The sequence below is a fragment of the Spirosoma foliorum genome, assembly GCF_014117325.1.
GTDB classification, from domain to species: domain Bacteria; phylum Bacteroidota; class Bacteroidia; order Cytophagales; family Spirosomataceae; genus Spirosoma; species Spirosoma foliorum.
The window spans coordinates 6397343-6858715 of record NZ_CP059732.1 but is presented as its reverse complement, the minus strand read 5'-3'; the positions used below and the strand labels follow the sequence as shown (position 1 = coordinate 6858715).

Here is a 461373-nt window from a genome sequence, read left to right as displayed (position 1 = left end):
GGCTCTACGAACGCAAGCACAAAACCATCGGTCGCCTGTTGAGAGCGGATTCGCTCAAACGCTTCTTCGGGTGTTAGGTGCGACCGTAAAGCCAGCATGGCAGGAATGCAGCGCCGAATATCAGCGTCGGATTGGGCAATTTTTATTGTCATAGTTGTTGGCGGATTTGCTGTAATAACTCATCGCCCCCGCGTTCCAGAATGCTTTCGGCCAGTGAATGACCAAGCTGTGGCGCTTCCTGAGGTGTGCCCGTAAAAGTTTCGCGAAGTAGCTGACTGCCATCCAGGCTAACTAAACCACCCGTTAGGCTGATGGTCTGTTCGTTGGTCCATTGCGCCAGCGCGAACGATGGAATGCTACATCCTCCTTCGAGTCTGGCCAGAAAGGCCCGTTCGGCCCGTAAGCAGGCGGCAGTTGGCTCGTGATTAATGATTCGGGTGAGGGTTTCGGCTACTTCGCTATCTAAAGAAGTAGCCACTTCAATCGCGACGCTTCCCTGACCAACAGCGGGCGTAAATTCGGTAATGGGTAAATGTTCAACAATCAGATCGTCGTATTCCATCCGGTGAACACCCGCGTAAGCAAGCAAAAGGGCGTCGCATTGGCCTTCATCGAGTTTACGAATCCGGGTTTGCAAATTGCCGCGCATGTCGACGGCTGTCAAATGGGGGCAATAATGCTTCAGCATAGCTACCCGGCGTGTCGATGAGGTGCCAATTCGGAAAGGCTGCCCACCTTTAAGGGATACGTCTTTATTTCGGCTAACCAGTACATCGTTGGCCAGTTCTCGTTCCGTAAAGGCGATAATGTCCAGATCGTCAGGTAAACTTGAGGGAAGGTCTTTGGCACTGTGAACCGCAATATCGATCGTGCCATCGCGCAGCTGGTCTTCCAACTCCTGCGTAAATACACCTTTGCTACCAATCTTCGCGAGTGAGCGGTCGAGGACTAAATCACCTTTGGTTTCAATAAGCACCAACTCAGAGGTCAAGCCCGCTTTTTGAAGTAACGTTTGTATGTAAGCGGCCTGCCAGATTGCTAGTCGGCTGCTTCGAGTTCCAACTTTGATATGCATGATCTAGCAAAGATACGGCAGGAACGTCAGGTTTTTAGGTACACAAGGCGACTGTGGCAAAGTGTAGAAAGAGAACCCCACAGAGACCATAAATCGCAACACTATTCTCAGTACGTACATAAACTCGTAAAACTGTCAGAATGCCCTTCTCTTGTGTCAAAACGGCATATACTGTCGAAAATAAGGCTTTTTGAACTGACATCCTGACTTATAAAATAGGATTAATCCATTAGGCACGACGTTTGTCTAAGAAATAAATGAATTGAATTAAGCAGTAAAACAACATCCACTATGAAAACGATAGAAAACGTGTTTAAGGGAACTGGCGGTCAGATCGACTTGCTGAACACCCTATATGGTGGGGCGAGTCAGACCACCATGAATGTTGAGCGAGAAGATGAACGCTTAATCATTACCTTATCGGCTCCAGGTGTAAAGGCTAATTCATTTAATGTGTTGGTCGAGGGTAGCAAGCTCGTTCTCTATACGTTACTAGTGAGTACGTCTGAACGTCAGGAAGAAGGCACCAGTCAACGATTGGCCGTGCCTATGTTCCTCCGGGTTCTGGATATTCCGTCGTTCATCGACGCCGATCATATCGAAGCTGTTCACGAACAAGGCCGGGTTATGGTGATGTTGCCCTTTAAAGACGAAGAGCATTTGCACCGTCGAATCGATATTAAAAACTTATTCTAAGCTAAGTGTACCCTCCTGAATTTCTTCCGGGGCCCGAGAGTCCTGTTGCCTATAGATGAGTTCTAAGCCGCTTTTACGAAAGCGGCTTTTGATTTTTAGAGCCGTTAGCAATTACATAGCAGGGTTTTCTGGTAAAAATGGCCTGATTACTGTATAAGTCACAACTAACAAGGCCAGACATATGCGATATGTCTGGCCTTGTTAGTTGTGTTAATTACTAATATTCCTTTAGACGGTAACGGTATCAAGTGGTCACTAGTTAACTATAAAAATAAATAAAAAAAATAGTGGCCTATCCATGATACTGTCGTGCGCACAATCGGTGCACTTTTTCCCGACTTCGTTTTAGTCTCATTTTAACCGCACTGAGCTTGAGTCCATACAACTGAGCAATCTCTTCAATACTCATGTTGTCTTCGTATTTTAAACGCAATAACTTACGCTCTTCAACCGATAGGGTATCCATGGCCTGTCTGACGACCTGGAGCGTTTCTTCGTGTAACTGGGCCTCCAACGGTTCTGTTTTGTACCAGTCCTGACTTCCTTCCAGCGTGGTGGTTGGTAATCGTTTGGCTAGTTTGATCTGGTCGGCGCAGTAATTGTAAGCAATGGAGTAAAGCCAGGTCGAAAAGCTGGATCGTTGTTGAAAGGCATCCAGTTTATTAAATACCTTCAAGAAAATATCGTGGGTGAAATCTTCGGCCTGTACAGAATCGTTAGTCATTGACAGGCACCGGCGGTATACTTTCTTGACATACCGGTTATAGAGAGCTTCGAAGCAATGATCGGGCTGAGTAGGTAAATACTGCCGAATCATCTCTTCGTCGGTTAAAGAGACCTGCATGATAAATCGTTAATTATGGGTTAGCTTAAGTTTACAAAATAAATATATATATATGACTGATAGACATTGATATTCGATTTTAGTTAACAGATGGACTATGAATTTATTTAACGGTGTATATACATATATATAAACAAGTTGTCAGAAGTTAGGCAAAGCCTTTAGAAACCAATCTGAGAACACATTTGGGGGTTGAGAAGGCATAGTTTATACGCTCAAACTGGGATTTAGCCCAATTTTTAATACCTTATTTCGAATGTAAAACGGGTTAAGAAAACGTAATAATCCGTATCGCTAGAGTTGCGTTATGTTACTCTGTATAGGAAAATAGATCTCAAATGTGGCACCTTCGCCTGGTTCACTAATAGCGGTAATGGCTCCGCCATGATTAGCGGTTACTTTTTCGCAAATAGCCAGGCCAATACCTGTACCCGGAAATTCCGTCTTACCATGCAGGCGCTGGAAAACCTGAAAAATCCGATCAACGTACTTCTGGTCAAAACCAATACCATTGTCCGACACACTTATTTGGTAATAGGTATCAGCCTGGAGAATTGGTTTTATCGAGACAGGCAATTTTGCCGAATCTACCGTTTGAGAGCTGACTCGAATCTGGGGCGTAACCCCAGCCCGGCGAAACTTGAGGGCATTCGTCAATAAATTTTGGAATAGTTGCTCCAGTTGCGATCGGTCGCCTTGTATCGTGGGCAACGGGTCGACGGAAACAACGGCACTTTTTTCCTGAATTAATAGCTCCAGATCACTAAGAACGATGTTGACTACATCGTTCAGCGAAATGGAAGTCGTTGTGTTTTGTTGAGTAGAGATGCGGGAAAAGCTCAGTAAATCTTTAATCAGTGTCGACATTCGGCTGGCCGCTACCTGCATTCGCTCCAAATGCCCGGTTCCATCACCTAACTGATCTTTATACTGGCTTTTCAGAAGGTCGCCAAACGATTGGATCTTTCGTAAAGGCTCCTGTAGATCATGGCTGGCGATATAAGCAAACTGCTGAAGATTATTGTTGGATCGATTCAGGGCCTGATTACTAACTTCCAGCGCAGCATTGGCCTTGGCTAGCTTTTCATTGTTAATTCTTAGCAATTGCTGGCTATGTTTCTGAGCGGTCAGATCGGTCAGGATTATACTCAGGCAAACTCCCCCATCAAGCTCAAGGTCTGTTGCCGAAAGTTGACAGGGAACCAGGTTTTGGTTATTGCTAATAAGCATGAACTCAATCTTTCGATTGCCCGTCCAGATTCCCCGGAGTAAGTCATTAAACATTTCCTGACAATCGGGGGTCGTAAATTGGTTGAAAGACAACCCAATTACTTTCGATAGGGGCAATTCAACCATAGTAGCAAAGGTTGAATTACTGTATAAAATAAGGCCGTCTTTATTCAGCGTGACAGCCCCTTCATTCATCGTTTCAATAAAAATCCGGTAGGTTTGATCAGCTGTTTTCAGCGTATAAAGCTCATGACCGTCTTCGCCCTCAACAACTAAGGCATCGATCTGACCAGTACGAATGGCCTGTATTGTTTCGGTTGCTTCTTCGAGCTGCCAGCGCAGACTTTCATTTTCGGCTAGCAGTTGCTCGTATGTTTTCCCCCCATTCATGCTCATTACCTGGAAATTCCTAATCCGGCGAGTATCTTTTCGGTGTCTGACAAATCACCAACTAATCTTCGTTCGGGCAAGGGCAGTCGTTTAATCAATAAAGGCAACGCAATCAGTTGCTCCCGTTCTGCCAGTTCTTTTTGCTGATACACATCAATAATTTCCAGTGAATACTTTCCTGGTATATACGATTCGCAAATGTGTTTAAGATTTGCAATTGCCCGTGTTGAATGCAGGGATGCTCCTGTTACAAATAAATGCAATACGTAGAAACCGTCTTCGGCATCTGGATCGGTATCCTCTGGTTGTGATGGTTCAATCATCTACTTACTTGCCGGACGAATGTTTAAGCCTACCAGAACTTTTTCTTCATTAGAGAGATCGCCAATGATTTTGCGAATGGGTTCAGGTACCTTTTTGACTAAGGTGGGCACCGCAAAAATCTGGTCGCCTTCGGCCAGTTGTGGTTTTACCAACAAGTCGATTACCTCAATGATGTATTTATCTTTCAAATACTCCTCACAATACTTTTTCAGATTGCTCAGAGCAGTTTGCGATTTAGGCGTGTTTCCGGCAATATAGAGTCGCAACTCCCAGGTATCTTCTTTTGTTTTCATCGATAGTTAGTTGAGTCACCTGATAAATTACTCATTATGTCGGTTACGGGTAATCTGTTCACGATTTTTGTCCATCACCTCTTTTCGTAATTCGTCCTCAACGTAGGTCTTATTTAACTCATCCTGTACCGATTCGAACTCTTCTTTCAGGCTCGCTATTTTTGATTCGAGTATTAATCGCTTGCGTTCAATTTCCCGATTTTTACGGCTAACGGCGTGTTCGCGCAGGACCATTCCCGTCTCTTCCTGTAATTGCTGCGCTTCTCGGGCCGATCCCGTCAATACGCCCTCGGGGCCTAAATAAACGTCAATCATACTTAGCCCCTTGTCGGTAATTACAAATTCCCGCACCTGATTCGAGTGCTTCATACCCCGCGATTTCATGACGTACATGCCCCGATTCCGCTCGCCATTCGATTCGATATCGCGTACCAGCAGCCAGGCATCTACTAATGATGAAACACCTTCGTCTGTTTGTTCATTGACCACATTATTTAGCGAAAGTGCTGTGAACAGAACGGTTATTTGTTCGGCCTGTAAAAAATCGATCAACCGCATCAGCATTGACTTGACATCGCTGACGGAACCAACCGTGATCAGATTGGTAATTGGGTCCAGGATAACGGCTGCTGGCTTGAATTCTTTAATTTGGTTATGAATGCTTACCAAGTGCATTTCAAGGCCATTCAAAGTTGGGCGTGATGCCTGAAATTTTAGCAAGCCATTATCGATATGTCCTTGGAGATCAAGGCCGATAGAACGCATGTTTCGAATAATCTGCTGGGGCGATTCCTCAAAAGCGAAGTAAATACAGCGTTCGTTCCGTTGGCAGGAGGCATCGGCAAATGAGGCTGCAATACTGGTTTTCCCGGTACCGGCCGTGCCCGAAACCAGAATACTGCTGCCCCGGAAAAAGCCCTGACCATCCAGCATTTTATCCAGCGTAGGTATGCCCGATGAGATACGTTCGGACGAGACGGGATGATCCAGCGTCAGAGACGTAACGGGTAATACCGAAATGCCCTTCTCGTTAATTAAAAATGGGTATTCATTGGTACCGTGTACGGAGCCCCGATATTTGACAATACGAAGAAGACGGGTCGAGATTTGATTGTTGATCCGGTGATCCAATAAAATAACGCAGTCGGAAACGTACTCTTCGAGACCGTGACGGGTTAACATCCCTTCGCCTTTTTCCCCCGTAATGATAGTGGTTACTTTCTTTTCTTTCAACCACTCGAACAACCGTCGTAACTCTGCTCGCAAAATTCCCTGATTAGACAGACCTGCAAACAGATTTTCGATTGTATCCAACACCACCCGTTTGGCTCCTATGCTATCAATGGCATACCCTAATCGGATAAATAAACCATCCAGATCATACTCGCCAGTTTCTTCTATTTCGCTTCGTTCAATGTGAACGTGGTCGAGCTTGATGATTTTGTCTTTTTGAAGCTGATCGAGGTCAAAACCCAACGATGCCACGTTTTGGGTCAGTTCTTCGGTTTTCTCCTCAAAGGCCATAAAGACACCCGGCTCATTATAATTCATTGCTCCACGAACAATAAATTCCATTGAGAACAAAGTTTTGCCACTACCGGCACTACCACAAATAAGGGTTGGGCGTCCGGCGGGCAAGCCTCCCGTCGTTATTTCATCCAGGCCATTAATCCCGGTTGGGGATTTTGGCAGAGATTTTAAAGGTGTATTGTGTTTGCTGGATGTTGTTGAACTCATTTAAGTAAGAAGGGGGTCTGATCCACTAAATCATCGGCTTTACCCAAAAATGACATTCGTAAAGTCCTTTATCTCATTCGATTAATCAGACTTGACACATGATTTCTATGATATATACTCGAAAAATAGGAAATAGTTTTTTAAGAAACGGTATATAGTAACGTAAACTATACGTAATACTTTTTCAGATGTTTACTAACTAGCAATGAACTTAATGGTGTTTACGGATCGCTTAATATACAGACCAAAAAGTAGGAAAGTATAGGGAAGTATCTGTATAAGTGAATTTTATATTTGAAAAATCATATAATCCGTATCGAATCCCTCTTTATAAGTCTGCATGAAAAAATACCGTTTTCTTTTTGCGTTGCTTCAATTGATTAGTGTCTGGTCTGTTGCTCAATCGAGCGTTCAACAACTGCTAACCGAAAATCGAGTCAACCCCATTGGCTTAGATGTGACCACTCCTCGGTTTAGTTGGCAACTGATTGCTACGAAACAGAATGTTCAACAAACCGCTTACGAAATACGGATCAGCACCGACGCTGCTTCAGTAGCTAAAGGGACTGTCTGGCAGTCGGGTCGGGTTGCCTCCGATCAATCGGTGCATGTACCTTATGCGGGGGCTGCCCTAAAGCCGGGTCAGCGGTATTTCTGGCAGGTTCGTATTTGGGACAACACATCGGCCAAGCCATCGGTCTGGAGTCCGGTAGCGTTTTGGCAAACGGGTATGTTGTCTGCCGAAAATTGGAAAGCCAAATGGATCGAGCCGGGCTATGTGGAAGACACTCTTAATAGGCCTAGTCCCCTGATGCGGAAGGTATTTTCGGCATCAAAGAAAGTGCGTTCGGCTACTTTATCTATCACGGCGCATGGCCTCTACGAAGCCCAGATAAACGGAAAACGCGTTGGTGATGCCTATCTGACACCCGGCTGGACAAGCTATAACAACCACCTTCAGTATCAGACTTACGATGTTACGAATCTGCTGAATCAAGGCAAGAATGCGATTGGTGTATCGTTGGCCAGCGGCTGGTATCGGGGCCGATTGGTTTGGGAGAATCAACGGAATATGTACGGCAAAAATCTGGCGGTATTGGGGCAACTGGCCATTACGTATACCGACGGAAGTACGGAGACAGTTATTACTGATGAGAGCTGGAAATCATCGACAGGCCCCGTTCGTTTTGCCGAAATCTACGACGGTGAAATCTACGATTCCCGGCTTGAAAAAGCAGGCTGGACAACTGCAGGCTACTCCGATTCCGATTGGTCGGGTGTAACAACGAAACCGTTTGGATATACCAATCTGGTAGCCAATTATAACGAACTGGTTGGGCAGCACGAAACCCGCAAACCCGTAAAAGTGATAACGACGCCCAAAGGTGAGACCGTGCTGGATTTCGGGCAGAATATGGTGGGCTGGGTGAAGTTCAAGGTAACCGGAAAGGCTGGGGATAAAGTCGTGCTTTCGCACGTGGAGATGCTCGATAAATTCGGTAATCCCTACTTCGAAAACCTGCGTACAGCAAAAGCACTGGCAACCTATCTGCTCAAAGGAGGGACCGAAACGCTTGAGCCCCATTTCACCTTTTTCGGCTTTCGCTATGTACAGATCAATGGATTAACCGGCCCAATCAATCCCGCTGATTTTACCGCGATAACCCTATATTCCGACATTCCGAAAACCGGCGAGTTCACGACCTCGAATGCCCTAGTCAACCAATTACAAAGCAATATTCAATGGGGTCAACGGGGTAATTTCCTCGACGTTCCTACCGACTGCCCGCAGCGCGACGAACGGCTTGGGTGGACTGGCGATGCCGAAGTGTTTTCCCGAACGGCGGCTTTCAACTTTGGCGTCAATAATTTCTTCGCCAAGTGGCTCAAAGATGTTACTGCCGATCAGTTTCCGAACGGAGCCGTTCCGTTTATCATCCCTGATGTGCTTAATAAACGGCCGGTTAAAGATGAACCAACAGGTGCAGCAGGCTGGTCGGATGCGAGCATTATTATTCCCTGGAACATGTACCTGGCCTACGGCGATCGGCGTGTTGTAGAGCAACAATACGCCACCATGAAAGCGTACGAAGGCTATATGGAACGTGTGGCGAAAAATGATCTCTGGAGTGAAGGTTTCCAGTTTGGCGACTGGTTATCCTACGTAACTACCGAAGGCAGCCCGGCTTTTGAGGCCAAATCGGCCTTCACCGACAATCATTTAGTAGCGCAATGTTTTTACGCCTATAGTACCGATCTGATGCGAAAAGCAGCTATGTTATTAGGTAAAACCAAAGACGCTGTCCATTATACGGCCCTTCTGGAACGGATTAAAAAAGCCTTCCAGAACGCTTATATGACCCCAAGCGGACGTCTGATTTCGGATACCCAAACCGCTTATGTACTGGCATTGCAATTCGACATGATTCCCGAAAATCTGCGCCCGCAAGCGGTAGATCGACTGGTTGGCAATATCAAAAAATATGACAACCACTTAACCACGGGCTTTCTGGGCACGCCCTTCTTATGCCACGTATTAACTCGTTTTGGCCGGACCGATGTGGCTTACAAGTTACTGTTGCAGGAAACGTACCCATCGTGGTTATATCCGGTGAAAATGGGAGCCACGACGATCTGGGAGCGCTGGGATTCGATGAAACCCGACAGTACTTTCCAAAGTCCATCCATGACATCGTTTAACCACTACGCATACGGAGCCGTTGGCGACTGGATGTATCGAACCATTACCGGCATTGATACCGACGAAGCCGGACCTGGTTATAAACACACGATCATTAAGCCACAACCAGGCGGAGGCTTAACATCGGCGAGTGCCAGTTTGCAAACGTATTACGGCATGGTTCGGTCGAGTTGGAAAAAAGAAGCAGATAATCTGTCGTTTACAGTAGAAATTCCAGCCAACACGACAGCTACCGTCTATGTCCCAGCCAAAAGTGCTGAATCTGTTCGGGAGAATGGTAAATCGATAACAGCGGCAGGATTGATGGTATCCGCTACCGAACCTGGTTATGTAGTGCTGAAAATTGGATCAGGTGTGTATAATTTCACAACCTCAGGATTATAGAGTAATTGTTTCCGTCCCGTAGTGTCAGGTTCTTCAACCTGACACTTTTAGGTTTCTCAAAACCTATCGGTTCAAAGAGTAGGTTTTGAGAAACCTAAGAATGTCGGTTATAGGTAACCGACATCACGCGAACGCGAGTCTGTACCACACGTGCCATTATCCACAAAAAGAAGTAGTTTAAGGGTTGAACATCTGAAACCGGGTTCAGTTTCAACACTATGGCTTCTTCTAAAACACCAATCTACACGGCGTTAGCCGCTAACTTAGGTATTGCCACCACTAAGTTTATTGCTGCCAGTATTACAGGAAGTTCGGCGATGATTTCGGAAGGGATTCATTCATTGGTCGATACGCTGAATGAGTTGTTATTGCTGTTGGGGCTTAGTCGAAGTCAACGTCCACCCGATCAAAAGCGTCCGTTTGGGTATGGGCGTGAGCAATACTTCTGGGCGTATGTAGTGGCACTCCTCATTTTTGCCGTAGGTGGGGGCGTTTCCTTCTACGAAGGCGTAACCCACATGCAACATCCAGAGCTGATCAAAGACCCGTTCTGGAATTACATTGTGTTGGGGGTTGCCTTTACATTAGATGGTTATTCCCTGATTACTGCCTGGCGAGCTTTCAATGCTACCCGTGGTGATCAATCGCTATGGGCGGCTATAAAAGATAGTAAAGACTCGGCTACGTTCACGATTCTGTTTGAAGATGCGTCCGATGTCTTAGGCCTGATCATTGCCTTTCTAGGCGTGTTTTTAGGGCATACCTTTAACAACCCCTATCTGGATGGGCTGGCGTCGATTCTCATTGGCTTGCTGTTAGTCAGTGTAGCCGTTGTTCTGGCGCGTGAAAGCAAAAGTTTACTCCTGGGCGAAGGGGTTTCTCCACAACTGTCTGCCCAGTTAGTGGCATTGACCGAAGCCGATCCAGCGGTTCTAAAGACGATTCAAATTGCGACAATCTATCTCGGTCCAGAAGAAATCACCTTAGTGCAGAGCGTAAATTTCCACGCTGAATTAACAACTGATGCTATCAATCAGGCCATTGTGCGTATTCATGCGTCAATTCAAAAAGCTTTCCCGGAAATAAAACACCCGTTCATTCAGCCGGTAGCTATGCCTGAAAACAGCGATATGTTACTTCCCCGAACAGGGGTAAGTCATTAGGGTGTTGACTATCAGATAATAAAAGTAGAGCCCATATATATTCTTCGCCACTTGTATACTGGTGCCCACCGCTCTTAAAGCCAAAGCCGCTTCCTGTATAGTTGCCTCAATGAGGGCCTTCGGGTTGTTGTAGGTTTGATTCATCAAAGGAAAACAAGGCCGCATAAACCATCGGCTTTTCCTAAAAATCACTCACAAAACAACCAATTATTCAGTCATGAAAACTACGTATGTAATCGCCCTGTTTGCCATCATTTCTACGCTTAGCGCGTGCAGCAAAAAATCGGATGATGTAATGCCTGCTCAAACGCAAACCACCACGACCCCGACTACGCCAACTACTCCTACAACACCAACTACACCCACACAGTCGACCACTCAGGTGGCAGTGGGTTTTCAGGTCAAAGTTGATGGATATGTCTACACACCTGACTTAAACTATGCCCTGACCACCTCGCCAGGGGATGATAATTACTACGGTATTTATGGTCTCGATAGTAAAACCGGAAACCTGGTTGCCCTGCTATTACCTAAAACCGTTGGCGAAGGAACCTTTCCTATTAACACGACTAATCTTGGCATTATGACGGTCAATCAATTTGATTTCTCGACCCGAAACGGTGGCGCAGGAACCGTTACGATTACCAAAAAGACGGCTACCAATGTGATCGGCACATTTAGCTTTACGACCTATGATGCCTCTGGTACGATCAAAAGTACGTTGACCGAAGGTAGCTTCAATGTCGCGTTTAAGTAGCTTTTTAGACTCACCGGGTTTTAACCCGGTGAGTCTAAAAAGAAATTAATTAGTCCGACTCAATAATTAACGTGAATAATGGATAGAATCTAAAATTGGCAACTGATTATCAGTGATTTATAATGTTATTTTTTGTCATCCCGACGTCAGGAGGGATCTTCAGCAACTGGTTATTTACCGAAGATCCCTCCTGACGTCGGGATGACAAAAACAAGGATAATTCTATTCGTAAATCCTCCATAATTCACGTTAATTAGTTACTGAGGCCGCTTAAATAATCCTACGTAAGCTGCCTTGCCAAGTACGTGATTCTGAATCGCTTTCATAACATTCTGACGGGTTTCTGACCCCTCGGCACTAGGCTTTACATCAAGTTTCGTATCCAACGCATAAAGTTCAAAGATGTAATGATGTAAAGGCCCCGAAGCCGCAGCACCCGGCCCACGATAGGATGGCGTGAATACATTCATCTGATAACTGCCATCTGGTAATTGTGCCCCGCCAGGAATTCCTTCGGGCAGCCCTGTGAGGTTGGCCGGAATATTCCAGACCAGCCAGTGAAGATTGTCATCAATGCTTTTGTTGCGGCTTACATCCACATCGTGCATATGAAGGATAAAACTCTGCGTACCAGCCGGAACGTTGGTCCAGCTTAATTCGGGAGAAGTCCCTCCGCCCGGAGCTGCACCTGGAGCCGCCTGGGTAAACTTGATCGGAATGATGCCGCCATCTGGAAAAGCCGAACTGGTTAATCGCATGGGTGGAGCTGCTGGCGCCGTTGTTGATGTAGGCTGCTGGGCAAAAGTTGCCGAAGTGCTACAGATCAGCAGTGTGATAATGAGCTTAAATCGATTCATGGTTGCGATTTTGTTTGGCAAGCTTGACCGGAACATTTTTCAGGATGATGACCTGTTCGTTCCAGTTAATAGCGTTTCATGATCTTAACCAGCTGTCGGCTAATGAGTTCATAGCCTTTATCGGAAGGATGCAATCCATCATAGGTTTTGTCAATCGATTCAACCGGATAGGGGTACTCATCTGTTTCGGGATTAAAGGGGATATCAATGAATTTCGGATACGGATAGTTGTTGTAAACCCCGCTTTTGGGATCTTTCAGTCGTTTATACTTAACCAGCTTTTTGGCCTCTAAACCTTTTAGGTGATAGAGATCAACCACAGGGAAATGGTCAAAGCGGCCAATTGAATCGATTGCGTTGGCGAAGGCTTCGAGGTATTGGCCATTTTTAGCTTTATACGACCCGTAGGCGTTATTTTTGAAATTCGCCACATAAACGAAATCAACTCGCTGCATGGGCGTGATTAAGATAATCGGTGCCTGCGGATTTAAACTTCGGAGTTTATCGACAATGATGCGGAATGAGCCATAGACGGTGTTATTACCCGTATTGCGTTGATAATCGTCCAGACGACCTAAAGGCCTACCAGACCACCAGTCATTCGTGCCCAAAAAGATTGAATAGACATCTGCTTTAGTCAGTCCTAATGTTTCAGCAGCCTTTGCAATGCCACCCGAAGTCCAGCCATTATGACCCTGATTGATGTACTTAATGTAAGGTAATTCCTCCGTAACGCGGGTCATATACCCTTTCGTAATGCGATTTCCGGTTTCATCTTTATGCTCATTCAGGTAGGTAATCGAATCGCCGATGGCTACCCACGTAAGTTCTTTGTGTTCTATCGAGCTGGTCAAGCCAACCAGCATTAAGAGCAGAACCAGATTTTTCATAATGCTATGTTTCCCGTTGTATTGCCTGAAAAGGGGAATAGACGGCCTGTTTACTGATGATATTTGCCGTTCCAGCATCACAAATCATTCCTGTATTTTGGGCCTGTTGGGTAAAAAAGCAGTTTTGGGCCGTACAGAACCCTATTTCTTAAGCGTGCGTTTAGCCTTCCATAAGGCAGAGTTCACCGTATAGGGGTTGAGCGTGCCCATCTACCTAATGAAACATATTCTGGATAATCCAGCCTGGAACGCACTATGTTCCGGCAATAGTCAGTTGTCTGTGGGAACTGAAACCGCCAAGTATTTTGTCGCAGAAGTGTCGCCCTTTGCGGGTATTCAGGAAAATACCCCGGAAAACTTTGACCACTTACACCAAATTGCTCCGTCTGATAGCGCGGTTATTTTAATTGCCGACGAGCCGCTAACAATTCCCGAAAGCTGGAAAATACTGAATCGGATAGATGGTTTTCAGATGGTTTATACGAAACGTATTGACCCTGTTCCGCCAACGGCACCAATTGTGCCCCTAACCGAGCAGCACGTGCCTCAGATGTTGGCGCTAACGAAATTGACGAATCCAGGTCCGTTTTCGCGGAGAACAATTGAGTTTGGCCATTATGAAGGGATTTTTGAGGGTGATGCACTGGTGGCGATGACTGGCCAGCGGTTACACGCGTTTGACTTTGCCGAAATTAGCGCGGTCTGTACGCATCCCGATTATTTGGGTAAAGGGTATGCCCGACAACTTATCCTCAATCAAATTTATCGAATTCAGGCCAATGCGGGCACGCCTTATCTACATGTGCGATCCGATAATACGCGGGCTATTGGCGTCTACGAGGCTATGGGATTTGAACGTAGAACTGAAATTTACTTTTACGTATTATTTAAAAATTAGCCGATGGTAGCGTGTATTAAAACCTGATTTCGGTCATTCAGACCTTGGGTCGATAACGCTTTTAGTGTGGATTCGGGATTAGATACGGTCCGTATCGATTTTCGGTCAAAATCCCGTAGGGATCAAACAGCGCAGCGTTGGTAGAAGAATTTTGTTTTCAAGGTAAAATGTGCCGTCAGGTACATAACTATTGTGTACCTGACGGCACACGTTCTCTACACATGGGGCAATTGCTACCGATGCTGCGCTGTGAAGACCCTATCGGGCCAAAATAAATGCGGGCTAATCTCACACGTTATGCTTCGGTCAAAATTGGCTGTCCAATTTCCTTTCCCAAGCGTACTAAGCAGTCTATAAACATGCGGGCCTCACAAAGCCTATTTACCGTGCTGCCGAAGTTTCAAGTGGTTTCTTCATTTGGGTAAGCTTGCCTACCGTCAACCCTTGTACCATAACGGAGAAAACAACGATGAAATAAGTGATTGACAAAAACAGGTTCTTATTCAGGTCTTCGTCGATGGATAAGGCCAGCGCCACAGAAACACCACCGCGTAAGCCACCCCATACCAGAATGGTAATCGTTCGTCGGTCAAACTTTGTGTCGAAAGGAATGAGTAAGGTCGGGACCCATATCGAAATGAATCGGGCAAATAGCACTACGGCGATGCTAATAATTCCTACTAGCCAGTAATTCATAATGTGTGGAATCAATAGCAATTCAAATCCAATAATCAGGAAAAGAATAGCGTTCATGATCTCATCGATTAACTCCCAAAACTTATCCAGATAATCGCGGGTATTCACGGAAATACGGGTAGCTTTCCCAAAATTGCCAACCACTAATCCGGCCGCAACCATCGTTAATGGGCCTGAGATATGCATGGCACGAGCCACTAAATACCCGCCCATAACCACGGCCAGCGTAATTAACGCCGACACATTAGCACTGTCGATTTTCTGCATAGCCTTTGAGCCAACGTATCCAATCAGTAGCCCCATACCAAAACCGCCGAGTGCTTCCTTAATAAGCAGCCAGGAGATGTTGCCAAACGACAGATCTACATCCGATCCCTGAGCCAACTGCAATAAAACGACAAATACCACAACGGCCACGCCATCATTAAACAGGGATTCGCCCGCAACCTTTGTTTCCAGTGATTTACGCACACCAGCCTTTTTCAGAATGCCCAATACGGCAATCGGATCGGTTGGCGAGATTAAGGCACCAAAAACCAGGCATTGAATTAAAGGAACGTTCAACCGGAAAAACGGTAACAGGAAATACGTTAAAGCCCCAACCAGTAACGTCGATATAATCACGCTGATGGTTGAGAAAACGATAATGGGTGCGCGCTGCTCCCGAAGGTCTTTGAGCCGTACGTGAATAGCGCCTGCAAAAAGTAGAAAATTGAGCATGGCGCCCATCAGGATTTCGGTAAAATCCAGATTTGCTATAAAACGCGAGAAACTATCGAACAGGTTTGGGAAGATATTACCCGTAATAACCAGGGCTACCGAAACCACCATAGCCATCAGCATAATACCGATAGTAGGCGGTAGTTTTAAGAAGCGTTCGTTGACGTAAGAGAATATAGCGGTTAGAACGATGAGGACTGAAAATGAATAGTATAATTCCATATAATGACGATGAGTGGGCAATGACAAACCGCATTATACGAAAAAAAAGGGACTTTTGCCAGTGATCTCTGAAAGGCTTTGGGTGTAGAAAGGTGGACCAGGCTGTAGTTTGTTGGCGAAAATGAACCGCTATAGCTACAAAAGAGGTGGTATTTTAAGCTAAAAACAAAAAACGCTTAACCGACTGATGAATAGTCAATTAAGCGTTTTTGTAGTAGCCCGACCAGGATTCGAACCTAGACAAACAGAACCAAAATCTGTTGTACTACCCTTATACTATCGGGCTGCTTTTGCAATTGCGAGTGCAAAGGTAACTGACAAATGGAGTTAAAAGCAAATTCTGTTTCAAAAAAAATGAGCTTTTTGTATAAATAATTAATAGACCTCCTGATTCACAGAGGTCTATTAATTCATCAAATGCCTGCAACTGGCGTAGCAGGGCTAATCTTTTTGATTAATCCCTGAAGAACTTTGCCAGGTCCGCACTCAAAGAAGCTGGTAGCGCCATCAGCCACCATACGCTCAACGGACTGTGTCCAGCGAACGGGCGATGTGAGTTGGGCGATCAGGTTTTCTTTAATTTGTTGTGGCTCTGTTACCGCTTCTGCGTTTACGTTCTGATAAACGGGGCAGCGTGGTGCGTTGAAGATCATTGTTTTCACGGCTTCAGCGAATTCGTTTCGGGCGGGTTCCATAAACGGGGAGTGGAAAGCCCCACTTACTGCCAGCGGCACAACCCGCTTGGCTCCGGCTGCTTTCAGGCGCTCTTCGGCTAGTTGGATGCCTGCTACGCTTCCAGAAATAACTACCTGACCAGGACAGTTGTAGTTGGCTGGAACCACAATCTCTTCGGTGATGCCGGCACATACTTCTTCAATAGCCGCATCGGCCAAGCCTAGTACGGCAGCCATAGTCGATGGGGCTAACTCGCAGGCACGCTGCATGGCCGTTGCTCGAATTGACGCCAACCGAAGACCATCTTCAAAAGACAATACTCCCGCTGCTGTAAGCGCCGACAATTCACCAAGAGAGTGACCCGCCACCATGTCTGGAACAAATGAATCGGTGGTGAGGGCCATGACAACACCATGCAGAAAAACGGCAGGCTGCGTATAAATGGTTTGTTTAAGGTCTTCGTCGGAACCTTCAAACATGATTTTGGTCAGGTCGTAGCCCAGCACCTGATTTGCCTGATCGAACAATTGGCGGGCAGCGTCGGAGTTCTGGTAGAGGTCCTGGCCCATACCGCGAAACTGCGAACCCTGACCCGGAAATACGTATGCGTTCATAATGAAATTCTGTTGACAGGTGAAACGGTCAAAGGGTGCGAAAATAGCGGGATAATTGTCGTTCTTCAAACGGGAAATCGTACGCTACTGTTTAAGTTTTTGACTATGAGGAATTTATGTCAATTTGAAGATGAGCTGTCGTTAGTTCGTATTATGGATAAACAATGGACTACCACAGCCCGTTGTCAAGCTAATCTGGCCGAAATAGACCGCTGACTTTAAGGGGTTATCAGATCGGTTATGGTTTTCGTAGGCTGGCTGACAGTCTTGGATTGAACGCTATAAATACGATCAGGACAAAGATTTTCTGGAAAAATTATACTGATTACAAAAAACGATAACCTATTGTAATCGGCTAATTTATACCGGCTGTAAATTAAGTTATAAAAAGGCGGATAATACCGCTTAATCTTGTTTCCGTGGCGTTTGTGCTTTAGCTTTGATGCGCCGTTTAAACCGGCTTTTCTTCAATCGTTTACACTAAATTTTCGTGTCGTTCACCGTATGGCTTGGGTAACACAAACTCTGTCCAGCTCCCTCGGCCGCAAGGTCATTATGTCGCTGACGGGACTGTTTTTATGTTCTTTTTTAATTGTACATATGGCTGGTAACCTCCAGCTGTTTAAGGGTGATGGCGGACGGGCCTTCAATGAGTATACGTACTTCATGACGCACAATCCGCTGATCAAGACCGTTTCTTACCTGCTTTATACCTCTATTCTGGTGCATGCCCTGATGGCGTTTATTCTGACGCGCCATAATCAGGCATCACGCCCAATTAAGTATGCGTATAGCAAGCCAGAAGCAAACAGCGATTGGTCGTCTCGTAACATGGGTATCCTGGGGTCTATCCTGCTGTTTTTCATCGTCGTACACATGCGTACATTCTGGTTCGAAATGCACTTCGGGGCAGTTCCTGTAGCCGAATATGATGGGAAAGAGTACAAAGACCTGTACACAGTTGTACAGGCTGCCTTTGGCGAACTGTGGTATGTGGCCCTGTATGTTATCTGTATGGTTGCCTTGGGTTATCACCTGGCGCATGGTTTTCAGAGCGGCTTTCAGACATTGGGTATCCGGCACAAGAAATATACCCCAGCTATCGAGTTCCTGGGTAAATTTTTCTTTGCTATCATCATCCCGGCAGCCTTTGCGGCCATGCCGATTTACGTGTATTTACAGGTTCACCATATTATTTGAGTGATTGAGTGATTGAATGATTGAATTAAAACCAGCCCACAATTTTGCTCGTTTGTCAACTCAACCAGTCAATCACTCAATCATTCGCTCATTCAAAATTTGACGAATGACACTGGAATCTAAAATCCCCGCAGGTCCTTTAGCCGAAAAATGGGCACGGCATAAATTTGCGTTGAAACTGGTCAACCCGGCCAACAAACGTAAATACGATATTATTGTAGTTGGTACGGGTCTAGCTGGTGCTTCGGCGGCTGCGTCGCTGGCAGAGTTGGGCTATAACGTAAAGGCATTCTGTTTTCAGGATAGTCCACGTCGGGCGCACTCGATTGCGGCTCAAGGTGGTATCAACGCGGCTAAAAATTACCAGAACGACGGCGACAGTGTGTTCCGTTTGTTCTATGACACAATCAAAGGCGGTGACTACCGCGCTCGTGAGGGAAACGTTCATCGGCTGGCAGAGGTTAGTGTCAATATCATCGACCAATGCGTAGCGCAGGGTGTTCCGTTTGCCCGTGAGTACGGCGGTACACTCGCTAACCGATCATTCGGTGGTTCGCAGGTGTCGCGTACGTTCTATGCGCGTGGTCAAACAGGTCAGCAGTTGCTGTTAGGGGCTTACTCGGCGCTGAGCCGTCAGGTGTCTACCGGAAAAGTAAAACTATACCCTCGTACCGAAATGCTCGACCTGGTTGTTGAAGGCGGCAAAGCGCGGGGTATTGTCGTTCGGAACCTGATCACGGGTAAAATCGAATCGCATTCAGGGCATGCTGTGCTGCTTTGCACAGGTGGTTACGGTAACGTGTTCTACCTCTCGACGAATGCGATGGGTTGTAACGTAACGGCAGCCTGGAAGGCCCACAAGAAAGGGGCATTTTTCGGGAACCCTTGCTTTACACAAATTCACCCAACCTGTATTCCGGTATCGGGCCACTACCAATCGAAACTGACGCTGATGTCGGAATCGTTGCGGAACGATGGTCGGGTTTGGGCACCGAAATCGAAAGAAGATGCGCAGAAAATCCAGAAAGGTCAGTTGAAACCAACCGATCTGCCGGATGACGCGCGTGACTACTTCCTCGAACGTCGGTATCCATCGTTTGGAAACCTGGTGCCTCGCGACGTGGCTTCGAGGAACGCCAAATACGTTTGCGATGAAGGCCGTGGCGTAGCTAAAACCGGTCTGGCTGTTTATCTTGACTTCGCCGATGCGATCAAACGCGACGGTCAGAAAACGATTGAAGCCAAATACGGTAACCTCTTCGAGATGTACGAAAAAATCACTGGCGAAAATCCGTACGAAACGCCAATGATGATCTACCCTGCCGTCCACTATACGATGGGAGGTTTATGGGTCGACTACAACTTGATGACCACGATTCCGGGTTTGTATGCCCTTGGCGAAGCGAACTTCTCTGATCACGGTGCTAACCGACTCGGTGCATCGGCCTTGATGCAGGGGCTTGCCGACGGTTATTTCGTGATTCCATACACGGTTGGTGATTATCTGGCTACCATTGGGCCTGCTGATAAAATTCCAGTCGATTCGCCAGCTTTCAAAGAAGCGGAGAAGAAAGTTCAGGATCAGATTAATCGTCTATTATCGATTAAAGGTGATCGTCCCGTTGATGATCTGCACAAAGAACTAGGCCATATCATGTGGGAATACTGCGGTATGTCTCGCACTGCCGAAGGGTTGGCCACTGCTAAACAGAAGATTCAGGCACTGAAAAAAGAGTTCTGGAGCAATGTGAAAGTGTTGGGCGATGCCGATGAAATGAACCAGGCTCTCGAACAGGCAGCCCGCGTAGCTGACTTTATCGAACTCGGTGAACTAATGGTCGATGATGCCCTGAACCGGAACGAATCGTGTGGTGGTCACTTCCGCGAGGAGTACCAGACGCCCGATGGGGAAGCGTTGCGTGACGACGAAAATTACGCTTATGTAGCTGCCTGGGAGTATCAGGGTGAAAACCAGCCTGAGGTACTCAACAAAGAAGTGCTTGAGTTCGAAAATGTGAAACTGACACAGCGGAGTTATAAATAAAGTTATAGAGTTGGAAAGTTATAGAGTTATATAGTTGCAAAGCCATAAAGTGGTCTAATCACCACCAACTTTTTAACTATATAACGTTACGACTCTACAATTGTATAACCTTACAACTTTTGTAAGATGAAGATCAACCTAAAAGTCTGGAGACAGAAAAATAGCAATACAGCCGGGAAATTGGTCGAATATCAACTGGATAACGTATCGGAAGATATGTCGTTTCTGGAAATGTTCGACGTACTGAACGATTCGCTGACCCGGAAAGGCGAAGATCCTGTTACGTTCGACCACGATTGCCGGGAGGGTATCTGCGGTACGTGTTCGATGTACATCAACGGACGAGCGCACGGCCCACAAACGGGTGCTACCACCTGTCAGTTGCACATGCGCTCGTTTAACGATGGCGACACCATTGTGGTTGAACCTTGGCGGGCACGTTCATTCCCGGTTATCAAAGACCTGATGGTTGACCGGGCCGCTTTCGACCGGATTATCCAATCGGGAGGTTATGTTTCGGTGAATACCGGTTCGGCTCGTGACGCCAACGAAATCCTGATTCCTCGTACCATTGCTGATGAAGCGATGGACGCTGCGGCCTGTATTGGTTGTGGTGCCTGCGTAGCAGCTTGTAAAAATGCGTCGGCTATGCTGTTCGTTTCGGCGAAAGTGTCGCAACTAGCGATCCTGCCACAAGGTCATTCGGAGCACAAAGAGCGGGCTGAACGTATGGTGGCGCAAATGGATGCAGAAGGTTTCGGTGCTTGTTCATTCACCGGCGCTTGCTCGGTTGAGTGTCCAAAATCGATTTCGCTCGATCACATTGCCCGCATGAATCGTGAGTATCTGGGTGCTAAAATCAGCTCAGATAACGTTAACGGATAAAAATAGAATAGCAATGAAAGCCCGACTAGTGATGGTCGGGCTTTTTGTGTTTAAATGCAGGTGTCAGCGAACTTTGTATTATAGAACAGAAGAGATAACTAAAATAAGATACGAATCATTGACGTATGAATGGGTTAATTAAAGAATTCGGTTCGAGCTCAGAAGTGCTAAGTTTTGTAAGGGAGCATGATGGCGTAAAACTTACAGATCTTAATGAGTTTGGTGTAGAATACTATGTACTAAGTGGCGATGAATTTATTATATATTCAAAAGAGATTAATGTTGGGTATTTATACAATAATTATTCGCTATTTAGAAAAATACATACGAATTCAATTCCAGAAGATATTAATTTTATTCATAAATATCTATATAAATTTAAAAGTCCTAAAGAGTTTAAAGCTAGCTGTATTAATGAATTGTCACAAGTTCTAGGTACATCAGTACAATATAATTTAACAGAAGAAAAACTTTTAGAGTTTTCAAATTTATTGAGCAAGAAATTGCATTCTTTTAAAGAAGGTAATTTATATACAAATTTAGTGTTTTTTGTTGGGGAACTAATTATTCTAAAAAAAAAGGCACATTGGGAGATTTTACTGACTGTTATGTTTTATAGTGCTCACCTTCCTGAAATAATTACACCCAATAACCTCATTTATAGTCCGAAATGGATAGTTGATGAAATATTAAATAGACAAATAAGCTTTATAGATATGTTTGAGATTGGCCTAAACTCTGCTTATTAAAATCTTATTTTTGATAGGATTAAGTTTGGCTATAAAATTTAATATTATATACTGGTTACGATTGAATGTAATCTTTCTTCAAATAATCTCTTTATATAAAATGAGTTATAAAGCATTTCTAAACTAAGTACAAAAATAAGAGGCCTATACGCATGAGTATAAGCCTCCGTTGTTTTTGTACTTACTCGCTTTAAGCCGTTGCTCCTTCCTTCAACCGCTCAGCGTTTTCGGCGATGCGAAGCTGCTCGATAAAATCACCGATACCACCATCCATAACAGCAGGAAGATTATAAACTGTCATACCAATCCGGTGGTCGGTTACACGGCTTTGGGGGTAATTGTAGGTTCGGATTTTGTCGGAACGGTCGCCACTACCGACCATCGTTTTTCGTTGTGAGGCAATGGCGTCGTTGTGCTTCTGCAATTCAATTTCATACAAGCGCGACCGTAATACAGTCAAGGCTTTGTCGAAATTTTTCAACTGCGACCGTTCGTCCTGACATTGTACAACCAGACCTGTCGGAATGTGCGTCAGACGTACCGCTGAGTATGTGGTGTTTACTGACTGTCCACCCGCTCCCGACGAACAGAACGTATCTTTCCGGATGTCATTCATATTGATCTCAACGTCCACTTCTTCGGCTTCGGGCAGCACGGCTACGCTGGCAGCTGAGGTGTGAATACGGCCCTGGGTTTCGGTAGCCGGTACGCGTTGCACGCGGTGGACACCCGATTCGAACTTGAGTTTGCCGTACACATCTTCGCCTTCGATTTCGGTAATGATCTCTTTATAGCCCCCCGATGTTCCTTCCGTGTAATCGACCAGCGACATGCGCCAGCCCATTTTCTCGCAGAACCGTTGGTACATGCGGAAAATATCGCCCGCAAAGATGGCTGCTTCGTCGCCACCTGTGCCACCACGAATTTCGAGAATAACGTTTTTGCTGTCGTTAGGATCTTTCGGCATCAGCATTTCCTTGAGCACTTCCTCCATAGTTTCCCGCCGGGGTAGCAACTCATCTAATTCGCCTTTCGCCATTTCCCGAAAATCTTCGTCCTTTTCGGTGGCAATGATTTTCTTTGCATTTTCGATCTCTTCAAGCAGTTGGGTATAAGCCTGATACTGCACTACGATCTTTTCTAAATCTTTATATTCTTTACTAAGCTTCATGAACCGCTTCTGGTCTGAAACGGCTTCGGGCTGTACAATTTGTTGAGCTACTTCGTTGAAGCGTTCACGAATGGCTTCTAACTGGTCAAGCATGAGTTATAACTTTATTTGTGGTTCCACCGGAACCACAAGAGTATGTGACAATTAAGAAATACAAAATTACGAAAATCCCGTGGTTCGGCACTCCGATGGTTTGGCTTTGTGGATATGCGAATGACCAACTATTAGCTAACCAATCTTATTAGTAGTTTAATTTGGTGATTTAGGGTACATGGTTGGCTATATTTGCCTATGCCTAAATTTCTGGAATTATACGGCTGGCGTTTTTTTGCCGTCATGTTCGATCTGTTAAACGAACCTTTCCATATTCATGTTACAGACAAAGGAAAGAAAGAATGTAAGTATTGGGTAAGACCGAACGGAGCCTTGCAACTGGCATTTAACCGAGGTTTTACAGGTCACGAACTTCGTAAAATTGAGAAAGCGATCATAACGCATTTAACTGCGATTATTCATCAATACCAAACGCATTGCCATGAGAACGGCCTTAAGCCCATCTACAAAAAAATCGACTAAGACCAAAGGCACCAATTCCGCTTTGTCGATTCAACCGGAGTTTCTGCCCGATTTATCGGCTGTTGTGGTTACGGATACCATGGTTAGTTGCACGTTTGAGGATGGACGTTCGATTAGCTTTCCAATCACCTGGTCTATAAAACTTGCTGAGGCAACTCAGGAACAGCGTCAGGCGTTTGAGTTTAACGCCCACTTTATATTTTGGGACAGTATTGACGAAATTATCGGAGTTCGCAATATCCTGTTTGGTAAGCAACTCCGCTGGGAGTAACTCATGAAGTATTCTTTAACTATGAAATTGCAAACGGTTATCTGCACGATTTTACTGCCTCTTGTCTTCTCTGCCTGCAACCCTGAGCGGGTGCATTATACAAGCGAGCTGAAGGCGGAAATGGCTGATTCGAAAATCAAGCGGATCACGAATGCTGATATTATTGAAACGGTAGATGATTTAGGTGGGAAGATTAGTGCCGCTGTAGAGAAAGATCTGACGACCCAGCTTCAAAAAGCGACCAAGCCTGCCGACAAAACGAAACTTTGTCAGCTGAAAAACCTACCTCGGGTCAAAGCGATTGCCGAACGATATGACGTAGACATTCGCCTTCTGGGCGAAGGTGATATTCAGAATATGAAGTTGGATATTAAGGAGCGCGATATTCTGGATGCTTACTTGTACAGTGTAAAGCAGAAACAGGCTCCAATCTCTAACATCCAGAAAATCAACGACACGCTATTTGTTTATAACTCAGTTGTACCGGCCAGTAATTTAATCTGTAAAGCTTGTTACGGAAATCAGGAAACACCGTTTGCCGTCTGGCATGTAGGCTTCAATAAACGGGAAGTCGTTCGGCGAATGAATTCAAGCGTCAAAAAGAAGAAGTCGTGATTTCTGGCATAACTGGCGCGAGTATTTACTCGTGCCCATAATTTCGTCAGTATTTACTGACACATAGAGCCTGTTTAGGATTTCAGTTCGAGAGCATTTTTGTCATCCTGACGCAGGACCGGGCCGCCGGAGCGGGGATCTTCGGATGAGGCAGAAAAACTTCCGGCTACAGAAGATCCCCGCTCCGGCGGCCCGGTCCTGCGTCGGGATGACAAAAATCACTCAACTCTTATCCTTTTTCAAAATCCTAAACAGGTTCATAAAATATCTAGTTAAAGGCGTCAGTGAATACTGACGAAATTATGGGCACGGGTGAATACCCGCACCAGTCGTATTGGCCCATTCGATCAGCTTTCCGGCCGTTTGGACTGGGCTATCTTCCTGGACAGCTATTGGATAGACACTCGTCGCATCTCGCTCTGAAAGACCGTGTAGATACGCTTTGTCGTAATAATGCAGCGTCAGATCGGCGACGTTTGCATAATCCTGATTGTCTAGTGCTGCGAGGGCATCTTTAATCGCTTTTCCGCCGAGTCGCTTTCGGATTCGTTCGGTGGCTTCGACCAGTAGTTTGTGGTCAATGCCTGCGTACTCTGCTACCAATCGGTGTATACGGTTTTCTTTGGGTACGTCAATGAAGGCAACCGGAGCGACTCGCATCTGGTGCCAGAGGGCTAGTGGAATGAAACAGGAACCAATGTTGCGGCTTTCATCCTCAAGCCAGATTCGACGGTCGGCATCCAACGCTCGTAGCTTATGAAAAAGAAGGTTCTCGAATTGCTCATTGGCCGGTTGGGCCTGCTGACCAATAGCACCATAGGAGGAACCCTTATGATTAGCCAGCCCTTCAAGATCGATGATCTGTTCGCCTTGTCGGGCCAGCTCTTTCAAAATATCCGTTTTGCCGCTTCCCGTTTTGCCGCCAAGAATAAGCAGTTTCCGGGGCTCAGCGAACGTAGACAGTACTGCGTTTCGATAGGCTTTATAGCCACCAATGAGTGTCGAAGCCGTTAGCCCGGCTGTATCCAGCAACCAGGCAAACGAGCCACTGCGCATGCCACCCCGCCAGCAGTGTACTAGTACTTCCTTGTTCGTCGGATTGAGTTTTTTCGACTGCTTAACAAAGTTGGCTAGTTTGGGCCCAACAAAATTAAGTCCCAGTAGTACGGCTGCATCTTTACCCGCGTTCTTGTATTTCGTGCCAACCTGCGCCCGCTCGTCATTGTCGAACAGCGGAATACTCACTGCGCCTGGAATATGCGCATGATCATACTCGCCCGGCGACCGAACGTCGATAATAGGTAGGCTTTGTGCTTTTTCAAGAAAAGCATCAACAGGCAACTGGTGGACCATCGGGAACCGGGATTTATTTGATTTTACTGACCGACTATGATTTTATTGTTCAGTTCGGCAAAGCCGAAATCAAAGTCAGTCAGTTAAATCAGATAAATCTCGGTTCAGACAGCGTAAATACATCTGAATTGTATTCTCCAACCCAAAATAGAGCGCGTCGCAAATAAGCGCGTGACCAATGGAAACTTCCTGCAAACCAGGCACTTGCTGATCGAAGTAAAGCAGGTTTTCCCGACTCAAATCGTGGCCTGCATTCAAACCCAAGCCTAATTCGTTGGCGCGTTTAGCCGCTCGGACAAAAGGAGCTACTGCATCTTCCCGATTTTCGGCGTAGTGCGTGGCATAGGGTTCGGTATATAACTCAATCCGGTCAGTACCAACGGCTTTAGCCCCTTCCACCATGCGTTCATCCGCATCGACAAAAATGGAAACACGAATGCCGTCAGCCTTGAAGGTGTCGATGAGGTATTTAAGATGGTCGGCGTGGCGAATGGTATCCCAACCAGCGTTGGAGGTAATCGCGTCGGGTGCATCAGGCACTAGGGTCACCTGTGCAGGCTTTACTCGTTTTACCAGCTCGATGAATCGTTCGTCGGGGTTGCCTTCAATATTGAACTCGGTTGTAACAACTTCGTGGAGGTCCAGAACATCCTGATAACGAATATGCCGTTCATCGGGGCGGGGGTGAACCGTGATGCCTTGCGCACCGAAACGTTCACAGTCGAGCGCGACTTTAACGAGGTCGGGGTTATTGCCGCCCCGAGCATTTCGGATGGTGGCAATTTTGTTGATATTAACGCTTAATCTAGTCACGGTTAGGAATGATGAATTATAAATGATGAATTATAAACCGTATATGGTTTTGTTAACTTTGCTCAATGATAGTTGGTTCGTTTTGCCAACATTCATCATTCATCATTCATCATTTATAATTCATCATTGCAAGATGGCTTTAAAACAACAAATTGACGCCGATATAAAACAGGCTATGCTGGCTAAAGATCAGGACAAACTTCGCGCGCTACGGGCGGTGAAGTCGATGATTCTGCTTGAAGAAACCAAAGAAGGCCAGTCCGGCGATCTTAAACCCGAAGATGAAACCAAGATTCTGACCAAAGCGGTAAAACAGCGGAAAGATTCTGCCGACATCTATCGCCAACAAAACCGCGCCGATTTACTGGCCGTTGAAGAAGCAGAAATTGCCGTTATTGAGCAATACCTGCCGAAGCAACTGTCGGAAGACGAACTGAAAGAGAAACTACAGGTGATTATAACCCGTATTGGTGCATCGGTTCCATCAGACATAGGCAAAGTAATGGGCGTAGCCACCAAAGAACTTGCCGGTCAAACGGACGGTAAGGCAATTTCGGCCATGGCGAAGCAGTTACTACAATGAGTGATTGAGTGATTGAATTGTTGAGTGACTGAATTACGGTTGGCCGTGCAGTCAAGGGTTTATTCAATCATTCAATCATTCAGCAATTCAATCATTCAATTTGAACACTCTCGACATCCTCATGCTTATTCCCCTCGCCTGGGGAGCTTTTAACGGATACCGCAAAGGTCTTCTGGTGGAGATCGTTGCGGTAATCGCGTTTGTGGTGGCTATGATTGTCGGGTTTAAGTTTCTGGCGTTCGGGATCGACTTGCTCAGCCCGTATATTAGCCGGGAGATTGCCCGGAAAATTCTGCCGTGGCTGGGCTTTTCCGTAATCTTCTTCCCAACCGTTCTGATGATCAACCAGATGGGATTTGCCATCCGCCGATCGCTAAAATACTCACTATTAGGTACGTTCGATAGTGTAGCTGGTGCTGCCGTCGGTCTTTTTACGTGGGTCTTTGGAATTAGTGTTATCCTTTGGTTGTTAACCCATATGGGCGTAAAAATGCCCCCTCGCCAAACCGAAACCGCGTTTTTGTACCCTTACATACGGCCCATTGCTCCCAAAGTGATGGATAAAGCCGCCGTCTGGGTACCAAAAGGGCTGGAAGCAGGAAAAAAATGGCAGGCAGATATTAATAATTGAATGATTGAGTGACTGAATGAAAGAATACCATCCGGTAGCATTCACTCATTTAATCACTCATTCATTCAATAATTCAACCAATGAAACAAGACATCCGTAAACTGACCGCTGTTCAGTTAAAAGACTGGTTTGCAAAAAACGGCGAACAGGGATTTAGAGCCAAACAGGTTCATGAATGGCTCTGGAAAAAATCGGCACTTTCGTTCGAGCAGATGACGAACCTTTCGTTGTCGACGAGGGAGTTGCTGAATACTAATTTTGAAATTCGTCCGCTAACCGTTGACCAACAACAACGTAGCAACGACGGCACAATTAAGTCGTCGTTTAAGTTGTTTGATGGTAATCTGGTTGAGGGGGTACTAATTCCCGCTTTACGTTCGGATGACACGGATCGCATGACGGCCTGTGTATCGAGCCAGGTGGGGTGTTCGCTGACGTGTAAGTTTTGTGCCACGGGCTACATGGATCGCAAACGGAATCTGGATGCCGCTGAAATCTACGATCAGGTAGTCGCCATTGACCGGCAGGCGAAGGAAAATTACGATGTTCCGCTCTCGAATATCGTCTACATGGGCATGGGCGAGCCGTTGTTGAATTACAAAAACGTGCTTGAATCTGTTGACCGCATTACGTCGGCTGATGGGTTAGGCATGTCGCCGAAGCGGATTACTGTTTCGACGGCAGGCATTGCCAAGATGATTCGGCAACTCGGTGATGATGCCGTGAAATTCAACCTGGCCTTGTCGCTCCATGCTGCCAACGACATAAAGCGTGACCAGATTATGCCCATCAACGAAAGCAACACGCTGGAAGCATTGGGCGACGCACTGAGTTATTTTTATAAGAAAACAGGAACGCGCATCACATTCGAATACATTCTCTTCTATAATTTCAACGATACCTTGCAGGATGCGCAGGAGCTATGGAAGTTTACGAAGCGTGTTCCGGCCAAGATTAATATCATTGAATATAACCCCATTGCTGAAGCTAATTTCAAAAACACCGATCCCCAAACGCTGGATAAGTTCGCTGGCTATTTGGAAAATAAAGGTGTAACGGTAAACGTTCGCCGGAGCCGGGGTAAGGATATTGACGCTGCTTGTGGGCAGCTAGCAGGTAAAAAGTAGAGACGCGACCCTTCGCGTCTTTTATTCGGATGGACCAGCTGGCGTATCTGAGACGCGAAGGGTCGCGTCTCTACTTAACAATTTGGTAATATAGCTATCCTCAGTTTGTCTTACTTTTGTGGCAATCATTGGCTTACGGACCCACTGTTAGCCTGTCTACAGAAGATATCCCTCGTATGTTTGGATTAGAAACGGATGTTTTTATCCTCCTCTTCATCAGCTTATTCGCTGCTTGTGCTTTTGAATTTGTTAATGGTTTCCACGATACAGCCAACGCTGTAGCCACCGTTATTTACACCAATTCGTTAAAACCAACCGTTGCCGTTGTCTGGTCTGGGATCTGCAACTTCACTGGAGTTTTGTTGGGTGGTATCGGGGTTGCGATGGGAATTGTGAATCTGCTCCCGGTTGAATTGCTGGTCGACCAGAATGTTTATCATAGTGTAGCCATGGTGTTGGCCTTGCTACTAAGCGCCATCATCTGGAATTTGGGAACCTGGTATTTCGGTATTCCTAGCTCAAGTTCGCATACGCTGATTGGCTCGATTTTGGGGGTTGGCCTTGCTTTTTCAACTCTGCCCGAAAACACAGCCGGAGCTGCTGTGAACTGGGATAAGGCTATCGAAACAGGTGAAGCACTCTTATTATCGCCATTACTGGGCTTTAGTTTAGCGATTGTCTTGATGTTTGTCTTACGTCGACTATCGTCTGAAGATGTCAAGACGGCGCTTTTTAAAGAGCCTAAGAAAAACAGCGAGCCACCAGCCTGGATTCGTGGTATTCTGATTCTTACCTGTTCTTTAGTAAGCTTCTTTCACGGAAGCAACGATGGACAGAAAGGTGTCGGTTTGATTATGCTCATTCTAATCGGGATTGTACCGTATCATTTTGCGGTTAAATCGGACATCGACCCGCGCCTGATGCAAACGAACATTACTGGAATTGAGCAGACGATTGCTGCGCTGGATTCAAATCAGTTATCGCCTGCCAATCGTGAACGCCTTGTTCGCACCCGTGCTGAACTGACGGAATTGAGCAAACTGGTTAATGGCCCATTAGTTGACAATAAAATTCCGAACGAAAAGCGTCTGGACGTACGGAAAGATTTATTGCTGATTAATAGCAATATGAAAAACATTACGGCTGATGAAGGAGCTAATCTTAGCACAAGTCAACTGGCTGTATTGAGCAAAAGCCTTAATGAAGAGAGCGGCTTACGTCGCTTTACGGATTATGCTCCTTTCTGGGTTATTCTGATGATCGCCGTTTCGTTAGGCTTAGGTACCATGATTGGCTGGCGCCGGATTGTAGTGACCGTTGGTGAGAAAATTGGTAAACAACACCTAACCTATGCCCAGGGAGCCTCGGCCGAATTGGTTGCCGCTACGATGATTGGCCTTGGTACCGCGTTGAAGTTGCCAATTAGTACCACACACGTACTGTCGTCAGGTATTGCCGGAAGCATGGTTGCCAGCAAAGGCATCAAAAACCTTCAAGCTGATACAGTCAGAAATATTGCACTCGCCTGGGTACTTACACTGCCCGTTTCGGTGCTGCTTTCGTTTACACTCTATATTTTCTTCCGCTGGATTTTATAATAGAGTAGCGTGGACCTCCGGTCCGCATAGCTTAAACACAACCTAAGCTATGCGGACCGGAGGTCCACGCTACTTTTACAGTTCTTTAATAGCAATATTTCGAAATCGGTGAGCGGCACCGGGTTTCCATGAGTTAGCCATATTAAAGGACTCTGCAGCTGCCGAATATACAGCCGACCAGTGCGCCTGTAGCCCAATCATCCCTTTCGTTTCTCCGGCAACAAAGTCATTGACTGGCTCGGTAACCTCCCACATTTGCTGACCGTTTACCCACAGGGTTACATGTGGAATTTCACCTTCCATGCGGATGCGGAAGGAATTCCAGTCGCCGGGTCTCCAGACTTGGGCAATGCTTTTAGCCTGAGCGCCTTTGCTCACGTTCATCCGTTCGCCTAATAGATCACCCAAACCGCTGGGCGTAGCTAATTCGACCTGGTAAGCTGCCCCGCTTTCGGTGGAGCGGATGAAGATGCCACCATTGCAAAACGAATCGACTTTAGCTTCCAGATAAAGTTCAAAGTTGCCATATTTTTTGTCGGTTAGCAGAACACCGCCTTGCCCGTATGGATATTGTTTCAGGGTAACGACACCATTTTCTACGTAGAAATTGCCGGTTGTTCCCTGGTGCGATGTCCGGCTCGTGTGCCATCCTTTTAAATCTTTTCCATTGAAAATAGGGGTGAAACCTGCCGGAATTTTGCCGATTTGGGCACTGGCAAAACTCGCCATCAACGAGAACAACAGGAGACTGGTTATTTTTTTTAAGGACATGGTTAATGAAATTTCAAGTTAGGGTAATCACTTCGTTTCCATCACAACGCGAAAACCGACATCCCACCCGTTGCCTGGTCCGGCTGCGTGAGTCATGTAGGTCGCATTTTTTACATCGCCCATAAACGAAGCTCCTTTTAGCACATGCTGGTTACCTGAACGTGGGGGTGTTTGATCGGCAAAGATTTTCTCGTTGTAATAATCCTGAACCCATTCCCAAACGTTGCCTAGCGTGTCGTAAAGTCCCCAGGCATTCGGTGTTTTCTGGCCAACCTTACTGGTCGTTTTGGAGCCCATTTGTGCCGATGCCCAAATCGCTTTCCAGGAAATGTCGTCCTGGGCACCAGCACGGGCAGCGTATTCCCATTCAAATTCGGTGGGTAGTCGGTAATGATGATTTTTGTCTAAAGCATTGAGTTTTGCCAGAAACTTCTGAGTGTCCTGCCAGGTGACTTGTTCAACCGGATGTTGGTCGGCTTCATCTTTGACTTTATCTCCCTGAAAAGCGGATGGATTGCTACCCATTACCTGTTTCCATTGGGCCTGTGTAACCTCAAATTTGCCAATGTAATAAGGGCTACTAATCTTGACCGGGAAGCCAGGCCGGGCATCTTGTTTTACTAATTTCTCCGCTAGTTGGTAGTCATTTTGCGTCCACGGCATTCCGGGATCTTTACTTGCTGATACTGTAGAAATCGCTGGCTGATGGGGATAAGGAGGCTGAAATCGTCCAACAGTCATACTCCCCGGTTGAATGAGTACAAACTCCATACCGATGCTATTTGTATAGGTAGGCTCTTGTGCGAAGGCCGCAGACGCATAAAGCACAAACAGACAGCCTAGAAGACTTTTTACAAAAGGTACGTTCATCGGTTTGGGCTATTTGTGAGACTTGTCTTTATCGTCTGGTTTACTCCAGTTAGTGCGTTCCGCGCGACCTAACTTAAATATTTCCAACTCCTGCTGAGTCATGCCTGCTGGAATGACGGGTGTATTGGCGCGGGTATAAGCTACTTCTTCGGGTGTGACAACCGATGATTTATTACCTAATTCGCTACTGTTTCGGACATAACTAAGTACCGAAGCAATCCATTTGTCATCGTTGGCAGCCATCGAGGGCATCATATCGGTGTAAGTTTTGCCATCTACGGGGCCTCTCATACCGTTCAGCAGCAGCTGCATCAATAGCGTTTTATCGCCTTTCACACGTGGCGAGCCAACCAGAGGGGGGAGCAGGCATTTGTTTGCCTCCCATCGTAATGCCTTTGCCATCAGGCCCGTGGCAGGTGGCGCAGAGCTGCTTGAAAATCGTTGCACCTCGAGTTACTAAAGCGCGATCGGCAGGACTTAGGTTGCGAGTGCGCTCCTGTTCGGCCTGAAGAATTTTCTGCGATTCAGCAAAAGTTGTAAACGAAAATTGCATCAGCTCATTCTTCGGGTTTTCGGCCAGTAGCGTCTTGACAAGCGCCTGCGTTTGGGGTGTTTTATGGCTACGAAGTGATAAGGCCAACTGAATCCGTACATCGGCACTTGGGTCGTCTTTCAGGGTGGCCAGCTTTGACATTACCTCTGCATCTTTCTTCTTCAAATAATACTCACTGACCCAGACAGCGGTTTTACGAACCTGCGCGTCCGTATCAGCAAACGCTTTAAAAAGCGTCGGTTTATCAATAGCTTCCAAACCTTCCAGTGTCCATAACGCATGAATCCGGGCTAATGGACTGGGTTGTTTGAGCAAAGATGCCTTTTCACCAATAGCGATTTGCCGAAGCGTTGGTACTACAGACTGATCGTTCCGAACAATAAGCAACTGTTGTGCATTATCTCGCCACCAGCCATTTGGGTGATCGAGGTAGGTTACCAATTTACTGCTCAACTCATTAAGCATATTGGGCCGTTGAGTATCGCGTTTGAAATCATCGTGAACGATGCGGTAAATTCGACCCATGCCTCGATTTTTATACAAACCTTTTTGTTGAATGATGCCACCCAAGTACGAACCGGGCTTGGTCCACTCGCTTTCCTGAATGATGCCGTGGTACATATCAACAATGTAAAAACAGCCATCGGGCCCCGTGTAGGTATTGATAGGGCGGAAATTCATATCAGCAGAAGCCAGCCAATCTTTCTGCTTATAGGCATCGTCAATGTAAATTTTACCATCTCGGTTACTCACTTTTCCGCGCTTGATAATCCGCCCTACGGGTTCCGGAATAAAATAATCGCCCTGCATATCGGCAGGTAAGCGATCTCCCCGGAAAATGGACTGACCACAGCCAGCGGTAAATTTATTGAGTGTGTTGTCTTCAGGCCGTAGAGCTTCCCTGCCACCTTGTGCATCGACAGTTCCGATAATTGGCCAGGGTTTTGTGAAGTCTTCTGAGTATTGATCGGCAAAGTTAAGAGCACCGTAGGCCGGATTTTGCTGAATTTGTACGGCTGGTAAGCCAGGCCCGGCTTCTGAATAAAATAAACGACCATAATTGTCAGTCGTCATACCCCATTGACCAATCATATTATCGACCAGCGTATCGGCCAGGAGTTTGCCGTTTTTGTATTTATACCGGAGATTATCACGGGTTGGATAAATCCAATTATCCAGATTCCAGATCATCCCACCATTCTGATGCTCCAGATTGCGGGAGTCGATGGCATCATTCTTAAATACTATCTTTTTCTCATCGGCCTTGCCATCGCCGTTGGTATCCCGATAACTCCAGATATGCTGAACATTGGTAATGCCCACCAACAACTGATCGCCCACGGGCAGGATAGTGCGAGGTAGTACGAGGCTATCAATAAAGATGGTCGATTTATCCATCTTGCCGTCGCCATCGGTATCTTCCAAACGTTTGATTCGGCTTGTTGGAGCATACTCTCCAGTGGCACTGGCATCGATCATGTATGTATTCATCTCGACTACATACAGCCTGCCATTTCCATCCCAGGCCATCGCGACGGGTTCCTGGATCATCGGTTCGCTGGCAACCAGCTCAACGTGATAGCCCGGCGGAAGTTGAATTTTTTTTATGCTCGCTTCTGGCGATAGAGGCTCCACAGGCGGATTCGTGTCCTGAACGACGCGCGCAAAGTCATTGCTAGAAGAGGATTTGTAAGACTGATTACAACTGGAAGCCAGTAAGCCTAGTACTAATGCGCAGGCGGGAAATAAACAGTTCGTTAGGGTTGGATTTACATACAATCGCATAGCCATTCGTCTTTAGAAATAAGTCGTTCGCCGTTTTGGCAAGTTCGTTGGCGTGTAGTATAAAGACGAGTTCTATGTAACCTACTATAAGCTATGAGGGTGAATGGGAAGCATGACTTGCATTGTGACTAACTTTTTTCCTGGGCCCATTCTGGGGCATCCTGCTCAATAGCATGACGAACTTTGGCTACGATATCATCGACCGTATCGTCGGGGCTGTAGTGTAGCGGGGCTTTAAACTGAACTGTCAGAAGGGTGTTCCGTTTTTTAAAGCGCAACCCTTTTTTATCGAAAGCACGTCGAAAACCGTTGATAACTACCGGAATAACAATGGGTTCGTTGTTTTTGAGAAGATGCCCAGTTCCTTTCCGAATGGGAGCGTAGGGAGTGGTAGTGCCCTGCGGGAAGCTAACAACCCAACCGTGCGCAAGCGCTTTGGCAATTTTATCATTGGCCGTGTTGTCAACTGCCCGCTGCACTTCGCGGCCTTCAGCCCGCCAGGATCGTTCGATAGTGAGCGCACCCGCTGCCGACAGCACGCGGGGTACAAACCCTTTTTTCATGGTTTCAGAAGCGGCTACATAATACTGTCGGGCACGTGGGCCAAGTAGATAGACAGGAGGCACAATCGTGTTCTGAAACCCCCATTTTACAGCGCAGAAAATCTGAAAAAAGGCAATCACATCCGCAAAATAGGTCTGATGATTCGACAGAAACAGCACATTATTGATCGGAAGATTTTCCAGATTTTCTGTCCCTTCGATCTCAATCCGGTTCACAACCGTATAGCGGGCATAGGTTAACCACCCAACAATACCAATAAGTATTCTTCTGATTAACAGTGAACTACCGAATGGATCGCACTCAAATAGGCCCAGTAAGTCCAACGGCATCAGAAACTTAGGCAGGTAGCTGAATTTAGTTGGCTTAATATACTTCATCGTTAGGTTAAGATTATAGGTAGTTGGTAAAGTTACAAGGACGCTACAATGTTTTCAAGAAAAAATACAAACTACTGATTGCCAGTAATAAACATTTAGTAAATGAGGACGAAATAAGGGCTGACGATAAACACGCATAAATTTTTTTTATGGACTGGTTAATCCTTTCGGCAATGGCTTCCTCTAACAGGCATAATCGCAAAAACAATAACTACTTCGCCTATCGCCGACGTTTTACGCAATCAATTTCAGGTTCTCATTTTCTAGTCAATTTTCCCTATAATACCATGAAACGAATTGTGCTTGCCGGTGTTCTTGCCTTCTTTGGCTTATTTGTTACCCAAATTTCTGTTGCTCAGGTTCAGGTTGGTATCCGCGGTGGTGCCAATGCTGGGTTTGCCTCAAAACCCGACTTTCTTGGCAGTATGATGCCTGATTTTCATCCGACAATTGGCCCAACAGCGGCTCTTTTCTTAGATATTCCATTGAGTGAGCGCGTCTCATTCCGACCCGAAATCGCTTATGTACAAAAAGGCGTGGCTATTAAAGAAGGTATTGATCTGAATCTTGGCGGATTTAATCTCCCAATAGGAGCTACCATTGCCTATCAATCTCAACAACTTGAAGTGCCCTTGCTCTTTAAATTTAACCTGTCTGATGGCCCCGTTCAACCTTACTTAATTGCAGGGCCTTCTGTAAGTTACGCGCTCGATGGTCGTATTCGGACACGGGCTTCGGGCCTGATTACGACAAAGCCTTACGATATAGACGTCAATTATGGCGGTATGCTGAACCGCTGGGATGTTAGCGCTGTAGGTGGCCTTGGTCTCGCGTTCGATGCGGGTGCTGGTAAGTTCTTTATCGAAGGCCGTTACACAAATGGCTTTACGCGTCAGATTCAAGTACCCGTCGTAAATGTCAATGTTCGGAATCGCGGAGTTGCTTTTTCGTTGGGCTATTCATTCCCAATTGGATATTAGATAGATGAGGTATTTCCTCGTGTATATAAAGAGTTTTATGTTTTTTGTTGAATCAACCTGAATTAGTAAAGGCGAGACGGCTCCGTTTCGCCTTTCTCGTTTACAGGAAAATATGATTAAAGTCAGGAATTTTTCGGGAGAATTAATAGCGTTACTAGTTGAAAATGTGTTAATTTTACTATTCGTATTCACTGTATTTGTACTGGCGATACCTTATTTATGGCAGCATTAACTGATTTTGTTCGGTCGAACACCACCGAACCACACCGAATTCGTACTCGACAAATCCTTAAATCTCACCCCGAAATCAAGAAACTGATCGGTCAGAAAAACCCGAATACGTTTTGGGTGGCTGCCTTTTGTGTAGTTCTGATGACGGGTATGGCCTGGCTCGTTCGTGACCAATCGTGGTGGATTGTAGTTGCGGCTGCCTGGTTTATTGGGGCATTCCCGGCACATACGCTATTCGTTTGTATTCACGAAGCGGCTCATAACCTGATTTTCAAGAAGCCCACAGCTAATGCATGGGCAGCTATTTTTGCAAACCTACCAACTGTATTCCCAACGGCACTAACGTTTAAGAATTTCCATATCAAGCACCATGCTTTTCAGGGGGTTCACGAACTGGATGCCGATTTGCCGGACTGGTATGAGGCTCGGTTAATCAAAAATTACGCTATTGGTAAGGCAATCTGGTTGTTGTTCTATCCTATTTTTCAGGGTATTCGTACGCTGCGGATGAAAGAATTAGCCGTTTTTGATAAATGGGTAATTGCCAATTTTATTGTTCAGATCACATTTGACGTACTGATTGTAACCTTGTTTGGCTGGAAAGCATTGGCTTTCATGGTGCTGTGTCTTTTCTTCTCGGTTGGCCTTCACCCATTGGGTGCGCGCTGGGCTCAGGAGCACTTCTTGACGCTTGACCCACAGCAGGAGACCTACAGCTACTACGGCCCGCTTAATGGCCCTAACTTAAACGTTGGGTTCCACAATGAGCACCACGATTTTCCGTCTATTCCCTGGAATAAGCTACCCGAAATTAAGAAATCGGCTCCCGAGTATTACGAGTCGCTGAAATATCATACATCGTTTGTGAAGCTATTCTTCCTTTTCCTATTCGATCAGGAGATATCACTTTATTCGCGTATTGTTCGTAAAGAGCGTGGCCGTGTCCCCGTTTCCGATCAATCGAAACCCGATATGGAATTAGTACAATCGCAGGTTGCTCCAGCCGAAGCCGCTGCTTAATCGACGCCTTAAGTATCTATCAATTAAAAATCCCCGCCAGAACATGGCGGGGATTTTTTGTGTAACGCGGACATCCTGTCCGCATAGTCTAACTATAACAATGCGGACAGGATGTCCGCGTTACGTTAAAACTTCGCCTTCCCTGAATCCAGAAACGCGACGAAGTTAGCTATATCACGGTCGTAGTTTTTAGGGGCTACCAGCAGTTTTCCGTCGCTATTTACCAGGCAGTAATGCGGTTGGGCGTTGTTGTTGTATTTTGTGATTTGCAGATCAGCGTTTTGGGAACCAATCGTTTTTTTAACCTTTTGGTCGTAGGTGGAGGTATACCATTCGGCTTCAGGAAGATCGGTTTTGTCGTCAACGTAGAGAGCTAGTACCACAAAATCATTCTGAAGTCGCGACAATACGGCGGGGTCCGACCAAACACGGGCTTCCATTTCCCGGCAGTTTACACAACCATGTCCGGTAAAATCAATAAACACAGGCTTGTTTACTTTCTTCGAATAGGCTAATGCCTGTTTGTAATCGAAAAATCCTTGTAAGCCGTGTGGCAGGTGAAACAGATCGGCATGTCGGATGGGGCCGCTTCCTGCTAGTCCTGGTGACTGTTGAGCACCGTTAGAAAATTTGCCGTGCAAATTGAAATCCTGTGATGTTTCGGGGGGTAAATAGCCCGATAATGCTTTCAACGGAGCACCCCATAAACCAGGAATCATGTAGACCACAAATGAGAACGTCGCGATGGCTAACAGGAGTTTCTGGACACTAATAAACTTGACCTCGCTATCGTGTGGCAGGCGAAGTTTTCCCAAGAAATAAAATCCAACCAGTGCGAAAATGACAATCCAGATCGCCAGGAAAACTTCCCGGTCGAGTAAATGCCAATGGTAAACCTGATCGGCAATGCTCAGGAATTTAAGGGCAAGCGCCAATTCAATAAAGCCCAGAACGACTTTCACGGAGTTGAGCCAGCCACCCGAACGAGGTAGACTTTTCATCCATTGTGGAAAGGCGGCAAACAGCGTAAAGGGTATGGCGAAGGCCGACGAAAATGCAGCCATTCCCAAAATGGGCTTCACCACTTCACCACCTGCCGATGCAACCAGCAAGCTACCGACAATTGGCCCGGTGCACGAAAACGACACAAGAACCAACGTAAAAGCCATGAAGAAAATCCCGGCAATACCACCCTTCTCCGAACGGGCATCGGCATTATTAATGAGCGAGTTCGGTAGGACAATTTCAAAAAGGCCCAGGAAGGAAAGACCGAAAATGAAGAAAGTCGCAAAGAAAATAAGGTTCGGCAGCCAGTGTGTACTAACAAAATTAGCAAAAGCTGGGCCGTTGAATCGAGAGACCACGGTGCCAATCAGCACGTAAATACCAATGATAAAGGCACCGTATAGAAAGGCTTTCCACATGCCGCCTTGCTGATTCGTAAAGAAACTCACTGTAGCCGGAATAATCGGGAATACGCAAGGAGTAAGCAACGCGACCAACCCCGATAGGAAAGCGGCCAGTAAAAAGCCTCCTAGAGAATCCTGGGGCGTATTTTTTGTGCCTTCCACCGACAAGTCCGGGATTTTAACGGCTTCCTTAACCGTAGGTTCTTCAGCTTTAACGGCTTCTGTCGCTGTCAGGGCAGGGGCTGGGGTAGCAGCCGCAACTTCTGTTTCGGAGGTTGGTTTGGTAACTGCTGAGGCCTCGGTTGGCGTTGATGCTACAGCGGTTGTAGCAGTAGTTGGCGCACTAACAACCAAGCCTGTAATGGCGAAATCCTCGTTTCCTGGAATGCACTGGCCGTCTTTGTCTGTACAAACCTGATAGTCGACATTACCTTCAATAATAGGCTTATCGCTAAGAATTTTAATGCGTTGCGAGAATTGAGCTGCGCCATGCATTACATACGTATCGCCCTCAAATACCTCTTCGTATTTGGTTTCGACTTTACTCACTGGCTTTACCTTTCCAACCAGTTCGAAGCTTTTGTTGGGGTTAAGCTTAATGACTGTTGGGAGAGGCCCATCAATTTTCGGGTTAACATCCGAGGAATAAATGTGGTAACCGGTTTGGACATTGGCCGTAAAACGTAACTCAATGACCTCGCCAACTTTGGCAGTAGTTTTGGCTGGTTTGTAGCTCCAGGTGACTGGTTTTAGAATCTGGGCAAACGTAGCTAGGGGTAGCAAGAGCCACACCGCAAGCGCAAGAATTGATTTCATCCCGCTTTGGGTAAGTTGATGGTTTGTTGGAACAACAGAAATACAGCAAAAATATTTCCATAAAAAAATAATAGTCGCCAATCGGTAGTTTGTAATAGACTGCATTCCTGAAAATGCTTGCCTATTCCAGACTATCGATTGGCGACTAATTGCTAGTAACTGATGACTAATAACTAAACAAAACTGGATTTATCTCGCTTTGCGGATTAGTTCCAACGGGCGCATTATTGAGCCAGGTGGCATGATCAGCAACCTGATATTCATTGCGAGGCTGCATCACAACCTGATCTTTATCCATATAAATCATGGTCATCACCTTGCGTGGACGATCGGATACATTAGGCCCGGCGCGGTGGAATGTCCAACCCGCATGATAACTCACTTCGCCTAACTCAAATGGCGTATCGTGAACGTTGAAATTTAATTTTTGTAAAGTATCAGATAGGATTTTTTCACTGTCATCACTGATTTCAATATCGCGGCCAATTTCAACATGCTGGCTTCCTTCGGCAAAGGCAAGAGGTCCCATTTCCATCGGTGTATCCTGCAACGGAATCCAGACGGTAACTGTGTTCGGCGAAGCAAGCGGCCAGTAAAACTGGTCGGCGTGCCAGGGGGTAATGCCACCTGAAGGTTCTTTGTATAAAGCCTGATCGTGATATAATCTTACACCTTCACCCCCCATTAGGTCGGCTGCGATTTTGGCTAGTCGCTTCGAGAAAACGAACTCTTTCGCTTGCTCATCTTCTCGCCAGAGATTCATGATCTGCAAAAACGCCCGCTCATAGGTGGTGCGCTCCTCCATTGGTTTGATGAGCGTATTGAGTCGAAAAACCAGATCCGTAATAATATCGCCGTAATAGGCCAGCGCGTCTGGACTCAGGACATGCTTGAGTTTTACATAGCCATGTTGACGATAGAAATCGATGGCTTCGGGACTAACTGTATAATAGGCGTCCAGTTCGTTGAGTAGAGTTTCTTTATCGATCGTAGCTTCCATTGATTGATGAGTAGTGTGTGATATAAAAGGGCTCTCGCACAAAGCTGTATCGGCATAACATGTATACAGCTTCGTGCAATTGCCCGTTCGATAGAGTAGGTTTAGGAATAGTCTAACACCACAAAGCTACCTGGTATTATTACACGATTAGAATAGAGTTTTTGCAGATTTGTGTCTAATTTTGATTCTGTATTCGTTATATAAGGAATAAGTAGGTTAAAATAGCGCACTCAGTGAAAGCACTTTTCGAAAAAGTAATGATTAGTGAGCAGAGCTCGGCACTAATCAGGCGATTTCAGTTGCCATACTTCGATGCGCCTTGGCATTACCATCCCGAATACGAGTTGACGTATATTATTAGCGGCTATGGCCGGCGTTTTGTGGGCGACCATGTTGAGTCCTTTCAGGCGGGCGATCTTGTGTTGCTTGGGCCAGATTTGCCACATTTCTGGCGAAATGATGAGGAGTTTTACCAAAATAAGCCAGATTTACGAGCAGAGTCGGTGGTGGTACAGTTTCCCGCTGCTTTTGATGAGCGATTGCTGGCAGCTATGCCCGAAGCAGAGGCTGTACGTCAATTACTTCACCGGGCGCGTTATGGTCTGCATTTTAGTCCGGCTAGTAGCCAGTCAGTAGCTTTGTTGATGGTGCAGTTGACTGAACAAACCGGATTGACGCAGATGTTAAGTTTGCTGGCTATTTTAAACCAACTAGCTGCAGATCAGGAAGCCCAGCTATTGGCCAGCGACAGCTATCAACTGGCTCCCGGTGCCGCTGAAACCGAGCGGATGAAGCGAGTACTGGAGTTTATGCTGCTCAATTTTCGGGAAGAAATTCGTATTGAACAGATCGCATCAGTAGCGGGGATGGCTCCGGCCGCTTTTTGCCGCTATTTCAAAAATCGCACCCGAAAAACGTTTGTCGAATATCTCAACGAACTTCGGATTGGTCATGCCCGCAAACTGTTAATGAATGTCGATATTAGTATTGGGCAGATTGGCCTGGAGTGCGGTTATAATAACAGTTCCCATTTTCACCGACAGTTCAAACTCAACACGGGCATGACGCCCTTTCAATATCAAGCTGTGGCGAAGGGGAAATGAAATCGAACGCTGATTTTTAGGATTAAAATGATCTTGTGTCATCATATCAATCCTAAAAATCAGCGTTCGATCAATTATCGCCAGTGGCCTTCAACCCAAACGGGGCCTCGGCGGGTTTGCTGCCAGTGTCCAGCTGCCCAGGCATTGTAACGAGGGGGAGCTACTTTATAAAATCCATTAACCCATACATAATTACGACCTCTGCGTACGTAATGGCCAGGAATCCAGATATGTCGAGCCGATGGTGCGGCAGGAATTACTTCAACACGAGCGGGTGGAGGACCCTGTACGGTAGTTGTTGCTGTAGTAGCACAACCTGACATAAGAGCGGGCAACAGCAATGCCGCCAGCACCCATACTTTCGATCGATTTTTCATAGTTTTCATATCGTTACTAGTAAGTTTACTGAAGCACATCTTTCAACTCAAACCGATAAATAATGTTGTCGGTATGTGCCTTTTCTTTAAGATAAACCTGCTTTGCAAAGGTTTAATGACCAATGAAATTCGATATCGGTAAACTGTGCGACGCAGGACCTGGATTTTGTCGGCATTGTCCTGAACATCGACAGTCTATTCTACCGTTTTCTGCCGTACCTTTGTTCTGAAATAGATGTTTGGTTTTCTGCCCGTTTGTTGGCTAAGGTTTTATTAACCAAACAGACAATCAATCAAATAAACCGTTCATACTGATGACGACCGTCACCAATACCACCCGCGATTCGCAGGTGTTCGACCTGATTGCTAAAGAACAACACCGGCAGGAGTCGGGTATTGAATTGATCGCTTCCGAAAATTTTGTGTCGCCTGCCGTGATGGAAGCCGCTGGAAGTGTTCTGACTAATAAATATGCTGAAGGACTACCTGGCAAACGGTATTATGGTGGCTGTGAAGTAGTTGATCAGGTTGAGCAAATCGCGATCAACCGGGCAAAAGAACTCTTTGGGGCTACCTGGGTTAACGTTCAGCCACACTCTGGTGCCAATGCGAACACGGCGGTATTCCTGGCTTGTTTGCAACCTGGCGATACCATTCTGGGATTTAACCTGTCGCATGGTGGTCACTTAACGCACGGTTCGCCGGTCAATATTTCGGGTAAATATTTCCGTCCGACATTCTACGGTGTTGAGCAGGAAACAGGCGTTATCAATTACGATGTTGTTGAAGAAACCGCTAAACGCGAACGGCCTAAAGTACTTATCTGTGGAGCTTCGGCTTATAGCCGCGATTGGGATTATGCCCGGCTTCGCGCTATTGCCGATGAAGTAGGTGCTCTTTTATTAGCGGACGTATCCCACCCAGCAGGTCTGATCGCTAAAGGTTTATTGAATGATCCATTAGCGCATGCGCATATCGTGACAACGACTACGCACAAAACGCTGCGCGGTACACGGGGCGGCATTATCATGATGCGGAATGATTTCGAGAACCCATACGGTATTAAAACTCCAAAAGGTGAAACGCGTTTGATGTCCTCACTGCTGGATTCAGGTGTATTCCCTGGAACGCAGGGTGGTCCATTGGAGCACATTATTGCTGCAAAAGCAGTTGCGTTTGGCGAAGCGTTAAGCGACGATTTCTACGATTACGCTGTTCAGGTAAAAGCTAACGCACAAGCCATGGCCAATTCATTCCTGAATCTGGGCTACAAAATCATTTCGGGTGGTACGGATAACCACCTGATGTTGATTGACCTGCGTTCGAAAGGTTTGACGGGTAAATTGGCCGAAAATACGCTTATTAAGGCAGATATCACGATCAATAAAAACATGGTTCCGTTTGACGATAAATCGCCGATGGTAACTTCGGGTATGCGCGTTGGAACGGCCGCTATGACGACTCGTGGCCTGAAAGAATCGGACATGGAACGAATTGTCGTATATATCGACAAGGTGCTGATGAATCACGACAACGAAAGCGTACTCTCGACCGTTAAAGAAGAAATTAACGAGTGGATGAAAGCGTTTCCGCTCTATAAAAGTTAATTGTGAATGAGTGAATGATATAATGAATGGTCTGCCGCAGTGGTGAGTAATACCATTCGCTATCTATTTATTCTATCATTCACTCATTCTATCATTCGCAATTAAAACAATACAATGCCACTCGACCAACTGACTGACGAAGAGATAGAATCTGAAGAAGGCAAGGAAATGTCCTTTTTGGATCATCTGGAAGAACTCCGCTGGCACATCATCCGCGCCGTTGGGTCTATTTTTGTGTTCGCCCTGATTGCATTCGTCTATATCGAAGATATATTCCGGATCGTGATTATGGGTCCCAAAAATCCTGATTTTTGGACGTATCGCATGATGTGTAAACTGTCAGAAATTTCTGGCTATACAGACCTATGCGTTACAAAGCTCAATTTTGAACTTCAGGCGTTGGGCGTTTCCGATCAGTTCACGATGGCGTTGACCTCATCGGCCATTATCGGCTTATGTTTTGCATTTCCCTATGCTTTCTGGGAATTATGGCGGTTTATCAAGCCCGGTTTACGTAATGTTGAAAAGGAAGCCGCCCGTGGGGCTGTTTTCTTTGTGTCGCTGCTATTTTTGCTCGGCCTTTTCTTCGGTTATTTCATTGTATCGCCGTTGGCAATCAACTTTTTAGCGAATTATCAGATTACTCCTGATATCAAAAACCAATTTGACATTACCTCTTACATTGGTATTCTGGTTACGCTGTCGTTGGGTTGTGCGTTGATTTTCCAAATGCCGATGATTGCGTACGTGTTATCGAAAGTAGGTATCCTGACGCCGAAGTTCATGCGCGAATACCGGAAGCATGCCTGGATTGTGATTCTGGTGGTGGCTGGTATCATTACACCTTCGCCCGATATTTACAGTCAGGTTCTGGTTGCCTTGCCGCTAGCCATGTTGTATGAAGTTAGTATCATCGTGTCGGGCCGAATTGAGAAAGCCCGCTTGAAGGCACAGCGCGAGTTGATGAATTCGTAAATTATATAATAAAGCAAAAGGCTCTTTCACTTAGGAAGAGCCTTTTGCTTTATTATGGGTTATTGTATCTTTACTAAAAAGCAGATGGATAATCTATGCAGGCTTTAGAGAAAGTACGGCTGAGTGATAAACAGGTGATGGGACTGGAAACAGGAAAGCTAGTTGCTGTACCAGCATCATGGGAAGAATTTGAGGAGTTTCTACTGGAAACTGATTACAATATTGAGTATCATAATGGTCAGATTATCATAATAGGATTAGCTACGTTTATCCACGAGCTTTTAGTTAGCCAATTAATTTTTTTGTTAAAAGGGTTTTATACAGGTAAACAAATTTATGTCGCTGGCAGTAATGCTGGTATTCGAAAGGAGGGTCGGAAAGGACACTACAATGGCGATGTACTGGTTGTAAAGGGTAATCCGGTTTTTGAAGGAAAATCTCGATCCATTATTACAAATCCATATATGATCGTTGAAATTCTTTCTGAATCAACATTTAACTATGATTTAGGAGCTAAGCGACGAAAATATGAACAAATGGATACAGTACAGGAGCTTGTATTCATTGATCCATTTGACCGTGAAGTGATCGTTTGCCGACGTACCGAACAGGCAAATGTTTGGACTGAAACGGCTTATACCGTACTTGATGAATTAATTAATATTGATGGTTTGCAGATACCTCTAAAAGAGGTTTTTGCCAATTTGCCTGAAGGAGTATAGCGACAACATGACTCAATACGATTTTAAAAAATACCACTACCGATCCATCAATGCGGCCGATGATGCCGAACGAGCGGCCATCAATCAGGAATTAAAAGATCTTTATGCCTCTTTGTCGGGTGACGAACAGGAAGAGTTCAATCGCCAGTTGCAAACCTTTCTAGCCAAAGAAATGGGACGTCTTAAGTCCAATTATGAATCGGTGAAGGGCGGCTTGGGAGATAATTAGTATTTTTTGTCATGCTGACGGAGGAAGCATCTTAAGATTCCCTTATTCACTCATTAGGATACTATAAGATGCTTCCTCCGTCAGCATGACAAAGACTAAATCATACCCCTGGATTTCAATTCCAGGTATTTATTAACCGTATTGGCTGTCAGATTTTGTGGTGCCGTCAATATCGTCTGGATACCGTATTGCCCTAACTCCTTCACAATCTGCCTTTTCTCGAAAGAGAATTTCTCTCCGATTGTTTTCATGTAGATGTGTTCGGTATCAGTGGCTGGCTTATCGATGAGCGCGCGTAACTCCGTATTCTCAAAGAAAATTACCAGTAACAGGTGATCTTTGGCTAATCGACGGAGGTAGGGCAGTTGACGTTGCATGCCGCTCATCGTTTCAAAATTTGTAAATAACAGTAGCAGACTCCGTTGCCGAATGTGCGCCCGGACACCGGCATACAAACTTTCGTAATCCGTCTCTAGAAAGCGGGTTTTCTGGCGATAAAGCAACTCCAGAATTTTCAACATTTGCCCGGTTCGGCGCTCGGCAGGTAATAGCTGGCCGATGTGATCGGAGAATGTCAACACGCCTGCACGGTCTTGCTTGATCAACGCAATGTTGCTTAAAACCAGACTGGCATTGATGGCATAATCAAGCAGTGTCAATCCATCAAATGGCGATTGCATGACGCGACCTTTGTCAATCAGGCAGTAAATAGGCTGTGAACGCTCATCCTGAAAAGCATTGATCATCAGGGAAGCCCCTTGCGAATCGCTTCGGCGAGAGGTCGCTTTCCAGTTAATGGTTCGTACATCGTCGCCAGTAGAGTAGGGACGAACCTGTTCAAACTCCATACTATGACCAATACGTCGGATTCGCTTTACACCGACTTCATTCAGGCGATTGGTAGCTGCCAGAAGTTCGAATTGGCGCATCTGCAAAAACGAAGGATAAACCGCCACCATTTTTCCCTGTTCAAACTGATACCGTCGTTTCAGCAAACCCAAGGGCGATAGCACAAATACATTTACGGCTCCGAAATTGTATTCACCCCGGCGTGTGGGGCGAAGTTCATAGCGAATTGCCTGGTTTTCGCGCGGGTTCAAGCGGGCTCGGAAGAGTACATTACGCCGTTGAAACTGAAACGGGATTTCATCGATAAGCTCTACATCGGTTCGGAATGAGTATCGGTTTTCGAGGTAGATTGTAAGCGGATTTTCGTCGCCGTTCGACAAGCGTTCGGGCACTTCGCGACGGGCAAAGAAAGCTAACCCGGCCGGTTGACTCTTGCTAAAAAAGAGTAACCAGAAGTCCAGCCCAATCATCGCCATAAAAACAGCAAAGGCTACTTTCACCAGCGAAAACAGGATTGGAAAAGCGTAGGCAGCCACAAACAACAACACAAGCGCAATTAAGCCGAACCACAAGCGTGTAGCAATAAAAAGAGAACGGATAGCCTTCATTGATTTCTGCGGTTTTGTTCAAGTAAGTATTTATCGCGTTCGATTTCGGCCATCAATTCTTCCTCAGTCGGAAGGTACAATTTGTATTTGGAGGCAAACAGTTGCTGACTTCCGTTCAGAACAGAATATTTGACAACCGTCTCATTTTTCTCGGTGCAGAGAATTAATCCAATTGTAGGATTGTCGTCTGGTTGTTTGGCTTGTTCTTCGTACATGCGAGCATACATATCCATCTGCCCGATATCCTGATGAGTTAGTTTGCCAATTTTAAGGTCAATAAGTACGAAGCACCGAAGAATATAATTGTAGAAAATTAGGTCGATCCGAAAATTATCGTCCCCTTCGAGCATACGTTTCTGGCGAGCCACAAAGGCAAATCCTTTCCCCAACTCCAGCATAAATGTCTGTAAATTGTCTAAAAGAGCTTGTTCGAGCTCTTTTTCATAAATTTTCCAGTTCGGTTTCAGGTCTAGAAACTCCAGAATGTATGGATCTTTGAGAATGTCTCTAGGTTCTAACTTAAGGGAACTCGTTTTCTCATTGGCTTCTCGTTTAACATCGGGGCGGTCAGCCTCACGGGTCGCTAGCAAACGTTCATAATAGAATGAGTTAATTTGCCGTTCTAGCGCCCGGCTACTCCAACTTTGGCTTGCTGTTTCCTGAATGTACCAAATTCGAGCATCAGCATTTTCCACTTTTAATAACAAGCGGTAGTGAGTCCAACTCAATTCGGGACGCAACGCGTCCCGAATCTGAAAGGTCAAGTAGAACTGCCGAATTCGGCGCATTTCTCGTTCATCAAACCCTTTTCCAAAATCATTTGTCAGGCGCTGGGCGAGGTATTTTAGGAGGCCACTACCATATTCCGCACGACTATTCCCCTGTTGTTCTTCTTCGACAATAAGCTGGCCAATGTGCCAATAAGCCTCGACCATAGCAAAATTAACAGCTCGGTATGCATGCTGACGAGCGCCATCCAGAACCGTTTTTATTCGTTCATAAAAAGTTGTCATTAACTATTTCGCTACGGTTTGGATTTTAATTGACTGATAATCTCGTCAATTTCGATCTCATAGATGGGGTTGAAATCATCTTCCTGATAATCCCCTCTACGCTCGGCTCGGAGGGCTTTGAAGAAAAAGGAAGCATCCTGAAAGGCTGTTTTAGCTTCGGCTGTTCGATTCAATAGGAGCAAGGCTCGCCCGCGGTGGTATTGGACAAGGGCACTCCGCTTGTAATTTTTGCCGGCTTTTTCTAGGTCTGCTAAGGCTTTCTCGGGTTGTTGGGTCGCGATATAGCTAACGGCCCGGCTTACAAAATGTCGATAATTAACCCATTCGTCACCATGCTTAGCGGCTAATGGTTCAATCGCTATCGAAAATTGCTCAATTGCCTTCTCGTGGTTTCCCATACTTCGATAGGCTAACCCACGCATATAGCTTACCGGATTGTAGCCGACGATGTCATCGAAGTTAGGTGTTAGCGCATCGTACGCATTAAAATGTGTCAGCGCACGCGGATAGTCGTGAAATTGAGTCAGATAGAATTCGCCGACAATACCATGTTCCTTTGGTGAAAGCGCAGTCGTTTTTTCCAGCCACACAACTGCCTGTTCATAGTCTTTTGCCCACACATAATTAAAAGCCCTATGCCGAAAATTCTGCGTATTGGCCGACAACGTATCTGAGCGGACCCTCTCCCGCCTTTCCCCAAAAAAGAATCTTGTCTGGGCTGATCGGTTCGCGGCTAGCGTCGACGCGAAGGATTTTAAGATGCGTTCGTTGTCCTGAGCGAGCACAGATAGTGGCGGCAAGAGCCAGCAAAAAAAACAGAGTCGCATCATGGTAGTATGTCCGTTATACGCCCGTCTTTAAACCGAAATGCGAGTGAAATGAAAGCATCGTGGAACAGGTCTCGATTACTATCTGGCTGACGGATTGATTGATCGGTGACGATATAGTCGCGACAGATGGCCAGCAGTTGGTTGGTAATTCGGGAGTCGAATTGCCTTGGACAATAGTCTTCATCAAACCCATTTACTTCCGTCTGCCCGCTTTCGCCCGAACAATTTATTACAAACTGAATACGTACAAGCCCTGACTCTCCCGTCTGATTAATGGGTTGATAATGCTTGGTAAATAGCTGAATGATGTCATACCGTTTCTGTCCACGCGTAAGCATAGACTCAGCCCATATTGACCGGAAGCAGTTATCGCAGGTCTGAAAACCACTGGGTTTGCATGTCTCTACCGCCGATAGATTTCTAACGAATCGAAACGGTTCGGCGGCTATCCGACACCCATTCCAGCCAATAGCCTGTAGCAAGTTGGTGGCTACGCTGCTAAGTTGCCAGATTACTTTATAGCCACTGTCCCAATTAGTTTGGTTTCCCAGAATAACCAGAAATACAGATCGGTCAAATTGAGCTAGTCGCCAGAAGTGTGCCGTTCGCTGTTTGGTTCCTATATTTTCTAAACTCGCCTGACCATTGGCAAAAAGAGAAATGGTTAGACTGTCGGATTGCCAGATACGCCCATTTAGCTGTTGATAGACGGTTGCCGAATCGAGTGGAAAGTCGTTAAATCGCCTAAAAAGCATTGGATAGTTCGTCCCGATTCGTAGTAGATCGTTCTGTAACGTGACGAGCTTAGGGGCATAATGGATTGTGTCCAGCCGTACTGACTCGCCGTGGATAGCCCACGTTGAGGTTATCTTACCCGCCGATCCATCAATGAGGCCGAGGTGATAGGTACTGTCAGCCTCTAACTGAAGATAAATCGGTAAGGTGCAAGTGAAATCCAGATCCCATTCGGTATGTACGCCAATCCAGGTACCGGTCAGTTGCTCCCGGGTGGGGGTTTGGGCAAATGTGAATGAATAATGAATAATGAATAATGCACAATGAATAATAAGAGAGACAAGGCCACTTCTGGTTTGTCTACCATTATTCATTATACATTGTGAATTATTCATCTCTATCTTGGCACCTCAATTTTTTGGACCAATTGTGCTACAACCTCATCAGCAGTTCCGCCTTCCATTTCACGTTCAGGCGTAAGCAAAACCCGATGGCGTAACACAGGGGCTGCCAATTCCTGAACATCTTCGGGGGTAATGAAGTCACGACCTCGGAGCGTAGCCAGTGCCTTAGCACTATTCAGCAGCGACACCGATGCACGGGGTGATGCGCCCAGATACAGCGATTTGTTAGCACGGGTAGCCTGTACAATCTGGGCAATGTAATCAAATAGCTTATCTTCAACGTGAACCTGGTGCACCTGATTGCGTAATGTGGCCAGTTGTTCAGCAGTAAGTACGGCGTTGACGGCCTCAAGAGCATCTGACAGGTTCCGGCGTTGATGATGACCTCGCAGAATATCTACTTCTTCAGTTGCCGTTGGATAACCAACGACAATTTTGAACAGAAAACGGTCAAGTTGTGCTTCGGGCAATCGGTAGGTGCCTTCCTGCTCAATGGGGTTCTGAGTGGCCAGCACCATGAATGGCTCATTGAGCAGATACGTTGTGCCATCATTTGTGACCTGCCGCTCTTCCATCACCTCGAACAAGGCGGCCTGTGTTTTGGCAGGAGCGCGGTTGATTTCATCAATCAGAACCAGATTCGAAAAAATAGGGCCTTGTCGGAACGAGAAATCACCCGTTTTGGGCATGAAAACAGATGTTCCCAGAACATCGGCGGGCATTAAGTCGGGCGTAAACTGAATCCGGCTAAAACCTACCGACATCGTTTTTGCCAACAGTTTCGCCGTTAATGTCTTGGCCACGCCCGGTACGCCTTCAATGAGCACATGCCCATCAGCGAGTAGAGCCGTTAACAGTAAATCGACCGTTTGGTGTTGCCCGACGATGACTTTACCAACTTCAGTGCGGATAGCCTCAACCGCAGCGGTGAGGGACGTAAGGTCTAAACGAGTTTCGAATGAATCCATAAAGTATGTCTGAACCGAGATGTCTGAACCAGGATTTTAGCAAGATTGAAAAGATTAATATGATTGAAGAAGCGATAATCAGTGAATCTTCGAATCTTTTCAATCTTGTTAAAATCCTGGTTCAGACATTCTACGGTCAGATAGTTTGTTTAAGTTTTTCCATTGCTCGGTTCAGGGTTAACAAATCAAATTCCGAGAGCGAGATACTGCGTTGGGCGTCGCGAAGGAGCCGCACTAACTCTGCTGTTTCGTCTATGGATGCACCACTTTTTCGGGCTAACGTTTCGGTAAATTCTTTGTCTAAAACGGTTGTGTTTAGGCCGTAGCGTTCGCGTAGATCGGCCAGGAAGTACTGGATTTTCTTGCGCGCGAGGTTGTCGTGGTCGCTCTGTTGAAAATACATGCGCCCAACGGTTTTCACAAAATCGAGCGATGTGTTTTTAGGCGATTCGATAATGGGTATAATGCGCTGCGTGCGTTTTCCGGCAAAGATGGCGTAGAAAATTAACCCAAAGACAACCAGATAGTAAGCCCAGTTGAGGGCGGGTTGTGAACGAACATATCGGAAAATTGATTGCTGATCTTCATCGAATCGTCCCTGTTTCTGGTATTCATCCCAGTAGGTAGGACGAACGGGCAAATAAGAAAGTGCTTTGAACGCGTAGTCCGATGTCTTGGTGCTCAGTACGTAATAGTTCGTAAACGCCAACGGTAGGTTCTGGATAAAAAACTGCCCTTTCCCGTACTGCACCCGAATGAAAATAGGCTCTTTACGAGCGTTACGACCCAGAATAGTGATGTTCTGCGGTTTTTTGATCATCAGGAAATTACGACCGTCGTCGTGGAAGAAATTATAGCCCTTCGCCGTATGCAACTTTGGATTGACGAAGTTCTGCCTGAGGGTTGTATCGGCTTTGTTATTCGGTTTTACGTCTGCCTTAAATCCCAATTTCGCACAAAGTGAATCAGGCAGATTGTACGCCGAAATGAAGACGGTATTGCCTCTGTTTACATACGCCAGGAGTTGCCCCTGCTCAATACTATCGGCTTTAAAGTCTTCATTGATAAACAGGTAATTGCTGAGCGAAGGGAGTTTCGTCTCGCCCAGAAAGTTGTAAATGGGCAGCCGTGTCATCTTCACCGTCGACTGTGGAAGAGCATCTGGCAAAAGCTCGAACAACGCCTGGGTTCCGAACGGCACTTTGTCATCGTTCTGATAAGTTGACCTCCAGTCAATCGGCTTGGGGCGGTAATACTCAAAGAGCATATAGGCCGTTACCGTTGCTAGCAGGATCAGGAAATATTTATTCGGTTTAGGCAAGGTGATTTCTGTTTAAGCCTGATGAGCAACCGGCTGATTAAACTGTCGGAATTGTTGACGAAGCTGCCCGAACCGGGATTCATCAATTGGGAAATCGCCGTACCAGACAAACTCAAATTGCCGGGTCAATGTCTCAAAGTCAGCCTGTAATGGCGAATTAGCTAACTCATACACATACTGCCGATTCGTTTTGTCGGGCTTATAGGTAATTCGACCAGCATCGGTTAGGCGTTTGAGTGTCTGTAGATAAAGCAGACGTGTGGCTAACCGGAAATTTCGGTTATTGACAGCTTCCTCAACGGCCACATCGAAATCAATTTCATGGATATTTTCGGCCAGATTTTCATAGTCAAGGCCGCTCGATTGAGCGCTTTTAGGAAACAAGATTTTCATCACTTCGGCCTTCATGAGCAGGTAAATTACCAATGCGACAACACCAGCCAGAATGACGTACTGCCAAACGTTGTAATAGGATTCACTGCGAAGAAACGCTCCGATTTTTCGAAATAACCACTGAAAAAAGCGGGCTATTGGGTTTTCGGGTGGAGGGGCATCGTTGCCATATTGATAATCATGGTCGGTTTGGAGATCGCGCAGGTGATCGGCTTCCGGGTAACGTACCTGCAGAGGAGTACGATCATCCCGGACGGCAACTGGAGGAGTTGTTTTTTGTACTTGAGCCAAAGCCGCTGGTGGTATGGCTAGCAAGAGGCACAACCAAAGGATCAGACAACATAATCGTCCAACGCGTAACTCGTAAACCGCAACCCGTAATTCAATACGATCCTTCATCCGATGCGCGGGGTTGACTTGTAGGTGTGCCGATAGAGTCGATGGCTGATTGTAGTCCCCGACCTTCCTGCCGTTCAACCAGATTTGTATACTGAAAGCCAAGGGCTACATAAATGATAGACCGCAAAAGGGTGCTGCCCACGGTTGCTACTACATTACCAAGAATGAGCCAAAATCCTGACATATCGGGCAGCAGTTTTGCCGTAATCAAAAAGCTAAGAATCCCGGCGGGGAGGGTAAAGATCAAGCCAATAACCCCCGAGATAATCCCCATGACGAAAATGATTCCCAGCGTTGACCACCATTTGTCCCGAATAAGCGCGAAACAACGGTTCCAGGTCTGGCCAAAATCCGTCCCTTCGAAGGTTGTTACGACCAGCCCCAGCGATAACACAATACCGACATAAATGCCTGGAATCACGAAAAACAACGTAGCGGCAAACGCGATGATCGAACTCAATACGCTGATAACGATTGCGCGACTAATCAGGGGCTGCATTTCTTCCCAAACTTCCGTCACACTAATGTCTACAGGCCCTGAGCCAATCGGAGCGTTCTGTTGCGTTTTACGAGCATACACCTTCATGTGTGCATAGGTAACCAGGCTTACAACCAAAATAGCCAGCAGCGTAAAGATCATCGTAAACCAGAAAGCCGGAGAGAAAACGCTTAAGGCCATTGCGTAGCCCGCACCAAAAGGGCTATCGGAGTCGATGTCGCCATTCCTTGCCATTTTTCCCAGATTAAGCATATTAGATTGGAAGACCCCCGTGGCAATGCCTGCCAGCAAGGCTACGGGGCCGACGATGTAAACGAGCGCTAACGCAAGGCTGCGAAAATTCTGGGTAATGTATTGAAATGTAACGTTGATTTTGTCCCCAAAATCACGTTGTTGAAAGAGTTGAATCATGGTTGAATCCTGCGGTTTAGTTGAATCGGGTAGAGAATAAAGTACCAGCCAATGAAGGCTGCTGATATCAGAATAATACTGCCACTAACTAGAGGAGGCAATGTCAGCCGGGTAACGAAACTTTCGAGAAAACCAGCCGTAATGAAAATAGGAACCAGGCCAATGGCAATTTTCAGGCCCTGCTTAATACCCCTTTTGAAAGACTCCAACCGGGAGTAAGTGCCGGGAAAAAGTAAGCTGTTGCCCACGGTCAGGCCAGCACAACCGGCAATAACGATAGCCGATATTTCGAGGGTACCATGAATCCAGATTTTCAGTACTGAATCCAGCAAAAGACCGCGTTCGTAGAAAAAATATTGAAAAGAGCCCAGCATCACACCGTTGTAGAACAGCATGGCCATCGTGCCAAACGAAGCAAACAGTCCAAATACAAACGTTCGGAAAGCCACGTAAATATTGTTCAGGGTAATTTGTACGAACATACTGGCCTGATCGCTACTGCCGTATACACCCAACGGATCGCCTTTTTTAATGTTTTCGAGCGTCATGTTTACATATTGATCGCCCAGAATCAATCGAACAAAGGTGTTGTCATGCGCTGCCGATACCCAGCCCAGAATAGACGCCACAAGAAAAATGCCCGCCGACAGAGCCAGCATTCGGTGCGATTGTCGAAATAAAAGCGGCAGTTCGTATTTCCAGAACGTGAGAAATCGACTTCGTTCGTCGCGCCGGTTTTGCATCAGGCCCCGGTGCATTTGCCCGGCTAATCCGTTGAGGTAGCGCGTTACTTTTGAGTCAGGATAGAACGTTCGGGCGTACGATAAATCGTCGGTCAATTCCACAAAGCGATCCGTCAACTCATCAGGATCGTTGGTTGGATTTTGTTCTATGTCACGCCACTTGTCGGTGTTGCGTTTAACGAAAAGGGCTTCACGCATAAACTTAGTCGCCAGTTATAAACCGTTAGCGTCAAATTAGGGAAGATTTACCAATGTAACCAAGTTGGACTTAGTTTTCTGCAATTTTTTTTTGACGAGCCACGCTTACTAACGACTTTTGACCAATGACTTTTGACTTTTAGCATGGCTGTTGCAATCCGCACTTCTCAGAACGTTCTGCTCGAATACGAACCCGCTAGTATTGGTGAACGAATTATAGCGGCAGTAATTGATTATGTCATCATTTTTGGTTGGATTCTACTGACGTTTGCGCTACCAAATTCGATGGGTTTTCGAGTCAACAGTTTCTATACCATTTTGGTCTTTTTTCCTGTAATCGTCTACGATTTGGCTAGCGAATGGTTGCTCAACGGCCGGAGTCTTGGCAAAATCGCGATGAAAATCCGGGTGGTTATGCTCGATGGCTCGCCACCTGGTTTGGGGGCTTACCTCATTCGCTGGCTGTTACGGATTATCGAATCCATCGCTTTTCTGGGAGGAATCGTGCCGATTATTACGGTGGCAGCTAATGGAAGAGGGCAGCGATTAGGCGACATTGCGGCTGGGACGACGGTTGTTCGGCTTAAACCCGCCGTAACCCTCGACGATGTTATTATACAGCCCTTTGTCGAAAACTATATCGTCCAGTTTCCCGACGTTCGATTACTTTCGGATCGTGATATAAATGTTGTGCGCAACATCGTTCGAGTAGGCGACGAAGACACATTGATGCGTACGGCTAATAAAGTGAAAGAAGTGACTGGAATTCGTAGTGAAATCGGAAACCGGGAGTTTCTGCTTACGGTTATTAATGATTATCAATTTATAACAGCACAGTAATGTCTGGGCCAAGTTCCTGCTTGGCCTGTGATAAATTTAACGGGCCAAGCTCCTGCTTGGCCCAGACTCTTATGCTTGACTCCATAAAATCTCTCGCTCATCAATATGCGGCCGATCTAATTAAGACCCGCCGACATTTACATGCTCATCCCGAACTCTCGTTTCAGGAGCAAAACACAGCTCGGTTTGTCGCCGATCAACTAAAAGCGATTGGTATAACCCCGCAGGAAGGCGTGGCTGATACAGGGTTGGTAGCCATTATTGAAGGTCGAAATAGCCATTCGGCTGGTTCGCGCGTAGTTGCACTTCGGGCGGATATGGATGCGTTGCCTATTCATGAAGCTAACGATGTTCCGTATAAATCGACCGTCGATGGAGTCATGCATGCTTGTGGTCATGATGTACATACCGCTAGTTTGCTGGGAGTCGCCCGTATTTTGCATGTACTTCGCGATCAGTTCGATGGAACGGTAAAGCTGGTGTTTCAACCCGGCGAAGAGAAAGCACCCGGTGGCGCTTCGCTCATGATTAAAGAAGGTGTTCTGGAAAATCCGACGCCAGCCAGCATGCTTGGTCAGCACGTTGCCCCCAGTATTCCGGTGGGTAAAATCGGTTTCCGCGAAGGCATGTACATGGCCAGTACCGATGAGATATACATGACCGTTCGGGGTAAAGGTGGTCATGCTGCCATGCCGGATAATCTTATTGATCCCGTCCTGATTGCGTCGCATATCATTGTAGCGCTTCAGCAAATTATCAGTCGAAATTGCCCACCTGCAAGTCCATCGGTTCTGTCGTTTGGTCGATTCATTGCCGATGGGGTTACGAACGTGATTCCCAATGAAGTAACTATTCAGGGGACCTTCCGGTGCATGAATGAAGAATGGCGTGCAGAGGGTAAAAAACGGATGGTTAAACTGGCCACAGGTATTGCCGAAGCGATGGGTGGTTCCTGCGAATTTACGATTGTGCACGGTTATCCATACCTGAAAAATCACCCTGAACTAACCCGGCGCGTTCGGTCGCAGGCAGTCGAGTATATGGGAGCCGAAAACGTAATTGACCTTGATTTGTGGATGGCCGGTGAAGATTTCGCTTTCTACTCGCAGGTGGTAGACTCCTGTTTCTACCGACTTGGAACCCGTAACGAAGAGCGCGGCATTATCTCGGGCGTTCATACTCCAACGTTTGACATCGACGAATCGGCGCTGGAAACAGGAGCTGGTTTGATGAGCTGGCTGGCTGTTCAGGAATTGAAACTGGTGTAATCAGTATATTCGTAGCAAGCGGTTATTGTAAGCTATTTTATTCATATACAGGCGGTTTGGAATCAGTAATTCGATTTTAAATCGCCTGTTTAGTATTATTCTAATTAACAGCTGTTCTACTAAAACTGCGTCTCCAAATTAGTCAATCCATTCTCCGATTGTTATACATTTGTAGTTCCTTATATCGTTCTATTTGAAAGTCTAATTTTGCTTTAAACCTATGAACAGAAGAGACGCCCTCATGCGGGTGGCAGCGTTGGCCGGTGCAACAATGACGTTGCCCGCTTTGGCCGATACGCTGGAAGCCTCGGCTGCCCGACGTTCCCTGACAGGCCAGCCGGTTTTCTTTACGGCCGATCAGGATGCGACCGTAGCTGAACTCGCCGATACGATTATTCCAACCACGAAAACACCTGGTGCCAAAGCGGCTAAGGTGAACGAAGTGATTGATATTTTGCTGAAAGACTGCTACAAAGCAGATGATCAGCAACGCTTCCTGGAAGGTCTGGCGCTGACCAATAAATTGAGCCAGGATGCCTACGGAAAAGCGTTTGTACAACTCGATCCAACGCAGCGTATTGAGATTGTGAAGAAACTCCAGGCCGACGATAAGGATCAACGTGCTAAAATGGCAGGTGCTAAAGCTGCTGCTAAAGTAGAAGGTTCTCAGGCCGATCTACAAATGCCCGATGCGAAAAAGAAATACACGCCGTTTTTCTCTGTGTTGAAAGACCTGACCTTAACGGGTTATTTTACCTCTGAAATCGGCTGCACGCAAGCACTCGAATATGTAGCCGTTCCGGGCCGTTACGACGGTTGCGTTACCCTCAAACCCGGCCAGAAGGCGTGGGCCATCTAAAAAGTTGTAGAGTCGTATAGTTATGTAGTTATAGGGTTGCTGCTGAAAGAACTCTTTGACTCTTCAACTTTATGACTGTATAACTGTAAAACTTTTCTCACAGAATGAACCTCAATATAGACGCTAAAAAAGATATGACCTACGACGCTATTGTCGTTGGGTCGGGTATTTCAGGTGGCTGGGCTGCTAAAGAACTTACCGAAAAAGGATTGAAAGTACTGATGCTGGAGCGGGGCCGTGATATTAAACATATCGAAGGGTACGTAACAGCAACCAATAACCCCTGGGATTTCCCACACCGAGGTCGTATTACAACAATGGCTGCCGAAGAGTATTGGGCCAATATGCGTACGGGTTATACAGCCAATGAAGAGTGGCGGCACCATTTTGAGAACGATAAAGAAAACCCTTACCTCGAAAAACGTAAAGTTGACTGGATCCGGGGCTATCACGTAGGTGGTCGGTCGCTGATGTGGGGACGTCAAAGCTATCGCTGGAACAAAGAAGACTTCATGGCGAATGGTAAAGAAGGGATCGGTGTAGACTGGCCTATTCGTTACGAAGACCTGGCTCCCTGGTACACAAAAGTTGAAACATTTGCGGGTATCTCGGGTAACAAAGATGGCCTGGACGTTCTGCCAGACGGAAACTTCCTGCCTGCCATGCAGATGAACTGCCTGGAGAAAGAAGCGAAAAAACGCATTGAAAAAGCATTCCCTAGTCGCCATGTGACGATGGGACGTACTGCTCACTTAACCGCACCTACGAAACAACACTATGATCTGGGTCGGGCGGCTTGCCAGTTCCGTAACCAGTGTATGCGTGGTTGCCCATACGGAGGCTACTTCAGTACGCAGGCGGCAACGTTGCCAGCAGCCATGAAAACGGGTAAGCTAACCCTTCGCCCCGATTCAATTGTGTCGGAAGTATTGTACGACGAGAAAAAGGAAAAGCTACGGGTGTTCGGGTTATTGACCAGAATACGAAAGAAGTTCGGGAATATTATGCCCGGATTATCTTCCTGAACGCGTCGGCATTTGCCAGCACGTCAATTCTGATGAACTCTAAGTCGCACCGTTTCCCAAATGGAATGGGCAATGAATCCGATCAGCTTGGCCGGAACATTATGGATCACCACCTTGCTGTAGGTGCTGCCGGAACGTTTGACGGCATGGAAGATCAATACTACTATGGTCGCCGGGCCAATGGGGTCTATATTCCTCGTTACCGGAACTGGGGCAATGATAAGCGCGATTACGTTCGTGGATTCGGTTATCAGGGTGGTGCTGGTCGTGGTGGCTGGGGCCGTGGTAATGGCACAGATGGCTTTGGCGCTGATTTCAAAGACAGCCTGACAACACCTGGTCCCTGGACGATGAGCATCGGTGGTTTTGGCGAAATGATTGCCGACCCAAATAACCGTATGACCCTTTCGCCCGATCAAAAAGACAAATGGGGTCTACCATTGATCGTATTCGATGCAGCCTATGGCGAAAACGAGCGGAAAATGCGGATCGACATGATGAACGATGCCGCTGAAATGCTTGAGGCAGCCGGTCTGAAAAATGTAACGCCTTACAACGACGAATCGAAACACCCCGGTATTGGTATCCACGAAATGGGTACTGCCCGTATGGGTCGTGATCCAAAAACGTCGGTACTGAACGCTCACAACCAGATTCACTCAGTGAAGAACGTCTTTAATACCGACGGAGCCTGTATGACATCCGCGTCTTGCGTAAACCCATCGCTTACTTATATGGCCCTAACTGCCCGCGCTGCAGATTTCGCCGTGAAAGAAATGAAAAAGGGTACGTTGTAAGCATTCGCTGTAAATACTAATTTCTTTTTCAGAAGTCGTAAGCAACGCATTGCTTACGACTTCTGCTTTTTAAGGGTTTTGTTTCAAGCAAGTCGCGTAGGACGAGATGTTTGTAGCTGAAAATAATTCGAAAATTTTACACTAAAAGTAAAAATAGAAAAACAATCTGCTATTAGTATAGTTGTATAGTAGAATAACAAGTCAAAACTCAACGATGAAAAAGAAAATGATAATGGGGTGTATGCTAGTAGCTGGCATAGCCTTCGGTGCAAACGCACAAACAACGAATACGTCGACCAATGCAGGTGCAACTGGTACTACAGGTGTGTACTCAACTAGCCCACGGACGAACACGAACATGGGTACGGGCGTAAACCAAACGCAACCACCATCAACCGTAAATCCGTCGATGCCAACAACAACGAATCCTAGTACGATTCAAACGCAGCCACCTGCAACCAGCACCAATACATCATCGGATATAAACACGAATCCTGCGGTTAATACCAGTACCCAACCGCAAACGGGGATCAATAATCAGCCAACATCGACGTATGGCACAGGAACACCGACGATGAATAGCGGGACAACAAACTCGTCGACAACGACGGATATCACAACCGACCGGGCTAATAATGGCTCGACAGGAAATAATAGTCGTCGGACAAGAAGTAAGTCGTCAACTACGACAACAACTCCAACGACCACGACACCTGCTACTACGATTCCTCCAAGGGAATAGGGGCAACGATAAAAATCTAGCTCAAATAAATGGGACCGGGGCTATACCTTTGCAGGGTATGGCCCCGTTTTTTATGTCTGAACAGATTCCACTAATTACCCTAAATAAGTTGACCGTCCAGAGAAGTGGCCGGACATTAGTACAAGAACTCACGTTTCAACTGCATTCAGGTGAATGCTGGGCTGTAATTGGCCCCACTGGTAGTGGAAAGACAGCTTTTCTGCAAGCGCTTTCGGGTCAATTCCATGCTGGGCCAGCTACTTTGTCCCGGCGGGTATCAACTGAATTTGTTTCTTTTAAAGAAGAATCCAGCAAGTTTTCGTATAGTGGCTATTTCTACCAGCAGCGTTATCAGGCCACCATGAGCGATAGTCCGGAAAGCGATGATCCTGCTTATCAGTCAATACCAACGCTTCGCAGCTTTTTGCAGTTGACGGACTCACCAGAATCGCTGGCACTAGTTGATCGATTAGGCCTGACACCTATTTTAGACCGGGCATTTATTAAACTATCCAACGGTCAGACCCGGAAAGCCCGTATTGGGAAAGCTCTTCTAAAGCACCCGTCAGTTTTGTTACTCGATAATCCTTTTGTGGGCTTAGATGCCGGTTTTCGGGCGGAGCTAACGCAGTGGCTAGACGAACTCACGACGCATGGGCTAACGCTTGTTCTGGTAACAGAGCCAGATGATATTCCATCGTTTATTACGCATACTGCTGAATTAAAAAATGGCCAGATGCAGTGGGCAGGCCCTAAAGAAAATTATCGCCCTGTTGCGCCAGATTTACCCGATGCCACGCCACCTGTTTTGCATACAAAGGCGCCCGTAGCTGATTTTCAGGAGGCTTTTCGACTCAATAATGTAACCGTTCGCTATGGTGATACCATCATTTTAAACGGGCTGAATTGGGCCGTACGGACGGGCGAACGCTGGGCATTGTTTGGCCAAAATGGGGCTGGCAAATCGGTTTTGCTAAGTTTGCTTTATGGTGATCATCCGCAGGCGTATGCCAATGATGTGAGCGTTTTTGGCCATCGACGTGGTAAATCGGGTGAGAGTATCTGGGATGTCAAGCGTCGGATTGGTTTTGTTTCTCCCGAATTGCATTTGTATTTCCCGCAGGGTTTATCGGTCCGGCAGGTGGCGTTAACAGGATTGACGGATACGCTAACCCCGCCCAATAAAGTATCGACTGAAACCGAGACTGATTTAAGTAATTTGCTAACCTATTTCGGGCTGTCGCATCTTATCAATTGCCCATTTGGTACATTATCGGCCGGGGAGCAACGCTTGATTTTGCTGATCCGGGCTTTTTTAAAAAATGCTCCCGTCTTGTTACTGGATGAACCCTTTCAGGCAATCGATTCGTCGCATATTTTACTAGCTCGGAAACTTATCGACAGCTTCGTTGATAAAACCATTCTTTTCGTTACACACAATAAGCACGAACTCCCTGATAGCATCGACCAACTTTATACCATTAAGGTAGAGTCTAGGTAAGAAATATTCTTTCTGCAGAATGGTCTTATAACAACCAGAGTTGCCTGCTCAATTATATACGTAGTTACTGTAATAAATACCTAACCTTGGCATGGTTTATGAGGAATAGGGTTCCCTGTCGTTGATATACGATAAAATGATAGTTTGTTGGTAAAACAATGGCAAGAGTAGCTTAAATGTCCCAATTAGTAGATATTCTGTACTGCCAAAAGGCTTGGCATGAAATTCGTCTTAAAGCCTGCTAAGCGACATGAATTGATGAGGAAACAGCTACTAAAAAAAATTATTGGAAGTTATGGTTGGGTGGTCCTATGGCTGATGGCAGTGCCAAACGTCATGGCGATAACCTATCCATTGGCCGATACATGTCAGCATCCCGACCCACCGGTCATTACGGGATCAGCTAAATTTATTTGCCGGAATGAGTCCGTTGTGCTAACCGCAACCGGCTGCACAGGTACCGTCATCTGGTCGAATGGTGATACGGGCAATACGATTACGATAAAACCCCAGCAAACCACCAAGTATACTGCTATCTGCCGGGCTAAACCAGGTTGTATTAGCTGCTTCGCCGACGTCTGGAAAGTGACCGTTAATACGCCTGCTGCCCCAACAGTTACAGCTTCGTCGAAACTTATATGCCCTAACGAGTCCGTTACGCTAACCGCTTCGAATTGTAAAGGAACCGTACGGTGGATAAATCAGGACGGAAGTGAACAGGATACGGGTGCTGTTTGGAAAGGAAATCTTCTTGAGACAACTACATTTCGGGCTACCTGCGAGCAAAATAACTGCACCAGCAACCCATCTATTCCCGTTTCAGTACAAGTTGCTATACCCAATGCGCCCGTTATTACCGCTGATAAGCAGGAAGTTTGCGCTGGGCAAGTTGTTCAGTTGAGGGCATCGGGCTGCGTGGGTATCGTTCGTTGGATGGATGGAGTTGAGGGACCTTTTCGAACTGTAAATCCTTCAACAACAATTAATTACAAAGCATTGTGTCAGGTTGGTTCGTGCCGCAGTGATAGCTCTCAAGCAGTGTCGGTGACGGTGCAGTCAATCGAACAGAAGCTGAATTTACTGACAACATTGACCAATAAATGTCCTTTTCAAACGGCTGACCTCTCGAAAGCTATCACGGCTGGAAACGTTTCGGGTCTTCGGTATGAATTTAAAACGGGACCTTCTATTGCGGCTCTCGCGGTTCAATCGCCGGGGGCAGTAGTTGCTGGAACTTATTATATTTTCGGACGAAATACGGATGGTTGCTATACCGAGCCAACCGCTATTACGGTAAGCATTACACCTTGTCAGAACGCCATTCCACCTTGTTTGAGCAATCCGGCCGCAGTAGCTATTCAACTCGATTCGCTCGACTGGACAAAAGGCGTTGTTCAACTCAAAGCACAATTGAGTGGTTCGGCAACGTCGCCAATCTGGCAAAATGAGGGTGGCGGATTATTTACCAATACAGGCTTAAGTGCTCGTTATTTGTTATCCGAATCAGATCGTCAGCGTGGTACAACAACATTTACACTTTCTGTTGCAGATCCTGATGGTACTGGTCCCTGTACGAGTGCTTCTGTTCAGCAAACCGTTAAGGCTCCATCACGAGAAATTGTTGGGCTGAGCAAAAAAGTGGGCGAACCAGTCTGGGTGGTTAATGGAAAAGACCGCCTGGTCGAACTTACCTATCAGCTCGTAGTGGCTAATATGGGACAAAACGAACTTAAGCAGATTCAGGTGGTCGATAATCTGGACGTTGCTTTCACCAGCCTAGGCGCAAAAATCCAGTCAATAAACGTCCAGGCCGATAACGGCTTAATCGTCAATGCCGCCTATACCGGACGTGGTGCCGATACAACATTAATTAGCAATGGCAGCCTGCCCGTTGGTGGACACGCTCGCGTATTGTTAACCGTGCGATTGGATGTAAGTCAGGCTAGCACCCTCACATTTAGTAATATAGCCAGTATTCAGGCTGTGGATAGCAATGGAGGACTTTGTCGGGATCGTTCGACGAATGGTGTTGAGGCAGACCCAGACCAAAATGGTAATCCTGCCGATAATGACGAGCCGACGGTAGTTGTTTTACACTCCCTACAGTCTGAAGAAACGGAGACAGTATTTATTCCGGAAGGTTTTTCTCCGAATGGAGATGGTATTAACGATCGGTTTGTTATTCAACGAGTGCCTGCCGGTGTAACAGTTCAATTAGACATTTACAATCGCTGGGGCAACCTGGTTTATCAAAATTTAAACTATGCAAATGATTGGGACGGGACTGCAAATCAGGGTATAAAAACTACTGATGCAAAGCAGGGCCTTCCGGACGGTACCTATTACTATCAAATTAGGCTTAGCGACGGGCGAGAGTTTGTCCGCTTCCTGACGTTGGCCAGATAAGTTTTTTAGCAATGATTTGAGGTCAAATTCGTTTGCCGAATGGGGGTAGAGCGGTTGATCGTAGGGTCTAAGTAAGACACCAATGAGTAAGAATTGGATAACGTGGATTTTGGGCGGATTTCTGTGGCTAAGCTGTGCAACAGCTTGGGCACAGGTAGATTCATTATTGCAGCAGGCGGACCGCTTGCTCAATTATAAAGCGTATGGACGAGCCATTGAAGCGTACTCACAACTATTAAACGAGCAGGCTGATCAACTAACGCCTGCCCAGAAAGTAATGGCCCAGGGTCGAATCGCCACGGCTTATCGACAAGTTGGTGATGGACAAAAAGCCGAACGGTACTTTCGGGAAGCATTAGGCAATAGTATTGATGAGAATCCGCAATTGATGCTACAGTTTGCCCAGACCCTGGTAGGCAATGGCAAATATCAGGAGGGACAAAAAGTATATGAACGTTATGAACAACTTAAAGCGAAACAACCCGCGCGCCAACCCATAAATCCACCTGCTGCCCCTTCGTCAACAAATACCCGGAAAGAGGCCGTAAAGTACCGACTGGAGTACCTGGGTTTTAATTCGTCAGGTGAGGAGTTTAGTCCGGCGTTTTATCAGGACGGGCTAGTGTATGTGGCTGGTAAAAAAGGCGGTTCTGCTATTGAAACGACGGGCAGTGGTGGTGGATCAGGCTATCTGGATCTGCTGTATATTCCTGATCGGAATAACTTGAAAGTGAGCAGCATAATTAATGCAGACGGCAGCACCAGCAAGCCTTCGAACGATCGGGCTAAAACTGATCGGCGTAGTGAGAACGAAAACTATAGCCGTCAGACGGCCAATGACTCACCCACAGTACCGAGTTTCGGGGATGGCATTAATATCTCAGGCGGTTTAGGCTATGAATCCAGTCCTCAAAATGCGTCGAAACGCTTTAGCCGGACGCTCAACACAAAATACCACGAAGGGCCAGCTACGTTCTCCCAGGATGGTTCGCAAATTATTTTTACCCGTAACAATTACAACAATGGCCGGGCCAATAAGAGCGCAGAAGGCGTAAACAAGCTCAAACTCTATACTGCTATTCAACAAAATGGCGCCTGGACAGATATTGTCGAATTGCCTTTCAATAGCGACGAATACTCGGTTGGCCACCCAGCCTTGAGCCACGATGATGCGTTGCTCTATTTTGCCTCCGATATGCCCGGTGGCTACGGCGGAACGGACCTCTATGTTTCTCGTTTTCAGGATGGAAAATGGAGTCGCCCTGTTAATTTAGGTAGTACTATTAATACGAAGGGGAATGAGCTGTTTCCATTCGCCGACGAAGCCGGCAACCTGTACTTTGCAACGGATGGCCATAAAGGATTGGGTGGTTTAGATATATTTTTTGCCACCTTAAGCCGAGGGACTACGGTGCAATCGGTTGAGCACCTCAATGCGCCAATCAACTCTCCGCAAGATGATTTTGGCTTAATTACAGATGCTAATCGTCGTGGCGGTTATTTTAGTAGTAACCGGCGTGATGGGAATGATGATATCTATCGGTTTATTCGGGAAAGCTCCCTCTTCGGCTGCCGTGACCTGATTATTCGGCTGTATGATACGAACACAGAACAGCCCCTGGATAGTGTTAACGTATTGGTTAAAGCGAAAGCAGAAGGGCGCCCCAATCAGACCCTAACCAGCGACCAGAACGGGTACGTAAGAATCTGTCTGGAAGGTACGAATGACTTTATATTCCAGGCCAGCCGGGATGGCTATATTAACAGTACCGTCGGTTTCACGAACCGAGCCGTAACGGATGATCAACCAAGCCGACTCGAAATTGGCCTGATCAAGCCAACGGTTGTGATGGATACGATTCCGATTGAGAATGTAAATACGCCAGTCACGTTAACCCGGTCAAGGGTTCGAGGGGTTGTGCTCAGTGAGCGAACGCATCGCCCCATTGAAGGCGTAACGGTTCGGCTTCGAAATGAATGCGACCGAACTCAGCTTGAATACGTAACTGGCCCCGATGGTCGGTATTCATTTGATATTAAAGAAGGCTGTGATTACACACTGGTCGCTTCAAAGCCTGAATTTGGTACAAATACCAATAAAATAAAACGACTGCCTAAAAAGGCAAAACCAAAAGAACTGTCGGCCGATTTGAAGATGCTGAGCGTGGGAGACGTCGTCACAATTGACAACATTTATTACGACCTCGACCAATCTAGCCTGCGCCCGGATGCTTCCCGCGAATTGGATAAAGTCGTGGCCACGATGCGTAAATACCCAACGCTGATTATCGAAATTCGGTCGCATACTGACAGCCGGGGCGAGGCCGAGCATAACAAAGCACTCTCGTTACAACGGGCAAAAGCCGTGGCAAATTATTTAGTCTCGAAGGGCATCAGCCGTCGACGTATGGCCACGCTTGGCATGGGTGAGTCGCAATTGGTCAATAACTGCACCGATGGCGTAATCTGTACCGAAGCGGAACACCAACGTAATCGCCGAACGGAGTTTAAAGTGGTAGCGATAAAGTAGGAATGATGAATGATGAATGATGAATGATATTTTATTTCGTAGCGTTTATTTTGCGTAACTGAAATGCCAGTTAGGTGGGGTGCCATTCTGGAGGAGCGCTGGTGTCTCAGATTAGTTATCATTCATCATTCATCATTCATCATTCTTGATCACATTCCCTTCCTGTAAAATTAACCTCGGTTTGCGCATCACTGAAAAGCGGCCCGATGGTTTTCATAACCTTCAATCGTGTTTTTATCCTGTTAATTGGAGTGATGTGCTGGAAACGATTCAAACTAATGAATTCAGCTTCAGTAGCAGCGGTTTACCCATTCCAGGAGATGCCCATAACAATCTTTGCGTTAAGGCTTATAATCTGTTAAAAGCCGATTTTGATTTACCGCCTGTTCAGATGCACCTACATAAACTGGTGCCCATTGGTGCTGGGCTAGGTGGTGGGTCTGCCGATGCAGCCTTTGCCCTGAAATCGCTAAATGAACAATTTGGGCTGGGTCTAAGCGTTTCTCAATTGGAGGATTATGCTCGCTTATTAGGCAGCGATTGCGCTTTTTTCATTCAGAACCGTCCGCTTTACTGTATTGAAAAAGGTGATGTTTTCTTGGAAATTCCGGTTGATCTGAAAGGGTATTATATTATGCTCGTCTACCCAAATCTGGCGATCTCTACGGCTGAGGCTTATGGAGGTATTAAACCTCGCTATCCCGAAATGTCATTGATGGAGCAGTTGCAATTGCCTATAGATACCTGGCGTGATACAGTTCACAATGATTTTGAAGATAGCCTGTTTCCCAAGTACCCAGTTTTGCCTCAAATAAAGCAGCAACTCTACGATGCTGGAGCTGTATATGCTAGCATGAGTGGGTCAGGATCAACTGTGTACGGAATTTTTAATGGGCCTGTTGTTGTCCCAAACCAATTTTCAACCTACCGCGTTTGGCAAGGAGAATTATGAAAAGTTTACAGTATTTGGTTTACGGTTTATACTACCGTCCCAAAGCCGTAAACCAAATACTGTAAACTAATTTGATGAGCAACTTCGTGACCAAACGGCGGGAGCCGTTTCGCTTTATGGTCTGGCTGGGCATTGCCAGTAGCGTGACGGTTTTCACGATGTTGTTAGTGACTTACGTAATTCGTCAGACTGGTTCTGGCTGGGTTAACATAAAGTTGCCCATGGTGTTTCTAATCAGCACGGGTGTTATTGTGCTCAGCAGCTTTACGCTCAACAATGCCATGCTGGCCTTCCGGCACGAACGTTTCGGAAACTACCGCACCAACCTGGCTACAACCCTTGGATTAGGCATTTTATTCATGTTGTTGCAAGGTTGGGGGTGGCGAGAGCTGATTCTTGCGGGAGTCGGGTTAGAGGGCAATCCGGCTGGTGGATTTATTTACATTATATCGGGAATTCATCTGCTTCACATTCTGGTTGGCGTAATTTTTCTTGGCATTGTGCTGGCCGAAGCGCTGGCTCGACGACCTTATATCGACTCGTTTGTTTACAGCGTTAACCCACCAAATCTCCTAAAAATCAAGCTAATTACGCTCTATTGGCATTTTGTTGATATTCTCTGGATTGGCCTGTTTCTTTTCCTACTTGTGCACCACGGTATCAATTGGCGCCTGTCTTTGTAGCTGCCATCTGATTTTAGGGCTTTATCGCGTTATTTGTAATAAATAATACAGTTGTTACGTACCTAGAACTTCATGAAAAGAATACTTCTCTGGGCTGGATTGTGGTTGGTAAGCTTACCATCATTCGCCCAAACGTCACCTTCGTCGACATCCACGCCGGGATCGAAATATGACCCGCTTGCGCTCTTCCACCCTTTATTTAATATGCAACCGGGAAACGATTATCGTACCGGCAGTGGAGCGCCTGGGCCGAATTATTGGCAGAATCGGTCAGATTATCAGATCAACGTTACGCTTGATGACCAGAAGAATACGATTACGGGTGAGGTGACGATAACGTACAAAAATAATTCGCCCGAAACGTTAGCCTACTTATGGCTTCAATTGGACCAGAATGCGTTTAGCGATACATCACGGGCAGCCAAAACAACCCCTGTTTCAGGAGGCCGGTTTGGCAATCAGGGCTTTTCGGGGGGATTAACCATCTCGAGCGTAACCGTCGATGAAGGAAAGGGCAAATTTGTTGCAATGCCCTACGAAATTACAGATACTCGTATGCAGGTACGTCTGGCCGATCCTGTAAAACCCAAGGGTGATGTCGTGAAAGTTAAAGTTGCCTACAGCTTTAAAATTCCCGAATACGGCTCTGATCGGATGGGGCAGCTTCTTCGTAAAGATGGTATTATCTACGAAATCGCTCAGTGGTATCCACGCATGTGTGTGTACGACGACATTGAGGGCTGGAACGTGCTTCCTTATTTAGGGGCTGGAGAGTTTTACCTCGATTACGGCGATTATGAATATAGCATTACGGCGCCCTGGAACCATATTGTGGTGGGATCGGGCGAGTTGCTAAATCCAACAGAGGTATTAACGGCCGAGCAGATCAAACGGCTGGAGCAAGCTCGTAAAAGTGATCAGACTGTCATTATTCGCGGCAAAGATGAAGTGAATAATCCCGATACCCGGCCGAAAAAAACGGGTACCCTGACCTGGAAGTTTCGTTGCCTAAATACTCGCGACGTTGCGTGGGCTTCTTCGCGAGGCTTTGTGTGGGATGCTGCTAAAATGAATCTACCCAGTGGTAAACCTGCCCTCGCGCAGTCGGTTTACCCCGCCGAAAGTGCGACGAATGATTCATGGAATCGCTCTACTGAGTATGTGAAAGGATGTGTTGAGTTCTATTCGAAATACCTGTACGAATTCAGCTATCCTGTGGCAACCAATGTGGCCGGTATTGTAGGCGGCATGGAGTACCCTGGCATTATCTTCTGCGATCATAAAGACAAGAAAGACGCTCTTTGGGGCGTAACCGATCACGAATTTGGCCACAACTGGTTCCCGATGATTGTGGGTAACAATGAGCGTAAATTTCCGTGGATGGACGAAGGCTTCAACACCTTTATCAATACGCTCTCAACCGCCAATTTCAACAAAGGCGAATACAATCGGGAACGAGGCACCATGCATGATTTAGCACCAGCTTTGTTCTATCCCGCTGAGCCAATTATGACGATTCCCGATGTACAGCAACCTCGGGCCTTGGGTATCCTGGCGTATTATAAACCAGGAATGGGGTTGAAACTGCTGCGAGATGTAATTCTTGGGCCAAATCGTTTCGACTTTGCTTTCCGGAATTACGTGAATCGCTGGGCGTTTAAGCATCCAACTCCTTATGATTTCTTCCGAAGTATTGAAGATGGCGCTGGTGAAGATCTAGGTTGGTTCTGGCGTGGTTTCTTTTACGAGACCTGGAAACTAGATCAGGGTGTGAAAGAGGTGAAATACGTGGATGGTGCCGCTGATAAAGGCTCACTCATCTCGATTGAAAACCTCGAAAAAATGGCTATGCCTGTTACAATTGAGGTAACGGAAACCAACGGAAAAAAAGGCCGTATCAATTTGCCAATAGAAGTATGGCAACGGGGTGCTTCCTGGACGTTTAAGTATAACTCAACATCGCCCCTGAAATCGGTTGTTCTTGACCCCGACGAGCAATTGCCGGATGTCAATGAAAAGAACAACGTTTGGCGAGCGGAAGCGCAGTAAATAAAGTTATAGGGTTATAAAGTTGAAGAGTTAGATAGTTGGAATTTCCTCACAACTATCTAACTCTTCAACTTTATAACCCTATAACTTTTAAACCTCTACCAACATAGCTCCGTAGGAATAACCCCCTCCGAATACCGTGATAATGATACGCTGCCCTTTCTGAAAGGTGTCCCATTGCTCCGAAAGGGCAATTGCACAGCCTGCACAGCCCGTATTGCCGTAGCGTTGAATGTTGGAAATGAGTTTCTCTTCGGGCAAACCAAGCGTATTCATGACATTTCGCGAAATGCGCAGATTGGCCTGGTGGGGCAAAATGTAATCTACATCTGCCAGTCCTAATCCGCAACGCTCGAGTACTTGCAGACTGGCCTTAGGCATATATTGGCAGGCATTAATAAATACATCGCGACCGTGTGGCATCGTTACGCCACCGTCGGCAGGTTTCATCATGACGCCAGTAGTTGCTTTAGGCGTATGAGCCGCTCCGCCTGTCAGCAAGGCCTTAATGGCAAAATCATCGTCACTCTGCCTTTCTTTGGTAATGAGCAAAGCAGCGGCCCCATCGCCCCATAAATGGCCGGAAATGGTATCCTGTTCGTTATAGTAAAGCGTGTTATGCTCCGATACAATGACTAACGCGCGTGTTGCTTTATTTAAGGCAAAATAGCCTTCAACTACCTCAATTGCGTTCAATAGCGATGAGCAGGCTGTTGAAATGGAAATAGTTGGGATATCAGCAATACCGAGGTAGTGTTGAGCCTCGTGAGCAATAGAAACAATGGTATCGTAAGGGGTATACGTTCCACCAACAATCAAATCAATCGTGGAGAGATCTGCCTTTTCCTGAAGTCGTTTAACGACTTCAATTGTCATGGTATTCGTATTTTCTCCGGGAGCAGCTTTACGTCGCTCCACAATTCCAGTGCGTTCGATAATCCAGTCGCTAGACAGACCGTTGAGCTGGGTAAAATGTTCGTTGCCAACTACCTGCGTTGGTAGGTAATGGCTTACTGCGTGAATGTACATCAGGCCAAATAAATTGGGTTACCACTCAGACAACCCTTAATTAATGTCTAAAGTTAAATCCTTCCGGGAAAACGTAGCATTGGACATTAGAACAATACCATAAACTATTCAATATGTCTTGTTTTTGTCCTACTAGTTAACTCTATTGCGCTCAATAAAGTATGTATTCGTAAAAATTAAGCAGCTTTTGGGCCTCGCTCGTCCAGTTGTAAAATTGTGATACAGCTTTATAACCTCGCTCTCCCATGGCTCTCGCTTCGTTGGGGTGATCCACCAGATAAGCAAGTGCATTGGCTATCTGAATTGGGTCAGAAGGCGACACACAAAACCCGCACTGATGCCGTTCAACAATGCCTAGGTAAAGTGCAAAGTCGGACGTAATAACGGGTAACCCAAGCGCCATGTACTCAAATAACTTGGTGGTGTAAGAATCAGGATAATCGCCTACAGGCTTAAGTAATGCCAAACCAGCCGTTGCCCCCGTAGCACAGGGAAAAGCAATTCGTTGATCAGTGTAACCGTGAAAATGGAGATTTGGCTGGATGGCGCTATAATTAGGAAGTTTAATTAAATCACGCTCTGTAAATGTTCGTTGTCCAAACAGGTGCACGCTGAATTTTGGGTGAATTTTTTTCAATTGTGCCAACGCTTCGACCAAAGTATCGAAAGCCCGCTCGAAGCTAAGCCAGCCAATGTAGAAAAATATTGGCTGGGTCGAACTTGGGTTATAAGGTTGTCGGAACGGCTCCAGAAAGGATAGTAGGGGATAGTTATAGATCACTTCATGAGGCTTTGCCAGTTTCGTATAGGTTTCCAGATACGCGTGTTCGGTAAAGATCAGATAGAAATGCTTTTGCGCTAGCTGATCGAACCAGGCGAATGCCTTTGCCAATAAAAAACCCTTATTGATGGTTTTAAGGTGCATCTTTTTGTGCAGATTTTCCTGCACCTCATAAATTACCCGCGACCCAAAAAGCCGAAAGATGTAAGCAAAGGGCAAAAACTCGGGTACGTATACGTGCACAAGTTTCGGTCGTAGCCAAATACATCGGAGAAGGATAAATGGACAGGTTACTAGAATTCGCCAGATAACCCGCCGAAAATAAGGCAGGCGGATAAAATGGATAGCGGGCGCGATGGTTGAATCGGCATGAGGTAAGGCGCAAAACACATCATAGTGTTCGGCGAGTGTCTGACATTGTTTGAAAACTATCCGTGGATCTTGCGGCTGATGGGCGGTACTAATATGCAGAACGCGGACTTTTTTCATTAACAATGCTTCATCACTTTATGACGCCTAAAGTACGGAGTTCTTCATCAATTTTCTGATTCCAGCGTTCCTGTGCTGCCTGATTAATACTGTGATTCGTTTCATCGTCGTATTGAGTCTGCATACGATTCAGTTCACGGAATGACTCGATAAACTGATACTGTGCAATGCTATTATAATCTTCTAAAGTCAGGCTGTCAGCATTCATTTTGCGCTTAAATCGCTCAACAATAATTTTTGTAATGTCAAAATGGCGTTGTTCATGGTTCAGTGCGTAGGCTGTTCGGGCATCAGATCGTCCCCAGGACGAGGTTTTTAACATGTACGCTTTCACCTTCAGATTGAGATTAATGACTCCGTCTTTCACCGTACTTTTTCCCTCGTAAGAAAAACTGGTAAAGACTTCAGCCGCATAGTGACTGCCTTTACGTGGAGCCGCCTGAAAATCGGCCCAGGTTAGTTTTCGGGCAGGATTATAGTGTACGGTATCGTCGTCAGTAATTCGGGTATCGTCAATAAAGTTGATTTTAAGGCTTCGAGCCAATTTCTCATTTCTGCCACTTTCCCGATTCATGTACTCGTTTAAGCTCTTTAACGAAGCTGTCAAGGCCTGACGAATGGTTTGTTCAATTACCGCTGTTTGGTCAATTGGGCGGGTATAATTGGCACTACCCCGATAATCGGTTAGGCGGGTACTTGTCTCAGTTCCTGAGTCATCTTTCCCCACTAAATCAAACGCTACCTCATATGTAAATTGCCCTGTTACACGATTTCCTTTTGCCGATTCGCTTACCCGACACTGACGGATACGCATCGCAATCGGGCGGAGTTTCTTATTTTGTTTCAGGCCCTGATTGATAAACTGCTGAAAACTGGCGGCTACTCCTTTCTCTAAATCAACGGATTGTATAGGCTGATTGAGGACTAATGCCAACCGAGCAATGGGACCTTGTTCGCTACGTTGATCGGTAACTTCAGCAATGTAAAATTCTTTCGGCGTGAAAGGTATTGGTTCTGGGCGAAGACGGATGGGGTCGGCCGCGGGTGAAAAGAACGAAAGCCCGACTAAAAACAGAGCAAAAAAGATGTGGCGCATGCTGCCTTGATAACGGCTTAATAAGATGAATAGTACAGCGCGTAATACATAAAAACGCCCTCCGAATTTACCATCCAGAGGGCGTTTTAACAACTATTGATCTGCGTCCTAATCGATTATCATGGCTTTACCGCTCAGGACATCGTTTTCCACTGTTTTGAACTTAACATCTTTTTTTACTGAACCATCTGCGTATTGCACGTTGACACGAGCGTTACGGTCCTGTTTGGCCACTCGTACTGGAGCTTGTCGAGGCATGGGTGGAGCCCCAGCGCCCATTGCATCATTCTCGGCCATTCGACGGGCGTATTCTTCGGGGCCAGTGGCCAGATGATCATCGTCGAAATCGTCAATATTAGTCTGGAGCTTCGGTTGTGGCTGCGGACGACGTTGCGCTGGAGCCTGCCGAATTTCCTGTTCTATTTCCTGTGCTTCCTGAGCGGGGATATCAGCTTTCGTCAGGAAGTTGATGGTGTCAAAATTGACTTTGTTCAGGAAGCGTTTAAATAGCTCCACCGACTCAAATTTGTACACCAGCAAGGGGTCTTTCTGCTCAAACACAGCATTCTGTACCGATTGCTTCAGATCATCCATCTCGCGAAGGTGCTCCTTCCACTCCTGGTCAATAACAGACAGAGTGACAGCTTTCTCCATTTCCGTCACGATTTCACGGCCACCGCTTTCAACGGCCTTTTGCAGATCAGAAACCACCGTTAACTCATGCATGCCATCCGAGAAAGGCACAACAATGTTTTTGATCTGGTGACCTTGCTCGTTCAGAACCTGAGTTAAAACAGGTAGCGCTTTCTCAGCAATCGCCTGATTTTTAGCTTGATAATTAGCTTCGGCTTCGTTGTATAAGTGCCGGATCTGATCTGGTTTCTTCATCCGACCAAATGCTTCGGCAGTTAATTCAGATGAAAGACCTAAAGTCGTCAGAAGCTGGAGCTTCACTTCTTCGTAATTCCCTTCCGAATTATTGACCGTTTCTTCCACCACATCATACATGGTGTTGGCAATATCGAGTGGCAAACGATCACCAAACAACGCATTCCGACGGCGTTTGTAGATCGCTTCACGCTGATAGTTCATCACGTCATCGTATTCGAGTAGTCGCTTCCGAATGCCGAAGTTATTTTCTTCGACTTTCTTCTGGGCTCGTTCAATCGATTTTGTGATCATGGAGTGCTGAATAACCTCACCCTCTTCAAGTCCCATTCGGTCCATCACTTTAGCGATCCGCTCTGAACCGAACAAACGCATCAGGCTATCTTCAAGCGAGACGAAAAACTGCGATGTTCCTGGGTCGCCCTGACGACCAGCCCGACCACGTAACTGCCGGTCAACCCGACGAGATTCATGACGTTCTGTACCGATGATAGCCAAACCACCCGCTGCGCGCGACTCTGGCGTTAGCTTAATATCTGTACCACGACCGGCCATGTTAGTAGCAATCGTAACAGTGCCCGGGAAACCTGCTGAGGCAACAATTTCGGCTTCGCGCTGGTGATACTTCGCGTTCAGAACCTGGTGCTGTATTTTACGCATGGTCAGGAACCGGCTCAGCAATTCGGAGTTTTCAACCGATGTTGTACCAACCAGTACGGGTCGTCCTTTCTCAACGAGACTGGCGATTTCATCCACCACTGCGTTGTATTTTTCACGAACTGAGCGATAAACTTTGTCTTCTTCATCGGCCCGACTAATGGCGCGGTTCGTTGGAATAACAACAACGTCCATTTTATAAATCTGCCAGAATTCAGAAGCTTCCGTTTCAGCCGTACCGGTCATACCAGCCCGCTTGTGATACATCCGGAAGTAATTCTGAAGCGTAACGGTAGCGTAGGTCTGTGTGGCATCTTCAACCTTCACGTTTTCCTTCGCTTCAACCGCCTGGTGCAATCCATCCGACCAACGACGACCTTCCATAATCCGGCCCGTTTGTTCATCAACGATTTTTACCTTACCATCCATAATAACGTATTCCGTGTCTTTCTCGAACAGCGTGTACGCTTTCAGTAACTGGTTGACGGTATTAATACGTTGCGTTTTAACGGCGTAGTCACGAATAACGGCTTCTTTATGAAGGATTTTTTCCTGCTCCGAAAATTCACCGTCTTTATCGATGACATTGAGGTCAATCGATAAATCGGGGAGGATAAAGAAATTAGGATCTTCGCCCGAACCCGTGATGTAGTCAATTCCTTTTTCCGTCAGGTCGATGCTATTGTGCCGTTCGTCGATGGTGAAATAGAGAGGAGCATCGGCTTCAGGCATCAATTTCTGGTTCTCAGCCAGGTAAATTGATTCCGTTTTTTGAAGAAGGGCTTTGTTTCCGGTTTCTGACAGAAACTTAATCAGAGGCTTGTGCTTGGGTAAACCACGATGCGCGCGGAACAAAGACAGGCCACCTTCTTTTTCATCCCCTGCCGCAATCTTCTTTTTGGCATCGTTGAGGTAATCGTATACTAATTTACGTTGAGCCTCAACTACACGGGATACACGGGGTTTTAATTCAATATAATCCTGCTCATCGCCACGAGGTACAGGACCGCTGATAATTAACGGCGTACGAGCGTCGTCAATTAAAACGGAGTCAACCTCATCGACCATGGCATAATGGTGTTTCCGTTGAACCAGTTCACTTGGCTCCCGGGCCATATTATCGCGCAGATAGTCAAAGCCAAATTCATTATTGGTGCCGTAGGTAATATCGGCAAGGTAAGCGTTTTTGCGCTGCTCAGAGTTAGGCTGGTGCTTGTCAATACAATCGACTCGAAGACCATGAAACTCGAACAAAGGAGCCATCCACTCGGAGTCACGCTTGGCCAGATAATCGTTGACTGTTACAATGTGTACTCCACGACCCGCGAGGGCATTCAAAAAGGCAGGGAAAGTAGCCACAAGCGTTTTCCCTTCACCAGTAGCCATTTCGGCAATCTTGCCTTGGTGCAAAACAACGCCCCCAATGATCTGAACATTGTAATGGACCATGTCCCATTTCACGGGCGTACCAGCCGCATCCCAGCGATTGGCCCAATGAGCCTGCTCACCATCAATGGTTATATGCTTTTTACGGGTAGCCAATTCGCGGTCAGAATCTGTCGCTGTTACCGTTAGCTGTTCATTTTTGGTAAACCGGCGAGCTGTTTCTTTCACGACAGCGAAGGCTCGGGGCAAAATATCGAGGAGTACGCGCTCTAACTCGGTATTCCGATCAGCTTCGAGTTTATCAATTTGATTAAAGATACGCTCTTTTTCGTTGACGTCTACGTCTGGATGACTAGCCTGTTCACTCAACTCAGCAAGCTGGTTGTCAATATCGGCTAACTCATCAGCAATTTGAGCTTTGAGCGACGCTGAGACCTGACGTAACTCATCATTAGAGAGGTCTTTTAATCGGGCAAATTCGGCATTCACCTTTTCGACATAAGGGAGTAATTCTTTGATGTCCCGTTGCGATTTGGTCCCGAAAAATTTAGCTATGAGATTAATCATTTCTTTTTGGTCAGTAGTCGTCAGTCAATACCAGTAAGTCTTATCGTTTAGTATTGACTACCGACCGTTTTTCCTACAAATTTAGTGCATTAAGGTGGGACTACAACGTAAAGGCTTGCGTGCCAGCCCCACCTTATTATAAGGGAACGGAGTTTTAACAAGAATCTATTACTTTTGCAGTTCAAATTTTGGCCCAACCGCCAGTCTTCATGCGTACTAAGGACAAATTGTCACATTTTATCCATTGTATTCTCTTCTATCCTGCTGTTTTCCTACTATTAGCACTGACAGGATCGTATCAGGCATCTGCTCAGGCAGCAACCCGATCCAGGGTAGATCAGTTAAGTGACGAAGATGTACAGAACTTTTATGAACGGGCACAGGCCAGTGGTCTTAGTGAAGCTCAGATCGAACAGGCTGCCATGTCGCAGGGATATACACTCGATGATATTGCTAAAATGCGGAAGCGAATTACCGCTCTTCGCGCCCAGAGTTCTCGTCCATTGAGTCAGTCTGTAATTGACAAACAAACGGGGAGAACATTGCCTCCAGACCTTTCTCGGCGAACCGATTCATTAACTATAACACGTAAGGATACAAGCAAAAAACTCCGCGTGTTTGGCGCTTCTTTATTTGAGAATGCCAATCTGTCATTTGAGCCGAATTTACGCATCGCTACGCCAAGGAATTATGTAGTTGGTCCCGACGATGAAATTAAAATTGACATTTCCGGTGCATCAACTGGGAACTTTGAATTGAAGGTTAGCCCAGATGGTACTGTGAAAATTCCTGATCTGGCTCCCATTTTTGTGAGTGGTCTGACAATTGAGCAGGCAGAACAGCGTATTATTGATCGCTTGCGAAAGGGAGGTTATCAGGGTTTAGGTACAGCTGGTAGTGGCACAAGTGCCAATATCACATTGACTAATATTCGTAGCATTCGGGTGACGCTGGTAGGTGAAGTAGTTCGCCCCGGAACATATACAATATCTTCTCTAGGTTCAGCATTTAATGCGCTTTACCTGGCCGGAGGGCCCAATCCAGAAACAGGATCATTTCGTAAAATAAGTGTGATCCGTGGAAATCGAGTGGTACGTACCATTGACCTATACGATTATATTCTACGGGCAGACCAACGGGACAACATTCAACTCCGTGATCAGGATGTCATTCGGGTTGCCGATTATGAGACCCATGTTGAATTAAAGGGTCAAGTACGTCGTCCAGCTATTTTTGAAGTACTTCCAGGGGAGACTCTGAAAACTGTTTTGGGATTTGCAGGCGGCTTCGCTGACGATGCTTACCGAGCCTCAATTACACTTCGAAGAAACACCAGTCGTGAACGGCGCATTGTTACAATTAGCGAAGATCAAATAGGAGCTTTTATTCCGCAAGGAGGTGATAAATACGAAGTAGGGAAAATATTAGAGCGTTATGAAAACCGAGTTCAAGTAGCCGGAGCTGTTATGCGCCCTGGCGATTATTCACTTGAGCCAGGTCTAGAAACGGTTCGTCAGCTTATCAATCGCGCTGATGGGCTTCGTAAAGATGCATTTACCAATCGGGCCTCAATTATGCGTGAGCGTCCTGATATGGATAGAGAAAATCTGTCCTTTGATTTGGGTAAACTAATGCGAGGTGAAATTGCCGATATTCCGCTGATGCGGCAAGATAGTTTAACTGTTCTATCCATCCGTGATCTTCGTGAGAAATACTACGTTATAATTGAAGGGGCTGTTAACCTGCCGGATAGTATTGAGTTTGTTGCAAATATGAGCGTAGCCGATTTGGTTGCTCAGGCTGGAGGATTCCAAGAAGGTGCTAAACCTAACCTGGTTGAAGTTGCCCGGCGTATAAGACAAGATTCTGCAGGTATTCGAGCTACCAAATTAGAAATTTATCGATTCGCGATTGATAGAAACCTACAGATCACGTCCATGAAGAGTGATTCTGGGACTTCTGCTGAGTTTAAGCTTAAGCCTTTCGATATTGTATATATCCGTACATCGCCCAATTACGAAGAACAGCAACAAGTTTATGTATATGGGGAAATTATGCAGCCCGGCAACTATTCTATTTTTAGTAGGGAAGAGCGTATTAGTGACCTTATTAAGCGGGCGGGTGGCCTAAAGCCACAGGCATATATTACGGGCGCTCAATTCAAACGAAAGGGTATTATTATTGGGAATGACTTAAGTAGAATTCTTACGGATTCGGGAATTGAAGAAAACCTTTTGCTTAGGGCACAAGACACCTTATATATTCCCAAACGACCAGAAATAGTAGGTGTAGAAGGCGCTGTTTTAAACTCTTCGGCTGTTAGTTATAAAGAGGACTACAAGTTCGGGGATTATATCAGTGAGGCAGGAGGTACTACCGATAATGCTCGAAAAAGTAAAGCATATATAGTTTATCCCAATGGTCGCAAAGCAAGAACACATCACTTCCTCTTTTTTTCATTCCGACCTAAAGTTTACCCAGGATCAACAATTGTGGTCCCATTTAAGCCTCTGGAAAGTAATAAATTAAGTACTGCGGAACGGCTTGGAATTCTGTCACTATTGACAACTGTTTCGATCGCCCTTGTTAATATTCTTCTTCGTTAAGAATTGCTTTCTCATTTTATTATGTCTATTACAGAAACTTCAAGAAAGAAAGATGCTGAAGAAGGCGAAATCGAGATTCGGTTGAGCGATATTACAGAATTTTTAAAGAATAGTCGCCGACGAATACTAATAGGTGCTTTAATAGGGCTTTTAATCGGCGCATTATATGCGTTTTCTAAGCCTAATATATATACAGCTCAAGTTACGGTAATGCCTGAATTTCAGGCAAGAGGTGCTAATGGTTTAGGTGGTTTAGGTTCTTTGGCTGGATTAGCCGGCATTAGCCTTGACAACATGAATTCAGTGGACGCTATTCGACCAGATCTTTACCCGAATATATTGCAAAGTATTCCCTTTGCATTAAATTTATTAAACCATCCAGTTTATTCACTAGAATTAAAGGCAAAAATGCCTTTGAAAGAATATATTGGGCGTGTTGGATCAAATAGTTTTATTGGCAAGCTTATGAGTTTATTTGCTGGCAATAAAGAAGAAAAAAATGATGGTAAAAATAAGTTGAAGAACTTTGAGGATGCTTTACAAGTCACGAAAGAAGAAGATGCACTGATTAAATCAGTCCAGGCTAGTGTATTAGGAATGTATGATAAGAAAACAGGTATATTAACGATTACTGCTACCGAGCGTGATCCTATGGTTGTAGCTACTATCTCTCGCGCATCTCTCAATTATCTCACGAACTATATCATTACCTATCGTACGGAAAAAGCTAGTAAACAAGTTGCCTTCCTTGAAGATCGCGTGAAAGAAGCAAAAAGTCGTTATCAATCCGCTGAATATACTTTATCAACTTATAGGGATCGAAATAGGAATCTGTTTTTAAATACTGCTAAAATAGACGAGCAGAGGCTTCAGGCGGACTATTTACTTGAGCAATCAGTTTATAATGAATTGTCAAAGCAATTAGAACAGGCTAAAATTAAAGTACAGGAAGAAACGCCAATATTTAAAATATTAGAGCCACCAACTGTACCACTTCGTAAAACAGGTCCCAAGCGAACATTTATCATGTTAGGCTCTATCGTAATTGGGGTTGTTATAAGCATAATGGTTGCCTTAGTTCGAGACATTCGATTGATTGCTAAATCCAAATCCCTCCAAAGTGCATGAAAACAGCCTTAATTTGTGGAGTTTCGGGTCAGGACGGAGCCTATTTAGCGAAATTATTACTTGAAAAAGGCTATAAAGTAGTAGGAGGCTCCCGAGATGCCCAAATGTCTTCTTTTAAAAATCTGGAGCGTTTAGGGATCCGCTCTTCTATTCAATTCGTATCTATTAGTATAAATGACTTTAGAAGTGTGTTGCAAACGCTCCTAAAAGTTAAACCTGATGAAGTATATAACCTAGCTGGTCAAAGCTCGGTAGGTCTTTCTTTTGAGCAACCCGTAGAGACGCTTGAAAGTATTAGTGTTGGTACGCTTAATCTCCTTGAAGCTATCCGATTTACAAATCAGCCCATTAAGTTTTATAATGCAGGTTCGAGTGAATGTTTTGGCGATACAGGTAGTTTAACAGCCGATGAAAACACGCCTTTTCGACCACGGAGCCCATATGGTGTTGCAAAAGCAGCGGCCTTCTGGCAAGTAGCTAATTATAGAGAAGCCTATCAAATTCATGCTAGTACAGGTATTCTATTTAACCATGAATCTCCCCTAAGACCAGAACGATTTGTGACGCAGAAGATCGTAGCTGCGGCTTGTAGGATTGCTAATGGAAGTAACGAAATATTGACGTTAGGTAATATTGATATCGCGCGTGATTGGGGATGGGCTCCAGACTACGTAGAAGCGATGTGGCTTATGTTGCAACAAAACCAATCGGATGATTATGTAATTGCTACAGGCAAAACACATAAATTAAGTGATTTCATTCGCGTTGTATTTGAAACGGTTGGTCTCTGCTGGGAAAACCATGTGCATACTGATAAGTCCTTTTTCCGACCGACTGATATTGCAGAAGGTCACGCTAATCCAGCTAAAGCCTTAAGGAATTTGGAATGGAAGGCTCAATTTACGATGAGTGAAGTAGCAAGGCAAATGGTTATGGGATCGACTAGTGGAGACACAATTATTGGCAAATAATTATGTCTCCACTATTTCTGCAATTTTGACATATTTACTTGCTGGATAAAGCACTTAACAATTGCTCTAATATATAACCTTTTGTTTAGTGGCAATATAAGTATTCTAATCGAATTATGTCTTAGCAAGAAATATCTTTGAAGGAATATGAATATTTTTTTTGACCATCAGGCTTTTTCTCTTCAGAACTACGGAGGTATATCTAGATACTACTGTGAGTTAATAAAAGGAATTAATAAAGATGAGCATCATAATGCTCATCTTTCTTTACTTTGGTCTAACAATATTCATTTACGTGAATATAAAATTCCCGTATTACCATATCCATTTCCAAAAAGGTATCGATTACTTTCTCAGTCAAATAAAATATTCAATATAGTAAACGCTAAACTTACTAATTATGATATATATCATGCTACGTATTTTAGTGATTTTTTAAAGAATTATACAAGCCATAAGCCATATGTAACTACATTTTATGACATGACATATGAGCGATTATCTCATCAGTTTGTTGAGCTATCGGCTGATACGTTGATTATTGGTCAAAAGAAGAAGATAGCACAATATGCATCTCATCTAGTAGCGATATCTGAAAGCACTAAACGGGATATGGTTGATATCTTAAATATCGACCCAAAAAAAATTACAGTTATTTACCTTAGTACTCCATTTTCCCAAAAAAAAATTTTAGAAACTACTTATAAAAATAACAATAGACCTTATCTATTATTTGTTGGTAATAGAACTGGGTACAAAAACTTTATTCCATTTTTACGCTCTATTGCCTACATACTTATTCGTTACCAAATTGTCCTTGTTTGCGCAGGTGGTGGCAGTTTTACAAGTAATGAGCATGACGTAATCAGAGCATTATCACTAAATGGATTAGTAGAACATCAATTAATTGATGATACTTTGTTGCCACATCTATACGGCGGGGCAATTGCTTTTGTATTTCCTTCCTTGTATGAAGGTTTTGGTATTCCTATTTTAGAAGCTTTTTCTTGTAATTGTCCCTGTATTGTAAGTAATACCAGTTCATTTCCAGAAGTTGCTGGTAAAGGTGCATTATATTTTGACCCGACAGATTCGGAATCCATGGCCACAAATGTCGAACGCGTCATATTGGACGATGAGCTAAGAAATAACTTAATTCAAAATGGACAACAAGAATTGCGACGATTTTCCTGGCAACATACAATTAATGAAACTTTGGAGCTATATGAAAAACTAATTTGACTATTAGATTTCATACCCAATTAACACTTTCACGTGCTGTAAATAATAGAGTTTTAAAACTTCCTATTGCGTAATTAAACTGGACAATGATTTTAAATAGATTGCTACAAGAATTGCAATAAACTTCAGAATGATAAACTTTAAGCGTTATGGCTAGCCACAATCATTTGAAAAAATATTATACTGTCGGAAGTTTAACATGAGAGCAAACTTGGTAGCTGATGAGCGTTTAATTATTCAAGCAATATTCATAAATTGAGCAGCTTTAATAGATAATATTTCCCGGTTATGAGTATAATAGGATTAATAATATATTGAAAGAGCAATTGGACTATTTACATAAATTTTATTTATGACAAAAAAATATTTGAAATTTTTTTTGAATGGATCTAAAGTTAGTTAGCTGGTATAATAACATATTAGCTATAAGGAAAAGATACAAAACCTATAATCGTTTTTTGTTAACCATCTTTATGTTTTAGAAACTTACTGAAGTAGGCTCAAAGGTATTTATTATAAATAATTGTTAACGTTAATATCGTGTGTAAAGAATATAACCTAAGCTAATTATGCATTTTCTTTCACAAAAAAACGCAATTGGACTATTAATACTTATGGAGTATTCATTCTGCTTTACTTATTATTAATAATTTTAAACTCAATGTCTAAAAATATTCGGGCTACTATTAAAAACCCTAAAGCATTAGAATGGATTAAATTAATTACTATCACCAGCTCTGCTCAAATAGTAGTGCAGGGAGTAGGAGCGATAAGTGGTATTTTAATAATTCGTCTATTTTCGACAAAAGAATATGCATTATATACCCTAGCTAATTCAATGCTTATGACTATGATAGTTCTAGCGGATAGTGGAATTGCTGCAGGAGTAATGTCGCAGGGAGGAAAAGTTTGGCAAGACCGTGTAAAACTAGGAACCGTATTAGCTGTTGGCCTTGATTTAAGGAAAAAATTTGCAATTGCGAGCCTTATTATTTCTGTTCCTTTACTACTATATCAATTGCTTCATCACGATGCAAGTTGGTTTACGTCTTTAATAATTATTTTTTCTCTTATACCTGCATTTTTATCCGCTCTTACTGGGGAGTTGCTTGAAATTGCTCCCAAACTCAAGCAAGATATTGCCCCATTGCAAAAGAATCAGGTTAAATTACATTTAGTACGTCTAGTGCTTACCTTTACAATAATATATTTTTTTCCGTGGGCTTTTTTGGCCTTACTTGCCAGTGGAATTTCTCAATTATGGGCTAATGTTAACTTAAAGAAAATATCTGACAAACATGCTAAACAAGAACAAAAATCAGATCTTATTATCCGGGCGGCAATTTTAGCAGTTGTTAAACGCCAATTACCTAGTTCTATTTACCACTGTTTTTCAGGTCAAATCACAATTTGGCTAGTTTCTGCTTTTGGCTCTACACTAGCAGTTGCTCAGATTGGAGCTCTTGGTCGTATTGCGCTATTACCTGGACTCTTAACTTTACTATTTAGTATAATCATTCTTCCACGCTACGCCAGATTACCTAAAGATCAGACAATCCTTCTAAATTACTTTATAAAAATACAGATAGGGTGGTTAATCGTAAGTGCTGCTATTATTGGAATTTTTTGGGTATTTTCTACTGAGATATTATGGATATTAGGCCCTAAATACTCGGCATTAAGAAAAGAGGCATTGCTAATAACAATAACTAGTTGTATTAATTTATTTTCTGGATCTGCTTTTAATCTGTATACAAGTAGAGGGTGGATTCTAAATCCTATTATTTCTATTGCTATTAATACTATTACAATTGCAAGTGGTGTTGCTTTTATAGATGTTTCATCACTCCAAGGCGTATTGGTACTAAGTATTTTTGTTGCTGTTATACAAGCTATAGCTAATACTTTATATGCCTTCCTGCAGATAATAAAATCTAATAACATTATTAATTATGATAATGTTGTATAGTTTATTATATTTGATAGCTAGAACTAAGTAATTAAATGCAATAAATCAATGGTTCATTTTTATAATAGATATTGCAATTTTTATTTAGAATGATCTACCCATTAAAGCTATATTAATGTATGTGGTCCAAACTATGCATAATGGAAAAATATAGGAAGTAAGATTGTAAATTATTGATACTAGTTAGTTTGGTTTTTAATAGTACCCTTGTATCTAATATGGAAATGGAAAACCTTTAAAGAGAAGTTGGTACTCACTTTATGTTATCATCATAGCTCAAACCTTTTGATCGCAATATGCTTTACCGATTAGAAATTCTACTTCACTTGGTTAAATCTTTAGGTTTATCCAAGGGCGTTGTTTTGTTTTTTCAAGGAACCTCAATAAAGAAAAAAACAGCGTTGAAAATTCGAAATTTTAAACACCCAATTATTTTGCGTCCTAATACTTCTGATAGAGAAGTGTTTTCTCAAGTTTTTGTATATAAGGAATTCGATATTGATTTGGGCTTTGAACCAAAGACGATTATTGATGGTGGGGCTAATATTGGCTTAGCAAGCATATATTTTAAAAATAAATTTCCAAATGCTACAATTATTGCCGTTGAACCGGATAAGGATAATGTAGATGCGTTGAGAGAAAATCTACTCCACTATACTAATATCCATATAATAAAAGCAGGTTTGTGGCCACGGTCGACAAGATTAAGTATAAGTGATAAGTACAATATGGGTAAATGGGCAATGGTTACTGAGGAAATTGATGCTAGTAAAGAACAAGTTACTAATACCCATACGATTGATACTATTACGATTGATAATATTCTAACTGAGTTTAACTTAGAACGAATCGATTTATTGAAGTTAGACATTGAATCAGCAGAAAAATATTTGTTTAGTGATAATTATTTAAGTTGGTTACCTAAAACAAAGGCCATAATTATTGAGCTTCATGATTGGATGGAAGATGGATGCTCAAAGCCTTTTTTTGCTGCCATAAACAAAGCTTTTCAAAATTATAGCCTTAAATTAAGCGGTGAAAATGTTGTTGTAATCAACAAGGATATTTTGTAATATTAACGATTTTTAGGGCGTGTTGAGGAATTGAAAAAGGCTCAGAGTGGTGTCAACTTTGTACCGACCAAAATGCAAAGCCATGACCGTACGGGCGGCCCCGCAAACAATTCTCAAAACTAACTCGCCCTCCGTAGGCTGGTTAACCCCAAACGCTAGCGAAAAAATGATTCACGATAGAAGTGGACTTGCTACATTTGACTGGACACGAAGTGGAGCATTACCAACTTAGTGAACCATGAAAACTAGGAAGCGGCACGAGCGCACGGGCCTTTAGATTTACATCGTTATGCGACTCCAGGATAGTCATGTAACTTAATGCCCTTAAACCTAAAGAGCGTTACAACCGGCGACGAAGACATTCTGTTTTAGAGTATTTATCACCTGTTGAATATAGTAGTAGACAATTCAAAAATGTTGCTTAAACTTTTGTCCATTATTTTGTTGAAAGTCCATGGTGGTGAAATCAGTATAACCGCACGAAGGGACTCGCTTGAAAGGGCCTCTACGTAAAGTATTGTACCACTGATAGCGTATATCAGGCGGAGGAGCTACAGCAATATCAATTGGTTACGGATTAGGGAAAGAGGACACACCAATGGAGTTACTAGGCAATATGTCCCCAAAGGGTGTCGAATTAGAACTGTCAAACCTAGCGACGTATCTTGGTTTCGAGATCAACTCAACCACTGATTTAACAAATCATTAGGCTTTTTAACTTCAATCCATTGCACTTTACAACGGGGAATTGAACTTCTAACTTGAATCTGCGTCTCTCAATTATAAAATGAGGGATGGGCATAAATAGGAACCAGCGAATGTTAAAGGGTTGATGGCCAAATCAATCCAATTACACCCGCGGTTTCATGCAAGCCAAATTACTGTATTTGTCGGACTTTCTAAACACCTGTTGGCTACCAACAGCCGATCAAAAGCCCAAACGGGGGAAACCTCAAACTTATTCGAGTATTTCATTTCTGCTATTTTTTATGCTCATGCTCCTTAAACGTATTCACCCTTTTGCCGCCATGCACCGGTGGGCCAAAGCCAACTATGCCCTGCTGGGTTGGCAACAGCCCCCTGACCGTAAGACCATCCGCAGACGCTTTCTGGCTCTACCGGCTCTGATTCAGCAACTCATGCCCGCCATTGCTGACCAATGTCAGCAACTGAATCATTCCTACGCTTGTAGCTTTGCCGACAAAAGCGTGTTTCGAGCCCTGGGTGGGTTGTGGCACAAAAAACACATGCTGCTCAAGGTGGTTCCACATCCTAGTATTGATACAGAGGCATCTTGGGCCAAAAGCGACTATCACGGCTGGCGCTTTGGCTATGGCCTCCACCTGATCTATAATCGCTATCGATTTCCCCTGATGGCCACCGTAACAACGGCATCCACCAAAGACTATACCCTACTACAGACCCTGATTGCGTCTTTGCAACAACGGCTGGGTATGGTTTTGGCCGATAGTGGCTACTTTGCCCACCATTTCCTGAAGGCGATCTACCAGCAGTTAGTTACTACGCCTTGCCTTTTCAAGCGCACCCAGCGGATGAGTGCTTTCGCCAAGTACTATAATGACATGGCTGGCAGTGTAGTGGGTCGTTTGACCTACAGCCGACGCAAGCCTTCGATTGAGCCCAATTTTGCCTATATCAAAGAACTGACTCAACTAACGGCCACTAATCCACTCCCTTACAAAGGCCTAGATCGAGTCAGTGCTTATTTATTGGTGGCTAGTTGCACGGTTCAGTTGATGATGTACGATAATTTTACTAACCAACAGGAATTAGGCAGCATGGAGGCCTTCAAAGCCGCTTTTCAATAATGCCTACCCCTCAATTATAAAATGAAATAAATAAATATCATTATAAGAATAAATTAATATTAGGTTAATATGTTCTGTAAAATTGACATATAAAGTTATAGTATTTGTTCTTTATTTATAATTTTACAAGATTATTGCGATATTTTTGTGTAGCATCTATGATGGATTTAATAGGGTTATCAAAAATAATATTTGCTTGAAATGGTATAAGCGCACATACACAGGCTCTTGAATAATTATTTCTAATTATTAAATATTTGACGAGATGAAACCCAGCTATTAGAATAGTCTTTAAGGTTCTAGGTTCCAATCCGTAGCGAATAAATGCGTCATAATAGATTAATTTTTTAGTTGAAACTTCAATTCCTTCAAATATTTTGTCAACGTATTTTTTTTTCTAATCTATTTGCAGGTATAAAATGTTTAAATTTCAGTCTTTCGTCATACCATAATTGATATCCAGCGATCAAAAACCATCTACATAGCTCTGAATCCCCACCACATTCTAAACTAGATCCACTTCTATCTGATACTTGGAATCTGAAACCACTGGTAAGTAGTTTCGTAAATACAGATTTTTTAAAAATCATCCCTGCTCCCCATAGGTACCCTCGTGATGAGACATCTCCTGAATACAAATTTTGAGCACCAACTGCATAAGCATATTGAAAAGTAGTAAACCATAAAGGTAAGCCAAACTCGCTAATAGGTTCGCTAAAACCGCCTAATACGCCAATATTAGGGTTGTTAGTCATTATAGAATATGCAGTTTCAATATAAGTAGGACAAAGCCAATTGTCGTCGTCGCAAAGAAGTATATATTCGTAAGTAGCTTCTGCTATACCCTTTAGCCTTGCATTATTCAGCCCCTGTTTTTCCTCAAATACAATCTTGAAATTAATATTAGTGATATTATATTCAGTCCATACTAAATTAGCTGTTTCAGCCGTATCATCTGTCGAATTATTATCCACAATAATGAGTTCCCATTTTATAGCGCTAGTAATTTCTTGTTTGACTATATGCTCAATGGTTTTAGTTAAACGTTGAGCACTATTATAACAGCATATGACCACACTAACTCCATTCATATTTGAAATAGTTGGGAGATTACCCATATTGACTTAATTCTTTATTCATTTTACTTATAATATTCTTAACTCTAACTAAGGGAAATTTACTTTGTCTTAAACAAGCTATATACATATTTAGTTCGTTTGAATCGTGTTTGCGCTTTAATATTATAATATAGATGAAATTTATTTTATTAAATTTATTGTCGATACATTACTATGTTAGAATTGCTAAAATCTGCGAGCTGTGCCAACTTGGTATCGATCAAAATGCAAAGTCATAACTAAGCTAGACCTGCTACATTTGACTGAACATTAAGTTAAGCTTCATCTAACTTAATGAATTATGAAAACCACAAGAAGGTAGTATTACTAAAAGTTTAAGAAGTTGGCCCTAGAGTTATCAGAAGCTAAATGCTAACTAACAGAGACGACTCAAGAACTGGCTATCACTCCTCAGATATTGATCCCATAGTGTAAAGAACGAGCGGCTGCTCATAGCACCGGAATCGTCAGCCGGTCCCAGCTCAGCTCAGAACAACAAGAAATAGTGCGGCTCAAGCAAGCCCAGTTAAGTCGGATTGCAGAAGCGACGAGATATTTAAAAAAAAGGCGGTTGGCATCTTCTCCAGAGACGATGGAAAAGAAAATATTCGGATTTATAAAAGCTCACCAAATGTAGTTTTTCACGGACCGCCGTTTCGGTTGAGGTGATATGTAAAGTACTAAACAAGAGACATAGTAAGTATTATTGGTTATTCACAGGACTCCCTAAATAGGCAAGAGAAAATCAGTCTATCACCAAGTTAATCAGTAGTTTATTTTCTGCTAATAAAGGTAGATATGGAAGCCCTAAATTACTAAACACCATGGCGCTTAAGGCATAAAAGTATCTTGACCTCGAGTAACTTAATTTATTAAGCAATCTAGCTTTAAAAGTATCATTCAGAAAAATATGCGGTTACGGTCACGGCTTCAAAGAACATTTACTTTGTGGCCGAAAATCATTTTAACCAGCAGCTCGATCCCGTAAATCCAGGTCAGGTATGGGTTTCCGATTTGCCTTTTCCGTGCTGGTGAAGGGCGACTCTGTCTAACCGTTATCATGGATTAATTACCAAAAAGTAATCGGTTAGGCCTTCAGTAGTTCGACCAAAAAGGCTGAGACGGCCATTTCTACCTGGCAGATGGCCCTGAAAAACCGGTCATCGAACGTAATTTTCGACGATCCGGTCGGATCGAGGAATGCTATTATTTTTGTTACAAATTCACAGTTGGAAGTTATACATTATTAGACATAACTATTGTAGTGCTAAATAGTACTCATTGATTAATAACTGATGTTACGCCACCTATTGAGTAGCTAGTTTAATTTTGAGTATGCAGACAACCCTCGATCTCTATACCGACTACTTACTCAGTAGTTTTGGCCAAACCACAGCAACGGGTCTATCTCGGTTGACCGATGGGGCGGTAGGCCATGATGCAGTGACTGATCTGCTCAATCGACTTCAGGGCAATAACCGAACGTTGTGGCAATATGTCAAACCACTAATTCGACAAATTCAAGAGTCTGACGGAGTCCTATTAACCGATGACAGCATTGCTCATAAGCCGCATAGCGACGAAAACGGCCTGATAACCACCCACTATGACCATTCCAGTGGCCAATAGGTGCGGGGCATCAATTTTGTCAGTGTACTGTATCAAACCACCAAAGGACAGTGCCCACTGAGTTTTGAGCCAGTTATCAAAGTCCAGCAGTGCGACTTAAAGACTCGTAAAATTATCTGGCGCTCGGAGCGAACCAAACACCAGATGTTCCAGGATATGGTGCGCCAAGCCCATCAGAATGCGGTTCCATTTCGCTATGTGCTGGCCGATTCTTGGTACACCAACGCTGACAATATCAATTTGGTTTTGGGCCTAAAGCATCACTACTTGGGAGCCGTCAAATCCAATCTGGAAGTAGCTCTCTCCAAACACGACCGTGCTAATGGTAAGTTTGTCAAAATCAGCCCGCTTAACTTACAACCTGGCACCGTTCTGACGGCCTTCATTCGCTCGGTACAAGAGCCGGTAGCGATTTGTGGCGACATTCTCCCTAACAAGGATGGGTCAGTCGGTGAACTCTTGCTGTTAAGTACCGATGTGACGATGCCCTACCAACAACTGCTGACAACCTATCAAAAACGATGGGGTATCGAGGAGTACCATAAATCGCTCAAACAGAACGCATCGCTAGAAAAATCGCCGGCTCGTACTCATCGTACTCAGACTAATCACCTGTTTGCGAGCATTTGCGCCTACGTCAAATTGGAACGCTTACGCCTAGCACAGTCCACGAATCATTTTGCTCTCAAAGGCCGACTCTATCTAAAAGCCATGCAAGCGGCCTTCATTGAGCTAACAGCCTTGAAAAACCAACTTAACTTAAACCAAACACTAGCTTTGGCGTAACATCACTTAATAATTGACCGCAAGATCCCTTTAATAACAGCATTTCTAAGGTTTGGATAGCTGTTCCTCATAAAAATTCCTACAGAGAATTATAAATCATTAATTTTTATTTTATATATATATCCTGATAAATAAACGCAGTTTATCAAAAACCATTAAAAGGTTTCCTTTTACTAATGAAATTGCGTCGTTCTTTATTTTAGCTCGATATGTTTCGCTGCTGGCTTTAAAAAGATTGACACTACTTACTCCACCAACACGCATTTTAGCCGTTATTTTATCAATAAATGAAGTAACTAATTGATTCTTTGCGCGAAGAAGCAATTCATAATCACCTGAAATTTTATATTCAGTGTCGAAAAAACCATATTTTATAAACAATTGTTTAGAGTGAAAGGTCCCCACATGCCAGGTAATCATTTGGTGCCTAAAACGCTCCCACTCCCAAGTCTCACCAACTACTTCGATAAGAGATAGGTCCATATTAACTAACTCTATGCGTGAGGAGACAAAATCTAACATGTTTTGATTAGGGTGATGGACAATGTGCTGTACATATGAGTACAAAGCGTCAGGATACAATTGATCGTCTGCTCCAACAAAAGCAATCCAGTCGCCACTTGCCTTGGCTAATCCCTTATTCCAAGCATCGTATATTCCTTTGTCAGGTTCACTCACCCAATGAGTAAGCTGATTTTGATACTTTTTAATGATTGAGAGAGTACTATCAGTGGATCCACCATCAATAATTATATATTCAAAATTCTTATAGGTTTGATTTAAAATGCTGGATATACAGGAATCTAGGTATTTTTCGGCATTATATACAGCTGTAATTATTGTGATTTTAGGAGAAGAAAGTATTTCTGAAAATTCCTTTGGTTGATCTTCATGCTTGCGCATAGTACCTGAGATTAAGGCCAATTATAAATAAAGAGCTTATTAACAGACTCTTAGAGTAATAATTGTTCTAAAGTTATATTATTTAAACCGAAATGGTGGCCATAGCTTGCATCCAAGTGAATAACATTGCAAAGGCAACAGATATAATTCACTAAATAGAAAATTAATGCATCTAGTATGTGATAGCTTATAAGCACCCAATTGACCTCATTTTCATCAAAAGTAGTGCATAAAATAATACCTGTTTATCTTTACAGAAGATTTGCTCTAAATAGAAGGCACTTTTAGCCTGAAAGGAAGTAGGTATTGGTAATTTTAAGTTATGGGACGTCCCTTAGTGTCTATCATTACAGTTGTGTATAATGCTTTGCCCACTTTGGAAGCTACTATTCAAAGTGTTATAGGGCAAGATAAGGAGTTAACTGAATATTGGATAATTGATGGGGGAAGCACGGATGGGTCTATAGACTTAATACGCAAATATGAAGACCAACTTGCTGGTTGGTGCAGCGAGCCGGATAAAGGTATTTATGACGCTATGAATAAGGGTATAAACCGGGCAACTGGCGATTGGCTTTATTTTATTGGGGGTGATGATACCTTAAGGCCAAATATAATAAGAACAATAGAACCTTACTTAAAAGCCGATTATTCAATAGTATTTGGGGAGATAATGTTTGATAATGGCCATCTTTATCGTTCCTTTCTGGGTCCAAGAACTATTCTGCAAAATACAGTACATCATCAAAGTGCATTTTATAATTCTTCACTATTTAAGCATTATCGCTATGATGATACAATTAAAATAGTGTCAGAATATGATCTACATTTACGTGTTTATACTAAAAATAAGCTTACTTATTATATGCCTTTAATTATAGCCGACTGTGCAACTGGTGGAGCTAGCAGTGAATTATCCCGTTCTTTAAAAGAAACAAATCAAGTAAGAACACGCTATGTGAAAAATAAGCTTAAAAATAATTTTCTTTCCATGTTTCTAAATTTGTATTATATGCAAAAAGCAATCAGATATTTTCTTTATGGACACCGAGTGTAAATTTGGAATACGCTGATTTGCTATTTTATAACTTCACTATGAATATCTTGTTTTTTTAATATCTTAATTTATTGATGTTTTATAGTAAGCATTGTTTGAAATGCTCTTAAATAATATCTTCTAGACCCACCGGACTAAATTTATTTGATCCAGTTTTAAAGAGCACTATTTGATTACACTAGGTTATTAGGTTGTATGGTGCATTATTTGGAAATGCTTGAAAATAAGATTTAAAAACCGTAAATCATGAAATTCTGTTATTTCCTTGCGGATTTTACGAGAATTTTGAAATTGTAACCTTGTATTTATGCATCAGAATAATTCAGCTACGAGACATTTACATCAAGAGCCTCTAATATCGATTATTATTACAATATTAAACGGTGGGGAAACCTTAGAACGTTGTTTATTAAGTATTCAAAATCAACTGTTTGCAGATTTTGAATTAATTATTGTAGATGGAGGTAGTAAAGATAATACCTTAAGTATTGTTGAAGCATGTTATATGCCTAACAAAAAACTACATGTAGTAGCTGGAGCTGGATTATACAAAGGATTAAATACTGGGATTAATTTGTCTTCCGGAAAATGGCTTTATTTTATGGGTGCAGATGATGAACTACATGAAATATATACTTTGCATAAAGTAGCTGAAGAGATTAAATCAATAAAGAAAGGTACCAAAGTAATCGTTGGTGATGTTAACTGTGTAAAGCAGGAGAACATACTTACTCCTCTTTTTGGATCACCTTATTTAATGCGCCATCAAGTCCATCATCAAGGCATGTTTTATAAAAGAGAGGTTTTTGATAGTTTATTATATGACGAAACTATGAGAATAGCTTCAGATTATAAGCTTAATCTGAAGCTAGCCTTGATGGGTATCCCTCACCAATCTATGCGTATTATTATATGTAATTTTGGGGGTGATGGAATCAGCGAAAACCAGATGAAGCGTGGTTATAAAGAGATGCAACAAGTGCATAAACACCTTTTTAATGTGCCCGGGCGTTACTGGGTTATGGGTTATTTTTGGTTTCGACGAGGTATTGGTGCCATACTCAGGAAATACAATTTTCCTATAGTTAGATCAAGTTTTAAAAAAATATTTGGATAATACCAGATTTATGTCTTTTACAAGTAAGGTGATAAATTGAGTAGAAAGTGCGAATATTTAATGCATAAATATGGGAATTGAATTTGATTTCTTGCCTGTACTTTTTGGGTGGGTATCGCTCTTACTGGCCGTGTATTTTATATTATATTATAAGTACATCTATTCTGTTGTAGATCCATTGTTTGGTTGGGTTTTTTCTACTGCATTCGCTAGCTACTTTGCTACCCAAGTCATTCCTGATACAAAAGATATTATTCATTTTTTTGGTTGCCAACTTGCTTTATGGATTGGCTTTTTAATCGCATACCGGCCAGATAGTAATTCTAATGAGGATGATAATCAAACTGACCAAACTTATACTTTTTCTGACCAATTTCTATTACGTTATACAACATACTTACTCTTAGCTGTTTTTATATTGTCGAATATAATTATAGGTTATAGTAAAGGATTCGCCTTGTTTTCTGCAAATCCAACAGAATCGAAAATAGCCGATTTTCAGGGGGGATTTGGTTTATTCAGAAAAATCAACTGGAGTGCAGGTACTTTTGTTAGTACTTCTCTCGTGTATATGTATCTGCTTGAAAAAAGAAAAAAGGACTTGCTTTTTTTATTAATCGTAGTATTTTTTTCGTCATTAGATGGTTCAAAGGGAGCATTTGTAAAAATTGCCGCTTCCGCTGGTGTCATATTGTACCATCCCTCATTTGCAGATAAGCAATTAATTTTGAAGAAATTTCAACGCTATTTACCATTGATTTTTGTTATAGGTATGGGAATTGCCTTTACAGTTCTTATAAAAGAGAATGGTGATTTTAGTACAGCTTTTTTAGCTTTTATAAAGCGCTTATTGTATAGCGCGGATTCTCTTTTATATTATTACCAGCCTGTTAACATAGCTTATTTTGAAAAATATACCTGGTGGGATTATATTCCTAATAATATAATTAATCCTATTTTTGGTTTTCTTCGTTTACAAGAATATCATGAAACCCCGGGTAATATAATGATTGACAACTTGCGATTGCCTGATTCCATCGCTACTGTTACTGTGGGGCCAAATGCACCATTTTATATTGAAGGTCGTATTTATTTTTATTACTGGGCTGCCTTCCCTTTTAGTATGCTTCTAGGATACCTATATGTTATTATTAGAAATCATTACTTTTCGCTAAAACGCACTAGTGCTTTCTATTTTGTTTTTATGGGAAGTGTTCTCCTATTTTCAGCTACGCTTATTAGCGATGTCAATTTGGCAGTAACTCAATTATTTAGTTTAGCTTTTTTTGTTATTCCTCCCTATATAGTGGTTAGCTTTCTGTTAACTAACCGCTTAAAGATTAATTTAAGTAAGTTATTCAAAATTACTAAGCTCCTTTCAAATGATATTCATTAGTGTCTGTATGGCTACATATAATGGAGAATTATATATTGAACGGCAGTTAAAATCAATTCTTCAACAATTAGATATAAATGATGAAATAATCATATCTGATGATGGATCAACGGACAAAACTCTACAGATAATAGATGGATTTGCAGATCGAAGAATAAAAGTATTTGTAAATAAAAAGCGCCGTGGTCCAGTAGGTAATTTTGAAAATGCATTATTAAATTCATGTGGTCAATATATATATTTAGCAGATCAAGATGATATTTGGTTGCCTGATAAAATTTCAACAATCAATTCTTTACTTAAAAATCACGATTTGGTACTAGCTGATTGTGAAGTTGTAGACCAGAATGGTAATCTATTACAAGCATCATTCTTTGAGCATAGGGGCAGTTCTCCAGGTTTTTGGAATAACTTATATCGAAACTCCTATATGGGATGCTGTATGGCTTTTCGGCGCGAAATACTAGACTATGTTCTCCCTTTTCCGTCCAAGATTCATATGCATGATTGGTGGATTGGGTTACTTGTAGAAGCTAAAGGCCGCGTTATATTCTATGAAGAACCATTGATTAAATATGTCCGTCATGGAGGTAATGCTTCACCCACAGGAGAAGTTGGCTATGGTTTTTATAGAAAATTCTCCAACCGTTTATTTTTATTAGTATATCTGATTAAACATTTACTGCTACATTAAAATTGTTTTATACTATTTTGTTATTTACCGCAATAATTTCTGGTTTTCTGATCTACACTTGATGGACGTTATAAATAACCATCTAATAATTTAATCATTATTTTAGTTCGTTTATCTACGCCATATTTGCCTAAATGATAGACTGTATCGTAAAAATCCTTATCGTTAAATACAAAACTTTGGGGTCGCCCAATTATTGGACAATTTATTTCTTGTAAATATTTTTTTTCTAGCAATTGCATATTTTGATAATTGAGGATAAAAGCTGAAGAACACAATGCCGGATATGAGAAATAAACCGTAGCTCCTTTGCGTTTTGCGTTATTTATAAATCCATTAACTTGTTTAATATATTCTGCGTCTCCTAGGTCTTTCCATTTCACTAAATCGGCTAGCGTTTTACGTTTTGGGAGTGAGTAATGTGATATTACGTCTCCTTGAATATTAAGTGCTGACCGATTGTAAATAGGGTCTAATCGATCAGCATTAATAACTTTATAGAAAGCGCCAGATAAACAGCGCTGTACATTTTGTGTGTAAAACTGTATGTAATCGATTAATGAAAAAGATAAGTATTCTTTTGCACGTGGATTTACATCAACTAGTTGTGCCTGAAGTTTCTTATCACCCTTGTCTAGAGTATACTCTAGACAAAGTACTACTATATCACCAGACTTAAGGCCAGCTAATGATTCATTAAGTATAAATGGTAAGCCAAGGCCGGCATGAATGCCCATGTTTACCACTTGTTTCCCAGTGACTTTTTCCATGAACTGGCTATTTAAACCAAGTGCCATACTTGAGCCACCGACAAATATAAGTCGCGGTTGATTTGCAGTTGCTAATCTATTTTCTTTATCAATACTAACTGCTGTATATACGTTGTAATTGCGCACATAAGGAGCTAGAAAAAAAATTATGCTTTGTAGGCTCAAAAGGCAAGCAATGAAAACAATGAATATGTATGAAAATAATACAGTTAGGCGCATTAGAATTGAAAATAAATAAACTGTTCTTGATTGCTAAAGGCACCGAATAAAATAATTAACATTACCAATGTATAATACAAAGATAGGCGAATATATATAGGTTGGTAGTTTAGCCAATTTCTAAACCATTGTTTACCTTGTAAATACTCAATAGTGAATAACGTAATGAGTGCTAAAATAGCGACTACCCATTCGTATTTAGTTGTTCCTAAGTTAGTTGTTGTAATAATCTTTAAGCTAGCTCTGATATTCGAAAATAAATGTGTGACAATATAAAATGCATCGTCTACTGTAGATGCTCGGAAGAATACCCAGGCTAAACAAACTAGAGAGAAAGTTAAAATTAACCCAATACTTTTGCTGACGGAGTGGCCTAGAGATTGACTAATTCGTCTGGTAATTGGCTTTAGGGTATTTTCGCATATTAGATATAACCCGTTTAATCCACCCCAAATTAGATAAGTCCAGTTAGCTCCATGCCAGAGACCTGAGATTATAAATGTAATTAATAAGTTAGCATACCATTTTGAATGAGAGACTCGATTTCCGCCAAGTGGAATATATAAGTAATCACGGAACCACGTAGAAAGTGAAATGTGCCATCGTTTCCAAAATTCTGCAATAGATTTTGAGAAGTACGGCCGGTCAAAATTTTTCATGAGTTGAAACCCTAGCGTTCTAGCTGTACCAAGCGCAATATCTGAATAACCAGAGAAGTCACAGTAAATTTGGAACGCGAATAATATAGTAGCTAATAGCAAAGAAACTCCTTCAAACTGATTCGGCTGATTGTAGACATGGTTAACTATTACTGCTAAGCGGTCGGCGATAACCACTTTTTTAAAGAAGCCCCAAGCCATTAATTTTAATCCACTAGCAATATTTTCTGACTTAAAAGGGTGGGGTTTGTGAAATTGCCACAAAACGTTTTGTGGCCGCTCAATAGGGCCTGCTACTAATTGTGGATAGAACATTACATATAGTGCGTAAATACCAAAATGACGTTCAGCTTTGGAGTTACCTCGATAAACTTCAATGGTATAGCTCATTGCCTGAAATGTGTGAAAAGACAGGCCAATTGGTAATAATATACTTAAATAAGGAATATGGTTGCTATATCCGAAATTTGAAAAAAGAAGTGTAAGGTTGTCGTTGAGAAAATTATAATATTTAAAAAAGGCTAAGACACCAATATTGGCTAATAGACTTATAAGTAGATAACCGCGACGTTTTTTGCCAACTGACTGTTCGATTAATATACCGGCAAAATAATCGATAATGATAGTAAACCCTAAAATTAGAATATAGATGGGTACAAATGCCATGTAAAAATAACAACTACCAGCTAATAGTAAAACCCATCTATATCGGTGTGGAAGTAAATAGTATGTAGTTGTAATGCTTAGAAAAAATGCAATAAAATGTAAAGAGTTAAAGAGCATATAAGTTCAAATTCAATAAAAAAGATGTGTAATTTCCTTAGAATTAACATTATAGCTTTTAATTCTAGAGTTATTTTCATATACATTTCTAGAATTAAGAGCTGTAATACCCTAGTACATTAGTGCCAATGCGGCAAGTTAACATATACAAGATAAAATGTTATAATAGAAATCTACTAGTGATTAACTTTGACCAATAATATAGACGATGTTACATTGATGGAATTTTGGAAATAAGTCAATGGTCAGCTATATAGAGACGCGCTCTTACACTAAATTGACAATTAACTAGCGTTCATTGGAGCACATCTTGAGCAAACCGCCTTATCATTTTAACATGATTATAAATGTTATCAGTTGTCATTCCTACTTATAATGCTGCCTCTTTTCTTCCTCTTTTATTAAAAAGACTTCAGGAACAAACAGTACCGCATGAACTGATCATAATTGATTCAGGGTCAACAGACAATACGTTAGAGCTAATAACTTCTGAAGACATATTATTACTGTCTATAGATAAAGCATCGTTTAATCATGGTACTACTAGAAATCTAGGACTCAAACTGGCGAAATCTGATATAGTAGTCTTTATGACGCAAGATGCGCTACCAGCGTCACCCGACACTTTGGAGAAGTTAATGGTAATGCTTTGCTCTCGGGAAGATATTGCTTTAGCCTACGGACGGCAGTTACCTTATCCTGAGACAGGTGTTTTTGGCCGATTCGCCCGTTTAATAAATTATCCTGATTATAGTGTTGTCAAAACGAAAGACTTAATTCCAACAATGGGAATTAAGACGTGCTCCTGTTCCAACTCATTTGCTGCATACCGCAAGGCTAATTTGGAATCTGTTGGAGGATTCCCGTCTGAAACGATTTTGGGCGAAGATGTATCTGTAGCTGCCCGATTTATTCTTCAGGGTAAAGCTGTGGCTTATTGTGCTGAGGCTCAAGTGTTTCATTCCCATGATTATTCGCTGCTTGAAGAGTTTAAGCGATATTTTGACATTGGGGTATTTCATGAAGAACAAAGCGCGGTATTAAGCGAATTTTCAAAAGCAGAGTCAGAAGGACTCAAATATGTTTTGCAAGAATGGCGCTATTTAAGCCAAAATGGCTATAAAAGGCTTATTCCAGCTCAGCTGGTACGAATGATCGCAAAATACATAGGCTACAAAATGGGAAGGAAGCAAAATTTATTTCCCAATTCTATAAAACGTCGAATAAGTATGCATCCTGGATTCTGGCATAAACTCCCGTCTTCTACAACGGAATTGGATCATTAATGAGGAAATCGCTTTGAATTTCCGCAACGCCATTATAAACAATGGCCTCTGATGTTGAACTTCCTGAGGCTTTTGGAGTAATAGTAACAGTTCCAATCCGGTTTAAAAAAGTGACATTAATCACCAGGCCAGTAATGTCAATAAATGTTGGATTTGTTGCGCTCTTATCTAGTATAATTACTGTCGAGGAAGGCAAATCCATCGTGCCAATATAATTTTGATTAATGATTATTTGGGCTTGAAAAGAAAGTACTGCGCTGTAGGCTGATCCGTAACTTCCAGCCTGAATTGTTCCATCAACCCAAATACGGTAGTAACCACCGCGGCTATTAGTAGAAGCTGTGTTATCTGCTTGTAAAAAACTAAATATTGTAGCTGTTGCAATAGACCCAATTGTTCCTGCACTTACTTTATTGTTTGATAATTGCCGAAGACGGCCTCCCTTTTTCTCAAAAGGTTGCGAAGTGTTAAATAATACGTTTGTTGCCTGTTTAAGCAGGTTGGGTGATATGATATATTGATTAGAGATAATATCATAGCAGGTAATTTCACTATCAATAATTGAACCAGACGAAGGTTGGTTTGGATTAGTATCTGGGGCATAGTAAATGACATAGCGATTAGGGCGCTCTGCAATAATGGGCAAAGAAACACGAAGTTTGAGTCCTCGTACTATACACCCTGTTACGTCGATTAATGAAGTCGTAGGAGCGGTCTCATTGGCTATGACGATATTAAATTCATTCCCTTCAAACCCACCATTAGTTGCCTTTAAAATCTGCGAGAATGATTCAATATTAGCGTGTATACGCAGGTTAGTCGTATACTGGTTGCATAATATGGCTGTTTCAACAGAACCGCTATTGGCTGTAAGTCGACTTAAATATCCATGAAAGTTTAGCGTGTTAACCCCATTTAATACTAAAGCTGGTTGCCGCTTTTCATAGTTCTGCAAAGACGTTGCCTGAATATCTATAAATCCCATGGAGCCGTTTCCTTGAGTAAGAGCCTGAAAGCTACTTGAAACGGTATTGGTAACACCTATTCCAACAAGCGAAGTCGTATTACTCATTACAATCGGAGTATTTGCTCGCACTAAACATTCATGTACAAAAAATTCGTCTGCTCGAACACATAAGATGCCAATTGTACCAAAACCGCTGTTAGCGGTAGGAAAATCTTGCATTTGAAAGTAGCAATTACGTATGCCACAATTAAGACCACCATTAGAAGTTAAAGCAAATAAAGTTCCTATGGTGGAGCGACTCGTTCCATTTCCAGGATTTGATATGAAAGTAAAATTTTCACATCCAGCTAATGATGATCCACTAAAGTCGAAGATAACCCCACCTGTAACACCAATAATATTCGTGTTCAAATAGCGACCACCATCGCCTGTTAGCCAAATGCCATCGGCGTTCGTTATATTTATTGGAGAGGTAATGTAATAAAAACCTGCAGGAAAGAATACATTAACTCGATAAGTTCCGCCACCTGTTGGATAGGAAAGGGTTTTAGCAAAATTTATTGCTTTTTGTATTGCTGCTGTATCGTCATGACCGCCATCGCCAAAAGCACCAAATTGTGCATCTTTAACATTTATCATAGTAATTAGTTAACGTCTATCGTAAAATTGAGGTAATGCAATTGATGAATAATTCTTTTGGTTATTTATTCAGAGGTATAAAGCCAACTGATGTAAGGGGTCTCCAATTATTTAGACACTCAACGATTGAAGATCGGACGTTCATCTGTTCTCTTTTACTGTCCTTCTCATATAGCGCCAATCCGCCCAGTAAACTGTGCGTCTAAAATGTTTTATTTCCATTTCACTAAGCTTCTGTCCTTACCCCGTTTGGTGAGCCAGTTTTGGCTGGAGGTCAGGCCACCTGTCGATATTCGGCGGGTGTCATGAACTTCAATGCCTGATGAGGTCGCTCCGTATTATATTCGACTAGCCACTCATCCACCGTTCGGCGTACCTGCGCCAAGCTCCTAAACATATTAGCATTCAACACTTCTCGGCGAAACGTGCCATTGAAGCGTTCGATGTAGGCATTCTGAGTGGGCTTGCCCGGCTCGATCCAGTGTAGTATGACTTCCTTATCTGCACACCAATCCTGTAACGCTTGGCTGATAAATTCGGGTCCATTATCACTTCGTAGCCGTTCCGGTTTGCCGTAGCGATCCACTAACTGATCCAGTAGCCGGGTAACTCGTTGAGCAGGTAAAGAATAGTCTACTTCAATGCCTAAGGCTTCCCGGTTATAATCGTCAATCACATTCAGCGTCCTAAAGTTACGACCGTCGGTCAGACTATCGGACGTAAAATCTAATGACCAACATCTATTACAGGCCATTGCTTTGGGCAACGGTTGCCGAACCGACTCCGGTAACCTCTTCTTCAACTTACGAGGTAAATTAAATCCACCCAGCCGATATAATCTTCTGACACGCTTGTGATTAGCGGTCTCACCTTGCTTCCGCAGTCTGCGGTAAATCTTTAACAGGCCCCAATGTTTATACCGGTTGGCTAGCTGTTTGATCCGGCCTACTAGCAGCTCATCTTTTTCTTTAATAGCTACTGGTTGGGCCAAGGCGTTGCGGTTTAGACCTACCCAACGGCAAGCTTTGCGCTGGCTAATCTTCTTTTCGGTGATCACCCACTTGGCCAACGCTCTGCGCTCGGCAGGCCCTACCACTTTTTTTGTAAAGCCTCTTTGAAGATGTCGTTTTGCAGACTTAGCTCGGCATACATTTTCTTCAATCGCCGGTTTTCCTCCGCTCCGGCGGCCCGGTTCGAGGTCTTTCAATCGTTTGACTTCCGAAGCCTGCATACCGCCAAATTTGGCTTTCCACCCGTAAAAGGTGGCTTCACTAATGCCATGCTCACGGCTAATCTGGGCGACAGTTTGGCCGCTGTCCTGCTGTTTGAGAATCGCCACAATCTGCGATTCGGTGAATCGTGCTGCTTTCATTTCCCTTTTATAAACCTGTGAAAGTTAGTTTTTTTACTCTACTTTTCACTGGCTCACTTTCAGGGGTTCAAGACACTTCGATCTTATCTCGAGCATACTTCAGTGACAGAAACTAAAGAGCAATAATCAGCTCAAAACACCTTTGAATGACTTAAAGAACGGAATATCACTCCGCTTACCTAGTCTTAAAAAGGCTGGAATTACCGCATAAGTCCAATTGACAAATGCCTTGGAGATAAACTCGCTATCAAGGTCAACTTGAATGTGGTCAGGAACGTTTAAAGATACTACTTTCAGGCTTTTCATCAGGGCTGCCCATGCGGTGGTAGTTCTGATTTTCTCTTTTTGACCAATATACTGCCCTTGTCAGGACAATTGGAATAGAATGGGGATCTAAAATGGAGATTGCGCCGGCCTGGTTTTATAGACTGCTCAATTTGAGAAATGGCAAACTACTAAAACTTGGTTTCTTATTAATTTCCAGACCTAAAGGGCAGTCGGCGAGCTTATTTTATAGAACCTAAAGCGCCTGAATAAATGCCGTCTAATCCAGTCTACCTTACTTTAGTAAGGAGAGGTCAAGTTACTCAGTAGCTTCAGATCACTTACCTCAGTGAATTATTTAATCGATATTTCTTCTGTACGAAGCTTTATTATATTGTCATTTTTACCACATAGTAAATTTAAAATAAAATCTATAAAATTAAATAGAGATTTATGTGGATATTAATTTTCAAATATCTTATATGATCAATTTATAAATTCACTAAGTTAATCAAATGGAAATAATGAAAACTAATTACTCAACTTTGCCACAAAGTGTACTATACGTATTACTAAGTCTATTGCCAACACTAGTAGTAGCACAAAATAATTATGTAGCTACTACCCCAAGTTCAACAACGCCTGGTGTGTTCAACACATTAGTAGGTGTCAATGCGGGACAGAATATGTCTTCTGGTGGCACATTCAATACCTTTTTAGGCGCTCAAGCTGGCAATGGAAACACAACCGGTTCACAAAACACGTTCATAGGCTATCAAGCCGGGTATGCTAACTCAACTTTAGGAAATAATACATTCGTAGGTTATAAGGCAGGCTATGCAAACAGTATTGGTATCGCTAACGTTTTTGTTGGTAGTGAGGCTGGCGTGGCTAATACGACTGGTCAGGGAAATATGTTTTTAGGGCAACAAACAGGGTCCAGTAATACAACGGGCAATTACAACCTATTTATAGGAAATTCTTCCGGTGCTGGTAATACGGCTGGATTAGGTAATACGGCTATCGGTGATGGTTCCTTACTACATAATACCACAGGTCAGCGTAACACGGCTATTGGTCAATATGCAGGTGTTAATAATAATGGCAATTATAACGTGATGATCGGTTTTGCCGCAGATGTATCTTCATCCTCAGCTACTATTACCAACGCCGTAGCTATTGGACCTTATGCTCAAGTAAATCAGAGTAACAGTATTGTGCTGGGCAATGGAGCTAATGTGGGGATCGGTACTTCAGCCCCGGCCAATAAACTAGAAATTACGTCCGGAACGGCCAATAAGTCAGGACTACGCTTCACTAATTTAACTGGAGCATCTAATTCACTGGTTAGCTTGTCAATTAGTCTGCAAAATCCAATAGTCAAAGTACTAACGGTAGATAATAATGGCGACGTAGTGCTGGCAGGCCTTGGAGTGAACTTAGGCTTAGGCTCCCTACCTGGCGGGCGCCTAAGTGCGGATGCAGGACAATTAACAGGAGCACTTCCATGGTCACTAAATGGATCGACAATTCAGTCAAATAATGATAGTCCAGTAACTATAGGCGGTAACATCAATCGACTGCCAGCTGGTTATAAGCTATATGTTGCCGGAGGTATTTTGACAGAGAGGGTAAAGGTAGCGATAAAGGACTCTGGTGAATGGGCCGACTATGTATTCGAGGATAACTATAAATTACGTAGTCTAAGCGACGTTGAGAGCTATATCAAAACTCACAGGCATTTACCAGGCGTACCTTCAGCCAATGATGTGGCTAAGCAAGGTATTGATGTGGGTAAGATGGATGCCAAATTATTAGAGAAGATTGAAGAGCTGACTTTGTATATGCTTGAGCTAAAGAAAGAAAATCAAGAAATGAAGAAAGCCATAAATGAACTTCTTAATAATAAGTAACATGAAAAAGTCATTCGCTTTCATTTGTTTCTGGTTCACGAGTCTTCTGGCCCTAGCCCAGAAAGAAGATCTGACTCGCACACTGGCAGCCACTTACTATCCACAACCTTTAGAGCAGGCAGTTAAGTCATTAATTGCCAGTAATATTGTATCAGTTAGTCAGCAAGTTGAATATCGGGCAGGGAAATCTATTTTACTTAACCCTGGGTTTGAGGCTAAGGCTGGTTCCATATTTGCTGCTCATACAGAATACACGGCTATTAACTTTGGGGATGGCCACTCTGACCATTTATTAATAAAGACCTATCCTAATCCGTTTGTTGAAAAAACAACTATTGTTTATCAATTAGCAAGTACTGCCGTCACTAATCTATTTATTAGCGATGCTGAGGGTAAAGTAGTAGGTAGGCTGGTAAACAATCAACTTCAACAGGCTGGCCGTTATGAAGTTGAGTGGCTAGCCGATCAGTTGCCTACAGGCGCTTATATATGTACGTTAGAAGCAGGACAGCAACATATATCTAACCGCCTAATTAGGAAGTAAGCGCTAGTAGCTATTAATGATAAGCAAAATACACTAAGTCAAAGGACAGAAGATTTAATGAAATTTCATTAAATCTTCTGTCCTTTGACTTAGTGTATTTTGGAACAGTGTCTACAGTCTCAAGTGTGTAGAAAGCTGTTAATTAATAGGAATGACACTTTTTCTTTACGCTTAATATGGGTACGAAGGATCGCTTCAAGTCAGAAAGAGAATTTTTTAATCAAATTTTGGCGATTTGAAAACAGGTAACTGCTCATTCAATCGGGCTTAAATAAAATTCCAACAGATTTTTTAATCAATACAGGAATAAATAAACATTTCAAAATTATTGACTAGTATAACGATAATTGAATCGCCGGTCTGGAGCATTATCGCCGTTGGTAAAAAACTCGCTTATACTGTTTAATTTCTGAATGTTATCAGCCCAATGAAAGTCTATGTTAATCTTATTATTAGCCTTCCGAATGAAGGTTAATGGTACACCTATCTCGAGTTCGTTATTTGTAAACTTAACAGTTGTAGTGGCTATAGGTTTCCAGAACTTATCTTCCCATTGACTGATCGTTGATTTATCACCTTTTATTGTCTGATTTATTAAAAGGTCATAACCTGCCCAGCCAGTTTTGGTTGATTGATCGGTGTCAATAAATAGCAACATCCAGTTTTTATTGGTTGAAGGGGTTAATTTATCGACTGTTTTGACATAGAAATAAGCAAAATTACGATCATGGGTTACTATGCTGTGAGTAATATCATTACGCCCTGTATTATTTACATAATAAATCTTATTGTCAGCTCTAAGCCAGTTGCGATGCATCGTATCACCAATAGGGTCAACAAACTCTGGCTTTACACCAGTCCATTCTGTAAATTTTCCATCAATTGTAACTGTGCGAGCAGGGGTAGCTAATTCAGGGGCGGGTAGTCCCTTGAATCGGCGGATATTAGCAACCATTTGGTAATAATAATTGTCTGTATAACCGCCTTTCATAGGGTCTATGTCTCGATTATATTCTTCATTATATAAATCAACAAAAAATGTTTGTCCTGATTTTAGGGGTTTACCAATAAACTTTGTTTGCGTTATTTTTGCGACTGAATCTGTTTGCTTGTTTATAAAACGTTGCCCAACCCATTCATTCCATCCTGCAATGAAAACCACCGCTGGATCTACTTGTAAAGCACGTTTCCATTGTTCATCAAAATATAATCCTTGGGAAGTTTGAGTCGTAATATTTTGCTTATTTAATATTCCTATATGACCCTGCCGATAACTCTTACCTATATTGTTATCAAATGGATGACTGGCAACGGCCACCGGTATTTCTTCTGGAATAGTATGATCTTTATCCCAGCCATAATTTTGGGGAGTTCGATCGAGCCACTGCCAGTGGTGCGGTTCATTACGGCTGTTTGTCCAAGCCCAGCTATATCGCCAAGTAAAGAAATCTCGGATACTAGGATCGGTCATTTCTTCTATCTTCCCTAGTACCAATGGCTTCCCCTGCCATCTGAACCAAAGTTCGGAATAACGATTCTGTGCATAGAATTGCCGATAGATAGTCGTAACAGTCTCGGCACTTTTTGTATAAGTAACGAAGCATATATAGGGTGTAGGAATTCCTTTGTGGCGCATATCTAGCGATATTTCACAAAGTTTATTAACTACTGATAGATAAGGATCAGTGTTAGTTGCATCAAAAAAAAGTATGTCAATACCTGCTAGAGCCAGCAACTGTAGATTACGTCGAATGACCCAAGGGTCATCTGCCTTGAAGTAACCAACTTCAGGTTCACCCCACCAATGCCAGGTATTTTCTGGACCGTAATTCGGATTAGTTGGATTCGCTTTTGTCAAAGCCGATATATCATAAACAGCTTTATCATGGTATTGCCCATGTAAAAGGAAATAAAAAATTCCTGCATATTTATTTCGCTTAAATTTACCGGTAGTGCTGTATGTAGGCAAATTCCGCCCAGCTCCGTCTGTTGCAACCCAGTTAGCACTTATTGGTGGGAGAATAGGGGAACCCATTTCCTGCTCTTGATTAATTACGGATATGTCGTTAGTAAATCCGACCAAAAAGGGTAGAGAGCTTATCAAGCTAAGCAGTAGCATACAGAAAAATATGTATTTCATACGTTATTAAAAATTAAAACTTGTAAGAAAAAATTCTCAAGAAAAATAGCTTTTATGGTTATTCTAAATTTTCATTATTTATCTAAGTTTGGTGAAAAGTGACTTGTTATGTTCTAGGAGATTGACAGATTTAGCTTTTTATTGAAAACTTAGATCTATCCCAATATCTTTTAAAGCTATATATCTAAGTTTCGATGCATTTAATTAAAAGTCTTCCAGGGGCAAGGCATCAAATCATTAGAAAATAGGTGTTTCTTAAAGAATGCTTAACTCTGAACCAATTATATTTAGAGTATTTTTTGGTTAGTCATATTCTTTTCTCACTTACAAACGACTATAAAGTCGCCCGGATCAATATTGAGTCGGTTTTTGAAATAGTCTTCCCAAATTGGCCTGAGGAAACTAGAATGCTTCAACGCGCTCTAGTAATCCACTACAGTATGTCCCTCAGGATATCCAGCATCGAGCTTCAATTCTTTTAGAAAATAAATTGAGAATCCCTTCTGCGAGCAAAAACTGGGTTTATGGATATACCGAATGAGCTTTGTGGTTTTATTCTTTAACGGTTCATTTACAGCTCTAATTACATTTAGTCTAAAAGTTGTTAATGTGTACTACTTAAGGTATTTGGTCGCAAGTAATACTAAATCAGAATCTTTTTGACGTACTTTAATGAATGAACTATAGCACTCAAATTAAGGAGGAACTCGGTTATTTACAAATCCTTGAAAAACAGCAGTCAAAAGCAAAATTACGGGACGCCGTTCGCTTAGTGCGCTTGCTTAAGTCGGGGCAGTGTACTACCCAATTACAGGCCGCTGAGTCTATCAACTTGAGCCTACGCCAAGTCCAACGTATTTGGAAAGCCTATCAAACCAACGGGATCGAGGCCTTGATCGCCCAAAAGCCCCCAACTTATAGGGGTAAACTGTCCACCTTTCAAATCACCAGGCTGCGCCAATATCTTTTTGATGATCAAGCCCAGACCTTAGCCGACATTCAGGCCTATTTGGCAGCCAGTTTAGGCGTTAGCTATACTATCGGTGGCGTATTTGACTTGTGCAAACGGCTCAATATCAAGGCCAAAACGGGTCGCCCCGTGCATGCTCATCAGCGACCCGGTGCCCTAGAGGCATATAAAAAAAGGTCTCCCAATTGAGTGAAGATTTTGCGAATACCTCCATTTTTTTTCATGATGAACTGCGAGCAGGTACTCGTACTGAATTAGGGCGCAAGTGGTGTCCGGTTGGTCATCGGCCCATCTCACCCGTGCATATTGGGTATGAGAATGTGTACCTCTATCTGGCTTTATGCCCCTTTACGGGTCAGGCTTATGCCGCCTTTTTACCTAAGCTCAATGGGGAGTGGTTCGGGTGGTTTATTGAGCAGATCCAGGGTTGCTTAGCCAGTAAGACCCTATTTATTGCTGATGGAGCAACGGCTCATAAAGCCAATTTATTTAACAATACGCATAGGGTCTTCAGTCAGTTACCAGCTGCTTGCCCAGAACTAAATCCAGTCGAGCGGATCTTCAAAGAGGTTCGTCGCCGATTGAAACATCGGTTGTTTACCAGTTTGGCAGAAGCTCAGCAGCGGGTCAGAATAATCTTGGAAGATTTATTTGATGACTGCCAAACGATCATCAATTTAGCCTGCTTTCCTTATATTCTAAATAAGACAACTAATATCTGATTTAGTATAAGTTTAGGAATAACGTAAAAATAGTTAGTATATATAGAATCTTAAATTAGATTTTTATAGAATCATATCAGCGTTTTGCCAACTTGTGCTTTTGTGCTGATATATCTGCTGAACATCCCAATCCCAGTAGAATTGCCTTTAAATAGTTAATTGAAAAATAACTTGACAGAGAATATCTTTCTCTGTTATTTATAAACAACATGGCATCTTGTGAGTTTTTATAGTAAAAAGTGCCTTCCTTCAACGTGGTTTAATTCTGGTAATACTCGTAGAAAGTTAGGCTTTATCTTCTGTGTTTTGATCACTAATCCTTTTTTGTGTAGATCATGAGAAAAGTGTTTACAAACGGCTGGAAAATCACTTTATTGGTTTGGTTAGTAATTAGTAAAGGGTATTCCCAGATACGTATAGGCCCATCTTCTGGAACTATAGTCAGTTCTGCATCGCTTCAGGTCATTTCAGGCCCTTATAGTTTAGGTAGTCTATATAGAGGTTTATTACCTCCAATTGTAACTACTTCATTACGAAGCCAAATTCAAAGTCCGGCTACCGGGCTACTAATTTACAATAGTAGTACTAATCAGATTGAAGTAAATACAGGTAGCCCTAGTGCCCCAATATGGACAGCGGGAGGAGCCGCCAGTGGTGCTGCTAACTCGTGGAATTTAAGCGGAAATGCCGGTACAACTAGTGGTAATTTTCTTGGAACGTCGGATAACACTCCTTTATATTTTAGAGTAAATAATCAAAACTCAGGCCGAATTGATCAATTACAAAATAATGTTGCTTTGGGTTATCTTGCCTTTAGTAGTGGAGCAACTGGAACAGGTAATACAGCTTTGGGAACTCTAGCATTGGCCAGTAGTACAAGCGGTAACTATAATACAGCTTTAGGTTTGCAGGCCTTAACTAGCAACACCAGTGGTACTGGTAATACAGCTCTAGGAACTGTTGCACTACTTTCTAATACCACTGGGCAGAACAACACAGCTTCGGGCTATAGATCTTTATATTCAAATACCACCGGACAGGGTAATACCGCCTTAGGTTCAGTTGCATTAATGACCAATAGTAGTGGAAATAACAATACTGCATTAGGCACAGTTGCCTTAACGAGTAATACAACAGGTGCTAATAATACGGCTTCAGGGGCGGGTGCCTTACAAAAAAACACTACAGGTTACGAAAATACTGCAGTAGGTTCTAATGCGTCTGCTTCGAACACAACTGGTTATTCAAATATAGCTGTTGGTACAGATGCATTGTATAACAATTTAGACGGGCATGATAACACCGCATTTGGTGGCTCCGCCTTGTTAAATAATACAAGTGGACCAGGAAATATGGCATCGGGTAATCTAGCCCTTAGACTTAACACAACAGGAGCTAATAATACGGCTTCGGGAACTATTGCTTTGCAAAATAATACGACAGGTAGTTATAACACAGCGTTGGGTTATAATTCAGGCCCTTCAACTGGAAACCTAAATAACGCAACTGCGATTGGCGCAAATGCAATTGTTAATGCCAGTAATCAAATTGTATTGGGTGATAATAGTATATCCTCACTTCGGTGTAATGTGCAAACTATCTCTACTCTTTCCGATAAACGTATTAAAGAAGACATTCGGGCTAATGTTCCAGGACTGAATTTTATAATTAAGCTTAACCCTGTTACTTATCATATTAACAAGCTTAAGGAAGCTAAGTTATTAAGTTATTCGGTAAGCAATATTAAAGATGATACTGTTTTGCACAGCGGTTTTTTGGCTCAGGATGTTGAAGCGGCAGCTAAAGAAGTAGGCTATGATTTCGAAGGTGTCCGTCAGGAAGAAGGTGGTAGGTATTACACCTTGGGCTATACTCTGTTTGTCATGCCATTAGTTCAAGCGGTAAAAGATCTTAACGCTGAAGTAGAAAAACTTAAAGATAAAGTGCTTGCAAATGAAATGGCATATAAACAATTAGCCGATCAGGTTAAACGAATGCAGAATTTGATTGGGGTATCGCAGGAGGAAAAAAGTGCAAAAAATGGAGGAAATAATAAAATACCCCGTTAATTACTCTAAGGATACGTAGCAATCTAATACGTCTTTCCTCAAGAATGCCCTGTTTAATTTAATACTTCATTGTAAAAATAGACTAATCTAAATTTAGTATGAGGCCTACTATTTACTACCTTATCGTTCTTTGCCTATATATAAAAAATATACAGGCATTGGGACAGATTATTGATGTACCTGCGGGAAGTCCATTAACTATAAATAGTGATATTAACCTTCCCACAGGTTACTCATTAAAGTATAATGCGCAGACAATTCTTAGGGGACCAGTCGCTGGGTCTTTTAATACGTATTTAGGAATTGAATCAGGCAATAGCACACAGGGAACCCAGAACACATTCATTGGTTATCAGACAGGGTTTAGTAATACAGGTGGAGCAAACACTTTTTTAGGATATCTGACAGGTCGATCTAATACCTCTGGCACAGGTAATACCTTCTTAGGTAATCAGGCAGGTAATGCAAATACCACCGGTCAAGCTAATGTCTTCCTTGGTTCGCAGGCAGGTTTTAATAACACCACAGGTACAGGTAATCTATTTTTAGGCCAGCAAGCGGGCTATAGTTCCATTGGATCTTATAATCTCTTTATGGGAAATGCCGCCGGCAGTGGAACCACTACCGGATTAGGTAACACTGCTATCGGCGATGGCGCTTTATTACATAATACTACTGGCCAACACACTACAGCCATTGGGCGATACGCAGGTGTTAACAGTAATGGCGACTATAATGTGTTAATTGGGTTTGCAGCTGACGTAAATTCAGGGAATACGGGAATTACAAATGCAGTTGCTATTGGAGCATATACTCAGGTGAACCAAAGTAATAGTATTATACTAGGGAGTAATGCTAGAGTAGGTATTGGCACATCTGCCCCTCAAAATAAATTAGAAATTACTCAGGGTACAGCCAACCAATCAGGCTTACGGTTAACTAATTTAACCAGCAACTCACCAGCGAGCGCTTTAAATCAGAATAAGTTTCTAAGCGTAAATTCTAGTGGTGATGTGATTTTGGTTAGTAGTGGGTCGGCCCGATTGAGTGCAGAATTGTGGACAGCCTCTGGAGAATATGTACAGACTACTAATGGAGAAGGCGTAATTATTGGTAGCAAGATGAGTCGAACTCCAACTGGTTATAAATTATACGTAGAGGATGGTATTCTTACAGAAAAGGTAAAAGTGGCGGTGAAAAATACTGCTGACTGGAGCGACTTTGTATTTAAAGCTACCTACAAGCTTCAACCTCTAAAGCAAGTGGAGCAATACATTCGAAAGCATGAGCACTTACCAGGTTTGCCGTCAGCTTTGGAAGTAGTTAGCCATGGGCTAGATGTGGCTAAGATGGATGCTCAACTGCTGAAGAAAATAGAAGAGCTAACCTTATATAGTATTCAATTGGAAAAGGCTAACCAGGAGCAACAAGCGATCAATAGACAACAGCAATTAGTGAACCAACGGCTTCAGGCGGAAATAGAAAAGCTGAAGAAGCGCTTTAATTGATTTGACGTGGTACGGCCAAGTTCCTTAACCTGGTTGTGCCACGTCAAAAAACAAACATTGGTAGCTCCCTGCCGAAAATAGGATAAAACCTCATAGACTATAGCAATTCGACTAGTTATCACTACCACAGTTTATGAAGTTAACAACAGGTTTATTCAAGATAAATATTTGATCTATCTTTGAGTGTAAATTCAATACAGATCAACATTGTAATGATTATTAGACAGTATATACTCTGTTTATCTATTGGTTTTCTTATAATGAACGCTGATGGAGTTTGGGCTCAGAACAATTTTTCATTTGTCAATAGAAATGTATTGATAGGTAACTTAGCCGGTATTCAAAATACGAGTGGTACCAATAATGTTTTTGTTGGTTTTCAAACGGGAGCAGTTAATTCTGTTGGTACGGGTAATACATTTCTAGGTTACCAAGCGGGCTATATTAATACATCTGGTACCGCAAATGTTTTTATTGGTAGTCAGGCTGGATTTAGTAACGGTACGGGAACTGGTAATATGTTCTTGGGCCAGCAGGCTGGTTATAACTCTACAGGCTCTTATAATTTATTTATGGGGAATGCTTCTGGTAGTGCTACAACCACGGGAATAGGTAATACGGCTATTGGTGACGGTTCTTTATTACGTAATACCAGCGGTCAACGCAACACTGCTATTGGCCAGTACGCGGGCGTTATTAATAATGGAAATTATAATGTGATGATTGGATTCGCGGCCGATGTATCTTCCTCTACTCCAACCATTAATAATGCTGTTGCTATTGGTCCTTATGCTCAAGTGAGCCGAAGTAATAGTATTATTTTGGGTAATGGTGCAAATGTGGGTATTGGTAATACCGCTCCTGCCAATAAACTGGAAATTACTCAAGGTACTTCAGGTAATAGTGGATTGCGTTTTACTAATTTGACTAATGCAAATACGGCTGTACGAGCTACTAATGATAGATTTTTGACTGTAGATGAGTCAGGTGATGTTGTCTTACGCCGAGTTGATCTCTCGCTACTTAGTATTTCAATTGGAGGCCTTCGAACCGCAGCATATCCTTGGACACTTAGTAATGAAATCATTCAATCTGAAAATAGAGTAGTTTCCATAGGTGATAGTACTATGGATATACCAAAAGGGTACAAGCTATATGTTGCTGATGGAATTTTAACGGAAAAGATAAAAGTTGCTGTACGAAATACAGCACAATGGAGTGACTATGTATTCAAAGATGATTACCAACTGAAGAGTTTAGAGGAAGTTAGGCTCTTCATACAAGCAAATAAACATCTGCCAGGTGTACCTTCTGCCAAAGAGATGACGGAACAAGGTAATGATTTACATCAGACAGATGCTAAATTGTTAGAAAAAATTGAGGAGTTAACCTTATATAGTATCCAATTACAGCAGGTCAATAAAAAGCAGCAAGCTGATATTGACGAATTAAAGCGATTAGTTAAGAAGCTTATTGATAAAAGATAATAATATAAGATATTGGCGACATAGACCACTAGCTGATTAATTAGGTGCCAAACTGTGGGCAGGCTATTTATATTAAGTTAGTTGCAATATATTTGGGAGAAATACCATCTCTTATGTGAAGGCAGTTTGTTCTTTTGGCTAAATTATTGTAAGGAATGGTTAATTTTTATTAAGCTCGTCTAGGGCGAGACGTTTATGTATATTAAAAAAAAGAATGAGTATAGTTTTTAACGTTATATTTACATGCCTTTTACCAATATAAAGGGCTTGTATGCTAATCATTTCCATTTAACCAGTGTCATTAGGCTTAAAATACCTGATTTTCTACTTTACGACCAGATACCTTTCTAATTCAATAACTATGTATTAAAGTAGTTATTGAATTATTTAGAATAATACGGCATAAATTTTGTAACGATTATCCATGAAAAAATGCTTTTGCATAGTTTTTTGTGAATAAATATCGGTAATTGTTCTTAATAAACTAAATGCAGCCAATGCTAGTGCCTTTTCCTATATAATGTTTTACTTATAAATATATTGAACGTGAAAAAAACATTACTAATACTTAGTTGCTGTTCGTTGGCCTTGACCGGAGTTGCCCAAACGAATTATGTGGCTACTACACCATCATCAGCTACGCCTGGTTCTGACAATACTTTAGTAGGAGTAGGCGCTGGCAATCAAAACATGAGTGGTGCCAGTAACCTATTCATTGGTCGTGGGACAGGTATACAAAATATGGCAGGCACCAAGAACGCATTTTTGGGTGCTTCTGCTGGTAACCAAAACACATCTGGCCAAGACAACTCATTCGTAGGTTATAGCTCAGGATTTAGTAATAGTACTGGAGCTCGGAATACATTTGTTGGGTCAAATGCAGGTTATACCAATGGAGTGGGATATAATAATGCATTTATAGGTTATAATGCGGGTTATTCTAATACTCAGGGTAACTATAATGCTTTCTTTGGTAGTGGAGCTGGTTATGTCAATACGCAGGGAAGTAATAACACTTTCATCGGGGCTGATGCGGGAAGCGCTAACACCACTGGCATTGGTAATACCTATTTAGGTTCATTGGCAGGTTCTGGAGGAAGTACGGTTTCGCAAAACACATTTGTCGGAGCAAATACAGGTACGACTAATACAGGTACAGCAAATACTTTCATTGGTTATCAGGCTGGTCTAAATAATCAATCTGGTGGTTTCAATGTATTTGTTGGTTCATTAGCCGGAACAAATAACACTACTGGACTTGGTAATCTATTTTTAGGCCAGCAAGCAGGTGGCAGCAATAGTATTGGCAACTACAACTTATTTATGGGAAATAGTTCTGGTAGTTCAAATACGTCTGGATTAGGTAATACTGCCATTGGCGATGGCGCTTTGTTACATAATACCACTGGCCAGCATACTACAGCCATTGGCCGATATGCAGGTGTTAATAGTAATGGCGACTATAATCTATTAATGGGGTTTGCAGCAGATGTGGCCTCTACTTCAGCTACAATCACTAATGCAGTAGCTATTGGGGCTTATGCGCAAGTAAATAAAAGTAATAGCATTGTACTAGGTAATGGAACCAATGTAGGTATTGGCACATCTGCTCCAGCGAATAAATTGGAGGTGGTGAGCAGCACCACGAATACATCTGGCTTACGATTGACAAATCTTAAATCAACGAGTCCTGCAACAATTTTGAGCGCAAATAAATTTTTGACAGTTGATACCAATGGTGATGTAGTACTAGGCAGTACCACAGGTTCAGCTCGAATAGCAGCCGATGACGCAAACTGGGCTATTGATGGTGATAACTTGCGTAATGGTAACACTGGAGGTGTTGTTATAGGACCTGGAGTAGCGCAAACCCCAGTCGGTTACCGTTTGTATGTTGCCGACGGTATATTAACAGAAAAAGTAAAAGTAGCCATAAAAAGCACCGACGCATGGTCAGACCGAGTATTTGATCAAGGGTACAAGTTGCGTAATTTACAAGAAGTCGAGACATTTATCAACCGTGAAAAACACCTGCCAGGTATACCTTCAGCCGCGGAAGTTGTCAAAGAAGGTGTAGATGTTGGACAGATGCAGTCGAAATTGCTAGAGAAAGTTGAGGAGTTAACACTTTATGTAATCGAATTAAAGAAGCAAAATGATGCTTTGAAACAAAAAAGTGCTCAATTAGAACAGCGAGTTAATAAACTTCAACCTAAAGCCCGTAAATAATATGCGACTTTTACTTCTATTTATGGGTTGTTGTTTGGCCATTAGTGGGATGGCACAAGCTCCTCAGCAGAAATTACGTATTCAAATAACCTACGAAAAAGCAGGTCAGTATTTAGAACAGGCAGTAGAGACAATAGAAGCTACAAATATTGTTGGCAAAGCTGCTCATGCCGAATACCAAGCGGGTCAATCAGTCACTATGTTGCCTGGTTTTGAAGCAAAAAATGGCAGTACATTTGTTGCACAGATAAAAAATGTTGAGATAAATGGCGAATCTGCGCTACAGCTGACAGCCTATCCTAATCCGTTTCAGCAATCAACTACTATCAAATATTACCTTCCTAATGATGGAATCGTAAATTTGTGGGTTATTGATACTCAAGGGAAAATTATAGGACAATTAGTGAAATCCGAAAATCAATCTGCTGGACAGCACAGCTTAGAATGGACGCCATCTGCTCTGAGCGATGGTATATATATACCAATAATTGAATCTAATCAGAAGAAGGCTGTCACTCGTGTAGTCAAAAAATAACCCTCAGAAAATAATAACACCCTAAAGACCCGCATTCAGTATACGAGTCTTTAGGGTATTATTTATTAGCCAATTTAGACTGCTCACCGAACGGTGTCACAGGTGAATAACAAGATAAAAACTCTAACTTTTACTATCATAACCAATGAGTTCGATTTAGAGGCCATCAAGCAGGCCGCTATCAAAGGCCTTTACGAAGGCAAGTGACTGATTGGTAAAAATGGCCTGTTTGCACCATTAAACACTTCTTGGACCTGCCTTAGAGGGAGAAATGTAGGGCTATCTAGCCCAAATTCAGCTCACCGAGCGAAACCGATGGAATAGTAAAGCCACCAAACGAGTTAAAAGCAGTGCTGGTCCCTTAGAATTGCATACGCCACGCGATCGTATCGGCAGCCACTAACCCAATTCGAGCATAAGGTACTCTCACTCTATTGCATTGGCAACAGTTATGCCGATATTAGCCAGCATCTGCTAGAAATGTATGGCTATTCACTGTCCGACAGGGAGTTGACTCTTACCATTGACATGGTTATTCCAGCCATACGGTAAAGGTAGAACCGGCCATTAGAAAGCTTGTACGCACTGGTATGGCGAGGTGGCATCTATTATAAAGTACGCTATGATGGAAAAGTAGTCACTCGAGTACTTAACAGCGTGATCGGCCTGAGCTTGTTGGGAAAAAAGCAGGTATTGGGGATTTATATTGCTGAAAGTGATGGGGCCGCTCGTGCGTCAGCTAAATAAAGAGCTGGCTACTGATCTAAAAACGGTTTATCAGGCTTCTAATAGAGAGTAAGGCCTAGAAAACCTGTTGTTGGTACAGGAGCAGCAGGGGCAGCTTATCCTAAAGCAGTCCAACCATGGGTGAAAAAATTGGAATTATTATCGCCGTTTTTCGATTATCCAGCCGCTTTTCGCAAGGTGATGTATACAACTAGCCCGGTCGAAGGGTATCACCGTCAGTTACGCAAAGTGACTAAAACGAAGGGAGTGTTTTCGTCGGATGTGGCCTTACAAAAGTTGGTTTATCTAACTATCCAGAATTTGCAGGTCAAATGGGAAACGGCTTACATTTGGAAAGTAGTAATCAATCAGTTCAGCATAATCTTTGAGGAGTGCATTAAATCACATCGCTTCGACTAAAATCCTGCTAATACAGTTCAGCGTGCATTCCCTTCCCTATTGACTTACCAATGTGGCTATTACTATATTGGATTTTTTTAAGACCATAATTGTCATTAATTTGCAGCTCTGTTTTGAGCCGTAGAATAATATTCGTGTTACTCATCGACTTGTATATATTATTTTAGCGTAAACGGTTTGCTAGCTTTTTGTCATGACCGATGAGTAAACCTAAAAAGTATGAGGCATCGCTATTCCATACTGTTTTTCCCACTTCATGTAATCATTGATTTCTTGAGCCTCAACACGGCTTTCGTTGGGGCATATTGGATTAAATTTCAGACGCTTGAGGCTGTCTCAGAAGCTCCTTACGCATCTCTTTGGTGGCTTTTTAATGTAATCTGGCTGGTTGAGATATTAGTGTTAAAACCCTATATATACCCTCGACAGTTATTTAAATCTGGCCATCTGGTACGACAACTACTTTTATTGACCTTTATCCATGTTGCTATTATTGCCGTGTGCTGGATAGCGATTCAAGGCTACTATTATTCTCGTGAGCACCTTCTTATTACGTATATATTCTTTTTAGCTCTTGGTGCAATTTTCAGAATAGGTGGTGTATTATTCCTAAAAGAATATAGAGCAAGAGGATATAATAACCGACGATATATTATTGTCGGCTATGGTAAATTAGCAAATACAATTCGTGCCTTCTACGATGTACATCCAGAAATGGGCTTCCATTTTTGTGGATATTTTGATGAGCCTACCGTTGAAAATTCCGAATTCCTTCGGGGAGAATACGAGGGTTTGATAGATTATATACGTACCAATCATATTGATTGCGTTTATTGCTGTATGCCTTATATGGATAATGAACGCCTAAAATCTATTGCTGAAAACGCTGAAACATTTGACTATCAGGTGAAAATTTTAGTAGATTTCAGAGGATTCTTAGCGCGGAGCACATCAATCGAGTACCATGATGTATTACCAGTCCTCAATCTCTCATCAGGCCTACTTTCTGATTTTCGTGTAAGTATATTAAAGCGGTCATTTGATATTGTTTTCTCATTGCTGGCATTAATTTTAGGTATACCGTTATTTCTGCTAATTGCAGCTATAACACGGATAACATCAACTGGGCCCATTTTTTATGCTCAGGAGCGTATTGGGCAAGGAGGAAAACCTTTTAAAATTTATAAGTTTCGTAGTATGTATGTAGACGCTGAAAAGACTGGACCAGTACTTTCAGGTGGACTGCTTGATAATCGAATTACACCATGGGGACGCTTTATGCGTAAAACTCGCCTTGACGAAATTCCTCAATTTTATAATGTATTGATCGGGGATATGTCAGTAGTTGGCCCTAGGCCAGAACGTCAATATTTTATTGACCAAATTGTTGAAATTGCACCAGAGTACCGCTCTTTGTTAAGTGTAAAGCCTGGTATTACATCTATCGGTCAAATTAAATATGGTTATGCAGCTAGCATTGACGAGATGGTGCAGAGGTTGCGTTACGACTTGCTTTATCCCAAACGACGTTCATTCTTATTTGATATGTGGATCATTGCCCAAACTCTTCGAGTAATGGCGCAAGGCCGCGGTAAGTGATCACTATTGATCGACTAATTGTATAATTGGCCCATTTTCTAATGAGATTTTTGTTTTTACTAATTTGGTATGGAGTGTTTACTATTGCCAATTGTACATTAATCTATGGCCAGCGAATTAATCAATATCAGATAGAAATAGGAACCTTGGCTTCATCTGGCCAGACTCCATTTTGGTTACGGGCAAATCAATATGGGACTGTTCCTCTTCTGAATCCAGTTTTAAGACTGAATGCTAACATCCATTCTGAATATCGGCCTATAGATACTGCTGGTTATAGACCAAAACTTGATTGGGGTTATGGTTTGAATATTGTTACTACTGCTGGAAAGGTAAATCAATTTTTGATTCCAGAAGCGTATGTAAAAGGTCGTTTAGGTGCTTTTGAATTGTACATTGGTCGTCGGAAAGAGATTGTAGGATTGGTTGATACACTTCTAACAACGGGTGCTTACGCTTGGTCAGGAAATGCCCTTCCTATACCTAAAATTCAAATTGGTCTGCCTACTTACACTGCTATTCCGTTTACCAAAGGTGTAGTGTCTATAATGGGTGCTTTCGCGCATGGCTGGTTTGAGAATTCTGATCGATTAGTAACAGGGTCCTACCTACATCAATTTTACGTTTATGGTCGAATAGGGAAACCTTCATGGCGTTTTAGGCTGTATGGAGGGTTTAATCATGAAGTAATATGGGCGGGGCAGGCTGATCCTACTGTATTGGGGCCAATTGTTGCTGTCGACGGAAAATTGCCGTCAAATATCCGGTATTTTCCCGCAGTTGCTTTTGGGACGAGAGGAGCTGATTATACTAATGACAAAAGCATTACTTCATTTGAAGATAACCGCATTGGTAACCACTTAGGCTCGCTTGACCTTGCCGCTGATATAGATTTAAATAATTTGAATCTCTATGTATATCGGCAATTTCCATATGACGATGGCTCCTTGTTTTATGGAACAAATCTTGAAGATGGTCTGAATGGGCTACGCGTAAGGAATCGGCAACGGCCAACTGGATCGAACTTCTTTGTACGGCAAATTACCTTTGAATATATGTTCACTGGTAGCCAAGGTGGAGATGTGTTTATCATTGATGATCCAAAGCGTAGAGGCCGAGATGATTATTTTAATCACAGCCAGTTTATCGATGGCTGGACTTATTTTGGCCGTACTATAGGGACCCCTTTTCTAACCCCACAGCAAGAAGTCAATCCATCATTGCCACCCCGATATGGCATTGCTAATAATCGGGTTAGTGTTTACCATATGGGTCTGAGTGCGTTAGTTTTCAATAAAGTGGATATGACGGCCCGTTTATCATTTAGCAAAAATGCAGGCACTTATGCAGTCCCTTATCTTACAATTCCATCGCAATTTTCAGGATTACTTACAGCAGCTATACCACTAAATGTATTTGGTGGAACAGTACTAAATGGTTCCATCGCCGTTGATGCTGGTGACCTGCTACCGAATAGTGTAGGCGCTTATATTGGTTTGAGAAAGTCGGGCGTATTAAGTGGCAAACGTTCCGTAATTATTTCTCCTCGTCGAGGGTTTTAAGTAACCCATTACTGCCGAGACCGTTAACAAACTTTCACGTTATTTTAATAGAAAATAGAGGTAATAGCTTCAGCAAATCCTAGTTTTGCTGTAACTTGGTCGCTATAATAACTATGAAATAACGTGCGCGGGGATGGTGTGGACGAATAAAATTTGGAGTTGGTTAAGTATTTTGATTATAACTGGAGTCGGAATTTCATGCGGACAGGATTCTCAAAAAAATCTGAACCAGTCAGTAAAAGAAATGCGTACCTGTGCTGATGGACAGATATTTACCTCAACTGAGGAAATGACTATTCGCCAGCAGATTAACGCTGATAAGAAATCTCAACAGATTGATGAGATATTCCAGCAGAAAGTACGCGGTGGCTTAAATGGGAATGTGCTGGTAGCCCAGAAAGGTATAATTCTCTATAAGCATTGCTTCGGGTTAGGCCACTTTGAGCGTAATCAGCGGGATACTTTAGTGGATGACTCGAAGTTTCAATTAGCCTCGCTCTCGAAAACATTCACTGCCGTTGGTACACTAAAACTGATTGAGGCAGGCAAGCTGAAATTTGAAGATACGATTCAAAAGTTTTATCCTGATTTCCCATATCATGGGATTACAATTCGTGAGTTGCTAAGCCATCGTAGTGGTTTGCCAAATTATCAATATGCCTTCGACGATAGTATGAAGGTAAACTTCTATAAAAAGGAAAAGCCTTATCCATCCAATGCAACCATTATGCACTGGTTTGCAACTGTGAAGCCAACACCCAAAGCCTATAATATTCCTGGCCGGGGTTTTAGTTATAGTAATACGAACTATATGGTTTTAGCCTCTATCATTGAGAAAGCAACTGGCCAAAGCTACGAGACGTTTATTCACAAGACTATCTTTGAGCCGTTGGGTATGCACCAAACCTTTGTGGCAACAACCAAGAACGACTCAATCAATCACCATCGAACAGCAGGATATCAATGGAATCGCCGGATTCCGAAAGATTACTATGATGATGTCGTTGGCGATAAGGGTATTTATTCTACTACGGGTGATTTATTTCGATGGTATCGAGCCCTAAATGGTGATTGTTTATTGCCGAAGAAACTACTGGCAGAAGCCTTTGTTCCCCGTAGTTTCGAGCGGAAAGGAGCTAAGAATTACGGGTATGGCTTTCGTATGATGCTGAATGATACCAATCAGCCTGAATATATTTATCATTCGGGTTGGTGGAAAGGGTATAATTCGATGTTCTGGTTTAGCCCCAAAGATGAATACGTTATTATTATTCTTGGGAATCGTTATAACACAACGGTTTATCGCGTAAAAGAGCTAATCGATGTACTACACGGAGGTTCAAATGATACATCATCCGATTCTGATACAGAAGTAGAAATATGAGTAGAGCCGACCAACAGGTCGGCTTTTTTAGTTTTTAACCGAGTCTCTATCTGTATAGCTGTTATTTTTATGCGTGCTCTCCTTTTTAGTATGATTGTTAGTGCCCTATTACCGCAACTCGCTTTAGCGCAGGAAGTAATCAAGCTTTGGCCAGACGAAGCTATTCCTAATTCAATTTCAGGAGCTAAGATTACTGAAAAGTCAGAAACGGATGCCAATGGTATTCTTCGAATTAGCAACGTATCGGTTCCAACTATAACGGCCTACTTACCTTCGAAGGCGAAGATGACGGGGGCTGCCGTTATGATTTGTCCGGGTGGTGGGTATGGAATTCTGGCTGCCAGTCATGAGGGGTCTGATATAGCGCACTGGTTCAATGAAATGGGAGTGGCCGCTTTTGTCCTAAAGTATCGTTTGCCCGATCCTGCAATTATGACCAATCAGCAAGAGGTGCCGTTGATGGATGCCATGCAGGGAATGGTACTTATTCGCCAGAATGCAACTCGGTATGGGATTGATCCGACAAAAATTGGCGTGATGGGTTTCTCGGCAGGCGGCCATCTGGCATCGACGTTGGCTACGCATTACAATCGCGGAGCTAAAGCCAATGAATTAGCAAAACCGAACTTTGCCATTTTACTTTATCCGGTAATAACCTTTGGCGAGAAAGCGCACGCCGGCTCTCGCGATAAATTGCTGGGTAAACTAAATACATCCCCAGAATTGGTCGCTTATTATTCCAATGAGTTGCAGGTAACAGCCCAGACTCCGCCCACCTTTCTGGTACATTCCGAAGATGACAAAGCTGTTCCAGTTGAAAATAGCATTAGTTTTTATCTGGCTTGTTTGAAAAATTCAGTCCCTGCCGAAATGCATTTGTACTCAACTGGTGGACATGGTTACGGAATGCGTACGGCTAAATTTGGATCGCTCAATACCTGGCCAGACGCTTGTAAAGCGTGGTTGACGGCTTTAACGACTTCAAAACCGTAGGTAAGTTATCATCATATAAAACCGCCATCGGCCTGATTATTCAGGCCGATGGCGGTTTTAGCATATACTGGCTAACGAATTGAAATGACGTATTAACGCAATATGCTCGCTGAAAATTGGATGTTAAGAGTTAATGCTGAGAGGAGTAGAATAAGCTGATTTTGTGGCCTGTCTAAAGATTCGAGAATGGAGCCGTTAAACACAAAAAAAAGCATCCGGTAGACTACCAGATGCCTTTCTTGACAACACTATTAACCCTTCAGTAGATTAGCGTGAAGTTTTTGTAGATTTCTTCTTGTCTTTAGCGGCTGGAGCAGCAGCAGGAGCCGCAGCTGTTTCCGCAGCAGCGGCAGCCGAAACTACTTCACCTTTCAGGTAAAGAACGGTTTGGCCAGCTTCAGCGTTGCTGGTTACCGTTACCGATTTGTTGAATGGACCAGCAGCGGCAGCGTTGAAGGTAGCCGATACAGTACCTGTTTTGCCTGGCATAACTGGTTCACGAGTCCAGCTTGGTTTTGTGCAGCCGCAAGATGCCTGTGCATCATTGATCACAACCGGATCAGTACCTGTATTCTTAAATTCAAATACGTACGTTACTGGTTTACCCTGCTCAACTTTGCCAAAATCGTGCGTTTCTTTCGCAAATTTCAGAACTCCCTTCTGGGCGTAGCTAACTGCGACTAACACAAATAAAGCTACGAAAAGTGAAAAAATCTTTTTCATTGGACTAAACGGAATTATGATTTGGTTGTTAAGATGCTTACCCCTTACAAACCCCAATCATAGCAAACACTTTGCCAATTCTTGCAGGTTGTTGTTCGGTTAACAAAGAAACTCAAAAAATCGTTTTTTTGAAAGCTGTCTTGTTTTAGCTTACTTTTACTTTCGTTTGGTAATCGAAGTATTCGGTTCCAACCACTTCATCGATTAATAGATTGTTTGACGATTTCAATCCGTAGCTCTGTTGTGATAGCAAACGAACAACTCCGCTCGACTGATATTTTAAGTCGTGAAAAAATCCTGTCGGACTACCGGTTGGCGTATGAAAGTCGTCAAGCGAGTCTGCTAGGTCGTCGTGATGTTATGGGGGGCCGGGCTAAGTTCGGCATTTTTGGCGATGGAAAAGAACTCGCTCAGTTAGCTGCTGCCCGAGCCTTTAATCGAGGTGATTTCCGATCGGGTTATTACCGGGACCAGACGTTTGTTGCCGCTTTAGGCGAGTTGCGCTGGTCGGAATTTTTTGCCCAGCTTTACGCGCATACAGACCTTGATGCCGAACCCAATACTGGTGGCCGCTCCATGAATGGCCACTATGCTACGCGTTGGCTCGACGATCAGGGACTTTGGCGAAACCAAACGGAACTATATAACTCTGTTTGTGATATTGCACCTACCGCCGGACAAATTCCACGTTCAGTGGGCCTGGCTTATGCATCTAAGTTGTTTCGGAATAATCCTGAACTGAGTTATCTAACGAATTTTTCGCACAACGGCAACGAAATCGTTTTTGCGACTGTTGGCGACGCATCGACATCACAAGGGATGTTCTGGGAGACGATCAACGCAGCGGGCGTATTACAGGTCCCACTGCTGATGTCGGTTTGGGACGATGGCTACGGCATTTCGGTGCCCGTTGAGTATCAGACAACAAAAGGGAGTATTTCAAAAGCGCTGGCTGGCTTTCAGCGTGATGGAAATGATAAAGGGATTGAAATTTTCACGGTAAAAGGCTGGGATTATGTTGGATTGGTCGAAACCTATCAGCAGGCTGCCCATATTTGCCGTGAAGAACACGTCCCGGTACTAGTTCATGTACAGGAACTTACCCAGCCACAGGGACATTCAACATCGGGTTCGCACGAGCGCTACAAATCGAAAGACCGACTGGATTGGGAGGCTGAGTATGATTGCAATCGGGTCTTTCGGGAATGGATTCTGGAGAATGGATATGCTTCTGATGAAGAGTTGGAAGTAATTGAGGCCGAAGCCAAACAAATTACAAAACAAGCTCGTATCAAATCCTGGAATGCATTTCAGGATTCGCTGAAGGGTGATTTTAATGAAGCCCTTGATTTGCTTCAGCAAGCAGCTCGACATAATTCGAAATCCGCCGAATTGATGGCAATTCGGGAAGAGTTGCGCAAAACAATTAGCCCAATTCGTAGAGATGCGGTAACTGCTGTTAAAAGGGCTCTCCGTTTGCTACGGACCGATACCGGTGGTGCCAACCAGCGATTGAAAGCTTGGTTAGATCGTACAAATGCCGAGAATTATGATCGCTTTAGCTCGCATTTATATAGTGAGTCGCCCGATTCACCTATGCTGGTAGAGGCAGTTCCGGCCACATTTTCTGACGATAGTTTATACCTGGATGGCTACCAGATTCTCCAACGCTATTTTGAGAATTTGTTTTCCCGAGACCCTCGTGTTGTAGCCTTGGGCGAAGATGTTGGGAAAATTGGCGACGTAAATCAGGGCTTTGCCGGTTTACAGGAGAAGTTTGGCGAAACACGCATTACAGATACGGGTATTCGGGAAACAACCATTATTGGTCAGGGTATTGGTTTAGCTATGCGTGGTTTGCGGCCAATTGTCGAGATTCAGTATTTCGATTATGTTTATTACACGCTGGCAACCCTCACCGACGATTTAGCAACCCTACTTTATCGCACCAAAGGCGGTCAGAAGGCCCCGCTTATTATCCGAACGCGCGGCCACCGACTGGAAGGCATTTGGCATTCTGGTTCACCAATGAGTGCTATGCTGGGTAGTTTACGCGGATTACACGTGCTGGTGCCTCGCAATATGACGCAGGCAGCAGGATTTTATAACACGCTTATCAAAGGCGACGACCCGGCGCTGCTCATTGAATCCTTGAACGGCTATCGGCTTAAAGAATCGTTACCCAATAACCTAGACGAGTTTTGCATACCGTTGGGGGTTCCCGAAGTACTTCGTTTGGGTACCGATATAACGGTTGTAACCTATGGGTCGATGTGTCGGATTGTGATGGAAGCTGCGAATCAGCTAGTATCGTTAGGTGTGAATGTGGAAGTCATCGATGTACAGACACTTTTACCTTTCGATGTGAATCAACTAATTGTTGAATCTATTAAAAAAACGAACCGGGTTCTTTTTGCCGATGAAGATGTGCCGGGTGGCGCTTCTGCCTATATGATGCAGCAGGTACTTGATGGTCAGAACGCGTATCGTTATCTGGACTCGGCACCACGCACGTTAGCGGCAAAGCCGCATCGGCCCCCATATGGTTCAGATGGAGATTATTTCTCGAAGCCAAACGTTGACGATGTAATCGAAACGGTTTATGAACTCATGAGCGAATCCGACCCAGAACGGTTTCCGCCAATTTAATTTTGAATGAGCGAATGATAGAGTGATTGAATAAGGTGCAGTGCATGCTATTGCTATTTAATCATTCAGTCATTCTATCATTCAATCATTTAGAAAATGTCATATTTCAAAGACATACAATCGGGCATACGGACAACGATCAAGGGATTAGGTCTCACGTTGCGGCATCTTCGAAATGCCACCCATCGCCGGACTCCCGAAGGTATTGCGAGTGATAACTATTTTGACCTTCAGAATGGATTAGTTACCCTCCAGTACCCTCACGAACAATTACCCATTCCAGATAATGGTCGCTATCGGCTTCGTAATGAAATCGATGATTGTATCGTTTGCGATAAATGCGCCAAAGTTTGCCCGGTTGATTGCATTACAATCGACGCTATAAAAGCTACTGAAGAAGTAGGGCGGGCGTCTGATGGCTCTCCCATTCGATTGTACGCAGCCAAGTTTGATATCGACATGGCTAAGTGCTGCTATTGTGGCCTGTGCACGGTAGTTTGCCCGACTGAGTGCCTGACGATGGATAAGAAATTCGATTATAGTGAGTTTGAGTTAGGCAAACTGACCTATAATTTTTCGAATCTTACGGAGGAGGAGTCTAATGAGAAGCGTTCATTATATGAACAATTCTTAGTTGAGAAAGAGGCAGCCAAAGCAGCTCAGATAGCGGCCAAAGCTGCGGCCACAGCTCCAGCTGCCAAGGCAGATACTCAATCCGTTGCTCCTAAAGCAAGTCCAGCTCGTCCTGTATTCCGGCCAACCGTAAAGCCTGCAGCCAAAGTCGAGCCTGCAAACTCTGAAGGTTCGTCTATTGAGCACCCGCTAACAGATGCCACTCCTCAGGAAATGGAGCAGATAGCTCAGGGCGCTATAGAAACCACCAAGCATCCCGTTTTCGAGCCAACTCAGAAACCGGTAATTCATATTACGGATGTACCTGCCGATGCACAGCAAGTTGAAGCTAAAAAGCCAGTAGTGCCTAAAACGGGTTTCCGTCCATCGATGAAACCCAGTGCGGCTGCGCCATCCCCACCATCCACTTCCGATGCTAGCCCCAGTACTGATGTACCGGCAGAAACGGGACTAGTGCTGCCAACACCAAGTGCTAAGCCTGCAGGTTTCCGACCAACCATGAAGCCTCCTGTGAAGGAGCAAGCGTCGGAAGAAGAGCCACAAGCATCTGAACCACCTAAGGCTAAGCCTGCTTTCCGGCCAACCATGAAGCCAGCAAAGCCAGTGGAAGAACTGCCAAATGAGTCGTCAGAAATAGCAAAGGTAGACGCGCCAGTTGCAAAGCCTGCGGGTTTCCGACCATCGATGAAACCTAAAGTGGCGGAACCAGAAGAGGGTGATACACCATCGGCGTCTGAACCTCTTAAGGCTAAGCCCGCTTTCCGGCCAACTATGAAGCCCGGACTAGCGAAGCCGGAGGAGCCTAAGTCGGATATATCAATAACTCCCGAAGATGCCTATACAAAGCCTGTGGAGGAGTCGACAAGTGAGCCGGTTGAGGCAACTGTGCCGGATGTGCCAGCTGCAAAACCTGCTGGCTTCCGGCCAACAATGAAGCCGAAAGCTCCTGTAGAACCCAAGTTGGATACACCGGCTCCATCGGAAGAGGTGGCACCAGTTGCCAAGCCTGCGGGTTTCCGGCCGACTATGAAACCTAAGGCAACCACGCCTGAGGTTGATGAAGTGAAGGCAGATGCTACAATCAATAAAGACGAGAAAACAGAGGATGCCCCGGTGGTTGAACCTGCCAAACCAAAACCCGCTTTTCGGCCAACGATGAAGCCTAAACCAAGGCCTAACGAAGGAGAGTCGGCGTAATTAAAAACAGACAACTCAGTGATTCAACTTGCCTTTTATGCGTTTGCTAGCCTTAGCCTTGTTGGGGCATTAGCCGTTCTGTTCACGCGGAACGTGCTATATGCTGCTTTTTTTCTCCTGCTCACACTACTTGGCGTAGCTGGTCTGTTTGTATTGGCCAGCGCCGATTTTCTGGCCATTGCTCAAATTATGATTTATGTGGGGGGCGTTTTAGTATTAGTCATCTTTGGGGTTATGCTGACGCACAAACCTGAAGCCCCCAATGATGTGAATAGCCAACAACCGAATCGTATTGCCTCTTTGAATCGGGCTGGTGGCTGGTCGGGCTGGGTACTTGCGGGATTAGTGGCTAGTGGCTTGTTTTCAGCTCTTTTTACATTGCTGATGAGGGCAAATTTTGCGCTTCTAAATCAGCCCGTTGGCTGGAAAAGCACCGTGAATACAATTGGCAAACAACTCATGACGGAATATATAGTCCCGTTTGAAATTGCCGGAATTCTTCTACTGGCAGCCCTCGTAGGAGCAACCTACTTAGCATCACCTCTGGCAAAATCGTTTCGAAATGCAACCCGTTGATAGCCATTTATTTTTGATTGTAGGAGCTGCTTTGTTTAGTATTGGCCTCGCTGTTGTGCTTCTAAAGCGCCACGCTATTGTTGTTTTGATGGGCATTGAACTAATGCTCAATGGCGTGAACGTTAACCTTGTTGCCTTTAGTCAATACGATCCTGATCGCTTACAAGGGCAGATGCTGGCGTTGTTTGTGATGGTTGTGGCAGCCGCAGAATCGGCAGTGGCATTGGCTATTGTGTTGCAAGTGTATCGCCATTTCCGGACGGCGCAGTTGGATGAATTGAACGAACTAAAACAATGAATCCATTTTTTGAGCCAATCATTGACGGCATTTTGACCGATGGTTATGGCGTTACGGATAACTTCTTAAGCCCTGGCGAAATCACCGCTCTTGCTAATCGGCTCCACGAGCGCCGAAGTGCCGGACAGTTTCGTGCCGCTGGCATTGGTAATCAGTCGGTAATCGTAGAAAATGCGATTCGGGGGGATGAAATTTTGTGGATCGATGAGGCCACAGCTACGCCTGAAGAAGCGGCTTTTCTGCAACGCATCGCCGAGTTTATTCAATATGTGAACCAAACTTGTTACTTGGGCCTGCGCGAGTTTGAATTTCATTACGCCCTCTATCCAGCTGGCACATTCTACAAACGCCACCTCGATCAGTTTCGGAGTGATTCGCGTCGGAAACTTTCAGTTATCTGCTACCTGAATACGGACTGGCAGGAAACCGACGGTGGTCAGCTAGCCATTTATTTACCCGATCAGACTGGAGAATCCGAACAGCAGCAGAAAATTACGCCAATTGGCGGTCGGTTAGTTTGTTTTGAAAGTGGCCGATTAGAGCATGAGGTTTTGCCCGCAACTCGTGAACGGTTGAGTATTACGGGCTGGTTGAAAACGAGTTAATCCGAGGGTTCTAATAGATGGCATTTTACCGTTTCAGCATTCGCAGCAGGAATTTAGGTACATACTGGCCCAACATTAGAATTGATTCTGGAATGGTGAATCGCTTAGCGTATCCTTCACCCTTATAAGCTAGCGTTTGGTCAAAATAGGTGTTTGAAACAGGCTGACCAGTGGCAATGTTCGTTATTTTCCGAACGTAAAGTTTATCAATGGCTGAGTCAGATCGGAGGGGCGTATAATAAATGCAGTTTTCAAAGAAATAATGATTTACCTGGCTATGCCGTGTGGAGCCGGGAGCCAGAATCTTTTCACCCCCATGCAATAGGTTCGCCGACCAAATAATGGCCTTCCCTTTGGGCATATTGAGCGTTTCTTTTTTCAATCCGTGTGCTTTAACAACTTCACTCAGGCGCTCTTCATATTGCTTGTAAGTTCCTCCATAAATTTCTTCCGTCGTTTTTGCGTCCGATCCTTTTAAGCCTAAGTCGACAAGGTCATAGAAAGGCAGTTTATGACTACCGGGGTAGTAGTGAAGCGGCCCATTGTCGGCATGCACATCTTCAAGAGCGACCCAAACACCACACATGAATCGTTGTGGAATCGAATTGAAGTGAATGGAGTCAGAATGCGTGCGTTGCTGGGTTCCAACCGGAAAGTTGAGGGTTTGAAAAGGAATTGGCTCACGACGATAGAGTACGCGAAGCATATCCAGAATTTTAGGCGCGGTCGCAATTTGGCGAACGGCTGGAATGGTTTGCCAGGCATCTGTTGTCCGTAGTTCATTACCATACAGTGGTTTTACCCCTTCTCGGGCAGCGTCGAGGACTGATTCGTCAATTTCTGGGTCGAAAATTAGATAGCTATCCTCGGCATACTGCCGAACTTGCTCGGCCAGGACTGGGTCAAGATTGGTCTGTTGTAGTTCCTGATTGAAAAAAGGGGATTCAACCCAGGGTAGATTGATCGATGCGGCAGGTGTCATAGGGGAACTGGCTTAGGAAGTGGAAAAGCAAAGCTACTAAAAAGTAAATAAGGCAGGAGAGACTGCTATGTGATTTGCTTCCACACGGTATAATCGGGATATTTGCGGCCAATTCCGACCGACTACGAATGCCCGTTGATAATTCTCAACTACTTCACCTGCTAACGCTCGTCTTACCTGCACTACCTTTTGCTGGATTTCTGGTATTGGCGGTGGCAAGCCGCCGTATAGCGGGGATACTGGCTATTATACTAACCAGCGCGGGCTTAATATTATCAATTCTGTTAGCGTTAAGTTTAACAGAGCAGTCCGTAGTTGTTCCATTGAATTGGGCAATCCTGTCAGGAGTATCGTTTCCTATGAGCCTGCGGGTCGATGCGCTGGCTGCCATGATGCTCATTCTGGTGCATTTTGTGGCTTTACTTGTCGAAATCTACTCCGTTTCCTATCTGCATGACGAGCCAAAACTGCGCCGGTATTTTGCTTACCTACAGTTATTTGTTGGTTCGATGCTCGGCATTGTGATGGCGGGCAATTTGCTCATCCTGTATGCCTTTTGGGAATTGGTAGGTTTAGCATCGTATCTGTTAATTGGATTTTATGCTGAACGAAAAGCTGCTTCAAAAGCCGCAATGAAAGCCTTCCTGATGAATCGGGTAGGCGATATTGGTTTTCTGATTGGTATTTTCCTTACCTACTATTACTTCGATACACTCGACTTCGACGCGCTGACAGTAAAAAGTGCAGGAGTCATTACGCCCACCTCACTGGGACTTTGTCTGTTTATGGGCTGTGTTGGTAAATCGGCCCAATTCCCGTTGTTGACGTGGCTTCCGGATGCGATGGAAGGCCCCACGCCTGTATCGGCTTTGCTGCACGCTGCCACAATGGTTGCCGCCGGGATTTTTCTACTCGCCCGAATTCACCCGTTAGTATCGCCCGATGCCTTAGTCGTTATCACCTTAGTGGGTACTATTACGACGATTTGGGGTGGGTATTCGGCACTCTTTCAGACAGATATAAAAAAGGTTTTGGCTTTCTCAACGGTCTCGCAGCTGGGTTTGATGGTGGTTGGTATGGGTACCGGAAATGTAAGCGGGGCTATGTTCCACTTACTGACACACGCTTTTTTCAAAGCAGGCTTATTTCTTAGCGCCGGGGCTGTTATCCATGCTGTGCATACGCAGGAAATGCGGCATATGGGGGGGCTACGAAAGGTGCTGTCAACCACATTTATTGGTTATACGATCTGTGCTGCGGCTTTATCTGGGCTGCCTTTGCTGTCTGGATTTCTATCGAAAGAAGCGATTTTGGGGGGAGCATTTAGTTGGGCTGAGCATCAGAACACTCCATTAGCCTACGGCGTCCCAATAATTCTTTTGCTCTCGTCGGGACTTACGGCGCTTTATATGGCCCGGCAGTGGCGGCTCATTTTCTTTGGTGATTATCGCAATAAAGATATTCCTGTAAATCAGGCCCATGAACCTGATTGGCTCATGCGTGGCCCTGTGGTTTTGTTAGCTATTTTGTCGATCGGATTCTGGTTTTCAATCAACCCGCTCTCAGCGCATGGGAGTTGGTTTTTTCAGATACTACCTTTGATGGAGGAGGCTTCTTTCTGGTGGCTGGCTCCGGTTTCGATTGGTCTTGTTTTGATCGGCGGGTGGATTGGTTTTCGAATGTCTGAACCCTCTGCAAATTCCCTGTTTGTTCAGCTATCGATTTCGTACGGGTTTTTAGATGTGGTGTATAAATACATTATCATTAGTCCAACGCATAGACTGGCAGCTTCCCTGAGTCGGGCAGATAAGCGCGTTGTTGATGGCTTAGTAAATAGGGTAGGTGTTTCTACGGTCGTTTTGGCCCACCTGACGCGTGTGCTCGACCGATCTGTTGTTGATGGCCTTGTGAATGGTATCGCCTGGTTGGCTGGCCAACTTGGGCGAGTAACGCGTTCAGTGCAAAATGGCCAGGTGCAGTCGTACATTACGGCGGCTGTAATTGGATTACTAGTGGTACTTTGGTGGATTCTGTAAGGTATATATGATTCTTTCATTACTCATTTTTATTCCGTTACTCGGCTCACTGGCAGTGGCATTGCTGCCGGAAAGTCTGTCGGTACGGTTTCGTTGGATAGCCTTAGGAATAACTTTTGCTGAAGTTGTTTTGGCCAGTGCGGCTTATGTAACATTCGATGCCAGCATGGCGGGTTACCAACTTCTTGAACAAGCTAACTGGATCACCTTGCCCCTTGGAAGACTGGGCATAGCCTCTATTGACTATTTAGTGGGCGTTGATGGGATTAGCTTACCGCTGGTTGTTCTATCGGCAGTAGTAATGCTTGTCGGAGTTATTTCTTCCTGGTCGCTGACACACCGGGCTAAAGCTTACTACGCGCTCTATTTATTGCTAACAGGGACTATTATGGGCTGTTTCGTCGCACTTGATTTCTTCCTGTTTTTCCTGTTCTTCGAATTCATGCTTTTGCCAATGTACTTCCTGATTGGTTTGTGGGGTGGCCCACGCCGGGAGTATGCATCGATCAAATTTTTTCTCTACACATTGCTGGGTTCGTTGCTGATTTTATTGGTCATGATTGGCCTGTACTTGTCTGTCATGGACCCCGTCAGTACGGCAGTTGTTGCCGGTCTGGTGGCTGACCCATCGGCAGTGACTGACGATATTGTTCGTACGTTGCAGACGTATTTGCAAAATGGTCAGTTAAATCCAGCGCAGATCGTACACACGTTCGATATGCGTTATCTGGCTGATGGGAGCAACTATTTGCCGAACGCCTTTCTGAACCCAGCCGCCGAACCGATCATACTCGGCCTACCTGCCCGAATGCTGGCCTTTTGGGCCGTGTTTATTGGGTTTGCTATTAAACTACCCATTGTACCCGTGCATACCTGGTTGCCCGACGCGCACGTTGAAGCCCCCACGCCGGTATCGGTCGTACTGGCTGGCGTGTTGCTGAAAATTGGTGGTTATGGTTTTCTGCGAATTGTATGGGATTTCTTTCCCGACGGAGCCGCCGAATATGCGCAGACGTTAGGCGGATTGGGCGTATTATCAATCGTATACGGCGGCTTAAACGCACTGGCGCAGAGTGACCTTAAAAAGATGATCGCCTACTCATCGGTATCGCACATGGGCTTTGTTTTGTTAGGTATTGCGTCGCTGACGGCGGAGGGTATCAATGGCGCTATCTATCAAATGGTAAGTCACGGCGTATTGTCGGCGATGTTGTTCCTGATTGTCGGCGTTCTGTATGATCGTACTCACGATCGTCAGATTGACTCGTATCGTGGTCTGATGCAGCCTATGCCACGGTATACAACCCTTACCGTTATTGCCTTTTTTGCCTCGCTCGGCTTGCCAGGGTTCTCCGGATTTGTGGGTGAATTATTCACCCTGATGGGCGGGTTTCAATCGAGCTGGCTGCCGGGTTGGATGACAGCTATTGCCACTACAGGCATTCTGCTGGCGGCCGCTTATTTTCTATGGACGCTCCAGCGCATGTTTTTTGGCCCTACCTGGGTTCGCCCCTTCGAATCGCAAGCTGGGACAACGGCGGTCCTCTCCGATTTGACCACCCGCGAAAAACTTATGCTCATTCCGTTGGGGTTAATGGCATTAGTATTGGGCTTATTTCCAAATCTGATTTTCAACCTTACCAGTGCAACAGTGGGGCAGTGGCTGGTGAAGTTTTCGGTGGAGTAAGTAGCTTAGATTTTCAAACACAGAGAAATGGAGAACACACAGTGGTTTAGTGCTCTTACTACTCCGTTTCTGTACGGTTAAATTTATAATTACTGACCATACTGCCTGCGCCGAATTACCTGCCAAACCAATCCTACAATGCCCAACATGGCCAATGGGCCTAGAAGGTTAAGTGCCTGCCAACCTGTACGGCCAGCGTCAACGCGAATTTTGTCTAAAGGGCGTAACGTGACAGTTCGATTACGAGCTTCGATTACACCGTTTGGGTCGACCAAATAATCAATGGCGTTTAAGGCGAAATCTTTGTTCGCATAGGTAGTACGCGTGTAACGATCGAAGCCGAGTGGATAAGGCGTTTGACGTTTGTAATCCACATCATTAATGATCAGGTCACCGTCGGAACAGATCAATATCCGGGAGGCTATGCCCTCTGCTTTAAAACCAGCAGCGCGTGGGTCGCCGGGTAGAATTCGATTGGCGAACAACGACTGGAATTTACCTTCAAGCAGACAACCAATAATGTGAGTGCCCTCGTTGTACGTTTGCGGATCTGGTTGCTGACGAGCTTCGTTATACGAAATCAGTGCTGGCGTTTTTAGTAGTTTCGTATAAGGCGAAGTTAACAACAAAGGTGTTTTCTGAATACCCGTTGACCGAACCGTATCGAGGGTACTTACAAAATGCCCTACCACGGCATCCAGGTTACGGACAATCGGATTAACGGATGTGCCGAAGTTGTTGAGTCGTGGATAAAACCGCCAGGGAACTAGTTGAATATTAGGTTTGTCGCCCAGATTACCTACGTTGAGCGGAACAGGCGCGCAGTACAAATCCTTAACGACATCGCGATTGATGCGAACTCCCCAACGAAAGAATAAGTCGTCAAGATTCAGGCTCAACGGTTGGGCGTAGGTGCCTTCGTTACTGACACTGTCAACGCGTTGTCCATCTACAAAAAACAGCGCTCGTCCCCCATTTACGACAAACTGATCTAGCTTAAAGATTTCATCTTCTGAAAAAGCTTTATCGGGTTTTGGAACCAGTACCAGATCCAGGCCGGTAATGGGGCCGGGCTTGGTCATGTCAATAAAAAACAGTTCGTAATTCTGTTGGATTGATGCAAGCAAATCCGAAAAACGGGAGGGAGGCACTTGGGTATGCCCATATAATAACCCCACCCGATGGCGATTTTCTTTGGTCTGCGTCAGCTTCTGAATCGCCGAAGCTAGTTGAAACTCAACACCTTCATACGACTGATTTAATTGTTCCTGTGGCGAAGCGGCTTTGTTCCCTTTGAGCAGTAGTACAGGTGTTTCTTTACCCTGATAGGAGACAATGGCACCCGGAAATATCAATTTTTCGGTACGCTTTCCCCCTTCATTATCAAACAGGTTTGTAGGGAAAAGGCCTCGTTGCTGTAGTTTGTCAATTAGCTTATTCTTCGCATCGGGACTAGTAACGTCATCGGGGTTAATAAATCGATAGGTAATTTTAGTACCCGCTTCAGCTTGAAAGCCATCTAAGGTTTCCTGAACGGCATTTTCGAGCCGTTTAAATCCCGGAGGAAGATCGCCCGTTAAATACACATCGATATGGACGTCATCGGGCAGATTGGCCAATAATGTCTGTGTGGCTTCAGACAGGGTATACCGTTTTTCCTGAGTTAAATCGAGCCGGAAAAAGACAAAGGCCGACAGTATATTGACGGCAATTAATATTGCAACAATAAGAAGCGTGCGCGAGAGAGCGGATTTCATACGGAAACTATAACGAACGAATACGCTAACCTATGTATCTATAGGCTAGTTTTCACTAATTCAGTCGTTGTTCTGGAATACTCGTTAGGTTGATGGCCTGGGCATCATCCTGAGCGGTTTGGGGCGTATCGAGTTTTTCGGGTTGAATACCGAGTTCCTTCATAAGCCGATACTGACGAGCTTCGAGGTAAACTAGCCGTGCCATAATTTGACTCATTTTAGCCTCCTGCTGATCTTGCCGGGCCAGTAAATAAGCCGTTTTTACTTCTAGTTCGTCAAGGCGTTGTTTGTCCCGGTCAGTCATAAGAATCGGTCTTAAAAAAGCATTGTTAGGGCAAGTTACTACTTTTTCGCTTGTTAGTGAAGGGGTTAATTTGTTTATTATTCATTTTTGTTAAATGAATATACTTGGTGCCTTTTGCAAGTGATTTCACTAGGCATCATGATCAAGTATAATGTCTAAAATCCACCCCGGTCGTAGAAGCTCCGGCGACGGCTCAGCTTAAGCTCCTGTAAGATAGCCGACCGTACTCGTAAATCGAATGAGTAGTTACCAGAACGGAAATTGTTGCCAGAATAAGGTGTCCAGTTGAACGCCATTTCCCAGCAGTGCAAATCGCGGTTAATGCCAATGGTGGTGAGCGTAGGGCTCTGGTAAGCGAAATCGTAGCCTGTATTGATGGTTATTTTCCACTTTGGAGTCAAGCTCAGATCACCCGTTAACGTCAGCGCCTGCACTACCTGCGATAGTTCAGGCGTTAGTTTGGTCAGACCAAATGTATAACTCACGTTCATTGACCAGGGGACGTTGAAGTCGACATAAAGCTCCGGATTGCTATTGATGGCTTTCATGGTCGCATCAGATGCATTTGGGCTGCTTTTCTTCTTATCGGCTTGTTTTGGAGCAAAGCGTGCACTGACGTAAGCCTGCAGGTTCGTTAAGCGAAGCAGACCTTGGCCGGCCTGGAAGGCGTACAGATTGGGTACTCGAATGTATTGCTGACCGGTGTATTCTTGCCCAGCTCGCAGCGCCTGAATAGAGGGCGAATAAGCCAGCGGAGTTAGCGCAGTAACCGTTGTGGGGAAATAATACTGGGCTGTACCACCGTAAGCTTTAGTTGCGTAAGGGTCGAATGTTGATGAAAAGTTAAAGCTAATATTCTTGAAAATCTGGGTGTTAGCACTAACCGAGATTGGTGATAGCTTATAGTCCGGAGCCAGGAAGTTGTAGCTTCCATTGATACTGAAGTTATCAAAAATTGGAATCTTCTTAAACTCCTGCCCCAATGAATCACTTCGGGTTCGGACTTTCATTTCCAACTGGTTTACAACCCCGAATGAAATGAAAGCCGATTGCGAACTCGATGCACTACTAGTACTTGCGCCATCGATTCCCCGGAATACCGAGAGCTTACGGCGGTAATCGGGTAAACTCATCAAGATATCATTTGTAGCTGTGCCTGGTTTGCCCACAACCGTAAAAACCTGACCAAAAACCGGATTTGTAAAGTCAGGCGTATAACTAAATGAAATAGAAGGCGCTATGGTGTGACGGATGGCTTCAATGCGTTTGCCTCGAAGGAAATACGTTCCATAAAAACGCGTATTCATACTGACACTAGTCGCGAAGTTATAGGATGCATAAATGCCCCTGGCCGTATCAATCTTTATGGAACCGTTCTCCTCCAGGGCAGCCATATTCTGAGACAACTTTTTCGTGTAGATATTCCCTTGTAGCGAAATGCCCGGTGTCAGGTTAATGTACCGGAACAGTTTAACGTTTGGTAATCCTATGGGAATGCTATAGCGAGCCTGTATCACCCGATTTTGCCAGATTCGATCCGCATTGGGAAAGCTAAAGGCAATTAAAGTCGGATCGGCTGCCACAATACCAAGGCGAAGATTATTGACACGGGTCAGGCTATCCTGATAGCGTTGAAGAGCGCTAATGGTTGTTAAGCCTGTAACAACCGGGAACCCTAAACCAGTTGTATCGAGTTGGGTTTTGATGGTATTGCTTACGCCAATAGACCCACTGACATCCAGTCCCACCCGGAAACTTTCGTACCAACGGCCCGAACCACCTTTGAGCGCAAACGGCGCAATCTGATTCACACCAAAGTTGAAGTCTGATGATACATCTGTTTTCCCGTTTGCCCGAACGCCCGTTACCTGATTCACCTGGCCAAATTGCTGGTTCACCCGTACGTTGGCACCTGCCCGTACGTATTGCCCAAACGTGCGGCTATACTGTACCGACGACCCCGCTACATTGGAGATGTACGACTGGGTACTGTAGGAGTTAAACTGGTTGTAACTGTTGCTACTAACGTTGACATTGGCCGAGAAACTGCCCCGTCCGCGTGGTACGGGTGAGTGCGACCAGGTAAACGAGAAATCGTTACGTGGAGTTTGGGTAGTATCGACCCGGTCGCCGGAACGGTTACGGTTGAATTGCAGGTTGACCGATCCACTGTAGCGGTACCGTTTGTTATACGCTGATGAGACACCTAACCCCCAGCTTCCACGCGAATAAATCTGGCCTTTAAACTGAAGACCAAGATTTTCGTTAACCGCCCAATAATAGCCACCGTCGCGAAGATAAAAACCCCGCCCGTTTGGCTCTTCCCCATATTGCGGCACGATGATTCCAGAAACCCCAATTTCTTTCCGCTTGGGGAATGGGAAAAATCCAAAAGGTAAGCCAATGGGTAGCGGAATCTGGTTAATGACCAGATTAAATGGCCCGGCCACAACCTGTGTGTTATGAATAACCTTTAACTTACTGGCGTTGATATGAAAGTGTGGGGTTGCCAGGTTACAGGTCGTGTAAATCGCCTTGCCGATGTAGAGATTATCCTCCGCATCCTTTTTAACCGTGGTACCTCGTATATTCCCTTCGCCCTGTTGCGTGATAACGCCCTGAATTCGCCCTTTTCGGGATTGGAAATTGTAGCGAATCTCTTTAGCGTCATACTTTCCTTCGCCATCCTGAAAAACAGGTCGACCAATTAGTTTTTTTGCTATTGAATCGTACCGACCTTTAGCGTATACTTCGTTCGTTAAGTAATTGAGTCGGATATATTCGGCTTTCAGTGAGATATCACCATAAATCACGCTGGCATCACCGAATAATTCGACGGTTTGACCATCAGCTGCATAGATGGTCGAGTCTTTGGCCTGATAGTTGACAGTAGTTTTAAACGCATCGGGTACCTGTGTGGAATCCGCGCTAACCGAGTCGCTTGCCGCAATCTGTGATGAATCAGCCGAAACAGTAGGTTTACGCGCTGTGGTACTGCCAGGTTTCGTTGTTTTTGTTTTTGTTTGATTTCGTTTCGTTTGCGTTAGCTTAGGTGGGTTGGGCTTAATCGGGCTTTCTGGACGAACTACGTTGGGCGAAACAATACCCGGCTGCATTTGTTTCGATGGAAGCGATTTGGAGGCTATCTGGTCGATAACCGGTTTTTTGACAGGACTGGTTTTGGGTATTGAGTCCTTAACAACAGTATAAACGGGCTTAAAAGGAATAACGGCCACACGTTCCGGACGAACTATAGCCGGTGAAATTGAACGAGGTAAGGACACGTTAGCCAGCTGAATACCTCGAAGGAGTCAGTTTTGACACTTGAAACCGAATTGCCTTTAATGAGTCAAATCGTATTGAATCACTGGAGGCAACAACTGGACGAGACTGAGTGGTATCGCTACTGGTTGACTGAACTGTATTGGAGGGTACGCTATTCTTTTTAGATGGACTAGGACCAAGGCGATTGGGAACAGACGATTTCTGATTAAGCTCCCGTTCCAGATCACTCTCCTGCGAAACCGCTGTTTGCGAGCGAGGAGTGGTTGTGGCGGGAGTGGTTCTTTTTTGAGTTGATGGCTTACCCTGACCTAGCACGTTAAGCGTACACAATAGTAGGACAAGACTAACAACAGTCTGTATCCATATCGGTCGTGTGCGTGAGAACCACAAAATAAAGTATGCTTTTTTTGAGTTTATTAAAAAAATTATATTTGCCAAAAGTCCGTTAAGTCTATGGCTTACAAAGGTATCCATGAACAGTTATCCTACCTATTGCTTTGAGACGATTTCGGCTGTTAAATATTATTAAACCCATGAACCTGCCGGCTCCCGGAATAATGACAACGCTGGTTTTGGCAGTAGTTCCTCTACTCGCCTTAACTACGCCCGATTTTTTAGTTTCTGAGCTAAAACAGGACACCATTCGCCGGGTTGGATCTCAGGATACCGAAACAACTTCGTCGACGAGTAATGCCCCCAACCAACTCCGCACTATTGTGCTGGATGCGGGTCATGGGGGTAAAGATCCTGGCACACATGGTCGTTATGCTAAAGAAAAAACGATCAACCTAAACCTAATTCTGCAATTAGGGCGGAAAATTAAGGAGAAGCATCCAAATGTTCGGGTTATTTATACGCGATCATCCGATCATTTTGTTGATTTATATGAGCGTGGTGCTATCGCCAACCGAAATCGGGCCGATTTATTTATCTCTATTCACTGCAATGCCAGCCCATCGAGTAGCCGGGTATATGGTACCGAAACGTACACGCTGGGCTTACACAGAACCCAAAGTAATCTGGATGTAGCCCGACGTGAAAACGCGGTTATTCTGCAGGAAAAAAATTACCAGCAGACCTATAAAGGATTTGACCCCAACTCGCCTTTAGCGACCATCATGCTGGCTAATTACCAACATGCGTTCATTGAAAGTAGTATTAATTTTGCCGAAAAACTGGAGCGTAGCTTTCGGTACAACGCCAGCCGAAAAAGTAATGGCGTTAAACAGGCTGGTTTTATTGTACTCTGGAAAACAACGATGCCCAGCGTACTGATTGAAAGTGGGTACCTGACCAATCCTGATGAAGAGGATTATTTACGATCAGAAGAGGGCCAGGATGAAATGACCGACGCTATTTATAAAGCATTTCTACGCTATAAAGAAGAGATTGAAGCAGGAGGGTAGGGAGTTGCGCAATAGATTGAGTTGGGCAGGTATACGATATACTTAGAGTACATAACACAGGCGCTTCACTAAATTCCTGACTTTTCGGGACAAATGGACTCAAAAGTTGGTTATACGTCTAACCAATCTGGTTGGTACAGCCCAACGGGCGGTTCACCTTCACACAACGCATGAAAGTTTCGCAGGAAGTAAAAGTAGGTTTATTAGCTGTCGTCTCCCTGGCGATGTTCTACTTTGGATTTCGATTTCTAAAGGGTTCGGATTTTTTTAATTCAACAAATAAATACCGGGTTGTTTATGATAATATCGATGGATTAGTGCCTTCTAATCCAGTCAGAATCAATGGCTTATCGGTAGGGCGGGTTAAATCCATAGAAATTTTACAGAATAAAGGGAATAAGCTTCTGGTTACGGTAGAGCTTCGAAAAGACATTCGCGTTACACAAGGAACAAGAGCTATTTTAGTCGATGACGGTTTGTTGGGCGGTAAGTTGATTCAACTAACCATAGATCCTCAAAAGCCTGAACTCGAAGACGGTGGCATGTTACTGGCTGTTAAAGAAACGGGCTTGTCGGCGCTGATTAAGGAGAAAACACTCCCCGTTCTGAACAATGTAGATTCGCTGACCTACCAGTTGAACCGTGTTGTTAGTCAGTTTGATCAAACAGGTGTTATGCTGAATCAGACGTTGAAAAGTGCCGATGCTGGTGTGAAAACACTCGATTTAACCATTGCCGAAAATCGGGCCGGTCTGAAAGCAACGTTGGCCAGTGTAAGCCATTTGGCCGCTTCATTGGTCGAAACCGAGAAGCAACTCAAGCCCATTCTGGCCAAAGCCGATACCTTCGCCGATTCGCTGCAAGGCTTGCAATTGAAGCAAACGCTTGGCACGGTAAACAAAACGGTCGAAGGGTTACAACGGATTTTGACCGATGTCAACAACGGACGCGGTTCGTTAGGTAAACTGACTTCCGACGAAGCACTTTATAGCAACGTTAATAAGACCGCTGCCAGCCTGGAAAAACTGTTAACCGATCTGCGTGAGCATCCTAAACGGTACGTACAGTTTTCAGTCTTTGGCAAGAAAGAAAAACCGTACGTTGCCCCGACGGCCAGCACGACCATTACAACCGTTACTCCTGCGGATTCTGCTAAAAAGTAGAGACCGGTCCGTCGGTGCGGCAATCTCTTTGCGTCTCTTATGCGCTAGCCAAAGCCATCCGGTCAGGAGACGCAAAGGGTTGCGTCTCTACATATAATTCCCAATGTATGCAACCTCTTCTCGACGAACTCGCCCAACGAACCGCTCAAACTCAGCTTGGTGGTGGCTCGAAAAAAATTGAAGACCAGCATCGGAAGGGTAAACTGACCGCTCGCGAACGGATTGCTTATCTCACCGATCCAGATAAGCCGTTTGTTGAAATTGGCCTATTTACCGGCGAAGGCATGTATGCCGAGCACGGTGGTTGCCCGTCGGGTGGAGTGGTCGTAGGAATTGGGTATGTGTCGGGCCGACACTGTGTTATTGTAGCTAACGATGCTACGGTAAAAGCCGGGGCCTGGTTTCCAATTACGGCGAAGAAGAACCTCCGCGCGCAGGAAATAGCGATGGAGAATCACCTGCCGATTATCTATCTTGTTGACAGCGCTGGTGTTTATCTGCCCTTGCAGGATGAGGTTTTCGCCGATAAGGAACACTTTGGGCGGACATTCCGCAACAACGCCCACCTCTCGGCAATGGGTATTTTGCAGGTGGCGGCCATAATGGGCAGTTGTGTGGCGGGTGGCGCTTACTTGCCCATCATGTCTGACGAAGCGTTGATAGTTGAGGGAACTGGCTCTATTTTTCTGGCTGGACCCTATCTGGTAAAAGCGTCTATTGGCGAAGATGTCGATGCGGAAACCCTTGGTGGCGCTACGACCCATACCGATATTTCTGGAGTTGTCGATAACAAGTACCCAGATGACAAAAGTTGCCTGGATGCGATCAAGCGAATTTTCGATAAACTTGGCCATCACGAAACGGCAGGTTTCAATCGCGTTACACCAGCTCTTCCCGCTAAAGATCCTGAAGAAATCTACCAGATTTTACCTTCCGATCGTGTAAAACCTTACGATATGCAGGAAATTGTGGATAGACTTGTGGATAACTCGGAGTTCGATGCGTATAAACCCGGTTACGGTCAATCACTCTTGTGCGGTTATGCTCGAATCGATGGGTGGGCCGTGGGAATCGTAGCGAATCAGCGTAAAGTAGTAAAGGCTAAAGGTCGAGCGGGGCAGCCCGTCGAAATGCAGATGGGTGGGGTTATTTACGGCGATGCTGCCGATAAAGCAGCCCGATTTATTATGAATTGCAACCAGAAGCGGATTCCCTTAGTGTTTTTGCAGGACGTTTCGGGCTTTATGGTCGGTAGCCGCGCCGAACAGGGCGGTATTATTAAGGACGGTGCCAAAATGGTGAGTGCTATGGCTAATTCTGTAGTGCCGAAGTTTACAGTTGTTATCGGAAACTCGTATGGCGCGGGCAATTATGCCATGTGTGGGAAAGCGTATGACCCACGCCTGATGCTTGCCTGGCCTACGGCGAAAATGGCTGTTATGAGTGGAGCATCGGCTGCTAAAACACTACTTCAAATTCAGGTAGCAGCTCAGAAAGCGAAAGGCCAACCCATGACACCTGAGGAAGAACAGGCTCAGTTGACCAAGATTACAGACCAATACAACGCGCAACTATCGCCTTACTACGCAGCTGCACGTCTTTGGGTCGATGCCGTTATTGACCCGCTTCAAACCCGACAAATTCTCTCCGAAGGGATTGCCGCAGCCAACCATGCGCCTATCACGAAATCTTTCTCGGTGGGCGTGATTCAAACGTAAGAGTTTGTTTCAGGTTCAAGGTTTCAAGTTTATTGGCTGGAACCGTGAACCTGAAACAGAAAAACTATTTCCCCCGTGCGGTCTTAACTTCATCGGCTGTAATAGCGTCGGCCTTGTTGCCAAAACTGCTTCGTATGTAGGTCAATACGTCAGCAATTTGAACGTCGGTTAGAAAGTCATGAGCAGGCATAGCATTGTCGTACATATCCCCTTCAATCTCCTGGCCTTGTAAGCCTTTCAGCAATACATTGATGAGTCGGGTTTTGTCGCCTAGGACCCAATCGGTACCACGTAGAGGTGGGTTTAGATTCGGTACGCCAGAGCCATTTGTTTGGTGACAGGTCAGGCAGTTTTGCTCGTAGATGAGCTGTCCCGGCGATTTAGTCGCTACGGCAGCAGGTTTAGGGGGAGCCTTAACTGCGGGTTTCCTGGTTTGCGCATTAGCCGCTGAAAGCGCAAATAAAGCCAGGATCAATGTCCGGCAAATCGTAAATCGTAATTCGCTCATCGTAAATCAATTTACTTTCTCCATTTCAGGGTGTTCAACAGATGCAATATGTCTTTGCGAATATATTGAATAACGGGTTGCAGTGAGTCGTTTTCAGTTGCGGTGTTGAAGTACAGTGCTCCGCGTAAGAAATGCTTCGTTGAATCCGTCGTGATAAACTGCACCTGGCTGGGCACCTCGCCCGACAGGTCAATAACGCTTGCTTCCAATCCTGACTTTAAGCGGAGTTTTTTCTCTTCAATCGCATAGGCTTTTATGTTGTGCCGAGCCGCGAGTTTGTACGAATCGTCAAGCATAGCCCGCAAGCGATTTACGTCATTATTGACAGGTTTATAGGTTAACTGGACACTGGCATGGTACGCTGGGTAATTAATGAAAATCCAGTCTCGTTCTGCTTTGGCAAAGGTATCCGGTAAAATTCGGGCAATGCTGTTATATTCGAACTGATAGGGATGCGTGGCCTCGAGGAGTTTGTAGCTTGGTGTGGGCAAGTCGAAACGAGGGAATCCCTTTGGTTTCGGAACATAATTGTCGGCTGAATTACTGCCACAGGCAGCCAATACCAGACCAATAAAAAGAGCGAGTGAATACCTAAGCATGAATGAGAAACAGTCTGGTTGTCGTAGTGACAATCAATCAGATGACATAACAACGCAAAAGCCCGGCGTTTTGGTGCTGGGCTTTTGCGTTGATGTAATTCGGGTTATAAATCAGACGTTTACGTCTTCTAGTTCTTCCTGCCGTACAGGCTGGCCCATCAATGTTGCAAACCGATTGATGTTGAACGTGGGTTCAAACCAGACTTCACCCATAACCGGATGTTTTACGGGCACGTCGGGATTCTTAATCTCGTTCAATAAAATACCCGTTTCGCCGGTAGTATGCCGTTTTACCTGACGAACCGTATACATTTTATCGCGTTTAGGGGTTTGTACGCCAAACTCCGCGTAAAACGCCAGTACAGGGGCTGCAAAATTGTCGTTAGTGCAAATAACTTCCATATTTCTGAACCGGGATTTATCAGATTTTAGTGATTAACATGATTTTGAGAGAAAATGTCCCGGCAGTCAAATAATATTTGACTGCCGGGACATTCAAGAAAATCAGTCAAATCAAACAAATCCCGGTTCAGACTAATCCTCAAACAGATTACCCAACTGACCTAACACAGAGCCGCCTTCTTTATGGCTTTGTGCGCTGCCCGGCGATAACCGCTGAACCAGCTTAGAAATCGGCATCGACTGAATCCAGACTTTACCCGTACCGCGTAAAGTAGCCAGGAACAAGCCTTCGCCACCGAATACCATACTACGCAGGCCACCTGCCCGCTGAATATCGAAGTTGATACTTGGTTCGAAACCAACAACGCAACCCGTATCGACCCGTAGCGTTTCGTTATTGAGGGTTCGTTCAATCACAACGCCACCGGCATGAATGAATGCCATGCCATCACCTTGTATTTTTTCGAGGATGAAGCCTTCGCCACCGAAGAAACCCGCGCCCAGTCGTTGGTTAAATTGAATACTCAATTTTGTGCCAAGGGCTGCACACAGGAAAGCATCTTTCTGAACGATGAGTGTATTACCATATACATTTGCCAGATTGACGGGCATAACCGTACCCGGATAGGGAGCCGAAAAAGCAACTTTACGTTTCCCAACACCCCGGTTCGTGAAATGTGTCATGAACAACGATTCGCCCATAACCATACGCGACCCAGCCTGAAGGAGTTTTCCCAGAAAACCCTGATCGGGTTGCGAACCATCCCCCATTTTGGTTTCGAAGGTGATACCGTCTTCCATAAACAACATGGAGCCAGCTTCGGCAATAACGGTTTCGTTGGGGTCGAGTTCGATTTCTACAATTTGGATGTCTTCACCAATGATTTTGTAGTCGATTTCGTGAGAGTACATACTGAGCGTTGTTAGTGGTTATTTGTAAAGGAAAACTACACAAACCCCCGCAATTCACGAATAGTTTTTCTGATAAACGGCACAAAAAAAGCCCGACCGGGCATTTTGGCAGGTCGGGCTTTTAGCGCTGGTTAATGTCGTCGGGCAGATCGTTATCTGTCTCATCGAAGAGTCGATCATCCTCATCCTCTTTCTCATCAGGTTCTTGATCATCCGGCGTGGAATCGCCTTTCAGATTCAGATCTGTGCGATGGCGAAGTTTTTTATCATCAACGGTTTTGTTCAGAAACTGATTGATCCGGTCGATATCGAAACTCGTCGTGATTTCGCCGAATGAGTTAATCTGAATGTCGAAACCTTCGAGTTCTTTATGAACGCGAGGTTTATCGTTTTCATCGGGATTCGTTTTTTTCTTTGCCATGATTAAGGGATATATGATGTATGGCTTAAACGCGATTTTGTTTCTTGGTCAAGATAATACTCTTGATGATTTTAAGAAGTGCTTCGGCATCAGCATATATGGAATGGAATTGTTTTTCGTCAAGATAGTCTGTTGCGTTTAACAACTCTAGCCAATAACATGTTTCGTCGCATTCTTTCTGAGCAATCCCAAACTTGTGAATAAAATCGGCGTCTGATTCCGCATTATAGCCTTCGCGGATATTTGCTCCTACTGAGGTTCCACTTCGCAGCAATTGCTTACTTAAAACGGTTTCTCTCTTGGTTTTTCGGAGGTATTGCTCTAGCCTAATTATGCGTATGGCAAACGCAAAGCTTTTGTCTTTCGTAATATTCGTTTTTTGACTCATCTGGTATGATGTATGTTTAGGTGGGTAATTTGGTCACTTAAACATACATCATATATCTGACATCATACATTCACTTTCAATGTCTCCAACGCCTTCTCCAGCCGCCCTACCGTCTCATCTTTGCCGATGATTTCCATCGTCAGCATCAGGTCGGGACCAGCGCCTAAGCCGGTGAGCGCCAGTCGCATAGCCTGCATGATTTTTCCCTGCTTAATGCCTGCCTGTTGCATGGCATCCGACAGGGTGTGTTTGATAGTATCAGCCAGGAAGTCGCCCTCAAATGATTGAAGCGCGTCGCGGAAAGCGGTTACTGCCCGAACGGCATCATCATTCCATTTCGCCGTAGCAATGGCTTCATCATACGAAGTTGGTGCGTTGAAAATGGTGCCAGCCTCCGTAAAAATCTCGTGAGCAAAATTGACACGACCTTTCAACAGCGCTACGATCTTCTCTGCTTTTTCAACCGAACAAACAAAGCCAGCGGCTTCGGCCTGCTGCTGAACCGTGGGGGCCAGATCCGCATCTGAACGTTGGCGAATGTACTGATGGTTGAACCACTGCGCCTTTTGGATATCGAACCGCGCTCCCGCTTTATGAACCTGCGCAATGTCGAAACTAGCAATCAGTTCGTCCATTGTGAAGAGTTCCTGCTCAGTGCCAGGGTTCCAGCCAAGTAAGGCCAGGAAGTTGATCGTGGCTTCGGGTAGATAACCATCTTCACGGAAACCTTTTGCCACCTGTCCTGTATTGGGGTCAGTCCATTGCAGCGGAAAAATTGGGAAGCCGCCCAGATCAGCGTCACGCTTACTGAGTTTGCCGTTGCCTTCAGGCTTAAGCAATAAGGGCAAGTGGGCAAACTGGGGCATGGTGTCTTCCCAACCTAAGTACCGATACAGCAACACATGGAGCGGGGCCGAAGGCAACCACTCTTCACCCCGAATTACGTGCGTAATGCCCATCAGGTGATCATCCACAATGTTAGCTAGGTGATAGGTTGGTAACCCATCCGATTTCAATAATACCTTATCATCAATGGCCGATGAGTGCACATTAACCCAACCCCGGATGAGGTCATTCAGCCGAACTTCTTCTTTGCGGGGTGTTTTCAGGCGAATTACGTGTGGTTCACCAGCATCGATACGGGCGCGAACCTCATCGGGTTTCATGGTCAATGAGTTGCGCATTTTTGTCCGGGTAATGGCATTGTATTGCGCGGCAGGAGCATTGGCTTCTTCAAGCTGCTTGCGCATGGCATCCAGTTCTTCCGCCGTATCGAAGGCGTAATAGGCTTTACCTTCGTCGATGAGCCGTTGGGCTTCTTTCTGGTAAATTTCCCGACGTTCCGATTGGCGGTAAGGCCCGTGTGGGCCACCGACTCCCTGACCTTCGTCGATTTGAATGCCTACCCAACGGAGTGCTTCGAGAATGTAATCTTCAGCTCCCGGTACAAAGCGATTTTGGTCGGTGTCTTCGATCCGGAGGAGCATTTGGCCGCCCATTTTTCGGGCGAACAGGTAATTATAAAGCGCAGTGCGCACCCCGCCAATATGAAGCGGACCGGTAGGACTAGGTGCGAAACGAACGCGTACAGGAGTTGACATAATTTTGGGGGATGAGGGGGAGAAGAGGGACGAGGGGGAGGAAAAGATTACAGCTTTATGTTATTTCCTTTCCTCCCCCTCGTCCCTCTTCTCCCCCTCATCCTTTTTTATTAAATAGCAATAACAGAAATTTCAACGTTAACATCTTTAGGCAAGCGGGCAACTTCGACGGTTTCGCGAGCAGGTGGTTCGCTGGTGAAGAATTGGCCATATACTTCGTTAATAGCTGCGAAGTTGTTCATGTCCTTCACGAAAATGGTGGATTTGACAACGTTGCTATAATCCAGACCAGCGGCTGTCAAAATAGCGCCGATGTTCTCCATTACTTTCAACGTCTCCGCTTTAATATCGCCTTTAGAGGCTAAGTCGATGGCAACCTGGCCAGAGACGAACAGCATTCCATTCGCTTTAACAGCCTGGCTATAGGGTCCAATGGGCTCTGGAGCCTGATTGGTATAAACAATTTGCTTGCTCATAGTTTTTAGTAGTGATTTGTCGATAGGAAGTAATCTTGCAACTGGCAATCAGGGCGAATTTATTACCCGCTTTTACTAATGTATAGTCTATCGACTGCCAAAGTTACCACTAAACCCCGGATGGCCGAAAATCGCTCCATTATCTTCGCTAAAAAACGAGTCTGACTCCTGTAAACCTATCTGATTGTTAGCTTATGTCTTCCTGGAAAGATTTTTTAGTAAATACAGCCACTGACGTTGAGACTCAGTTTGATCGGCTCAAAAGCCGACTTTCTGGACGACTGGATGCCGAAACACCGTATCGAATTATTTACTATCGTGGTTTTGGTGGGCCTGCTCCGGGGGCGGTTTGGGTGAAAGGCCGCGTTTTGCGCCAGCGAGATTTAAGCACACCCAGCGATCGGGATACGTTCTGGCAAAACTTACTGGCTACCTACCAGCGCTTTGATAGTGATGAAGTGCCGGATGTTACGGTGCGTGTCGAAGCGTTTGACCAGACGTACACGACAACCACTGATGAGAACGGTTATTTTGAGGTGACCATCCATCCACCGACCGACTTGGCTCCTGGTCGCGTATGGTTTCCGGTTCGGTATTCGCTGGATGGAATTATGCAGCCCGTTTCGGCAGAAGAAACGACTAACCAGCCGGTTGCGAAAGATGGGTATTTGATGATTTCGCCCCCGTTCAGCCAATTTGGGGTAATTTCTGATATTGATGATACGGTGCTCGTAACTGATGCCACTAACCTGCTTCAGACCGCCCGTCTGACATTCCTGGGCAACGCCTACACTCGTTTGCCCTTTGCCGGAATTGCCGCTTTTTATCGGGCGTTGCAGAGCGGAGCGGTTACGACGCTATTCAATCCAATTTATTTTGTGTCGAGCAGTCCCTGGAATTTGTACGATCTGCTGGTCGATTTTTTTCGAATTCAGGGCATTCCCAAAGGCCCGATTTTACTACGCGATTTTACCATATCGCCGTCGTTTCTCTCGTCGGAAGGACACCATACGCACAAACTGGCCATGATTCGAAAAGTGATGGACGTAAACCCAGAACTGCCCTTTGTGCTTATTGGCGACAGTGGTCAGCAAGATCCCGAAATTTACGCACAGGTTGTTCGCGAAAATCCGGGTCGAATCCGGGCCATTTACATTCGCGATGTGTCGGAAGATCGGCGGGACGAGATGGTTCGGGAGCTAATTCGAACAACAGCGGCCCAGAATGTCCCGATGTTGCTGGTAAACGATACGGTAGCAGCCGCCGAACACGCAGCCTCTCTGGGGTTAATTGACCCCGACACAATTCCTGAAATCCGGGCCGATCGTCGGGCGGATAAAGAATAACCAAGAGTTGTCAGGAAATGGTCAAGGGTAGTCAGAGATTGCCAGGAAATTGTCAAGATTGGTCAGATGATTGTCAGATATAGTAGTGAAAATACACTCCTGATCATTTCCAGCAACCACTTGACAATCATCTGACTACTCTTGACCAATCCTGACAATCACCTGGCTACCTCTGACTGCCCCTGAGTATTTCTACAAAACTTTTCATCGCTCACGCAACCCTTTTTCTATACCTCCCGTATTGCCCACTGAACCGGTTCAACTGTTCTTTTTTCTCACATTAAAACACAGTTGATAAAATGAAATTGTTCATTTATGCTAATCGTTTTGTGGTGCTGACTAGCTTCTTGATAGTCACGTTGCTAAGCTGCAAGGATGAAGAAAATCCGACTACCGTGGCTTCTGTAGAAGTAAGCACAACGACACTCGGTAAGGTATTAACCGGCGAAGGAGGTAAAACACTATACTTTTTTGCCCCCGACGTGGCGGGCGATGCAACCTGCTCGGGAACTTGTAGAGATAACTGGCCAATATTCTACCAGGAAAATCTTACGCTTGGCAAAAGCCTGAAAGCGTCTGACTTTGCAACGATTACTCGGGCTGATGGTGCCAAGCAAACGACCTTTAAAGGCTGGCCGCTTTATTATTTCAAGAATGATGCAAAAGCGGGCGATGTCGCAGGGGAGAATGTGGGCAATGTATGGATGGTGGCCAAGCCAAACTACACGGTTCAGCTTGCATCGCGCCAACTAGTTGGTAATGATGGTAAAAGCTATACATTTGATACGAAAGAAGGTACGGGCAATTCTATCTTTTTGACCGATAGTACCGGGCGTACACTCTATGCGTTTGCGAATGATAAAAAGAACGTTAACAAATACACTAAGGCCGATTTTAGCAATGATGGAACCTGGCCAATCTTCCAGGCTGCTACGCTCGGAGAAGTTCCTTCGGCGCTGAAGAAAACAGATTTTGCAACGATTACGGTTTTTGGAAAGACACAACTAACCTACAAAGGCTGGCCGTTGTATTATTTTGGTTCTGATAATGCACAACGAGGTAGTACTAAAGGAGTAAGTGTTCCAAGACCCGGCGTGTGGCCTGTAGTGAACGCTACATCGGTTGAGGCACCAAATCTATAAAGTTGATTCTGGTTGATAGGTGATTTCTAGCCATGAATAGTAAACTGTAAGCGATAACCCATAGATTGACTTGCTTTGTCCAACGCTCCTAACATACCGGCTTTAACCGACATTTTGGCGGGGTGTCTACGTAACCACCGGCGAAGTCAGGAATTGCTGTACCGGCAGTTTTATGGGTATGCTATGAGCGTTTGTCTGCGCTATGCACCCACTCGCGATGAGGCTTTGGAAGTACTGAACGATGGATTTCTGAAAGTCTTTACCCGATTGGAGCAGTATGACTCGGCGCAACCGTTTAAAGGATGGCTTCGGCGCATTTTGATTAATTCAGCTATTGACCATTATCGGCAGGAAGTGCGTCACCAGCACGAAGATGTTGATAAGGTTGCCCAGATAGCTGTTTCAGAAGCGGCCGATGCATTCAGTCAATTGTCGCACGAGGAGTTACTGGGCTTCGTTCAACGCTTATCACCGGCCTATCGGCTTGTTTTTAATTTGTATGTTATGGAAGGATTTACGCACGAAGAAATTGCCACACAACTTGGCATTTCGGTTGGTGCGTCGAAATCGAACCTGGCTCGGGCGCGCGAAAATCTGCGCCAACTATTGAAACACATAAACTACGACGAGTATGCCAGAGCTAACCGATGACCAATTGGACGGGCTCTTCAGAAAGTCGGTTGAAGAGTTCGATACCCCGTTCGATCCGGCAGCCTGGCAGGACATGAAAGCCCGCCTGGATGCCAACGACCGCACCACGCCCAGCGGTGCATCAAACTGGAAAAACCTGCTCCGTTGGGGCTTGCCGGTTGCGCTTCTGTTACTACTGACGGGTAGTAGCTTGTTTGTTTATCATAAAGTGAAATCTGGGAATAAAGTTATCGCATCAAAAAAGATAACAGATTCTAAATCAGTATTGACGAGCACAGCTAAAGGAGTGTCGCAGGCCGAAACACCCCGATTGGCCAATACGGAATCAGCAGAAACAAAACCGGCGCGTTCTTCGGAACAACAGGTTGATGAAGTTGAGCAATTGGCTGATCGGGGAGAGACGGCAAGGGGGCCAGGTAGTTCAGAAAATCGCGTTGATAAATCTACCGCCAAGGTTACGGAACTGACTTCGCCTGAGAGAGTTAGTGCGATAAAACGTACTGAAACGGAATCGTTATCAAGTAAGTCATTAAATAATCCTAAAGCTCATGTTGCAACAAAAGCAGTAACATCGGCGTACAGGCAAAAGGAAACAAATAACAAGCCTCGGACAAATCGTTCTCGGCTTGCCCAAAAATCCTTGGTGACCGATAACGCAGACATACTGACGAATCGCTTAGACCAGACAGCTTCGTTCGAAAATAGAAGTGTCTTGTCAAATCGGAAACGGCGTAACACCCGGCAAAATTCGGTTGCTTTTCCAACAGAAGGCTATGCGTTATCGTCTACTCCGTCGTTTAAGAAACGATCTGTAGTAAAAGAACAAGAGCCCGGCACACCGGATGGTGCCTCTACCGAAAATAAGGTAGTTGCTGCTGAGTCGAGTGAGACTACTACTGGAGTATTACCAGACATCAATGAACTGGCAAGTCGGCCAGCGCATTGGCCAAAGTCGCTAACGTTTACGAATCGGCCAGTTGAAGCAGAACCTGAGCCTGTTTCTCAACAAGCTACACCGAAGTTGCCGCCCATGCGGGGCTTAAGTGTTCGATTTGTAGTTGCCCCCGATTTGAGTACAGTTGGCTTGAAAAACTTTGATCGTCCGGGTACAAATATTGGCTTACTCCTGGAGTACCGGATAGCGTCTCGGTGGAGTATTCAGGCTGGCGTGATTAAAAGTACAAAAGTCTATAAAACCTTGCCGAGCGAGTATACGGCACCATCGGCCTGGTGGCAACCGCCTATGAAATCGCCGGATATGGTCGATGGTCGTTGTAATATGTTCGATATACCGATCAATATACGTTACGATGTTGCCGTAATCCCTCGTCTTGATGAGCGACGATTGCCAACTCGCTGGTTTGTCAGTGCTGGCGTAACCAGTTATATCATGAAGCAGGAAGATTATACCTATACGTACCCTCCGCATACGTATAATCAGCCTACGCAATGGAGCACCAGTACGGGTGGCTATGGTTTCAGTAATTTAAACCTATCGGTAGGCTACGAACGCTCCATCAGCCGACGATTATCCTGGCAGGTTGAGCCATTTATGAAAGCACCCTTACGAGGAGTAGGTTTTTTTAAAGTCAATTTATTGAGCACCGGCGCGTTTTTTTCTCTCCGCTATAAATTATGATGTGAACGTTTACAGATGGTAGCCTACAGGAGGCTATTAATTAATGTAACTACATGAAAACAATCGACCAAATGAAAAGCAATCCAACAACCGACCAAATGAATCGCGGAGAATTTATGCGTAGCCTCGGTATGAGCAGTGCCGCCCTGATGGCTTTCTATTGCATGGGAACCGGACTAACTGCCTGCTCGAAAAGTAGTAGCGATGGCACGCCGGGAGGTACAGTTGTAACGCCTGCGGCTGGCGTGACGGGCAATGCAGATGCTTCGGCTGGAACCGTTAGCTTTACCATTGATTTGACTAACTCAAATTATAGTAAGCTGAAAACAGCGGGTCAGTATTCAATTATTGGAAGCCTGATTGTGGCTAAAAGTACAAGTGGTTCATTCGTCGCGCTCTCTAAAACGTGTACGCATGAAGGAACGGAAGTACAGTATCGGGCTACTCAGGACGACATCTATTGCTCAAATCATGGCTCAGAATACAGCCTGACTGGTGCTGTAGAAGTAGGCCCAGCTACTAAAGCATTGACTAAATATAAAACATCCCTGAGTGCGGATGGAAATACGTTAACAGTGACTGCCTAACAACTAAATTTTGCTCGATGAAGTACATTCATGTTGCCGTGCTCCTGTGGCTCGGGATAGGAGGGCTCCGAGCCCAGGATTCGACGGCTGTTCGTCGGGATACCGTTATTGCACCAGCAAAAACCGATGCTTCGGCCACTGATTTGCTGGCTGGCCTTTCCGATTCAACAGAATCGCAACCGTTGTTGCCCCATAAAATGATTTTTACACAACGGGCATTTTGGGGACCTAAAGGGCTGTTGCGAACCATGAAGATTGCGCCGTTAACGCCAGAAGGGCGTGCACATGAGCTAAAAATTCGACGGACTATGCTCGTAGCGCACCAAATTGGTGGGTTTGTGACGCTGGCTGGATTTGTGGCTCAGGGGCTTCTGGGAGCAAAACTATATAATGCCAAAGGACAGGATTATATCGATACCAAAAAGTGGCACGAACGCTCCGCTACGCTTATCAATGTTACCTATGGTACTACGCTGCTCCTGTCACTTACGGCACCTCCGCCTGTAGTGGGCGCAAAAAAGGGTTTTACGTCTATAAAACTGCACAAGTATCTCGCCATTGTTCACCTGACGGGTATGGTTGCGACAAATGTTCTGGCCCACATGATTGATAACAATCCGGACCTGAAGCCCATACACCGGGCGGCTGCCTATACCACGTTTGGGGCCTATGCGGCTTCGATACTTTCTTTAACATTTTAAGACCATGAAATACACGCTTAAGTATGGCTATTGGTTAGCCATCGGGATTCTCTTTGCCTTTACTTCGGCACCGATGGCCAAGCGCAAGATTATGGCTGACAAAGCCTTATCGACGGTCACGTATTCGGCTAAGCATCCGTTGCATAAGTGGGATGGCGTAAGTAAAGAGGTAAACTGTGCCATCATGTACAACGACGATACCAAACAGCCTGAAAGCGTGGCTGTTTCCTTAAAAGTATCGTCATTCGATAGCGATAACAACAACCGCGATTCGCACGCTATGGAAGTTCTGGATGGACTGAAATATCCCAACGTTACGTTTGTTAGTTCGGATATTAAAGCGGGCGAAAATGGGACGTTGACGGCTAAAGGCACGCTTACCTTTCATGGTGTGGCTAAGCCTGTTACGCTGGAGGCTACTCGCAAAGATGCTGGCGGAAAAATGACACTAACCGGCGAATTCCCCGTCAACATGAGCGACCATAACATCGAGCGACCCTCGCTAATGGGCCTCAAGACCGAAGATGCCATGACGCTTAAGTTTAATGTCGTTTTTGGATTGTAATCTGATCAGGGCTAGTTTATTTTTTGTCATTCCGACGTAAGGAGGAATCTCAAAAAACTTTACAGATTTAATAAAATAATTACAGGATTTACAGGATATTTTTTAGGAGATGTCCAGTAAATCCTGTAATCGTTTTAGAGCGAAGTTGACTTGTTCGTACATTGAGCTTAGCACGCGATACCAACAGCCTACATGAGAAAACTAACTGTACTTCTTCTTGCCCTAATCTCCCTTACGGCCTCTGCCCAGAAGCCAATCTCTGCGAAACAAATTCAGGAATTCGATGCCTACGTCGAAGCTGCTCGTAAGCAATGGAATGTGCCCGGTTTATCGATTACAGTTGTCAAAGACAACAAGGTTCTTTTTGCGAAAGGATATGGTGTGCGTGAGGTGGCCGGGGTCGCGTCCGACAAAGCTGATCCGGTTGATACCCAGACGTTATTTGCCTGTGCTTCGACTACAAAAGCCATGACCGTCACTTTGATGGGAATGCTGGTGGATGAAGAAAAACTCGCCTGGAACGATCCCGTTTCGAAGTACTTGCCCGAGTTGCAGCTATACGATCCGTACGTAACTCGCGAACTAAAAATCCGCGATTTGCTCATTCACGATACAGGTGTCGGTAGCACCGATTTTATGACTGGAGCTATGACGATTCCGGTCAATGAAATGCTTCGGCGGATGGAAATGGTCAAACCAAGCTACCCGTTTCGGGCTGGGTTTGCTTATCAGAATACATTTTACTCTGCGGCCGGACGCGTAATCGAACGAATTACTGGAAAGACCTGGGCCGAATTTCTGAAGGAGCGAATTTTTACGCCATTGGGCATGAATCGGACGGCACCCAAGCGTGGCTATATCAAAGACAATAACCTGACGAGGCCTCACTACAACATCAACGACACGATTAAGGTCATTGAGTATGGTGCCGACAGTGAAATCGGTTCAGCGGGAGCGGTCTGGTCATCGGCCGACGATATTAGTAAATGGGTTATCTGCATGCTCGATAGTAGCAAATACAGCGGTGGCCGTTTGGTAAAGCCCGAGACCTGGAAAGAGATGTTTACACCACAAACGTTTTTTCCAGAAGACGAGTACCCAACCATGCAAATCCTGAAACCCAACTGGCGAACGTATGGCCTGGGTTGGTATCAGCATGATTATAAAGGCCATAAAGTGAATTTCCATACGGGTAGCCTGTCTGGTCTGACGGCTATAACGGCGCAATTACCCAATGAAAAACTAGGTGTTTACGTATTTGGTAATTACGATCACGCCGAAGTTCGCCACGCACTCGTTTATAAAACCTTCGACTGGTTTGCCTTAGGTGGTAATCGGGATTGGAGTACCGAATTCAAAAAGCTCTACGATGGCTTAAAAGAACAGGACAAAAAAGCCGAGAAAGCATTCCTCGATAAACGGGTGCTGAACACATCACCATCGCTGCCATTGGCAGCCTACGCCGGAAAATACACCAGCCCGTTGTATGGTAAGGCGGAGGTGAGTGTACAGGGAAATCAACTGGTTATCAACGTAAATGATAATAGCCTAAATGCCAATCTGGCGCACTGGCATTACGATACGTTTTATGGCCCTTATACAAAACCCTGGTTAGGAAAAGCCAGCGCCCGTTTTGTTCTGGGCATATCCGGCAAAGTTGATACCTTGGTTTTTGATCGATTGGAGTTCAAAAAGGAGTCGTAGTGTACATTGTGTTTGTGAAGTCGGGTTCTAAAACCCGACTTCACGAAGAAATACGTCAGTTTTGGATTAGGCTGGATATAAAATCAGCTAACAACCGTCTGTCGTTTCAAGCCACGCCCAACTAAACTGGCACTCACAATAATCAGCAATGACGCCAAAAAGAACGGGGCTCCGGGCAGGTACACAGGCGCTGCTGGTGAGGTGAAAAACGAAAACAGGTTGGTCATAATGAGCGGCCCGAAAATAGACGTCGTGCTGGTCAGACTGGTTAAGGCCCCCTGTAGTTCTCCCTGTTCATTCGCTGGAACCTGATTCGAGATAATTCCCTGAATAGAGGGCCCGGCAATGCCGCCCAACGCATAAACGACCATAAAGGCAAACATCATCCAGCTTTGATTGGCGAAGCCAAATAAGGCAAATCCAATGGCGCTAAATATCATGCCAACATACACGGATTTTTCCTGGCCTAGTTTCGGAATAATAATCCGACTTAATCCTCCCTGTACAATCGCAAAGGAGAGTCCAATTGTAGCCAGCGACAAACCAACCGTTTTTTCGTCCCACTTGAATTTCTCCATCGTATAGAATGTCCAGGTTCCCTGCACGGCAAAGCCTGCAATGTAAACCAGTACTAACGAGGCTACCAATCCCAGAATAACGGGATATTTGCCTAATCGCATCAAAGACCCAACCGGATTGGCACGTTTCCAATCGAACGCACGGCGGTGTTCGGGAGCGAGTGATTCGGGCAGGATAAAAAAGCCGTACAGGAAGTTAATCATCGTTAGTCCTGCCGCTACAAAAAACGGTACACGCGGACCATACTGCCCCAGGAATCCACCTAACGCTGGACCTAGAATGAAGCCCACACCAAAGGCGGCTCCAACAAGCCCGAAGTTTTGAGCCCGTTTTTCGGGTGTGCTAATGTCGGCGATGTAAGCGGTAGCCGTTGTAAAACTAGCGCCTGTAATACCCGCAATCAGCCGCCCGACAAACAACCATTCGATGGTTGGCGCAAAGCCCTGAAATACGTAATCGACTCCAAAGCCAAGTAACGAAAATAACAAGACAGGTCGTCGTCCGAAGCGATCACTCAATCCACCCAATATGGGCGAAAAAAGGAATTGCATGCCAGCATAGGAGAACGACAGCCAGCCCCCCCAGCTTGCCGCCTGACTAATATTGCCGTGAATGAGTTGTTCAATCAGTTTCGGGAAAACCGGAATAATAATTCCCAGCCCCGTAACGTCAATCAGAAGCGTAATGAAAATGAAAATAAGGGCCGGAGCGGTACGTTTGGGCATAGTTGGATGTAGTTATAAAGTTGTAGGGTTATAAGGTTGTAAAGTTGGCTACCGCATCAACATGGACACCGGAGGAACTCTACAACTCTATAACCCTACAACTTTATAACTCTTTTTTAAGCGTATGTATTCAACATCACAGGCATAACCAGCATCAGGATGTCTTCGTTTTCTTCTTTATCGGCCGGAATGAGCAGACCCGCGCGGTTGGGTGCCGACATTTCGAGCGAAATCATTTTAGCACTCAGGTTGCTTAATACTTCAGACATCAGCTTGGCATTGAAACCAATCTCCATTGGATCGCCGTCATAGTCGCAGAGGAGTTTCTCGTTGGCTTCGTTGGAGTAATCTAAGTCTTCTGCCGAAATAGTTAGGGAGTTTGTTTTCAGCGATAACCGAATCTGATGCGTGGTGCGGTTGGCGTAAATCATAATCCGCTTCAGCGAATTCAGAAGATCCGTCCGACCAATGGTCATCACGTTTGGGTTGTTGGTCGGAATGGCGTTTTCGTAGTCGGGGAAGCGCTCATCAATCAGGCGGCAAATCAATTGCGTTGGGCCAAACGTGAACGATGCATTCGCCTGACTGAATTCAGCAACAACAGCCACATTCTCGGGCAACGATGCTTTCAACAATTGCAGTGCCTTACGGGGAATGATAATCGACGTGCTGGCTGATGAACCGAGGTCGGTCCGGCGGTAGCGAATGAGCCGGTGGCCATCTGTGGCTACGAACGTTGCATTGTCATCATTGATCTGTAAAAGAACCCCTGTCATAGCCGGACGCAGATCGTCGGTACTGGTGGCGAAAACGGTATTATTGATAGCACTTAGCAATACGTCCGACGTCATTTCGACCGACATATTTTTGTTAACCGTCGGCAGTTTTGGGAAGTCAATCGGGTTTTCGCCCGAGAGTTTATAGCGACCGTTGTCGGTCAGAATTTCGGTACCGAATGTTTCGGTATCGATGTTTACGGTAACGGGCTGTTCGGGTAAACTACGAAGCGTATCGAGCAGCAATTTAGCGGGAATGGCAATGGCTCCATTTTCACTGGCATCGACCGGAATCTGCGTCGTCATCGTCGTTTGCAAATCGGAAGCCGTTACGGTAAGTGTCCCATCCTCAATGCGAAACAGGAAATTTTCGAGAATTGGCACGATTGGGTTGGTAGCTACCACCCCGTTTATATGTTGAAGGTTTTTAAGCAGGACTGATGAGGAAACAATAAATTTCATGGGCCAAGTGTCTAAGGCTGTTCATTAATGTATAAGAGAACAAAAGTAGCAAAAAAAGCCGACAGCATATGCAGTGTTTACTCAGAACCTTTCGGGGTTAAATCGCCGTTGTAACAGAGAATGAATAATGGCTAATGGACAATGAAGAATGCAGTTGCCATTACCCGTTGTTCATTGCTCATTATCCATTATTCATTTTAAAAATGGAAGCTGAAATCGTCAATCGCGTTGCCAATAGTGGCCTTGTTACGCTCGATCTGGAAGACTATTATCACCCCGGTGATCGAGTCGTTTATGACTTGAAAGACAACCTCTTCATGGGGTTAATTTTGAAAGAAAAAGACTTTCGGGCTTTTCTCAAAGAGCACGACTGGAGCCAATATACAGGCAAAAATGTAGCCATCACCTGTACCGAAGATGCTATTGTGCCTACCTGGGCGTATATGCTACTCACGATTCAGTTACAGCCTTACGCTAATACCATTGTGTTCGGCAATCTGGCCGATTTGGAAGAGAAGCTCTATTTTGATGCGATTGCCCAGATCAATCCCGAGGAGTATCGGGATGCTCGCGTTGTGGTGAAAGGTTGTTCGAAAGTTCCGGTCCCAACGGCGGCTTATGTCGAAATCACACGTTTACTACGTCCCGTTGCGCAAAGTTTGCTTTTCGGTGAACCGTGTAGCACAGTGCCGCTTTATAAACGCCCGAAGGCGTAAGACTTCTAGTAAATTAGAACCCATGAAATAGCGCTTCACTAACTAGTGGCGCTTTTTTTATGCCTTTCAGCTCCGATGCCAGCCATCTGTGAAAGTTTGGTCAAAGATTTCGAGTAGTTTTATCATATTCGCTTTTTCGTAGCTTAAACCAAATACTCCTTACCTCCCTGTTATGCAACTCGAAATAAAAGATCTCGCTAAAACCTATTCCAACGGCGTTCGGGCGTTGAAGGGTGTTTCCCTGACAATCACACAAGGCATGTTTGGTTTACTAGGGCCAAACGGAGCCGGTAAGTCATCGCTGATGCGAACTATTGCCACGCTACAGGAAGCCGATAGTGGCAGCGCGAGATTAACAGGTTTGCCTGAAGGAGACCTGGATGTATTGACGCAAAAGGATGCTGTCCGTCGTGTATTGGGCTATTTGCCGCAGGAGTTTGGCGTATACCCGCGTGTAACGGCCGAGGCCATGCTGGATCATATAGCATCGTTGAAAGGCATTGCCAATGGTCGCGAGCGAAAAGAGATTGTACAGGGTCTATTACAGAAAGTGAATCTGTATGAAGTCCGGAAGAAGAACCTCGGTACGTATTCGGGAGGAATGAAACAGCGGTTTGGCATTGCGCAGGCACTAATTGGCAGCCCAAGACTGATTATTGTGGATGAGCCTACGGCCGGGCTGGACCCCGCTGAGCGAAACCGTTTCCATAACCTGCTCTCCGAAATCGGGGAAAACACGATTGTTATTCTGTCGACGCACATTGTGGAAGACGTCACGAATCTCTGTTCCGATATGGCCATTATCTGTCTGGGCGAAGTGGTGGCCACGGGAAATCCAAACGATCTGGTGAAAGACCTAAACGGGAAAATCTGGCAGAAATTTGTCAATAAATCAGAGATCGATACCTATCGCAAAACGCATCGGGTGATTTCGACCCAACTCAAAGGTGGCAAAACCCGTATTCATGCTTACAGTGATGCTCCGCTGACTGATTTCGACGCCGTTAGTCCCGATCTTGAAGATTTGTACTTCGCCAAGATCACCGAGAAAATGGATGTGGTAACGGTGTAATCCGTGGTGTCAGGTTCTCAAACCTGACATTCTCACGTCAGCAATTCGTGTCGGGTTTGAGAACCCGACACCACATAAACCACCCTTTTACTCCTTCGCAAGCCATGTTTCTCGAAATTTTCAAATTTGAGCTAGTGTACCGGTTGAAACGACCCGCTACCTATCTCTACGCCCTTATTCTGTTCCTGTTTACATTTCTGTTCGTCATTTACGGCAGCGGCCCGGCATCGGAGAAAACGAATATTAACTCACCTTATGCCATCAGTCAGTTTGTGGTTGTGCTGACTATTTTTGGGATGCTTGTGGCCTCGGCAATCATGGGCGTGCCGATCTACCGAGACATTGAGCACAACACCAAAAACTACTATTTCAGCTTTCCCATTACCGAACGGGGTTACGTGCTGGGTCGGTATTTCGGCTCGTTTGTGGTGCTGCTCGGCATCATGGCCGTCGGGATGCTGGGCATCGTGATCGGTTCACTGTTAGGGCCAATCTTTAACCTGGCCGACAATACCGAACGCTTCGGGCCAATTCGCTTTCGCGATTATGCCTATCCGTTTCTGGTGTTTGTTGTGCCGAACATGTTCCTGGTCGGTAGTATTTTCTTCTGCTTGGTCGCCTTCTCGAAACAGGTATTTACGACCTACGCGGGTAGCATTCTGCTGTTTATCGCCTATTTGCTGGGTTCTACGCTCTCGCAGGATCTGGAGAACAAGCAACTCGTAAACCTGCTCGATCCCTTCGGCTCCTACGCCTACGATACCGCTACCAAATACTGGTCGCCGGTGGAGCAAAATACGCTGGTAGCACCCCTGGAAGGCGATCTGCTTACCAACCGACTAATCTGGTTTGGGGTAGCGCTGCTGGTGTTTTTACTGACGGTTGTGCGCTTTAGTTTTCCCCGCTTTCTGGCAATCAAGCTAGGTAAAAAGGCGAAAGATGAAGCTGTGCCTGAAAAAGCTCCCGCGCTGGCGAGTTTACCAACGCCAACACCCGTATTCCAAGTTGGAACCTATGTACGGCAGATGTTCCAGCAGGCGGGTCTGGAGTTTCGGAGCATCGTTCGCGACCCGTATTTCATAGCCATTCTGCTTGGGGCGGTTTTGTTCCTTTTTTTAGATGGCTGGTTTGCGTCAGAAACCTACGGTACACCTTCTTTGCCAACGACTTATGCCATGCTCGAAGCGCGAAATGGTACGTTTTTCTTCTTCGTGCTCATCGTCCTGATCTTCTATACGGGCGAGGTGGTTCACCGCGATAAAGTCGTTCACTACGACACCATTGCCGATGCCTTGCCCGTTCCTGACTGGATGAACTACGGAGCCAAGCTGTTATCGATGACCTACATCTGTTTGTTGTTAAGCACGTTGATCATGGTCTCGGGTGTATTGAACCAGACCGTCAAGGGCTATTTTAATTACGAGTTTCCCCTCTACTTCCGCGACATCTATGGTATTGCCTTTACTCAGTATTTCCAACTGGTGATGCTGGCGTTTTTTGTGCATACGATAGTCAACCAGAAGTTCGTGGGGCACATTGTTACGCTCGCTACCTATATCGTCATCTGGGCGATTCCTCAATTTGCGGAGTTCAATTATCGGCTGGCCATTCCGTTCTCGGGAGGTTCGGTACAGATTTCCGATATGAACGGATTTGGACACTATCTGGCGGCTCTGGCATCGTTCCGATTGTATTGGTATGCGTTTGGAGGTATGTTGTTGGTGTTGGCACTCTGGTTCTGGAATCGCGGTGCCGACACGGCATTTAAAGCTCGCTGGCAACTGGCCCGGCAACGGATGGGACGACTATCGATGGTTTTGTTCGCACTGGCATTGGTTGTATTTGTGAGTATGGGCGCGTGGATTTATACCAATGTGAGCGTGAAAAATCGCTACCTATCCGCCGATCAACAGCGTGAATTACGGTCAACGTTTGAGAAGACATACCACAAGTATGTCAACGTACTGCAACCTAAAATCACGAGTGCGAAGCTCAATGTCGATGTATTCCCGGATGAGTTTAAAGCCGTGGCATCGGGCGTATTTATGATTGTCAATAAAGGACACCAACCCATCGACTCGTTGCATCTGACAATGCCCGCCGATAACTTCCATCGGCAGTTGACTAAATTCATGATCGGTGGCGAAGCGCCGAAAAAAATCCTGAATGACGAGAATTTAGGCTATTACATTTACCGATTGCCCAAACGATTAAATCCCGGTGATTCGGCTCGTATGGAAATGACCGTGACGGGCCAATACGTTGGCTTCAGCAATTCGGGCGACAATCGGGATATAGTGGCCAATGGTACATTTTTCAACGTGGGCATTTTTCCCGGTTTCGGCTATGATGCAGGCCAGGAATTAGAAAGTGACAAATACCGTAAGAAGTATGGCTTACCCATCAAAGAATGGACAGTACCAGCGCAAAACGACTCGCTTGGTCTGCGCGATTTTTTGTTCACCGACGATGCTGACTGGGTAACCTTCGAAGGAACAATCTCGACCACCCCCGACCAGACGGCCATTATGCCTGGCGAGTTGCTTAAGACTTGGATGGCTAACGGTTCAGACGGAAAGCCCCGCAAGTATTTCCAGTACAAGCTTCCTGGTTTTTCGGATTATTTTTTCAGCATGTGTTCGGCAAAGTACGGCGTAAAGCGCGATAAATGGACTGGGCCTGATGGTAAAACCGTGGCCCTGGAAGTCTATCATCACCCCGGTCATGACCGCAATCTCGACCGGTTTATAGCCAGTATGAAAGCATCGCTGAGCTATTACACGAAGAACTATGCGCCCTTTCCGTATCCGGTATTGCGGGTGTTGGAATTCCCACGTTATGCCTCGTTCGCACAGTCGTTTCCAACTACAGTGCCTTATTCGGAGGAGTTTGGTTGGGTCGGCGATTTTCACGATCCGAATAAAACCGATTATGCCTATTACGTTACGGCTCACGAAGTAGCGCACCAGTGGTGGGGACATCAGATCATGCCAAGCCGGACACGGGGTGCGAACCAGATTTCGGAGACGATGGCCGAATACTCAGCGCTGATGGTTCTCAAACAACGCTACGGGGCCGATGCTATGCCAAAGTTTTTGAAATACAGCCTGGATCGCTACCTGCGTGGCCGTGCTAACGAGGATAAGTTTGAGGCCAATATGCTTGACAACGATACGCGTTCCTATGTCTGGTATCAGAAAGGGTCGATGCTGATGTATGCCTTGCAGGATTACATCGGCGAAGAGCGCGTCAATCAGGCCATGAACAACTACATGAAAGCGGCTCGTTTTCGGCAGAAAGCGCCCTTCACCACCTCGCTGGAATGGTACAGTTTCCTGAAAGCCGCTACCCCCGACTCACTAAAGCCTTGGTTAACCGATAATTTCGAGAAGCTGACCCTTTACGACAACCGCATCACCAAAGCCGAAGCGAAATCAATAGGCAACGGGAAATACAGCGTGAAGCTATACGTCCGAACCGCCACCGAATATTACGACAAGACCGGTAAAGAACTGGCCAAAGGAAAAGACCCAGTCATTGCCGATATTGCGGTACTAACCGACGATGGCAAAAACAAAGACGGTTTAACGACCAAAGTGCCTTTACTGATGCAAAAACGCAGCCTGACATCCGGTGAGCATGTGATTGAAGTGACCGTAAAAGGCAAGCCAGTTAGAGCCGGAATTGACCCGTACAACAAATTGATCGACCGTGTTTCGGATGATAATTTAGTGAAGGTAGATATGTTGTAGATCATGAAGAAAAATCTGTTTAGTAGTTTCATTGCGCTTTACCCCACCCCCGGCCCCTCCCCTGAAAACAGGAGAGGGGAGCAGACTCAGACACTTTCTAGCCCCTCTCCTGGTTTTCAGGAGAGGGGTTGGGGTGAGGTGAAACGCCGTAAATTACTTACTCGCGTCCTTGCTTTCACCTCCCTCACTTGTGTCCTTGCCTTACTCGCCCTAACTCCCCCCGGTTACTGGCGTCCGCCCGCCGACAGTCGCATTCCGGCTGGAGAGCTTGGTAAACAAATTCGGTATGGTCGGGAGTTGATTGCGCACACAGCCAAATACCTCGGGCCAAAGGGGTCCGTGAAGAAGCTATCTAATGGTATGAATTGCCAGAATTGCCATCTCGATGCGGGAACGAAAGTGCTGGGGAACAATTACTCCGGCGTATTTTCGACCTATCCGAAGTTTCGGGAGCGCTCGGGAGCGGTTGAGACAATTGTGAAGCGGGTATCCGACTGTTTTGAACGGAGTCTGGCGGGTAAAGCGCCCGATAGCACGAGTCGCGAGATGAAAGCCATCGTCGCCTATATGCAGTGGCTTGGCACCGATGTACCAAAAGGCGAGCGACCCGAAGGCGTCGGCTTGGCGAAACTGGCGTTTCTGAGTCGGGCGGCCGATTCCACCAAAGGTCGCATGGTGTATGTCGCTAAGTGTCAGGTTTGTCACGGGGCAAAAGGCGAAGGCATGAAAATGGCAGGATCGAACGAATACGTCTATCCGCCCATGTGGGGACCAAACAGTTATAATGACGGTGCTGGATTGTTTCGACTCTCGGGTTTTGCGGGATATGTGAAAAACAACATGCCCTTTGGTGCCAATTATGACAGCCCGCAACTAAGCGATGAGGATGCCTGGGACGTAGCGGCTTTCATCAATTCGATGCCCCGTCCGCATAAAGACCAAAGCAGCGACTGGCCCAAGATCGCCAGCAAACCTGTTGATTTCCCATTTGGCCCCTATGCCGACTCATTCAGTGAGCGACAGCACAAATTCGGGCCGTATCAGCCAATTGCCGATGCGCGAAAAGCGAAGTAACTTTACTCAAAATCAAAAACTAAAAATCATGAAGAATTTCATTTACCTGTTCGCTCTGGCATTCCTGACTGCTGTAGTGCCAGCTATGGCGCAAACGAGTGAAACAGGTACATTTCAGGGTGCTCAGCCAACCAAGTCGCACTATCGTGCTGTTTACCAGTTGAATACAGCCGATACGGCAACCATTCGGCATGCGCTGGCCAATATCCAGAATGCGCTGAATGATCCTCGACTCAAAGGGAAACTAGAGGTTGAATTAGTGGTGTATGGCGGTGCCAATATCGTTTACCGGAAAGACAAACCTTATTTTGAGCAGGACATTGCCAAATTGCACAAGCAGGGAGTCATCATGGCCATGTGCGAGAATACCATGCGGATGCGGAAGATCAGCCGTGAAGAGTTGTTCCCGATTGTCAGTTATGTACCCAGCGCCAACGGTGAGTTGATCATCCGCGATCAGGAAGGCTGGACCATCATTCGCCCGTAACTTTGCTCCATGCTCGATTTTCGACTGAATGTCTTCTACACCGTTGCCAAGCGACTCAGCTTTACCAAAGCCGCTGCCGAATTGTATGTAACACAACCGGCTATCACGAAACACATTCAGGAACTTGAACATCAGTTCGGCACGGCGCTGTTCGACCGGCGGGGTAATCAGATTAGCCTGACAGCCGCCGGAAATTTGCTGCTTAGCCATGCCGAAACCATCATGGCGACCTATCGCCAACTGGAGTTCGACATGAATGCACTCAAGGGTAAACCGGCGGGAACGCTTCGGGTTGGAGCCAGCACAACCGTGGCTCAGTATGTGATTCCGCCAGTGCTGGCTCGCTTCCATGAGCAATCGGCCGATGTGGCTATATCGCTTTTGAGCGGCAATACCGAACAGGTTGAACAGCGATTGCTCAACAACGATATTGATTTAGGGCTGGTAGAAGGTCGGACGCACCACAGCGATATTCGTTATACGTCATTCGTAAAAGACGAACTCGTGCTCATCTGCCGCGCCGATCACCCGCTAGCCGACCGCGACGAGATCACACTGGAGGAGCTACGCGATGTCCCAATTGTCCTGCGTGAGCGGGGTTCCGGTTCGCTGGAGGTCATAGAGCACGCACTTCGGGGCGTTGGCCTTCGCTTGACCGATTTAACCGTCGAAATGCAGCTAGGCAGTACCGAAAGTATCAAATCTTATCTCGGAAGTTCGCGTTGTATGGCGTTTGTTTCAGTCTTTGCCGTGCAACATGAATTGCAAGCGGGCACACTGAAAATCCTTGATGTACAGAATCTTTCGATTCAGCGGGATTTGTATTCGATTCAACTACAGGGCGTTAGCGAAGGACTAGCTGATACATTCATGCGCTTCGCCCGGCAGCATTATAAGCGAGGGTGAAGCGCATCAGGCCCATACCCATTTGCTACTTTATACAGCCAAACCCGCCAGTAACTCTCCGGTTCGTCAAACACCTTTTCTAAGTGTAGTCTGTTTTCGGCTGCGTTATGAATCGGTACGGCTGATATAATGTACTGGCCATTTAGGGCCACCAAAGCATCTGTGTTGATTTGCAGATTATTGACGGATTTGTTCTGCGTTTTTCCAAACAAATAATTCATGCCTAACTCGGCTGTATACAGATAAGCCCGACAGGCATAAGCGTCGTAATAAACACGCATTTGTTTAGTGCCTTTGGCTAGCTCGGTAGCGATGATTTTCCGAAAAGCGTATTTGTAGGGGAGTGGGTAATTGTTCTGGTAGCTATCCAATGTATAAAAACCATTGAATTGGGCCACGGATGGATGCATGCCCAGACAAATAACCCGGTAATCGGCCTGCGGTTTTCCGATGTAATCGCGGATTTGGGCAAACTGCTTTTCGGCAAAAAACGCCCGGAACGACGGTTGTCTGGCTTCGGTGATAGCCCCCGCCATCTTGCCAATGTTGATGCGCCATTCTTTGTTGGCAAAAATCATTAGCACCAACTGCACAGCCAGAAACAGTCGGTTCAAGGCTGTATTGGCCCGGAATTGGCGCAGTGAGCACGCAAACAGAAAAAACCAGAGCGTTGGGAGAAGGAAATAGAATCGGTCGAATTGAAAGACACGAAACTTCATCCCTAGTGAACTATCACCAAGCCAAACGACCAGGTAGTGATAAAGCCCGTGAGCCAGGCAAATAACGATTGCCAGAATCGGTAAGCCAATAAGCCATTTCACTGCCCTGAAGTCGCGCTGTGTATAAGCCTTCCAGGCACTCAATCCCGCAACAATCAAAATCCAGACCGTAAAAAATGCACCCGTGTTGAACATCGGCCAAACGAACAGATCGATACTTCGGCGCAGGCTGTCTGCAAGCTTCATAGAGCGTAGTTGGCTGTAACCGAACTCAGTACGCTGGGAAATGTAGGTTTGATTAATGAATCCATAGATCAATTCCCATTCGCTGGCTAGGTATAGAAACGAGAGCAAGAGCAGACCGTTGATGTAGCCCAGGTTGATTTGCCGAAGCCGAACCATGCTCCAAAGGCCAATAACGCCTAATGCGACGCAGATAAATAAACCCGCCCAAACGAAAAAGGAGTAGAAAGGAAAGAGCGCAATAATGAGCCAATCGCTCCAGTGCGAGCGTTTTTGTAACAGATTGATGAACGCAAATAACAACAACGGTTGCCCCGTTACTGACGCGCCATGAACAATATAACAGGGTACCAGCGCGAATAAAAAGGCCAGAGTTACACGGGTAAATGCCCAGTTAGCTTCTTGTAAAACATGCTTTTTGAGCAGAAGGTACATCCCCACAAACCCAATACCGTGTACAGCCGCGAAGTTAACAACCTGGGCTGCGTAAGGCGGCAGTAACCAAAACGATAGTACTTCAAGATTCAACCCCGTCCGAAATGCTGATCTTGGAATACCTGTAAATTGTCCCCCGCTCATCATGTTCGGAATGACCGTTTTTAGGTCAAAATCGAAGGCGGTTTTGGTGAGTTTGAGCAGGTATAAGTACAGAAAATCACTGTCCAGATTATCGTGAATTGTCAGGTGAGCACCTTCGCCAAGCCAGATGTAAGGGAAAACGTAAAGTATGAGTAAGCCTATGGCCACAAACAGATACGTTTTTTCAGAAGATAAATGAGGAGACATAAGAACGACCAAACCGATACGGTTTTTGAAACCTTATTGGTTTATTGCAAAAATACTGAAATTCATTGAGATGGCTTGGTGGCAAATCAGTCGCAGGGTTTTTCGTACTTTTACAGACAGAAATCGAATCATCATGCAAACACCATCTACGTTACAGTTAGTAGCCGCAATTGTCCTGACCGTAACTTCAGTACAGGCGCAAACCCGTCCTGCAAAAGCCTCGTCTACGGCCAAAGTCGTTTTTACGCCTAAACTTCCTGAATTTACTATGTCTCGGGCTGAAGTAGAAGGGCACATGCGCTTTCTGGCTTCCGATGAGCTGGAGGGCCGTCGGACAGGTGAACAGGGAAACCGCGTTGCTGCCCGTTATATAGCTGAACAGTTTCGACAATTGGGCCTGAAACCCGCTGTGACGACTGATGGCCAGCACGATTACCTGCAGCCTATAACCTTCGAACGAGTTAAGGCTGCTAGCACAGCTACCATGATTGTGGGTAAAGATACCCTGCAGCTTGGCAAAGATATTTTGGTAATGGCAGGTGGCCCAACGTCTCTTTCGGGCGAGGTGATGTATATCGGCTATGGCTTGACCGATGGCGAAGACGGCTACAAAGGGCGTGACGTAAAAGGCCGGATTCTGATTGCTCAGGGTGGTTCGCCTGAGGCAAAAAGCCCTCGCGAAATCTTCGGTGCATCGGCTGCAAAACGAAAACTGGCGACAGAAAAAGGAGCTGCTGCCCTGATTGAACTCTACAGCGAAGCATCGCCCTGGGGCTTAGTAAGCCAGTATCTCAACCGAGAGCAAATGAGTATTGCAACGCCAGGGGCTAGTAGCACACCAATCGCTCACCTATGGATCAATAACGCCAATAACAAGTATAAGCAGTTAAAAGAAGCGGGCCAGCGAATAACACTCCAAACGTCAGGACGTCAGCGTGTTAGCGCGGTATCGTCTAACGTGGCTGGAATTATCGAAGGTAGTGATCCCAAACTGAAGGATGAATATGTGGTACTTTCGGCCCATTTCGATCATGTTGGCGTTGGCAAACAGGGCGGTGCTCCTTACCAACCTGCCGACAGTATTTTCAATGGCGCGCGTGATAACGGCATAGGAACAGTGGCCATTCTGGAAGCCGCCAAGGCCTTAACCTTGCAACGCCCCAGTCGATCGATTCTCGTATTGGCTCTGACTGGCGAAGAAGTTGGTTTACAGGGAAGTAGATATTATGCTGAACATCCGTTGGTGCCGTTAAAACAAACGGTTTTTGACCTGAATACCGATGGTGCTGGCTACAGCGATACAACGGTTATATCGATTATTGGTCTGGAGAGAACAGGGGCAAAAGCCGAAATAGAAGCGGGAGCCAAAGCGTTTGGGTTGGTTGTCTTTGCAGAGCCTGCTCCGGAGCAGGGTTTATTCGACCGGTCGGATAACGTGAATTTTGCCGCAAAAGGAGTTCCTGCACCAGACTTTGCACCAGGCTTCAAATCGTTTGATGCCGAGATTGCAAAATATTATCATCAGGCTACCGACAATCCCGAATCACTGGATTTTAATTATCTCCTCCGATTCTGTCAGGCTTATGCCCATTCTGCCCGTCTAATCGCCAATCGCCCAACCCGTCCACAATGGTCGGCAGGAGATAAATACGAAGCGGCCGCCAAAGCGTTGTACGGATACTAGGATTTTAAGCGAGATTCTTTAGATTCTCGTGGGCGGTTCAGCTATCTGGCGCTCCCAGGAATCTAAAGAATCCATAGAAACTAAAACTACAGAGATCCTAGTAGAGTTTGGGCTGAAGTGCTTTTTACTACAAAGACGCTTGCTGCCGATTAACCCGGATACAAACCGTCTGACAAAAGAGAAAACTAAACGTCGAAAGTCAACGTTTATTGACTATTAACGATACGCCGATATGTTGCTTAAATATTTGTTTATCATCACCCTGATTATTCTGTTTGTGCCGCCGGTACGCCGATTTGTATTTTACCTGTTGGTAGGCCGACAATTAGTGAAACAGCAGAGGGCGCAGGGTGGTAGCCGAAGTGGTAACCGGGAAGGTGAAGTACGCGTAGAGAACCGCTCCGCAAAAGATACAGATACCCGCTTCAAAGGGGGTGAATACGTTGATTATGAGGAAGTAAAATAGCGCTGTTAGCATAAACTAAACATGTCCGCCAAGCCTCGGTTTAGCGGACATGTTTAGTTTACAGGCGTCTCTGCCTCTTTCTTATATTTGACCGCTACACCGGTCATCAGGTAGCCATTATCGGTTGTCGAGGTGTAGTAGGTGTATTTAACGGCTACCAGCGCATCGGCACCGAGCTTCTTCGCCTGCATGGTTAGGCGGGCCAGCATCAGGTCTTTTTGCTGCATATCGTTTCCTCGGCCAACCATACGCTGATTTTTTGACTGACGGTCGGTTAACGGCACTTCGCCTTTTACTTCCAGATCCTGCATAGGCGCAAACGGACGATCAGGCCGCTGATTGTCGTAAAAAACATCAACCGGGTAATGTGTCTTGTGATTTAGGTAAGCGATGGGCTGAAAACAGCCTGTTAAAGCTACTAACAACACTAGAAACACGTATAGTCTATTCATAATGCTCATTTTATAGACCGCTGATTTTTATGATTGTTTGATCATAAAAATCAGCGGTCTGTTTTCTTTAAATCAGTCCGGCTAAAACCTCTGCGACTATCCTCGGATAATGTTCATGCTCCAATACCTGTACTTTTTTAGCAACATCATCGGGGGTATCAGTCGGCACAACCAGACAATGGGCCTGGAAAATAATCTGACCTTCGTCGTAATGCTCGTTTACATAGTGAATCGTAATGCCAGACTCAGTTTCGCCAGCGGCCACTACGGCTTCATGAACGAAGTGCCCATACATGCCCTTCCCACCAAATTTAGGCAATAAAGCTGGGTGAATGTTAACAATTTTATTCGGGAATGCCCGAACTAAATCGGCTGGCATTAGCCACATGAAACCGGCTAATACAATCAAATCAACGTTCTGGTTAAGAAGAAGTTGCGTAATGCGATTTGTGTCGTAAAAAGTTTTTCGATCGAAGAGCAAAACCGGAATGTGCAACCGCCTGGCGCGTTCGATAACTCCCGCTTTCGGATTATTGGAGACAATTAGTGAAACCTCAACGTCGGCGTTACCCACGAAATAATCAGCAATTTTCTCGGCATTTGAGCCGGAGCCGGAAGCAAATAAGACAATGCGTTTCAAAATCGATACAAGTCGTTAGGCGAAAGTCATTAGTCATCAGAACAGAGAAATTATAGTGCTTATCCAGCAACTACTTTTGACTAAAGGCTGACGACGGCTGACTAGTAGGGCCAAAATTACCTGATTGCCGTGTATCGTCAAATGATGAGAGAAGAAAGTGCTTTTGTTTTAACGTAAGCTCGGTAGAATCGACTTCGTTTTATGAACGCTTACAATAGAGCAGAATCGGTCGTTAAGGGCATGTAGATCTGAAATGTGGTCCCTTGACCAAGTTGACTTACCGCCGTAATAGCCCCGCCGTGATTGGCAGCAACTTTTTCGCAGATGGCTAATCCAATACCAGTTCCTGAAAATTCGCTTTTTGTATGCAATCGTTGAAAAACCTGAAAGACGCGATCCAGGTACTTTTCATCAAAACCGATACCATTGTCCGTCACTTCAATTCGATGGTACATCGCCGTTTTTCGGGTCGGTTTGATCGATGAAGGCAATTCACCTACGGCAATGGTTCGGGTGCTCACCTTAATGTGGGGTGGCACGTCAACCCGCCGGAATTTCAAAGCGTTACTCAATAAGTTTTGCATAAGTTGTTCCAACTGTCTACGGTCGCCTTGCACGATGGGCAAAACGTCAACATCTATCTGTGCATTTGCCTCCCGAATAGTCATTTCCAGATCTTGTAATACGCTTGCAACAACCTGATTCAGTGAGACCGGCGAAGCTGCTTCCTGGCGGGTTGAAATTCGTGAATAGGCCAATAAATCTTTAATCAAAGTCGACATTCGATTTGCGGCTGACTGCATCCGCATTAGAAAATCAACGTCTTCACCTAAGTCATCTGCACGTTTCGTTAGAAGAATATCTCCAAAGGATTGAATTTTACGAAGTGGTTCCTGCAAATCATGACTGGCGATGTAGGCAAACTGTTGCAGATTTTCGTTAGATCGCTTCAGATCCTGAACAGACTCCTGCAACTCGCGGGTACGTGCCTGTACCTGGCGTTCCAGATCATTCGATAAATCCCGGTATCGATTTTCGCTTTCTTCAAGGCGCTGTTGGGCTATCACCTGCTCATTTATAATATTTTGGCTTTCTTTAAGCAGATCTTGTTGCTGTAAATGAAAGGAAATCAACTCCGCAAAAGCGGTGAACATACCTTTAATTTTGTCGTTATCGAGTTGGGCTGGTTTGGGATCAATAGCGCATAGAGTTCCGAAAAATTCACCAGTTTTTAGGATAATGGGGAAGGAAATATAACTCTGAAATCCATACATCAGAGGAGTATGATGATTCCGAAACGCTTCACTTTCCTGTACGTGATCGATAACTACTGCCTGATGCGAATCCCGAATCTCATCACAAATAGTTGTCTCTAGTTTTAATTCGCCACCAGGAACCAATCCGAATTGAATTTCATCCTGAACACTACAGGCAATCCACCTGTCCTCTGTAACCCGAGCTACTGCTGCAAAACCCATTCCGGTTGTTTTGCAGATGACGTTTAGCAGGGTAGGTATAATTGAAATTTGTCCAATTTGCTCAATATCTTTCTGAAAATCAACGTCTAATGGCATCATTTTGTGAGGCAGGTAGCTAATCAAAGGTACTGATTTATTCTCTTATTAAATAAACTCATTTTCAGGAGTTAGTGGGTTGCCGATGCCTTAATTTAGCGGAGACTTCAGTGATAAAAGCGCCTGTTAATTCGGGCACTCTTCCCTTATTAGCTTAAAACGTGTCATAGACCTGGTATGTTTATAAAGATGATCTGCTTGATAACTAAATCGGTGTTCTCATCTAAAAGTACCCGCAAACACTCCCAATAAATGAACGAGCGATTGCCATTGGGTAGGAGAGAGATTACAACTTTTGCCTATTTTTGTGAATACTCGCCTGAATCTGATGCTGGTAACGAACCAACTTACATTTGAATACGGCCCTGCGAAACAGTTTACGTTTCCGGATGTCCAATGTGCTAATCGCGAAGCTCTTCTGATTTTGGGGAGGTCTGGTACCGGCAAAACTACGTTTCTGCATTTGCTGGCGCTACTGCTAAAACCAAAAAGTGGTTCAGTGATTATCGACAAAACTGATCTGACAAAACTCAGTGTGGCCGAAACGGCTGCATTCCGGGCTAAACACGTCGGGATTGTTTATCAAAAGCCCCATTTTGTGAGCGCGTTGTCTGTTATGGACAATCTGCTAATGGCGAATTATCTGGCGAACAAACCACAGGATAAAAGCCGGGCCAGAGAACTGGCTACTCAACTGGGCTTCGGCGATCACCTCAACAAGAAAACCAACCAACTCAGTCAGGGCGAACAGCAACGGGTAAGTATTGCGCGAGCCGTTATGAATCAGCCCGATGTTATTCTGGCGGATGAACCAACGTCCAGTCTGGACGATGAGAATACCAGCCGGGTTGTTGAACTTCTGCGCGAACAGTCGGAGCAAATCGGAGCTAGCCTGATTGTGGTTACCCACGATCAACGTCTAAAAGACGCGTTTCAAAACCGAGTTGTCCTCTAAAAGCATAAGCTACTATTTATTCATGCGTAAATTTCTCGTTCTGCTTTTGCTGATTCCTATCCTCTCGATTGCCCAAAATCGGAAGAAGAAAGACTATCTCGTTTCACTCAATACTACATTTGGCACCATGCGGCTGGTGCTGTACGACCAAACGCCCCAGCATAAAGAAAACTTCATTAAACTGGTTAACCAGAAGTTCTACGATAGCCTGTTATTTCATCGAATTATTCCTCTGTTTATGATCCAGGGGGGCGATCCAAAATCGAAGAAAGCCCAGCCCGATCAGCCACTCGGAAATGGTGATGTGGGCTATAAAATTCCGGCAGAATTTGTCCCGTCGCTCTTTCATAAAAAAGGCGCTTTGGCAGCTGCCCGCGACGGTAACCCTGAAAAAGCATCGAGCGGTTGCCAGTTTTATATCGTGCAAGGCCGTGTTTGGGATGATGCTAGTCTGCAAACTCAGCTGGATCGTATTCAAACCATGAAAGGGCGGTTGCCAACCGATGAACAAAAGCAGGTTTATAAAACGCTTGGTGGCGCTCCGCATTTAGATGGAAATTACAGCGTTTTTGGCGAGGTAATTGATGGTTTAGCTATTGTTGATAGCATTGCCAAACAGCCTCGCAACGAAATGAATCGCCCGGATAAAGATATTCGTATGACGATGACCGGTGAGTGGATTAAGAAAAAGAAAATTACAAAGCAGTACGGATATAAATTTTAGTAATGTGTAGAGACGCATCTTTGCGTCTCCTAATGCGTCAGCCAAACCATCCGGTACAGGAGACGCAAAGATGCGTCTCTACACGAAACATTATGAAAAAAATACTTATTACTGGTGCCAATGGCTTATTAGGCCAGAAACTGGTTGCTTTACTCACAAAACAACCAAACATTGCATTAACCGCTACAGCGCGGGGCGATAACCGCTTGCCGTTTTCGGAAGGATATACCTACCGGTCAATGGACATTACAGATCGGCAGCAGGTGCTGGATGTGATCACGGAAGTTCAACCGGACGTAGTTATCCACGGGGCAGCTATGACCGATGTGGATAAGTGTGAAATTCAGAAAGATGCATGCTGGGCGCAGAACGTTTCGGCGGTTGAATACATCATTGAAGCCTGCCGCACTGTAGGCGCTTTTCTGGTCCATGTTTCAACCGATTTTATATTCGATGGGGCTGCCGGCCCTTATGATGAAACGGCCGAAGCTAATCCAATTAGTTTTTATGGCTGGAGCAAGCAGGCGGGTGAATCGGCCGTCAAGCACTCCGATATACGGTGGGCTATTGCCCGAACTGTGCTTGTGTATGGCATTGCTCATGATATGAGCCGGAGCAACATCATTTTGTGGGTGAAAAAATCGCTGGAAGATGGCAAGACGATCAAAGTCGTAACCGATCAGTGGCGTAGCCCAACCCTAGCCGAAGACCTCGCTATGGGCTGCTACCTCATTGCCGATCAGGAGGCCGGAGGTATTTTTAACATATCAGGCAAAGAGGTTCTGACCCCTTATGAAATGGCGATTCGAACCGCCGATTATTTCAATCTTGATAAATCGTTGATTACGCAGGCTGATGCCTCTACGTTTACGCAGGTGGCTCGTCGGCCTCCCCGTACAGGATTTATTTTAGACAAATCCCGAACGGTACTTGGCTATGATCCACATACCTTCGAGGAGGGGATTGCGGTACTGGCCAGTCAGCTTAACTAGTAACTCTTTTGGATTCTCTCGATTTTTATTGATCAAAAAAGTACAAACAGAATCCAACGAATCGAGAGAATCCATTTATAGATATGAGTCAGGTAAAAATTTATGGGATTCGTGAACACTTGCTACCTATTCGGAATCAGCTTTCGGAGGTGATTCATTCCTGTGTGGTCGATGCGCTCCAGTTTCCGGTCGATAAACGGGCACACCGATTTTTTTACCTCGACACCGATGATTTTTTTCGGCCAGCCACCGCTTCAGAACATTACGTCATTCTGGAATTTATGATGATGGAAGGGCGCACCGTAGAAACTAAAAAGAAGTTGATTCATCTACTCTACGAGCGCATTGGAGAGCAACTTGGGCTGGCGGTTACAGATATTGAAATCTGTATTCTGGAAAGTCCGGCGCATAACTGGGGCTTTCGGGGAATGACCGGTGATGAAATTAAGCTGAACTATAAGGTTAACGTATAGCCATCGTGACGCTTCACCTGAGAGTCAAGCCCGGAAGTAAGGTTGATCAGCTCTTTTACGATGCTGCCGGGCAACTTAATGCCAAAATCAAGGCCCCCGCGCAGGATGGGAAAGCCAACGCCTATCTAGTAGAATTCCTCGCCAAACAACTGAGTATTGCCAAATCGAACGTAACGATTGTGGCTGGTTTTACCAATCCACATAAACGGATTGAAATTGCGATATCGCCGGAAGCCTACGAGCGTTTTCTAGCCAAACTAGCCTGATTGAACTACCGTTAGCAGACAATCAGCTTCGAGTTTGTCAAAGGGTGGTTAGGGGCTTTAGGCTCTATTTGTTAAGTCATTTCCAGTGCTAACTACTATTTCAGACTAATCTAGCTCTACGGGGAATTTTCAATTACAATAGACTTTCACGACGTTTAAATAAACCGTGGCACGGCTTTCTGGCCACTTGTGTGAAAGTCCTATACTATACATTATTCAGACATAGGTTTATTCTATCTCATGTGAACTCTCATATGACTATAAATAACTATTATGTTGCTTATAATGAGATATTTAGGTTATGGTAGTTGTCGGTTCATATAATCGGGAAGGTGTTTTAACAGGTGGCATATTTTTTGTTGCCGGAAATTAAATTTTAAAAACAAATAATATTATTTTTCTAACTATTAGGTAAGCGACAGAGATTTACCTAATAATATATTTATCATCTAATAGGAGGACAATTCCCGCAAATTATTTCTCTTTTTGCGCAAAAGGCATGTTATTTGAAATTGCCATGTAGTAACGTTTATGGCATTTTCTATTATCGAAATTATGGTATGGGATATCTATAGTTTACGATTGATTAGATTAACTTTTCCTTTGTCGAGATGTTGGGTATGGATAAGAACCGGTTGGCTGTTAGTCGCTTTGGGGTTTTTATCAACATTTGCCTATGCCCAGCAATATGGGGCAAAAAACAACTTATCACAATTTGTAACGCCCACAAACCAATATACCATCTCAGTAAGCGGATGTGGCTTTTTGTGTTCCAGCAATGTTTCCAGTGGTTCTTCGGTAGCAAACCTTAGCCTTACCGATTCCTCGGCTATTACGATAACGGGTATTAGCCTATTAAGTGGTATTTCAACATCCGTTCGGGCGAAACTTCAATCAGGAACAGTATCAAAGGCAGGAGATTATGCGGGTTGGGTATTATCTTCTGGTGGCCCATTGAATGCCGCTTTATTCAATGCAATGACCCTGAAAACCTACAAAGCAGGCGTTTTGCAGGAAACAAAAAGCGGCTCATCACTTCTTAGTCTGAATGTACTGGGAATATTAGGTGGTATGCAGAATGAGGTAGCGTTTAAAACGACAAAAGACTTCGATGACGTTGAAATTATCATCACTGGAGGTGAACTCATTAGTGTAAGCTTATTCAACTCGGTTAGTTATTTCTACGCCTTTGGCTCACAAACGGCGGCAACGTTCAACTTCAATTGTGGGTCTGCCACAACTATAGGTACTTTTGTTGCTGGAACGCCCTCTTCAGGCACCCTAACGGTTCCTGTTACTGGTTCAACGTCGGGTGTTGTCTCTCTCTCGGTAACAGGGTCTGGCTTTGCCAGTTCTCCAGTACCTTACACAACCGTCATTACCAGCGGACAATCTTCTATAGCAGTACCAATTAGTTATAACGGAACGGGTGCATCGGGTACACGCAGCTTAAGCATAACCTCAACCTTATCATTTACATCTGGTCCGGGAAGCTGTTCGACAGCGGCAACAGTCTATCCGGTTCCGTCTGTAAGTTTTACGAACCCCGCTCCCAATAGTCTAACGAGTACTACGCCTGTGGTAAACGGTACAGCTACAGCTGGGATTAGCCTGACAATTAGTGGTCCAAACGGACAATCGTGTGTAACCACAGCGGATGCGGGTACAGGGGCCTGGTCCTGTTCGTCGCTGGTACTACCTGCGGGACCAGTTACGCTAACGGCCATCGTAGGGAATCCGGCTGGGACAGCCACCGCAACGCGCAGTTTTATAGCTGTTGCCCCCCCCTTGTACTACGCCCTCAGCACTAACACTCAGCTCGTTGGCAGTAAGCCTGACGATTGGGCAATCCATTGCAATTTCAGCCTCGGGCGGAACGCCGGGTGTATTTGGTTGGGCAGTGAGTCCAGCAACGGGAATTAGTCCTGTAGCAACGGGCACGGCAACAACTACGGGCTCACTGACATTCGTAAAGGCTGGTATCTACACGCTCACTTATGTAGTTACGAATGCTACAATCCCGTTAACGTGTATAGGTACCGTTAGCGTTACAGCTACCACAACCATCACGGTAATAGACCCATTGGCTGTCCTAAATCTTCGCGTGCTGCTGGGTGGTGCTTATAACGCATCAACAGGCTTAATGCGTGACGATTTACGGCAGAATAACCTGCTTCCACTCACCGAACCTTATTCGTTGTCGACTTTGGTTGGCACCAGCTTTACACATAAGGGTGGAGGAGGGAATGAATCAACAACAACATCGGTGTTAAGTACAACCGGAAATAATGCAATTGTCGATTGGGTATTTGTCGAATTACGAAACCCCACCAGCGCATCAGTTGTGGTAGCAACGCACGCGGCTTTACTGCAGCGAGATGGCGACATTGTTGCCACAGATGGCGTATCGCCCTTGACGTTTAGTTCGGGAGCGGGCAGTTACTATGTCAGCGTTCGGCATAGAAATCATCTGGGTGTGATGACGGCAGCTGCCAGTGCATTAAGTAGCACAGCGGTAACTGTAGATTTCACGAATCCTGCCACCACTACCTATGGCAGTAATGCGCAACAACTGATTTCCAGTACCAATAAACGGGTACTCTGGGGCGGAAATGCCGACGGGAACCGGACTATAATTTACCAGGGAAGCAATAATGACGTTGGGTGGGTGCTGAACCAGGTACAGCTAGATACCGGAAACCCCAATGCGCTGATCACGTATATCGCAACGAAATATTCGACCAGTGATTTAGACCTGAATGGTCAAATAATAAGCCAAGGAGCAGGGAACGATACACAGATAATTTTCCTGAGTGAACTCCTGCATCCAGATAATGCCGCCTTTTCGATTGCCTATATCGTGAGCGAACAAGTCCCCTAATACACCTACTATAAACAAATCCCTATTGACATGCGACACACACCTCTACTTTTTAACTATTTGTTCTGCCGACTTACTTGGATTTCTATGTTACTACTGGCTAGTATAACCGTTAGCTGGGCACAAAATGGAATCAGGTATGCCGTGAAACTCCAGTCTGATGGTATTACCTATCAGGTATCGCTGTCAAGTACGGTTAGTTATACGGGTGCCGATCGGCAAACGAATAGTGCTCAGGTTACAATTGTAGCCCCTGCTGGTAGCTTTACGGTTACGTCGTTAACGGGGGTAAATGGTCAGTGGGCCAATAATACTATAGTTCGTGCGCCGTCACAAAACCCGACTAAAGACTACTTTATTTTTGGTCTGACAAACAATGGCGCTTCCATTCCTTATACCGCCAATACAGAAGTCGCCTTATTTACGTTTCGTAACCTCGGGCCGTGTGCCGGGCCAATAGAAGTCTGGGCCAGTACTGATGCTTTCAAGCCTAATCCGCCTTCGCAACCGATAAACGTGGGTAATGACCTGACTGCATTGGGTTTCGCCAGGGAGGGCGTTACAAATGCCTGGCTTGGTAATTATGGGGTGGGTTCCGCAAACTGCTTGCTGTTGCCGGTAGTGGCTATTTTAAGTCCGGCTCCCAGTAGTCTGACAAGTTTAACCCCGGTAGTAAGTGGAACGGTAACTGCAAATTCCAGCGTAACACTTACGGCACCAGGAGGCCAGTTTTGTGTTGTTAACGATGGCGGGACAGGCAACTGGTCCTGTAATTCACTGACATTAACAGCGGGCCCGGTTACGCTAACCGCTGTTGCTGCCAACAATGTTGGACCCAGCAATACCGCAACGGTTAGTTTCACGGCTATCGGGCCACCAACGATTGCGTTTACCGCACCTGCGTTGAATGCACAAACAAGTCAGTCGCCACCGGTGAGCGGTACCGCAACACCGGGCGCTAGTGTAACCGTGACCAGCCCGAATGGGTCATCCTGCGTTACCACGGCGGATGGGAGCGGCAACTGGTCCTGTAATTCGATTACGGTTCCTGTGGGGCCAGTCACATTGACGGCAACCGCCGGAACTATTGGGGGAAGAACATCGACGACAACCACTTTTACAGCCATTGCTTCTCCAACGATCAGTATTATTACGCCTACACCGGGCACGCAAATCACCAACTCGCCAACCGTAAGTGGGACCGCTACGGCCAGTGCCAGTGTAACGCTGCTGGGGCCAAACAGCCAATCGTGCGTAACTACAGCTAACGCCAGTACAGGTGCCTGGTCCTGTAGTTCGTTTGCCTTGCCAGCTGGTCCGGTTACGTTAACGGCCATTGCCAGTACTATTGGTGGCACGGCGACTACAACAGCCAGCTACTCGGTATTGACAACACTGGTTGCCTGTGGTCAGTCATTGAATCTGTTATCGTCGTTTAGTGCTACAGCCCCCCGCACGGTTGACCCATCAACCGTTCAGGTTGTATCGCAGCCAGCTACGGGGAAAGTTTATGTGAATAGTGATGGAACCGTGCGCTTCCAGCCATCGACTTCGGCAGCGGGTACGGCCACATTTACGCTTAGAGCCGCTTCTGTCTCATCGACTTCGTTCATTACCAGTTCTGCGCCCCAGTCGGATAAAGATCTTACCTGCCTTCTATGCTCTGTTACGGGGATAAATAACCTGACCAGCACTAGCACGACCGATTTTGCAACAATTAACCAAACGGTTGCTCTGGATGGTACTGTATCTGTCCGAGCTAAACTCAATGGGACGGGGTTAAAGGGAGATCTCGCCGGATTTGTGATTGCCAATAGTGGAATCTTAGCGGCCAGCGTGTTTCCGACGCTGGTTATCCGAACCTATCTGGCCGGTGTTGCAAAAGAAAGCTATACAGTTAGTGGACTGGCTAGCGTGCAGGTGTTGACCGGGTCACGTTATGAAATCAGTTTTCCAACAACCGTATCGAATTTCGATGAGGTAGAGTTGAGTGTTACGGCCGGACTTGGCTTACTGGCTACGACCGATGTGTATTATGGATTTGCTAAGCCAGCCCCACAGTATCAGACAGTTTCGTTCAATATTGCATTCCCGGCTAATCTGTGTACCGATGTACTATCGCAAACGGCCTGTCCACAGTCGTTCTCGGTGCTGGGCAACGACATTGCCAGTGGATCGGGACTGTTAGATCCTACTACGGTGACTATTGTGTCGCAGCCGGGCAATGGTAGCGCAACGGCTAACTCAAACGGGACGATCAATTTCCGACCAACAGATCCCAGCTCGGGAACGGCTGCCTTTTCATATCAGGTATGTACGAAAATTGATCCGGCTGCTACCGCCAACAATACAACCGTTGGCGTGTCGGCAAGTGGATTCACCACTACAGCCTGTGTGGGATGTAGCATTACCAATGTGGATCAGGTAGGCGATGCCAGCCTCACGAACTTTGGTAGCATTGTTACAACCGTCGGTGTATCGGGTTATGGTTCTATCCGTGCCAAACTGAGTCGGATGGCACGCGCTGGCGATATGGCTGGTTTTGTGGTCGAAAATACGGGACTCGCGCAGGTAACACTGATTAATTCGCTCACGATTGTTACCTATAAAGGGGGCGTTATTCAGGAATCCGTAGGTACAAACAGCCTGTTAACGGTATCGCTTCTGTCAACAAACAAGTACAAAGCGCAATTCCAGACGACGAAGGAATTTGACGAAATCGAAATACGCGTAGGCTCTGTGGTTAGTGCTTTATCTACAACAAATGTCTACTATGGTTTTGCTGAGTTCGGCCAAACCTGCTCGACTTATAATGCAATCGTTAGTTTCCCTGCCGGAATGGCTTACGAATGTCCAGGCGCGTTTACCTTCGGAAATTGTACTACCTCAACTGTAAGTGGTACTTTCATTGTTGGTTTCCCATCGTCAGGTACGCTGACCTTTCCGTTAACGGTTAATCTACTCGGCACGACCACCGTTTCGATTTCGGGAAGTGGGTTAACAGGTGTAAGTACGCAAACGATCGTAAGTGGACAAACTACCTTTACAATGCCCATTAGCTACAACGGCAGTGGTCCACGGGGTATTCGATCGCTCACTATCACATCGGGAGAAGCTACGGGCACTTGTTCAACAACGGTTCTTATTCACGTGCTGCCTACTGTTGCCATCAATGTACCGGTGGCTGGTAGTCAAACAAACCTGAATCCTTTGATTAGTGGCACGGTAACAACAGGAGCCAGTGTTACGTTACTGGCACCGGGTGGACAGTCGTGTGTGCCCGTGATTGATGGTAATGGCAACTGGTCTTGTACAGGTATAACGCTAGCGGCTGGGCCGGTTACGCTAACGGCTGTAGCCGTCAACGAAGTGGGGAGCGCTACGGCAACAACTAGCTTTACAGCTGTGGCTGCGCCGACAATTGCCATTCTGGTTCCCGCTCCGAATAGCCTGACTAGTCTGACACCGTTGGTAAGTGGCACTGTCACGGCGGGCGCTTCGGTCACGTTACTGGCACCGGGTGGACAATCGTGTATCCCAACTGTAGTAGGAACGGATTGGAGCTGTAGTTCACTAACATTAACGGCTGGCCCAGTTACACTGACGGCCGTAGCCAGTAATGTTGGTGGCACCGCTACAACCACAACCACGTTTACGGCAATAGGGCCACCAACAATAGCCATAACCAGTCCGGCCCCCAATAGCCTGACCAGTACAACGCCCCTCGTGAGCGGCACCGTTACCGCAGGCGCTTCGGTCACCTTATTGGCACCGGGTGGACAATCGTGTATCCCTGCCGTAGTGGGCACGAACTGGAGTTGTAACTCACTGACGTTAACGGCTGGGCCGGTTACACTGACGGCCGTAGCCAGCAATGTTGGCGGAACGGCCACTACGACAACCACCTTTACGGCGGTTGCGCCACCAACAATTGTGATTACGACACCAGCGATGAATTCGGTCACGTTCCTGAATCCGGTAGTTAGTGGAACAGCTACGCCTAATACCAGTGTAACGGTAGTAGCACCGGGTAATGCCCCCTGTATAGTAGCAGTTAGTAGCGCAGGAAGCTGGTCTTGTACATCCATAACGCTAACGCCCGGACCGGTGAGTGTAACTGCCTCCGTGACAACGATAGGTGGGTCTGCTTCGGCTATAACCAGTTTCTCGGTAGTTGCTCCACCCTGTACAGTACCTTCTGCGCTAACCCTGACCCCGTCGTCTATATCCCTGAACATCGGGCAGAGTGTGACTGTGGCCGCTCTCGGAGGCACACCGGGCGTATTGAACTGGGCAGTTAGCCCAACATCGGGAGTTTCTCCTGCAACGAGCGGGACGGGGACATCCACTGGCTCGCTAACGTTTGCTACAGCGGGTTCGTACGTGATTTCGTATACAGCCACCAATGGTAGTTCGCCCGTAAACTGCGCCAGTCCGGTTAGCGTAACGGCAAGTATGACTGTCACGGTTACAGATCCGATCGCGGTTATAAGACCGAAGGTTTTCCTGGGTGGGGCTTACAATTCCACAACAAGTCTCATGCGCGATGATCTTCGGACAAAGAATCTACTGCCGCTAATCGAACCGTATTCTACTCCTGTGCTGGTAGGCTCTGGCTTTACACATGTTGGTGGAGGAGGTAACGAAGCGACAACCGCATCGGTGTTGAGCACCACGGGAAATAATGCAATTGTTGATTGGGTATTTGTTGAATTACGTAATCCCGCCAGCGCGTCGGTTGTAGTGGCAACCCGGTCGGCATTGGTACAGAGAGATGGCGATGTGGTCGATATTGATGGTGTTTCACCGTTAACCTTCACTGTAGGAGCGGGTAGCTATTATGTATCCATACGCCACCGAAATCACCTGGGTGTGATGACACAAAATACAGTGGCACTCAGCAGCACGGCCGTTACGGTTGATTTCATATCAACAGCTACACCAACCTATGGTACACTGGCTCAGCAGACAATCAGTACAAACCGGGTGCTCTGGCCGGGCAACACAAGTGGCGTTGAAGGAACATCGGCAAAACGGCAAGTGATCTATCAGGGCAGCAATAATGATCTCGGAGCAGTATTTAGTCAGGTACTTCTGGAAGGAGGCAACACATCAACCTTACCGACCTATATCGTGCAACGCTATCTGACTGGTGATGTCAATCTGGATGGTGAAGTGCGGTATCAGGGTGCCGGAAATGATCTACAGACCATTTTCACCACAGTACTGCTCTTCCCAAATAACTCGGCCTACGATATTACATACATCGTGCAGGAGCAGATTCCGTGATTTAGCGTAAAGATGATTCTAGTGATATGGCAGAAGGGCGGAGCTGTTAAGTTAGCCACTCTCCCAAAACGGGAGAGTGGTCGGGGTGAGGGGAAATTCAGTTCTTAACAACTCCGCCCTTGGAGGTTGGGGTTAGACGCAAAAGCCAAACTGAAACAGTATTAGTATGTTGAATAGCCAGGAAGTAGATAGTTGTGTAGAACCAACGAATTCTTTAAAGCTAGACTTAACTGAGTGCCAATGTGATAGTTGAAATATGTTTGTAAATTTACTTATACACTAACTATAGGTGGGTAGTATGGGGAATTGATAAACTAATCCTACGTTACTTATGACTTATACACACCATAAATCCCATTCATGGGTATACTTACAAATCGTCGGTATACTATTGCTAGTACTGTTCAGACTGACTAACAGTGTGGCGCAGGATGGTATTTACTATTCGGTAAAACTGCTTCCCGATAAGGTCACCTATCAGGTATCGCTTTCCAGTACTGTGAGCCTCTCGGGAGCCAATCGAATTACAAACACCGGGCAGGTAACCATTGTAGTACCGACGGGTAGTTTTCAGGTTGCCAATGTGCAAAATACCAACGGGGGCTGGACGAACAACACAACCGTTCGGGCTCCGTTGCAAAGCCCAAACTATGATTATTTTATCTTCGGGTTAACGCCCAATGCGCCAATTATCCCCTATAGTGCAACGCAGGAAACAATTCTGTTTACGTTTACCAACAGTGGCCCTTGTGTTGGACCTGTGGAAATCTGGACCAGTAATGATCCCTTTCAACCGAATCCGCCTACGCAGCCTATCAACGTGGGAAATGATCTAACAGCCCTTGGTTTTCTGTCGAATGGAGTGGTATACAATGCCTGGAAAGGAAACTACAACGTGGGCAGCGCTAACTGTCAAACTCCTCCAACAATTGCGATTCTGAGTCCAGTAGCGAGTAGTACTGTCATAGGCCCGGTTATTCCCGTGAGCGGAACTGTAACGGCCGGAGCGAGTGTAACGCTCAGCGAAGGCGCTACCGTACTGTGTTCTACGACCGTAACGGCTGGAAGCACATGGGGCTGTTCTGTATCATTGCCAAATGGGCTACACACGCTAACGGCTGTCGCTCGAAACAGTGCAGGACTTGGCGCTCCGGCTACTACAACATTCACGGTTTCGATGCCGGGGGCAGATTGTCGACCTGTTTGTGTGCCGATCACCATAACGCAGGTCCGACGGAGAAGGCCTTGAGGCAACCGCAAAACACAAATAGTTTATAAAAAAGCTGGTTAGGTTGGATTGCCATAGTCCCGCCTAACCAGCTTTTACTAACTCAGCAGACGAATTGTCAGAGCTGAATCTCTTTCTATTTAACGTGAATTATGGAGGATTTACGAATAGAATTATACTAGTTTTTTGTCATCCCGACGCAGGAGGGATCTTCGGCAACTGGTTATTTACCGAAGATCCCTCCTGCGTCGGGATGACAAAAAAATAACAATGAATAATCAGCTAATAACCAATTGATTATTCATTGTTCACGTTATTTCTAGACTATGATTAATCGAAGTCCTATACGCCAACCGGTTCTTCAACTTTCTTCACACTCTCCCGACGGGGAATATAATGGCGGAAGAAACTACTGATTTTCATCTGAAGTACACCAAAGACCGCTTCCTTGAAAATTTTAGACGACATTTTGGAGACTCCCCGCGTACGATCAGTGAAAATAATGGGGACTTCCTTAATGCGGAAGCCATACTTCCAGCATGTAAATTTCATCTCGATCTGGAAGGCATACCCCACAAATTTGATTGGGTTATGCAGAATTACCTCCAGCACTTCGGCTCGATAGCAAATGAAACCTGCCGTTGGATCCATGATCGACATGCCTGTGATAAACCGAACGTAGACACCCGCAAAATACGACATCAACACCCGCCCCATTGGCCAGTTCACTACATTGACTCCCCGAATATACCGAGAACCTACGGCCACATCGGCCCGCTCAGGGCCTTCGTCGGCACAAGCGTGATAAAGCTTGATCAGGTCTTCGGGATTGTGCGAGAAATCGGCATCCATCTCAAAAAGATATTGATAGCCTCTCGATAATGCCCACTTAAACCCATCGATGTAAGCGGTGCCTAATCCTAACTTGCCTCGGCGTTCGAGCAGGTGCAGTTTAGGGAGCGAACCCCGCACTGAAGAACCGGTAGGCGGAAATTCTTCCTGTAAATCACGGACGCGTTGGGCGGTCCCGTCAGGCGAGCCGTCGTCCACAATGAGTACATCGAATGACGTCGAAAGGCTGAACACCTTCCGAATGATCGCTTCGATATTCTCGATTTCATTATAGGTTGGGATAACGACTAATCGCTCTTTCACGGTACGAGTAGATTTTTAAGTAGGGATTATTTCTACAACACCAAAACAAGTGGTTTTTGTACAAGATAATCATTAAAAATTGTTAATGCCCTTACTATTAATCAATTGTCGGGCTAATGTCTGCGCTTTTTGTATCCAGTCAGACAAAGATACGCCACCATATCAGTTAGCCCACACAATTGCCAGGCAGATACGTTCACGAACTATATTCTAGTAATACGCTATCTTGAATCTATATGTTGCTGGGTCTGCTTTATCAACCTTTTGCCTGTTGTTGTACTTTTTTGACGTCAATCTTTTTTTGTAGATTTTCGGTAACCCGCTTATAGATAACTTCCATATCCTGGGGGTGCGACGAATAGAAAATATAGCTCTTTCGATAAGCAGACGTGTCCACTCCGAATTTCTTGAAGATATTCGTTTCCAGGTGTTTATAAGCAATATTTGAGGAGTCGATGGAGGCTAAACCCAGGCGACTCACGCGCGATTCGGCCATATGGACTTCCGTTAGGATGTCGGCCATTTTATCTATATCAATCAGCCTATCCGGCTTTTCATCTTCCGGGGCTGTACAGGCTATAATCAGCCAGCCACTTAGGAGCAGAATCCACAGATGAGCGCAAAATCGGTTTAGGTGCATACGTTTAAATCAATAGCTTTGTAAGCTAATCCCTACGGGCAAAGTTCGGGATTGGTTGTTAAAATAGTATAACGCCTGTTTCGTATGGACGAGTTCTTGGCCAGGCTTCGTAATTTCGATATTCGCATCCGCAAGGCAGTTAACTCGCAGATGCGCGGAAGTTTTCGCTCTATTTTCAAGGGTACTGGTTTGGAGTTCAGTGACTTGCGCACATATCAGTATGGCGATGATGTGCGGGCTATCGACTGGAATGTTTCGTCGAAAGGGCACGGTACGTTTGTAAAAGTGTTTCGGGAGGAGAAAGACCAGACAGTGTTTTTTGTGGTAGATGTGAGTGCGTCGCAGCAGGTTGGGCCACGCCACCGCGACAAACTGATGGCTACCAAAGAAGTATGTGGCGTGTTGGCCATGTCGGCAATTCGCGAAGCCAGTCATGTGGGTCTGTACTGCTTTTCGGAAAAGAAAGAGCGTTACATAAAGCCAGGTAATGGACTCAAAACGGGCTATCAGTTGATTATGAGTCTGTTTAAGTTGCAGCCGGAGTCGAGCCGAACGAGTATTGCCGATGCGCTTTTATTTACCCTCAATGCGCTTAAGCGACGGAGTGTGGTGATTCTGCTTTCCGATTTTATTGACCTTAATTACGAACATAACCTGAAAGCATTGGCCAAAAAGCACGATTTGGTCGTTATTCACTTATACGATCAGCGAGAGGTAAATCTGCCCCGATTGGGCATTATTCCGGTACACGACACCGAATCGGGCCGAACGGTGTGGGTCAATACATCGTCAATATCGTTTCGGAATGGGCTGCATGATACATTTCGCCAGAATCAGATTCGCTTGGAACGACTTTGCAAACAGTACAATGCCAATTACCTCGCGCTCGATTCGCAGGAGGACTTTGTGCCAAAACTTGTCGAATTATTTAGAGTGAGGAAATAACCTAGTTGTGACATACGCCATTCGACTTATTCTTTTCCTGTTACTAATACCCCTGTCAATTCGGGCGAACGAACCGGCGCGCCCTGCTCCACCTCTATCGCTGATTCAGAAGGCACCGGCACGTAAATCGCCATTGTCGGGCTATTTTCTGACCGATAGCATTGAAATAGGGCGTCCGTTCCAATATGCAGTAACGTATCGGCACGCCCCGATAATCGATGTGTTATTTCCAGATACAGCCAAGCACTTTGCGCCTTATCGGGTACAGAAAGTGACTGTTTTTGCTACAGAGACCAATGGAATTGGCTTTGATGCGATCAGCCGTGATAGCGCCGTGTACACCCTGGTTTCGTTCGAAACGGACTCTATTCAACTCTTACGTGTGCCCATTCGAATTATCAATGAGACCGATTGTACGGCGCAATGGACGCCGATCGACACCGTCTTTTTACGATCGAAGTTACCTCTATCAAGCGTAGATTCGTCGCGACTAAACAGACCAAAACTCACGACCGATACAAACCTGGTTACGCTTCAGCAGCAGTTTAATTATTGGGCGCTGGCCTTGGGAGTCATATCGATTGCGCTGGCAACGCTACTATTATACGGGCTGTTTGGGCAAGCGATCAAGCGGCAGTGGCGACTTTACCAGTTGAAACGTAGGCAGCTGGTGTTTCTGAATGATTATAATCGACTTACCCGGACGATTAACTCCTATACAGCCGCCGAAATTGCGAATCAGGCTGTTGTTATGTGGAAGTCGTATCTAGAGCGTCTTGATAAACAGCCGTATACATCCTTAACTACGCCCGAGTTAGCAGTACGGATAAATGACGAACGAGTTGCCAATGCACTTCGTGAAGCCGATCGAATGATTTATGGAGGAACCTATTCGCCCGAATCCCTACCCGCCTTACGGCTATTAGGCGAGGTGGCAACCAATGCGTACCATCGGAGTCGGGCCAGTATGCAGACGACTGCACATACAGACTCCGACCCAACAAGTCAATCGGCCGAAACGCCAACTATCTCCTGAATCACATGGAACCCTGGTATTCACCTCACTGGCTAAGTCCGGCGCAATGGCAGCAATTCCATGTAGTCTATCCTTTGGCTTTATCGTTGATTCCGGCCATTCCGGTCCTGTTTCTTATTCGATATTACCTGAATCGGAATGCACAGCAACGACTAAACATATCGACAGGTCAGCTTTATGCCCGAACGCCTACCGGACGCGCTCAGACGCGTGGTTCGTGGCTTAGTTTATTACGGTACTTATTGCCGCTAAGTGTATTTATAGGCAGCAGCTTTCTATTGATTGCATTGTCTCGTCCGCAAATTGTGCGAACGCAGCGTGAAGAATTATCGGAAGGGATTGATATTATGTTAGCGATCGACGTATCGGAGTCGATGGACGAAACGGATCTGCCTCCCAATCGACTGGCCGCTGCCCGTCGGGTTGCCCAGCTATTTGTGAACGGTCGAAAAAACGACCGAATCGGACTAGTGGTCTTTGCCGGAGAGGCTTTCTCGCTTTGCCCACTGACAACAGACTATGGATTAGTGACGCAATACCTGAATGATCTGAATAGCCAGATGATTCGGACGTCAGGTACGGCTATTGGCGATGCGCTGGCTCGCTGTATCAATCGGATGCGTGAACGAGCACCGTTGTTAACAGATACAACGCAGACAGGAAATAAGCGGAGTAAGCTTATTATTTTGCTGAGCGACGGTGATAATACCGCGGGGAATCTCGACCCAGTTACAGCCGCGAAATTGGCCAAAGCATTTGATATTAAACTCTATACCATTGCTGTCGGGCGCCTGGTTACGTCGGCCTCGCAAGCCACTACCGTTGATGAAGGTATACTGAAAACAATTGCAACCATTGGCAATGGAAGTTTTTTCCGAGCGACTGATATCCGCCGACTGCAATCGGTATTTGCGCAGATTAACCAGTTGGAAAAATCACCAATTCGCGTCCGAGTTTATGAAGATGTGCAGGATTTTTACCGCATCTATCTGTACTGGGGAATCGCGTTTCTCTTATTGGCACTGCTATGGAAAAACACAATTTTTGGCAATGTGCTGGAAGATTAAGACGGTTTACAGTATTCTGTTTACGGTGGCTGACACACACATGAATATGGGGCGCGTCAGCCACCGTAAACAGAATACTGTAAACCATAAACATATACTATGCTACGTTCCTATTACAATGCCGATGCTGTTGAAGCGGGTTTAGATGAAGTTGGCCGGGGTTGTCTGGCTGGGCCCGTGGTAGCGGCTGCGGTTATCCTGCCCAAAGATTACACCCACCCAATTCTGAACGATTCGAAACAGTTATCGCACCTGCAGCGGGAAACACTGAAAAAAGACATTGAGCGCGATGCGCTGGCCTGGGCTGTTGCCGAAGTATCGCATACCGATATCGACCAGATCAATATTCTAAAAGCCAGTTTTCTGGCCATGCACCGAGCTGTCGATGCATTGATGATCAAGCCGGAACATCTGCTAGTAGATGGCAATCGGTTTGTGCCTTATCCGATGATCCCGCACACCTGCATTATTAAAGGCGATGCGCACTATCTGTCCATTGCAGCCGCATCCGTACTGGCAAAAACGTATCGGGATGACCTCATGGCTCAACTTGGATTAGAGTTTCCGGCTTATGGCTGGGCGAAGAATGTGGGCTATCCAACAACTGTTCATCGAGAAGCTATCCGGCAGTTCGGCCCAACGAAGTACCACCGGATGAGCTTTCGGTTGCTGTAGACCGTTTGTTGGCTACTTCAGCCAGAAGTTATTTTCCTGCGCTACATCAGCCAAGTATACTTTGGCTTTTATAATCTGGCCGTTCTCTACAGTATATACGTCGATATTATCCACATCGAGGACACCGCCGTTGGGCTGCACAGCTTTCCAGTGAACCAGACAGGCGACACTGTTGCTGTTGGCCGTTAATACCTTTATGTCGGTTAAGGCCAAACTATTATCGGTTGCCTGAAACATGCCACCTACCATTTGAAAGACTTCGGTACTCGATTTTTTTGTGCCCGAAAAACGGTTGTTTCCCGGCTGGTTCCATTCGATAGTTGGGTGGATAAGGGCAGCTAATTTGGCCTGATCTCCCTGTTGAACAGCGGTTAAAAACGTACGAACAACTTGCATTGATTGCGTTTCCATAGTGGTTATTTGGGGTTGTTTATGTGATGATTGATTGAATAAGGCAGGCTGTTGATGATTGGGCCTGGGAGCATTTTCTGAATTGTTCAGGCTGAGCAAGAGTGCGATGATGATTGGTTTCATGGCGTTTTTTTGACAAAAGTACCGGGCGTATCGCGGCTGAGTTTTACCCTAAACCGCCACACAATTACCATTTCGCGCCAATAGAAAATAGGAAGATATATTGGCTATGGCGCGGGTATTTACCCACGCCAGCGAAGCTACATTGGTCAAACAATCAGCTTATAGCCGATACCCCGAATGTTGATAATCTGGATCTGTGGATCGTCGCGTAAATGCCGCCGGAGCTTGGTGATGAATACGTCCAGACTTCGCCCGTTGAAAAACGAATCATCTCCCCAAAGCTCCATCAATACAGCGCTGCGTTCGAGGACCTGATTGCGTTGTTCATAAAGACGTCGGAGTAGTTCAGCTTCCCGGTGCGACAGAAGCATAACCTGACCACCTAATAGGAGTTTTTGTTTCGAAGGGTCGAATTGGTAACGACCGATGGTTAACAGCGGAGTGGCTGTTGGCTGCGGGGAGGGCTTTCTGCGTAGTAATGCATTGATTCGAACGATCAGCTCATCCAGACTAAAGGGTTTTTTGAGGTAATCGTTACCGCCTAGCTCAAAGCCACGGACAACATCGGCGGTTTGGGAGCGAGCCGTCAGAAACATGATTGGTACATCGGGATTGTCCTGGCGAATGTGTTCGGCCAGCGTGAATCCGTCCATCTGTGGCATCATAACATCGGCTACAATTATATCGGGTCGATGCTGCCTGAAGAGCGCTAAGCCCTCAATGCCTTCGCTGGCATACAGTACAGTAAAACCGCGCACTTCGAGGCTATCGCGAACGATCATGCCCAAAGCAGTTTCATCTTCAATCAGTAGAACAGTCGGCATACGTCAAAATTCCAGTATAAATTCACTCCCTTTGCCCGGCTCACTCTGCACTCGGATTCGTCCGCCATGTCGTTCGACCACCTGCTGTACGTAGGCTAACCCTAAACCGAACCCTTTTACGGGATGTAGATTACCCGTAGGAACCCGAAAAAAACGGTCAAAAATTGCGGATTGATACACTTTCGGAATACCAATGCCATTATCTGCTACAACCAGTTTCCAGCCATCGTTAGCTCGTTGCTGAAATGTTAGCCTAATGTCGGCCTGATCACGAGAGTAGTTTATTGCGTTGTCGATCAGGTTGTTCAGGGCATTGCTAAAATGGATACGATCAACTGAAATGGTTGCTTCTGGAGGAATATGCGTGGACACATACAGCGGTTTAGCTGCCCGAAGTCGATGATTGGCAATCAGGTCATTGGTCAGATCGGCGAGCTTGATTGGTTCGGGGTGTAAGACCAGATCACGCTTTTCTTCAACCGCCAGATTCAGTACTTTCTCGACCAGATCTGATAGCCGTTGCAGATTATTTTGGGAGATGGTCAGGTACGTTTGGGTTTTCTGCGGATCGTTCAAGACACCGAAATTCTGGAGCGCTTCGACGGCTGCGGATACCGTTGCAATGGGTGTTTTCAGCTCATGGGTCATGTTGTTGATGAAGTCATTTTTAACTTCCGATAGCTTTTTCTGACGTAGAATAGTGGCCAGCATAAACAGAAAACAGCTGGTTGTCAGGATCAATAAAATCACAGAACTCCCCAAGAGCCAGCCCATTCGTTGAAGCAGGTAAGAGGTTGGTGTACTGAATGTTGCCTGTACAAATAGGTTTTGTAAGGGATTCAGCGGCTCGGGTGTTGTTTGCAGAACATTGGTGTTTTTAACAGCCTGATTGGTGATGTCCCGGCGAAAAATAAAGATTTTATCCTTGCCTTGCTGATGAGTTTCCTGGGAACGGATTCTTAACGTGTCGAGCTGAAACTCGGTGTCAATGGCTCGGCGATGAAGTTCGTCTTTATAGATAACTGTCAGATTGCCCAGATTCGTAATGGTACCTGCGGCCCAGTCGAGTAAGACTAACTTGGAAATACGCCGGGCGAGTGTATCAGCAGGGTCTTGAAGCTTCACAGGATCAATTCGATTATAGGTAACCACTAGACGCTCGGGCGATTTGTCTGCTTGCAAACTATCAATATGTCTTTGAACAAAAACTCGGGTCTCTCCTCCGCGAGATGCTGCCTGAGGGTTATCGAAGCGACGCACAATAATTCGGGTTTCCGAGCCTGCCTTTGTAGGGGTTCTTTTCGATTTCCCCGGCGGTTGCTTACGCATCAGTTGTTTCGCATCAATCACCTGCTGGCGCTCCAGTGCCTGTACCAAGGCATCCTGAACGGTACGGACAAACTGATCCCGATTGAGCTGGTAGGTTGTCCAGAGCCAATATCCCTGAAAGGCATTGATGCCAACAATGCAGGCTGTCATTAGCCAGAAAATCGAACGTATGCGTCGGGTCATATACAAATCTACGTCGTGCAAATGGCCTTTGTATCACTGTTAACACTGGTTAACATTATATAGCAGTGCTTTACAAACGATCGCCTGACCTTTGATTCATCAAATCAAATCAGACGATTGTGTATGAAAACGCATGTTATTTTAACCATTATCCTCGCTGTATTACTGGCCGCCACCCGACCCGTGTTGGCGCAAATAACTGGTCTGATCAGTTATGAAGCGGCTCGAAAAGTAGACCTGTCGGCGATACGTATTGTGATCAATGGTGAGCAGATCAAACCCGGCGATCCTAATTTCCCGACCGATATTCCTGATACACGGACTTTCGGGCAGAAGGTGACGTTTACCGATAAATACGCCAAAGAAACCCGAGACGAGCAAGGCATTACCATTCGCGCTGTCGGCCCAGGTGGTCCAGGTGGCGGGCCTCCGCGCAATACGAATTTTGGTCGTCCATTCGAAGAAAAGATTTTTGTCGATCTGGCCAATCAGAAAACGGTTACCCTGCTGACCGTTGGGAAAGACAAGGACGCGAAAACGTATCGGGCCGATGCCCCTATTCAACGTGTTTCTGGCTGGCAACTAACCGATCAGACCAGGAAGATTGCAGGCTACACTTGTCGAAAAGCTACCGTACCGTTCAAAAATGAAACGTATACGGTCTGGTTCACCACCGAATTGCCTATTACCTATTCACCTATTCGTGAGCTAACTCCTGAAACGGGAGTAGCGCTACTGATCGAAAGTAGCCGCGAACAATTTAAAGCGACCAAAGTGAATTTGTCGGCTATCAATGCCAAAGAAGTGCAACCAACTGCAGAGGCTCAAGCCGTCACGCCTGAGCAACTAGCCGACCTCCGCCAAAAGGCCACCGCCGACTTCCAACAGCAGATAATGATGGGTGAGCGAAACTGATCAACCATTTTTTTGACAGGATATACCACTAAATCCTTCCACCCGAGGTATAAAAAAGCCCCTCTCCTAAAACAGGAGAGGGGTTGGGGTGAGGTTTTACAGCATGAAATTCTTCTCTCTTTTTGTCCTCCTGCTACTGGCTGGAAGCGGGCTTACGTTTGCCCAAAAAGTATCTGGGAAAGCTGAAGTCATAGGCGTTGCAGTCGATTCGGTTAGTGGGAAACCCCTACGGATGGCCACCGTTTCATTGATGACGGATCGAGATTCCAGTTATATAGATGCCACCATTACAAACGGCGATGGCCAATTTCGACTCCGCAACGTCGGCCCAGGTCGTTACCGAATCCTGGTAACGTTTCTAGGGTACCGAAACGCGTCATCGTACATAACTGTCGGTCGAGAAACGCCGATCAATGCGGGGACCATACGAATGATTGAGCAGGCGAGCACACTTAATGAAGTGACAGTCAGGCAAGAACGCAGCCCCGTTGCCGTTAAGGGCGATACCGTGGAGTTTAATGCGGGTTCCTTTAAAACTCAACCCAATGCGCAGGTGGAAGAGCTTCTGCGAAAACTGCCCGGTGTTGAGGTGGCGCGTGATGGCTCGATTAAAGCGCAGGGACAAACCGTAAATCGCGTGCTGGTCGACGGCAAACCTTTTTTCGGAAATGACCCGAAAATGGCTACCCGAAACCTCCCTGCCGATATTGTCGATAAGGTTCAACTCTACGATCAGTCGTCAGATCAGTCGCAATTTTCGGGTATCGACGATGGTAATCGCGAACGCACCATTAACCTCACCATTAAGCGAAACAAGCAGAAAGGCTATTTTGGACAGAATTCCATTGGGGCAGGGACTGATGAGCGCTATCAGGGAAGATTAAACCTGAATCGCTTTAACAACCGTGGCGACGGACCGGGCCGACAGCTATCGTTGATCGGGCAGGCCAATAACCTGAACCAGCAGAACTTTACGCTTGGTGGCGGCACGGGTGGCCCCATAACAGTTGGTGGGCCAGGTAGTATTGACCCTTCGGCTAATCAGTCACCGACGAATATTATTGAAATCAAGGCAGGGGGACTCAATTTTCGGGATAAGCTAGGCAAACGGGCAGAACTGTCATCGAGTTATTTTCTGAATCAGGCCACCACCACGACCGATCAGCGAAGCCGGCGGGAAAATGTGCTGCCCGACCGGTCGTTCCTGACCGATCAGCATACCTATTCGCAAAATCGCCAGACAACGCATCGCTTCAATGGTCGGCTGGATTGGCAGCTTGATTCGCTAACCAGCTTACGTATAAGCCCCAACGTTTCATGTCAAGCTACTGGTTACGATAGCCGGATTACAGCCCGATCGTATTTGCCGACAGGGCAGGCGCTCAACGATGGCGACACTCATTATGGCTCAACCGGCGACGGTCTCAATGGCTATAATAACCTGTTAGTCATGCGGAAATTTCGTAAAGAAGGACGAACATTGTCGGTGAACCTGAACACTGTGCTGACAAATGGGTTGACGAATGCCCTCAATCAGTCGATTAATCAATTCTATGATTCGACAGGGACGACTCCGCTGACTACAATCCGATTGAACCAGCGTAATCGCCAGAATAGCTACTCGCTCCAGAATACGCTGACCCTATCGCTGACAGAGCCCTTGTCGCTCACACAAAAATTAGAACTTCGGTACGCCTACGCAGCCAATCGAAACCGAGCCGAGCGCGATGTGATTGATGCGAGTGAAGCAACAGGGCAATATGACCAGCCCAATGCTGCTTTGAGCAATCACTTTAGTAGCCTTTTCGCAACGCACCGCATTGGCACCACCTTACAGACGCGCCGACTTCGGTATACCTATGCACTGGGTTTCGACCTGCAACAGGCCAACTTAGAGGTTGACAATCGTTCTGTTGACACAAGCAGGAGTCGCCAGTATCTGAATCTGCTTCCTAGTGCGCTACTTAGTTATACGTTTTCGAGAAATCGCAGCCTTCGATTGCAATACCGGACGAGGATAACTCCGCCTTCGGTGACACAATTACAACCCATTGTCGACAATACTAATCCGCTGACTATCCGTCTGGGAAACCCCGGCCTTCGGCCGGAATATTACAACAATATTACCCTAACCTATAATGGATCGAGTGGGGCTGGAGGGAAAAGCCTGTTTATATTTGCCAGTCTAAACCAGAGTACTAACCGCATCAGTACAACCACAACGATCAATAGCGCTGGCGCCCAAACAACTCAGCCCATCAATGCGGGTGGATATCTGGCAGCAAACGGATCATTATCGATTGGCCGCACACTCCAGCCAACGAAACTGGGGCTTACGTTGACAACGAATGCTAGTTTCAGTCGGGCAATTAGTTTGATCAATGACCAGACCAACGAGGCTAAAAATGTATTTTTGGGACAGGGCGTGCGGTTGCAATCGGCCTATAACGGCAAACTGGATTATGGCCTCAGTGGTACAATTAGTTATCAGACGGCCACCTACTCGCTCCTGTCAAAGCAGAATTCAGCCTTCTGGTCGCAGTACGCAACGGTCGATGTCCATTGGCAACTCCCGTTCAACTTCGTCCTTACCAGCGATCTGACTTATACGGCCACAACGGGTCGGGCGGCTGGCTACAACCAGCAGTTTACGCTCTGGAACGCAGCCCTTGCCTGGCAGTTTCTAAAGGCAAAACAGGGTGAATTTCGCGTGCAGGCGTTCGATTTACTGAACCAGAACCGAAGCGTCATTCGAAACACGGGTGATTCGTACGTAGAGGATGTCCAAAGCCGAGTTCTGACGCGCTATTTTATGGTTAGCTTCGTCTATAACCTCCGGAAATTTGGGGTGTAAGTTATCGTCTGACTCTGGCGCGGGTAAATACCCGCACCAGATCGTACCATACCCGCCAATATATTACCATTTCACACCCGGGAAAAAACAGCCAGCTCGATTTCTGTAACTTTGTATTATGCAGGATTATCAGAAACGGTTGGCGCTGAATTTACTAGCCTATGCTGTCCAGAAGAATGTCGATCTGGCCGAGTTATGCAGTCGCTCAGGGATTGAGTTGACGGAGCTGAGAAGTGAATCAAGCCCAAGTCCAACCACGCAACAAATCAATGCGCTTTGGCTGGCTGCCACGGAACTGAGTAACGATTCCTTGTTCGGCCTTCATTTTGGCGAGTCGTTGCAGGTGTCAGCGCTGGGTGTTGTGGGCGAACTCATACGGCATAGTCGTACGATTGGCGAAGCACTAACCCATGCTGCGGCTTTTTCCCATCTAATCACCGATCTATTGACAATGGAGGTGGCTCGCAGCGAGAAATCCTTCACCATCCGATTCATTCCTTCGACGGTGGCGCGAAGAGAATCTCCGCTGATGTTTCGTCAGGTGATGGATTTTTTCATGGCGTTTACCCTGCACGAAGTGGATGGACTTATTCTGAAAAAAATACAGCCGCGCACGGCCAAGTTTTCCGTTGAATCGACCGAATTGGCTGAATATGAACGGGTATTGCGGTGTCAGTCCATTCAAAACGCTTCGATATATGAGATGGAACTCGATAGCCAGTTTTGGGATGAGCCTATTCTGGCCGCCGATTATGACTTGCAGGCCGTTTTGTTGCGAAAAGTGAGTGCTTTGGATGAAGCCTACACGAATACCAAATCGCTGAGTGAACGGATTAACAACTTCCTGTTGGCGAATGCGTATCTGGGCGTTCCGACCCTTGATGCTATTGCGGCTAATCTTAATGTGAGTAGCCGAAGCTTGCAGCGGAAATTGCAGGAAGAAGGCGTTACCTATCAGCAACTGACCGATTCCATCCGAAAATCGTTAGCATTGCATTACTTGCAGGCAGGCCAGTATCCGGTAAAAGAAGTGTCGTATATTCTGGGATACAATGAATTAAGTGCTTTCAATCGGGCTTTTCGGCGTTGGACAGGCACCACGCCGGTGAGTTATCGGAAACAGTATGCTGGCGCTATTCAGCCTGGCGCGAGTATTTACTCGTGACGGTTTATATAGCAAGCATTCGCTTTCGTCAGTGAATACTCGTGCCAGGTAGATTAACCAAATTGCCACCCCATACAAAATCCTTAAAATCGCCCGGAGCCGGGTGTCGACTAACCAGGATAGTTTCTGTCAAGCCTATGCTGGTTGCCCGTTTTTGTAAGGTTTTCAAATCACTTGGCGTAGGCGTTTCTTTTACTTCTACCGCTATTTGCTCATTCAAAATAAAGTCAATTTCCTGGCCAGACTTTCGTTGATAAAACTGTACGGTGCCGAGCCAATGTAATTGATTAGCTATGGCATTCTCAAAAAGTTGCCCACCACTTACCTTCGCCAGTTGATTCAATAGGCCTGTGTCAGCCACATAGATTTTTCGTTGTTGAGCAATATCGCGGTCGGTACTTCGACTAAAAGCGGATACTGTCTGAATAAAATACGTGTGTTCAAGCAACATCAGGTAGTCCTTGATTTTATGACGACTGATACCCATCAGGCTTCCAATTTTCTGATAGTCGAGCTTGCTACCCGTATGCGCAGCTACTAAGCGAACGAGCCGTACTAAGTCGTCGCTTACTGAGAAATCAGACAAGAGCCGAATATCCAATTCGATGTAGGCGTTGATAATGTCGCTCAAATAGCTTTTTCGGTCGTCATCTGTTTCTGCCAGCGCTACCTCTGGAAAGCCACCGAATTGTAAATAAGCTTCGTATAAGGCTTTGTATTTCAGATAATAGGTTTGGTTAAAGGGCTGACGAGCAAACTGGTTGATAATCCTCGTATCATCGTCGAAGAACGCTACGTATTCAGGAAAACTTAGTGGAAACATTTCGAAAATACGCTTTCGACCCGCTAAGCTTTCCGAAAAATGATTTTTGAGATAATATGAACTTGAGCCCGTTAGTAGAAATTTTATCGAATAGGTATCATATAGATACTTAATGACGCTGGGTGAGTTTTTGACTAACTGAATTTCGTCAATAGCAATTACCGCCGGTTTGGATAAATCAATTCCCTGAATCTGTAAGTCCAGTTCAATGTCACGGTACATAGGCTGGTTAAGCAAATACCTGTTTTCTGCTTTTTCCAAATCCAGAAAGAGCTTATTGGTATGCGGCACTTTAGCAAGCAAATGACGCAGTGCTGTAGTTTTGCCAACTCGTCGCATACCTACAATAACAGTTGCCTGTTTTTTCGTCAAATGAGCTTCCAGATCGCTATAAAGAGCCCTTTCAATCATAAAGTATTACTTTGTGTATCAAATTTGATACACAAAGTAATACTTTATGATTGAAAATAGCTAATTGTATTCTAAACTACCTCTTGCGGTTGGCGCGAGTGTTTACTCATGACGATGTATGGAGTCAGTATTCACTGACGCAAGCGAATGCTTGCTATATAAACCGTCACGGGTGAATACCCGCGCCAGACCGAATCACACCAACCCTTCGATTCCTAAACCAACTCCTTCTTCCCAACCTGTTCCCGCAATTTCTCCGTTGGTCGGAAACGTTCGCCGTAGGTATCAGCCAGTCTGTCGCATGTGCTAACGAAGGTTTCGAGACCTACGAAATCCACGAATGATAAGGCGCCACCTGTATAAGCTGGAAAGCCCCAGCCTAGAATGGAACCTAGGTCGGCATCTAGTTTTGTGCGCACAACATTTTCCTCAAAACAGCGCACCGCTTCGATGGCTTGTCGATAGAGCAGTCGGTTTTTTACTTCGTCAAGCGAGGGTTGCTGGGCTGCGCGTGGAAAAAGATCTTGTAAGCCCGGCCAAAGTTTTTTGCTTCGGTCGTCGGCGTAGTCATAGAAACCTGCTTTCGATTTCTTGCCTAATCGTCCGAGATCAACAAATTGCTTGGCAACCTGATAGCTGGTGTCATCTTCGCGAATAGCGCCGTCTTTGATGCCCTGACCGGCAATTTTATAGACCAAATCCAGCGCTACTTCGTCGGTTACGGCCAATGGTCCTACTGGCATTCCGGCATCTTTACCCCCATTTTCAATCAGAATTGGGTTGACGCCATCTTTCAGCAACTCCATGCCCTCCGATGAATAGGTGCCGAAACAACGCGAGGTATAGAAGCCCCGCGAGTCGTTAACCACGATGGGCGTTTTACGAATCTTACGAGTAAAGTCAATGGCAACCGCCAGGGTATAATCTGACGTCTGTTTCCCCATAATGATCTCCACCAGCATCATCTTATCGACGGGTGAGAAGAAATGGATGCCAATAAAATTTTCAGGTTTGGCCGATACCTGCGCTAGTCCGCTAATAGGTAAGGTAGAGGTATTCGAGCCGAAAACGCTTAGGCCATCAGTGGCCAGCATAGGTTCGGCCTCTTTCGTGACCTGTGCTTTCAGTTCACGGTTTTCGAAGACAGCTTCAATAATCAGATCGCATCCCTGCAAATCCTGCACCGAAGCGGTTGGCTTGATCAGGTTCAGAATGCCGTCTACTTTACTGGCATCAACCTTGCCGCGTTCAACGCCTTTTTGAAGCAACTGGCGAGAATAGTCTTTCCCTTTTTCGGCAGCTTCGACCGATACGTCTTTCAGGATGACTTCGATACCAGCCTGGGCAGATACATAGGCAATGCCTGCCCCCATCAGACCTGCCCCCAGAATCCCAAGTTTTTTAACGTCCGTTTTGGGCTGGTCTTTTGGTCGGCTGGCACCTTTGTTGGCTTCGTTCATCCCCAAAAACATTGTCTGGATGAGGTTTTTAGCCACTTTCGACGTCGCTACTTTCACGAAATGGCGCGCTTCAATAACCAACCCCCGGTCAATATTGACTTGCAGACCTTCGTACACACAAGCCATAATTTCGAGTGGAGCCGGATAGTTGCCTTTGGTTTTATCCATCAGCATAGCCGTTCCCGCTCCGAAGGTTTGCGCGCCAACAACACTCTGAATGTTGCCACCCGGAACTTTGAAATTGTCTTTACCAACAATTTTTCCAGTCTTTCGATCGACTTCATCCCAGGGTTTGAGCGGTTTTGGCTGGGCGGACGTTCCGTTGGCGGCAATCCAGGCGCGGGCTTTCTCCAGCATTTCGGCTGGACTATTGGCAATATCATCGACCATGCCCAGGTTCTTCGCTTCCTGAACGCCTACTTTTTTGCCTTCCAGAATAAGCGGCAAGGCTGTCTGAATACCCAGCATGCGTGGAAGGCGCTGCGTACCACCGGCACCCGGCAATAACCCGATGGTGACTTCGACCAGACCGATGACTGTCTTCGGATTGTTGAGCGCTACCCGGTGATGACAGGCCAGGCAAATTTCGTAACCACCACCGAGTGCTGTACCGTTAATGGCCGCAACGGTTGGCTTTCCCGAGGTTTCGATACTGCGAAATACGCGGTTCAATTCCGATGAGACTTTTAGCATCTCGGCCGGATCTTTATCGTTGTTTCGCAGGATCATTTTCAGATCGGCACCAGCCACAAACTCGGGCTTGGCAGAGGTAATAATTAGCCCTTTCACGGAGTCATCCGCAAAAGCCCGTTGTAAAGCCGCTTCAAATTGCGGGATAGACTCGTCGTTCAGGACATTCATTGGCGACGACGTCATCTCCCACGAAATGATCGCTATATCTTGGTCGAGGGTGTAGTTTATCATAATTTTTGGTTTTCAGTTTACGGTATTCGGTTTACGGTGGCTGACCGCACCGACGGACCGACATGAATTGATGATGCGTCAGCCACCGTAAACCGAATACCGTAAACCATAAACTTTTAATTTATCCGTTCGAAAATAGTTGCGATGCCCATGCCGCCCCCAATACACAGAGTTGAGAGGCCGAATTGTTTGCCAGTGCGTTCGAGTTCGTCGATGAGGGTGGCGGAAATAATGGCGCCTGTTGCCCCCAGCGGATGGCCTAGTGCAATGGCTCCACCGTTGACATTGAGCTTGCTGTGATCGACCCCGAATTCGTCCATAAACAGCATCGGAATCGCAGCAAAGGCTTCGTTAACTTCGAATAAATCGATATCACTAATGCTCATGCCCGCCCGTTTGAGTACTTTACGAGTGGCTGGAATGGGGCCGGTTAGCATGATTGTTGGCTCAGAACCCACAATCGCGAAAGCTTTAATCCGGGCACGCGGCTTTAGGCCCGACTTTTCGCCGAATTCCTTGCTGCCCACCAAAACTCCAGCCGCTCCATCAACAATCTGCGACGAATTGCCCGCATGATGGACGTGATTGATCTTATCAAAATCAGCATACTTGAGTAAGGCGAGAGCATCCAACCCCATCTGTCCCAGACTCTCAAAAGCAGGTTTCAGTTTGCCCAGACTTTCGACAGTTGTGCCGGGTCGAACACCTTCGTCCCGGTCGAGAACGGTAATGCCGATTTCGTCTTTGAGCGGCATCAGCGTTTTCGCGAATCGATTCGCGGCCTGTGCTTCTACGGCCCGGCGATATGACTCCGCAGCAAAACTATCTACATCGGAGCGGGTGTATCCGTATTTGGTCGCAATCAAATCGGCCGAAATTCCTTGCGGAACAATATTATGACGGGCTACAATCTGCGGATTCATAAACAGGGCCCCGCCATCCGACCCCATCGGTACCCGCGACATCGATTCGACTCCACCGGCCACAATTGCATCGACCTGGCCCGACATCACGTAAGCCCCGGCCATATTGATGGCTTCCAGACCAGACGAGCAGAACCGGTTGAGTTGCACCCCCGCCACCGACTCGTCGTAACCGGCTTCAAGCGCAGCTGTGCGAGCAATATCGGCCCCTTGCTCACCAATGGGCGTTACGCACCCGATGATCACATCATCCACGAGCGATGTGTCGAGTTGATTGCGGTCGCGGAGTTTGCGTAAAACGCTGGTGAGGAGTTGAACAGGCTGCACATCATGCAGCGAACCGTCGCTTTTACCTCGCCCGCGAGGTGTTCTGACGGCATCATAAATGAAGGCTTCTGCCATGATTTTGTTGTTGTGAAATTAGTATGCATGCATACGTTTTCGGTCAAACAAAAGTAAACGCAAAAGCTGAATCAGGCAATGAGTTCGCATGAAAACAATAGTAAGGATAGGAGCATGGGTTAGGGCAAACAAAAAATCCCATCCGGTCAATTGCCAAAGGGGATTTCTATCACTCATCTAACCCGGAAGGGAGTCTATGTAAGCCTATTGAATTGGCTTATTCTTTTATTTATCAGCTACTTATAGGTTAAATTTTAGTCTATTTTCGAGAATAGGTAATTACGGCGGGGTTTATATCAGGTGGCCATTAGTGGCCTGCTTACGCTAGCGTTACGGTTAACTCTACTAATGCGAGGGCGGGAGAGTCGTTTTGGTGACGGTCGCTCCAGTTGATTCATGATTTCTGGAATACGTCGGCGACCTACAGGAAGCGAAGCGCCATTACACATAATGATAGACGCTATGATGGGCGACGTTAATACACCACGATGCACGTGCGCAGGGTTAATCAAATATCCTTTGTGAATACGGATAAAATGAGGCCATCGGGTGTGGTACCATTTTAAGGTTCGGCTCGATAGAATCCGTTCGCCGTTGAGCAAATAGACGAAACAATAATTAATGTCGCCCGCTAGGTAAATTACCTGAGTCGGGTCAAAATTATGCTGAAGTTGGGCGGCTGCTGAACGTTTCATAGCGTGGGTGAATAGGTGGAAACAGCCGAAAATAAGCCAGGGCAACAACTGCCAGGGGCCGGTAAGTACAGGCCAACGGGATTAACCCGTTTGTTGGGAAATGGGCGCTTGCGAAGCGGGCGAGACGGAGTCTTTGGGAGCCTATAGGTGTGGAACGGAAACAAGTAATCGGAGGTAATCATACCCGTATTAGATTGGTGAAAAGAGAAAGGTTCTTACGTGACTGCATTGGTGCTGGCAACTCTGCTTATATAGCCAGGATTGAGGCCGTACCCGCTGCTGTTTTTGTAGGATCAAAATTCGGTACGGGCTACTTAACGGATTCTACCGAATCGGACAAAAGCTCTACCCAAATGACCATATGTTTGCTCTTTTCTGCTCAAAGGCGCTCTTTTTATGATTTTTTGTGTTGAATTGACTAAAATGGTGTACTTATACAATCGAGCAGAATTACATTAACATGGACCCTGATGGGGTCAGATGTTTATAGAAAATGAGCTTCCCCTATAAACATTTGACGGCAGCGGCCGACCGTCCCATCGGGGTCATACTGGCCACAGATATCTAAACCTGCACGGGTAATTGTGGCGTTGAAGAAAATGTGGTGCCGTTCGGCTGTTCGGGGAAATACACCGGGCAACCGGCTATGCATTGTGTTTTCTGGCTGATGGAGCGTAGCCGTACTGTTCTTTATAAGCCCGGCCAAAGGAAGACAGGCTACCGAACCCAACCGCGTAAGCTACCTGGGTTGGCTGAATGCCTTGTTCCAGCATGTCGTTGCCCCGCCGGAGCCGATAATGACGAATGGTTTCGCGCGTGTTAAACCCTAGCAGTGCTTTGAGTTTTCGATTAAGATTACGGCTACTCATGGCCAGCACGTCGGCCAGTTGATCTACGTCAAAATCAGACTGGTCGAGGTGTTGTTCCAGAATGGCGTAGAGATTCTTTATAAACGGGGATGTGTCGGGAAGGGGTTGACTTACTGCCTCAACTTCTTCGGGGGCGATTGGCTCTGCTTGCGACACCGAACTGGCGAAGAGACGTTGCCAATAGGCTTGTTGGGTTGCCTGCCTACGACGCAGGTTCAGCAAGCGCACCAGTAATTCGGCAGGTAGGAATGGCTTGGTGAGGTAATCGTCGGCACCCGTTTCGAAGCCAATCAGCCGATTCTGAACACTCGCTTTGGCGGTGAGCATAACCAAAGGTATATGGTCTGTCCGGGTATCTGCACGCAGGGCGCGACACATATCTAGTCCATCGAGTTTGGGCATCATCAAATCCGTTACGATCAGATCAGGCAGGGCGTCGAGGGCCATTTCCAGACCCTGCTGTCCATCGCTGGCTTCGAGCAGTGTGTAGTAAGGAGCCAGAATTAGGCGGACATAGGCACGTAGATCGTCGTTGTCTTCAACCAGCAATAACAACGGTTTGTCGGTTTGTGTATCCGGGGTGTCAATATAGAGGTCTGCTTCGGATAAAAGCAGAGTTTCAGTTATGACCGATGCTTCCTGGATTGGTTGGGTAGTGGCTGATGATTTATTCGATTGATCGCTTTCGTTAGAGAATAACAGATCAGTGCCTTGCGGAATAGGTAGAGTTACACAAAAAGACGAGCCTTCGTTCGGGCGGCTTTTTACCGTAATGGTACCACCGAGGAGTTGAACGAGTTCATAGGTTAAGGCCAGTCCTACGCCGGTACCCATATCTTTCCAGTGAGACCCTGATGCCTGGTAAAAACGATCGAATAAATGTGAGAGTACCTCTGGTGTCATGCCTTCGCCAGTGTCGCGAACCGTAATGGTTACATTCGTTGGGCTATAGGTAGCGTCTACCTCGACTAATCCACCCGCTGACGTGTGTTTGATCGCATTGCTGAGAAGGTTGGTTACTATTTTTTCGACTTTATCAGCATCATACAACGCAGCCCAATGGACCTGGTTTTGTCGTAAGGAGAGGGTAACTGATCGGCTTTGCGCCAACGAGTCGAACAGAGATACCCAAACCCGGATGTCGTCGGTCAGGTTTCCGGGACTGGGCGAATTTTTTACCTGATGGGCATCGAGTTTCGCCAGATCGAGTAATTGATTGATAAGCGTTTGGAGCCGATTGGCATTTCGGTGCATAAGCGCATACAACTCATTGTCGGGAAAACGACTGTGCAGCGTTTGTAGTGGCCCCAATAATAACGTGATCGGGGTGCGGAGTTCATGCGATACGTTGGTGAAAAAATCGGTTTTGAGTCGATCGAGTGCCTGGATGTTTTCGCGATGCGCTTGTTCGAGCTGCAGTACGTTCGTGGTGTTAATGCGTTCGCGGGTTGCCTGCCAAAGCATTAATACCACGAAAAAGGGTTCACTCGCAAAACTAACGAACATAATTAGGCCAATTGTTTCCTCGCTGAGTGAGCCGGTAAAAAAGCCCGCATTACGTCCGTAGAAGTAAGTATAAATGGGTAACGTGACGACCATTGCCAGTACATTCCAGATAGCTGGCCGGATTTTTCGTAGATACAGCACCAGTAAAAGCGACAGTGTAAACCCAAGCATAATTGCCAGAGTGCCCACTAATGCCCAGGTGATGTATGGGTGCCGCACAAAAAAACTCAGGACCGCATAGAACAGGCCGATTGTTCCAAAACCCACATATATCCAAACCAGTCGGGGCATGTATTGGGGTAATTGGAACGCCTGAATAACGTAATAAGCCAGGGTTGGTAGCAACAAGCCGACCGTTACGTAGTGGCTGGTGTGTGTCCAGTAAGGAGAGTGTGGGAAGAAAACGCCCGAGAAGCCCGTTGCGAAAAGCACGCTCAGGCAAATAGAAAAGGCAAAAATGGCATAAGAACGAAGAACGATATACTGATGCATGAGCAACAGCATGGCAATCTGGAATAAGGCTAGCATGGTAGCCAGCGTAAACATAACGTATCGCTCAATATCGGGTAGTCGATTCGTTACAAACGTAGCCCGGTCCCACACTCGCCACTGATAGCTATGGTGTTGCGACGATAGTATACGTGCATAAAACGTTTGAGGAGCCTTGCCCGACACCGATATATAAACGGAGGGATAGCGTGTTGGGGGAGTACGCTGGGCAAAAGGTATCCAATCACCCGCATACTGAACATGCCAGCCTTTCAGCGAATCCGGTTGATAAAGAGTCAGGCTGTCAACGTAGAAATTGGTTAGCTCCAGCGCGTAGTTGCGGGATGTATCTGTGGCCTGCGTCAGCGTAAATCGACACCAGACCGGATGCGTTGTAAACCCAAGAATCAGCGATTGGTCAATCGGGGATTTCCAGTGGAGCTGGCTACTTGTCAATTGCTCGATGGACAACTGATCGGTTGTGTCGACCAGATACTGAAAAACTATAGGTGTAGGTTTAGTAGCCTGGGTCGCTGGTAACTGTGTGACGGGTGCTTGAGCTTTCGCCTGGAGTTGCAGCAGAAGACAGAAAAGGAAGAGGCTACTCCAAATTCTGTATTGCTCACCGATTGAAGACCAAGCGTTCATATGCCTTTTACTAAACTACCCAATTGGGTTATTACCAGTTAGGTAGACGTGGTGTGAATGGTATCGTTTGCTGAAGGCTGAATCACAAAAATAGATCCTGGTGCGTAAGACTTGCTAAACGCACCGTACTGGATCGGTTAAAGATACTAGTTGGAGCGATTTTGTTGCCGCTTGTTTACTTTATGGCAATTACTTCCACTTCAATCAGGACATCTTCGCGAGTAGTTTGAGAAACTGCTTTGGCCGTCACAATGGATGGTGTTTTGGCAAAATAGGTTGCCTCTATAGCTTTTACAGTTTCTAGCTTGGAGACACTAACCTGGGTTACACCGGCCGCTTCTTTAATCGAATAGGTCACCTGTGTAACGTCCGTCAGGCTCATGCCAACCGTTGCCAGCGAGGTTTTTACATTGTCGAATACCTGTCGGGTTTGAGCACCTAAATCCGTTCCGCCGACTAAGGCTCCCGTGTCATTAAATGGCCGTTCGCCACATATATAAGCCGTTTTGCCCGAAATGGCTGGCTCCACTTTGTAAAGATAACCGCTGGGCACCTTAACGGTTGCGACCGGCTCGTCCTTACTACACGACGTTAGTATTGCCAGGAGGAATAGACTACGTAAGTACTTCATCATCGTATTGAGTAAGCTACTAATATGCCGCCAATAAATACATGAAGTTACTGTAATTTGTGATTTGATTTATGTATTGGATGATGAGTCAAGTCTACGATATCTCGTAGTATCCAAATTTTGATAGGGGAAGGCCTATTTTATCGTTAAAAAACGCTTGCCTGGCTAAGAAACCCATTTGGGATGACCTGTTAATAGAAAGCAGGTGGGCTAATAGCTTAAAAGCGCCGTAGGTGCGACCTAATTTAATCATCAGGTCGCACCCACGGCGCTTTAGTCAGGATGGAATTCTTTATTTTGCTATTGACTGGCCGCACCTAAGGCGCTAAACCGACCGACTCAATAACACTCACACGACTTTCGCGAAAGCCGTGTTTAAAGGCTGGTTCTTACTTGTCCAGCACGACGGTTTCACCAACTAGGTAAGCGCCAGATTCGGTCACCAGATTATAAACACGCTTTACCGAGCGAACTGCCTTTTCTGTCTTTACGACGCTATAAGCGACTACCTTACCATTTTCGTAGCGATACATAACGTCGCCTGTTTTTACTTCGCCCAACGCCTTACGCTCCGGTGTGGATTCGCCTGAAGCGGTCAAAACCGGGTGGTTGGCGGTTGCTTCTACGAGAATTGGCGCGCTTAACGCAGGACGGTTATCGGCTGTAAGTTCGTTGGCAGTAATCCATACACCGACCAGCGTAAACTCACCTTCGTTGCCTTGGTGAACATCTACGCGGGTAACATGTGTTGGCGTAAGGGTTTTCGTTTTAGCATCGTAACCAAGAACAACATCACCTACAGCTACATCGCTAATCGCTTTCGACGAGCCATCGGCCAGCGTTACAGGAGCATCGGGCGCAAAGCAGAAGTTATACTCCTCTTTTTTCTTGCCACTGCCTTCGTCGGTTTTTGCGCCACCGCCCGATAGTAGACTCGCCATCTCCCGCGACAACACAAACGTCAGCGTCGACATCAGGCCGGGCTCTTTTTCGCCCACATATTTCAGATCGTCGATGTAAGCATCCCAGGCTTTGCGGTCAGCCGAAGCACCGGGAATAACGAAAGGTTTTACCTCGTTGGTTTTGGTGTTCTGGTAAATCGCCAGCAGGCCAAGCTCCTTGGTGTCTTCGGCGGTGAATACTTTATAGAGGTAGATTTTCCGGGTAATACCATCGCTATAGGTGAACACGTAGGCAGGGCGTTCTTCGTAGCGATCCAGAATAAAACCGCCTGATTTGAAATAGGTGTCCTTGTCAAGATTCGCGACCTTAATAGCTTTGATGGCTTTCAACTGGGTTTCTGTCATCGAAGCTGAAGCTGTCTGAGCCCAAACGCGCTGGCTGAGTAACTGAGTTGTTACGGCACAAACAAGGAAAATTAAGAGAGAAAGTAGGTTGTTTTTCATGGTTATTGTCTGGGCTAAGCTCCCGCTTGGCCCGTTTTGTAAGCGTAATTTTCTCGGGCCAAGCGGGAGCTTAGCCCAGACAACTTTATTTCTTCGTGTATTCGCCTACTCGGGCGTGAAGTGCTTCGACTGTCCGACGGGCGGATGTGAATGCACCGGCCATCCAGGCGGTCAGGTATGTTGTGTGCTCTCCGGCAAAATAAATATTGCCATCGGGTTCGAGTAACGAAGGGTAATATTTTTTGCGCGTTGCATCATCATACACTGCCCAGCCTCCTCCGCTATAGGGCAAGCGGTGCCAGGCCAGTGAAAACGAATTGTCGAATTCGGCAGCGTATTGCGGGTGAATTTTACTGCCCTGAGTCAACGCCAGCTTTTCCCGTTCGGCAACAGGTAGTGCACCTATAGCTTCGGCCCGGCTGTAAAAATTATAATAACCGATCAATACACCTTTCTTGCCTTGCAGGCCAAACGACGGGTACCAAATTTGGTTAATATCCATATTGGTACGCGAAATGCCGCCGTAAATACCATCGTCTTCCTCCCAGAAACGTCGTTTAAACTGCAACCCGATTTTGCCCGTCTTCATGTAAGGTACGAAATCGGCGGCTCGTTTCACCGTTCCTGACAAGTCCGATTCAAGGTTCTTAAGCATCGGCAACGGTAGGGTACACACACAAAATTCGCCCGTGATCTCAACAGGTTTGCCGTCTTTCTGATAAACGACTCGAACGCCATTGTCGGTTTTTCGAAGCTCGCTGACCGGTGCGTTAAAGAGAATCTTGCCTGCCAGTTTTTTCTCCAGCGCTTTCGGAATGGCATCCATGCCGCCAACGGGTTGCAACAAGGTGGATTGCTGTTCGTACGCGTAATCGCCCACGTTATAGAAAACCGGTTGCATGAAACCCGACCGTAGTAAATCGGTAAGGCCATAGGGGTCGGTGAGTGAACCGGGTGTGTTACCAGCACCAGGATCGCTTTTCGTTTTGTAACCCCGACGATTTGTGCCTTTGTACAAATGAGCCGTATTTAAATCGCCTTCGTTTTTCAGAAAGTCAATCAGTTTCTCAACATCTTCCTTGGTTAACTGCTGATCCAGTGACGATTGGTCGAGTGCTTTGGCGAGCAGTTCGGAGGTATAACCGCGCATATCGTGATGATAATCACTGATGCGCATCCGTCGATTAGCAAAATCACCAGTTCCGCCATCATTGTAGAGATAAGCCGACTCATTGGCACCGTTGAAGATCTGGAGCGGGACCCCCAGTTCGCGGCAATAATGCAGGGTTATCTGGTGGTGGTGCGGAATACGAGCAGCCCCACCGTTGAAATAGTGCCCTTCTTCAAACGAGCAGGTTTGCGCCGTTCCACCTGCTAACTCTGTTTCTTTGGTTCCACCCCGAACCGTCCAGACACGCCCACCTGAGCGGGCGCGGGCTTCCAGTACGGTGCAGTCGTAACCTAATTTGCCGAGTTCATAGGCGGTGGTCATTCCGGCCAGACCTGCTCCTAGGATAATTACTTTTCGACCTTTGCCGTCACTTTTCAGGCCGTTGGCGGGTAAGTCGATGGCCGATGCTGGCGCTGGGTGTAGCATTCCCCACGCCAACATGCTGGCATAACTGGCACTCGTTGAATTGATGAAGTCGCGTCTTGTCATACAAAAGAAGGGAGGAGTGGGAGGAAGGAGAAGAAAGGGAGGAAGGGGGAGGGACGAGGAGGAAAAGCTATATTACCTTTTGTCTCTCTCTTCCCTATCCTCCTTTGTCCCTTTACTCCCTTTCTTCCCCTTCCTCCTAATTATCCCACTACCTTTTTAAATCCATCCATGAAAATGGCCATTTCGTCCATGGTGCCAACGCTGACGCGGCAGTAGGGTTGCCCGTTGAAATCGCGGGTTTGGATACCAATGCCTTGCGCAAACATTTGTCCCTCAAACGACTTGGTTTTCATGCGAATCGGGAACAGGATGAAATTCGTTGAGGAGGGAATCACCTCATAACCCAGATCAGACAGTGCTTTGGTTGTGTAAGCGCGGGCTTTGGCGTTTTCGGCCCGGCAATGGTTCTGCCAATCGATGTCTTTGTAGCTGGCGATACCGGCCATCAGCGTGGTGATGCTCACGGCAAAATCGCCGTTGGTATAAGCTTTCAGTATTTTCAGCATATCGGGCTGAGCAATGGCATAGCCCAACCGTAAACCGGCAAATCCATGAATTTTCGAGAAGGTACGTGCCAGAATAACGTTCATACCTTCGGCTACCAGTTTGCCTAGTTTTGGGCGATCGGCAGGTTCGTAGAAATCGATATAGGCTTCGTCGATGAACACGGGCACTTTAGGCGATACCTCACGGATAAACGCTTCCAGTTCAGGCGTTGGAATAATCGTACCCGTTGGGTTGTTTGGGTTGACGATATAGATCAGCTTCACATCGGGCGTAATGCTCGCTTTGATTGCGTTGAGGTCAAATTTATATTCTTTCGTCATCGGCAACGCCTTGATCTTGGCCCCCTGTTTTTCGGCCCGCTGGAGCAGATCGTCGTAAGTCATGGTGCTGGTCAGGATCGTGCCGCCCCCTTTTGCGAAATGATCGGCAGCGGCCATCAGAATATCTGAGGAACCCGGAGCCATCATGATATTAGCTGGCTTTACGCCGTCGTCGGTAGCAATAAGCGATTTCAGTTGACCAAACTCCATCCAGGCGTAGCGGTTACCAACTTCAGTAGCTTTTATAATAGCTTCTTTGGCACTGGCAGAAATACCTAACGGATTTTCGTTGGCGAATAGTCGTGCCCGCAGTTTGGGCATCTTATCAAAAGGGTCATCGGCAAAAGCAAACTCATTGGTGAACCCTGAAACCAATGGTGCATTAGGGGTAGCAGCCTCGGCAGGAGTGAATCGGCTGAGGCCAAGGCCAGCTGTTAAAAGGCCGCTGGCGCGTAGCCAATCCCGGCGAGTTAGTTGTGATGACATGGTTTTTTGTATTAATTCCGGATAAAATAAGAGTAAAGACAAATATAACTCCTTAGTAGATAGGGTTTTGTGAAAGTACGAATTAATGCCAACAAAAAAGCGTCTTCGACTGGAAAATGCCTTTAAATTATTTTGATAATTGTGAATTGGTCAAAATTTATATAAGTATAATTCTGTATTGTCGAAATAAAAGATGTTGATTCTGAAATGGAATGATTTGGGTATGAGATTGAGTGGATGGTACTTAGTTCACGAGTGAAGCTATTGGGCTAGTCATGACAAACCTGCTCGGATTAGTTCAGCTATTAGTTGGCTTTCTGCCAGGATTATCTGTGCGTTTATACTCAAAATACAAGGTCGATTTATCCGTAAACAGAAGAAGGTCGCTGAGTGCTCAGCGACCTTCTTCTGTTTACTATCTTTAATACTATTGTTTGCTATAAACGAGTTGTAAGTTAAACTTGACTAGCTCTTTTTTATTAGTTGTGGGATTTACTAATGAGTCTGAAACTGCCTGAACTGGATAAAGTAATAATGGAGTTGTGCCAGTGCCATCGTAAGTAAATGTTTCAGAATTGCCGTTATCATATTTCAAGTTTAATTGAGTACCTGTATAATCCCAAGTACCAGGATATGGTGTAATAACAACACCTGAGCGATCTGTATAAATAAATGATTTATCAGTCTTGATTTCGTAAGAATCACTAATTCCATAGGCTAATGGATTCAGTTTCGCTCCATTATTCGATGTATAAGGGGCTACAAAGCCACTTGCAAGTAGGTAGTCCGGGGCCCATTTACCTACTACAGGATCTGGAGTGGGATCATTGCTTTTTGAGCATGAGTTAAGTGCGACAGATGCCGTTAGGAGGCTGATAAACAATATAAACTGTTTCATAATCAGGTGAACTTTAGCCGATTGAGTAAATAAATGAACTATGAGCGTGTAAACTACGGAAAAAACGAATAAAACAATATCCAATAGTACGCCGAATACAGACTTTTTGATGCAACACCAGCCTCTAATTACTATCGGGTATACTCATTAACCTGTAATAAAATTCTGTATTACAGGTTTTTAGGGTTTAAATATTTATCAAACCATTGCAAGTACCGATCCACCCGATCTTTCTGATAACTAGGTACCGTAATGCCATGATTCTGACCCGGATAGATGATTAGTTGCGTCGGAATGCCTAATGAGCGCAACGCCTGAAACATCTGCTCGCTACCTGCCGACGGCACATTGAAGTCTTTTTCGCCCGCCATAAATAATGTTGGAGTTTTTATCCGATCAGCTTTCAGGAATGGGTAGGACAACTTCAGCCATTTGTCGGTGTTTTTCCAGGGAGCGCCCAATTCCGTTTCGTACTGGTTGGTGTATTGGTCGATGCCATACATCGAGAGTTGTAATGAACTCCCGGCCCCACTGGCGGCAGCTTTAAAACGGGTGTCGGTGGCAATGGTGTAATTGGTCAGGATACCGCCATAACTCCAGCCGCCAATACCGAGTCGGTCGGGGTCGGCGATGCCTTTCTCAACAACATAATCGGCAGCGCCCAGAATATCCTGCACCTCTTTGTTACCCCAATCGGCGTAGATCGCTTTGGTGTAGTCGAGACCACGGCCATTACTGCCCCGATAGTTAACTGCCACGACCGCATAGCCACCAGCCGCGAGTAATTGCCGGGTCAGGTCAAACGAAAATTCATCCTGCGACACGGGGCCACCATGAATGTAGAAAATGGTCGGGAGTTTTTTGCCCGCCGGTGTGTTTGCCGGACGATAGAGTACGTTGGATACCTGCGTGCCGTCTTTACTTTTCGAACTAAATCCTTCGACGGTAGACAGTTCAAGCGGGGTCAGAAAATCATCATGAACGCGTGTCAATCGTCGGGGATTCCCGTTTTCAATCGCGTACAATTCGCCGGGTGTTTGTGGGTCGCTCATCAGGGCAACCCAATTACCGTCGGGTGTTGATTCCAGATTGCTGAATACCCGATTGCCGCCGGTTAGCCCCGCAAATTTTCCTTCGGGAAAGGTATAGTGACCAATGTACGTTTGGCGGTCGTCCTGTACCTGTATCGCAATCGATAGACCGTCTTTGGACCACTTCGGATTACGAACGGGACGATCCAGCGTTTTGGAAAGAAGGGTCGTTTCGCCACCTTCCCGGCTGATTACGGCTAGCACGGGTTGATCATACATGATGAAATTGCCGGATGCCGTAGACCGAAGATACGCAATGTATTTTCCATCGGGACTCCAGACCGGGTTGTTGTCGGCACCGGTCCAGGTTGTTAGCTGCTTCATGGGTGCCCCTTTACGAGCCTCCATCACGTATAGGTTCGTGTTTTCATTCCGATCAGGATCATCGCTTCGGTTACTCACAAACGCTAGTTGCGATCCATCCGGCGACCAGGCCGGGGATGTTTCATCATAGATGCCTGTCGTTAGTGTATCAATCTTTTTCGTGGCGACATCAAATGAATACAGATGAACAGCCCCTTTTTCCAGATAACCTTTTACATCGGCCTTAAAGTGGTAGCGGTCGAGTACATAGGGTTTCCGGACTTTAGTTTTCGCGGAGTCGGCATAATCGGGATCACGTAGAACCAGTGCGATCTTTTTACCGTCTGGCGACCAGACGTACTCTTCCAGATCGGTTTTTAGATCGGTGAGCTTTTTCGCTTCACCGCCCCGGCGATCCATTAGCCAGATTTGCCCTTTGGCAGCACCCTGTCGGGCGGATATAAAAGAGATGTATTTCCCATCGGGACTGAATCGGGCTCTTGATTCGCCATCCGGACTATTCGTGAGCTGAACAGACTCCTTGCCATCCCAGCTCACCATCCACAAATCGGAATTGCGTTTATCTTTTGTGGTATCCACCGTCGACAGGCCATAACTGACCCATTTGCCGTCGGGCGAAACCTGTGGATCGCTGACGGTCTGTAATCGGTAGATATCCTTTGGCATCATGGAACGCTTTTTGATCGGCGCCTGAGCCAGACTGGCAAATGCCGAGAAGGTCAGGGAGAAGACTAAGATTGATCGGGTCATATTGATGAAAAGAGACTATGTATCTGTGATAGCGCGAACGTCATCGTTCGTGCTGCTTATTCTCCGGCCTCTGGCCGGAAGCATGTAATCGTTAATCGGCCAGAGGCCGAGGAATAGTCAGCACGAACGATGACGTTCGCGCTATCCTACATTATACTGCTAACTCTTTCAGCGCTTTTACAAATTGGTCAAGCTCGGCAGTTGTCGTATACAGGTGAGGAGTTACGCGCACGCCCTGTATACCGGCACTTGGGTAATCAATGGCAACAGTAAAAATTTTATACTTGTCGAACAGCACTTTCGCTAAGTCGGCGGGCGGCTTTCCGGCTATCCCGACATTGGCAATGGCGCAGGAGCGAGCTGGGTCTTCGGAGGTATTTAGGACAATATTGGGGTGGTGCCGCAGCTGATCGGTCCAGTAGTGTTGGATGTAGCGAAGCCGGGCTTCTTTTCGTTCGAGACCGATGGACTCCTGAAATCGGATAGCGTCCTGAATCGCCAGGTCGGTGGCTACCGGGTGGGTCCCGGTATGGTTTAGTTTACGAATATCGTTGTCGGGAACGCTGCTATCGGCGAACATTGGCCAGAGAGCAGCAATTTTGTCCTTGCGTACATAAAGGAGACCCGCTCCCAGTGGCGTACCCAACCATTTATGCAAGCTGCTGGCGTAATAATCGCAGTCACCGAGATCGCTTAGTTTATAATTCAACTGCCCAAAGGCGTGCGCCCCATCCACCAACACCTCAACACCATGTTTGTGGGCCATCTCGGTTAGCTTACGGATCGGCAAAATCTGACCCGTAATGTTGACCATGTGGCAAACCATAAGCAGGCGGGTTTTGGGCGTGATGGCTTGCTCGTACAGACTCACAATTTCCTCATCCGATTTTGGGTGGTTGGGCAACGAAACCGTCTTGTTGATAATACCATGCTTTCGCGCCTGAAGCTTGAACATATCGAGCATGGCACCGTAATCCTGCATCGCCATGATGGCTTCATCTCCTGCTTTCCAGTTCAGGCCACCAATAACTGTATCCAGCGATTCGGTGGTGTTTCGGGTAATAATGAGTTCATCAGGTGAGCAGCCTAATAAATTGGCCAGTTGCGTCTGCGACTCGCGTTTATCTGCAAACTGGCGGGTTCGCATATAATAAGATGATACAGAGTTGACAGCCTGAATGTGCTTCAGGTAGCTATCCATCACGGGTTGTGCGGCCAGCGAGTAATAGCCATTTTCAAGCTGAATAAACTTGGTCGTTACGGGATAAGCCGTTCGGATTTTGGCCCAGAACTCTTCCTCTTTGGCCAACGTACGCGCTGGCATATACGCCACATTCGCCAGCGTTTCTTCCAGGTCTGCCCAGGTCGATAAAGCAGCTGTACCGACGAGGGATTTAAGAAATTGTCGTTTGGAGAGGGAGGTCATGGGGTGTTCAGAGTAGATTGTCTGGGCCAAGCTCCAGCTTGGCCCATCACAAATTTATATGGCCAAGCTGGAGCTTGGCCCGGACATCTTACCGTAAGTTCGGGACAGGCAATACGGGCAACCCTTCATTTCCATCCTCACTAACGGCCTGTACGGCAAAATAATAGTTGTCCTTTGAGAAGGGAAGCGTCATGCCGAGCTTGGTTGTGAAGAATTTCTTTTGCCAGAACGGCCAGTACGTTTCACGCATCAACACGTAATAGCCTTTTACCTTACCCGTCTGAGGAGCCTGCCAATACAGCACCGTCGCGTTGGTTAAATTCCGCACATCGACGGTCACTTTCTGAGGTACAGTTGGCGATTTGGCCAGATTGGCGAGCGTTGCCAGATTGACCGCTGTGTTTTTACGCAGATATTCGAAATCCATGAACTTGGGATAATCACCAAACTCCGTGCCGTTTTCGGTACGTAAATCCTGGTGCTGGTGTTCGTAGTTTTCGTTCATCTCGGTCATGCGCACAGCTGCGAAACCGCGTTGAACATAAGGTGTATGATCGCCCCCACGCAGGTAGCGGTCGTTGCGGTACACCATCACCACCTCCAGATTTTCGACGTAGCGTTCGCCAATTTCTTTCAGATAACGAGCGAGTGTACGGGCTTTGCCGTCGTTTTCATTCCCAAATCGTTGAATCTGGCCGATTCGTCCAGTGGTATCTTTAAGCAAACTGGCTGGCAGCCCTTCGCTGAAAACGCGAAGTCGGGTATTGTCGATAATATGGGTATCGCTGCTGTTGTTGCTGCCCATAATATCGTTGTTCAATACGGCTTCCAGATTCCATTTTTCTTTAACCGCCCTTTCCGACAAATGCTCGGCACCGAGCAGCCCCTGTTCTTCTCCCGTCAGCGTAACGAAAATAACCGTAGCTGGAAACGACGATTTGCTCATCACCCGGCAAAGCTCAATGACGGCAGCTGTTCCCGAACCATCATCGTTGGCGCCAGGCGCGTCAGATTCGCGGTTCATGACGTTGGTAACGCGGCTGTCCATGTGACCTTGTACAATGAAAACCCGGTCATCGTTAGGGTCGGTGCCTTTCAGGGTGGCCATCACGTTGCCCATATTGGCGGGTTTGTCCACACGTTTGCCATCAGGTTGCAGTGTCCAGGTATCGAGGGTAGCGGTCATGCGGCCGCCCGATTGTTTGGCGTATTGATTGAATTTACCCAGAATCCATTGGCGAGCGGCCCCGAGTCCTTTTTTGGCAACCTGCGCATTGGCATCCGCAGGTACACTTAGTGTATGGCGAGTACCGAAACTAACAAGTCCATTGATGTGCGCCCGCAGGCTATCGGCCGAAACCTGACTGACCAGATCGGCGATTTGCGGGTCTCGATTTAAAATTGTTTGGGCGTTGAGTAGGGGAGAAAGAAGAAAGAATGGAAGAAAAAAAGGAAGTAACGTTCTGGTTTGCATGTGTTTGCTGATTATCTCAGCGAAGCTAACAAAAAAGTGTAAACCAAGGGCCTGCACTACCAGGAAATGCCCGAGATGTTGCCTAGAATGACCAAGATAAACCCGCCCCTACGGCAAATTGCCCGGTTATTGGTGTTTGAGCAGCTGATATGCTCACACGGGGTTGCCGAAGCATCTCATTATAGCGCGTAACGGCCTTGCTCACCTGACCATTACCGATGATGGCGAGTGTCAAAGAAGCCGCTATGGAGCCACCATACACCGACCAGTAGGTGCCATTATTTCGATTACTGGTTAACAGGATATAGGCTAACGGAGCAATAGCCGTCAAACGACTTAAGGTTGTTAGAGTGCGAAATGCCTGGAAATGGTGCGATACGTCGGGGTCATTCAGTTCGTAAAACGGGATTTCCAGCGAATAGGGCGACGAGAGCCTTTTCCCGCCATAGAAATACACACTTCCAATTGACGATGAGCCGAAAGCGCGTTCGATAGGTAACAGATGCGCCGGAACAGGTACGTTACGATAGTGTGAGGTATCGTCGTCGCGTCGGCGTTGCTGGGCGTACGTTGATAACGATAGAAGTAGTGTGGTGAGCAGTAAAACGGTTCGCATAGGAGTAAAACGGAAAAATGCACACTAGAGCTACAGCAGCATGTAAAAATAATGACGCTCTCCTAGAAAGCGTCATTGGTAAATGATAAACGGAAAGGAATAGCCCTGTACGGCGCTACTTCACGACCTTCAATGTCCCCTGCATCAGTGATGAGTGGCCGGGAAATGAGCAGACGAACTGATAATCGCCGGGTTCAGTAGGGGCGAGGAAATAGATCGTTTCGGATGTTTCGGGTTGAAGAATGTTTGTATGAAACAAGACGTTGGGCGAATTAGGGACGTAATTCATTTTAGGTCCGTTCAGGTTCAATCGCAAAGCCGCATCGCCAACAGCATTGGCCGCACCTGGTTTGGTAATAACGCAGTTGTGCAGCATGTCGTCGTTGTTGTTGAACACGAGTTTTAGGCGACTACCAGCCTTCACTTCTACTTTGTCGATGTCGAATTTTAGTCCTGGTTTGGTGCCAATTGTAATGGACTGATCGGGGCCGTTCGTCCAGTCGGCGGGCATCGTCACAACGCGTTTAGCATTGACGGCTTTCACGTTCTTGGCGGCTGTTGTAGCGGCCTTTTTCTCCATCGCCATCATATCGGCATGTTCGTGTTTCGCGATGGCAACGGCCCTTGCAGGGAGCGTTAGTTTCTCACCCGGTGCAATGGCGTTCAGCGTGTAGTAACCCGTTGCGTGCAATAGGGGCATACTGCCTGAAGCTGACCGAATGCCTTCGGCTTTTACTTCATGAATAAAGCCTTCGCGAAGAACAGTATCGGCAACGATGCGGACGCTCATGCCATCGGGAGCAACTACTACCCCGCGAATGGGGACGGGTTTTGCATCTTCAATCGGGCTGCCATACGTTCGGTGATAACGATAGGTGAAGCTGTTCAGGCTATAACTTTCGGGATTTTCGGCGGTCTTGCGATCGACAGGCAGGGTAAACGTTACTTCGAAACCATCGGGTTTGGAGGTGATGGTTTTCATTTCGAAGGGTGTTTTACCGGTCCAGACCAACCGTTGAATACCATATGGTTCTTTTCCGGTTGCGGCCCAGCCCCGGCTTGTCATGCCCACAAACATGGAGCCATCCTGCCCCCAAACGGTGCGGATAATCCCCGACTCAAATCCTTCGCGGAAGGGGAAGCAAGCGCCCTGCCACTCGCCGTTTACTTTCTCGAGAGCCACCCGCATGATTTTGCTATGGCCCTGATCGCCAACAAAAAGCTGATCGGTAAAGGGGCCGAAAGCGCCATTTGTTGTGTCTTGTTTGAAATCGGAGGTGGAAATACCCATGAGTGTATGTGGGAACCACACGGCCGGAACCTTCAACTCTTTGATCGTTTTAGCCACTTCAAACATGGGTTTGCCCGTACTCGGTACGTCTTCGGGTTTGAGAGCTAAGGGCGAATTGGGTTCTCCTGACCAGCGAAGACCGGCTGGGTTACCCGCAAAAGCGCCTTTAGTTAAATGAGTCATCCGGCCTGATCCTACCCAGTCGCCCTGGTTTTCGGTGTACAGAATGCTGCCATCGCGAAGAATACCGAATCCTGCTGGTGAGCGAAGACCGGTTGCCCAGGGCGTCATTTCCCCTTTTTCGGTCAATTTGAGCATCCAGCCGCGCCATTTGGCCAGACTAGCTCCATAGCCAATCCAGTCGAGGTTGAGCGTAATGACCATGTTACCATCGGGCAATAGAAGCGGGCCATAGCTGTATTCGTGATAATTACCCGAGAGTGGCCATTTGTAGAATGAGCTGTATTCATCGGCCACGTCGTCGCCATCGTTATCGACCAGCTTGGTTACCTCGCCCCGTTGCGTACACAGAAAATACCCTTTTGGATGCCACATTAGACCCAGCGGCTCGTGCAAACCCGACGCAAACTTTTTGAATGTAGCTACCCGGCTGCCCTGCATGTAGGGATTGCTGATTAACCAAACATCACCCCGGCGTGTACAGACCGCCAATCGGCCATCGGGCAGTGGAGCCATACCACCCACTTCGAGTTTGATATCTTCAGGAATAGGTAGGGTGATAATTCGGTAATAATCTTCCTCACTCGCCGGGCGTTGGGCGAAAGCGAAAGAGTGAATGAGTGAAAGAGCGAAAAAAAGAGCAACTGAGGCTACTAACGTCCTCATTCTGCATTGTTCATTATCCATTATACATTCGTTATCAAGCAATTCGTAATCCGTTTTGGGTTGGGCGTTCGGTTTGGAGCAGGGTTACGGTACCATCGTCGGCAACGGCTCCCAGCACCAGACATTCGCTCATAAAGGTGGCAATCTGTTTGGACGGGAAATTGACGACCGCCACCACTTGCCTGCCAATCAGGTCATCTGACTGATAGAGTTTGGTTAGTTGGGCCGATGTTCGTTTCGTGCCCAGTTCGCCGAAATCAATCGTCAGTTTATAGGCTGGTTTTCGCGCTTGTGGAAAGTCTTCGACCGCAATGACGGTGCCCGTCCGGATTTCCACTTTCTCAAAGTCAGCCCAGGTAATTTGGTCATTCATAGTTAGGAAAAGTCAAGAGTGGTCAGGTATTGTCAGACGTTGTCAAGTATAGCCAGATGTAGAGGGGCCGCGTTCATTTCTTGGCTAACCCTAACAATACCTGACCATTTTTTACAACCCTTGACCACTCCTGACCCTTTTAAAACACAATCGAATAGTGCACTGAACCGGTCCCGTTTTTCAGCTCAACAGGCAGCAGTAGTTCCTGCTTTCCGTTGCTCTGGCGCATTTTTACTTTCGCTTTTGGATCGATGCGAACGTAATAACTGCGGTCGTTAACGGCATACAAACCTTTACTGACTTCTTCTATTGCTGATCCGGCAGCCACCCGACAATAAGGCGTCCCCGTGGGTGAGCCTGCCAATGTCAACGTCCGAACCAGCGCATTCCCTTCTGCTCGCGTAGCGTCTGTAACAGTGGTGCCAGCTAACGTATACGTAAGCGTAGGAACGCCCTGCTTATTGATACTTAAGCCTTTGTATTGCAGGATGTTTTCGCCCAAGCTATCAGGCCAGGCTGTCGCGTCGTTCGGTAACACCATCAATGGTGTTTGAGCGGGCAAATAAACGGGTGGACCCAGCGGAGCCAATAGTTGCGGTTCACCACGCTCGTACCACATTTCGGTTGTATTGGCAAAGTCGCCTTTCCAGACTTGGAGTAACGCCATCTGATTCAGATCGACTGTGTAATGAATGCCAACGGGCGAACCAACCGACAAACTATGCGTTCGTTTCGTTTTCTCGCCGGGCAGTTGCACAAATGAACGAATGCGCTGAACCTGGTTTCCGGCATCGCTGAAATCGGGGTTTACGCTGACAACCGCCACCGGATCAGGTTCTGGGAGCGAAGTCGGTGCGTGCAGCGGTTGTGGGCGTGTACCAGCCTGCGATACATACAGGCCCAGACCTGGCCGGAACCAGGAGCGAGAGAAATAGACCTTTACATCGTGAGGCCCTGCCGTTAAGGGAATGGTATTCGCATTGGGCATACCCAATTCAAGGTGGTTGATGGGCAATACCTCTTTGCCATCAATCCATAAAGCGGCTAGTCCGCCCTGATTCAGATCAAAACGGTAATCGCCTGTTTGCAAGGCGTTTAGTTTTCCGGTAAAAAAGATGGTGTATTGGCGAGGCTGGCCATACGAGACTTCGTAGCTCAACAGATTGGTGGTATCCTGTTTTAGAACTTTCTTCTTAGCAGCCTCCGCTGGATCTTGAATATAGCCCCCTTCGACAATGGTATAGCTCAACGGACCAGCCCATTGCGCTACAATACGAGGGGTCATTACCCGGTAGCCAACGTTTCGTATCGCCATCGATCCTGTTTTCGCCATGACCGTAAGAGGGCCAAGTGCCGTTCCTGCTACCGTCTGCCCTTCGCGTACAGTTATCCCGTTGATCGCGAGTTTTTCGAGCATAGAAGACGACTTGGTACTACCGATTTTGTACCACAATTCAACTGTCTGCCACAAACCAGGAGCTTTCAGTATCCGGGCAATTTCCTGCGAATGAGCCAGACTAATCGACTGGCCGTTGGGTAATGTAAGCACAACATCGGCACCGGCTGTCATCAGCGTCTCGAAACGCACGCGAAAGTCAGCTGTTGGTGTCAGCAGAGTTAGGGGGGCGCTGGAACCGACCAACACATTGGCTCCCGATGTGGTCTTCATGGACGTACTCTCTGCATTTGGCGATACCGATCCTACTAATTGCCAGCCAGCCGGACGGGTTAATTGCGCCAATGATACGGGCGGTAAATCACTCTGAGCGTATACAGGTACCGACAGTAGCCAGCCTACCAATAAAGCGGCTATTTGTCGAGTCATTAAGGTGACGAGTTTATTCATTTGCCTGGGAAAAATAGCCGGGTCATATAGATACTTCCCAAAATTACCGAAATAGAACGGTTTGCGGATTTGATTAAAAAACTTTTAGTGAAAATCGCCCGTTTAGGTAGGCATACTGCAAACCCAATCCTATTCATTATGAAAGCAGCTCTGCTTTTATTGACGGCTGTAACCTCAGTCGTTGCAGGCCCAAAGAAACCGATCAAATCACGGCCTTCGTCAACAGCTATCACGCATGTCCAGTCTGTAAGCCCTCCCGATAACGGAGCTATTAAAGTAGCAAGCGGCTTTCAGGCAACGGTTTTTGCCGATAATCTCGGAAAAGCACGGCACATGGCTGTGGATAAAGCGGGTACGGTTTTCGTTAAACTGGAAAAACTCAATGAGGGCAAAGGTATTGTTGAGTTGATGGACAGTAATGGCGACGGGAAATCCGACCAGACCGTTATGTTTGGTACCAATACCGGCACTGGAATGGGGATTTACAACAACTATCTCTATGCTTCTTCAGATACGTCGGTTTACCGCTATAAACTGACCGACGGGAAGGTTCTGGAAACCACACCCGCCGAACCGATCATTGTGGGGCTAACCCTCCAGCGCCAGCATGCGAGTAAATCACTGGCTATTTCGCCGGATGGAAAACTGTTTGTGAATTTCGGTGCCCCATCGAATGCCTGTCAGGAGAAAGATCGGCAGAAAGGTTCGAAAGGAATGGACCCTTGCCCCATTCTGGAAGAGTACGGTGGCATCTGGCAGTTCGATGCGAACAAACTCAACCAGCACAAGTCCGATGGCAAACGCTACGCAACGGGTATTCGTAACGCCGTTGCCCTCGACTGGAACACGGCCACCAATACGCTGTATGCCCTGCAACATGGCCGGGATAACCTGAATAACTGGGGCGGTGTATTTACCGATGAAGTAAGTGCCGAATTGCCTTCCGAAGAATTTCTGATGGTAAAAGAAGGGTCGGATTTTGGTTGGCCCTATTGTTACAACGACCATTACAAGAATAAGAAATTCCTGGCTCCTGAATATGGTGGCGATGGCACCAAAGAAGACCGTTGCGCTGGAAAAGACAAACCCATTATGGCGTTTCCAGGACACTGGGCACCTAATGATTTGTTGTTTTATACCGGCAATAGCTTCCCTGCTCGTTACAAAAACGGTGCCTTCGTGTGTTTTCACGGCTCCTGGAACCGGGCTCCCCTGAAACAGGGTGGTTATTTTGTGGCCTTCATTCCGTTCGGAAAAGATGGTCGTCCGTCGGGTAAGTACGAAGTATTTGCCGAAAACTTTGCGGGTGTTCCCGAACTTGGCAAACCGGGTACTGACGTGAATGCCGGAAAACTCGATTTGGCTAGCCCCGGCGATGCGGTAGCCCGACCTGTAGGACTGGCGCAAGGTCCTGATGGCGCCCTGTACATTAGTGATTCTGTGAAAGGGAAAGTTTGGAAGGTTAAGTATACTAAAAAATAAATAATAGATATAAATTCTTGTTTGGCCCGCGCTGAAATCGTTTATTTCGGCGCGGGTTTTTTATTCCCCTGCTTATACATCTATGTCCGTAACCTTTGTCGAACAATTTGATAGTGTTCTTGACCTAATCCGGCAGGCCCAACAAAGGGCACTCCGGGCTGTAAATGCCGAATTAGTTGATTTGTACTGGCGCATTGGGCAGTATGTGAGTGATAAGATTGCTCAGGCGGAATGGGGCGATGCGACTGTTCAGGAGTTGGCCAACCATCTTCGTAAGAAAGAGCCAACATTACGTGGCTTTGATCGTCGGAACCTATACCGGATGAGGCAATTCTATGAAGCTTATAAACATGATGAATTTGTGTCAACAGTGTTGACACAAATTCCATGGAGCCATCATTTGGCTATTATGTCTAATTCAAGAGATAAAAAGGAGCGCCTTTTTTATATGCAGGCAACTATCAAAGAGGGCTATACTTTTCGAGAACTTGAACGGCAGATTAAAAGCGGGTTGTATGAACGAACGATGTTGGCCAATAAAACATTACCGTCAGCCGTTCGGGCTTTGCCGCAAGATGTGTCAGGAATTTTTCGAGACAGTTATATACTGGAGTTTCTAAATGTGCCGGATGAGCCAGTTTATGAACGCGATGTACAAAAAGGACTCATCAAACAGATGAAGCAGTTTGTCATGGAACTAGGTCGGGATTTTTTATTTGTAGGCGAAGAATTTCGATTGCAGGTAGGAATGAGTGACTTCTACGTTGATTTACTGTTCTTTCATCGAGATCTCTGCTGTCTGATCGCTATCGAGTTAAAGATGGGGGAATTTAAACCAGATTATATCGGTCAGATAAATTTTTACTTAGAGGCTCTTGATCGCGATGTGCGGAAAGCTCATGAAAATCCAAGTATTGGCATTTTACTTTGTAAGGAGCGAGATTCGGAAGTAGTAGAGTATGCACTGAGCCGCAGTTTATCGCCAACATTAGTGGCTGAATATCAGACTAAATTGCCCGATAAACAGTTGTTGCAAGCTAAACTCCATTCATTTTTGGAAAATACCACTGAGCTTTGATGTAGAAAAGGTGTGCTTATAAGGTATTTTTCACCTTCGATCGTTATTATCGTGCCACCGCCTTTTTAATCTAAAGCCACCCGTTCGATTATGAATTCAGAAAATCCTGATGCGCATGAGCCTCACTATACGCCCAACTCTGAGTCAAGGCCACCAAGAGCCCAGCAGTCTAATCCGTTAGAACTGCTCAAACCCCGCGGAGGATATTTAATAACGCCTATACTTATCTGGTTGAATGTAGGCGTATTCCTGCTTATGGTTATCAGTGGGGTAAATGCCCTGGAACCGAGTGGTGAAGACTTAGTTAAATGGGGAGCTAATTATTCGCCCTTAACAACCGGTGGGCAACCGTGGCGATTGCTGACTTGTTGCTTTCTGCATATTGGGATCATCCATTTAGTGTTCAACATGTATGCACTGATGCAGATTGGGCCTATTCTGGAGCCATTGCTAGGTAGCCGTCAGTTTACAATAGCGTACCTTACCGCAGGCTTGATGGGTAGCGTTGTTAGCGTTTGGTGGCATGATGTTGTTAATGGAGCAGGCGCGTCGGGGGCTATTTTTGGCATGTACGGCGTATTTCTGGCCCTCCTGACGACTAACTGGCTCGAGGCCACCGTGCGTAAGGCGTTGCTTCAGAGTATTCTGATTTTTGTCGGGTTCAATTTATTCGTGGGGATGCAGGCACACATCGACAATGCAGCCCATATCGGCGGATTACTGGCGGGGCTGTTTACGGGGTACGCCTATTATCTGTTTGTGCTGCGCTCCAATCAACCGGCAAACCGAGCCCTTTTGCCAATGATTGTTCCACCGGTGTTGGCGATAGTGCTGGCTGTATTGGTCTATACGTATAAATCGAACCCACTGGCTGATTTTGATCGACTGATGGGGCGGTTTAACAAGCTTAATGGTCAGGCGATGAGTGTTTTTCAGCTACCGAAAACTACCCCAGCGGCTGGGGTAGCTAAGGCAATAAACGATCAGGGAGTTGTGGCCTGGGAGGAAGCTATTAACCTGCTCGATGAGGCTGATAAACTTGACTTGCCGGATGGGTACCATCAGCATACGAAATTGCTACGCCAGTACACTATGTTACGATTGAAAAGCTTTAACCTTCTGCAACGTTCACTGGCGGATACAACCCATATTTACGACAAACAGATTGGACTCTACGACCAGCAAATCGCAGCGGTTTTAGAGCAGTTGAGCGCGAAAAAGAAATAAATCAGCCAGTTGGCGACTAGGGGAGTTTTGCCAATTCGTCAGTCAGGAATTTCTGGAATCGCTCCTGCAAGCTCTGGTAATAGGTGAGGTATTTCTCGCCTTCTTTGGTCACGATGGTTCCTCCGCCCTTTTCGCCCCCAGTTTGTGTAGTAACAAGAGGTGAATCGGCTTGTGTATTCATGGAATGTACCATTTCCCAGGCCCGTTTATACGACATGTTCATGGCCTTGGCCGCCTGATTGATAGAGCCCGTTTGCTGAATGTGCCCAAGTAATTCCAGCCGACCAATGCCCATAAACCGTTCGGCAGAATCGTTGGAGAGGGTTTCGAGCCAGATGCGGCCGTTGATGCGAAGGTTCATGCCGAATGCAGAAATTGGTTCTGGCGGCTAAAGTACAACGATAAATTAATTGGCTACCCGCTTCACCTTCATTTGTCGGAAAGCGCCTTTCAGCTTTGCTAACTCTTTATTCGTTAAACTAATTGAATCTTTGGCCTGTTGGCTCAGGCTTCGGGCGGCACTGTCGGACAGAAACCAGCCCAGCGGATACTTGTCGTTGTAGGCAAGGCGCAGTGTTAGGTAATTCGTTTTGGGGTTGTCGAAGCGGTTCATAAATGAGCTGAACATATTGTCGCGGGTGGTAGAGCCGTTGTCCCAGGCATTGAAAAATCCTAACAGAGGTATCTGAATTGCCTGTACGATGGATCGCTTTTGAGGGAGCTTGCCAATGGTGTGGCTATTCTGAATGAAGAGGATATACGGAATGACGGTGACGCGCTGGGCTGTATCGAGCTGCCGAATAAGCGGGACGAGGTTATTTAGAAGCTGGATGCAGGTTTCAACCCCCGAATTGTCGAAGTAACCACCATCGACGACGTGCCCGCCATATCGTCTTTTTCGGCCATTCCCGAGGAGCGTGTCTTTCTGAATCAAACCGCCGTTGGTCACGATTGGAAATCGGCTACACAACGATGCGGCTGTTTTCAGCGGGACATCGGTGCCCAATACGTCCAGCGTAGAGACTACATTTTTAAAATAACCGGGATCGAGTTGCAGGTTTGACGTGACGATTTTCTGACCCGATTCGGCCAGTGTGCCATTGAGCAGGAGGGAAGGCAGGTCGTAATTATAGCCCGTTGGGGTTTGGTACAACTGAGTCAGCGACGAATCGAGGGTGTGCAATCCAATATTATCGGCGTAGGAGTCCGCCCAGGAATCTTCGAGCCATTTTGCCCGCTCAAGGGTTGGTAAAGGCGTTGGCACAAACCGTTGAATTGACTCAGGAAATAACAATGCTGCTGATACCGCCGATAAATAATCGTCACGGATGACGTTTCTGAATTGCTCGAATCGGCCTGTACGTTCTGTTTCGGCTACATCGCGAAGAAAAGCTGTGTAAAATACCGTTCCAACACCCCCGCCCGATACCCCACTGAGTGCGTACACATGTCGGCTAAATCCCGGAATAATAGAGTCGAGCCGAATAAGCGCTTCCGCAGTCCAGTTCAGTGCTCGAATACCTCCTCCTTCGGCGGCTACCAGTACCAATGGAATCGTATCTCCTTCTTCCTGTCGGCGGGCGGCAATCCATTGGGCAAAATGCGCCTGGATTGTGGGGCGTTGCGTTACGGGCATGACGGATGACTTCGTGGCCTGTCTGACGGTAGTATTGTCGTTAAAAGTGCTGATGATAATTAAGTAAACCAGTACAATTAGCATCAATGGCCGATAGCGGTAATCGTTGAAATAAATGATGAGGCTACCGATAAATGTGTACAGAGTAATGCCAAAAATGATAATGGCCGTTGGGCGGAAACGTTGAGCAATGCCCCAATTAACGGGTAAACTGAACAGAACAATCAGGCTTATGCTTAACGCAAGCCCACCCGTTGTGACAACCCGGCCAAGTGGATTTCGCCAAAGTGCTCGTATATCCTGTGTGAAATTGGTGTAGCGTTCCGAAAATTTCCAACGTGCAGGAAGGGCAAAAACCGGCACATAATGCTCGATGGATAGAAAGACGATCAGCATCAGGTAGCTTTCGAGAATCAACAGGTATGATTGCCAGTGATCGGGTTTCCAGAAGGCATAAGCCAGAATGAAGGCCGGAATCATACCGCCGAGCTTGGGAAGCCATCGGAGCAGTAAATCACACTCACTATTTAGCCGTAAGCCAACGGGCGAAATATGTAAGATCATGCGCGTGCAACCATAGACCATCCAGCTCCAGATGAAGGTACTTAGCAAAATGGACTGGAAAAGTCGACTAAAAATGCCGTCGTCGATTACGGCATTGATCATGTCATCGGCCTGATCGGGTACGGTGAGCACATACAACGAAATAAGCAACGTAACGATGATCAGAAATGCCTTTCGCTGGGTTTGGTAAAACGCGATGACGTAATTCCGGAATTGTCGCGAAACGGTAGGAGGGCCAATGGACTGCACAGGAAATTGGATTGATCCGTCAATTTATTGAATGTAATTCTTTATCAGGTATCGGTAGCTAAACCAGTAGTAATTTTTCGCTAAAAACTAGTGAAATGCCATCCGCCTTATAGGCATCCCGTCGTACCTTTCGGGCGATAGTTTTCTCGCCTAGTTCGCCCCCTTATCGCACTGCCTGTCTGCGATCTCGGCGACCTGTCCCCACTATCTCGCTGGTTATGGACAATGTTGAGTTACTCTCCCGGATTCAGTTCGCTTTTACCATCGCGTTTCATTACATCTACCCGCCCTTAAGTATTGGCTTGGGTGTTTGTCTGGTGATTATGGAAGGTCTGTATCTGAAAACAAAAGACAAAGTTTATGAAGAATTGACCCGTTTCTGGGTCCGTATTTTTGCGCTCATTTTTGGTATCGGTGTCGCTACGGGCATTGTGATGGAGTTTGAGTTTGGTACTAACTGGGCCACTTATTCCCGTTATGTTGGCGATATTTTCGGCTCGGCGCTGGCGGCCGAAGGTATTTTTGCGTTTGCGCTGGAATCGGCGTTTTTGGGTATCCTGCTGTTTGGTTGGAATAAGGTAAGCCCACGAGTCCATTTCATGGCGACCATCCTGGTGGCGCTCGGCTCTATTTTCTCCGCGCTCTGGATTGTGGTGGCAAACTCGTGGCAGCAAACGCCTTCGGGTTATCGGATTGAAGGAACAGGTATGCAGGCCCGCGCTATCGTTACCGACTTCTGGGCGATGGTCTTCAACCCGTCGTCGGTGGAGCGCTACTCGCATGTGTTGATTGGCGCTTTGCTGGCTGGTTCGTTTTTGGTACTGAGCGTAAGTGCGTGGTATATCCTGAAAAAGAAGTACCTCGTTCATGCCGAAGCCGCCTTCCGAATCGCGCTCTGGGTGGCAGCCATATCAGCGCTGGGACAACTGTTCACGGGTAGTAAATCGGCGGAGGTAGTTACGAAATACCAACCCGCGAAACTCGCGGCCATGGAGGGTCACTTCGAGAAATCAGCACCCGGCGATATGTATCTGATAGGTTGGGTAAACGCGAAGGAGCAGAAAACCACAGGCCTAAAAATTCCCGGCGGCTTGTCCTTTCTGGTTCATCACGATGTCAATGCGCCCATTCCTGGTCTGAACAGCATAAAACCCGAAAATCGCCCAACGGCGGTCAACTTCGTGTTTCAGACCTACCACCTCATGATTAGCATTGGTATGTTGTTGATTGGGTTAACTCTCCTCGGGTTATATCTACTCTACCGAAAAAAACTCTTCCAAACGCGCTGGCTGATGAGCGTTTTTGTCTTCTCGGTTTTGTTGCCCCAAATCGGTAATCAGGTAGGTTGGTACACCGCCGAAGTAGGTCGCCAACCGTGGGTGGTGTATGGTTTGCTACGTACATCTGACGCTCTTTCGCAAGCCGTCAAAGCCGAACACGTTCTGGCATCGCTCATTATGTTTACCTTCATTTACGTGATGCTATTTGTCTTGTTTCTGTATTTGCTCAACAAGAAAATCCAGCACGGCCCCGATGTGATTTCGGACGATGAAACGTCTTCCCGCATGAATCCATCGCTTTCATCTTTAATTAGTGAATGATAGAATGATTGAGTGAATAGCTGACGCAAGCCATTATTCATTCACTCAATCATTCTATCATTCAAAATTCAATCATGGATACAGTCCTCGGAATCGATCTTCCCACGTGGTGGTTTTTGCTGATTGGTGCGCTGATCAGTGGGTATGGTATTTTAGACGGCTTCGATTTGGGGGCCGGGGCGTTGCATCTGTTTTTTCGGAAAGAACAGAGTCGCCGGATTGCCCTCAACGCCATTGGGCCAGTTTGGGATGGTAACGAAGTCTGGCTAGTGATTGGGGCTGGTTCACTATTTGCCGCGTTTCCGCTGGTGTACGGCACCATTTTGTCGGTGTTTTATTTACCCTTCATGTTGTTTCTGGTGGCCATTATCTTTCGGGGTATCTCGATTGAATTTCGGAGTAAGGAGAAAATGAAATGGTGGCATCAACTGTGGGATATCAGCTACTGCGTATCCAGTACGGTTATTTCGCTCCTGTTGGGTCTGGTTTTGGGGAATCTGATTCAGGGTATCCCGCTCAACGCCAATCATGAATTCGTCGGGCGACTACGCGATTTTTTTAACCCCTACGCCATCCTGATTGCCGTTACCGTACTGTCGCTGTTTATGATGCACGGAGCCATGTATCTGCTTATGAAAACCGAAGATCGGTTGTATGCCAAACTGACGATCATTGCCAATAATACCAGCAAGTTTTTTATCCTGTGCTTTATGGCTACATCGATGGCGACGCTTATTTACGTGCCGCACATGACAGCTATTTTCAAGGCATATCCTGAACTCTTTGCACTGGGCATAGCTGCCGTATTGATTGTCCTGAACATCCGCCGGAGCATCGAAAAACGGCAATATCGACGTGGTTTCATCTCCTCATCCGTCACGACGGCCTTATTGTTGATCCTGTTCGCAATGGGCCTGTATCCAAACTTAGTGCTATCGAATATCGATCCGAAAGGAAGTATCAGCATCTACGAAGCTGCTTCGTCGGATGGGTCATTACGGACAATGCTGTTGTTTGCCGCTATTGGGATGCCGTTAGTCGCTACCTATACCGTATTTATGTTCTGGACCTTTCGCGGGAAGGTGAAACTGGAGGAACATAGTTATTGACAGTGTATTGGATGGGCTGCCGGTTCTGCATAACGACACAGCTATCTTCAGCACAAGCGCAACCGTTTTATCACAGCTTAATAAAAGGTGCATTAGATTTTTTGAACGGCTGATAAACAAAAGTTGACATTTGGTAAGTTATTTGTCACATTACTGTCGATTTCAGAATACTTCCACAACCATGCGAATCCTTGTTGCTGAGTATCTAGTCTGTTGCAGTCAAAATACCCAGAATACTATCCCCATGTTTTCTGTATTCCAGGTAGATGGATCACCCAAATATGCGATGGTGTACTGTTGGTATTCCTGATACTTTTACGCCTGCTAAACAGCTAGTTGCTTCCACCTACTAGTTAAATTACTTAGGGAGTTTCTTAGTCAGCGATTTTAATTGAAGACAGGATGGATATAATTTCAATAAAAGACCCCAGTAATTGTGTTAGGCCGAACTTGATCTGTTTACCGTTTCGGGATAAGTATATGGACTTATTAACCCGATTTGTGCCGACCAGGGCTCAAGATATGAGCTTTATGGCAGGAGTACAAGACCTTCTGGTTCCTCTGTATTTCAATTACTTTGAACCGTTAAGCCAGCCTACGGGCCAGGCTACCGCCAGGGCCTTGTACCAGCAAGACAAAATCTGGTTCTTCAATGTATTCGTAGTGAATACGGTGGATGGACGATTGCACGGTCAAATTGGCGCCGGATTAAATCCCTTATTCGACATAACCTCAACTAGCGGGATGGAACTCCCTACAGGGCTTTTTGGAAACTGGAGGCCTTCCGGTAGTGGACTAGGGCCAATAGTCATCCCTGGTGCCAACCCTAATCTGGACATAGACCATCAATAGTACCATGCTATTATTTTCAACGGATAACTGGCATCCTGCGCCAACTGACTACCCTTCTTTATATTTGGTTGATAAGGAGTGGTATCTCTGGAGTGCAACTCCTACACCCACGTTTGGCCCATTCAGCTATACGAGACCGGCCATTGACCGCAACATTGTAAGTGTGCGGCAGTATGCCAGAGAATTCCACAGTGAAAAAACGCTGGCTGTTCTGAAGGAGATCGTACCTGATTTCCCTCCTGGGAAAATGACCCTTATTAGCGCGAATCGAATCAATCAATCACCTATGTTTCCATGGCGAACGAACATTCCCGAAGCCATAGAGTCGATACGATTTATGACTCCGCCACCTGGGTCTGTTGTTATGGTAAATCTTTCGCCTGTTCATGGCAGCTCGGTTCTGACTGACAAGTATATAGGACAGCAACTGGTTAAGCTAACAGCGAGTGGTTGCGTCGTTATTGTGTCGGCGGGAAATGAACTTCAGTTATTGTCTGCCGATAGTATCCCATCCGGTAATCAGGTTGTGGTAGTAGGTGGATACTCTGCCCAATCCAACACTCCTGAGAGTAATTATGGCCCTGGGGTTACAAGCTACATGCCTGTCCCTATTTCCTTGACACGCTACGATGTTGCGATGACCTACGGGCAAAGTTCGGCGGCTACGGCGCAAATGGCTGGTGTTGTACTACTGATGCAGAATTATGCCCACTCTCGTAGCCGATTCCTGACGCCTTCGGAGGTGAAAAGCATACTAAGCACACGTGGGAAGCCCATTTCAATTCAGCGAGATAGGCAAACGGTCAACAGCTTTACGCCGGTCTGGTCGGCATTGAGGGTAGGCATTGATGCAAAATTAACTCCACCTGTTTCGCCAATTGGCCGCATTCCGAACATGCCACCAGGCAATTAATGAAAACTACCTTTACCCTATTTTTAACAATTAATTTATTGATTTTCAACCAAGCCATATGAACACACCACCAACACCACTACCACTGACAAGCGAACAGCTTGACTATCTGGAAGGATTAAAATCGGGCGATGTACAACAATCAGGACTACAGGTCAGAAACGTGCTGACAAACCCGGATCGGGTGGAGTTAGCCGATAATTACCAAACGGATGCCGACAGGTTTAGCGCCTTTCTAGCCTTTAAGGGACAGCCTCATCCATCGGCTACGGCTTTAGCGATGCGTATTCCGAAACAACAACTCATTGATTTACTGACCTACTTTAAGGATAAAAACTGCCTGTTGCAGACGAACTGCTTCGGGTTTACCAAATCCGTTAAGAACAAAGGGGAGATAATTCTCATTAGCCGGGGGAGCTTCTGGCAATCGGCGCCGAAAATAACCGATGAACTGGTTTGGGGTAAATTTTTGGTTGAAGAGCAGGTCGTAAAATCGTACGGCGAACTTGATTTAAATAAACCCCTCAGAAACAGTGTAGCCCAGCGATACATCCAGAATTTCCTGAAAATTTATCCCGATTTGGGTGCCAATGCAATACATGGTTACCTGTTCCCCGTCAAGGCAATGCTTACTTTGCTCAATGATCCTGCTGCCTTTGGCCCTGAAACCCATTTGCGCTTATCCTGGGGCTTAATTACGTACAATCCGCTAAATCATGTGCCGGGGAATTTTAGTCTCCTAATACAGGCCGATGACGCCAGCCAAAACGGATTTGTTCTCGAATTTCGAACGACCAACATAGCGCCGAATGATGGGGATGGTTGCCCTCCAAGACAACCCTGTAATCCTCCCACTCAAAACTGATGTTAGTTGAGCATTCCCATCAGTTCAACACAGCGCTTTCTTTGTAAAAAGAATTTGGCAAAAATACGTTTTATGAAAACGTATTTTTGCCAAATATGGGCTTCAATTGTTGCCAACGAACTATAATTTTATTGTGACGCTCTACGATATTCTTGACCTAATCCTGTATGTTTCTACGGCGGTTGTACTGATACCTATTGGGCTTGGAGTAAGGTATTGGTCTGAACTCTCTGCTCGGGAGCGAGGGCTTATCTGGTTCCTGACCGGGATATTAATAGTAGAGGTGGCGGACACCATTCTTCGTTACAGTTATATCAGGAATCATTTTACGTCTTACTTCAGAACCCTGGCTGTCTTGTTGATTGGCGCTTATTTCTACGGTGCAAGTGTCGGTTGGGGACGTTGGCCACTATTCCTGTCTGGATTGGTGACGGTGTTGCTGCCGGTTGAAGTAGTTGGATGGGTTGGATTTAATCATATTAATTCACTTACAAGATCGGTTGCCTGGTTTCTGCTGGCTATGTATGCGTTTCGGAGCCTCATTCGGTTGTTCGATCAGCCGAATGAGGTTTCCTTACGTCAGCAACCAACTATTTATTATGATCTCGGTTTTTTCCTAATGGGCTTTGTCTCCGCCGGAACTAAGTATTTTGAAAATTACTTTATCGAAACTTCGCTCGACTTATATTATTTTTTCGATACATTCACGGTAATGATTAATGCCTTGGCCTTTGGCTTGTTTTCGATTGGGCTAGTCCGAAAACACCGGACTACTGATCTCCGTTTGGTATCATGAATCGCCGGATATTGATCAGCAGGGTCGCTTTTTTCTTGTTCCTTTTTTGTTTACAGGCCCATGCTCAGTCGGTTAGCATCATAGATGTTAAGGCGATGAACCGTGTGTTTGTGAAGCCCGAACCATCTACTTTCAGAAAAGGCGATTCATTGATACAGTTGAGTTACCGACACAACAACACCGTTATCTATTTCCAATCGCCGGGAACAGATCATTTGTATGAATACAAAGCCAGACAGCTTTTTTCTCAGCCGATTACGACCCGTGATAGCTTCGCTGTTCTCTCCAATTTGCCTAATGGTGAGTTATTATTTGAGGTAAAGGATGCCCGATACCCCAATAGTCGCCCGGCCCGCCTGAAAATCATTGTCGAATCGCCACTTTGGTTGCGTTGGTGGTTTTTGCCGATGATGTTTTTGTACGGACTGGTATTCGTGAGCGCTGGTTTGTATTTACTGTACCGCTATCGTCTTCGCCAGCAACTGCGCCTGCTTTCCGTCCGAGAAAACATTGCCCGCGATCTTCACGATGACATGGGCAGCTACCTCAGTTCTATCAGTATGCTCAGTCAGAGCGTGCTCAATATTGCCCAGAAAGACCCGAAACATGCCCGGTTGTTAGTCGACAAAATTGGCGAAACCGCCCGGCAGGTGATGGACTCGATGAGTGATATTGTCTGGAGTGTAAATCCCGAAAATGATTCGATGACCCAGGTGGTTGTACGAATGCGCGACGTTGCCACCGACCTGTTGGGTACTCAGGATATTACATTGCATCAGGATATTGATGAAGCTGTACCGCATATTCACTTGCCGCTTGAACAACGGCGTGATTTCTTCCTGATTTATAAAGAAGCCCTTACTAATATTGCTAAGTATGCATCAGCTAGCCATGTTTGGGTACGACTTCAACGTAGCGGTTCGTTGCTGATACTGGTAGTACAGGACGACGGAGTGGGGTTCGATACCCAACAGCCCGTTGGCCAGAATCCACTGGGAGGCAATGGACTCAAAAATATGCACACCCGAGCCCAGAAATTAGGCGGGACACTTTCCATTCAGTCAACACGCGGGGGTGGAACCACGCTTACCTTACAAATTTTAGGGGTGTAAGTCTGTATCACATCGCATATTTATGGGATTTTTCGATACTTATAAAGCCCTTACTTTTACGGATTGACACCTCTACTTCTCTTGACTTATGGCAATCCGCATCAGCATATACGAAGATAACCAACCGTTGCGTGATGCACTCTCGCTACTCGTGCAAACAACCGACAATTTTGAGTTAGTCGGCGCTTATGGTGATTGCCTGAATCTAGACCAGCAAATGGCTACCCATCGCCCGGATGTGGTGCTTATGGATATTGATCTCCCCGAAATATCAGGTATCGAAGCCACGTTGAAGCTGCATCGGCAATTTCCCGAAACCGATGTACTTATACTGACTGTATTTGACGATAGCGACCGAGTATTTGATGCTATCAAGGCCGGGGCAACGGGTTATCTACTTAAGAAAACACCGCCAGTACGCATTTTAGAGGCTATTCAGGAAGTGTATGAAGGGGGCGCACCTATGTCGCCAGGTATTGCCCGACGTGTGCTAAAATCCTTACATCGTTCTAGCGCTCCTCATGAGTTAGACCAGCTTACGCCCCGCGAAGCAACCGTACTGGCATTGCTAGCGGCTGGGAATAGCTACAAAATGGTGGCTGCCGAAGCGGCTATAAGTATTGATACCGTCAGAACGCACATTCGGCGCATTTACGAAAAACTGCACGTGCATTCCGTTACCGAAGCCATCGCTAAATACCTGACTCGGTAATTATTCTTCCTCTCGTCTTATCACTAACCCTGGCCTTCTGCTGGGGTTTTTATTTACCTATTACTTTAAAATTCAGGGCTTTATTAAACCGATCGTCGCCATATCATGCGATTGACGAGCGAGTGTAAATACTCCAACTTTGAGCCAGTCAAAAACATCCGCTCCTATTCGACTTTAAAACAGATGCATCATGAAACACACATTTCCACTTCTATCTACCCTGTTTACCCTATTGCTGTTGTGGGCCACCTCCTGTAAGAAAACTGAGGATACGCCATCGCCCGGTGGGAGTACTACCAACCCCGGCACCAAAAGCTCGGCCAAATCCATTACAGCCTTCGCCTTCAACGGATTGAATCCCACCGTTACAGCCACCATCGACGCCACAGCTAAAACCATTTCGGCCACTGTTACGGCCGGAATGGACGTGACGAAATTAGTGCCCACCATCACAGTATCCGACAAGGCGACGGTTTCACCGGCTTCAGGAGTGGCGCAGGATTTTTCTAAAGTGGTTACCTATACCATTACCGCCGAAGATGGCAGTACTCAGGCCTATTTAACTACCGTTACGGTGGAGAAGCCAGTCAACAACGGCACTGTATATGTTGGCAACTTGGATGGCGTTTTGGTTGCAGTGGATGCGCTGACTGGAGACAAGAAATGGTCGTTTACGGCTGGTGGCGCTATTGAGTCCACACCAACGGTAGCCAACGGACTGGTTTATGTTGCCAGCTGGGATAAAAAACTCTATGCGCTAGATGCCGCTACTGGTGCGAAGAAGTGGGAGTTTGAGACAAATAAAATTCACCCATTTGCTGCGCCAATGGTTGCCAATGGAATCGTGTATTACGGTGGCGATCCATATCTGTACGCATTAGATGCGCTGACGGGGGCCAAAAAGTGGCAGTACCAGGGCGACGCAGTTCGTACGTTTGACGCATCGCCAACAATGGTTGATGGAATTGTATATGCTAGCCTCCGCACATTTTCGCCCCCTGTTTTCGGGCTGGATGCGTTGACTGGATCTCTAAAGTGGCGATCTGTTGAAACAGATGGCTCGGGCATACTAAGCTCCTTAAGTGAATCGTCGCCAGCTGTTGCCAATGGCTTTTTATACATTGGTTCAGAGGGAGATGGAGTCTCCGCCTTCGATCTAAAAACCGGCGCTTTAAAATGGCGCTTTACGGGAGCCAGTATTGCCAATTCGTCGCCAACAGTCACTAACGGTGTTCTGTACATTGGTAGTGGTGTATTTGGTACAAACAATAAAAAACTGTACGCTTTAAATGCTACTACAGGAGTCAAAAAATGGGAGTATGCGATTGACGAAAGCACGGCCGGTTATTCCTCGCCCATTGTTGCTAATGGCATTGTCTATATAGGAAGCGGTTCTACACTCTATGCGGTTGATGTGGCATCGGGTGCTAAAAAATGGGACGTTAAACCCGAAGCCAACACGCTAATTTACTCGGGACCAGTGGTTGCCGGGGGCTATGTTTACCAGGGTATTGGCAAAAAACTGTATGCCTTCGATGCTGCAACGGGCGCTAAAAAATGGGAGTACGATACGGGCCGAACCATCGATCAATCTTCGCCTTGTGTACTAGCTAAAGATGGTACCGTTTATCACGCTGGTATCAGTGGCATGGTGCAGTAAGTAGTCGCAGACTAAGAGCTACCCTTTACCTTCTACACGCCCTCATCTCTCTGGCGCAGTAGACGCTGCCTAGCACAATTATCTAGCTGATTTTTCATAGCTAATGCTCACATAGCAAAGCGTTCCCTAACGCCGACTAGGGACCTATATATCCAATTTTTTCAATTTAAAACTAAATAAAACAATGGCAAATGAACCAGGATTAGCGATTTTGACTGTTTTCAGTCAATTAATTGACAGAATTAAATCCAGTCGTCCTGTTCGGACTGACGGTAAAGCGCTGACAACAGGCTTTGTTTATTCACAATTAGTATTGGGAGAAATGGTTGATCCCAAAGACTATGCTAATGCATGGTCACCAATGGGCGGCTCTTCGTTGCAGGACGATGTAAAAGCGGCTAACGGGGGGGGGGCCTCTGTCTACTTCTCCCACTCCGACTGCGGATGGAACTACGACTACTCCATCATCGAACGGGGGGACTTCTTCCGCAAACAAGCCTGCCGATCCAAAATTTCGGCGAGCAATAGCAGCCGCTTACCGGACGGCCCAATTAGTAGACAAGAGACTGATGGTCACTAATGATGATTCTTATCTGGAGTATCCAGGCACGCAACACATCAGTTTTGCTTACGAAAACATCATTAATGGTATTCAGCCAGAGCCTGCTCCATCTATGGCACCGGAGGTGAAGAAACGCATTGATGATGCGCGGAAACTACTTTATGAATTAGATGAAGATGGAGATATCACTGGTAAATCTAAGCTCTATCGCAATTACGTGAGAAATGCTAGTGATTATGCTCAGGCTAAAGTAGACTACAGCGATGCACAAAATTCTTATTTGAACGATGTAAACAGAGCCGATAGCTGGCCAATGGCATCCGTTGTCTACCAGCGCAAAGTAGATGATGCCTACGATGCCTGGAAAACGGAAGGTGCCGAACGAGTGGAGCAGGCTCTTGACACAATTGAGTCAGTTGGAGTCAATATGCAAGCCAGGATGACCACGAAATCCCGCAAACTATTCGATGCTTACAATTTAGGCTTGGCCGGGGTACCATCGCCCATTCCGTATTCTTACGTTAATCCTACACACTGGTATGATTCAGATGATGATAGCGAGGGGTGGCAAACATTGACTATTAGTAGCAATGAATATAATAGCCAATCGGCTGCTCATCAAAACAGTACATACAAACAGCATTTCGAATCTCATTCGTCGTCATCGGGTGGCGGAGGGGCCATTTCATTCGGTTTTGGGTTTGCTGGTGGTAGTGGTGGTACCAGCTCAACTGAGCGAGTGATTACTACGGGGGGAAGTGAATCGGAGCAGTATCAATTTCACAATGATGCTACTGATCTGAGTATCGAAATTACATACGGATTGTGCACGATTGAACGCCCGTGGTTTATGGGTGATCTGTTCTACATGCAAAAATGGTACTTGGTCAATAATCCGGCTAAAGCCATTAGTGACGGCCTGATCGATACGCAGATAAGAAAAGAAGCACCTTTGTTGCCAATGGTGCCCATGCAATTTCTGGTTATTAAAAATGTAAAAATTAAAACCAGTACCTGGGGGCAGGACGGACAAACACTCAACAATATGTACCGACAAAGTCAGGATACCAGTAACTCAACCAATCAGCACGTCAGTGCTGGAGGTGGTATATCCTTAGGGTTCATCTCGTTTGGTGGGCACGGCTCTCATGATAGTAGTGATGCTATTGCCGATTATGCTGGAAGCACAACGAGTAACTCCAATTCCGAGTACGGGTGGCATTTTGACGGCTCAACACTCGAAATCAAAGGAACCCAGATTATTGGTTGGTTAAGCGATATTTTGCCCGCATCTCCACCCGAGTCCGATCCTGGATTAACTACATAGGTTTTCTCAAGATCTAGTGCGGTAATCCTTACATAAAAATTAACCTTTTCCGGTGCAAAATCAGGTGCGCACCGGAAAAGATTATTCACCTTATTCTATCCCTACTACTATGAATGAAATAGATGATCTAATGCAACATGTCTATGACTATTTTTTAGATAAGTTTCATCAGCAAAATCCTGCTACTCAGAAGGATGTTTTTTTATCGTTTGAACCAATCGGTACATCCGTTAGCCCGTCAGATTTCAAAATAGATAAAACAGGAGGTGTTTATTCGCCAGCAATGGCCGTTGAAACCCTCTCGGGCTTAGTAAATAATATCCCAACGGTTGATGCTAATACCTATAACCGAACAGGAAAAACGGTTGAAGGTCAGTACAGTACTATTCTAAACGGTGCCTTTTCATTGACTTCAGAGGAACCTGATATTTCCTTCTTTAACCACGTCAAAAGCCAGGCTCTCAGAACATTTGAAAATACACCTATTGGTTCTCTCAAAGAAAACAATCCCACATCGTTCCACCCAGCCTATGCAACCCCCACCGATTGGTATGACGCTACTACGCAAGGCAATTGGTCAACATTTACATATAGTAACCAGATACAAAGTAATGAATCGACCAGATCAACTTCGTTGGTCAAACTCAATCCGGAAATCCGTCGGTGGATGTGGCAGGTACTGCCTCCAGATTTTGTTCAATTAGTTAGCCAGCCACGGTTACTAGACAAAGCAGTGCTACAGTTGCAATTGCAGTCAATTAACGAAGAACAGGCACATGTAGGTATTGATCAGTTAGTGAAGCCACAACTCTTAAAGACTGCCCTATTGGCAGTAAATAGAAGGGCTACCATGTCGGCCATGACAAGTACGGCATTTCATGTTGATGGTCGGATTGATTCAACGGTTGTTCATCCATTGCCTGATAAAATATTTCAGATCAAATCAAGTATGATGGACATGCAACGGGTAAAACAATCACTCTTACTGAGCACAACCGCAACGTATGTTCAACGTGCCGACTCCCTGAAAATTTCATTCGACTATTGTCTGGTTCAGGTAAATCGCCCCTGGTTAGATGACTCCTTTCTGTTTTTGAAAAATTGGTATATGCCTGGTTACCAAGAGGGTGTGTTCTCAAATGGGATGGCCGCCAATACGGGGATTTTTCCAGCTCTCCCCATTGCTTTCATTGTGGCTAAAGACTTAACGATTAGTGACTGGGCAGATGAGGAGACGCAAACCGTAGAAACCGCACTATCACTAGGCCCTTTTTCCCTAGAAGATAGAGCGATTAGCCAAGCAGAAACTAAACGGTCGCTGACTAAAAGGGGTATGCAAATTATCGCCTGGATCTGCCAACTCATGCCCACATTACCCCCAACTGCCAAAGCTTGATAAAAACTACTATAAACACAAGCAGAAATCATGAATCCGATTCCTAATGCCAATTCGCAACCGTTAGATGACTTCGATACATCGACAAATGAATCACAAACTCTAGCTTCAGAAGGGGAAGAACAGTTGCCGCCCGCTCCTCTCAATGTTTATACGGACGTAACTGATCGTGTTCTCAAAGAACTAAATGTTGTGCCAGGAATGACTAGTCGATTAGGTACAATAAATCGGTCTGAGAATGTATTGCCGATGATGCAGATGCGCGCAACTAATCTGCCCGAACTGCCTGACGATGATTCGGATGCAAATGCATTTTTAATAGCTTTTGAACAGGCTAATGTTGACGTTTTTCCAACTATCGATGCTGGTTTTACCGATATAACCTTTAGCGTACCGCAAGCTCAGGAAACAGATAAAGAAAATGTTTTTGACTTTACTCTGGGAAGCTTCGAATTTACCACTAACGAATCAACGACGGTTATACTGGAACGACCGGGAAATGTTTTTCCCAAGTTAGTAGCAGTTAATGTTCCCAATCGCCTGTTAACAAGTGAACTGGATTGCTGGCCGGTTCTTATTTACATTCATCCGACAGCCGGCCAAAATCTGAGCACCAATTATATAAATGCAGATAATCTGAAAAGTATAGATGATGCACACTTCTATCCTTACGGCTGGGACTTCTTATTTCACATGTTCTGGAAGTATTTGTTTTATGAAACTTTAGGGGCCAACACAAGCACTAATGTGGGTATTGTTTATCAACATCAATTTAGTGGTAAAGACGTGATTACAGTACTGCCTATTCTGAATCAATCCGATTCAATCAATATGGGTGATTTTAATAATCCAGACTCAATTTTACAGATTTTAGGTGAAATAAAATGGTATTTCACCCAGCATGTCAAAATGAATGATGGACTGGTTTCTACTGATAATTTTCGGGTGGCGATGGCGGCCTATAGCTCAGGAAATGGATTGCTAAAAACCTTTCTTGCCGAAAAAAATAACGCCTTTTGTCAGCAGATACTTAAAGAGGTCTACTTTTTCGATGCTCCGACAGGAATTGGTCCTGCCTGCGTTACGAACGCTCTACAATGGGCAGGTAATGAATCTGATCGGTTTATTCGCTTTTATTCGCAATGGAGCTATGCTAATTATAGTTCAATTGTAGGAAGTAACGCTACTGTTTTACCTGGCCAACTTGTAGCCAACCCAGATAAGCCATATCATTCGATCGCTTTGTTAAATGACTCTTTCTGGCATCAACTGTTACCTGGTTTATTTCCTTCTGACACTGGTGATTGGAGCCAGTATCATTCCTTAATTGCTACAGGTATGTTAACCGATGCGCTTACTCGAAGTGGATTTTAAGTGATCTTACTCATTGACAAAACTAGCCCCTTATTCACTATGAAAAGCCTAATTCTAGCCATTTTGTTAATTTCTACCTGGTTACCTGTCAATGCACAAATAGATAATTATTCTATTAATGGGAACAAGGTTTTTATATTTAAAATTGGCCATTTTATCGTCTATAAAGACGGAACATATTCCTTGCAAACTTATCAAACAATTGAAGAAGGAGAAGTTATGTTTAAACTAAATTTCGATGGAAGTTTTACGGTTATGTCATCGAAAATACAATTAAATAATAGTCAGAATTATATTGCTTCATTAATCACGCTATTAAATGACAAACAGATTTCTGGAAATATATCTACTCTGAAAGCTACTAAAATTGAAAATGTTACTATCTCCTATACTGGGGATAAAGTTACCCGAATCGGTAATACTAGTATTTTCTATACTGGAGATAAAGTCATTCGAATTGGGAATACTAGTATTTTTTATACTGGGGATAAAGTCATCCGGATTGGGGATATTAGTATTTTCTATACTGAAGATAAAGTTACCCGAATTGGCGATACTAGTTTTTTTTATACTGGCGACAAAGTTAGTCGAATTGGGAATACCGTATTGCCGTAGCACTAAAATTGAGTATTCATTATCAATTAGAGGGAAATAGATAGACTGGTAGAACGCTAGGTGGGTTGAATAGTAGCCTTATTCAAGGCTTCGCCCCTAAACTCAACTCCTGCTGATGCTCTTTGATGTAATCCGCCTTCACAACGGTAGCGGTTTTGTGATCGCCGGTATGACTCCAGCCGGGTGGCATGAAAATGTAGAGGATTTTATCTTTAAGGCCAGGAGCATGGTATACATCCTTACCTAATGCGACAATCTCGCCAAAATAAGCATCCAGGAAATCTCCCTTTTTCATTGGGCGGCTGATTCCATATTCGATTTCCATGCTTTGTTTTTCATCCTGTAAGGTACCAAAAGCCCGATCCCAGATATTGAGCAGATTACAGAAATTCGTATCCATGTACAAGGGGTTACGAGCATGATGAACGCGGTGATGCGATGGTGTAAGGATATATTTATTTAAGAAACCCAGTCGACCGTCTTTTAGTAAATTTTCGCCGATATGGATAAAAGCTCCCCAGGTTCCGTCAATGAACATGATCAGGAAGAGTAGGGGTGGATTTACGCCTAGTAATATACAAATGGTGGTACGGATTATATCGGTATAGGGTGCTTCGAGAAAAAAGTGGGCATAGGTTACGGAGAGGTTCATATACTCCGGCGCATGATGCGTGGAATGCAGACACCAGAACAGCCGAACTTTGTGTCCGAAATAATGATAGACGAAGTGAGCCAGCTCCCAAATCACGTAGCCGTACACAAACCAGTACCAGGTGAGAGTAGTCTTGACGAGTGCATAAGGTTCAAACAAGCCGATGCAAAAGGCGACCATGGCAATGGATAGAAAGCTGGAGATGAAGCGATTCAGAATATACGTGAATAGAGAGATCTTGTGTTGAGAATGGGAATAACGTCGGTAAAACAATCCCCGAATGATTTCGATAAGTAGTAATACCGGAATCAATGGTCTTAAAAAAGCCTGAATACCTTTTAGAGTCAGTAGTGCTTCATAGTTCTGTGTCCGAATAATTTCCCAAAGCTGATCGAATCCCCAAAAGCCGGTGAATTCTTTATAAATAGGACTTACGCAAAAGTGGTAAATTGAAATAAAAAATAGCTTGAAGGTCACCGCACAACTTTACGGACAGTTTCTACTGAGTAGCCAGATCAACTATACGGCTACCTACTTGGCTGATCACCTGGAAGGGATCACCCATGACAATGTGCAGTACTTTCTCAAAGCTAGCCGAGTGGCACCTCGCCAGGTCTGGCAACATGTCCGCCACCAAATTCAACTGGATACCGATGGCTATATCCTCTTTGATGATACCGTGCTCAATAAAGAACATAGTCATAAAATTGAACTGGTTCGTCGGCAATACAGTGGAAATGCTCATGGAATCATCAAAGGCATCGGTGTGGTTAATTGTGTCTACTTCAATCCTAAAATTAATCAGTTCTGGCTCATTGACTACCGTATTTTTAATCCCGATGAGGATGGAAAAAGCAAGTTGGATCATGTGTTGGACATGCTTAACCAACTAGCACCCCGCCAGATCAGTTATCGAATCGTCTTAATGGACAGTTGGTATGCTGTGACCGACCTCTTCAAGTGGCTCATTACCAATGAAAAACTGTTTTACTGTCCTATCAAGAGCAACCGTAAGGTCGATGATTCAGGTGGCAAAGAATCGTATCAACCTGTCAGCTATCTGAGCTGGTCAGCTCAACAGGTGCAGCAGGGTAAGCTGGTTAAAGTACACAAGATGCCTCAAAACACCTATCTTAAACTGTTCCGCGTACTGGTGTCTACCCACCGGACGGACTATATCGTCACCAACGATTTAGCTCAAAATGAGACGAGTGCCGCTGAAGAAAAAAGTGGTATTCGTTGGACAATTGAGCAGTTTCATCGAGAAGATAAGCAGATCACGGGTCTGGAATGTTGTCAATGTCGATTAGCTCGTAGTCAACGCAATCACATTGGCTTAGCGGCTCTGACTTGGTTACGTTTTAAACAGTTGGCTTATCAGACTAAGAAAACGGTTTACCAACTCAAACAAGGCTTATTAGATGCTTACCTTCGTCAAGAGTTGGCGAATCCTTCAGTTGCCTTTGCGTAAGTCCTAATAAAGAATCTCGAAGATGTTCATGGTGTACAACGGGTTTCCGGTAGAAATGATCTGGGTTTAGTTCATGCACAAAATAGCCGCAATCAGGATAAACAACTTTTGTGGGAATTTATACCGTTCATTAGCTACAGGCAACCCTTGTCATCAATTATCCCGCCATCGCTTCCCGCTCACCCCGCCGTAACGCATTTACCAGGTTGTGCGCCCGGCGGGTGGGTTCGGGAATTCGATAGCCACCGTTGCAGGCCAGCGTTAACGAAATAGCGGTTTCCAAATCGATCAGGTGACCGGGCGATACATAGACCGGATTGACTTTGTTTTTCGTTCGCAAAGCGGCACCGATAACCTCACCATAGTGCTTCATGGGCGACCAGTTACCTCGTTCCAATGCGGGTTCGTCATACTTGCCAACCAGCACCGATTTACCGCATCCGAACGTAGGTCGGTTAAGAAATAGCCCCGCATGTGAGGCAATCCCGATACGTCGGGGATGCGCTGTACCGTGACCATCGAACATCACTACATCAGGTTCGATGGTCAGCTTTTGCCAGGCTTGTAGTAGCGAGGGAATTTCGCGGAACGACAGTAGACCTGGAATATAAGGAAAAGGGGCAGTGCTAACGACGCCCGCTTCTTCGATGGTTTCGAGCGTGTCGAGTCGTAGGACAACGATGCCGGCGTAGACGGTTTCCTCAAACTTATTGAACGAAATGTCGCAGCCCGCAATCGTTTTAGGCTGTTCGGTCAACGGCTCAATGCGAATCTGGGAACGCAATTGCTGTTGTAGCGCGACAGCTTCGGTGGGTGTTACGTTCCAATCGTGAAGCGGTTGATAACTGGCCATAGAATAGGTGAGGTTTATTACATAACACCAGATATGAGCAACAGTTAGTTGAGACAAGAGTTTCTGACAGGATTTACAGGATAAAACAGGATTACTAAGACGAAAAATCCTGTTTTATCCTGTAAATCCTGTCAGAAACTCTCTACTTCTGTTCCCGAATTAACTTGGTCACAAAATTCAATTGAGCATCCGTGTGAGTCAGAATGTTAGTTCGGGTAGTTGGAACATTGTAATCAGGTAGAGTGCCACGACCTTTCTGCTTCGGCTCGGGTACGGCGTCGTTGTAGTAAACCAGGGGCGTTGTTACCTGCATGCCTGACTTGGGCAGATCAAGGGTGATGAAGCTACCTCCATTGCCACCTTCATACGCGCCACCCGATTCAGTTCCAATAAATACGCCGACTTTATTGGCGTGTGCAACGGCCAGAAATTCCGATGCGGTTGAGGCACTTTCGCCATCCATTAACACGTAAACCTGACCTTTAAACCGATTAGGTTTAGGGGCATATCGTTTAGGCGTTCGGCCAGTCGAATCGATTCCACTGTCTTGCTTCAGAGTAAACGTACCATCAGGTTCAGGCGTCAATTCGTTCTTTGCATTCTGTCGGTCAGCTTCGGAAAGGTCTGAAAACGTAAGAAACTCGCTACTACTACCCTCGCCATTGGTGATGCTATGCTGGCGGGTGTAATAGGGAACGGCGGAATCGGTTTTCATCAGATAAGTAAACAATTCAATACCCTGGCTGTCCCAGCCACCCGTATTTCCTCTGACATCGATAATAAGATGTCGTATCCGCTGCTTCTCGATTTTAGCCAGGCTTTTGTTCATAAAAGCCTGGAAGGTAGTGATGGCTTCTGCCCCGTTTTTAGCCCCTTCGCCACCAAACCCATCGAACCGAAGAATAGCTGTGTTGGCCAGTGTATCGGGAAAGCTGAGCCGCCAGGGATGTTTGTGTCTTTTGTTGACATACCAGGCTACCATCTGCTTGTTGACCGGATTTTTGATCATTTGCCGGAGCGATTCGCTGAATGGTTTGGCGGGTGCATTTACCTGAAGGGTATCACCTGTCAGGCTGCGGAACGTGAGCGAAAACTGATCCGGCTGGCCAATGAACCAATAATAAAACAAGTTAAAAAACTCACCTCGCAGTTGGCTTTTCGAGGATTGGATATACCCATCGGCCCAATGTTGACGGTACAACTGCTGACGAACATCGGCTATCGATTGTCCATTGATACTCAATAGCTCAAAGCCAGGTTTGATGGTTTGATCGGTTGTTCCGTTCAATAGTACGAAGACGTGCTGCTGAGTGGGTAGTATAAAAAATGGAATGGTTTTCTGGACTTTATTGAATTGCGTTCGCCAGTCTTTTTGCGGTAACGCATGCGTATGAGCGCAACGGATATCAGCCAGTAGACCATTGACCGTTTTGAAGAATCTGTAGAAAGATTGTGGTTTCGTAAACGACCGATCAAGGCTGTCCAGCTTGGCTTGCATGCTGGCTTTGGCTGTGTAACGATACAAGCCCGGATGCGTTTCTTCCAGCAATCGACGGAGGTAACGGAAGTCAGCTTGCATGTCTGCCGGTTGCAGGACTCGGGTTGATAAGGAATCCGTTCCTGGCTGAGCATTCAGGGGGTAAGCGAGGAGGAAAAGGAGACTACAGTAGAGAAATTTCATGGATTTAGGAAGTAGCTTAAACAGGAATGAATAGGCGGAATCACTTACAATCGCTTCGCCACTACGTCGCCATTTTGGTGAACCGTAATCTGAGTAACTCGCCCGGTTTCGTCTTTCTGGAAGGTTAATTGCGCGTTGACGGCTTTGAGGAAAAAGTCCGTTTCACTGGATGGAAAAATCTCGAATCGTTCCTGACCTGTTACTTGTAGAAATAATCTGTTCTGGTCGAGTGTAATGGTTATGATTCGTTTCGGGTCAAGCTGGTATTGGCCTACGTACTGCTGTAAAATCGCTTCGCTGACCTGAACCGTTTTGAAACTAACAGGTAGTTGGTATGGCATGCCATACGTAACAAAAAGCAAGTCTTTAAGCATCGGCTCCAGCGTAGTCATGTCTGATGTGTCATCGACATTGGCGAGCATTATCAGGACTGTATCATCGTCGGGGATAAGCACCAGAAAGGTGGCGAAGCCTGGAAGGTTGCCATTCTGAAAAACTAACTTTTTGTGGTTCACGAAATAATTAATTCCCCAGCCGCAACTCCAGTTGCCGGGCTTGATGGGAGTAAATGCCAAACGTTGTGAAACTGATTTCAACAATTGAGTAGAGCGGAAAGCCTGCGTCCAGCGGTACAAATCTCCTACTGAACTATACATACCACCAGCGGCATAAGCTGCCGTTGAATCGAGCGGACGAACAGCTACTAGAACTGAATCTTTCCAATACGTATAGCCCGTTGTTTTATCTGGCGTTTGTCGATTGATAAAATCAAAGCCTGTTCGGGTTAGCTGAAGTGGTTTGATGAAGCGCTTCCGAATGACGGTTTCAAATGGTTGTTGGGTTACTTTTTCGATAATCAGACCCAATAAGAAATAGCCGGAATTTGAATAATTGACGGCCTTCCCCGGTCTGTTGGCCAGTGGTTTGTCTTTGAATGTGGAAAGTATGCGCACTTTGCTGACAGGACGGGTAAATTCCAGGCTGTCTTTCGAATAAAGCACGCCTTTGTAGTCATAAATCCCGGACGTATGGGCAAATAGCTGCTCGATGGTAATCTGATCACCATTGGGGTAATCGGGCAGGTATCGGCTCAGTTTATCCTTGATCGATAACTTTTTTTCTTCCTGCAACTGAAGTATGGCTGCCCCTGTGAATGTTTTGGTGATTGACCCAAGCTGGTAAATACTAGTCGTGTCATTCGGGATTTTAGCGGGCTCATTGCGCCAACCGTACCCCTTCTGGAGAAGGATACTTCCTTTTTGCGCCACCAATACGGTGCCATTGAATCGGTGCAGGTTGGCGGCAGCGGTCAGGTATTTGTCAAGCTTTTCGGCTGTCGATTTCGTGGGCTGGGCGTTTGCTGAGTGAATCAGGAAAAGAGCTATTGGGAAGATAATTACCCGAAACAATATGTTCATAGCAGGTCGTTTTTGGGTCAAAGCTGCCCGAAAAACAGACGCTGATCTGCTCAAATCCTGATTTGAGAGGTATTTTTTAGGTATTCGCCGGGTGAAACGCCCGTTGATTGCTTGAATGTACGCTGAAAGGTCGCCTGCGAGTTGAAGCCACAGTCGAAGGCAATGCCGGTAAGGGTCAGGTGTTCATAGGCGGGATCGACTAATCGACGTTTTACTTCATCGACTCGGTAGTCATTAATGAACCCATTGAAATTCTTGTGTAGATGCTGATTGAGCACTGCCGAGATCAGTTTCGGTGGAAGTCGCAAATGCTGCCCTAATTTGTCAACGGTCAAATCCGTATCCAGGAAGAGTTTTTCCTGTTCCATCGCACTCGAAAGCGCGTTAACGACCTGCTCAACGGTTTGCGGATTCAAATCTGCATTAGCAGGTTTGGCAGTGGGCTTATTACTGCTTTCCGACCGTGTAAATAAATACCCTTTGAACCCCAGCCAGTAGATCAGAATGGCAATAGGAATATAAATGGGATACCAGCCAAAGCGATCAAGTAAAGGGCCGCGTGAAACAGGGATGATATAAGGCACTAAATGAATAAACCAGATGACCTGAAAAACTAGAAACACATTGACAAATTGCCAGAGCCAGCGCATAGGAGGAAGTTGACCTGCCTGTTGATTTGACGTAGTTGATTTGTACTGACGAAGTGTACGCCTGGCTAGAAATAGATAAATTGTAGCCGATAGCCAGCGAGGAATATCAACATACGTATCGTATTCGTCCATTGCATTTCCCCAATTGGGGCCGGTTTCCCGCTCAAAAAATCCCAGCAGCATACCAGTAATGAAAACCCAGCCTATGAATTTCGAGCCTAAATCCAGAACAGCTGGATAAAAATGACGTCGTTCGGTTTTGCCAAATTGAAAAGCGGGGTCCAGCATCGACTTTGTATAAAAGTAAATGAGTGGCCCAATGGGCATGGCAATAATAAGCGGAATTAAATCCAGCACGAGTACTACCCAACGATTGGTAATGGGATGCCCTACCGCAAAACTCATCGATGCCAGTAGGCCAATGAGCGTAGCCAATAACCGGTTCGGCAATCGATTACCTTTCGGATTGAGCCATAAGAGTGCCGCCAGAATAACTCCCTGAACACTACCCAGTAACAGAATCAGGTCAAAAGGAGAGATCGTCATGCCACTGGAGTAGACTAATAATCCTGGATTTTTACGCGTATTCGGTGAGGAGCCACGCTGGTACCCCCGAAATAAAGTCCAGTGTTATACGCAAATGATTTATTGTGGGTGAACGGAATCGTTTTGCCACCCAATACCTGATACACTTTTCGATCGTAATCGATCTTGATAACCATTTTGGTGGGGGTATTAATGGCTACTTCGGCTACTTTGAAGTCAATGCGTTGGCCTTCAACATAAACATAGGCACCCAGATCAATACGTTGCCGTTGGGGGTTCCAGCGCCAACCAATCCGTGCCCCATCTACCTGATGAGGAGCGACTCCATCCAATGGCTGATCTTTAGCGCCAACAAATCCAACGCCAATTACTTTGTTCCAGTCATCGGCATCAACGGCTCCGACATCGTAGATGCAGCTGCTATCGAAGGTGACCGTGGCCGATACTTCACTCGGACTGATAAGTAAGCCAAATTTGCGGGCAGGGCTTGGCTCATGTTCACCGGCTTCAATAACAACCCAATCAGAGTCCGACACTAAAAAGTCGGGCACACACGCACTCATGAATAAGCTAAGGCTAATCAATAATGCTTTAGCTACAAACGACTTACTGTTTGCAGAGAAATTGGAATGGAGCATATGATCTGGCTTAAGTACACGCATCGATACGCAAATAACGCTATAAATCAGTGGAACTGTATCCCGTTGGCTCAGAGAGCGTAAGCGTTGTTGCCAAGCGATCTCACGACTTTGCGCAACATTTCGTATTTTACAGCATCATTAAGCCCTACGGGTAATTTGTTTATTTATGCCATCTATCTCCTCTGCTGATCAGCGTTTTAGCATACCAATTTATATCTACGCAGCTGTCTTCGCTTCATTTTGTGTCATTATGGGTCTTCTCTGGGACATCATGTGGCACATGAGCATTGGACGTGATGGTTTGTTTGCGGCCCCACACCTGGTTATTTACGTAGGGGGAGTGGTTGGTGGATTATTTTCTGCCTACCAGATTTTTAACCTGACGCTGTCTAAAAATCACCCTGGCCGCCCTGAGGCAGTACCTTTCTGGGGTGTTTTTTATGGGCCGTTAGGCGCTATGTTCTGCGTTTGGGGAGCATTGGCCATGCTCACATCGGCCCCTTTCGACGACTGGTGGCACAACACATACGGGCTTGATGTTCAGATTCTGACCCCTCCACATACCATTCTGGCCATTGGTATCATGACATTACAGTTCGGGGCCATCATTGGTGTTCTGGCTTTACAAAACAGGCACCAGAATACTGGTTTAGTTAGTACTACGTCCATACGCCTGAAATGGTTATTTGCCATTGCGGCAGGCTTGCTGCTCACTATGCTATTTTCTTTGTTCTCTGAAACAATGGAACGGGGCGATACGCATAGTACAGCTTATTATGTTACAGCAGCCATTGTGTTGCCGTTCTATCTGGTAGCTATGGGGCGAGCCTCCTTATTACGGTGGCCAATTACCTCAATTGCAGGCCTATTTATGTTGTTTTTACTCCTGCCAAGCTGGGTCATTCAACATCTGCCCGCCGTTCCCCGGTTAGGACCGGTGCTTAATCCAATCACCCATTATCAGCCGTTTGTGTTTCCGCCCCTACTCATTATCCCAGCCTTTGCCATGGACTGGATTTTGCATCGGTTCGATAATCCGGTTACGGGACGAAAACTCAACGATTGGGTGTTGGCCGTTTTATTGGGTGTTGTGTTTTTGCTGATATTACTGGCTGTACAATGGCCATTTGGCGAGTTTCTGGAAACATCTCCCTATGCGCGGAACGGCATCTTTTTGTCGTATTCCTGGACATATGGCAGTCCGCCCGATTGGGAGTATCGGTATGCTTTCCCACCCTGGCGTACCCAATCGCCAGCCGAATTTGCTATGGGTTTTGGGAAGGCATTGATTTACGCCAGCCTTTCGGCCCGAGTTGGATTGCTTTGGGGAAATTGGATGAAACGAGTAGCTCGCTGATTGAGCGTATTAAGGGAAAGAGGTCATGAAATTCTGCGAAATGAATCCAATAAAAAGCAATAAACGAATGTCTGGACGGGTTATACGACTTGCCCTATTCTATTCACTCATTCTATCACTCACTCATTCATTCATTGCCTCCGCTCACGTTGGCAGTTCGGGCGTAATTGTACAGAAACAGGTTGGTAACTATCAATTGCTAATCAGCGTAAAACCGCCTGATGTAGTGCCTGGAACGGCCATCGTAACGGTATTTGTGGAACAAGGCCGGGTGAGTAGTATTGGAGCAAGACCAATTTATTTCCGTTCGGGCGATAAAGGCGCGCCAACGCACGATATTCTGACCCCTGTAGAAGCCAATCGTTACGAGGGAGATTTGTGGCTAATGGACTCTGGCTCGTCGAGTATTGAATTGAGCATCGATGGACCCGATGGTAAACAGCAGGTGATTGTGCCTGTTGTGGCTATGGCAACCGCTTTGCGTGAAATGCCCCAGGGAACGGGTCTGGCATTGGCCGCAATGGGTCTCCTGCTGGTTGTTATGCTCATTACCATCATTGGCGCCAGCAATTCGGATGGCGTTTTGTTACCCGGTCAAAAAGCACCTGCTACACTCGGTCGTCGGAGATTGGTTGGCATGGGCGTTGGTTTGGCTGTTATTGTGTTGATTCTAACAGGCTGGCGCTCCTGGTGGACGAGTACCGCCGAAGACTATCGGAATGAGCAACTCTATCAGCCAACACGCATTGCAACATCGGCGCGTGTTACTAATGCGCAACGCCAGCTAACGATCCAGTTCGATACAACAGGCTTTGGTAGTGGCCGAAGATCTCGTCGGCTTTTTAGTTTTATGCTGCCCGATCATGGCAAACTTATGCACGCTTTTTTAGTTCGAACGCCGGGGCTGGATGCCTTCGCGCATTTGCACCCTGAACGTCGGGATACGCTGAACTATGAATCGACTTTACCGCTATTGCCGGGAGGCAAATACCTGCTCTATGCTGATGTGGTTTACCGGAGTGGATTTGCTGAAACGCTGACCGATACCGTTGAGGTCCCATCGCTAAAAATTACAGCAGAAACAGCTGCTAATGCGAAGCCAACTGATGTAGACGATAGCTGGCTCGTAACCGAACCGATGGGAGTAAAAGCAAATGCAGTAAACGTCCCCCATTTAGATAATGACATGGTCGTGTGTGGCAAGCCCGGTGCTAGTGTGAAACTTAGCGATGGGTCTACGATGATTTGGATGGACAAACCCTCGCAGATTCTGGAAGCGGGGAAACTATATCTGTTAAAATTCGCTGTAGCCGATGCACAAGGAAAAGCCGCTGCTTTAGAGCCATATCTGGGCATGGGAGGGCATGCAGTTATTCTGCGCTCAGATGGAACGGTCTATATTCACTTGCATCCTGTTGGAACGTACTCAATGGCAGCCGAAGGTTCCCTGGTAAATCGTATTGCCGATACAGCCAGAACTTTCCATTACCCCAATGCTGCCCGATTCCGTGATAGCATCGATACCTACGTGACTAAATTGAAAACATTGCCCGAAGTCGAAAAGAATAAGCTACTGACAACAAGTATGCCTGGTATGAGTCATGCTATGAAAACAAATAACATGGTGGAGTTCCCTTACGCATTTCCGCGTGATGGTCATTATCGCATTTGGGTACAAGTAAAACGTAACGGACAAGTACTAACAGGCGTTTTCGACACGCAGGTAAATGATGCGTTGTTAAATTAATTCAAGTTGCGAGATAGTTTGAGCCTGCCAGTCAGGAGTGTATTTTAGAGTCTCCGAGGTTCTAAAATAACAACTCCCATGACTGACAAAGCCATAGCAATCTACTGCTTTTTAGACGATTTCTTCAAGCTTAGTGCCCCTAAAGAAGATGCTCATTGTAAACTTAATGATGCCGAAATCGCGACAACCGCTTTGCTAGCGGCCCTGTTCTTTTACGGTAATCAAGGCTCGGCTATGAAATATATGCGCGAACATCATGGTTTAAAAATGATCGACAAATCAGGATTTAATCGACGTATTCATCGACTTGAAGCCCGGTTAATAGCCCTCTTTCATTCCTTGGGATTTACCCTTAAAGACCTCAATATCAATAGCCGTTATATCATTGATTCGTTTCCCGTAGCCGTCTGCCGCAATTGCCGGATTCCGGTTTGTAAATTGCTGAAAGGCAAAGCCTATCATGGCTACAATGAAGCTAAAAAGGAATATTTTTACGGTTTCAAGATTCAAGTCATTGTGGATGAAGATTGCTTGCCAGTTGATTATTTCGTGCTAGCAGGTAGCTTTGCCGATGTCACAGCCCTGCAGTCTATGACTATTGATCTGCCAGCGGGCAGTGAACTGTATGGCGACAAAGGCTACACCGACTATGAACAGGAAGATTTATATGCCCAGCATGAACAGATTTATCTTCGAATTCATCGCAAAATAAATTCTCACCGCCCTGACCAGCCTTGGGAAGTGTTTCTTAAGAACCACTTCCGCAAGCCAATTGAAGGGGCATTTAGTCAGATCACCGACTTATTTCCCCGCCATATTCATGCGGTAACGGCCAAAGGATTCCTCTTGAAAGTGTTTTTATTCCTTCTGGCATATACCTTCGACGGACTTACGCCACATGCTCTATAATCTCGCAACTTGAATTAAATTAGATAAAGAGTAATTTATTCACAATCAGATTTATACATATAGACGCGCAAAATTTTTAGTTTTTTTTAGACGTAAGACTTGACAAACGAAGAAAATAGCCTAATTTTGCATCCACAATTCGCCGAGAGAGTGGCAAATTGTAAAACGCGAAAGTAGCTCAGCTGGTAGAGCGCGACCTTGCCAAGGTCGAGGTCGCGGGTTCGAACCCCGTCTTTCGCTCTACAAAAAGGCACCGACCCCGGTGCTTTTTTTGTAAAAATCTGCTTCGGCGGAAATGGAATGCCGGGATGGTGGAATTGGTAGACACGCCGGACTTAAAATCCTGTGGGCCTCAAGCCCGTGCGGGTTCGACTCCCGCTCCTGGTACTTGATAATCAAGAGGTTATATCTTCAGAGGTATAACCTCTTTTTTGTTCAGGACAACAATAGGACAACATTTCAGGATTTTATTTTTTAACAAAGATTTATAGGGCTGGCAGGACTCACAACGCAAAAGTCGCTGGTTCGAGTCCTGCTCCCGCTACTCTGAAAATTAAGCCGTTACAGTTAAATACTGTGACGGTTTTTTTATTTGGTACAACAATTACGAATGTTGCCGTTCATTCTTAGCTTTTAAATTGCTACTGGAGCTGTTTAACAGTACTATGTTCCTTAAATAAACTAACTTAGAAACAGTGGGTCAGTAGTCCGATTTCACCCATTGATTCTTGACTGTCAATAAGGTAATAAATAAAATCTGTAAGTTATTTTTTATTTGTACAAAATTTACAAAAGAAATTTAGCAGATAAAAAGTCAACTCAGAATCTATAACTACTGTATATACAGCACACTTTTATTTGTTCTTTTTGGGGTCCCACTAGTCAGTTGTTTGTAACTAGCAATCGTAAAGGGAGGCCCCTGCAACTGCTTTTGCCAGCACAAATCCATTACTTTAAATTGCTGCTCAAGGTCAGATGGTCGAAAGAAGAGCGATATCTTAACGTGATAGAATGATATGGCCTTCTCCTAGGCCCTGCGAGGCATTTTTCACTTTCACACCGCATATTTTCTGCAAATCTGCCTGCATTAGGTTAACCCAATCGCGGGCCGAGATACCCTTTTTTTTCTTAGTATCTAGATACGGAATCCGAATGTTGATGAACTGCACTAGCTTATCTGTTTCGCCCGGCTTTGTATTAGGCGACTCTGAATCGGGTTGTTTGTATTTTTCAATCAGGGTCAGAATCATATCCCTGTAAGGCACGCCAGTAGTGCTACATTCATTCGATAGTTCGAACTCTGTACTACCGGCTATCGAAACCATAAGTTTAATTGTACGGCCGTTCGTCTGGATATCTTCCTCGTGTTCATTAATGCCGTTGAGAAAAGTGTTCATATTATTAAGTACTTGATCAGTCAGTAAAACCGGAACGTTGTCCTCAAGGGAGGCTAAACCGGGATTGGCAATAGCTTTAATCACTTTGTTGGTGTACGAATCTTTAGCCGCCAGCACAAATATCAATCTATTGGTCGCATTTCTCTTCTGCATTTGATAAGACAATTCAAGAACCACGTCGGGTCGTACTTGATTCAGAACCTGCGTAAGAGCATCGGATTGTAAGTTGCGAATGTCACTCGTAATGTTCGTATTATGGAGTTCTTTCAAAGAGTGTTCCAGATCTTCCAGCAGAAACCCCTGTTTGGCAAACTGATCAGCAATGGCGGCACAGGCGAAGCGCAAATCGATCTGATCGGCAAAAGCTTTCTGGTAATCCCGTTCTAGAAAAGTTACGCCGTTAATGGTTATATACTTCAAACAGTTTAGTCGTTTCAGCAAATCATCGGCCGGAATAACCATCAGCCGTGGTTTTATTCCTTGAGCTTGCCCATTAATGCACAGAAAAAGTAGTATACTGAGTTGGCATGTTTTACCAATTATATGTAATAGGTGGTTCATCAGTGATAAAATTGAAGGCTGAATTTTCGAATGGTTTTAATTTTGATCAGCTATTACTTAAGTTGGCTGAAGTTTACTTTTGCATTGACGCCAATGCTGTATACCCTCTTAGATCTTGTACGTTTATTGTAGTTTTACTTAGATATATTGAGATATTATCATTAAGTTATCGATTCAAATTAATAACTATAAATTACTGATTTTCAAAAATTTACAATATTATTAACTCGTTTAATCCCTAAAAGGAGTTTTGGAATTAATGATTTTTAATTTAAAGTAATTTCTTTGATATAATTTAGTCCATAAAGCCCTAAATTTGAGCAATTTAACGAACTATTTAATTCGAATGAGTGAATGAATATATTAAAAGTACTGATAGCTCTTTGTTGCCTAATACTTCTACCCACCTTTCTATTCAGCCAGTCATCTATCAGGAAACTTGATCCAGATAAACGTTACATGTTGCAGAAATGGGAGGTATTTTATACTAATATACCGGTTAGCGGTGGGGTGAGAGTGGGTATTATGGCTTTTGAAAATAGTGATAAAATAGTACCAAACTCTTTTTTTGTGCGCATACCCAAGCATACTCAACCTCTACTTTGTGTAGAGATAAGTTCGCGAGATGGGAGATATCAAGCCAAGCTACCCTTTACGATTGTGGGTTCTGAACCAGGTATTTATGAGCTTATCCTGCCAACCCAGTACCAAAATGAATTAAAAAATTATTCCATTAAGGATATCACGATCTTGGCTAAAATTACAAAAGCCTGCGATGAAGAACCAGAATGCTATGTCCTATCGGCTTGGAACAGTCCTAAATTTAATCAGCAGCAAGCTTATGTGTACCTAAATACGGATGTGTATACTGAGCTAATTTTAAGTGACTTATCTAATAAATCAGTTGAGCATGTTATTGAATGCGAAAAAATACCTGAACCAATTGCTACAGCCTATAACTGCCTTTGTAAGCTATCAGGCTACGATCTTACTAAGTATTCTGAAATTCGAATAAAACGAATTATTGTCAGATGGCCTACCAGAAGCACTTCCATTCTTAATTTACCTGTTCGGTTTTAATATGAAACGAGTTTTACGAACTACTTGGTTATCACGAAAGACTTGGCTAATAAGTATAGTGGTATTAGTATGTTCAGCTATTTCCTATCCATTACTATTTGACCCAATCGTAACTACATTTAATATTACCGCGAATACAGAACGAATAGAAATTCAAACAGTAGATGAAAATGGTAGCCATCTAAACTTTTACGATGCTGATATCTACGATACCGGCACCAATCCTATTTTTAAAAAGTTTACTGGCTCTTTGAAACTTAATAAAGGAGTCGCTGTCACTATTGAACGTACAGCTTATGGTCCAGCAATTTTACAATTCAATGCTCCTAAAAATCAGATTATTGGAAGCATATTTGATGAAAATAGTCAGTTTGTTAGGCATACAAGCCATTTTCTGCAAATCTTCATCAGTAACATAAAATCTAGAGCTGAGAACGGCCAAACTATTATTTTACCGGTTGATGGTGTAGTGAATATAGGCCGATCCGTTGATTTTGAAACACCAGATGAGAGTACAGCGGTGCTTCGAAGTGGTGAAATCAATATGACCGGGAAGTCAACATTTACTGATACGTTTGAGGCAGGCACCAATCAACTTTACTTAGGTGATCAAATAACGTTCGATGATAAAAATAATAAAGCTTTTGGTTTTATTACGATTAATGAACAGCCATGTATGCAAGCTGCTTATCGCGTAATCGCTAAACAGGCTACTATTTTAAAACCAGGTCCGAAAACACAAAATAGCGGAGTTGACATTCAAGCTACCAAATTTGATCGCTTATCAAAAGCATCTCCCTTTCAAATTATTTCGCTCATTTTCGGTGCATTAGGCTTTCTTACAAGCTTATTTACTTTTTTAAAAGATAATAACTTAATAAAAGGAGTTATCCTTTCTTGGCAAAAATGAAAGCTTTTGTCGTGATTATACTTTCCTATTTAGGACTAAGTACTCATGAGCTTGTCTACGGGCAGCAAGCCGTTCATATACAAGCTCATGAGCATGGATCTGGTATACTAAGGACTAGGTCAGGTGAATGTTTTGTGATCACTCCTGCCCATGTAGTTCAAGATATGAATAAGCCTTTTTCAATATGGGGTCCTAGAAGTGTGTTGTCTACTGGAGAATTGGTCGAACTATATCCATACGATTTGGCCATTGTAAGAATCATAGCAGGAGGTGAACAGTATTGTACGGATTGGCAGATTGATGTAAACTATGAAAATATTCTAACTGGAAGCGTAGATGGTTTTCTTGACATTGCGCAATTGAATGGCATAGTCAAGTCAATGAAGGTATTCTTATTAGAAAAGGATAATATCCGAATTGTCATCAGACCTTACTTTCCTAAAGAACAGATTAGTAAAGGTATGAGTGGGTCATCTTTGTACACAATCGTCAATGGCAAAAAGGTCTTCTTGGGTATGCTTCAAGCCATTGAAAATCCAGAAACTGGGATTATTCTTAAAGCAAATGTAATGGAAAGCATTTTAAGCAATTTCTTTGATGTTACCAACACGCGTCGCAAAGTTGAAGTGGCTGTTATCACCGTCAAAGAGAGTTCGATGAATGGATTTGAGCTAGCAGAGAAGGCTTCTGAAATTCTTTCTAAACAGTATGTAAATTATTCATTTGTTCCATATGAGAAGGGCAAATTGAATTCTACCAAACCTGTCTGTGAAATTTCTGAATTTACAGAAAATGATCCCGAAAATCGGGCCAATGGGCAGATTCACAAATACAAAACTCATGTAACATTGACAGTCAAGCACAATGGTCAAGTAATCAGCCGGGAAACACTTGATGGTAGTGGTACTGACTATTCAAAAGAAAATGCTCAAACGCTCTCAATAATTAGAACTCTTGAATTAACTGAAAAACTAAAATTCTCTAAAAGGTAGACATTATCAATCTTTTACAAAGGATTTTATTATTTGTGATTATAAAGCATATTTTGAAAATATTCTAAAAAGGACTCTTTTTATATAGATGATAAGTAGAGCAGAAATTAAATACACTACTATATTAATGGGAGTAAATACCAGCAGCTACACCCTTTATACAGTTGCTTATAACAGAGTATAAGAATGCCAATTACGAATTATATATTTATGCAGTTGGAAAGAATAAAGGCAATTGTTTTTATGGAAAATTATCTGCTATTGCGAAAAGCGGTAAAGCGGTTGTTCATATTATTAACCCAAATCGTTTATTCTTAACTTAAACTAAAACAAAGCAAAAAAATGAATCGTTCCTCGTTTCTAGCCACCCTGTTTTTTGGAATATTTATTTACAATAATGCATTGTCTCAAGATGTTCGTTCCCAATTACGCCAAATTGCAAACGACTTAGCTAAACAAATAGAAGCCAAAGGCAAAAAACGCGTTGCAGTTGCCTCTTTTCTTGACCTACAGAACCAGGAGACCGAATTAGGCCGATATATGGCCGATAAGTTTAGTTTAGGCCTCAGTAATAGCCCTAATCTGGAGGTATTGGATCGTAGTCAACTGGCACAGTTAATGGAAGAAAATAAGTTTGGAGCTAAGAGTATATTAGATCCGAAAACTATCCCTACCCTTGGTAAAATTGCTGGCGTAGATGTATTTATCACGGGCAATTATGCACCTTTAGATAACTCTATTGACCTCACTGTAAAAATTATCGATAGTCAACGAGCTGTTCGTTTGGGCGGGACAGATGGCGTTATCCCTCGTACACCAGAAGTCAACAAATTACTGAGTTCAGTAGGAGGTATTGGAATAAATAACACTAATAACTCTAGCAATACATCTAATACTCCAAAAGTACGGACTGAAATCAAGCCTGCCCCTGACTGTGGAACAAAAAACTCCTGTGTAATCTGTTTAACAAATGGCTCTTCAATAAATGTCAAAGGGCTTAATCAGCATATGTGGAGTTATGCTGCATATAATGTTTTCTATATTCATCCTGGAGAGACGAAGTGTTGGAAAGAGGTTTACATTCAACAAAAGCAAGATCATATGAATCATCAAATCTGGTTTCGAAATGATAATGATGTCGAATTAAAAACAGAGCAATTTGTCATTGAGCCATGTAAAGTCTATACAAAAACTTACACCGACTAACTCATTACAATCAAGACACATACATGGCTAAATAGGTTTTAAAAATATAATAGTTGAAAGATGTAGCTTGTTTCGCATAGAAATAGTAAAGCCAAAATTTATCAACTCAAAATTTTAATCTTTGTAAACGCAAGAAATTTTTTACCATTTATTAATGTGTACAATTTAGATAAAAATAAAAAATAATAGTCTTGCGTTTTATTTTTATACAAGTAAAGAAGTGAAAAATCAGCGTTATAGTAAAATATCACCTGTAACTGAGCTATGCTGAGTGATTATTAATCTAGTAAATTCAGCTCGTATTTTCATAAAAAAGAGTTTGAACCAGTAATATAACTTCATCGAAGCTAATAAAGTTTTTGTTCGAAAAGCGATTAATTTTTATTTTAATATGAGAAAAATTCATATCATACTTTTCCTTGTATTTAATTTTTTAATTATTTATGACTTGCATGCTCAGTACGACTTGCAGATTAAGTCGATTGCGCAGGAACTGGGCAAAAAAATCGCTGAAACAAATAAAAAGCGTATCGCAGTTGCCGATTTCACAGATACTAATGGATCTGTTACACAATTTGGTCAATTTCTTAGTGAAGAATTTAATACATATTTACCTGAAGCCGGTCACGGATTTTTAGTAATTGATAGAAGCCGTATCAACATCTTAATGCAGGAAAACCAACTGCAGAGTAAAGCCCTCACTGATCCTTCTACAGCGATACAGCTAGGTAGATTGGCTGGGATAGAGGCTCTGATCTATGGTACTTACACTTCTTTCAGTGAGAGCGTGCGAGTGAATGTTAAAATAATTGATATCCAACGAGGAATAATTATACGCTCAGTAGCTGGAGATATAACTCGAACTCCTGATATAGATAGATTAATAAATGGAATAGTTGTAGTAAAAGATCCTTATCAATCTAGACATACTACTCCATCTCCAAAACCGATTTGCAGTGGGAGAAACTCAGAAGGGATTCTAATTACTCTTAAAGGGTGTTCGCAAAGTGGTGATTTTCTGACATGCCAGTTTACTATTTATAATGATCGGGCTGACAAATCTGATATATCATTTAGCTATAAAAGTAGAGCAGTAAATATTATTACTGATGCCGGTGAACAGTATGGACCAGATAGGACTTTCATAGGGTCTACCGAAAATAATGGATATGCCGACGTGATTACTAATTATTATTCTAAATATGGTATTACAGTTAGCGGAAGTGCTCTTTTTGCAGTAGGTGATCGCAAAGTAAAAAATCTCCAACTTTTCGAAATGCAAGACCAAGAGCTAAGTTGCAAAAATATTCCTGTAAAATGATTTAATTTTTTATTCATTGACATGAATAAATTTTCCTTATTTATAATGTTTTTCGTTGGATTACACAGTACTTATGTTCAAGATATACGTTCACAATTAAAACAAATTGCGAATAATTTATCTAAATAGATTGAAGCAAAGAGAAAAACTAGAGTTGTAATCTTTTCGTTTTTACACCTAAAAAGTCGAGAAACTGAACTGGGGCGCTACATGGCGGATAAGTTTAATGTTGGAATAGTTTCGGCAAACACTAATCTCCAGATAACAGACCGTAGCTAATTAGAAAAGCTTCTGAGCGAAAACTAACTAGCATCAAGTAGTATCCTAGGCCCTAAAACTGTACCTAAGCCAAGGAAAATATCTGGAGCTGAAGTCCAATTATACAATACAGCATTAGATAACTCCTTAGATATTACCGTAAAGGCAATTGACTTAGAAGAGGCATGGCCTCAAACCTTTATGTTACAGTAAGCATTGTCTATATAACAACAATTTACTGGGCCGAATTGGCTTCTACCGAAGATGCAAATACGTGGATTAAGGAAGCTGTTAAAGGTCTCGAAATAGCAAAAATGCAAAGTGGTAATAGATACATAGAAGGTCCAGATTTTATATCAAGATCAGAAATAAGATGGGTATTGATTTCTCGTAATTTTACTTACTATATACTTTCGTAATCATCTATTTCTTTTTTAATAAAAACTTCATGGAAGTAATCTGCCTGCAAGATGAAGCCTTTTATGCTCTGGTTGAACAGGTTGTTGCTAGGCTTAAAGAGAAGAGCGGGCAAGAAAAAGAAAAATGGATTTCTGATGAGGAAGCCATGCAATTGCTAAACATCAAATCGAAAACGACATTGCAGAAACTGAGGGATGAGGGAAAGATCCGTTTCTCACAGCCGCAGAAGAAAATCATTGTGTATGATCGTGATTCATTAAATGCCTATCTTGAACAAAACGCACGAAACACGTTCTAGCTATGGAAGACGAGGAGAAAGTAGAACCAGATTATCTGAAAGGCTTTAATGAGGGGTATACGATTGCTCAGCACCTGCCACAATTGGCCGAACAACTAGCCAACGTCCAAGGTGAGAGCAATCGCATTGCTGGTTTTAAAGCAGGACGTGACCAATATACGACGGAGCGGATGAAAGATCGTTTACCGTCCTGGCTAAAGGGAGAGCGTCCATCAAAAGAGCAGGGTACACCAACCAAATCCAGAGGTCGGGACATTGAACTGGATAAAGATTAAGTGTGATCAAATTTTAATCACGATCCATGTCTTTGCCTCGCTCAGGGGATTTATCTTTTGAAGGAAGTCTTCTTGACCGGGAAAACATCGAATCCATATAATTCTGCGATAGCTCTAAATCCTTAGGCTTACTGTGAAATGTATTCTTTTTCTCAACATCCATCTGTCTAAACGGATTAGGATATAGCGTTTCACGGGCTTGATCACGCACTTGCCGAGCAGCTTTAGGGTCAGCCTCTCTTACTTCCTGCTCAACCTGACTGAAAGTATCTTCTTTCAATTCAGATTTCTGCTGTTCTAAAGACGCGATTGCCCGTTCGCGGTTAAAATAGCGTGGTTGTGTGAAACCAGGTGGCCTGAAGGCAAGCGTCGGTTTACTGTTCTGTGGGACATTTTTGATCTGCTCATCAATCTGCCGAGCCCGCTCTTGGGCGGCCTGCACCTTGTCTTCGATATGGGCGTATTCCGGTGGATACCCTTCATCTTCGCCTTCTTTCTCGTTCATTTGCTTGTGTATTTAGTGTTTGCTGTTTGTTACTGTTATGCTAATATAGGGAATGTAATGAATGCTTTTACGACCGGAGCATAAAAATGAATTCAAACCAGACGATCATTGATGAATATTACAACGGCGATGTTAAACGTTTCGATGATGCTTACGCTGAGGCCATTACGGAAGGCCGCAAGGAAATGGTGCAATGGAACGACCTTATTACCGCAGTTACAATACTGCCTGATCTTGAAGACGAGGGCCGGGAGTTGATCGAAGAACGTTTAGGCTATCTCCCCAGCGACAATGTTATCTTACCCTATGAGCCTTATTTACGCGGATTACTGCAGGGCTACCGACAGAGGCAGATGACATCATGTGAATTTCGTCATCAGGTCGATGAGCACGTTAAACTGATCCGCAATGCAGACATGATGCCCAATCTATACCTAATCTACGATCCAGAAATCTATCAAAATTATGATAGAACATTTTCCCCTTATGGATATGCTGTGCGCTCAAGACTAGTCTGGCTGCTAGGCTATCAACCCAACCTTGACCATTCACTAATTGCGGAAATGTGGTTGCGTGATGTATTCGCTCGCGATACGATTCAATTGCCAGAAACAATCACGGCAGTAGATTGGAAAGCCATCACATTGATCAAATACCGGGAAGTTTTACTCGAACATGGGCAAATGGCTGCTGATGCATCGCCATTACTTCAATTGCATTTTATCAGGTGATTTTCTGCCTGCAAGATTGGCGTCTAACATCCATACTGAAATTAATTACAAATTGAAACTTTTATATTGTGTATCGTGTTGCGCTACAGAATACAAATTGATTTTGATATGGCCCTTGAGGACATTAATACTACACAAACTCCGGGCGAGTATATCCGAGAAACGATTCTAACGCCCCAGAAGATAACAGTTAAAGATGCGGCAAAAACCCTTGGTATTGGACGTCCTGCCTTCTCAAATTTTATAAATGGGAATTCATCATTGTCTTCTGATATGGCTGCTAGAATTGAAAGAGCCTTTGGTATTCCTGCGCAAAAGCTCCACGATTTACAAGCAGCTTATGACGTTGCACAAACAAAAGGTGCACCAGCCAACACAAACGCATATGTACCACCATTTTTGAGTATTGTAGCTAATGAAATAGAGACCTGGGTTGATCATAATATCAGTGCCCGATCACGTCTTTCGGTTTTTCTGCGTACACTCGTCCATTCAACCGGTGTCGGACTAACAAAAGTTGATTTTTCTGGGAATGATGACGCTCAGCGTCCAGGCTGCGATGGTTCTGTTACCGCTACTTCAGGAACTCCGTGGATTCCTGAAGGCCAATCTGGATGGGAGTTTGGTTGTAACGAGGCCATCAAAGGCAAAGCTGATCACGATTATAAAAAAAGTACGAAAGCCGAAAGTAAATCAGATCGTAGCAATACGACATTTGTTTTTGTCACGCCACGTCGCTGGCCTGGAAAAACACAATGGATCAGTGAACGGAAAGCTGAGGGACATTGGAAGGATATCCGTGCTTATGACGCCAGCGACCTCGAGCAATGGCTGGAACAATCAGTAGCTGGGCAAACTTGGTTTGCTAATGAGACGAAACGTTTTTCAAGTAAAACTAGATCGCTTGATCAATGCTGGTCTGATTGGGCACAAGTCGCTTCTCCGCCATTACCAAGAACTTTATTTAAAGTTGCTGTGGAAGGGGCGAGAAAGACGGTGGCATCTATATTGGCTAAGGAACCAGAGGAACCCATTATTATTGCTGCGGATTCAACGGAAGAAGCAGTGGCCTTTTTAGCTGAATTATTTAGTGAAACGGGAACGGAACTAGCTTCTTTCCGGGATCGGATTGTTGTTTTCGATGAACCGGGAATACTTCCTAAGCTTGCTATAGGTTCCTCAAACTTCATTGCAATTGCTACTACGCGAGAAGTTGAACGTGAACTGGCACCATTTTGCCGCACTATTTATACGGCTGTTGTATATCCTCGTAATGCAATTAATACCGAGCCGCATGTCTTATTAGAGCCGTTAAATTATGACACGTTTCATTCTGCTCTTGAGGAAACTGGGTATAGTCGAGACGAAGTGAATAGACTTGAAAATGAATCTGGCCGCTCGTTAACTGTTCTGCGAAGAAGACTTTCCAAGGTGCCAGCCGTTAGGGCTCCGGATTGGTCTGTTAATCGACAGATTGCGACTAGCCTGGTGCCATTTATGTTTGCTGGAGCATGGAGTTCTACTAATAAGCTGGATCAATTTATTTTGTCTTCATTAGCAAAGGAAACCTCATACGAAGAGCTAGAAAAACAACTTCAAAAACTTACACAGTTAAATGATTCCCCTGTCTGGTCGGTTGGCTCATATCGTGGTGTTGTTTCTAAAATTGATCTCTTATTCGCAATCAGTGGTACGCTCACTCGTTCTGAATTAGAAACCTATTTTGAAGTTGCTGATTTCGTCCTTTCGGAAGATGAGCCTTCTTTGGATCTTCCCGAAAAAGATCGCCTGTTTGCCATGCTTCGTGGAAAAATGCGTGAAATTTCAGGGGCATTACGTAAGGGAATTTGTGAAACGCTTGTCTTATTAGCGGTCTATGGGAATAAATTGTTTCAAAAGAAATTAGGGCTAAATGTCGAATCTATGGCAGTTGGCTTGGTTAGAAAACTACTGGGTGAGCCGCTGACAACCCGCACATTGGAAGCACAGGATCGTGACTTACCGACGTATGCGGAAGCCGCCCCTGACGAATTTCTAAAAATATTAGAGAAGGATTTAAAAACAGTTGAGCCCGCATCTTTTGGCCTCATGCGGCCGGCCGATTCTGGAATCTTTGGCGGCACCTCGCGGGCTGGTTTATTGTGGGCCTTAGAGAGTTTAGCTTGGTCACCCACAACCTTTTCAAGAGTCGTTTTCGTACTGGCAAAGCTCGCTGAAATCAAAATTGATGATAACTGGGTGAATAAACCAATTGAATCACTTAAGGCTATTTTTCTTTCCTGGATGCCACAAACTGCTGCAAGCCTCCAACAAAGATTAACAACCATAGAACTTCTTTCCATACGTTTCCCAAAAATTGCCTGGGAAATATGCATGGAGCAATTTGGTCAACTGCACTACACGGGTAATTACAACCACAAACCTAGCTGGCGAAATGATGCCCAAGGATATGGGGAACCTAAGCAGGATATTGAAATAGAGGCCTTTGTTATGAAAGTGGTCGATATGTCTTTAAACTGGAAGACTTATGATCGATCGATGATCGGTGATCTTGTTGAACGCCTTCATGGCTTAGATAATAGGCGACAAGAAACCCTATGGAGCATCGTGGGAAATTGGGCCGCTACAGCCAATGATTTTGACAAGGCACAGGTGCGAGAGAAAATTCGAGTAATGATCATGTCACACAAGGGAGATGCTCAGAGTGAAAAGAGTAACTCAAGTAGGCTTATTCGTGCCGCTAAAGCTGCTTATACGGCATTAGAGCCTACTGATCTTTTGAATAAGTATGAATGGTTGTTTCGTGACATCTGGGTCCAAGAATCCTTCGATGAAATACAAGATGATGACTTGGATTACGAAAAAAGAGATAACCGCATTACAAAAATGCGAAGTGAGGCCCTTCAGAATATTAAGGCGGAACGTGGAATTGAAGGTATTCTAAACTTAGCAGAAATGGGTAAATCTCCTGACCTGATCGGAGCATTAATGGTCACTTCGGTTTTAGCTCCAGAAGAGGTTGTTGATTTCTTGTTAAGAGTTACAAAACCCGGAGACGAATTCAATTCATGGACCTTTAAAAATCTTGTCAAAGGAGCTATTCGATCAATTGAAGATGATTTAGCAAGAGCAGAAGTACTGAAGCAGCTAAGAGTATCTTTACCAGAAGAGAACTTCGTAAAGTTGCTGGAACAAGCTCCTTTTCGGACTACGACTTGGTCTCTTATCGAGGAAATGGATTCATCATGTCAGCAAATGTATTGGACCGAGGTTATACCAAGCTGGGGAAACCAAACTGACGATGAGTTGAACAATATTGTTGATCAATTACTCATGGTCAAGCGTCCTCGCGCAGCATTCCATTGCGTTCATCTTGTGTTTGAAAAACTACGCCCTGCCGTTTTGTTTAGACTTATGGATAGGCTTGTAATAGGTGGAGATGAACCAGAAGGGCACTACCCACTAAAGGAATATCACATAGAAAAAGCGTTCAAAATCTTGAATGAAAGCGCCACTTTCACGGTAGAAGAGATGGCAGGATTAGAGTTTTTTTATATTGATATTTTGGTACATTATCGAGGGTTGAGAGCAAAACACGGCGCTCCTAATTTGGAAAAATATATAGGTAATCATCCCGAATTTTTCACTCAAGTTATCGCGTGGGTTTATAAACGTCAAGATGGAAAAGAAGATCCGGAAGAGTTGAGGCTTGAAAAGGCGGACCATATTCAGAACAGAGCAAAGCAGGGATACAAACTTATAGAGGGCCTAAAATTTATACCAGGGCGAAATAAACAGGGTGAGATTGACCCGGACTTACTCTTAGGATGGATCAATGTAGTGCGTAAATCATGTGCAGAATTGGGGCGGCAGAATGCTGGCGATCGTTCTTTGGGAAAATTGCTGGCAACGTCTCCGAATGGTGTCGATGGTGTTTGGCCTTGTGAGCCAGTAAGGCAAGTTCTGGAACAAATTCAATCTGAAGAAATTTCCCGTAGTATCACCATTGAACTCTTTAATTCGCGTGGTACCCATATGCGGGGAGAAAATGGCGACCAAGAGCGTGAACTAGCTTCCATGTATAGGAGATGGGCCTTGGCTTTGGAGTTTTCTCATCCTTTTGTGGCTTCCACCATTCTAAAAAGTATGGCAGATGAGTACGAAAGAGAAGCGCAACATGAAGATACAGTGGGAATTATCCGAAACCGTCTACGATAATCTATGATACATCAAAACGAAATCACCTACTAAACTAACCATCAGCTAAAAAGAAAATCTGTGAAGTTTGGCTTTAAAAAGGCAAAGCCAAGTGTTTTCTTCCATTTATTTAGATTTGAGAGAATTTAAAATTGTCACCTTCTTTTTGAATTAAGGAATCAGTATCTCTCTATAATTAGGTTATCGAACATTTAAAACGTACTGCTATTGAAAATAGCTTGATGGAAAACTTATTTGAAATTTCAGGTGACGACATTGCAAAGCTTAGTGACAGTAATTTGAGAGATCTCATTGGCTTGCTATGTGAAGCAGATTGTAAAGCACATGAACTTTCCCCAAGGGGAGTAACCTGGGGAGGACATCAAGATGCTAAGGATGGTGGACTTGATGTTGTTGTTGAGCTTGAAAATATAATTTCAGGAGGTTTTATACCAAGACTTAAGAATGGATTTCAGGTCAAGAAACCGGATATGTCCGCGTCTGCCATAGTCGAGGAGATGAAACCTAACGGTATATTAAGAGATTCGATTAAATCGCTTATTCAAGCTGGCGGAAGCTATATAATAGTCTGCTCAACTGGTTCAACATCTTATAAGGCTTTACAAGATCGTCGTCATGCGATGCAAAAAGCCGTAATAGGTGCAATTAACCACGAAAAGATTCACCTTGACTTCTATGATCGGGGAAGGGTTGCGACCTGGGTGAGAACACACCCTTCAATGGTTTTATGGGTTCGAAATAAAGTAGGCCGCAATTTAAAAGGGTGGCAGCCCTATGAAAACTGGACTCAACCGGGAGAAGTGATAGGAGAGTATTTGTTTGACGAAGGCATACGTCTTTTTGATGATACAAAAAAAATTAAAGAGAAAGAAGTAGACATAGAAGCTGGATTAAATAAAATCAGAGCGATTTTAGCCACACAAGGTTCTTGTGTTCGGTTAGCTGGTTTATCTGGGGTTGGGAAAACAAGATTTGTACAAGCCCTTTTTGACGAGAGGATTGGCGAAGCCCCACTAAACTCATCTCAAGTCTTTTATACAGACATGTCAAATGGGCCTGATCCTGACCCAAGAACATTTGTTGAACAACTAATAACTCAAAGAACCAAGGCAATAGTCGTATGTGATAATTGTCCTCCTGAATTGCACAGAAAGCTAACGGAGGTATGCTCTGGCTCAGGAAGTACATTAAGCTTGATTACAGTTGAATACGATGTTCGGGACGATTCGGCAGAAGAAACACACATTTTTCGCCTGAAACCTTCCAGCGATGAACTAATCTATAAATTGATTCGAAAACGATTTGGACATATAAGTGAAGTAGCTGCAAAAAGTATTGCTAGTTTTTCAGGGGGGAATGCTAGAATTGCAATTGCGTTAGCAAATACAGTACGGCAAGGAGAAACGCTCTCTGGTTTTAAGAATGAAGAACTGTTTGACAGACTCTTTCGACAGCGGAATGAAACAAATGCTGATTTAAAGAAAGCAGCTGAGGTGATGTCTCTAGTATACTCATTCGAAGGAACAGAAACTCATGCCATATCTGAACTATCTATTCTAGCTTCATTAATCAACAAACCAGTACACGCTTTATACGGGGATGTGGCCGAGCTCCGAAATAGAGACCTTATACAATCAAGAAGTGTTTGGCGGGCCTTATTGCCACAAGCAATTGCGAATCGACTGGCTAAAAATGCCCTAAAAACGATCCCTTTAAATAGCATTGTATCGACGTTTCTTGAAAATGGCTCTGAAAGATTAATAAAGTCGTTTACGCGCCGATTAAACTATCTCCACGATAGCGACGAAGCGGTACAAATTGTAAATGGATGGCTTGAGGAAGATGGATGGTTGGATAACTTAGAGAACCTAAACGACTTTGGCATAAATGTATTAGAAAACATAGCCCCAGTTTCTCCCAAAAATACTTTGGAAGCGATTGAAAGGGCTGTAAAAAATGTTGAATCAAATAATGGGTCTATTGCCCATCACTCGCGTATCGTACAATTACTTCGTAAAGTAGCTTACGATAGCGAACTTTTTATAAAAAGCGTAAGAGTGCTCTATCTTTTGACTTTGTCTGGAAGAGATGATGAGAGAAAGAATGCTAAGGCCGCATTAAAATCATTATTCTTTTTATATCTCTCAGGAACACATGCCCCAATAGAAATTCGCTATTCATTTATCAATGAACTAATTACTAGCACCGATTCTAATAAACAAGAATTAGGGCTTCTGCTTTTAGAAACATCTCTAGAAGCTTGGCATTTTAATTCTATGTATAGTTTTGATTTTGGTGCCAGGCCACGCGACTATGGATATACTCCTCAAACTGTTCAGGAGTTATCTAATTGGCATGGTTATCTAATTAAAAAATGCGTAGATATTATTTTGTTAGATTCAAACTTATCGGATAAACTAAAGAAAATATTAGCGAATAAATTCCGAGGCCTATGGACAAGGTCAAATGTACAGCAAGAATTACAAGATGCCGCTGTAAAAATTAAAAATACTGGATCTTGGATCGAAGGCTGGCTTGAAGTAAGGACAGCAATATACTTTGATAAAGAAGATAATGATGATGACGGCCTAAGGAAGCTAAGAAATCTCAGTAGATTATTAGAACCAGTAAATCTGGTAGAGCAAATAAGGGCATATGCGCTCTCTAGCAGAGGAATGTATATCGACGAGGATGAGCGCAAAGATATTCCAAGTGCAAATTGGGAAAAAGTAGATGAAATTTCATTTAATCTAGCGCAGCTATTAGCTCAGGATGAAATAAGCTTGGATATATTAATTCCTGAGTTAATGTATAAGGAAAGCAACCGCTTATGGATTATTGGGCGAGGCTTAGCAAAAGGTTCTAATGATAGAAACGCACTCTGGAAAAAACTCAGAGATCAATTAGAAAAAACTGATGAAAGTAAAAGGAATGCTACTTTGCTTCAAGGATACCTAGTTGGGACGTATCAAAATGATATAGAGCTGTCAAACATCATATTGGATGAAATTCTTACTGATCCGATTTTAGGCTGTTGGTTCCCTGATTTTCAAACAAATGTTATAATTGACGCCAATGGTATCGAGCGCCTACATAAAGCATTAGATTTTAATATTGCTCCTCTTATAGCCTATAGGAACCTTTGGCTAAGGCAAATAGATCAGACACTTATTGACCAAGCTTCAGCTAGCCTTATAATGAAAATATTATCAAAAGAAGGGGGAGATGATATTGCATTAGATTTATTTAGTTCGTTCCTCCGTAGCTCTGATGACAAGGAATGTCCAGAAACTTTGCTCGAAGTAGGGAGAGCTATATTGGTTGGTTATCAATATTCTGAACATGTTGATCGCAGGCTGATGGATTATAATTTAAGTACAGTAGCTAAAAACTGTCTGCTGGGTGAAAGTGCTAGTGAAAGCGCCGTTACAATATGCCGGAATATAGTTGACGCTTTCGCATCTCGCGACTTTTATGCCGATGAATGCGACGATTTCTTAGAAGTAATAGCAGAATTACAACCTAAAGCATTTCTTGATGTTATTATTGGAACAGACCTTCTAGAAGACTATCAGCTTCGCAGATTAATTTCTGATAGTTTTTCCAGGAAGAGAAACCCACTAACTAAACTAACTGATTCGCTGATTATTTCATGGTGCGATATTGATCCTTCTAAACGCTACGAAAAAATAGCGACCTTAATCGATGTTTTTTTTCATAGCCAGGATACGTCCAGATTAGAATGGTATCCTCTTATAGGTACTATCCTTAAGAAAGCACCGAGTACAGAAAGTGTTATAGCTGCGCTTAATGACGCCATTTGGCCGAGGTCTTGGTCAAATTCATTAGCAGATATTCTGCAATATCGTCTTATATTACTTGAAGACTTTTTTCTTCATAAGAATATACAAATATCTGCTTGGGCAAGGGAGACACATTCTAAAATGGAAGCTGCTATCATAGAAGATCGAGAACAAGCGCGTGAAAAAAATCGTCGCGAAGACGAACGTTTTGAATGAACTGGATATAAAAAAGCGAAGTTTGAGGTATTGTGCAGAGAAAATGAAACCGAATTAACTATTCGTTAAAAAGATAAGATGAAGGACAGCTCCAGAAGGTAGCCATACTGTATGAGAGCTAGATTGTCTTCGACGGGCGTTTTGTCCAACTTAGCTATCTCTTTTGGTGGGTGTTCCTTTAGGAGCGCCCAATTCTTGTTAGCGCTGGTAGTAAATAAACGGTTATATATATTGTAATAAGAGTGACCGTTTTCGATAGTTAGTTAAGATCGGACAAACCTCTGTAATAAATTGTAATCATAGGCATCAGCGGCTTTTAACGCTGTAATGTATTGTTTTCTGACTGTACCAGAATTAGAAAGATCGCTACTCCCCCAAGTGAAGGCTTCCTGATTCAATAGTTCAGTTAGCAGGACGTCGGTTATAAGTCGTGCATGTCGGCCATTCCCATTTGGAAACAAGTGTATCCAAACCAGGCGATGATGAAATCGCAATGCTATTTCATCTGGTGAATAGGCGGAATATTCAATCCATGTTTTCGTATCGTCCAGAAGTTGCCTCAGTTCAACGGGAACACGACTCCAGGTTACACCAATATTTTTATCGGATCGTCGGCAACTTCCGGCCCATTGCCAGACTTTATTGAACATCTTGTCATGTAGCTGGAAAATAAATTTTTCGTCCAAAATGTCAGCCTTACGTCGGCGCGATAGCCAAGCTAATGCCTCCTGAATATTCTCTTGCTCCCAGCGGTCTAGTTCGGCCCGTGTTCTAATATGCTTGAGCTTCAACCCATCTAGTTCTTCAAGATTTAGTGGCGTTGCGCCCGGCGGGTAATCGAACGTGCTCATTGATCCCAGAAATCCTTAGGGTTTTCGATAAGTATCTTTTGAACCAAATCGTCAAACGATTTCATTTTTTCGTCATTCGTAAGCTCTTGTTCCTCTAAACGCATCGTATGGTTTACCCGGCCCATACGCTTGAGGGCTATTTTTCGAGCTTGCTCCCTAACCATGCTTTCAAGGCTGTTTTTAGGAACAAATCCGTAAACAAACTGCATATCCAAAGCGTCTGCTATTTTCTTAAGGGAAGAGAGTTTCAAATCACCGTCGATTTCAGCATTTTCCAAGCGAGAAATCCGGGACTGATCAATTCCAACTCGCTTGGCCAGTTGTTGCGTAGACATACCCAAGGCTTCACGGATAAGCTTTATCCAGCCTTGATCTGTATAGAAAGCAGCAAGCTGGGTTTTGAGTTTCTGATCTAGTTGCTCTCTGATGAGTTTTCTGTCCCAATAGGTCATTTTATGCTATATACCGCATTAATCATTGATTATATCATGCCAATTATAGCATAAAATTAGACAATGTCAATGCTATTAATAGCATTAAATTTGATGATAGACAAAAGATTGAGTTATATAAATAAGCACGTAGGTTGCAAGTACGGGTGCCTAGATGAGGCCTGATCAAAGTGATTTTTGATAATACTTCATTATTACTTTATAGAAAATCAGGACTTTTGAGAGCACTGAGCCGTATATCTACAGAAAATGGCTATTTCCAATTGAATAAAACGCGTAAAAGTTATCCACAAAAAATTGGCGAGTTATCCACATTGTCTCGGGGAAAATTAAAGGCCTTCTGATTATAGCTCGTGGAATGGATAAACAGCTAATACTGCGCCTAGCTTACTCTTTTGAATTCAGAAGTTTCTGTAACAGCTCATTTTTCTCCCGCTCAATTGTTAGCATCCTTTCATAAAGTTCAATTATTTTCTCAATTGGGTTAAACGTCAAGGATGAACGATAAGCTATAGAAGTCGATTGGTCATGACTGTTGAAAGTGGTGGATACGATATTAATAGCAGCTTCCTCCGTAAAGTTTTTTATTGCTTCTTCTGGAATTCCAAGTGCTTTCGACACCTTTTGTAGTACGTCTCCATCCAATATATCTTTCTGTTCCAGTTGGGATACAGCTTGCTGACTAAGGCCTAAAGATGTCGCTAAGGCATCTTGTTTAATCCCCAGAATCTCCCGAATCCGCTTGATGTTGCGGCCTTGATGTATCGTAGGCGTGTCCATGCACAAATCTAAGTGAAATCGCTCTGGTAAAAAACAAGTGATGACCTTGTGCGATACAAGCAGCGGCACAGATAATGACCGTATCCAATACAGTAACTTTATAGCAGTCAACACATTTAAACACCTCGACTATGACGGCAATTCACCAGAACGATATCCTGTTCGATGATTTCTCAATTCTCAAACAACTCATCGGACAAAAACAACTGACCATGACATCACGTAACACAGACTGCGATTGTATCGGATATAGCTCCACTCCAAGCGATGATAACATTGATACCGATCAAATCGCCCCACCTGCTGGTAAGAGCTATTGACAATGAGCATTTTTATGCAGTCAACTGTGCCTATCCGAATTCACTACGTATTCTCAATAGAGCACAGTACGAGATTATTGCAGCTATCGACAACAGAACCAATACGTCAGCACTTTGCAACAAACTTTCTATTCAAACCGACGTTTTAGATAAATTTTTAGGTGTTCTTTCTCAAACCGAGATCATCCGATTTGACGATCACTTCAGCAAACCGCAGAAACCAGCTAGTCCGAAATCCTTGAATTTCTGGATTCACACCACTAACCGCTGTAACCTCAGCTGTGGCTACTGCTACATCTCAACCCTGAATACCAGCAGTGGCATGCAGGATGCTACACAACGGCAATTGCTGCATAAGCTGGTTGGAACTGTTAGCAAGCGAAAGCTGAATAGCGTTAAGCTTAGGCTGGCCGGAGGGGAACCTTTAACACAGTTCAAAGCGTGGCGAACGTTTATCCCAGTCGCGCGAAGAACCTTAAAAGAATTGGGATGCGCTCTGGATGTCGCTTTCATTACCAATCTAACAATTTTAACGGACGAGATTATTGAGTTCTCCAAAGCATATAATATTAGTTACGGTGTGTCGCTCGACGGAGTGAAAATTCATCATGACGCAACCAGGTCATTCAAATCGGGGGCAGGGAGCTTTAAGCTGGTTGATAGTAACCTACGCAAACTCTTAGCCCATAATATACCAGTATCGACCAGTACGGTTGTCAGTAATGCTAATCTGGAAGGCTTAACAGACTTAACGCGATACTTGATTGATCTTGATGTCCCGTTTCGTTATTCCATTGTTAAAGGCGAGGCCATCGACGCTGAATTGCTGGAAAGACACTTATCGGAATCCTATGTGGTCATGAGCGATGCCATTCAAACCGGCTGGCAATTTTCAAATCGGCATCAATTCTGTGATCTAAAACCCAATGAATTAGGTTTTCAGACCTGTGCGTCAGGGTTTTCGGGTGGTGCAATTTATGTAGATGGCTCGGTCAATTACTGCCATGTGCACTTTGGCGATGCAAGCAAGCTCTCACATAGCATCTTCGATGACAGTATGGATTTGGTTGATATGATCGAGCAGGGCAGCCACTATGAAGGCATGAAGTCGCAAGACTGCCAATCATGCCGTTATAAATCCGTCTGTACCAGCGGCTGTCCTGTGTACCGGGTGAATGGTAAAGACCCTCAATGTAGTTTGTATTACAAGTTTATCCCCCTGATTTACGAACTCCAGGCAAGGGAGCGATTGAAATTACTGCAAGATTATAAGATGATATAACCTCTTTTCGAGCAGGGGGCTAACTTGTCAGTCACAATTTCAATCATCATTTCTATGTTGGCTTTGCTAGCCACATTTTATCAATTACGCCTGCAACGGGTTCATAATGAAAAGTCTTTGAAACCTTTAGGGCAGATTGACTTGCCAGATCATAAAAAGAAGCTTGGAATTCAAATCCGCAATAATGGCTTGGGGCCGCTAATTATTGATCGACTCACTTTCAGTAAGCATGGCACTACATATTCCAGTATCGAAGAGTGCATAGATATTGACCCGAAGTCCTATATGCATATTTCAGCCGGTAATTTAGTCCGAAGAGTGATTTTGCCTAATACGTATTTGGCGGTTTTCGAGAAGAATTTTGGTGAACATGCTGACGAATCAATAATTGACCATGTCCGTAAGCAGTTAAGCTATATTACCCTGAAAGTGGAGGGACGGGATATCTATGATAATAAAATCACATTTGAGCGCGATTTCCGATGGTTTTCCCGGTATATCTTAGAAACTCCTATTAAGGGATAAAATCTTTACTCGGAAATTGTTGAACCTATAACTAGGTGACATTAGCTTAGACCTGTTAGTTTACGATCGATTTCCAGCTTTTCCTTTAACGGGACTAAGATTAGTTTGAACTCTCAGCGAGAGTATATTTGAATAAATATAGTATTACTTTATTTTTATATAAACAAATTTGATTATTTTTCACTCGTCGGCTTAGGACCGATCCTTAAGTTTCTTGCCGCGAGGTATGAAACTAGTCCAGTTTAGTTCACTCGTAGATTCTACGAGATTTGGGTTAAGAGTAAGATGCTCGACCTCCTATAGTGAGGAAGAGCTAGAAATTATGCTCACCCTTTTATAGGGGTGAGCATATTTGTAGTTGTTAGATTTGACCGAACTAAGTCTTATTCGAAAGTTATAAACTGAATTAAAAATAGCTGAAGGCCACTGCATATTTGATATAAACGGCAACGAAGGTATTTAGTGTAAGATTAACTGTACTCATTTGAGTATTACAGTAGACAAATCCAGATTGGTTACTTAAAAATTTGGCTATTATTCTGTTGCAAGTCCATACTAAAAGTTTGTATGTTACTTATTATTCAATTTCCTTTTCTTGATTTAAGAAAGTTTCTTCCAACAAATTGTGGTCAATGTAGCCGGCCACAATGGCTAGACTTATATGAACATGAATACGTACGATCAGTGGGAGGAATAGTAAGTCGTAAAATGACTGGGATTGAAGGCTGGCTAGCTGAGCCTATGGTCTGCAATGCTTCAAAGGCAATTTCTTTCACTACCAAACCTCGCTTCTATAGTAATGTTGTTTCATTCAAATTTTACCACGGGCCATATAAAGTTGCTTTTAAAAGGCTTTCTTATGATGGTTTAGCTACCGGTAAATTTGAAATAGGACTTATTCTCAATCCGAAAAAGAAAGCATATATTACTTATGAAGAAGTGGTCGAATCGTTTCTAAATCTTACTGTTACTATTCGTCGCCCAGGAAATACTCCTTGGATTGGCAAACTGGCAACTGCAGGAAAAACCCTAGCAAATCTATATCTAAAATCAACTACAATTCACAATTTTAATAAAGATGATGTAAAAGATTGGTGGGTTCAAGCTGGAGAACCCCTTCTTTTTTGCGAATCACGAATAATTCGAAATTATAAATACAATAATAATCTAAATAATATTCAAGGTTATATTGACAACAATAATTGGAGCGTTACTAAAAATAATTATCATATCGACTTTCCAATGCCTAATAAAAATATTCATAAATTCTGCTTAGATAAATTTTCTAGTGAATTGAAAAATCTATCTGTTACTAACATTGAAGGTGCATATTTAACGGTAAGTTTATATCAAGTGCGCAGTGTATTTATAGCTGTAGATAAAAAAAACTATGATGAACGAATTACTGCTCGTTTATTTAGAGTATCCCTTATGCGATTAAATGCAGAACGCGAATGTTTACGTAAATTTTTATTGAATATAAATCAGAATAAAATAAATCTATCAGAAAGAACAGAAGGCTTCGACTTCTTGCAAGATTATCTTAACCGTGCCACGAAAATTATTATGCGCCGTGAAAAGCAACTTGATGGCCTAGAAGAAGGAAAATTTATTGATTGGGTTAGAGATATAGAAGATCAATTCAAACCTTACGCTAGACAAAAGTATCTTGATGAAATAAGCCGAGCTCTTATAAAAGTAAAGGGGGCTGTAATTAGGCCAAACATTGAAAGAAAAATTGAAACAATAGTCAGTAAACTCGTAAAGCAAACAGTCATAAATTATATCATGGGAGACAATACAAATAACTTTGAATCTGGCGACAGAATTCACGTCGAGGGTGGCGCTATTGTAGGATCAATAGGCCGAAACTCTACTGGGACAGTGAATTATAATCAAAAATGGGATAACCTAAAGTCGGGAATTGATTTATCTTCTTTAGAAGTCGAGCTTGAAGCGTTAAGATTAAAGCTTAAGGAATTGGCTAAAACAGAAGATGAAGACGTTGCTGTTGCAAATGTAGCAGAAGCAAAAAAAGAAGCTCGAAAAGGAGATGGAGCAAAAATGCTTGAAAAATTAGCGAGTGCGGGAAGTTGGGTTTTAAAGGTAGCTCAAGAGATTGGAGTAAAACTAGCAGTTGAAGCATTGAAGCAGGCGCTGTTACCAGCTAATTAGAACGGTAATATTGTTGATGCGCTAGTATACTAGGATGTATTTATGTTGCACTTTATAGTAAGATGCAAACAATCTGAGCTTGAGGTTTTCTACGACGATAAATTTGTTCGATCACTAAAGTCGGAGCAAAATAAACATCGCCCATACTGTACGCAACAATTGTCTTTTCTTCTTAGTATTTTTACCACTAACCCTCAAGTGACTGATAGACTGAGTAGTAAATACATTGTTTTGTCGTTGTAAACTTTTGAATTGTATGAAAAGCGGAGCTTGGAAGTTTTTCGTTGCCGCTGCGGGCGTTCTCCTTCTATTTATTGTCCTGGTGTGGTATATGTTAAAAGCTCCGCTATATCCAACTGTGTTTGGCGCTTTGGCTGGCTTTTTTGTATTTGCTAGAATTGTCAGGTTTTTTTCAAAGTAATTGTCTTTTCTCATTTTAATCGGATCAGCGTTTACCTTCTTATGTCGTGGTAAGTAATCAGGTTCATTTTGTCATCTCTCGCCGACGTTTGCCCTCAGTTTATCACCAACTAGAAGCTATTCATCAACAGGGTAGTAAGTTTGTAATGGGGAATCATCAGGTTCGTTAAATGGCATGAGCGATATGAATTCATTCAATTCCCCTGTCTCATGAAAACGCTCCCATTTGAGACGAAGAATCCTTCATGTATGCTACTTAAATTGACGACACTATAAAACCAATATCGTCTTGAGCCTTTTGTGAACCGTCGGGCATGTTATTTATTCATCATAATTTAAATCAATGAATTTAGGGCGGGCTTTATCTTCTAATAAGATCGTAAAAATGATAGTTATCAATGTTATCAACGATTAAGCTTCGTATATCTGTGTCGGTTCGCAGTGTATCAACTAGGGACAGCCTTATTTGACGCCTTGTGTAATGAACGTAATACTGTATAATTAGATCTAGCAATGGTATAGGTAGAAAGAAGTGTAGATTTTTATTTCGAATTCTATTTCAATAGTGAATTCAATAATTTATACACTTTGTTAGCTTTCTGCTCGAGGAGCCATCTACTCATATTTTGCCGTCTAACACAGCATAAGAGAGCCCCTTAAACCCTTGGAATTACTGGTTTTTGCGTTTATCTACGTCTAAACAGATTCCTTGCAATCCAACATGGATGTGAGTAGAATTAAGGGTATAAATGCCGCTCTCTGAACTTGCCATCAAGGCTCTTAAGCCTAAGGAAAAGCTCTATCGTATTACCGATAGTGGTGGATTGATTCTGGAAGTATCGCCAGCAGGCAGCAAACTTTGGCGTTGGCGCTATTATTACAATGGCAAACCCCAAATGCTGGCTTTAGGCCGTTATCCTGATACCTCGCTGGCTGAAGCCAGACTGAAGCGTGATCAGGCTCGTAAGCAGCAACAGGCAGGTAAACACCCAACTCGCGAGAAGAAAGCCGAAAAACTACGCCGGATAACTGAGGGTGAAAATACCTTTGAGCGAGTGGCGAGGCAATGGCTGGCTATTAAGGAAAAAGGACTTGCTGAAAAATACCGCAAACAATGTCTGATTCGCCTGGAAAAGCATGTCTTTCCACTGATTGGTGCACTCCCCATAACCGAAATTACCATTCCTGATGTCGTGCGAGTATTGGAGAAAACCGGGCAGGGCGGAACTATTGAAACAGCCAAACGCATAAAACAACTGACAAGCCAGATTTTTCGCTACGGCGCTCAACGCGGCATATGCCTTCATAATCCAGCCGCAGACCTTCGGGATATCCTTCCCACAGTGAAAGAGAAGCATCACGCCTGTATCCACCCAAATGAGTTGCCCGATCTGATGAAGGCCATACAGGCTTACGGGATTGAAAATAACAATTTGACCGGAGCTGCCATGAAATTCCTGGCGCTAACGTTCGTTCGCACTGGTGAACTTATTGGTGCAAGATGGGTAGAGATCGATTGGGAAAATCAGGAATGGCACATACCAGCGGAACGCATGAAGATGAAACGACCGCATATTGTGCCGTTATCAGTGCAAGCCCTATCTCTTTTAAAAAGCCTGCAACAGCTTACCGGGCATCGAGACCATGTGTTCCATAGTGGTGCCAGCAAAAGCAAACATATCAGCAATGGGGCTATCCTGATGGCTTTACGGCGGATGAACTATCAAAACCAGATGACAGGACATGGCTTTCGGACGCTGGCTAGTACGATTTTGAATGAAAAGGGCTATCAGCCAGATGTTATTGAGCGCCAATTAGCGCATGAAGACAGTGATAAAGTTCGCGCAGCTTATAATCGCGCTGAATACTTGGCCGAACGCAAGAAAATGATGCAAGACTATGCTGATCTATTGGATAAAGCCACTAAAGAAAAAAGCCTCAAAAAGATAGTCGGGTATAATTAAAAAAGTGGCATAAACCGTCACGATTGCCCAGGGGCTGGTTCGATACAGAAACTCCACATTTGATTACGTACAGCTAATTGTGATACGCCAGTTCTTATAAAGTGGAGTGTTTATTGAGAATATAGACTGTATTGTGACGTGTTGGAATGGCAAACATACAAGAACCTCTATGCAAATGGTGCTGCTGTATTAACTGAATCAACCTACACGACGATCTATTATTGTTACCAGATGAGAGTAACTATTCTTAAGGTGGAGGGGGAAATCGTGAATTGTGTTACCCACACTTGCCACTTACTTCTCCCAGAACCTCAGGCAAAGGACTTAACATCTGATCGGAATTGTATTGAATTGTAGATTAAGCTGAACGACCTATAGCCGTCTCTATATATCCTCCGTAATTTGTAATAATTTACAATTGTTTTAACCAGTACATACTTCGATAAAATGAAATAGGCTTTATTTCAAAAGGTATATAGCCATAGGTCTCTAAGCGATACCGAAACTTCTTTTAACTTAGTCGTAAAGTTCAATTTTCAGAAGAGATAGACTTTGCCTTCTATTTTTTTAATAGATCTGCCACGCTTGATGGTAGCTCTTCTCCGCGTTTCAGTAACAAACCGGTGGTACTGGAGGCAGTAGCCTGAAATTGTGGTTTAGCATTTAGAACATTTCCAGAGATAGTTCCTTGTGCTTGTTGATCATTTGTAACATCAGAAATATCGTAAGTTGATGGCGTAAATAATTCCATCAAGTCTTTTAATGTTACAGATGCATCCAGCAAGCTAAATTCAATAGCATCAGCTCTGGCATTATAAAATGCTGCAACACGTAAAATGTATTTAAATACCCGAAACGCAATTTGGACTAAAAAAATCAACGAAGTTGTTACAGCTGTTAAGGTTATTCCCGCCACGGTAGCACTTGTATTCTTATCTTTAAGTGGAGATAACAGATAATAGAAACTGATGACAATTAGTACAAATATGAAACAGAATATGATCACTGATAAATTGTTAAATAATAATGCTCTTAATCGAAGTTTAAATACAATATCATTTTTCTTGGTATTCGGTTTATAATCCTGAGGATCAAATATAATATTCTCAAGGTGCAGAAAGACGTAAATACTTGCCCCAATAAAGTAAAACAAATAAATAATGAAATGAACCAAACTATCGCCATTTGAAAAAGAAATTGAATAGAGCAAAATGATGCTTGCAGAAATGAGTAAAATCTTGGCAACCCTCAAGATTGATTTCTTGTTATTACTATTTATTTCCATCTAATACTATTGGTTTTGAATATTTTATTTTCTACTGTTAATAAACTTTGTCGTTAATAAGACCACAAATTGTGATTCATTATCTGTACTAGAATTATTTAGCTTGGTATATCTAAATGCAATACTGGAACCAAGTGGCCCTAAATCCTTGAATAGACCTGAGAATGACAATGTAACATCGAACCTAATAGTATGAGGTGTATCCGAAATTCTAGTGGTTTTTCCATCTTTCTGAACGTCCAGATTTTTCTCTACATAATTATACTTCCCTAGTCCAAATGACAATCCCATCGTATTTACTGGCGGAGCATCATCGAGGTCAAAAAAGAAACCCAGATTTCCTGTAATTGCATTTTTGGCGACCAATTCATCCTTAAATGGTTTTAAATAGTGGATTGAGCCAACAAAATCAAATATTCCCTTTCCTCTAGCAGCTGTAAGATAGAGATCAGCCGCTGAAATATCCGTTTCAGCCCCCAAGCTTCCTAATCGATAAACTCCGCCTATAATTGCACTAAACTTTCTTAATGACTTTCGAACGACTTCTTTCCACATATAGTCTTCGATATACTTTCTAACTGAGTCACTTTTTAACTGATTTTTTGTTCCTGAAGCTACAAGGCTAAGATCTAAATCAGTTAGCAGCTTTTTTTCTTGAGGGGATAATCTATCAAATTCCCGGTTATTTGCCAATTGAATGGCTAGCCCCCCCATTATACTATTGACCGTTTTACCTTCAGCCGCCTTGTCCTCAGTAGATAAAACGTCTGATTTATAGACAGAGGATAAAGCAGGTGTAAACCAGTTTGCTGCTCCGAATTGAAGAAATATTCGTTTCCCAACTTCATTGGAACCAACCACAACATTCGTATTAACCGAAAAGGCATCATAACCAAATGTATTTGGTTTGCTAGTTAATCCTAAACTGCCGTTCATTGTTAAAGCAAACCCATGATGGGTGGCTGGGTCCCCAAAATTTCCTAGGCCTCCTTGAAGCTCTGAACCTGGGGTCACTTTAAGTTTATCCGGATCGGATACTGAAGTGGCAGATGTGACCCCAGTAGATATCATTAATGATGTATCTGAAATTGGAGCTGAGGAAGAACCTGGGGCAGAGGTTGAACTAGTTGGAGTGGACTGAGTGTAAGCAATCGTTGAGTAACAAAATAAGATAATTGATATGAAGGAAGCTAAACAGCCAGATTTTAATTTATTCATCACTTTCAAAATTTAATGTAATTGATGCGATATCAGGAGATATAAGTATAGCATCATTTAATTGCTGCGCTGCACTTGTCGTAGAAAAAGCTGATCCACCTTCCTGTTGTATCGCTAAGCCCCAAGGGCGTTTATGAAATAGGAAAAATATTTGTATTGACATTGGGAAGGTTCCAATGGCCTGAAACTCTCTGCTTGGAGGAAAAATCTTTGCATTATCTCCTTGTCCAAGAACAACGGTGGTTGAAAACGCAGGGTCTACAGCAACGGCGATATTGGCAGGAGAACCTGCCTTACCTTTAACCATTAATTCCATAGTTTATTGATTGTTTAATTGCGAATAGAATTATAGTTATGTGTTCATTCGTTTGCAGGCGTATTCTAGATTTTTATAATTCATGATCAAAATTATAAATTGGTTGGCTGAATAAAAGGGGAGTTTTCCCGTTTTTTCTTAGTAAGTAATTACTAGCCATCTTTAGTGGATTTACCAATGTTTATTAGGAGTTTCGCCATTCTACGAGTATGACGCCTGTAACGTTATCGATCATTAAATTAAGTAAATGGCGTAATCAATTTGGCTTTTATACTATTACGAACTAACCAGCGCCAACTAATTTTAGGCTGAATACTTTATATTGTACGTCTTTTAAACGTCCTATTCTTGAGATGGAAACAGTTCTAGCCCAGGCAAACTCTTACTTTATAAGATAAAGTCTTATAAAGTCATCCGCACCGGCGACCCGGTCACATATCAAATTCAAAATCTTACATTTTAACTGAGTTTGTGAGACTTTTAGTAAATCAATAAATTTACTTTTTCGGGGATTTTAGCTACGAAATAATAGATTTTCCGGCAGCGGCCCGCAACGGCGGACCGTGTCCGCCTTTTTGTTTAGCTATACCATACATAACTAAAAATCGCTGTATACTAACAGGATTAGATTTATACAGCGATGTCGTGATGATTTATGTACCTTTTTTTAATTGCACCCATAGTTGTAAGCTGATTGCATGATCTAAGTTAGATCGAGCAAAGACCGGCCTTCAGGCTTCTGCTTGTGGGGCAAGCCTGAAGGCCAGTCTGCCAATTTAATGTCAGCTACATTGAAAATTATTCATGCAATCTTGAATATCGCTCATCTTCCAGGCAGTAATTCGTGGTGCCAGTTTATAAGGTTTAGGAAACTGGCCTGACTTGCAACCATTCCACCACGTTGCTTTGCTAACCGGTATTAACTGCAAAACCTGTTCCAGTCGGAGAAATCCTAAAAGTTTGGTAGAGGATGTTGATAAATCGTCCATATAGAATCCTTACATAGGGGGGTATGTTTTTGCTACACTGATTGGGCATGATATGCGGCAACAAAGTCTTCGAACCCGATGCCTCATTTAAATAATATATAACCAGCTTGAAGAAAGGACTTGGGAAAGTCATTTCATTAAATCAGATATAAATATAATAACATGCAAATAGACTCGATACTACCGAATTGACCACTTCATTTTTTATAAAAAAGTAAAACACACAGCGTGAAAGAGACATAATTTTCGTCAACGATCCTTGGTTGATAAACAGTTGTTATTAGTCATTAATCAACCACGAATTGAATTGACAGGCTGTCTTAAAATTATTTAGCTGCATCACTGTATAGACGTCACGTTGTCTCTTGCTGATGATAAAATCGCCCCTTTTACGAAAGATGCACCATGCCCAATAGAAATCCTCCAGAACCGCTACTGGATAGAAAGAGCGCGGCTAAATACCTTCGTGTCTCCCCTGGTACACTGGCCGTCTGGGATTGCACAAAGCGTTATGATGACCTCAAGCCAATCAAGATAGGTCGTGCCGTGCGGTATCGCCGTTCTGATTTAGATAAGTTTATCGAACAGCGACTCTGCCGGTAAGAGTCCGCGTTAACCCGTTCCAGTTCTATACGCCTGTTTCTATTCCCACATTCTAGTTTTGGAGATCGTCATGAACATAGATCATGCGAAAGCGACACCTATTGTCGAAATTCTGAGCCGCCTACACATTGAAGCCAAGCGCATTAACGAAGCGAAAATGCGGTATCTGTCACCACTTCGAAAAGAGAAAACACCTAGTTTTGACGTCAACCCGATCACCAATTGCTGGTATGATCATGGTGAAGGGGTTGGTGGTAACGCGGTTGATTTTGCCTGCGCCTATCTCAAAGCCAACCGTGAAGATTATACCGTATCCGACGCTTTGCGCTGGCTCAAAAATATGGGAGTGGGGCCCTATGAATTTACGCCCCTTCAAGTAGAACGAGATGGTAAGAAGAGCCAATCCCTAATTCTAAAATCGAAAAAGCCGATCCAACACCTGGGTTTGATCCATTATCTGCAAAAGCGCGGTATTCCTCTGGCTATTGCACAACAATACTTCCTAGAAATCCACGTGCGTAACAAGAATACAAGGAAAAGCTTTTATGCCCTTGGTTTTCCGAACGAAGAGGGCGGGTATGAGCTGCGTAACCCGTTCTTTAAAGGATCGCTAGGCCCCAAAGCCATTTCCTTTATTCGTGGCCGCGAACCCAAGCCGGAGGGTGTCCATCTTTTTGAAGGCGGTATGGATTACCTGTCGGCCATTGCAAAGTTGAATGGGAAACGCTTCAAAGATGATACGATTATTCTCCATTCAGTTTCCTGTTTGAAACAGGTCATTCCCTACATCCAGAATTACGGATATCGCACCGCCTATAGCTGGATGGATAATGATCCGGCAGGCGAAAAAGCCACGATTGCTTTGAATGAATTTTTCAAAACTCAGGCGGATCTTGTCCATAAGCCGATGAACAGGATTTATGCCCAGCATAAGGATGTCAATGCGTGGCATATGCACCAACTCAATCTGACTTTGTGAAGGCGATGGCGTACATGGATCAACACACGCTGCAATCCCTCTTCAGGGTCAATGAAGTGGAAATCATCTACCGCAATAAAATTCCGTATCAGGATCGCATTCAGATTAAAAAGTCGGCAACGGCGTATGAAATCCTGCTCCATGCGTGGGATGAAAATCGCATGGAACTGATCGAACAGTTTAAAATTCTGCTGCTCGATCAGAAAAATAACTGTCTTGGCATTTCGGATATTTCGACGGGCGGCATGAATGCGTGTCTAGCCGATCCTAAAGTTATTTTTGCGACGGCCTTAAAAGGCAAGGCGACCAGTATCATTCTGGCACATAACCACCCGAGTGGTAATTTACAGCCTAGCGATAGTGATAAGGCGCTGACCCGTAAGCTTAAAGAGGGTGGCAAACTGCTTGATATTGCCGTCCTCGATCATTTGATCATCACGCCACAGAACTACATCTCGTTTGCAGATGAGGGTCTGATGCCGGGTTGATGATAATGGGTAACCGATGAATTCCCTATAGGACGATAGTTTTGCCAATTCGTCACAGCGGTTCTCCACAGATAAGGTTTCAGGACGGAGATGTACCCGACATCGCTCATTCCACCAACAGGAATTTTCGCCCCGCGTGGATTCGCCTGCGCTGTGCGCATTCCCCGCCCAGCCAAAATTCATATTGGTTCATTCGGCTCAACTGCCGGGCTGTTTCATCCCCGTAACCCTGACTTGTGGAGAACAGCTAATGACCATTACCAAAAAATCTATTTCAACCCATACCAGAAAGGAACCTCTTTTGACCCATTCAACCGCAACGCAAAAGGATATCTACGCTCGTGTAACCGATAAAATTCTGTCCGATCTGGAAAACGGGAATCTCACCTGGCGGAAACCCTGGAACGCCGATTATCTGGCCAGCCAGGTCACACGCCCGCTCCGCTGGAACGGTGTTCCCTATGGCGGCATCAACATCCTGATGCTCTGGGGAACGGCTGTCGAGCAGGACTATACATCGCCCTACTGGATGACCTTTAAACAGGCCATTGAATTGAAAGCTTCTGTACGTAAGGGAGAGAAAGGCACCCAGATCGTTTATGCCGACAAAATTGTCAAGGAAGAGGAAAACGCCAAAGGCGAAACAGTCATCAATCAAATCCCGTTTCTCAAACCCTATACCGTTTTCAATGCCGCGCAGATTGATGGATTAGGGGAGAGTTTTTACAAAACGCCTGAACCCCTAATTGCCAATCCGCAGCATCGCATACAGCAGTTGGAAACGTTCTTCGCCCAGACCAAGGCGGAGATTTATACCGGGCGCGAAGCAAGTTATATACAGAGTAGAGATCGCATTCAGATGCCCCCGTTTGAAAGCTTTGACCGCGTGACAGGCTATTACGCCGTTCTGGCCCATGAGCTGACCCACTGGACGAAACACCCCACCCGCCTGAACCGTGATCTAGGTCGTAAACACTACGGTGACGAAGGCTACGCCAAAGAAGAATTAGTCGCCGAACTCGGAGCCTGCTTTCTGGCTGCTGACCTGGGCTTTGAGCCGATGCCGGAAGCGCATCATTCGGCCTATCTTCAATCCTGGCTCCAGGTGCTCAAAGATGACAAACGCTTTATTGTCTCAGCCGCATCCCAGGCCCAGAAAGCCGTTGAGTATATCCACACCTTACAACACCCTTGAGGAGGCACCACATGCATAAAGCGGTTAATTGGCCATGGATCATTTGGTGGGTTTCATCAGAACCTGCTTTCCTGTCCTGGTTGATTGGTGATGGCAGCGTAGGTCAAGCGCTGGTGCTAACACTGATCCCTCTTTTTTGACCAGTCAAAAAAGCTCTGACGACTTCGGTCAAAAATAGACGCTACGCCGATTGGCTGCGCATCGATTTTTGCCCTTCGGGGAGCTGGCCCCCTCGCTTGACCTAAGGCCGCTCCCATCATCAACCAAACAGAAAAGGAGATTTGATGATGACTACCCACACCGAAACCACTTCCAAACTACCAACCCATACGATCTATGTGGTCGAAACCAAGGAGGGCAATGCCAAGTCCGACTGGCTCACCGTGGGCGCTGCTTGGGAACACACTGACGGAGGAGGCTTAAACCTGTCCATCAATACGCTGGGCATCTCTTACCTGAAGGATAAAGGCCAGGACGCGACTTTAGTCGTCCGGCGTAACAAATCACAGGCCTAATTAACCGAAGCCGGGTAGAATGCTACCCGGCTTTTTTCGTTCGTTTAAGCAAATGGTTTTATTCTAACCCATTTGCAAAACGTTCAGATGACCGCAGCTAAACGATGTTAAGTGCTTTGGCAAGCCTTGTTGTAGAACCATTAAAGATCGTGTATTTAGTAGGGGAAAATACGGGAAATTTCCCGGAGCAATTTGATTTCCAATCCGTTATCTTCGCCGGAAACACCCTGTTTCACCTGAATACGTCTGCGAGCAATATGGAAGATAACTGGTTTGATATAGACGGAATTGCTGTTCCGCTAGGCGTTACCTATGATAGCCTTCAACAGTCCTATAACTTTGCTCTTTATTCAAACCACGCTGCCAAAGTAACGCTTTTGTTATATGGAGCCAATCAAGTACAGGTGCCTGATAGGGTTATCCAACTGGACCCCTTACGAAATAAATCACAACGGGTTTGGCACTGTCGTTTACTAGAGACGGATATACCGACCATTGTGTACTATGCTTTCCAGGTAGAGGGAGCTTTAGCAGCAAATGCCGCCGATCAAGACCCTTATTTTCACGCCTTTAACCCCAATAAGATCTTGCTTGATCCCTATGCCAAGGGGATTTATTTTCCGCCTACGTTTAGCCGACAGGCGGCCTTAGGCAAGGGTTCAAATGCTGGACAGGCGGCTTTAAGTTGTTTGCGCTCGGTCAAAGAGGTGGCTAAGCCGTTTGACTGGCAGGGAGATCAACCCATTCGGCATACAACGGATCTCATCATCTATGAAATGCACGTGCGTGGTTTTACCCATCGTTCCAACTCAGCCGTGTCCCTCTCAAACAGGGGCACGTATACGGGTATCATTGATAAGATACCCTACCTGGTAGATCTTGGTATTACAGCGGTTGAACTGATGCCGGTCTTTCAATTTGAGCCCTCAGAAAACAGTAATGCTAATTTCTGGGGATATAATCCGCTAGGTTTTTTTGCTCCTCACCAGTTCTATTCGGTGGGTCTGGCGCCAGAGTCGTCAATTATGGAGTTCAAAACAATGGTCAGAGAACTCCATAAAGCCGGTATTGAGGTTATTCTGGATGTTGTCTTTAATCATAGTGCTGAAGGGGATATTCAAGGGCCAACCTATCATTTTAAAGGGATCGACAATAGCACGTATTATTTATTAAATACCGATCCAAGAACGCCCGCCAATCCCTATGTTAATTTTACCGGTGTCGGTAATACGCTACGAACCAATCATCCTGCAACGCAACGTTTTATCGTTGATGCCTTACGGTTCTGGGTAAAGGAAATGCATGTCGATGGCTTTCGGTTTGATTTAGCACCCATTTTTGCCCGCTTTGATGATAATGCAGACCACTCAGCCGAAACGCCCATTTTTGCCTTGTTTGCATCCGATCCTGTATTAGCGAATGTCCGGCTCATTGCGGAACCATGGGATGCCACTGGCAAGAGTGCTGGCTATTTATTAGGCAAAAATTATCCAGGTCTCTCGTGGCGTCAGTGGAACGATAAATTTAGAAATGATATCCGTCGCTATATTAAAAGTGATGCAGGGTTAGTGGGCGCTGCCATGTTACGCTTATATGGTAGTAATGATGTCTTTCCTGATGATACTTATAACGCGTATCACCCCTATCAAAGCATCAATCATATTAACTGCCATGATGGCTTTAATCTATATGATTTAGTGGCCTATAGCGATAACAACACGAGTTGGAATTGCGGATTTGAAGGGGATGTCAATGTCCCTGTAGAAGTCATGCAACTGCGAGAACGCCAGGCAAAAAACTTTTTTACGCTCCTGATGCTGGCGAATGGAACGCCAATGTTTGTAGCAGGAGACGAATTTTTAAATACCCAGGGTGGTAATGGGAATCCTTATAATCAAGATAACGAAACAACATGGCTTGACTGGGATCGCCTGACTCAATTCAATGGGTTTCATGGGTTTGTCAAAAAGGCAATCAAATTTAGAAAAGAGCAAACGGGCTTGGGAAGAGGCCGTTTCTGGCAAGACGATGTTACATGGTATGGAGCTAATCAACGTAACCCCGATTTTGGCGCGAGTGCGCGGAGTTTCGCTTATTCGTTAAAATTATCCCCGAACCGGGCCTTGTATGTCATGATTAATGCATACTGGGAGGCTCAACAATTTTCGATACAGGAAGCGGGCCCCTGGAGTCGGATCATTAATACGTATCTGGCCGCTGGCGACGATTTTGTTGATGAGGGCGTTGATCCTGTTAATGCCACGTACCTAGTGGGTGCGCGGTCTGTTATTGTATGCCTTAAAGACATAGGTTAATTTTTTAGCAAGAAACAGAATCGCATTAAGCCTCTTTTTGCTCAACAGTGATTTCAATGACCACTGCCTCTTTTGCGTCGTCTTTCAATACGTAACGTGGATCAATCGCGACAATCAATCGTGGCAGATGATCTAGTAACGCCATAAAAAGCGCATCCAGGGAAAACCCCTGTAAGAGAACCGTGTGGGATGAAAAACTAAGCTTAATGCTGTTTTTATCGCTGTCAGGCTCAAATTCCCCCGCCAGTAGATAGGCATAGTTTAAAAACATTCGCCGACCATCGGGCCAAATGAAGCACAGATTACGGGTATGACCCGATGTCTGATAGAATTCCTGATCGACAGGTTTCAATCCGGCCTCTGGATCGGTCGGATTGCTGTCGCGCATCTGATCAAAGCGTAACTTAAAGCCCTGGTTCATAATCGCGGTCTCTGCTTCTTGCTGGTTTGACGACCTCCTTTGGTTTTCCCTTATTGACCGGTGTCCGGTTTAAATCGGCTCGAATGCGTTGCTGCACCATATCCAGCGTCTGATTTTTTCGCTTCACCAGTTCAGACGCCGATTGCCGGTCACCAAGGCGTGATGCATGATCCAGCAACTGTTCCTTGTCATCGGTATAAATCCGCGCCCGGTCACGACCGCGCGATACAGACACATAGAATTGTTTAGCGTCCGTTGCGGGAAAGGTGGCCGCTGGCTGTGAAATGAACACCTCATCAACCGTTTTACCCTGGGAGGCATGAGAGGTAACGCAATACGCATGAGCCAGATGGCCGTACTCCTTACTTAATTTATAATCCGCTTTGCTAACGCTGTTTCGCAAATGCAACTCACCCGCTTTATTGACTGATATGACTTCCAGAATCTGGCCATTATTCAACCGGTTCTTTTCGGCATCAAAGCCATTGCGGGTAATCCTGATGGAATCCCCTTTGGCCAGCGCGAGATCGTCTTTTCGATACAGATCATAATCGCCAGACTTGCCGGTTGGTAAGGGCAGGGAGTGTCCTTCTTCATTTTTGATGATCACCCCTTTATCCGTGCTGGTGTCAACAGTCCACACGCTACCGCGTTTAATGCCGGGTCTGTTTTGGTTAAACTGAATAATCTGTCCGGGACGAAAATTGCGCCAGTCACTTTTCTGCGCTTCGGTCATGTTCAAATTTGTGAGCCGGGTGGCTGATATTTCTTTTTTACCAAGCAGCCCACTCGCTTTCATTTTGTCGCGAATGGCTTCTGTTACGGCTTCGGCCTGCTGATGAGTCGGCGAGACGATTAAAGCTGATTTTCCCTTGCGGAGTGTAGCAACATAATCCTTCACCAAGGCTTCATTCGGCTTCAATGGGTCAACGCTCTGAATTGAGCCCATACTATCCAGCCTGGCGAATGCCTGACGGACATCACCCCTGGATAAATCCTCCACAGCCGTCCGATATCCGGCATCTCGCTGACGGTAAATCTTGCTGACTTCCGCTGTTTGAATGCCTCCAACGGTATTCAATATACGTAAAGCGTCACCACGTACCACACTGGCATGTTGCCGCGTGTCACCGCCCAGAATAAGCCGGGCATTTTTCTCCTGGGCCAAACCAAGGAGAGCAGTCATATCCTGATTTGACAGCAACCCGGCTTCGTCAACCCAGATGACCTGACCTATTAAAGCCTGCTGCATCTTTTCGTCAGACAGTAACCTGGCTACCGTTTCAGCATGCTCAAATCCTTCTTCTCGCAAGACACCACGCGACGCCTGCGAGGTCGGTGCCACAACGGTTACAGTTTTACCGGCCTTCTTCATCCAGGCGGTAGCCTCGCTCATCAGCGTCGTCTTGCCGCTACCCGCTGCACCGCGAATAATGGACACGCGGTGGGTCGTGGTCAGCACGTGCCGTATCGCATCAGCCTGTTGACCATCCAGCTTTACTTCAGGAGCCTTTGTATATAGGGGTTTAAGCTTACCCTGACCTGCCTGGGCTAGTTTCACCATCCGTTGTTCTTCCTGCAACACCTGTCTGGTTGTACAGAGTATCCGACCTTTCTCTTCAACATGGATCAGTCGCTCGTCTGACTTAAATCTGTCGGTAATGCTGTCCAGTTTAACCGACGCATCGCCGATACTGTGCCGATAGGCCGAAGCCAGCAGGCGACGATCCTGTAACACAGAGGCCCGTTCAAAACCATGCTCTAAAGCGTGTTCGACACAGCGCTCAGATGTAAGCGTTGTTTTCTCTTTCGCTGGGGCGAAGCGAATAATCTGTTTCCCGTCGTCTTTATCGCCTGTATCTAAATCCAGAATCTGTTTGCGCCACTCGGCTTGCAGTTCGGCCATCGTGTGGCCTTTCTGTTTTCTAGAGCGGGTCCGCGCCCCGAGCGCATCCAGTTCTTTCGCGTCGGTAATGCCTTTGTCCTTGGCAATGCGACCGATTTCATCCGTCCGTTTTGAAAACAGATCAATCACAGCTTGCGGGACACCCTCAACCTCAAACGATTTGTCCGTCCGCCTGATCTGATAGCCCAGTTCAATAAGCTTGTCTGAAAGCCGCTTGTGAAACCGGGCATGGTAATACGGAATATCAGAGAAGACATCGCGCACCCGCGCGGATTTGATCTCCTGTTCTTTTTCATCCCAGGTGGCGTTAAATATGAAACAATGGGCATGTAAATGTGGGTCGGGTAAATGACCATCAACCGGTCGGGCGGTTTGATGGATAAATTCGCTGTACAGCAATTCACCCGTCTGCCGTTCATCCTGTAGCCCGTCCTTGCGCACACGGGTTTTGACATCCTGTTCCATATCCAGCATGGTCAGGCGTACACTCTCGCGAAACGCATCCAGAATATGATCGTCGTTCGAAAGACTATGCAGAATGCTGACGGACTTGGGGACATGGAAATTACAGTCCCAACCGGTGACACGATTGTCTTTTGTTCGGGGTGTCAGGTTCTCCCCGGTGGTGGGGTTGATGTTTTCACAGAGGGCGAAAAAGACATCTTTTGTCACTGGGCCGACGAGACCTAACCGTTCAGCCAGTTTGCCGCGCATCTGTCCCTGAAGTTCCTGATCATTCAAATAGTAATCAGCCTTCGACAGCGCATCGGAAAAATACGCTTTGGCATGGGCGGCTGAGGTTGATGGAATCATTCGGATCATGGCTCCAGCAGCTTACACCTCTACCCTGCCACCACGCGCCGGTTTCCCATTTCGTTAGGGTTGATGCATCACGAATAAAGGTCACCGGCAACGTGGAGCAGTGCAGGGGGGATTACATGACGGGTTAATCATTTACGATCAGACATATGCCCTAAGCACAGCTTAGGACTTAAAAAGCCTCGACCATTTCCTCCTTTTGCATGACCAGATCGGCAATACGTTGTCGGGAGTCCGGGTCAACAGGTCGGCGACCATAAAAATTGAAACCACGTGTTTCACTGGAATCGCGACCTTCAACCAAGGATTTGGTCAGCTCCTCGTTGCATATCATCTCATCTATTTTATCCATGATAAACTGGTCTCCCTGATAGTAGGCTGCTCGGTAACTCAGGGCGTAAAAGACACTACACACGGTTAATAGAGCCCCAAGTGGCTGTTGCAATGCCCACAGGAGAGAGCCAATTAAAAAGAAGAAGCCGGGTTCAAGCCTGGTCTCAATACCACGGATAGTGAAGTGGTTACCTCTGAAAGTATAGCTCAGAAAACGTGGATGGATGGTTCCGGTCGATTTACTAAATCGGGCAAAATCGAAAACGGAGGGCAGACGTCGAATTTCGTTTCGACGCAGAACGCTCATATACCAGAACCCGGCCAGATATACATACCAGGTGAGAAACATCCCGATAAATGGCATCAATGTAGAGCCGCCATGCCGACGACCAAGAGCATCAATAAAAAACAGGGGCAGGAACGCAAGGATGATTAAAAGCATCACTGCGCCTGAAAAAGAAAAATAACGCTCGCCAAAATTCTTACGGATAAAGACTTCCAGCAGTAAACGTGGCCAGGAGAAGAAAGCCAGAAAGAAACTTAAAAAGAGTTCTTTAATCGTGTTCGTCCGCTTGAAAACTGTGCGGTAATACATGTTTTTCATGGCAATTAATTAGTTTAAGTAAAACGGAAATTATTAGGGATGATAATTCTGATTGAAGGTCATCTTGACGAAATTCTTGCCGTTCATAATGCTGTCGCCCTGACGGTGCATGTAGCCCTCTACGCGAAAATTATTAAGAGGCCCCCCCCGTTTTTAAATTCACGAAGCCTTCCGGGCGTACAACTCGTTCAAGTTTTAGAGAGCGCCCTCGCGTTTGTGAAAAATTCTGAGACACCGTCATACTCTCGTTTTCATCCACAAAGTAGGCGTCACCAATCAGTTCTGAAGCATATTTGTTTGTTTCAGCGTCGGCATTGGCATGAAACAGCTTTGTAGCCAGCGTACCTAAAAATGCTTTGACCCGGTATTCACTTCTCTGCCCGCCCATTGACGCGTAATAATTGGGCAGGTTTTGACTAATGTAGACCGTACAGACACGGCTGCTACGGGCCGTAGCCTGAAACTCCGCGTCCTTCTCGTGTAAAAAAGTCTGTGCTTCGTCGGCCCAGAGAAAAACTGGACGACCATTGGTGCGAACATCCCGTTTTTCCATTGATTTTTGCCAGACGTATTTAAACAATATTTGACAATTCTGCCCCACTTTTTGATAGGACTTCACCGGTAGATTGATCAGGATGATCTTTCCTTCCAAGCTATCTTCCGGCGTAAACGTGGAATGATTTCGACTAAACAATGAATAAACCGGTTCACGTACCAACGGAGCCAGGAAAGCAGAAAATGAAAAATCGATGATGCTTCTCGTTTTGTCAGAAAGCGGTATGAAATTGTCGAAGAAAAACTGGTCCAGATGTTTCAGCAACCTGGCATCTGGAATGGCTTCCAATACTTCAGATTCAAACACATCATCAACACTCAACTGCTCCCGTTCTTTTTGTGAAAGAGTAAGAATCCAGCTATCAATTTGAGAGGTTACATAGCCACGTGCTGACTCGAACGCCTGTGTAAATGCCTTAGGTTTGGCAACTTCTAGATGTAACGCTTCTTCGCTCTTGGGAATAGTCTGGACAATATCGAATAGCCGCATCACTGTTACATGACCATAAGCCAGTTTACACAAATCAATAATGCTTGCCATGAGCATATCGAGCGCTGATTGCCAGAATGGATCGTCATTCCTTCCTCCGCCTTGTTCTTGGCCCGCGTTAATAACCGTCTTTAAAACATCAACTATATTATCTGTAAGAGATGCCTCGCCAGAGGTCTGAGAAGCCTCATACTCCAGAAAATTAAAACAGTGCTGACCTTTTTCTTCCAGAATAATCAAATCATTTTCACGTCCGGTTAGACGGCAATACTCTATCCAGTCTTCCTTCTCTGTTTTTTTTGCAGTCAGCACTAAACCGCCAAAACCATTTGCCAAATATTTCAGAGCCAACATATGACCACTTCCTGATGTTTTACCTGACCCGATCCCTCCGAAAATTCCCACGCCTTCGCATGCATGCCTTATAGTCCAGCCACTTTTCTCTGAGTCAGACGCCAGCCCGATTAGAGTGGTGTCCAAATTATAGTTGTCCATATTTCTTAAATGATTTGTTGTTACTGTTCATGCAGGAAATTAGATTTCAATCAGCAAACGGGTGGCCAGCCTGTTTGCTGATTGAAATCACCGGCAGAGCCGGGGCCGAAGATTTGTATCTCCGGTCAGGAGCGATTAATCAACCGGATGATATTTTCCGCTACTCCAATTGATCTCATATGTCCGATTATTGTGGCTGACCACCGTTGGTGTGCCTGCGGACGATTCTAAAACGGACACGGTAATCTCTCTACCGTTGTGGTCCGTGACTTTTGTACTGTACATATATTTGTTGTTTATAAGATGTCAGAAATTTCAATAATTGGGCCTTTCTGACTTTGGCCCATCCAGTCTGCGCAGATGAATATTTGAGCGGACTCTATCTGTCCGTGCTTGATGTCAGTACATAGCCCGGCTACCAGGAATTATAGCCGGGCTATGTAGGAGCTATTCAGGTAGATAAAGCCCCATTGGGCTTAATCGCAATATGAGTCCGCTTGAAAAACGGATACGGAATGGTAGGTCGCCATACCATGTAATGACCTCCGCTTCAGCAGGCAGGTTGTTCGGAGTTGTTCGGTTCATAATTCTAGATTGGTTAAATGGGTGTCACTATCGTTTTCCGGTACAACCGGATTGCCTTTGCCAGGTTTGTTAATTAATCGGCCTTCGGCAGGTGGATTCCATGCTATGGCCGGTCCTATGAGGGTTTCCATCGTGGTTTGGTTAATTTTTCAAGATTGCCTAGAACAGCGTTGAATTAGTATGATTTCTGAACGTTTATCCGAGAGCGTAGAAATATCCGCCATACCCCCTTTGGTACAGCCTTCCATCAACGGAAGCCAGAAATGGAACCCTTTTTGCAGGCCAGCCCCAAGTTTCTTCTTCGTCAAATACTCCTGATCCCCAGTCTATGACCTGCGCCCAAGCTTTACTTCCATTGAAAAACCTTATTTCTACTTCCATGTCGATTATATAGTAGGTGCTTGTAAATGTTTGCAAATAGACAAGCTCAGATTGTCCACAGGAAGGATATTCTGAAATTTTCTATAAATTCATCTTGCAATTTTTAAAGTCATCAATCTCTATTGACATTTATATCTTTTCATATTATCATAACATGATGTTTTTTTTTTGATTTATCAGTTAGGTGGTGTGATGAGTGATAGTCCGAAGAATGGAAGCCATATGCCCTTGCATTTACACGAGCTACAAGCGTGGGAACAGGGTATGGAACCTATAGAATTATCAAGCCATTTCCCTTCAACCGTAAAGAAAGAAGTAAGGGCATATATGCTGGCGCAACAGCATTTTATAGAAGCTTTAAGTGAAATACTTGATGATAAAGAGAATTGTGGAAACTCCACACATGAAGATATGTACAATAAAATATTAGGCTATTGTGCTAATCGTAGCGCGTTAGCAGCAAAGTGGCATTTTCTGCACCGAAATCCCGGACTACATTAATTATTCTAATTTTATTATATTGCCTTAAACAACAAAATAAATCATTTCCAAATGGGGACTACTTCGTCTATTTTCGTAAATCCGTACTTAATGGCCTATTTGAAAAAAGTATGGTTAATATATTGGTATGGACAAGGGACTTTAAACCTTTCAGAAGAGGATTATTATAAAATTGAAAGTCTTAGTGGAATTAAATTCGAGTATTTAAAAAAAGTATTACGAGCAGATAATATCCTATCTTCGTATAAACCAATTACACTTAACAACCTGTGCAAAGCAATAAGCTCTGTTGTGAGAAATTTTCCTGACAACTGGCAGTATTTAGCAGATCAACAAATTTTAAATAACGTTTACGAAGAATGTGGGCGATTAGAGAAAAAAGTTAAAAGAAAAACTAATTTAATAAAATACGACGATAACCTTGTATCCCGAATACATGATGCCGCACTAATCCATGCTAGCCGTTTTTATTACCTCAGTTCAACAGATACCGTTTTTGAAGCAGAAGTAATAGATGATTACCTCTTTCCTGTAATTCAAATGGCTACGGAAGGTGATGTTTATAAAATAGACAACACTATTATTCCAAGTAATCCTTTTCTTTCTAGAGTCACTTCTGGAAGAAACAATATTGATTATAATATATTACCTTTTTGGCAAAAAAACCCTAATACCATTTATGTTATTCATGATGAGCAGGGCCAAATTTGTGCAAATTTGAATATCCTTCCATTAAAAAGAGATTGCTATCAAAAAATCCGTGACGGTATCATCTCGGAAAATGAAATTCAGCCTCAAGATTTATATTCGCCTAAAGAACGGGATTTGGCTCAATATATATATATTGAAGATTTTTTTTGTTCGCGACCAAATTACGTAAGTTTATTTTTGAACTTTTTAAGTTTAATATTTGATAGGGTTACGAATTCAAAGAAAGAAGATATAGTCATTGGTGCAATAGGAGGAACTGAAAAAGGGCAGAAATTAATGAAGCGGCTAAAATTCGAATTAGTAACTAAAGGAGTCAATAGTTCAGATGAACACGATTTTTATGAATTAGATTATAAGAAACTTCCTGAGGCTTACAGAAATTTAAATCTACTGACTCAACATGTAGAAAATATTAAAATAGAAGCCAGCGCTTCTATGGAATAAAATGTCCTTGTTAGCCAACTGTCTTGAGATCAACGTATGTCGGTAAAATGTTTGCAAGAGTTTTATTTTCATACAGATTGCCGAGCTATAACGAGCGATGTGTAATAATTTTTATTTATTGTAATCACTCCATTTGTAAAACAGCATGTAAAGCATCATCAGCATTCTTGTTGATAAAATTGCTCCGGTAGCCAATAGTCATAGTAATATTGGAATGGCGATAGAGCTTTTGAAGCATCTGGATTGGAGTTCTCTCGCCAGATATGCTGCCAAATGTGTGTCGTGAAATATGCATCTTCAAAGGCTTTGTAAGGCCCGCACGCGTTGCGATCTTCGCCAGAGCAGTATTTAGCCTTTTTATCGCATGAGCAATCTTGCGCTGCACATTATATGTGTCTGAGAGATCATCCAGTACCTTAAGCTCTGGAAATATCGGATCATGCTTTCGTTTATCAGTCTTATATTGATCAATAAGTCCTAAAGCCTTGGTCGGTACTTTTAGTAATCCTGCTTTCAAATTCTTGCTCATTGTGCAATTAAGCCTGTCGTTTTGAAAGTCGGAGTATTTCATGCGCAGAATATCCGATATGCATACGCCTGCAAAATAGAAGGAGAACAACCAGATATTCCATGTATGATTTAGATCGGTCAAAAATTCTCGGCCTTGTCTCACTCTAACCAATAACCGCATCAAGTGCTTCATCAGCATCCTTATGAATGAAATGCCCTTGGTAGCCAATAGTTGTTGTAATTGATGTATGCCGGTAGAGTTTTTGTAAAAGTTGGATCGGTATTTTATCTCCAGAGAGGTTACCAAATGTATGGCGGGCGATGTGCATGGTCAACGGCTTTTTGATGCCTAATATCTTTGCAATATCCTTTAAATGCTCGTTACAGCTCTTCACTCGTGTCTTGATTCTGATCTGCACCTCATAGGATTTCGTTATGTCAGGTAAACTGGCAAGGTCGTGGAACACAAGATCGTGTGAATTATCATGGGGGTATTGTTCCAGAATCTTTTTGGCCTTGTTAGATAACTTTATTGAACCTCCTTTCTGGTTCTTTCCCATCGAATAGTAAAGACGGTCGTTCTGAAAGTCTGACCACTTAAGGCGTAAGACATCGGACACGCGCATGCCTGCGAAATAAAATGAAATGAGAAAAAGATTACGTGCGTGATTTTCTCCTTCTGAGAGTTCCGCATTCTCAAGCTGCTTCACTTCCTCTGCGGATAAACCAATTTTTAGGCTGTCCGGGAACTTGATGATGATCTTGCCCTTTCCAAAAGGGTAATATTTATGATCAACAATTCCAGCCGCTATTCCCTGGTTAAAAATCGTGCGGATGACGATCAGGTGATTGACAATCGTTCTGTCGGTAATATTACGTGTGCTTTTCAAATGAGCCATAAACTTCTTGAGCAGTCCAGGATTGATCTCCTTAAAACTTATATCAGCAACGCCAAGAAACTCTTTGAAGCGATTAATACGGGGCAGGTCGGTCGAAAGCCTATTGGACTTGCCCGTTTTTCGCAGATGATCAATATAAATGTTTGCCTGATTAAAAAACGTCTTTTCCTTAGCTGTTTTCACCGCTGATCGCATGGCCTCGACCGAAGTGTCGGCATTATCCGTTTCTCGTTCCAGCAATTTTTCATTATACTCAGCCACAGCTTTGGCCAGCATGTTATTGAAGCGCGTCGCGTTTGGATACGACTTTTTGACGCGTTGTGATTTCTCATCCCAATCTGACGGAAGAACGGAGTGACCCAGATAGGTATAAAAGGTTTTCCGGTTGTTCGTGTATCGGATGACGAGGGGATATGTTCCGTCAGCTTTGATATTTTTGCGCAGTACAATATTGATGGAGGCCATATTGTTGAAGAATAAGAGGACAACAATAGGACAACAAATGGCAATTTTACTTGGTTTCAAGTAATTGTATAAAATCGTAATCAATTGATCTTCAGTAATTATTAATACAAATAAAACCATATGAAACCAATTGGCACAGGACTTAAAATCCTGTGGGCCTCAAGCCCGTGCGGGTTCGACTCCCGCTCCTGGTACTTGGTAAGCCTCTAATTAGCTGTTTGGCTCGTTAGAGGCTTTTGGTTTTTAGTTTATCTTTATCCAGTAAGTTTCGGCAGTTCCGTTTTACTCCATTCTGGGACAGCAGCCCATACCTCCCTATCGTCAGAAGAGTGCCCCGAAATCCAAACGATTGAGTTGGCATACAATTCCTAACACACCTCAGATACTCGCTGAATTTTGTGTTTTTATCTTTCTTCGCTTTGATAGACTACTTTTTAGCGTCATGTTTGCCTTTTGGTTAATATAGATGTTATTAGTTAAGTATATTGTTATCTATATAGTATGCGAATTGTATATTTACTTATACTAGTAGGTGTTTTTTTAGTATTCTATTTAAGCTGGGAGCCTCATAAAGACTTAAAGTTTGTCTGGTTTATTCCCAACTGGTTAGCTAATTGGACTGACTCGCACGAAAATGAGGACCTCCGAACAGCTGTTCCCTTTGTAGTTTTAGGCCTGTTGACTGGTTTTTTACTAGGTCACTCCCGACCTGTTTACTGGTGGGCGTTAGGATGGGTAGCGTTGGTTGGGGTTGTGATTATGGCCGAAGCAGGACAACTGTTAATAGCTACTCGTTATTTTAGTTGGGCGGATATTGGCTGGGGCGCTTTGGGTGCTTTTGCTGGCTTAATAATGGCTGCTGCCTTTTGGTCAATAAAGACTTCTCGCTAGATTTTAAATGAAGGATGGGTAAAAATTATTTCCCGCGTTATCAAACCTAATATAGACTTTATTGTAACTTACTAGAATCAAAAACAGGACGATACCAGGAAAGTTGATCTTGATATGTCTCCCACCAACTAATTGTAAACGATAGTTGATCTTTGACTTGAGCAAAGCCTGCTTGAAACAAGCGGCTTAATTCAGTCAGTTCTTTGACGAACTGCGTTTGGTTGAGCCACCGCTTTACCGATTTCCAAACCTGCTCAATCGGGTTCAGGTCTGGACTATAGGCCGGCAGTGACACAAAGAAGATGCGACGCTACAACTCCCAGGTTTCCAGGCATTTGTGACTACGGACATTGTCCCAAAACACGACTAAAGCCCGGCAATCGGTTTGTTGAGCTTTCACCCCGAGCAATGCTTGCTGGATGGCTTCCATTTTGCCATCAGCTAAATCGACTAGATGGCTCACCCCGTTAATACCATAAAAACCAAAGAAACTTTGACTGCCCCGATCCGTATTGACCACACGGCTTAAGTGAGGTTCAAACGCCCAAAAGCGAGCATTGTTGCTATGCAATTGAGCGGCTACTTCATCCGCAAAACCCCATTTAACTTGCTGTAAGTCATAGCCCATTGCTTGTAAGGCATCGAATGTCGCCTGAATGCGGGCACGTAGTTGTTCTTCGGCAGCGTCCGCTCGGCGATAATCGCAGGGCCGGGGCTTATCATAATACATACCTTGTTGGTGGCGTAGTAGACTACACCAATAGCTGTGACTGTAACGCACGCCGGTAAACTGCTCAAATACATCCGCCAGTTGGTCACTAGTCCAATGCTGAACCGATTGGTGTTGCAAATAGTCCCGCCAGACTTCCCACCCGTTGGCATCCACTTGTGGAGCGGGGCCACCGCCTTTCCCACGGCGGCTGGCTAAGGCTTTTTTTTAGCGGTTCGTTGGGACAGATTCCACTCAGCCAGCCATTTATAAAGCGTCGATTTGGGCAGCCCGGTTTGAGTCGCAACTACGTCAAGATTGCCCTGTTGCTGATGAATCATTCGTAGCCCTAATGCTTTCAAGTCAGGACTGTAACTGGGTGTTTCGGCTAAAACCTCATCTAACAGATCAGCATCATCCACACGCATTTGTCAAGAAATTTAAGTTGTACTAAATCAAGATAGCAATTTTAGATTGTTATCACAAAGTCTATAAATAGAATTATTAATTCTATGGAAAGTGCTCTCCACACCCTATCGTCAAAACCTAAACGAGATTCGCGAAATTCATCCATTGATTTAATAAGAATAATAGCCGCTTTTGGTGTGATATTTATCCATGTCCACACGGATAGTAACACGGCAGAAAATGTTTCGTTTTTTTTCTTGAAATTATGCGTGCCATTCTTTTTTGCCACGTCATTAGTTTACTTTGTACAAAGCCTTGATGTTGCTATAAGTGTCAAGGTCATTATTGGTAAAATTTGGAAGAGAATCGGTATACCATTTTTAGCCTGGACGGTTATCTATTTAGGGCTCAGAACGGCGAAATATCTAATTACAGGGAGTAGCACTAAATTTACAATAAACTTACTAGTTCGGGCATTTTTGTATGGAGAGAGTAGCGAACAAATGTATTATTTGCCCGAGTTAATAATTATGCAATTTAGTATACTAGGTATTTTTTTGCTCGTTACCAGAATTAAGCGCTCAATTGGCTTGTGCCTATTAATTTTTTCAATTGTCTATCTGTACTGGGGCTATATTCATAATTATTATGGAGTTATTTCTTTATCACATTTTTTAGTTTATAAGTGATGTTACGCCAAAGCTAGTGTTTGGTTTAAGTTAAGTTGGTTTTTCAAGGCTGTTAGCTCAATGAAGGCCGCTTGCATGGCTTTTAGATAGAGTCGGCCTTTGAGAGCAAAATGATTCGTGGACTGTGCTAGGCGTAAGCGTTCCAATTTGACGTAGGCGCAAATGCTCGCAAACAGGTGATTAGTCTGAGTACGATGAGTACGAGCCGGCGATTTTTCTAGCGATGCGTTCTGTTTGAGCGATTTATGGTACTCCTCGATACCCCATCGTTTTTGATAGGTTGTCAGCAGTTGTTGGTAGGGCATCGTCACATCGGTACTTAACAGCAAGAGTTCACCGACTGACCCATCCTTGTTAGGGAGAATGTCGCCACAAATCGCTACCGGCTCTTGTACCGAGCGAATGAAGGCCGTCAGAACGGTGCCAGGTTGTAAGTTAAGCGGGCTGATTTTGACAAACTTACCATTAGCACGGTCGTGTTTGGAGAGAGCTACTTCCAGATTGGATTTGACGGCTCCCAAGTAGTGATGCTTTAGGCCCAAAACCAAATTGATATTGTCAGCGTTGGTGTACCAAGAATCGGCCAGCACATAGCGAAATGGAACCGCATTCTGATGGGCTTGGCGCACCATATCCTGGAACATCTGGTGTTTGGTTCGCTCCGAGCGCCAGATAATTTTACGAGTCTTTAAGTCGCACTGCTGGACTTTGATAACTGGCTCAAAACTCAGTGGGCACTGTCCTTTGGTGGTTTGATACAGTACACTGACAAAATTGATGCCCCGCACCTATTGGCCACTGGAATGGTCATAGTGGGTGGTTATCAGGCCGTTTTCGTCGCTATGCGGCTTATGAGCAATGCTGTCATCGGTTAATAGGACTCCGTCAGACTCTTGAATTTGTCGAATTAGTGGTTTGACATATTGCCACAACGTTCGGTTATTGCCCTGAAGTCGATTGAGCAGATCAGTCACTGCATCATGGCCTACCGCCCCATCGGTCAACCGAGATAGACCCGTTGCTGTGGTTTGGCCAAAACTACTGAGTAAGTAGTCGGTATAGAGATCGAGGGTTGTCTGCATACTCAAAATTAAACTAGCTACTCAATAGGTGGCGTAACATCAGTTTATATAATAGCCGCTTTCTATTTAAACCCAACTCCTAAGGCATCCATAAAGAAATGGATGGGGATTATAATAGGGATTATCTTCATTAGTATAGCAACCTCTACAATAACCCACCTTGAATTGCCTGTATTTACAAACGTTATAAGTGATTTGCCAATTGGTGGCTTGGGACTGCTACTTATTGGAATCAATACGTCAGCAATTCAATTGCCCGCATGGATAAAAACGCTTAGCATAACAACCTATGGCATATACCTAAGCCATGTTGTGTTTTTAGAGTTTATGGAGTCTTTTTTTGATAAATTTAATATAAAAATAATTTACGACTTTCCTTCGAAAGTTGTACTAAGTTTTTTAGTATTTATTGTCTGTGTATCTTTTGTTTTGATAGTAAAAAGAGTAACTATCTTAAGCCTTATTTTGTTAGGGGAAAATAAGGCTTAAGATAGTTACTCTTTAATTGCCACAAGTTATAAATCGACTATCAGGCCAGCCGTAGCCAATCCTTATTCTCATCCGTTTTAGTTTGCTTGTAGGTTGTTATAAGCGTTTGCACCTGAGCAAAATTTTTGATATAAACTTCCTCGTAAACTAGCAGCTTAAGTCGCTTGCTAGGGTCCATCCAATCTAATTGATCTTCGCTTAAATTGATCCTCAAATTAGATTGTCCGTTAGGTTGATCGGCAGCCAAAACATCCGGATGGTTTTTGAGCGTCTGAATCCGGGTTTTAACCTGAGTCGCTGCTGGAATAGGTAAGTGATACCAGAATTGGGATGAGGGAGCCTGTGTGTCGAGTTGCTTTATTTTTGCTTCAGTCGGGAAACTCTCATCGATCTGTAACAACAGCAAATCGGTTTCAAACTGGAAGCGCACCAGCGTTGAATAAATAGACTGTCTGGCCAGATGAGCTAACACCAGCGTTGGGTCTTGTTCGGTGCCTCTTTCGATACTACGGAAAACCTGCCAGCGCTGTTTACCTCTGACTTTACAGATTTGATCGATAGGTATCCACATATCGTTACTTAAGGACTCCAGGCCTCGTTCGTAGGCCCGGCGTTTTAGGTAATAGTCTCGAGCACGTTGGTAAGGGTCTTTAATTGTATAGTCAGGGTAAGGAGATTGTCGAGATAGAAATGAATCAGGATGAATGAATCGTTCGGGAATAGCGCCGTATTTTCTGTATTTTTTCATTGGTGGTGGGTGTTATTAAAAGAGGTATTTAGCTAGGCAGCCGCTCTTTGCCATCCTCAGGAATAGGTGAAGGATGAAGCAGAAGAGAGGCCGTTAAAAGCGACCATATATTATTCTGATGTACTCGTAGGTAGGGATGGACAGATTACAACCCTATGCGTGCTTTAGTAATCTGTCGCTAATACCTGGTAATTGGTAGGATGGCAAAACATACGATGAATTACGGAGAAGATGTAATTCTTGTTTGCCGGGATAGCCGTAAATGGCCGAGCATCAATGAGATGCCTTTTATTGATAGTAGAGTTCATTGCAAGTTCAGTTCGGTAGATAGTTTACTAATTTATATGTTATTGAAATACGTGTTAATAATATTTTGGATAATGAGTCTTTGTAGAGTCATTATTTTAAGCGCAATATATTGATTTTCAGTAATATATACCAACGAATAACTATAGATAAGAGATACTTTTTCGGTTACGCTCATAAGGTATGACCAGTTCCTAGATCTTCTTCTAATTTCTCGGCCGAATCCTTAATGGCTTCTTCTACTGAATGGGATTGGCGTAGGTCGGAGGCCTGTTTAGTAATTTCGGCCATTGTTTGATAGTGCTTTTGGAGAACCTGAAGTTCTTCTTCGGTCAGATTCTCGACTGATACCAGCCGATTACTTGCCCCTTTGGTGGCGGCTATCAGTTCGTTAAGCTTCAACTGGACAGACATCGAATCTTTATTTTGCGCTTTTTGAATCAAAAAGACCATCAGAAACGTAACGATTGTAGTTCCCGTGTTGATCACCAATTGCCATGTCTCTGAATAGTGAAAAATAGGACCTGTTATAGCCCAGATAATAACGGTAAGGAAGGCTATAATAAAAGCGGCTGAGCTGCCGGTTGCTTTCGTGACCGCTGATGCGAATCGTTCAAAAATACCTTTTGAGGTAGAGGATGCTGAGTCTGTTTGATGCGTTTCCATATAGCTGTGCTTACTGTGAACAGGTAGAACCAATGGCAAGAGATAAAGTTGGTTAACACGCTCAGTTTAATAAGTCATTAATCTTTCGTACCAACAGTAATATGTTCTGGGATTAACCTGGTTTCAGCCGGATAATAACTTTCGAAGCTTACTGAGAACGGTTTATCATTTTTGCTGAATTCCTTCTTGTACATTTTACTTTGATTCGTATATTTGAAACCGTTGATAAATGCGAATAGCATATAAACTGTTCATAATGAATGCTTTTGTATTGCTTTTGCCTGGTTTGTTAACGTATTCATCCACCCTTTTTCTAATCGATTGTTCACCTTTTTCTGTCGTTCGGCCCCTCTTTAACCGGATTGGTCATGAAGGACACGTGCTCCATGAAAGTTTCGCCTTTGCAACCGTTTCAAATCGTGTATTCATTGCTGGATCACGAGTTTCTGGGCTACCTGATCGAAGCTTTCGTTGTACAACGGAATAGCAAAGGCGAGTTGACGCTTCAAAATCAGACGCTATCGACCCAAAACGTTGGCGAATTCGCCAAAGGCCTGGATGAACAGGATTTTGAACTGGTTAAGCTCATCGATAGTATCCAGCAGGACACCATTGTCAAAAAGTTTAATACTCGTAAACTGCCTGCCGTTGATTTTTTTCTAAAAATCTACGATTCGCAAAAGGGTGATAAACTGATTCAGGAGGCCATTGGCGCGTATCTGGAAAATATAAAGGCCCAGATAATGGGCCTGCTTCCTGGCAAGCCTTTTTATATTATGGGCAACGATGGTAACCCCGCCTGGCAAGCCATCAACTGGATGCCCGAACCGGCAAGGGTCCATTTTCACTTTGTACGCAACAGTGACTCGACCCATTATTTTCCCATCATTCGTTATCCTATTGGGCCACGTCAGACTGGGGCTGGAGAGGGGAATAATACCAGCGAGACAGAACGGGTCGAGTTTCAGTTTAAAGATGCATTGATGATTTGCGATGAGCCAGCCTATATGATGGTTGGTAATCGACTCTACCATTTTAGTAAAAATGTAGATGGCAAAAAGCTGAGGCCGTTCTTTAATAAAAACCATATTATTATTCCCCGAAATCTTGAACAGCAGTATTACGAACGCTTTGTTGCGCAGTTAATTGCTTCCTACGACGTATATCCAAAAGGGTTCGAAATTAGGTCCGAAGCGATGGTTGCTGTGCCCGTTCTGACCGTCTCGGAAGTAGTGCAAGCAAACCGGCCTGTGCCCGCAACACTGTTTCCGACAGATACGAACGAAGTGGACACGCTTACGCCCGAAGATGAACACAGTCAGCGAATCATGTTTGACCTGGCATTTCAATACGGCGATTTTACATTCCGTTTCGACAATTTTGGCCCGTCGGCGAATGTGAGTTTAGAGAAGAAAAACGACGACTATATTTTTCACAAAATTCGCCGGGATCAGCGCCTGGAGCGACAAAAACTAGCTTTCCTGCGCGATACGGGACTGGATCTTCGTCATGGGCGATTGGCTCTTCCCAAATTAGAGGCTTTTACGTGGTTATCGAATTATGGTCGGCAACTAGAGGAGTCGGGCTTTTTACTCCGGCAAGACGCGCAAAATACAAAACGGTATTTTCTGGGCTATTCGAGTATCGATGTCTCGATTCAGGAAAGCCGCGACTGGTTTGATATCTATGCCAATGTACGATTTGGTGAGTTCGAAATCCCATTTCTGAAACTGCGGAAACTGATTTTGAATAAAAAGCGTGAGTTCACGCTTCCCAACGGCGAAGTAGCCGTTATCCCCGATGCCTGGTTCACAAAGTATTCTGAACTGTTCGGGTTTCTGGAACATATTGATGATGGCGATGAGCGCTTAGTGCTACAAAAGCATCATCTCGCTTTGGTACAGGAACTGGAGAACGATAATCTGGCAACAACCGTAATCAGTCGAAAACTTGAGCGGCTGCGCGATTTTGAAGAGATTGAACACTTCCCACTACCGAAGCAATTTAACGGCACACTGCGGCCATATCAGCAGGCGGGCTATGATTGGATGAACTTCCTGCGTCAATATCGTTTCGGCGGCTGTTTGGCTGATGATATGGGTTTGGGAAAAACAGTCATGACACTGGCCATGCTGCAGGGGCAAAAGGAAACGGGTATTCTAGAGCCTAGCCTGTTGGTTATGCCTACGTCCTTGCTGTATAACTGGGAACTCGAAGCGCGTAAGTTTACCCCCGATCTGCGCATTATGGTGTATACGGGCACGTATCGGGATAAGAACACAGCACAGTTTGACGATTACGATTTGATTTTAACGTCGTATGGTATTGTCAGAATCGATATTGATCTGTTGAGTAATTACCGGTTCAACTATGTTATTCTGGATGAATCGCAGGCGATTAAAAACCCATCGTCGCACATAACAAAAGCTGTTAGACAACTCAATACGGCGTATCGACTTATCCTGACCGGAACTCCGCTCGAAAACAGCACCCTGGATCTTTGGTCGCAGATGTCGTTTATCAATCCTGGTCTGCTGGGCAGTCAATCGTTTTTTCGGAATGAATTCCAGATCCCTATTGAGAAACGCCACGACGATGCGAAGACAGGAAGACTATACAGCCTGATCAAGCCGTTTATGCTTCGTCGGAACAAAGCACAGGTCGCCACCGACTTGCCTGAAAAAGTAGAAAGCGTACTTTATTGCGAGATGACGCCTGATCAGGAAACGCAGTATGAAGAAGCGAAATCCTACTATCGGAACCTGATTCTTGAACATATTGAGGAAGAGGGTATGGCCAAATCGCAGATGATCGTGTTGCAGGGCCTGACCAAACTTCGGCAGATTGCCAACCACCCGCGCATGGTCGATGCCGATTACGAAGGCGACTCGGGTAAGTTAGACGATGTGCTCATGCGGCTGGAAAGTGCCATGACCGAAAATCATAAGGTGTTGGTGTTCAGTCAATTTATTAAACATCTCAATGTAGTTCAGCACTATCTGAAAGAGAAAAATATCAAATACGCCTATCTGGATGGTTCGACCACTGACCGACAGGGCCAGGTTGAACTGTTTCAGAAAGATGATTCGGTGAAGCTGTTTCTGATTTCCTTAAAAGCAGGCGGTTTGGGGCATAATCTGACCGCGGCCGATTACGTGTTCATTCTTGACCCCTGGTGGAATCCGGCTATTGAAGCCCAGGCCGTTGACAGAGCCCACCGAATTGGCCAGCAAAAAACGGTGTTTACGTACAAATTTATTGCCAAGAACACCGTCGAAGAAAAAATCCTGTCGTTGCAGCGGGCTAAACAACAACTCGCCGGAAGTCTGATTTCTACGGAAGAAACCTTCATGAAATCGCTGACCCGAGAAGATATTATGGTGCTGCTGGAATAGGCGTAAAAACAAAATCCGAAATTATGCGGGACACTATTGGTTGATGTTAGTTATCTGTCTGATAATCTATCATTCGCGATTAATTAACTCAACGTATGAACGTCAAAAGCATATTCGGCATCATTCTAACACTGATCGGCCTGGGTGGTCTGATTTACGGTGGTATGGATTTTACAAAAGGAGGAGTGGCACAAGCTTCGTTTGTTTACCTTATTCTAGGCGGAGTTTTCTTCTTTGCTGGTATCAGCCTGATTCGCGGTACAAAAGCATAAAAATAATCGATAGTCATAGCCGTCAGTTAATGACATTGGCGGCTATGACTATTGACTTATCGTAAATACACCCCCGCCCGTTCTTCGTCGCTTAACACAACATCAACGTGTTCGCTTAGGGTTGTGCTTAATTCATAGCCTTTATAGTCGGCAGCCACTGGATAGCGGGGGTGGTTGCGATCAATTAAAACGGCCACTTGTAGTTTCCGGATGGGAACGGTCAGAAAAGGTTGTAGACTGAAGGCCAGTGTCCGGCCCGTATAGAGTACATCGTCAATAACGATGACCGTTTTGTCGGTAAGATCCGTGGCGGAGGGGTCGTAACTAACGGCAGGTTGGGCCAGCCGCGATTTGTCTAAACGGAGCTTAATTAACTCGACAGAAAAAGGCGCTATTGTTTGCAATTCACGTGCCAATGCTTCGGCAAGTATGTATCCTTCCCCCGAAATACCTGCCAATAAGAGGGCGGTTTCTTCAAAGTTATTCTCGTAAATCTGAAAGGCTATCCGTCTGATTTTCTGATGGATCTGCTCTCTATTGAGGATAAGCGTGGGCTGGGCGGTATTCATGCACAAATCTGAAAAGCGAATTAGAGTTGCAAAGATGGTAAAAAAGATGCTAGTCCGCGAAATAACTAGTGGAGTTGGTTAGTTGGCACAATTTTAGCCATTAGTCGTACCAAATAGTCTCTTTTTAACCAGTCATGCACACGATTATTAGTTTTATTTTTGGTCTTTTTGTCTGGATACTTCCAGGCAAATCGCCTACAGAGGCCGATATTACACAGACCGTGGGTGTATCGTTACGTAATGGGGATGCCAGCCAGTTATCCGCTCGTTTTGCCAAAACGATTGAGTTGGTTATTGACACCGAAAAAGTTGAATTTCCGGCGGTTCAGGCAACGCATGCCGAATTAATTTTACGTTCGTTCTTTCGAAAATATCCTCCGCACAAATTCCGGTTTGTATACCGGGGTTCATCCGACCGATTACGCTACAGTACCGGAAACTACGAAACAGGCGACCAGACATTTTCGGTTTACGTTCTCATGCGCCAAACCTCCGATCATGGCTATGCCATTAATGCCCTGCACTTTAGAAAAGAATGAGCTTGGTATGTATGATATATGATGTAGGATATATGGAGCTTTGCCATATATCCTACATCATATATCCGAAACCATACATCATACATCGTAAATCCCCCGTATCTTTGCGCTTTCATGTAGAGGTACTATGATTGTTAAGACTAAAAAGTACGCATTAGACCAAAAAACGTACATCAATATCGCCCTACGCCAATGGGTGAAAGAGAACTGGAAATGGGGATTTATACCCCTGGCGCTGATTCTGCTGAATGTTGTTCTGAGCCTGACGAAAGTCTACCCTAATTATTGGATTTACATCGTGGTTGTTTTGCTGACGATTTTGTACGTCCTGTTCTGGGCTGTTCAGATTACGGGTATTGCTCAGATGGAGCAAAGCAAGGCGCTATTTCAGAAGTATGTTTATGAAATTGACAGCCGCCAGATCCTGATGCGGATCAATGCCAAAGAAGGCGGCATTTTAAAATGGAGTCAGATTGAAAGCGTTGTAAAAGACAAAGAAGCGTATATTCTTTTTCTAGATAATGCCGAAGCGATGGCTAATGTAAAGGCGAACTGGCTGGCTAAAACGGTTACAAAAGGTTTATCGAAAGCGCAGTTTCTATATCTGCCATTTAACATATTTACCAGCGAGAATGATCTGCGGTTTACAGACGCCCTGCTGAAGCGGAAAGGATTGCTACCTGGTAGTGTTCCTGCTGAAACAGTAAAGTAAGCTTATTTAGTAAAAACGTAGAGCCACAAAAGCACAGAATAAGCCGTTGAAACGGTTTACTTTGTGCTTTTGTGGCTTTTCTTATCGCATTCACTGAACAGATGTACCGTTAGGGTCGGAATATGGTATTTAGGGTATAAAGGCCTGTCTCCCCATTCTCCCCTTTTTTGTATCTTTGATAAAAACGCCTATCACCCATGCAGTCTATCACGCTGACCATACCGCCGAATCTGAATGTGTTTTCGGACGACGAACTGTACGCGTTCTGTTTGGCTAACCCCGAACTCCGTATCGAACGAGACGAAACGGGACACATTATTATTATGCCGCCCACCGGACTAGAAAGTAGTTTTACAAACGGCGAACTTTTTGGCGAAGTTCGCAACTGGAACCGCCAAACAAAGGCAGGCCGCACCTCTGAATCAAATGGTGGTTACACCCTTCCTGATAAATCCATGCGAGCACCTGATGTGGGTTGGGTGAGTAAAGAGAGGCTTATGGGTGTTTTGCCGGAAGAGCTTAAGAAATTCGCTCACGTCTGCCCAGACTTTGTTATTGAGGTTAGATCGGAGTCTGACAATTTGAGCGAATTACAGGCGAAGATGCAAAAGTGGCTTCAGAACGGTGTTCGGTTGGGCTGGCTAGTTGATCCGCAAGTAAAAACAACAACGATTTATCGCCCTGGCCAGGACCCATTAATAAAACCCTTTACTGAAACACTTTCCGGTGAAGATGTATTGATTGGCTTTACAATGAATGTTGCGGAGGTGTTAACCTATTAGGAAAACACAGGAACGAATGACTTTAAAAAATATACGGGTGGGTGTGGTGCAGGCTACGCCAGCTCTCTTTGAATTAGATAAGAGTGTTGATCTGGTGATCAACTGGATTGAAAAAGCGGCTCAGGAAGGTTGCCAATTGGTCTTATTTCCGGAATCGTTTATTCCTTGTTATCCGCGTGGACTAACATTCGATGCCATCGTTGGCCGACGAACAGATAAAGGCCGTAATATGTGGCTGGATTACTGGGCCAATAGTTTAGAAGTAGAGTCAGCACAAACGATTCGAATACAGGAAGCTATAAAAAAGGCAAACTTGTTTGTCGCGCTGGGAGTAACCGAAAAAGAACCCGTTGGGGGAACACTCCATTGCGCGATACTTTACTTTGGAAAGGATGGCCGTTTCCTGGGAAAACATCGGAAACTGAAGCCCACTGGTCTGGAGCGCTATATTTGGGGTGAAAGCGATGGTAGCACCTTGATTAGTTTTGATACCGAAGTTGGGAAAATAGGCGGACTTATCTGTTGGGAGAACTACATGCCCCTGGCCCGCACGGCCCTTTATCAACAGGGAATCGAAATCTACTTAGCACCTACGGCCGATGCCCGCGATTCCTGGCAATCGACCATGCAGCACATTGCGCTAGAGGGACGCTGTTTTGTATTGGCCAGCAACCAGTTCGTCAAAAAAACGGATTATCCTGATCGCTACCAGGCCGATTTAGTTGATGAGCCGGACATTATGAGTGCGGGTGGAAGTGTCATTATCTCGCCTATGGGCGAAATCCTGGCCGGTCCCCTCTGGAATCAGGAAGGCTTGCTCATTGCTGATCTTGATTTTTCGGTACTGGCAAAGAGTAAACTAGATTTCGATTGTGTAGGGCATTACTCGCGTAATGACGTGTTCAACTTAACTGTTACCAACCAACCTCCTATACAGAAAATTTGACGCAAAAACGGTAGGTAGGACGTATGCCATATCTCCAAGATATGGCATACGTCCTACCTACCGTTTTTGCTTACAGCCTGGGTTTATTCTTATTTTGCCTGGTTCGTGAAATCGACAACCGTCAACTCATCAATCCAGGGGCCAACAATGCCACCAAATGCTTTATGAGCAGGGTGAGGCAAATAATCGTCCCGATCTTTTACTGAATCGAAGGTTAAGATAAAGGCGTGTGTCAGCCCATGTGCATGGGTTTCAGGGCTGTTGTTTGTTCCCCACTGAAACCCTTTAATCTGGCTAATTTTCGAAGGTAAGGCTTCGAAGGCAGCCACAATCTCTTTCACTTTGGCAGCCGTTGTTTCTGGCTTAAACTTAAATAGCACAATGTGTTGAACCGAATTTGTTTTCATTGTTTTTACAGGCGGATCGCTGTTAAGTGTGTGCGCGTAGGTCGTAACCGATAATAGAATCAACGCTACGAGGGTAAGAATATGTTTCATAAGAACGGGGTTTGGATGCAAAGAAAATAAAAGTGCCACCCTACTATATGAGTGGCACTTTGTCTGAACCAGGATTTTTATGATTGAACTAATTAAGCTGATTTTGATTGTAACATGGTCGATTTACAAAATCATAGAAATCAGTTTAATCAGCTAAATCCCGGTTTAGGATAATTTAGCTTTCAGATTTTCATCCAGCGCTTCGAGGAAATCTTCGGTGTTGAGGTAATGCTCACCTGCTACCAGTTTCGTACCAGCAGGGTAGGCCGAAAGGGCTAGATCTTTCGTCATTTTGCCACTTTCAACGGTTTCAACGCAAACCGCTTCGAGTGCATTGGCGAAATTGATCAATTCCTCGTTACCGTCCAGTTTGCCACGGAAAGCCAGACCACGGGTCCAGGCGTAGATCGAAGCAATTGGGTTGGTAGACGTTTTGTTGCCTTTTTGGTATTCACGGTAGTGACGTGTAACCGTACCGTGAGCTGCTTCAGCTTCCATCGTTTCGCCATCAGGCGTAACCAGTACCGATGTCATCAGACCCAATGATCCAAAGCCTTGAGCTACGGTATCCGACTGAACGTCGCCATCATAGTTTTTACAAGCCCACACAAAATTACCTTCCCATTTCAGGGCAGAAGCAACCATGTCATCGATCAGGCGGTGTTCGTAATGAACGCCTTTTGCCTTGAATTCGGCGTCGTAGATTTCCTGGAAAATATCTTTGAAACGGCCGTCGTATTTTTTCAGGATCGTGTTTTTGGTAGAGAGGTACAACGGCCAGCCTTTTTGCAGAGCCATGTTAAAACAAGCCTGAGCAAAGCCACGAATCGACTCATCAAGGTTGTACATACCCATCGCTACACCAGCACCTGGGAATTTGAAAACGTCGTATTCTAGTACAGTTCCGTCTTCGCCTTCAAACTTCATCGTCAGTTTACCTTTGCCTGGTACCAGGAAATCGGTAGCGCGGTACTGGTCGCCAAACGCGTGCCGACCAACGATGATTGGGTATTTCCAGTTGGTAACCAGACGTGGTACGTTGCTCATCACGATTGGTTCGCGAAATACAGTACCGTCCAGAATATTGCGGATCGTGCCGTTTGGCGACTTCCACATCTGCTTCAGATTGAATTCTTTAACCCGGTCTTCATCAGGTGTGATAGTAGCACATTTGATACCCACACCGAATTCTTTAATGGCATTGGCCGCATCAATCGTTACCTGGTCGTTGGTTTCATCGCGGTACTCGATACCTAGATCGTAGTACTTAATGTCAACGTCAACGTAGGGCAGAATCAGCTTATCTTTAATGAATTTCCAAATGATACGGGTCATTTCGTCGCCATCCAGTTCGACAACCGGATTTGCTACCTTAATTTTTTCCATTTGACTTGGTTATAAACGATTGAAAACGATACATAAATCTGACAGGGCGGCCTGTGCGGTGCAAAAGTAGTGAATTAGGGGTTAGCTTGGTAGTATCAATTTGACCGCGGTAACGTGTTGAGAAACGCGAAAACAGATGTACTGAGCCTATCCCAATCTGGGATTATATAAATAGATGAATATAGCGTAGAGTATCAAATTTATATTGCTATTAAAGGTATGTTTTCATTATTTTTAAGGGATTTTATTTGATAATGCAACATAAAATTTGGCAATACTTATGAAAAACTGTACGAATCTTTTATTTGTAGTGCTATTGATGCCTGTGCTCTTGTTTGGGCAAAGCAAAAAGGCGACAAAGTCTGTTGCATCAACCGACCGAATTGAACGATTAAAAGCCGAAGCTGTCGCATCTGTGGAGGCTAGTAAAGTTCAGGCTCAGCAAATCAATGATATGCTCTTCAGCTTTTCGGAACTCGGTTTTCAGGAAGAAGAGACGTTCAAGTATTTAACGACAATTCTCGAAAAAGAAGGCTTTACCATTCAGAAAGGGGTAGCGGGTATTCCTACAGCCTGGATCGCTACCTGGGGGTCAGGTAAGCCATTAATCGCCGTCGGTTCGGATATCGACTGTATTCCAAAAGCTAGCCAGAAACCCGGTGTGGCGTACAAAGACCCGATTGTGGAAGGGGCTCCTGGGCACGGCGAAGGCCACAACTCAGGGCAGGCGTTGAATATCGTAGCCGTTCTGGCCGTAAAAAAGCTGATGGAGCGGGAGAAAATTCCCGGTACACTTATGCTCTGGCCGGGGGTTGCCGAAGAACAACTCGCTACGAAAGCGTTTTATGTTCGAGACGGCTATTTCAAGAATGTGGATGCCTGCATCTTTACCCACGTTGCCAGCAACCTTGGAGTTGCCTGGGGTGATAATGGAACGACCGGCATGATTTCAGCCAAATTCAATTTTGAGGGTCAAGCGGCTCATGCTGCGGGTGCTCCCTGGCGGGGACGTAGTGCGCTGGATGCCGTCGAATTAATGAATATCGGCTGGAATTATCGGCGTGAACACCTTGAACTAACCCAGCGCTCCCATTATGTTATTTCGGATGGGGGCGATCAACCGAACGTCGTGCCTTCCAAGGCAGCCGTTTGGTACTACTTCCGCGAACGTACCTATCCCAAGATAAAGGCGTTGTTCGAAACGGGAATGAAAATGGCCGAAGGAGCTGCTTTGATGACCGATACGAAGTTTACTTACGAAATTCTGGGGTCAGCCTGGCCCGTACATACCAACCGACCCATTGCAGCGGCTGCTTATGAGAACATCAAGAAAGTGGGCTTACCAACTTGGTCAGAAGAAGATCAGTTACTGGCAAAGGCCACTCAGCGGGAACTGCAATCTCCCAACCTAAAGGGACTTGACATGAAAATCGATTCTGTTGGTTTACCTGTGTCTTCGGCCCCTGTGGTTATGATGGGTGGTCAGGCCATGACGCCGTTATCGGGCGGGTCGGACGACATTGCCGATATTTCGTGGTCGGTGCCAACGATCGTTTTAGGATACCCTAGCAATATTCCAGGCTTGCCCGGTCACCATTGGAGCGATGCTATTTCGATGGCTACGCCTATTGCTCACAAAGGTATTGTAGCGGGTGCTAAAGCTGAGGCCATGACGTTGCTCGACATGCTACTAAAACCTGAAATTATTAAAGATGCCTGGGCTTACTACAACGATGAGCAAACTAAAGGCATCAAATACGAACCACTCATTAGTGCTAAGGAACAGCCTGCGGTTTATCTCAACAAGAAGATCATGACCGAGTTCAAGCCTAAACTGGAGAAGTTTTACTATGACCCCAGCAAGTATAAAACCTATCTGGAGCAATTAGGTATCAAGTATCCAACTCTACGCGACGATCAGCGGGAAGCCATTGCGAAAGCGGCTGAAAAAGAGAAGGGAATGAAAGGAAAATAAAAGCTTAACCAATAACTAACTCAATCACTTCAAAACAATGGTCATTCTTGACATGAAAAAGTACAAACTGCTTTTGAGTCTGTTTTTGCTCACGCCCGCACTTTTATTCGGACAGGCAAAAAAAACGGCTAAATCTAATGACAGCAAACTGGACAAACTGAAGGCCGAAGCCGTGGCTTCAGTAGAGGCTAATAAAGTGCTGGCTCAGCAAATCAACGATAAGCTATTCAGCTTTGCCGAGCTTGGCTTCCAGGAAGAAGAGTCGTTTAAATACCTGACAGAACTGCTGGAAAAAGAAGGTTTTACGGTAAAAAAAGGCATTTCGGGTATTCCCTCGGCCTGGATTGCTACTTGGGGATCGGGTAAACCGTTGATCGCTGTTGGTTCCGATATTGACTGTATTCCTAAGGCAAGCCAGAAACCCGGTGTGGCGTATAAAGATCCAATCGTAGAAGGAGCTCCTGGCCATGGTGAAGGCCACAACTCCGGTCAGGCGTTGAATATCGTAGCCGTTCTGGCGGTTAAAAAGCTGATGGAGCGGGAAAAAATTCCTGGTACGCTCATGCTTTGGCCGGGGGTTGCCGAAGAATTAGTCGGTACGAAAGCGTTCTACGTTCGAGATGGCTATTTCAAGGACGTTGACGCTTGTATCTTCACTCACGTGGGCAACAATCTGGGCGTTTCCTGGGGCGATAATGGCAACAACGGTCTGGTATCGGTACGATTTAATTTTGAGGGTCAAGCGGCTCACGCAGCAGGTGCCCCCTGGCGCGGACGAAGCGCCCTGGATGCGGTTGAATTGATGAACATCGGCTGGAACTTCCGTCGCGAACACCTTGAACTGACCCAGCGTTCCCATTACGTTATTTCGGACGGGGGCGATCAGCCCAATGTGGTTCCTTCTAAAGCCGCTGTCTGGTATTATTTCCGCGAGCGGACTTATCCGAAAATCAAGAAACTCTTTGAAACTGGAATGAAGATCGCCGAGGGGGCCGCTATGATGACCGATACGAAGTTTACCTACGAGATTCTGGGATCGGCCTGGCCAGTGCACACCAACAAAGTGATGGCAGCAGCTGCCTATGACAACATCAAGAAGGTAGGTTTGCCAACCTGGTCAGAAGAGGATCAGTTGTTGGCTAGAGCTTCGCAAATTGAGCTACAAGCGCCTAAGACCGAAGGGCTAGCTACGAAATTAGATTCGATGGGAATGCCAACTTCATCGGCTCCGGTAGTGATGATGGGTGGTCAGGCTATGACGCCAATGGGCGGTGGTTCGGATGATATTGCCGACATCTCGTGGTCGTTGCCTACCATCGTGCTGCGTTACCCCAGCAACATTCCTGGGCTGCCCGGACACCATTGGGCCAATGCTATTTCGATGGCCACGCCTATCGCTCACAAGGGCGTAGTCTACGGCGCCAAAGCCGAAGCGATGACCTTGCTGGATCTTTTACTAAAGCCTGAGTTGATCAAAGATGCGTGGGCTTACTACAAAGACGAGCAAACCAAAGACATCAAATATGAGCCACTGATTTCGCCTAAAGAGCAACCTGCTATTTATTTGAACAAGAAGATCATGGCGGAGTTCAAGCCGAAGCTGGAGAAGTTTTACTACGATCCGAGCAAGTACAAAAGCTACCTGGAGCAGTTAGGCATTACCTACCCGACCGTGCGTGACGATCAACGGGAAGCTGTTAAAAAGGTACTTGAAAAGGAAAAAGAAAAATCGGCGGCTGCCAAGGTGGGCTCGTCGCGGTCAGAATAGTTTTCTATAAAACAAGCAGTGCGGGCAGGTTCACAAACCTGCCCGCACTGCTTGTTTTATAGAAAACCTAAAATGTTGCCTGCTTTTCCAGATAAGCTATCATCTTCGCTAGTGCTCGGGAACGATGGCTCATGCCATTTTTTTCTTCGATACTCATTTCGGCAAATGTCCGATCATGGCCATCCGGTAGAAAAACCGGATCGTAGCCAAAGCCGCCCGTACCACGTGGTTCGGTCAGAATCTGCCCTTCAATAACCCCATTGAATTGGTGTTCAACACCATGTAGAATAAGCGTGAAAACCGTAACGAATTGTGCTTTTCGATTGCTGGCTCCGTTTAGTTTACCCAGCAATTTTTCAATGTTTTTCTGTGCATTCCGGCTGCCTGAATAGTAAGCCGAATCGACACCCGGTTCGCCGTTAAGGGCTTCTACTTCCAGACCCGAATCATCGGCGAAGCACGAAATGCCAAAATGCGTCCAGACATAATCTGCTTTCTGGCGAGAATTGCCCGGAATTGTGCCCGTGGTTTCGGGTAATTCATCCTCGCAGCCAATATCGCGCAGGGTTTTGAGGGTGAACGAGTTGCCGAGCTGGCCAGCTACTTCGTCAAGTTTGTGTTGATTGTTGGTGGCAAAACAGAGTTCCATCATAAACAAAAAAAGTCGTTTACAGCAATAACTGCAAACGACTTTATAAAAACTTAGCTACGATTCGATTACCGACTTGGTTGTTGTGGCATGCCTGGTTGAGCTGCCTGACCTTTCTGAATATCGATCAACTCAATATCGAACAGCAATACCGAGTTAGCTGGAATTGCCTGGTTGCCGCGTGGGCCATAGGCTAGTGTCGATGGAATGATCAGCGTTGCTTTTTCACCTTTGTGGAGTTTGCTAACACCTTCTTCCCAACCTGGAATTACCATGCCAACGCCTAATTGGAATTGAGCTGGTTTGCCACCCGCCTGTGGGTTCGTGCGCGAGCTATCGAAAACTTTACCATCCAGGAGTTTACCTGTATAATGCACCTGTACAACTTCGCCTTTTTGTGGCGTTGGGCCGCTACCGGGCTGCGTAACTACATAGTATACACCCGATTCAGTTTTCTGCGCTTTACCCGTTAAGCCATTCTTGGCGATATAGTTTTCGATTACTTTGGCATCGATGCCTTTTTGTTTCTCGAAATCAGCCGCCTGAGTTTTCTTATATTCTTCCTCTGTCTGAATATTCACAACTTTCACGGCAATACCGATGTCGGTACCTTTCTGAACACCTGGAGGCAGTGGTTGCATAGCTCGTGTAAACAGCGAATCGGCACTTACGTAGAACGTAGCGCTATCCCCTTTGCTCAGCATTGTCAAACCTTCTTCGTAAGAACCTTTGAAAGGTGGCACTTGCAATAACATCTGGAACGGAGCACCTTCTTTGTGGGTGTCGCGCAGAACCGAGTCTTTGTTGTTCATCAACGTAAGGTGCAGCGTCAAAATATCACCGACTTTCCCTTTACGTGTTCCTTCCGATTGTTCGTGAATTGTGTACTTCAGGCCGTTTTCCGTCACCTGTTGGCGGTTTTTACCGCAGGCTGCTACCACAGCAACAAGTAGGGCGGCTTTCCCGAAATTTTTAAGAGACATGAGAGATTACTTGGTTTATACTTATAATGTGTTTACGGTTTATCGTTTACGGTACTAGCACTCGGACTCATCGGCTTACTACCGTAAACTATAAACCGAATACCGTATTTTAAACGGTTTCCAGCAACTGTTGCTGATATAAGGGTACTATTGATAAAAGCTTTTTTTCTGTTTCGGCCAGCGATAATTTAGAACGCCCTCCAGACGCATTTCTGTGACCTCCTCCCTCAAAATGAGTGCTAGCCAAATCACGTACCGAAAAATTGCCAATCGATCGAAACGACATGCGAATTTCTTCGTTCCGATCAATCAGGATGGCTGCCATAACAACACCTTCAACGGCCAGCGCATAATTCACTAAACCTTCGGTGTCGCCGGTTTTAGAGCGATAACGCTTCAACTCGGCATCAGTTAGGGTAATATAAGCGAATTTGTATTCGGGCAGTACTTTTAACTTTTCGTTAAGTACGTAGCCCAGCAAGCGGAACTTGTCGAGCGTTACATTATCGAATATTCGCCGGTGAATGCTGCTCACGTCAATATGGAGGTCTAGTAACTGAGCCGCCATACGGTGCACATTTCCTGTTGTATTCGAGTGGCGGAAAGAACCGGTGTCGGTCATTAAACCTGCGTACAGACATTCCGCAATCGGAATATCAATCAGGTCTTTTTCGCCTAACTCTACAATGAGTCGAAAGATCAATTCGGTAGTCGATGCGGCACTTGGGTCCCAAAGAGCCATATCGGCGAACGATTCGGGTTCTAGGTGATGATCGATCAGTACTTTGCGGGCACGCGACTGTCGTACCATAGGAGCCAGCTCGCGGATACGGTCGAGACTCGAAAAATCGAGGCAAAAAATAACATCGGCCTCTTCCATCATCTGACTGACCGATACGCGCACTTTTTCCTCAAACGCAATTACATCGTCATTGCCTGACATCCAATGGAGGTTTAGCGGATAGTCAGTCGGAGTCACAACGGTAACTCGATGGCCTTTTTTGCGAAGGTAGCCCGCCAGCCCCAGCGATGACCCCATCGCATCGGCATCGGGATTCTGGTGAGTGGTAATCAGCACGGTTTTCGGTTGACTGATAAGCGTGCCAATTTCTTCAATATCTTGCATACATAAACAGCCGGAGCCGTAATCGAAACCCAAAAGTACGAATAATACTAATTGGGATGGACGGAAAAAGTTTTGGCGTAGAGATGCACCCAGAAAACACAGAGATTCAAGAAGGTTTTAGTATTATTTCTCTACGAATAGCTGTGTTTTCTGGGTGCATCACAGCGTCAAAATACTGAATTTAATAGCATTTCATGGGAAAGTCTGTACATTAGTGCCGTATAAAATTGGGACAAAAAGAACTAGAATGGCAACTAACAGAACATTCACGATGATTAAGCCCGACGCTGTAGAAGCCGGGCATACAGGTGCAATTATTAAGATGATTGAAGAAGCGGGTTTCCGAATTGTAGCCATTCGGAAAACACAACTGACCGGTGAACGGGCTGGACAATTCTACGCCGTTCACAGCGAACGTCCGTTCTATAGTTCCCTTTGTACCTATATGTCGTCGGGCGCTATTGTTCCGATGATTCTTGAAAAAGAGAATGCCGTTGCTGATTTTCGTAAACTAATCGGGGCTACCAATCCAGCTCAGGCTGAAGAAGGTACCATCCGGAAATTATACGCCAAATCACTCGAAGCCAACGCAATTCACGGCTCCGATTCAGACGAAAATGCTGAGATCGAAAGTAATTTCTTCTTTGCAGGTACAGATCAGTATTAAGTCTGAACCGCACGGGCGGCCCCGCAGGATTTTTATGATTTAGCTGATTGACTGTGATTTTTTATGATTTAGCTTTCAAAGAAAGCCGGAGGCTAAAATCATAGTCAATCAGTTAAATCAAATAAATCCCGGTTTTAACTTCTCATAATATTTACAAAACTCCTTCAGCTTACACTCATCGCATTTAGGCGCTCGAGCCAGACATACGTAGCGACCATGCAGAATAAGCCAGTGATGGGCTTTCGGAACGTATTGTTTGGGAATATGCGCCATCAGCGCCTTTTCGACAGCTAAGGGCGTAGTGGCTGTGAGTGGTGCTAGTCCAATTCGGTGTGATACACGAAATACATGGGTGTCGACTGCCATCGTCGGCTCATTATACACCACCGACAAAATCACATGGGCTGTCTTACGGCCCACTCCTGGCAATGTCTGTAATTCCTCAACGGTTGCCGGAATTTCTCCCCCGAATTTCTCTAAAAGTGTCCTTGCCATGCCAACCAGGTGTTTCGCCTTATTATTAGGATATGAAACACTACGAATGTAGGTGAACACCTCATCGGCCGAGGCAGCAGCTAATGATTCTGGTTCTGGAAACCGGGCAAAGAGCGCTGGCGAAATCTGATTGATTCGCTTATCGGTACACTGCGCTGATAAAATTACGGCGACCAGCAACTCATAAGGATTATTGAAATTCAGTTCCGTTTGGGGTTCGGGATAATGTTCGGTGAAGTACTCAATGAATCGCCGGAACCGTTCTTTTTTTTTGCATAGCATAGAGTAGCGCGACTGGAAAGTCGCGTAGTGGGTAGCTCATTTGTAAATTTATTACAAAATAACTTTCCACTACGCGGGTTTCCACTCGCGCTACAGGAATAGCAATATCCACCTGTTCGTTACGAATGTCGTTGACGAGCAGGTGGGTTTGCTGGATGATTTTGGGAATAATTCAGAATAGTCTGAACCGTATTTTTTCGTGGCTGACGCTCTATTTTATTCATCAAAGCTCTGAGTTCCAGGGCTTCGAGGAAGAACGTCATCAGATCTGGCTCTGACATGAGGGCATCTTCTATGAGGAGACTTTCCTCTGGCGAGGTCTCTTCATAGACATACCGGATTACATCATCTTGGGTAAATGTTTTTATCATAACTCGGCGAACGTTTGCTCAGTTGTTTGCGCAGATTTATCAGCGCATAACGCATACGTCCCAAAGCCGTGTTTATACTGACGCCGGTAGCATCGGCAATCTCTTGGAAACTCATTTCCTCATAGTGCCGCATAATAAGTACCTGACGCTGCTGTTCCGGCAATCGCTGAATCAACTCACGTAGGTGCTCGTGTGTTTCCTGCCGAATCTGGAGCGATTCAACGGAATCCTCCGCAAACTCAAGCGTATTAAACACACTGCTTCCGTCCTCAAACACCACACTGGGGTAGCGTTTATCCTTTCGGAAATAGTCAATGGCCAAGTTGTGAGCAATTCGAATAATCCAGGGTAGAAATTTTCCCTCCTCGTTGTATCTACCCGACTTAAGCGTGTCCACGGCCTTAATAAACGTGTCCTGCATTAAATCTTCCGCTACATATTGATCTTTTACAATCAGATAAATAGTGGTGTAAATCTTCGACTTGTGCCGTTGCACTAATTTAGCAAAGGCTTTTTCATTACCACGGATGTACAGGGAAATCAACTCACTGTCGTTTACCTGGGCTTTTTCCATTTTCAGTAAGACAATTAGGTAACGTAGAGTTGTGTGCCGATAGTGTATGTGAGGTTATGTTTTTACTAATCTTTATCCGATCCAGCCTTGAAGATACTAAATTATTCTGTTTAAATCCAAATATACAGTACAAAAAATCTGCCAAATGGTAGTTTTTTCCTTTAAAACTTCTATTTAGAACAAGAAATAATACTGTAATCTAAATAACAGGCTAAAAATAGCTTATTCTTGGAAATAATTGTATTTACGTTTGATTACACAATATAGATTCAATTGCTAAGCAATTCGTTTAACAGGAGATTAACTTTTTTTAATAACTGGCTGCAAAGGTAGCTTTAGCTATCACAGATGCAATTCTCTGTCCTGCTTTTATTCAACTTATCTAGGTACACGTTATCGCTAGACTAGCTATAAAAAATAAGCCCTCCTGTTGTCAATGCCTTGATTTACTGCGCTAAATCAGTATTTTCGTGTTTCGTATTATGTTGGTAATACCTCTATGAGATCAGTTTGGCTTGGAATGGCAATGCTTGGCTGGTGTGCCACCTGCTTTGCCCAATCATGTCCGAAACTGCCGGAATTTAACTTCGACCGGCGGGGTGATACTGCTTATATGGATAGTTTGCTAACGCTCGGGCGGGCACATCGGCAACTGGCAGCCCGCCTTCCCCGGAGCCGGATGAATGATACGCTCAGGCTGGAGGGCATCCGTTTTATGGCCCTTGTGTTTAAGCAAATGAGGGGCCAACAGCGCGACAGTAGTTTTCTGTACGCAAAGCAACTGGAAGAACAGGCGCTTATTTATCACAACGATCTTTATGTTGTTCGGGCCTTGATGTTTCAGGAGTATTATCTCCGAACCGTTAAGGGCGACTATCCCCATGCACTCCAGATTAACCAGCGAGCTTCTGAATTATGTGTAAAACTCCCCCGCGAAAGTTCGCCACGCTGGCAGGTTCAGATGAATATGGGAGACATTTACATGCTCCTGAAAGAATATTCGAATGCTCTGACCAGCTATCAGCTTTCGCTAACCCTACTCAGTTTTAATAAACTTCTAACGCCCAAAAACCGGAAGCTACTGACCAGTCAGGCGATTAGCCAAATTGGTGAAGTGTACGAGATTCAGGGGCGGTATGAAGAGGCACGTCAGCAATATGAAGCGAGTCGGCAAATAGCGTTAGATACGCATTCCCAGATTAATGTGGCCTATGCCGATGAGCGATTAGGGGATTTCTTCATTAGCCGTCAACAGCCGGTGCAGGCCATTAAGGTATTCGAAGAGGGGCTTTCCGTTTGGACTCAACTAAATGACCGACCCGGTCAGGCTGCTGTTTGGGCGAGGTTGTCAGAATGCTACACCCAAACCAACCAGCCCAAACTAGCTATTGAGTTTGGTGAGAAGGCTGTTGCCATAGCGCGAAATGCCGGCTATACCCGTATCCAACAGATGGCGACTCAGTCGTTATATCGGGCGTATCGTGCGGCTAATCAACCCGCTCTGGCATTGGCTATGTACGAAGAATATAGCGCCTTGCGGGATAGCCTGACAAACCTCAAACGAGTAGAGGAGTTATCAGCCGTTCAGAAAAAGTACGATATCAATCAGGTTACGATTGCTGCCGAAAAAGAGCGATTTATCCAGCAACAACAACTGATCAACGTGCGTCGGCAAGCTGAATTAGAGAGACTTCGGGCCGAAGCCGAACGGGACCAATTAGCGAGCCAAACCCGGATGAATCACCTGAAACAGTCGATCGAAACCGAGCGGCTGCGGGCTGAATCGCAGAAAACCCGGTTGGAACAACGAGCTCATATTGACCAGCTCAGTCATGATATTGAGCAGGCCAGTCTCTTACGGATTGTGTTGGTTGGTGGGCTGGCTATGCTGTTTGGTTTTGTGGCGGTTTATTACCGGAAAAATAAACTCATCAATCGGCAGAAGCTGGAAATTGAAGCGCTGAATCATGATTTGGAAGACAAAGTTCTGGCTCGAACAATTGAGTTGAAACTAGCCAATGATCAGTTACGGGCAAAGAACCGTGAAATTGAGGAAGCGCTTCTGCGCGGACAAACCCTTGAACGTAAGCGCATGGCCGCCGATTTACACGATAGTCTTGGTGGATTACTGGCGGCTATAAAAACCAGTTTATCGGCATTGAACCCAGCAAAGATGGCCGATCGAGAACAACAGATTTATCATAATCTGTTGAACATGAGTAAGGAGGCATTTGCCGAAATACGTTACCTATCACACAATCTTCAGCCGGATGAATTAGAAAAGCAGGGCTTGTCGGAGGCTCTTATCCGACTGGTTCATAAACTCAATATCAGTCAGAAGATTAAATTCAGTCTGGAAAATGCAGAATTGCCTCGCCTTGATAAAACCGCTGAGTTTAATCTGTATTCGATTTGTATTGAATTGTGCAGCAATATTCTTCGACACTCCGAAGCAACGGAAGCTCAGATATTGTTTCGGCGATTCAACAACGAGTTGAATATGATTGTGAAAGACAATGGGTGCGGCATGGACCCGAGCGATGCAACGGGCATGGGGCTACATAATATTCAGGCGCGTATGGATCTGATTCAGGGACGTTACGAAATCCACTCTGGTCCTGCTGAAGGAACGACCTTTATTTTTATTCTTCCGGTGCTACCGAATCTGGAAAAGGCCTGATTTTACTAAACCTATAAAGTTTCCGAAACCTTATAGGTTTTTGGCAACTACCCGCCCCTCCACTAAAAAGTTATTCTTATCGAAATACGGAAGCTTTTGGAAACCACTCACTTTATAGTGTTGAACGCGCCACGCTTTGCCAACAGCACCACTTTCGAGCAGAAGAGTACGCTCCGATGAATAGAGTGGGTTGCTGGTTTGAAGGGTGGCTTCAATTCGACGTGGCTGATGCGTTACCGAATCGACCTCTACACGGAGCGATCGAACGGCTAACCGATCATCCGGATTTTTTAAGGTATACTGGAATGTCATCGAATCGGGTCGGGAAATCTGGTAACTGCTTTGGAGGGCTGGTTTGTTGATGTCTGCCTGAGTAAATAATTCCAGTTCATGACTCCAGTTAATATCCCGTGTGGTTTGCTGACTCTTGGAATCATTAATAGCGACAGCCTTGCGAACGAGCGGTTTCTGCGCTGAAAGGTCAGAAATCTGCTGCTTAACAAAGCTAAGGACGTCATAATAAACATTGGGTTGCGTTTGCTGAGCAGGATCGGCACAGCCACTGATTAACAGCGTAACTAGAAGGAAAGAGGGATAAACAAAGCGCATAAATCACACCAAAACGGCTCCAGATAAGCGAGCCTTACGGAACAACCAACACGAATTTTTACAAATCGGTTTGGGTAATCAAATTCTGAACCAAATTTGCAGTCGGAATGCTATGTATTAGATAGGTTTACGGTTTACAGTTTAGGGTTTATGGTAGGCTGACGCAGGTATTGTTAATGCGTCAGCCTACCATAAACCCTAAACTGTAAACCGTAAACCAGAAACTCAAGAACAACTGTTTCATGGAATACGATGTTATTATGATTGGTTCGGGCCCAGGTGGCTACACTGGTGCCATTCGCTGTGCTCAACTCGGTCTAAAAACGGCCATTATTGAAAAATACCCAGCGCTGGGGGGCACTTGCCTTAATGTAGGTTGCATTCCGTCGAAAGCATTGCTCGACTCGTCGGAGCATTTTTATAACGCGTCGCATACCTTCGCAGAACACGGTATCAAACTCGCTGATTTGCAGGTTGATCTGGCACAAATGATTAAGCGTAAGCAGGAAGTTGTTGATGCTACAACAAAGGGTATAAATTTCCTGATGAAGAAAAATAAAATCGACGAGATACACGGCGTTGGTTCGTTTGTTGATCCGCACACCATTAAAATTGTCAAAGCCGACGGATCGGAACAGACAATCACCGGTAAGAATATCATCATCGCAACGGGCTCGAAACCATCGTCGTTCCCGTCGATGCCTATCGATAAAAAGCGGGTCATTACATCGACCGAAGCATTGAAACTGACAGAAGTGCCCAAGCACCTGATCGTAATTGGTGCTGGTGTCATTGGTGCCGAATTGGGTTCTGTTTATGCCCGACTAGGTGCGAAAGTGTCGTTTGTAGAATTTGCCGATTCGATGATTCCAACGATGGATAAAACGATGGGAAAAGAGCTACAAAAAGCCATCAAAAAACTCGGTGCCGATTTCTATTTCAGCCACAAAGTCACGAAAGTAGAAAATACAGGTAACGAAGTCGTCGTTAGCGCCGATTCACCAAAGGGAGAGCAAATCACGCTTACCGGCGATTATTGCCTGGTTTCGGTTGGTCGTCGTCCGTACACGGATGGACTGAACCTCGAAGCCGCTGGCGTCAAAGTTGACAATCGGGGCCGAGTTGAGGTAGATAATCACCTACGGACAAATGTTCCTCATATTTATGCGCTGGGCGACGTGATCCGGGGTGCTATGCTAGCGCACAAAGCCGAAGAAGAAGGTACGTTCATCGCCGAAACCATTGTGGGCCAAAAGCCCCATGTTCATTATCGCCTGATTCCGGGTGTTGTGTATACCTGGCCAGAAGTGGCAGCAGTAGGCTACACAGAAGAGGAAGTAAAACAAGAAGGAATTCCTTACAAGGTCGGTTCTTTCCCATTCAAGGCACTTGGCCGGGCGCGGGCGAGTATGGATATCGATGGACTTGTAAAGGTGTTAGCGCACAAAGAAACCGACGAGATTCTGGGCGTTCATATGATTGGTGCGCGCGCTGCCGATATGATTGCTGAGGCCGTGGTTGCGATGGAGTTCCGGGCATCGGCCGAGGATGTTTCGCGCATGTCGCACGCTCACCCAACCTATACCGAAGCGTTCAAAGAAGCCTGTCTGGATGCTACGGATAAACGGGCCATTAATATATAATTCCCCTCATCCCTGTCCTTCTCCCAAACGGGAGAGGGGAGATGAAAAGCCCGGTTGCTGGAAAGCGGCCGGGCTTGTCTGTATATTGCCTATTCGATCATGCCACGATCAACTAAACAACCCCAAAATATCCTTCGGGCTTAGTTTTTTTAGGAAGCCTGTTTCGGTTGAGATAAGGTCACTGGCGAGGGCGCGTTTGCGATCCTGAAGGAGTAGAATCTTTTCTTCGACCGTGTCTTTGCAGATCATGCGGTAGGCAAATACGCGCTTGGTTTGGCCAATGCGGTGTACACGGTCGATGGCTTGCTGCTCAACAGCGGGGTTCCACCAGGGGTCAACAAGATACACGTAATCGGCTTCTGTTAAGTTAAGGCCCACACCTCCTGCTTTTAAACTCATCAGAAATACCCGACATTCATCGTTAGCCTGGAAGTTTTGCACCCGACTAGCCCGATCGTTCGTTTGCCCATCGAGGTATTCGTAGGGGACCCGGTCGCGTTCCAGTTTCTGCCTGATTTGGTCGAGCATACCCAGAAATTGACTAAAAATGACGATTTTATGATTGGATGCATTCTGCCCGATTTCGCGTACCAGTTCGTCTAATTTGGCCGATTCATTGCCGTAATCTTCCTCATCATTAAGTAAGGCGGGCGAGTCGCAGATTTGCCGGAGCTTCAGCAGCCCTTCCAGAATCAGAAATGCCGATTGCTCGGCGCCAACCTCTGCCACACGTTTTTCAATCAGGTCTCGGTAGCGATCTCGATACGCTTCGTAAACCCGACGTTGCTGTTTGTCCATTTCGCAATAGAGCACAATTTCGGTTTTTTCAGGTAAGTCCTTCGCCACTTCTTCCTTGGTACGCTTGAGCATGAATGGGTAAATCAACTGCCGTAGTTCAGCTGCCCGTGCTTTGTCCTGATGCTTGTCGATTGGGTTAGCGTATTCGGTTCTGAACAATTCGGCGCTACCCAGAAAACCCGGATTCAGAAAATCGAATTGAGCGTACAAATCAAAGGTGTTGTTTTCAACCGGCGTACCAGTCATGGTCAGTCGATTGCGTGCCTGAAGCAACCGGACCGATTTGGCAATTAAAGAATCTGGATTTTTAATGGCCTGGGCTTCATCGAGAATGACATAATCGAACTTAAATTCCCGCAGCCACTCAATGTCGGTACGAACAGCCCCATAGGTGGTTAATACAATATCGACATCCGCAAGTTTATCGAATGTTTTAACCCGGCCTGTTCCCGTATGAATAAGCAGGCGCAGCTTAGAACAAAATCGAGTTGCTTCTGCTTGCCAGTTGAATATGAGTGTTTTAGGGACTACTACTAAGTGAATGCCATCGGGTCGTCGATTTTTCTGCTCTTGTAAAAACGTTAGCATCTGTAGTGTTTTGCCGAGGCCCATGTCATCGGCCAGACAACCACCCCAACCAAACTCATCCAGAAAGTGGAGACATCGGTAACCCTCTTCCTGATATGGCCGAAGGGTAGCCTGTATGTTACTAGGTAGCTTTACCTTCTTGATTTTCTGGAAGTTGAGCAATTTCTCTTTCTTGTCATCAAGTTCCTTCAAGAGTTTAGGGTCGCTGATACGTTCCCGGTAATGTTCCAGAATGGAGAAGTGCCGCTTAGAGAGCCGAATGTTTCCCTTTTTATCATCGATCTGCCCAAGCCGGAACAGTTGAGCGTGTTGGGCAATCCATTCGTCGGGTAGCACTCCAATGGTTCCATCCCCCAGTTCAACGTAGTTTTGCCGCCGTAAAATGGCTTTGCGGACATCGGCTAAGGCAACGGCCTGATCGCCGAACGAAATCTCGACTTTTAAATCGAACCAGTCGATACCCGACGAACTGCGAATGTTGAACGCAGCCGCATTCGGATTATAACGAAATTTTTTGAGGGAGCTAAAGCCAAATAGCCGCGTCTGATTCTGGCGTAAGGCTTCGTAGAAATGGAATAGCCAGCCATTTTCGAGCACTTTCTGTGTAGGTAAATAAAAAAACTGATCGGATTGATGGGCGAAGTCGGGGTGTTGCTGCTGAATAAACCGCATAAACTCGTTTTCGGCATCAGGGTCCCGTTTCTGAAGCTGAACTGCTCCATCATACGCAACGACCCGTGCTGGGCGAAAATCGCGTGGTAGTTCAATGTCTGGCTCTTCGTCCGTAGCATAGCCAAAGGCGGGTACAATAAGGAGGTTATTTTCGTCTTCTTTGAGGTAAATCCGGCCTTCCCGAAATTCCAGATCCGTTTTGGTAATATCTGATGCCTGATCGAAATCGACCGCAAATCGATTCGCCAATGGGATCAGGAAACCATTGAAAAACTGTTCGTCGCGTAGGGATCGGAAGCGTAGCGCACCATCCATATCCATGAATTGTCGGGCGGCTTTGGCCGTATCGAGTGATTGATAACGACACAGGCGGTCGCCATCAACCAGGACGAGCGCATCAGAACCCGTATCGGTCAGGCGATTAAACGGAATTGGCTCGTCGTTCCCTTGTTGCACGGTGGCTTGTAAAAGGGTTTCACCATCCGCACGACTTAATTGAAACCGGAGTGTCAGCGGACGTTCATCTACAGTTACTACTGAGCCTACTGAATAGCCTTCTCCTTTGAGTATCCGCACTGGCCGACTGGCCAATAACGGTAGCAACCGATCTAGTAATTTAAGCGACCATTGCAACAGAGCTTCACGAGCTTCGTTGCTATAATTAATGTTCCAGTAATTTTTGCCCAGTTTAAACCCCTGTCCCGTTAGCCATTCGTTAAGGTAGTTAGTGGTGAGCATCCGACCCAGATTCATGATTTCCAGATCAATGGCATCGGTGGTGGGGCGCTCACGGTCGTAAGGACTCATGCGAGCTACCTGCGTCAGTTTTCCGGTTTTCGTATTGAGTTTGCCCTGGCAAAGGGTTAACTCAAAAAACGGGGGCGTCTGGCGGGTAAATTTTTCGAGCAAATAAACGTAAACGGAAGGCTCAACAAAGGTTGTAATCGGCACTATTGGTTGTTCGGTAAGACTGGGTAGTGTGCTTTTGAATAAGCTATCCCAGTTATTACCGCTGATGCGCTGGATACTTTTGTCGAGTAGAATCAATTCCAGGTTATCGCCCGATGGATCAATTTTAAACTCAAATTTATGGGTGAGTGAATCCTGCATCGAGTAGCCATAGTCGACCAGTAAGGCGTTTTTCTCAGTAGTCCAGTCTCTTAACAATTCGAGCGCCTGTATACCTCGCAGGTTCGCCATCCAGAGCAGTACGCCCATCTGGTGTTCACAAATCGGATGCTTAAGGGTTTGATTACATGAACACGACAGATGATATGTGCCTTTCTGAACACGGCTGATACGAATGCGATAGGTACCGTATTTTTTCAGAGATAGCTCAAACGTTTCGTAGCCTTTACCCTGTTCTATCGACCGGACGTTCTGGTAATGTCGCCGATTACTCCAGAAATTATCTGCCACTTTAGGGCGAATCTGATTTTCTCCCAGATTTTTCAGATTTAGGGTCGTATCGCTGGCCACCCATGTGGGTACAACGGGTTTGGGTGGGACTGCTACTGGTTTCGATACTTTGTTGATGTTTATGATCTTTTTTTGTACTAATTCATCCGGCGATTTTCGTCCTCGATGAATAGGAGACCCTATTCTTAACGACACTTCGAGGGTGTAACACGCGGCTAGTACGTGCTTACAGACGCCCTCATCCGAATAAGGACAGGTACAATCTCCCCAGACTTCAGTTGGATCATCCAGATTGTAAATGTTAACCTCATATTCGCTTTTTCCCGAAACACTCCTAACCGTAAAATAGGCTTCGTATTCTTCAAAACTTTTTACAGCAACATGTCCCTCTTCATACACTAATTGTGCCTGTTTGACTACAGTGGGCAGTGCTAATTGACGCAGCGCTAACAGACAACGGATAACTAAATTTGAATCCATAGGGATTATACATAGGGCACTCGCCAGGAGCTATGCCGTTGGATCGGTAAACTGGCTTTAAAGTTACGGCAAAACGAGTATCTTGCCTTTTTAACCAATACAACCATCTATAATGAAGAAAACAATTACACTTCTCTTTACGCTGGTAGTCGGGTACGCACAGGCGCAAAACGCCGATTCGGTTACCATCCGAAAAATTTATAACGAAGCGCTTTCGAATGGGAAATCCTACGAATGGCTGCGTCATCTAACCAAGCAGATTGGGCCGCGTCTGAGTGGTTCGGAAGGGGCCCAGAAAGCTGTTGACTGGACCAAACAGGTCATGGAGAAAGAAGGCTTCGACCGAGTGTTTTTGCAGGATGTTATGGTGCCGCATTGGGTGCGCGGGGCAAAAGAAGTGGCTTATATTCAAAACGGGAAACAGAAGACAACCGTGCCGATTGCCGCTTTGGGTGGATCAGTCGCAACAGGGCCAAAAGGCGTTGAAGCCGGTGTAATTGAAGTGACAAGCTTTCCTGAATTGCGGGCGCTCGGTGCCGACAAAGTAAAGGGTAAGATTGTGTTTTACAATCGACCAATGGACCCGACAAAAATCAATACGTTTGAAGCCTATGGCGGAGCTGTCGACCAACGAGCTAATGGGGCTACTGAAGCGGCTAAACTAGGTGCTGTGGGTGCCATTGTTCGGTCAATGAATCCTCTGCATGACGATTATCCGCACGTGGGTGGTATGCGGTATGCTACAGGCGTTCCGCTGATTCCAACGGCGGCTATTAGCACCAATGCCGCAGATTTGCTCAGTAAATCGCTAAAGGAAAATCCGAATCTGACGTTTTATTTTAAACAAAGCTGCGAGACTTTGCCCGATGCCAAGTCGTACAATGTGGTAGGTGAAATCAAGGGTAGTGAGAAGCCCGACGAAATCATTGTGGTGGGTGGACATTTAGACTCATGGGATCTGGCCGAAGGAGCGCAGGACGATGGAGCAGGCTGTATGCAGTCAATAGAAGTGCTTCGGCTGTTCAAAGCATTAGGCATTAAGCCGAAGCGTACAATTCGGGCTGTTATGTTTATGAATGAGGAAAACGGCCTGCGCGGTGGTGTACAATATGCCGATCTGGCTAAAAAGAACAATGAGAAGCATATGGCCGCCGTTGAGTCCGATGCGGGTGGATTCACACCACGTGGTTTTGGTATTGTTGGAACACCCGAGCAACGCGCCAAAGTAATGCCCTGGAAACCGTTGCTGGCTCCCTACGGCTTGCTGGAAATTGGTGCGGGTGGGGGCGGAGCCGACATTGGTCCATTGGCTCAATCGGGTACGGTATTATTTGGATTTCGCCCCGATTCGCAGCGTTATTTCGATTACCATCATACTGCTATCGACAATTTTGAAGTCGTTAGCCAACGTGAACTTGAACTAGGTGCGGCTTCGATGGCATCGCTGATCTATTTGTTGGATCAGTATGGATTATAACAGGTTGTCAAGAAGTGGCCAAGAGTAGTCAGGTATTGTCAGGAATGGTCAAGAGTTGTATGTCAATCCTTGCCACCCTTGACCATTTCTGACAACACCTGACCACTCTTGACCATTTTTTAGCCTTAGAGATTTTTATCGATTTCTTTTCTGACATCCTCGAACGCGCTCGGTAAGGGCGCGTTTCGTTTTACAATCTTCCCGGTACGATTGATGATCGTTGCCGACAAATCTTCATCCGATCGAAGTCGCTCAAGAGCGCTCAGAAGCTGCGTATTAGTTAATAATAAATGATCGCCGGAGAGGTTATAGCGCGTGGCAATTTCTGGCCAAAGCGATTTGTCGGTGTCGGGCATTGGTAAGTAGATAAGCGCCAAATCGCGGGCACTGTAAGTATTTTGCAGCCGTTGAGCGTCAATTGCAGCTTGCCGACCCGCTTCGTCAGAAGCAGATGTCATCAGTAAGTAAATCACTTTGCCCCGATTGGCATTGATGACCTGATCTAACAAGGACGAACCGCTGCCAAAGTCATTCCGGGTTATGAAGATACCCGGCGAAATTTCCAGACTACTGGTAGAAGGTCCTGCTTTTCGCAAGGTCTGGATAGCTGTCCTGATACGGGTACTATCTTTTACTTCGAGCCGATACAATTCGTCGAGCGACTGGGCCAAGGTTGGATTTTTTACCTGTGGCCGTGCGTAATCATAAAGGAGCTTCGAAAAGTTCAGGGTAAGTCCCGGTAACGAACTGGCAAGCCAATAAGCAGCCAGATAATCGACGGCACTACTATCGAACTGACGAATGCTACGCTGAATCAGCGTCTCATAGTTTACCAGACGTTGCAACGTATCCGGGCTTCGTTTGACCAGCCCATCGAAGAACTTCAAATCAGATTGTCGGGCAGAATTCGAGGTAGCGTAATCGTTAAGCCGAAGGCGCTCTTCGGCCGTTATGTTTTTGCCATACCGTTCTAATAAGAGAGCTAACGCTCGTACGGTTAACCCATTCGCGCGGGTGGCTTCGGTCGTAAGCCGATGAGTTGCATAGCTGGCAAATCGATTCATAGCCGACGCTCGAGCTGCGGTCAGCAGTTGATCATTAGGTGGGCGTAGCGAATCGTTCAACAGCTTTGTTAAATTATCGTTTTCATACGTAGCCTTGTCATACAGGAAAGCTGCTGCATTATACCGATCAGCGTAACCAACCCAGCGTTTGAGCAAAGGGAATGGTTTTTCTTTTGCCGAAAAGGCTAGAAACGGAGCCTGATAGGCGCTGGAAATTAACCGATAAGCAGCATCGTCGCTCGCATTGGTAACCTGGTTCGTAATTTTCCTGCCATCCGGTTTATTCGGATAAGTAGCTTCGAACGCCTTATAACGAGCAAATTGCTGGTTTACCTGCGCATTGACACCCCCAAACCGGAAAGGTACGGCGGCTGTAAATAACGAATCGGCATCGATTTCAATCGTCAACGTGCCGGCATTAGCCAGGAAAGCAGTCGAAATACGGCCATAATTGAAATACATTTCTTCCTGCGGAAAAATCAACGGCATCGATACCCGGAAAGAACCGTCTACGTTGAGTGGGGCTGGCCGTACTAATTCGCGATTGGCTTGTAGGATATTGTTGCGGCTGACAAATATGGTTGGCGATTCTCGATACAATCGGGCCGATAAGTGATAAATACGGCCAGTTACAACTACCGAATCCGTTTGGGCAATAGATGTCAGGGATACTAAGCAGTAGATAGGAAGTAATAAGCCCCGAAGGCGTTGTAAAGAATTTTTCATCGATTCAGGAATACAGATATAGCAATAACAAACGAAAACCAGAAACAGTCAACTCCAGGCTAAAAAAGCTGACGGCTTATTTGGTTTTGATGCCGTGATACTGCTCCTGTTCCTGATAGTCGGTGCGGAGTGGATGGCCAACCCAATCGGTAGGCAACAGGATACGGCGGAGGTCTGGATGGTTTTCAAATCGGATACCAACCAGATCAAACGTTTCGCGTTCGTGCCAGTCGGCGGTTCGCCAGATATGAGCTACACTCGGTATCGTTGGCAATTCCTTTCCAGTGGTATTACGTGGAATAACCACTTTTACCATAAGGTTATGCTGGTAGGGAATAGAGGTAAGATTATAGATGACCTCCATCGTGTCGGTCCCCAGCCCGTTATCGATGCCTGTAATGCAGGCTAGTAAGTCAAAAAATAACTGGTCATCGTCACGCAAAAATTGGCAAATGGCTACCAATTGGTTTGCAGGAACAGTGAGGTAAGGCTGTATCGCTTGCGGATTGGCCTGTATATCAGGGCCGAACTGGGTGGTGAGCAGGTCAGTAATTTCGGAAAAGGTCATCTTGTTAGTAAAATTATCGTGAGCTTACGCCAGCCAGGCTAGCCACTGCATCCAGTTTTCAACCCAGAATAAAAACTTAGCCGCAAATTTAGCCGCTGGGGCCGATGATGGTTCAAGGGTTAAACTATTATTGTTAAGGTTGGTATCCATGTAGATCTTTTGCTTCGGATCGACAGTTGCCCAGACTACTTTGGCGCTCTCGTTGAGTGTAAATTGACGCTGCCGACCTTTACCGTCCCAGAATAACATAAGCTCGTGGCCATTGTCAAAATGCACCAATATGTCCACCGGCATTACCCCATCGCCGTTTCGTTGCACCGTTATAACGCTCTGTTGCTGACCATTACCCCTCCGGTTTTTAATGGAGAGAAGTTCATAATCAACAACTTGATCGCCATACAGTACCTGGTCGAAAAACCAGTTCATATCGGGGCCGTATTTAGCGCCAAGTCTTTTGGGTACGAGTTCGTTTACAATGTCAATGAAATTCTGGCCGTCGGGATGTTTGAATTTCCAGCGGATGAAATATGTCTGCATAATCTCGTCCATTACAGTCCGTCCAACCAGTCCTTCCAGCGTTCGCATCCAGGTTGCCGTTTTGGAGTAGGTTAAAACGCCATACTGGCCTTCGGGCAATTGCCAGGTGTTGCCAAACGATGAACCAAGGGCAGGATTATCCTGATGCACATAATTGTCTCGTGAGCTTTCCAGATCACCCCATCGAAAGCCAAACAAGTCAATCTGCGATGAGCGAGCGCCGTAGGTAGCGTCCATAATCCGGCCTTCGTAGTATTGATTAAAGCCTTCGTCGAGCCAGGCTTCTTCAAACTCGTTGGTCGCCAAAAGCTGCATAAAGTACTGATGGCCAAACTCATGAATAGTTACTTCTTCCGGAAAGCGGGCTCCGGCGGGCAAGAACCAAGCCGTTCCGGCGGTAATGAATGTTGGATACTCCATGCCAAACGAGCCGCTGGCATGTAACGGTGGATCGACAATGGTCAGGTTCGGAAACGGGTATTTGCCCAGGTGTTTGTCGAAGTAAGCCAAAGCCGCTTTGGCTGCGTCCAGATGGCGTTTCGCTTGATGGGCATGTTCGGGTTGCATCACTAACTCTATATCGACCTTGCCCCCCGAAGGCCGTTTCCAGGTATCGTTAATAACCTGAAAATGGGGAGAAGCCGTCCAGGCAAAATCGACCACATCTTCGGCATGATAGAGGATTGTTTTGGTACCGTCGCCGTGTAGCTTTTCGGACTGAAAAAGGCCAACGGCGCTCACCCAATAATCTTTGGGAGTGGTGATGTTTACATCATAAACGCCATAGTCGGCATAAAACTCGGAGTGTGCATGGAACTGATGGCAATTCCAGTGTCCTGTTTTTCCTAATCCAGCGGGTTGATAACGCGTTCCGGCCGACTCGTAAACGCCAATTTTAGGAAACCATTGGCCTACCAGAAAAAAGTCGCGGCTAAAACCAGTTCGGGCGAATATTTTGGGCAGCTTAGCTCGAAAGACGATGTCTAAAGTGATAGTTTCACCCGGCCCAACAGGTTTGCTTAAAGGCACCCGAATTACGGTGTGATCGTCCCGGTTCGAATCATCAGGCTGGAAGAATTGATAAGCTAACACCTCCCCGCCACGAACCTTCATCGACACAACATCGATAGAACCATAAGGATCTTCTTTGGCTTTCCGGTCAATCTGGTCTCCTCGCAATTGCCCGCCCGATTCCCGCATGAACGTAGACTGATCGTTGCGGAAGGCATTCAAATACAAGTGGAACTGCAATTCATGGATTTGATCGGTAGACGAATTTTTCCAGGTTAGCGTTTCCCGACCATCGAGTTTTTTCGTGATCGGATTTAGCTTCACATCGATCTGGTAATTCGCCAATCGTGGACTCAGGGGTGTCGGGAAGATTGGTTTTTGACCATGCCCAAGTAGGGCTACGAAAACCCCCGCGATACTTAGCAAAAGGCGAGATGACATAGATGACGAAAGCTAATGGTTGCCTACTGATACAAAAGTAGCGGGATTCCTGTGATAACGAATATAGGGCTAACTCGCCCACAATTTCAGGTAAGTTTTCAGAAGAGAATAACCGGGTTTACTCCTCACAAATCGGCAAAACACTACTGACATAGGGCTGTCACAGGGGCCATTTACCTTTGTTTCAACAATAAACCAACGACAATTCTATGGAACTCATTCCGCTGTTTTTGACTGAAATGGAGCAGGAAGCGCAAACGACCCGCAAAATGTTACAACGCATTCCTGACGACAAATACGACTGGAAACCGCACGAAAAAAGCATGACTATCCGGCAATTGGCTACGCATATTGCCAACTTGCCGACCTGGGTAACTATGGCATTCACAACAGACGGATTAGATTTCGACGTTAACCCCTACAAGGAGGATGTCATTAATAACACGGCTGAGTTAATGGACTATATGGAAACCTGCCTGGCGGATGGGAAATCGAAATTGGTCCCCGAAAATGAAGCCATCCTGAACGACCCTTGGACGTTGCGAAATGGTGACCAAATCTTCTTCACCTCGCCGAAACATGAAGTCATTCGGACAACGTTTTGCCAGATCGTACACCACCGTGCTCAGTTAGGTGTCAACCTCCGATTGCTGGATATTCCGATTCCGGGAAGCTATGGCCCAAGTGCCGACGAAGCCTAATTATAAGCATAGGCGTTCTGGATAATTATTGTTAATAGCATTGGGAGACAGTTACTTGCAACTGTCTCCTTTTTTATTGGACTATTCCGCCGGTTCGCTGGAGAATTTGATTTTGGCCGGAAAAACACCCATATTCAGAGCGAATAGATTGTTTCACCTTCCTCGACAAATCGATGCCCTTTCGTCTCTACGCGCTACTTAGTTGCCTTCTTGCCTCCTGTTTTACATATGCTCAACCTTACGACCTGGTTATCAAAAATGGTCGCGTAGTTGATGGTACCGGTAATCCCTGGGTCTATGCCGATGTGGCTATTCAGGACGGGCGTATTGCTAAGATTGGTACAATAGCGTCGGGCGATGCCAAACGAACCATTGATGCCAGCGGGTTAGTTGTAGCTCCCGGTTTTATCGATGTACATGCGCATGTGGAAGGTAGTCTGGAAGCCCAGCCCGGTGCCCCCAATTTTATTTACGATGGTGTAACAACGCTGATAACGGGTAATTGTGGGGGCTCAAGTGCCAACTTACGCACCTACTTCGATACGCTCCGAATGACGAAGACATCCGTCAATGTCGGCTCGTTGATCGGGCATAATTCGGTGCGGATGAAAGTGATGAAAATGGCCTTTCGAGAGCCCACCGCTCGTGAGCAGGCTGATATGGAAGCGCTCGTTGAGCAGGCGATGAAAGACGGTGCTGTAGGCATATCGACCGGCCTGATTTATACGCCCGGAACCTACGCTCGCACACCCGAAGTCGTGAATCTGGCGAAAATGGCCTCGCGCTATGGAGGAGTATACGCATCCCACATCCGAAACGAGGGACAGAATGTGAAACAGGCCGTTCAGGAAGCGATTCTGATTAGCAGTGAAGCCAAAATTCCAGTTGAGATTTCGCACTTTAAAGTGGCCAGTAAGCCGCTTTGGGGGAAAAGTACCGAAACCGTTGAGCTAGTCGAAGCTGCCCGGCGGGAAGGTCTGGACGTAACGGTTGACCAATATCCGTACACGGCATCCAGTACGTCGCTGGAAAGTATTGTGCCCTCGTGGGCACTAGCCGATGGCGATTCGGCTGTGTTGGTTCGGTTTCGTGACCCGGCTACCCGCACTAAAATTCGCAAGGAAATGCTGGACGGCCTGTCGACAAACCTGCGGAAGAATTATGAATACGCCGTTGTGGCCAGCTACAAGCCCGATACGACATTTAATGGCCTGAGCATCAGTGCGATAAATCAGAAGCTGGGCCGGAAAAACACGTCCGAAACGGAAGCTGACCTGATTATGGATTTGATGGAAAAAGCGAATCTGAAGCGAATTCAAATGGTTTACCACACCATGTCGGAAACCGATGTTGAGAACATTCTTCGGTATCCGAATACCATGATTGCTTCCGATGCTGGGGTCGCTAAGTTGGGGTCAGGTATGCCACACCCGCGTGCGTATGGAACCAATGCTCGCGTATTAGGCCGCTACGTACGGGAACGACACGTTATCCCGATGGAAGAAGCTATACGCCGGATGACATCCTTACCCGCTCAACGATTTAAATTATCAGATCGCGGCTTACTCCGCCCCGGCTACGCTGCCGACATTGTGCTGTTCGATGAGAAAACCGTTTCTGACAAAGCCACTTACGAACAACCCCACGCTTATACAACAGGCATTTCCTGGGTTATCGTTAACGGCACGCCCGTCGTTGAAAATAGCAAACACAACGGTCAGCGACCAGGCCAGTTGCTCATGGGACCGGGCTACGCTAAATGATATATGATATAGGGTGTATGATGTATTTTCATGACAGATATACACCCTATATCATATATCCTACATCTTTTAATGTCCGCCCAGACCCGCTGTAATCGTTACCTCTTTCCCGGTTTTCTTTTGCATTCGGCTGAACACGGTGATCAGTACGAGCAATAGGCTAATGGGAATGAGGGAGAAATAAAATGCCGTCTGTCCGTCGTAGGCTTCGAAAACGTGTCCTGTAATGATGGAGCCGGTGGTGCCACCTAAGGCAGAGAAAATCACAATCAAACCGGCCATTGGGCCGTGTTGCCGTAAGGGCAAGCTACTCAAAATGGCTGAGTTGATGGCTGGGTAAATGGGGGCAATGAATAAGCCGATTAATGGGAAAACGAAAGCCGCTACGGGCGCATCTCCCCAGCCTGTCACCGTGCGGCCATCAATGCCCGTGGCTAGTGGTAACGCCAGCAAGACCAAGCCAGCTGACGCGATCAGGCAAATAATCAGGAGCCAGTACCACGAAATACGGCTTAATAGCACACCAGCCAGAAACCGACCGGCTGCTGTTGAGGCTGCCAGAATACTCGCCATCTCGATACTTAATGAGGTGGGCAGTTGCAGAATTTTGCTGTTGAAGGTAGGAAGCCAGCTCATGATTCCCTGCTCCATTAGTACATAGACAAAAGCAGTACCGATAAATACCAACACGACGGGGGTAATGGCTAAACGAAACATATCGGCCAGATCATCGACCAAACTTGTAGGGACTTCGTTCTTGACGCCCGATTCGTCAATCGGTGTACTGAGTAACAGCAGAAAGGCCACTAAGGCAATACCCGCCAGAACATAATAAACGGTGAGCCAGGAGGCTGATTGAGGGTTCTTGTCATCAACGAATGCACTAAACAGAAAATAGCCAGATAAAACGCCAATCATGAAAAACGACTCCAGGAAGTTCATGAAGCTGGCGTGCCCGTTCGAATCGTCGGTAATTAAGCCGATCGTAGCAAAGATGGACACTTTAATGAGCGCAAACCCAGCACCTGTTGCCGCAAAGAGCAGCTTGGTTGTCCAGAAGGCGGGGACTTGCGGCATTAGCAGACAGGCCAGAATAACCAGTCCGAGGGCAATTAGCATAGCCCGTTTGTAGCCAATCCGGACAATGTAGGAGGCTACAATAAAGGACACAAACGCAATGGTTAAATCCTTGAACGCTTCAAGCACGCTGGCTGCCGAAGCCGTTACACCATAATTATTCTGAACCTGCAAAATCACCGTTCCAACACTGTTGAGCAGAATGGCGAAAACAAAATAGTTTAGAAGTAGCGAGAGTTTTATGCGCCAGTGAGCCATGCTGATACGGTGGTTATAGGTTTAGGACAATAAACATACGGGTTTCTAAGTATTATTTTTTCCAGTTCTATTGTGGCATTTTGCATTTTTGTTTGCCCAATCGATACCGTCAATGACAAACTGGGCTTTTTCTGGTTAAATCATCTGAACTTTTTGTCTTCATATTTTGGTAACTTCATCTTTCCCCAAATCGCCGGACCAACTTTTCGGTACTCTGTTTCAGGATGTACAGTTAGGACACGTTTTTGCCGACTCGAAAACCTTTGTCGATTGTGTGCCTAAACTCGCGCCTGCCGATCTGGTCGCGCTCTATGAAAGTGAGAAAACCAAAGCTGGTTTTGACCTTTCGGTGTTTGTGCATACCTATTTTGTCGTTCCTGAAAAAGTTGCCAGCGATTATATTAGCGATACATCCGTTAGCACTGCCGAACATATAAACCGACTTTGGGACCGGCTCACGCGGCAGGCCGATCCGCCTGTTGAAGGAAGTTCGCGGGTGCCTTTGCCATATCCTTATGTCGTTCCGGGGGGGGCGATTCAGGGAGATTTTCTATTGGGATAGTTACTTTACCATGCTAGGCCTGAAAGAATCGGGAAGACTCGATTTGATAAAGGGTATGCTCGATAATTTCGCTTTCCTGATCGATCAGTTCGGGTTCATTCCAAACGGAAATCGGACCTACTTTTTGAGCCGTTCCCAGCCCCCTTACTTTGCGTTGATGGTAGGCGTGCTGGCTGAAATTGAAGGCAAAGAAGTACTGGCAAAGTATCAATCGCAGCTCCTGAAAGAATATGATTTCTGGATGGATGGTCGCAATGCCCTAACAGATGAACAGCCTATTACTAAGCGAGTTGTTAAGCTAGCAGGTAATCGGATTCTGAATCGGTATTGGGACAACACACCTACACCCCGCCCTGAGGCTTATCGGCAGGAAATCGAACTAACCGAAGAAGCGCAACCGCTGGGCGTTGTGCCCGAAGAGTTGTATACCCACATTCGGGCTGCCTGCGAATCAGGTTGGGATTTCAGTAGTCGCTGGTTTAAAGATCAGCAGGCTATGACGACTATCGATGCAGCCAATATCATTCCCGTGGATCAAAATTGCCTGCTTTATTGGCTCGAAGTAACCCTACACGATGCAGCACTTCAAACAGGCCAACACAAGATGGCTTACGATGACTATGATTGGTTGATCAAAGATCGGGAGAAAGCCATCCAACAAACGTTCTGGAATGAAGAAACAGGCTTCTTCCACGATTATGATTTGGTAACCGGTCGACAAACCGAAGCGCTGACGTTGGCCGGAGCATTTCCATTATTCTTTAAACTAGCCACACCCGAACAGGCCGAACGCGTTCATGACCGACTCAAAGCAGACTTCCTGCAAGCGGGCGGTTGGGTGACAACACTTAATCATACGGGACAACAATGGGATTGGCCAAACGGCTGGGCACCGTTGCAATGGATTGTCTATCGGGCGCTGACCAATTATGGATTTACCGAAACCGCCAATGAAGGGCGTGACCGGTGGCTGGCTCTAAACGACAAGGTTTTTCGGGCAACGGGCAAAATGATGGAGAAATATAACGTTGTTGATGCCGCTATTACTACAGGAGGAGGGGAGTATCCGAACCAGGATGGTTTCGGTTGGACTAATGGCGTTTACTTAGCAATGAACGCACATACTAAATAGTAAGTGATTGATCATTAATTAGTTGTGTTGATGCTGTATTTATGGCACTGAATTTGTAGAGTAAGATTTTAACAACTTACCCAATAAATTTAGTAGGCTATGAAAAAGCTCTTCGTAACTGTGTTGGCAGCTGGTATGACTACTGCTGCCTTTTGCCAGAAGACGTTTATTCTATCGCATCAGGATAAAAAAGGTTTTTTTGCTGTATCGGCGGGGGCTAGCGTGCCCGTTGGCCGGTTTGCCAGTTGCTCAGCTACCGACGATCAGGCCTGCATGGCTGGAAATGGACTTGCCTTTAACGTATCGGCAGGCTACCGAATCGCGGGCCCCGTTGGCTTAATGATTCGGGGTGAGCAACATCGGAACTCGGTAAATACGGGTGCTATGCTGGATGCTCTGTATCGGAACGAATCAGATGTCTGGACGGCGAGGGCCGATAACTGGTCAATTCTTACAATGATGGTCGGCCCATACGTGTCGATTCCAGTAACGGGCAGATTATCGGTAGATGCTCGACTGCTCGCCGGACGCGCACTGGCTGTTTTACCTAACACATCGATGTCGGGGACATTCGGTCACACTGAAATGTCGCTTAAAACGACGGGTTCCCAGAGCAATGCAATGGCTTATGGGGGCGGATTGTCGCTGCGGTATCGTCTTGGGCGGAGTACGGCGCTTAACCTGAATGCCGATTATAGCCGTTCTGATTTTACGTTCAACAACCTGACGTCGATAGCTACCAGTGCGAACAGCGTTTCTAAAAGTTCAAACTACAGTAGTGACCGGACTGTTGGCGTTGTAAGTGTATCGGCTGGTGTATCGTTGCTATTCGGTACCAAATACCGTCCGTTCTAGCAACCGTTTGCTAAGCTCAGTCGACAGTTCATCCCTATTGGGTTGTAGCCTTGCCGTCGGGAGTGTAGTTTAGTGGCTGATTCTTAATCAACCTAACGTATGACACCGACTCGCCGACATGCCGTTCTTCGGCGTGTAAAAGATATTACCCTGAGCACAACCCTTAGTATAGCGCTGCTTGGTGGTGCCGTTGCGCTTCAGAGCTGTGGTAACAATAACTCCGACTCCGACGAAGAGCAAACCGAAACTCGTTTTGGTAAAGGTGTACGAACCTATATCACCGAAACGGCCCCCGGTAATTTTAAAATCACCGACGAAGTCCAGGCCAATCCGGGGCAGGCCGGGGCTATTGTGAGTTATTTCGATGGCCACCGCGACACATTAAGTGTTGAAGCCGCCAAACGACTTGTTGAAACCGATCAGTCCACCAATACCTATCTTCATAATCCAGGCGCGTATCAGGCTCACCATCATAATGGCTTAGCGAATGCGCTGTTGTGGGGTAGCCTTGGCTATATGCTGGGACGATCTACGGCACCCCAATATCGGGATGATGCCCGTCGATACGGTTCCGGAATCTATGCGAATACCGATTTATATAATCGCTCCACACGCGTTGGCGAAAGTGTTCGAACTTCCCGCGTAACACGCTCTGTTCGGCCATCGAGCGGGCGTAGTGGATTTTTCGGAGGCCGTAGCCGTAGTTTCTCTTCATAAGTTGGATAAATTAAAGATAGTGCGGCAACTAATTGCCTGGCTTCTGCCGTTACCTGATTACTATACGTCAGGGAATTGACAGGTACTATTGGTCTGAATACCTATGAATCGGAACGCAAATTGGGAGCGGCTACAACAGGAATCATTTGATGTTTGTATCATCGGTGCAGGTGCCAGTGGTGCCGGTGCTGCTTTAGATGCCGCCCTGCGTGGCTACCGAGTCGCGCTGATCGACCGGGGTGATTTTGCCAGTGAAACCTCTTCCCGTTCTACCAAACTGATTCATGGGGGCGTTCGCTATCTGGAGCAGGCGATTAAAAAGCTTGATCTGGCTCAGCTTCGACAAGTACGTCACGGCTTGGCCGAACGCCGGACGGTTATTCGAAACGCTCCGCATTTAGCTCATCCTCTGGCTATTCTTACGCCGGTATTCAGTTGGTTCGAGGGGCTTTACATGACCGTTGGGCTGACTCTTTACGACATGATTGCTGGGCATGATTCCTTTCCCAAAGGAAGCTGGCTCAATCAGGCAGAGGCTTTAGCCAAAAGTCCAATGCTAACGCGCCAGATGCACAGTGCCGTTTTGTATTACGATGGACAGTTCAACGACGCCCGTTATGCACTTGCGTTAGCTCACTCAGCCGAAGAGGCCGGAACGGCTGTGGTAAATTATGCGGCCGTAACTGGTTTTACACGGGAAAATGGCCAGCTTAAAAGTGCTACGGTACAAGATCAACTCACGGGCGAAACAATTGACGTAAAAGCCACAGTATTTCTGAATTGCACTGGACCCTATTCTGATGCACTTCGCTTGTTGGCAAATCCAGCAATCGACCAACGTATCCGGCCGAGTAAGGGCGTTCATATTGTATTGCCTCGCGAAACATTAGGTAGCGACTATGCTATACTCATTCCCAAAACTGCCGATGGCCGGGTTGTCTTTGCGATTCCATTTGGCGATAAAGTGTTTGTGGGCACCACGGATAACGATTACGAAGATCTGAGCCTGGAACCCATGCTGGAGCCCGATGAGGTCGATTACCTGATCGAGACGGTGCGCCCTTATTTAGCTAAATCGCCGAATCGTTCGGAGATACAGGCTGGCTTTGGCGGTATTCGTCCGTTGATTGTGAGTAGCCGGGCAGATACCAAAACACTGCTTCGCGATCATGAAGTAGAGCACGATCCAGAATCAGGCTTATTAAGTTTATTGGGCGGTAAATGGACGACCTACCGGGTTATGGCGCAAGATGCTGTTGACCGTGTTGGCGAATTCCTGAATAAACCTGTTAAGAGTACGACCGAAAATCACTACTTGATTGGGGGAGAAAACTATCGTTTCGATGATTGGCAACGGTTACAAACCCAATATGGTCTTCCGGCCGATAGCTGTCAGCATCTGATGCGTACGTATGGAAACCGTGCTGAAGCAGTTGCGAAATTAACGCAGCAATCGGTTCTGGCTGAAAAGCTAATTGATAGCCAACCTTTTCTGAAGGCAGAAGTTGTGTATCAGGTACGGGAAGAAATGGCGGTTACGTTACGCGATGTGTTGGCCCGACGCTGGCGACTAGAGCTTTCGAACTGGCAGCTAACGGCTCAACTAGCTCCCCAGATTGCCGAATTAATGGCGGCTGAATTGGATTGGAGTGAAGCGCACCGTTCAGAACAGATTCTGGCTTATCAACAGTTGCTTAATACGTTTATAAAACAAGCCGGACTGTCTTTGGAACAGTCCGCCGTTGCTTCGCTATAAGTTTACCGTTTGAATCTACGAAGGAAAATCACAGAGTAACTTTATTTCTTGGCTTTATGAGCATGGCTCACCTCCCGAACCATCGTCATTAACCGTTTCCAGCATCGGCCAATCGTTTTTTTATCCTGCTCTTTGGCTGGTGCCGTCGTGGCTGGCGTTTCTGGTTTAGCGGTTGTATTGCGAGCCAAAACCGGATCGTTGGTTGTCTTTACAGGTTCTTTGCTGAAGATTGAGGTTGTCGTGAATGCAGCTTGTGAAGGCATTGCGACAGTAACTGATGCCACAAATGGACAGGCGACTAAGGAAGCGGTAGCTACGTAGCCTGCTGCTTTTTTCATCAAAATAGTTCTCATGAGGTAGTTGGTTTTAGAATTACTGTCGGGTCATTCAGCAAATCTTACAAAGAGGATGCATTCATCGCTAATATAACCATAGAATAGTACTATTGCCTCATAAAGTTGAATTAAAGTGAAAAGTTTTGCTTCCTTCTATTCCTTATCAACTATAATGCCAAAAAAATATTGTTTTGCGTAGGCACCAAAAAACAGTATTTTTTTAGTGTGTTTATAAGCCTTCACAACCTTGTTCACTATTTGGCAATTATTGACCGTTGGAAACTGTTATCTTTGCCACAAGATGGTCAATAAAGCTATGAAGCAAGCCACATATCGAGTTTTATTACGCAAAGAGCCAGAAGGTGTTTATACCGCAATAGTTCCATCGATTCCAGGCTGTGTAACATGGGGAGAAACTATTGAGGAAGCAATTGCAATGGCTCGTGAAGCTGCAGAGGGCTGTTTGGAAGTATATGCAGAAAAGGGAATACCGATTGATGATGATAGTGAAACGTTTGAGTATTCGATCAATCTTCCAGTAGCCCCTCTGACCGATCAGGCTGCTTAAATTTCTAATGGATTACTCCCCGAAACGCTTGATTAATTTGTTGAAGGAACGTGGCTGGGAATTACAGCGTATCAAAGGCAGCCATCACATATACTTTAACGAGGAACTAAATCGCACTATTCCTGTACCCATTCATGGTAATCGGGATATGGCAAAAGGTACATTTTATACCATTTTAAAACAGGCCGGTATTGACCGGAACGAAGTCTAAAACGCATGTTCGAGAATCTTCAGGATAAGCTAAATAAGGCCATTAAAACCCTTAAAGGGCAGGGCCGCATTACCGAAATCAACGTTGCCGCAACCATCAAAGAAGTCCGTCGCGCGTTGACCGATGCCGACGTAAACTATAAAGTTGCCAAAGAAATCACCGACCGCATTCGCGACAAAGCGCTTGACCGAAAGGTGCTTATTTCTGTTGAACCGGGCCAATTATTCGTCAAAATCGTTCAGGAAGAACTGACGGACTTGATGGGTGGCGAAGCCCAGGGAATCAATATCAAAGGCGATCCGGCGGTTATTCTGATCGCAGGGTTGCAAGGGTCTGGTAAAACAACCTTTTCGGGTAAGTTGGCAGCCTACCTGAAAAAGCAAGGACGAAATGTGCTGCTTGTTGCGGCAGACATCTATCGCCCGGCGGCTATTGACCAGTTGAAAGTGCTGGGCGAGCAGGTTGGCGTAGACGTACATGCCGAACCCGAAAACAAAGACGCGGTTAGTATTGCCAAGAACGGGATCGACCAGGCGCGCAAAACGGGCAAGAAAATCGTGATTATCGATACGGCTGGCCGTTTGGCTGTCGATGAAGCGATGATGCAGGAAATCGAAGCCGTTAAACGCGCGATTAACCCAACCGAAACTCTGTTCGTGGTTGACTCTATGACGGGGCAGGATGCTGTCAATACCGCGAGAACGTTTAACGAACGCCTTAATTTCGATGGCGTTGTGTTAACCAAGCTCGATGGTGACGCACGAGGTGGAGCCGCGTTATCTATCAAAACGGTTGTTAACAAACCCATCAAGTTCATCAGTACGGGCGAGAAAATGGAAGCCCTCGACGTGTTCTATCCAGATCGGATGGCTAGTCGGATTCTGGGAATGGGTGACGTAATTTCGCTGGTAGAGCGGGCGCAGCAGGCGTTTGACGAAGACGAAGCTAAGCGCATCAACGCCAAGATGCGGAAGAATCAGTTCGACTTCGACGACTTCCTATCGCAGTTGCAGCAGATCAAAAAGATGGGTAACGTTAAAGATCTGCTCGGTATGATTCCAGGTATGGGCAAAATGATCAAGGACTTAGATATCGATAACGATTCGTTTAAGCCCATTGAAGCCATTATCAGTTCGATGACACCCAAGGAGCGTAGCCGCCCTGATATCATCGACGGGAGCCGTAAAAAACGTATCGCAGCGGGTAGTGGTACCAACATTCAGCAAGTGAATAACCTGCTGAAACAGTTTGACGAGATGCGGAAGATGATGAAGAAAATGAACACCATGCAGGCATCCGGTAAAATGAACAAAATGATGCGCTAGTAAACCGAGCATCCAGTGCATATAGAACAGGCTCCAATGTATTGCCACATTGGAGCCTGTTTGTTTTTATACCTTTAGCGAAGAGGTAATTAATCAGTTGTCAGCGTCCGGCGCATAGGCTGCGCTTTCCAGTATGTCAAACTACGCCATACCCACTCAAATGGCCCAAATCGGAAATAATTCAGCCAGATAGGGGAGATAATCAACTGAAATAGCCAGACACAAGCCACGACATAATACAACTGGTGATAAGCGAGTTTTCCGTAATACCCCAGGCCGTATCCATAAAAGAAAAGGGTGCAGATAATGGATTGCATGAGGTAATTGGTAAAAGCCATTTGCCCCACGGCCGTCAGGGATTTCATTAGCCAGGGCACCACATTCGATCGGTAAATCAGTATCAACAAACTAGCGTGGCCAAGCGCCAGCAGGATTCTGCGAACGTCGTAAACCTGAAAAGGTATTGTTCGGAAGTTGTCAACTACCTGAGTAGGATGGACCAGCCATGTTACTTCCGATTTTACATAGAACCAGCTTATCGGCAATCCTATACCATAGCCAATCAGGAGCGTTAAGAGATAGGTCGATGTAGGGAGCTTATTCGCGAAAAATCCCCATTGCAACAGAGCCATACCGACAAACATCATCAACAGCATATCCCAGCCTCCGAAGTAGGTGCCATATATCTCGTCGTCACTGTTGCGAGGAAGTAAATGGGCGAAGACAGTGCCATAATCACCCCGCATTGCTTTTAGCTCTTTAGCCTCTTTTTTAGGATCGCGTTTCGTATTCTTCTCGAATTTTTCCCAGGCGGCCTTTGCTTCTTTCTGTTTCTCTGTTGGCTTTTTATGGACTTTCTCTAAAGCCACCGCTTCCAGGTAACCCGACCGATTTGAGCGTAACTCGCTATACCATAGTTCAGTGCGGATCGTGTTTATACCCAGACAGGCAATAGCCAAGCCAATTAACCACGCTGCTTTTGTTCGGCGGAAGGGATAGAGTAGCATGCCACACAGTCCGTAGAAGAACAGAATGTCGCCAAACCAGAGTAAGATATAGGCGTTAAAAACACCGAATAAAACCAACCATAACAAACGACGATAGTAGTATTCCGCTACTGTAGGACCATTTTCTGATTCTTGCTTATTTTGAGTGAACAAGACCATGCCCGCGCCGAACAGCATCGAAAATAAACCCCGCATAGTGCCTTCAAAGGCAACACCTACAATGGTAAAGGCGTAAAAATCGGGGCCTTCTGGTTTGCTGAGTACTGTTCTGAGGGTGGTCCATAAAAAGCCGAAGCCTGGGATGTTCATCATCAGGATTCCTAATAAGGCAAATCCCCGAATCAGATCGATCGTTTGAATACGATCGGCTTTTGCTACGGGTTGTGGAGCTCGTTCGTTTATTTCCTGATTGCGTTCCGACAGTACAGTATCAGCGTAGATTGGGGCCGTAGTGTCGGCAGGTATGAGTGAGATTGGATTTGTTTCCATGACTTAGTTTGGGTGGAAGGTTATGTATCAAAGCAAAACAGGCGTTGGGGCTGGAGATGGTTGCGTTAATCGCATGGGTTGCTGCTCACCATAAGTCAGTGAACGCCAGAGCCATTCCAATGGGCCGAATCGAAAGAAATGCAACCAGACTGTACTGAAGACCAGTTGGATCAACCAAACTTCGGCGACGACAAAGTAGAGCTGATAGAACTTCAGATCGCCGTAATAGCCGAGGCCATAGCCGTAAAAAAATAGCGTACACAACACCGACTGCATGAGGTAGTTGGTGAAGGCCATTTGCCCCACTGCCGCCAACGATTTCCAAAGCCACTGCGCTACTCCTGATCGATACAGCAGTAAAACCAGGCTAGCCCAGCCAATACCCGAGAAGGCTCGTTCAAACGGCATCAGCAGATCGCTAAGCGGTACTATACTGGTGCTAATAAATTTGCTGTAGTCGGTTATGGCCAGTTCGTGAGAAGGAAGCGAAAGCCAGGCTATCGTTTGACCAATAAGCAAACCTCCAATTGCTAACAAGGTGTATTGTCCGGTCGTGAGCTGATTTGAAAAAAAGCCCCATTTAAATAAGGCCATGCCCAGCAACATCATTGACGCAATATCCCAAAGTCCAAATCGGTAGAAGAAAGGGGCTTCCATTTGTTGCGCTTTGGGCAATTGATGATTCCAGACCGTACTATAGTCGGAACGCATAGCCAGGACATTCACCTTGTCGGCTTTTTTGTCGTACTTTTTGCTCTTGACGATACCTTCCCAGGTCTCCTTATCCTCTTTTTGTTCGTCGGTCAGTTTTACTTTTTTGGCCGCAGGCTTGGCTGCTTTAACCTTTTTTTCAACCGCAACCACTTGCTGATACTTTTCATATTTCTGCTTCTGTTCGGCGAAATTCCAGTAATTCTTTCCACTGTAAATAAGACCCGCGACAACTGCACACAGCAATATTGTTTTTGGGGAAAGGCGCTTGAAGGGGAACAGAAAAATGCCCACAATGCCATAGCTAAATAGGATGTCGTTATGCCACAGCAGACCAAGCGCATTGACTAATCCAAATACAGCCAGCCAAAGTTGACGTCGAATAAATAGCTCTGGTGCTGCCATGCCTGAAGTGGCCCTATTTCTGGCTAGAAACAGAATGATTCCCGCACCGAACAGCATGGAGAAGAGCGCTCGCATTTTATTTTCGAACAGAACGTAATAAGGGTCTTCAACCAGTAATTGCCGCCGTGTGGCCCACGTATTAGCTCCTGAACACTGGCTTCGGTTAGTCCAAAGCCTGGAATAGATACCAAGAGGATGCCCAGTAAGGCTACGCCACGGAGAATATCAACCGTAGGAATACGGACAGTCTGGGCAACTGGTTGCAGATGGGTCGTTAATCCAACATTGGCCGGATCAGTGGAAGAAAGAGTGTGTGGAATCATAGGTGCGAGGAAGTTTAGGTATTGCCTGACAATCAAGTGAAACGTGTAGTAATATACTTATTACTTTTCAAAAATTTGAGAATCACTAAATGAACAAACTATGAATTAATTAACTGGTAATCAGCAACGTTAATGATAGGGTATGGGTAGGGGTATATTGAGCGATGTTCTAAGTAGAAATCTTTATAAATCCGCCGTTTATAAGTGTATTTCCACCACGTTCAAAGTGAAACACGCCTACTATATAGTCTTCGACTCAGGCGGGTTTAGGTAGTGTAATTTTGATTCAACAAAAGGGCAGATGTGTAGCAAACACTGCTCGACCCTAATGGATGTTGTAAAACCTTCTCTCACCTGTAAAACGATGACTATTCTACCAATCAACGATAAGGCCGCTACAGCGCTAGCTATATCGGAAATTCATCAGAGTCCTATTCTCGTTCAACTTCCTACCGTATTCGCACTCTTAGCTGCCCCTACGAGCAAAGGTGTAGCCCAATTAGATGGTTTGAAGTCGAGATTGGGTGGCAAGAACTATGGAACTGTTATTGGGTCTCTGGACAATTTTATTGCGCAGGCCCAAAAGGATTATTTGCCCGATGCCTTTACAAGTGCCAAACATTATGCTCGCTTAAATGGAGCCTTTATCAGGCTTCCGTTTAGAGATAAAGCCTTTCAGTCTGAAACAATAAAAAATGGGACGCACCAGGGATTGTTACTCGCCGGTGCTTATTCTGACCTATTGATAAAGATCGAAGAATCCTTTGCTGGCTACCCACCCGATAAAATCTGGGGTGACAGGAATTACAATGCACCTCTAGGTACTAGTTGTAATGTTAGTGGAGATCCAGACGGGTCGATTGTTAGTTTCGATAAGGCGCTACGTTTTGCGAAGTCGCGTGGTGTTAAGCTGTTTCTTACAACCACTAAACAGGCTGCACAAAAAGGCTCTTATCCTATACTCGGTTTTGAGAAACACAAAGTTACCATTCACCGCCAGGGGCCAAGTCTGGAAGCCTTTAAAGCCAGAATACCGGCCTATCTTAGAAGTTGGTAAGTAAGAATTAATTCAACCTGAGTTGTTATAAATCCAGATAATAGCGTCTACGAGCGGGTTCGAATCGTTCGATAGCATATCGGAGCGCTGTTCGAGGCATTTGCTGAACGTGATCGTGCAGAAACTCTTCCAGGGCATCTACGTTTCGTTTGCCCACTTCGCGAAGCATCCAACCTACTGCTTTATGAATCAAATCGTGTTTGTGAGGTAACAACAGTTCCGCAATGGCGAAGGTGTCGCCAAACTGGCCTAATCGGATTAGGGCGAATGTAGAAACGATGGCAATACGTTGGCTCCAGAGGTGATTTTGATTCGCGAGGTCGTAAAGAATTGAGCGGTCTCCCTGAATGACTGCTCGACCAACAATGTGGGGGCAGGTAACATCGACCAAATCCCAGTTATTGATATACTGTCGATTGGCCAGATAATGGTCTAAAATTGCTGATCGCTGAGCGGAAGACGCCTTTTTTGTCTGATTAACCCAAATCAATAAGCCAACCATGCGACATTCATGATACGGGTCGCGTACAAGTAGTTCGGTTTCATTCAGGGGCAGATTTCTATATTCTTTAGCTACAACGTGCTGTTGGGGCATTGAAAGGCCCAGAAACAGATCCCCTGCACCATACTGACCCGGTGCCGTTTTGAAAAAACGAGCGACCAGAACAGCTCGTTCGGGTTGGGCTAAGGCGAGTAATGCGTTTTTTACAGCCGTATACGTCAGTTCCATTCGTAACAAAAAAGGCAGAGACTTAGGAAAGTCTCTGCCAGAAATAGACCCTAATTAGGGATCGATTAATCATTTAATTTCGACCGTACGAACTCTTGTTCTGCCAATAAGGGCAGCGAATAGAGTACAGTCTTATTGCGCTCGAACGTTGGACGGTCGAGGTCAGCCGCCAGGTATTGACCTTTTACAAACGTGTCTACCGTTTTCCGAATCAACTCAGCATCGTTAGGCCGCTCCTGTTCGTCTAATTCCAGTACATCAACATCCTGATCATCGTCTTTGAATGGCCCTGTATAAACGGGAGGCTCAGGACGAACGATAGATGACCCCCCTGTATAGCCACCAGTTGGAGTTTGTTTATCGTCGGGCTTAACAATTACACCAACAGGCTCCGAATCTGTTTCGTTGCCATCGGCGTCTACCAGCACCAAGTCTTCTGGCTTTTCATCTTCGTCCAGACCGCCCTGTGGTGTATCGACGTCGGATTCAGTGGCGTCGTCTTCCACCGGCTCAGTGTCTGTTTCAACAGGATTCTTCAGCTGATCCATTAAGGTAGACGTACCATCGAAACCAGCAGCAATAATCGTGACCCGAAGATTTTCACCAAGATTGTCATCCGTGATAGCCCCGAACTTAAACATCTTGGCCTCACTCTGAATTTTCTTGGCAACGTGTTCCGAAATCGCCATTTGCTCTTTCAGCTTCATGGCATGCTGCGTACTCGACGAAATAGTCAACAGAATCCGCTTGGCTCCCCGAATGTCGTGATCATTCAGCAAAGGAGAGTTCAGAGCTGCTTCGATGGCTTTAAGCGCACGCTCTTCGCCACCAATCTCTGCCGATCCCATCACCGATTGCCCAGCGCCTTCAAGCACTTTCTTTACGTCGGCAAAGTCAGCGTTGATGTCACCCTGGGTTGTAATGATTTCAGCAATACTTTTCACCGCGTTGGCCAGTACGTCATCGGCATGGGCGTACGCTTCGGTCCATGTCAATTCACTGTACAATTCAGCTAGCTTATCGTTCAGTACAACGAGTACGGTATCGCAGCTTTTCTTTAGCTTTTCAATCCCTTCCCGAGCCTGTTCTTTCTTATCTGTACCTTCATACCAGTAAGGAGCTGTTACAACGGCTACGGTCAGTAGGCCCATTTCACGCGCTACTTCGGCCACTACGGGTGCTGCACCTGTACCGGTACCACCACCCATACCGGCCGTGATGAAGACCATTTTTGTTGGTGGAGCCAGGAGGTTTCGAATCTCATCGATACTGGCACGGGCGGCATCTTCACCGGCTTTGGCTTCGGTACCTGCCCCCAATCCGTCGCCCAATTGCAATTTAGTTTGCACAGGGTTACTCATAAGAGCTTGACGGTCTGTGTTACACACGGCAAAACTGACATCTCTCATCTTCAGTTTGTCCATGTGTTTAACGGCATTCCCTCCCATGCCGCCCACGCCGACAACCTTAATTATGATTGGGTTATCGTCTGGTATTTCGAATCTATAGCCCTGACTATTCATCGTGTGGGTTCTGGTGTCTGTTCATTTGCAAAATACGCATATAATCATTAAACCGATCAATAAGCCGATTTAATGGTATTGGCTAATAAGGATCGGTTTCGTTACCACGTGAAGGTTGAATCGCTTCCATAAGCTTATCGAACCAACTCTTTTTGGGTGGTTCAACAGGATCTGGCTGCTTAACTCCGCCAATAGGTTTACCGGTCGAACCTCCGCCAATGGGGTAAACGGTTCTACCGCCTGAGCCAATGGGTTGATCTTCTTCCTTATGAGCCCGATTTGGGTCACTGATAAACGAAATACGGTTGTCGATTGTCTTGTAACCTGCCCATACCAGCCCAACTGCGGTAGCATAAGCAGGATCGCCAACCAGGTCAGCACGGCCGTTAGGCTCCAAATGTTCCGGAAAACCTACCCGCACTTCTTCAACTCCCGTTACACGTCCAAAAATATGTTCGACGCCCGGAATCAAGGCCGATCCACCTGTGAGTACCAGACCGCCCAGCAGTTTTCCATCGTAACCCGACCGAATAATTTCAGCTTGAACCAAAGCCGCAATTTCACGGAGCCGATCTTCAATGATGACGGCTACATTTTTCAATAGCACATCTTTCGGCTTGCGATTACTAAGTCCGGGAACAGCAACAACCTCGTTCAGATTGTATTCGCCGGGATTTGCGCTACCAAATTTCTTTTTAAGCAACTCGGCCTGATTCGGCAGAATTTTACAACCTGCCTGAATATCAGACGTGAGGCTATTGCCTGCCCAGGGGAAAACGGCAACATGGCGAAGGACATTCCGATAATAGATAGCCATTTCGGTAGTACCTCCTCCAATATCGACCAGCGCAACGCCAGCATACTTTTCCTCGTCGGTCAGAACGGCCAGGCCAGATGCCAGCGCCGAGAGCATCATTGTATCCTGCGCCAAATTGTTGCGCGTAATACATTTGCGGATGTTTCGGGCTGCGTTTGCCTGAGCGGTAATTAATTGAAAATCAGCGCCAAGTTTGACGCCGTTTCGACCAACTGGTTGATTGATATTCGTCTCCGTATCGACTACAAAATCCATTGGCAAGACATGGATAATTTCCTTGTCGGCCGGAATGGACGTGCGGTACATGTCATTCAGCAGGTGATCAATATCTTCAGTCTGCACTTCATCGCCCGATGACGAACGGGTAATACTCCCACTCGATTTCACCGACGTAACGTGTGAACCACTGAAACTGACATTTACTAAATGAATGTTCAGGTTAGATTGGTTAGATGCCTCTGCTACAGCTCGCTTAATAGCATTCACTGTATTATTGACGTTCACAACAGACCCTTTGGCAACTCCATCGGTTAGATTCGTCTCGCCAACGCCCAATACTTCGAGCGTTTCCTGTTCTTTATTATTACGAATCAACCGTCCGGCCACCGCACACACCTTGGTGCTGCCAATGTCCAGACCCACTACAATTTTTTCGTCCATGCCCGTTGATGTCATTGGCAAACTATTTGATTTCGGTACTGAACGCTTACCCGGCTATAACGATCCCATCCTTTGGCTGGTAAAACGTCCGTATAGACTAATTTTAATTTCTTAAACTTCGCATCTAGTTCGGTAGGTGGCCCAAATTCAATCTGATGGTTGCCCATCTGCGGCCACATGATTACCTCACCTTGTTCATCAACTGATAATTCAGCAATTTGTGCACGCCAGAATGGATCGTCGTGTATCCGTTTTAACAAATTCAACAACGGCTGGTTTCGTTCACTAGCCAACGAACGGTTCTGAGCGAAGTAATTGCCGGTCAGAATTGGAACGCGGGCTGAATAATTCATCGAGATCGGGAAAAAATTACCATCCTCGCTTACATATTGCCCGGATACCGTCCTCGCTCCATCGCCATTGGTTACTAACCGAGCCAATGGCCTGGGTTGTTCAATCACGACGAGTAAAGTACCCTCTAGGTCACGAGAAATTTGACAATTTTTTACTAATCCATGTTGTTTTAACCTTTTTTCTAGCCGACGCAGGTCAACATCGGCATAGTCTTTGCCAATAACTGGATCTGCTCCTTCATTGGTCAGGTAGCCTATAGCGTCTCGGCGAGTCAGAAAACGGTAGCCATCAGTCTGATTGATCCGTATTTCTACTGCTTTAACGTGCTTCTGTCCATGCCGAATCTCGGTAAAAGCAATGAGCCCAAACAGACTCAAAAGCCCTCCAAAGGCGAACAACCACTTTTTGGATGATTTAAAGGTAGAAAACATCTGTAAATAAGATGAATTGTTTTTCAGTTATTTTATCTATTGGTAGGTTACGATAGATTTTAATGTTGGCAACAATTGGTCAATATCTCCCGCTCCGATGGTTACAAGCAGAGAAGGCTTCATTTTTCGGACAACGTCGGGTAATTCAGCTTTGGTGCATTTTTGTTTACTTTTCGATTGTACGCTCCGAAAAATCAAGTCGGAGGTGACACCTTCCATCGGTAATTCGCGAGCTGGATAAATATCCAGTAAAATTACGTTATCTGCCAGCGATAAACTTTCGGCGAAACCGTCGGCAAAATCACGGGTACGACTGAATAAATGCGGCTGAAAAACCGCCGTCAACTCACGATCTGGATACAGCGCTTTTACCGATGACAAAAATGCCTGTACTTCGGCAGGGTGGTGCGCATAATCGTCGATGAGTACAGCGTCGTCCGTTTTAACAATATACTCGAATCGCCGACGAACACCTCTATAGGTACTTAGTGCCGAACGAATAGCCTCGGGTGATACACCAACTTTCAGCGCTACGGCCCCGGCTGCAACCGCATTTTCAACATTATGAAATCCGGGTACCATTAGTTGGATATCGGCAATAACTCCGTTTGGGTGAACCAGGTCGAATACAAAAGTAGCCTGTTCGATTCGTAGATTCTGGCTGTAATAATCACCCGCTTTGAGAGAATACTGTCGAACCTCGGCTTTTGTTTTGTCGGCCAGCGATAAACCCTGCTTCATAAACAAAACGCCATCAGTTTCGATCTGGCTGACGAATTTGCTGAATGATTCGAGCACGGCATCATGGGCCCCATAGATATCCAGGTGATCGGCATCGGTTGAGGTGACGATAGCATAAGTCGGGAACAACGTCAGAAATGATCGATCGAACTCGTCGGCTTCAACCACACAAATCACTGAACGCAGGTCATCGGCAGGCTCGTTGAGCAGGAAGTTCGTGCCGTAATTATTCGTAATGCCACCCAGAAAAGCCGCACAGTTTACCCCCGCATCTCGCAGAATATGCGCAACCATCGACGAAGTTGTTGTCTTCCCGTGCGTTCCGGCTACGCCAATCGTCGTCATCTGACCAGCCAACAGACCCAGGACCTGAGATCGTTTTTGGAGGGTAAAGCCTTGTTCGGTCAAGTAAATGTACTCGGTATGCGTTTTAGGAACGGCAGGGGTGTAAATGACTAACGTTTCGGCAGGGTTTTCTCGAAAAGCAGCCGGTATCTGATCAACATCTTCCGTGAAATGAATCGTCATACCTTCCGCTTCCAACGTGTCTGTTAGCGCAGTTGGTGTTTTATCGTAGCCTGATACCGTGTAGCCGTTAACCCGAAACCAACGGGCCAGGGCACTCATGCCGATACCACCGATACCAAGAAAATAAATGTATTTAAATTGATCTAATGTCATTTGTTAAGGAAGGAAAGGGAGGAAGGAGAAAAGGAAGAAAGAAACTTGTAGGCTCTGTTCTCCTTCCTCCCTTTCCTCCGTTCTCCTTATTTGGTTAATTTAATTACTTCGTTTGCAATGTCGCGAGCGGCATTGGGTTTCGCTAACGTTTTGATTTCGGTACTTAGTTGCTGGCGTTGTACTGGATCATTCAGCAAATTTAAGGCTGCGGTGACGAGTTCCTCACGAGCAGTCCGATCATTGACCAGCAAAGCGGCTTTATGATCGACCAAACTCATGGCATTCTTGGTCTGGTGATCTTCGGCAGCCGTTGGCAAAGGCACTAATATGGCCGGTCGACCGACCAGGCATAATTCAGATACAGATAGCGCTCCAGCTCTAGAAACGACAGCGTCGGCAACCGCATACGCTTTATCCATATCGTAAATAAAATCGTAGGGTTTAATTAATGGCGAACCAAGGGTAGCTACAGCGGCTCGTGCCCGCTCAATGAAAGCTGGACCCGTTTGCCAAACTACTTGGACACCTGCTTCAACAAAACGTGAGAGTCCGCCTTCGATACTTTCGTTGAGCGTTCGGGCTCCCTGACTACCCCCTATAATTAATAACGTGGGCCGGTTAGTCTCAAGATCGAATAATTTCCTGCCAGCCTCCACTTGCTGATCGGCAAATTGAATATCACTTCGAACCGGGTTACCGGTTAGTTTGATCTTATCCGCCGAAAAGAAGGCATCCATACCCGGATAGGCAACGCAAATGCGTTTTGCCCAGCGAGCCAAGACTTTATTAGTAAGTCCAGCGTAGGAGTTTTGTTCCTGAATGAGCGTTGGAATTCCTTTTAGAGAGGCTGCCAGCAACAGCGGTCCACTGGCATAACCACCTACACCTACAGCCACGTCGGGCTGGAAGTCACGGACAATCTGTCGTGCTCGAAGTAAACTTCGGCTTAGTTTCAAGGGGAAACCAAGATTGGCCAGTGTTAGCTCTCGTTTTATCCCAACGACAGGCAAACCCAGGATTTCATACCCTGCGCGAGGCACTTTTTCCATTTCCATTTTGCCTTCGGCCCCAACAAACAGAATTTTCGTCGTCGGGTCTATTGCCTTCAGTTCGTTAGCAATGGCAATGGCTGGGTAAATATGTCCGCCGGTTCCGCCCCCGCTGATAATAACTTTCATGTATTGATTTACGATGTATGGATTACGATGTACGATTTGTTCATCGTAACCGAGAATTTAAGAAGGATGATTCATGAAAAACCAACTCTATACTCCAATGCTTCCTCTTTAACTATATACTTTTGACTATTGGTTTTTGATGTTTTACTAATCTTTGTGAAAATGGCTGTTAATTGATCTGCTTCACTCCAAATTGGCTGAATAACTTCATTAGAGAGTATATTTCCCTCCATAATTAATTCAAGCCAATAACACGATTCATCGGCTTCTTCTTCAACATTATCAATTTTTGATATGAAGTCAGCAGTTGATTTGGCCCGGCAGGCTGCTCTATAATTTGCACCAATAGCCGTTCCACTACGAATTAACTGATTACCTATGGCTCGGCCAGCACTTGTATTAGGTAAAAGACCAACTAAATTGATGACCATTAGCCCAAATCGCTTTGTTCGCTGTTTCAGTTCACTGCTATTCATATACTGATTTACAGTTTTTAATTTACGATTATGTAGGCAGTCCAGTTAAAGTTTAGCATATAGAAGTTACTTACAGGCTTCAATTCGTTTTCAATAATGACTGCCCTACGGCAACCAAACATCGTAATTCGTACCGCACGGGCGGCCCCGATCGTAAACCGTAAATCCCTATATTTTACTTTCATCGGCCTCATCACGGCTAACGCTGAGAACAATACCTATGGCTAAACCTGTGAATATCAATGACGTTCCCCCCATACTTAATAAAGGCAGTGGCTGCCCTGTTACGGGGGCCAGACCAATAGCTACGCAAATACTGGCAAAGGCCTGAAACACAATACTGAACGTAAGTCCTGCTGAGAGTAACCCCCCGAACGGACGAGTGGCTTTCTGAAGAGTTTTCATCCCTCGCCACAAAAACCATAAATAGGCCAGCACTACGGGTATGCCGCCGAGTATAAGCCCATATTCTTCGACAATAATGGCGTAAATGAAGTCAGAAAATGGGTTCGGAAGTGTGTTTCGCTGATGGCTATTTCCAGGGCCCTGACCAGTCAAACCACCATTCGCGAGGGCGATGTACGATTGCTCGACCTGGTAAAGAATAGTGTCGGAGTCTGAAAAACTTTTAACCCGATTCATTGCCGTCCCTAATCGCTCACCGGCTGCTAAGGCAATGCCGCCAAATACAACACAAACAGCAATCATATACCCCAGATAGCGAACGGGAACCCGGCCAATATACATCAGCAGAAAGCACGTTGCCCCCAGCAAGAGAGCCGTAGATGTATTGGAAAGGATGATGAGCGAGCAAATAAGGCCTATCCACAGAATCAGGTTGAACAACACCGTTGGGTCATTCATGAAGCGTTGACGTTTGGCTAGCATAGCTGCCAAATTAGAGATGAGCGCCAGCTTCGCTAAGTCAGATGGCTGGAACGTCTGATTGATAATAGGAATCGTTACCCAGCGAGAGGCATCATTTAACGTAGACCCTTTGAAAAAAGCCCATAACAATAAAGGCACTGACAACCACAGTCCATATTTCGACAGCCGGGCGTAGTATACATAGTTAATCTTATGGGCAAAGTAGGTACAGGCTAATCCGATGAGGAGTAGAGACCCGTGCTTAAGTAGAAAGACTTCCGTATTTCCGTCGAGTTCACGAAATGCCTTTGTTCCGGTTGCGCTGTAAACAACCAGAACACTCATGATCGAGAGATACAAAACGATCCACCAGATTTGGCGATCGCCTTTGAGGTTAGTACGAATCCACTCGCGGAGGGCCATGTTTTTTAGATGTATGATGTAGGGTGTATGATGTAGGTTGAGGAGTTATATATCCTATATCATACATTATACATTAAATTTTGGACTGCTGCTTTGAACTGGTTGCCACGGTCTTCGTAATTTTTGAATAAATCAAAGCTGGCACAAGCAGGGGAAAGCAGAACAACTTCTCCAGGTTTCGCCAGTTCAAGGCCTTTTACAACTGCATCGGTAATTGACTGTGTTTCATAAATGACCGGTACTTTCGAGCCGAAATACTCAACTAATTTATGATTATCTATGCCAAGGCAAATCAGCGCTTTTACTTTTTTTTCAACTAAGCTATCCAATTGGCTATAGTCATTGCCTTTATCCTGACCACCAGCTATCCAGACTGTCGGGGCATCCATACTCGATAAAGCATAGAAAACAGAATCGACGTTGGTTGCCTTCGAATCATTGATGAACTGAACATCATTAATTGTTCCGGCTGGTTCAAGTCGATGGGCAGCATTCTGGAAGGTTTTTAATCCCTCTGTAATAGCCTCGTTTGTTACGCCTACCGACTGCGCGGCTAAAATTGCCGCCAGCATATTGATTGCATTGTGTGGCCCCTTCAGAGGAGTCTCAGTTTGCGCAATTGTAAACGAATGCTCTTTATTGACGGCTGTTAATCGCCCGTCGGCTAAATAGCCACCTGTTGAAAGGGCTTTTTCTAACGAAATCGGTAGCTGATTGACAACCGGATTTCGCTTGGCCAGTTCGTCTAGAATAGGCTGACTTTCTGCAAAATAAATGAAGTCATCTGTTGGCTTCGCGTTTTGCAGAATTCGGAATTTAGAGTCTACGTAGTTCTGGAAATTGTACTCGTAGCGGTCAAGATGGTCAGGCGTGATGTTTAACAACACCATTACATCAAGATGCGTCTTGTACATATCATCTAGCTGGAAACTGCTTAGCTCCAGTACATAATAGTCGAATGTGTTAGTGATAACCTGCTCTGCGAAGCTGTCACCAATATTACCAGCAAGGCCAACATTCAGTCCTGCCGTTTTGAGCAGGTGATAGATTAATAAGGTTGTTGTGGTTTTGCCATTGCTACCGGTTATGCCAATCAGTTTGGCATTGGTGTAGCGGGCGGCAAATTCGATCTCCGAAATAATAGGTGTTCCCTGAGCCCGAAGTTTTTGAACTAACGGCGCCTTCTCTGGGATACCAGGACTTTTCACGACTTCGGAGGCACTCAGAATGCGTTCTTCCGTGTGATTTCCTTCTTCAAATGGAATATTAGCTGCCCGTAGCGTTGCCCGGTAGCTTTCTTTTAGTGCGCCTTTGTCAGATAAAAAGACCTCAAAACCCTTAGCTTGTGCCAGCAAAGCAGCACCCACACCGCTTTCACCTCCGCCAAGAATAACTAGTTGATGGACTGCCATAGTAAATCTATACTATTGGCAAAATAACGCATAAATGAAGAAGCCCCGACTATAGGCCGGGGCTTTTCAAGCAAATTTTGTAAAAAGATTTATTCTTTCGGTGCCATTGAATTTGAAAGCCGGGCGCGATTCGCCACTTTCACAATTAAGAAGACAACCCAGGCGATAATTAAGAATTGAATAAATGTATTCAGGAAATTACCGTACCGGATGGCAACTTCGGGAGTTGTTCCTACCGCTTCTTTCAAGACAATCTTTAACTGGCTGAAATCAATTCCTCCGAGTACTAAACCCAGTATCGGGTTGATAATATCCTCTACCAACGAGGTCGTGATTTTACCGAAGGCAGCACCAATAATAACACCGACAGCCAAATCAAGTACATTGCCCTGGGCAATAAACGTCTTAAATTCGTTTAACATAAAGGCTAAGTTTTAAGAGTTTTACATACGATTTAAAGGAACGCGTATGTAAAGTATATACTATTTAGCTCAGATCAAAACCTACCAGGAAGTGGGTCGGTTGCCTTCACCGGATCTTTTTTCGTTCTGAATGAACTAATATTATACGACAGCCCAATTGCCAATGTTTGCTGAACCTGTAGTGATGAACTAAAGTCTTTATTATAGAGTAAAATCAGACCGAAGGTTGTACTCAGATAACGGCTTGCTTTGGCCGTCATAATCAGATCGAGCCGGTGATTAATATTATCTAAACTAGCATACTGTGTGAAAAGCTGGTAACGTGCATTTAACGATACGTTTTGGCTTATATTCTTATTCAGCGCAGCCTGAAGCTGAAAGGCCAGCCATTCTGTCCGGCTACTCTTGCCGGGAGCTACTCCATAAGCGGTTTGGGTAGCATCAGGAATGTAGGTACCATCTGCCAATTGCCGTACTCGTACACTTTGGTCGGCTAAGAAGGTAAAGCGTGGAGCTATAGGACTCATTCGGAGTGCGAACCAATCGTTGGGTTTATACGCTAAACCGGCAGCAATCGTGATTTGAGCAGGGGCGAAAAAATTAGATACTTTTAGACGAGTTTGGTCGGCAGGAAGTTGATCATAGCGATAACCGGGTGCAAAGAACGTATTGAACGTTCCAGAAACAAACAGATCCCATTTAGGCGCAATTTTGTGGCCCACTACCGAAATAATCATAATTTGGTCGGCCGCTTTTCGGGTATTACCTAATTGCGTAACATAGCCCAATTGCATATCTGCGGTATTATCCCAGGATGTTTTTCCTTTTTCATAAAGGGCACGTGCTGCTATAACACCACCAATCGCAATCGAATTAACGCCCCCTCCAGACCAGTTACTAAAGGACGCCTGGTTAAAGTTGACCCCTCCACTAAAGGATCGCTGCCAATAGGATGTATCGGGCTTAACCGCCACAATATCCTTGAAGTTCGTTGTGACTCGAACAGAGTCTGATGGTACCGTTTTGGGAGCATCCTGGGCCAATGTATGACTCAGGCAAGCCCAGCTTATAAGTACAGTTAGCGCACTTGTTTTCATAGCGTATTTTGTTATCCACCATCAGACGTCATAGATGGATTTTGGTAACAGCTACTTATACTGCTGTAGGCGTATCAAACACTTCTACTTTTTTCATTTGCAGTGTCTGGAGTGGAACTACAGTCGTTGTATCGCCAGTGCGGAGTGTAAGCGAAAGGTTATCCATTTTTATGATCTCGCCTTTTGCATCCTCGATCTGGATAATCTGCCCTTCTTTATACTTGTTTTTTGTGTAAAAAGAGGATAGAATATTTGCCATCAAATCGCGTGAGGCAATTCCATAACCAATGGCAAATGCGAAGATGACCCCACCAATAATAAGATTAAAGCTTGATTCAAGAAGTTCTGTGTTGATACCTGCCTGCCCCAATGCACTAATGATTGTAATTGTCAGAAAGAATACAAAGACAATCATACTTAGTAGCCTGCCTGAAGCTATATTAAACGACTGGCAGACACTGACTACAGCTCCTCGTAATGTATCTGCCAGCAAAACGCCAACTTGCAACATAATGGCGGCTACAACTAGCTTGGGAATAAAATTCACCAACGACGATACCATCTCGGTAATAGCAGCTACCCCCAGAGTTTCGGTGGCGGCTGTTATAAACATCAAAAGAATGTAGTAGTAGAGAACTTTAGCGATAATTTCGCTTAACTTGATTTCGGTTTTGAGCTGTTTTATAATACTGATTTCATTGAGCCGATTACCGATTTTATCGAAACCTACCCGGCCCAGAACCCGTTGAATAATATAAGCTGTTAGTCGGGCAACGCCAATACCAATAAGCAGGATAAGCATTGACCCAAATATGCGCGGTACAAATTCGACGAATTGATTAATTAAATTCTGAAATGTATTCTGTACTACTTCTGCCAGTTTAGGAATTTGTTTCATAAGGGAAGGTTGGGGTCTTCAGAGGTTACGTAAGGTGGATTCATTAAAGCAGATGCCAAATCGAATAAGTCGCCGATGTACAGATCAACAATCGTTATAGCATTTCGAATTAAGTCGATTTCCGAAACGAGTTCTGTTTTTAGATTCGGTGGACAGATAGCATCGGACTCGAGTTCTTTAAATGGGTTGTGGTTTTCCATAATGTTTGGTTAACGAAAAGGCCAACGAATTGATAAAGCCATTTTAATGGCAACTAATAGCCAGAATACAGCCCCTTCCAGGTAGTGTTTGCGAAGTTTATCTCTGGACCGTTTAAGGCGCATCTTAACGGCACTCTCCGTTATACCATTTATATTGGCAATGTCTCGAATACTGATATCGTCCTGATATTTCATCAGGAGCATAGCCTGTTCGTCGGGTGGTAGTTGATGGAGCGCACGCTCAAGCTGTCGTGCTTCCATTTCGGCTAGTTCAGCTAATCCATCATCTGTTCCTGCATCCAATCGCTCCCAGCCATCATCCATGTAGACTTCCCGGCGCAGATTGTGCGATCGAAGTTGGTCAGTGCAATAATTATAGGTGATTGAATACAGCCAGGTTGAAAATTTAGCTTGTTCCCGAAAGCCACTGAGCTTAACGACTAGTTTCAAGAAAATGTCATGCGTTAAATCTTCAGCCCGTACAGGATCTTTAGTAAATGACAAACACTTCCTGTATACTTTGTCACAGTAACGTTCGTATAGTCGCTCAAAATAGACGTTCCGCTGTGTCTCGACATATTGTCGAACCAGCTCCTCGTCCGAATAATTTTCCATTTTGTACGGCGCGGTGGCTATTAAGACTAAGTTTTTAATAAAAGTAACTGACCCATGAGGCCAATATTAGCAAAAAATATGGTTACAAATTCATTAGAGCAAAAGCTCGGCCAAATGGATACACTTATATAGTAATTAAGCCTATTTTTTATTGTTTACTACTGATTATCATTTACGAACCATTTGGAAAGTAAACGTTATATATTTCTATTTATCGTTAATATGGCTAACTATTTAATCGCTTGAGTTCCATTTTTAAAGCTTTTTTAACCTAAGAAGCTTCCCTCAGAAATCACTAAATGCTGGATTGTTTTGCGATAGATGTTTTGATGACTCATACCAACAATCTTAAGGAGATTGTTTAAGTTCTAAGCTCTGGGGGTTGGTTGGCGTTAATAATGCCAGACTAATGAGATGCCCGTTAGAAATAGAAATAAGCTACAAATGAAAATACCCAGCCGCATAGCTGGGTATTTTCATTTGTTTTGTACGGAAAGATTAGCCGATAGCTACGCGTTTGAAAGCAGATACGGTTAGTCCCTTGCTGGTTTTCTCTAACAGTTGAGAAATAGTCAATGAACTATCTTTCACAAATTCCTGATTGAGCAGGGTGTTGTCTTTGTAGAACTTGTTCAGTTTACCCATTGCAATACGTTCGAGCATTGCTTCTGGCTTACCTTCCTGACGAGCCTGTTCTTTACCGATTTCGATTTCGCGTTCTACAATAGTAGCATCAACGCCATCTTTATCTAAAGCAACAGGTTTCATGGCTGCAATTTGCATGGCGATGTCCTTACCAACTTCAGTCACATCAGTACCATTGGTATTAACAAGGCCAACTAAAACGCCAAGCTTACCATTCGAGTGGATATACGAAACAACTTTATCGGCCGAAACGATTTCGTAAGAGGCTACATCGATTTTCTCACCAATTTTACCCATCAAATCGGTAATGTGATCTTGTAGTGGGCGACCGTCTGCCTGAGGAGTAGCTAATAGAGCTGCTTTGTCTGCAGCATCTGTAGCAACAGCAGTGCTCATAACGGCCATAGCTAGATTTTGGAAATCGGCAACTTTCGATACCGGTTCTGTTTCACAAGCCAATGCAATTACTCTACCTGTTGCGCCATCTGGGCTAACATGGGCTAACACAATACCTTCGGCAGTTGCGTTGTCAGCCCGTTTATCGGCTATTTTCTGCCCCTGCTTACGCAGGATTTCTTTTGCTTTTTCAAAATCGCCATCAGCTTCGGTAAGGGCTTTTTTGCAGTCCATCATACCGGCTCCGGTCTCTTGCCGAAGTTTATTTACGTCAGCAGCAGTGATTGCCATAATAAAAGGGTGTTTATTTATTTAAACGCCAAAAAAAATTGGGAATAGTAGAATTATAGTCTGAAATGGAATAGCCCATAGCGGCTGGCTACGGGCTATTCCTGAGTTGTAAAGTTATACAGTTATAGAGTTATGAGGTAGTAGTTAATCTAAACTTTACAACTTCATAACTGTGTAACTCTATAACTCATTTATGCTTCCTGCTCGCCTTCAGCAACAGCGGCTGGGGTAGCCTCAGCTTCAGGTTGAGTAGCTCCTTCAGCACGAGCCTGGGCCAGGTCTTCGTTCCGTTTCGCTTCTTCTTCTTCCTGAACGCGTTGGTCGTCTTTGTCTTGTTTACGCTCCATCAGACCTTCTTCAATGGCCTTACCAATGGCAAGCGTAATCAGCGCAATTGATTTATAAGCATCATCATTGGCCGGGATAGCGAAGTCAACTTCTTCTGGGTTCGAGTTTGTATCGCACATAGCAAATACTGGGATACCCAAACGGTGTGCTTCAGCAACAGCAATGTGTTCACGCTTTACGTCAACTACGAACAGAGCAGCTGGCAAACGAGTCAGGTCGGCAATACCGCCCAATACGCGTTCCAGTTTCTCTTTATCGCGGCTACGGGTCAAACGCTCACGCTTAGCGATGCTCTTGACGGTCTCCTCGTCTTTCAGCATTTTATCCAGCGTTTGCATTTTCTTCAGCGACTTACGAATTGTAGCGAAGTTCGTTAACATACCGCCCTGCCAGCGATCGGTCACGTAAGGCATTTTCAGGCGACGTGCTTCTTCCGAAACGATTTCCTGAGCCTGCTTCTTCGTCGCTACAAACATTACTTTCCGGCCCGAACGTACAATGCCTTTGATCGCATTACAAGCTTCGTCGAGCGCAGCTACTGTTTTATTAAGGTCAATAATATGGATACCGTTCTTCTCCATGAAGATGTATGGAGCCATCCGGGGATCCCATTTGCGCGTAAGGTGGCCAAAATGCACCCCAGCGTCTAATAGATCTTTATATTCGATTTGTGCCATTTTCGTATTGAAAAATGAATGTTGTAAAAAAATACGCAGCACCACCCGTCGGCATCATCTAAGGGCAGTCTGGACTATATTTTAATGAATAATGTAAAATGAATAATGAGTTTTCCCGAAGGTCATTATACATTGTCCATTAATCATTATACAATGACTATTAACGTTTCGAGAACTGGAACCGGCGACGGGCTTTTTTCCGACCTGGCTTTTTCCGTTCAACCATACGTGAATCCCGTGTCAGGAAGCCTTCTTTTTTGAGGGCAGGACGGAATTCAGCGTTAAGTTCAACCAGCGCCCGAGCAATCGCCATGCGAGTAGCTTCGGCCTGACCAGCCACACCACCACCACGAACGTTCACTTTTACGTCATAGCCACCTACACCGTTAACGGTTGCAAATGGTTGGTTCAGAATGATTTGCAGGACTTCGGTAGGGAAATATTGTTTGTAATCTTTCCCGTTTACCGAGATGGCTCCGCTGCCCGCCGACATGTAAATTCGGGAGATGGCAGTTTTACGGCGGCCAATGGTATTAATACGATCCATTATGACTTAGAATTTAACTGCTGTTGGTTGCTGAGCCTCGTGCGGGTGTTGATCACCAGCGTAAACGTACAGGTTGGTGTACAACCGCCGACCAAGACGGTTTTTCGGTAACATACCTTTTACAGCATGCTCGATGATGCGCTCGGGATGTTTTTCGAGCAACAACCGGGGCGTCGCGAACCGTTGACCGCCAGGATAGCCTGTGTGGCGAACGTAAACTTTATCGGTCATCTTTGCACCCGTCAGGCGGACCTTGTCGGCGTTGATGACAATCACATTATCCCCGCAATCAACATGAGGTGTGAAGTTGGTTTTGTGTTTGCCGCGAATCAGGCGTGCGATTTGGCTGGCCAGCCGACCGAGCACTTCACCCTGAGCGTCAACCACAATCCAATCCTTCTGCACCGTTTCTTTGTTGGCAGAGATGGTTTTGTAACTGAGCGTATTCACTGTTATGGAGACTAATTGTTTGATTTATAAATGCTTACCTATAATAAATATAGGCCCGTCCTGAAACGGGAGTGCAAATATAGGTGGTATTGGTCTGAAAAACAAGGGTATGCGGACAATATGCCGCAAAACCGTAATTTTGGGGAGACTAACCAGATTACTTCATATGGCTGATTCTTTTAGACTTGATCGCACGGCATTTCACATGGGAACCCATGAAGAAACTGAACGTTATCATGCACGTAGTGAAAATGAAACCTATGCTGATCGACTTAAAGCATCAGCCTACTTGATCAGCGTTGCATTTGGCTATGATCTTGCTAATCCGCCCCGGTTAGATCGGACTATATTTGATGCTCGAAAACATGTAAATGGCTAGTCTATTTAATCCGGATTTCCAGGATTTCCTGGAAGCACTTCATAAACGAGAAGTACGTTATGTACTTGTTGGTGGTTATTCCGTCATTCTGCACGGCTATAAACGTACAACTGGCGATATGGACATTTGGGTAGAAAGATCAAGTGAAAACTATGCACAATTAGTGAAAGCCTTTCAGGATTTTGGGATGCCTATTTTTGATATGACGCCCGCGAATTTTCTTGATAATCCTGCTTTTGACGTTTTTACATTTGGGCGTCAGCCTGTTGCCATTGATATTATTACTGCCATTAAAGGGCTGACATTTGACGAAACGTTTGCGCAAGCCTTAGACACTACCATTGATGGCGTGACGGTTCGTCTTATTCACTATAATCACTTGATTAGAGCCAAAGAAGCTGCCGGACGCCCGCGGGACCTGAACGATATCGAACAATTAAAAAAAGGGCGTATATAAAGCTTTCCTTACCGGAGCTTCAGTGTCACCAATGCCAGAACGGCCAGCATGATGCCAACGATCCAGAAGCGAGTTACGAGTTTAGCTTCGTGGTAGCCTTTCTTCTGAAAATGGTGATGCAAAGGCGACATGAGGAAAATTCGCCTGCCCTCGCCGTATTTACGCTTTGTATACTTGAAATAGCTGACCTGCATAATTACCGATACGAGTTCAACCAGGAAGATGCCGCAGATAATCGGAATCATCAATTCTTTTCGGATCGCCAGAAACAAAACGGCGATAACTCCACCAAGCATCAGACTGCCCGTGTCGCCCATAAAAACCTGAGCAGGGTAAGAGTTATACCATAAAAATCCGACGCAGGCGCCCACAAATGCGGCACAGAAAATCACCAATTCCCCTGCATTCGGGATATACATGATGTTCAGGTATTGCGAGAAAACTTTATTTCCCGACAAATACGCTAAGACGCCGATAGTCAGACCGATAATAACGGAAGTACCGGCTGCTAATCCATCAATGCCATCCGTAATATTCGCTCCGTTGGAGACCGCCGTAATAATGAAAATACAAATCAGTACATACACAATCCAGGTATAACTGTCTGGTACAAATCCGAACAGAAGCGAGCTATAATCGAACTCATTATTTTTAACGAAGGGTACCGTCGTCAATGTGGATTTAATGTCGGTATAGATATCGGGTACGTTTGAGGTACTAAGGAGCCGGGGAGCGTATTTTCGAATTTTGACGTACTCATTAAACGATAATGTCAGGCCGACAATTAAGCCCAAACCCACCTGACCGACAACTTTGAATTTGCCTTGTAAACCTTCTTTATTTTTCTTGAAGACTTTAATATAGTCGTCCAGAAAGCCAATCATGCCTGTCCAAACGGTAGAAACAAGCGCCAGAACGACATAAACGTTAGATAGTTTGGCGAATAATAAGGCAGGAATCAGCAGGGAAGCCAGAATAATAAAGCCGCCCATCGTTGGGGTGCCTCGTTTTTGCATTTGCCCCTCCAGGCCAAGGTCGCGAATGGACTCGCCAATTTGCAGATTACGGAGTATGTCGATAATACGCCGACCGAAAACTGCCGCAATGAGTAGCGAAGTTATAACTGCACCGAGTGCACGAAAGGAAATATATTGGAAAACCCCGGCACCAGGGAAGTTGTAGCGTTCGTCGAGAAACTGGAAGAGGTAATAGAGCATAAGTAATTGAGTGATTGAGTGATTGAATGATTGAGTGATTAAATGACCTGTGTCACTCAATCACCGCACCGGCGGCCCGGTCAATCATTCAATCACTCAATGGCAAAGTTACTGATTTCCGCGTTCTGAGAAAGCCTCTTGTAAGACAGCACGGTCGTCAAAATTGTATTTGACCCCTTTAATTTCCTGATAGGTTTCGTGGCCTTTACCGGCAACCAGAATAATATCGTGGGGGTGGGCGAGGGAAACGGCTTGGCGAATAGCTTCGTGTCGATCCTCAATAGTTTGTGTTTTTTTTACATCGACTAAAGGTACACCAGCCTGCATCTGTTCCAGGATAGCCATTGGCTCTTCGTTGCGCGGATTATCGGACGTCAGAATAACGCGATCGCTAAACTTACAGGCGATTCCGGCCATAATCGGACGTTTAGCTGCATCGCGATTGCCACCACAGCCAACCAGCGTAATGATCTGTGGAAGATACCCTTGTTCATCAACCTGGCGCAATTCATTAATCGTTTCCAGTACGTTTTGCAACGCATCGGGCGTATGCGCATAATCGACGATACCAACAATTTTAGTATCGGAGACGACCTGTTCAAAGCGGCCTCGGGGAGGAGTAATGCCTGACAATAAGGTTAATACATCAGTTGGCTCTTCGCCCAATAAGACTGCCGCGCCATAAACACTTAGCAGATTGTAGGCATTGAAGCGACCGATCAATTTAAACCAGACCTCATTATCATCGACTAGCATATGGAGGCCAAACAAGCTATCTGCCAGGATTTTACCCTTGAAGCTAGCCAATGTTTGTAAGGAGTAAGTCTCTTTACGAGCTGCTGTGTTCTGGAGCATCACTAAACCACGCTTGTCGTCAACATTGGTTAACGCGAAGGCAGAGGCTGGCAGTTGATCAAAGAATCCTTTCTTAGCCCGGATATAATTATCGAACGTTCCGTGAAAATCGAGGTGGTCGTGGGTAATGTTTGTGAAAATGCCCCCTGCAAAATGTAAGCCTGCAATACGCTCCTGCACAACGGAATGTGAACTGACTTCCATGAATACATGCGTACAGCCATGCATGCGCATTTTCACCAGTAATTGATTCATGGTGATGGCATCGGGCGTAGTATGGGTGGCCGGAATTACCTCATCGTCAATCTGATTCTGAACCGTAGACAGTAACCCGCAGCGGTAACCCAGGGCGCGAAACAGGCGGAAGAGTAAGGTGGCAACGGATGTTTTGCCATTCGTTCCAGTGACGCCCACAAGTTTTAGTTTCTGGGAGGGATGTTCGTAGAAATTTGCCGCAGCTAACCCCATCACCCGAGCCGAATTCTGAACTGATATATAGGCTACAGATGGATCAATTTCTGAAGGTAACTCTTCGCAAAGGATAGCGGCCGCCCCCTGACTAATAGCTGTCTGGATAAAGGTATGACCATCTGCCACGGTTCCACGAATGGCAATAAACAAACTACCGGACCCAACTTTGCGGGAGTCCATAGTCAGGTTTGTAATCTCGGTATTCATACTGCCCGATGTGGCCAGCAGAGGAATTTTATAAAAGAGGTCTTTTAGTTGCATACGAATAGAACGAACAGGCTGCTCGTTTGGCATTTGCAAAAAAACGGTTTGCGTGTGGGACTACCTAATTTGCGAGCAAAGTCCTTTCACTAAACAGCCATTAACGACTAGCCTAGTGTTAGGGTAATTGCCTTACCTGCCGTTTTTTCGATACCTACTCCGGGCGAAACAGATTGATCCTTAACCTTTCCGCGGCCTTCAACAGATACCCGGAAGCCCCGATTTTCGAGCAGGAATAGGGCATCTCGTAGTGTCAATCCGCGTACATCGGGAACCTGATCAGGTCGGGTTGTGCGCGATTTCCAGCGCCCGCCTGATGCTGATTCAACCCAGCCTTCGGTTGAGGGCTCATTGGGAATATTCAGTGTTGAACTAATTGTGTGTAAATCATCTGCATAGCCAGCCATCAGGCCCGTTGTTGAGCGTGGGCTTGAGGAACGGGCCTTTATTGGGGAGTGTATGCTATAATCGTAAGCCACAATACGGTCGGCTACGGTTTTGAATACGGGAGCGGCTACGGCACCTGCATACAGTAAATCGATGTTGTCGCCTTGTGGGCTGTCAACTACTGTAACCATGCTGTATTTTGGGTTATCAGCTGGGAAATAACCAATAAACGACGTGTAATACTTACCTACCTGGTATTTCCCGTTGACGATTTTCTGCGCAGTACCCGTCTTTCCGGCAATGGCATAATAGGGGTTGTTGATGTGCTTCGCTGTTCCCTGAACAACCACACCACGAAGCAGTTGCTGGGCTTTACGAATTGTGGCTGGTGAGCATATAGCTTCGGGAGCTACGTAAGGTTTATTATCTTCAATGATCTCATTCGCAAGCTTGATCTGTTTCACAATAACGGGGCGAACCCAGTGCCCATCATTGGCCACCGCATTGTAAAACGCCAGCATTTGCAATGGTGTAATCTGCATTTCGTATCCGTAAGACATTGATGTGAGCGATACTTTGCTCCATCCCTTCATATCCGGGTTGCGAACAACAGGAACGGCTTCCCCTTTCATATGGATACCCGTTGATTTTGTCAGGTGAAACTGACGGAGATACTGGCAATACAAGTCGGGCCGTCTGTAGAAATAACTCCGCATGAGCAAGTGAGTTCCGACATTTGACGACTTCTCAAATACCTGCCGAGCTGTGATGGTTCCATGACCGGCACGGCTAGCGTCGTGAATTCCCAAGCCATTATACGTAGCCGAACCATTTCCGGTAGCCACCAACTGATCGAGCGAAATGGCTTTTTCTTCCATTAAAGCCATCATAGTGGCTAATTTGAACGTTGAGCCGGGATCGGTTCGATCGGCCAGCGCGTGGTTGAAATTTTCAACATAGCCATCACCCTGTTTGGTGAGGTTTGCCATTGCGCGGATTTCGCCGGTAGCTACTTCCATGACAATGACACAACCTTTGGCGGCATTGTATTTTTCCAACGCCGAACGCAGGGCTGATTCGGCCATATCCTGATAATTGACGTCGATCGTCGTGTACAGATCCATGCCGGGTTCGGGCGTCATATCGGGTCCATCTTCAACGGGTTTTCGAATACCCCCCGATAATACTTCGACCAGACCTACGGCATTTTTACCCGCCAAAGCTGGTTGGAAACTGGCTTCCAGACCAATCAGACCCCGATTGGTTTTAGCATTAAGGTTACCAATGGTACGCTCAGCCATCTGGCCATAAGGGTGATAGCGTTCGTAATACGGACGGAGAACTCCACCACGAGCAGCGACTTTGGCCGATGACCTGAAAAATGGCCATTTAAGCATTTCCTGTCGCTCCTTAAACGTAACCCGCCGACGATTCAATAACAGGTACCGGCGTTTATGTTTCCGAGCGTTAACAATATCGTCTTTGTAATCATTGACAGACCGATCACGATAAATCCGGGAGAGCAAAAGAGCCAGCGAATCTATTTTTTTATCAAAGTATTCAGGTTTCGCCATCGTTGGGTCAAGCCCAACAACGTAGGTGGGTAACGAGGTGGCCAACAGACTTCCATCGTTCGCGTAAATGTTACCCCGCATGGCCGGAATAGTATCGCGACGGATTAACGTTTCTTCGACCCGAGCGCTATAGAACCGACCTTTTAAATCCTTCTTGAAGTACTGAACAGATACAAGGCGCACAATGATGCACAACGCGAGGGCAATGACAAAGTAGAAAATGTGATTGGCCCGCTGAATAATGTCCTGTTTAATGTTCATCTGACTTGACGACGATTTTATGGGGTGGTGTTTGACTATCGGCTAACCCAAGCTCAACAACGCGTTTGCTGATTTCGGACTGTTTACCACTTTTATTGAAATCAGCCTGTAACACAGTGAATTGAGAACGCAATTCATCGACCTGTGTTTTGGTGCGCTGAATACGTCGAACCAGCCGTTCGGCGTTGTGATTCAGGCCAATATAGAGAATGAGCAGAAACGTGACCCACAGAATGCGGTCGATATGCTGAATTGGCCAGGCGTTATCTTCGCCAAAAAGCCTGTCGAGGCCAATGGCGTCATTTAGCCAGGATGCCAGTTTGAGTTTGCGCCGTTGTTGCTTTTGTTTAGCAACTCGTTCGGGCTGACGGAAGGTATTTTTAGCCATGGCTGGGTTAGGACACGATGGTACTACAAATAAACAAAAACATCGTTGCCTAACCGATACCCAATTTTTCTTTCACTAGAAAATTACTCTTTCCAGCGCCATTCGTTGGCAATCTGTAACGGTGTGCGCAGGCCTTGTGCCACCAGATAATCGCGGGTCTGCGTATCGGTCTGGCGCTTTGTTGGAATGGCATCTGCATCAGCTAGTGCATACAAAAGCATCGTCGAGTACCGAACCGTATTTTTTAATTGGTCGGCGTTGACAAGATTCATGCGGTCGCAATTGGCATGATAGCAGTCGAGTACTTCTCGGGCAAGATGGCCGTTCATTCCCACAACCGGAACCCCTTCGAGCATAAAAGGTTGATGATCAGAGTGTAATCCGGCCTGATTTTGCATCTGGTTTGGAAATACAGGCTCGACTTGCTTCATCATTTCGCCAACCTCATTCAAAAATGCCACCATATCGGTACGACCAAAGGCATTCAAACCCGTCGGGTCGTTCGTCATGTCGAGGTTCATCATGTAGCGAACATTGTCTAACTGACCCGATTTTTTCAGGTTCTCAACCATAGCCTTAGAACCGAGTAAGCCTTGTTCTTCGCCCATAAACAGGACAAATTCAATTGTTCGTTTAGGCTTCAATTTCAAGGCTTTAAACGTTCGGGCGATATCCATAACCGCAAACGAACCAATGCCATTGTCAATCGCTCCGGTAGCCAGATCCCACGAATCCAGGTGACCACCGACAATGATTTTTTCTTCGGGAAATTTTGAGCCTTTCAAGGTAGCGACTACGTTGCGGGCCCTAATTTTTCGACTGGTATTTGTCATGTTAATCTGGGCATGAAACGGACCACGCTCTTCCTGCATCCAGGACCGAAGCGCTTCCCCACTTTCATAGGAAATGCAGACAGACGGAACAGGAATTAGCTTGCCCGTAACCGAAGCCGTACCTGTCAGTAACACATTGCCCGGTACCAAATTGACCATAATAACGCCCGATGCGCCATACTGAATAGCCAGTGCTGTTTTTTCGGAGCGGTGTAAATTCCGGGCTCCTTTTGTTGGAGCCGCCAGACCAATATTAACCAGCGCGACTTTGCCTTTTAGTTTGCCTTTTAAAGCCGCAAAGTCACCTTCTAAGCCATTGCCTACATCAATGATCTCCCCTTGTACGTGTGCTTCAACGGGGGAGTGTGCTAATGAGACGACCGGAACATCCCGAAAGTTGTCACTTTTGTTAGGAACAATAGAAAGCGTAACGGTATCACGCATCCAGGCTTCTACCTCAAATGGCTCATAGTGAACCTCTTTGAACCCATAAGACGATAACAAATTGAACGCATATGCTTCGGCACGTGCGCCATTAGGACTGCCCGTTAGGCGGTGACCAACTTGTTCTGATGCGTTGGCAAGTGTTTCGTAGGCACGACTGTGCTCACTTACCTCTTTATTGATCCGAGTAAATGCCTTCTGAAAAGAAAGTTTGTTGGGGTAAAAAGCGGTTAGCGTACCGGCAGTACCGATACAGAACAGCACGAGCCTAAATCGGGGCACGTAAAATGTTCGGGCCATGAGAGGATGGGTAGAATTCTTGGCTAAAGATACAGAAAAGGCAACTGATTTCGATGCTGACTGATTAGACGCACGAACCTGCAAAAGCGTTCGGATAGACTGGCGAAAAAGTATAAAATTTATCTAAGTGATACCATTCGTGGTGTATTTTCTATTAAACGGGGCTTAATAAATCAGTATTAATCAACCTAAATGAAAAAGAGGCCTCTTAATGGCGATTTTAGTTTAACCAATCTGCTGGTGTTTCATTGGTTTTAGTTGGACGGTTAAACGTCCGGCCAGCCAGTCAGGATCAAGGCCGACTACATCAAAAACGCGATCCCAGCTTCGCTCGAAACAATGGGCTGCATCGGGAAAGGCTACTGACACCTCTAAAGCGCGTTCGTAGAACGATACGGGCTTTTGCTGCAAAAGGTTGCGATGAATAGCAAATTGGGCACCCAGCACAAAGGTGTATAGAGGTGGCCCGTCATTGTCGAAAAGTGCACGATGAAACCCAACCAGATCGAGCCCGCGACCATCTTCGTTTTTGCTCCAGGGCTGAAAAAGACGTTGCCCCTGGTTGTCGTCGGTATCAATTAAATGGCCGAGCCAGTGAAACCCTCTTCGTTGACTTGCACCAGGTTTAAACCCGGTGCAAGTCAACGAAGAGGGTTCTAGAACCATATCTTGTAGTGTTTTCTTGAAGTCGTATGCATGGTCAAACGGTTTCCCCTGGCAAAAAATCGTCCATTCGGCTAAAGTGTCGTAACGATTAACGATATGGTGCAGGTACGTATGGGCTTCTCGGCCAACATTAGGTAGTGGAATTGTCTTATGCTCTACCTCGGCGTTTGGTCCTTTGCTATAAACGGTTTTTTGCAAAGTAGCGGGGATGTTCCGAAGCCAGTTCAGGTTTTCGGTATAATGAGCAACAACGAGTTCAAGCATAGTAAACCTATAAGGTTTCAAAAATCGTATAGGTTTCGTTAATCATCCTCTATTTTTACTGTCGATCTTCCGAAACAAACTGAAACGACGTCCTTCTATGAAACGGACTTGTCTCTTACTTATAAATTCCCTCACGCTATACAGCATGACTCAGGCACAGAATCCAGCGATAACTCCGCCCAAAGCGGCTATCAAACCGAAAGAGTTGATTACAAACGGTCATAAACGGATCGATAATTATTACTACCTCAACGAACGCGAAAACCCGGAGGTTATCAAATACTTAAACTCCGAAAATACCTACCTCGACCAAGTATTAGCTCCTGTAAAAGATCTGCAAACCAAGCTGTTCGACGAGATGAAAGGGCGTATTAAGCAGCAGGATGAGTCTGTACCCTACAAAGAAGGCGCTTATTACTACTACAGCCGATACATTACGGGGGGCGAATACCCAATTTACTGCCGTAAAAAAGGCTCGTTGGAAGGCGCCGAAGAGATAATATTCGATGGCAACGTCATGGCCAAAGGACATAGCTACTATCAGCTTGGAGGGTATGAAGTATCAGATAATGACGAGCTGGCCATTTTTGCGGAGGATACCGTTAGTCGGCGGCTATATACCTTACGGATTAAAAATCTGAAAACAGGTAAACTCTATCCCGAATCCATCCCCGATACCGAAGGAGGTAGCTTTGCCTGGGCGACAGACAATAAGACACTCTTTTACATCAAAAAAGACCCACAAACGTTGCTCGGTTATCAGGTGTATCGGCATGTGCTGGGCACTGATCCGAAGGCCGATGTGCTGGTCTACGAAGAGAAAGACAACCAGTTCTACATGGATCTGGGTCGCTCAAAATCAAAGAAGTACATCACTATTGGTTCCGATCACAATGGCGTTTCAACGGAATATCGACTACTGGAAGCGAGTAAACCAACCGGCGAGTTCAAGGTGTTTTTACCGCGCGAAAAAGGACACGAATATGACATTGTTCACTACAACGACAAGTTCTACGTTCGTACAAACTGGAAAGCCGAAAACTTCCGGCTCATGGAAGTGCCTGAAGGAAAAACAACTGATCGGACTGTCTGGAAAGAGGTAATTGCCCATCGCCCCGATGTGTATTTGGCCAATATGGATGTGTTTGTTAACCACCTTGTTTTGGGGGAACGTAAAGCAGGGTTGACAAATATTCGGGTCATTAACCAAAAAACGAAGGCCGACGAATACCTCGATTTCGGCGAACCAGCGTATGTCGCAGGCATCGGCTATAATCCCGATTTTAATACGAATATCCTCCGGTATAGCTACTCATCGTTGACAACGCCTAATTCTACCTTCGACTATAACATGGATACGAAGGAGAAAACCCTGAAGAAGCAACAGGAAGTTTTGGGTGGCTTTGATAAGAACAATTACGTATCGGAGCGGGTGTACGCTACCGCTCGCGATGGGGTACAGGTGCCCGTTTCATTGGTGTATCGAAAAGGAACAAAGAAAGATGGTACAGCGCCTTTGTTACAATATTCTTACGGCTCGTATGGCTACTCGACCGATCCCGGTTTCAGTTCTACGCGCCTGAGTCTGCTTGATCGGGGTTTCATTTTCGCCATTGCGCACATTCGGGGTGGGCAGGAAATGGGTCGGCGTTGGTACGAAGATGGGAAAATGTTGAAGAAGAAAAATACGTTTAACGACTTTGTGGATGTGTCGGAATACCTCATCAAAAGTAAATACACCAGCGCCGATAAACTTTTTGCTATGGGCGGTAGCGCCGGTGGTTTACTAATGGGGGCCATTATCAATCAGGCTCCGCAACTGTATCGGGGCGTTGTAGCGGCTGTTCCCTTTGTTGATGTTGTTACAACCATGCTCGACGAAAGCATTCCACTTACCACGGGCGAATTTGAAGAGTGGGGTAATCCCAAAAATAAGGCCTATTACGACTATATGTTGTCGTATTCGCCCTACGATAACGTTGAAAAGAAAGCCTATCCCAACCTACTGGTAACGACCGGTTTGCACGATTCGCAGGTGCAGTATTGGGAACCTGCCAAATGGGTGGCCAAGCTTCGGGCTTTGAAAACCGATACTAATCAATTGTTACTTCATACCAACATGGAAGCCGGCCACGGTGGGGCATCGGGCCGGTTCCAGGCGTTGAAAGAAATCGCGTTGGAGTACGCCTTTATCCTTAATCTGGTTGGGCAGCGGCAGTAAATTTTTGTCTGGGCCAAGCTCTGGCTTGGCCAGTTAAGCAAAATACAAGGCCAAGCCAGAGCTTGGCCCAGACAGTGCCATGATTTCGAAAAAAACGCCGTTGAGTCAAGCCTACAGTTGGGTTCTAACGTTAGCCGTTGCTGGAATACTGGGTGGCAGTTGCCAATCTGGTAAGGATGCTGCGCTGAATAACCCGGTTATTGCCGAAGGTAAACAGCTGGCTCAAAAACATTGCGCATCGTGCCACCAGCTACCAGCGCCAGAGCTATTGGATAAAGAAACGTGGGTAAAGCATGTTTTGCCTGCGATGGCGGTTAACCTGGGACTGGAGGTTTATCCGGCAGATGGCTTGTATTATGCGGGACCCAAATCCGCGATTTCGTTTAACGATTGGCAAAAACTGATGGCGTATTATCAGGCGCTGGCTCCTGAGAAACTAAAACCTGCCGACAAGCCAGAATCTACTGTAGATGATTGGGCCATGTTTGCGTTGGAAAAACCGCAGGCTGATACGTCCCAAACGGCCATGACAACGCTGGTGGCCATTGATACGATTGGCCATCGATTGTTTTCCAGCGATGCGTTTCGAAGTGATGTAACGCGTTGGGATCAACAGTTGAAACCGGCCTTATTTAGGCAGCTCAATTCGGCCGCGGTTAATGCCCAGTTTTTTCGAGATGCCACGGGCAACGAGCGTGAGTTGTTCACCACATTGGGCACCATGAAAGCCGCTGATATAGAAAAAGGGGAGCTTATCCTTCTCCCGTCGACTGGTCAGGGCAAGGCAGATTCATCGGCAGTGGCCATCGACTTACCAAGACCTCTACAAACTATATCTGCCGACTTTAACAAAGATGGACTGATGGACTGGGTTGTTTGTGGATTTGGGCATTTGAAAGGAGGCTTATATTGGTTGAAACAGCAGGTGAATCATCAGTTTACGAAATTGCCCATTAAAGAAGTACCCGGTGCTAGTCAGGCCGTTGTTGGGGATTATAACGCTGATGGTTGGCCCGATCTGGTGGTTTTGTTTGCCCATGCCGATGAGGGTGTCTGGCTGTTCCTGAACAATAAAAAAGGTGGATTTACGGAACGAAACCTGCTTCAGTTCCCGGCAGTTTATGGCTCAACCAGCTTTCAACTAGTTGATTTTAACAAAGATGGCCGTTTGGATATTTTGTACACCTGTGGCGATAACAGCGATTATTCGAAAGTACTGAAACCGTATCATGGCGTCTACATCTACCTCAATCAGGGCGATTTTCGTTACAAACAAGCCTATTTTTATCCTATAAACGGTTGCACCAAAGCCGTCGCCACCGACTTCGATCAGGATGGGGATCTGGACATTGCGACGATTGCGTTCTTCGCTGATTTTACCGATGATCCATCCGAAGGTTGCCTGATTTTTGAGCAGCAAAAACCGCTACAGTTTAGTCCGCATGTTATGCCCGTCAGCACCTATGGGCGTTGGATTTGTATTGACGTGAACGACATTGATCAGGATGGCGATGCCGATATTGTTCTCGGAAATTTCTCGAAAACATTCATCATTCAGGAAGGCTTGAAACCGACCTGGGATACGCATTTGCCGTTGATTGTCTTGAAAAATAAGACGCGATAGCAACAAAATTTATTTTTGTCATGCTGACGCCAGGAAGCATCTTCAGTAGGAGGCCTTAAGATGCTTCCTGGCGTCAGCATGACAAAAGCGTGACTTCTACTTCAACCAGCCGCCCGTAAAGCCAGCGCGTTTTAAACCTCTCTGGATATGCGGATTACGCTTCATCAGATTCCAGACAAAGCTCGTTCGGGCGTTTTCTGCCATGAGTAAAATCGGTCCCTGATCAATGCCAAGGTAATCGATGTCGAACCAGCCGTTGGCTGTGGAGCCGTTAGCGTAGGCTGAAGCATACCTGTAGGTTGGGTTGAAGGCGTCCCGGAAACCGTATTGTCCGTACAATTTACTGCCATACTTGCTTTTCATCGCTTTCAGCGCGGGCAGGCAAATTTCAGGAGCGAAAGCTATCGAACCACCGGCCGCTGTAGGGGCAATGGTTCCGTCGTCTACGATTTGTTGAATAGCAGCCCCGCGTGCCCGGTACGAAAAGAAATTTCGACTAGCTGCGGTTGTATCCTTTGGACCATCGCAGGCAGTTAGTCCCCAAATCGTTGGACTGTAGTCTTGCCATTTTGCCGGATTCTCTACACAGTAGGCCCGATTCGCGTAAGTAGCCCGACGCGAGTTCTCAAAGTAATCGATGCCTTTCGTTTGCATGTAGTTATCCTTGATACTTCGGAAATCGATCCAGACGTGGGAGTATTGGTGGCCAAATAGCGGATCGAAATTGACGTGCTGCTGGCCCTGGAAATTTGCCCAATCGTAGCTTTTAGTCCAGGCAGTCCACACGTCCTCGCCAACCGGATGCGTAGGCGAACCCAGTGCCAGTATGTACAACAACATTCCTTCGTTGTAGCCTTTCCAATCGGCAGGTATAAACCCTTTTTCGGGGTGCCAGCCCATTGATACAAACGGGCGACGCGCCTGAATCCAGGTCCAGTCCACACGCGCATAAATCTGCTCGGCCAACTGGCGGATTTCGGTTTCAACGGGTGTGTTCTTGTCGAAATAAGTCTGAGAACTTAATATACCGCCTAGTAAAAGCGCCGTATCAATCGTGGATAACTCGACTTGTTTGAAGCGCTCCCCGGTTTTCATATCCAGAAAATGGTAGAAGAATCCCTTATAGCCTGTAACGCCTGTTGCTTTGTCAGATTGGGGCGCTTTGGCGAAAAAGCGAAGCGTTCTGAGCGTTCGATCAGCGGCTTGTGTACGAGTAATGTAACCCCGCTCGACCCCTACCAGGTAAGAGGTAAGGCCGAAACCCACGGCGGCAATACTCGCAAATGAGTTGGTTGGTGCACGATCGGGAATTAGACCATTTTCGGGATTCGTTGTATCCCAGAAATACCGGAATGTATCTCGTTGAAGACTATCCAGAAATGCATTGTCTGCTGCCGTGAACCGGTAAGTTGGTTTCGATTGGGCAAAAGCAATGCTTATGGTCAGGAAAAAGAGAAAGAATGTTTTCATAAGGCAGTTCTATAAGTGTAGCGTGGACATCCTGTCCGCGTAGACGAAGGCTAACTATATTGTTGAAAATTTTAACCTTCAGCTATGCGGACAGGATGCTGGAACGCCAGCCCGGCCGAGCTACAGTATCAATTCAGATTGGGGCTTTGGAAGCCCAGGCCTTTCATGCCTTTCTTGACTTCGGGGCAGCTCATAAACAATTTCCAGAGTAGTTGCGAGCGCTGATTTTCGACCATCACGATAATCGGCCCCTGATCGATGGCTAAGAATGAGTCGGCAAACCAGATGTTGTTTAGATTGAAGGCATCGACAAAACCGTAGTCTTTCCAAATTTTATCGCCCAGTTTGTAATAGAAAAATCGGAGCGCCTGCATCGACTCGGTAGGCGTGTAGGGCATCGACGATAGGGCCGCCGTTGGGGCAATCGTGCCGTTGTCGTTTGTTGGGTCACGGGCGGAGTAGCCATCCTGTTGATCGCTGGCGGTTAGGCCCCAGCAGTCAGCACTATAGCCGCTGTATTGTTTTGGGTTGGTTTTGCAATACGTGTAGTTTATCTGCGAATGCGCCGTGTTTTGTTGCCAATAATCGGCGTAGGTATCTGTCAGGTCATGCGGATTGATCCCTAAAAAGGAATATTGGGAGAAGAATAGCGGGCCTCCATAAGCCGGGCCTAATGGGAGCTTGATGCCGTAATAGCTGTTCCCATTCTTCATTTGGCCGTTCTGTGCCCAACTGTTGTCGTAAATGGTTTTAGTAATAGGCGAGGTGTTTGATGAAGCCGCCAATACATAGGTAATCAGGGCTTCATTCCAGCCGCGAATGGGCAGATTCATGTCCCAATTGTAGTTGGGCGACCAGTGCCAGTACAGATTGGTTTCGGTGCCGTTTTTGGTAAACCAGTTCCATTCAACGCCATCCCAAAGCGCATTTATGCTTTTTCGTAAGGCAATCTCGTCAGCGTTGGTTGAACTGTTGAAATACTGTCGGGCAGTCAATAACCCCTGCATCAGATACGATGTTTCGACCAGATCAGCTCCGTCGTCTTTCGCACTAAACGGAACCGTTGCCCCCGTTGCCCCATTGAGCCAGTGCGGAAAGGCACCGTGATACCGTTTCGCGTTGTTGGTCAGGAAATTCGTGATTGTGGTTAGCCGGGTCAATCCTTGCTGACGAGTGATAAAATTCCGGTTTATACCCACCAGAATGGCCATGACGCCGAAGCCACTTCCACCCGACGTAACGATATCGCCCGACGAATTACGCTCACGAGCCAGACCTGAAACCGGATGTCCAAAATCCCAGAAGTACTTAAACGTCTGTTTCTGAACGAGATCGAGTAGGAGCGAATCGCTGATGCGCGGGAATTTATCGGTGTTGTCGAGAGACGTTGTCAGGTTGACTGTTACGGTTGAATTCAAAACGGAATTCCGGGCTGATGTTAGCGTTGGTTGTACGGTAAACTGATAAGCTGTCAGCGCGCTAAGTGAACTCTGAGGGGTTGCTGTTATAACCGTATCGCCACTGGAAACAGTATAGTTTAAGGGAACAGATACACCCGTCGATTTCAGGGAAAGCTGAATAGCTTTTGCAACGGATTCCTTTTGAAGCGGTGCCGAAAAAGATATCGTTATGACTGGATTGGCACCAACATTCTGAAAGCTCATGCTTGATGATGCTTGCCCGTTTACCTGAACCGGATGGAAGTAAAACGATTCGGGCGGCTCAACGTCCTGCGTTTTTTTGCAGGATAAGCCAGCGACTACCAGAAAAAGTAGTCCAATTAATTTGGTCGTATTCATATCTTGTTTTCAGAACGTTAGTAATAAGGGCTGTTTTCATGATGAAAACAGCCCTTGATGGTATGTCTTTTATTGACTTAGCGTCCTGCTTTTTCGAGCTGGTACAGTGAACTAACGTCTGTATCAGACAGTGCTTTGTTGTACACCCGAACTTCGTCAATACTTCCATTGAATAGACCCTGCCAAACCTGATTAGCCGAACTAGCGAATCCAGAGTTTACGTTCGGGAAAGCACCGATAAGAACTTGGCTTGGCGTTGGGAATACTAACGGCCCAGTTGTGCCTCTTTGACGATATCTACTGTTAGATACCACGCTTCCGTTTGCATAAATATCAATTGTCGAAGAAGAGCCATCATATTTAAAAACAACATGCGTCCATTGGCCAGATACCTTTGTCACTTTGAACGTATTACCAGCGTCAGCAGCATCGCCACTGTTTACATTATCTTGTCCACTACGTTGTCCACTTGAATATTGGCCAACAAACCCGTGTAGAACTAAGGTGTCAACAGTAGATTTTTTCTGACCTGTTTCAACGAGGAGATTGATCATTTGCCCCCAGTCTGTAGCAGAAGGACTGGTCAAACCGAAATATTCAGAAGCCGTTGTTCCATTATTAGCAGTATTTACCCAAGCGCTCACAGTGACACTCCCTAATGCACTGGCACTGCTGAGAGAACTTATAACTGGATAGAGAAGATAGCCAGAACTCAGTTGTAATGCCTGCCCTTTCACGCCTGTTGTAAATGACGCATTAGTGCTTTTGGACGGTGCTGTTCCAGAAATTGCTTCATTATTGGTGCCGTCGAAAGTCCAATGAGCGATCATGTTCGTAGCTGCTACATCGTTAGAGCCATTGTAACCGCCAATAGGAGGTAATGTAGCCACATCATCACTTTTTTTGCAGGAGGTAAACGCTGCACTCATTACCAGCCCTGCCATCACCCACGCTGAGATTTGTCTTGTTTTCATGATTAATTGGTTTTAATTGTACTTGGAAATTGGGTTTGATTGTACTCGAAAAAGCTTGTATTCAGTTGTTTGTATTGGCGTTTTTGTCATCCCGACGCAGGAGGGATCTTCGGGAGAGAATGATTTTTTGACGCTTCCGAAGATCCCTCCTGCGTCGGGATGACAAAAGCAAGAAATCATCAATAGCCAGGATTCTGATCCAGTTTGCCACCACTCAATTGGATTTGCAGACTCGGCACGGGCAGTAATTCGTTTTTGCCTGCTACGAAATTCTTTCCGGCAGCCTGCATCACCTGGGCTGCCCGACCTGTCCGGACTAAGTCGAAGAAGCGGTCGTGTTCCATGGCCAGTTCAATCCGACGCTCGTTCCAGATAGCTGTACGCAGGTCGCCCTGAGCAGCCGCTTTGGTAGCGGCTAACCCGGCGCGTGTACGTATCTGGTTCAGATAAGTAATTGCCGTTGCCGATTGGCCTAATTCGTTATTGGCTTCGGCATTCATGAGCAGCACATCCGCATAGCGTAACAGGCGTACGTTTTTCTGCTTTTTGTCGCGATTGCCCAGATAAGGTTCTATGCTCGGGTTTTCGCTGGCGTAGGCTTTGTAGTTGTAGTAGAGATTCTGTACCGAATCGGCGCTGGGAATGCGGAAGCCATCATACAGAACCGTTCCAACGTGTTTACCACTATTGTCAATGGTAATAATGGTGGATGCTCTACGTTTATCGCCCGCTTCATAAGCATTTACCAAACTCTGGCTTGGCGTATCGAAGCCAAAACCTAAGTCGGTCCAGCCACCTTTGTTGCCTACGCGGGGGCCTTGCCAGGTGCAATAGCCACCCACGGCGATGTCGCCGTTATTGAAGGTGCCACTCTGGGTTTCAAAGATGGATTCACTGTTGTTATTACCAACGTATCGCCAGATGGTCGTGTAATCAGGTACCAATGAATACTGCCCTGAATTGATTACCTCCTGCGTCAGCGCCTGGACTTGTTGCCAGTTTTTACGGTAGAGATAGGTTTTAGCCAGAAGCGCCTGAGCCGCTCCTTTGTTCGCATGGCCTACGCCAGCCTGCGCCCGTAGTGGTAAATTGGCAATGGCATATTGGAGGTCCTGCGTAATGACATTATAAATCGTGTCGACTGGAGCCCTTGTCTGAAAAGCCGGATCAGTGTTAGCATCCTGCGCGTCTTTGGGTACCCGAACCACTTTGGGTACCTTACCAAAAAAGCGAACCAGGTTAAAGTAGTAGTAGCCGCGAATAAACCGAACTTCCCCAATAAGTCGAGTCTTGGTTGTGGCATCTATGGAAGCTGTTTGAAGGGCGGCCAATGCCTGATTTGCCCGAGAAATACCACTGTAATAGCCATTCCATAAAGCCGCTACGAAGTTATTGGTTGGCGTTGTCGTAAAATTGTCGATATCCTTTAGGCTTGGCTGATCACCATCGAAACTACCCTTGTCGGCGTCGTCGGAAATGATGTTGGTAGCCGCAATGAAGCTGATGCCATGTACATCGCCCCCGTCTCCCCCAAAAGCCTCACTGTTGTACAGGCTGTTATACACACCCGTCACCAAATTGATTGCCAGATTGGGGTCGGTTGCGGTTGTCGCCTGACCTTGTACGGGTACATCCAGAAAACTTTTCTGGCAGGAAGCCGTCAGTAATAAAGCTGCGAAGCTCGTACTTATATAAAGAAATGTTGTGCGTTTCATGTCTGTCGAGTCGGTTAAAAGCCAATGTTTAGCCCGGCCACAAGGGTGCTGGGAGTTGGATAGGCGTTTAATTCAATTCCCTGGGTGGTTGGGCTGCCTGTCGTTACGATACCGGCGCTGCTGGTGGCGTTAAAGCCGGGCAACTCAGCCGTGAAGCCGCTGTATTTTTTGAGTGTGAATAAATTCTGCCCCGTTACAAAGACGCGTACATTGCTGGCCCCTATTTTTTTCAACACCGCATTAGGTACGCGGTAACCCAGCGTCAGGTTATTGATCCGCGCAAAATTGCCCGATTCAATGAAGTAGGTAGAAGGGGGGGAGGTTGCCGCTGTTAGCGGCTGGTTCTGTTTGGATGCCACTACCCGCCGACCAGCGCTTGTACGCAACCGACTTCTCGACGTTGTCCAGCGCGCTCTGACGGAATGCCCGTTTGCCGTTGTAAATCTGGTTGCCTACGTTGCCATATAAATCAACACTGAGGTCGAAGCTTTTGTAAGTTAGGCCCAGATTTAGACCGAAATAGGCTTTCGGTTGGTACGACCCGGCAAATACCCGGTCGTTGTCGTCAATCTTACCGTCGCCGTTGGTGTCCTGATATTTAAAATCACCGGCATTGGCCGAGGGCTGAATGACCTGGCCTGATGCGTTTTTGTAATTCGCGATTTCATCGGCGTTCTGGAAAACGCCCAATACCTGCAATACATAAAAGCTACCAACGGGCTGGCCATTATCGGTTCGGGTTGTGTATTGCTGGTTAGCGCCAATGCCCCCATCGAGAATCGGTTGTCCGCCGTTCAGGCCAATAACCTTGTTCTGATTCAGGGTTGCGTTACCACCGATGCGGTAGGAGAGATCGTTCGTGATTTTGCCCCGCCAGTTCAGTGTAAATTCAAAGCCCTGATTCTGAATCGAAGCGGCATTGGTTAGTACCACCCCATCGGCATCACCCGATACGGAAGGTACTTTGACATTGATCAGTAGGTCACGTGACTTCTTGTTGTAGTAGTTGACCTCGCCGGTGAGTTTACCGTTCAATGCCGTGAATTCAACGCCTAAATCGGCCTCTTCGGTAGTTTCCCATTTCACATTCGGGTCTTTGATCTGGGTAATGGCGCTTCCGGGTGTAGCAATGCCACCACCAAATGGATAAGCCAGATTAGGTGCTACCGTCACCGTATAGGCATCGGTTGGAATCCGGTCGTTACCAACTTTACCCCAACTGGCCCGCACTTTAAGCATATCGAAAATCTGCTGATTAGCCATGAAGCTTTCGTTGCTAATCACCCAGCCTGCGCCTACAGAAGGGAAGTACCCCCAGCGGTTCTGAGCCGGAAAACGGGATGACCCATCGGCCCGAATGGTTGCCGTGAACAGGTACTTATCGTTGTAGTTGTAATTGACCCGACCGATGTACGAATTGCGATTGTATTGATCGCCAGAGCCATCGTTGGTCGATGTATTGGCATTCCCGGTGTTGATGTACCACAGGTTTTGCGCGGCTGGAACATCTTTTCGGAAGGCCGTAAAGCTGGTGAGCGTGTATTTTTCTGCCGTTGTACCAACCAGCACGGTTAAGGCATGTTTATCAAATTTCTTGTTGAACGTGATCAGGTTATCCCAGGTCCAGTGAAAGGTTCGCGTGTTGATGAACTTCAGGTTGCTGTTGGGATTTCGCTGATTACCACCCGCGTTGATAAAGGTGGTCGTATCGTTGTTGAACTGGTAATTGTATTCCCGAGTATTCAGGTTAACCCAGTCACCACCAATGTTTGTGCGGTATGTAATCCAGTCAACGGGCTTGATTTCCAGATAGGCAGAACCTAACAACCGGTTGTCTGTCGCGTGGTTATTGTTATTCTCAATATCCAGTATTGGATTGCCTACATTCTGGTAAACCGATGTGTTACCATACTTGCCATTCACCTTTGATTGAATGATGGGAGCGGCTCGGTAAGCGTCATTGTAGGCCGTTCCCAGATTGGCAATCTGATTATCGCCGTTGGCATAAGATGCTGATATTCCTAGTTTTACGTATTTGTTGAACGTGAAATCGTTGTTGGCTCGAATCGAAAACCGTTTGTATTGATTGTCGATCACAAGCCCCTGATCGGTATAATAACCAGCGCTCAGGAAGTAGGTTGATTTCTCGGTGCCGCCATTTATGGAGATGCCGTGATTCTGCTGGAAGCCGTTTCTCAGAATCTGTTTGTACCAATCCGTAGAGGTCGTACCTGGACTGACAATGTTACCAGTAGCCGCACTAACGTAGTTGGCGTATTCGGTAGAATTGGCCATCGGAACTAGGTAGGAAGGTATCCGAAAGCCTGCGTTGCCTGTGTAATTTACAGTCATTTTGCCAACCGTACCCCGTTTGGTGGTAATGATCACAACTCCATTTGCCCCGCGTGATCCATAAATAGCTGTTGCTGAGGCATCTTTGAGTACATCGACATTCACGATATCGGCGGTGTTGATGTTTGAAATATCATCGGTTAACACACCATCGACAACGAACAGAGCCGCCGTACCACCCAAGGCGCTACCCGTCCCCCGAATTCGAACTACAGGTGAGCTACCCGGCTGACCACTGCTGATGATCTGAACCCCAGCTGCTTTGCCCTGAAGTGCCTGAGTAGCCGTCAGTACAGGTTGTTTTATTAATTCATCGCCTTTGATAGTGACCGTTGCCCCCGTAACATCCGATTTGCGTTGCGTGCCATACCCCACAACCACTACCTCATTCAATGATTTGGTATCTTCTACAAGAGGAACATTGATGGTTGTTCGGCCACCGACCGCGATTTCGATCTTCTGATAACCAATACTTGAAAAAATGAGGGTGGCATTGTCTTCGGCCTGAATTGTAAAAGCACCAGTCCCGTCGGTGACCGTACCCGTTGTGGTTCCTTTTACCTGTATTGTAACCCCTGGTATGCCCACTGTTGATGTGCCGTCTGTTACCTTACCCGTAATACGGATAGGGGGCGCTCCAGCCCGGGGTCCTCCAGCCTGGGGCATTTCTGCCAGAGCTGATCGAAAAAAGAGCAGAACGAGTAGACCTGCAAGCAGGACAACTCGCCTTTGGAGCTGCTGATGAAGTGAAATGTTTTCCATAACTATTCGTAATTAAGCCGTTATTACTACAGCCTACATTGTTAGTAGGTGAGTGATTCACTGCGCCTATAACAAAAAAAGAGCACTAACTTTCTAATAAATTTTTGCACAAAAGTAGGGTAGTTGTAACTTGGTGCCTAAAACGGTCCTACATCATTACCACATCATATTGGCTTTTTTAGCCTGATTTCGATGTTTTTTAGCACATCATGCCCTTTTATGTGATTCATATGGGTGAAGTCAAATGCCATTTTGTGCCGATCATCTTTCGGCAGCTTTTTATCTGTCTTTTGCTGGCTTTCGGTAGCCGGTTTGCGAATGCTCAGTCACCCTACAGTTTCTGTGGGCCTGAGTTGATTCAGTACACCAAGCAGATGTACGGGGCCTACAACCAGAATTGGGGAGTTGCCCAAAATCGAAAAACACGCTTTCTCTATTTTGCCAATTCGAAGGGGTTACTCGAGTTTGATGGCAGTAGTTGGAAAGTCTATGAGTTACCCCGAAAGCAGCGCGTTCGATCAGTAGCTGTAGACGAAGAAGGCCGGATTTATACGGGGGCTTTGGGTGAATTTGGGTATTGGTTTCCTAATGAGCAAGGTAAATTGGTGTACCATTCGCTCGTTACGCTGATTCGGGAGCAAGCCTTTCGAAATGAGGAAATATGGAATATCGTGATTACGCCCCAGGGAGTTTTGTTTCAATCTTTCGCTTTTATTTATCGGTATCAACAGGGGAAGGTTCAGTTGTTACAGCCCCCTGCTACGGTGTTATTCGTTCATAAGGTTCGTAGTCGACTGTTTCTGGAAGTCCTGGAGAAAGGGCTTTTTGAGTTACAGGGCGATCAGTATCGATTTATTGAGGGCAGTGCATTTCTGGGCCGGGAAACCGTCAACACTATTTTGCCCATTGGCGATCAGGATATTCTAATTGGTACAGAACGGGCTTTGTATCGCTATGACGGGAAGACGTTTAGACCCTTTAATGCTCAGATTAATGACTTTATGCAGCGGAATCGACTTAATCGGGGATTGCTGATTGGCCCCGGACTCTATGCGTTTGGTACATTGCTGAATGGCGTTCTGATTGCAACCGCCGATGGTCGGATTCAGTATCATTTCAATCAGAAAAATGGTCTGCAAAACAATACTGTTCTGTCCATGTGTCAGGATGGCGATCATAACCTTTGGGTAGGTCTGGATAAAGGAATCGGTCTGATTAATTTGAGCTCCCCCATTCACTATTTTATTGACCATGCCGATGATCTGGGGACCGTTTATGACATGGCTCGTTATGGCGATAACTTGTACCTGGGTACTAATCAGGGCGTTTATTACAAACCACTGAGCCGGGCAAGTGAGCCTTTTCGGTTGATCTCGGGTACGCAGGGGCAAGTTTGGGATCTGGCCGTTGTGGATAATCAGCTCTTGTGTGGACATAATAAGGGAACCTTTCGCATTGAGGGGACACAGGCTCAGCTATTGTCTGATATTACCGGCGGTTGGGTATTGGGCCGGTTGAAAAACTATCCGGACAAACTCATTCAGGGAACTTACACGAGCTTGTGTATTTATCAGAAAGATGGGCACGGGAAGTGGGTTTTCTCTCATAAAGTGGATGGCTTTTCGGCTCCGGTCCGGCAACTGGACGAAGATGGTGCGGGCAATGTCTGGGTAAATAAAGCCGCTAATCAAGGTCTGCAACGACTTCGCTTATCGACCGATTTACGACGCATAGAAGATAGCAAAACCTATACGGATGCAGAGCTTCATAGCCCCGTACTTAACCTTTGCCGGATTCAAAATCGAGTGGTTATTACATCCACGAAAGGCTTACTTGTGTATGATGCCCAGCACGATCGGTTTGTGCCTGCACAGACGGCTTATCCCTGGGCTGAGTCAACCATTCGTAAGATTTTTCCCATGCCCGATTCGACGCTTTTTCTTCTTCGGCAGGATGGCTCAGTAGGCTGGACACGACCGCAGGGACAGGTTTCGAGTGATATACCGCTTAAAACCAATCAGTGGGTCGAGGATTTCGAGAAAATTGTGCCGCTTGATTCAGAGTATATCGCCCTTTGCCGTGAAAACGGATTTGCTTTACTACCCCGAACAGAGCTGCATCACCTCGGCGATTCGGTGCCGAAACCGGTCATTCGAACGGTAACATCTGTTGATGATCCCTCCGTGAGTTATACGTTTCAGGGTACATCAATGGTACCGCAACTCTCCTTCTCGTATACCCAATCGAATCTACTGATTAGCTTCTGCACCCCTTACTATACCCAGCCAGTGAAATACAGCTACTGGCTCGAAAACAGCATGAAAACCTGGTCGTCCTACGGACCTGGTCAACAGAAAGAATTTAACAATTTACCGCCGGGCAAGTACATATTTCATCTGAAGTCAAACCTGAACCCGCAGGAAAGTCTGCTAACGTTTGAGGTGCAACCGCCCTGGTACTGGAATGCCTGGAGCAAGTTACTATACCTGTTTTTGCTGCTGGGTTTATGCTGGTTCTTTTATCAATTACATCTCCGGCGCGTTGCTGTCCAGCAGAACCGAGTTCAAAAAAAGCTGGAACGGAAACTACGCCAACAGGAAGAGCGAAGTCAGCGGAAAATTATTTTGCTGCAAAAGGAGCAACTGGAGCAGAGTATTATTCAGAAATCGGAAGAGCTGGCCAACTCAACAATGGCACTCATTCAGAAGAATGAGTTGCTGGCACAATTAAAAGAGGAGTTGAATCGAGCGAAAGCCCGTTCGGGAAGTCGGCTACCGGGCGACGATTTTCAGCGAATAAACACCCTGATCGATAATAATATATCGAGCGAGCAGGACTGGAAGCTGTTTGAGTCAAACTTCAATAAAGTACACGAGCAATTTCTGAAACACCTGCTCGAAAAATACCCTGATCTGGGACAGGGCGATTTGAAACTAGCGGCTTATCTGCGGATGAATCTTTCGACCAAAGAAATAGCGCAACTCCTAAACATCACCCATCGAAGTGTTGAATTGAAACGATATCGACTTCGGAAAAAACTTGATCTGGACGGAGATACGAACCTGAGCGAGTTTATGATTAAGTATTAACAGTTAGTTTGAAGTTTGTAGTTTGAGGTTTGAAGTTGCTGGCGGCCACACAACTTCAAACCTCAAACTACAAACTTCAAACCCTTTTTATATCAAATCCCACTCTTTCCGGTATTCTCGGGACAACAGCGCATTGGCAGCCGAGTTGTGCCTGAATTTTTCTTTATGAGCGTTCCACTCCAATGGCTGCCCAAGTCTATAAGAAATCAGGCCGAGGTGCATAGGCATGGTCATTTGCCGGGCGTAGGCCAGATTCGATTCGGGCTGCTTGCGCGATTTGACCGAATTGATAAAGTTTTGCTGATGCCCCGGCGATCGCTCAAGCGTAATTGGTACTTCGGGTACATCCGTCATCGTAACGCCGTTAATCGTGATTTCGCGCGTATTGTAATCGCAAAGAAGCGTGCCCTTATCGCCTTCGAAATAGGCACCGATGCCTTTCTTCTCCGCACCCGGCACATTAGGGGGTGTACTGGTCCAGTGTAATGATAAGCCATCGAATTCGTAATCAATATCAATCCACTTAGGTGCATCGCCAATTCCTTCAGGTGCTCCTCCCTTCGCGCTAATGCTTTTTAGACCTGTTGGATTGATTGCCCACCAGACAACATCGGCAATGTGACACCAGAAATCCTGAAATACCCCACCCGAGTAGTCCAGAAAATAGCGATAGGTAAAATGGCAACGCTCGGGTGTGTACTGTGAGGCTGGAGCTGGTCCCTGCCACATATCCCAGTTCAACGTAGAGGGCGGTGTTTGGTAATTGGCTGGGCCAAGTACTGGAGGGAAGCCCGTTTTCCAAAGCCTTACTGTATTTACTTTACCGATAGCGCCCGATTGAATTATTTCGACAACCCGATGATAATTGTCTCCTGCATGAATCTGGGTGCCGAGTTGAAAAATACGGTCGTATCGGTTGAGGGCTTTCAACATCTTCTGCCCTTCCCGAACGCTATAGGATAATGGTTTTTCGCCGTACACATCTTTCCCGGCCTGAAACGCCATAATGGCAATCTGAGCATGCCAATGATCGGGGGTGGCACAGGTGATGGCGTCGATATCATTGCGGTCGAGCAGGTAACGGAAATCGGAATATGTTTTGGCGCTGGTGTTTGGCTGTAACGTCTGTAATGTGCTGAGTGCTTTTGCCAAATGCGTTTCATCCACATCGCATAGACCAACAACCTCTACTTCGGGTAACTTGGCGAACCAGTTAAGGTGGTTGGTTCCCATACCATTAATACCAATATGAGCAACCCGAACCCGATCGCTGGGAGCGACTTTACGAGTCAGGCTGGGAAATAAGGCCATGCTGAAGGCGGCAGCGCTACTTTGCTTCAGAAAATCACGTCGATTGGTCTGATGTGTCATGTTTATCAAAAAGTCTGGGAAGAGAATGACGACTACTTACGATACCAAATGACAGGGAAAGGATGAAATCTACTCTTCGTAAACGTTTAACTAGCATGCAATTGCATGTTTATACATTTAAAGTAGTTACAGATTCCTTGCCAGATAATATGTTTTTTTTTGACAGGGTTACATTAATCTACTTTTATGAGGCCAATTATGGAGTTGCGTAAATTAAAATATGATGCATTTAGCATGATATTGGCATTGGGTAACTTCTAGTAGGCTCTCGTATTTTTTAGACTAACGTTTATGAAACAAATCTCTACACCCTTATTCAGCAGGGGTATCTCGCACAGCCTTGCGTGGGCCACATTCCTTTTAGTACTCTGTCTGGGTTTTCGAGCCAATGCTCAACAGGGCAATTTAGGTACGCCCAATTCGACAACATCAACACCTTGGGTTAGTCCAACTTTCTCATTAACTACAAACCATGCCAGCCCAGGATTATCTTGTTGGGGAGGTGACGCGTTATGTCCTTCCGGTGGTGACCCTGCTAATGTTACTAATTCTACACTTACTGATTATGATGAACTAGGAATCGCTATTTCTGGTGCAGGCAGTTTTACGGTTGGGGACAATAGTCCCGCTAACATCTATGACGCTGGTAACTTTGCTGGTTTTTTAATCAGTAATAGCTCATTAGCTGATGTTACTTTATTGGGAGCTGTTACTATTACAACGTACAAAAATGGTGTACAGCGCGAGCAAAAAACAGCAACTAGTCTTATTGGGATAAACTCCGCATTGGTTTCAGGGGCTTATGAAGTTGGCTTTCATACAACATTAGATTTTAATCAGATATCGATTGCCTTTACAAACCCTCTGACTTTGGCTACTTCTTACCGTGTATACTATGCTCTTATGAGAAGGTATACGTCGGCAAGTACACCATTAGTCTGTAATACGCCCAGTTCGTTGACGGCACCTGGAAACTCAGTATACATTTCAGACCGCACGGGTATAGCAACTGGTGTTACCTGCGCTCTTTGCTCCATCAGTAATGGAGATAACATTATCGATGGCAATAGCGCAAATTCTGCAAGTATTAATTTAACCGCCGGAGTTGCGGTAACGGCAACGATAGGTGTCAAAAACGCATTTATTACCTATCCTGCCAGTCAGACAAACACCTTTGTTGGGTTTGATATATCGAGTACTGATTTAGTGAGTTTAGGTGTTAATGATAAAATTACCGTTTCTACTTATAAAACGGGTACTGCTGCTGCTATACAATCAGTAACATACGGGGGAAATCTAGTTGCCGTAGGTAGTGCAATTTTATCGGGTACTGGTAGGCGAACCATTGGCTTTGTGGCAACAGCCGATTTTGATGAGGTGGTATTGACTGTCACCAGGGCAGTATCGGCTGTAGATGTGGGTATCAATGTATTTGGTGTCGTTATGACGTCATTTTGTAATGGCCCTAGTCTGGCTTGTTCAGATAATACAATTCCAGGTAATACCCTTACACCAGTTACTAATCCTACACATCCTGTATATGTAGATGGAGCCCGAACTGGTATCGTTGGTGGTGTAGCTTGCGCTGCTTGCCAAATAAATAATTCTGAAAATGTGGTTGATGCCAGTACAACAAATTCAGCAACTATGGTAGTAACGGCAGGTGTAGCTGTTACAGCATCCTTTGCAGTTGCCAATGCATTACAGACCTATCCTGTAGGTAGTTTTGCTGGATTTGATGTAGAGACTAACGCATTGTTGTCGGCTAATGTCTTTAGTACGGCAACCGTCAGATTATATAATGATGGAAATCTAGTTCAGACTAGTACCGGTAATGCATTAATTGTAGGAGCCGGTAGTAGCCCTTTGCTCAATAACAGAAGCCGACAATACCTCGGTGTTGTTGCAACAGCCCCTTATGATGAAATACAGATTTCCTTCGTCAATGTAGTAGGTGCTGATCTGGGAAATATAGTTATTTACAATGCGGTATTCGAGAAAACCTGTGCGGCCGTTATTGTCTGTAATACAGCTTATAACCTGAGCAATCCGACTTTCCCGGTTGTGATTGATAATGCGAATACGGGAGTTACAGGCGTAGTTTCGGCGGCAACTACGGTAGAAAATCCCTGGAATGTTGTTTCGTCGAGTACAACTGACTACGCTAAAATTAACACAACGGCATCGGTTGGGACCGTTGCTTCAATAGCCGTACTAGATCCGATCAGTACCTATCCTGTCGGTACTTTTGCTGGCTTTGCAGTTCAGAAGGTTACAGGTATAGCGGCTGTTGATTTGTTTGCCAACCTGACCATTTCTACTTATAACAATGGAACATTCGTAGAGTCGAGAAGTGGTGTTGGGTTGCTGGACTTGGCAATCAATTTGTTTGGAACAACCAGCCAGTTTTTCAATGTCGGTTTTGTAACCACGAAACCATTTGACGAAGTGAAAATAAGTGTGAGACCTCTGGTAGGAATCGCAGCTCTGTCGGCTCTAGGCGGTAGCCTGAATGTATTTGGAGCCTTCATCGATACCCGGACGACAACAGGCGGAGGTTTAGCCTGTGCGCTGAATACAAACCCCGACTTTGCGGTTACGAATAAGAATGTACCGGTTAGTGGTAGTGTTAAAACCAATGACATCGTACCGGTTGGAACTACTTATGGCACTAGCCCCACCACTCTTACGCAGCCAGCAGGTTCTACACCGAGCTTAACAGTAGACGCTAATGGGAACTATACCTTCTCTAGTACAACACCAGGGGTGTATGTATATAGTATACCTGTTTGCGGGTCTGGTTTGTCTGGAACAGGCTGTGCCACACAGACACTAACGATTACGGTACTCGATCCAACCGTCAACACGAACAAGCCTGTTGCAAACCCAGATGTGGTTTCGATACTTGGAAATGACGTAACGCCAACTCCAGTTACCATTAATGTTAAGGCAAACGATGGTCCTGGCAATCCTGGTGGAACGTTAGGAACACCAACTATTGCTAGCGGTCCAGCCAATGGTACTGCTACTGTCAATGGAAGTGGTAACGTGGTCTATACACCAGCGGCTGGTTTTTATGGAACAGATACGTTTACGTATACAGTTTGTGAAACACCTGGCACCAGCTTATGTTCTTCAGCTACGGTTACGGTCACGGTTAGTGCAACAGGTACTCCCAATAGTACATTGGCGGCAGACGACTACATCAGTACCTATCAAAGTACGTCAGTTGCCGGAAATGTGAAAACAAATGATAGTGACCCAGAGGGCAATACCCAGACGATTACTACCCAGAACACAACTATTGCTGGAATCGGCACGTTCGTATTAGCTTCGGATGGTACCTATACATTTACGCCAGTGGCTGGTGCTACCGGACCTGTTGACTTCTCGTACACCACAACCGATAACGGTTCGCCAAACGTTTCTGCCAGTGGTACGTTGCATATTCTGATCAATCCGTTTAATCCAAATCCTGACTTTGCGGTTACGAATATTAATGTACCAGTACCGGGTAGTGTTAAAACGAATGATGTGGTACCAGTGGGAACCACCTATGGTCCAACACCTACGCTAACCAGCTCACCAGGAGGCTCTACTCCTTCACTGGTATTTACCTCAACGGGTAGTTATACATTTACCACAGGTACGCCAGGTGTATACACCTATAGTGTTCCGGTTTGTGTGACGGGCACCCCACCGGTTTGTACAACCCAGACGTTGACAATTACGGTAAGTAATACGGCGATTACCACCAATAATCCAATTGCTAACCCTGACTTTGCAACCACTACAGGATCGCCGGCAAGCCCAACTGCAATTACGGTGAATGTTAAAGCCAACGATGGACCAGGTAATAAAGGTGGCGTCTTGCAAAACCCAACGGTTCCTGTTCAGCCTGCTCATGGTAGTGCAACGATCGATGGAAGCGGTAACCTGGTGTATACGCCGACAGCTGGCTACTATGGCACAGACATCGTAACCTATGTAATCTGTGAAACACCAACTACTCCTGCATGTGGCACGGCTACAGTGACCATAACTGTTAAAGCTCCCAACAGCCCAGCAACGGTATCCATCAATGATGACTATGTGGCAACAGTAGGCACACCAGTCAGTGGAAATGTAATTACCAACGATCTGGGGACTGGTTTGTCTGTATCCAATGCGGGTACAACTGTAGTTTCGTCGGGAACATTGGTGTTAACCTCAACAGGTAGCTTCACCTTTACACCAGCACCTGGCGTTACAGGGCCTGTCGATTTTACCTACACCGCCTGCGATAATAATACGCCGTCAACCTGTGGTAGTGCAACGCTACATGTGTTGGTGAACCTGGGACTGCCTGATTTAACGCCAACCATTACGATGCCACAAGGTAATTTCGGAACTTCACCTAATAATGTTAGAAACTTCGTTGTAAACATTCAGGAATTAACGGGTATACCAACTTCTAGTGGTAATGTTGTTGTAACAATATCAGTACCAACTGGTTATACTATTTCCTATTCTAATTCAATTAATAGTATTGATGTTACCGATGGCACTACAACGAATGTGGATAATACAAAATGGTCGATTACCACCAGTAATAGTGTACAAATTAAATTAACAATTAATCCTGGACAGTTTATAGCTGCTAACGCTATTGCAAGACTAGGTTTTACAGCTACTCGTACAGCCGCTAATTCAGGAAGTATATCAAACATCACTGTGAACGTGGCTAATGATACGGGTACTGACGCTTCGTTACGATACGATGGTAATCCGTTAAATAATGTTTACGCCAGAATTATCTCCGGCTTGTAAAATTTATTATACCCCAAATATCTTTTTTTAGATATTTGGGGTATGAAAGTAAATAGGGGTTCAATATTATAAACTTTATATTCACGATTATGATCAGGAAACTTTTACTTATAGTCTTACTGGGAATGTGTAGCGGTTATGCAGCTTTTGCGCAGGACCCGTACGTAACCGTACCAGTTATTAACCCTAACCCCATTGCAACTAGTCAGGCAGGGAGTATTACCGTTACATTTGGTAACTCAACCACGGCTACTGCCGAAATTCCTCAAAGTGCCACAGCGACTTTTACAGTTAATTTGCCACCCAATATTGGTGCAACTGGAACTGCAATTACGCTACCTGTTGGAGCTACCTACAACTCTGCTAACCTGGTAGTAACTCAAGGAGCTTTCAACAGTGGCAGTGGAACCATCATTACAGTAAAAAGCAGCCTGGGCCCCATTCCAGTAGGTGCAGCTTATAATTTGGTTATTTCCATTGTAGGCGTCAATCCAACAGTTTTTGATGCAAACGTACTGGCCAACGCAGTTGGTACTGGAATTGGTACAAATAATACTACAAATGACAATCGCAGTGCAACGATTTCCGTAACAGGTCCAATGCCTGTTGCGTTAGTGTCTTTCTCGGCCAAGGCTCAGGAAGATCATACCGTGAGCCTGGCCTGGACGACCTCCCTGGAAACCAACAACAAAGGCTTCTTAGTCGAGCGCAGCAAAGATCTAAAAGCCTTTGAGAAAGTGGGGGAAGTGACCGAATTAGGCGCGAACAGCACTGGCTTGAAAAACTACAACCTGGCCGACCTTACCCCTTTTCAGGGAACCAGCTACTACCGATTGACTCAGATTGATCTGGATGGCAAGACGACGGTTTTCCAGGATAAGATTGTGTCGGTGGTCTTGCGGGATGGTGCCTATGGGGTGTTCCCCAATCCAGTGATCAGCGATCAGCAGTTCCGGTTGAGTCTGGATGAGCCAGAGACCGCCCAGATCAGTTTTTATGGTGCCGATGGTCGAGTTCTTCCTTTCCAGAAGGTGGGTGTCGAGTCAGGGAGTTTGTTGTTGAAGGTGACAGGCAAGCTGTCGACGGGCGTGTACATACTGACGGTGGGTGAGCGGGGTCTGACTCGTAAACATCGTTTAGTTGTCGAATAGAGTAAGCGGTTCTGCTGTCTGGCTGAGTAGGTCAGGCGTTGACTGCGATGTTACCGAGTCACCCAAATTTCACAACATTTAATTTTTTGGACATGAAAACAAAGTCTAATCATATAGCGAATGCCACGCCGAAGAAGGCGTATCAATCCCCCCGGGTAAAATCGTTGGGTAATGTTCAGAAACTGACGTTAAAGTCGGGCTCTAACGTAGATGGATTTGGTGGTACATTCACAACTCCATAACCCGTTGAAAGTACTTTAATAGTAGTTTCAAAAAAAAGCCTGACTGTTATTAAAATGAGTCAGGCTTTTTTTGTGTTTATTCCTGAAAAACGGATAAAAGGTGTTGCCCAATGCCACTGAGGTAGAGCTAACCAAAGTTTCAATTGTTCACCTAACCCAGAACTAGCGAGTGCGATAGGTAGTATGAAAGGTTATGCGGTCACAATCAGCGTAAAACGAGTTAGAATAATACCTAATCCGATCAATTTTTTTTCCTAAAAAAACTAAGGTAACCCGTTAAATAATGTTTATGCCCGAATTACCACTGGTTAATAAAATTTTACTTGCCCGAAATCCCTTTTTTTAGATATTTGAGGGATAATTAGTAGACGGCTTTTAAATTCTCTAAACTTTATATTCACGATTATGATCAGGAAACTTTTACTTTTAGTCTTACTGGGTATGTGTAGCGGTTATGCTGCCCTGGCGCAAGACCCTTCAGCATCGGGGGTTGTTATTAATCCCAACCCTATTCAGACTGGGCAACCCGGCAGTATTACGGTTAGTTTTGGTAATGGAAGTTCGGCGGCAATTCCTCAAAGTGCCGCAGTTACATACACGGTTGAAATTCCCAAAAATATCGGTATAGTCTCTTATTCGCTGACAGTCCCTACTGGTTCAACGAACACAACTGGTAATCTAGCGGTAACACAAACCAGCAGTGCTACTAGTGTTATCCTTCAAATAACCAGCCCATCGGCGGGTATTCCAGGCGACGCTATTTACGATTTGATTATTTCTATGGGTGGTTTTGCACCCACTTCTTCCCCTAACCCTAGAGTAACTGCCAATGCTGCAGGTACTGGTTTAACTGCTACTAACGTTATAGACAATGATAATTCCAGTGCGCAGTTAGTTGTTCAAGGTCCAATGCCTGTTGCGTTAGTGTCTTTCTCGGCGAAGGCCCAGGAAGATCATACCGTGAGCCTGGCCTGGACGACCTCCCTGGAAACCAACAACAAAGGCTTTTTAGTGGAACGCAGCAAAGACCTGAAAGCTTTTGAGAAAGTGGGGGAGGTGACCGAATTAGGCGCTAACAGCACGGGACTGAAAAACTACAACCTGGCCGACCTTACCCCTTATCAGGGAACCAGTTACTACCGATTGACCCAGATTGATCTGAACGGCAAGACGACGGTTTTCCAGGATAAGATTGTGTCGGTGGTACTGCGGGATGGGGCCTATGGGGTGTTCCCTAACCCCGTAATCAGCGATCAGCAGTTCCGGCTGAGTCTGGATGAGCCAGAGACCGCCCAGATCAGTTTTTATGGTGCCGATGGTCGAGTTCTTCCTTTCCAGAAGGTGGGAGTTGAATCAGGGAGTTTGTTGTTGAAGGTGACAGGCAAGCTGTCGACGGGCGTGTACATACTAACGGTGGGTGAGCGGGGGTTGACTCGTAAACATCGTTTAGTTGTCGAATAGAGTAAGCGGTTCTGCTGGCTGAGTAGGTCAGCAGGTAACAGCAAGGTTACCGAGTCACCCAAATTTCACAACATTTAATTTTTTGGCAGATGAAAACAAAGTCTAATCATATAGCGAATGCCACGCCGAAGAAGGCGTATCAATCCCCCCGGGTAAAATCGTTGGGTAATGTTCAGAAGCTGACATTAAAGTCGGGCTCTAACGTAGATGGATTTGGTGGTACATTTACAACGCCATAAATCTTGGTAAGCCTATTTTTCGATGGCCTGATACATCTTTTTATGGATGTATCAGGCCATTTGTTTTGATATACTATTTCACAAACAAGCCACTTTTAGCGTTATTTCTGAAAAAAGGAGTGTTGTCTACTCAATTTAAAAAACTACATTAGTAGTGGAATAAATCATCCAGTATTATTATTTCGCCTATCCTTAATGTCTATTATAGCTGATACAAAAATTCAATTAGTACCTAATCAATCTTCATCCGTTCTGGGGAAGGAGACGATATTGTTAAACTATGAGTTAGGTAACTATTACGAACTGAACGAAGTAGGCGGGTTTATCTGGTCGCTTTTACAAGACGAGAAAACGATGTCTATTAGTGAAATTCAGGAAAGAATGCTTGACGAATTTGATGTTGAGCCGTCAGTTTGTCATGAAGAGCTAATGCTATTTGTAGAAAATCTTTTGAAAGAGAAACTTATTGAAGTGGTAGCCTAACGAAAACAACAAATCATAGTGGGTATTTAAAGCAGAGAGGCCCTATAACTGCTGCCTGTTAACTATACTGGCAGTCATTTAGTTGAGCCGATTTTAGAATGGACTTGATAACGCATTATTATTCGGCATATGGGCTAACGCTTGGTTCCCAGATACATCTTCCCCCTCTTACAGAAATAGAGCCTTGCCCTGTTGATGTATTCGTTAAACTAGAGAAAATCCCTTCGACTCCACCATTACAGCCGACAAAAATTTACCGGGCAGGGCTACAGGCTGAATTTGCCCAAACTAGTATTCAGGAGTTATGGCTGAACTGGGGACCTCGGCTGGCATTCAAGGTTGTGAATGGCAACGAAATAATCCTGGACACCAATCAAACCGACGAAGAGTTACTCTCACTATTTACATTAAGCGAAGCACTTGGTTTAATTCTGTTTCAGCGGGGCTACTTTTTGTTGCATGGTAGTGCTATTCAACTCAACGGTAAAGGAGTTGTCTTTTTAGGCGAACCGGGAGCTGGAAAATCAACTACCGTGGCAGCTTTTGCTCAAAAGGGTGTAAGTGTCATTAGCGACGACATGGTCTGTATCCAAATTAGTAAAACGGAGCCACCTGTTGTGAGACCGGCTTTTCCGCAGATCAAAATCTGGGAAAATGCAGTAAACGGATTACAATTGAAAAAAGATGGGTTGACTTCTGTTCGGGAAGGTGTTAATAAATTCTCCTGGCATGATTCAAGTTCGTTTACTGAAAAGGCTGTACCGTTGGACCGAATTTTTGTTTTAACAGCCCCCAATGAGTCTACGAATACCTATAGCCAGGTTCCGCAGCACCAGATACCGATTGAACTACTTGCTTATTTCCCGTTAGCTGACGCAATGCTAAAAGGTGAACCCTTGAAGAATTTTTTTGAGAAAAGCATTCTGATGGCTCACGCCGTTTCGATAACCAAGATGAGTCGGCCGGCCGATTTTGTGCAGTTGTATGCGTTTGTTGACAACCTAAAAGCAAATTCATAGATGAGTACAAGCCACTCGCCCGAAATTCAAGTGCTTCTGATAGCGTGCGCAGTGGAATTGTCAGAAGCGAAAAAAGCTACCCTTAATCAGTTTTTAGAGCGGAATCCTATAAACTGGGACCGACTATATACGCTGGCAGTTCGTCATAAAGTGGCTCCGTTTTTATACCGAACACTTCAGGAAATACCGGCTACCCCTGAATCATTGCTAGCTACGTTACAAAATGATTGTCGGACCATTGCCACGGATAATTTACTGAAGTTGCATCAATATAAGTTGCTGGCAAAACGATTCGCTGACCACGATATTGATCATTTTCCCCTTAAAGGAATTTTCCTGGCTTCCAGTTGCTACCCTGATAGTAGTCTTAGAGGTATTGGTGATTTAGATGTGTTGGTGGCGAAGGATGCTGTTTTTAAAAGCGTACGACTTTTAAAAGCGGATGACTACCATCTGGATCAGAAATCTACGCTCTACATGCAGTATGATGAGAAGGTTATGTTTTCCGATCTATATGAAGTTAGCCTGTTTAAGCCCTTTTTTAATAACAGCGGTTTCGACCTCGATCTACATTGGGAATTTATATGCTTTAATAAGCAATATAAAGTTTTCTCGTTACCGGAAATTCGGTCCAGATCAGCATTATCGATAGAGTATCAGATTGTGTTGACCGTGACGCATCATGGCGTCACGGGAATTTGGCAAACGATAAGTTATGTAAATGACCTCTATTTCTTAGTGAATAATCGGCCAATTGATTGGGCCTGGTTGCTACAGGAGTTTCGCCATTATGGGCTCGATCAGATCTTTCTGGTAGGCTTATTCTGGTGTCAACAGATTTGGGAATTGCCGTTGCCGCCAACCATTCAGGAAATGCTGACCGCCAAGCGGATTCAGTTATTGGCCGAAGAGTACTCGAAAAATTGGGAAACTAGCGAGGCTATTGCTTCCAGTAAGCTCATTCTAGGTCAACTAACATTTTTTCTTAAAGCACAGACGCAATTTAGCAAGCGACTAAAAGTATTATTGACGTTTGGGACCAGTCGAATAATCCGCTATAGTACATTTAAGATTGGTAAGCGTACCATTTACATACCCAAACAATTAGGGTTTATTACGGTATTCATTCGGGCCATTCGCTCGTTTCTGCGCTTTATCCCAGCTTTTCGGTAGCCTCTCCGTTAACTTCCCTGCCGGATCGAGCTAAGCCAGAGGGCTAGATAAATAATTCGACTGACCAGCCAGTTATAGCGGGTTTTTTTTCTGACGGGGAAATTCGGATTGAAAACAATGGTAACAAGGTTAGAAAATACTTTCTGATCAATGACTTCCCAGATTGGGTGGCTAGGCTGGCTAAACTGCTCGTGCGTTGCCTGATAAAGTTGTTGGGCCGATAAGGTACTATATTCAACGAAGTTGGCTTTTGTCACGCGCGACGTGATCTCTGGCGGTAAAAGCTTGTTCAGGCCATGCCGAATCAATCCCCGGCCGCGTCCTTTGTCGAAATGAACTCCCAATGGTGTAGCCAGTCCTAATTCAATGATGTTTTTGTCGAAAAACGGGAATGAATACTGGTGACCGTAATAGGCACCGATATGATTCAGCTGCTCGTTGCAGATAACATTCGTTGTATGAAGAATTTGCTCGATAGGCACTCGGTGCTCTGTCGATATGGACGTAACCAGCTCCTTCGTTGACTGTTGTGGGCGCAGGGGAACGCGCGCTTTAAAATCAGCGCTGAACGCGTTATTGATGAGTGAGCGATGATTTAGTTTATCCTGAACTCGTTTGGCCAAATAAGTAAGGATAGCGGTTGAGGAAAGACCAAAAATGCGTTTCTGATCACGGAGCGAGCTAAGAAAAGAAATTCCGGCGTGTTTGTTGAGCCGTTTTTTTAGATCGCTTCCGATAATTGACAATACGTATTTTTCATACCTGGCCTGCTCAGTTAAGGAATCCCAGTTAGGGCTTAGAGCACCCATAGTGCTTCCCCGCACTGAAATTATCTGTTGACAGGCAGTTTGTAACTGTTCCCAATCCTCTGCGTCAAGAAGCTCGTCCAGAAGGTCAAAACCAGTTGGAATGGTACTGTCGCCATCGTGGCCCGTTAACAAAATATCGCAGCCAGCCTGCCGAGCTTCCTCTGAAACACTCAGATGGAAACTCGAAGGAATTATAAAATGCTCTGGCCGATCGAATAGTCGATTGATGGTCAATATCGAATCCAGTACATCATCTATTGGACGAACCCGATGATGTTGCGAACACCATTGATCAAGAAAAGCGTCTACATATTCCTGTTCATCGGCTTCGGGCTGTTCTGTATCAATGTTAAACGTATGCAGAAATGTTTGATGCCGTTGGGTCAATAAGTACTGGGCAACACTGCTGGTCGATGAGGAATCCAGTCCACCACTCAGATGGGCGCCTACAAGACTTTTTCCTTTTATGCGGTTAGCGACCGCCGACACGAAATAGTTATGAAATAAGGACGAATAGGTTTCGGAGTCTAGCTGGCTAAACCGTTGTAGATCAAGTTGCCAATAGGCATGAATGTCAACACGTTCCGAGGTTACCTGAAGGTAGTGGCCAGGCAAAACGCTGTAAATACCTTCGTAGAAAGTTTCGGCACTATAAGGTACATAGGCCGTAGTCCAGGTCAGATACTCACGGTACTTGTGCTGGTTGGGCTTTACCGAAACTTGCTGAAGTGCCAATAAGGCTTTGATCTCTGAAGCAAAGGCAAAAAAATGCCCAGGCTTGTGTACATAGTAAAGAGGTTTTATACCAAGCGGGTCCCGAGCGCAGAAAAGCTGCCGTAGGTTATCATCCCAAATAACCGTAGCAAAATCGGCGTTAAGTCGGTTGAATGACTTGGGGCCTTCTAGCGCAAAATTGGTGACGAATGGTTGCTCTGGCGCTTCTGGGACAAATACGTCAGCATCGACAGCAGCGTAAAGTGGGGCCGACTTACTAGTCTCAAGGCGCCCGCCAAAAGTCATCAATACACCTTGAGAAATCTCCTGAAGCGCAAATTTTCCCCGATGTTTTAAGCGTTCTATGATACGGGTACGATCTGTTGGCGATACGCTCTGTCCATCAAATCGAATCATTCCTGCGATGCCACTCATAATTGGTCTTTCTCTGAAAGCCTAAACAAACTAGTCTATTTTGTATATTCGCTTCTGATGATCTGAAATCGTCAGTTTAAACAGACTGGTACCGGATCAATTGACAGCTCAACACCTCTGCGAACGCCTTCAAATGCTCAAAAAAAGCAGTTTTCATTTACTTATCCTCCTGGTTTTAATCGGCATAGGGATTGGATGCCAAAAGGATACAGCTAATGTTACTCCCGATGATTCAGCCTACTTTCCGCTGCAAACAGGCGATTACTGGATTTATCAGGTGACTCAAGAGACCTATTCGTTAACCAATCCTGTCGTTAAAAGCACTTATCAAGTACAGGAAAAAGTCGGTAACTCGTATACGCAGAATGGGCAGCAGTTTTTTCTTGTTGAAGAATCGATCAGATTATCGAGTCAATCTGCCTGGCAAATAAACGCCATTCACACTGTATACAAAAATCTATCGGAGGTGGTCAGTCAGGACAATAATGTGCCGACGCTAAGGCTCGTTTTCCCCGTTTCGGCAGCTACTTCCTGGAACGTCAATACCTATAATGCCAATCCTGATACACTGCTTCGATACAAGAATACCCGGCAATCATTTACTATTGGTACGCAGCAATTTACTAATACGGTTTCAGTTGTTGGCAATAATGATTCAACCTTGATCGATCAACAAAAATATCAATGGGTATACGCCCAAAACATAGGGTTAATTTATCGGGAAAATGCCGCCTTAGCTTTCTGTCAATCCACGCCCGATTGTATTGGTAAAGGCATTATTGCATCGGGCCGTCGACAAAAGTGGGAACTGGTATCCAGCAGTCGTCTGAAATAGTTAACTGCTAGGGCTGCCAGCTGACTTTACCCGTATGCACTTCGGTTCGGCCATCTTTCCAGGTTAATTTTAGTGAATACGGATACAAGCCAGGGTTCATACCCTGCCAGAGTAACAGATTTTTCCCCGTTGCTATCGAAAACGTATCATTGAAAACCGGAACGCCCGTTTGATTGTAAATTGTCAGTCGGGATTCGGCAGGCAACTCCAGTACGTTCAGATTCAACTCAAACTTCACATACGTACTGGCGGGGTTAGGATAAGTCTTCAGCGTAATTGCCTGATCGTTAGCCAGTGTAACGATGTCGAGTGTATAAGGCGGTTGGGTCCGATTGCCAGCTGCATCTTTCCCAAATACGATAAGTTGATAAGCACCCCCAGCCTGGAGTGATAAGGTGGTCTTTACCTGAAGCTGATTGGCGGAAACCGCCGAAACAGAAAAGGTCTTTGCCGACAATTTTTGTGGATCGCAGCCTGAACAACTCTTCAGGTATACATCAACGGCAGTGCTGTCTTTGGGCGATAGCGGATTCTCGTCGTGGATAAAAATCTCTAATTCGGGATTTATACGAACAACAGCTTTATTCTCTTTGATCGCCCCATCAATAAATACGTTGATCTCGGGAGTAATCCGATCGGGGAGGGCTTGTAGCGGGTAACTACTCCCATTTTGGGCCTGCGACCAGTCGATGGTTAAGGTGGAGGTATTGTTGGTTTTGCTGAGTTCGGTAATCTGATTGCTGGGGTCGATGGTCAACTCAAGTTTTTGCAGCGTTTCGTCTTTGCGGATGGTATAAACCAGTGTGTCGCGGTAGCGAAACGCTGTAAATCCTAGCGGAATAGTTGTGGTGCCACTACTGGTCGTTTTCTTGAGCGACACCGATACTGACTGGCCTGCAACGAACTTTCCTAAGTTCGCCATTGGCATAACAACTCGCAGCGAATCGCTGCTTTGGATAGAACTACCGATCACCGATGATTGGAGATACATCCCTTTCGGATCGACCGAAAAATCAGGGTTGGGCAACGGATATAGAACTACCGCCGGATCGCCCTGTAGAATCATTTCCAGGGCTACCGATATATTATATGGGTCATTCCCAGCTTTGTCCAGCGCTAAATTTACTTGTTGCTGCACTTTACCAAACGGCGTTCCCAGGGATGTCGCATCGGTGTACAGAATCGAATAAAGTTTGGTCAGGTACTGCGTTGTTGGTTGCTCGTAACTCCAGTACGAATGCGCTAATACAATAGCTGCGCCTTTGTTAGGGGTTAGCAGCCAGTCTGTAGACATCGTTGTGAAGTTGGAAAAAATCTCGCCTACGCCACAGCCGTTAAAAATCAGTAATGGGTAACGCGTATTCGCAAATCCGTTTTCGGGCGGGGAGGCAAAACCGAAGTTCATATCAGTCACAGATGGTCCGGCATGGCCAAAAAACGTGATCATACTAACGCCATCATTCACAAGCGGGCTGATGTTAATGTACTCTACTTCATTGGTTGTGCTTTTGCTGAATGCACTGATTTCACCCCCTAATTGCCCGTTCGTGTATATGTTGCCGACGCCAGTCAGGGCTGTGCGCAGACTTTGGGCTTCGTCTTTTGTTTTGCCACCACTAATGTGAATGATGTGTTTGCGCCATAGGTCATTGGCTGTTGCCCCTTCCAGTTGTTTTACTTTGTCGAGATAGGCCAGTACCTGGTCGTTCGTCGTTACGTTTAAGCGCCCGGTTGGAATAGCGTGGGTATTGGTCGGAAAGCCATTTAAGCCGGCCGTCAGCAGAATATCTGACCCAGGGTAACCAATCGTTGGTACCAGATCGTTGGGGGTCGTTTTAACCAGATAAGGATAGCTACAGGCTCGGCCAATCAAGAGTAAATTTTTGACGGCTGTATTGGCCAGCATGTAATCGGCGAAACGGCGAAGCGCCAGCGGGCTTCGGTCCCCGTAATTAAACTGATCGAACAGAGAGTCGGCTTCAACGATAAGTGGTTTGTGACCACCCCCAGCTTCCGATGCCCGATAAGCCGCGTAGGTGTTTGCCGATTGTTTGAGCGATGCGTGGGTAATAATTAAGTACGTAGTGGAAGCCGCAAACGTGCTCGAAAAGTGAGCAACCTGAATCGTAAGTGGTTTAAGCGTTTTACTGGTTACGAAAACGTCTCGTTTTTTAGTTGTTTCGCTGGCAACGATCAGTGTCTGATCGCCTGACGTTTGCGCCGTTATATACCGACAATTGATTTTGTCTGTAATGTCATAAGCAATGGTTGGCTGAGTTCCATTTTTGAGCGAAAGCAAAGCGGACTGGCGTGCGTTCGCGGGTATATGAAAGACCTTACTCGTCTGACCTGCCATATCCACTGCCTGGGGATAATTTACTTTTACATACGTAATGGAGAAGTTGTTGGTAAGGTCGATTTTTTGAGGAGTAAACCGTAGGGTTAATTGTTCGTTCTGAAGGGTTGTCGGATTAATCGTCGACTGAAAAGTTTGCGACGCGAATCCTGATACCGTTAACGTGGCAATTTGCGTTGAGGGGGTAGATACCTGAATCTGGCGACTAAATGTGTTATCCCGGCCATTGATCATGCCTTCGAGCGCAATTGGAAAGGCAGTTGTGTTGACGCGATTGGTGAAATTCACCCGGACAATACCTACCGAATCTTTGGTCAACATCGGCCCCGACCAGCCTTCTCCCGGTTCAAAATAGCTTTCCTGAATGGCGGGCTCCACGCCTTTTAAATTGTTAAAGGTATAATCGCTGGTGAACGCCTGTACGGTTTCTTCGATATGAAAGGCTTCGGGCGTAAGCCCTTGTGCCGAAGTCGTTAACTCGGGCATCCGTTTGCCTGCCAACGTAGGGCTGCTGGTCAGGAAATAAGCCGCTTTATCGGAATAGAGTGTTTGATAAGGGTGCAAGCGTTTTTGCGGTCGGTACAGGAGCGAATCCTGACTCCCATCATTCCCTTCTCCGTAAAACTCTACATAATCCTGCGTATTAAACACGCCATCCTGCTGGCCTACTACCCGAATAGCTACCTCCTGGCCCCTAAAAAAGAGCTGCCAGTTTATGGGATTGGTTTGAACAAAGGCAGGATCAATGGCTTTAAGGTCGTCATACCCAACTCGGTAAACGCCCGCCTGATTGACCGAAAATTTTAGGTATTTCTGGTTCGGCTTTATCCACTCATTCCCGAAGATGCGCTGGGCGTGTGAGGTCAGGCAAGTACTAATGAATACAAGTAATAGTAGTCCTTTTTTCATTCGGAAAGTTTATAACCTAACGTTTCGTTGAGTAAGGTATGTATAGCGAATTATCGTACAGTTGATAAGTGCTGTCGTCTGGTCAAAGATAAGTATTCCTTCAGTCGCTTAAAACAGCTATCAGGCATTCGTTGGCTGGGTAAATGCCTAAAAGGTTCAGGTAAAGAGTCGCGTTTTTTGCCTTTAGGCATCAGTGCCCTGCTGGTTGCAAGCTGCCAATTGAGTAAGAGGCCCTATTAAACGAAACCTGCATGAGAAAGATTAAGGTATCGGCCACGATCGGGTATATGGTACTGTTGTTAATGTACGTACCGACTGGGCTGGCCGTTGCTCAGAATAAACCGCAACCTGTTTCCGAATCTCCCACGGCTCCTTTCGAACTTAAAAACGGAGACCGGGTGGTTTTTCTGGGGAACTCCCTGTTTGAGAATGATTTTCAGTATGGTTATCTGGAGTTGGCACTGACAACCCGATGGCCCGATCGTGATGTTACCTATCGGAATCTGGGTTGGGCTGGGGATAATGTGTTTGGGGTAGCCCGAGGCACTATTACCAATCCGCCTACTGCCTATGAGTTGTTGATGGAGCATATTACCAAGGCGCAGCCAACCGTCGTGTTTCTGGCTTACGGAGGTATTGAAGCCCAGGATGGCGAAGCGGGTCTACCTGCTTTTAAGGAAGGTTTAACAAAGCTGCTTGACAAAATTGACGCACTTGGTGCCAGAGCGGTACTCGTATCGCCAATTCCAATCCTCACCGCTGACTCAACGGGTAGTCTTGCGCTACGTAACGCTATGCTCGAACTGTACTCGTCGGCAATCGCGAAGATGGCCGCAGATCGGGGCAAGCGGTTTGTCGACATTTTTAAACCGATTCAGGAGATCAAACAGAAGGCGGCCTTAACCGAAAACGGTATTCACCTGAATGCAATGGGCTATTATCAGCTGGCCACTATTCTGGAAAAAGGCCTGGGGCTTCCACCTAGATCGGAACCGATTTCGATAACGATTTCTAAAGCGGGTGCCGAAACAACAGCGCCTGTTAAAATTCTGAGTTCTGGTGCCGATCTGCAGTTTACGATTAATGAACGTTACCTGCCACTACCACTGCCGAAGGAAAACTCGAAGCCAACAGTGCCTGGGCAGATCATGAAGATTAGCGGTCTCAAAAAAGGATTTTATACACTCACTGCCGATAACGAGGAAGTGATAACGGCTTCGGCCAGCAAATGGGCAGAAGGGGTCGATATTAGTCAGGGGCCTTCTTTTGAGCAGGCACACGAACTGCAACAGATGATTCTGAAAAAGAATGACTTGTTTTTCTTTCAATATCGCCCACCGAACACAACTTACATTGTAGGTATGCGTGCGCATGAGCAAGGCCGGCATACGAAAGGGCTCGAAGACCAAAGTATTATCATTAAATGGCTGGAGGGGCAGATTGCCTTGATTCGTGCGCCCAAATCAAAAACCTATCAACTTACCCTTTTAAAGTAGCATGAACGTTCTAAAAATTAGCTGGCCGCTGAAATTCGTCCGTAGACTGATTATTATTCCAGCCGTGCTACTTATTACGTCTTCCGCCAATCAGGAAAGCGGTAAAGACAATCCTGATCCGGATGTGAAGCGGGAGCTTGAGTCATTTAAAGTGGCCGATGGGTTTGAGGTAACGTTGTTTGCCGCCGAGCCACTGGTTGCGAAGCCCATCCAGATGAACTGGGATGCCGATGGCCGATTATGGGTGGTGAGCAGTACCGCCTATCCACACCTGAAAACAGGCGAGCAGGCTAACGACAAGATTTTTGTACTGGAAGATACCGATGGCGATGGCAAAGCGGATAAGTCGACCATTTTTGCGGAGGGCCTGATAACCCCCACCGGAATTTTGCCGGGCGATGGAGGTGTATACGTAGCGAATTCAACCGAAATTCTGCATTTCGCGGATACCGATGGCGATGGTAAAGCGGATAAAAAGCGTCGGATTTTAAACGGATTTGGTACTGCCGATACCCACCATCTTATTCACACATTTCGGTGGGGACCCGAAGGCCTTCTTTATTTCAACCAGTCTATTTACATCTATAGCCATGTTGAAACGCCATCAGGTATCAAACGGCTGGAAGGCGGTGGTGTTTGGCAACTGAATCCCAAACACCTCGAACTGGACATTTATGCCAAAGGGCTGGTCAATCCGTGGGGCCTGCAATTTGATCGCTGGGGACAATCCTTCCTGACCGACGGAGCCGGTTTCGAAGGAATTAATTATGCGTTTCCAGGCGCTACTTTCCTGACCTCACCGGGTGCTGCCCGAATTCTGCGGGGACTGAATCCGGGTCAACCCAAACACAGCGGCCTGGATGTTATCTCGGGTCGGCACCTGCCCGAATCCTGGCAGGGGAGTGTCATCACCAATGATTTCCGTGCTAACCGGATCAATCGGTTTAAGCTCGAAGAGCAGGGGAGTGGGTATGCATCCAAGCAGGCTGAAGACTTGTTATGGACCGATCACGTTGCCTTTCGCCCTGTTGATATTAACGTCGGGCCAGATGGCGCTATTTACGTAGCCGATTGGTATAATCCCATCATTCAGCATGGTGAAGTGGATTTTCATGACCCGCGTCGGGATCATGAGCATGGCCGTATCTGGCGGATTGTGGCCAAAAATCGCCCACTGGTTAAAAAGCCACAGTTGACGAAAGCGAGTATCACTGAACTGCTCGATGCGCTGAAATTGCCGGAAGACTGGACCCGATTGCAGGCCAAACAGGTACTAAAGGCGCGTGGAGCCAAAGAGGTGATTCCAGCCCTGGAGAAGTGGGTTCAGAATCTGGATAAAAAGGATGCGTATTATGAACATAATTTGCTGGAAGCGCTTTGGCTGTATCAAACGCTTGAAGTCGTAAATGAGTCTCTTTTGCGGCAACTTTTAACTGCCGAAAACCACAAAGCCAGGGCAGCTGCCTTGCGTGCCCTTGAGTTATGGTACCCCAAGCTAAGCAATGTGCCGCCGTTGCTGACCAAAGCAGTAGCCGATAAACATCCGCAGGTGCGCCTTGAGGCCGTTATTGCACTTCGAAAAGTAAAAACGGCGGAGGCCGCCCGGACTGCTCTTACAGTTCTGGATAATCCGATGGATGAATTTCTGGATTTTGCCCTCTGGCAAACCGTTCGGGAGTTAGAACCGCAATGGATGGCTCGTTTAAAGACTGATCCTACTTTTTTAGGCAATACCAATAAAACCGTCTTTGCGCTAAAATCGGTAAATAATCCTACGGCGGTGGCGCAACTAGCGCAGCTTTATCAGAAAGATCAGGTTCCCGAAGAATACCAGAAAGATGTACTGAGTGCCATCGCTAAATTCGGCACTGCTGCCGATCTGACGATTATTTTTGACAAAGCGATTCAGGATAATTCCAGTCAGCCTAAACGCGTAGCGGCTCAATTGGGTGCGCTGGAAGATGCCGCCCGACGTAATGTGAAGCCAACCAGCAACCTGAATCAAATTGCCGGATTTGTTGACAATGAAGACGACGGCATTGCCACGAATGCGATTCGGCTGATTGGTTTGTGGAAATTGGATGAGCAGAACGGAACTCTGGTTAATCTGGCTCAGAAAGCAGATAAAAACAGGCGTAAAGTTGCCCTTGGCGCATTGGCCGCGCTCGATACCGACCAATCCCGCAAAGCGCTGATTGACATGACGGGCGCTAAAAATTCGCCAGATTTACGCTTGGCGGCAACGTCGCAATTTGTTTCAGTGAATACCACAGAGGCCGCCCGAATTGGGGGAGATCTTCTGCGGACATTACCTGCCCAACTGGATGTATCGGAACTCTTTCAGGCGTTTTTAACCAATAAGCAGGGCGCCAAAGCGCTTTCGGAAGAATTGTCGGCCCGAAAAATACCGGAAAATAGAGCCAAAGAAGGTCGGCAAATTATGCAGCGTCAGGTGCCGTATAACCGACGAAACGACGAAAGTGTAAAGTTGCTGGCGCAGGCACTGGAAGCGTCGGGTGGGGTGTTGCCGGTTGAGAAGATGCCTCAGGAGTTAACGAGTCAGGAAATCAGCAGCCTTGCCAAAACGGTAAAAGAAACCGCCGATCCGGTTAAGGGCGAATTGGTATTTCGGAAAAGCGCACTGGCCTGCCTGACCTGCCATGCCATTGGTGGAGCAGGTGGCCGTATTGGACCCGATTTGAGCAGCCTTGGCACAAGTTCTCCTGCCGAAACCATTATCCGCTCTATTCTGTACCCCAATCTATCCATTAAAGAAGGCTTCGAATTGCAGCGTGTTGTCAAAAAAGATGGCAGTGAATTAATGGGGTATTTAATTGGCAACGGAAACGCTGAGGTCGTCATCCGCGATGTTTCGGGGGGCGAGGTGGCCATTCCCAAAAGTCAGGTTGGTAGTATCGAGAAAGTGCCCGGCTCGTTGATGCCATCGGGCTTAACGGCTAGTTTAGATAAAGAGGAATTTGCCAATCTGGTTGGCTTCCTGTCTAAACTAGGTGAGTCAGGAAAGTTTCGCGTGCCAACAGCTCGGTTTGTACGTCGTTGGAACACGACATCGGGCAGCAAAGAATTGGCTCGAAAAATTGGATCAGATGGTCTGGGCTACTTGGTGAAGGATAACACAAAGATTACATGGCAGCCAGCCTATAGTAAAGTTTCCGGCGATCTGCCGCTGGATGAACTACCAATTCTTGACGCCAATGTAGGCAAACGGTATAGTTTCGTGCGGTTTGATATTGAAGTAGTTAGTAAAGGGAATGTGAACCTGGCTATGAATTCAACCGCTGGGGTAAGCGTTTGGGTAGGTCAAAAACCACTTAAACTAACCGACCGTGGCGTAGTGGCCGATTTCGCGCAGGGCATTCATGCGATTACGGTAGCTATTGACCGAACGGTGCAAAAAGAGGGTTCGCTCAACATTCAGCTGCTGGATGCCGAAACGTCACCGGCACAAACAAGACTCGTTATTGGCCGATAAATCAGGTAAACAGTGTTACCGATTTGCCCTTGCACTCTCGATCATCATGAGAGTGCAAGGGCAAATCGTTTTAGTACAAACCATTGACCGCTTACTTGAAAAAGCTTTGCCATTGTACTCACCGATAGTACATTTAATGGACAGAATCTCAGAAGGGCTGTACCGTCATTGGCGCAGAACACAATCGCACTAGTCGTTTAGCAACGAGCATGATACATAGGCACCCGCCTGGTAAACCAGTAAAAATAGCTTTTACAGTACTGCGCTTTATAGGACTGATTTATATCAGCTTAACCTCAATCGGACAGGTACATGCACAGCCATTTATGTGCCGACAGTTTTCTGCCAACGATGGTCTGCCCTCTTCCTATTGTTTTACCTCACTTCAGGACCATGAGGGCTACTTGTGGGTGGGTACCTATGGGGGCGTTGGGCGTTTCGACGGGGCAACGTTCAAAAATTTTACGGTTAACGATGGCCTGGTCAACAATCAGGCACTCACGTTTTTGCAGGATAGAACCCAGAATATCTGGATTGGTACATTCAACGGAATCAGTATCTGGAAAAACGGGCATTTTCAGAATATCACGAAAGTAGGTAACACGCCCATTGAACGCGTTTTTGGCCTGACCCAGACGCGCGACGGACGTATCTGGGCCACTTGCGAGAAAGGCCTACTGGTTTTCGATAATGCACAGGCAACCCCTACGCTTTTTCAACTCGATACAGAGAATAAACCCGTCACGCATCTGTGGGGTGTTTGCCAAACGCCTTCGGGACAGTTGCTGGTCAGTAATACGTACAAGCTCTTTCTATTTGATAAAAATCGATTTACCGAGATAAAATACCCGGATGGCAAATCGGTGGAAGCCCGTCGCCTGGTGCAATTAGGGAATCAATTGCTGATCGGTACCTATGAACAGGGAATACTTGAATACCAATCAGGAACGGTGAAGCCGCTCTATGCGGATATTCTGCCCAGCAAACTGCGCGTATTTGATATACTAACCGACAAGCAACAACGATTATGGCTGGCAACCAATCAGGGAGCGATCTGTATTGATAAGGGCAAGGCTACCATCTTAAACACCCAGAATTATTTGCCCAGCGATAAATGTCTGGGCATCAGTAAGGATACCGAGGGGAACATCTGGCTTACAACACCCGAAGGATTAATCCAGTGTAAAGCGCGATTTATTGATGTTTTTACCAAAGCCAACGGGCTGCTGAACGACGAAATCTATTCGCTGGGTAAAGACAAAAATGGGGTTATTTATTTTGGCGGTTGCAATGGGCCTTTTTCAGCTTATCGTCGTGGTACCCTTTTTCAACCTTTTCCGGCATTTACGGGAACAAAGTCGAGTGGGCTTCCCATCCATTTTACCAAATTTGATCGTAAAGGCAATCTCTGGATTTCGTGCGATGCCGAAGGAACTTATAAACTCGGTGCGGGCCGAATTGAGAAGATAACAGGCGCTGGCAAATTCTGCTCGACCTTTCTTGAAGATACGCTGCAGGATGCCATCTGGCTGGGCAATCGGGAAGCGCTGATTCGTTACCAGCATAATCAGTGGACAACCTTTACGCCGCCCCCATCTATGGCTGTCGATGATATTCTGGCTTTGTATCAGGATAAGCAGCAGCGACTATGGGTAGGCACCTACGGGTTGCGTCTGTTTGACGGTAAAACCTGGACAGACCTATCGAAGAAAACCAATACAGAACAGGTGTTTATTCAATCCATCAAAGCCGGTGTAGACGGCGCTATTTGGGTAGGTACGATTGGCAAAGGCATTCGGAAAATCCGCTTAGATAAACAGGGAGGGATTGAGTCGGTTGAGACGATCACGATGCGTCAGGGATTGCAGAACGATAGTGTACTCGATCTCGAATTTGATAACGAGGGGCAGTTGTGGGTGGGCTCTTTTGGGGGTATTATGCGGATTGACCTGAAACGCCCTAAAGAAAAAGGCCAATATGTGTCCCGAATTTTCAGCCGGAATAGCGGTATTCTCGATAACACCTGGCAAGTCGTTTCCTTTTTGAAAGACGATGCGGGTAATATGTGGGCAGGCACGTCGAAAGGCGCTATGCGATTTGATATATCGGCTATTCCAACTGCCTCAACTAGTCCACCTGTTCATATTGTCTCGGCGCAGCTTGTGCAAAATGCCCATGAACCGTCGGTCAATGGGCAACCCATAATTGCCAAACCGAGTCTTGCCAATCGACAGTTTTGTCAGGACAGTATCCTATCGTTAAAATCCTTAATCAACGCATCGAATGCCACCGAGTTGGTTATACCACGTATCGTTATATCACCTTCTACGTAAACCTATTATTACTTATAATACGTATAGACGGTAGTATTTGGATTTTATTTCAAGAGAATAAGTAAACAAACTTGTATGAATTTATCAGTAATAGTCAGATCTTAAAGCCAATTGATTGCCTTTTGGTCGGAAATAGCATTCTAATCCAGCCAAAAACAGATATCAAAAAAACTAGAGCTATCTAATTGAGACAGCTAAAGGCTTCCGTTTGCTCATGTAAAAATCCGTTGCTCGATGCATCTCAGAATGTTCTTTGTAGGCAAACCAGTATAATTCAGATGAGCTGAGTTAATGCATACCCGAGTGAGTGGAAAACTAGCCCTATTTGTCTAATTTCGGCTAACGGCATACACTAAAAACTCCTTCTTACAGATATTCTTCGCCATTCGTTCTGGTGTTAATAACAGGGAGTCCTTCAAGCAGAGCACGGCGCTCTACGCCATCCAGAAAGGACATTTGACCATCCTGGTTTCGGCTTTCCCGAAAACGAGAATATACATATCCCTCCTCAACGGATATAATGGGTAACCCATTTAATTTGTCCTGCTTGACAAAGTATGCATTGTTGCCCGCCTGATTACAACCCACAAATGCATACCCCTTTTCAGTCGCCAGGTCACACAAAGCAGGGAGCGAAGCGCCGAAATACAAATAGGAGTAATGAGTTTGCTCGCGCACAAAATCAGGGTTGTACGGTATACTAATCGATCGCTCGGAGCCGAACAGACTATTATATTCAATAACCACAATATCGGCTTCAACTGCAGTGATGGCTTTCCACACCCAATAATCATTGCCATCGATATCAATACTGAGTAATCCGATCTGAGCAGTAATTCCACTACTGATTAACAGTTGGTTGATGTTTTCTGCGGTAATAAAACTCGCTACGGCTTTTAAGCTATAACGCCAGTAAAACGAACGGGTCTTTATGTAATCAATAAAGCTTGACGAACCATCTATTACCAAACCCTTCCAATTATTATTCATCAATAAGAAGCGGGTATTTGCTTCTTCATAATTTTCAACGCCAAATTCGACAAACGTATCCACATGGGGGTTGACGTGACTAATTAAGTACTGGATAATTCCATCGTCTCCAAACTGGGAAAATAGTTTAAATTCAGCATCCTTCATGGAAGTAGCCTGCTTAGCTAGTTTAGCCAGCGCTGCCCCCATCACCAGTTTAGTAGCCGCATTATCTTCTTTAGCTTGTCTAAGTTGGTCTTGCGTATCCCGAAGCTGGTCCTGCACTTCCCGCAGTTGTGTTTGTATCGGTTCGATGAAAAATCGCCTTAATTTTCTCCTCATACGGCATGAATATTAGGTTTGTATGCTTCTCTAGATATAGGATAGTAAACATACTACTCACTTTCTATCAAAATAGCTTAGCCTTTGTGGTTAAACAGTTTATTGGCCTAACTGATCAATATAAGCTTTTAAACGGTATTCTGCGGGGTATTAAGATGGGATTGATCGGCTAGTATCGGGTAGTAATTTGCCAGGGGCTGAGTAACCCGTTTAATGAACAGCAAATTTACCAGAATGTCTCTGGTGCTAAACACGAATCTATAAATGCAGGTTAATAGCATTGTAATAAAGCCTGTGAGGCTCAAAATGCCTGATTCCGGTGATAATACTGTTATCAGCCAGCAAGGCCTCAAAAAATCAATACTCTTTACATGAGAAAAATAGCCTTTGTTGTCCAACGGTATGGCGTCGAAGTCAATGGTGGGGCAGAATACTATTGCCGCGTTCTTGCCGAACGACTAACCAGTACGTATGAAGTAGATGTACTAACGAGTTGTGCACTGGAATATGTTACCTGGGCTAACTGGTATCCGGCAGCCACCACCCAGATAAATGGAGTAAACGTGCATCGATTCCCAACGCATTACGAACGGCAAGCGAAGGACCACTTGATGTATGAGACTGAACGTAAAATCAAAAAATGGTCGCGGCCAGAGGAATGGCATGGAATGGGTTGGCTTCGCATGTGGGGGCGTGCGCTGGTCGGCAAAACTGTCAGGCGCTACATGATGCGATGGGCGCAATATCAAGGGCCTTATACACCTGATCTGATCACGTTTTTAAAGCGTAACCATCAGCAATACGATGCACTTATCTTCATCACCTACCTTTATTACCCCACCATTGCCGGGATGAGCATAGCTCCCCAAAAGTCGATTTTCATTCCAACAGCGCACGACGAAATCCCCATTTATTTGCCTGGTTTCCGGACTTTGTTCCATAAGCCACGAGCCATTTTGTTTCTCACGTCAGCCGAGAAACGGTTTGTGAACCAATTATTTAAGAACGAAGCCATTTACAACGATGTCATTGGGGTTGGGATTGAAAAAATCGACGTAAACCCTACCAATTTACCAACTACAGCATTAACAGTAGAAGCGCCTTACCTGATTTACATTGGCCGAATCGATAAAGCCAAAGGCTGTGCGGAGTTGTTCGATTATTTTATCCAATATAAAGAAAACCACCCTTCCGATTTAAAACTGGTGCTGGTTGGCCAGGCGTTCATGCCCATTCCTGATCACCCCGATTTGCTACTGGCCGGATTTGTGGACGAAGAGGTAAAAATAGATTTATTGAAAAAGGCTAAAGCCTTGGTTATCCCTTCGCAGCACGAGAGTTTATCGATGGTTACGCTGGAAAGTTTCGCGTATGGTATTCCTGTACTTGCCAATAAAAAATGTGAAGTTCTTGAAGATCACATTAACCTTAGTCGGGCAGGCCTGTTGTTTTCGGATTATACCAGCTTTGCGGATGCCGTTCAGCAGCTTCTGGCTCAGGATTCCAGTGAAATGTCAGAAAAAGGACAAGCCTATATCGAACAAAATTACACCTGGGATAAGGTGCTGGCAAAATTCACCAAAGCGGTTGATTATGTGGCTGGTAACGGACGCTTATTGCACTAACTCCTGCATCATGTTCAGGCGTTTATACACGCTGTCTTCGCTATTGATCAGCTCATAGTGATTGCCCCGTTCTACGATCTTTCCGCCCTCCATAATCAGGATTTCATCGGCTTCTTTTATGGTGCTCAGGCGGTGCGCAATGACCAGCGTTGTACGACCTTCCATCAGGTTGTTCAACGCTTCCTGCACTGATTTTTCGGATTCGATATCCAATGCAGACGTGGCTTCATCCAGAATTAGAATAGAAGGTTTTTTAAATACAGCTCTGGCAATACTCAGGCGCTGGCGCTGGCCACCACTCAGGCGGATACCTCTGTCGCCGATGACCGTATTATAGCCATCTTCGGTTTCCATGATAAAGTTGTGCGCATTGGCCACTTTAGCCGCTTCGATCACTTCGTCCATACTGGCATCCGGCTTTCCGAGGGCTATATTATTGAAGATCGTATCGTGAAACAAGATAATCTCCTGGGTTACAAAACTCATCTGTCTCCGCAGCGATTCCATCGAATAATCTTTGACGTCGATACCGTCTATTTGAACACTTCCCTGGGTAGCTTCATAAAAGCGGGGAATCAAATCTGCAATGGTCGACTTCCCAACCCCCGAAGGGCCCACAAGCGCGATTTTCTTTCCTTTGGCAATCCGGAAATTAATGTTCTTCAGAACGGGTTTGTCGCCATACTGGAAGCTAACATTGTCAAAAACAATGTCCCGCCGGAACCTTTCCAGCACGCAGGCATCTGGCTTATCTTCTATTTCTATGGGCTTATCCAGTAGCTCCAGAATACGCTCACCCGCAGCCTGCCCCTGCTGAATATTGGTAAGGGCCACTACAATTGCTTTTGCAGGTCGAATCACCTGTGAGAAAATAGCAATGAACGCAATGAATGAACCGGCCTGTAAATTATTCTCATTGTTTAACACTAAACTACCGCCATATACCAGAATACAAGCCACGATAAACACGCCTGATGCTTCTGAAAAAGCCGGAGCCAGTTCGCGCCGTTTGAAACTCTCCAGACTTGCCTGTCGGTAAAAATCATTTTCCCGGCTAAATCGCTTAAGTACAAAATCCGTGGCGTTGAACGACCGAAGAATGCGCATACCAAGTAAGGTTTCGTCCATAATGGTCAGCATGCGTCCCATGGAAGACTGCACATCCTGCGCTTCTTTTTTGAGCTTCTTGGTCACAGCAGCAATGCCGATTGCCGAGATTGGGATGATGACTAGTGTAAAGAGTGTTAGCTTAACAGATATAGCAAACAGCGCAATGAAGTAACCAATAAATACATAAGGTTCTTTAAAGACAACTTCGATTGAACTACCCGCTACGCTTTCAATAGCATAGACATCCCCATTGAGTCGGGAAAGCAAATCGCCTTTGTGCTCTTTGGTAAAATAACCTAAATGCAGGTGATTAATTTTAGAGAACAGGGCCTCCCGAAGTCGTTTTACCAGCAGAGTTCTGGCGTTGAGCAGGCATTGCTGAGCCAGAAACCGGAACAGATTGGTCAATATAACCGACACTACAATCGTACCCGCTAGAAAATAAAGCGCATAGATCGGTTTGGTAGTTTTAAAATGATAAATCTGATGATAAAATACGTCCTTAAAATACGCTGGTGTCAGTTGGAAATCCGGCACCGATGCATACTTGGCGGCATCAGCTGTATTGATTGGATCAAACAAAAAATTAAGCAGAGGAATGATCAACGCAAACTGAAATACGTTGAAGAAAACGCCGATGAGCGTGAATATAAAAAAAGGAACAATAAACTTTCCGTAAGGCTTGGCATAAGCCATTAGCCGTCTATAAATCTTCATTCGTTATTAATACCAGATACGGATAACTATACGATAGCAGCTCTTGTTTCCTTTGACAGGTTGTCAAAGGAAACAAGAGTAACTCAGATCAGGCCATTGACCGATAGACGTCAATGTATTTTCTGGCCGAATCTTCCCAATTGAATGTAGCACTATACGCTTTCAGAGCTGCCTTCATCTGGCTACCGGCTCGTTGATATCGCTGCATTCCATCGGCGAAATCATCATGTATATTATCAAAATCGTGGAGGTAAAATGCAAAATCTTTCCCTATTTCGGGCAGGGCTGTATGCCTCGATAGAAACACAGGTTTTCCAACAGACATAGCTTCAGTAACAGGGAGGCCAAACCCTTCGGCCAGAGACGGCATGACAACGGCCTGACAATTATGGTAGTACCAGGATTTCTCTTCTTCTGAAATTTCATTGACCAAATGCATCCGGTCTTCCACGTTCAATTCAGAGGCTTGCTGATGTAGAAAATGAGCATACTCTTTATCTTCGTGGCGACCTGCCAGAATCAACTCCAATGCCGGATTTCGTTGTAATAAAGGCAGAATTCGGTGCTGATTTTTTTTGCGGGCAATCACGCCCACGTTAAACAAAAAGGGAATTCTTGGGCGGTATGATTTCGCCTTCAGCACTGGTTGATGCAATTGATTTGTACCATTATAAATAACATGGATAGGTTTCCCGGCCGTATTACAATGCGTCAGGACATCGTTCTTGGTAAATTCAGAAATACATACGATGGCATCACTACGGTCTATATTCTGCTGCACATGCTTCAAACAACTCTCTTTCTTGTGCTCAGCTTTGTCTTCATGCAAAAAATTAAGGTCGTGAATTGTTAGTAATACCTTAATTTTCTTGTTTCTGCGGGGTAGGTATTGAGAACTTTGATAGGTGCTATGCCAGATATGGTATTGACCAACGGATGGCATCAGGAATTTCTGAAGTGAATGCTGCTTGATGCAGGTTGTCGAAGAATCGAAGGCCTCCCGAACATGGTTTGGGATAAATACGGACAATTGTTCTGGGCAGGTATGCTGCTGAATAGTTCGTCCGAGATTGAGACAATAATAGTACAGTCCTGTGTTGACATACTTCATTCTCTCGCAATCAAAAATGATACGCATCATACTAAAGTTCTCCTAACGTTGTTTAAGTAATTGAAAAAATCAAAAACTGCACCTCTATGAAAGCAGTTACTATTCATTACTAAGAGGACCCACAAACGATAAGCTTCGTTTAAAGTCCATCTATAATAAAAAACTGCTCCACGTGTAGTAGGTCGTGCAACGAAGGGTTTAGTATGAACAATACGGACTGATATGCCTTAATGTTGCAGAAAACCCCAAAAAACGAGCATCCGGCCCATTTACCAATCTCTTTGAGGCTTATGTCCCGAATTATTCTTGATTGCGACTTAATGAAGTTTCCTCATTCTGGCCTATACCAGTATTGCCAGAATCTTGGCGAGCATATCAACCAACTATTGGTTGAAACCAATCAGCCTTTCATGAAGATGTATCTTCCCCGTCGAAAAAAACTGGTTCTTCCCCACAAACCATATCATTTGATCGAGCATAAATGGCATAAACTCATCCAGCCCTTTCTGTTCGATTGCCGGGTGTGGCATGCTCCGTTTCAATCAGGAAGGATTTTGCCAAATAAAAAGAGATTTCCTCATCTCAATGTAGTACTGACCATTCACGACTTAAACGTACTTCACGAAGGAAAGCCCGACTACATTCAGCAGAAGAGTCTGGCGCATACACAGGCCTTGATTGATCAGAGTGATGCCATTGTATGCATTTCTGAATTTACAAAGAATGACGTCCTTACCCATTGCTCCACGGGCGAAAAGCCTATCTACGTTATTCATAATGGCGTCAGCAAACTATCGGAGACGGTAGGAGACGTAGTTGCTTATAAACCAACCCGCGAGTTTCTGCTGGGAATTGGCTATGTAAATCAAAAGAAGAATTTCCATGTTCTGCTGCCCTTATTGCAATCGAATCCTGATTTAGAACTGATTGTTATTGGTCACCATGATAGTCCAGACTATGTAACTCAAATGCGAAGCCAGGCGCAGCAGTTAGGGGTGGAGAAGCGACTGCACTTGCCAGGTACGGTTTCGGAGGAAGACAAAATCTGGTATTTGCGTAATTGTAAAGCTCTTCTTCACCCTTCTCTTGCTGAAGGTTTTGGCTTACCCGTTATCGAAGCTATGCAATTTGGCAAACCAGTTTTCCTGTCTACGCTTACCTCGCTACCAGAAATAGGCGGTGATGCTGCTTTTTACTTTTCTACTTTCGAAGCCAGCCTTATTCAGGAAGTGTACTGGGAAGGCATGAAAGCCTTCGAGTCGTTGGCGCGTAAAGAAGCTATTTTGAAAAATGCAGCCCGTTTTAATTGGGAAAGCAGCGCCAAGCAATACGTAGCAGTGTATGAGAGCACCTCATGTAGCTGATTGTACTAAATAGAGATTAAAAGAGTAAACTGCCCTTCTGGGAAATTCTCCGAAAAGGCTGGTTTTAATATCTGCCCAGTGGTACGCCTATTGGGCTCAAACCGTAGATTTCTAGGTATAGTAAATCGGTAGCCTATAGTCCATTTTATAAGTGAGGACCTATAAAACCATCTTAAACTCAGCAGACAGGGACTGTCAATAAACGTTCTGCTCCTAGGAAGATCTTCGACTCAACCAAAAACCCACACTTACTCCTATCGGACGATGATACGATTTGGCCAGGGCGCTGCCCAAATCCGCTAGCCCATAGCCATAGGTAACCCCCACCATCAACCGATGCCATTCTAGACCCGCTGCTCCACTTATTCCATAATCAAATCGCCTAAAGCTATTACTGCCCACACTCCCCGATCCGAATACGACTTCCCGATCGCCTACTGGTACAAATGTGGAGCTAATGCGGCCACCTAAACCCACACCTAGGTAGGGCCCTAACCCCCCATAAAGGCGTAAGGATGAACTGACTTCAAAGCGAAACAGGGCGAGTAGAGGTAATTCGACATAGAGCAGTTTAATCGAGTTGGTAATGGGTGTAGCAATGGGGGTTCGGCTGCTATCGATAGCGAACGTATTGATCTGGGTTCCTTTGGTACTAATTAGTAAGGCTGGCTGAAGGGAGAAACTAGGCGTTATGGGCACATCTATTAAAAAACCACCCTGAAAATCGGATCTCGCCTGCTGAGTCGCGTTTAAGGTGGGGTTATCAAACTTAAGGGTGGCAAAGTTGACTCCCGCTTTGACCCCCAGCTGGACTTGAGCGAGCAGGGCTTGAGAACTCAATAAGCCACTAATAGCAAGCAGGCAGAGTTTTAGTTTCATCCAGAATTGAAATTTTTATAAGTGTATCAGTAAACGTGAGGCCCCTGACTTTTGCAACAGCCCCTTTATGTTTAGTCAAAGCACGCTATCTTCACAATATATCTGTATCATGTATTTCTCTTTCTTGAGAGGAAGGCGCTTTCATGTATTTGCTTCGAAAAAAGGGTATTAAATTGAACGGCCTGTTTTAATACCTGCCAACGACTAGCCCTAGCATCCGGACCCAGGAATTCTACCTGAGCTGACTCTTTAGGCTACCTGTCAATAAATGACTAATTTCGGTAGAACCACTATTTCAGAGGGATACATCCTAACTACCCAACAAAAAGGCCTTCTCATAACTGACTTATGAGAAGGCCTTTTTGATTATTATATCGAATTCTTTCCGGCTAAGTTATTGTCCTGTTCTAGTTAACAATAGGGCTACCGAATCTGGTTTTGCTAAGAATGCCGAGTGGCTGGTGTTTAATTGATAGACTGTTTTTACGTTTCCAGATGCGATCATTCTGTCTTGCAGACCCGGAGAAACCACACGATCCTGTAAGGTTTTAATATAAACCTTCTCAACAGAGCCGAAATTAGCCGCAGTTAATGTCACCGGATTGGTAAATGGAATGGCTGGTTCAGGGCGATAATTTTGTAGAACAAGAGTTTGTACCTGAGCAGAACCATCCTGGATAAAGACGTTCGTAATCTGGTCATGTAACACATCAAGGGTTCCGTTCGCATTTTGGCTAAGTATAGCAACATGATTAACGGAGTCACCCAGTGCTGAGCCGGCGTCGGTACCCGCAAGAGACAGTAAGGATTGCCCGGACGATGGAAGATAGGCTGCTAGATAGACAAGTTTTTCAATTTTTGACGGATTCTGCTCGGCAACGGCAGAAATGATCATACCGCCTAAGCTATGACCTACCAGGATAACTTTGCCGTTTATTCCTGACATGGCATTAATAACTTTGTCTCTGTAACTGGTCAATGTTAAGGTTGAGGGAACGGTTTGATCGCTGCCGTGGCCAGGCAGTTCCACAACGGTTACATTGTTGCCTTCATTAATCAGGCTGACTTTTACGGCATCCCATACATAAGGAGCCTGCCATGCGCCGTGTACCAACACATAATTTTTAGCAACGGGTTTCACGTCATCATTCTTTTTTGAACAGGATGTGAACATAAGAGTAGCAGTAGCTACAGAAAGTAAGAGTAAGATAAGTTTGTGCATGATTTGTGGTGCCTAATTGTTTAGGACACCACAAACCTCGGGCTAAGCTGCGGCAATAAGTTTAACCCAGGTTAAAATCGAAAATAAGGCAAAGTAGACCTTATAAAGCAACCCATACGGTGATTTATCAGTAATGACGATGCACGATGGTATCGGCTTGTGCCGATAGTCGATATGAGAAAAATTTATATTTTTATAGCATGTTAGAGAACCAAACAGAAACAGAGATCGATTTATTACGAACGGTTTTAGGCTCTGCCGGTATGAAACCGGACGTATTTGACCTGTCATTACCGTACTGGCAATCAAAGCAGTATAAAAAAGGTGAGTTTTATAATGAATATAGAAATGTTTGTAAGCACCTTGGATTTGTGATAAACGGGGTATTTAGGATATATCGGGTAAATAATGACACGGGTGAAGAAAAGAACATGCTATTCTTTACTAATCACCAGTTTGTAGCCTCCTATAAAAGTTTTTTAGCCCAAACCGCCTGCGACTATTATACGGAGGCTATGGTTGATTCGCATATATTATATATACATATTGATCATCTGAATGAACTGTATGGACAATCGCACCAGTGGGAACGGTTTGGAAGGATTGTTGCCGAAACTGCTTTTCATGAAGTAATGACTAATACCGAAGGTTTTTTATTTAAAACCCCGGAAGACCGTTACCGGGAAATGATGGCGAAACATCCAACTATTCTGGATTCGGTACCTCTGTATCATATTGCCTCTTACCTGGGTATCCAGGGGCCATCCTTGAGCCGGATTCGTAAACGAATGGTGGGAAAGTAAAACTCAGCACCTGCTGGCTATGCCTACTGAAACCCGCTAAACAAGTTTTTTAGCGGGTTTTTTGATTTTAACCTGGGTTAAACTTATTGCCGCAGCAGAGCCCGAGGTTTGTGGTGTCCTAAACAATTAGGCACCACAAATCATGAAAACAGCAATAATAGCAATGGCAATGAGTGTACTAGGGTTTTCGGCTCAGGCCCAACAAACAACCCGTAAAAATGCTAAAACGGTCGTACTGGTTCACGGCGCCTGGTCAGATGCCTCGGCGTGGGATGCAGTAGCCCCTTTGTTAAAGGCCCAGGGCGACGAGGTGATCACGGTTAACCTGGCAGGCCACGGAAAAGATACCACTTCATTTGCTGGTATCACCCTGCAAACGTATGTTGACCAGGTAAAAGCAGCTATCGGCACCCGCACCAATGTAGTTTTGGTAGGCCATAGTTTTGCTGGACTGGTCATCAGCCAGGTGGCCGAAGAAATCCCTTCACAAATCAAAAAACTGATCTATCTGGCAGCAGCCCTTCCGCATGACGGCGACAGCCTTTTAGGCCTTGCAAAAGGGGATCCGGCATCGCATATAGGCAAGTTTCTGACCGTCGATAAGGAGCATGGTGCGGCAATCATTGCGAAAGAAGGGGTAGCGGATATTTTCGCGGCCGATGCCCCTCAGCAGGTTCAGGAATATATTGCCGCTACTATTAAAGCCGAACCCCTGGTACCTCTCGCTACCCCGGTACAGCTGACTGACAAGAATTTTGGCAGCATCAGGAAGGTGTATATCCACACTGAGAATGACCATGCGATCAGTTATCCTGCCCAACAATACATGGTGAAAAACAGCAAAGTTGATAACGTGTATACGCTGCAAAGCAGCCATACACCATTCATTTCTATGCCGGATAAACTGGCCGCCATACTGATTGCCGAAAGCAAGTAGTAACCTGATTAACAGCAAAAAATAAATTCTTCATCTCGGGCTTCTTCTTTCCGTTGGAAGAAGCCCGATCATAAAACACAACAAAATGTCACTTACTCACGAAACAGCTCCAACTACCTTTATCGACGTAAAAGGTGCAAAATTCGCTTATCGTTCATTTGGACAGCAAGCAGGCATACCCATTGTCTTCCTGCAACACTTTACTGGTACGTTAGATAATTGGGATCCGGCCCTAACCAATGAATTGGCCAAAACACACCCGATCATCTTATTTGATAACAAGGGGGTCGGTAGCAGCGAAGGCGAAACGCCCACTACAGTAAGCGAAATGGCCGATGATGCTTATGCGTTCATTAAGGCATTAGGTCTGGAAAAAGTATATCTACTTGGCTTTTCACTAGGCGGCTTTATTGCACAAAACCTGGCCGAAGGCTATCCTGACTTGGTAAGCAAAGTAATTCTGGCAGGTACCGGCCCAAAAGGCAGTGAAGGGATAACCGACATTGTGAACGTAGTAACCGCCGGTATGTCGGATGGTCCTGCCAAAGTGCTGCGAAATATATTTTTCACAAAAACAGCGAACGGCGTAGAAGCGGGCGAACAATTCTTGGAACGTCTGCAAGTAAGAAAAGAGAACCGCGATACGCCTACGACCGGAGCAACGGTAAATGCACAGGCAACAGCCATCATTACCTACGGGTATGAAAAAGATCCGGAATACCAGCAGCTGCGCCATATTAAACAGCCTGTTTTGATTGTAAACGGCACCAATGATTTGATTGTGCCTTCTATCAATTCATTCACGCTCTCCCAGTACCTGATCAACTCAAAACTCATTCTATGGAGTGATTCAGGTCATGGTGCACTTTTCCAATATAGCCAGGACTTGGCTAAAGAAGTTAATTCTTTTTTAGCCCTAGCCTAAAGCATGCATTAAATCGACATCAGGCATATGCCTACCAACTAGGCTTGTGCCTGATGTGTTTCTAATTGACAGTGTTCAAGTAGTTCTGATAATCAGTTATGTAAAATTAAAAATACGCACTAAAGATACGGTTGGTAACCACCCGACAAGCACATGGAAAAGACACTTTTACTTTTTTTGTTAAGCATCACTAGTCTACGGGCTGTAGCGCAACGCCCTTCAGAACAGGTATTCCAACATGGACCCGAACTCCAGGGGGATAGTATTATATTCCCATTGACACTTGTTGACGCTTTTCCGTTTGTATCGGTAGCGGTAAATGGCGTTAAGGGAAAATTTATGTTCGATACCGGCAATAAGTGCTACATTGAAATTAACGACAACGCAGTAAACTTACCGCGTAAACGAGCAGTAAGTAAGGGACAGGTTGGAAGCGGCCAATCATTTATATCAAACATGAACGACACCATTGCCGAAGTTAAGTTTAAGAACGGCCTTACTTACCGTAACCTGTTGAATATTACCAGTGCTAATCTTGATTTCCTTCAGGATCACATCACCCCTGATTGCCTTGGGTATATAGGACATGATTTTTTCAAAGGGTATCTTTTTAAACTCGATTATGTAAAAAGAAAGCTCACTTTTTATAAAGTCACTGAGGCTAGAAAACGGTCGAAGGACTTCTTGAACGGTGAAAAAGTAGTGGCTGTTCTCGACTTTGACACCAGACGGCTTCCCAATCACCCGATGGTTCGCGTAAAGGTCGGTGGTGTTGACCTGCTTGGCTCATTTGATACGGGGCAATATGGTTTGATCCAATTGGAGGATCAGGCAGCGAACGTTTTGAAAAAGAAGAAGCTGCTGGTTGACGCCGGGAAAAATGGCTACGATGATTCGACGGTTAATGTTACTAACCTAGTTATAAACGGAAGCCTTAAAGTAAGTGTAAAAGGTATTGCGCCCTACAGCCTTGAGCAAACAGCTCCATTTAGAAAGGGAATGCAAATCACCGAGGCCAACTATATCTGCTTTGGCTACCGCTTTTTTGAGCAGTACAAAACGGTTTGGGATTATGATGAAAAGAAAATGTATGTACTTGAAAAATAAAACCCGTTAACCATCCATCCGGTTTACTAATCATGCTGCGCTCTACAAAAAGAATCAGGCTAAGCAACCATCACTTTGAACCTGTGGCAGCGAAATTTCCAACGCTTACTATAGTTGTAAACGCTTACTATAGTTGTAATTGGTATTGTATAATCAAACGTTATAGTAGCTGCACAATTCACGCATAGTTAAGATTATAGCTGGCAAAGCAGCTGGCGGATCAAAATCTGATGTTTATAGCAGGCTGAAACGGCTCTACAGGACATCAGAAACGCCGGACTGCCCTACGTTTCGAGTTGTACAATACTCTATTGGACATAAAGTTGCTTAGCTTACAACGTTTTAGTTTTATCCCGCCACCTTAACAACATTGACTCGTTGTTGTACTGTAAGCCTATAATTGGCCTGGTACAGTGAGTACATAGAAACCATCCCAAAGCCAACCATAAACATGAGGTGGAGAAAAAACAGGCGATAATCCTGCAGATAGATGGCCAGCACGAGCCCACCTAAGAAATAGGCTGCGAAAAGTCCTTCAATCATCGTCATCCAGTTGAGCTGATGACTTACGTATTTATTCGCACTCCACTGATCCGAACCCGTTTTAACATTGAACTTCGGCGTACGTATAAATGGCGTCCTTCGGCCTAAGTACCCCTCGATTACGGCAATTGTGTTATGTAAGGATAATCCCATCATCAGGGAAGAATACATCGGAAAATACCAAAGTAGTTTCGCCTTAGAATTTGACTTTAAAAACCACAACGGGATGCCATAGAACGCAATGAGAATGAATAAATTGGCTTGAAATAGATTTATGACCCGAAAAGCCCACTCCCATTCCGGATGCTGGCTACGGATATAAAGTAGCGGTACACTCATCACACCCAGAATTAACACTAAAATGAACGAAGCACTACTGAAGAGGTGAAACAGCGCATGAAGCTTTATCGTCAATGATAGGTTAGGTGTTCGAAGTACCCGACCAATTAGTTTTCTGGCGCATTCAGCGGCACCTTTCATCCAGCGATATTGCTGCGATTTTAAGGCATTCATCGCGACCGGTAATTCGGCGGGGGAATTAATATCTTCCCGATACACAAATTTCCAGCCCTTCAGTTGAGCCCGGTAACTCAAGTCTAAATCCTCTGTTAACGTATCACTTTGCCAACCGCCAGCATCGGTGATGGCTTCTTTACGCCAAATACCACCTGTGCCATTAAAATTAGCCAATAAGCCAGCCGTATGACGACCACTCTGTTCAATAGTAAAGTGGGCATTGAGGCCAAATGCCTGTAATTGAGTCAATAAGGAAAACTCTTCGTTAAGATGTCCCCATCGGGTTTGGACAATAGCCACCTGTGGATCAGTAAAGTGCGGAATGGCCTTGATCAGAAACTCCGGGTCTGGGACAAAATCAGCGTCGAAAATGGCGATAAACTCTCCTTTGGCCACATTCAACCCGTATGCCAATGCGCCCGCCTTGAAGCCGGTTCGATCGGGCCGTTGAATGTGTTGAATATCGAAGCCCAGTTGTTGATAGGTGGCAACCTTACGGGCAATTAGCCACACGGTTTCATCCGTAGAATCATCCAGGATCTGAATGTCAAGTTTGTCTTTAGGATAGTTGAGTTGCACCACCGCGTCGATGAGCCGATCGACTACGTAAAGCTCGTTGTAAACAGGCAATTGAACGGTTACACGGGGTAAGTCAACGGGCAAAATGACGGAGGCAGGTTTAGCCGTCAGCAGACGCTTTCGCTTTGATCGCAGGTAAATGAGAATAAGGCTTAACTGACCACAGTTATAAAAAAATAGCAGCATCAGGGCCAGTCCATATAAAAGTAGGACTAGGATTTCCATAGAGAATTAATCTTTCTAACGTTGAATGAGAGCCTCATTGGCCGAACAAGAGATGAAACGGATTGAGTAAGCAAAGAGTTACTAAAAACTTAGTAAATAGACCTGCGAAAAGGGACATCCCATAGTCATTCTGCCTTGAAACGAGTAGGCCAATATTGATTCGATTTTCTTCGTATTAGTTAACCGTGGCAAGAACGTAGGCATACCGATTGAGAATAGGGATTATAAATCTTGTCTTTTAGCGAGATCTGAACCCAACAACACGCCAATAGATGTGCTCAGGATTTTTTTAAGGGAAAGCCGCTCCCTCACTGGAAGAAGGTTATTTCAAGCAGCCAATCTACCTCTTCTTTATCTAGTCAATAAGCGCAAACAAACTTGACGATACATACGATTTCACCACCCCTTTTTGATTTATCAACATAGCATTCGATTGGCGAATCCTGTGATTTGAAAGAAACAGGGCCGTTGCCTAGTAGGGGACTGCTCGTTTCTAACTATAGCCTTTAGGGGTAGGTTGGGTTAAAGAACAAGTGTTCCAGATTTCCGACTAAACGACAAGGTTATGATTTTAAAAATGGACCGGCTCCCGATTGAGTTGCCGATGCCGAAGAACCCTTCGGCCAACGATGCTGCTGCTCTTCAGGAATTGTTGGGTGGTAAGTTCGGCGAAATGTCGACCCTGATGAATTATACCTTTCAATCGTTCAATTTTCGGGGACGCAAGAAAATACGCCCGTTTTATGATGTGATCGCCAGTATCGCTGGTGAAGAATATGGCCATATAGAAGTGGTCTCCTATGCCATTAATCTGCTCCTGACCGGGGTAACCAAACGGGGTGTCGATCCTGTAAAAGCTCCCCTGGCAGATGCCACAGATTTCCGAAATACGTACCATACGATGGCCAGCGGACAAGCGTCGTTACCGATGGATTCGATGGGTAATTTCTGGACGGGTCAGAATGTATTTAGCAGTGGTAATTTGAAACTGGATCTACTGCATAATTTCTTTCTGGAATGTGGTGCCCGCGCCAATAAGTTAAAGGCGTACGAAATGGTAACCGACCCCACGGCCCGGACGATGGTCGGCTATTTGCTGGTACGTGGAGGATTGCATGTGGTGGCCTATGCCAAAGCCCTGGAAAAACTCACGGGCGTGGAAGTCACGAAACTCCTGCCGATTCCAAACCTGAGCAATAATGCCTTTCCGGAAGCCCGGAAATTTATGGATCAGAAACTTCATTTGTCCTTATACACCTTCAGCCAGGAAGATTATAAGCAGGCGGGCCTGATTTGGAATGGTCCACACCCCGATGATGGCCAGGAATGTTTCGTCGTGGAAGGCGGAATGCCCGGCTATCCCGTTCCTGATCTGGAGGAAGAGCCACAACTGAATGCGCCAGGCGCGGAGGATTTTGATCCCCAGATGTTTGCCGATATGGCCAAGAAAATGGGACTTAAGTACGAATATTAATCCTTAAGCGATTACCTAAATCCAGTCTTTATGATTAGGGCCAAGCCCGTTACAGGTTTGGCCCTAATCATAAAGACTGGATTTAAAGTTCAACGGAGTGCAACAAAATTGATCGATGAGCTTATTCCTGAACCAGGTAATCCGTTAGCAGTTGCCACTGAATTTTCTGATAAAATAGCCAGCCTGTTTCGGCAATAAGGGTATTGATCAGGGCACGATCTCCGGCCTGTGGCTGCTGATTGTTAATACCTTCCTGTTGACCAATCTGAAAGGCGCGAACTGTACTGTCCTTCAACTCTACCCGAAAGGTGCTGCGGGCCTGGTCATTAAAAAAGTGTTCAATCTGGTCCGGATTATTGGCCATTGGGTCAGGGCTGGGTTGAACCGTGAATTCAGCCCGCTTGCTATCCAGCGATTTATGAATAACGCGTACCCAATTCTCAGGCGTTGGGCCAGGTAGTACAATCTGAATAAAATCGCCTACGTCGACCGGCCCTTCTGGTTTAGCTTTGCCAGCCGAGCTGTAGAGCGCGAAATCTGCCGCAATACTGGACAGTGCCGACCAGCCATTCACATTCAGTAGTTTCGTTACAGACCTAGCAAACGCTTCGTCAGCCGCCCGCTCATCCGGGAGCGTCGTATGACTAACATAGATACTGTCTTTGGTTGCCTCTCCCTGCACCACTTTCGCTTCGTGTTGAAGCTGATCAACAATCGACTTGAGTTTCATACTGTCCAGGTAATTTGTAACACCGATCTAGATTGACTTTTTCTTTTACGGGAAGTTTATTTATTGCGTCTGCTTACACTTGAATTAAACCTTATCGCGTCAATGGATAGTGCTTTTGCTTTCAATGGGAATAAGGCAACGGTACTAAGGCACCCCAAAACCGGTTGTTGTCTTTACCTTACCTTGTCGAATTATGGATGGCTGTGTTGACCATATCCATTGGGACCGTTGCCTCACTTGTGGGAGTTTGTTGTAAGCGACTACTCCTGGTATCTGTATACTCTATAGGTGTGTGCTTAATTTGTTAATGGCCTTCAACGAAAGTCTGATCCTGGCTCGCGAGTCAGTCAGCTAGATGTGCTTCCCGATCGTTCAATCGCTATCCTTTCTACGCCCTGAACTGGATTTCCAGAACAGGCAATCAAGCTTCCCTTATCTAAAATTCTATGATGAATTGGTGACATGAACCAACTTGACTACCTTTCCTGTAGAGACCTAAACTGGCTCTCTGGGGCGGCAACAAAAAAATGGTAAATCGGATTGGTGAAATAGCCTAAGATCAACCATACACAACGCTACCCCGTATCACATTTACTCCTCTCTATGGAATCTATGTTCTCAGACTCATCTCCGACTTTATCGACCATTGTTGCCTATTTATTTGCACAACGAGAAACGATTTTAAACAACTGGAGAACCACCTGTCAGGCCGATCCAAGTCTGAGTCAAGGATTATCGCTCAGTCGGGAAGAATTCAATAATCTACTTCCACTAATCCTGGATATCCTTGAAGCCCGTTTGTTAGGAAAGGAACCCGACGCTGATCCTGCCATCACGGCTCAGGCACATGGCCTGCACCGCTGGCAGAAATCCTTTGATCTGATGAACACAATGCGGGAGTTATCGTATTTATCCCAGATTCTGTACAGTGAGCTTCGGGTATTTCAAGGCCTTTTTCCGCAAACGCAGGCTGCTTTGTTGCTTGATGTACAACAACAGATTGCCCAGATCATGCAGGAAACCATAGAAGGGAGCGTCTTTAAATTTGATGAACTGCAACGACTGGAAGCTGTTCAGCGGGCGACCGCGCTCCAGCAGGCCCTGACAAAGATGACCGAGTTGTCTGAAGAGCGGGTGAATTTACTACGAACGTCCGCTCATGATTTACAAGGAGGATTAGGCATCATCAACGGAGCGGCTTATATGCTGAAACTGGAAGGCCTAAGTGACGAGCAACGAGAGCAGTATTTAGCGATGCTGAGTCGAAATCTGGCCAGTGTAGAAGTCATGCTAACGGAGTTGATGGATTTATCCCGAATTGAAGCCGGTGAAGAAACGCTTCAGATTCTGCCCGTTGACGTGGCCCCATTACTGCACGAAATTGTGGAAAGTGGTCAGGCGCTGGCTCGTGAGCGCCAATTAGTTTTACGAGCCAATGGTTCTACTTCGCTATCTGTTGAAACAGACCCGATCCAACTGCAACGGATTATGCAAAATTTACTCCTGAACGCCCTGAAATATACCTCAACGGGCTTTGTATCCATATCCTGGGCGTTAGAAAACGAAGCGCGGTGGATAGTCAGTGTTCAGGATTCGGGGCCAGGTTTGCCATCTGGCTTAGCTGGTATCTTTGGTGATCAACTCAGGCCAACCGTCGAAGCAACCAGTGTGTTGGCCCCCGATGCTGCAGAACCGGTAACGGTTTTACCAGAAGACGTGCCAGCGATTCCGGACAGTAATGAACTGAGCCAGATTTCGCAACAGGCTACACAAGGCGAAGGCATTGGTCTACAGATCGTTAAACGGCTATGTGAGCTGTTAAAGGCAAGTCTTGAAATAGAAAGTGTTGCCGGCCGGGGTACGTTGTTCCGAATCCGCTTCCCGCTTCATTATACGCATTAAGCAGATGTAGAAAGCCTTAGGGCGAGCAACGTGTTCGTTTAAACGCAATCGCGCTGAATCATTACTAAGAAAAACACACAGGAGTGAAGAAGCCATTAATTTATATAGTTGACGACGAGACGGACTACCTAGCGCTGGTCCAATACGTATTTACTGAGTTTCTGCCTCAGTACAGCCTTTCGGTATTTACAAACGGGCGTATTATGCTGGATGAGCTGGAAACAGCTGGGGAGCATCCAGTTCTAATTTTACTCGATCTTCATATGCCAATCCTGGACGGTCAACAAACGTTAAGGAAGCTTAAGCAGGGGCCTGACTGGAAAGTGATCCCTGTCGTGATGGTGACTAGTGGCGCATCAGCGCAGGAAGTCCAGGCCTGTTACGAAGCCGGAGCGAATTCCTGTCTGGCAAAGCCCAGATATATAGAATCTATGCAAACACTTTTCAAACAGGTCTGTTCCTATTGGGTTAATACAAATGGACCTATTACTACGTAATCAGCCAACTAATTACGAGTGAACTAAGTCAGTTACCGATTCGAAACAAGATTAACCGTGTTACTCATTCATCAACTCCTGGAACAGCCTTCCTTACTTGCCTACTTCACAGGAGCAAATAACTATGCCTGGCTGCAGTTTCGCAATGGAGAACGACGCTTACTGGCCAAGCCGCTGGTGTATTTTGAAGAACGGTTACCTTCGTTTATTCGCATACACAAGATAGCGCTGATCAATCCCGATTGTGTTGTCAGCATGCAACCGCCACCTCGCCCCAAAATGGCGGGATCGGTGCGGTTATCGGATGGAACTGAACTGCCCGTCAGCAGGCGACGCTGGCATGAGGTAAAACAATTATTACAGATTGACCATACGCTCGTTGAGCCAAAAGCGGATGTGTTATCGAAGCAGCCTGAATCGGTTCAAGTTGATAACTATAGGGCTGACTCCCCGCGCATTCAGGCTATTATGTCGGGTGATACGCTGCTGCTGACCCAGCATTGTATCAATGAGTTAGGGCTAGACTGTAACCTACAGGCCACTTCATCTGGAGCCGAGCTGGCTTCCTCTTTACTGCTTACTCCTTCTGAGGAGTGGCCTACGCTGATTTTTATCGACTCCCGAACCAACCGGGTAGATAGTATTATGACTTTGCAGACCCTGAAAGGCCATCCCAAGCTGCGGGCTATTCCTGTAATCTGGTTAGCTGCGCCTGGAAATAATATGATGCAGGCCTACCTGCTCGATGCCAATTCGGTTGTAAGTGTACCCAATGAACCAACGGCGTTTGTCAGCGTGCTGAAAGAACTGCTTCTGTACTGGCTGACAATTGTACAGCTAGCTAATTAGACCTATAGTACTGTTTAAAATAGGGAGTAATCTATTTTGGGCAACGTAACGGTTTCCCACCAATAACTTCTGAGCGACTGAAACTGAACTAACCAATCAGTTGATAAGCGGGGCTTGACCATATACGATGAACAGCCGCGCTGGTAGGCTTCACGAATGTCGCTTTTACTGGTTGATTGGCTAAGTAACACCACTGGTATTTTGCCCATAGCGGCTGGAAGTGATTTAATTTGATCCAGCAAACGCCAGCCGTTTTGCTTGTTGGGTAAATACAAATCGAGAAGAATCAATTTAGGAAGTTCCCATTCTTCAGTATTACACCGCTCCAGATAGGTCAAGGCATCTGCTTCCGTCGTAACGAGTATTGGTTTTACTTCGGGTAAACATCGGCTGGCTGAATCCAGCATAATTGTGCCATGGTCCGCATTATCGTCAATGATTAACAGCTTGGCATTTTTAAAATTCTCGTGTAACGCTGAGTTCAGTTTATTCGCACTATTCATAAATTACTGTTGGATGAAGAAGACCAAATATACGTCTTTGTAAGCTATTAATAATCAAATATATATGTATTAAATAATGAAAAAATTAATGGATTTTTAACTCAGTCTATGCCTGGGGCCGTTCCCTCATTCGTCTGTTGTGCAAGCACGATAAAATCTAGCTGGCTTAGTTGAGTTTATACATACTTATAATCCAATCTGACCTGACTGCCATTGGTTCAGGTAAACAAAACTCAACGTTTTCGACTATGAGCGAAATTTCTGAACACGTCTCCGAAATCTCTTCCGTACCAACCCAAACACAACCTGTACGCACGGAACAACCAACGCATTTAAAAAACAATGGCTCTTTGGAGAGTGAATCTACCCATCTTGCCTTCGATCATCTTCTTTGTTTTGCGCATCTGCGCTGGAACTTCGTTTATCAACGACCACAACATTTGTTGAGTCGGGCCGCCCGTCAGTGTAAAGTCTGGTATGTAGAGGAACCCATCTGGGACGATACCCTTCATCTGGAGATTCGGTCAGTAGCCGAGAACCTCTGCGTTGTGGTGCCCCACCTTCCCCGACACCTTGACGAACAAACCGTGATTCAGCTCCAACGACAGTTAGTCAACGAGTTAATTACCCAACACCAAATAACCAACTACCTCAGCTGGTATTATACCCCGATGGCACTTTCGTTTACGGATCATCTGCAACCGAAAGCTGTCCTGTACGATTGCATGGACGAGTTGTCTGCCTTTTTTGGGGCCTCTCCGCAACTAATTGATCAGGAACAACGGCTGCTGAACCGGGCCGATGTGGTGTTTACCGGTGGCTACAGCTTGTATGAGGCCAAGCAAAAGCGTCACGCGAAGGTATATGCGTTTCCAAGTTGTATCGATTATGCCCACTTTGCAAAGGCGCAGCCATCTCCCTCGAGCGTCGGTTTGGCTGACCCCATTGATCAGGCCACGATCCCTGGTTCACGAATTGGCTACAGTGGAGTCATTGATGAGCGGTTAGATCTGGTATTACTCGGCGAACTTGCTCAACAGCGGCCCGACTGGCAGTTTATTCTTTTGGGACCAATTGTTAAGATAGATCCCGCTACCTTGCCCAAAGGCCCTAATCTGCATTTCCTGGGCATGAAGGATTATAAAGAACTACCGGCTTATTTCAGCAACTGGCAGGTAGCCATGATGCCGTTTGCCATCAATGAAGCAACTCGGTTTATCAGTCCAACAAAAACGCCGGAGTACTTAGCGGCTGGTTTACCCGTCGTGTCAACGCCCATTCGGGATGTGGTGCGCACCTATGGTGACTGGGATCGGGTCGTTATTGCCGACTCTGCATCAGCCTTCCTACAGGGTATCGAATCGGTATTGCAAAAGCCACTGGGCAACGATGAAGTCGCGTTGGATCTATTTTTACGGAAACAGTCCTGGGATCAAACCTGGCGGCACATGCAACGAATCCTGAACGAACAGGTAGTTTCTTTAGAGTTATATCAATAATGTAGTTTGGGCTTTCAAGCTGCCTGTAGAGAGGCCACGATGACTAGCAACGTACAAATCGGCACCTGTGGTCTTGGAGGTTCTAAAGCAGCCTATGCAGCGCTGTTTTCCTGTGTTGAAATTCAGCAAACCTTTTATCAGCCACCCCAGCTAGCTACTCTGAAACGGTGGCGAGCTGAGGTGCCAACTGACTTCGAGTTCACGCTGAAAGCCTGGCAACTCATTACACACCCCGCAAAAAGTCCAACCTACAAACGGTTAAAGCGTAACCTGTCGGAAGCTGAACGGGCAGAAGCTGGGTATTTCAAACCGACTACTCTTGTTGACGAGGCCTGGCAATATACGCTGGCGTGTGCTCAGGCGTTGGGGGCTAAAACGGTTGTCTTTCAATGTCCAGCCAGTTTTACCCAAACGTCTGAGCATATTCATAATTTGGTTCACTTCTTTTCCCGCATTGAGCGAAAAGGACTGAACTGTGGCTGGGAGCCTCGCGGTACTTGGGATAAACAGCTCGTACATGACTTGTGCGAAGACCTTGACCTATGGCATGTGGTTGATCCGTTTTCCAGCACAACCGTGACCCCCGACTACTGTTACTTTCGACTTCATGGCCGCCAGGGCTGGCGGTACCAATATGAATCATCGGAATTAACCGAGTTAATCGAATTGCTGCCAGCCGATAAGACCAGCTACGTTTTCTTCAATAATATTTACATGAAGCAGGACGCTTTACTATTCAAACATATATGGGAAGAGGCTAATTATTCCGTTTAGCTAATTAACGTGAATTATGGATAAAATCTGACTTTATTAACTGATTGTTAGTTATTTATAGTATTGTTTTTTGTCATCCCGACGTCAGGAGGGATCTTCGGTAAGTAACCAGTTGCCGAAGATCCCTCCTGACGTCGGGATGACAAAAAACAAGTATCATGCTATTCGTAAATCGGCCATAATTCACGTTAATTAGTAGCAAGAACCAACGGTCAACCTAAAATCACATCTTGGAGCGAATCGGCACCAACAAATTTTTTGTAAAGCGTTAACGCCTGCGCTACCACCTGATCCATATTATAGTATCGATAGGTACCTAGTCGTCCTACGAAATGAACACCGGGTTGTTGATCCGCTAACTGCTTATACTGCCGATACAGATCCGCATTTTCGGGTCGTGGGACCGGATAGTAGGGATCACCTTCGTCCTGTGGATACTCGAATGTTAAACTGGTTTTAGGGTGCTCCTGGCCGGTTAATTTCTTATATTCCGTAATGCGCGTATAGGCATGATCGTTAGGGTAGTTGACAACTGAAACGGGCTGGTAATCGGATACGTCCAGCGTCTGGTGATCAAACCGTAAGGATCGATACGGAAGTTTACCGTAGCAGAAATCAAAATATTCATCGACGGGGCCGGTATAAATCAGCTCGTCAAACGACAACTGGTCTTTTACCTCCTTGAAATCGGTGCTGAGCATCTGGTGGATGTTCGGATGGTCCACCATTTTTTCAAACATTTTGGTGTAGCCGTGGAGAGGCATGTACTGAAACTCATCCGTAAAATAGCGGTCATCCTGATTAGTGCGGGTCGGAATACGCGAGGTGACCATCTTATCCAGCTCCGATGGATCGACGCCCCATTGTTTACGGGTATACCCCCGGAAGAATTTTTCGTATAGATCGCGGCCTACCTGACTAACAACAACATCTTCGGACGTCCGAATTTCATCGACGGATTCACCTACACCTTTAAAATAATCGGCTAGTTCTTCAGAGGTAAAGTTATAGCCATACAGTTTATTGACTGTATCCAGATTAATCGGAATAGGTAACAGTTGGCCATCTACGGAAGCCAGCACGCGGTGTTCATAGGGCCGCCACTCGGTAAATTGCGATAAATAGGCGAATACATCGGGTGAATTGGTATGGAAAATATGCGGCCCGTACTGGTGAATCAAAATGCCATCCTCATTGAGGCAATCATAGGCGTTACCACCGATATGGGGCCGTTTATCAATCAACAACACTGTTTTTCCTGACTGACTGGCTAAACGTTCGGCCAGAACACTTCCGGCGAAACCAGCTCCAACAATGGCATAATCGTAATGCATAAGTAAATAATAGTGAATAAAGATTTTCGTATAAAGTTCAACGCACTACAGTAGGTTACAGCACGAGTGAAATCCTATTCTGTGAGGGAACGGCCTTTTTCTACTGGTAAACAAGTATACTTCGACCTGTTAGATAGGCAGATATATACTAAAGATTGAGCCCTGACCAAGTTGACTCGTGGCCGTGATTACTCCCCCATGATTGGCAACCACCTTTTCGCAAATGGCCAGCCCAATGCCTGTACCGACATACTCACCTTTACCATGTAGCCGCTGGAATACCTGAAAGATGCGGTCCAGATACTTTTCGTCAAAGCCGATTCCATTGTCAACGATATCGATCCGGTGATAGGCGATCGCTCCTCGATTGGGCTTACTCGTCTTTGGTAAGTGCGAAGCATCCACCCAGCTCGACTTGATCTGAATTTGAGGAATAGTCCCAGGCTTGTGAAATTTTAATGCATTGCTCAACAGATTTTGGAATAAGTGTTCTAATTGCGAGGAATCTCCTTCAACCATGGGTAAGTTGCTAACCTGTATCGAAGCGTTGGTTTCCTGAATACGTAATTCAAGGTTCAATACGGCTTCTGCCACAATGGTAGTCAGTGAGATCGTTCGGCTGGTATCTCGCTGGGTAGAAATTCTCGAATAGCTTAGTAGGTCTCGAATCAGCGTAGACATTCGACTGGCGGCTACTTGCATTCGCTCAATGTAGGTTAGTCCTTCACCCAATGCATCGCTATATTGATTCCTGAGCAGATCACCGAATTGCTGGATTTTGCGCAGAGGTTCCTGCAAATCGTGAGAAGCAATGTACGCAAACTGCTGGAGGTTCTGATTGGATCGTTTTAAATCCTGAATTGACTCTTCCAATTGCCTGGTTCGCTCCTGTACCTGTCGATCCAGATCGATTGACAAGTCACGAAATCGTTCTTCGCTCTGCCGGAGTGCCTGCTGATCGGCTATTTGCTGGGTTATTTCGACACCCGTCGCGATGATGCCGTACACGGCTCCTTTACGATCCCGAACCGCTTTAAATGAAAAGTCGAAATAGACCGTTTTACGAATCCCATCGACGACCATTTCGGCTGGGGTATTATCCGTGGCGAAGGTGATTCCCGTTGTAAATACCTCATCGAGTATGGCAAGAAAGGGCTGTCCCTGCATCTCGGGAATGGCTTGGGCTAAGGGCATGCCCATCACCCGATTGCCTTTCCCCCAAACGGTTAACTGAGGTTCATTGGCGACTGTAATAATCAACTCCCGACCAACCAGTAAAGCAATCGGAATAGGTGACTCCATGACGATAGAACGGAAAATAGCTTCGTCGTCTATTGCATCAGTAGTATCTATCATGGAGTCATAAGTGTGAAGTTTTCATCAATTGATTAAACTTCATGAGTTTTTATACAGCTAACGCTGCATACATAGCTTACTTCTTGTCAGTCTTGTCATGTCCTTCCAGCTTAACGATCTTATTATAGAGGCCAAGCAACAAAAAAGGAGCTGCCCACTGTCCCACAAAGAGACTGCGGTTACTTTGTCCTGTGGCCTTAAGGTATAAGGAAATACCCATAGAACCCAGGGCCGCCCACAGAAATAGATCTGAGGGTAGTTTCGCTGTTTGTTCCTCAATGGCCTTCGTTACAGGCCCTTCTTCGTGTTCGGGGTTATTTAATGGATTCATCTACTGATTTGTGTTTAAACTATGTATTGATAAAATGAACCAATAAAAGATCAGTACGAGACTGAAAAACGGATGCCTGCAGCACAAGCATTGATTTAAGTTTGTATTGGTAATCTGTACGTTTAACCTTAGTTGTTTGCTTAATAGCGATGCGGATTGATCAGAAGTAAGGTAACGGTGCCGATTCTGAATCAATCTATAGTGATTCACGGCTGGAATCTGCTACAAAAAAACATGTAGCTTATTTACAGTCAGCATTTTCTTGGTGGTATGGATGTTGGCTTATGTATTCGTCGCAGTTACAATTGCCTGTAGTCAAATACAATCACGGTTTCGATCAGGCTTGCTGGAATTCGTATTATTTCTCTGGACAGGATTCCCCTGCTGTGACTACAGATTAGACATTCTGATTCATTCATCAGGATGGTCATTACTACTTCACTCGTACCTAAATTTTTCTGCCCGACTGTTTCTGTAATAGACTGATTGTCTTGCCAGTATAGTATCTGAAATATGGGTTCTTTTTTGAAGAAAATACCTTTCCTGTTCAGACGTGTTTCGATCCACTGAAAAACAAGTTGTGCCTGCTCTAAATCTGTGGTAAACGGAATAAAAAATCTCATAAATCGGTAGCCGAAGTCAGGTTGTTAACTGTTGTCTCTATATACTAACCCAGTACGGCTAACCCGCCACGTTGAAACTCCAAGTGGAAATGAGGCAATGGTCTGACTCGTTGTTGATTGATTGTCTAAGGTCCATTTCCTTACAAGGTCGGTAATCAAAAAGTCTTTCTCATACTCCGCCTGTTGTCTTTATTTACTGTGATAATTACCTGGTAACCCTAGCGTAGTTCGATCAAACGGATGACGATGCGCGGTGGCTAAGGGCTTTTTTTTACCCTGACTAATCAAGGGAATCATCCCTGGTTCATTTTATATGATAAGTACCCAAACAGAATCAGGCTGGCAGTTAATTCATCAGCCTGCTCACGGTTTACTTGCCTTACAACTGGCCTTGGCCTGGAAGGTGGACAAACGCCCAGCTCGTTGGGCTGAAACGCTCCTTGCTGTCGCTGAGCATGATGATGGACAGGTTGCCTGGGAAAAACGGAATCACCTGACCGCTGCCGGTGCCCCCCTACATTTTCAACTGGTTGATTTTTCGCTGAAGCAGTGTCAGAATCTACTTCAGATAGGCTTGCAAAAAAGTCGCTGGAATGCCTTACTGGTATCCATGCATATATCCTTTCTGTATGAGCCCAAGCGAGGTACTACTAAAAAACTAGATGCCTTTCTAGACCAGCAGCGGACAAATCAGGCACAATGGCGAAAACAAACGAAAGCGACTGAAGCAGAGGCTGATTATGCGTATAAATTTCTGCAATGGTGTGATGCGTTATCCTTAGTGTTATGCCTGCAACAAATCCCTCCTGAAGAACGGCGGTTAGAGGTGAGCAAAGGCCCCGATGGGGTAGCCTACTATTTACATCAACGAACAGATGATTCATTGACCCTGGAGCCCTGGCCGTATGAACTGTCAACCTTTGAGGTGCATGTTGAAACAGTCGAACTGGATCAACTAATTTTCAAATCGGACCACCAGCTTTACAACGCCATTCAGGAATCTCCTGTTGTTGTTCATCGGTGGACGTTTAGACGATAAGTAACCTTGTTTATCTTACTCGATCTAAAGATAGATTAGCTGCTTTAGAAAGTACGAAGACAGCTTCATGGAGCATGGTCGCCAGGATACTACGCGGCCGTTAGGGACAATGGGTGGGTATATGGGGATCGAACGAGACAAAAAAATTAATCCAGGTTAGGCGAGCCAGACGAAAAACGGGTGGCGTCAAACCAATAATCAATGCCACTAAAATGAGCAGGAAGTACGTCAAATCCATATCGAGTAGTACTTCAAACAAGATAAAACAGCTCACAATCAGGGCCACATAATAGGCGTAACTCACATAGAGTGCGCCCGTATAATAGCCCGGCTCTTTCTCGAAGCGTTCCCCACAACAGGGACACTGGGCATTCATCTGATCAAATTGTTTAAGATTATAGGGGTTATTGACGGCAAAGAAGTTGCCGGTTTGGCAACGGGGACATTTATTCAGAAAGATGCTATAGAGCTTAGTCCCTTTACCCATATGTGTACCCTTTATTTAATTCAATACTTGGCTCGATCGACAATTAGCTGAACGTGTCGCCTGCTATTCACTACTGAATAAGAGGGTTTTTGTTCACTCTATTGATTCTAAGTAATAAAGAAGATTATTTGCTAGCTTGGAGGATACCTCTAAGTTCACTTTTTCCCTTATTCCAAGTTAGCACTTGGTAGTTCATTGTCAATTGGTAATAGGTCAGCATGTTTCCGGACGATACATGTTCGTAAAACTAGCTAGTTGGCCCGAACTCCAATAGGATACCAGACAGCATCAGCAATCCGTCTACGTACAGGTAATAGCCATAATCTGACGGCTTCGTAGCAATCCATCGAATTGTCAGCCCTAATAGTGCCATGGGTGCGCTTAAACATACTACGGGCCAGACGTTTAGCCACTGTCTGTACAAAATAGGAATAGTCAATCCAAAACATAAAGCAAGCCCGTAGAAGAACCAACGAATCTGAGTTTCAGTGAGCATTGATGCAATCGTAAGCCACTTCGACTGCCGATCTATAGCCCGATCGCGGTAGTCGAACCAGAGCGCAATGCTGTAAATTAATAGAAACCGGTTTATAAGCCAGGTTCCCATAAGTACCCAACTTGGTCGCTGAACCGAGATTGCCATTAACAAGGGAAGGGCGGCTGTGACGTAAGTCCAAATTAAAGTAAGATAGATCGATTTAAAAACGGCAATCCGGCGCAGGATACGAAACAATCGCCAGTTGATTTTAGGGGCTGAATACAAAAAAGTCAGCAAGACGACGGGCAGTAAGTCAAGAACGTACGATTGTAAATAGACTAGTAGCCAAAGGCCAACCAGAACAGTGCCAATAAACAAACCAAGTAGTGTTTGTTTGTGCGTTTGATTCCACTGACTTCGATTAGTTTCATCAGTGGATGAATCGGTCAAAAACCAGTGTAGTGAATAACTACCCAGCGTACCCACAAAGACAAACGCCAGAAACGAGATGGGCAAATTAAGTTTAAAAAGTCGGGCGGTGGCCTGGCACATGATAACCGCGCAAAGTGCAATATAGGTGTTGCTGAACAGGATAAACTGTAGAATACCCTCTGAAATTAGTGCAGTTCGCTTGACCATATCCGAATAACTCAGGAAGTGGTCTGTTCGTTTTTATTCACCTCACTACAGGGACGAAATCATGACAACTTATTTCTTAATGCTGCGCTTATCCGCCCAATGCCCTGCTCGTCAATGATAAGCTTACCGTTGATGTCTTTTTAAAAATAGTTAAAGTAAGCCTCCATCAAGGATGATAATGGGCTACTACTAGTTTCTTAAAAAGTAAGCTAATTGGCAGCGATATAATTGATTATCTTCTAGTTGTTAGAATGACTTGCCCGGCTGGATACTGTACATCTACTCTATCTTCTGCCGTAATGAATACTGTCCTTGGTTCATTTATTGTACTTGTCGTCAGGGTAGCCTTTAACGTTTTGCCAGTTGGCATTAACTGACCTAATTTTTTGCTTGAATTCTCACTTGATTCCATCCAGACCAGATAGGTACTCTTAGAAGGGTTAAGGTTGTTGGGCTCTGCCAGATTCTGCACGTTTACATGGATGACATAATTCTTATTCTTGTCTTTTTTTACGTTAACTGCCCCCGTTGCCGCCGGCACAATTGCCGATGTAACAAATGTCATTTTAGGGGTACATGCATTGAAAGCTATGACCATAAACAGCATGGTAACAGCATTAGTGATCGTTTTCATACGTGTTGAGTTTACGTTGTTTGATAAGCAAAGGTGAGCACTCGGACTTAAGGCCGACTTAACATTCCCTTAGAAATAGCTTAGAGCAAGGATTGCTGACTATCCAGATTTAGCCCTTAGCCCCTTTTTCCAGTCGGTCTTTTATATATAATTCCTGAATAATCACTAACAAAACAGCAATGAGGGGAGAGGCAAATAAAACGCCTGCTATCCCGACCAGGATGCCTAACAATACCTGGCCGAACAAAAGCAAGGCGGGAGGTACTGAAACGAATTTCTTGTCGAGCAGTGGTGTCAGTATATAGCCTTCCAAAGACTGAACGCCCATGTAAAGCGCGAAAACATAGACAACATAGTTCGTTCCCTGTGGTAAGGCTACTAGTAATGCCGGGGCCAGAGCGATGTAAGGGCCCAGATTAGGAATGAAATTGAGTATACCGGCTATGATACCTAGCACAATAGGAAAAGGAATGCCCAACAATGCCAGTCCCACACTCGTTGCTACCCCCACAACGGTCATCGTAATCGAACGGCTGATAAACCAGTTTTTTGGCGTCGTATCACACTGATCCAGGACATCCAGTAGCCGGTCACGATACGACGGATTGAACAGCCTGACAAAGCCACGTCGGTAAATGCTAGGACTGGCAGCCAGATAGATGCCCGTTATGACCACGATCAGAACATTGACCAGGCTACCCAGTGTACTGGAAAAAATACCGGTAACCTGGGTGAGTATGCCCATGCCCCGACCGTCTGACGAGAGTAGCTGGCTAGGTTTGTCGGGTAGGCCATCCAGTAACTTTCTGCCCCATTCGGTTTGCGACAGATGGCTTTTAAGTCGTTCAACCGACGCAGGCAGCGATTGAGCCAGTTCATCGGCTTGTTGACTGACGGTGGGTGATAGAGCCCACATAATGCCCCCAACTAACGTGACCAGCAGGAACATGACTAATACCATCGATACCCCGTAGGAGAGGTGTGTTTTGTTACTGACATACCCACTTAGCCCATTAATTACGACTGCAACAATGATTCCGCCAAACACCAGAAAGAAGAACGTAGCGGCATAACCGACCAGCAGAAACAGGACTGCTATCGACAAACCGATGAAAGCAGCCGAAGCGGCTCGCTGGGAAAAGGAAAGAGTCTGTTTCATAAGGTATTCAGAATTAGTTTATCGGCTTACTGGCCAGCAAGATTACCGAGTGCGGATAAGGTACCTGGTCGCTCACCTTTAGGGCGTTGGCCTGATGCGACTCTACCCAGAAATAAACCGTCAGGTTTACCGACGAGCCTGCCCGTTCAGATACATAAACCCAGGGAACTGATTCGTTTAGAACGCCATCGATACGGCTCAAAACGCCATGAATAACCTGATAATTAGTTGTCGGTTGACATAGCCGGCAGAATGGGAGTGGGCTTGTAGAACATCACCAGCGTGCCGAGTCGCTTATTAGTAGACATGACGGGGGCCGAGAGTTCATAGGGAGTTTTGCTATTGAAATAAATATCCTGCTGTTGTAGCAGATAAGCCGGGAACCGAGTCGCGAATAGGATGCCCTGATTTTTCTTGTTGGTGGAGAGCGTAACCTTTCCTTTGGTGTCAACAAGCAGCATTTCCTGGACGCCTTTATCTTTGACCAGCGTGTTGAAATACTCATTGATTTCTCCCGGTTTGTTCTGTATCATAGCGTTTCGAACAGCCCAGGCAAAGGTTTTCATGCTAAATGTCAGCTGCTGTTGATTGACAAGTAGCTGGTTGTTTTTTGCCGTTACCTGCAATAGGGTGCGCTCATGCCGAAATTGATTGGTCAATTGCCAGTTACGGAAAAGTAGATAACAGATGGCAAGTCCCAGCAGTATAATGATGCCATATAGCACGTGCTTTGGATTTAGGCCGGAAGTCCTTGTTTGTTGTTTTGTAGGGTGTTCAGC

Annotated in this window: 384 protein-coding genes, 4 tRNA genes and 4 pseudogenes (2 of these 392 only partly in view); 205 read left to right on the top strand and 187 right to left on the bottom strand. The window is 45.3% G+C overall.

The features are described from left to right. Together H3H32_RS28890 and hemC are read right to left on the bottom strand one after the other, a co-directional pair. Positions 1-152: the start of a GNAT family N-acetyltransferase gene (locus H3H32_RS28890; protein WP_182459195.1), read on the bottom strand. Its footprint begins 286 nt before the window's first position; the window shows 152 of its 438 coding nt (coding positions 1-152); its start codon is at positions 150-152; its stop codon lies off the left edge, out of view. Then, positions 149-1075: a hydroxymethylbilane synthase gene (hemC, locus tag H3H32_RS28885; RefSeq protein WP_182459194.1), complete on the bottom strand. Its 927-nt coding sequence runs from the start codon at positions 1073-1075 to the stop codon at positions 149-151. Before hemC ends, H3H32_RS28890 begins: the two co-directional genes overlap by 4 nt. A gap of 291 nt (positions 1076-1366) precedes the next feature. Here hemC and H3H32_RS28880 point away from each other — a divergent pair, with 291 nt between their 5' ends. Further along, complete coding sequence (locus H3H32_RS28880; RefSeq protein ID WP_182459193.1) at positions 1367-1771, top strand: Hsp20/alpha crystallin family protein; 405 nt, start codon at positions 1367-1369, stop codon at positions 1769-1771. Positions 1772-2063: 292 nt separating this feature from the next. On the opposite strand, the gene H3H32_RS28875 is transcribed toward H3H32_RS28880, so the two are convergent. The 5 genes from H3H32_RS28875 to kaiC form a co-directional block, all read right to left on the bottom strand. Next, on the bottom strand, positions 2064-2615 hold the full coding sequence (locus H3H32_RS28875) for an RNA polymerase sigma factor (protein ID WP_182459192.1): 552 nt from the start codon (positions 2613-2615) through the stop codon (positions 2064-2066). A gap of 294 nt (positions 2616-2909) precedes the next feature. Next, positions 2910-4235 carry a sensor histidine kinase gene (locus tag H3H32_RS38070; RefSeq protein WP_182459191.1) on the bottom strand — a complete coding sequence of 442 codons (1326 nt, stop codon included), beginning with the start codon at positions 4233-4235 and terminating at the stop codon, positions 2910-2912. 5 nt (positions 4236-4240) lie between these two features. Continuing rightward, the gene (locus H3H32_RS28865) at positions 4241-4558 is read right to left on the bottom strand and encodes a circadian clock KaiB family protein (RefSeq protein WP_182459190.1); all 318 of its coding nucleotides are present in this window, start codon (positions 4556-4558) and stop codon (positions 4241-4243) included. Continuing rightward, positions 4559-4852, bottom strand: a complete 294-nt coding sequence (locus H3H32_RS28860) for a circadian clock KaiB family protein (protein WP_182459189.1) — start codon at positions 4850-4852, stop codon at positions 4559-4561. 27 nt (positions 4853-4879) lie between these two features. Continuing rightward, positions 4880-6589 carry a circadian clock protein KaiC gene (gene kaiC / locus H3H32_RS28855; RefSeq protein ID WP_182459188.1) on the bottom strand — a complete coding sequence of 570 codons (1710 nt, stop codon included), beginning with the start codon at positions 6587-6589 and terminating at the stop codon, positions 4880-4882. Between the two features lie 340 nt (positions 6590-6929). Between kaiC and H3H32_RS28850 the strand changes: the two genes are divergently transcribed. The 3 genes from H3H32_RS28850 (at position 6930) to H3H32_RS28840 (ending at position 11594) form a co-directional block, all read left to right on the top strand. Beyond that, positions 6930-9674: a family 78 glycoside hydrolase catalytic domain gene (locus tag H3H32_RS28850; RefSeq protein ID WP_182459187.1), complete on the top strand. Its 2745-nt coding sequence runs from the start codon at positions 6930-6932 to the stop codon at positions 9672-9674. Between the two features lie 218 nt (positions 9675-9892). Further along, the gene (locus tag H3H32_RS28845) at positions 9893-10837 is read left to right on the top strand and encodes a cation diffusion facilitator family transporter (protein ID WP_182459186.1); all 945 of its coding nucleotides are present in this window, start codon (positions 9893-9895) and stop codon (positions 10835-10837) included. A gap of 217 nt (positions 10838-11054) precedes the next feature. Next, a complete protein-coding gene (locus tag H3H32_RS28840) occupies positions 11055-11594 on the top strand; it encodes a DUF6252 domain-containing protein (RefSeq protein WP_182459185.1) in 540 nt (179 codons plus the stop codon). A gap of 257 nt (positions 11595-11851) precedes the next feature. Here the strand turns inward: H3H32_RS28840 and H3H32_RS28835 are convergent, their stop codons facing one another. Both H3H32_RS28835 and H3H32_RS28830 read right to left on the bottom strand, forming a co-directional pair. Further along, positions 11852-12451, bottom strand: coding sequence for a YbhB/YbcL family Raf kinase inhibitor-like protein (locus H3H32_RS28835; protein ID WP_220472570.1), 600 nt, complete (start codon positions 12449-12451; stop codon positions 11852-11854). A 65-nt stretch (positions 12452-12516) separates the two neighbouring features. Then, the gene (locus H3H32_RS28830) at positions 12517-13341 is read right to left on the bottom strand and encodes an SGNH/GDSL hydrolase family protein (protein WP_182459184.1); all 825 of its coding nucleotides are present in this window, start codon (positions 13339-13341) and stop codon (positions 12517-12519) included. Positions 13342-13558: 217 nt separating this feature from the next. Between H3H32_RS28830 and H3H32_RS28825 the strand changes: the two genes are divergently transcribed. Then, positions 13559-14239, top strand: a complete 681-nt coding sequence (locus tag H3H32_RS28825) for a GNAT family N-acetyltransferase (protein WP_182459183.1) — start codon at positions 13559-13561, stop codon at positions 14237-14239. Positions 14240-14620: 381 nt separating this feature from the next. On the opposite strand, the gene H3H32_RS28820 is transcribed toward H3H32_RS28825, so the two are convergent. From H3H32_RS28820 to fabD, 3 genes are all read right to left on the bottom strand, one after another. Beyond that, on the bottom strand, positions 14621-15877 hold the full coding sequence (locus H3H32_RS28820) for a cation:proton antiporter (protein WP_182459182.1): 1257 nt from the start codon (positions 15875-15877) through the stop codon (positions 14621-14623). A 215-nt stretch (positions 15878-16092) separates the two neighbouring features. Then, positions 16093-16163 (bottom strand) — tRNA-Gln (locus H3H32_RS28815). A gap of 127 nt (positions 16164-16290) precedes the next feature. Beyond that, a complete protein-coding gene (gene fabD, locus H3H32_RS28810; protein ID WP_182459181.1) occupies positions 16291-17166 on the bottom strand; it encodes an ACP S-malonyltransferase in 876 nt (291 codons plus the stop codon). A 504-nt stretch (positions 17167-17670) separates the two neighbouring features. Between fabD and H3H32_RS28805 the strand changes: the two genes are divergently transcribed. The 4 genes from H3H32_RS28805 to H3H32_RS28790 all read left to right on the top strand — a co-directional run bounded on the left by H3H32_RS28805 (position 17671) and on the right by H3H32_RS28790 (position 22044). Then, the gene (locus H3H32_RS28805) at positions 17671-18366 is read left to right on the top strand and encodes a succinate dehydrogenase cytochrome b subunit (protein ID WP_182459180.1); all 696 of its coding nucleotides are present in this window, start codon (positions 17671-17673) and stop codon (positions 18364-18366) included. Between the two features lie 106 nt (positions 18367-18472). Further along, the gene (locus H3H32_RS28800; RefSeq protein WP_182459179.1) at positions 18473-20410 is read left to right on the top strand and encodes a fumarate reductase/succinate dehydrogenase flavoprotein subunit; all 1938 of its coding nucleotides are present in this window, start codon (positions 18473-18475) and stop codon (positions 20408-20410) included. 126 nt (positions 20411-20536) lie between these two features. Next, positions 20537-21295 carry a succinate dehydrogenase/fumarate reductase iron-sulfur subunit gene (locus H3H32_RS28795; RefSeq protein WP_182459178.1) on the top strand — a complete coding sequence of 253 codons (759 nt, stop codon included), beginning with the start codon at positions 20537-20539 and terminating at the stop codon, positions 21293-21295. Between the two features lie 125 nt (positions 21296-21420). After that, on the top strand, positions 21421-22044 hold the full coding sequence (locus tag H3H32_RS28790; protein ID WP_182459177.1) for a hypothetical protein: 624 nt from the start codon (positions 21421-21423) through the stop codon (positions 22042-22044). A 190-nt stretch (positions 22045-22234) separates the two neighbouring features. Here the strand turns inward: H3H32_RS28790 and prfA are convergent, their stop codons facing one another. After that, on the bottom strand, positions 22235-23308 hold the full coding sequence (gene prfA, locus H3H32_RS28785; RefSeq protein ID WP_182459176.1) for a peptide chain release factor 1: 1074 nt from the start codon (positions 23306-23308) through the stop codon (positions 22235-22237). A gap of 198 nt (positions 23309-23506) precedes the next feature. Between prfA and H3H32_RS28780 the strand changes: the two genes are divergently transcribed. The 3 genes from H3H32_RS28780 to H3H32_RS28770 are packed head-to-tail and all read left to right on the top strand — an operon-like array spanning position 23507 to position 24677. Then, complete coding sequence (locus H3H32_RS28780) at positions 23507-23791, top strand: DUF4160 domain-containing protein (protein ID WP_182459175.1); 285 nt, start codon at positions 23507-23509, stop codon at positions 23789-23791. Continuing rightward, entirely contained in the window at positions 23751-24062 is a 312-nt protein-coding gene (locus H3H32_RS28775) for a DUF2442 domain-containing protein (protein WP_182459174.1), read from the top strand. Before H3H32_RS28780 ends, H3H32_RS28775 begins: the two co-directional genes overlap by 41 nt. A gap of 21 nt (positions 24063-24083) precedes the next feature. Further along, positions 24084-24677: a hypothetical protein gene (locus H3H32_RS28770; protein WP_182459173.1), complete on the top strand. Its 594-nt coding sequence runs from the start codon at positions 24084-24086 to the stop codon at positions 24675-24677. A 300-nt stretch (positions 24678-24977) separates the two neighbouring features. Here H3H32_RS28770 and mnmH read toward each other — a convergent pair whose 3' ends face one another. Further along, positions 24978-26030 carry a tRNA 2-selenouridine(34) synthase MnmH gene (gene mnmH, locus H3H32_RS28765; RefSeq protein WP_182459172.1) on the bottom strand — a complete coding sequence of 351 codons (1053 nt, stop codon included), beginning with the start codon at positions 26028-26030 and terminating at the stop codon, positions 24978-24980. Positions 26031-26105: 75 nt separating this feature from the next. Further along, complete coding sequence (locus H3H32_RS28760; protein WP_182459171.1) at positions 26106-26843, bottom strand: pyridoxine 5'-phosphate synthase; 738 nt, start codon at positions 26841-26843, stop codon at positions 26106-26108. Between the two features lie 133 nt (positions 26844-26976). Here H3H32_RS28760 and H3H32_RS28755 point away from each other — a divergent pair, with 133 nt between their 5' ends. From H3H32_RS28755 to H3H32_RS28740, 4 genes are all read left to right on the top strand, one after another. Further along, positions 26977-27426 (top strand): GatB/YqeY domain-containing protein, encoded by a 450-nt coding sequence (locus H3H32_RS28755; RefSeq protein WP_182459170.1) that lies wholly within the window; start codon positions 26977-26979, stop codon positions 27424-27426. Between the two features lie 121 nt (positions 27427-27547). Further along, a complete protein-coding gene (locus H3H32_RS28750) occupies positions 27548-28057 on the top strand; it encodes a CvpA family protein (protein WP_182459169.1) in 510 nt (169 codons plus the stop codon). 80 nt (positions 28058-28137) lie between these two features. After that, positions 28138-29184, top strand: a complete 1047-nt coding sequence (rlmN, locus tag H3H32_RS28745; RefSeq protein WP_182459168.1) for a dual-specificity RNA methyltransferase RlmN — start codon at positions 28138-28140, stop codon at positions 29182-29184. A gap of 176 nt (positions 29185-29360) precedes the next feature. Beyond that, positions 29361-30782 carry an inorganic phosphate transporter gene (locus tag H3H32_RS28740; protein ID WP_182459167.1) on the top strand — a complete coding sequence of 474 codons (1422 nt, stop codon included), beginning with the start codon at positions 29361-29363 and terminating at the stop codon, positions 30780-30782. A gap of 75 nt (positions 30783-30857) precedes the next feature. On the opposite strand, the gene H3H32_RS28735 is transcribed toward H3H32_RS28740, so the two are convergent. The 5 genes from H3H32_RS28735 to H3H32_RS28720 form a co-directional block, all read right to left on the bottom strand. Beyond that, on the bottom strand, positions 30858-31553 hold the full coding sequence (locus H3H32_RS28735) for a 3-keto-disaccharide hydrolase (RefSeq protein WP_182459166.1): 696 nt from the start codon (positions 31551-31553) through the stop codon (positions 30858-30860). Between the two features lie 27 nt (positions 31554-31580). Further along, the gene (locus tag H3H32_RS28730) at positions 31581-32423 is read right to left on the bottom strand and encodes a formylglycine-generating enzyme family protein (RefSeq protein WP_182459165.1); all 843 of its coding nucleotides are present in this window, start codon (positions 32421-32423) and stop codon (positions 31581-31583) included. Between the two features lie 9 nt (positions 32424-32432). Then, the gene (locus H3H32_RS37610) at positions 32433-32735 is read right to left on the bottom strand and encodes a hypothetical protein (RefSeq protein ID WP_240543524.1); all 303 of its coding nucleotides are present in this window, start codon (positions 32733-32735) and stop codon (positions 32433-32435) included. A gap of 10 nt (positions 32736-32745) precedes the next feature. Then, positions 32746-34767 carry a DUF7133 domain-containing protein gene (locus H3H32_RS28725; protein WP_240543523.1) on the bottom strand — a complete coding sequence of 674 codons (2022 nt, stop codon included), beginning with the start codon at positions 34765-34767 and terminating at the stop codon, positions 32746-32748. A 122-nt stretch (positions 34768-34889) separates the two neighbouring features. After that, entirely contained in the window at positions 34890-35702 is an 813-nt protein-coding gene (locus H3H32_RS28720; protein ID WP_182459164.1) for a lysophospholipid acyltransferase family protein, read from the bottom strand. A 287-nt stretch (positions 35703-35989) separates the two neighbouring features. Between H3H32_RS28720 and H3H32_RS28715 the strand changes: the two genes are divergently transcribed. Both H3H32_RS28715 and H3H32_RS28710 read left to right on the top strand, forming a co-directional pair. Next, on the top strand, positions 35990-36682 hold the full coding sequence (locus H3H32_RS28715; RefSeq protein WP_182464513.1) for a porin family protein: 693 nt from the start codon (positions 35990-35992) through the stop codon (positions 36680-36682). 219 nt (positions 36683-36901) lie between these two features. Next, on the top strand, positions 36902-37933 hold the full coding sequence (locus H3H32_RS28710; RefSeq protein ID WP_182459163.1) for a fatty acid desaturase: 1032 nt from the start codon (positions 36902-36904) through the stop codon (positions 37931-37933). Between the two features lie 125 nt (positions 37934-38058). Here H3H32_RS28710 and H3H32_RS28705 read toward each other — a convergent pair whose 3' ends face one another. Continuing rightward, positions 38059-40158 carry a protein-disulfide reductase DsbD family protein gene (locus tag H3H32_RS28705; RefSeq protein ID WP_182459162.1) on the bottom strand — a complete coding sequence of 700 codons (2100 nt, stop codon included), beginning with the start codon at positions 40156-40158 and terminating at the stop codon, positions 38059-38061. A 166-nt stretch (positions 40159-40324) separates the two neighbouring features. Beyond that, positions 40325-41158, bottom strand: a complete 834-nt coding sequence (locus tag H3H32_RS28700) for a phytanoyl-CoA dioxygenase family protein (RefSeq protein ID WP_182459161.1) — start codon at positions 41156-41158, stop codon at positions 40325-40327. A 233-nt stretch (positions 41159-41391) separates the two neighbouring features. On the opposite strand from H3H32_RS28700, the gene H3H32_RS28695 reads away from it, so the two are divergent. Next, the gene (locus H3H32_RS28695; RefSeq protein ID WP_182459160.1) at positions 41392-42261 is read left to right on the top strand and encodes an AraC family transcriptional regulator; all 870 of its coding nucleotides are present in this window, start codon (positions 41392-41394) and stop codon (positions 42259-42261) included. 74 nt (positions 42262-42335) lie between these two features. Here the strand turns inward: H3H32_RS28695 and H3H32_RS28690 are convergent, their stop codons facing one another. Then, positions 42336-42647: a YXWGXW repeat-containing protein gene (locus tag H3H32_RS28690; protein WP_182459159.1), complete on the bottom strand. Its 312-nt coding sequence runs from the start codon at positions 42645-42647 to the stop codon at positions 42336-42338. A gap of 305 nt (positions 42648-42952) precedes the next feature. On the opposite strand from H3H32_RS28690, the gene glyA reads away from it, so the two are divergent. The 4 genes from glyA to H3H32_RS28670 all read left to right on the top strand — a co-directional run bounded on the left by glyA (position 42953) and on the right by H3H32_RS28670 (position 46171). Then, entirely contained in the window at positions 42953-44245 is a 1293-nt protein-coding gene (glyA, locus tag H3H32_RS28685; protein ID WP_182459158.1) for a serine hydroxymethyltransferase, read from the top strand. A gap of 114 nt (positions 44246-44359) precedes the next feature. Next, on the top strand, positions 44360-45220 hold the full coding sequence (gene tatC / locus H3H32_RS28680) for a twin-arginine translocase subunit TatC (protein WP_182459157.1): 861 nt from the start codon (positions 44360-44362) through the stop codon (positions 45218-45220). 95 nt (positions 45221-45315) lie between these two features. Continuing rightward, positions 45316-45942 (top strand): Uma2 family endonuclease, encoded by a 627-nt coding sequence (locus tag H3H32_RS28675; protein WP_182459156.1) that lies wholly within the window; start codon positions 45316-45318, stop codon positions 45940-45942. Between the two features lie 7 nt (positions 45943-45949). Continuing rightward, positions 45950-46171, top strand: coding sequence for a hypothetical protein (locus tag H3H32_RS28670; RefSeq protein ID WP_182459155.1), 222 nt, complete (start codon positions 45950-45952; stop codon positions 46169-46171). Between the two features lie 95 nt (positions 46172-46266). Here H3H32_RS28670 and H3H32_RS28665 read toward each other — a convergent pair whose 3' ends face one another. The 9 genes from H3H32_RS28665 to H3H32_RS28625 form a co-directional block, all read right to left on the bottom strand. Then, the gene (locus tag H3H32_RS28665) at positions 46267-47628 is read right to left on the bottom strand and encodes a DUF58 domain-containing protein (RefSeq protein WP_182459154.1); all 1362 of its coding nucleotides are present in this window, start codon (positions 47626-47628) and stop codon (positions 46267-46269) included. After that, positions 47625-48641, bottom strand: coding sequence for a PDDEXK nuclease domain-containing protein (locus tag H3H32_RS28660; RefSeq protein WP_182459153.1), 1017 nt, complete (start codon positions 48639-48641; stop codon positions 47625-47627). Before H3H32_RS28660 ends, H3H32_RS28665 begins: the two co-directional genes overlap by 4 nt. Before the next feature lie 11 nt (positions 48642-48652). Next, positions 48653-49471 carry a tetratricopeptide repeat protein gene (locus H3H32_RS28655; protein WP_240543521.1) on the bottom strand — a complete coding sequence of 273 codons (819 nt, stop codon included), beginning with the start codon at positions 49469-49471 and terminating at the stop codon, positions 48653-48655. After that, positions 49468-50580 carry a hypothetical protein gene (locus H3H32_RS28650; RefSeq protein WP_182459152.1) on the bottom strand — a complete coding sequence of 371 codons (1113 nt, stop codon included), beginning with the start codon at positions 50578-50580 and terminating at the stop codon, positions 49468-49470. The genes H3H32_RS28655 and H3H32_RS28650 overlap by 4 nt, the downstream gene beginning before the upstream one ends. A gap of 23 nt (positions 50581-50603) precedes the next feature. Then, positions 50604-51578, bottom strand: a complete 975-nt coding sequence (locus tag H3H32_RS28645) for an AAA family ATPase (protein WP_182459151.1) — start codon at positions 51576-51578, stop codon at positions 50604-50606. A 136-nt stretch (positions 51579-51714) separates the two neighbouring features. After that, complete coding sequence (locus tag H3H32_RS28640; RefSeq protein ID WP_182459150.1) at positions 51715-52899, bottom strand: DUF4350 domain-containing protein; 1185 nt, start codon at positions 52897-52899, stop codon at positions 51715-51717. A 12-nt stretch (positions 52900-52911) separates the two neighbouring features. Next, complete coding sequence (locus H3H32_RS28635) at positions 52912-53691, bottom strand: DUF4129 domain-containing protein (protein WP_182459149.1); 780 nt, start codon at positions 53689-53691, stop codon at positions 52912-52914. Continuing rightward, entirely contained in the window at positions 53675-54601 is a 927-nt protein-coding gene (locus tag H3H32_RS28630; RefSeq protein WP_182459148.1) for a hypothetical protein, read from the bottom strand. Before H3H32_RS28630 ends, H3H32_RS28635 begins: the two co-directional genes overlap by 17 nt. Further along, a complete protein-coding gene (locus H3H32_RS28625; protein WP_182459147.1) occupies positions 54598-55542 on the bottom strand; it encodes a stage II sporulation protein M in 945 nt (314 codons plus the stop codon). The genes H3H32_RS28630 and H3H32_RS28625 overlap by 4 nt, the downstream gene beginning before the upstream one ends. Before the next feature lie 144 nt (positions 55543-55686). Between H3H32_RS28625 and H3H32_RS28620 the strand changes: the two genes are divergently transcribed. The 11 genes and pseudogenes from H3H32_RS28620 to H3H32_RS28570 all read left to right on the top strand — a co-directional run bounded on the left by H3H32_RS28620 (position 55687) and on the right by H3H32_RS28570 (position 71194). Further along, positions 55687-56382, top strand: coding sequence for an RDD family protein (locus tag H3H32_RS28620; RefSeq protein ID WP_182459146.1), 696 nt, complete (start codon positions 55687-55689; stop codon positions 56380-56382). Positions 56383-56453: 71 nt separating this feature from the next. Continuing rightward, positions 56454-57650 (top strand): M20 metallopeptidase family protein, encoded by a 1197-nt coding sequence (locus H3H32_RS28615; protein ID WP_182459145.1) that lies wholly within the window; start codon positions 56454-56456, stop codon positions 57648-57650. Between the two features lie 220 nt (positions 57651-57870). Next, positions 57871-58509: a gluconate 2-dehydrogenase subunit 3 family protein gene (locus H3H32_RS28610; protein ID WP_240543520.1), complete on the top strand. Its 639-nt coding sequence runs from the start codon at positions 57871-57873 to the stop codon at positions 58507-58509. Between the two features lie 104 nt (positions 58510-58613). Continuing rightward, positions 58614-60331, top strand: a pseudogene (locus H3H32_RS28605) (GMC oxidoreductase). A 214-nt stretch (positions 60332-60545) separates the two neighbouring features. Then, complete coding sequence (locus H3H32_RS28600) at positions 60546-61073, top strand: hypothetical protein (RefSeq protein WP_182459144.1); 528 nt, start codon at positions 60546-60548, stop codon at positions 61071-61073. A gap of 58 nt (positions 61074-61131) precedes the next feature. Beyond that, a complete protein-coding gene (locus H3H32_RS28595; protein WP_240543519.1) occupies positions 61132-62574 on the top strand; it encodes an ATP-binding cassette domain-containing protein in 1443 nt (480 codons plus the stop codon). A gap of 336 nt (positions 62575-62910) precedes the next feature. Continuing rightward, complete coding sequence (locus H3H32_RS28590) at positions 62911-64980, top strand: T9SS type B sorting domain-containing protein (protein WP_240543518.1); 2070 nt, start codon at positions 62911-62913, stop codon at positions 64978-64980. Between the two features lie 82 nt (positions 64981-65062). After that, positions 65063-67510: an OmpA family protein gene (locus H3H32_RS28585; protein WP_182459142.1), complete on the top strand. Its 2448-nt coding sequence runs from the start codon at positions 65063-65065 to the stop codon at positions 67508-67510. A 145-nt stretch (positions 67511-67655) separates the two neighbouring features. Then, on the top strand, positions 67656-68462 hold the full coding sequence (gene ispE / locus H3H32_RS28580; protein WP_182459141.1) for a 4-(cytidine 5'-diphospho)-2-C-methyl-D-erythritol kinase: 807 nt from the start codon (positions 67656-67658) through the stop codon (positions 68460-68462). Positions 68463-68536: 74 nt separating this feature from the next. Beyond that, complete coding sequence (locus tag H3H32_RS28575) at positions 68537-69145, top strand: cytochrome c oxidase subunit 3 (protein WP_182459140.1); 609 nt, start codon at positions 68537-68539, stop codon at positions 69143-69145. 72 nt (positions 69146-69217) lie between these two features. After that, on the top strand, positions 69218-71194 hold the full coding sequence (locus tag H3H32_RS28570) for a M1 family metallopeptidase (protein ID WP_182459139.1): 1977 nt from the start codon (positions 69218-69220) through the stop codon (positions 71192-71194). Between the two features lie 90 nt (positions 71195-71284). On the opposite strand, the gene H3H32_RS28565 is transcribed toward H3H32_RS28570, so the two are convergent. The 4 genes from H3H32_RS28565 to secA form a co-directional block, all read right to left on the bottom strand. Then, entirely contained in the window at positions 71285-72223 is a 939-nt protein-coding gene (locus tag H3H32_RS28565) for a 3-oxoacyl-ACP synthase III family protein (RefSeq protein WP_182459138.1), read from the bottom strand. Positions 72224-72374: 151 nt separating this feature from the next. Then, entirely contained in the window at positions 72375-73493 is a 1119-nt protein-coding gene (locus tag H3H32_RS28560) for a glycosyltransferase (protein WP_182459137.1), read from the bottom strand. A 13-nt stretch (positions 73494-73506) separates the two neighbouring features. Continuing rightward, a complete protein-coding gene (locus H3H32_RS28555; protein WP_182459136.1) occupies positions 73507-74589 on the bottom strand; it encodes a hypothetical protein in 1083 nt (360 codons plus the stop codon). A 108-nt stretch (positions 74590-74697) separates the two neighbouring features. Beyond that, complete coding sequence (gene secA, locus H3H32_RS28550) at positions 74698-78087, bottom strand: preprotein translocase subunit SecA (RefSeq protein WP_182459135.1); 3390 nt, start codon at positions 78085-78087, stop codon at positions 74698-74700. Between the two features lie 209 nt (positions 78088-78296). On the opposite strand from secA, the gene H3H32_RS28545 reads away from it, so the two are divergent. From H3H32_RS28545 to H3H32_RS28515, 7 genes are all read left to right on the top strand, one after another. Then, the gene (locus tag H3H32_RS28545) at positions 78297-80693 is read left to right on the top strand and encodes an SLBB domain-containing protein (RefSeq protein WP_182459134.1); all 2397 of its coding nucleotides are present in this window, start codon (positions 78297-78299) and stop codon (positions 80691-80693) included. Positions 80694-80714: 21 nt separating this feature from the next. Continuing rightward, on the top strand, positions 80715-81821 hold the full coding sequence (locus tag H3H32_RS28540) for a GNVR domain-containing protein (RefSeq protein ID WP_182459133.1): 1107 nt from the start codon (positions 80715-80717) through the stop codon (positions 81819-81821). Continuing rightward, positions 81818-82792 carry a GDP-mannose 4,6-dehydratase gene (locus H3H32_RS28535; protein WP_182459132.1) on the top strand — a complete coding sequence of 325 codons (975 nt, stop codon included), beginning with the start codon at positions 81818-81820 and terminating at the stop codon, positions 82790-82792. Before H3H32_RS28540 ends, H3H32_RS28535 begins: the two co-directional genes overlap by 4 nt. Positions 82793-82939: 147 nt before the next feature. Beyond that, the gene (locus H3H32_RS28530; protein WP_182459131.1) at positions 82940-84034 is read left to right on the top strand and encodes a glycosyltransferase family 4 protein; all 1095 of its coding nucleotides are present in this window, start codon (positions 82940-82942) and stop codon (positions 84032-84034) included. A 661-nt stretch (positions 84035-84695) separates the two neighbouring features. Continuing rightward, complete coding sequence (locus H3H32_RS28525; protein WP_182459130.1) at positions 84696-86003, top strand: lipopolysaccharide biosynthesis protein; 1308 nt, start codon at positions 84696-84698, stop codon at positions 86001-86003. Between the two features lie 296 nt (positions 86004-86299). Continuing rightward, complete coding sequence (locus tag H3H32_RS28520; RefSeq protein WP_182459129.1) at positions 86300-87076, top strand: FkbM family methyltransferase; 777 nt, start codon at positions 86300-86302, stop codon at positions 87074-87076. An 866-nt stretch (positions 87077-87942) separates the two neighbouring features. Next, positions 87943-88905: a transposase gene (locus H3H32_RS28515; RefSeq protein WP_182459128.1), complete on the top strand. Its 963-nt coding sequence runs from the start codon at positions 87943-87945 to the stop codon at positions 88903-88905. A 380-nt stretch (positions 88906-89285) separates the two neighbouring features. Here H3H32_RS28515 and H3H32_RS28510 read toward each other — a convergent pair whose 3' ends face one another. Then, positions 89286-89996, bottom strand: a complete 711-nt coding sequence (locus H3H32_RS28510; protein WP_182459127.1) for a glycosyltransferase — start codon at positions 89994-89996, stop codon at positions 89286-89288. Positions 89997-91358: 1362 nt separating this feature from the next. Between H3H32_RS28510 and H3H32_RS28500 the strand changes: the two are divergent. Further along, positions 91359-92438, top strand: a pseudogene (locus H3H32_RS28500) (IS701 family transposase). Positions 92439-92549: 111 nt separating this feature from the next. Here the strand turns inward: H3H32_RS28500 and H3H32_RS28495 are convergent. Further along, complete coding sequence (locus H3H32_RS28495) at positions 92550-93341, bottom strand: glycosyltransferase family 2 protein (protein WP_182459126.1); 792 nt, start codon at positions 93339-93341, stop codon at positions 92550-92552. Between the two features lie 322 nt (positions 93342-93663). Here H3H32_RS28495 and H3H32_RS28490 point away from each other — a divergent pair, with 322 nt between their 5' ends. The 4 genes from H3H32_RS28490 to H3H32_RS28475 all read left to right on the top strand — a co-directional run bounded on the left by H3H32_RS28490 (position 93664) and on the right by H3H32_RS28475 (position 97605). After that, positions 93664-94398, top strand: a complete 735-nt coding sequence (locus H3H32_RS28490; RefSeq protein ID WP_182459125.1) for a glycosyltransferase family 2 protein — start codon at positions 93664-93666, stop codon at positions 94396-94398. Positions 94399-94705: 307 nt separating this feature from the next. Beyond that, a complete protein-coding gene (locus tag H3H32_RS28485) occupies positions 94706-95515 on the top strand; it encodes a glycosyltransferase (RefSeq protein WP_182459124.1) in 810 nt (269 codons plus the stop codon). A gap of 70 nt (positions 95516-95585) precedes the next feature. Next, complete coding sequence (locus tag H3H32_RS28480; RefSeq protein WP_182459123.1) at positions 95586-96911, top strand: oligosaccharide repeat unit polymerase; 1326 nt, start codon at positions 95586-95588, stop codon at positions 96909-96911. Between the two features lie 7 nt (positions 96912-96918). Further along, positions 96919-97605, top strand: coding sequence for a glycosyltransferase family 2 protein (locus H3H32_RS28475; RefSeq protein ID WP_240543517.1), 687 nt, complete (start codon positions 96919-96921; stop codon positions 97603-97605). A gap of 68 nt (positions 97606-97673) precedes the next feature. Here the strand turns inward: H3H32_RS28475 and H3H32_RS28470 are convergent, their stop codons facing one another. Both H3H32_RS28470 and H3H32_RS28465 read right to left on the bottom strand, forming a co-directional pair. Further along, on the bottom strand, positions 97674-98594 hold the full coding sequence (locus tag H3H32_RS28470) for a hypothetical protein (RefSeq protein ID WP_182459121.1): 921 nt from the start codon (positions 98592-98594) through the stop codon (positions 97674-97676). Beyond that, positions 98594-99919: an MBOAT family O-acyltransferase gene (locus H3H32_RS28465; protein WP_309547117.1), complete on the bottom strand. Its 1326-nt coding sequence runs from the start codon at positions 99917-99919 to the stop codon at positions 98594-98596. The genes H3H32_RS28470 and H3H32_RS28465 overlap by 1 nt, the downstream gene beginning before the upstream one ends. Positions 99920-100383: 464 nt before the next feature. Here H3H32_RS28465 and H3H32_RS28460 point away from each other — a divergent pair, with 464 nt between their 5' ends. After that, positions 100384-101322 carry a glycosyltransferase family 2 protein gene (locus H3H32_RS28460; protein WP_182459119.1) on the top strand — a complete coding sequence of 313 codons (939 nt, stop codon included), beginning with the start codon at positions 100384-100386 and terminating at the stop codon, positions 101320-101322. Here H3H32_RS28460 and H3H32_RS28455 read toward each other — a convergent pair. Then, entirely contained in the window at positions 101300-102928 is a 1629-nt protein-coding gene (locus H3H32_RS28455) for a glycosyl hydrolase family 28-related protein (protein WP_182459118.1), read from the bottom strand. The genes H3H32_RS28460 and H3H32_RS28455 overlap by 23 nt on opposite strands. A 274-nt stretch (positions 102929-103202) precedes the next feature. Then, positions 103203-104300 (bottom strand): IS3 family transposase, encoded by a 1098-nt coding sequence (locus tag H3H32_RS28450; RefSeq protein WP_240543516.1) that lies wholly within the window; start codon positions 104298-104300, stop codon positions 103203-103205. A 788-nt stretch (positions 104301-105088) separates the two neighbouring features. On the opposite strand from H3H32_RS28450, the gene H3H32_RS28445 reads away from it, so the two are divergent. Both H3H32_RS28445 and H3H32_RS28440 read left to right on the top strand, forming a co-directional pair. Continuing rightward, a complete protein-coding gene (locus tag H3H32_RS28445) occupies positions 105089-106477 on the top strand; it encodes an autotransporter outer membrane beta-barrel domain-containing protein (protein WP_240543515.1) in 1389 nt (462 codons plus the stop codon). Position 106478: 1 nt separating this feature from the next. Then, complete coding sequence (locus tag H3H32_RS28440; protein WP_182459117.1) at positions 106479-107021, top strand: T9SS type A sorting domain-containing protein; 543 nt, start codon at positions 106479-106481, stop codon at positions 107019-107021. A 325-nt stretch (positions 107022-107346) separates the two neighbouring features. On the opposite strand, the gene H3H32_RS28435 is transcribed toward H3H32_RS28440, so the two are convergent. Next, positions 107347-109161, bottom strand: coding sequence for a hypothetical protein (locus H3H32_RS28435; protein WP_182459116.1), 1815 nt, complete (start codon positions 109159-109161; stop codon positions 107347-107349). Between the two features lie 676 nt (positions 109162-109837). On the opposite strand from H3H32_RS28435, the gene H3H32_RS28430 reads away from it, so the two are divergent. The 12 genes and pseudogenes from H3H32_RS28430 (at position 109838) to H3H32_RS28370 (ending at position 125365) form a co-directional block, all read left to right on the top strand. Continuing rightward, positions 109838-110320 (top strand): helix-turn-helix domain-containing protein, encoded by a 483-nt coding sequence (locus tag H3H32_RS28430; RefSeq protein WP_182459115.1) that lies wholly within the window; start codon positions 109838-109840, stop codon positions 110318-110320. Then, complete coding sequence (locus H3H32_RS28425; RefSeq protein ID WP_182459114.1) at positions 110317-110853, top strand: transposase; 537 nt, start codon at positions 110317-110319, stop codon at positions 110851-110853. Before H3H32_RS28430 ends, H3H32_RS28425 begins: the two co-directional genes overlap by 4 nt. 335 nt (positions 110854-111188) lie before the next feature. Further along, positions 111189-112922 carry a tail fiber domain-containing protein gene (locus H3H32_RS28420; protein WP_182459113.1) on the top strand — a complete coding sequence of 578 codons (1734 nt, stop codon included), beginning with the start codon at positions 111189-111191 and terminating at the stop codon, positions 112920-112922. 98 nt (positions 112923-113020) lie between these two features. Beyond that, complete coding sequence (locus tag H3H32_RS28415) at positions 113021-114430, top strand: TMF family protein (protein ID WP_182459112.1); 1410 nt, start codon at positions 113021-113023, stop codon at positions 114428-114430. Between the two features lie 260 nt (positions 114431-114690). Continuing rightward, complete coding sequence (locus tag H3H32_RS28410; RefSeq protein ID WP_182459111.1) at positions 114691-115917, top strand: autotransporter outer membrane beta-barrel domain-containing protein; 1227 nt, start codon at positions 114691-114693, stop codon at positions 115915-115917. Positions 115918-116463: 546 nt separating this feature from the next. Further along, positions 116464-118146, top strand: a complete 1683-nt coding sequence (locus tag H3H32_RS28405) for a TMF family protein (RefSeq protein WP_309547116.1) — start codon at positions 116464-116466, stop codon at positions 118144-118146. 1 nt (position 118147) lies between these two features. Further along, complete coding sequence (locus H3H32_RS28400) at positions 118148-118681, top strand: T9SS type A sorting domain-containing protein (protein WP_182459110.1); 534 nt, start codon at positions 118148-118150, stop codon at positions 118679-118681. Positions 118682-118819: 138 nt separating this feature from the next. Further along, a pseudogene (locus tag H3H32_RS38445) lies at positions 118820-119827 on the top strand (transposase). Positions 119828-120046: 219 nt separating this feature from the next. After that, positions 120047-121426 carry a sugar transferase gene (locus H3H32_RS28385; RefSeq protein ID WP_182459107.1) on the top strand — a complete coding sequence of 460 codons (1380 nt, stop codon included), beginning with the start codon at positions 120047-120049 and terminating at the stop codon, positions 121424-121426. 41 nt (positions 121427-121467) lie between these two features. Then, positions 121468-122988, top strand: a complete 1521-nt coding sequence (locus H3H32_RS28380; protein WP_182459106.1) for a capsule assembly Wzi family protein — start codon at positions 121468-121470, stop codon at positions 122986-122988. Between the two features lie 133 nt (positions 122989-123121). Next, entirely contained in the window at positions 123122-124372 is a 1251-nt protein-coding gene (locus H3H32_RS28375; protein WP_182459105.1) for a serine hydrolase domain-containing protein, read from the top strand. 69 nt (positions 124373-124441) lie between these two features. Next, positions 124442-125365 (top strand): alpha/beta hydrolase, encoded by a 924-nt coding sequence (locus H3H32_RS28370; RefSeq protein ID WP_240543513.1) that lies wholly within the window; start codon positions 124442-124444, stop codon positions 125363-125365. A gap of 267 nt (positions 125366-125632) precedes the next feature. Here the strand turns inward: H3H32_RS28370 and H3H32_RS28365 are convergent, their stop codons facing one another. Then, the gene (locus tag H3H32_RS28365; protein WP_182459104.1) at positions 125633-126088 is read right to left on the bottom strand and encodes a DUF1573 domain-containing protein; all 456 of its coding nucleotides are present in this window, start codon (positions 126086-126088) and stop codon (positions 125633-125635) included. A 243-nt stretch (positions 126089-126331) separates the two neighbouring features. On the opposite strand from H3H32_RS28365, the gene H3H32_RS28360 reads away from it, so the two are divergent. The 5 genes from H3H32_RS28360 (at position 126332) to H3H32_RS28340 (ending at position 132046) form a co-directional block, all read left to right on the top strand. After that, positions 126332-128737 carry an alpha-ketoacid dehydrogenase subunit alpha/beta gene (locus H3H32_RS28360; RefSeq protein WP_182459103.1) on the top strand — a complete coding sequence of 802 codons (2406 nt, stop codon included), beginning with the start codon at positions 126332-126334 and terminating at the stop codon, positions 128735-128737. Positions 128738-128833: 96 nt separating this feature from the next. Then, positions 128834-130567 carry a 4Fe-4S dicluster domain-containing protein gene (locus H3H32_RS28355; RefSeq protein ID WP_182459102.1) on the top strand — a complete coding sequence of 578 codons (1734 nt, stop codon included), beginning with the start codon at positions 128834-128836 and terminating at the stop codon, positions 130565-130567. 18 nt (positions 130568-130585) lie between these two features. Next, complete coding sequence (locus H3H32_RS28350) at positions 130586-131143, top strand: NADH-quinone oxidoreductase subunit J family protein (protein ID WP_182459101.1); 558 nt, start codon at positions 130586-130588, stop codon at positions 131141-131143. Further along, positions 131130-131441 (top strand): NADH-quinone oxidoreductase subunit NuoK, encoded by a 312-nt coding sequence (nuoK, locus tag H3H32_RS28345; protein WP_182459100.1) that lies wholly within the window; start codon positions 131130-131132, stop codon positions 131439-131441. Before H3H32_RS28350 ends, nuoK begins: the two co-directional genes overlap by 14 nt. Beyond that, positions 131438-132046: a 2OG-Fe(II) oxygenase gene (locus H3H32_RS28340; RefSeq protein ID WP_182459099.1), complete on the top strand. Its 609-nt coding sequence runs from the start codon at positions 131438-131440 to the stop codon at positions 132044-132046. Before nuoK ends, H3H32_RS28340 begins: the two co-directional genes overlap by 4 nt. A gap of 25 nt (positions 132047-132071) precedes the next feature. On the opposite strand, the gene H3H32_RS28335 is transcribed toward H3H32_RS28340, so the two are convergent. Then, positions 132072-133028, bottom strand: coding sequence for a phytanoyl-CoA dioxygenase family protein (locus H3H32_RS28335; protein WP_182459098.1), 957 nt, complete (start codon positions 133026-133028; stop codon positions 132072-132074). A 128-nt stretch (positions 133029-133156) separates the two neighbouring features. Between H3H32_RS28335 and H3H32_RS28330 the strand changes: the two genes are divergently transcribed. Together H3H32_RS28330 and H3H32_RS28325 are read left to right on the top strand one after the other, a co-directional pair. Beyond that, positions 133157-135064, top strand: coding sequence for an NADH-quinone oxidoreductase subunit 5 family protein (locus H3H32_RS28330; protein ID WP_182459097.1), 1908 nt, complete (start codon positions 133157-133159; stop codon positions 135062-135064). 7 nt (positions 135065-135071) lie between these two features. Beyond that, positions 135072-136751 (top strand): complex I subunit 4 family protein, encoded by a 1680-nt coding sequence (locus H3H32_RS28325; protein ID WP_182459096.1) that lies wholly within the window; start codon positions 135072-135074, stop codon positions 136749-136751. A gap of 89 nt (positions 136752-136840) precedes the next feature. Here H3H32_RS28325 and gldG read toward each other — a convergent pair whose 3' ends face one another. From gldG to H3H32_RS28305, 4 genes are all read right to left on the bottom strand, one after another. Next, positions 136841-138508, bottom strand: a complete 1668-nt coding sequence (gene gldG, locus H3H32_RS28320; RefSeq protein ID WP_182459095.1) for a gliding motility-associated ABC transporter substrate-binding protein GldG — start codon at positions 138506-138508, stop codon at positions 136841-136843. 55 nt (positions 138509-138563) lie between these two features. Then, positions 138564-138812: a hypothetical protein gene (locus tag H3H32_RS28315; protein WP_182459094.1), complete on the bottom strand. Its 249-nt coding sequence runs from the start codon at positions 138810-138812 to the stop codon at positions 138564-138566. 155 nt (positions 138813-138967) lie between these two features. Beyond that, positions 138968-141928, bottom strand: a complete 2961-nt coding sequence (locus tag H3H32_RS28310) for a putative LPS assembly protein LptD (protein WP_220472701.1) — start codon at positions 141926-141928, stop codon at positions 138968-138970. A gap of 169 nt (positions 141929-142097) precedes the next feature. Continuing rightward, positions 142098-142427, bottom strand: coding sequence for a hypothetical protein (locus H3H32_RS28305; RefSeq protein WP_182459093.1), 330 nt, complete (start codon positions 142425-142427; stop codon positions 142098-142100). A gap of 227 nt (positions 142428-142654) precedes the next feature. Between H3H32_RS28305 and H3H32_RS28300 the strand changes: the two genes are divergently transcribed. The 3 genes from H3H32_RS28300 to H3H32_RS28290 all read left to right on the top strand — a co-directional run bounded on the left by H3H32_RS28300 (position 142655) and on the right by H3H32_RS28290 (position 146384). Further along, positions 142655-143503 (top strand): N-acetylmuramoyl-L-alanine amidase family protein, encoded by an 849-nt coding sequence (locus tag H3H32_RS28300; RefSeq protein ID WP_182464506.1) that lies wholly within the window; start codon positions 142655-142657, stop codon positions 143501-143503. A 170-nt stretch (positions 143504-143673) separates the two neighbouring features. Next, positions 143674-144666, top strand: coding sequence for an MlaD family protein (locus H3H32_RS28295; protein WP_182459092.1), 993 nt, complete (start codon positions 143674-143676; stop codon positions 144664-144666). Positions 144667-144773: 107 nt separating this feature from the next. Then, complete coding sequence (locus tag H3H32_RS28290; protein WP_182459091.1) at positions 144774-146384, top strand: acyl-CoA carboxylase subunit beta; 1611 nt, start codon at positions 144774-144776, stop codon at positions 146382-146384. A 64-nt stretch (positions 146385-146448) separates the two neighbouring features. On the opposite strand, the gene H3H32_RS28285 is transcribed toward H3H32_RS28290, so the two are convergent. From H3H32_RS28285 to H3H32_RS28250, 8 genes are all read right to left on the bottom strand, one after another. Continuing rightward, complete coding sequence (locus tag H3H32_RS28285) at positions 146449-146892, bottom strand: c-type cytochrome (protein WP_182459090.1); 444 nt, start codon at positions 146890-146892, stop codon at positions 146449-146451. An 11-nt stretch (positions 146893-146903) separates the two neighbouring features. Further along, the gene (gene gldD, locus H3H32_RS28280; RefSeq protein WP_182459089.1) at positions 146904-147491 is read right to left on the bottom strand and encodes a gliding motility lipoprotein GldD; all 588 of its coding nucleotides are present in this window, start codon (positions 147489-147491) and stop codon (positions 146904-146906) included. Between the two features lie 111 nt (positions 147492-147602). Next, positions 147603-147893: a hypothetical protein gene (locus tag H3H32_RS28275; protein ID WP_182459088.1), complete on the bottom strand. Its 291-nt coding sequence runs from the start codon at positions 147891-147893 to the stop codon at positions 147603-147605. Positions 147894-148025: 132 nt separating this feature from the next. Beyond that, positions 148026-148805, bottom strand: a complete 780-nt coding sequence (locus tag H3H32_RS28270; protein ID WP_182459087.1) for a TIGR00266 family protein — start codon at positions 148803-148805, stop codon at positions 148026-148028. A gap of 121 nt (positions 148806-148926) precedes the next feature. Then, positions 148927-149226: a hypothetical protein gene (locus tag H3H32_RS28265; protein WP_182459086.1), complete on the bottom strand. Its 300-nt coding sequence runs from the start codon at positions 149224-149226 to the stop codon at positions 148927-148929. 25 nt (positions 149227-149251) lie between these two features. Continuing rightward, on the bottom strand, positions 149252-149614 hold the full coding sequence (locus H3H32_RS28260; protein WP_182459085.1) for a four helix bundle protein: 363 nt from the start codon (positions 149612-149614) through the stop codon (positions 149252-149254). 62 nt (positions 149615-149676) lie between these two features. Beyond that, complete coding sequence (gltX, locus tag H3H32_RS28255; RefSeq protein ID WP_182459084.1) at positions 149677-151215, bottom strand: glutamate--tRNA ligase; 1539 nt, start codon at positions 151213-151215, stop codon at positions 149677-149679. Between the two features lie 110 nt (positions 151216-151325). Then, positions 151326-151691 carry a Rid family detoxifying hydrolase gene (locus tag H3H32_RS28250; RefSeq protein WP_182459083.1) on the bottom strand — a complete coding sequence of 122 codons (366 nt, stop codon included), beginning with the start codon at positions 151689-151691 and terminating at the stop codon, positions 151326-151328. A gap of 194 nt (positions 151692-151885) precedes the next feature. On the opposite strand from H3H32_RS28250, the gene H3H32_RS28245 reads away from it, so the two are divergent. The 8 genes from H3H32_RS28245 (at position 151886) to H3H32_RS28210 (ending at position 160026) form a co-directional block, all read left to right on the top strand. Further along, positions 151886-153037: an App1 family protein phosphatidate phosphatase gene (locus tag H3H32_RS28245; protein ID WP_182459082.1), complete on the top strand. Its 1152-nt coding sequence runs from the start codon at positions 151886-151888 to the stop codon at positions 153035-153037. Positions 153038-153336: 299 nt separating this feature from the next. Beyond that, positions 153337-154179, top strand: coding sequence for a hypothetical protein (locus H3H32_RS28240; protein ID WP_182459081.1), 843 nt, complete (start codon positions 153337-153339; stop codon positions 154177-154179). Positions 154180-154254: 75 nt separating this feature from the next. Further along, positions 154255-154830, top strand: coding sequence for an RNA polymerase sigma factor (locus H3H32_RS28235; protein WP_182459080.1), 576 nt, complete (start codon positions 154255-154257; stop codon positions 154828-154830). Further along, the gene (locus H3H32_RS28230) at positions 154811-156469 is read left to right on the top strand and encodes a porin family protein (protein ID WP_182459079.1); all 1659 of its coding nucleotides are present in this window, start codon (positions 154811-154813) and stop codon (positions 156467-156469) included. The genes H3H32_RS28235 and H3H32_RS28230 overlap by 20 nt, the downstream gene beginning before the upstream one ends. A gap of 53 nt (positions 156470-156522) precedes the next feature. Then, positions 156523-157056 carry a QcrA and Rieske domain-containing protein gene (locus H3H32_RS28225; protein WP_240543511.1) on the top strand — a complete coding sequence of 178 codons (534 nt, stop codon included), beginning with the start codon at positions 156523-156525 and terminating at the stop codon, positions 157054-157056. A gap of 17 nt (positions 157057-157073) precedes the next feature. Further along, a complete protein-coding gene (locus tag H3H32_RS28220) occupies positions 157074-157757 on the top strand; it encodes a hypothetical protein (protein ID WP_182459078.1) in 684 nt (227 codons plus the stop codon). Positions 157758-157761: 4 nt separating this feature from the next. Continuing rightward, positions 157762-158322, top strand: coding sequence for a YceI family protein (locus H3H32_RS28215; RefSeq protein ID WP_182459077.1), 561 nt, complete (start codon positions 157762-157764; stop codon positions 158320-158322). Between the two features lie 192 nt (positions 158323-158514). Continuing rightward, positions 158515-160026, top strand: a complete 1512-nt coding sequence (locus H3H32_RS28210; RefSeq protein ID WP_182459076.1) for a serine hydrolase — start codon at positions 158515-158517, stop codon at positions 160024-160026. Positions 160027-160109: 83 nt separating this feature from the next. Here H3H32_RS28210 and H3H32_RS28205 read toward each other — a convergent pair whose 3' ends face one another. Together H3H32_RS28205 and dnaN are read right to left on the bottom strand one after the other, a co-directional pair. Beyond that, positions 160110-161330: a TCR/Tet family MFS transporter gene (locus H3H32_RS28205; protein ID WP_182459075.1), complete on the bottom strand. Its 1221-nt coding sequence runs from the start codon at positions 161328-161330 to the stop codon at positions 160110-160112. Between the two features lie 116 nt (positions 161331-161446). Then, complete coding sequence (gene dnaN, locus H3H32_RS28200) at positions 161447-162568, bottom strand: DNA polymerase III subunit beta (protein WP_182459074.1); 1122 nt, start codon at positions 162566-162568, stop codon at positions 161447-161449. 203 nt (positions 162569-162771) lie between these two features. Between dnaN and H3H32_RS28195 the strand changes: the two genes are divergently transcribed. The 6 genes from H3H32_RS28195 to H3H32_RS28170 all read left to right on the top strand — a co-directional run bounded on the left by H3H32_RS28195 (position 162772) and on the right by H3H32_RS28170 (position 170575). Further along, complete coding sequence (locus tag H3H32_RS28195; protein ID WP_182459073.1) at positions 162772-163284, top strand: DUF2480 family protein; 513 nt, start codon at positions 162772-162774, stop codon at positions 163282-163284. 172 nt (positions 163285-163456) lie between these two features. After that, positions 163457-164356 carry an ABC transporter ATP-binding protein gene (locus H3H32_RS28190; RefSeq protein WP_182459072.1) on the top strand — a complete coding sequence of 300 codons (900 nt, stop codon included), beginning with the start codon at positions 163457-163459 and terminating at the stop codon, positions 164354-164356. Positions 164357-164460: 104 nt separating this feature from the next. Further along, a complete protein-coding gene (locus H3H32_RS28185; RefSeq protein ID WP_182459071.1) occupies positions 164461-168108 on the top strand; it encodes an ABC transporter permease/M1 family aminopeptidase in 3648 nt (1215 codons plus the stop codon). Positions 168109-168111: 3 nt separating this feature from the next. Further along, positions 168112-169182 (top strand): c-type cytochrome, encoded by a 1071-nt coding sequence (locus tag H3H32_RS28180; protein ID WP_220472569.1) that lies wholly within the window; start codon positions 168112-168114, stop codon positions 169180-169182. Positions 169183-169210: 28 nt separating this feature from the next. Further along, the gene (locus H3H32_RS28175) at positions 169211-169669 is read left to right on the top strand and encodes a DsrE family protein (RefSeq protein ID WP_182459070.1); all 459 of its coding nucleotides are present in this window, start codon (positions 169211-169213) and stop codon (positions 169667-169669) included. Between the two features lie 9 nt (positions 169670-169678). Continuing rightward, positions 169679-170575 carry a LysR family transcriptional regulator gene (locus H3H32_RS28170; protein ID WP_182459069.1) on the top strand — a complete coding sequence of 299 codons (897 nt, stop codon included), beginning with the start codon at positions 169679-169681 and terminating at the stop codon, positions 170573-170575. On the opposite strand, the gene H3H32_RS28165 is transcribed toward H3H32_RS28170, so the two are convergent. Next, positions 170560-172323: a DUF6044 family protein gene (locus H3H32_RS28165; RefSeq protein WP_182459068.1), complete on the bottom strand. Its 1764-nt coding sequence runs from the start codon at positions 172321-172323 to the stop codon at positions 170560-170562. The genes H3H32_RS28170 and H3H32_RS28165 overlap by 16 nt on opposite strands. A gap of 133 nt (positions 172324-172456) precedes the next feature. Here H3H32_RS28165 and H3H32_RS28160 point away from each other — a divergent pair, with 133 nt between their 5' ends. Both H3H32_RS28160 and H3H32_RS28155 read left to right on the top strand, forming a co-directional pair. Beyond that, positions 172457-174007 carry a M28 family peptidase gene (locus tag H3H32_RS28160; RefSeq protein WP_182459067.1) on the top strand — a complete coding sequence of 517 codons (1551 nt, stop codon included), beginning with the start codon at positions 172457-172459 and terminating at the stop codon, positions 174005-174007. Positions 174008-174239: 232 nt separating this feature from the next. After that, positions 174240-174473: a DUF4834 domain-containing protein gene (locus H3H32_RS28155; RefSeq protein WP_182459066.1), complete on the top strand. Its 234-nt coding sequence runs from the start codon at positions 174240-174242 to the stop codon at positions 174471-174473. A 53-nt stretch (positions 174474-174526) separates the two neighbouring features. On the opposite strand, the gene H3H32_RS28150 is transcribed toward H3H32_RS28155, so the two are convergent. The 3 genes from H3H32_RS28150 to H3H32_RS28140 form a co-directional block, all read right to left on the bottom strand. After that, complete coding sequence (locus H3H32_RS28150) at positions 174527-174925, bottom strand: YbjQ family protein (RefSeq protein ID WP_182459065.1); 399 nt, start codon at positions 174923-174925, stop codon at positions 174527-174529. Positions 174926-174992: 67 nt separating this feature from the next. Further along, positions 174993-175565: a phosphoribosylglycinamide formyltransferase gene (gene purN / locus H3H32_RS28145; protein ID WP_182459064.1), complete on the bottom strand. Its 573-nt coding sequence runs from the start codon at positions 175563-175565 to the stop codon at positions 174993-174995. Positions 175566-175774: 209 nt separating this feature from the next. Further along, the gene (locus H3H32_RS28140) at positions 175775-177142 is read right to left on the bottom strand and encodes a sensor histidine kinase (protein WP_182459063.1); all 1368 of its coding nucleotides are present in this window, start codon (positions 177140-177142) and stop codon (positions 175775-175777) included. 325 nt (positions 177143-177467) lie between these two features. Here H3H32_RS28140 and H3H32_RS28135 point away from each other — a divergent pair, with 325 nt between their 5' ends. From H3H32_RS28135 to H3H32_RS28095, 9 genes are all read left to right on the top strand, one after another. After that, positions 177468-178094, top strand: coding sequence for an ATP-binding cassette domain-containing protein (locus H3H32_RS28135; RefSeq protein ID WP_182464503.1), 627 nt, complete (start codon positions 177468-177470; stop codon positions 178092-178094). Positions 178095-178116: 22 nt separating this feature from the next. Then, on the top strand, positions 178117-178818 hold the full coding sequence (locus H3H32_RS28130; RefSeq protein WP_182459062.1) for a peptidylprolyl isomerase: 702 nt from the start codon (positions 178117-178119) through the stop codon (positions 178816-178818). A gap of 92 nt (positions 178819-178910) precedes the next feature. After that, entirely contained in the window at positions 178911-179810 is a 900-nt protein-coding gene (locus H3H32_RS28125; protein WP_182459061.1) for an SDR family oxidoreductase, read from the top strand. Positions 179811-179893: 83 nt separating this feature from the next. After that, on the top strand, positions 179894-180283 hold the full coding sequence (locus H3H32_RS28120; protein ID WP_182459060.1) for a tautomerase family protein: 390 nt from the start codon (positions 179894-179896) through the stop codon (positions 180281-180283). A gap of 5 nt (positions 180284-180288) precedes the next feature. Beyond that, positions 180289-180549 (top strand): DUF167 domain-containing protein, encoded by a 261-nt coding sequence (locus tag H3H32_RS28115; protein ID WP_182459059.1) that lies wholly within the window; start codon positions 180289-180291, stop codon positions 180547-180549. 651 nt (positions 180550-181200) lie between these two features. Continuing rightward, the gene (locus H3H32_RS28110) at positions 181201-182472 is read left to right on the top strand and encodes a hypothetical protein (protein WP_182459058.1); all 1272 of its coding nucleotides are present in this window, start codon (positions 181201-181203) and stop codon (positions 182470-182472) included. Beyond that, positions 182372-183430, top strand: a complete 1059-nt coding sequence (locus H3H32_RS28105) for a hypothetical protein (RefSeq protein WP_182459057.1) — start codon at positions 182372-182374, stop codon at positions 183428-183430. The genes H3H32_RS28110 and H3H32_RS28105 overlap by 101 nt, the downstream gene beginning before the upstream one ends. A gap of 30 nt (positions 183431-183460) precedes the next feature. After that, complete coding sequence (locus H3H32_RS28100) at positions 183461-188719, top strand: Ig-like domain-containing protein (protein WP_220472568.1); 5259 nt, start codon at positions 183461-183463, stop codon at positions 188717-188719. Between the two features lie 331 nt (positions 188720-189050). Further along, positions 189051-189968 (top strand): hypothetical protein, encoded by a 918-nt coding sequence (locus H3H32_RS28095; RefSeq protein WP_182459055.1) that lies wholly within the window; start codon positions 189051-189053, stop codon positions 189966-189968. Positions 189969-190289: 321 nt separating this feature from the next. On the opposite strand, the gene H3H32_RS28090 is transcribed toward H3H32_RS28095, so the two are convergent. Next, positions 190290-191102, bottom strand: a complete 813-nt coding sequence (locus H3H32_RS28090) for a polyprenol monophosphomannose synthase (RefSeq protein WP_182459054.1) — start codon at positions 191100-191102, stop codon at positions 190290-190292. A gap of 256 nt (positions 191103-191358) precedes the next feature. Beyond that, complete coding sequence (locus H3H32_RS28085; protein ID WP_182459053.1) at positions 191359-191742, bottom strand: DUF4296 domain-containing protein; 384 nt, start codon at positions 191740-191742, stop codon at positions 191359-191361. 84 nt (positions 191743-191826) lie between these two features. On the opposite strand from H3H32_RS28085, the gene H3H32_RS28080 reads away from it, so the two are divergent. From H3H32_RS28080 to rnhB, 4 genes are all read left to right on the top strand, one after another. Next, a complete protein-coding gene (locus tag H3H32_RS28080; RefSeq protein ID WP_182459052.1) occupies positions 191827-192687 on the top strand; it encodes a DUF58 domain-containing protein in 861 nt (286 codons plus the stop codon). Positions 192688-192694: 7 nt separating this feature from the next. Further along, complete coding sequence (locus H3H32_RS28075; RefSeq protein ID WP_182459051.1) at positions 192695-193723, top strand: hypothetical protein; 1029 nt, start codon at positions 192695-192697, stop codon at positions 193721-193723. A 5-nt stretch (positions 193724-193728) separates the two neighbouring features. Beyond that, the gene (locus H3H32_RS28070; protein WP_182459050.1) at positions 193729-194790 is read left to right on the top strand and encodes a VWA domain-containing protein; all 1062 of its coding nucleotides are present in this window, start codon (positions 193729-193731) and stop codon (positions 194788-194790) included. A gap of 99 nt (positions 194791-194889) precedes the next feature. Beyond that, entirely contained in the window at positions 194890-195465 is a 576-nt protein-coding gene (rnhB, locus tag H3H32_RS28065; RefSeq protein WP_182459049.1) for a ribonuclease HII, read from the top strand. 12 nt (positions 195466-195477) lie between these two features. On the opposite strand, the gene H3H32_RS28060 is transcribed toward rnhB, so the two are convergent. From H3H32_RS28060 to H3H32_RS28050, 3 genes are all read right to left on the bottom strand, one after another. Continuing rightward, positions 195478-195876 (bottom strand): nuclear transport factor 2 family protein, encoded by a 399-nt coding sequence (locus H3H32_RS28060; RefSeq protein WP_182459048.1) that lies wholly within the window; start codon positions 195874-195876, stop codon positions 195478-195480. A gap of 269 nt (positions 195877-196145) precedes the next feature. Continuing rightward, entirely contained in the window at positions 196146-196823 is a 678-nt protein-coding gene (locus H3H32_RS28055; RefSeq protein WP_182459047.1) for a response regulator transcription factor, read from the bottom strand. Between the two features lie 3 nt (positions 196824-196826). Then, positions 196827-198335 (bottom strand): sensor histidine kinase, encoded by a 1509-nt coding sequence (locus H3H32_RS28050; protein WP_182459046.1) that lies wholly within the window; start codon positions 198333-198335, stop codon positions 196827-196829. 123 nt (positions 198336-198458) lie between these two features. Here H3H32_RS28050 and H3H32_RS28045 point away from each other — a divergent pair, with 123 nt between their 5' ends. The 3 genes from H3H32_RS28045 to H3H32_RS28035 all read left to right on the top strand — a co-directional run bounded on the left by H3H32_RS28045 (position 198459) and on the right by H3H32_RS28035 (position 203269). Continuing rightward, on the top strand, positions 198459-199250 hold the full coding sequence (locus tag H3H32_RS28045) for a GLPGLI family protein (RefSeq protein ID WP_182459045.1): 792 nt from the start codon (positions 198459-198461) through the stop codon (positions 199248-199250). 103 nt (positions 199251-199353) lie between these two features. After that, entirely contained in the window at positions 199354-202104 is a 2751-nt protein-coding gene (locus H3H32_RS28040; RefSeq protein ID WP_182459044.1) for an outer membrane beta-barrel family protein, read from the top strand. Between the two features lie 118 nt (positions 202105-202222). Further along, positions 202223-203269 carry a helix-turn-helix domain-containing protein gene (locus tag H3H32_RS28035; protein WP_182459043.1) on the top strand — a complete coding sequence of 349 codons (1047 nt, stop codon included), beginning with the start codon at positions 202223-202225 and terminating at the stop codon, positions 203267-203269. Positions 203270-203297: 28 nt separating this feature from the next. On the opposite strand, the gene H3H32_RS28030 is transcribed toward H3H32_RS28035, so the two are convergent. The 18 genes from H3H32_RS28030 to H3H32_RS27945 form a co-directional block, all read right to left on the bottom strand. After that, entirely contained in the window at positions 203298-204503 is a 1206-nt protein-coding gene (locus H3H32_RS28030) for an ATP-binding protein (protein ID WP_182459042.1), read from the bottom strand. A gap of 215 nt (positions 204504-204718) precedes the next feature. Then, positions 204719-206887, bottom strand: a complete 2169-nt coding sequence (locus H3H32_RS28025) for a 3-hydroxyacyl-CoA dehydrogenase NAD-binding domain-containing protein (RefSeq protein WP_182459041.1) — start codon at positions 206885-206887, stop codon at positions 204719-204721. Positions 206888-207003: 116 nt separating this feature from the next. After that, positions 207004-208212: an acetyl-CoA C-acetyltransferase gene (locus tag H3H32_RS28020; RefSeq protein WP_182459040.1), complete on the bottom strand. Its 1209-nt coding sequence runs from the start codon at positions 208210-208212 to the stop codon at positions 207004-207006. Positions 208213-208508: 296 nt separating this feature from the next. Beyond that, positions 208509-208907 (bottom strand): LytR/AlgR family response regulator transcription factor, encoded by a 399-nt coding sequence (locus H3H32_RS28015; RefSeq protein ID WP_182459039.1) that lies wholly within the window; start codon positions 208905-208907, stop codon positions 208509-208511. Between the two features lie 484 nt (positions 208908-209391). Then, a complete protein-coding gene (locus H3H32_RS28010; RefSeq protein WP_182459038.1) occupies positions 209392-209559 on the bottom strand; it encodes a hypothetical protein in 168 nt (55 codons plus the stop codon). Continuing rightward, complete coding sequence (locus H3H32_RS28005; RefSeq protein WP_182459037.1) at positions 209552-212419, bottom strand: ATP-binding protein; 2868 nt, start codon at positions 212417-212419, stop codon at positions 209552-209554. Before H3H32_RS28005 ends, H3H32_RS28010 begins: the two co-directional genes overlap by 8 nt. Before the next feature lie 175 nt (positions 212420-212594). Continuing rightward, a complete protein-coding gene (locus H3H32_RS28000) occupies positions 212595-213053 on the bottom strand; it encodes a RidA family protein (RefSeq protein ID WP_240543510.1) in 459 nt (152 codons plus the stop codon). A gap of 386 nt (positions 213054-213439) precedes the next feature. Next, on the bottom strand, positions 213440-214456 hold the full coding sequence (locus H3H32_RS27995) for a Hint domain-containing protein (RefSeq protein WP_182459036.1): 1017 nt from the start codon (positions 214454-214456) through the stop codon (positions 213440-213442). An 85-nt stretch (positions 214457-214541) separates the two neighbouring features. Beyond that, entirely contained in the window at positions 214542-216116 is a 1575-nt protein-coding gene (locus H3H32_RS27990) for a flavin monoamine oxidase family protein (RefSeq protein WP_182459035.1), read from the bottom strand. A gap of 140 nt (positions 216117-216256) precedes the next feature. Further along, complete coding sequence (locus H3H32_RS27985) at positions 216257-217429, bottom strand: pyridoxal phosphate-dependent aminotransferase (RefSeq protein WP_182459034.1); 1173 nt, start codon at positions 217427-217429, stop codon at positions 216257-216259. Between the two features lie 427 nt (positions 217430-217856). Continuing rightward, positions 217857-218327 (bottom strand): hypothetical protein, encoded by a 471-nt coding sequence (locus H3H32_RS27980; RefSeq protein ID WP_182459033.1) that lies wholly within the window; start codon positions 218325-218327, stop codon positions 217857-217859. 170 nt (positions 218328-218497) lie between these two features. Continuing rightward, a complete protein-coding gene (locus H3H32_RS27975) occupies positions 218498-220492 on the bottom strand; it encodes a S9 family peptidase (RefSeq protein ID WP_182459032.1) in 1995 nt (664 codons plus the stop codon). 151 nt (positions 220493-220643) lie between these two features. Next, positions 220644-221918: an aminotransferase class V-fold PLP-dependent enzyme gene (locus H3H32_RS27970; RefSeq protein ID WP_182459031.1), complete on the bottom strand. Its 1275-nt coding sequence runs from the start codon at positions 221916-221918 to the stop codon at positions 220644-220646. A gap of 88 nt (positions 221919-222006) precedes the next feature. Next, entirely contained in the window at positions 222007-223392 is a 1386-nt protein-coding gene (locus H3H32_RS27965) for a M28 family metallopeptidase (RefSeq protein WP_182459030.1), read from the bottom strand. Between the two features lie 82 nt (positions 223393-223474). Then, positions 223475-224008, bottom strand: coding sequence for a hypothetical protein (locus tag H3H32_RS27960; RefSeq protein ID WP_182459029.1), 534 nt, complete (start codon positions 224006-224008; stop codon positions 223475-223477). Between the two features lie 115 nt (positions 224009-224123). Then, positions 224124-226145 carry a plastocyanin/azurin family copper-binding protein gene (locus H3H32_RS27955; protein WP_182459028.1) on the bottom strand — a complete coding sequence of 674 codons (2022 nt, stop codon included), beginning with the start codon at positions 226143-226145 and terminating at the stop codon, positions 224124-224126. Positions 226146-226179: 34 nt separating this feature from the next. Continuing rightward, positions 226180-226518: a tRNA-binding protein gene (locus tag H3H32_RS27950; protein WP_182459027.1), complete on the bottom strand. Its 339-nt coding sequence runs from the start codon at positions 226516-226518 to the stop codon at positions 226180-226182. 139 nt (positions 226519-226657) lie between these two features. Further along, positions 226658-228343 carry a PA14 domain-containing protein gene (locus H3H32_RS27945; protein ID WP_240543509.1) on the bottom strand — a complete coding sequence of 562 codons (1686 nt, stop codon included), beginning with the start codon at positions 228341-228343 and terminating at the stop codon, positions 226658-226660. Positions 228344-228502: 159 nt separating this feature from the next. Between H3H32_RS27945 and H3H32_RS27940 the strand changes: the two genes are divergently transcribed. From H3H32_RS27940 to H3H32_RS27930, 3 genes are all read left to right on the top strand, one after another. Next, positions 228503-229846, top strand: coding sequence for a PQQ-dependent sugar dehydrogenase (locus tag H3H32_RS27940; RefSeq protein WP_182459025.1), 1344 nt, complete (start codon positions 228503-228505; stop codon positions 229844-229846). Positions 229847-229928: 82 nt separating this feature from the next. Then, the gene (locus H3H32_RS27935) at positions 229929-230924 is read left to right on the top strand and encodes a PDDEXK nuclease domain-containing protein (RefSeq protein ID WP_182459024.1); all 996 of its coding nucleotides are present in this window, start codon (positions 229929-229931) and stop codon (positions 230922-230924) included. A 90-nt stretch (positions 230925-231014) separates the two neighbouring features. Further along, positions 231015-232151 carry a rhomboid family intramembrane serine protease gene (locus H3H32_RS27930; protein WP_182459023.1) on the top strand — a complete coding sequence of 379 codons (1137 nt, stop codon included), beginning with the start codon at positions 231015-231017 and terminating at the stop codon, positions 232149-232151. 16 nt (positions 232152-232167) lie between these two features. Here H3H32_RS27930 and H3H32_RS27925 read toward each other — a convergent pair whose 3' ends face one another. Next, positions 232168-232512, bottom strand: coding sequence for a winged helix-turn-helix domain-containing protein (locus tag H3H32_RS27925; RefSeq protein ID WP_182459022.1), 345 nt, complete (start codon positions 232510-232512; stop codon positions 232168-232170). A 45-nt stretch (positions 232513-232557) separates the two neighbouring features. Further along, positions 232558-234600, bottom strand: coding sequence for a hypothetical protein (locus H3H32_RS27920; protein WP_182459021.1), 2043 nt, complete (start codon positions 234598-234600; stop codon positions 232558-232560). Between the two features lie 218 nt (positions 234601-234818). Here H3H32_RS27920 and H3H32_RS27915 point away from each other — a divergent pair, with 218 nt between their 5' ends. From H3H32_RS27915 to H3H32_RS27850, 14 genes are all read left to right on the top strand, one after another. Further along, entirely contained in the window at positions 234819-236201 is a 1383-nt protein-coding gene (locus H3H32_RS27915) for a cytochrome ubiquinol oxidase subunit I (protein ID WP_182459020.1), read from the top strand. A gap of 74 nt (positions 236202-236275) precedes the next feature. Beyond that, entirely contained in the window at positions 236276-237310 is a 1035-nt protein-coding gene (gene cydB, locus H3H32_RS27910) for a cytochrome d ubiquinol oxidase subunit II (protein WP_182459019.1), read from the top strand. Between the two features lie 480 nt (positions 237311-237790). Further along, entirely contained in the window at positions 237791-238162 is a 372-nt protein-coding gene (locus H3H32_RS27905) for a hypothetical protein (RefSeq protein ID WP_182459018.1), read from the top strand. A gap of 4 nt (positions 238163-238166) precedes the next feature. Beyond that, positions 238167-239075 (top strand): S8 family serine peptidase, encoded by a 909-nt coding sequence (locus H3H32_RS27900; RefSeq protein WP_182459017.1) that lies wholly within the window; start codon positions 238167-238169, stop codon positions 239073-239075. A 58-nt stretch (positions 239076-239133) separates the two neighbouring features. After that, positions 239134-239940, top strand: coding sequence for a hypothetical protein (locus H3H32_RS27895; RefSeq protein WP_182459016.1), 807 nt, complete (start codon positions 239134-239136; stop codon positions 239938-239940). A gap of 133 nt (positions 239941-240073) precedes the next feature. Further along, positions 240074-240736, top strand: coding sequence for a hypothetical protein (locus tag H3H32_RS27890; RefSeq protein WP_182459015.1), 663 nt, complete (start codon positions 240074-240076; stop codon positions 240734-240736). Continuing rightward, positions 240733-241848: a sensor histidine kinase gene (locus tag H3H32_RS27885; RefSeq protein WP_182459014.1), complete on the top strand. Its 1116-nt coding sequence runs from the start codon at positions 240733-240735 to the stop codon at positions 241846-241848. Before H3H32_RS27890 ends, H3H32_RS27885 begins: the two co-directional genes overlap by 4 nt. Before the next feature lie 88 nt (positions 241849-241936). Further along, positions 241937-242560: a response regulator gene (locus tag H3H32_RS27880; protein ID WP_182459013.1), complete on the top strand. Its 624-nt coding sequence runs from the start codon at positions 241937-241939 to the stop codon at positions 242558-242560. A gap of 190 nt (positions 242561-242750) precedes the next feature. Then, positions 242751-244220, top strand: a complete 1470-nt coding sequence (locus H3H32_RS27875; RefSeq protein WP_182459012.1) for an outer membrane protein assembly factor BamB — start codon at positions 242751-242753, stop codon at positions 244218-244220. Positions 244221-244404: 184 nt separating this feature from the next. Then, entirely contained in the window at positions 244405-244800 is a 396-nt protein-coding gene (locus tag H3H32_RS27870) for a hypothetical protein (protein ID WP_182459011.1), read from the top strand. Next, positions 244790-246109, top strand: coding sequence for a hypothetical protein (locus tag H3H32_RS27865; protein WP_182459010.1), 1320 nt, complete (start codon positions 244790-244792; stop codon positions 246107-246109). Before H3H32_RS27870 ends, H3H32_RS27865 begins: the two co-directional genes overlap by 11 nt. Before the next feature lie 109 nt (positions 246110-246218). Beyond that, positions 246219-247505: a hypothetical protein gene (locus tag H3H32_RS27860; protein WP_182459009.1), complete on the top strand. Its 1287-nt coding sequence runs from the start codon at positions 246219-246221 to the stop codon at positions 247503-247505. A gap of 30 nt (positions 247506-247535) precedes the next feature. Further along, complete coding sequence (locus tag H3H32_RS27855; RefSeq protein ID WP_182459008.1) at positions 247536-248879, top strand: hypothetical protein; 1344 nt, start codon at positions 247536-247538, stop codon at positions 248877-248879. Between the two features lie 39 nt (positions 248880-248918). Further along, on the top strand, positions 248919-249494 hold the full coding sequence (locus H3H32_RS27850) for a hypothetical protein (protein WP_182459007.1): 576 nt from the start codon (positions 248919-248921) through the stop codon (positions 249492-249494). An 82-nt stretch (positions 249495-249576) separates the two neighbouring features. Here H3H32_RS27850 and H3H32_RS27845 read toward each other — a convergent pair whose 3' ends face one another. After that, a complete protein-coding gene (locus tag H3H32_RS27845) occupies positions 249577-250623 on the bottom strand; it encodes a sterol desaturase family protein (RefSeq protein WP_240543508.1) in 1047 nt (348 codons plus the stop codon). Between H3H32_RS27845 and H3H32_RS27840 the strand changes: the two genes are divergently transcribed. Then, positions 250613-251617, top strand: a complete 1005-nt coding sequence (locus tag H3H32_RS27840; RefSeq protein ID WP_182458304.1) for an IS701 family transposase — start codon at positions 250613-250615, stop codon at positions 251615-251617. The two genes, H3H32_RS27845 and H3H32_RS27840, sit on opposite strands and share 11 nt — an antisense overlap. A gap of 157 nt (positions 251618-251774) precedes the next feature. On the opposite strand, the gene nfi is transcribed toward H3H32_RS27840, so the two are convergent. The 5 genes from nfi to H3H32_RS27815 all read right to left on the bottom strand — a co-directional run bounded on the left by nfi (position 251775) and on the right by H3H32_RS27815 (position 257403). Then, the gene (nfi, locus tag H3H32_RS27835) at positions 251775-252470 is read right to left on the bottom strand and encodes a deoxyribonuclease V (RefSeq protein ID WP_182459006.1); all 696 of its coding nucleotides are present in this window, start codon (positions 252468-252470) and stop codon (positions 251775-251777) included. A 142-nt stretch (positions 252471-252612) separates the two neighbouring features. After that, positions 252613-254151, bottom strand: coding sequence for a S41 family peptidase (locus tag H3H32_RS27830; RefSeq protein WP_182459005.1), 1539 nt, complete (start codon positions 254149-254151; stop codon positions 252613-252615). A gap of 44 nt (positions 254152-254195) precedes the next feature. Next, entirely contained in the window at positions 254196-255569 is a 1374-nt protein-coding gene (locus H3H32_RS27825; protein WP_182459004.1) for a serine hydrolase, read from the bottom strand. Positions 255570-255619: 50 nt separating this feature from the next. Beyond that, on the bottom strand, positions 255620-256765 hold the full coding sequence (locus tag H3H32_RS27820; protein WP_182459003.1) for a helix-turn-helix domain-containing protein: 1146 nt from the start codon (positions 256763-256765) through the stop codon (positions 255620-255622). Between the two features lie 14 nt (positions 256766-256779). Further along, complete coding sequence (locus tag H3H32_RS27815; RefSeq protein ID WP_182459002.1) at positions 256780-257403, bottom strand: hypothetical protein; 624 nt, start codon at positions 257401-257403, stop codon at positions 256780-256782. Between the two features lie 169 nt (positions 257404-257572). Between H3H32_RS27815 and H3H32_RS27810 the strand changes: the two genes are divergently transcribed. From H3H32_RS27810 to H3H32_RS27790, 5 genes are all read left to right on the top strand, one after another. After that, entirely contained in the window at positions 257573-258763 is a 1191-nt protein-coding gene (locus H3H32_RS27810) for a hypothetical protein (protein ID WP_182459001.1), read from the top strand. 67 nt (positions 258764-258830) lie between these two features. After that, positions 258831-260510 (top strand): DUF8832 domain-containing protein, encoded by a 1680-nt coding sequence (locus H3H32_RS27805; protein ID WP_374191857.1) that lies wholly within the window; start codon positions 258831-258833, stop codon positions 260508-260510. A 78-nt stretch (positions 260511-260588) separates the two neighbouring features. After that, positions 260589-261419: an IS982 family transposase gene (locus H3H32_RS27800; protein ID WP_182459000.1), complete on the top strand. Its 831-nt coding sequence runs from the start codon at positions 260589-260591 to the stop codon at positions 261417-261419. A 167-nt stretch (positions 261420-261586) separates the two neighbouring features. Continuing rightward, a tRNA-Gly gene (locus tag H3H32_RS27795) sits at positions 261587-261659 on the top strand. Between the two features lie 62 nt (positions 261660-261721). Next, positions 261722-261806, top strand: a tRNA-Leu gene (locus H3H32_RS27790). 611 nt (positions 261807-262417) lie between these two features. Here the strand turns inward: H3H32_RS27790 and H3H32_RS27785 are convergent. After that, a complete protein-coding gene (locus H3H32_RS27785; RefSeq protein WP_182458999.1) occupies positions 262418-263377 on the bottom strand; it encodes a DUF6175 family protein in 960 nt (319 codons plus the stop codon). Between the two features lie 459 nt (positions 263378-263836). Here H3H32_RS27785 and H3H32_RS27780 point away from each other — a divergent pair, with 459 nt between their 5' ends. From H3H32_RS27780 to H3H32_RS27750, 7 genes are all read left to right on the top strand, one after another. Continuing rightward, positions 263837-264457 (top strand): hypothetical protein, encoded by a 621-nt coding sequence (locus tag H3H32_RS27780; RefSeq protein ID WP_220472567.1) that lies wholly within the window; start codon positions 263837-263839, stop codon positions 264455-264457. 1 nt (position 264458) lies between these two features. Continuing rightward, positions 264459-265367 (top strand): hypothetical protein, encoded by a 909-nt coding sequence (locus tag H3H32_RS27775; RefSeq protein ID WP_182458997.1) that lies wholly within the window; start codon positions 264459-264461, stop codon positions 265365-265367. Further along, the gene (locus tag H3H32_RS27770) at positions 265364-266359 is read left to right on the top strand and encodes a hypothetical protein (RefSeq protein ID WP_182458996.1); all 996 of its coding nucleotides are present in this window, start codon (positions 265364-265366) and stop codon (positions 266357-266359) included. Before H3H32_RS27775 ends, H3H32_RS27770 begins: the two co-directional genes overlap by 4 nt. 342 nt (positions 266360-266701) lie before the next feature. Next, positions 266702-267565 (top strand): FlgO family outer membrane protein, encoded by an 864-nt coding sequence (locus H3H32_RS27765; protein WP_182458995.1) that lies wholly within the window; start codon positions 266702-266704, stop codon positions 267563-267565. Positions 267566-267956: 391 nt separating this feature from the next. Beyond that, positions 267957-268886 (top strand): FlgO family outer membrane protein, encoded by a 930-nt coding sequence (locus tag H3H32_RS27760; protein ID WP_182458994.1) that lies wholly within the window; start codon positions 267957-267959, stop codon positions 268884-268886. A 706-nt stretch (positions 268887-269592) separates the two neighbouring features. After that, positions 269593-269862 (top strand): helix-turn-helix domain-containing protein, encoded by a 270-nt coding sequence (locus tag H3H32_RS27755; RefSeq protein WP_182458993.1) that lies wholly within the window; start codon positions 269593-269595, stop codon positions 269860-269862. Between the two features lie 2 nt (positions 269863-269864). Further along, positions 269865-270137: a hypothetical protein gene (locus tag H3H32_RS27750; RefSeq protein WP_182458992.1), complete on the top strand. Its 273-nt coding sequence runs from the start codon at positions 269865-269867 to the stop codon at positions 270135-270137. Between the two features lie 13 nt (positions 270138-270150). Here the strand turns inward: H3H32_RS27750 and H3H32_RS27745 are convergent, their stop codons facing one another. After that, entirely contained in the window at positions 270151-270642 is a 492-nt protein-coding gene (locus H3H32_RS27745) for a hypothetical protein (protein WP_182458991.1), read from the bottom strand. Positions 270643-270728: 86 nt separating this feature from the next. Between H3H32_RS27745 and H3H32_RS27740 the strand changes: the two genes are divergently transcribed. The 3 genes from H3H32_RS27740 to H3H32_RS27730 all read left to right on the top strand — a co-directional run bounded on the left by H3H32_RS27740 (position 270729) and on the right by H3H32_RS27730 (position 279610). Next, positions 270729-271373, top strand: coding sequence for a hypothetical protein (locus tag H3H32_RS27740; protein WP_182458990.1), 645 nt, complete (start codon positions 270729-270731; stop codon positions 271371-271373). 108 nt (positions 271374-271481) lie between these two features. Further along, a complete protein-coding gene (locus H3H32_RS27735) occupies positions 271482-275591 on the top strand; it encodes a HigA family addiction module antitoxin (RefSeq protein ID WP_182458989.1) in 4110 nt (1369 codons plus the stop codon). A gap of 221 nt (positions 275592-275812) precedes the next feature. Next, positions 275813-279610, top strand: a complete 3798-nt coding sequence (locus H3H32_RS27730) for a hypothetical protein (protein WP_182458988.1) — start codon at positions 275813-275815, stop codon at positions 279608-279610. A 263-nt stretch (positions 279611-279873) separates the two neighbouring features. On the opposite strand, the gene H3H32_RS27725 is transcribed toward H3H32_RS27730, so the two are convergent. The 3 genes from H3H32_RS27725 to H3H32_RS27715 all read right to left on the bottom strand — a co-directional run bounded on the left by H3H32_RS27725 (position 279874) and on the right by H3H32_RS27715 (position 281693). Then, positions 279874-280461, bottom strand: a complete 588-nt coding sequence (locus H3H32_RS27725) for a mobile mystery protein B (protein WP_182458987.1) — start codon at positions 280459-280461, stop codon at positions 279874-279876. After that, positions 280458-280913 (bottom strand): mobile mystery protein A, encoded by a 456-nt coding sequence (locus H3H32_RS27720; RefSeq protein ID WP_182458986.1) that lies wholly within the window; start codon positions 280911-280913, stop codon positions 280458-280460. The genes H3H32_RS27725 and H3H32_RS27720 overlap by 4 nt, the downstream gene beginning before the upstream one ends. Positions 280914-281300: 387 nt before the next feature. Continuing rightward, entirely contained in the window at positions 281301-281693 is a 393-nt protein-coding gene (locus tag H3H32_RS27715; protein WP_182458985.1) for a helix-turn-helix domain-containing protein, read from the bottom strand. A gap of 267 nt (positions 281694-281960) precedes the next feature. Between H3H32_RS27715 and H3H32_RS27710 the strand changes: the two genes are divergently transcribed. From H3H32_RS27710 to H3H32_RS27695, 4 genes are all read left to right on the top strand, one after another. Further along, complete coding sequence (locus H3H32_RS27710; RefSeq protein WP_182458984.1) at positions 281961-283295, top strand: radical SAM/SPASM domain-containing protein; 1335 nt, start codon at positions 281961-281963, stop codon at positions 283293-283295. 54 nt (positions 283296-283349) lie between these two features. Further along, a complete protein-coding gene (locus H3H32_RS27705; protein WP_240543507.1) occupies positions 283350-283820 on the top strand; it encodes a hypothetical protein in 471 nt (156 codons plus the stop codon). Between the two features lie 567 nt (positions 283821-284387). Further along, entirely contained in the window at positions 284388-285995 is a 1608-nt protein-coding gene (locus H3H32_RS27700; RefSeq protein WP_182458983.1) for a hypothetical protein, read from the top strand. Positions 285996-287164: 1169 nt separating this feature from the next. After that, positions 287165-288379, top strand: coding sequence for a tyrosine-type recombinase/integrase (locus tag H3H32_RS27695; RefSeq protein WP_182458982.1), 1215 nt, complete (start codon positions 287165-287167; stop codon positions 288377-288379). A gap of 559 nt (positions 288380-288938) precedes the next feature. On the opposite strand, the gene H3H32_RS27690 is transcribed toward H3H32_RS27695, so the two are convergent. From H3H32_RS27690 to H3H32_RS27675, 4 genes are all read right to left on the bottom strand, one after another. Then, positions 288939-289664: a hypothetical protein gene (locus H3H32_RS27690; RefSeq protein ID WP_182458981.1), complete on the bottom strand. Its 726-nt coding sequence runs from the start codon at positions 289662-289664 to the stop codon at positions 288939-288941. A 24-nt stretch (positions 289665-289688) separates the two neighbouring features. Beyond that, entirely contained in the window at positions 289689-290882 is a 1194-nt protein-coding gene (locus H3H32_RS27685) for a hypothetical protein (RefSeq protein ID WP_182458980.1), read from the bottom strand. Continuing rightward, positions 290875-291198, bottom strand: a complete 324-nt coding sequence (locus tag H3H32_RS27680; RefSeq protein ID WP_182458979.1) for a hypothetical protein — start codon at positions 291196-291198, stop codon at positions 290875-290877. Before H3H32_RS27680 ends, H3H32_RS27685 begins: the two co-directional genes overlap by 8 nt. 782 nt (positions 291199-291980) lie before the next feature. Continuing rightward, positions 291981-292187, bottom strand: coding sequence for a helix-turn-helix transcriptional regulator (locus tag H3H32_RS27675; protein ID WP_182458978.1), 207 nt, complete (start codon positions 292185-292187; stop codon positions 291981-291983). Positions 292188-292592: 405 nt separating this feature from the next. Here H3H32_RS27675 and H3H32_RS27670 point away from each other — a divergent pair, with 405 nt between their 5' ends. From H3H32_RS27670 to H3H32_RS27645, 6 genes are all read left to right on the top strand, one after another. After that, positions 292593-292790, top strand: a complete 198-nt coding sequence (locus tag H3H32_RS27670; RefSeq protein ID WP_182458977.1) for a helix-turn-helix domain-containing protein — start codon at positions 292593-292595, stop codon at positions 292788-292790. A 70-nt stretch (positions 292791-292860) separates the two neighbouring features. Continuing rightward, a complete protein-coding gene (locus tag H3H32_RS27665; RefSeq protein WP_182458976.1) occupies positions 292861-293769 on the top strand; it encodes a DUF8464 domain-containing protein in 909 nt (302 codons plus the stop codon). A 14-nt stretch (positions 293770-293783) separates the two neighbouring features. Continuing rightward, on the top strand, positions 293784-294257 hold the full coding sequence (locus tag H3H32_RS27660) for a JAB domain-containing protein (protein WP_182458975.1): 474 nt from the start codon (positions 293784-293786) through the stop codon (positions 294255-294257). Between the two features lie 250 nt (positions 294258-294507). Next, the gene (locus H3H32_RS27655; RefSeq protein WP_182458974.1) at positions 294508-295452 is read left to right on the top strand and encodes an ArdC family protein; all 945 of its coding nucleotides are present in this window, start codon (positions 294508-294510) and stop codon (positions 295450-295452) included. Between the two features lie 284 nt (positions 295453-295736). Then, entirely contained in the window at positions 295737-295967 is a 231-nt protein-coding gene (locus H3H32_RS27650; protein WP_182458973.1) for a hypothetical protein, read from the top strand. Between the two features lie 149 nt (positions 295968-296116). Beyond that, positions 296117-298282 (top strand): glycogen debranching protein, encoded by a 2166-nt coding sequence (locus H3H32_RS27645; protein ID WP_220472566.1) that lies wholly within the window; start codon positions 296117-296119, stop codon positions 298280-298282. A gap of 25 nt (positions 298283-298307) precedes the next feature. Here the strand turns inward: H3H32_RS27645 and H3H32_RS27640 are convergent, their stop codons facing one another. The 4 genes from H3H32_RS27640 to H3H32_RS27625 form a co-directional block, all read right to left on the bottom strand. Then, complete coding sequence (locus tag H3H32_RS27640) at positions 298308-298703, bottom strand: hypothetical protein (protein WP_182458972.1); 396 nt, start codon at positions 298701-298703, stop codon at positions 298308-298310. Continuing rightward, a complete protein-coding gene (gene mobF / locus H3H32_RS27635; protein WP_182464497.1) occupies positions 298687-301422 on the bottom strand; it encodes a MobF family relaxase in 2736 nt (911 codons plus the stop codon). The genes H3H32_RS27640 and mobF overlap by 17 nt, the downstream gene beginning before the upstream one ends. Positions 301423-301600: 178 nt before the next feature. Next, positions 301601-302365, bottom strand: a complete 765-nt coding sequence (locus H3H32_RS27630) for a hypothetical protein (RefSeq protein ID WP_182458971.1) — start codon at positions 302363-302365, stop codon at positions 301601-301603. 133 nt (positions 302366-302498) lie between these two features. Beyond that, complete coding sequence (locus H3H32_RS27625) at positions 302499-303905, bottom strand: type IV secretory system conjugative DNA transfer family protein (RefSeq protein ID WP_182458970.1); 1407 nt, start codon at positions 303903-303905, stop codon at positions 302499-302501. Between the two features lie 29 nt (positions 303906-303934). Between H3H32_RS27625 and H3H32_RS27620 the strand changes: the two genes are divergently transcribed. Further along, positions 303935-304078 (top strand): hypothetical protein, encoded by a 144-nt coding sequence (locus tag H3H32_RS27620; protein ID WP_182458969.1) that lies wholly within the window; start codon positions 303935-303937, stop codon positions 304076-304078. Positions 304079-304352: 274 nt separating this feature from the next. Here the strand turns inward: H3H32_RS27620 and H3H32_RS27615 are convergent, their stop codons facing one another. The 3 genes from H3H32_RS27615 to H3H32_RS27610 form a co-directional block, all read right to left on the bottom strand. Then, entirely contained in the window at positions 304353-304490 is a 138-nt protein-coding gene (locus H3H32_RS27615) for a hypothetical protein (RefSeq protein WP_182458968.1), read from the bottom strand. Beyond that, positions 304487-304621 (bottom strand): hypothetical protein, encoded by a 135-nt coding sequence (locus tag H3H32_RS37925; RefSeq protein ID WP_256432920.1) that lies wholly within the window; start codon positions 304619-304621, stop codon positions 304487-304489. Before H3H32_RS37925 ends, H3H32_RS27615 begins: the two co-directional genes overlap by 4 nt. A 64-nt stretch (positions 304622-304685) precedes the next feature. Further along, positions 304686-304871: a hypothetical protein gene (locus tag H3H32_RS27610; RefSeq protein ID WP_182458967.1), complete on the bottom strand. Its 186-nt coding sequence runs from the start codon at positions 304869-304871 to the stop codon at positions 304686-304688. A 264-nt stretch (positions 304872-305135) separates the two neighbouring features. On the opposite strand from H3H32_RS27610, the gene H3H32_RS27605 reads away from it, so the two are divergent. Next, the gene (locus tag H3H32_RS27605; RefSeq protein ID WP_182458966.1) at positions 305136-305372 is read left to right on the top strand and encodes a hypothetical protein; all 237 of its coding nucleotides are present in this window, start codon (positions 305136-305138) and stop codon (positions 305370-305372) included. A gap of 90 nt (positions 305373-305462) precedes the next feature. Beyond that, on the top strand, positions 305463-306527 hold the full coding sequence (locus H3H32_RS27600) for a hypothetical protein (protein WP_182458965.1): 1065 nt from the start codon (positions 305463-305465) through the stop codon (positions 306525-306527). Positions 306528-306651: 124 nt separating this feature from the next. Here the strand turns inward: H3H32_RS27600 and H3H32_RS27595 are convergent, their stop codons facing one another. Both H3H32_RS27595 and H3H32_RS27590 read right to left on the bottom strand, forming a co-directional pair. After that, a complete protein-coding gene (locus H3H32_RS27595) occupies positions 306652-307218 on the bottom strand; it encodes a tyrosine-type recombinase/integrase (RefSeq protein WP_374191856.1) in 567 nt (188 codons plus the stop codon). Then, entirely contained in the window at positions 307202-308401 is a 1200-nt protein-coding gene (locus H3H32_RS27590) for a site-specific integrase (RefSeq protein ID WP_182458963.1), read from the bottom strand. Before H3H32_RS27590 ends, H3H32_RS27595 begins: the two co-directional genes overlap by 17 nt. A 115-nt stretch (positions 308402-308516) precedes the next feature. Here H3H32_RS27590 and H3H32_RS27585 point away from each other — a divergent pair. Both H3H32_RS27585 and H3H32_RS27580 read left to right on the top strand, forming a co-directional pair. Then, positions 308517-308595 (top strand) — tRNA-OTHER (locus H3H32_RS27585). A 307-nt stretch (positions 308596-308902) separates the two neighbouring features. Continuing rightward, a complete protein-coding gene (locus tag H3H32_RS27580; RefSeq protein ID WP_182458962.1) occupies positions 308903-309292 on the top strand; it encodes a VanZ family protein in 390 nt (129 codons plus the stop codon). A gap of 58 nt (positions 309293-309350) precedes the next feature. Here H3H32_RS27580 and H3H32_RS38330 read toward each other — a convergent pair whose 3' ends face one another. Both H3H32_RS38330 and H3H32_RS27570 read right to left on the bottom strand, forming a co-directional pair. Beyond that, the gene (locus tag H3H32_RS38330; RefSeq protein WP_182458961.1) at positions 309351-309587 is read right to left on the bottom strand and encodes a transposase; all 237 of its coding nucleotides are present in this window, start codon (positions 309585-309587) and stop codon (positions 309351-309353) included. Between the two features lie 15 nt (positions 309588-309602). Beyond that, the gene (locus H3H32_RS27570) at positions 309603-310022 is read right to left on the bottom strand and encodes a hypothetical protein (RefSeq protein ID WP_182458960.1); all 420 of its coding nucleotides are present in this window, start codon (positions 310020-310022) and stop codon (positions 309603-309605) included. A gap of 36 nt (positions 310023-310058) precedes the next feature. Here H3H32_RS27570 and H3H32_RS27565 point away from each other — a divergent pair, with 36 nt between their 5' ends. Further along, complete coding sequence (locus H3H32_RS27565) at positions 310059-310220, top strand: hypothetical protein (protein WP_182458959.1); 162 nt, start codon at positions 310059-310061, stop codon at positions 310218-310220. Here the strand turns inward: H3H32_RS27565 and H3H32_RS27560 are convergent. Next, complete coding sequence (locus H3H32_RS27560) at positions 310217-310429, bottom strand: helix-turn-helix domain-containing protein (protein WP_182458958.1); 213 nt, start codon at positions 310427-310429, stop codon at positions 310217-310219. The genes H3H32_RS27565 and H3H32_RS27560 overlap by 4 nt on opposite strands. A gap of 84 nt (positions 310430-310513) precedes the next feature. On the opposite strand from H3H32_RS27560, the gene H3H32_RS38325 reads away from it, so the two are divergent. Next, entirely contained in the window at positions 310514-311098 is a 585-nt protein-coding gene (locus H3H32_RS38325) for an acyltransferase family protein (RefSeq protein WP_182458957.1), read from the top strand. Between the two features lie 2 nt (positions 311099-311100). Here H3H32_RS38325 and H3H32_RS27550 read toward each other — a convergent pair. From H3H32_RS27550 to H3H32_RS27535, 3 genes and pseudogenes are all read right to left on the bottom strand, one after another. After that, positions 311101-312180 (bottom strand): annotated as a pseudogene (locus H3H32_RS27550) (IS701 family transposase). A 529-nt stretch (positions 312181-312709) separates the two neighbouring features. Further along, positions 312710-313417, bottom strand: coding sequence for a hypothetical protein (locus H3H32_RS27540; RefSeq protein WP_182458954.1), 708 nt, complete (start codon positions 313415-313417; stop codon positions 312710-312712). A gap of 480 nt (positions 313418-313897) precedes the next feature. Beyond that, positions 313898-314389 carry a low affinity iron permease family protein gene (locus H3H32_RS27535; RefSeq protein ID WP_182458953.1) on the bottom strand — a complete coding sequence of 164 codons (492 nt, stop codon included), beginning with the start codon at positions 314387-314389 and terminating at the stop codon, positions 313898-313900. Between the two features lie 386 nt (positions 314390-314775). Here H3H32_RS27535 and H3H32_RS27530 point away from each other — a divergent pair, with 386 nt between their 5' ends. Further along, positions 314776-317784 carry a DEAD/DEAH box helicase gene (locus tag H3H32_RS27530; protein ID WP_182464496.1) on the top strand — a complete coding sequence of 1003 codons (3009 nt, stop codon included), beginning with the start codon at positions 314776-314778 and terminating at the stop codon, positions 317782-317784. Between the two features lie 95 nt (positions 317785-317879). Continuing rightward, on the top strand, positions 317880-318056 hold the full coding sequence (locus H3H32_RS27525) for a hypothetical protein (RefSeq protein WP_182458952.1): 177 nt from the start codon (positions 317880-317882) through the stop codon (positions 318054-318056). A 56-nt stretch (positions 318057-318112) separates the two neighbouring features. On the opposite strand, the gene H3H32_RS27520 is transcribed toward H3H32_RS27525, so the two are convergent. Next, positions 318113-318625 carry a phosphoribosyltransferase family protein gene (locus H3H32_RS27520; RefSeq protein WP_182458951.1) on the bottom strand — a complete coding sequence of 171 codons (513 nt, stop codon included), beginning with the start codon at positions 318623-318625 and terminating at the stop codon, positions 318113-318115. 134 nt (positions 318626-318759) lie between these two features. Here H3H32_RS27520 and H3H32_RS27515 point away from each other — a divergent pair, with 134 nt between their 5' ends. The 4 genes from H3H32_RS27515 (at position 318760) to H3H32_RS27500 (ending at position 321604) form a co-directional block, all read left to right on the top strand. Continuing rightward, positions 318760-319164 carry a DUF4783 domain-containing protein gene (locus H3H32_RS27515; protein WP_182458950.1) on the top strand — a complete coding sequence of 135 codons (405 nt, stop codon included), beginning with the start codon at positions 318760-318762 and terminating at the stop codon, positions 319162-319164. Between the two features lie 127 nt (positions 319165-319291). Further along, positions 319292-319876 (top strand): YcxB family protein, encoded by a 585-nt coding sequence (locus H3H32_RS27510; RefSeq protein ID WP_182458949.1) that lies wholly within the window; start codon positions 319292-319294, stop codon positions 319874-319876. A gap of 197 nt (positions 319877-320073) precedes the next feature. Continuing rightward, on the top strand, positions 320074-320658 hold the full coding sequence (locus H3H32_RS27505) for a Uma2 family endonuclease (RefSeq protein WP_182458948.1): 585 nt from the start codon (positions 320074-320076) through the stop codon (positions 320656-320658). Positions 320659-320674: 16 nt separating this feature from the next. Then, positions 320675-321604 carry a carbon-nitrogen hydrolase family protein gene (locus tag H3H32_RS27500; protein ID WP_182458947.1) on the top strand — a complete coding sequence of 310 codons (930 nt, stop codon included), beginning with the start codon at positions 320675-320677 and terminating at the stop codon, positions 321602-321604. Positions 321605-321693: 89 nt separating this feature from the next. On the opposite strand, the gene H3H32_RS27495 is transcribed toward H3H32_RS27500, so the two are convergent. Together H3H32_RS27495 and H3H32_RS27490 are read right to left on the bottom strand one after the other, a co-directional pair. Next, positions 321694-322101 carry a Dabb family protein gene (locus tag H3H32_RS27495; protein ID WP_182458946.1) on the bottom strand — a complete coding sequence of 136 codons (408 nt, stop codon included), beginning with the start codon at positions 322099-322101 and terminating at the stop codon, positions 321694-321696. A gap of 165 nt (positions 322102-322266) precedes the next feature. Beyond that, complete coding sequence (locus H3H32_RS27490; RefSeq protein ID WP_182458945.1) at positions 322267-323487, bottom strand: NADP-dependent isocitrate dehydrogenase; 1221 nt, start codon at positions 323485-323487, stop codon at positions 322267-322269. A 280-nt stretch (positions 323488-323767) separates the two neighbouring features. Between H3H32_RS27490 and H3H32_RS27485 the strand changes: the two genes are divergently transcribed. After that, positions 323768-325462, top strand: coding sequence for a peptidase dimerization domain-containing protein (locus H3H32_RS27485; RefSeq protein WP_182458944.1), 1695 nt, complete (start codon positions 323768-323770; stop codon positions 325460-325462). A 52-nt stretch (positions 325463-325514) separates the two neighbouring features. Further along, positions 325515-327230 (top strand): amidohydrolase, encoded by a 1716-nt coding sequence (locus H3H32_RS27480; protein WP_182464495.1) that lies wholly within the window; start codon positions 325515-325517, stop codon positions 327228-327230. A 67-nt stretch (positions 327231-327297) separates the two neighbouring features. Here the strand turns inward: H3H32_RS27480 and rdgB are convergent, their stop codons facing one another. The 3 genes from rdgB to H3H32_RS27465 all read right to left on the bottom strand — a co-directional run bounded on the left by rdgB (position 327298) and on the right by H3H32_RS27465 (position 329988). After that, a complete protein-coding gene (gene rdgB / locus H3H32_RS27475; protein WP_182464494.1) occupies positions 327298-327879 on the bottom strand; it encodes an RdgB/HAM1 family non-canonical purine NTP pyrophosphatase in 582 nt (193 codons plus the stop codon). A 68-nt stretch (positions 327880-327947) separates the two neighbouring features. Further along, positions 327948-328862 (bottom strand): FKBP-type peptidyl-prolyl cis-trans isomerase, encoded by a 915-nt coding sequence (locus tag H3H32_RS27470; protein ID WP_182458943.1) that lies wholly within the window; start codon positions 328860-328862, stop codon positions 327948-327950. 109 nt (positions 328863-328971) lie between these two features. Next, positions 328972-329988 (bottom strand): DHH family phosphoesterase, encoded by a 1017-nt coding sequence (locus H3H32_RS27465; RefSeq protein WP_182458942.1) that lies wholly within the window; start codon positions 329986-329988, stop codon positions 328972-328974. A 247-nt stretch (positions 329989-330235) separates the two neighbouring features. Between H3H32_RS27465 and H3H32_RS27460 the strand changes: the two genes are divergently transcribed. Beyond that, positions 330236-330655, top strand: coding sequence for a nucleoside-diphosphate kinase (locus tag H3H32_RS27460; RefSeq protein WP_182458941.1), 420 nt, complete (start codon positions 330236-330238; stop codon positions 330653-330655). A gap of 117 nt (positions 330656-330772) precedes the next feature. Here H3H32_RS27460 and nth read toward each other — a convergent pair whose 3' ends face one another. The 3 genes from nth to H3H32_RS27445 all read right to left on the bottom strand — a co-directional run bounded on the left by nth (position 330773) and on the right by H3H32_RS27445 (position 332377). Beyond that, positions 330773-331432 (bottom strand): endonuclease III, encoded by a 660-nt coding sequence (nth, locus tag H3H32_RS27455; protein ID WP_182458940.1) that lies wholly within the window; start codon positions 331430-331432, stop codon positions 330773-330775. Positions 331433-331551: 119 nt separating this feature from the next. After that, positions 331552-331803, bottom strand: coding sequence for a hypothetical protein (locus H3H32_RS27450; protein WP_182458939.1), 252 nt, complete (start codon positions 331801-331803; stop codon positions 331552-331554). After that, positions 331778-332377 carry an RNA polymerase sigma factor gene (locus tag H3H32_RS27445; protein WP_018617705.1) on the bottom strand — a complete coding sequence of 200 codons (600 nt, stop codon included), beginning with the start codon at positions 332375-332377 and terminating at the stop codon, positions 331778-331780. The genes H3H32_RS27450 and H3H32_RS27445 overlap by 26 nt, the downstream gene beginning before the upstream one ends. Before the next feature lie 499 nt (positions 332378-332876). Between H3H32_RS27445 and H3H32_RS27440 the strand changes: the two genes are divergently transcribed. Next, the gene (locus H3H32_RS27440; protein ID WP_182458938.1) at positions 332877-335057 is read left to right on the top strand and encodes an ATP-binding protein; all 2181 of its coding nucleotides are present in this window, start codon (positions 332877-332879) and stop codon (positions 335055-335057) included. Positions 335058-335087: 30 nt separating this feature from the next. On the opposite strand, the gene H3H32_RS27435 is transcribed toward H3H32_RS27440, so the two are convergent. Then, the gene (locus tag H3H32_RS27435) at positions 335088-335666 is read right to left on the bottom strand and encodes a hypothetical protein (protein ID WP_182458937.1); all 579 of its coding nucleotides are present in this window, start codon (positions 335664-335666) and stop codon (positions 335088-335090) included. A 242-nt stretch (positions 335667-335908) separates the two neighbouring features. Between H3H32_RS27435 and lpdA the strand changes: the two genes are divergently transcribed. After that, the gene (gene lpdA, locus H3H32_RS27430) at positions 335909-337309 is read left to right on the top strand and encodes a dihydrolipoyl dehydrogenase (protein ID WP_182458936.1); all 1401 of its coding nucleotides are present in this window, start codon (positions 335909-335911) and stop codon (positions 337307-337309) included. 108 nt (positions 337310-337417) lie between these two features. On the opposite strand, the gene H3H32_RS27425 is transcribed toward lpdA, so the two are convergent. Then, positions 337418-341266, bottom strand: coding sequence for a DEAD/DEAH box helicase (locus tag H3H32_RS27425; protein ID WP_182458935.1), 3849 nt, complete (start codon positions 341264-341266; stop codon positions 337418-337420). Between the two features lie 112 nt (positions 341267-341378). On the opposite strand from H3H32_RS27425, the gene H3H32_RS27420 reads away from it, so the two are divergent. Then, positions 341379-342743 (top strand): M20/M25/M40 family metallo-hydrolase, encoded by a 1365-nt coding sequence (locus H3H32_RS27420; RefSeq protein ID WP_182458934.1) that lies wholly within the window; start codon positions 341379-341381, stop codon positions 342741-342743. Between the two features lie 125 nt (positions 342744-342868). On the opposite strand, the gene H3H32_RS27415 is transcribed toward H3H32_RS27420, so the two are convergent. The 3 genes from H3H32_RS27415 to H3H32_RS27405 all read right to left on the bottom strand — a co-directional run bounded on the left by H3H32_RS27415 (position 342869) and on the right by H3H32_RS27405 (position 347090). After that, on the bottom strand, positions 342869-344533 hold the full coding sequence (locus tag H3H32_RS27415; protein ID WP_182458933.1) for a hypothetical protein: 1665 nt from the start codon (positions 344531-344533) through the stop codon (positions 342869-342871). Positions 344534-344609: 76 nt separating this feature from the next. Beyond that, positions 344610-345101: an NADH-quinone oxidoreductase subunit C gene (locus H3H32_RS27410; protein WP_182458932.1), complete on the bottom strand. Its 492-nt coding sequence runs from the start codon at positions 345099-345101 to the stop codon at positions 344610-344612. 24 nt (positions 345102-345125) lie between these two features. Beyond that, a complete protein-coding gene (locus H3H32_RS27405; protein WP_182458931.1) occupies positions 345126-347090 on the bottom strand; it encodes a M1 family metallopeptidase in 1965 nt (654 codons plus the stop codon). Positions 347091-347299: 209 nt separating this feature from the next. Here H3H32_RS27405 and H3H32_RS27400 point away from each other — a divergent pair, with 209 nt between their 5' ends. Beyond that, the gene (locus H3H32_RS27400; protein ID WP_182458930.1) at positions 347300-347791 is read left to right on the top strand and encodes a DinB family protein; all 492 of its coding nucleotides are present in this window, start codon (positions 347300-347302) and stop codon (positions 347789-347791) included. A gap of 173 nt (positions 347792-347964) precedes the next feature. Then, positions 347965-349554: an N-acyl-D-amino-acid deacylase family protein gene (locus H3H32_RS27395; RefSeq protein WP_182458929.1), complete on the top strand. Its 1590-nt coding sequence runs from the start codon at positions 347965-347967 to the stop codon at positions 349552-349554. A 69-nt stretch (positions 349555-349623) separates the two neighbouring features. Here H3H32_RS27395 and H3H32_RS27390 read toward each other — a convergent pair whose 3' ends face one another. Then, positions 349624-350889: an MFS transporter gene (locus tag H3H32_RS27390; protein ID WP_182458928.1), complete on the bottom strand. Its 1266-nt coding sequence runs from the start codon at positions 350887-350889 to the stop codon at positions 349624-349626. A gap of 166 nt (positions 350890-351055) precedes the next feature. Here H3H32_RS27390 and H3H32_RS38065 point away from each other — a divergent pair, with 166 nt between their 5' ends. From H3H32_RS38065 to H3H32_RS27370, 5 genes are all read left to right on the top strand, one after another. After that, a complete protein-coding gene (locus tag H3H32_RS38065) occupies positions 351056-351451 on the top strand; it encodes a trehalase family glycosidase (protein WP_309547115.1) in 396 nt (131 codons plus the stop codon). A gap of 10 nt (positions 351452-351461) precedes the next feature. Then, entirely contained in the window at positions 351462-352583 is a 1122-nt protein-coding gene (locus H3H32_RS27385; RefSeq protein WP_309547114.1) for a trehalase family glycosidase, read from the top strand. A gap of 99 nt (positions 352584-352682) precedes the next feature. Continuing rightward, positions 352683-353438, top strand: coding sequence for an outer membrane beta-barrel protein (locus tag H3H32_RS27380; RefSeq protein WP_182458927.1), 756 nt, complete (start codon positions 352683-352685; stop codon positions 353436-353438). Positions 353439-353537: 99 nt separating this feature from the next. After that, a complete protein-coding gene (locus tag H3H32_RS27375) occupies positions 353538-354155 on the top strand; it encodes a Cj0371 family chemotaxis-regulating polar lipoprotein (protein ID WP_182458926.1) in 618 nt (205 codons plus the stop codon). Between the two features lie 103 nt (positions 354156-354258). Beyond that, positions 354259-355911, top strand: a complete 1653-nt coding sequence (locus tag H3H32_RS27370; RefSeq protein ID WP_182458925.1) for a glycerol-3-phosphate dehydrogenase/oxidase — start codon at positions 354259-354261, stop codon at positions 355909-355911. A 41-nt stretch (positions 355912-355952) separates the two neighbouring features. On the opposite strand, the gene H3H32_RS27365 is transcribed toward H3H32_RS27370, so the two are convergent. Next, positions 355953-356264, bottom strand: a complete 312-nt coding sequence (locus H3H32_RS27365; protein WP_182458924.1) for a hypothetical protein — start codon at positions 356262-356264, stop codon at positions 355953-355955. A 229-nt stretch (positions 356265-356493) separates the two neighbouring features. Between H3H32_RS27365 and H3H32_RS27360 the strand changes: the two genes are divergently transcribed. Genes H3H32_RS27360 through ffh form a run of 3 tightly spaced genes read left to right on the top strand, consistent with a single transcriptional unit; the run spans position 356494 to position 358350 of the window. After that, entirely contained in the window at positions 356494-356814 is a 321-nt protein-coding gene (locus tag H3H32_RS27360; protein ID WP_240543505.1) for a type II toxin-antitoxin system HicB family antitoxin, read from the top strand. A gap of 7 nt (positions 356815-356821) precedes the next feature. After that, on the top strand, positions 356822-357025 hold the full coding sequence (locus H3H32_RS27355) for a type II toxin-antitoxin system HicA family toxin (RefSeq protein ID WP_182458923.1): 204 nt from the start codon (positions 356822-356824) through the stop codon (positions 357023-357025). Positions 357026-357030: 5 nt separating this feature from the next. Further along, positions 357031-358350: a signal recognition particle protein gene (gene ffh, locus H3H32_RS27350; protein ID WP_182458922.1), complete on the top strand. Its 1320-nt coding sequence runs from the start codon at positions 357031-357033 to the stop codon at positions 358348-358350. An 89-nt stretch (positions 358351-358439) separates the two neighbouring features. On the opposite strand, the gene H3H32_RS27345 is transcribed toward ffh, so the two are convergent. Genes H3H32_RS27345 through H3H32_RS27335 form a run of 3 tightly spaced genes read right to left on the bottom strand, consistent with a single transcriptional unit; the run spans position 358440 to position 361285 of the window. Next, positions 358440-359846, bottom strand: coding sequence for a DUF418 domain-containing protein (locus tag H3H32_RS27345; protein WP_182458921.1), 1407 nt, complete (start codon positions 359844-359846; stop codon positions 358440-358442). Positions 359847-359873: 27 nt separating this feature from the next. Beyond that, positions 359874-361037, bottom strand: coding sequence for a DUF418 domain-containing protein (locus H3H32_RS27340; RefSeq protein ID WP_182458920.1), 1164 nt, complete (start codon positions 361035-361037; stop codon positions 359874-359876). Then, a complete protein-coding gene (locus H3H32_RS27335) occupies positions 360986-361285 on the bottom strand; it encodes a hypothetical protein (protein ID WP_182458919.1) in 300 nt (99 codons plus the stop codon). Before H3H32_RS27335 ends, H3H32_RS27340 begins: the two co-directional genes overlap by 52 nt. A 364-nt stretch (positions 361286-361649) precedes the next feature. Here H3H32_RS27335 and H3H32_RS27330 point away from each other — a divergent pair, with 364 nt between their 5' ends. After that, positions 361650-362342, top strand: coding sequence for a hypothetical protein (locus H3H32_RS27330; protein ID WP_182458918.1), 693 nt, complete (start codon positions 361650-361652; stop codon positions 362340-362342). 25 nt (positions 362343-362367) lie between these two features. Here the strand turns inward: H3H32_RS27330 and H3H32_RS27325 are convergent, their stop codons facing one another. The 18 genes from H3H32_RS27325 to rplM all read right to left on the bottom strand — a co-directional run bounded on the left by H3H32_RS27325 (position 362368) and on the right by rplM (position 379221). Next, complete coding sequence (locus tag H3H32_RS27325) at positions 362368-363072, bottom strand: DNA alkylation repair protein (protein ID WP_182458917.1); 705 nt, start codon at positions 363070-363072, stop codon at positions 362368-362370. A gap of 65 nt (positions 363073-363137) precedes the next feature. Further along, entirely contained in the window at positions 363138-364595 is a 1458-nt protein-coding gene (gene ftsZ / locus H3H32_RS27320) for a cell division protein FtsZ (RefSeq protein ID WP_182458916.1), read from the bottom strand. A gap of 82 nt (positions 364596-364677) precedes the next feature. Next, the gene (ftsA, locus tag H3H32_RS27315; RefSeq protein WP_240543504.1) at positions 364678-366072 is read right to left on the bottom strand and encodes a cell division protein FtsA; all 1395 of its coding nucleotides are present in this window, start codon (positions 366070-366072) and stop codon (positions 364678-364680) included. Between the two features lie 11 nt (positions 366073-366083). Then, positions 366084-366857 (bottom strand): cell division protein FtsQ/DivIB, encoded by a 774-nt coding sequence (locus H3H32_RS27310; protein ID WP_182458914.1) that lies wholly within the window; start codon positions 366855-366857, stop codon positions 366084-366086. 36 nt (positions 366858-366893) lie between these two features. Continuing rightward, positions 366894-368279: a UDP-N-acetylmuramate--L-alanine ligase gene (murC, locus tag H3H32_RS27305; RefSeq protein ID WP_182458913.1), complete on the bottom strand. Its 1386-nt coding sequence runs from the start codon at positions 368277-368279 to the stop codon at positions 366894-366896. Positions 368280-368365: 86 nt separating this feature from the next. Beyond that, a complete protein-coding gene (murG, locus tag H3H32_RS27300; protein WP_182458912.1) occupies positions 368366-369457 on the bottom strand; it encodes an undecaprenyldiphospho-muramoylpentapeptide beta-N-acetylglucosaminyltransferase in 1092 nt (363 codons plus the stop codon). Positions 369458-369528: 71 nt separating this feature from the next. After that, the gene (locus H3H32_RS27295; protein WP_182458911.1) at positions 369529-369933 is read right to left on the bottom strand and encodes a four helix bundle protein; all 405 of its coding nucleotides are present in this window, start codon (positions 369931-369933) and stop codon (positions 369529-369531) included. A gap of 168 nt (positions 369934-370101) precedes the next feature. Further along, positions 370102-371223: an FtsW/RodA/SpoVE family cell cycle protein gene (locus H3H32_RS27290; protein ID WP_182458910.1), complete on the bottom strand. Its 1122-nt coding sequence runs from the start codon at positions 371221-371223 to the stop codon at positions 370102-370104. A gap of 59 nt (positions 371224-371282) precedes the next feature. Then, positions 371283-372635 carry a UDP-N-acetylmuramoyl-L-alanine--D-glutamate ligase gene (gene murD / locus H3H32_RS27285; RefSeq protein ID WP_182458909.1) on the bottom strand — a complete coding sequence of 451 codons (1353 nt, stop codon included), beginning with the start codon at positions 372633-372635 and terminating at the stop codon, positions 371283-371285. A gap of 89 nt (positions 372636-372724) precedes the next feature. Then, positions 372725-373057, bottom strand: a complete 333-nt coding sequence (gene mscL / locus H3H32_RS27280; protein WP_182458908.1) for a large-conductance mechanosensitive channel protein MscL — start codon at positions 373055-373057, stop codon at positions 372725-372727. A gap of 74 nt (positions 373058-373131) precedes the next feature. Beyond that, positions 373132-374154 carry a DUF3078 domain-containing protein gene (locus H3H32_RS27275; protein WP_182458907.1) on the bottom strand — a complete coding sequence of 341 codons (1023 nt, stop codon included), beginning with the start codon at positions 374152-374154 and terminating at the stop codon, positions 373132-373134. A gap of 55 nt (positions 374155-374209) precedes the next feature. Next, complete coding sequence (locus H3H32_RS27270) at positions 374210-375052, bottom strand: mechanosensitive ion channel family protein (RefSeq protein ID WP_182458906.1); 843 nt, start codon at positions 375050-375052, stop codon at positions 374210-374212. Beyond that, complete coding sequence (locus H3H32_RS27265; RefSeq protein ID WP_182458905.1) at positions 375049-375252, bottom strand: hypothetical protein; 204 nt, start codon at positions 375250-375252, stop codon at positions 375049-375051. Before H3H32_RS27265 ends, H3H32_RS27270 begins: the two co-directional genes overlap by 4 nt. A 9-nt stretch (positions 375253-375261) precedes the next feature. Continuing rightward, the gene (locus tag H3H32_RS27260) at positions 375262-375867 is read right to left on the bottom strand and encodes an RNA polymerase sigma factor (protein WP_182458904.1); all 606 of its coding nucleotides are present in this window, start codon (positions 375865-375867) and stop codon (positions 375262-375264) included. Positions 375868-376365: 498 nt separating this feature from the next. Continuing rightward, complete coding sequence (gene tsf, locus H3H32_RS27255) at positions 376366-377199, bottom strand: translation elongation factor Ts (protein ID WP_182458903.1); 834 nt, start codon at positions 377197-377199, stop codon at positions 376366-376368. A 191-nt stretch (positions 377200-377390) separates the two neighbouring features. Then, positions 377391-378224, bottom strand: a complete 834-nt coding sequence (gene rpsB / locus H3H32_RS27250; RefSeq protein WP_182458902.1) for a 30S ribosomal protein S2 — start codon at positions 378222-378224, stop codon at positions 377391-377393. A gap of 160 nt (positions 378225-378384) precedes the next feature. Next, the gene (rpsI, locus tag H3H32_RS27245) at positions 378385-378771 is read right to left on the bottom strand and encodes a 30S ribosomal protein S9 (protein ID WP_093825819.1); all 387 of its coding nucleotides are present in this window, start codon (positions 378769-378771) and stop codon (positions 378385-378387) included. Between the two features lie 6 nt (positions 378772-378777). Further along, the gene (gene rplM, locus H3H32_RS27240) at positions 378778-379221 is read right to left on the bottom strand and encodes a 50S ribosomal protein L13 (protein WP_182458901.1); all 444 of its coding nucleotides are present in this window, start codon (positions 379219-379221) and stop codon (positions 378778-378780) included. 371 nt (positions 379222-379592) lie between these two features. On the opposite strand from rplM, the gene H3H32_RS27235 reads away from it, so the two are divergent. After that, entirely contained in the window at positions 379593-380057 is a 465-nt protein-coding gene (locus H3H32_RS27235) for a nucleotidyltransferase (RefSeq protein ID WP_182458900.1), read from the top strand. An 8-nt stretch (positions 380058-380065) separates the two neighbouring features. Here H3H32_RS27235 and mraY read toward each other — a convergent pair whose 3' ends face one another. The 6 genes from mraY to H3H32_RS27205 form a co-directional block, all read right to left on the bottom strand. Next, positions 380066-381274, bottom strand: a complete 1209-nt coding sequence (gene mraY / locus H3H32_RS27230) for a phospho-N-acetylmuramoyl-pentapeptide-transferase (RefSeq protein ID WP_182458899.1) — start codon at positions 381272-381274, stop codon at positions 380066-380068. Between the two features lie 108 nt (positions 381275-381382). Further along, positions 381383-382861: a UDP-N-acetylmuramoyl-L-alanyl-D-glutamate--2,6-diaminopimelate ligase gene (locus H3H32_RS27225; protein ID WP_182464492.1), complete on the bottom strand. Its 1479-nt coding sequence runs from the start codon at positions 382859-382861 to the stop codon at positions 381383-381385. Positions 382862-382968: 107 nt separating this feature from the next. Beyond that, positions 382969-385083: a PASTA domain-containing penicillin-binding protein gene (locus H3H32_RS27220; protein WP_182458898.1), complete on the bottom strand. Its 2115-nt coding sequence runs from the start codon at positions 385081-385083 to the stop codon at positions 382969-382971. Next, positions 385073-385471, bottom strand: a complete 399-nt coding sequence (locus H3H32_RS27215; protein ID WP_182458897.1) for an FtsL-like putative cell division protein — start codon at positions 385469-385471, stop codon at positions 385073-385075. The genes H3H32_RS27220 and H3H32_RS27215 overlap by 11 nt, the downstream gene beginning before the upstream one ends. Before the next feature lie 83 nt (positions 385472-385554). After that, entirely contained in the window at positions 385555-387048 is a 1494-nt protein-coding gene (locus tag H3H32_RS27210; RefSeq protein ID WP_182458896.1) for a M20/M25/M40 family metallo-hydrolase, read from the bottom strand. Between the two features lie 225 nt (positions 387049-387273). Next, positions 387274-387978, bottom strand: coding sequence for a DUF3431 domain-containing protein (locus H3H32_RS27205; RefSeq protein ID WP_182458895.1), 705 nt, complete (start codon positions 387976-387978; stop codon positions 387274-387276). A gap of 145 nt (positions 387979-388123) precedes the next feature. On the opposite strand from H3H32_RS27205, the gene H3H32_RS27200 reads away from it, so the two are divergent. Together H3H32_RS27200 and H3H32_RS27195 are read left to right on the top strand one after the other, a co-directional pair. Continuing rightward, entirely contained in the window at positions 388124-390199 is a 2076-nt protein-coding gene (locus H3H32_RS27200; protein ID WP_240543503.1) for a S9 family peptidase, read from the top strand. A gap of 79 nt (positions 390200-390278) precedes the next feature. Then, positions 390279-391823, top strand: coding sequence for an FG-GAP-like repeat-containing protein (locus tag H3H32_RS27195; RefSeq protein WP_182458893.1), 1545 nt, complete (start codon positions 390279-390281; stop codon positions 391821-391823). A 96-nt stretch (positions 391824-391919) separates the two neighbouring features. On the opposite strand, the gene H3H32_RS27190 is transcribed toward H3H32_RS27195, so the two are convergent. From H3H32_RS27190 to H3H32_RS27165, 6 genes are all read right to left on the bottom strand, one after another. Next, complete coding sequence (locus H3H32_RS27190; RefSeq protein WP_182458892.1) at positions 391920-393293, bottom strand: glucoamylase family protein; 1374 nt, start codon at positions 393291-393293, stop codon at positions 391920-391922. 128 nt (positions 393294-393421) lie between these two features. After that, positions 393422-395092, bottom strand: coding sequence for a glucoamylase family protein (locus tag H3H32_RS27185; RefSeq protein WP_182458891.1), 1671 nt, complete (start codon positions 395090-395092; stop codon positions 393422-393424). 77 nt (positions 395093-395169) lie between these two features. After that, positions 395170-396066 carry a LamG-like jellyroll fold domain-containing protein gene (locus H3H32_RS27180; RefSeq protein ID WP_182458890.1) on the bottom strand — a complete coding sequence of 299 codons (897 nt, stop codon included), beginning with the start codon at positions 396064-396066 and terminating at the stop codon, positions 395170-395172. Positions 396067-396245: 179 nt separating this feature from the next. After that, positions 396246-397781 (bottom strand): RagB/SusD family nutrient uptake outer membrane protein, encoded by a 1536-nt coding sequence (locus H3H32_RS27175; RefSeq protein WP_182458889.1) that lies wholly within the window; start codon positions 397779-397781, stop codon positions 396246-396248. A gap of 14 nt (positions 397782-397795) precedes the next feature. Then, entirely contained in the window at positions 397796-398140 is a 345-nt protein-coding gene (locus H3H32_RS27170; RefSeq protein ID WP_182458888.1) for a TonB-dependent receptor, read from the bottom strand. After that, a complete protein-coding gene (locus H3H32_RS27165) occupies positions 398076-400895 on the bottom strand; it encodes a SusC/RagA family TonB-linked outer membrane protein (protein WP_182458887.1) in 2820 nt (939 codons plus the stop codon). Before H3H32_RS27165 ends, H3H32_RS27170 begins: the two co-directional genes overlap by 65 nt. 209 nt (positions 400896-401104) lie before the next feature. On the opposite strand from H3H32_RS27165, the gene H3H32_RS27160 reads away from it, so the two are divergent. Then, on the top strand, positions 401105-403984 hold the full coding sequence (locus tag H3H32_RS27160) for a ligand-binding sensor domain-containing protein (protein WP_182458886.1): 2880 nt from the start codon (positions 401105-401107) through the stop codon (positions 403982-403984). 87 nt (positions 403985-404071) lie between these two features. Here H3H32_RS27160 and H3H32_RS27155 read toward each other — a convergent pair whose 3' ends face one another. Beyond that, positions 404072-405355: a Gfo/Idh/MocA family protein gene (locus tag H3H32_RS27155; RefSeq protein WP_182458885.1), complete on the bottom strand. Its 1284-nt coding sequence runs from the start codon at positions 405353-405355 to the stop codon at positions 404072-404074. Positions 405356-405646: 291 nt separating this feature from the next. On the opposite strand from H3H32_RS27155, the gene H3H32_RS27150 reads away from it, so the two are divergent. The 8 genes from H3H32_RS27150 to H3H32_RS27115 all read left to right on the top strand — a co-directional run bounded on the left by H3H32_RS27150 (position 405647) and on the right by H3H32_RS27115 (position 415932). Then, entirely contained in the window at positions 405647-410164 is a 4518-nt protein-coding gene (locus H3H32_RS27150; protein ID WP_182458884.1) for a beta strand repeat-containing protein, read from the top strand. Positions 410165-410253: 89 nt separating this feature from the next. Continuing rightward, positions 410254-411315 carry a T9SS type A sorting domain-containing protein gene (locus H3H32_RS27145; protein ID WP_182458883.1) on the top strand — a complete coding sequence of 354 codons (1062 nt, stop codon included), beginning with the start codon at positions 410254-410256 and terminating at the stop codon, positions 411313-411315. Between the two features lie 92 nt (positions 411316-411407). Then, the gene (locus tag H3H32_RS27140) at positions 411408-411557 is read left to right on the top strand and encodes a hypothetical protein (protein WP_182458881.1); all 150 of its coding nucleotides are present in this window, start codon (positions 411408-411410) and stop codon (positions 411555-411557) included. A gap of 405 nt (positions 411558-411962) precedes the next feature. Next, on the top strand, positions 411963-413018 hold the full coding sequence (locus H3H32_RS27135) for a T9SS type A sorting domain-containing protein (RefSeq protein WP_182458882.1): 1056 nt from the start codon (positions 411963-411965) through the stop codon (positions 413016-413018). Positions 413019-413107: 89 nt separating this feature from the next. Beyond that, positions 413108-413257: a hypothetical protein gene (locus tag H3H32_RS27130; protein WP_182458881.1), complete on the top strand. Its 150-nt coding sequence runs from the start codon at positions 413108-413110 to the stop codon at positions 413255-413257. A 195-nt stretch (positions 413258-413452) separates the two neighbouring features. Then, entirely contained in the window at positions 413453-413740 is a 288-nt protein-coding gene (locus H3H32_RS27125; RefSeq protein ID WP_182458880.1) for a PqqD family peptide modification chaperone, read from the top strand. A 98-nt stretch (positions 413741-413838) separates the two neighbouring features. Then, positions 413839-414759, top strand: a complete 921-nt coding sequence (locus H3H32_RS27120; protein WP_182458879.1) for a phosphoenolpyruvate carboxykinase (ATP) — start codon at positions 413839-413841, stop codon at positions 414757-414759. Beyond that, on the top strand, positions 414760-415932 hold the full coding sequence (locus H3H32_RS27115) for a nucleotidyltransferase family protein (RefSeq protein WP_182458878.1): 1173 nt from the start codon (positions 414760-414762) through the stop codon (positions 415930-415932). 8 nt (positions 415933-415940) lie between these two features. Here the strand turns inward: H3H32_RS27115 and H3H32_RS27110 are convergent, their stop codons facing one another. After that, entirely contained in the window at positions 415941-417890 is a 1950-nt protein-coding gene (locus tag H3H32_RS27110) for an asparagine synthase-related protein (protein ID WP_182458877.1), read from the bottom strand. Positions 417891-418023: 133 nt separating this feature from the next. Between H3H32_RS27110 and H3H32_RS27105 the strand changes: the two genes are divergently transcribed. Next, complete coding sequence (locus H3H32_RS27105; RefSeq protein WP_182458876.1) at positions 418024-418725, top strand: hypothetical protein; 702 nt, start codon at positions 418024-418026, stop codon at positions 418723-418725. Between the two features lie 7 nt (positions 418726-418732). Here H3H32_RS27105 and porU2 read toward each other — a convergent pair whose 3' ends face one another. Further along, positions 418733-421990 carry a putative type IX secretion system sortase PorU2 gene (gene porU2, locus H3H32_RS27100; protein ID WP_182458875.1) on the bottom strand — a complete coding sequence of 1086 codons (3258 nt, stop codon included), beginning with the start codon at positions 421988-421990 and terminating at the stop codon, positions 418733-418735. Between the two features lie 251 nt (positions 421991-422241). On the opposite strand from porU2, the gene H3H32_RS27095 reads away from it, so the two are divergent. From H3H32_RS27095 to H3H32_RS27085, 3 genes are all read left to right on the top strand, one after another. Further along, on the top strand, positions 422242-423486 hold the full coding sequence (locus tag H3H32_RS27095; protein ID WP_182458874.1) for an SGNH/GDSL hydrolase family protein: 1245 nt from the start codon (positions 422242-422244) through the stop codon (positions 423484-423486). 1 nt (position 423487) lies between these two features. Then, positions 423488-426979 (top strand): PVC-type heme-binding CxxCH protein, encoded by a 3492-nt coding sequence (locus H3H32_RS27090; RefSeq protein ID WP_182458873.1) that lies wholly within the window; start codon positions 423488-423490, stop codon positions 426977-426979. A gap of 326 nt (positions 426980-427305) precedes the next feature. Beyond that, positions 427306-429312, top strand: a complete 2007-nt coding sequence (locus tag H3H32_RS27085; RefSeq protein ID WP_182464491.1) for a ligand-binding sensor domain-containing protein — start codon at positions 427306-427308, stop codon at positions 429310-429312. A gap of 366 nt (positions 429313-429678) precedes the next feature. On the opposite strand, the gene H3H32_RS27080 is transcribed toward H3H32_RS27085, so the two are convergent. Then, complete coding sequence (locus H3H32_RS27080; protein WP_182458872.1) at positions 429679-430623, bottom strand: hypothetical protein; 945 nt, start codon at positions 430621-430623, stop codon at positions 429679-429681. A 371-nt stretch (positions 430624-430994) separates the two neighbouring features. Between H3H32_RS27080 and H3H32_RS27075 the strand changes: the two genes are divergently transcribed. Then, entirely contained in the window at positions 430995-432248 is a 1254-nt protein-coding gene (locus H3H32_RS27075; protein ID WP_182458871.1) for a glycosyltransferase family 4 protein, read from the top strand. Here the strand turns inward: H3H32_RS27075 and H3H32_RS27070 are convergent. Together H3H32_RS27070 and H3H32_RS27065 are read right to left on the bottom strand one after the other, a co-directional pair. Next, positions 432237-434075 (bottom strand): ABC transporter ATP-binding protein, encoded by a 1839-nt coding sequence (locus H3H32_RS27070; protein WP_182458870.1) that lies wholly within the window; start codon positions 434073-434075, stop codon positions 432237-432239. The two genes, H3H32_RS27075 and H3H32_RS27070, sit on opposite strands and share 12 nt — an antisense overlap. 88 nt (positions 434076-434163) lie before the next feature. Continuing rightward, positions 434164-435216: a glycosyltransferase family 4 protein gene (locus H3H32_RS27065; protein WP_182458869.1), complete on the bottom strand. Its 1053-nt coding sequence runs from the start codon at positions 435214-435216 to the stop codon at positions 434164-434166. Between the two features lie 260 nt (positions 435217-435476). Between H3H32_RS27065 and H3H32_RS27060 the strand changes: the two genes are divergently transcribed. Continuing rightward, entirely contained in the window at positions 435477-436550 is a 1074-nt protein-coding gene (locus H3H32_RS27060) for a glycosyltransferase family 4 protein (RefSeq protein WP_182458868.1), read from the top strand. A 213-nt stretch (positions 436551-436763) separates the two neighbouring features. Here the strand turns inward: H3H32_RS27060 and H3H32_RS27055 are convergent, their stop codons facing one another. Then, a complete protein-coding gene (locus H3H32_RS27055) occupies positions 436764-437429 on the bottom strand; it encodes a porin family protein (protein WP_182458867.1) in 666 nt (221 codons plus the stop codon). Positions 437430-437823: 394 nt separating this feature from the next. Beyond that, positions 437824-438651 carry an alpha/beta fold hydrolase gene (locus tag H3H32_RS27050; protein WP_182458866.1) on the bottom strand — a complete coding sequence of 276 codons (828 nt, stop codon included), beginning with the start codon at positions 438649-438651 and terminating at the stop codon, positions 437824-437826. A gap of 200 nt (positions 438652-438851) precedes the next feature. On the opposite strand from H3H32_RS27050, the gene H3H32_RS27045 reads away from it, so the two are divergent. From H3H32_RS27045 to H3H32_RS27030, 4 genes are all read left to right on the top strand, one after another. After that, positions 438852-439454 (top strand): Crp/Fnr family transcriptional regulator, encoded by a 603-nt coding sequence (locus H3H32_RS27045; RefSeq protein ID WP_182458865.1) that lies wholly within the window; start codon positions 438852-438854, stop codon positions 439452-439454. Positions 439455-439596: 142 nt separating this feature from the next. Beyond that, positions 439597-440391 (top strand): alpha/beta fold hydrolase, encoded by a 795-nt coding sequence (locus H3H32_RS27040; RefSeq protein ID WP_182458864.1) that lies wholly within the window; start codon positions 439597-439599, stop codon positions 440389-440391. 85 nt (positions 440392-440476) lie between these two features. Then, a complete protein-coding gene (locus tag H3H32_RS27035; protein WP_182458863.1) occupies positions 440477-441316 on the top strand; it encodes an alpha/beta fold hydrolase in 840 nt (279 codons plus the stop codon). A 456-nt stretch (positions 441317-441772) separates the two neighbouring features. Further along, positions 441773-442423, top strand: coding sequence for a hypothetical protein (locus H3H32_RS27030; protein WP_220472565.1), 651 nt, complete (start codon positions 441773-441775; stop codon positions 442421-442423). A 348-nt stretch (positions 442424-442771) separates the two neighbouring features. Here H3H32_RS27030 and H3H32_RS27025 read toward each other — a convergent pair whose 3' ends face one another. Continuing rightward, the gene (locus tag H3H32_RS27025; RefSeq protein ID WP_182458861.1) at positions 442772-444286 is read right to left on the bottom strand and encodes a cellulose synthase family protein; all 1515 of its coding nucleotides are present in this window, start codon (positions 444284-444286) and stop codon (positions 442772-442774) included. A gap of 565 nt (positions 444287-444851) precedes the next feature. Here H3H32_RS27025 and H3H32_RS27020 point away from each other — a divergent pair. Further along, positions 444852-445760 carry a manganese catalase family protein gene (locus H3H32_RS27020; protein ID WP_182458860.1) on the top strand — a complete coding sequence of 303 codons (909 nt, stop codon included), beginning with the start codon at positions 444852-444854 and terminating at the stop codon, positions 445758-445760. A gap of 121 nt (positions 445761-445881) precedes the next feature. Here H3H32_RS27020 and H3H32_RS27015 read toward each other — a convergent pair whose 3' ends face one another. After that, positions 445882-446490: a hypothetical protein gene (locus H3H32_RS27015; RefSeq protein ID WP_182458859.1), complete on the bottom strand. Its 609-nt coding sequence runs from the start codon at positions 446488-446490 to the stop codon at positions 445882-445884. Between the two features lie 603 nt (positions 446491-447093). Here H3H32_RS27015 and H3H32_RS27010 point away from each other — a divergent pair. The 3 genes from H3H32_RS27010 to H3H32_RS27000 all read left to right on the top strand — a co-directional run bounded on the left by H3H32_RS27010 (position 447094) and on the right by H3H32_RS27000 (position 449738). Then, on the top strand, positions 447094-448392 hold the full coding sequence (locus H3H32_RS27010; protein ID WP_182458858.1) for a sensor histidine kinase: 1299 nt from the start codon (positions 447094-447096) through the stop codon (positions 448390-448392). A gap of 83 nt (positions 448393-448475) precedes the next feature. Then, positions 448476-448889 (top strand): response regulator, encoded by a 414-nt coding sequence (locus tag H3H32_RS27005; protein ID WP_182458857.1) that lies wholly within the window; start codon positions 448476-448478, stop codon positions 448887-448889. A gap of 57 nt (positions 448890-448946) precedes the next feature. After that, on the top strand, positions 448947-449738 hold the full coding sequence (locus H3H32_RS27000; protein WP_182458856.1) for a response regulator transcription factor: 792 nt from the start codon (positions 448947-448949) through the stop codon (positions 449736-449738). Between the two features lie 14 nt (positions 449739-449752). On the opposite strand, the gene H3H32_RS26995 is transcribed toward H3H32_RS27000, so the two are convergent. After that, on the bottom strand, positions 449753-450241 hold the full coding sequence (locus tag H3H32_RS26995) for a response regulator (protein ID WP_182458855.1): 489 nt from the start codon (positions 450239-450241) through the stop codon (positions 449753-449755). Positions 450242-450489: 248 nt separating this feature from the next. On the opposite strand from H3H32_RS26995, the gene H3H32_RS26990 reads away from it, so the two are divergent. Beyond that, positions 450490-451740 carry a glycosyltransferase family 1 protein gene (locus H3H32_RS26990; RefSeq protein ID WP_182458854.1) on the top strand — a complete coding sequence of 417 codons (1251 nt, stop codon included), beginning with the start codon at positions 450490-450492 and terminating at the stop codon, positions 451738-451740. A gap of 39 nt (positions 451741-451779) precedes the next feature. Continuing rightward, complete coding sequence (locus H3H32_RS26985) at positions 451780-452514, top strand: DUF72 domain-containing protein (protein ID WP_182458853.1); 735 nt, start codon at positions 451780-451782, stop codon at positions 452512-452514. Positions 452515-452726: 212 nt separating this feature from the next. On the opposite strand, the gene glf is transcribed toward H3H32_RS26985, so the two are convergent. From glf to H3H32_RS26970, 3 genes are all read right to left on the bottom strand, one after another. Next, entirely contained in the window at positions 452727-453848 is a 1122-nt protein-coding gene (glf, locus tag H3H32_RS26980) for a UDP-galactopyranose mutase (RefSeq protein ID WP_182458852.1), read from the bottom strand. Between the two features lie 129 nt (positions 453849-453977). Then, complete coding sequence (locus tag H3H32_RS26975; RefSeq protein WP_182458851.1) at positions 453978-455204, bottom strand: sensor histidine kinase; 1227 nt, start codon at positions 455202-455204, stop codon at positions 453978-453980. 76 nt (positions 455205-455280) lie between these two features. Further along, the gene (locus H3H32_RS26970) at positions 455281-455535 is read right to left on the bottom strand and encodes a hypothetical protein (protein WP_182458850.1); all 255 of its coding nucleotides are present in this window, start codon (positions 455533-455535) and stop codon (positions 455281-455283) included. A gap of 936 nt (positions 455536-456471) precedes the next feature. On the opposite strand from H3H32_RS26970, the gene H3H32_RS26965 reads away from it, so the two are divergent. Then, positions 456472-457197 (top strand): DUF3891 family protein, encoded by a 726-nt coding sequence (locus H3H32_RS26965; RefSeq protein ID WP_182458849.1) that lies wholly within the window; start codon positions 456472-456474, stop codon positions 457195-457197. 100 nt (positions 457198-457297) lie between these two features. Here H3H32_RS26965 and H3H32_RS26960 read toward each other — a convergent pair whose 3' ends face one another. The 6 genes from H3H32_RS26960 to H3H32_RS26935 form a co-directional block, all read right to left on the bottom strand. Continuing rightward, on the bottom strand, positions 457298-457684 hold the full coding sequence (locus tag H3H32_RS26960; RefSeq protein ID WP_182458848.1) for a DUF983 domain-containing protein: 387 nt from the start codon (positions 457682-457684) through the stop codon (positions 457298-457300). A gap of 247 nt (positions 457685-457931) precedes the next feature. After that, a complete protein-coding gene (locus H3H32_RS26955; RefSeq protein WP_182458847.1) occupies positions 457932-458801 on the bottom strand; it encodes a UbiA prenyltransferase family protein in 870 nt (289 codons plus the stop codon). A 232-nt stretch (positions 458802-459033) separates the two neighbouring features. Then, entirely contained in the window at positions 459034-459435 is a 402-nt protein-coding gene (locus tag H3H32_RS26950) for a hypothetical protein (protein WP_182458846.1), read from the bottom strand. A 109-nt stretch (positions 459436-459544) separates the two neighbouring features. Continuing rightward, a complete protein-coding gene (locus tag H3H32_RS26945) occupies positions 459545-460594 on the bottom strand; it encodes an AI-2E family transporter (RefSeq protein WP_182458845.1) in 1050 nt (349 codons plus the stop codon). A gap of 13 nt (positions 460595-460607) precedes the next feature. Next, positions 460608-460796, bottom strand: a complete 189-nt coding sequence (locus tag H3H32_RS26940) for a hypothetical protein (protein ID WP_240543502.1) — start codon at positions 460794-460796, stop codon at positions 460608-460610. Between the two features lie 22 nt (positions 460797-460818). After that, a protein-coding gene (locus tag H3H32_RS26935; protein ID WP_182458844.1) for a hypothetical protein crosses the window boundary here: on the bottom strand, positions 460819-461373 show its 3' portion. It continues 6 nt past the right edge of the window; 555 of the gene's 561 nt are visible here — the last part of the coding sequence; its start codon lies beyond the right edge, outside the window; it ends in the stop codon at positions 460819-460821.

Bases quoted from the DNA above. Each gene is read 5' to 3' on its own strand.
- H3H32_RS28790 (WP_182459177.1), top strand. From the start codon at position 21,421: ATGAATGGGTTAATTAAAGAATTCGGTTCGAGCTCAGAAGTGCTAAGT.
- H3H32_RS28710 (WP_182459163.1), top strand. From the start codon at position 36,902: ATGGCAGCATTAACTGATTTTGTTCGGTCGAACACCACCGAACCACAC.
- H3H32_RS27020 (WP_182458860.1), top strand. From the start codon at position 444,852: ATGATTTTAAAAATGGACCGGCTCCCGATTGAGTTGCCGATGCCGAAG.
- H3H32_RS28265 (WP_182459086.1), bottom strand. From the start codon at position 149,226: ATGGCAAAGAAAAAAACGAATCCCGATGAAAACGATAAACCTCGCGTT.
- H3H32_RS27955 (WP_182459028.1), bottom strand. From the start codon at position 226,145: ATGAGGACGTTAGTAGCCTCAGTTGCTCTTTTTTTCGCTCTTTCACTC.
- H3H32_RS27355 (WP_182458923.1), top strand. From the start codon at position 356,822: ATGGATTACTCCCCGAAACGCTTGATTAATTTGTTGAAGGAACGTGGC.
- H3H32_RS28410 (WP_182459111.1), top strand. From the start codon at position 114,691: ATGAACGCTGATGGAGTTTGGGCTCAGAACAATTTTTCATTTGTCAAT.
- H3H32_RS26960 (WP_182458848.1), bottom strand. From the start codon at position 457,684: ATGGGTAAAGGGACTAAGCTCTATAGCATCTTTCTGAATAAATGTCCC.
- H3H32_RS27035 (WP_182458863.1), top strand. From the start codon at position 440,477: ATGTCACTTACTCACGAAACAGCTCCAACTACCTTTATCGACGTAAAA.
- H3H32_RS28315 (WP_182459094.1), bottom strand. From the start codon at position 138,812: ATGACTGACCGGGACAAACAACGCCTTGACGAACTAGAAGTAAAAACG.
- H3H32_RS27505 (WP_182458948.1), top strand. From the start codon at position 320,074: ATGCAGTCTATCACGCTGACCATACCGCCGAATCTGAATGTGTTTTCG.
- H3H32_RS27590 (WP_182458963.1), bottom strand. From the start codon at position 308,401: ATGGCCTCCATCAATATTGTACTGCGCAAAAATATCAAAGCTGACGGA.
- H3H32_RS28645 (WP_182459151.1), bottom strand. From the start codon at position 51,578: ATGGATTCATTCGAAACTCGTTTAGACCTTACGTCCCTCACCGCTGCG.
- H3H32_RS28535 (WP_182459132.1), top strand. From the start codon at position 81,818: ATGAAAACAGCCTTAATTTGTGGAGTTTCGGGTCAGGACGGAGCCTAT.
- rdgB (WP_182464494.1), bottom strand. From the start codon at position 327,879: ATGGAACTCTGTTTTGCCACCAACAATCAACACAAACTTGACGAAGTA.
- H3H32_RS28545 (WP_182459134.1), top strand. From the start codon at position 78,297: ATGCGTACTAAGGACAAATTGTCACATTTTATCCATTGTATTCTCTTC.
- H3H32_RS27535 (WP_182458953.1), bottom strand. From the start codon at position 314,389: ATGGAAACGCATCAAACAGACTCAGCATCCTCTACCTCAAAAGGTATT.
- H3H32_RS28715 (WP_182464513.1), top strand. From the start codon at position 35,990: ATGAAACGAATTGTGCTTGCCGGTGTTCTTGCCTTCTTTGGCTTATTT.
- H3H32_RS28525 (WP_182459130.1), top strand. From the start codon at position 84,696: ATGTCTAAAAATATTCGGGCTACTATTAAAAACCCTAAAGCATTAGAA.
- H3H32_RS28630 (WP_182459148.1), bottom strand. From the start codon at position 54,601: ATGATTCAACTCTTTCAACAACGTGATTTTGGGGACAAAATCAACGTT.
- H3H32_RS27860 (WP_182459009.1), top strand. From the start codon at position 246,219: ATGAATGAAATAGATGATCTAATGCAACATGTCTATGACTATTTTTTA.
- H3H32_RS27400 (WP_182458930.1), top strand. From the start codon at position 347,300: ATGGAACTCATTCCGCTGTTTTTGACTGAAATGGAGCAGGAAGCGCAA.
- H3H32_RS28330 (WP_182459097.1), top strand. From the start codon at position 133,157: ATGCCCGTTGATAATTCTCAACTACTTCACCTGCTAACGCTCGTCTTA.
- cydB (WP_182459019.1), top strand. From the start codon at position 236,276: ATGGATACAGTCCTCGGAATCGATCTTCCCACGTGGTGGTTTTTGCTG.
- H3H32_RS28325 (WP_182459096.1), top strand. From the start codon at position 135,072: ATGATTCTTTCATTACTCATTTTTATTCCGTTACTCGGCTCACTGGCA.
- H3H32_RS27155 (WP_182458885.1), bottom strand. From the start codon at position 405,355: ATGACACATCAGACCAATCGACGTGATTTTCTGAAGCAAAGTAGCGCT.
- H3H32_RS28370 (WP_240543513.1), top strand. From the start codon at position 124,442: ATGCGTGCTCTCCTTTTTAGTATGATTGTTAGTGCCCTATTACCGCAA.
- H3H32_RS28440 (WP_182459117.1), top strand. From the start codon at position 106,479: ATGAAAAAGTCATTCGCTTTCATTTGTTTCTGGTTCACGAGTCTTCTG.
- nuoK (WP_182459100.1), top strand. From the start codon at position 131,130: ATGCAACCCGTTGATAGCCATTTATTTTTGATTGTAGGAGCTGCTTTG.
- H3H32_RS27425 (WP_182458935.1), bottom strand. From the start codon at position 341,266: ATGGATTCAAATTTAGTTATCCGTTGTCTGTTAGCGCTGCGTCAATTA.
- H3H32_RS26950 (WP_182458846.1), bottom strand. From the start codon at position 459,435: ATGAAAACGATCACTAATGCTGTTACCATGCTGTTTATGGTCATAGCT.
- H3H32_RS27975 (WP_182459032.1), bottom strand. From the start codon at position 220,492: ATGACCCGATCAATCTTAGTCTTCTCCCTGACCTTCTCGGCATTTGCC.
- H3H32_RS27060 (WP_182458868.1), top strand. From the start codon at position 435,477: ATGTCCCGAATTATTCTTGATTGCGACTTAATGAAGTTTCCTCATTCT.
- H3H32_RS27830 (WP_182459005.1), bottom strand. From the start codon at position 254,151: ATGAAATTTCTCTACTGTAGTCTCCTTTTCCTCCTCGCTTACCCCCTG.
- H3H32_RS28830 (WP_182459184.1), bottom strand. From the start codon at position 13,341: ATGAAAAATCTGGTTCTGCTCTTAATGCTGGTTGGCTTGACCAGCTCG.
- H3H32_RS27290 (WP_182458910.1), bottom strand. From the start codon at position 371,223: ATGGCCCTCCGCGAGTGGATTCGTACTAACCTCAAAGGCGATCGCCAA.
- H3H32_RS27675 (WP_182458978.1), bottom strand. From the start codon at position 292,187: ATGGACGATTTATCAACATCCTCTACCAAACTTTTAGGATTTCTCCGA.
- H3H32_RS28490 (WP_182459125.1), top strand. From the start codon at position 93,664: ATGGGACGTCCCTTAGTGTCTATCATTACAGTTGTGTATAATGCTTTG.
- H3H32_RS28340 (WP_182459099.1), top strand. From the start codon at position 131,438: ATGAATCCATTTTTTGAGCCAATCATTGACGGCATTTTGACCGATGGT.
- hemC (WP_182459194.1), bottom strand. From the start codon at position 1,075: ATGCATATCAAAGTTGGAACTCGAAGCAGCCGACTAGCAATCTGGCAG.
- H3H32_RS28125 (WP_182459061.1), top strand. From the start codon at position 178,911: ATGAAAAAAATACTTATTACTGGTGCCAATGGCTTATTAGGCCAGAAA.
- H3H32_RS27420 (WP_182458934.1), top strand. From the start codon at position 341,379: ATGAAGAAAACAATTACACTTCTCTTTACGCTGGTAGTCGGGTACGCA.
- H3H32_RS27595 (WP_374191856.1), bottom strand. From the start codon at position 307,218: ATGCGGTTATTGGTTAGAGTGAGACAAGGCCGAGAATTTTTGACCGAT.
- H3H32_RS27700 (WP_182458983.1), top strand. From the start codon at position 284,388: ATGTTACTTATTATTCAATTTCCTTTTCTTGATTTAAGAAAGTTTCTT.
- H3H32_RS28045 (WP_182459045.1), top strand. From the start codon at position 198,459: ATGAAAACGCATGTTATTTTAACCATTATCCTCGCTGTATTACTGGCC.
- murD (WP_182458909.1), bottom strand. From the start codon at position 372,635: ATGGCAGTCCATCAACTAGTTATTCTTGGCGGAGGTGAAAGCGGTGTG.
- H3H32_RS27785 (WP_182458999.1), bottom strand. From the start codon at position 263,377: ATGAACCACCTATTACATATAATTGGTAAAACATGCCAACTCAGTATA.
- H3H32_RS28250 (WP_182459083.1), bottom strand. From the start codon at position 151,691: ATGAGCAAGCAAATTGTTTATACCAATCAGGCTCCAGAGCCCATTGGA.
- ffh (WP_182458922.1), top strand. From the start codon at position 357,031: ATGTTCGAGAATCTTCAGGATAAGCTAAATAAGGCCATTAAAACCCTT.
- H3H32_RS27610 (WP_182458967.1), bottom strand. From the start codon at position 304,871: ATGGAAGTAGAAATAAGGTTTTTCAATGGAAGTAAAGCTTGGGCGCAG.
- H3H32_RS27720 (WP_182458986.1), bottom strand. From the start codon at position 280,913: ATGACCTATTGGGACAGAAAACTCATCAGAGAGCAACTAGATCAGAAA.
- H3H32_RS27725 (WP_182458987.1), bottom strand. From the start codon at position 280,461: ATGAGCACGTTCGATTACCCGCCGGGCGCAACGCCACTAAATCTTGAA.
- H3H32_RS27770 (WP_182458996.1), top strand. From the start codon at position 265,364: ATGAAAGCTTTTGTCGTGATTATACTTTCCTATTTAGGACTAAGTACT.
- H3H32_RS28805 (WP_182459180.1), top strand. From the start codon at position 17,671: ATGGCTTGGGTAACACAAACTCTGTCCAGCTCCCTCGGCCGCAAGGTC.
- H3H32_RS27875 (WP_182459012.1), top strand. From the start codon at position 242,751: ATGAAACACACATTTCCACTTCTATCTACCCTGTTTACCCTATTGCTG.
- H3H32_RS28160 (WP_182459067.1), top strand. From the start codon at position 172,457: ATGCAAACACCATCTACGTTACAGTTAGTAGCCGCAATTGTCCTGACC.
- H3H32_RS27935 (WP_182459024.1), top strand. From the start codon at position 229,929: ATGTCCGTAACCTTTGTCGAACAATTTGATAGTGTTCTTGACCTAATC.
- H3H32_RS28465 (WP_309547117.1), bottom strand. From the start codon at position 99,919: ATGGCATTTGTACCCATCTATATTCTAATTTTAGGGTTTACTATCATT.
- H3H32_RS27885 (WP_182459014.1), top strand. From the start codon at position 240,733: ATGAATCGCCGGATATTGATCAGCAGGGTCGCTTTTTTCTTGTTCCTT.
- H3H32_RS28355 (WP_182459102.1), top strand. From the start codon at position 128,834: ATGTCATATTTCAAAGACATACAATCGGGCATACGGACAACGATCAAG.
- H3H32_RS27445 (WP_018617705.1), bottom strand. From the start codon at position 332,377: ATGGAAAAAGCCCAGGTAAACGACAGTGAGTTGATTTCCCTGTACATC.
- H3H32_RS27930 (WP_182459023.1), top strand. From the start codon at position 231,015: ATGAATTCAGAAAATCCTGATGCGCATGAGCCTCACTATACGCCCAAC.
- H3H32_RS28435 (WP_182459116.1), bottom strand. From the start codon at position 109,161: ATGAAATACATATTTTTCTGTATGCTACTGCTTAGCTTGATAAGCTCT.
- H3H32_RS27375 (WP_182458926.1), top strand. From the start codon at position 353,538: ATGACACCGACTCGCCGACATGCCGTTCTTCGGCGTGTAAAAGATATT.
- H3H32_RS28120 (WP_182459060.1), top strand. From the start codon at position 179,894: ATGAGTCAGGTAAAAATTTATGGGATTCGTGAACACTTGCTACCTATT.
- H3H32_RS28040 (WP_182459044.1), top strand. From the start codon at position 199,354: ATGAAATTCTTCTCTCTTTTTGTCCTCCTGCTACTGGCTGGAAGCGGG.
- H3H32_RS28665 (WP_182459154.1), bottom strand. From the start codon at position 47,628: ATGAAGGCTATCCGTTCTCTTTTTATTGCTACACGCTTGTGGTTCGGC.
- H3H32_RS27945 (WP_240543509.1), bottom strand. From the start codon at position 228,343: ATGACTCGACAAATAGCCGCTTTATTGGTAGGCTGGCTACTGTCGGTA.
- H3H32_RS28655 (WP_240543521.1), bottom strand. From the start codon at position 49,471: ATGATGCGACTCTGTTTTTTTTGCTGGCTCTTGCCGCCACTATCTGTG.
- H3H32_RS28865 (WP_182459190.1), bottom strand. From the start codon at position 4,558: ATGATTGAACCATCACAACCAGAGGATACCGATCCAGATGCCGAAGAC.
- H3H32_RS27990 (WP_182459035.1), bottom strand. From the start codon at position 216,116: ATGACAAGACGCGACTTCATCAATTCAACGAGTGCCAGTTATGCCAGC.
- H3H32_RS27515 (WP_182458950.1), top strand. From the start codon at position 318,760: ATGCACACGATTATTAGTTTTATTTTTGGTCTTTTTGTCTGGATACTT.
- H3H32_RS28190 (WP_182459072.1), top strand. From the start codon at position 163,457: ATGCAACTCGAAATAAAAGATCTCGCTAAAACCTATTCCAACGGCGTT.
- H3H32_RS28170 (WP_182459069.1), top strand. From the start codon at position 169,679: ATGCTCGATTTTCGACTGAATGTCTTCTACACCGTTGCCAAGCGACTC.
- H3H32_RS26975 (WP_182458851.1), bottom strand. From the start codon at position 455,204: ATGATAGATACTACTGATGCAATAGACGACGAAGCTATTTTCCGTTCT.
- H3H32_RS28560 (WP_182459137.1), bottom strand. From the start codon at position 73,493: ATGAAAAAAGTCCGCGTTCTGCATATTAGTACCGCCCATCAGCCGCAA.
- H3H32_RS28670 (WP_182459155.1), top strand. From the start codon at position 45,950: ATGACTCAATACGATTTTAAAAAATACCACTACCGATCCATCAATGCG.
- tatC (WP_182459157.1), top strand. From the start codon at position 44,360: ATGCCACTCGACCAACTGACTGACGAAGAGATAGAATCTGAAGAAGGC.
- H3H32_RS27085 (WP_182464491.1), top strand. From the start codon at position 427,306: ATGTGCCGACAGTTTTCTGCCAACGATGGTCTGCCCTCTTCCTATTGT.
- H3H32_RS27660 (WP_182458975.1), top strand. From the start codon at position 293,784: ATGGATCAACACACGCTGCAATCCCTCTTCAGGGTCAATGAAGTGGAA.
- H3H32_RS28570 (WP_182459139.1), top strand. From the start codon at position 69,218: ATGAAAAGAATACTTCTCTGGGCTGGATTGTGGTTGGTAAGCTTACCA.
- H3H32_RS27715 (WP_182458985.1), bottom strand. From the start codon at position 281,693: ATGGACACGCCTACGATACATCAAGGCCGCAACATCAAGCGGATTCGG.
- H3H32_RS27665 (WP_182458976.1), top strand. From the start codon at position 292,861: ATGAACATAGATCATGCGAAAGCGACACCTATTGTCGAAATTCTGAGC.
- H3H32_RS28845 (WP_182459186.1), top strand. From the start codon at position 9,893: ATGGCTTCTTCTAAAACACCAATCTACACGGCGTTAGCCGCTAACTTA.
- H3H32_RS26990 (WP_182458854.1), top strand. From the start codon at position 450,490: ATGAGCGAAATTTCTGAACACGTCTCCGAAATCTCTTCCGTACCAACC.
- H3H32_RS28780 (WP_182459175.1), top strand. From the start codon at position 23,507: ATGCCTAAATTTCTGGAATTATACGGCTGGCGTTTTTTTGCCGTCATG.
- H3H32_RS27410 (WP_182458932.1), bottom strand. From the start codon at position 345,101: ATGACCTTTTCCGAAATTACTGACCTGCTCACCACCCAGTTCGGCCCT.
- H3H32_RS27520 (WP_182458951.1), bottom strand. From the start codon at position 318,625: ATGAATACCGCCCAGCCCACGCTTATCCTCAATAGAGAGCAGATCCAT.
- H3H32_RS26985 (WP_182458853.1), top strand. From the start codon at position 451,780: ATGACTAGCAACGTACAAATCGGCACCTGTGGTCTTGGAGGTTCTAAA.
- H3H32_RS27185 (WP_182458891.1), bottom strand. From the start codon at position 395,092: ATGAATACGACCAAATTAATTGGACTACTTTTTCTGGTAGTCGCTGGC.
- H3H32_RS27340 (WP_182458920.1), bottom strand. From the start codon at position 361,037: ATGCGAGCGCTCTTCTCCATGCTGTTCGGTGCGGGAATCATTCTGTTT.
- H3H32_RS27625 (WP_182458970.1), bottom strand. From the start codon at position 303,905: ATGGACAACTATAATTTGGACACCACTCTAATCGGGCTGGCGTCTGAC.
- H3H32_RS27640 (WP_182458972.1), bottom strand. From the start codon at position 298,703: ATGAACCAGGGCTTTAAGTTACGCTTTGATCAGATGCGCGACAGCAAT.
- H3H32_RS28565 (WP_182459138.1), bottom strand. From the start codon at position 72,223: ATGTACATTCACGCAGTAAGCCATTACCTACCAACGCAGGTAGTTGGC.
- H3H32_RS27395 (WP_182458929.1), top strand. From the start codon at position 347,965: ATGCCCTTTCGTCTCTACGCGCTACTTAGTTGCCTTCTTGCCTCCTGT.
- H3H32_RS27755 (WP_182458993.1), top strand. From the start codon at position 269,593: ATGGAAGTAATCTGCCTGCAAGATGAAGCCTTTTATGCTCTGGTTGAA.
- H3H32_RS27600 (WP_182458965.1), top strand. From the start codon at position 305,463: ATGGCCTATTTGAAAAAAGTATGGTTAATATATTGGTATGGACAAGGG.
- H3H32_RS28180 (WP_220472569.1), top strand. From the start codon at position 168,112: ATGAAGAAAAATCTGTTTAGTAGTTTCATTGCGCTTTACCCCACCCCC.
- H3H32_RS27470 (WP_182458943.1), bottom strand. From the start codon at position 328,862: ATGTCTCTTAAAAATTTCGGGAAAGCCGCCCTACTTGTTGCTGTGGTA.
- nfi (WP_182459006.1), bottom strand. From the start codon at position 252,470: ATGGCCAGTTATCAACCGCTTCACGATTGGAACGTAACACCCACCGAA.
- H3H32_RS27490 (WP_182458945.1), bottom strand. From the start codon at position 323,487: ATGGAAAAAATTAAGGTAGCAAATCCGGTTGTCGAACTGGATGGCGAC.
- murC (WP_182458913.1), bottom strand. From the start codon at position 368,279: ATGACATTAGATCAATTTAAATACATTTATTTTCTTGGTATCGGTGGT.
- H3H32_RS27960 (WP_182459029.1), bottom strand. From the start codon at position 224,008: ATGCGAACCGTTTTACTGCTCACCACACTACTTCTATCGTTATCAACG.
- H3H32_RS27225 (WP_182464492.1), bottom strand. From the start codon at position 382,861: ATGCAACTAAAAGACCTCTTTTATAAAATTCCTCTGCTGGCCACATCG.
- H3H32_RS27220 (WP_182458898.1), bottom strand. From the start codon at position 385,083: ATGAACATTAAACAGGACATTATTCAGCGGGCCAATCACATTTTCTAC.
- H3H32_RS28660 (WP_182459153.1), bottom strand. From the start codon at position 48,641: ATGACAACTTTTTATGAACGAATAAAAACGGTTCTGGATGGCGCTCGT.
- H3H32_RS28150 (WP_182459065.1), bottom strand. From the start codon at position 174,925: ATGAATAGACTATACGTGTTTCTAGTGTTGTTAGTAGCTTTAACAGGC.
- rpsI (WP_093825819.1), bottom strand. From the start codon at position 378,771: ATGGATCGTATTAATACCATTGGCCGCCGTAAAACTGCCATCTCCCGA.
- H3H32_RS27210 (WP_182458896.1), bottom strand. From the start codon at position 387,048: ATGGCCCGAACATTTTACGTGCCCCGATTTAGGCTCGTGCTGTTCTGT.
- mscL (WP_182458908.1), bottom strand. From the start codon at position 373,057: ATGTTAAACGAATTTAAGACGTTTATTGCCCAGGGCAATGTACTTGAT.
- H3H32_RS28020 (WP_182459040.1), bottom strand. From the start codon at position 208,212: ATGGCAGAAGCCTTCATTTATGATGCCGTCAGAACACCTCGCGGGCGA.
- H3H32_RS38325 (WP_182458957.1), top strand. From the start codon at position 310,514: ATGGAAAGTGCTCTCCACACCCTATCGTCAAAACCTAAACGAGATTCG.
- kaiC (WP_182459188.1), bottom strand. From the start codon at position 6,589: ATGAGTTCAACAACATCCAGCAAACACAATACACCTTTAAAATCTCTG.
- H3H32_RS28295 (WP_182459092.1), top strand. From the start codon at position 143,674: ATGAAAGTTTCGCAGGAAGTAAAAGTAGGTTTATTAGCTGTCGTCTCC.
- H3H32_RS27685 (WP_182458980.1), bottom strand. From the start codon at position 290,882: ATGAATAAATTAAAATCTGGCTGTTTAGCTTCCTTCATATCAATTATC.
- H3H32_RS27705 (WP_240543507.1), top strand. From the start codon at position 283,350: ATGTTGGCTTTGCTAGCCACATTTTATCAATTACGCCTGCAACGGGTT.
- H3H32_RS28450 (WP_240543516.1), bottom strand. From the start codon at position 104,300: ATGAAAGCAGCACGATTCACCGAATCGCAGATTGTGGCGATTCTCAAA.
- H3H32_RS27465 (WP_182458942.1), bottom strand. From the start codon at position 329,988: ATGCAAGATATTGAAGAAATTGGCACGCTTATCAGTCAACCGAAAACC.
- H3H32_RS27235 (WP_182458900.1), top strand. From the start codon at position 379,593: ATGGCTAGTCTATTTAATCCGGATTTCCAGGATTTCCTGGAAGCACTT.
- glf (WP_182458852.1), bottom strand. From the start codon at position 453,848: ATGCATTACGATTATGCCATTGTTGGAGCTGGTTTCGCCGGAAGTGTT.
- H3H32_RS27615 (WP_182458968.1), bottom strand. From the start codon at position 304,490: ATGAACCGAACAACTCCGAACAACCTGCCTGCTGAAGCGGAGGTCATT.
- ftsA (WP_240543504.1), bottom strand. From the start codon at position 366,072: ATGGACGAAAAAATTGTAGTGGGTCTGGACATTGGCAGCACCAAGGTG.
- H3H32_RS27805 (WP_374191857.1), top strand. From the start codon at position 258,831: ATGTCTGGACGGGTTATACGACTTGCCCTATTCTATTCACTCATTCTA.
- H3H32_RS27150 (WP_182458884.1), top strand. From the start codon at position 405,647: ATGAAACAAATCTCTACACCCTTATTCAGCAGGGGTATCTCGCACAGC.
- H3H32_RS27800 (WP_182459000.1), top strand. From the start codon at position 260,589: ATGACTGACAAAGCCATAGCAATCTACTGCTTTTTAGACGATTTCTTC.
- H3H32_RS28520 (WP_182459129.1), top strand. From the start codon at position 86,300: ATGCTTTACCGATTAGAAATTCTACTTCACTTGGTTAAATCTTTAGGT.
- H3H32_RS27200 (WP_240543503.1), top strand. From the start codon at position 388,124: ATGACTCAGGCACAGAATCCAGCGATAACTCCGCCCAAAGCGGCTATC.
- H3H32_RS28820 (WP_182459182.1), bottom strand. From the start codon at position 15,877: ATGGAATTATACTATTCATTTTCAGTCCTCATCGTTCTAACCGCTATA.
- H3H32_RS27985 (WP_182459034.1), bottom strand. From the start codon at position 217,429: ATGTCATCACAACTAACTCGCCGGGATTGGCTACGCGCCAGCGGCCTT.
- H3H32_RS28220 (WP_182459078.1), top strand. From the start codon at position 157,074: ATGAAGTACATTCATGTTGCCGTGCTCCTGTGGCTCGGGATAGGAGGG.
- H3H32_RS28375 (WP_182459105.1), top strand. From the start codon at position 123,122: ATGGTGTGGACGAATAAAATTTGGAGTTGGTTAAGTATTTTGATTATA.
- H3H32_RS28480 (WP_182459123.1), top strand. From the start codon at position 95,586: ATGGGAATTGAATTTGATTTCTTGCCTGTACTTTTTGGGTGGGTATCG.
- H3H32_RS28185 (WP_182459071.1), top strand. From the start codon at position 164,461: ATGTTTCTCGAAATTTTCAAATTTGAGCTAGTGTACCGGTTGAAACGA.
- H3H32_RS28060 (WP_182459048.1), bottom strand. From the start codon at position 195,876: ATGGAAACGCAATCAATGCAAGTTGTTCGTACGTTTTTAACCGCTGTT.
- ftsZ (WP_182458916.1), bottom strand. From the start codon at position 364,595: ATGAATAGTCAGGGCTATAGATTCGAAATACCAGACGATAACCCAATC.
- H3H32_RS28615 (WP_182459145.1), top strand. From the start codon at position 56,454: ATGCTTGACTCCATAAAATCTCTCGCTCATCAATATGCGGCCGATCTA.
- H3H32_RS28495 (WP_182459126.1), bottom strand. From the start codon at position 93,341: ATGCGCAAGCATGAAGATCAACCAAAGGAATTTTCAGAAATACTTTCT.
- H3H32_RS27895 (WP_182459016.1), top strand. From the start codon at position 239,134: ATGAACACACCACCAACACCACTACCACTGACAAGCGAACAGCTTGAC.
- mobF (WP_182464497.1), bottom strand. From the start codon at position 301,422: ATGATTCCATCAACCTCAGCCGCCCATGCCAAAGCGTATTTTTCCGAT.
- H3H32_RS27510 (WP_182458949.1), top strand. From the start codon at position 319,292: ATGATTGTTAAGACTAAAAAGTACGCATTAGACCAAAAAACGTACATC.
- H3H32_RS28750 (WP_182459169.1), top strand. From the start codon at position 27,548: ATGCTTATTCCCCTCGCCTGGGGAGCTTTTAACGGATACCGCAAAGGT.
- H3H32_RS27260 (WP_182458904.1), bottom strand. From the start codon at position 375,867: ATGGAAAATTATTCGGACGAGGAGCTGGTTCGACAATATGTCGAGACA.
- H3H32_RS28095 (WP_182459055.1), top strand. From the start codon at position 189,051: ATGACTTATACACACCATAAATCCCATTCATGGGTATACTTACAAATC.
- H3H32_RS28085 (WP_182459053.1), bottom strand. From the start codon at position 191,742: ATGCACCTAAACCGATTTTGCGCTCATCTGTGGATTCTGCTCCTAAGT.
- H3H32_RS28600 (WP_182459144.1), top strand. From the start codon at position 60,546: ATGAAAAAGAAAATGATAATGGGGTGTATGCTAGTAGCTGGCATAGCC.
- H3H32_RS28015 (WP_182459039.1), bottom strand. From the start codon at position 208,907: ATGAAACGTTCAGCAGCCGCCCAACTTCAGCATAATTTTGACCCGACT.
- H3H32_RS27940 (WP_182459025.1), top strand. From the start codon at position 228,503: ATGAAAGCAGCTCTGCTTTTATTGACGGCTGTAACCTCAGTCGTTGCA.
- H3H32_RS28400 (WP_182459110.1), top strand. From the start codon at position 118,148: ATGCGACTTTTACTTCTATTTATGGGTTGTTGTTTGGCCATTAGTGGG.
- H3H32_RS28835 (WP_220472570.1), bottom strand. From the start codon at position 12,451: ATGAATCGATTTAAGCTCATTATCACACTGCTGATCTGTAGCACTTCG.
- H3H32_RS28130 (WP_182459062.1), top strand. From the start codon at position 178,117: ATGCGTAAATTTCTCGTTCTGCTTTTGCTGATTCCTATCCTCTCGATT.
- H3H32_RS28860 (WP_182459189.1), bottom strand. From the start codon at position 4,852: ATGAAAACAAAAGAAGATACCTGGGAGTTGCGACTCTATATTGCCGGA.
- H3H32_RS28825 (WP_182459183.1), top strand. From the start codon at position 13,559: ATGAAACATATTCTGGATAATCCAGCCTGGAACGCACTATGTTCCGGC.
- H3H32_RS37925 (WP_256432920.1), bottom strand. From the start codon at position 304,621: ATGGAAACCCTCATAGGACCGGCCATAGCATGGAATCCACCTGCCGAA.
- H3H32_RS28135 (WP_182464503.1), top strand. From the start codon at position 177,468: ATGCTGGTAACGAACCAACTTACATTTGAATACGGCCCTGCGAAACAG.
- H3H32_RS27855 (WP_182459008.1), top strand. From the start codon at position 247,536: ATGAATCCGATTCCTAATGCCAATTCGCAACCGTTAGATGACTTCGAT.
- H3H32_RS28510 (WP_182459127.1), bottom strand. From the start codon at position 89,996: ATGAATGGAGTTAGTGTGGTCATATGCTGTTATAATAGTGCTCAACGT.
- H3H32_RS27530 (WP_182464496.1), top strand. From the start codon at position 314,776: ATGAAAGTTTCGCCTTTGCAACCGTTTCAAATCGTGTATTCATTGCTG.
- H3H32_RS27205 (WP_182458895.1), bottom strand. From the start codon at position 387,978: ATGCTTGAACTCGTTGTTGCTCATTATACCGAAAACCTGAACTGGCTT.
- H3H32_RS27820 (WP_182459003.1), bottom strand. From the start codon at position 256,765: ATGACGATCTCTCCTTTTGACCTGATTCTGTTACTGGGTAGTGTTCAG.
- H3H32_RS27065 (WP_182458869.1), bottom strand. From the start codon at position 435,216: ATGATGCGTATCATTTTTGATTGCGAGAGAATGAAGTATGTCAACACA.
- H3H32_RS27365 (WP_182458924.1), bottom strand. From the start codon at position 356,264: ATGAGAACTATTTTGATGAAAAAAGCAGCAGGCTACGTAGCTACCGCT.
- lpdA (WP_182458936.1), top strand. From the start codon at position 335,909: ATGGAATACGATGTTATTATGATTGGTTCGGGCCCAGGTGGCTACACT.
- H3H32_RS26970 (WP_182458850.1), bottom strand. From the start codon at position 455,535: ATGAATCCATTAAATAACCCCGAACACGAAGAAGGGCCTGTAACGAAG.
- H3H32_RS27010 (WP_182458858.1), top strand. From the start codon at position 447,094: ATGGAATCTATGTTCTCAGACTCATCTCCGACTTTATCGACCATTGTT.
- H3H32_RS28795 (WP_182459178.1), top strand. From the start codon at position 20,537: ATGAAGATCAACCTAAAAGTCTGGAGACAGAAAAATAGCAATACAGCC.
- H3H32_RS27195 (WP_182458893.1), top strand. From the start codon at position 390,279: ATGATTTCGAAAAAAACGCCGTTGAGTCAAGCCTACAGTTGGGTTCTA.
- H3H32_RS28700 (WP_182459161.1), bottom strand. From the start codon at position 41,158: ATGGAAGCTACGATCGATAAAGAAACTCTACTCAACGAACTGGACGCC.
- rpsB (WP_182458902.1), bottom strand. From the start codon at position 378,224: ATGGCACAAATCGAATATAAAGATCTATTAGACGCTGGGGTGCATTTT.
- H3H32_RS28540 (WP_182459133.1), top strand. From the start codon at position 80,715: ATGTCTATTACAGAAACTTCAAGAAAGAAAGATGCTGAAGAAGGCGAA.
- H3H32_RS28735 (WP_182459166.1), bottom strand. From the start codon at position 31,553: ATGTCCTTAAAAAAAATAACCAGTCTCCTGTTGTTCTCGTTGATGGCG.
- prfA (WP_182459176.1), bottom strand. From the start codon at position 23,308: ATGCTTGACCAGTTAGAAGCCATTCGTGAACGCTTCAACGAAGTAGCT.
- H3H32_RS27325 (WP_182458917.1), bottom strand. From the start codon at position 363,072: ATGGAACTGACGTATACGGCTGTAAAAAACGCATTACTCGCCTTAGCC.
- H3H32_RS27030 (WP_220472565.1), top strand. From the start codon at position 441,773: ATGAACGACACCATTGCCGAAGTTAAGTTTAAGAACGGCCTTACTTAC.
- H3H32_RS28035 (WP_182459043.1), top strand. From the start codon at position 202,223: ATGCAGGATTATCAGAAACGGTTGGCGCTGAATTTACTAGCCTATGCT.
- H3H32_RS28300 (WP_182464506.1), top strand. From the start codon at position 142,655: ATGACAACGCTGGTTTTGGCAGTAGTTCCTCTACTCGCCTTAACTACG.
- gldG (WP_182459095.1), bottom strand. From the start codon at position 138,508: ATGAAATCCGCTCTCTCGCGCACGCTTCTTATTGTTGCAATATTAATT.
- H3H32_RS27385 (WP_309547114.1), top strand. From the start codon at position 351,462: ATGCTAGGCCTGAAAGAATCGGGAAGACTCGATTTGATAAAGGGTATG.
- H3H32_RS27270 (WP_182458906.1), bottom strand. From the start codon at position 375,052: ATGAAACAAATTCCTAAACTGGCAGAAGTAGTACAGAATACATTTCAG.
- H3H32_RS28515 (WP_182459128.1), top strand. From the start codon at position 87,943: ATGCAAGCCAAATTACTGTATTTGTCGGACTTTCTAAACACCTGTTGG.
- H3H32_RS27815 (WP_182459002.1), bottom strand. From the start codon at position 257,403: ATGCTCCATTCCAATTTCTCTGCAAACAGTAAGTCGTTTGTAGCTAAA.
- H3H32_RS27415 (WP_182458933.1), bottom strand. From the start codon at position 344,533: ATGAAAAATTCTTTACAACGCCTTCGGGGCTTATTACTTCCTATCTAC.
- H3H32_RS27950 (WP_182459027.1), bottom strand. From the start codon at position 226,518: ATGAATGACCAAATTACCTGGGCTGACTTTGAGAAAGTGGAAATCCGG.
- H3H32_RS27670 (WP_182458977.1), top strand. From the start codon at position 292,593: ATGCCCAATAGAAATCCTCCAGAACCGCTACTGGATAGAAAGAGCGCG.
- H3H32_RS28445 (WP_240543515.1), top strand. From the start codon at position 105,089: ATGAAAACTAATTACTCAACTTTGCCACAAAGTGTACTATACGTATTA.
- fabD (WP_182459181.1), bottom strand. From the start codon at position 17,166: ATGAACGCATACGTATTTCCGGGTCAGGGTTCGCAGTTTCGCGGTATG.
- H3H32_RS26955 (WP_182458847.1), bottom strand. From the start codon at position 458,801: ATGGTCAAGCGAACTGCACTAATTTCAGAGGGTATTCTACAGTTTATC.
- H3H32_RS28530 (WP_182459131.1), top strand. From the start codon at position 82,940: ATGAATATTTTTTTTGACCATCAGGCTTTTTCTCTTCAGAACTACGGA.
- H3H32_RS27870 (WP_182459011.1), top strand. From the start codon at position 244,405: ATGGCAAATGAACCAGGATTAGCGATTTTGACTGTTTTCAGTCAATTA.
- H3H32_RS27750 (WP_182458992.1), top strand. From the start codon at position 269,865: ATGGAAGACGAGGAGAAAGTAGAACCAGATTATCTGAAAGGCTTTAAT.
- rnhB (WP_182459049.1), top strand. From the start codon at position 194,890: ATGCTACGTTCCTATTACAATGCCGATGCTGTTGAAGCGGGTTTAGAT.
- H3H32_RS26995 (WP_182458855.1), bottom strand. From the start codon at position 450,241: ATGAATAGTGCGAATAAACTGAACTCAGCGTTACACGAGAATTTTAAA.
- H3H32_RS28245 (WP_182459082.1), top strand. From the start codon at position 151,886: ATGTCTTCCTGGAAAGATTTTTTAGTAAATACAGCCACTGACGTTGAG.
- H3H32_RS27265 (WP_182458905.1), bottom strand. From the start codon at position 375,252: ATGGAAAACCACAACCCATTTAAAGAACTCGAGTCCGATGCTATCTGT.
- H3H32_RS27570 (WP_182458960.1), bottom strand. From the start codon at position 310,022: ATGTATTATGATAAGCCCCGGCCCTGCGATTATCGCCGAGCGGACGCT.
- H3H32_RS28285 (WP_182459090.1), bottom strand. From the start codon at position 146,892: ATGAGCGAATTACGATTTACGATTTGCCGGACATTGATCCTGGCTTTA.
- H3H32_RS28555 (WP_182459136.1), bottom strand. From the start codon at position 74,589: ATGCGCCACATCTTTTTTGCTCTGTTTTTAGTCGGGCTTTCGTTCTTT.
- H3H32_RS27110 (WP_182458877.1), bottom strand. From the start codon at position 417,890: ATGAGTGGCATCGCAGGAATGATTCGATTTGATGGACAGAGCGTATCG.
- H3H32_RS28725 (WP_240543523.1), bottom strand. From the start codon at position 34,767: ATGGCTATGCGATTGTATGTAAATCCAACCCTAACGAACTGTTTATTT.
- H3H32_RS27440 (WP_182458938.1), top strand. From the start codon at position 332,877: ATGAGATCAGTTTGGCTTGGAATGGCAATGCTTGGCTGGTGTGCCACC.
- H3H32_RS28650 (WP_182459152.1), bottom strand. From the start codon at position 50,580: ATGAATAATGGTAGACAAACCAGAAGTGGCCTTGTCTCTCTTATTATT.
- H3H32_RS27740 (WP_182458990.1), top strand. From the start codon at position 270,729: ATGAATTCAAACCAGACGATCATTGATGAATATTACAACGGCGATGTT.
- H3H32_RS27080 (WP_182458872.1), bottom strand. From the start codon at position 430,623: ATGAGGAGAAAATTAAGGCGATTTTTCATCGAACCGATACAAACACAA.
- H3H32_RS28460 (WP_182459119.1), top strand. From the start codon at position 100,384: ATGTTATCAGTTGTCATTCCTACTTATAATGCTGCCTCTTTTCTTCCT.
- H3H32_RS28155 (WP_182459066.1), top strand. From the start codon at position 174,240: ATGTTGCTTAAATATTTGTTTATCATCACCCTGATTATTCTGTTTGTG.
- H3H32_RS27075 (WP_182458871.1), top strand. From the start codon at position 430,995: ATGAGAAAAATAGCCTTTGTTGTCCAACGGTATGGCGTCGAAGTCAAT.
- H3H32_RS27190 (WP_182458892.1), bottom strand. From the start codon at position 393,293: ATGAAAACATTCTTTCTCTTTTTCCTGACCATAAGCATTGCTTTTGCC.
- H3H32_RS27850 (WP_182459007.1), top strand. From the start codon at position 248,919: ATGAAAAGCCTAATTCTAGCCATTTTGTTAATTTCTACCTGGTTACCT.
- H3H32_RS27310 (WP_182458914.1), bottom strand. From the start codon at position 366,857: ATGTTTTCTACCTTTAAATCATCCAAAAAGTGGTTGTTCGCCTTTGGA.
- H3H32_RS27070 (WP_182458870.1), bottom strand. From the start codon at position 434,075: ATGAAGATTTATAGACGGCTAATGGCTTATGCCAAGCCTTACGGAAAG.
- H3H32_RS28620 (WP_182459146.1), top strand. From the start codon at position 55,687: ATGGCTGTTGCAATCCGCACTTCTCAGAACGTTCTGCTCGAATACGAA.
- H3H32_RS26945 (WP_182458845.1), bottom strand. From the start codon at position 460,594: ATGAAACAGACTCTTTCCTTTTCCCAGCGAGCCGCTTCGGCTGCTTTC.
- H3H32_RS28215 (WP_182459077.1), top strand. From the start codon at position 157,762: ATGAAATACACGCTTAAGTATGGCTATTGGTTAGCCATCGGGATTCTC.
- H3H32_RS27295 (WP_182458911.1), bottom strand. From the start codon at position 369,933: ATGAATAGCAGTGAACTGAAACAGCGAACAAAGCGATTTGGGCTAATG.
- H3H32_RS28625 (WP_182459147.1), bottom strand. From the start codon at position 55,542: ATGCGTGAAGCCCTTTTCGTTAAACGCAACACCGACAAGTGGCGTGAC.
- H3H32_RS27745 (WP_182458991.1), bottom strand. From the start codon at position 270,642: ATGAACGAGAAAGAAGGCGAAGATGAAGGGTATCCACCGGAATACGCC.
- H3H32_RS27765 (WP_182458995.1), top strand. From the start codon at position 266,702: ATGAATCGTTCCTCGTTTCTAGCCACCCTGTTTTTTGGAATATTTATT.
- H3H32_RS28705 (WP_182459162.1), bottom strand. From the start codon at position 40,158: ATGAAATCAATTCTTGCGCTTGCGGTGTGGCTCTTGCTACCCCTAGCT.
- H3H32_RS27460 (WP_182458941.1), top strand. From the start codon at position 330,236: ATGGCAACTAACAGAACATTCACGATGATTAAGCCCGACGCTGTAGAA.
- H3H32_RS28740 (WP_182459167.1), top strand. From the start codon at position 29,361: ATGTTTGGATTAGAAACGGATGTTTTTATCCTCCTCTTCATCAGCTTA.
- nth (WP_182458940.1), bottom strand. From the start codon at position 331,432: ATGCTATGCAAAAAAAAAGAACGGTTCCGGCGATTCATTGAGTACTTC.
- H3H32_RS28420 (WP_182459113.1), top strand. From the start codon at position 111,189: ATGAGAAAAGTGTTTACAAACGGCTGGAAAATCACTTTATTGGTTTGG.
- H3H32_RS28175 (WP_182459070.1), top strand. From the start codon at position 169,211: ATGAAGAATTTCATTTACCTGTTCGCTCTGGCATTCCTGACTGCTGTA.
- H3H32_RS27650 (WP_182458973.1), top strand. From the start codon at position 295,737: ATGATGACTACCCACACCGAAACCACTTCCAAACTACCAACCCATACG.
- H3H32_RS28475 (WP_240543517.1), top strand. From the start codon at position 96,919: ATGGCTACATATAATGGAGAATTATATATTGAACGGCAGTTAAAATCA.
- H3H32_RS27580 (WP_182458962.1), top strand. From the start codon at position 308,903: ATGCGAATTGTATATTTACTTATACTAGTAGGTGTTTTTTTAGTATTC.
- tsf (WP_182458903.1), bottom strand. From the start codon at position 377,199: ATGGCAATCACTGCTGCTGACGTAAATAAACTTCGGCAAGAGACCGGA.
- secA (WP_182459135.1), bottom strand. From the start codon at position 78,087: ATGATTAATCTCATAGCTAAATTTTTCGGGACCAAATCGCAACGGGAC.
- H3H32_RS27495 (WP_182458946.1), bottom strand. From the start codon at position 322,101: ATGAAACATATTCTTACCCTCGTAGCGTTGATTCTATTATCGGTTACG.
- H3H32_RS28590 (WP_240543518.1), top strand. From the start codon at position 62,911: ATGGCGATAACCTATCCATTGGCCGATACATGTCAGCATCCCGACCCA.
- H3H32_RS28070 (WP_182459050.1), top strand. From the start codon at position 193,729: ATGGAACCCTGGTATTCACCTCACTGGCTAAGTCCGGCGCAATGGCAG.
- H3H32_RS28230 (WP_182459079.1), top strand. From the start codon at position 154,811: ATGCCAGAGCTAACCGATGACCAATTGGACGGGCTCTTCAGAAAGTCG.
- H3H32_RS28270 (WP_182459087.1), bottom strand. From the start codon at position 148,805: ATGTACTCTCACGAAATCGACTACAAAATCATTGGTGAAGACATCCAA.
- H3H32_RS27370 (WP_182458925.1), top strand. From the start codon at position 354,259: ATGAATCGGAACGCAAATTGGGAGCGGCTACAACAGGAATCATTTGAT.
- H3H32_RS28850 (WP_182459187.1), top strand. From the start codon at position 6,930: ATGAAAAAATACCGTTTTCTTTTTGCGTTGCTTCAATTGATTAGTGTC.
- H3H32_RS28775 (WP_182459174.1), top strand. From the start codon at position 23,751: ATGAGAACGGCCTTAAGCCCATCTACAAAAAAATCGACTAAGACCAAA.
- H3H32_RS28290 (WP_182459091.1), top strand. From the start codon at position 144,774: ATGCAACCTCTTCTCGACGAACTCGCCCAACGAACCGCTCAAACTCAG.
- rlmN (WP_182459168.1), top strand. From the start codon at position 28,138: ATGAAACAAGACATCCGTAAACTGACCGCTGTTCAGTTAAAAGACTGG.
- H3H32_RS28030 (WP_182459042.1), bottom strand. From the start codon at position 204,503: ATGATTGAAAGGGCTCTTTATAGCGATCTGGAAGCTCATTTGACGAAA.
- H3H32_RS27865 (WP_182459010.1), top strand. From the start codon at position 244,790: ATGGTCACTAATGATGATTCTTATCTGGAGTATCCAGGCACGCAACAC.
- H3H32_RS27275 (WP_182458907.1), bottom strand. From the start codon at position 374,154: ATGAAAACAAGTGCGCTAACTGTACTTATAAGCTGGGCTTGCCTGAGT.
- H3H32_RS27620 (WP_182458969.1), top strand. From the start codon at position 303,935: ATGCAGGAAATTAGATTTCAATCAGCAAACGGGTGGCCAGCCTGTTTG.
- H3H32_RS27045 (WP_182458865.1), top strand. From the start codon at position 438,852: ATGTTAGAGAACCAAACAGAAACAGAGATCGATTTATTACGAACGGTT.
- glyA (WP_182459158.1), top strand. From the start codon at position 42,953: ATGACGACCGTCACCAATACCACCCGCGATTCGCAGGTGTTCGACCTG.
- H3H32_RS27735 (WP_182458989.1), top strand. From the start codon at position 271,482: ATGGCCCTTGAGGACATTAATACTACACAAACTCCGGGCGAGTATATC.
- H3H32_RS27605 (WP_182458966.1), top strand. From the start codon at position 305,136: ATGGAACCTATAGAATTATCAAGCCATTTCCCTTCAACCGTAAAGAAA.
- H3H32_RS27540 (WP_182458954.1), bottom strand. From the start codon at position 313,417: ATGAAAAAATACAGAAAATACGGCGCTATTCCCGAACGATTCATTCAT.
- H3H32_RS27330 (WP_182458918.1), top strand. From the start codon at position 361,650: ATGACTATTCTACCAATCAACGATAAGGCCGCTACAGCGCTAGCTATA.
- H3H32_RS28000 (WP_240543510.1), bottom strand. From the start codon at position 213,053: ATGATGAAGTACTTACGTAGTCTATTCCTCCTGGCAATACTAACGTCG.
- H3H32_RS27025 (WP_182458861.1), bottom strand. From the start codon at position 444,286: ATGGAAATCCTAGTCCTACTTTTATATGGACTGGCCCTGATGCTGCTA.
- H3H32_RS27165 (WP_182458887.1), bottom strand. From the start codon at position 400,895: ATGGAAAACATTTCACTTCATCAGCAGCTCCAAAGGCGAGTTGTCCTG.
- gltX (WP_182459084.1), bottom strand. From the start codon at position 151,215: ATGTCAACTCCTGTACGCGTTCGTTTCGCACCTAGTCCTACCGGTCCG.
- H3H32_RS28455 (WP_182459118.1), bottom strand. From the start codon at position 102,928: ATGATAAATGTTAAAGATGCACAATTTGGTGCTTTTGGCGATGGCGGT.
- H3H32_RS28010 (WP_182459038.1), bottom strand. From the start codon at position 209,559: ATGCATAGCCGGTTGCCCGGTGTATTTCCCCGAACAGCCGAACGGCAC.
- H3H32_RS28875 (WP_182459192.1), bottom strand. From the start codon at position 2,615: ATGCAGGTCTCTTTAACCGACGAAGAGATGATTCGGCAGTATTTACCT.
- H3H32_RS28275 (WP_182459088.1), bottom strand. From the start codon at position 147,893: ATGGAAGTTATTTGCACTAACGACAATTTTGCAGCCCCTGTACTGGCG.
- H3H32_RS27995 (WP_182459036.1), bottom strand. From the start codon at position 214,456: ATGAAAAACAACCTACTTTCTCTCTTAATTTTCCTTGTTTGTGCCGTA.
- H3H32_RS27335 (WP_182458919.1), bottom strand. From the start codon at position 361,285: ATGATTCCACACACTCTTTCTTCCACTGATCCGGCCAATGTTGGATTA.
- H3H32_RS28260 (WP_182459085.1), bottom strand. From the start codon at position 149,614: ATGAGTCAAAAAACGAATATTACGAAAGACAAAAGCTTTGCGTTTGCC.
- H3H32_RS27825 (WP_182459004.1), bottom strand. From the start codon at position 255,569: ATGAACATATTGTTTCGGGTAATTATCTTCCCAATAGCTCTTTTCCTG.
- H3H32_RS27730 (WP_182458988.1), top strand. From the start codon at position 275,813: ATGGAAAACTTATTTGAAATTTCAGGTGACGACATTGCAAAGCTTAGT.
- H3H32_RS27050 (WP_182458866.1), bottom strand. From the start codon at position 438,651: ATGCACAAACTTATCTTACTCTTACTTTCTGTAGCTACTGCTACTCTT.
- H3H32_RS28840 (WP_182459185.1), top strand. From the start codon at position 11,055: ATGAAAACTACGTATGTAATCGCCCTGTTTGCCATCATTTCTACGCTT.
- H3H32_RS28595 (WP_240543519.1), top strand. From the start codon at position 61,132: ATGGCCCCGTTTTTTATGTCTGAACAGATTCCACTAATTACCCTAAAT.
- H3H32_RS28385 (WP_182459107.1), top strand. From the start codon at position 120,047: ATGAGGCATCGCTATTCCATACTGTTTTTCCCACTTCATGTAATCATT.
- H3H32_RS28635 (WP_182459149.1), bottom strand. From the start codon at position 53,691: ATGAAGGATCGTATTGAATTACGGGTTGCGGTTTACGAGTTACGCGTT.
- H3H32_RS26965 (WP_182458849.1), top strand. From the start codon at position 456,472: ATGATAAGTACCCAAACAGAATCAGGCTGGCAGTTAATTCATCAGCCT.
- H3H32_RS28730 (WP_182459165.1), bottom strand. From the start codon at position 32,423: ATGAACGTACCTTTTGTAAAAAGTCTTCTAGGCTGTCTGTTTGTGCTT.
- H3H32_RS27135 (WP_182458882.1), top strand. From the start codon at position 411,963: ATGATCAGGAAACTTTTACTTTTAGTCTTACTGGGTATGTGTAGCGGT.
- H3H32_RS27145 (WP_182458883.1), top strand. From the start codon at position 410,254: ATGATCAGGAAACTTTTACTTATAGTCTTACTGGGAATGTGTAGCGGT.
- H3H32_RS28240 (WP_182459081.1), top strand. From the start codon at position 153,337: ATGAAATTGTTCATTTATGCTAATCGTTTTGTGGTGCTGACTAGCTTC.
- H3H32_RS27775 (WP_182458997.1), top strand. From the start codon at position 264,459: ATGAAACGAGTTTTACGAACTACTTGGTTATCACGAAAGACTTGGCTA.
- H3H32_RS27965 (WP_182459030.1), bottom strand. From the start codon at position 223,392: ATGCAAACCAGAACGTTACTTCCTTTTTTTCTTCCATTCTTTCTTCTT.
- dnaN (WP_182459074.1), bottom strand. From the start codon at position 162,568: ATGAAATTTATTGTTTCCTCATCAGTCCTGCTTAAAAACCTTCAACAT.
- H3H32_RS27095 (WP_182458874.1), top strand. From the start codon at position 422,242: ATGAGAAAGATTAAGGTATCGGCCACGATCGGGTATATGGTACTGTTG.
- mnmH (WP_182459172.1), bottom strand. From the start codon at position 26,030: ATGGTCCACCAGTTGCCTGTTGATGCTTTTCTTGAAAAAGCACAAAGC.
- H3H32_RS27655 (WP_182458974.1), top strand. From the start codon at position 294,508: ATGACCATTACCAAAAAATCTATTTCAACCCATACCAGAAAGGAACCT.
- H3H32_RS27695 (WP_182458982.1), top strand. From the start codon at position 287,165: ATGCCGCTCTCTGAACTTGCCATCAAGGCTCTTAAGCCTAAGGAAAAG.
- H3H32_RS27120 (WP_182458879.1), top strand. From the start codon at position 413,839: ATGGACTTGATAACGCATTATTATTCGGCATATGGGCTAACGCTTGGT.
- H3H32_RS28755 (WP_182459170.1), top strand. From the start codon at position 26,977: ATGGCTTTAAAACAACAAATTGACGCCGATATAAAACAGGCTATGCTG.
- H3H32_RS27500 (WP_182458947.1), top strand. From the start codon at position 320,675: ATGACTTTAAAAAATATACGGGTGGGTGTGGTGCAGGCTACGCCAGCT.
- H3H32_RS27690 (WP_182458981.1), bottom strand. From the start codon at position 289,664: ATGGAAATAAATAGTAATAACAAGAAATCAATCTTGAGGGTTGCCAAG.
- H3H32_RS28025 (WP_182459041.1), bottom strand. From the start codon at position 206,887: ATGATAAACTACACCCTCGACCAAGATATAGCGATCATTTCGTGGGAG.
- H3H32_RS38070 (WP_182459191.1), bottom strand. From the start codon at position 4,235: ATGAATGGGGGGAAAACATACGAGCAACTGCTAGCCGAAAATGAAAGT.
- H3H32_RS28140 (WP_182459063.1), bottom strand. From the start codon at position 177,142: ATGATGCCATTAGACGTTGATTTTCAGAAAGATATTGAGCAAATTGGA.
- H3H32_RS27680 (WP_182458979.1), bottom strand. From the start codon at position 291,198: ATGGAATTAATGGTTAAAGGTAAGGCAGGTTCTCCTGCCAATATCGCC.
- H3H32_RS27450 (WP_182458939.1), bottom strand. From the start codon at position 331,803: ATGATAAAAACATTTACCCAAGATGATGTAATCCGGTATGTCTATGAA.
- gldD (WP_182459089.1), bottom strand. From the start codon at position 147,491: ATGCTTAGGTATTCACTCGCTCTTTTTATTGGTCTGGTATTGGCTGCC.
- H3H32_RS28770 (WP_182459173.1), top strand. From the start codon at position 24,084: ATGAAATTGCAAACGGTTATCTGCACGATTTTACTGCCTCTTGTCTTC.
- H3H32_RS28675 (WP_182459156.1), top strand. From the start codon at position 45,316: ATGCAGGCTTTAGAGAAAGTACGGCTGAGTGATAAACAGGTGATGGGA.
- H3H32_RS28210 (WP_182459076.1), top strand. From the start codon at position 158,515: ATGAGAAAACTAACTGTACTTCTTCTTGCCCTAATCTCCCTTACGGCC.
- H3H32_RS27915 (WP_182459020.1), top strand. From the start codon at position 234,819: ATGGACAATGTTGAGTTACTCTCCCGGATTCAGTTCGCTTTTACCATC.
- H3H32_RS27055 (WP_182458867.1), bottom strand. From the start codon at position 437,429: ATGAAACTAAAACTCTGCCTGCTTGCTATTAGTGGCTTATTGAGTTCT.
- H3H32_RS28005 (WP_182459037.1), bottom strand. From the start codon at position 212,419: ATGAACGCTTGGTCTTCAATCGGTGAGCAATACAGAATTTGGAGTAGC.
- H3H32_RS27405 (WP_182458931.1), bottom strand. From the start codon at position 347,090: ATGTCATCTCGCCTTTTGCTAAGTATCGCGGGGGTTTTCGTAGCCCTA.
- H3H32_RS28205 (WP_182459075.1), bottom strand. From the start codon at position 161,330: ATGCCCAAACGTACCGCTCCGGCCCTTATTTTCATTTTCATTACGCTT.
- H3H32_RS28610 (WP_240543520.1), top strand. From the start codon at position 57,871: ATGAACAGAAGAGACGCCCTCATGCGGGTGGCAGCGTTGGCCGGTGCA.
- H3H32_RS27710 (WP_182458984.1), top strand. From the start codon at position 281,961: ATGATAACATTGATACCGATCAAATCGCCCCACCTGCTGGTAAGAGCT.
- H3H32_RS27980 (WP_182459033.1), bottom strand. From the start codon at position 218,327: ATGAAACAGTTTATATTGTTTATCAGCCTCCTAACGGCATCTGTCGCA.
- H3H32_RS28050 (WP_182459046.1), bottom strand. From the start codon at position 198,335: ATGACCCGACGCATACGTTCGATTTTCTGGCTAATGACAGCCTGCATT.
- H3H32_RS28365 (WP_182459104.1), bottom strand. From the start codon at position 126,088: ATGAAAAAGATTTTTTCACTTTTCGTAGCTTTATTTGTGTTAGTCGCA.
- H3H32_RS27390 (WP_182458928.1), bottom strand. From the start codon at position 350,889: ATGGCTCACTGGCGCATAAAACTCTCGCTACTTCTAAACTATTTTGTT.
- mraY (WP_182458899.1), bottom strand. From the start codon at position 381,274: ATGCTCTATTACCTCTTCCAGTTTCTCGACGAACGCTACAACTTCCCT.
- H3H32_RS28380 (WP_182459106.1), top strand. From the start codon at position 121,468: ATGAGATTTTTGTTTTTACTAATTTGGTATGGAGTGTTTACTATTGCC.
- H3H32_RS27105 (WP_182458876.1), top strand. From the start codon at position 418,024: ATGCTCAAAAAAAGCAGTTTTCATTTACTTATCCTCCTGGTTTTAATC.
- H3H32_RS28575 (WP_182459140.1), top strand. From the start codon at position 68,537: ATGAGCAACTTCGTGACCAAACGGCGGGAGCCGTTTCGCTTTATGGTC.
- H3H32_RS27560 (WP_182458958.1), bottom strand. From the start codon at position 310,429: ATGCGTGTGGATGATGCTGATCTGTTAGATGAGGTTTTAGCCGAAACA.
- H3H32_RS27630 (WP_182458971.1), bottom strand. From the start codon at position 302,365: ATGAAAAACATGTATTACCGCACAGTTTTCAAGCGGACGAACACGATT.
- H3H32_RS28800 (WP_182459179.1), top strand. From the start codon at position 18,473: ATGACACTGGAATCTAAAATCCCCGCAGGTCCTTTAGCCGAAAAATGG.
- H3H32_RS27345 (WP_182458921.1), bottom strand. From the start codon at position 359,846: ATGGAAACAAATCCAATCTCACTCATACCTGCCGACACTACGGCCCCA.
- H3H32_RS27140 (WP_182458881.1), top strand. From the start codon at position 411,408: ATGAAAACAAAGTCTAATCATATAGCGAATGCCACGCCGAAGAAGGCG.
- H3H32_RS27125 (WP_182458880.1), top strand. From the start codon at position 413,453: ATGTCTATTATAGCTGATACAAAAATTCAATTAGTACCTAATCAATCT.
- H3H32_RS27435 (WP_182458937.1), bottom strand. From the start codon at position 335,666: ATGCGCTTTGTTTATCCCTCTTTCCTTCTAGTTACGCTGTTAATCAGT.
- H3H32_RS28195 (WP_182459073.1), top strand. From the start codon at position 162,772: ATGGAAGCTGAAATCGTCAATCGCGTTGCCAATAGTGGCCTTGTTACG.
- H3H32_RS27810 (WP_182459001.1), top strand. From the start codon at position 257,573: ATGCCATCTATCTCCTCTGCTGATCAGCGTTTTAGCATACCAATTTAT.
- H3H32_RS28880 (WP_182459193.1), top strand. From the start codon at position 1,367: ATGAAAACGATAGAAAACGTGTTTAAGGGAACTGGCGGTCAGATCGAC.
- H3H32_RS28055 (WP_182459047.1), bottom strand. From the start codon at position 196,823: ATGCCGACTGTTCTACTGATTGAAGATGAAACTGCTTTGGGCATGATC.
- H3H32_RS27780 (WP_220472567.1), top strand. From the start codon at position 263,837: ATGTTGCAGAAATGGGAGGTATTTTATACTAATATACCGGTTAGCGGT.
- murG (WP_182458912.1), bottom strand. From the start codon at position 369,457: ATGAAAGTTATTATCAGCGGGGGCGGAACCGGCGGACATATTTACCCA.
- H3H32_RS27970 (WP_182459031.1), bottom strand. From the start codon at position 221,918: ATGACCTCCCTCTCCAAACGACAATTTCTTAAATCCCTCGTCGGTACA.
- H3H32_RS27180 (WP_182458890.1), bottom strand. From the start codon at position 396,066: ATGAAAACAAGACAAATCTCAGCGTGGGTGATGGCAGGGCTGGTAATG.
- H3H32_RS28310 (WP_220472701.1), bottom strand. From the start codon at position 141,928: ATGCAGCCGGGTATTGTTTCGCCCAACGTAGTTCGTCCAGAAAGCCCG.
- H3H32_RS28415 (WP_182459112.1), top strand. From the start codon at position 113,021: ATGAGGCCTACTATTTACTACCTTATCGTTCTTTGCCTATATATAAAA.
- H3H32_RS27760 (WP_182458994.1), top strand. From the start codon at position 267,957: ATGAGAAAAATTCATATCATACTTTTCCTTGTATTTAATTTTTTAATT.
- H3H32_RS28470 (WP_182459121.1), bottom strand. From the start codon at position 98,594: ATGCGCCTAACTGTATTATTTTCATACATATTCATTGTTTTCATTGCT.
- H3H32_RS27215 (WP_182458897.1), bottom strand. From the start codon at position 385,471: ATGGCTAAAAATACCTTCCGTCAGCCCGAACGAGTTGCTAAACAAAAG.
- H3H32_RS27380 (WP_182458927.1), top strand. From the start codon at position 352,683: ATGAAAAAGCTCTTCGTAACTGTGTTGGCAGCTGGTATGACTACTGCT.
- H3H32_RS28100 (WP_220472568.1), top strand. From the start codon at position 183,461: ATGCGACACACACCTCTACTTTTTAACTATTTGTTCTGCCGACTTACT.
- H3H32_RS27925 (WP_182459022.1), bottom strand. From the start codon at position 232,512: ATGAACCTTCGCATCAACGGCCGCATCTGGCTCGAAACCCTCTCCAAC.
- H3H32_RS27880 (WP_182459013.1), top strand. From the start codon at position 241,937: ATGGCAATCCGCATCAGCATATACGAAGATAACCAACCGTTGCGTGAT.
- H3H32_RS28720 (WP_182459164.1), bottom strand. From the start codon at position 35,702: ATGAAGTATATTAAGCCAACTAAATTCAGCTACCTGCCTAAGTTTCTG.
- H3H32_RS28485 (WP_182459124.1), top strand. From the start codon at position 94,706: ATGCATCAGAATAATTCAGCTACGAGACATTTACATCAAGAGCCTCTA.
- H3H32_RS28165 (WP_182459068.1), bottom strand. From the start codon at position 172,323: ATGTCTCCTCATTTATCTTCTGAAAAAACGTATCTGTTTGTGGCCATA.
- porU2 (WP_182458875.1), bottom strand. From the start codon at position 421,990: ATGAAAAAAGGACTACTATTACTTGTATTCATTAGTACTTGCCTGACC.
- H3H32_RS27175 (WP_182458889.1), bottom strand. From the start codon at position 397,781: ATGAAACGCACAACATTTCTTTATATAAGTACGAGCTTCGCAGCTTTA.
- H3H32_RS28335 (WP_182459098.1), bottom strand. From the start codon at position 133,028: ATGACACCTGCCGCATCGATCAATCTACCCTGGGTTGAATCCCCTTTT.
- H3H32_RS28690 (WP_182459159.1), bottom strand. From the start codon at position 42,647: ATGAAAACTATGAAAAATCGATCGAAAGTATGGGTGCTGGCGGCATTG.
- H3H32_RS27130 (WP_182458881.1), top strand. From the start codon at position 413,108: ATGAAAACAAAGTCTAATCATATAGCGAATGCCACGCCGAAGAAGGCG.
- H3H32_RS28430 (WP_182459115.1), top strand. From the start codon at position 109,838: ATGAACTATAGCACTCAAATTAAGGAGGAACTCGGTTATTTACAAATC.
- H3H32_RS28585 (WP_182459142.1), top strand. From the start codon at position 65,063: ATGAGTAAGAATTGGATAACGTGGATTTTGGGCGGATTTCTGTGGCTA.
- H3H32_RS27040 (WP_182458864.1), top strand. From the start codon at position 439,597: ATGAAAACAGCAATAATAGCAATGGCAATGAGTGTACTAGGGTTTTCG.
- H3H32_RS27905 (WP_182459018.1), top strand. From the start codon at position 237,791: ATGGACTTATTAACCCGATTTGTGCCGACCAGGGCTCAAGATATGAGC.
- H3H32_RS27160 (WP_182458886.1), top strand. From the start codon at position 401,105: ATGCCCTTTTATGTGATTCATATGGGTGAAGTCAAATGCCATTTTGTG.
- H3H32_RS27485 (WP_182458944.1), top strand. From the start codon at position 323,768: ATGAAAAACTGTACGAATCTTTTATTTGTAGTGCTATTGATGCCTGTG.
- H3H32_RS28225 (WP_240543511.1), top strand. From the start codon at position 156,523: ATGAAAACAATCGACCAAATGAAAAGCAATCCAACAACCGACCAAATG.
- H3H32_RS27090 (WP_182458873.1), top strand. From the start codon at position 423,488: ATGAACGTTCTAAAAATTAGCTGGCCGCTGAAATTCGTCCGTAGACTG.
- H3H32_RS27115 (WP_182458878.1), top strand. From the start codon at position 414,760: ATGAGTACAAGCCACTCGCCCGAAATTCAAGTGCTTCTGATAGCGTGC.
- H3H32_RS27015 (WP_182458859.1), bottom strand. From the start codon at position 446,490: ATGAAACTCAAGTCGATTGTTGATCAGCTTCAACACGAAGCGAAAGTG.
- H3H32_RS37610 (WP_240543524.1), bottom strand. From the start codon at position 32,735: ATGCAGCTGCTGCTGAACGGTATGAGAGGCCCCGTAGATGGCAAAACT.
- H3H32_RS27525 (WP_182458952.1), top strand. From the start codon at position 317,880: ATGAACGTCAAAAGCATATTCGGCATCATTCTAACACTGATCGGCCTG.
- H3H32_RS28080 (WP_182459052.1), top strand. From the start codon at position 191,827: ATGGACGAGTTCTTGGCCAGGCTTCGTAATTTCGATATTCGCATCCGC.
- H3H32_RS27480 (WP_182464495.1), top strand. From the start codon at position 325,515: ATGAAAAAGTACAAACTGCTTTTGAGTCTGTTTTTGCTCACGCCCGCA.
- H3H32_RS27900 (WP_182459017.1), top strand. From the start codon at position 238,167: ATGCTATTATTTTCAACGGATAACTGGCATCCTGCGCCAACTGACTAC.